Here is a 360360-nt window from a genome sequence, read left to right as displayed (position 1 = left end):
ATGCGGCCCTTGGCGCCGACATAGGTGTGGCTCGCCGGATCATCACCGACGATGACGACCGCAAGGCCGGTCTTCACACCCGTGTTCTTTTCCAGTGCTGCGGTTGCCGTCTTCACCGCATCAATTACCGAAGCAGCCACCTGCTTGCCATCGATCACAGTCGTCACGAATATCTCCCGACATTGTTTCGGCGGCAATCTACAAGCCATCGGCCCAGTGGATTTGCCTGCCAACGCCCTATGGTGTCTGAAAGCGGTAATTGCAAGGAAAAAGCAGTGACGGGGTCAGCCCCGCATCGTCTGCCGGCGCGACGCATAGGTCTGGACTTTCGTGCGCAACAACGCCAATTCGCGCTGGATCTGCGTCAGCTCCTCCGAGACCATGGGACGATCATTGGCAACCGGAATAGTGGCATCGAAGTGCGGTCGCGGCAGATCGAGCATTGGTCGCGGCGGCAGTGGGGCCGGCTCGACGACCGCACTGAAAACCGGCTCGGGCGTCATGATGTGCGGGGCTGCCTGATCCTCCGCAAACACCCCGCCGCCCATCCATTTCCGCAGGAAGACCAGGCAAAGTGCTGCGCCAAGGCCCATGATGAAGCCCGCTGCTTGACGACCCGCGAGATTGTCGTCGAGCGGCGTCTTGGCGGCGATGGCAGGGGTGATGACGGCGATCGGAATCTCGGCCTGGGGCGGAGCCGTATCAGCGTTTTGCAGATCGGCGTCATAGTGGCTCTGCGCCGCCGCAACATCGCTCTGAAGCTGACTCAAGCGGGCTATATCGACATCGATGCTTTTCTGGCTGAGAGCGGTCATCCGCGCGGAAAGCGCCGTCCGGTTCTCAAGGGCTGCCTGCAACGCTGCATCGCTGCTGGCGATGAGACGCTGCAGTTGATTGCGGATGTCGGCGACCAGACCATCGATCGTCGCCTGCTGCGCCAACAGACGGGGATGGCGCGGACCAAGCTGCGTGGAAAGCTGGGATAGGACGACCTTGGCGGCGCTATAGCGGCTGCGCAGATCATCGAGAGCGGCCGATGACAGACCGCCCGGCAACGCGCCACTCATGACGCTGGCAGGCGTCGCGGATTTGGCGGCCGAGACGCGCGCCCTTGCGCCCTGCACGGCAGCCTCGGCGGCCTTGATTTCGCCATCCAACTGCTGGCGCTGCTGCTGAAGATCGAGCGCGGCAACGATCCTATCGTCACCATACTGCGCCTTGAAATCGGCCAGCGCTCCCTTCGCTTGATCAAGATTCTTGAGGCTCTTGTCGGCAGGCGAGCTGCCGTTGCCAACAAGCCCTGCCCCTTGCGCAACGGTGGCGTCGTAGATGGTCGCATCGGCCAGACGATTGGCGATCTCTGCCGATCTTGCCGGATCGCTTGTGGTCACGGCGAGATGCAAGGTGCCACTCGACGCATCGATGGTAACGGCGATATCTTTGCGGAAGGCAGCCTGCGCACGCGAGGGCGCGTCGGAAGCGTTCCCATTGCCTGACAGCAATTCCACGGCAACACCGAAAGCGCCGGCCCGATCGCCGGTGAATTCCGGATCGCGGTCGAGCTTCAGCCTGGCGACAACATCGGAAAGCAGGGAGGGCGCCGTGGCGCGTTTGGCGGTGACATCCAGAAGCGCCTGTCGCGCCGCCCCCTGCCCTTTCATTTGCAACACGGTGTGAGAGACATAGCGCGGCGGCGCTGCCACCACCGTCGGGAGAAAAGCGCCCGCCAGCGCTGCGATAGTGACGAAGGCAATGGAGCCGAACCCGAACACCCAGCGACGATGCGGCGGAGGCGCGGTCGCCTGGACGGCAGGCGGTGCGACCAAGGGCAAAAGATCGATTTCAATCTCTTCGGCGCGGGACGAAGGCAATGATTGCTCTGCGATCAGCTCCGGTTGGCGATCCATGATGGTTTCGCGCGCGACAGAATGATCTCGCAGGATGCCGCGGATACGATCGGGGAGCGGCGGAGCCTCTGCGACCTCAGTCACCGCGGGCCTTTTCCGCCCAGAGACCGGATAGGGATCACCATCCAGCATCTTTTGAATGAGGGCCAGCAATTCCGCATCGCTCGCAGCCTGGCGGTCGGCGGGCTGGACATTCGCTGCTACGAGATAGCCGTCCACACCGCGATCGAAATAGGCATGACGTTCGGCGCCGCGGGAAGCCTCGAAGGCATCTGCGTCATTGGAAAGGAATCTGATCCTGGCCTTGCTTTCGAACATCGCGGGTTTTCTCGCGCGCATGGTCAATGACCGATGCCGATGGTTAACCCACTCTAAATTTTCAAGGCAAAGAAAAGGTTAACAACCGCAGCGATCGAGGGCGCGATCAGGATCAACTGGCGAGTTTGTCGGGCGAAGGAAGCCGCAGCAGCGGCGCGGCCTGTGGCTCCGCGGCACGCAGGATACGTTCCTTGCGGCCGAACTGGTGCCGAACGACCTGATAGAGGAAGTGCGGCACGCCGAGAATATAGCGCCGCCATAGCCTGCCCGGCTCCTGAAGCAGGCGATAGATCCATTCGGAGCGCATGGTGCGCATCAGCGCCGGCGCGCGCGGCACCGTGCCGGACACGAAATCGAACAGTGCGCCGACCGTCAGCACCAGCCTCGCATGCTGCGGCTCGATATGGTCGGCGACCCATTTTTCCTGGAGCGGCGTCCCCATGCCGACAATCAGCACGTCGATCTTCTGGCGGCCGACCTCCGCAGCGATCAGATCGCTTTCCGCCTTATCGAAATAGCCGTCTGCAATAACGATGAAGTCATGCCACGGTGCATGCTTGCGGAAATTTTCCGCGGCCTTTTCAACGACATCGCGGCGGCCACCGATCAGGCCGACACGCTTCCGCCGATCCATGAAAGTCAGCAGAGCCGGCACGAAATCGGTGCCGTTCAGATTGGCCGGAAAGGAAACACCATGGGCAACCCGCGAGGCGATATCCAGGCCGACGCCGTCGGGCAGGACAAGATTTTTCGCCAGCACATCGCGATATTTGGCGTCGCGCAGCATCATCAGCATGTTGTGGGCATTGACGAAGGAGATGACGGTCTGGCCGACCGGAAGCGACGCCAGCTCATTGATGAAGTTCAGCGCATCTTCCCAATCGAGGTCGCAGACCGGCAAGTCGAAAATCATTCGACGCGACGTCAGCACGGCAAAATTTGCGACCAGATTCACCCAAAACCTCCTGCCGCGAACGTTCCTACGCTCGACGCCGGCAAATTTCTCGACGCAAATCCTCCACCGCCTGTCCGTTCGGTGACATCGGACGCATCGCTAAGCATGCTTATAGCAAGGCGATCCCAAGCTTCCGTTAGGAAAATCGATCGGAATTGCGGGAGGAAAACAGGGATTTGTTAACGCTGTTTCGGGCGATAGACGCAGCAGGCCGCTCCATGAGGGGAGCGACCATCACTGTGGTCAATAGGTTTAATGCGCCTGTTTGGGCTCTGCGTCGGGCGCCGCATCGCCCTGGACGATCTTTACGGGCTTAACGGTTCTCTTGCCGGAGCCGTCGCCGCCGCTATTGATCTCGTCCTTGGAGAGGTAGTCGAGCTGTTCGACCAGAACGTCGGCAACATAATCGCCGCCGAGACGTTCGTTCATGTTCTTCTTGATATCGTTGCGGAAACTGACGACATCGAAGCTGGCGGTATGGCCAATGTCGATCGCCTTATTGCCCACCAGCAGGGAATAGAGCTGGTCCGTCGTCAATTCCGTCAACGGCGTTTGTATTTGAGCCACCTTGCCCTTCTCCATCATGAAGGAGATGCGCGTGATGAAATAGCCGCTCACCTGACCGTTGGCGATGACGGGCACGTTGATCGATTCGCCCTTGACGAATTCCTGCTGCGCCTTCTTGGCGTCGTCAGGATTGATCGCGGGCGCCGTCGCCATCTGCACCGAAAAATAGACAGAGGCCAGCGTTACGATGCAGACCCAGAGGCCGGTGAGGACGAGCTTGATCATCCGGCCTCACGGACGCGGAACTGCTCCTGCGAATAGGTGCCGTCCGCATCGGCGTTCTGCACCGCGTTCTTCAGGATATCGGCAACGGCACGCACGGCTTCGAGATGGGCTTCGACGCGGCGCGCGTTCAAGACCAGCTTCTTCTTCAGCCCGTGCAACTGCTCGATATGCGCGACCGCAAGCTCGGCCGGATTGGTATCGCGAAACAGCATCGACAATTCGTAGAGGCAGCGGCTCTTATGCGCGTTCGATACCTTGAGATCGAATTCCGGATCGGTGCCGATCCGGCTGTTCTCGTTATCGATGATCATCTCCAAGCGGCCAAGGACCGACTTGATGCGGTAGTCGTTCGAAATCACTTCCATGTCCATCCCCCAGGTCATACTTTCTTGGACGTCAGCGCATCTTGATTGGTGACGGTCGTATCGCTGTCACCATTGGTCTCAGCCGCCGCAAGCGTCTTGCGCTGGAAATCGGTAATTGCGCTCAGCGCCATCTTCTTGTCGTTCTCATTGGTTGCCGAGTTGACAGCGCCGGTGTTGCGCATCTTGTCGACCTGTTCCTTGTACATTTGCTCGGCAATGCCAACGCCGCCATTCTTGGCCAGCGTATTGCCGAGCTGTTCGGCCATCATGCCCTTCCAGATCTCGCCGGCGGAGCCCTTGCCGTAGAGTGTTTCGCTGTTTGGCAGCATGTTCTTCACGAAGTTCTGCAGCACCATCGCTTCGAACTTGTGATAGGCCTGCGGCACCTTTGTCTGTGCCGTATGCGTGTTGGCGTTGCTGAGGCCGGCCTTCGTCGCGGCGCTGTCCAGCGCACTCACGGTCGAGGCAAAACCATTGCCATTTTCCGCCAGGCTTGTGGCGGCAAAGGCAGCCCTGTTGGCCGCGAGCTTTTCCTGGGCTGCCTGAACGTCGGCCGGATTGGCGGCCTTGACGACATCCAGGACCAAATCACTCGGAGGCGAAATAGCCACGTCACGTTTCCTTTCACTAAAGCATGACCCTGCGACGCGTGAAGCAGCCATCGAGCAAGATTATGCCGAAATCGAGCGGTTAGAGCGTCATGGTTCATTTGAACGCATGAAGATCATCTAATCTTTTGAATCCGGAGCAAGGTGGCGATTCGGGGAGGAGCCATCTTGTTCTAAGATCGCGACGATTATGGTTTTTGAACCTTGCTGGAGGCTGGCGTTGCGCCTGCGAAGCGCTGATCGATGATGTCGTAGACGGCATTGTCGTCCGCCTCGCGCATTTCCAGCTCGCGAGCGTCCTTCATATGCTCTTCCAACCGGTCCGCCTTGGTGCGCTCTTGCAAGACTTTTGTCTCGATCAGCTTCTGGATGCCATCAAGCTGCTGATCCTTGAGCGTCAGGCGGCCATAGCGCCCGGCATAGTGCACCGAAAATGCCATATGGATCGGATCGGCCGAGCTGATCGCATCGATCAGCTTTTCCATCGACTGGCTGACCTCGTTGCGCTGGCGGGTAGTATCCGCAAGCTCGTTTTCCGCTATCCGCTCGAGATGGCGTTGCACGGCGACGAGGCGCTTCAGTTTTTCGGACCGGCTCTTTTCCGCCATGGCTTCGGCTTCGCCCTCGCTAATGCCCGTTGAAGACGCGGAGGAAAGCGCCGGAGAACTGGCTGACGATCGCCGCGATACTGAGATAGAGCATGAACAGCCCGCCCATCAGCAGATAGGGCGTGGAGATGAAATAGATCGGGATCTGCGGCGCGAGCTTATTGATGAAGCCGATCGAAATCTGGAACATCAGACCATAGAGCAGGAAGGGGCTCGTCAACCGCAGCATGATGAAAAAGGTGGCCTGCAGCGTATCCGCCACCGACACTAGCGAGGCGCGCGCATCGACATGGCCACCAAAAGGCAGGACCGAATAGGAATCGACCAGCGCCTGTAGGACGTGGTGGTGAAAGTCCAGGATGAACAGCATCATCAGGCCGCAGAAGCTGATCAAGCTCGTCAGCGTCGTCTCGTTCGTCTCTTCGATAACGTCCATACCGCCTGGCGCATTGAAACCGATCAACATCGATATGGCCGTGCCGGCAAATTGCAGCCCAAGCGTATAGAGCCGCGCAATCATGCCGTACATCAGGCCGATCACCGTTTCGGTGAAGATCAGACCGATATAGGTGCCGCTGCCTTTGGATACTTCCGGATAGATCGTGTTCCAGAGCAGCGGCAGGATCGCCATAGACAATGCCGCGGCCAGCAGCACCCGAACCTGCGGCGGCACACGGCCTGACGAAAACCCCGGTAGCACCATGATGCAGCCGCCAATGCGGCAGAAGGCGAGAAACAACGCCAAAATGGTGCCCTGGGGGTCTGTTATCATGAAATGGAACCTAGAATCTTGATCTCGATCCCCTTGGCCAATTCCACATGCGACAAGACCGGCAGAGTCGCGAACAGGCGTTCGATGATCATGCGCACATAGGAGCGTGTTTCCGGCGAGGTGACAAGCACGAAGGGCAAGCCGCGGTCCATGTATTCACGGATAACTTTGCCTGCCTGCTCGCTGAATTCTTCCAGATTGCGCGGATCGATGTCGAACTCGACGATTTCGCCCTTCTGGTCGCGCTTCAGTGCCTGATGGAAGATGAGATCCCACTTGCTGCCGAGACGGAGGACGCGCAGCACGCCATTGTCCGCGAGGTCGCCGCAGAGCTGCTGCGCCATGCGCACGCGCACATGCTCGACGATCTGCTCCGTCTTGCGCACATGCGGTGCGAGTTCCGCAACGGCTTCGAGAATGAGGTGCAGGTTGCGGATCGAGACACGCTCGGCAAGCAGCAGCTTCAGCACCGCCTGCAGCCCGGAATAGGACATGTGCGACGAGCAGATCTCATCGGCGAGCTTCTTGTATTCCGGATCGAGGCGCTCGATCAGGATCTTGACGTCCTTATAGGAGAGAAGTGCCGGCAGGTTGTTGCGGATGACTTCGCTCATATGCGTCAGCACGACGGAGACATTGTCGATCGGCTGGAAGCCTTCGCGCTTCAAATCCTCGGTGAAGGCTTCGAGGACGGAGACGGCGGGCATGCCGAAGGCGGGTTCGCGGATCTCATCGCCCGGCACGGTCGGCTTGCGGCCCGAACCGGTGACGACGAGCACCTCGCCGACACGCAGCATATTGGAAGCGACCGTCGTGCCGTGGATGCGGATCTGATAGGATTTGTCGGCAATGGCGATGTCGTCGGTGACCTTGATTTCCGGCACCACGAAACCGTATTGCGTCGCGAATTTCTTGCGCATTTTGCCAACGCGGAAGGCCAGCTCCTGATGCGCGCCGAGCAGCCGGGTGGAGACGATCTTGCCGAGCGCCAATTCGATTTCCGAGGTCGTCAGAACCGACTTGACCGAATCCTTCTCCATTTCCTTCGACTGCATCACCTTCTTTTCTTCCGCATCGCGGCGAAGCTTGTTTTCGGCTTCGACCTGCCGCGGAATGAACCAGGCGCCGCCCGCCATGAGGCCGCCGAGAATGAGGAAGGGAAGGAATGGCATGCCCGGCATGACGGCCAGGATGCCCATGAGGATCGCGGCGACAGCGAGCGCACGCGGATAGCCGCTCAACTGGTTGATAACGGCCTGGTCGGTGGAGCCGGCGGTGCCGCCGCGCGAAACGAGAAGGCCGGCGGCGAGCGAGACGATGAGCGCCGGCATCTGCGATACCAGACCGTCACCGACGGAAAGCTTGACGAAGACATCAGCCGCCTGGCCGATCTGCATGCCATGGCGGAAATAACCGATAATGATGCCGCCGAAGATGTTGATGCAGGTAATAAGCAGGCCGGCGACGGCATCACCGCGCACGAATTTCGAAGCACCGTCCATCGCGCCGAAGAAGGAGCTTTCCTCTTCCAGCTCGCGGCGGCGGCGCTGAGCCTCTTTTTCGTCGATCAGGCCGGCCGACAGATCGGCGTCGATCGCCATCTGCTTACCCGGGATGGCATCGAGGGTGAAGCGCGCGCCGACTTCGGCGATACGCGTCGCACCCTTGGTGATAACGATGAAATTGATGGTGATCAGGATCATGAAGACGATCAGACCGATCACGAAATCGCCGGACATTACCAGGCTGGAGAAACCCGCGATCACGCCGCCGGCCGCATCATGCCCTTCATAGCCGTGCGAAAGAATGACGCGTGTCGTCGCGATGTTCAGCGACAGACGCGTCATGGTCGCGATCAGCAGGATCGTCGGGAAGGACGAGAATTCCAGCGGCTTCTTGATCCACAGCGCCACCATCAGGATCAGCACCGAGAGCGCGATCGAGAAGGCCAGACCCATATCGATGAGGAATGGCGGGATCGGCAGGAACAGCACGCAGAGGATGACCATGATACCGAGGGCAAACCCGATATCACGCATGCTGGGATTGGCTTTGGGAAGTGCTATTGCGGGTGGTTGCGCCATCGACCGGTTCCGTCTCTTCATGAGAGGGGGCAAGCGGCTGACCCGTTTGCCCTATTCGGTCAAATCCTTAAAAGGCGAAGCTTGCGCGAGAATGGCCTCGCGCTGATCGCCCGCCGTCCTAAAACCCCGACTGAATTCGGGAAAAGACGAGGTTGGTGAAGATCGAAATCTGCGAGCCGACGAAGGGAGCCGTGATGCCGACGGTCACCATGACGGCAACGATCTTCGGAACGAAGGTCAATGTGGCTTCCTGCACCTGTGTCAGCGCCTGGATCAAGGCGATGACGAGGCCGACGAGCATGGCGGCGAGAACGGCCGGGCCCGAGGAAACGAGCACCGTCCAGATCGCCGCCTGGAAGATATCCAATGCATCGGCTTCATTCATAATATCTTCATCCTTTAGTTCAGCGGCTCCTCATGAGCCGCTGGTCGAGCTGCTACTGTCAGTCGAATCGCTGCTGCTAGTATCCGTCGTTGACGTCGGCGCATCAATGGTCGTGCCCGAAGGAGCAACAGTAACGCCGGCCTGCAGCAGCACTTTGTCGCCCGCGTCGGTTTCTGCGATGATACCGTCCGAATAGACGGTTACTTCCTTGATCGTACCGGTCACAGTGCCGTCGGCACTCATGATCTCCTTGCCGATATAGTCCGACGCATTCGAAATCCATTGGTTCTGCAACACCGTTTCCAGGTGCGAGTTCGTCTGGATCTGCTGTTCGACCTGAGAGAAGCTGGCGAGCTGCGAAATCTGCTGGCTGGCATCCATCGGGTCGGTCGGGTCCTGCGTCTTCATCTGGGCGATGAGGAGCTGGAGGAAGTCGTTATAATTCAGAGTGGCGCTTGTAGACGCCGCTGCAGCACTGCTCGAACTGCTACTGCTGGTACTACTGCTGCTGCTGAGCACACTGACCGGATCTACCGCCACGGAGCGATCTCCCGGCGGATGTGTTCGATCGTTGCCGCCGGCATCTCCTGGCTGTTAAGGATGTTGTCCTCGACCGGATAAAGCCCCCGGATTGCCTTCAGCGCATCGAAGGCGCGGCCCGTGGCAACGAGGCCGTCGATACGCTTCAGCTCGGCCAGCACTTCCTCGTTGCGGAAGCATGTGAGCAACATGACGATCGACTTGCGGAACATTGCCGTCGATTGTTCCTTGCCTTCCGGATTGATGAGGATCATCTGCGCGATGAAATAGAGCTGGCGCAGCGGCGTCGTCGCATCCTCCGGCTGGAGAACGTGGTTCTCGAGCAGGAAGGTCACATCATTCAGGAATTCCAGGGCGACCTTGCGGTCAACACGCAGCACGGCCCCGTTGATAAAAATTCTTTCCCCGGCTTTAAGCGATATGCGAAGCGTACTTTTCATTTAAGTCCATCCCTGATGATGGTGGTGACATCGATGATGCCTTGATAATTTTCCGACTGGCGCCTACGGATCCGATCGCATTCCTTCAAAATCCAGATTGCGATGGAGATCAGATTGGCACGCAGTTCGACGTTGAGCTGGTTCTCCGGGCTTTTCAGATCCTCAATAAAGCTGAGCCAGACGCGTCTTGTGTAGAACAACGCCTCGATCGCTTCGCGGCCGTACTTCCCCTTGTCACGGGCCGCTGAGAGAAGAGCTACCGACCGGTCCAGTACTTGCCGTTCTCTTTCTTTGGCGTCGGCCACCGCATCCTGCATGACTTCCGCATATGAGAACTGATACATTCATGCATCCTTCCTGGTCATTACATCCCTTTGATCATCAAAGGTAATTTACAAGGCTCAGCTGCTGTATCTTGGAGACGATAGTATAGGCCGTCTCAAGCTGAGTTTCGAGGCTATTGACTTTGGTCGAAGCCTCATAAGGATCGACTCCGGTAAGGTCCCCGATATTAGTGTTAATGATGTCTTTCTGAGCATTCAGCGATGTGTTCGCATCTGAGAGACGCGATTGCGACAGGCCGAGCTGGCTCGACTGGTCGTTGATCCCGTCGATCGCCTGACGCGTATAGCTGGTGGCCTGGTCGTTGACCGCGTTCAACGCGTCCTGGCTCAAGTTCAATGACGAGTCCATCAGCGAATTGACCACGGTGGTTGCGAGCGCCAGGTAGCGCATGCCGGGTTCATTGGCGTTGGTCGAGGAATCGATCACTTCCGAGTTGCTGATGCGGCTCGACATGTTCTGATCCGAAGCGGCCGACCAGCTTGCCCAGCTATCCGGCGCAGTAGCGCTGTCCGACGTGAACATCGGCTCGACCTGGGTGGTGATGAAATCCGTCATCTGGTCGCCGGTGAGCTGATCGACGGTCGTGCCGTTGTCGCTGGCGTATTGTGACAACGCCGCCTGGATAGACGTTGTTGCTTCGGAGGTGTAGTCGGTCATCGGCTGCACGTCGGTATTGGTGCCGGCAAAGAGATACTCACCGTTGACCATGGTATTGGCATCGGAAAGGAAGCTCGAAAGTGTCGCACTCGCCGTCTGCTGCGTCAGCGACACGCTGCTGCCATCGGTGTTGCCGCGCAACGCCACCAGTTGGTCCATCAGCTTCTGGGATTGGGACGACATATCGCTCAGGGCCGTCTGCGAGGACGACATGCGCTGGTCGGCGATCGAGTTGCTGCTCAGCAGGGAATCGATGCGCGTCACTTCCCGTGTGAGATTGACGCTGAGCGCGGTGTTGCTGCCCAGCGCGACACCGATATCGGCATAGACACCGGTCGTCGCTTCTGTCGAAGCATCCGTCATCTCATTCTGCGACTGACGGATCGTCTGGCGCATAGCGTTCTGAATGGCTGCGCTTGAAATGAAGGAAAGTTTCATGGCTTAGCTCGCAATATCCAGTACCGATTGAAGCATTTCGTTCACGGCGTTCAATATCTTCGTTCCCGCCTTGTAGGATTGCTCGATGTCCATCATCAGCGTCAGCTCTTCATCGAGGTTGACCCCGGTCTCGTTCGAATAGACTTCGGATGACCGAGACAGTGCCGCCGAGGTATTTTCCGCCGCCGTATTTGCCGAGCTGCGCTGATCTTCCAGCCAGCCGATAGAATCGGACGCGTAATTCATGATGCTGGCTGTCGTGTCGGAGCCGGCATCGGCGTCGAAGTCCATCTTCGTGTCAAAGCCGGTGACGTAGGAGTCGAGCAGCGTGGAATAGCCGCTGTCGCCACTGGAGTTGACGACATAGTCGGAACCGTTGATGCCGCCATCCCGCAAGAGGGTTGGATCGCCGCCTTCCGAGGTGATCAGTGCGGAATTGACCTCAATCGTACCGGCCATGCCGGAGACGGTGGTGGCATCGGTCGGCACCGTGCCGCCACTCCATGTGAAAAGGCCGGGCAACGGATCTTGAGTGGAGTCGGACTGGTTCTTTTCCGAAAACATCGACACAAGGCCGCGGGCGATTTCGTTGAGCTGCTTCTGGTAGGTCGGGGCAATGTCGTCGCGAACCTGAAGTGCTGCCTGAAGACTGCCCTGAGCCGTCGTGTCAGCGCCCTCGCCGGGATCGACTGCCACACCGTCGATATAAACATTGTTGCCGACGGTGCCATCCGTGTAGGAATTCGTCGGCGAGAAGGTCACCTGACGCGGTATCGTCTCGAACAGTGTCGTGCCGCCGCTGGTATAGAGCGCCATGTCGCCGTTCGATCGTGTTACCGTGGTGACACCGACGATCTGGGAAATCTGCTTCAGAACCGCATCGCGTTGGTCCGTTGCATCCGCCAGCGCGGAAGAGGTTGGACCGGCGGTCGCGGTCGCTGTCTTGACCGCATCATTCGCCTGCTCGAACTGCGAGAGCAGGCTGTTCAGCGAGTCTACATCCGAGCTGATTTCCTTGTCGGCATCGGTGCGAATTCCGTTGACGGCCGTGGTGGCGTTGTTCAGGGAATTTGCGAGATCCTGGGCAGCGTTGACGGCCGATTGCGCCGCGGTGGTGCTGGCCGGCGAACCAGCATAGGTCTGCATTGCCGTTTGCAGGGCGGCAAGGTAGGTGGCCGGCGCGATCTCGTTGTCGTTGCCGCCGATCGTTCCGGATTGAATATCCTCATAGCCCTTCAGCAGGCGTTGCTGAGCAGCATCGTCGGACGTGCTGCCCAGGAACGCTTTCTGCAAGGAAGGCTCGTCGGCGCGGGCGATCTTTACGACCTGTGCGCCAGTCATGTCCGTCGTCAACATCGCCTGGCGACGGGTATAATCCGTGTTGCCGGCATTGGCGATATTGTTCGATACGACACTGCTCTGCGTGCCGGTATTGTTGAATATCGCTTGAGCGTTATTGAGTGCTGTGGTGAGCGACATGGCTGGCTCGTTACCCTATCGTACTTATTAACGTTGCAGGTTGACCAGAACGTCCAGAAGGTCGGAACCGGCTTGGAACACCTTGGAGTTCGCGGTGTAGCTTTTCTGCGCCTCGATCATGGTCGTCAGTTCGGTCGCGAGGTCGACGTTGGACTCTTCCAGCGCGCCGGACTGAATATAGCCAAAGCCGCCAGTCTGCGGGAAACCGGTCACCGTAACGCCCGAGTCACCATTGGCCGAATAGACGTTGCCGCTCTCAAGCGTCAGATTGTCGGGGCTTGCCACCGTGGCGAGCGGGATACGATAGAGGGCCTTGGTGGAGCTGTCCTTATAGACTGCATTGACCGTGCCATCCTTACCGATGGTGACACTCGTCACCGGGTTCGGAGCCTGGCCGTTCATGCTGCCCGTCGCGTTGAAGTCGGTAGCGACCTGGGTGAAGCCCGTCATATCCATTGAGATGGTTTGCGTCGTCGATCCACTGGTGAAGCTGAGATCGAACGTTCCGCCGCTCGTCAAAGCGCCAGTGTCGTCAAAATCCAGCTCCGTGCTGCCGACGGGATCGCTGCTATAAAGAGCACTGCCCGATGTCGGATTGGAGACCAAGTCTGCTTGATTGTAGACCGTTACATCCCACGTATTGTCGGCTGTCTTGGTATAGTAGACGTCGAAGGTGGTGGCATTGCCCTGGCTGTCATAACCGGTGACCGAGACCTTGTTCGTGTCGTCGGTTACCGGCGCCAGATTTTCGGACGGCAGATGACCGGTGGAGCTGGTGGTCGCGATGGTGGCATTAGAATTGAGGTTGCCTTCCATCTCGCCGGTCGTCGTAGCGACCGCGGTCACGCCGTTCTGGCTGACATTGATCGGTTCCAGGCCGCTGAAGCCGTTGACGACCACAGAAGCCGTCCCGGACGAGCTAGCGGGATAGCCCATCAGCGTGAAGCCGGCGGAATTGACGAGGTTGCCCGAGGAGTCCGCAGAAAAGTCGCCGGAGCGGCTGAGGAACGTCTGTCCGGACGAGCTCTGGACGACGAAGAAGCCGTTGCCCTGGATTGCGAGGTCGGTGCTCGAGGTCGTGTAGGATATGGTGCCCTGCTGCGAGATCGCCTGATGCACCGACGTCTGGACGCCGCCGGAACTGTAGCTGCCGGCCGAGGAAGGCAGGACGAGGGAGGAAAAGCTCGCCGTTGATTCTTTGTAGGCGGTGGTATTGGCGTTGGCGATGTTGTCAGAAACAGTGCCCAAACGGTTCGCCTGGGCGTTCATCCCTGAAACCGCGGTTTTCATGCTGCCGAAAATGCTCATCTGGAATCCTCGTTTTCCTCGTAAGGCTGAGAGTATGGGGCGGGCCTTGCGTGAAGCTGTCTGAAAAGAGGAAAAGCCGGTCATCATGATGCAGCTTTTCGAAGATTGCTGCGACGCGTCAAAAAGAACGCTCAAGGGTCGCAGTGACGGTAAGAGTTGGCGCACCTTCTCATTCGAACACCGCCGTCGATGTTCGGGCCCGCGTATAATTCTGGGGAATTGGGAGAAATTCTGGGAGGGAATTACACGCGGGGTTCGAGCGTTGCTACGCCAAATCCCGATCGATGGATCAATTCCAATCGATGCAGTAGCCAAGGAAGCGCTTGGAATCGACGGGGTCGAAACCGAGCTTCTTGCGCAACTTCTTGCGCAGCTTGGAGATGTGGCTTTCAACGACGTTCTCTTCGACTTCCTCGTCGAAGATGCCGTAGATCGCGTTGAAGATCTGCGTCTTGGTCACCCGGCGGCCGCGGTTGGAAATCAAATATTCCAGGATGCGCCGTTCGCGCCGCGGAAGGGCGAAGACATCGCCGTTGATCTCCGGGTCACGGCCGTCCGCGAAAACGCGAATCGGGCCGATGTCGGTGTAGCTGGTGATCGCCTTCAGCCGCCGGCGGATCGCTGCCGCACGGGCAAGGATCTCGCGCGGATGCACCGGCTTACGGACGACATCGTCGACGCCGCAGTCGAAGAGCGCCAGCGTCGATTCCAGCGAGGGCTGATCGCTAACGGCAATAACCGGGGCGACAGAGCGGTCGCGAATTGCCCGCGGCAATTCGTGCACATGCTGTCCCTGTCCGATCAGAAATGCTTCGACGGCGGCAATATCGCCGTCTGCAGCGGTCGTGACCCATTCGCCGAATTCCCGGGGATCGAACCCCGTCGACGGGATGCCCTCGCGCCCAAAGAGAGAAGTGTAACCATCCTTAACGAGCTCTCGCTCATCAACCACTACGATCATTCGTCCGCCTCCGAATCAGTGTGGTGTTTCGATGGACTATGGGTACGAATCGGGCGAATCACGAACAACTGAAGGAAATGAGTGACGGGAATTAATAATTGATTAAGATTTAGGGTACGATTTGCACTATATGTAGTGGGTGCTCTTCGTTTTACACCGATAAAAATTTGGTTAGTTAGTATATTATGAATATATGTAATTCAGGCAATCTGCATGTTGTCAACCATGCCAAATAGGTTAGCGACGACGCACGAAAAGCCAAATGCAACTTTCGGTTATTTTAGTTTTGACAGAAGGTCGCCGCGTTGGGCGTCCATTTCCCATATCCGGTGGCGACCAGATTGGCGATGACACGACAGACATAGACCTTTTGGGCGGGGTCGTTGTTCGGTCCGGCATGGTATCTTGCTACCGCCATCGTCCAGGTCTCATGCCTGTCGTGGAGGTCGCGGAGGAACTTGGCGGCATATTCGACATTGCGATGCGGGTCGAACATATCGGCAACGGAGGCGAAGTTTTCGCCGTGAAAATACTGGTTAATCTGCATGCAGCCGATATCGATCAGCTTCGCTCCGCTCTGTCTCGCCGCCACAAAGGTCTGCAAGGCGGCGCCTTCCGAAGGCGGGAAAACCGGCTTGCCTTCGATATTGAGGGCGTAGGGATAGAGCGAGCCCTTGCGTCCGGTCTCCGTCAAACCGACCGAATAAAGAATCCCTTCCGGTATTCCGAATTTCGCTGCAGCCGACTGGATTTCGCGCTCGCACAGGCCGGCCGCGCCGTTGTCGGGCGGAGCACCATTCGCAGAAGCAAGGGCGTCAGAGGTAAACGTCGCCAGAGCGCAGACGCTGAGCAGTGCCAGCAGTGCTGTCTTCCATGCTGCGGTCGCCCGTGCTGCGATTGCCGTCATTGCCATTTGCCTGCTGCCCCGAATAGCTCTGCCCCTTTGGTCGCGCGTCCCCGCCCTGCCCCTGATTCAATAGGGATTGCTGTTGGGACTGTCCTTGCGAGCCGGATTGCCTGCCGCTATCCGATTGCTGATCCGCGTTCGAGGCCAGGGTCACAGTGATATTATCGACCTGATATCCCTGGGCGCGCAACGCGTCGATCATATGGCTCTGATCGGCATGGAGCTGCCGATAGGCCTCGCTGGTCTGCACTTTGAGATCGACACTCAACTGATCGCCAGAAAGCCGCATGGTAGCGGTGACCTGGCCGAGATCGTTGGGATGCAGTTGGATCTTGAGCGTATTGACGACCTTACCGGTGCTTGTCCAGCTCGCGGCGTTGGAGAGCGCCGAACTCGACTGCATCGCACCCGACCACTCCCCGTCTCCCGCCAGCGCGCTTGTGACGAGCGTCGCGCTGGAATTGGTGGCAAGGCCGAGGTAGCGGCGGGAATCGAGCACCGTAACGGTCTCCGCATTGCCGCCGCCCGATGCCTTGACGTCGACCTGTGCCGTATCGTCGCTGCCCTTGCTGATCGACATGTCGAGCGAGCCGCCGCGGCCATCGGCGCGCACCAGCCGGAAGGTCTGTGCGGTAGCGGTGGCATCGGTAGCAACAGAAGGTGTTGCGTCGGCGTCCGTGGCATTCGCCGATGCATCCTTGAGCGCCGTCACATCGCCAAGTTTTGGCAACGACTGATCCGAATCCGCCTGCGTCTTTGCGTCGGCGCCGGCAAACACATTCGCTACACTCTGCGGCGCAGCCGCAACCGCGTTGGCCGCCTGCGGCACATTCAGAAGCGACAGCGCGTCCGACACCGCGCCGCTGGCCTGAGCGCCTTGCGTTATCGTAGACTTACCATCGTCGTCGGTTGACGTCGTCTTGCCTGTCTTGCCAGGCGCCTGCGTCTTGCCGTCGCCATTACCTTGCATCGGCTGATTGCCGGCGATCGCGTCCGAGAATTGCTGCGCAATATCATCAAGCTGATCCGAGGTCTGCGCCTGAGCCAGAATATCGGTTGGGTCCGTATTGCCAGCCGGGTCGGCCGCCTGAGCCTGATCGGCGGATGTGGCATCTGCCGGGGCCTGCTTCTGCAGATCCATCAGCGATTTTGAAAGATTTGCTGCGTCCGCTCCCTGCGGGAACTTCGCACCGCCAGGCTGTTTGGAGCCTTTGGCCAGCTCAGCGAGGGCGGCAATATTGGCGGCGGACGGATCGATCATGCCGGCTCCGGTGCTGCTATCATCCGTGGGCGGAGTGGTCGCGGTCGGATCGCCTGCCGAAGTTTGCACCGTATCGGCATCGGTGTTGCTATCGGCGCCACCAGCGGTATCGGTTGTGTCCGCATCGCCCTGCGCGGACGCGTCGGATCTTCGCCCGTTGCCGCGCGAACTCGTCAGCGCATCCAGAAAACCTTTGCCGTCACCGTCATCCTGCTTGGCCGAACGCCCGCCCTTGGCAACAGCAACCAGATCGGCCCCAGATGGGGCACTGGCAATACCGATATCCATCATGATCAATGACTTTCCTGCTTCAACAGGCCGTCGATGGCGTCAAGCTTCGAGCGGCTCGTCGTGACGAATGCGTTGAATGAAGAGTCGGCCTCCTGCCTCCCTTCCTCCGGGGCGGGAGCCGCCTTTGCCGGGGCTCCCTCCTCAACACCCGCCGTGCCAGGGGGCTTGGCCCCAGGTGGTTTCGTCACAGCAGCATCGTGTTCAGTATTATCTTGATTAGGCAGATTAAGGGGTGAGACTTGCGTCAGGCTTGACGGGTCTGGCGCCCGCAGAATTTCGTCCGCCACCACCTTGGCGGCGTCGCGCAGGGCGCGATCCTGCACGTTCAATTCGCCGGCTGGCATCTGATCTATGTTGCGAACCGCGGTCCCCAGCTCAGGTGTCGATACACCGGCAACGCCGCCGTAGAAGCCCGCCAGAGCGCCGAATGCATCGCCGCCGTCGTTAGAGATCGCCTGGGCACGACCGGAAGCGAGGGCGGCAAGATCGGCCTTGCCGGCGATCGCGGCGCGACGCGCCATCCGCAGATAGATTTCCCGCTGCCTCGGCGGGTCCATGAAGGACAGGATGTCGACAATATCCTCTTGCTTGACCTCGGCGTTATGATCGACGACGAGCTGCACGAAAAGGTTGGCGAACTGGCTGGCATAGGGCGAATGCAGGAAGCGCCTCGTATAGCGCTGCGCATAGGCGAGCCCCTCCGGCACCATCCCACTATCGGTGCAAAGAGCAAGGGAACGACGCAGCGCCGATTCCTCGACAATGGTGCCGGGCGACGTCAAGCGCGCCCAGTCATAAAGCTTCAGCGCCGCCTTCGGGTTTTTGGAGGACATGACGTTGGCGGCAACGAGCGAAATATAGGGGCCGATTTTCTTGTCACGATATTCCCGGGCAATATCGCTGAGCGTATTGACCACCAGCAGCCCTTTGCCGTTCAGATATTTCCTCAATACATCGGCGACGCGATTGTCGAAATTGCCGTTGAGGTCGCGCGACATCAGAAATTCCAGCGTCGCAGGATTACCGCCGCTCATCGCGTAAATCAGCGCGGCGTCGACATTGCGGCTATCGTCGAAGGTGGATTTATCGGCGGTGCGCAGACGCTCGTCGATGGTCGCCAGCATGAAACGCTGCATCTCGCCGGCCGAACTGTCACCTGCCACCACGGAGTCCTGGATGAATTCGAGCGAGCGCAGCATCTTATAGGGCGGCAGGCTGTCCGCATCCTCAGCACCAGCGATCCCCGGCATTGACATGCCGAGGGTCAGAGCGAGCGCGAGGCGATGACGATGCTGAATGCGCGCCATGGACTATCCCTGTTTGCCTTGTGTCGGCTTGCCTTGGCCCTTACCCTGCTTGCCTTGGCTCGGCTTGGCCGGGACTGGCTTGACCGGCTCCTGATTTCCGCCATCGGTCTGGCTCTTGGCAGCCTGGTTCGAAGCGCCCTGAATCAGGATTTCGATGCGGCGGTTGGCGTCGTTGAAGGGATCGTCGGGCAGTTTCAGCCGGCGGTCGGCAAACCCCGAAACCTGCGCTATCCGTTTCTCGTCCAGCCCGCCGTTAGTGAGCATGTAGTAGGCGCTCTGAGCGCGGTCGAGCGACAGGCGCCAATTGTCATTGTGGCCATCGACCATATAGGGGCGCCCGTCGGTGTGGCCGCGGATCAGGATCGACCCTTTGCGGTCCGCGAGGACCTTGCCGATCTTCGCCATCGCCAGCACCATCTCCTGGCGTGGAACGGCCGAGCCGATGTTGAACATCGGATCGTTGGTCTGATCGGAAATCGTCACGAGAAGCCCGCCCTCAGCCGGCGTGACCTGCAGACCCTCGGCGAGCTGACCGGCGACGCCGCTGATCTGCTTCTCGATCGCCTGCTGCAGGTCTTTGGCATCCTGCTGCTGATCCTTCGTCGGGGCGGCGTCCTTGTTCTGCGCCGCTGCGGTGCTGTCTTCGGTCGTCGAAGCATCGCTTTGCTCGGCGGCGGTAGCGGCGGCTGCACTGGCGCTCTGTTGGTTCGCGGTTTGCTTCGTAGCCTGCTTGTTCTGCTGGTCCTTGGCCGGGGTCTGCTGATCCGTCGGCGCCTGTTGATCGCTCAGAGTCGGCTGGTCTTCAGGAGTCTGTGGCTGAGTAGCCGGCTGACCGGTATCGGCGGCAGTCGCCTTGGAAAGGGCAATCACTTCGCCCTTCGGCGACTGGTCGGATTTTGCGGATTGCTCTTCGTTGGCCTTCTTCGAGGCACTCGAGACCTGAACCTGCTTGGTCCAGAAATCCGGATCGAAGGGATCGCGATAGGCCTGGCCGCCATCCGCACCTGTGGCGGGACCGGATTGGGCAGCGCCCCCCTCGCCCTTGGCGCTGACATTGGCCTGCTGACCGACCTGCTGAGCGATTTCGGCCAGAACCGAATAGGGATTCTCGAAGAAATCGGCTTCGGAATAATTCGTCTGATCGCCCGACGTCGAGGTTTGGTCCTCGCCGGTCTTGGCGGACTTGCCGTCGTTCGGATTGTCTTCCTTGTTCTTCGACTTCGCCTGGTTCTGTTGCCCGTCCGCCTTATCGACAGGCTTCTTCAGCCCCTTTTCGGTCGGCTTTTCGTCGGCGAGCTTGATCGGATTGAAATAGGAGGCAACGGAGGCCTTCGTCTCTTCGTTTGCGGCATTCACCAGCCACATCACCAGAAAGAAGGCCATCATTGCCGTCATGAAGTCGGCATAGGCGATCTTCCATGCGCCGCCATGACCACCTTCATGATCACCGCCGCCATGCCGCTTGACGATGATGATTTCGTGTTTGCCCTGATTGTGATCGCCGTCGCTCATTTCAGAATCTCTTTCAGACTAGCGGCCCAGGCAGACATACGGGTCACGAGAACGCTTTCTCCGATCGTTACGGTGAGATCGACATCGCGCGCCTCGATGTGGCGCAGCAAAACGCCGTTTTGGCCGAGACTGTCATGCAGGCTCTCGAAGAGATGGCGGGGACCACTGACCGTAATCGGGCCGGCCGCGCCATCAAGAATCGCTGCCTCCACGCGTTCAGCGAGATCGGCGACAGCCCTGGTCGTCAGCTCCTCGGTCATGATCGGCGCAAGTGCTGCGGCAGCCTCCGCGCTGATCGCCTGCCCAAGTATCGTGGCGACCTTTGTCAATCCGTTGACGATCTTCTCCGCGGCGCGCTCTTCATATCGGGTGCGCAAGGCGTCCATCTCGCCTCGGTGCGTTTCGGCGATGGTCTCCAACTCGGTCTGGTGCTTTTGCGTCAATTCCTGCGTTGCGGCTTCGTGCCCCTGCGCATAGGCTTCGCGACGTTCCGCCTCGATATCGATCGGCTGTACAACCGGAGCTTCCGGGAAATCGAACGTCTCTTCGAACGACATGTCCGGCACGACTGGAGACGGGGGCGGCGATTCGGCGCTGAAATCCTTGAGATAGCGGGAGAGTGTCGGGCTCATGCTGACATCCTCCCCTTTTCATCCGCAGAAGACCGCGAGCTGATTTCTCGACAGGTCCCTTGAATTCCCATGCTCAAAACGTCGATCATCACGCTTCCGGTTTCCGTCCTGCGGCAGCGCTTTCCGGACGTGACGCCGAACGTCACCGGAAAATAGCGCAGCCATGCCATTGCGATGGACCGTAGGGGGTCAAACTTGTGCGAGGATGAATGCGGCGGGCGCGAGCCTCTCGGCCGCGCCAACCCGGAATTTACTTTGCCTGCAGCAGGATCAGCATCTTGCTCGACATGGTATTGGCGATCGACAATGCCTGAATGCCCATCTGCTGTGCCGTCTGTAGTGCGCTCTGACGCGCGGATGCCTCTTCCATGTTGGTATCGACGAGATTGCCGACGCTGGTCTTGAGGGCATCGCTGAGCTTGGAAATGTAGTCGGACTGGTCGTCGATACGGGATTTCATCACACCCAGCGTCGAATCCGCTGACGTCACCGATTTCAGGATCGAGTTCGTCACATTGATCATATCGGTGAGCTGATCGTCCGTCGTGCTTTCGGAAATGGAAATTTCCGTGCCGTCGGAGGGAGCCGTGCCGGAATCCGCAGCGAGGAGATAATAGTTGCGGGATGTCGACGTTGAACCTGATGTATCGAACGCGCTGGCGTCGATGTCCTTCGTCAGCAGTCCGCGGCTCGCATCGGCGGTATCGATCATCAGCGTTTGCGAACTATCGTAATTGATCGTCACGAGATTGACTTGGCCATCCGAACCACGCGTGAAATTGCTGATGACGGATTGCTTGGTATCTGGCTGCGAAGCGGTGTTGTAGAGCCAGTTCTCACCGGAGAAGGACGCGGATTGCGTGACCGACTGCAATTGGTTCTTGAGCTGTTGAATGTCCGCATTGACCGCGGTCTTATCGGTGCCCGGCTCCTTGGCCGAAACCAGTTTGGCCTGGATCTGGGTCACGAGATCGACGACCGAATCCATGGCGGTGGAGGCGGTATCGACTTTCGAGGCGCCGAGGCCGAGCGCGTCGCTGATGGTGGAAAGACTGCTCTGGTCCGACTGCATCGTCTTCGACATCGACCAATAGGTCGGATCGTCACTCGCGTTCTCGACGCGATACCCGGACGAAACCTGTTCCTGCACGACACCAAGATCTTTGTTGACGCCGCGCAAAACGGTCAGCGCGGCCAAAGAGGAGGGGTTCGTCGTCAGACTGCTCATCGGAAAATCCGTAATTCTATTGGAAACGGCAGACCGGACGATCCGGCAGCAACGAACGGCTTCATGCCAGCCAGCGGAAGAGATCCCAACGCGGCCCGTCGCTAGATAAAGCCCTGACGGTTCCGACGAAAAAGGCCGGACACCGGGGCTTTGCGCAAATACTGCAAATCAGTACCCCGGAAGGCTAACAAAAGCTTATGCGCGGCGGCAAGAGAGAAATGCCGCCGCGCTTTCCTAACGTAAGCTCCGGTCAAGGCTCACTTGAAGAGCGCCAGAACGTTCTGCGCGCTGTTGTTTGCGATCTGCAGCGACTGGATCGCCAATTGCTGCTGTGTCTGCAGCGCCGAGAGCTTGCTTGATTCTTCTTCCATATTCGCATCGACGAGCTTGCCGACGCCGGAGTCGATCGTGTCGCTCAGGGTTGAAACGAAGCTAGTCTGCAGGTCGATGCGGGTCGACAGCGAGCCGAGCTGCGAAGCGGTGCTCGTCATCGTGTTGAGGGCCGACTGCACCAGGTTCATCGCCAGGGAAATGTCGCCGCTCGTCATGTTGGTAATGTCGAGGCTGAAGACGGAATAGGCCGTGCCGTTGATATCCTGTGTGGTGCCGAGGATACCGGAGCTCGTGTCGATCGTGCCGTCGGAATTGGCGCCGAACATCACGTTGCCTGCCGATCCCGTATCAAACGTGTAGCTGGTGCTGTTGACCGCGACCGTACCGTCGTTGTTGCGGACAAAGGAGGACACGACCGATGCGGAGGCGCCGTTGGCTCCGATCATCCAATTCTGCCCGGAGAACGAAGCGGACTGCGCGATGCTCTCAAGCTGCTCCTGGAGCTGCGAAATCTCCTCCTGAACGTCAGCCTTGTCGACGCTGTTTTCCGTTGCCGCGACAAGCTTGTCCTTGATCTGCTCGACGACGCTGATGGAATTGTCCATTGCCGTATAGGCGGTGTCGACCTTGGCAGCACCGAGACCCAGAGCATCAGAGACAGCCGAAAGCGCGCTGTTGTCGGAACGCATGGTGGTCGCGATCGACCAATAGGCGGCGTTGTCGGAGGCCTTGGCAACACGATAGCCGGAGGAGACGCGGTTTTGGGTATTTTCCAAATTGTTGTTGATCGAGCGCAGAGTCTGGAGAGCAGACATTGCAGCATCGTTGGTCAAAATACTGGTCATGGAGAGGTGCCCCTTGTGGCTGAAATTAGAAGGGACATTCCGGTCTTCGGCCGGGAACGGCAGTCAGCGTCATGCCTGTTAACCGGCTCTTAGGAGAAGTTAACCAACCGTTGCGTTAGCCGCAGATGACAACATTAGGCTTAATAAAAAGTTAACAAGGAAACCGGAAAGTTAACAAAATCATATATCCCGGAAGAGGCGAGCCGCGCGTCAGGTCAGCCTCGCGCCACCTTGGGCGGCATAAGATTGTCACGATCGGACGACTGTCCCGCCGCAAACGGCGTGATCGCGACGTCGACAATTCAGCCAATGCGGGATCGGCATGTTAAGTTTACAAGACGGCGGATTGCCGGGGGATGGACCTCCTCAACGGACAAGCCTCGACCCCGACGACTGGCAAACCCTGCGCAAACAGGGTCACCAGATGCTGGACGATATGCTCGACCATCTGGAAACGCTCTCCGAGAAGCCCGTCTGGCAACCGGCGCCGTCACCCGCACGCGCCCTGTTTGACGCACCGCTGCCGGTCGAACCGACGGATTTGGCGGATGCCCACGCCATATTCCGCGACAACATCCTTCCCTATGGCAGCGGCAATATCCACCCGGGATTCATGGGCTGGGTGCAGGGCGGCGGAACGGCCGCTGGTATGTTGGCGGAGATGCTGGCTGGCGGTCTGAATGCCAATCTCGGCGGGCGCGATCATATGCCGATCGAGGTCGAGCGTCAGATCATCCGATGGACCCGGCAAATATTTTCATTTCCTGAGACCGCCGGCGGCCTGTTCCTGACTGGCGCCTCGCAAGCCAATTTCGTCGCCGTCCTGCTCGCGCTAAGCAGAAAGCTTGGTGCGGATGTCCGCGCAAAAGGCTTGCCGAATGGGTCACGGCTGGTCGCCTATACATCGAGCGAAGTGCATGGTTGCGTGCCGCGCGCCTTCGAGATGTCGGGGATCGGCAGCGAGCAGCTCAGGCGCATCCAGGTCAATGCGGCCGGGCAGATCGATATTGCGGCTCTCGAACGTGCCATCCTGCGCGATAAGAACGAAGGACACACACCGTTCCTGGTCATCGGAACCGCGGGGACGGTGAATACAGGAGCGATCGACGACCTCAGTGCCTTGCGCGGTATCGCTGACGCCAATGACCTGCATTTTCACGTCGATGGCGCGCTCGGGGCACTGGGCATCCTGTCCGATGATCTGGCGCATCTGTTCACCGGCATCCAGTCCTGCGATTCGCTTGCGTTCGATTTCCATAAATGGGGCCAGGTGCCCTACGACGCAGGCTTCCTCCTCGTGCGGGACAGCGCATGGCAGCGTCAGAGGTTTGCTTCGGATGCAGCCTATCTCAGCCGCGCGGCCTCCGGTCTGGCCGGCGGCGACTGGTGGCCTTGCGACTACGGCCCGGACCTGTCCCGCGGCTTCCGCGCGCTCAAAACCTGGTTCACCCTCAAGACCTATGGCGTCAAGGCATTGGGCGATTCGATGGCTGCCAACTGTGCCCTGGCGCGCGGCCTGGCAGGCCGGATCGAACAGGAACCCGCCTTGCGGCTCCTCGCGCCGGTTGCGCTCAACATCGTTTGCTTTGCCTATGTCGGCGCCGGCGACGACGTGCCGCCGCAGGTCAATGCAAGGATTATCGAACATCTCCACGCCGAGGGGCGCGTTGCCCCTTCCCTAACTCACTTCAACGGACAACCGGCAATCCGCGCCGCGATCGTGAACCATCGCACGCGGCAGGCGGATATCGATGCGCTGATTGACGGCGTTCTCAAACTCGGTTCTCGACAGGATTTGCTCCCATGCTGATGACATCCGGCCTCGTGGCCGACCGCGCCTCTGACGAAATCGGTGGCGCTGGCCGAATTCTGGGCATGCAGAGGATCGTGTCGCTCATCTATGCCGGCGCGGATGTGACGCCGCTCTGGAACGAGCTGATGCAACGCGTTGGAGCCGATGGCACGGATGCGGCGGCGATTTTCGACCTAGCGACGATCCTGCAAACGCTTAACCGCGCCGAGGAGGCGCAACAGGTCCTGCGGGGCGCCGTCGATCTCAGCCGCAACTTTTGCATCGTCCATGGAAATGGACAGGGACCACGGCTGCTGGCCTTCGTGACACCGGGCAACTTCATGGCGAACACGCCGCTGGATTTCCTACTGGCGGATAGCGACTGTGTTCTTTGGCTGCACTATGTGGATCCTGAAACGACCGCGCTCGCGGATTTGCCGGAGCATGACGTGGCGTTCATGGCGATCGGCGAATCCACGGAAAACGGCCCCGTGCTTGAACGGATGCAGAAGGTGCTGGCCGATTTTAACGGCCCGATCATGAACAACGATCCGGAACTGATCAGCAGGCTGACGCGCGATGGTGTCAGCGGCATGCTGGCCAATGAGCCCTCCATCCTGTCGCCGAGCACGTATCGCGTGCCACGAGCAGATCTTGTCGCCATCGGTGCGGGCACGAAGACCCTGGATGATTGCGCACCGGGGCTCTCCTTTCCGCTGGTCGTTCGCCCGATCAGCACCCATGCCGGCAACGGAATGGAACGCATCGCCGATATCATAGAACTTTCCGCATGGATTGCCACGCAGCCGGCTCCCGAGCTTTACGTCGCGCCCTTCATCGATTTCCGCGGGCCGGACGGCCTCTACAACAAGCAACGCATCGTATTCATCGACGGTAAGGCCTTTGCCAGCCATATGGCACTCTCCGAGCATTGGATCGTGCATTATCTGAGCGCCGGCATGGCGGAGAGCCCGGCGAAGCGCGCTGTCGAACAGGCTTGGATGGAGAATTTCGATACGGATTTCGCGATCCGCCACAAGGAGAGTTTCGCGGCTCTCTATCGGCACATAGGGCTTGATTATTTCGGTATCGATTGCGCCGAACTTCCAGACGGGCGTCTGCTGGTTTTCGAACTCGACGTGGCAATGGTCGTCCACAACATGGATAGCGCGACCGTCTACCCCTACAAGCAGGTTGCCATGCGCAAGTTGTTTGATGGCTTCATCGATGCCGTGCAGAACAGGAAGACCGGCGTAACGACGGACGCCTCCTGAGCAAGCCGAGCTGCTCGCGAAAGCAGCAAGAATACGATAGAGGCTACCCTGAAAAGCATAACCGCGCCTCTTGGGAGGCGCGGTTAAATTGTTGTTTCGGAATTTCAGTCGGCGCCAGGCGCCGGCTCTTCCTATTAACGGAACAGCGACAGGATGTTCTGCGAAGAGGAGTTGGCGATCGAGAGCGACTGAACAGCGAGCTGCTGCTGCGTCTGCAGAGCAGAGAGCTTGCTCGATTCCTGTTCCATGTCGGCATCGACGAGCTTGCCGACGCCCGATTCGATCGAGTCCTTCAGCGACGAAGCAAAGCTCGTCTGCAGGTCGATACGGGTCGAAATGGAGCCGAGGCGCGAACCCATGCTGGTCATGGAGTTCAGAGCGGTCTGAACCATGTTGAGGGCGCTGGAGATCTGGCCGCCGGTCATGCCGGTGATGTCGAGGCTGAAGACCGAGGCATTGACCGTGCTGTCCACGGTGCCGAGAATGCCGGACGTGGTGTCGATCGTGCCGGAATTCGAGCCGAACAGAACGTTGCCCGTTGCGCCGGTGTCGAATGCGTAGGACGTGGTGCTGACCGAAACGGTGCCGTTGGTGCCGCGGATGAACGAGGAAACGACCGAGGCGGAGTCGTTGGCGGCAGCCACGACCCAGTTTTCGCCGTTGAACGAAGCGGACTGAGCGACGCTCTCCAACTGCTGCTGGAGCTGACCGATTTCTTCCTGGACCTGACCCTTGTCAACCGAGCCTTCCATGGCGGTTACAAGCTTGGACTTGATCTGGCTGACGATGTCGAGGGCGCTCGTGACAGCGGTCGTTGCCGTGTCGACCTTAGCGGCACCGAGGCCGAGGGCGTCGGAGACGGCGCCGATAGCGCTGTCGTCAGACTTCATGGTGGTGCCGATCGACCAATAGGCGGCGTTGTCGGAAGCCTTGGAGATGCGCAGGCCGGAGGAAACAGCATTCTGAGTGGACTGCAAGTCGCTGTTGATGCCGCGCAGCGTCTGCAGGGCGGACATTGCAGCGTTGTTGGTAAGGATGCTCGTCATAATATTTTGCCCCTTTGGCAGCGGTTAATTAAGGGACATTCCGGACCTAAAAACCGGTAACGGCACTCAGCATCATGCCTGTTAACCCAATCTGTTAAGGTTAACTCGCCGTTTCAATGGTGTTAGAAAACAGCAATATGGTTAAGAAAACCTGAACCGAGGCCAATCCAAAAATATAAAAAAAACCGCGCCTTAGGAAGGCGCGGTTAACTTGGTGTTTAGAAATTTCGGCTGGCGTCTGGCGCCAGTCCTTCTTCTTAACGGAACAGCGACAGGATCGACTGCGAGGAGGAGTTCGCGATCGAGAGCGACTGGATAGCGAGCTGCTGCTGTGTCTGCAGAGCAGAGAGCTTGCTCGATTCCTGCTCCATGTTGGCATCGACGAGCTTGCCAACGCCCGATTCGATCGAGTCGGAGAGCGACGAAGCGAAGCTCGTCTGCAGGTCGATACGGCTGGAGATCGAGCCGAGCTTCGAACCCATGCTGGTCATGGAGTTCAGAGCGGTCTGAACCATGTTGAGGGCGCTGGAGATCTGGCCCGAGGTCATGTTGGAAATGTCCAGGCTGAAGACCGAAGCGCCAACCGTGGAGTCCGTGGTGCCAAGGATACCCGAAGAGGTATCGATCGAACCGCTGTTCGAGCCGAACAGAACGTTGCCCGTTGCACCGGTGTTGAATGCGTAGGACGTGGTGCTGACCGAAACGGTGCCGTTGGTGCCGCGGATGAAGGACGAAACGACCGAGGCCGAGTCGCCGCTTGCAGCCATGACCCAGTTTTCGCCGTTGAACGAAGCGGACTGAGCAACGCTCTGGAGCTGCTGCTGGAGCTGGCCGATTTCTTCCTGGACCTGGCCCTTGTCAACCGAGCCTTCCATGGCGGTGACGAGCTTGTCCTTGATCTGGCCGACGATGTCGATCGAGCTGGTGACGGCGGTAGATGCCGTGTCGACCTTGGCAGCACCGAGGCCGAGGGCGTCGGAGACGGCGCCCATAGCGCTGTCGTCGGACTTCATCGAGGTGGCGATCGACCAATAGGCGGCGTTATCGGAAGCCTTGGAGATGCGCAGGCCGGAAGAAACGGCTTCCTGCGTGTTCTGCAGGTTGCTGCTGATGCCGCGCAGAGTCTGCAGAGCGGCCATAGCGGAGTTGTTGGTTACAATGCTGGTCATAAGTGTGTCCCCTGGAAACTGAATACGAAAAGGAGGACATACCGGACTTCAAATACCGGCGATGACGGAGCGGCTTCATGCTCCTCGGTCCCATTTCCTAGAGGACCAAACCCGTCATGTCGCAGGTAAACTCGCATGCATTGCTTGCGAATTCCTTAAACGCGGAACTCCCAAAAGCGGCCAACCGTAACGTAGCTAACGATACGTAAAGGAGCGTTCAACATTGCTTCGGTTTCAGGCAAGCTACGCGCGCGATTATCCCACGAATCCATGATGACGGACTTCGGCCATTGCCGGAGACTGGTCAAAGTTCGCTCGGAGTTCTCGCTCGTGAATACGAAAAACGCCTATGTGACAGCGTCCAACCTCTATCAAAAGGGGCAATATACGCGCGCGCTCGAAACACTGAACGAGCTGCTCAATACCGACACATCGCCAAAGACCTACGCGCTGCTGGCAAAAACGCTCTTGAAACTCGGCTTCAGATCGGACGCGGCGAGATCGTTTGAGCTGGCAGGCAGACAAAAGCCGTATCGCGAAGACTATCTGCGGGAAGCCTTGCTGTTGCATTTTGCGACAGGCAACGAAGACGCGACGCTCTCGATCGGAAGCCTGATCCTGCCCCAGGCGTTCAAGGATCCGGAACTCGCCTTTGCCCTTACCAGCATCTTTCTAAGCCGACAGCAAAGGGACCTGCTGGCCGGCTTCAAGAGCGTCCTCGTTGAAGGACCGGAGCTCCGGCATCGGCTGCTGGCCTCGAAACTGTTGACCGATGATCTTTACGACGACGGCAACCGGCACATCGTTGCCACCCTGTTCAAGAAGCATCCCGACAATATCATCTTTCGCACGCTCCATTTGATCTTTGCTCGCGAATTGTCCGATCTTGCGACGGTGGACAAACATATGGGGCCGATCCTGACATCCGTAGCTGCGGGCAGCCTCGACTATGTCAGGCCGGACAATCCATTCTTCCATCTGCACTGGTGCGGCGACGAAGCAATCAACAAGTTCGCTGTGCACGACACGATGCCGCTGCCGGCCGGACACGCCGAAGCGCGCCGCAAGGCGCCGCATACTTGGGCCGGCAAGATTCGCATCGGCTATCTCTCATCGGACTTCTGGCCGGGCCATGCGACGATGAAGCTCCTGCAGCGGACATTGGAACTGCACGACAGGGACAAGTTCGAGATTACCCTCTTCGACCACTCGTCCCTGTCATCTCAGCGCGAGGAAGAATTCGACTATTCGAGATGGGGCACCATGGTCGATATCCGCAGCCACTCCGATCAGGCAGCGGCGGAGGCGATCCGCGCCCGTGGGATCGACATCCTGGTCGATCTCAAGGGACATACCAAGGATAGCCGCGTCCGTATCCTCAATCACAAGGCAGCGCCGATCCAGACGGCCTGGCTCGGCTTTCCGGGCTCGGCCGTCAACATCGACCTCGACTACATCATCGGCGACCCCTACGTGTTGCCGGATTATTCCAAGCCGCATTTCCATGAGAAGTTCTGCCGTCTGCCCGAATGCTATCAGCCGAACGATCCGATGTATCGTCCGAAGGCACGGCCGACCACTCGAGCGGAGCATGGATTGCCGGAAGATGCCTTCGTCTTTGCCTCGTTCAACGGCAACCGCAAGATCACCTCTCAAATGGTCGATGTCTGGTGCAACATACTGAAGCGCACCAAGAACAGCGTGCTCTGGCTGCTTTGCAACGGTCCGCGCGCCGAGGCCAACCTTTGGTCACGCCTGGAGGCGCGCGGCGTCAACCGCAAGCGCATCGTCTTCACCACCCGTATCCGCTATGAGGATCACATCGACCGCCAGCAATTGGCCGATCTCGGTCTCGATACCTTCCCGGTGAACGGCCATACGACGACCTCGGAACAGCTCTGGGGCGGTTTGCCGGTGTTGACGATGAAGGGCACGAACTTCGCCTCGCGCGTCAGCGAAAGCCTGCTCGCCGCCATCGGCGTACCGGAGCTGGTGGCCGCTGATGTCCAGGCCTACGAAGATATGGCCGTGGAACTTGCCAGGCAGCCGGAGCGCATTGCCGCGCTCAAGGAAACGCTGACCGTCAACCGCTATATCAAGCCGCTCTTCGATGCCGAACGCATCACCCGTCACCTCGAGACCGCCTACGAAATGATGGTCGAACGCGCCAGGAAGGGTCTCGGCCCGGATCACATGGACGTACCGGCCCTGCCGGTGCGCACCGAGCCGTTCCTGGTCGAAGATCAGAGTGCTGCGGCGATCGCCGCGGAATAAGCATCTCGCGTCATCGGAAGCTCCGCTCCCGATGACGGTCCGCCCAGTGGCAAGCGATTAAAGCATCCCGCTTTCAGGTGGAATCACCCGCAAGCGCAACGCACGGCGCTCTAGTGGAAAGATCGTACAAGGCTGCCGACCAGCAGATTCCAGCCGTCGATCAGCACGAAGAAAAGGATCTTGAAAGGCAGCGAGATCGATGTCGGCGGCAGCATCATCATGCCCATCGCCATGACGATGGTCGAGACGATCAGGTCGATGACCAGAAACGGCAGAACGACCAGGAAGCCGATTTCAAAACCACGGCGGATTTCCGAGATCATGAAGGCCGGGATCAGCACGCGGTAATCGATCTTGTTGTCGATCACCACCGTCTGCCCCCGCTCCTGCGCCAGATCGACGAAGAGCTTGATGTCCTTTTCGCGCGTGTTGTTCGACATGAAGGTACGGAAAGGCTCGGCGATGCGCTGGACGGCATCGGCCTCCGAAATCTGATTGGCAAGCAGCGGCTGCGCGCCATCCTTCCAGGCCTGATCGAAGGTCGGCGACATGACATAGAAGGTCATGAACAGCGCGAGGCTCAGCAGGATCATGTTCGACGGCGTGGTCGCGAGGCCCATGCCCGAACGCAGGATCGAGAAGGCGATGATGAAGCGCGGAAAGCTCGTCACCATGATGAGGATGCCGGGCGCGATCGACAGGATCGTCAACAGCCCGAAGGTGCGAATGATCCAAGCCGCGACCGACCCGTTCACCGGGACATTCAAGAGATCCGTCGGGAGCTGAGATGGCAATTGCTGCGCCATCGCCATTTCAGGCGAAAACGCAGCAGCAGCTAATATAAGTAAAGCAAGTAATAATCGACTCATTCGATCACGAAAGTTCTGAACATAACTTTCGATACCCGCCCTTCCGAGCGAAGGTCAACACGTTCCTGAATGTCATCCCGAAGATATTGGAAGCCACGCGGACCTTCGACCTGCTGCAGCGAAACGGTACGGACGTAGGCGAGGATATCCTCGTGGATGGCTTCCGCGAGCTGCTGGTCCGGCTTATCCTTGAACATCAGCGCGATTTCCAGCCGGATCCAGTTTTGGGAGGGATAGGCAAGATTGGTCGTGATCGGTTCGAGTTGGACGATGCCGTTCGCGCCCGCGGCAGCCGCAGCCTGCTTTTCACCTGTCGGCGCCTGCGGCGCGGCCTGTACCGCGGCCGTCGCCGTCTTGATCTGCGGCGCCACCATGTGGCCGAGGAACCAGCCGCCGCCGGCGCCGAGAGCCGTCAGGATCACCAGACCGATAATCATCATGATCAGCGGCGATCCCTTGCTTTTTTCCGATGCCTCTGCCGCTGCCATGTCTCTATCCGCCTGTTATCAAATAATACGTGCTGCCCGGCCGTCAGAGCGGCGACAGCAGATCGACCGCCTGCTGACCGCGCGGCGGCTGTTGCACTTCCGTCAGACGGCCACGGCCGCCGTAGGAGATGCGCGCTTCGGCGATCTTGTCATAGGAGATCGTGTTGTCCGCGGTGACGTCCTGCGGCCGGACGATACCAGCGACGTTCAGGATACGAATCTCCTGGTTCATCCGCACTTCCTGCGAACCGCTGATCATCAGGTTGCCGTTTTCAAGGACGCCGGTGACGACAGCGGCGACAAGCAGGGTAATCTGCTCGGACCGCTGCATCTTGCCCTTACCGTCGGTGCTGGTGTCGGAACCGGAGGTCGCGTCGGCATTGGTGCTCGGCTGCCAGCCAAAGATCTTGGCCGTGATGTTCCAGTTCATGTCGCTCTTGTTCGTGCGACTGCGATTGGTCTCGTTATCCCAGTTCGCCTTGTCGTTGATCGAGATATTGACCGTCAGGATGTCGCCGACATTGAGAGCACGCGCATCCTTGAAAAGGGCCGCCTGCGAATCGTTCCAGAGCGAGTAACCCTGCGCGACTTGATGCGGCCGCTTCGGATACTGCAGCATCTGCGGCGTCTGCGCATATTGCAGGCCGCTGCCGATCGGGCTCATGGCTGGCGCCCTACCGATTTCCTTCATTGCCTGCGACTGACAACCGGCAAGGAAAACGACGAGTGCGCAGGTGGCCGTAAGACGCATGTTCATGAGGGGTCCTTCGACTTCGATGTATTCGGATCGGACGCGCTGGAGATGATGTTGGTGACAACAGCCGCCTTCTGCGCATCCATCTCCGCCAGAATGAGACTCGACTGGCGGGCTGAGAGTTTCATGATGATGGCGGCCGCAACGGTCACCTTGACCTGATCAAGACTTGCCGCCGCCGCATCGGGCTTCATATTTTTGTAGATGTCGACTAGGCCGGAATCCGCGGTCTTCAGGAAATCGTCGCGCCGCTTCAGCCAGTCTTCGTATTCGGCCTTGCGCTTGTCCATCGTGGCAATGCGCTGGTCGACATCGGCCTGCAGCTTCTCAAGCTCCTGCTTCTGCAGCAGATAGCGCTGGTCGCGGGCCGGATCGGCGATGTTCGTGCAGAACTGCTTGATCTCGTCCTGGCTGGACGCCGGATCGGCGACCGGCTTCGGCGCTTCCTGCGCCGCCGCTGCCGAGACCGACAGCAGCAATGCCGTCGCGACGCATCCGGAGGTCAGCAATTTCCTGGCGATGGTGATCGTTGTCATTGCAGCACGAGCTCCGCTTGCAGGGCGCCGGCCGATTTGATGCCTTGCAGGATGGCGATGATGCCGTCCGGCTTGACGCCGATATTGTTCAGCCCGGAGACCAGCGTCTTCAGATCAGGTCCTTCAAGCACGGCGACACGGCCTCCGCTCTTGCTGGCGGTGATGTCCGTCTGATCCTGAACGGCCGTCTGACCGTTCGAGAAGGGTTCCGGCTGGACTATCTGCGGGTTTTCACTGACCTGGACCGTCAAGGTGCCGTAGCTGACCGCGACCGGCGAGACGCGGACATCGGCGCCGATGACGATCGTTCCGGTGCGTTCGTTGATGACGACCTTGGCGGGCGTGTCGGTCTGGACGTCGAGATTTTCGATATCCGCCATCAGCCGCGTCAGGTCGGCCATTTTCGGCTTCTCGATCGCGACCTCCTGGGAATCCTTGGCCTCGGCGATCGGAGCGCCGAAATGCGAGGTCGCCCAGGCATTCACCGTATCGGCGATGCGGATCGAGGTCGAGAAATCCGGATTGCGCAATTGCAGGACGAGATTGACGGAATCCTTGAAACGCGATGGCAGTTCGCGTTCGATGATGGCGCCGCCCGGCACTCGGCCGGCGGTGGTGGTGCCTTCGGTGACGCTGGCCGCAGCCCCTTGGGCCTGGAAGCCCGAGACGATGACCGAGCCCTGCGCCACGGCGTAGATCTGCCCGTCGGCGCCGCTGAGCGAGGTCATGATCAGCGTGCCGCCGCGAAGCGAGGTCGCATCGCCGAGCGAGCTGACCGTGACGTCGATGCGGCTGCCGGGGCTTGCGAATGGCGGCAGATTGGTCGTCACCATGACGGCAGCGGTATTCTTGGCGGCGGACTGGCCGCCCTGCGTCGAAATGCCGAGATTCTGCAGCATCGCGCGCATGGACTGTTCGGTAAACGGCGAGGAACGCAAGCCGTCGCCGGTCCCCTGGAGACCGACGATCAGGCCGTAGCCGATCAACTGGTTGTCACGGCCGGCCTGCAGCGAGGCTATGTCCTTGATGCGCGATTGCATCGCCAGGGCCGGATCGGCGATGATCAGGCTGGGCAATGCCAGCAAAACCCTGAGGAAATTACGAAGGCTTCTCATTTTGCGACCACTCGGATCGTACCGTTTTCGAGAACAGTGCCGCTGACAATAATGCCGGAGTCCAGATTGCGGGCTCGTACGCTATCGCCGACCGCGCCGTCATCCAGCGGTGTTCCAGCAGCGGTGATCGTCATGCTGCCCATGCTCATCACCAGACGGATATTGGAGCCACGCGTCACGGCGAAGGGCTGACGCAGGGCGGAAATGGAAATCGTGCGGCCCGGAAGAAGCGTCCGCTTCGACACCAACCCCGTGACATCGCGAAGCCGCTTGGCATAGTCGCCCGTGAGGTTGGGATTGGTGACCTCGACCTCTTCGAGCTGACCACTGCTGATGATATCGCCCGGATAAATCGTCTCGGTCGGCACGACGGCGGTCCCCAGGCTGGTGGCGTCGTTGCCGGTTGCGCCGGCGGGAGCGGCCGACACGAACACGACGGAGAGGCTCGCTGCGGCGAACCAGGCCATTGCTAAGCTTTTCATCCGGCGAAACCTCATGTTCGGCCCCCGTCCTCTCGTTACTTCAGATCTTTACTGACGATCTGCGCCATGTCGTCGGCGGTGGTGATGACCTTGGAATTCATCTCATAAGCGCGCTGCGCGGAGATCAGGTCGGTGATTTCCTTGACCGCATCGACGTTCGACGATTCCAGATAGCCCTGCTTCATGTAGGCAAAGCCGTTCTGGTTCGGATCGGAGACGACGGGATCGCCGGAGGCAGGCGTCTGCGTGAAGAGGTTGCTGCCCATCGGCTGCAAGCCCGCTTCGTTGACAAAGTTGGCGATCTGCAACTGGCCGAGAACGGTCGGCGTCGTCGCGGTGCCGATCGTTGCCGAGACCTGACCGGATTCGTTGATGGTGATGTTGGTGGCGTTGGTCGGGATCGTGATCCCCGGCTGCAGCACGTTGCCGTCAGCGGTCACGATCTGGCCGGTATCGCTCTTGTTGAACGAGCCGGCGCGGGTGTAGGCCGTCGTGCCGTCGGGCATCTGAATCTGGAACCAGCCGCGGCCGACCAGCGCGACGTCGAGATCGTTCTGGGTCTGCGACAGTTCGCCCTGGATCTGAATGTTGCGCACGGCTGTCGTCTGCACGCCGAGACCGATATTGGCGCCTTCCGGCACCACGGCCTGGTTCGGCCGGTTGGAAATGCCCTTGGCGCGTTCGGTCTGGTACAGAAGGTCCGAGAACTCGGCGCGGGAACGCTTGTAACCCGTCGTATTGATGTTCGCGATGTTGTTCGCGATCACTTCGAGGTTGGTCTGCTGGGCGTCCATGCCCGTCGCGGCAATAGCGAGCGCTCTCATGTCTTCGTCCTTCGAGCTAGAGCGTGATCCCGAAAGCCGCAAAGCGGCTTTGCACAAGATCGCGCCAAATCAAATAATGGGAGCGAGGCCACCCGCCCTAAATCTGCATTTTCGTAATATCGAGAAAGGCCGAAACGACCTTGTCGCGCAGCGCGATCGCCGTCTGCAGCGTCTGATCCGCCTGCATGACCTTGTCGACCACTTCGCGGGTGCTCATCGTGCCCTTGATACCGGCGAAGGAGGCGTTTTCAGCTTCCTTCAGCGTGTTGACCGTGTCTTTCGCCACGTTGGACATGACCGAGGCAAAGCTGGTTCCGGTCACGTTGCCGATTGTTGAGCCAAGCGTCGATGCCAGGCTGTTGGACGAAGAGGAGCTTTGGTCCGTAGTGATGCTGCCGAGACCGCGGACTGCCGAAAGGGAGGAAATATTCTTGATAGCGTCAATCATTGTGCATTCTTCAAGAGATCGATGGTGGAGTTGATGAGATCGCGCGACTGCTTGATCGTTTGCAGATTGGCCTCGTAGGAGCGATTGGCTTCGCGCATATCGGCCATTTCAACGAGAACGTTGACGTTGGGCATCTTGACATAACCCTTCGGGTCCGCCGCCGGATTGTCTGGGTCGTATTCCTGGATGAACTTGCTGGTGTCCTCGCCCAACTTCTTCACCCCAACCGTGGTCAGGTTGTTGGCGCGATCGAGCTCGGCGCCGAACGTCACGGTCTTGCGGCGATAGGGATCGGAACCGGGGGTGTCGCCCGTCGAACGGGCGTTGGCGATATTTTCGGAAACAACACGCAGGCGGGTCGATTGGGCCTCCAGGCCGGAGCCCGCAATCTTCAACGCAGCTGATAAAGGGTCCATAACATCTTCACTTCATCTATTGTTTTACGGTCATCAACATCATGCGATGAAAGGAGCTGACCAGCGCAGTGTTCAAACCGTACTGGCGCTGGATGTCGCCGGATTTGGCGAGTTCGTCTTCCAGACCGACGGTGTTACCCGACTCCTGGACGCCGATTTCCTGATTGAGCGACGCTTCCTCGACGTTGACGTCGCCGCTCTGGCTGAATTCATTGCCCGAAAAATGCGCCGGATTGGTCTTCGCCATGGCGACGTTCTGGTTGTCGAGAACGGCTTGAAACGGCGTGACATCCTTGGCGTGGTACTTCGGGGTATTGGCATTGGCGATATTGCCGGCAACGACCTCTTGGCGAACCTGGAGCCACTCGGATTGCCGCGAGGCCAAGTCAAAGAGCTGAATCGGTTGCATGGGCTTCTCTCCGTTCTTACAGCAGGACCCTAGAGGAATAATCTTGCGTGGGACTTGCGGGGAATGCGTTCTTGCTAAAGTCTTTACTAAGTCTGATACGCAGGCGATTGCGGGTTCTTAGTTGTGGCCGTAAACATCACCCGTGGAGGTGATGATGACCCACTTTCCGTCGCGCTGTTCGATCGTCGCCAGACGGCTGTTATCGGGCAGGATCGAGCCGACGCGCACGACATACATGCCGGTGTCATCCTCAATCAGCGCCCGGCCGTTTGCGACATGCAGCAAATGGAACGGTGACTTGCCGGGGAACGGCTGATCTTCGGCCGGCTGGCCCTTATCGTCCTCGCGCCCGACGTTGCTAATCGTCGCCGTCGTCAACGGATCGGGAGCGATAACCTTCGGCTCGTTCGGGTTCTTGTTGACCATGGCCAGCGGCGAGACGTTGACGATCTCGCGTCCCGGCCAGTTCGGCAGATCGCGGGTACGATCGCCCTCGGCGACGTGAATGCCGAACTTGTCGGGGTTCAGGAACACGTACCAGGGGAAGAAAGCCGAGATGCCAGCGAGCAACAGACCGGTGCCGGCCAAGGCCTTATCGGTGAAGGTCCGCTTTTTTACCGGCCTCAGCGGAGCGACCGGTTCGTCTGCGTCGGATTCTCTCACGTTCGGCCTCTCTCTCGGCATGGTCCGAAAGGCGCGAAGCGGTTTCGGACAGGATGATGCGAAATCAAATGGCAGGAGCGAACGACATTTCGCGGAAACATCATTTTGCTCTCGGCGGCTGGATGGACGCGGCCGAGCCGTTTTTCAACGCGGTCGCAAGATCGGTGAAGGCGTCAGCCGAGGGGCGTTCGCCGGGAGTCTGTTTCAGAATGTCGTAGATGATCGGCACCTGGCGGACGGCCATGTCGAGATCCGCGTCGCTGCCCTGGCGGTATCCGCCAATCAGGCGCAGGTCGCGGGTTTCCTCATAGCGGTGCACGAGTGCCTTCAGGCGCGAAACCAGCTTTTCCTGATCCGGCGTCCAGGCCTTGCGCGCCAGACGCGACACCGAGGCCAACGGATCGATCGGCGGATAACGTCCCTCTTCCGCCAGGCTGCGCTGCAGCACGATATGGCCGTCGAGAATGCCACGGGTGGAATCGGCGATCGGGTCGTTGTGATTGTCGCCGTCAACGAGGATGGAGATGATCGCGGTGATCGTGCCGGTTCCTTCCGGCCCCGGACCTGCACGCTCCAGGAGGCGTGGCAGCTCGGTGAAGACGGAGGCGGGATAACCGCGCGCGATCGGCGGTTCGCCGGACGCGGTCGCAACCTCGCGGATGGCATGGGCGAAGCGGGTGACGCTATCGACGATCAACAGCACGTTGTCGCCCTGATCGCGGAAATGCTCGGCGATGGTGATGGCCGACAACGGCGCCATCTTACGCAGCATCGGGCTCTCGTCGCTGGTCGCGACGATGGCGATCGACTTCTGCATGTGGGGACCGAGCGTGTCCTCGATGAATTCGCGGACTTCGCGGCCACGTTCGCCCACCAGCGCGATCACCACCTTGTCGAAAGCATTGGCGCGCGCCAGCATCGACAGCAGCGTCGACTTGCCGACGCCGGAACCGGCGAAAATGCCGAGACGCTGGCCAAGGCAGAGCGGAGAGAAGATGTCGATGGCGCGCACGCCAGTCTTGAAACCCGTCTCAACGCGTTTGCGCGTCATCGAGGGCGGCGCCGTATTGGAGATCGAGCGCGACTCCATGCCGGCCGTCAGCGGTCCCAGGCCATCGATCGGCTCGCCCAGCGAGTTGATCGTGCGCCCGCACCAGCTATCGGATGGAGCGATACGGAAGGCGCCTTTGCGGATGACCGTGTCGTGGATGCCGATCGGCTCGCCCGGCTCGATCGGGCAGACATAGGTCAGCTCCGGCTCGACGCGGACGACTTCACCGAGATGGATGCCGGTCGAGGAACGGTGGGCGACGAACTCACCAAGGCGCACATGCCTGGAAAGGCCTGCGACGGTGTAGTGGCCGGCCGCGATGGTGCGCACATGGCCACCATCGGCAACCGTGTTTTCCGCCATCAAATATTGATCCGCCAAGGCGGCCATACGCGAGAATCTCGGCGACATCGCGCCTTCAGGCATCCCATCCTCGAACATCATCCGACCCTCTTACTGGCTGCCGCCGAGGGTCTTGATCGCATCCGAGAGCGTGCCTTCGCTGCTGTTCGTCAACGTCGAGATATTGTCGAAGGCACGGCTGACTTCGATAAGCTGGGTCATTTCCCGCATGCCGTTGACGTTGGAGTTTTCGAGATACCCCTGGGCGATACCGACATTGGAGCGGTCGACAACAGACTGCGGCGTATCGGTCGGCAACACGCCGCTATTGTCATAGCGCAGGAAGCCCTTGCTGATATCAGAGCTGTAGAGCCCGATCTTGCCGACTGGCTTGCCGTTTTGCGCGATCGTGCCGTCCGCAGACACACTCGGTGCGCCGCCGCCGGGATCAAGCTGGATCGGTGCGCCGCCGGGGTCCAGTACTGGATAGCCGCGGGTGGAGACCAGGGCGCCGCTCTCGCTCATGGTAAATCGGCCGTCGCGCGTCAGAACCAGGCCTGCCGGCGTGTTGACGCCGAACCAGGCGTCACCCTTGACCGCAAAATCGAAGAGATTGCCGGTGTTTTGCAATTCGCCGTTGTCGGTGGAGAGATAGTCGTTGCCTTGCGAGACGAAGGCGACCTTGGCGTTGAGCTTGTTTTCGGTATTGCTAAGAACTTGATTGAACTTGACCTCGGTGCCACGAAAACCCGTGGTATTCACGTTGGCCATGTTATCGGCGATCGTCGTCAGACGCCGCTCGAGCGCCATCTGCGATGACAGCGCCACATAAATACCAGACTGCATTTTCAACGCCCTCCGGACATTGGAGAATAACGGGAAAGGAAACGCCAGATATTGCGGCGCTCCTACATTTCGTTAGCCGGGCGTGGATGCCCTTACCCGATACTCTGCCTGCATTGGCTTGTGCGAAGCTGACACGACGAAAAGCTTGTTGCGGTGCACGCCGAACAGCCTCACGCAAGGCAAGTCCCCTACTTGATCTGAGGAAGCAACGTTCAGGTGTGGACTGGCGATGAATATTATTATCGGATTTGTAGTGACCTGCGGCTGCATCATTGGCAGCTTCATGGCGATGGGTGGGCATGTGGACGCGCTGTTCCAGCCCTTCGAATTTGTCATCATCGCGGGCGCGGGCATCGGCGGCTTCATCATGGCCAATCCGATGAAGGTCGTGAAGGATTCCGGCAAGGCGCTGGGCGAAGCCTTCAAGCACTCGGTTCCGAAGGAGCGCAATTATCTGGACACGCTCGGCGTGCTCTATGCGCTGATGCGGGACCTGCGCACCAAGTCGCGCAACGAAATCGAAGCCCACATCGACAACCCGGACGAATCCGTGATCTTCCAGGCCGCCCCGACGGTGCTGAAGAACAAGGAACTGACGGCCTTCATCTGCGACTATGTGCGCCTCATCATCATTGGCAACGCCCGCTCGCATGAGATCGAGGCGCTGATGGACGAAGAGATCAACACCATCCTGCACGACAAGATGAAGCCCTATCACGCCATCACGATCATGGGCGATTCCTTCCCGGCCATCGGTATCGTCGCCGCCGTTCTCGGCGTCATCAAGGCCATGAGCCACATCAACGATTCGCCCGAAGTGCTCGGCCACCTCATCGGCTCGGCACTGGTCGGCACCTTCCTCGGTATTCTCCTTTCCTACTCCGTCTGCGCCCCCCTCGTGTCGCAGATCAAGGTCGTGCGCAGCAAGCAGCATCGCCTCTACGTGATCGTGAAGCAGACGTTGCTCGCCTACATGAACGGCTCCGTACCGCAGGTGGCGCTCGAATATGGCCGTAAGACCATCTCCTCCTACGAACGTCCGTCGATCGACGCCGTCGAGCAGGAAATGATGAACCCCGGCGGTGAGAGCAAGGCGGCCTGACGATCATGAGCCAGGAATCACAAGCCAAGGTACAGACGATGGATCGCGCCCTCTTCGCCAAGCTGACCGGCGGCCTCGGCGACCAGGCAACCATTGGAAAGCTCGCCGCTGCCTTCGGTCAGGTCTACAGCGAATTCCTCCCCGACTTCATCAAGACCGAAAGCGGTCTCGATGTGTCCGTCGCCTATGCCGGCTGCCAGTCGGGATTGATGAACGATCTCATCGCCGGCCTCGGCGGCAACTGCGCGCTTGTGAACGGTTCCCTGCGCAACTGGGCGCCGAAATTCGTTCTCGGCTGCGGCACAGGCTTCATCATGACCATGATGGAGCACTTGCTGGGCGCGCTGCCGGAGACGATCGAAGCGCCCGTCGCGCGGCCGCTTTCGATCATCGAGCTCGACCTTGCCGTCATGGTCTTCGACAAGATCGCCAATGTGCTGCGCTCGGCCGTCAACGCATCCGGTGGTTTCGAACCCAATCTGGACGCGCCGTTTAACGTCGAGAACCGCCCGAAGCCCGCTGCCGACCAGGCTGACGAATTCGCCGCTGCCATCACGATGACGATTGCGCTCGGCAAGACCGTCTCGGAAATCATCGTCATCATCCCGCAGCAGGTTCTGCTGCGCACCGTGGTCAGCGTGCCCAAGGCGAAGAACCCATCCGCGGCGTCGGAAGCATGGACGGAGCAGCTCAGCGAACAGGTGCGTCGCTCGCAGGTGACGCTGGAAGCGCGCATCCGGCTGCAATCGCTGACGCTGAACACGATTTCCAGGCTCGCCGTCGGCGACGTCATTCCCTTCATGGACACGGATGATGTCCGCGTCGAGGTCAGCGCCAACAGCAAGGACCTCTACATCTGCGAATTCGGCCGCTCGGGCGAAAATTATACGGTGCGCGTCAAGGACAATGTGAATTCCGACGACGAGCTTCTTCGACACCTGATGAATTGACCGGCTGGCGGGTGGCCTCTCCACCCACGGCAGCTTGAGGCAAGTTTCAACTGGAATAGTGATTTCATGGTTAGGAAGACGACACAGAAAAGCAGCGAGGAATCGCTGGAAGTTGAAAACAGCGACGCCGCACTGGATGAGGCCATCGACGGCCTGCGCGGCGTGCTGAAGAAAGACACCGACGGCGGCATGCCGGATTTCGATGCCGATGCATTCGGCGCCGAGCCGGGCACGGATCTTTCGGCCTTCGGTGGCGATTTCGGAGACGACAACGCAGGCTCCGCTTTCGGCGGCGGCGATTTCGGCGGTTCCTCCTTCGCCGAACCGGCCGCTCCGGGCAGCGCGCTGACCGCCAATCTCGACCTGATCATGGATATCCCGATCGATGTTCAGATCGTGCTTGGCAGCAGCCGCATGCAGGTCTCCGGCCTGATGAACCTGACCGAAGGCGCGATCATCGCCCTCGACAAGAAGATCGGCGAGCCCGTCGAAATCACCGTCAATGGCCGCAGAATCGGCCGGGGCGAAATTACCGTGCTGGAACATGATGACACCCGCTTCGGTATCAAGCTCATTGAAGTATCGAATACGAAAAAAGCCTGAACCCGGTTCAGAATAAGCCCACTCCCTGTTTGGGACGGAGACGAAGACCATGATGGACTTTGACGATTTCAGCGGTGCGCTCACCGAGAAACCGTTAACTCAGGCTGAAAAGGCCGCAGCCGTTCTTCTTGCCATGGGAAAGCAGGTGGCGGGACGGCTGCTGAAGTATTTCACGCAGCATGAATTGCAGCTTATCATTGCCTCGGCGCAGTCGCTGAGGCTTATTCCGCCGGACGAGCTGGCGCAGCTCGTCGCGGAATTCGAGGATCTCTTCACCGAAGGCGCGGGTCTGATGGACAACGCCAAAGCAATCGAGAGCATCCTCGAGGAGGGCCTGACACCCGACGAGGTCGACAGCCTTCTCGGCCGGCGCACGGCCTTCCAGGCTTACGAGACCTCGATTTGGGACCGCCTCGGCGAGGCGGATCCGACCTTCGTCGCGAAGTTCTTCCTACGTGAGCATCCGCAAACCATCGCCTATGTGCTGTCGATGATGCCGTCCTCTTTCGGCGCCAAGGTTCTGCTGCAACTGCCGGAGGCGCAACGCGCCGACATCATGAACCGCACCGTCAATCTCAAGGATGTCAGCCCGAAAGCGGCTCAGATCATCGAAAACCGCGTGCTGGGGCTGATGGCGGAAATCGATGCCGAACGCAATGCTGCCGGTTCGACGAAGGTGGCGGAGCTGATGAACGAGCTGGACAAGCCCCAGGTCGACACGCTGCTCACCTCGCTGGAAACACTCAACAAGGAATCGGTCGACAAGGTACGCCCGAAGATCTTCCTCTTCGACGACCTCACGCTCATGCCGCAGCCGAGCCGCGTCATGCTGCTCAACGACATCGCGGCCGACATCCTCACCATGGCGCTGCGCGGCTCCTCGGCGGAGATTCGCGAGATCGTGCTCAGCTCGATCAGCCCGCGCCAGCGCCGCATGATCGAATCCGATCTGCAGATGAGCAATACGGGCATCAACCCGCGCGAAATCGCTATCGCGCGGCGCGCGATCGCCCAGGAAGCCATCCGGCTTTCCAACTCCGGCCAGATCGAACTCAAGGCAAAAGACAAGACGCCTGTGGAAGAAGCCGCGTGACCTCAGCGCGACTCACCTAAATCGTCTTAGACTATTCAAAACAAGGCCGTGCATGACGCACGGCCTCTTTCCGTTTCATGAAGGACGGCTGCTTTGGCTGACGAAGACAAGGACAGTAAAACAGAGAAACCGACGGAGAAAAAACTCCGCGACACTATGGAGAAGGGCAATGTCCCTCACTCCAAAGAAGCAACGCTCTTCGCGTCGATGCTTGCAACCGTCATCTACGTCACCTTCTTCCTGCCAGGGCGCATGGGGCGCATGGGCGAGGTGCTGCGCGATCTCTTCGAAAAACCCGATCAGTGGCGGCTCGATACAGGGCCGGACGTCATTTCCCTGTTCATCCGTATCGGCTGGGAAGTCGGCAACCTCTTGCTGCCCGCCGTCGTGCTGTTCTTCGTCTTCGGCATCGGCTCCTCGCTGTTCCAGAACCTGCCGACACCCGTTCTCGACCGCATCCAGCCACAGTTTTCCCGCATATCGCCGGTCGCCGGCTGGAGCCGCATCTTCAGCACATCGGGTTTCGTGGAATTCGGCAAGTCGCTTGCCAAGATCTTCGTGGTCGGCGTCATCATGTTCTTCGTGCTGCGCGGCCAATTCTTCCATGCAATCGATTCGCTGGTTTCCGATCCGCAGACGATCTTTGTGCGGCTGTCGACCATCATCCAGAGAATTCTGACCATCGTGCTGCTGGCAACCGCCATCGTCGCCATCGGCGACGTGCTCTGGACCCGTTTCCATTGGGTCGATCAGTTGAAAATGACGAAGCAGGAGGTCAAGGAAGAATTCAAGCAATCCCAGGGCGACCCGATCGTCAAATCGCGCCAGCGCTCGATTGCCCGCGACCGTGCCCGCCGGCGCATGATGAAGCAGGTGCCGCGCGCCACTTTGGTGATTGCCAACCCGACTCACTTCGCCGTAGCGTTGCGTTATGTGCGCGAGGAAAACGACGCACCCATCGTCGTCGCCAAGGGACAGGACCTCATCGCCCTCAAAATCAGAGAGATTGCCGAGGCAAACGGCATTCCCGTCTTCGAAGATCCGCCACTCGCGCGCTCCATGTTTGCGCAAGTCTCGGTAGATAGTGTCATCCCGTCAGTGTTTTACAAGGCCGTCGCAGAACTGATTCATAGGATCTATGCCGCGCAGTCGAATAGAAAACGGGTACGATAAATCGAATGAAAAAATCCCCCTACTCTGCCCAACGTGAACAAATTCTGGCCGAAGCCATCAGCCCGGTCGCCAGCGAATTGCGGCTCCTCGACGCGGCCGATCTGATTTCGCTGCTGCGCTTCGAGCGCTATGGCAATCTCGCCGACCTCGTGGCTTCGGCGGCTGAGCTTTATTTCCATCCGGGCACTGTCAATTTCGGCCTCGGGGGCGACTACAAGCTCGAATGGGGTGGGCCGGCGGAAGTCACCATCGACCTCGAAATCAAACCGCGCGGCGTCACCGTCTATGCCAAGCTGGCGCTCGCGGAACATCATGCCGGCATCGAGATCAACCACATCGCCTTCGATAAAGCCTCGGCCGATCCGGACGAGAACACCGCGCTCCTCGCCCGCAGCCTGCGGGACGCCCGCTACGCGATCGGCGGAACGACGCGCGCAGCCTGAAGAAGGCTCAAACCATCCCAAATTTCATGATGAATGTCCGCTGAGGTAGCTCAGCATTGGTGCGGTTCGGCCTTTCAAGGAGGCGCAGAACCGCACCATCTTTTTGCTTTTCCAAAATTCCAGGGAAGATCCTGTCCGTTATGGGATCACCTGGCGGCGGATAAGATGCTTTGGATTCAAAAGACCGGAACCGGCCCTTATGCGTCCCCGTGAACGCCCGCCGGCTTAGCTGATATAGCCGAAGCGGATGGCTTTCGCGATTGCCTGAATGCGGTTGACGCTGTCGAGCTTGATCGTCGCCGAACCGAGATAGGCGTTGACGGTATGCACCGACAATCCCAGCTTTTCGGCTATTTCCTCACTGATCCGGCCATCGCCGGCAAGCTGCAGACAGGCGATCTCGCGCTCGCTCAGCGCTTCGGCGGCCGGCGATCGGCGTTCGTCCAGTGACAGGAGATCCATCATGATCTGGCAGCTACGGCCATGCAGCTCGACGATCATATCGCTCGTGAGATCCATGAATTTCGCGGCGAACACGACATAGCCGTTGCCAACCGATCCCAGACGCACCGGAAAAGCGACGCCGGCAAAGGGCAGGAGATGCGGCTTCAGACGCTGCGTGAAAGAGGCAAAGTCGGGCGTCTCGGCCGTGCTGTCGCTATCACGGCCGTTCCACATCAGCGGCAGCAACGACTTTTCGATATGCTCGATCATCGCCTCCCCATAGGCTTCGACGAAGGCCTTATTGACGACGGTGTTGGTCGAGCCCCAGTTTTCCAACTCACAGACCAGGCGCTGCTTGCTCGGCAGGCCGGAGCCGCTAAGGCGATAAACCGCAAAATTCTGCGCGTCGATCAACTTCTGCATCGACACCAGTTTCGGGAAGAGATCAGACCGGCTCGATATCCGATGCGAACGGCCGAGCCTTGCTTCGCTTGGCGTGTCCGTCGTCCTAACCGGCTGATATCGCATTCAATAGGCTTTCAAACGAGGTTGTTTCTGACAGCAAAGGCGATCGCTTCCGATCGCGTCTTGGTCGCGGTCTTGCGCATGACGCTGGTGATATAGTTGTTGATGGTGTTTCTGGAGATGCCGAGGATCATGGCGATCTCGTCGCTCGTCTTGCCCTCTGCAATCCAGAACAAGCATTCAAGCTCACGCTCGGTGAGATCGAAATCACGCTCGGACTTGCCCTCCGCGCAGCGCGTGAAGCTCGCGAAGTAACCCGACAGCAGTCCCACGTCACGCAGCCGCTCGGGCGACAGCAGCAGGCCATCACGGGCAAGCAGCATCAGCGAAAAGCGTGTGCGCCCCACATTGAAGGTCAGCGAGCAATATTGGCGGCTGACGCCTTCCGGCAACTCAACATCGTCAGGCAGGTAAGCAAAATTCGGCTGGAACAGCGACATGCATTTCTCAAGCTCGCCGGTGCGGCCGTAGCCGCTGGTGAGTTCGGAAGCAAGACGCCGGACAAGATCGAAAGGCCAATCGGAGGACACGACGAAATCGAGGCCGCTCTCCTGGATCAGGTCGCAGCGGGCCAGCAGATAATGGGAGGCGCCGACATAGTCGGTGAGCAGACGCAGGCCGGATTGGAGATAGGCCGGGCCGGCAATGGCGCTCAATTGCTGAATGAGCTGATCGCGCGACATCGCATTGGCGGACGCGGCCAATCGCATATCCTTCTCGCCCTTGCTCCCCTGCAATATCTGCATGTCCATTTTTTGCATTTCCTGCCGCTGTCAGGCGCTCAAACGCCAACGAGAGCATTGCTCGGTCTGGACCCGGCACATAAACCTCGAAGATAGCGTCGATCTTCAAAAAGGCGTCTGCGCCAACTCAATTTGCTACTGCATCCATACGAGTCCCTGCGGACGCACGGCGCAGTAAGCGCGCTAATATATAAATTCGGTTTCGGCAAATCGCATTGGCGCGAATCGCTGAAATCATGATCAACTGACTATAGACTGATTTCCCCGCGCACCGGCATCTCCAAAATAGTCTGAATTTACCAAAACACGGATTTTATGATCTGATTCGCGTCGCTTCGACGCAACTACGAATAGATATGATGATTGTAAGTCGATTCCTTCTACCCAGCAACGAAATTTCCGATCAGACCACAGCTTGCAACCACATCCCATCACTCGATTTCGTTATGCTGAATTGAAGCAGATATTTATCAAAACCCAGAGTTTATGCGATCAAGCTGTACTCTTCCGATAACGTGAAAAGACCGGGAGCGTCTCCCGGTCTTTCTATCAGGCGGCGGCGTTGTCGACTGCCCATTTTCTGAGGATCTTGGCGGCGCGTTCCTCGCTGATTTCCACCATGCGCGAGAGGCGGCGTTCCGGCCCTTCCTTGACGCGGCGATTGAAGGTGCCGCCGTCTTCGCCCATCGTCAGCAGATCGTCGGTGCTGTCGAAGCCGAAGTCCGAGCCGAAGCCGTCCATCAGCGCGGCACCCGGTCCGCCGACCGCAGGAGCGAAATCCGGCAGTTCCAGGCCCGCCGCTTCCGGCAGAGCCGCGCCAGCCACACCGCCGCCGAGCGAGCGGATCAGCGGACGGAAGCCCATCCAGACGATGAGGAAGGCAACCGCGACGAAGGCAGCCGAGTTGATGATGCCGGCCATATTGCGGCTCAGCATGCCCATGATGTCGAAGCTCGAGGATGTGTCATCGAGCAACTGGTTGTCGAGGAAGTCCATCGCATTGACGGTCACCACGTCGCCACGGCCAGTGTCCACGCCGGCGGCGGTCGTGACAATCTTCTGCATCTCGGCGATATAGGCGTCGACCTTCGCCTGATCGGCCGGCTGACCGACCATCTGGGCGATGCGACCCTTGTTGACCACAACGGCCACCGAGAGTTTCTCAACCCTGTAGCTGTTGCGGGTCGTCGCCGTCGTCTTGCTGTTGATTTCGTAGTTGGTCTGTTCTTCGCGCTTGTCGGACTGGTCGTTCGATGTCGGCCCGCTGCCGCCGGACTGCGGCGCAGCCTGCGGAATGTTCTGCTCGACGGTTGCCGCCGTATCCGACTGGCGCTGCTGCGACTTCTGCGCTTCCTTGGTGGTACGGACCGAGCGCTCGACCTTCGATTCCGGATCGTAGGTAGTTTCCTGCACCTGCTGGCTGTCGGTATTGAGCTGCGCCGTCACGCTGGAGCGGAAATTGTCCATGCCGAGGAAGGGAGCGAGCGCCTTGTTGATATTCGATTCGACCTCGTCCTGGACGTTCTGCACGATGCCGAGATTGCGGTTCAGCGCGCCATTGCTCGGATCGTCGCCAGAGGCGAGCAATTGGCCGGTGGAATCGAGAATCGTGACGTCGTCGACCTCAAGGCCGGGAACGGCAGAGGCAACGAGATGGCGGATGGCCTGGGCCGACTTGCGCGCCGATTCGGCGTTCGCTCGGATCATGACGGAAGCCGTCGGCTTCTGGTCCGCCTTACGGAAGTTGCCGACATCCTGCATGACGATGTGGACGCGTGCTGCGCTAATGCCCGTGATCGAGGTGATCGTGCGGGAGATTTCGCCTTCGAGCGCACGGACGCGGGTCACTTCCTGCATGAAGGAGGTCAGGCCGAGAGAGCCGACATTGTCGAAGAGTTCATAGCCGGCATTGGTGCTGTTCGGCAGGCCGCGCTCGGCGAGAAGCAAACGCGCCTTGCCGGTCATGCCAGCCGGCACGGTCAAGCTGGTGCCGTCCGTGCCCACCTGGAAACCGATATTGGCTTCGGCAAGCGCGATGCTGATCTGGTTCAGATCGGTCGCGTCCAGGCCCACATAGAGCGTTTCCTGGGCGGGTTTATTGACGTAGAGGGCTGCAAACAGAATCAGCGCCATGGAAACGACGCCGACGCCCGCCATGATCAGCAGGCGTGTCCTCCCCAGGTTCTGCAGATTCCTGAACAAGGGAACTAATTGATTTAACAGATTCATTCTGTTCTCGCACGATTCGTCAAAGACCTTGATGGCTTTGTGCCCTGCAGCGAAGATAGAAATCGAAACTTGTGCGAGCGTTTCGTCCGGGCCGGAAAAAATGAAAACGTCTAAAAATTTATCCGAGATAATATAGGAAAAACAATATCAGGCGCGGCGCTTCCGATCAGAAGAAATCGAAGTCGCCGGCGGCCTTGGCCAAGGGTTGCGAATGTCCGTGGCGACCGGCGCCGCCGAGAGCCTTCTGCATTTCGGCGAGCTTGACCAGGCTCAGCGCGGTAGCAACATCGACCATCCAGCCCTCCGGCATGCCGCCGGTGATGGTGTCGATGAACTCGGCAATGCCCCGCGTCTTCTGCACAGCGAGATCGATGCCCTGCATGACCTTCATCGAGTCTGGCGAATCCAGCACGTTGACGCCGCCGAGATCGAGCAGTTGCGGTTCGATGCGTTCGATCAGATAGGCGACATCGTGCAATTCCGAGACGATGCGCATGAGGATGGCGGGGAGCGCCTCCTGCATGTCGGATACTTCGGCACGCGGGATCGTGGTCATCAGGTAGTCCTCGTTGATCAGAAAAATTCGATCGTGTTGTCGACCGGCTTCGGGGCTGCAACGGGGCGCTGTTCCAGAGCCACGGTCTTCTGCGTTTCGGCGCCGGTCAACGGGTATTGCCGGGCACGGCCGGAGATCGGCCAATATTCGATCTTGCGTCCATGCTCGCCGCCTGTGCTGGAGCCAACCACCGGAATGCCTTCGTCCCTCAGGAACTGCATGGCGAAGGCGGCATTCTGTTCGCCGACATTAGAGAAAGTGGCAATCGTCTTCGCACCGCCAAAGACCTTGGCTTCCAGCCGGTCACGACGCGCGCCCTGCTTCAGGAGACCGTTGATCAGAAGCTCCATCAGATGCACGCCGTAACGCGTCGCGTCGCCACCACTCGTCGGCGAAGCGGCCGTTCCCGGCAGCAGGAAATGGTTCATGCCGCCGACGCCCGCGATCGGATCACGCAAGCACGCCGCCACACACGAGCCGAGAATGGTCGACAGCACCACGTCCGGATCGTTGATGACCTTGTACTCGCCCTGAATGATGTGCACGCGACGGGCAGCACCCTCAACGATCATTTCAATGCTCCGAACACGGCCTCGATAGCCGCTTTCATCTTTTCAATGGTGAAGGGCTTGGCGAGAACGTTGTTGGCGCCGAGCTGGGCGGCCTTCTGCACCAGCGCACGGTCGCCCTGCGCCGTGAGGATGATGAAGGCCGCTTTCTTCGTCGTTGGATTGGTGCGCACGGCCTGCAGCAGGCCGAGACCATCCATCTTCGGCATGTTGAAGTCGGAGATCACCAGATGATGCGGCTGCTGCTCCATGATCTTCATGCCCTGCTCGCCGTCACCGGCAGAGGTAATTTGCTTGAAGCCCAGTTGCGTCAGCGCATCGCTCAACAACAGACGGCTGGTGACCTGGTCGTCGACGATCAGAACTTTGATCTTCTCCGCTATAGACATTATTCGCTTCCTTCCTTACGGGCGGCTGTTACTTTCAATATTTCCTCGCCAATGGCGTTCAGCGGAACCTGCTGTTCGACTGCACCGAGTTCGAACGCGACCCTCGGCATTCCGTAGACCACGCAGGTCTTTTCGTTCTGGCCGATCGTGCGAGCGCCGGCATGGCGCATCTTGAGAAGACCGGCGGCGCCATCGCGTCCCATGCCAGTCAGGATCACGCCGACCGCGTTGCGGCCGGCGAGCTCGGCGACCGAATCGAAGAGCACATCGACAGAAGGACGATGGCCGTTGACAGGCCCGCGATCGACCAAGCGGCAATGGGGCGCCGATGCGTTGGCGACCTGCAAGTGTCGATCGCCGCCGGGCGCCAGGTAGATCTTGCCGATTTCCAGCCGCGCGCCATCGGTCGCCTCCTGCACCACGGGTGCGCAGAGGCGGTTGAGCCGTTCAGCAAAGCTTCGGGTAAAGGTTGGCGGCATGTGTTGGGTAATGACCGTCGGCGGGCAATTGGCCGGGAATTTCTGCAGGACCGCGATCAGTGCTTCGACGCCGCCGGTGGACGAACCAATCGCAACGATCTTGCGACCGACGCGGAAATCCGCGACCGCTGGGGGCGGAGCATGCTCGGCGGCGGGCTTGCTATATTGCCGCTGCGAACGAGCGGCCGCCTTCACCTTTTCCGCCAGATCGCCGAAAGGACGCGGCTCGCCCGGAGCAGGCTTGCCGACGCAATCGAACGCGCCGATTTCAAGGGCTGCTAGGGTCGCCTCGGCACCACGATGCGTCATGGTCGAGACCATGATGACCGGCATGGGCCGCAGCGTCATGATCTTTTCGAGAAAATCGAGGCCGTTCATGTTCGGCATCTCGATATCGAGCGTCACGACATCGGGATTGAGCGCCTTGATCGCCGCACGCGCTTCCATTGCATCGCCGGCCTGGCCGATGACATCGACCTCCGGATCGGAGCGCAGAACAGCGGTGATCAGGCCACGCATCGTGGCAGAGTCGTCAACGACAAGAACACGGGCGGGGGCGCTCATGCTTTCCTCCCGTTTGAATTGGCAAGACGGCGGTAGGTGGTGATGCCGATATTGTCGAAGATGTGCTTGGCTTCACCCGACACGCGCTCGGAATGGCCGATGTAGAGGTGGCCGTTCTCCGGCAGCAGGCCGGCGAAGCGCGACCAGATCTTCGTCTGCGTCGGTTCGTCGAAATAGATGACGACGTTGCGGCAGAAGATAACATCGAACATGCCCTTGAACGGCCATTGTGCCATCAGGTTCAGCTCGTTGAAGGTGATCAGCCGCTTGACGCGATCGTCGATCTGGAACTTGCGGCGGCCCTGGATGTTGACTTCCTGGAACCATTGCTTGCGCATGACGGGCGAAACCGTTTCGAGCGACGTCTCGTCATAGGCGCCCGCACGGGCAAGGCCGAGGATCTTCGGATCGATATCGGTCGCCAGAATCTTAAAATCGAAATCGGCGGCGTTCGGCAACAGCGACAGAACTGTGAGCGCTATGGAATAGGGCTCCTGCCCGTCGGAACAGGCTGCCGACCAGATGCGAACGCGACCACCGCTTTTGGCGCGGGCCAGAAGGCCGGGGAGAACCTCGTCGCGCAGATGATCGAAATGATGATTCTCGCGGAAGAAGCGGGTGAAATTCGTCGTCAGATGCGACAGCATCTCGCGCCGTGCCGCTGCCCCCGCCGGCGAGGCGACCAGCACGCAATAATCGCGAAAGCCCGGCAGGCCCAGTGCGCGGATATGCTTCGACAGCCGCGAATAGACCAGCGAGGCTTTGGTCTCGTTGAGAGAAATTCCGGCGTCCGAATAGATCATGGCGGCAATTTCGGAAAGATCGCGCCGCGTTAGCGGATATTCGCCGCTGGCCAGCACCTCGTCCGGGGAAGCCCTGAAATCTGTTGCTCCCATCATACTCATGCAGCTTCGCTTTCGCTGTCCGGGAACAGTGTTTCGAGTTCGATAAGGCAGATCATACGGCGGTCGATCGCCAGAATGCCGCGTGCAAACTGCCGCTCATAGTCGGAAGAAATTTCCGGCGTCGGCTGAATATTGTCGTCGGTCACCGTCAGAATATCGGACACGGCGTCGACCAGCAGGCCGACGACCTTGCGCTTGACCTGCGCCACGATAATCACATGGCGTGCGGTCGGCTCGGCGCGCTTCATGCCGAGGCGGGCCGAGAGATCGACGATCGGCAAGACGGCGCCGCGCAGGTTGATAATGCCAAGGACATGGGCCGGCGAATGCGGCATGGCCGTCGCCGGCGTCCAGCCGCGGATTTCACGAACCGACATGATATCGACGCAGAATTCCTGATCGCCGATGCGGAAGGCGATCAGCTCACGGGCACCCTGGGTCATGTTCTTGACGGCGTATGACATAGGCCTAACCCGCTGCTGCGTACGACATCTCGGCCTTCAGCGACTGCCCGCGGGAGGCGCCGACTACAGCATCAACGTCGAGGATGAGAGCGACGCGCCCATCGCCAAGGATGGTCGCAGCGGCGATGCCGGGCACATGCGTGTAGTTCGCTTCGAGGCTCTTGATGACGACCTGGCGCTGGCCCTGGATGGCATCGACCATCAGAGCGCGCTGGCCGCCGCCTTCCGATTCCACAAGCAGCGCGACACCGTCGACCGGATTGGCCTGCGTGGCGCGGAAGTTCAGGATGCGGCCGACATCGACCAGCGGGCAGAAGCTGTTGCGGATCGAGATCAGGCGGTGGTTGGCGCCGAAGGAATGGATCGCGGCGGCTTCCGGCTGCAGGGTCTCGACGATGGCGGTGAGTGGCACGACCAGCGTCTGGCCGGCCACCGTCACCACCATGCCGTCGAGGACGGCCAGCGTCAGCGGCAGGCTCATGGTGAAGACCGAGCCATGTCCCGGCTTGGAGCTGATATTGATGCGGCCACCGAGCGCCTGGATCGAGCGCTTGACGACGTCCATGCCGACGCCGCGGCCGGAAATGTCGGAGATCTTATCGGCCGTCGAGAAGCCCGGCAGGAAGATCAGGTTGTCGATCTCCTCGTCCGAGAGGTTGGCATCGGCAGGGATGAGATCGTTGTCGATCGCCTTCTGACGCACCTTCTCGCGGTTGATGCCGGCGCCGTCGTCGGCGAGTTCGATCAGGATGCGGCCGGACCGGTGCTTTGCCGTCAGGCGAACCGTGCCTTCCGGGTTCTTGCCGAGCGCCGTGCGCTTTTCCGGGGTTTCGACACCGTGGTCGACGGCGTTGCGGATCATGTGGGTGAGCGGCTCGGCCAGCTTATCGATGACCGTCTTGTCGACTTCGGTGTTTTCACCCTCGGTGATCAGGCGGATCGACTTGCCGGTCATGTCGGCGATTTCACGGACGATACGCGACATGCGCTGGAAGACCGGCTTCACCGGCTGCGCGCGGATCGCCATGACGCTGTCCTGGATCTCGCGGGTGAGCTGCTGCAGCTCTTCGAGGCCCATGTTGATCGAGGATGCGCCATTGTTGTCATTCTCGATGACGCTCTGCGACAGCATCGCCTGGTTGATGACAAGCTCGCCGACGAGGTTGATCAGACGGTCGACACGGTCGAGATCGACGCGGATGGTCTGACCGGCGGCGGCGGCATTGTTCTGCGCGGCAGCATTGGCAGCGGCAGCAGCGGCGGCTGCCGCTGCTTCCTTCTTTTCGACACGAGCTGCAGCAGAGGCAAGCTGCGTGACATTGCTTGCCGTTTCGGCGGCTGCAACGGCGGCGGCGGCATCGCTTTTCGGCTGCGGCGCTTCGGCGGTTTCCACAGCCGGCTCATCGCTGTCGAGAACGGAGAGATCGAAGGGCACGGGGACCATCGGCAATTCTTCATCGGTACCAGCAGCGGCGTCTTCGACCAGCCGGATATCGAGCTCGCAATCCCATTCGGCAAATTCGAAGACGGTGCGGATGGCGTCTTCACCCTTGTCCGTCTTGATCGAGATCGTCCACTTGAAGTAGGCGCCTTCGGGATCAAGCTGATCGAGGCCCGGCAGGGCGTCCGTGTTGCAATGGATGCTCATCTCGCCGACGCGCGAGAGATCGCGCAGCAGCAGCGTGGCGTCGTTGCCTTTGGCGTAGAGATCGGAGCGCGGCTTGAAGCTGACTTCGTATTCCGGCATGCCCGCAGACGCTTCGTCGCCACCGAAATCATCGTCGAAGCTGAAGGGGATCGGCTGAAAACCGCTGTCATCCGTGGGAGCGGGCGCGGCTTTGACGGGGGTCGGAGCTGGGGCGAGTGCAGCGGCCTTTGCCGGCTTCGGCGCGGCTTCGGCGGCTGCCGATGCCGAGGGCAATTCGCCGTGGGCCAAAGCTTCCAGTTCCTTGACCAGGCCCCTGCTGCGGGCCTGATCGACACTGCCGCCATCGCGGGCGGCGTTGGTCAGGTCCGCCAGAACGTCGGCGGCCTTGAGCATGACCTTCAGGACATCCTGGGTCGGCTCCAGCTTGTTGGATCGAACACAATCGAGCGTCGTCTCGAAGACGTGGGCAAAGGCGACAAGGTCATCCAGACCGAAGGCCCCTGCCCCACCCTTGATGGAATGAACGGCACGGAAGACGGCGTTGACGGTTTCCGGATCCCGGTCGCCATCATTCATTTTCAGGAGACCGGATTCCAGTTCGGCGAGCTGCTCCTCGCACTCCTGGAAGAAAATCTCTTTGATTTCGTTCATATCCATAGGAACAGATCCTGTTTAAGCGGTTACACGCTCGATGGCATCGATCAGTTTGGCGGGATCGAAGGGCTTGACGATCCAGCCCGTCGCACCGGCCTGACGGGCACGGTTCTTCTTTTCGGCGTCGCTTTCGGTCGTCAGCACCAGGATCGGGATGGCCCGGTACTTGTCGTTGCGGCGCACGCCCTCGATGAAGCCGAAGCCATCAAGGCGCGGCATGTTGATGTCCGTGACGATGACGTCGGGATTGGCTTCTTCCAAAACCTCGAGACCCTCGACTCCGTCTTCGGCCTGGATGGTCTCGAAGCCGGCGTTGTTGAGGGTGACGAGAAGCATGTTTCGAATGGTCCGTGAATCATCCACGGTCAGCACTTTTTTCTTCATTGCCGGATCTCCTTGGCAAGCAGGTGATCGATGTCGACGCCGATCAACTGCATCGTTTTTTGAAATGCGTCCGACACCTTCGAAAAGGTGAAGGACAGCTTGTCTTCATTCCAAGTCTTGGCGGCGGCCATGATGACCTGGACGCACAAGGCCCCGATCCTCTCGACGCCGGACGCATCGATCACGACATTGCTGCCGCGCAGTCCCACCAACTTGCCGCGAAGCGTCGAGGCTTCGTTGAGGTCCAGCACCGCGGCCAGACTGATTGTCTTTTCGCCCTTCCTGCTCGGCATCGCTTTATTCCTTGTTGCCTAAAATCGGGTCCCACAGCCCGCATGCGCATAAAATAGAGATGTCAGTATGCATTCCGTTCGCCCCCGAACCCGGCCCTGCGAAGCGGAAAATCGAATTCGGCGGCACTCCCCTCGTCACGCCCGGCAAGCCCTTCGTCGCGCTGAGCGATCGGCAAGCGTTGCGGGGCATTCACCGGGCGCGGCACCGCCGCATGGCGACGCTCGCGCTCCAGGCGGAATTCGCGGATCGTCTGGCCAAGTTCCAGGATGACGGTATGAAGATGATCGGCGCCCTCATTCGAGCGACGGGCAAGGCTTTCGGTGGCAGCGGCGCGTTCGCCGAAGCCGCCGATATCCGTCGTCACTGTGCGCAAGCCGGCTGCCTGTTCATCGGTGGCGGCGGCGATGCCGGAAATAGCATCGTTGATATCGGTCACCTGACGGACGATGCCGCCGATCGCTTCCTGCGTGCGGCCGACCATCTGCACGCCGGCATCGACCTGCGCCTTGGTGCCCGTCACCAGCACCTTGATCTCGCGAGCCGCATCGGCGGAGCGTTGGGCAAGCGCGCGGACTTCCTGCGCGACGACGGCAAAGCCGCGGCCGCTATCGCCGGCGCGCGCGGCTTCGATACCGGCGTTGAGCGCCAGCAAATTGGTCTGGAAAGCGATCTCGTCAATGACGCCGATGATCTGGCCGATCTTTTCCGCCGACGTCTCGATATCGGCCATGGCGGAAATCGCCTGGCCGACGACCCGGCCGCTGTCTTCGGCAGCAACACGGGTGGAGGCGGCGGCGCGCTCGGCCGACCGAGTGGTCGCGGCATTGCTGCGAACCTGATCGGCCAGTTCGGCGAGCTGCCTTGCCGACAAGGCAAGCCCTTGGGATTGCTCCATGGAATTTTGAGCGAGGGAACGGGAATCGCGTGCGAGCGCATCCGTCGCCGCATCGGCGGCCTGCACCCTGCCGGACAGTGCCGCAAATTGCTCCTGGATGTCGTCCAGAGCGGCATTCAGCGTCTGCGCCAGTTCTGCATAGGCTTCTGGACCATCAGCAGGCAGGCGGGCGGTCAGATCGCGTTCCGCAAGGCTGCGAATGACATCGGCAAAGAGTCCGGCAGCTTCGGCATGATCGGAGCTACGCTGTTCGGCAAGCGCCCGCTGATGGTTGAGCCGCAGCTCGTTGAAACGCAGCGACACGGCGATTTCGACATCAACCATGACGAGGCGGACGGCAGCCGTGATCAGTTCGCTCAGCTCACGGGCGCGGCGCTTGGTGCCGGGCAGGATGGCGCGGCCGCCCATCTCCTCGACGATCCCAGAGAGAAGATGCTCCAGCACCACGCCGTGACCGGCGACGTGCCAGCGCGGGTCGAGCCCCATCTTGCTTTCGGTATCGGAGAGAACCTTGACGCGCTCGGCATAGAGGCTGTCAAAACGGGCATCCGTCAACACGCCCCAGTGCGAGGATTGCAGGTCCTGCAGCCGTTCGAGCTGGCTTTCACTGTTAAAATTACGGGAGGCGTCCGGAAAAGTCTGGAGGCGGTGGAAGAGATCGCGCAGGCCGGCTTTCAGATGCGCGTCGAACATCGGCCGGTTGCGGCGCACGATTTCGCATTGCTCGGCATCGAGACCAGCAAAACGCAAACGGTCGCGAAGGCTGCCCGCCTGCGCCCGTCCTGCCTGATCTGATGGCGAATCCTGCGCCAAAATCGTCCCCACCGAACTGCCGGGCGTAGAAACGCCGGCGAAACCACTGAATGATCCGGTTCAGACGCGATGAAGAGACGAGGACAGGTGCACGCCGCCTCCGGTTTATTGACCGGGACGCTGAAGCTCGCTCGTTCATCAAGGCCTGTTCGGACCGTTTGATGACATTGATACCGGATCTGACCCGGTACGACGGGGCGGCTTCATGCCTGGTGAGAACGAGTGACAGTTTTCCCATTCCGACGTGCTAGTCCAATGTTTATGGTTAATTCCTTGCTTGAAGGTTAATAAGACCCGGTAGCTATCCCGTTTTGATTTAAACTATCTCGGTTCGATTTCCGTTGGCGGTCGTTTTGAGTAAAAACCGCAATATCCGCAAGTCACGGGCAAGCTTCATATTCTAAATTGCTAAGTAGAGACACTTTCGATGTCGATACGGAGAGAGCAATGATTGTTCTTGGTTTGACTGCTTCGCTGACGGCCGGCATGACGCTTGCTGCCTTCGTGTTCCTAAGCCTCATCGATGAGGCTCGCAGCAAAATCGCTCCGCGCGTCCTCTGAGAATCCTGCCTCAAACGCCTTTATACCAAAGCTCGATGATTAGAACTCATTGGCCCATTTCCTGCGTCCGATTGACATGATGCGCCAAGGCTGGCGTTGAAGCTTGCGCCATGCATCACAGCAGTGGTCGACGATGTCCTCGTAGGAATTGAAGACGCGGTTGGAGAGCCAATTTTCGCGCATGAACTGCCAGAGGTTTTCAACGGGATTGAGTTCGGGAGACTTCGCTGGCAACGGCAGGATGGATATGTTGTCCGGCACAATGAGATTGTTCGATAAATGCCAGCCCGCCTGATCCATGATCAGGACGGCGTGAGCGTCATTGGCAATATGGCGGGATATCTCGATCAAATGCTGGTTCATGGCATGCGTATCGCACCATGGCATAACGAGGGCTGCGGCCTTGCCAAGTTTCGGGCAGATCGCACCGAAGATATAAGCGGACCTGGTCCGCTGATCATGGGGAGCAGATGGCCGTGTCCCTCGCTTGGCCCACCGCCTGGTGATCTTGTTCTTTTGGCCGATGCGGGCCTCATCTTGGAACCAAATTTCTATTCGCTTGCCTGTGGCGGCCCCGGCGGCGATTTCCCCCACTGCGGCGGGAAAGTTTTTTTAAATTCTTCAATCGCGTTGGGGTCTTGCGCATGATGCTTGGGGCGGGCGCTCAGTTTGCGATAACCCAGGGCATTGAGTTCGCGCCCAAGCGTCTGGCGACTGATGGAGATGCGATGCTCCTGCCAAAGCCACTGGGCCAGATCGACCAGTCGCCAGCGCACAACGCCATCGAGATAAGGAACCGGACCTTTTTCAACCGCATCAATCAGTGCCTTGCGCTGCGGCTCATTCAAAAGCGGCTCACGTCCCTTCGCCTTGCCCGTTTTCAGCCCTTCCGGACCATGCAGATTGAAACGCTCGACCCAGTCACGGACGATCTGCAAACCGACCCCGCCCAGCGATGCTGCCTGGCTGCGGGAACCCCCGTCGTAAATGATCGACAAGGCTATCAATCGCCGCGACAAATCCGCATCTCGGCTTTGCCTTGCCAGCCGACGCAGGTCGTCAGCCGTATAATCTCCACGAATGGCCAATGCTGTTCCCATGGCGAAATCTCCTTTCGCCATGTTGAATCATGATTTGCCCAAAAATGGAATCGCGTGAGTCGACCTCATCAGGCTTCGGTATTAGGCGGCAGAAACCTCTTACAAAGAGGCTTTCTTCGCGGCATCCGGGCGCGCTTTTGCCATCGTTCTCTCTCGGCCAGAGCTAGCGTCGGGCTCGATAGTTCCGTATGAAGCCTGACGACCCGGCACAGAGATCGACCTGTTGATGTCCGACACCACCTATTCCGAAACGAGCCACAAGACACTGTCGCTGCCGCTTGCTCTTGCAATCATCTTCGGCGTCACGCTTTGGCGCGTGGTAATGCTGTTCTTCAACAGGACGGATCTCTTCGTCGACGAGGCACAATATTGGTTCTGGGGTCAGAACCTCGACTTCGGCTATTATTCCAAGCCGCCGATCATCGCCTGGGTCATTCGCTTCTTCAATGCGATATCGGGGTCGGACTCGACCTTCTGGATCCGCGTGTCCGCGCCTCTCTTCCATCTTGCCACCGCCCTGATGCTGATGCGGACGACGCGGCGACTGTTCGAGGGGGATGCCGGGCGGGAGATCGAGCCCTGGGTCGGCGTCATCTTCGTTACCCTGCCGGCGGCCTCGCTTTCGGCCGTGCTGATGTCGACGGATACGATTCAAATCCTGTTCGTCACCATTGCCATCTGGGCTTTTCTCGGCCTCACCAAGCGCTCCTCGATCATCGAAGCGCTAATCCTCGGCGTTAGCCTCGGGATCGCCTTCCTAACGAAATATTCGGTGCTTTTCCTGCTGCCCGGCGTCGGTATCGCGATGCTGACGCTGCGTTCGGCACGTATTGCCTGGCGCGACGTGCTCATCGCCGCCATCGCCGGCGCGATCGTCGTTTCCCCTAATCTCTGGTGGAATTTCGCCCATGATGCGGCGACGGTGCGTCACACCGAAAGCATTGCCCACTGGAACGGCGAAGGAAACGGTGGCGGTTTGGCGAAGCATCTGCTCGGCGCGCTCGGATTCCTCGGCGCGCAATTCGGTGTCGTCGGCCCCGTCATGTTCTATGGCATGCTCTGGGCCGCCTGGCGGATGATCAGCGGACAAAGCGACGACCGGGAAAAGCTGCTCGTCTGGCTGTCCATCCCCGTTATCGCATTGATCACGCTGCAGGCGCTGTTTGCAAAGGCCTATGCCAATTGGGCGGTTACCGCCTATGCCGCCGGCACCATCCTCGCCGTCTGGGTGCTCTACCGCCTGACGAAGAAGGGGCTTGCCGTCTCGCTGATCATCGGCTCGGTCGTCGCCTTCCTGCTGCCGATCCTGACCGTGTTTGCCTATGACATCAAGCTGCCGAACGGCGATCTCGTCATGAAGCGGTATGTCGGCCGCAGCGCCATCAGCCTGGAGATCGCCGATATCGCTGCCCAGGCGAATGCCTCGACCATCGTCGCCGATAACCGCGGTATACTCGCCGATCTCTTCTATACGCTGAAGGGCAAGCCCTATCATATCTACGCCCGTAACTCTGGCGGCTTCCCGAAAAGCTATTACGAGCAGAATTTTTCGCTGCCATCCAGCGCGACTGATGATGTGCTTTATGTCGATGACGAACCGTTCGATTGCACCACGGGCCGGTCGGAGCTCATCAAGAGCTGGTCGCCCGATTTCGGCAACATGAAAGGCAGGACGCTCTACGCCTACCATCTTTCGCCAAGCTGCCTGGCGCCGAAACCTTAGAGCAATTCCAGGAAAAGTGCAGGGCGGTTTTCCGTCCAGAATGCAAAAAACAAAGGGATAGAGCGGGAAACGATTCCGTGAAACACTAAACCGCTCTAGCCGCGGTCGGAAGTCGGGCGCAGGCAGACGCCCCAACCAAATTCCTGCATTTTCACGAAGACGACTCCACCCTCTTCGAAGGCCAGACGCAGTTGCGCCTCGGTTGCCCGATGAATGTCGTGGCGCCCGCCTTCGTAGTCGCGGATCGTGCTTCGTGATACGCCTGCTCTCTCGGCTATGTCCAACTGGGTCCAGTCGAGCAGCCCGCGTGCCGCGCGGCAGAGCGCAGGAGTGAGAATCGTTGGGTTGCCGCCTTGATTCACGATGAAAAACTGCCCATATTGGTCAACTTAAGCCAAATATGTCATAAACCACACGGGATTTCCAGTATCGAAGGAGACAGCGATGCCACACGATACGCCTTTGATTTCGACCATCGTCATGGGCCTTGTGCTGGCATTCATCTTCGGCGCCATCGCCAATCGCTTCAAACTGCCGCCGCTTGTCGGCTATCTCATTGCGGGCGTGCTCGCAGGCCCGCATACGCCGGGCTTCGTCGCCGACCAGAGCCTTGCGCCGGAACTCGCCGAAATCGGTGTCATCCTGCTGATGTTCGGGGTCGGCCTGCATTTTTCGCTGAAGGATCTGCTGTCAGTCCGTGGCATCGCCGTTCCCGGCGCGATCGTCCAGATCGGCTTCGCAACGCTGCTCGGCTGGGGCCTCGGCGCGCTGATGGGCTGGCCGCTCGGCGGTAGCCTCGTCTTCGGCCTAGCGCTCTCCGTCGCGTCGACGGTCGTTCTCCTGAAAGCCCTGCAGGAGCGGCGGCTGATCGAGAGCGAGCGCGGCAAGATCGCGGTCGGATGGCTGATCGTCGAGGATCTGGCCATGGTGCTGGCCCTCGTGCTCATTCCGGCCGCCGCCAGCATCTCCGCCGATGGTCATGGCGCTACGGAGCCGCTATCGGCCGGCCTCAACCGATTGCTTGGCCTCGATCTCGGCATCACCGGCATTATCGCCATGACGTTGCTGAAAGTCGCGGCCTTCGTCGGGCTCATGCTGGTGTTCGGCCGGCGGATCATTCCCTGGATCCTGCACCTCATCGCTCATACCGGCTCGCGTGAACTCTTCCGCCTCGGTGTCCTCGCCATTGCGCTTGGCGTCGCGTTCGGGGCTGCGAAACTCTTCGGCGTGTCCTTGGCGCTCGGCGCCTTCTTCGCCGGCATGATCCTGTCGGAAAGCGAGCTCAGCCACCGGGCCGCACAGGAAAGCCTGCCGCTGCGCGATGCCTTCGCCGTGCTGTTCTTCGTCTCGGTCGGCATGTTGTTCGACCCCAACATCCTGATCGACAATCCGCTGCCGCTGCTGGCGACTATTTTCATCATCATCATCGGCAAGTCCGTCGCCGCCTTTTTTATCGTGCTCGCCTTCCGCAAGCCGATGAGCACGGCGCTGACCATCTCCGCCAGTCTGGCGCAGATCGGCGAATTCTCCTTCATCCTCGCCGCGCTCGGCTCCGATCTCGGGCTGCTGCCGGCCGAAGGCCGCGACCTGATCCTTGGCGGCGCGATCATCTCGATCATTCTCAACCCGCTTGTCTTCATTGCCTGCGACTGGCTGCGGAAGATTCAAGAAACTAAGCCGCACGCCGAAATGCCGGAAGGCACGGAACCGGCCATCCAGGCAGAGCAACCGACGGCGGGCGAAGCCTCGCCTTCCCCTACCCATCCGTCAACGCCCGACGATGTCGGTGAGGAACTGCACGCCGTTACACTGACGGATCATGCGGTGCTGATCGGCTTTGGCCGCGTCGGCAGCATTGTCGGAGAGAAGCTCAAATCTTCCGCCACACCCTTTGTGGTCATCGAAGATTCCGACAAGCGGATCGGCGACCTCGCGCGGCAGGGAATCGAGGCGATTTACGGCAATGCCGCCTCCCCGGAAGTTCTGGCATATGCCAATATTTCCGCCGCGAGCAGCCTGGTCATTGCCATTCCGAATACCTTCGAGGCCTGCCGCGCCGCCGAGCAGGCACGCGCCATCAACCCGTCGATCCTGATCGTCGCCCGCGCCCATTCCGACGCCGAAGTCGATGTGCTCAAGCAATATGGCGCCGATACGGTGATCATGGGAGAGCGGGAAATTGCGCTGGGGATGGTTGACCGGCTGGCGCAAGTGCATCATGACAGGCCGCACTATGAAGACGCGCAGCGTCCTGATATCATGACCGAACCGTCGGAACCCGCTCCGGCAAAGGAATGAAGGCCCTTTTAACCGTTGAACCCGTTCGAATTCGGCGCTGCCGACAGCGAAGAGAACGATAGCAGGATGACGCGACGTGCCGGAGCGCGCGTGATCGCCTCGCTGTTCGTCGCCTTCTTCGCCTACCTCGGACTGGCGCTCGGCGGCGGCATCAATCTTGCCGCGCGGGCCGATGCGGAGGCCTTCTCTTCCGGCAGGGACAACCAACCGCTCTATCTCGCCCTGCGCGATCCGGTGCGTGGCACTGTCGTCGCTGACCGTACGGTCACGCCGAAAGCCACCTGGCACGATATCGGACCGGCGGCGCTTACAGCCGTTCCGTCGCTCGGGCTCCTGACCAATCCGGGGCAGCCGCGCACCCGCGGCGAACTCGCGCGGCATGAATCGCTTGCTTTCCGCGCCTATCTCGCCCGCGCTCCACCGACCGCTTTCATCTGACCGGTTCGCGCGCCTGACGGCGCATTTTCGACATGACCTTACGTCCGCCGGCGGCATGCTCTGCTGGTATCAGTGTATTCAAGGATAATACTCATGCGCACCTCACCATGGCTGGTGTTCACCTATACGGTGATCATCGTGCTTGGCCTTTTCATCGCCCTGCCGAACGTGCTGCCACAGTCGGTCTTAAGCAAAATGCCGTCCTGGCTGCCGCATAGCCAGGTTTCCCTCGGCCTCGACCTTCGTGGCGGCTCCTACCTCGTCCTCGAAGTCGACGAGAAGGACCTGACCAATGGCCGGCTGCAATCGCTGCTGCAAGACTCGCGCCGTGTCCTGCGCGACAAGAACATCCTGACCCGTTCGATCGTCCGCAATGGTGACCAGATCGTCGTCACGCTGACCGATCCGTCGCAGAGCAACGATGCGGTGACGCAGTTGCGGACCCTCGCCAATACGATCTCGTCCGGCCTTTCCGCCGGCCAGTCTGATCTGACGATTACGCCAAATGGCGGCGCGATTGCCATGTCCTTCTCGCCGGCCGGCATCGCCGCCAACGTCGATTCCGCCGTCCAGCAGAGCTTGGAAGTCATCCGCAAACGCGTCGACCAGGTGGGCGTCGCCGAACCGACCATCCAGCGCGTCGGTCCCAATCGCGTTCTCGTGCAGCTTCCGGGCGCACAAGACCCATCGCGCCTGCGCGAACTGCTCGGCTCGACCGCGAAGATGTCCTTCCATCTGCTCGCCGAGAACGTCGATCCGAAGAACCCCGGTCCTGGCGTTTCCATCCTCAAGGATGATCAGGGCAACAGCTTTCCGGTTCTCGATCGCATCGAGCTCGCCGGCGACCGCCTGACCGACGCCCGCGTCAGCTTCGATCCGAACACGCACGAGCCGCTCGTCACCTTCCGCTTCGACAGTGCCGGCGCAAACCGCTTCGCGGAAATCACCCGCGAAAACGTTGGCAAGCCTTTCGCCATCGTGCTCGACAACAAGGTGCTGAGCGCGCCGAATATTCGCGAGCCGATCACCGGCGGTTCGGGCCAGATCTCGGGCAACTTCACCGCCGACAGCGCGACGACGCTTGCAGCCCTGCTGCGCGCCGGCGCCCTGCCGGCCAAGCTCACCGTCATCGAAGAACGCACTGTTGGCGCCGACCTCGGCAGCGACGCGATCCAGAAGGGTATCTATAGCGGCCTGATCGGCTTCGCCTTGGTTGCCGCCTTCATCTTCGTGCTCTACGGCGCCTGGGGGATTCTCGCGAATGTTGCACTGCTCATCCACACGATCCTGACGTTCTCGGCCCTGACGCTTGTCGGCGCCACGCTTACGCTGCCCGGCATCGCGGGCGTCGTCCTTGGTATCGGCCTGGCGGTTGATGCCAACGTTCTGATCAACGAGCGCATCCGCGAAGAAACCCGCAAGGGCCGCGGCGCCTTCGCCGCCATCGATAACGGCTTCAAGAAGGCTTATTCGACGATTATCGACGGCAACATGACGGCCCTGATCGCCGCCGCCATCCTGTTCTACTTCGGCTCCGGCCCGGTTCGCGGCTTTGCCGTGACTATGGGTCTCGGCCTCATTATCTCGATGTTCACCTCCGTCGCCTTCGTGCGCGTCGTGATGATCGCCATCACCCGTCGCCGCAAGCTGAAGGTGCTCAACATCAGGCCGCTGATCCCCTTCAGCCCCTATGACAAGCACATCCAGTTCATGAAGGCCCGCTTCTTTGGCGTCACCGTCTCGGCGATCCTGTCGATCGCCTCGGTGGTCCTGTTCATCCATCCGGGCCTCAACTACGGCGTCGATTTCCGCGGCGGCATCCAGATGTCCGTCAAGACCAAGGACGCGGCCGATTTGGCTACGTTCCGCGAGGGCCTGAACACGCTCGGCCTCGGCGAAATCGCACTGCAGTCCTTCGGCGACAACAACAGCCTCCTTGTCCGCGCCCAGCGCCAGGACGGCGGCGAAGAGGCGCAGACGGCCGCGGTCACCAAGCTCAAGGCAGAAATCATCAAGATCGACCCAACCGCGACCATCGAAGGCACGGATGTCATCGGTCCGAAGGTTTCGGGCGAGCTTGCCTGGGCCGGCATCCTGTCGGTCGTGATCGCCAGCTTGGCGATGCTGTTCTACATCTGGTTTCGCTTCGAATGGCCGTTCGCGGTCGGCGCCATCGTCACTCTGGTACTCGACGTCACCAAGGCGATCGGCTTCTTCGCGATCACCGGCCTCGATTTCAACCTGACGGCCATCGCCGCTATCCTGACGCTGGTCGGTTACTCGGTGAACGATAAGGTCGTGGTCTATGACCGCATGCGTGAAAACATGCGGCTCTACAAGTCGATGCCGCTGCGCGACATCATCGACAAGTCGATCAACGAGACCCTGGCGCGAAGCCTCTATACCAACGCCACCGCCTTCCTGGCGCTGGTGCCGATGGCAATCTGGGGCGGCAGCGCCGTCTCCAGCTTCGCGATCCCGATGGTGTTCGGCATACTCGTCGCTGGTGCCTCGTCGGTCTTCATCGCCGCTCCGATCTTGCTGTTCCTCGGCGATTGGCGCCGCCGCCATGCCAAGGCGGTCGCCAACGACGCCGAGTCGGACGACAAGTCCGGCAAGGACAACAAGCAAATCCCCGCCGCCGAATAAGCGACAGACGGACACGAACAAGGGCATGCCCGGTTTCCGGGCATGCCCATTCTGCCTCCGGATCAGATGGACGGCATGTGCAGCGGCAGTCCTGGACGCGGTGCCGCTATTCTCTCCAAAACACCGTTTTCCTGCTCTGTGATGAGCGCATATTTGCCATCGAGGGTGAAGGCGATATTGCCCGGCCGGGTACCATTGGTGCGTATACGGCCGGCGATCTTCCCGGTGGGATCGATCAGGCAGATCTCGCCTTGCCCGTAGATCGCACAATAGAGCGTGCCATTGCGGTCGAAGGCCATGCCGGCCGGCCCGCGCAACGCCTTCACGGCAGGCGTCTGCATCACCTGTGCAAACAATTCCTGCCGCCCGCCGACGATCTGGCGATAGATTTTCCCGGTCAAGGTCTCGCTGTAGTAGAGCAAGCCATCCGGCCCGAAGGCAATGCCGTTGGCATAGAGCAAGCCGGCCGCCAGCACGCGCAGCACCCGTCCCTCCGCCGGATCGATCTGGTAGACACGACCGTTATAAGGCGCCCGGAAGAAATCAGGATTGATGTCAGCGCCGTCGAGCAGATCGGAGATGCGGACGCCGGAATCGGTCATGTAGAGCAGGCCGTCCGGGCCGAAGGCGAGGTCGTTCGGATAAAGAAACGGGCCATCGCTGCCGCCTTCGATCACCTGCAGGGTGCGGCCTTCTGGAGAGACCTTAACAAGGGAGTTTTCCGGACCGCCCGCCACCCAGAAACATTGATCGCCATCGACCGCGAGCCCAGTCGGTCGGCCGCCGGGCCGGCAGATTTCGCGGCGGACACCGGCCACAACCATTGTCAGGCAACGGCGGCTCTCACCGGTCTCCACAAGCGCGATACGCCCGTCCGTCAGGGCTACCGGCCCCTCAGGCTGGCGCAGTCCGGTGGCGATCGTCTCGTTCATGGTCGGGAACCCTCACCCAGCGCGCCGAAACCCCAAAATCATGTGTCAAAATGGTAAATAAGTACCCCAAAGGCTTTTTTCGAGCCGACGTTGGTTAAATCTGAACCAATTTCATGACGGGAGGGTCACATCTCTGTGCAGATCCGGCCGAGCTTGACAGTTTCAGTCAATTCGGAACATTCATCGAACATTCGGATATTATTGCGAACTTGATTCGTCACCGATTCTGTGGTCGCGCGCCTGCCGTCCGAAGCCTTCAGGAGAGCCCATGACTGCTGCCTATCTGGAAAAGCTGAACCCGGAGCAGCGGCTGGCGGTGGAGCACGGCACGACGGTCGAAGGCAGCCATATCGCCGGCCCGCTGCTGGTGATTGCCGGTGCAGGCTCCGGCAAGACCAATACGCTGGCCCATCGCGTCGCGCATCTCATCGTCAAGGGCGCCGATCCTCGCCGCATCCTGCTGATGACCTTTTCTCGCCGGGCGGCGGCCGAAATGGGCCGCCGCGTCGAGCGCATCTGTCGCGATGTGCTTGGCGCCAATGCCGGCATCATGGCCGACGCGCTTGCCTGGACCGGCACGTTCCATGGCATCGGCGCGCGGCTCCTGCGCGATTATGCCGAACAGATCGGCCTTGATCCGGCCTTCACGATCCATGACCGCGAAGACAGCGCCGACCTGATGAACCTCGTGCGCCACGAGCTTGGCTTCTCCAAGCTGGAAAACCGCTTTCCGACCAAGGCGACCTGCCTCTCGATCTATTCCCGCGCCGTCAATTCGGAAGCGCCGCTCGAAGAGATGCTGCGTGATTTCTTCCCCTGGTGCGCCGCCTGGGAAAAGCAGTTGCGCGACCTCTTCGCGGCCTATGTCGAGGCCAAGCAGGCGCAGAATGTGCTCGATTACGATGATCTGCTGCTCTATTGGGCGCATATGCTGCATGAACCGCTGATCGCCGAAGATATCGGCGGTCGCTTCGACCATGTATTGGTCGACGAATATCAGGACACCAACCGGCTGCAGTCGTCGATCCTGCTGGCGCTGAAGCCTGACGGTCAGGGACTGACCGTCGTCGGCGACGATGCGCAGTCGATCTATTCCTTCCGCGCGGCCACGGTGCGCAACATCCTCGACTTCCCGACCTCCTTTACCCCGGCTGCCAACATCGTCACGCTCGACCGCAACTACCGCTCGACACAACCGATCCTGGCCGCCGCCAACGCGGTGATCGATCTTGCTTCCGAGCGTTTCACCAAGAACCTGCGTACCGAACGCCAGAGCGCGGAGCGGCCGCGGCTGGTAACGGTGCGCGACGAAAGCGATCAGGCGCGTTACATCGCCGATCAGGTACTGGAAAATCGGGAGAGCGGTGCGAAGCTGAAGCAGCAGGCCGTGCTTTTCCGCGCTTCGCATCACAGTGGACCGTTGGAAGTGGAGCTTACCCGCCGCAATATCCCCTTCGTCAAATTCGGCGGGCTGAAGTTTCTCGACAGCGCCCATGTCAAGGACATGCTCGCCGCCCTGCGCTTTGCACAGAACCCGCGCGATCGCGTCGCCGGCTTCCGGCTGATGCAGCTTTTGCCGGGCGTCGGCCCTTCGACCGCCCAGCGCGTACTCGACCACATTGGCGAACAGGCCAGTCCAATGGCGGCCCTTGCCGATTTTCCGGCGCCGCCGCGCTCGGGCGAGGACTGGACGACTTTCGTAGCAACCATGCAGGAGCTCAAGACCGGAAAAGCGGGATGGCCTGCGGAAATCAGTCTCGTTCGGCAATGGTACGAGCCGCATCTGGAGCGGGCGCATGAGGATGCGGCGACACGCCAGGCGGACTTGATCCAGCTCGAACAGATCGCCGGCGGCTATGGCTCGCGAGAGCGCTTCCTCACCGAACTGACGCTCGATCCACCCGATGCTACTAGCGATCAAGCGGGCGTGCCGCTGCTCGATGAGGACTATCTCATCCTCTCGACCATCCATTCCGCCAAGGGTCAGGAATGGACGAAGGTGTTCGTCCTCAATGCCGTCGACGGCTGCATTCCGGCGGATCTCGCGGTCGGCTCTTCCTCCGAGATCGAGGAGGAACGACGGCTGCTCTATGTCGCCATGACACGGGCGAAAGACAATCTCGATCTTGTCATTCCGCAACGGTTCTTCGTGCACGGTCAGCATGCGCAAGGCGACAAGCACGTCTTTGCCTCACGCACGCGCTTCATTCCGGCGACATTGCTGCAGTTTTTCGAGGTTTGCGGCTGGCCGCAGGCAAGGGCCGAAAGCGCCGCCGCCATTAGGGCGCGGCAGGTGCGCGTCGATGTCGGCGCGCGGATGCGCGGCATGTGGCGGTAAGTGGGGCTTATTTGTAGAGGTCGCTGTTCCGGCAAGGCCCCTCACCCTAGCCCCCTCCCCGCTCGCGGGGAGAGGGGACGACCTCACAAAGAACTAAGCCTCCCCCGAGCCGAAACTACCTGGGGCACAACTCCCCCTCACCCCGGCCCTCTCCCCGCCTGCGGGGAGAGGGCCGGGGTGAGGGGCATCGGGCTTTCAACTCGCTCGATCGTCACGAGCAATCCTCAGCCCGCCTCCCGAAACATCTCGATAATGGCCGAAAAATCGCGGCCTCCATTGCCGAGCTTCTCGAAGAGCGCATAGAGCTGCGCCGCTTCCGCGCCCAGAGGTGTCGATGCGCCGCTCGACAAAGCGGCCTCCTGTGACAGGCGCAGATCCTTCAGCATCAGGGCTGCCGAGAAGCCGGGCTTGTAGTCGTTGTTAGCCGGCGAAGTCGGCACGGGGCCTGGCACCGGGCAATAGGTGTTGATCGACCAGCACTGGCCGGACGACGTGGAAGCCACATCAAAGAGAGCCTGATGCGAGAGGCCGAGCTTTTCACCGAGCACGAAGGCCTCGCAGACGCCGATCATGGAAATGCCGAGGATCATGTTGTTGCAGATCTTCGCTGCCTGCCCGGCGCCAGCGTCGCCGCAATGGACGATCTTCCGGCCCATGACTTCCAGCAGCGGCTTGGCGCCCGCGAAACTTTCCTTTGAGCCACCGGCCATGAAGGTGAGCGTTCCGGCCGCAGCTCCGCCGGTGCCGCCGGAGACCGGCGCGTCGAGCGATAGGCAGCCGGCATCGCCAGCCATGGCATGGGCCTTGCGGGCGCTGTCGACATCGATGGTCGAGCTGTCAATCAGCAGAGTACCCTTCGGCACGGAGCGCAGGATATCGGTCCAGACCGTCAGCACATGTTGCCCCTTGGGCAACATGGTGATGACCGCTTCCGCATTGGCCAAGGCCTCGGTCAGCACGTTTGCGGCCTTGACGCCCGTCGCCTCCGCGGCCTTCAGCATATCATGGGAGAGATCGAAGCCGATGACGTCATGGCCGGCCTTGACCAGATTGGCGGCCATGGGACCGCCCATATTGCCGAGCCCGATGAATGCGATCCGTGTCATGATGCTTTTCCTCCCATTCTCTTTACATCGCGAAAAGCGGCGGCTGCGGCGGTACGAAGAAGCGATCGATGGCGGCATCTTCGACCTCGGCAAGGCTCGCCGGCGACCATTTCGGATTGCGGTCCTTGTCGATGACGGCTGCGCGAACGCCTTCGTAAAAGTCGGGATTATACAATATCCGCATGCAGGCGCCGAGTTCACGATCCAGGCATTCGGCGAGGTTTGCGCTATTGCGCCCGGCGCGCAGCAGCCGCAACGTCAGTTTCAGGCTGGTCGGCGAGCGCGTGCCGATGATCTGCAGGGTCTCGGCAGCGAAATCGCCCGCCTCCCGCGCCAGCGCCTCCTGAATGTCCTCGACAAGATCATAGGCCAGCGCCCGATCGATCATGTCGCGGTTGGCGGCCAGGCGGCTTTCGCCGGCGGAAATCGCCATGCCGGCAATCACCCCGTGCACATCGTCCGGCGATGCAGAACCGGGTAGCGCCCCGATCGCCTCGATCAGTGCGGAGAGATCGGAGGACGCAACACAATGATCGGCCAGCCGCGCATGGATCGCATCGGCCGCATGGATGGCGAGGCCGGTCAGGCCCATCCATGTGCCAGCTTCTCCGGGCGCTCGCGGCAAAAGCCAGGTAGCGCCGACATCGGGAAAATAGCCGATGCCGGTTTCCGGCATAGCGAGCCGGGTGCGCTCGGTGACGACGCGATGGCTGCCGTGCGAGGACAGTCCGACGCCGCCGCCCATCGTGATGCCGTCCATCAACGCCACATAGGGTTTGGGATAGCGGGCAATGGCATGGTTGAGGCGGAATTCCTCGCGCCAGAAGGTCTCGGCGTCTGCAGAGCCTCGTTTGCCGCTCTCATGCAACAGGCGGATATCGCCGCCGGCGCAGAAGGCGCGATCGCCCTCGCCCCTAACGATGACGCAGGCGATGGAAGGATCGGCGGCGAAATCATCAAGAGCCGATGCGATCGCCCGGATCATCGGCAACGTCAGGCTGTTCAGCGCCTGCGGCCGGTTGAGCCGGATGAGACCCGCCGATCCCCGACGTTCGATGATGACCTCGTCTATGCTGTCCATTCGAAACTCCCCATCCTACCTCCACTCATCAATAGGCGCTCAGCGGTTATCGGCAAGGATCATCTCCGCGGCTTTTTCGGCAATCATGATGGTCGGCGAATTGGTATTACCCGAGGTGATCGACGGCATGACGGAAGCATCGGCGATCCGAAGCCTTGCCAGCGCCCGAAACCGCAGCCGCGGATCGACCACGCTTTGCGGATCGCCGCCCATGCGGCAGGTGCCGACCGGATGAAAGATCGTCGTGCCGATATCGCCGGCGGCGCGCTCTAGATCGGCGTCAGTCTGATAGGATGGGCCGGGCTTGAATTCTTCCGGCTTGAACTTGGCGAATGACGGCTGCTCCACGATGCGCCGCGTCAGCCGGATGGAGCGCACGGCAATTTCGCGATCGCGCAATGCCGAGAGATAGTTGGGGCTGATCTTTGGCTGGGCTGTGAATTGGGGGCTCTGGATGTGCACAGAGCCGCGGCTCTCCGGCCTCAGGTTGCAGACGCTGGCGGTAATCGCCGGAAACGGATGGACGGGATCGCCGAACTTGTCGAGCGAGACCGGCTGCACATGGTATTGCAGGTCCGGGGTTTCCTTGTCGGGGCCGGAGCGGGTGAAGATGCCGAGTTGGCTCGGCGCCATCGCCATCGGTCCGGAGCGGCGCACGAGATATTCCAGACCGATCGCCGCCTTGCCGAAGAACTTCGTCGCCTTCTCGTTCAGCGTCGGCACGCCGGTCACTTTGTAGGCCATGCGCAGTTGCAGGTGATCCTGCAGGTTCTCGCCGATCGCCTTGACCTCCCGCACCACCTCGATGCCGGCCTGGCTCAATACGTCGCCGCGACCGAGACCGGATAGTTCAAGGATCTGCGGCGAGCCGATCGCGCCGGCGGAAAGCACCGTCTCCTTGTCCGCAAAAGCGCGTTTGGTCACGCCGTCATGCTGGAACTCGACACCGATGACGGCATCGTCCTCGATCAGCAGGCGGCGGACCTGGGCCTTGGTGAGAACGGTGAGATTGCCCTGTTTCAGCGCCGGCCGCAGGAAGGCCTTCGCGGTGTTCCAGCGAATGCCCGCGCGCTGGTTGACGTCGAAATAGCCGGAACCTTCATTATTGCCGCGATTGAAATCCGCTGTCTCGGGAATACCGGCTTCACGCGCGGCCGCCTGGAAAGCGTCGAGCACGGCCCAGCGCACGCGAGCCTTCTCGACTCGCCATTCGCCGCCGGCGCCATGCATCTCGTCCTTGCCTCTGTAGTAGTCTTCGGACTTCACGAAATAGGGCAATACATCGTCCCAGCCCCAGCCAGCGCAGCCGAGCTGCCGCCAGAGATCATAATCGCGTGCCTGGCCGCGCATATAGATCATGCCATTGATCGACGAGCTGCCGCCGAGCACCTTGCCGCGCGGATAGTTCAACGAGCGGCCGTTCAGCCCGGCTTCCGGCGCTGTTGTGAAGCACCAGTCGGTGCGGGGATTGTTGATGCAATAGAGATAGCCGACCGGGATGTGGATCCAGTGGTAATTGTCGCTGCCCCCCGCCTCCAGCAGCAGCACCCTGTTGTTGCGATCCGCCGACAGCCGGTTGGCAAGCACGCAGCCGGCACTGCCGGCGCCGATGATGATGTAGTCGAAGCGATCCATCTGCATGCCCCTCACCCTAACCCTCTCCCCGAGGGGAGAGGGGACCATTTCGGCATTTGCGCCGGCCACCGATCCGGTGAATTTCAGGAACAATTCCCCCTCTCCCCTCGGGGAGAGGGCTGGGGTGAGGGGGTGCATACCAAAAACGCATGGGCCTAATCTTTACCGCCGATACTCAAATCCCAGCTTCCGCCCCAGCCGCGAAGCGTAGAACTCGCCGATAATACCGCGGCGGAAGAGCAGGACGCAGACCATGAAGACGATGCCGGTGATGACGGTGACCGGGAATTCCGAGGTGGCGAGATAGTTTTCCAGCGTTGCCACGAAGCCGGCGCCGAAAAGCGGGCCGACCAACGTGCCGATGCCGCCGAGCAAGGTCATCAGGATCACCTCGCCCGACATCTGCCAGGCGACATCCGTGAGGGTCGCGAACTGGAAAACCAACGCCTTGACCGCACCCGCAAGCCCGGCAAGTGCGGCCGACATGACGAAGGCGCCGAGCTTGTAATGCGCTACGGAATAGCCGAGCGAAATCGCCCGCTGCTCATTTTCCCGGATCGATTTCAGGATCATGCCGAAGGGCGAATTGATGAAGCGCCAGATGATCAGCACGCCGATGATGAATACCGCCAGCACGAAATAGTACATGTTGAACGAATTGTTCAGATCGATGACGCCGAAGAGATAGCCGCGCGGCACCGACTGAATGCCATCTTCGCCCTGGGTGAACTTCGCCTGCAGGCAGAAGAAATAGAACATGTAAGAGAGCGCCAGCGTGATCATGGCGAAATAGATGCCCTGCCGGCGGATGGCGACGAAGCCCATGATCAGGCCAAGCAGCGCAGCGCCCGCAACGCCGATCAGAATGCCGAGTTCCGGCGGCACGCCCCATTCCTTCACGGTATACGCCGTGAAATAGGCCGCTCCACCGAAGAAGGTGGCATGGCCGAAGGAGAGAAGGCCGGTATAGCCGAGCAGCAGGTTGAAGGCGCAGGCGAACAGCGCGAAACAGAGCACCTTCATGACGAAGATGGGGTAGATGAAAAACGGCGCCCATATCAGCAGGACCAGGCCGACGACCAGAAAGGCCTTCTGGACTGATGGCGACGGGCGGCGGCTTTCGGATTTCAGCGTATCGGTCATATCAGCCATATCACGCATCCCGGCCAAAGAGGCCCGCGGGCCTGAGGAGCAGCACGATCGCCATGATCACGAAGATGACGATGTTGGATGCTTCCGGATAGAAAACCTTCGTTAGGCCTTCCGCGACACCGAGCACATAGCCGGTGATGATGGCACCCATGATCGAGCCCATGCCGCCGACGACCACCACCGCAAAGACGATGATGATCATGTTCGATCCCATCAGCGGCGAGACCTGATAGATCGGCGCGGCCAGCACGCCGGCAAGAGCGGCGAGCGCGACGCCGAAGGCATAGGTCAACGTCAGAAGCACCGGCACGTTGACGCCGAAGACCTGCACCAGCACCGAATTTTCGGTTGCGGCGCGCAGATAGGCGCCGAGCTTGGTCTTCTCGATCAGTAGCCATGTGCCGATGCAGACGATAAGCGACACGACGATCACCCAGCCGCGATAGATCGGCAGGAACATGAAGCCGAGATTGACCCCGCCCGCCAGCGCCGTCGGCACGGAGTAAGGCTGACCCGAAGAACCATAGAGATAGCGGAACGTGCCTTCGATGGTCAGCGCCATGCCGAAGGTAAAGAGCAGACCGTAGAGCGGATCGACCTTGTAGAGCCGGCGCAGGCACAGGCGCTCGACGACCGCGCCGAACAGGCCAACAATCAGCGGCGCCAGCACCAATGACGGCCAATAGCCGATGCCGGCATAGGCAAGCAGCAGATAGGCGGTAAAGGCGCCGAGCATGTAGAGCGCACCGTGGGCAAAATTGATCACCCGCAGCATGCCGAAGATGATCGCGAGCCCGAGGCTCAAGAGCGCATAGAAGGAACCGTTGATCAGCCCGATCAGCAATTGTCCGAGAAGCGCCTGCAGCGGGATGCCAAATATCATGGTCATGGCGTCAAACCCCCAGAACCTTGTGCAGCATGCCCATCCGCTCCGGCAATTCGCCGACTGGAAATTCCGAGACCATCTGGCCATGATCCATCAGATAGAAGCGGTCGGCAATGCGGCTGGCGAAGCGGAAGTTCTGCTCGACCAGCAGAATGGTCATGCCGCGCTCCTTCAGCTTCTTCAACACCTCGCCGATACGCTGGACGATGACGGGTGCCAGTCCCTCGGTCGGTTCGTCGAGCAGCAGCATCCGCACGCCGGTGCGCAGAATGCGGGCCATGGCGAGCATTTGCTGCTCGCCGCCGGAGAGTTTCGTACCGGGGCTGTTGCGGCGCTCGTACAGATTGGGAAACAGTTCGAAAATCTCGTCGACCGTCATCCCGCCCTGCGCGACGACCGGCGGCAGCATCAGGTTTTCATGAACGTTGAGCGTCGAGAAGATGCCGCGCTCCTCGGGCACGAAACCGATGCCGCGGTGCGCCGTCTTGTGCAGCGGCACCTGCATCATGTCGGCGCCGGCAAAGGCGATCCTGCCCTTGCGCGCCCGAACGATGCCGATGATGGTGCGCAGCGTCGTCGTCTTGCCGACGCCATTGCGGCCGAGAATGGTGATAGTTTCGCCCTCGCCGACGTTCATGTCGACGCCATGCAATATGTGGCTTTCGCCATACCAGGCATTGAGACCCTGGACTTCAAGCAGTGCCGCCATGCTCAAGCCTCCTCCGTGCCCATATAGGCCTCGCGGACGCGCGGGTCCTGGCTGACCGTGGCGTAATCGCCTTCGGCAAGGATTTCGCCACGCTGGAGCACCGTGACGTGATGGCAGATATCGGCGACGACGGAGAGATTGTGTTCCACCATCAGCACCGCCCGGTCGCGCGCGACGTCGCGGATGATGGCGGAGACGGTGTTGACGTCCTCCAGCCCCATGCCGGCCATCGGCTCGTCGAGCAGCAGCACCTTGGGATCAAGCGCCAAGGTCGTCGCAATCTCCAGCACGCGCTTGCGGCCATAGGAGAGATCGGCCGCGATGGCGTCGCGCTCCTTCGTCAGACCGACCGCTGCCAGCAATTGCTCGGCGCGATCGTCAAGGCTCGCCAGCGCCGAGATCGGCCGCCAGAATTGATGTGCCAGATTGTTCGGCCGCTGCAGGGCGACACGGACATTGTCGAGCACGGAAAGATGCGGAAAGACGGCCGAAATCTGGAACGAGCGCACCAGCCCCATGCGCGCCACCTTGTCCGGCTTCGTCCTGGTAATGTCGGTGCCGAGCAACGTGATCGTGCCATGCGTCGGCTGCAGGAACTTGGTCAGGAGATTGAACACCGTCGTTTTGCCGGCGCCGTTCGGGCCGATCAGGGCATGCACGCGGGCATGGCGCACATCGAGATCGACATTCTTGACGGCCGTGAAGCCGCCAAAATCGCGTCGGAGGCCGCGGGCGGATAAAACCACCCGTGGCTCTTCCTGTTTCTCTGTCGCAGAGATCGCCATCGGCTGATCGCAAACTTACTGCTTGACGAGATCGCAGCCGCTCTTGGCTGGATCGATGTAGGCTTCCTTGCCGGGAATCGTTGCCAGCACGTTGTAGTAATCCCACGCCCCCTTGCTCTCCTCAGGCTTCTTGACCTGAAGAAGGTACATGTCGTGGATCATACGGCCGTTAGGCCCGACCGTGCCGCCGCGGCCGAAGACGTCGTCGACCGGCATTTCGTGCAGCTCCTTGGCGACCGCTTCGGTATCGTCGGTGCCGGCCTTCTGCACGGCCTTCAGATATTGCAGCACGGCGGAATAGGTGCCGGTGTGGATCATGTTCGGCATCTTGCCGGTGCGATCGAAGAAGCGCTTGCCGAACTTGCGGCTTTCATCGTCGCGGTTCCAATAATAGCCTTCGGTCAAGGTCAGACCTTGGGCCGCCTGCAGGCCGAGACCATGAACTTCGGCGAGCGTGAAGAGCAGCGCCGCCAGATGCTGGCCGCTCTGGGTGATGCCGAATTCCGACGCCTGCTTGATGGCGTTCGAGGTGTCGAGACCGGCATTGGCAAGGCCGATGACCTTGGCGCCTGACGATTGCGCCTGCAGCAGGAAGGACGAGAAGTCGTTGGTCGACAGCGGATGGCGGACGGAGCCTAGAACCTTACCGCCGCTCGCCTTGACGAAATCGCTGGTCTGCTGTTCCAGCGAATAGCCGAAAGCGTAGTCGGCGGTCAGGAAGAACCAGGTATCGCCACCCTGCTTGACGAGCGCGCCGCCGGTGCCGACGGCCAGTGCATGCGTGTCATAGGCCCAATGGAAACCATAGGGCGAGCATTGCTTGCCAGTGAGATCGGTCGTCGCCGCGCCGGTGACGATATCGATCTTCTTCTTTTCCTTGGCGATCGCCTGCACGGCCAGCGCGACGGACGAGGTCGTCAGCTCCATGATGGCATCAACCTTGTCGGTGTCATACCATTGGCGAGCGATGTTCGAGGCGATATCGGGCTTGTTCTGATGGTCGGCATCGACGATCTCGATCGGTACGCCCAGCACCTTGCCGCCGAAATCCTCGACGGCCATCTTTGCCGCCTCCACCGAGGACTTGCCGCCGAAGTCGGCATAGACACCCGACTGGTCATTCAGGATGCCGATCTTCACCACACCGTCGGACGCGCCAGCGGCGAACGCTGAAGTACCGGTTGCAAGCAGAAGTGCCAGGGATGCAATGAGACTCTTTCGCATATCCTCTCCTCCCAGAGATTTTGGCAAAAACGAATCTGTTCAAAATTGGCCAGCCGTTATCCTCAAAACGACTTTCCCGGCCGTCAAGATCATTGAAATCCTGCGTTGACGCAAGTGAAGTTTACAATTAATTCCAAACAGTATCTGTTCATTTTTGAACAGAAAGGAAGAGATGAAGACCGCGCCGCATTTCACCTGGGACGATCTGCAGTTTTTTCTGGCGGTGGCCCGGACCGGCCAGCTTTCGACCGCCGCCCGGCAATTGCGCACCAGCCACGCCACCGTCTCGCGCCGCATCGACCGGCTGGAATTTGCGCTACAGGTCAAGCTTTTCGAGCGCAATCCACGCGGCTATATGCTGACGGGCATGGGTCAACGCTTCGTGGATACGGCCGAGCGGATGGAGCAGGAAACGGAGCGGCTGCGGTCGGATCTAACGGCCGGCTCAGCCGCACAGCGCGGCGTGGTGCGGATCAGCGCGCCGGAAGGTTTTTCGAATTTCTTCTTCACCACCATGCTTTCGGAGTTCAGCGCGCGGTATCCGAACATTTCGCTGGAATTGGTGACGATCCAGCAGATCATGTCGCTATCGCGCAAGGAGGCCGATATCGTCATCGTGCTCGATCCGCCAAAGGCTGGCCCTTATTTCACCGAGAAACTGACCGACTACCATCTGCAGGTCTACGGATCACAGGATTACCTCGCCAGCCACCCGCCGGTGAAGAGCCGCGATGATCTGCCGGAGCATGCGTTCATCGGCTACATCGAAGACATGATCTTTGCGCCCGGCCTCGATTATCTCGGCGACATCCATCCGCGCATCAAACCGCAATTCCAGAGTTCCAGCATCTTTGCGCAGTTGACGGCGACCAAGAACGGGCTTGGGCTCTGCGTCCTGCCATTCTTCATCGCGAGCCGGCATCCGGACCTGCAGATGGTGCTGCCCGATGAAGTCGATCTGAAACGCCATTATTGGATCACCTGCCACCGCGACCTCAGGCAATCGCCGCGCGTGCGCACCGTCATCGATTTTCTGGTGGATGCCGTGCATCGCAACGCACCGGCCTTTCTTGGGCATGCGCCGGCTTAAAGCCGGTTCAGAGCCGCTCTATCTCACGCCATTCCGGATGGAAAATCTCTACGCTTTTCCTCTAGGCGTTTGCCACGCGTCGCGCTGCAATGCCGCTCTCGCTCGCTTCGGCAAAAGCGATCGCGTCGTGCAAGCGCAGCGGCCTGGAAAAATGATAGCCCTGCGCCAGCCGCACGCCGAAAGCATGCAACGCCTCGCCGATCGCAGCGCTCTCGACGCCTTCGGCGACAGAGACGATGCCGAGATTACGGCAGAGATTAGCGACCGAGCGGGTGATATTCATGCAGCGGACGTCGCGATCGAACTGCATGACGAAGCTCTTGTCGATCTTGATCTTGTCGAATTCCAGCCGGTGGACGTGGCTGAGGCTGGAAAAGCCGGTGCCGAAGTCGTCAAGCGCGATGGTAATGCCGGCGGTGCGAAGAAGGCTGATGACCTCGTAAGCCGTGTCGAAGTCCGAGAGCAATGCCGTCTCGGTGATCTCGAATTCGATACGGCGCGGATCGATCTTGGCGCCATGAATCATGCCAAGCAGGGCCATCGAAGTCTCATGGTCGCAGATATCGCGGGCCGAGAGATTGAAGGACATCCGCAGCGGCAGCGGCATGATAGACAGTGCCTGCAACGCCTCGGCAAAGAGGATGCGAGTCATCTTGCCGATCATTGCAGTGCGTTCGGCGGCGGGGATGAATGCATTGGGGTTGACGCGTCCGAGGCGGGCGCTGTTCCACCGCGCCAGGGCCTCGAAGCCGACGACATGGCCATCATCGAGATCGATGATCGGCTGGTATTCCAGCGACAATTCCCTCGCGAAATTATCGCCCTGCAATTCCAGCTCGATCAGGTGCCGTTGCTGCAGGATTTCTTCGAGATCGTGGGAGAAGAACTCGACACTGCCGCTGCGGCGGCTCTTGACCTGATAGAGGGCGAAGTCTGCCTTTTCGTATAGCTGCTCCGCCGTATGGCCGCCGCCCTCCGGAACGACGATGCCGCAGGAGCCGGAAATGCGGATGGAACCACCCGGGACATCGTAGGGCTCGCGCAGCGCTGCGCAGAAAGCCTGCCCCAACTCGGAGACGCAGTTGCGGTCGAGATCGCTTGGAAAAATCACGCCGAATTCGTCTCCGCCGAGGCGCGCAATGGTGCCCTTGCCGTCCATCAAAGCCACGAAACGTTCGGCCGTCTCCTTCAACACGAGATCGCCGGCGGCATGGCCAAAGACGTCGTTGACCGGCTTGAAGCCATCGAGATCGACAAGACCGACGATGGGCGGCTCTTCCGGCCGTTGCTGCAACAGATCCTGCAATTCGCGAAAGAAGCTGCGACGATTGGCGAGACCGGTCAGTTGATCCTGCATTGCGTTGCGGCTGTTGATGAGATTCAGCCGCTCGGCTTCCGCCTGCTTGTCGCCAAGTTCCTCCGTCAGCCGCACCAGCCCGGCAAAGTTCCGGAAATAGCTATTGATGACGCGGACAAAGGGGAAGGAGAGAAAGATGACGCTGGTCGCCGTCGCCACGAACACGGAATTGCCGGAGAACATGAAGGTGACGACCATGAAGGAAAAGGTGATCGCCGTTGTCAGCAGGGCAGCGGCCGGCAAATGCATCAGGCAGAAGACGCAGGAGATGCCCGTCACCACAAGGAAATAGGAAATCTGCCCCTGCTGATAGGCATTGCCATATTGATAGAGCGCGACGGCCCAACTGCCGAAAGCAAGGGTCAGTACGCCGGCGAGTACGACCGTTCGGCGCATCACGCTATAGGCTCGATCCGCGCTGACGGGATCCTGGCTATGCATATGCCACCACATAATGCGGAAAATGCAGAGGATGCTCAGGCTGACAGGCACGTAAAGTGCCAGCCACATCGGTGCGGTGTGGATATGGGTGGCCGCGACGGCCAGGGCGTTGATGATCAGAAGAATATAAAGGACCGGTATCTGTGACGACAGCGCCTTATATTGCGCCACCATAAACGCCGGGTTCTCTTTCTGTAGGCCCAGGCCTGAAAGCAAGTTCCTCATGGCTTCTTTCCCCCACACATACAAAACCACAAAAAACTTGATTTTCGGTTATTTTTATTGGGAAATATTACCAAGGATTGCTGAATACTTTGCATTTCTACCCAGGCATCAAAATATAGAACGCGCTTCCAACGTAAGAGACCTTAGATGCTTGGTGCTGCGAACACCTTCAGCAAGCCGCTGGCTTCGAAACCGGATCTGTGGGCGAGGTAGTTTTCCCACTCCAGCGACGAGCGCACGATGGTCTCCATACAATTGTATTTCGGTACCCAGCCGAGTTCGCGATGGGCGAGCGTGGTGTCGGCGACGACGCTGGCGGCATCGCCCGGTCGGCGCGGCGCCATATGTATCCTGAACGAGCGGCCATAGACCCGCATGACCATGTTCAGAACGTCGAGCACAGAATAGCCCATGCCATAACCGCAATTGGCGACCAGCGGCCCGCCGCCGCTTCTCAGGTGTTGCAGCGCCATCATATGCGCTTCGGCGAGATCGGAGACATGGATGTAGTCACGCACGCCGGTGCCGTCATGTGTCGGATAGTCGGTGCCGTAGATATCCACCTGGCGGCGGCGGCCGAGGGCCGCTTCGCAGGCTACCTTCACAAGATGTGTGGCACCGTCGGTCGATTGGCCGGCCCTGCCCTTCGGATCGGCACCGGCGACGTTGAAATAGCGGAGTGCCACATAGCTAAAATCGTAAGCGGCGGCGGCATCGCGCAGCATCCATTCCGACATCAGCTTGGATTGTCCGTAGGGTGTTTCCGGCCTGAGCGGCGCGTCTTCCCGCACCGGCTCTCCGGAGGGCTGCGGGCCGTAGACGGCAGCGGTGGAGGAGAAGACGAAATGGCGAATACCGGCCTTGATCGCCGCACTCATCAGGATGCGGGTTTTGCAGGTGTTGTTGTCGTAATAGGCCAGCGGATCTTCGATCGACGCCGGCACGACGGCGGAGCCGGCGAAATGAATGACGGCGTCGATATCATTTTCGGCGAAGATTTTCTCCAGCAGCACTTCATCGGCGACATCGCCGAAATAGAAGCGTGCCGCCGGCGCGACTGCCCAGCGAAAACCGGTGGAAAGACGGTCGATGACGACCACATCCTCGCCGGCGTCCAGCAATTTCCAGACCATATGGCTGCCGATATACCCGGCACCGCCTGTCACCAACACTGTCATTCTTCGCGTCCCTGCAAAGTCGTACAGGCACCATATGAGGCCGGGTTTCTTACGGATTTGATTAAAAGAAGAGACCGAGCGGGCTGCCGCGAAGGGAAGATTGTTCCTATGGTTAGGCAGGGTTTTCGGGGATTGGTCGAATTTTATCGAATGGCGGAAAATGCCTTCGCCCCAATGGGACGAAGGTAAATACTACAAGCTCAGGATATAGCGGCTCAGCCGTTCCGCAGCATCCGCCACCTGTGCAGGATCACGCAGGAAGCAGGCGCGCATGAAGAGTTCGCCGCCCTTGCCGAAGGCCGTTCCGGGCGCCAGGCCGACGCCGGTCTTGTCGACGATATCGAGAGCAGCCTTGCGGCTGTCGGTGACGCCGTCGATCTTCAGGAAGGAATAGAGCGCGCCATCCGGCTTCAGCGTGTGGACGCGGTTGGTGGCGATCAGCGCGTCGCAGAGGATATCACGCGAACGGGCGGCCTTGGCGATGTTGGAGCGGACAAAATCGTCGCCTTCGTTCAGTGCGGCAACGGCGCCCTTCTGCATGAACTGCGCCACGCCGGAGGTCGAGTATTGCACGAGGTTTTCGATCACCTGGCCGAGTTCGGGGGGCGCCACGATCCAGCCGACGCGCCAGCCGGTCATCGACCAGTTCTTCGAGAAGGAGTTGACGAACAGGATCTTGTCATCCGCCTCCTTGACATCGAGGAAGGAGGGCGCCCGGCCGCCGGCATAATAATAGAGCGCGTAGATCTCGTCGGCCATGATCCAGAGACTGTGCTCCCGGGCGAGCGCCAGAATATCCCTGAGGTCCTGATGCGTCGCCGTCCAGCCGGTCGGGTTCGATGGCGTATTGATGAAGAGACCTTTGGTTTTCGGCGTGATCGCCGCCTTCAGACGCTCAAGATCAAGCGTCCATTTGCCGTTTTCGAACTGCAGCGGCACCGCGACCGAGCGGGCGCCGGCGATCTCGAGCGCAGCCGCAATATTCGGCCAGGCCGGTGACAGATAGATCATTTCATCGCCGGGCGAGGTGATCGCCTGCACCGAGAGCTGGATCGCCTGCATGCCGGAACCGGTGACGTAGAAATGCTCCATCGGCAGAGACACGCCGAAATGCCGCGTATAGTAGTCGGAGAGCGCTTGGCGTAGCTCCGGGATGCCGCGCTGCCAGGTGTAGAAGGTTTCGCCGGCGTTGAGCGACGCCATGGTGGCGCGGTTGATGAAATCCGGCGTCGGCAGATCGCCCTCGCCAACCCAGAGCGGCAGCAGGCCATCGCGCCCACGGGCATAGTTCACGACTTCCACGATCCCGCTTTCGGGCGCAGTCAGAGCACGCGGGCTGAGGCTATCCAATATCGACATGCAAAGTCTCCGGTTTTCGCCTTCTTAGAGCAATTCGGCGGGCAAATCCCATGACTTTGACTGAGCGACCAATCGATTTTCGTGATGAATGAGCCCCGACCTTTGATAGGCCGAGGCTTGGAGACAGGAATCTGAAAAATGCCTTAGGCCGCGGGGCGCTTGGCCAAGAGATCACGGATTTCGGTGAGCAACTGCACATCGGCCGGCGGCGGTGCAGCTTCGGCTGCCTTCTCTTCCTTACGAGCGACCTGCTTTTGCAGCGCGTTCACACCCTTGACCATCAGGAAGATGATCCAGGCGAGGATGAGGAAATTGATAAGGACGGTGATGAAACTGCCGTAGGCGAAAACGGCGCCCTGCGCGCGGGCCGCAGCCAGCGATGGCGCATTGACGTTGGCTGAGAGCGGGAGGAAATAATTCGAAAAGTCGAAGCCGCCAAAAACCGCGCCGACGATCGGCATGATGATATCGTCCACCAGCGACTTGACGATACCGCCGAAGGCGCCACCAATGATCACGCCGACTGCGAGATCCATGACGTTGCCACGGGCGATGAATGCCTTGAATTCATTGAGCATCGAAGGTCCCCTTTGCGTTGCCATTGAATTTAATCGGCAACCATTAGCATCATCTTTGCCGGTGTTCTTCAATAGCGAAATAGCGCGACGGAGACATCGACGCTGCATATCCCAAGGGAATCACTGACCGCAGCTTTTTTCGCAGGCGATGCCGGCTTGCTTGTTGTCCAGTTGCGGACAGTGCAGGCTCAACCAGCGGGAGAAACGAATTCCATCAAGGAAGTCGTCAGACGCCGGACACATCAGCCGTTATTTCCGCAATTTCAGGACTTGCCGCAACCTTCGGCATGACCCGAGAGATCAGGCCATGAATATAGTCGTTGCTCGGCACCTGATCGAAGAGAATACGGTACATGATCGGCGAGATGACGAAGTCCATCAGTTCGGTGAGTGTCGGAAACGCCTCACCCTGTTCTTCCGCCCGGGCGACGATCACGCGCAATTGCTGCTGCGTATAGCCCGAGCACTTCTCTGCATTCGCAGTGTCGGATACCGCGAGGATATCGCGGATCATCTGCCGGCCGGCGCCGGAGGACATTTCGTCGGCATATTGCTCGGCCCAGGCCTGCAGGTCCATCCAGGCGCTGCCGGTTTTGAGCGGCTCCGTTTCCGGCTGCAACCGCGAGGCAGAAACATCTGCCAGCAGCTCCTGCAAATCGCCCCAGCGGCGATAGATTGTCGATGGCGTCACATTGGCGCGCTGCGCAATGAGCGGGATCGTCACGTCTGCGCGCTCCATCCTGGCCAACATCTCGCGCACCGCCTGATGCACCGCCGCCTGCACCCTGGCACTGCGCCCGCCGGGACGCGGATTTTCTTTTGAAGCCATAGATTTATGCCAATCTTTCCCTTTGTCGCTGTTATCGCATAGGAAGCGTCTACACGTTGCTAACGCAAATTATTTGCTTTTAGCCATGCGGCACCCTACATGTGCTTAACGCAACTTTTTTGCTTTAAGCCAGGATATAATCGATGACCACGATGGATTCCACCGCCAATTCGCCGCGGGCGGCTGGCCGGCGATTAGCACCGCTCTTTCACGCCGCCACCAGCGCCACCTTCTTTGCCGCCTCCTCTGCGCCGACACCGCTCTATCGAATTTACCAGCAGGTTTTCGCCTTCTCGCCGGTGCTGATCACGGTGATCTTCGCCGTCTATGCCTTCGCGCTCCTCATTTCGCTTCTGATCGTCGGCTCGATTTCCGATCATCTGGGACGACGGCCGGTTATCTTTGCCTCGCTCATCCTCAATATGGTGGCGATGGCGCTGTTTTTAATGGCCGACGGTCCAAATTGGCTGATTGCCGCACGCATCGTGCAAGGCTTCGCCACGGGTGCGGCAGCAAGCTCGATCGGCGCCGCCCTCGTCGATCTCGATCCGATCAAGGGATCGATCACCAACAGTCTTGCGCCGCTTACCGGCATGGCGATCGGAGCCCTCGGCACGAGCCTGCTGGTCCAATTCGCCCCGACGCCGACCCTGCTCGTCTATATCGTTATGCTTGCTCTGCTGGCCCTGCAGGCGGTGCTGCTCTGGCTGGTGCCGGAGACGACACGCCGGCGGAGCGGGCTGCTCGCATCGCTGAAACCGGAAGTCGCCGTTCCACAACAGGTGCGCCGGACGCTGCTGGCGCTGACGCCGATCAACGTCGCCGTCTGGGCGCTCGGCGGCTTCTATCTGTCGCTGGTGCCCTCACTGGTCAGCGCGACGACCGGCAGCACGGCGCCGCTAGTCGGCGGCTCCGTGGTCGCAGCCTTGACGATCAGCGGTGCGGCGGCCGTGTTCCTGCTGCGCAAGAGATCTGCCGCCACGGCCATGACGTTGGGTATACCCAGCATGACGCTCGGCATATTGACCGTCATCGCCGGCGTGCATGCGGCGCAGGTGTCGATCCTTGCCTTGGGAACGCTGATCGCTGGCGCCGGCTTCGGGGCGACCTTCCTCGGCACAGTTAGAAGCATCATGCCATTGGCCAAGCCGGACGAGCGCGCCGGCCTACTTTCGGCCTTCTACATCCAAAGCTACCTCGCCTTCAGCCTGCCTGCCATCCTGGCCGGGTTCCTGTCAAAGGCGGTCGGGTTCACGGCAACGACGGATATTTATGCGGCCGCCATTCTGGCCCTGATCATCTGCGGCGTGCTGGCGCTGAAGGCAGGACGGGAGAAGGTCACGGCGTCAGCCTAACCTGGGATTACGGCTTCAGCCCAAGTTCCGCCAATCCGCTGCCGTCCATGGCGAAGGGGACCGATGTGTGATCATGGGCGATCTTCCAGACACCGGCTTCCTTTCTGAGGCCAAGCGTCTCGCGGAACCAGAGGTCGACCTTGGTGCCATCAATCTTGGTGCCCAGCATGTGCGTCAGGCCGCTCCAGAAAGCGATATCCCCGCCGATCGTCAGCTTCTGGTCTTCGACATCGCCTTCGATCGGCCCCTGCCAAGTGTCGAACCAGCCCTGCAGGCTAGGTTGATCCTTGCCCTTATATTGCAGCGGCGGCGCCAGGGTGAATTCCACGATGTCGTCGGTCAGATGCGACAGGACGCCGGCGGCGTCCTTTTCGCCGATCGCCGTCGCCCAAGCGACAAGCACGGCAAAGATGGCGTCGGCCTCTTCGCGGTTTCCAATAATTTCGGCCATTACTTCTCTCCTCTGTGCAATGGAACTAAACAGAGGACGAATGGAAAAGGCCGCTCCCGACAGGAGCGGCCTATTATTTTCCGGAAATTGTCCAGCATGTTCTCTTTCGAGAGAACGCCCTCTTATGCCGCTGTTTTCACGCCATACGGGTCAAATCGCCCATAAAACGTCTCGCCCTTCGCCGCCATATCCTTCAGCAGCGCCGTGGGCTTGAACTGCCGTCCGTAAGCTTTAGCCAACGTTTCGCAGAGCTCCACGAAGGCTTTGACGCCCATTCCGTCGATGTAGGAGAGCGCGCCGCCGGTGTAGGGGGCGAAGCCGAAGCCGAGGATGGAGCCGACATCGGCCTCGCGCGGATCGGTGACGATGCCCTCTTCCATAGTCCGCGCGGCCTCCAGCGCGATGGTGGCAAGGAAGCGCTGCTTCAGGACGTTGACGTCGACCTCCTCGGCCTTCTTCTGCGGATAGAGGTCCTTCAGGCCCGGCCAGAGCGACTTCTTGCCGGGCTTCGGCGGATAATCGTAAAAGCCCTTGGAATTCTTGCGGCCGAAGCGGCCTTCGCCTTCCACCAGGCGCGTGACCAACTGCATGTGCCTGACATCAACAGCCTTGTCGCCGAGATCGGCGACGGCGGCCTTGAGGATCTTCAGCGACAGGTCGATGGCGACTTCGTCGTTGAGCGCCAACGGCCCGACCGGCATGCCCGCCATCTTGGCGGCATTTTCAATCATTGCCGGCGGCACGCCTTCGATCAGCATGTCATAGGCTTCCGACATGTAGCGCAGCACGCAGCGATTGACGAAGAAGCCGCGGGTGTCGTTGACGACGATCGGGGTCTTCTTGATAGCGGCGACGTAGTCGAGCGCGACGGCAAGGGCGCGGTCGCCCGTCTCCTTACCAAGAATGACTTCGGTCAGCAGCATCTTCTCGACCGGAGAGAAGAAATGGATGCCGATGAAATCAGCCGGGCGTTTGGAATTCTTCGCGAGACCGGTGATCGGCAGGGTCGAGGTGTTGGTGGCAAAGACGGCGCCCGCAGGCAGCACCGCTTCAACGGCCTCGATGACCGCCTTCTTCACATCACGATCCTCGAAGACCGCCTCGATGACGAGATCGGCATCGCTGAGATCGGCATAGTCGGCCGAAGGCGTGATGCAGGCAAGCAGTGCCGCGCCCTCGTCAGACGTAATCCGTCCCTTACCGATGGATTCCTTCACCAGACCTTCCGCGACCGTCTTGCCCTTACCGGCCGCTTCCATATCGCGATCGATGAGGGTGACGGCGATACCGGCGGCTGCGGTGACATAGGCGATCGAGGCGCCCATGAAGCCGGCACCGACGACGCCCACCTTCTTCAGCTCCGTCTTCGGCTGCCCGGCAGGGCGGCGAGCGCCCTTGCCGAGTTCCTGCATGGAGATGAACAGCGAGCGGATCATCGAAAAGGCTTCGGTCGTCTGCAGCACCTGCGTGAAATAGCGCTGCTCGATCTTCAGGCCGGTGTCGAAAGGCACCTGCAGGCCTTCGTAGACACATTTGAGGATGGCGAGCGCGGCCGGATAGTTGCCCGACGTCTCACGACGAAGGATGGCCGGGGCAGCCGGCCAAAGCTGCGCGGCAGCCGGCGTCCAGATACCGCCGCCGGGCACCTTGAAACCCTTTTCATCCCAGGGAGCGACAGGCTTCAGCCCATCCTTGATCATCTGCTTGGCGGCCGGAATAAGCTGATCCGGCTCGACCACCTGATGCACGAGGTTCATGGCCTTGGCGCGCGCCGCCGTCAGCGATTGACCCGTTGTCATCATCTGCAGCGCCGACTGCGCATCGGTCAGCCGCGCCACGCGCTGGGTGCCGCCCGCTCCGGGGAAAATACCGACCTTGACCTCGGGCAGCGCCATCTTGACGCCCTTGGCATTGGAAGCAACGCGGCCGTGACAGGCGAGCGACATCTCCAGCGCACCGCCCATGCAGGTGCCGTTGATCGCGGAAACCCAGGGCTTGCCGCAAGTCTCGAGCTTACGGAACAGGCCGGTCATGCGGCCGACGAGATCGAACAGCTTTTGCGCCGCCGTCGCCGGATCCTTCGCCTTCTCGTCCTGATAGACGGAGAAGAGCGATTTGATCATCGACAGATCGGCTCCGCCGGAAAAAGAGGATTTTCCGGAAGTAATGACCACGCCTTTGATCGCCTTGTCGGCAACGGTCGCATCGATGATGGCGTTCAGTTCCTCCAACACCTCGCCGGTAAAGACGTTCATCGATTTGCCGGGCATGTCCCAGGTGACGAGTGCGATGCCGTCTGCATCGGTCTCGATGGTGAAATTCGTATAAGCCATTGTTTCCGCTCCCCTCAGACGCGTTCGACGATCGTGGCGGTGCCCATGCCGGCGCCGATGCAGAGTGTCACCAGCGCTGTGTTGAGATCGCGCCGCTCCAGCTCGTCCAGCACCGTGCCGAGGATCATCGCGCCGGTGGCGCCAAGCGGATGACCCATGGCGATCGCACCGCCGTTGACGTTGATCTTGTCGTGGCCGATATCGAAAGCCTGCATGTAGCGCAGCACGACGGCAGCGAAGGCCTCGTTGAGCTCGAAGAGGTCGATGTCGGCGAGCTTCATGCCAGTGCGTTTCAAGAGCTTCTCGGTGACGTCGACCGGGCCGGTCAGCATCAGCGCCGGGTCGGAACCGATATTGGCAAAAGCCTTGATCCGGCCCCGCGGCTTCAGCCCCATGCTCTCGCCGCCCGCCTTGGAGCCGAGCAGCACAGCGGCCGCGCCATCGACGATGCCGGAGGAATTGCCGGCGTGATGCACATAGTTGATGCGCTCGACTTCAGGATGCGCCTGAATGCCGACCGCTTCGAAACCGCCCATCTCACCCGGCATCCGGAAGGATGGATTGAGCGAGGCCAGCGCCTGCATATCGGTGCCGGGACGCATATGCTCATCCCTGTCGAGGATGGTCAGGCCGTTCACATCCTTCACCGGGATCACGGAATTCTTGAAATAGCCCTTCTCCCAGGCATGGGCGGCCCGCTTCTGGCTTTCGACAGCATAGGCGTCGACATCATCGCGGGAGAAACCGTATTTGGTGGCGATGAGATCGGCGGATACGCCCTGCGGCATGAAATAGGCCGGAAAGTTCACCGAGGGATCCATGAACCAGGCGCCGCCGGACATGCCGAGGCCGACGCGCGACATGCTTTCGACGCCACCAGCGATGACGATATCGTCGGCTCCCTGCGCGATCTTAGCTGCGCCGAAATTCACGGCATCGAGGCCGGAGGCACAGAAGCGCGAGATCTGTATGCCGGGGGCCGTGGTCGAATAACCCGCCTCGAATGCGGCTGCCTTGGGAATGACGGCGCCGGCATCCATCACCGGATCGACGCAGCCCATGATGATGTCATCGACCGTCTTCGTATCGAGCCCGTTGCGGTCGCGGATTGCCTCCAATGTCTTGGCGGCAAGGCGAACGGAAGGCACTTCATGCAGCGCCCCATCCTTCTTGCCGCGCCCGCGCGGCGTGCGCACATGGTCGTAAATGAAAACCTTGGTCATGTCTCATCTCCCTGCGGCGGCAAGCCGCCTTCAAATTCTTTGTCCGGCGGTTGATCGCGTCGTCATTATCTCTCCCCAGCGGGGGAGAAGGTAGAAGTCAAAAAGCTTCCGCCGCCAGTTCCATCATCGTGTCGGCGCCGGTTTCGATGCGAGCCTTGCGCAGCGCCGTTTCCGGCATGATGCGCTCCATGTAGAACCGCGCCGTGACAAGCTTGTTCTTCAAATAATCCGCGCGGGCGCTGTCGCCGTCGGTAAGACCGGCTTGCGCCGCCTTCGCCATCTTCGCCCACATGTAGCCGAGAACGACGAGGCCGAAGAGGTGCATGTAATCCGTGGAGCCGGCGCCGGCATTGTCCGGCTTGGCCATGGCGTTCTGCATGAACCACATGGTCGCGGCCTGGACGTCGTTCAAGCCCTTCTTCAGATGCTTGGTGAAGAAGGCCATCTGCTCGTCATTGCGGTTTTCCTCACAGAAATCGCCGATCTCCTTGAACAGCGCCATGACGGCGCGGCCGCCGTTCAGTGCCAATTTACGCCCGACCAGATCCAGCGCCTGGATGCCGTTGGCGCCTTCGTAGATCATGGTGATGCGGGCATCGCGAACATACTGGCTCATACCATGCTCTTCGATATAGCCGTGGCCGCCGAAGACCTGCTGCGCCATGACTGCATGCTCAAAGCCCTTATCGGTCATGACGCCCTTCAGGATCGGCGTCGCCAGGCCAAGGATATCATCTGCCGCCTGGCGTTCCTTCTCGTCCGGCGAGCGGTGGGCAATATCGGACTTCAGCGCCGTCCACAGCAGGAAGGCGCGGCCGGCTTCGTTGAAGGCGCGGATGGTCATCAGCGAGCGGCGAATATCGGGATGGACGATGATCGGATCGGCTTTCTTGTCCGGCGCCTTCGGGCCGGAGAGCGAGCGCCCCTGGATGCGCTCGCGGGCATAGGCGACGGCATTCTGGTAGGCGATTTCGGCGATCGACAGCCCCTGCAGACCGACGCCGAGGCGCGCCTCGTTCATCATCACGAACATGGCGTTGAGGCCCTTGTTCTCGGCGCCGATCAGGAAGCCGGTGGCCTCGTCATAGTTCATGACGCAGGTGGCGTTGCCGTGAATGCCCATCTTGTGCTCGATCGCGCCGCAGGAGACCGCGTTGCGCGCGCCTGGCAAACCATCCGACCCGACCATGAATTTCGGCACGATGAACAGCGAAATGCCCTTCGTACCTTCCGGTGCGCCCTCGATGCGGGCGAGCACCAGATGCACGATATTGTCCGTCATGTCGTGTTCGCCGGCAGAGATGAAGATCTTCTGGCCAGAGATTTTGTAGCTGCCGTCGCCTTGCGGAACCGCCTTGGTGCGCAGCAGGCCGAGATCGGTGCCGCAATGCGGCTCGGTGAGGTTCATGGTGCCGGACCAGGTGCCCTCGACCATCTTCGGCAAATAGGTCCGCTTCTGCTCCTCCGAACCATGCACGAGAATGGCGGCGATCGCGCCCTGCGTCAGGCCCGGATACATCATCAGCGACATATTGGCCGCAGAGGTATATTCGCCGACAGCGCAATGCAGCGTATAGGGCAATCCCTGCCCTCCGAACTCCTCCGGCACCGCCAGGCCCAGCCAGCCGCCCTCGTAGTAGGCACGGTAGGCCTCCTTGAAGCCCTTCGGCGTCGAGACCGTGCCGTCGTCATGGCGCACGCAGCCTTCCTGATCGCCAGAGTAATTCAGCGGAAAAAGCACTTCTTCCGACAACTTGGCCGCCTCGCCGACGATCGCCTCGATCATATCGGGACTGGCTTCGGCAAAACCCGGCAGATTGTTGTAACGCTCCAGTCCGAGCACATCGTTCAGGACGAAAAGCGTGTCGTTCACCGGGGCCTTGTAGACTGGCATCTTTCGAATTCCTCCAATTGCCACCGGACTCGCATTCCGGCCTTTCACCTAGCCTTACAAAATATTGACGTTTGCGTAAACGTCAAATTCGTGAGGCAAAACGAATTTTTAGGCAGGATGGCGAAGCCGGCAATGGAAATGATGCCGCAGGCGACGGAGATGTGCTTACCCTATGGCTGCCCGCTTATCGAAAAATAGGATCATCGATCTCTCGACATCCGTCCGATCGGTCATGCGGAGCTTCTGTAAACCCGAAGTCAGGCGAGAGTTTGCTCGACGGGCCGGCGGCTGAACATGGCGTTAAGCGTGGCACGCAGAGGGCGTTCGATGAGGTCGTAGCTTGCCACACCACAGGCGATACCCAGTATGAGCGACAAAGCGGAGGGCAGAATCCCCGAACCGGCAAGCCTAAAAAAGGGTTCCTGCCATAGATAGATCGAGAAGGAGCACTGCCCGACAAAGCGGAGCATATTGCCTTCGAAATTCCTGCGGAACCATGGGGCGGAATATTCGATCCCGATCACAGCCATTGCCAGCAGGATCGTTTTGACGCCAAAAAAGACTATAGCATCTACGCCAAACATCCGCGCCAAGATCGCGCTCACCAGGGCGCATGGTGCAATCCATGTCCAATGATCCCGATGCAGGCTTGGTCGGAGAACAATGAAGAGGGCTGCGGAGATGAAGATCCCAGCCATGGCGACATCGGTGCGCCACATCACCACACCGGGGTCTCCCTCCGACATGTGGACTCGAATTACGCCATTGATCAGCGCCATCAATCCCGCCGCGAAAATGATGCCCCAGGTGATGGGTTTGCTTCGCGAGCGCGTGGCGAAGGCGATCAAGGCAAGCAGGATATAACTATGCTCTTCGACGCATAGGGACCAGATATGATCCAACAGGGAAAACGGGTGCCCATAGGCCATGGCGTAGTTCAGGGTGAATGTCAGCGCCGAAGCGGCGACTTTCAGGTCATATTCTCCGAACGTACCGTGAAATGCGAGACTGGTAATCAATATGAACACAAACAATGCGGGATAGACGCGCGCAAACCGTTTGGCGAAGAACATCGGTATCGGCATCTGCTTGACGAACAGAATGTCCGCCATCAATCGCCCCGACAACACAAAGAACAGATCGACGCCGAAGGAGCTGAAGTTTGGCAGATATCGGTCGGCCCCGAAATGGCCCATCAAAACCACGATAACCGCCAGCCCGCGCCATCCATCGAGGGCCGGGATGTGATGCGCCTGATCCGGTTCACGGGCGATGGATGGCGGCACGCACTCGGCTCCCAAGAATATTCAAATCAATCTATGATTCCACAACTCAGTTGAGAAAAGGATAATGGAGTTCAATTTTAAGGCTACGCATCTCGACCCTTCAACCAGCGCGGGACAGAAGGAATGATTGATGTTCAATGCGCCCATCTCACCAGCGGCAGCACCCGTCAAATCCATAAGAACATGAGCATATTCAACAACAAGGCCGAAATAAAAGGTTAAGATTTCGCCAAAACTTAACGGGTTGTTTACTACGTTTCGTGAATTGTGCGGGATGAGCAGCGATGCTTCGCGTTTCTTTCATCTTTAGCTTGATGGAGCGCCGTTTCGCGGTTCAGCCTGAGGAAAGCCTAATAAACTATTTCTTTCCGAACGGTGGGATGCGGTCTGCGCGTGAACCCGCGAAGCAGCGTTCCACAAGCGAAGATGGCCTTTGAGTGGTCCATATGTCGAAGCGAGCAAGAAGATGAGCGGATCGCGATCAAATCCTACCGGCACGGGCGACTGGACGTCGCTGGATGCGTTGAGCCGCACCATCGAGGGGCTGGAAGCGCGCATCGAAGGCCTGATGGGCACGGCTGGCGCCCGGGACACGCGCCAGCGTGTGGCAAACGGTTATGCCGCGGCGCCCGAGCGGACACCGATGCCGGAGCGCGCTCCTCTTTCCGACCGCACGCCACGCACCGAGCGCGACGCCTACGCGCGCCCTTATGAACGTCCCCTCCGCACTGAACGTGCGGAAGCCGATTTACGGCCCGATCCGCTTGCCGAAATCCGCCAGCGCCAGCGCGCGCTCGAGGCGAGCCGCGAGCGCCTGCACACCCGCCGTGAGGAAGCACCAATTGCGGAGCGGCAACCGCTTGGCGGGCGCTTTAGCGAAAATCCGGCGTCGCGGCCGCCTCTGCCTTCGGCGCTGCGCTCTGCCCCGGAAAGCTCCATCGATATCGCTCAGGCGCTGGTCAACCTGCGGCAAGACCTGAAACGGGATATCGCGGATAGCATTGCCCGCGAAGTCAGCGCATTGCGCGCCGAAATCCGCGACATCCGCGACAATGCCGAGGACAAGCATTTCGCCGCCGATGTGCGCGAGGACATGGCGCGGCTTGCCGACAGCATCAGCCAGCTCGCTGGCCATCCCGGCCAGCCGGAAACGGCCGGCCTGAAGGCGGAGTTCGAAGAACTGCGCTCGCTGATGGACGGGCTCGCCCGCGAGGATTCGTTGCACCACGTCGAACGTCAGGTGCAAGCGATCGACACGAATGGTCTACAGGACGAGCTGGTATCGCTCGCTTATCGCCTGGATGATATCAAGCAGCATCTTGGCAGCATGAGCGACAGCCCCGCCGTGCACGCGCTGGAAAACAAGCTGCTCTCGATCGCCACCGCTGTGGAAAGCTTCGGCGGCATGATACAGCCACAGGATCAGGCGATGCAGCGGCTTGAAGGCCGCATCAGTGACCTTGCCGACCAGCTCGACATGATGAGCCGTGAAGCGGCGCGGCGCCAGCCGGCGGACGATCTTTCCGGACGTCTCGAAGCGCTGGCGATGCGCATCGACGAACTCGGCAATGCCAAGGCGGCCGCCCGACTGGAAGAGCGCCTGGATCAGCTCTCCTATCTGATGGAGCGCTCACAGAAGGCAGCACCGCAGCCGGAACTGGTCAACCACCTCGCCGACATCTCCCGCAAGATCGATGCGCTGGAACACGGCTCGGTCGACCATGCGCTGGCCGAACGGCTGGATTATCTGGCCCGGCGCATCGATGAAATGGATTTCCATCCACCGCACCCGGCCGCAAACCTCGACGATGGTGCTGTCCGCCGGCTGGAAGGCCGTCTTTCCGATATCGCCATGCGGCTGGAAGCGAGCACCGCGGCACCGCCGACCGATACGCAGTCGCTGCGCAATCTCGAAGAGCAGATTGCCCATCTCTCGACGCTGCTGATGAACGAGCAGCGGACCGTCGCCGATGTTCCCGCCGATTTCGACCGCCGCATGAGTGCGATCGAAGATTATATGGCGACCAATGACGAGTATATCATCGAAGCCGCCCGCCACGCGGCGGAAGCGGTCGTCGAAGCCTATTCCCGCGAAGGCATGCTCGGCCATGGCGTGCCGGCCGTCGACATGTCGGCGATGACGGCGCTTGCAGAAGACCTTCGCCATCTCGAAGACCTCAGCCGCAGCAGCGACGAGCGCACCCATCGCACTTTCGAAGCGCTGCACGACACGCTGCTGCAGATCGCAGACCGGCTGGACCATATGGAACATCGCCAGCCGGCGCCTGCCATGCCTGCCGCAAAATTCGAGAGCGAGGTTTTTGCTCCGGCTGACACGGCAGCGGTGAAACCGCCTTTGGCAGCCCCACAAAAGGCCGGGCCGGTCATCCGCACCGTCGCGTCTGCCGAATCCGCGGCATCGCCGGAAGCCGCAGTCGCGCAAGCTGTGGAAGCCGTTACCAAGGCGGAGATCAAAGCGGCTGCGAAGAAGGATGGGGCGAAACCCAGCCTGCTCGCCAGCCTCGGCAGACGTTTCTTCATGCCTGAGAAGGCTGAGCCGATCTTCCTGCCCGACCGGCCTGTCATCGAACAGGCGCCGTCGATCGACCCCGTCGACATGATGCCGGCCGAGGACGCGAATGAGCTGCTCGAGCCGGGCTCGGGGGCGCCGGATATCAAGAAGATCCTGGAACGCGTGCGCGCCAGCCAGAATGCCGCGCGCAGCGGCACCATCAAACAGCCGACCGAAAACGAACGCGCCGATTATATCGCCGCTGCTCGCCGTGCCGCGCAGGCGGCCGCAATGGAAGTGGATCAGACACAGCGCTCGGCTCCTGCCTCTAAGAACGGCGAGAAGAAACGCGGTGCATTCTCGCGCTTCCGCCGTCCCATTCTGCTTGCTATCGGCGCAGCCCTGCTTGCCATCATGGCCTTCCCGCTCGTCAACACGCTGACGCGCGGCCAGAAGGCACCGCCGGCCGAAGTTTCGGTGCTGACCTCGGCTGCCGAAAATACCGCGACAAACGGAGCCTCCGCCAATGCCGCTCAAATGCCGGCCTCGAACGCTCAGGCGGCAGCGAATGCGCCTGCCACCCAGGTACCGACACAGGCTCCGGCCGCCGATGCTGGAGACGCTGCACAATCCTCCGCTGCGCCGGCAAATCCGGCCGCGGTGCCGACGAACGATCATCTGACAGCGGCAGCCCCCCTCGACGGCAAACCGACCAGCGAAACCCTGACGCCGGCCGGGAGCGCCACGCCTGCTCAGCAAACTGCTGCCTTCGTGCCCGCCAATGCCACGACGACCCCGGCGCCTGACGCGGCTCAGGCATCCGCGCCGGCCGCTGCGATCGCCGTGCCTGATGGCATCCAGCCGCCAACGCTCGTTGCCGCCGCCAAGTCCGGCGACCCCGTCGCTCTGTTCGAAATCGGCGTGCGCTACACGGATGGCCGCGGCGTTACGGCCGATCTCAAGCAGGCAGCGAGCTGGTATCAGCTTTCCGCCGACAAGGGTTTTGCGCCGGCGCAATACCGGCTCGCCAGCATGTACGAGAAGGGCAACGGTCTCGAGCGCGATCTCGTCAAGGCCAAAGGCTATTACGAGCAGGCCGCCAATCAGGGCAATGCCAGCGCCATGCACAACCTCGCCGTCCTCTACGCTTCCGGTGCAGCCGGTCCGCAGGACTATCCGACGGCGGCGAACTGGTTCATCAAGGCGGCCAATCTCGGCGTGTCCGACAGCCAGTTCAACCTTGCCATCCTCTATGCACGCGGCAACGGCGTGAAGCAGGACCTGCAGGAATCCTACAAATGGTTCGCGATCGCCGCAAAGGGTGGCGACAAGGACGCCTCGCAGAAGCGCGACGAAGTGGCGAACGCCATGAAGCAGGACGAACTCGAAAGCGCCCGCGCCAAGGTCGACCTCTGGAAGGCGCAGCCGCTGGACGCCAAGGCAAACGGCACGACCATCCCTGAGGAATGGACGACCGGCAAAGGCGTCAACACCGCCTCGATCGACATGAAGAAGGCGATCCGCAACATCCAGGCGATCCTTAACAACAACGGCTTCGACGCCGGTCCGCCGGACGGCAATATGGGCGGGAAGACCGTCGCCGCGCTGAAGAGCTTCCAGAAATCGGTCGGCCTGCCGCGGGACGGCAGGGTGAGCGATCAGGTCGTCAAGGAACTTCTGGCCCGCAACAAATAGATCGAAGGCTTCATTTCCGATCGATGAAGCCCTCGGGCATACCGCCGTCGCTGCGCGTAAGAGCAGCATCGGCGAAGGCCCGTTCCTTTGGCGGGCGCCGATCGGCTTGATCAGACCGTCGTCATATTTGAGCGAATGCCAGCGGTAACCCGCGGTTTCGCGCCGGCTTTGCCTTACGGCGAAATTCGTCACACAATCGCGGAAAATGCCACGTTAGAGTGGAATGACGAATTCGATCGCTGAAAGACGCCATGATTTTTCCTAAGGCTCTGGCAATCATTTCAGATTAGAATCGTCTGTTTAAAGGGGAAATTGTTCATAGGCATCCGGTCGCTTACGCTCGGATAGCTGCAACTGGGATCAGACCGTGACGATCTATCTGCCGATCGCAGAACTGTCGGTGAATATCTTCATTATTCTCGGCATGGGCGCAGCCGTTGGGTTTCTCTCCGGCATGTTCGGCGTTGGCGGCGGCTTTCTGATCACGCCACTCCTGATCTTCTATAACATCCCGCCCGTCGTCGCCGTCGCCACCGGTGCCAACCAGGTCGTCGCCTCGTCGATTTCGGGAGCCATCACGCATTTCCGCCGCGGCTCGCTGGACATGAAGCTCGGCACGGTGCTGCTGATCGGCGGTCTTACCGGCGCTACCGTCGGTATCTGGATATTCTCGCTGCTGAGACGCATCGGCCAGCTCGATCTCTTCATCTCCCTGCTCTACGTCATCTTTCTCGGCACGATCGGCGGATTGATGCTCTGGGAGAGCCTGAATGCAATGCGTCGTGCCGCCCGCAACGAACCCGCCATGCCCCGCAAGCCGGGTCACCACAGTTGGGTGCACCGCCTGCCGCTGAAGATGCGTTTCAAGAAATCGAAGATCTACCTGAGCGTCATTCCAGTGATCGGCCTTGGTTTCGGCATCGGTATCCTGACATCGGTTATGGGCGTTGGCGGCGGCTTCATCATGGTGCCGGCGATGATCTACCTGCTGCGCATCCCGACCAATGTCGTGGTCGGCACCTCGCTGTTCCAGATCATCTTCGTCACCGCCTATACGACCGTCGTGCAGGCCGCGACCAACTATTCCGTCGATATCGTGCTGGCCTTCCTGTTGATGGTGGCGGGCGTCGTCGGCGCGCAATACGGCGTGCGTGTCGGCCAGAAGCTGCGCGGCGAACAATTGCGCGCCCTCCTCGGCCTGCTCGTCCTTGCCGTTGGCCTGCGTCTGGCGATCGCACTGGTGGTCACACCGGCCGATATCTATTCCGTCGTGCTCGAAGGGGCGGGCCGATGAAACGTTTCGGGCCAATCCTCGCAGCCGGTCTCCTGCTTGCGCCATTGAGCGCACAGGCACAGGTGCTGCTCGACCAGCCGACGACCTCCACGACAGCGCGCGAGACAATGGAGATCGGCACCTCGACCAGCGAAATCGCCATCACCTCCGATTTCACCGGCGCCGACCTGACGATCTTTGGCGCGCTTTCCAACACCGACCAACTGCTGTTGGCGATCGGCCAATACGATATCGTCGTCGTGCTGGAGGGACCGCGCGAAAATGCCACCGTGCGCAAGAAGGAACGTGTCTTCGGCATCTGGGTCAATACCCGGTCGATGACGTTCGAGCATGTGCCGCAGGCCTATTCGCTGTCGAGCACGCGCGCCGTCGACTACATCACCGCGCCGCTGGAGCTGAACGACCGCGGCATCGGCATGGATCATATTCAGCTAACCCCCGTCGGTTTCGTCGGCAATGGCGCGGATGTGGCGGAATTTCGCCGGGCTTTCCGGCGGCTGCAGCAGAGCGGCGGCCTTTACGAAAGCGATCCGGCCGGCGTGCGCTTCGTCAGTTCCAGTCTGTTCAGGGCAACACTGAGGCTGCCCGCAGACGTGCCGAACGGCGTGCATACCGTGCGCGCCTTTCTCTTCAAGAGCGGCAAATTCCTGACCGAAAAATCCCTGCCACTGCGCGTCATCAAGACCGGCATCGAGCAGACGATCACCGATGCTGCCCATGAACGCCCCATTTTCTATGGCGCGTTTTCGGTGTTGCTGGCGGTCATTACGGGATGGACGGCGAGCTTCGTGTTCCGGAAGAGCTAGGTTCTATTTCGCAAGCTGAAACGAAACTTGGCATATGCCGCACCGCTGATACCCCCTCCACGAATTCGGAGTCGATGATCAAGCGCTCTTCTTGCGCTCGACTACCTCCAGATAGGCTTCCGTCAGCCGGCCGAGCACCGACGGCGTTCCCGGCGGTAATACCTTGCCCAGATGCTTCGCCCTCAGCTCATCCATAAAATCCTCCCAGAGCTTCGGCCCGCCATCTTCCAGCAGTTCCGCCCGGATCGACAGCTCCTCCGAAACCGGCAGATGCTTGCGGCCCCATGCACCCATATGGGCAAAGAGCGGCACGAGGTCGATCGCCATTTCGGTGAGGCTGTAGACGGCCTTCTGTTTATGGCTCGGGTCGCCGTCGCGGGTCAAAAGCCCGCGCTCGACCAGCCGCTTCAGCCGGTCAGCGAGGATGTTGGAGGCAATCCCCTCCTCCGAGTTCTGCAGAAGCTCGCGAAAATGCCGGCGATTGCCGAACATGATGTCCCTGATGATGATCAGACTCCAGCGGTCACCCAGGATTTCCAGGGTGAGATTGATCGGGCAGCCGGAGCGATTGAGCGCGTCCATAAATATCTCCAAAAACTGCTTGCACTTTGCCACCAGTCACGCTAATTTTCAACTGCTTGCTTTTAGCAACCAGTTTTGATTATGATACGGTTATCGCGAAGGAGGAAAACGATGAGAAAGCTTGTTGTCTGGAATCTTATGACGCTTGACGGTTATTTCGAGGGAACCAAACCCTGGGACCTCGATTTTCATATGCTCGCCTGGGGCGATGAGCTGGAGCAGTACGCGACCGAGCTCGGCAAGGAGGGCGATCTGCTAATCTTCGGCCGCAAGACCTATGAAGGCATGGCAGCCTACTGGCCGACGGCGCCGGAGACACCTGAAATCGCCGCCTATATGAATGGCATCGCCAAGATCGCCGCCTCGCGGACAATGGACAAGGCGGAGTGGAACAACACTCGCATCGTTCGCGATATCGTCGCCGAGGTCAAGAAACTGAAGGAAGAGCCGGGCAAGACCATGTTCGTCTTCGGCAGTGCCGAAGTGACGGATACGCTGCTGAAAGCGGGATTGGTGGACGAAATCCGCCTCTGCCTTGTTCCTGTCGTTCTCGGCGCCGGCAACCCGCATTTCAAGCCTGCGGCGGAACGGATTCCGATGAAGCTGCTCGGAACCACACCCCTGAAGACCGGTGCGGTGATCCTGCGCTACGAGCCCGCAAAAGCGGGTTAAGCCGAGAGATTGCCGAAGCGTACCGAATAGATGCGGTCGCGACCGAGCACATGGGCAATGAGACTTTCGCGATCGAACAGGCCGGCCATGGCCTTGTGGCGCAGGTCGAGCCCGCCGGTCATGATGCCGAACGCGGGCATCAGCAGGCGGGCGCCATCGGCGGCGAAGCACGGGCGGCGGACGGATTTGTCGCGGCGGCGGACGGTGGCGGACGGATGCAGATGGCCGGCGATCTCGCCGGCCTGCTGGCCGCCCCTCGGTTCGTGGCGGAAGGTCAATCCGCCATAATGCATCTCATCGACAGAGTGACCGGGCAGATCGACCGTGCCATCCGGATCGTGATTGCCGTTGATCCAGATCCATTCGCGGCCGCGTGCCATGTTGACGATCAGGCTGCGGAACTCCTCCGGCAGATGCATGGAGCCCACGCGGTCATGGAAATTGTCGCCGAGTGAAACGACGAGCTTCGGATCGTAGCGGGAGATGACCGCGGCAAGCACAGTCAGCGTCGCCAACGTATCGTAAGGCGGCAGCAGCATGCCGCGCCGTGCGAAGGCTGCTCCCTTTTCCAGATGCAGATCGGAAACGACAAGGATGCCGGCGTCCGGCAGATACAGCGCGCCAAGCGGATCACAGACTGCGGCGACGCCGTGAACGGCGGTCTCTACGCCGGATGCGGGAGTCAATCCGTTCCTGACTTGGCCGTTCATCTCTCGCGCAAGCGCCAGGCGGTTCATCAACTCGGTCTGCCTTCGTTGTTTGGCATGCTTTATTCCATGGCCTCGCGGATCAGATCGTCAGCCGCTTCCGCCAATACCACATCATGCGCCTCGCCCGGCACCGGCACCTTGCCGATTTCCAGCATGACCGGCACGGCAAGCGGCGAGATATGATCCAGCGCCCGGTGGGTGATGTGGCCTTTGATTCGCTTCAGCATATCCCCAAGGCGGCCAATCTCCAAAAGCCCCGTGGCCGCGTCCTGCCGGGTCGCCTGCATCAGGATGTGGTCGGGCTCGTGACTGCGCAGGACGTCATAGATCAGATCGGCGGAGACCGTCACCTGCCGGCCAGTCTTTTCCTTGCCGGGGTGACGGCGCTCGATCAAACCGGCAATGACGGCGCAATTGCGGAAGGTGCGCTTCAGCAGGAAGGATTCATCCAGCCAGGCTTCGAGATCGTCACCGAGCATGTCCTCATCGAAGAGATCGGCAAGGCTGAGACGGCCATTGGCGATCATCAGGCTCATGTCCTCCAGCCCCCAAATGCCGAGCGAATAATCCGTGGCGATGAAGCCCATCGGCTTTGCGCCGGCGCGCTCCAGCCGCCGGGTCAACAGCATGCCGAGTGTCTGGTGCGCCAGCCGCCCTTCGAAGGGATAGGCCACCATGTAGGCGCGGCTGCCGCGTGGAAAGGTCTCGATCAAAAACTCGTCGCGCTTCGGCAGCAGTGACCTGTCCTTCTGCAGCTCCAGCCAATCGCGTACCTGATCCGGCAACCGATGCCGGCGATCGGGATCGTCGATCATCATGCGCACCTGATCGGCAAGGTAGGTGGACAGCGGAAACTTGCCGCCGGCATAGGAAGGAATTTTCGGGTCCATGGAAAAGGTCTGCGAGGCCAGGCATTCATTCTCGCGAATGCCCTCGAAGCGCAGCACCTTGCCGGAGAAGAGGAAGGTGTCGCCGGGCGAAAGCTGTTCGAGAAAATACTCTTCGACCTTGCCGAGGGGGGCGCCGCCGCGACCGAGCGATCCCAGCGCATTGCGCTTCACCAGCCGAATGTTCAGCATCGCCTCCTCGACAATGGTGCCGAGGTTCAGACGATATTGCTGCGCGACCTGCGGATTGGAGACGCGCCAGCGGCCTTCGGGCGTCTTGCGGATGCGGGCATAGCGCTCGTAGGTGCGCAGGGCATAGCCGCCGGTGGCGACGAAATCGACGATGCGTTCGTATGTCTCCCATGACAGGTCGGCATAGGGCGAAGCGCTGCGGATCTCGTCATAGAGTTCCAGCATGTCGAAGGGTTCGGCGCAGGCCATGCCGAGGATATGTTGGGCAAGGACGTCGAGTGCACCGGCGCCGACCGGCGGCGTATCCTGCGCGCCGACATAATTGGCGTCGAGTGCCGCCTGGCATTCCATGACCTCGAAACGATTGGCCGGCACGAGGATCGCCTTGGATGGCTCGTCCATGCGGTGGTTGGCGCGACCGATACGTTGGGCAAGGCGCGATGCGCCTTTCGGGGCGCCGACATGGATGACCAGATCGACATCGCCCCAGTCTATGCCGAGATCGAGCGTCGAGGTGGCGACCACGGCGCGCAGCTTGTTGGCGGCCATGACGGCTTCGACCCTGCGGCGCTGTCCGACATCGAGCGAGCCGTGATGCAGCGCGATCGGCAGATTGTCATCATTGGCCGACCACAGCTCCTGAAACAGCATTTCCGCCTGCGAGCGGGTGTTGACGAAGAGAAGGGTCGTCCGATGCTCTCTGAGCTCGCGGTAGATATCGGGGATGGCGTATTTGGCGGAGTGGCCGGACCAGGGGATGTGTTCCTCGGTCCTGAGGATCGAGATATCAGGCTTGGCGCCGCCGTCGACCATCACGAGGCCGGCATGCCGGTCCATCCCCTCCTCCTGCGCCACCAGCCATTTCTGCAGGTCCATCGGCTCGGCAACCGTTGCCGACAGGCCGATGGTTTGCAGATGAGGCGCCAGCTTGCGCAGGCGCGCAAGGCCAAGCGAGAGCATATGACCGCGCTTCGACGTCACAAGCGAATGCAACTCGTCGAGGACGATGTATTTCAAATCCCTGAAGAAGCGTTCGGCTTCGTGATTGGCGAGCAACAAGGCCACCTGTTCCGGCGTGGTCAGAAGAATGTCCGGCGGATTGAGCTTCTGGCGTTGCCGCTTGCCGGCGGGCGTATCGCCGGTGCGGTTTTCGACAGAGACCGGCAGGCCCATCTCCGTGACCGGCTTCATCAGGTTGCGCTCGATATCGACGGCCAGCGCCTTCAGCGGCGAAATGTAGAGCGTGTGGATGCCGGTAAAGGCCGAACCCGGCGGGATCTTGCCGCGCCGGGTCAGATCGGTGAGCGAGGGAAGGAAACCGGCCAAGGTCTTGCCGGCGCCGGTCGGCGCGATCAGCAACGTGCTCTCGCCGGCCTCGGCACGGGCAAGCAACTCAAGCTGATGAGCACGCGGCTGCCAACCCTTTTCCTCAAACCAGCGGATGAAAGGGGCAGGCAAAGCAAGGCGGCGCTCGGAATCGATCTGGTCCACGGGGGCAAATGTAGTCGAAATGCGAGGGATAGGAAGCGGGGGGATTGTTCACTTCCCAACAGTGGCTTCAGTGTTCGCAGAGAGTGCACCGGGCGCACGGCATACGCTAACTCCGGGTTACATACAGCCTCGCTTAAAAAAGCAATTGACTCCTCCAATAATCACGGATAAAAAATATCCACGATATAAAAAGGACGAACCAATGAAACTCGGCGAAGGCGTTGAACAGGCCATACACAGCGTCGGGATGCTGGCCGGATTGTCCGAGGGCGGAGTGCTTTCGGCGGCGGCGATTGCCGAGTTTCATGGGGTGTCGGTGAGCTATCTCTTGAAGCATCTGCAGGCGCTTTCCGGCGCCGGCATTCTTGATACCGTACCCGGCCCCAAGGGTGGCTACCGGCTGGCGCGTCTACCGGCCAAAATCACCCTTCTCGATATCGTGCTTGCTGTCGAAGGACCGGCGCCCGCCTTTCGCTGCGCCGAGATTCGCCAGCGCGGGCCAAACCCGCTGCCTGGAAAATACTTTGCAAAGCCGTGCGGCATCAGCGCGGCGATGCTGGCAGCCGAGCGGGTGTACCGCGCCGAGCTCGCCAAGACCACCATTGCCGATATCCTCGCCGATCTTGCGGCGGGCGACGACGGCAGCATCGCGGCAAGGGGCTGCGCCTTCCTTGCCCTCAATGAACGCAGAACCACCCGATAGATCCAGAACCCAAGGAGAAAACCATGCAACCTCGTTTCAACTTTGCCAAGGCTTCCCCGGACTCCTACAAGGCCGTTACCGCGCTGGAGAACTTCGTCCAGACCTCCGGGCTGGAGCGTCGTTTCATCCACCTGATCAAGCTCAGGGCGTCGCAGATCAACGGCTGCGCCTATTGCGTCGACATGCATGTCAAGGAAGCCCGGCATGACGGCCTCAGCGAGCAGTGGATCAACCTGATGTGCGTCTGGTGGGAATCGCCCGTTTACGACGACCGCGAACGCGCCCTGCTACGCTGGGTTGATTCCGTCACCAAGATTGCCCAGACCGGCATACCGGATGCGGATTTCGAACCGCTCAAGCAGCATTTCAGCGAGGAAGAGATCGTCAAGATCACCGTCGCAATCGGCGTGATCAATGTCTGGAATCGGCTGGCCGTCGGTTTCCGCGCGCAGCATCCGATCGACAAGGATGCGAAGGCCGCATAGGCACTGAAATGGAAACAAAAAAGCGCGGGACCGAAATCCCGCGCTTTTTTTATTTTTCTCGGTCTCGGCAAGCCGAGACCGATAATGATTAAGCAGCAGCCGAAGCGAAGCCAGCCGTCGGAACTTCCGAGATGGTCTTCAGAACCTGGGAAGCGATCTGATAGGGGCAACCCTGAGAGTTCGGACGACGATCTTCGAGGTAGCCCTTGTAGTCGTTCTTGATGAACGAGTGCGGAACGCGGATGGAAGCACCGCGGTCGGCAACACCGTAGCTGAACTTGTTCCACGGAGCCGTTTCATGCTTGCCGGTCAGGCGCATGTGGTTGTCCGGGCCGTAGACCGCAATATGGTCGTGCAGGTTCTTGTCGAACTGAGCCATGAGCGCTTCGAAATAGGCCTTGCCGCCGACTTCGCGCATGAACTTGGTCGAGAAGTTGCAGTGCATGCCCGAGCCGTTCCAGTCGGTGTCGCCGAGCGGCTTGCAATGGAACTCGATGTCGATGCCGTACTTTTCGCACAGACGCAGCAGCAGGTAACGTGCCATCCAGATCTGGTCGGCGGCGCGCTTGGAGCCCTTGCCGAAAATCTGGAATTCCCACTGACCCTTGGCCACTTCGGCGTTGATGCCTTCGTGGTTGATGCCTGCTTCGAGGCAAAGGTCGAGATGCTCTTCAACGATCTCGCGAGCGACATCGCCGACGTTCTTATAGCCGACGCCGGTGTAGTACGGGCCCTGCGGAGCCGGGTAACCGGATTCCGGGAAGCCGAGCGGACGGCCGTCCTTGTAGAAGAAGTATTCCTGCTCGAAGCCGAACCAAGCGTCTTCGTCGTCGAGGATGGTGGCGCGGCTGTTGGACGGATGCGGCGTTACGCCGTCCGGCATCATGACTTCGCACATGACGAGGGCGCCGTTCGTACGCGCCGGATCCGGATAGATCGCTACAGGCTTCAGCACGCAATCGGAGCTACGGCCTTCGGCCTGCATCGTCGACGAACCGTCGAAGCCCCAAAGCGGAAGCTCTTCAAGCTTCGGAAAATCAGCAAATTCCTTGATCTGCGTTTTACCGCGCAGGTTCGGTACCGGGGTGTACCCGTCGAGCCAGATATACTCGAGCTTAAACTTCGTCATTACGCACCTCATAAGGGTTTAACTACCCGAAGCAGAGAAAATTCGAAGGCGCCCGCCCGGAAATCTTCGCCACCTACGGCCGCCATGTGACATGCATTTGACATGCCAATTTGAACGAGATGCGCTGCCGTTCGAAGAAAAATGCACAAATCGGAGTCAATTTTTGCCAATTTTCCATCGCCCTGGCTCGGATTCTCTCAAAATCGTGAGGAACTTGGCCGAAAGGTGCTGCCAACTTGTCGCAGTGCGGCAGATTCGAAGCAGCGCAACAATTAGGCGCCCGAAAACCACATTCTGGCGTCGCAAAATCTCAAAATGCCTATAAATTCAACCTTTTGCATTTTATTTGTGCAAATACCTCAAAAACGGGCTCCGACTCTGCTACATATAAGCTGTCTCTTGAAGCGCTCCCGCTTGAGCACAAAAAGGGGAGAGACATTGCAATGGCAGTCAGCCCTCAACACGAAACGGCAAAGATTTTTAAGTTTCCCATCAAGACCCGGCCCATTCCTGCCGGCCAACGCGATCAAGTGAACCTCAATCCCGATATCGGCCCGACCATCGCGACGGCTGCTTTCGATAGCTGGTATCATGAGGCCGCCATCTCGGAGTCCGACGAGACCCGCAAACAATAGTCGTCGCCGCTCCCTGCAGCGCGATATAGCGATCCGCCCGATGGTTGGTCGTGACGAAGTGATTGAGCGCGACTACCTCCGCCGAGGGCGCCCAGGTTCCCCACGATGTTTTCCCTTGTTGAGGGATGCGGGCCTATCGCGAATTCGCGAAAATGGGTCGATCAGGCCGATTTCCATGTAACAAACAAAATGCCGTGCACCGGTCTTCCGGCATCCATGCGAATGATGCTGCGCGCAAGAGCGAGGACAGCGAAGCCATGAGCGGCCAATATCGTCCTGATATAGGCCTCCGAGTGGGCGAAACGCAGGGAATCGCGCAGGAGATACCCCTCCTCTTCTTCCGCATCCTCGACGGAAAAGGCAAACACAGCCCCGGATGCGGCCAGTTCCCTGACGATCGCCATGACGCCCTGGAGATTGCCGAGATACATCAGCACGTCGGCCGCCGTGATCAGATCGGCCCGTGCCGGCGCGAGCCCGCCGTCGAAGACGCCGGACTGGAGCGGCGACAGCGACAGATCGGCTTGTCCCAGGTGATCATAGACACCCTTCTCCGCTGCCTTGGCGAGCATGCCTTTCGACAGGTCGAACCCTTCCAGCCGATCGACGCGTCCGCGGATTTCCGGACCGAACAGGCCCGTGCCGCAGCCGAGATCGACGACAAGACGGAAATGCCCGGGCATGCCGGCCGTATCGGCGACCAGAGCCGCGAGCTTCTGCGGCACGCTATAGCCGAGCTTTTCGACCAGCGACGTCTCGAAGCGGTCGGCATAGTCGTCGAAGAGACGCTCGACATAGCGGCTCGGCGGCTGATCGGGCAGATCGGCCGCTCCCAGAACTGAAAGCTTCAGCCGGGCGCCGAAGACATCGCCGGCATCAAGCGCCAGAACCTTGTTCAGCGCCTCGATGGCGCCTTCCGTATTCCCGGCTTTTTCACGATAGGTCGCGAGCGTAAACCAGCCGGCGGCCCAGCCCGGCGTCAACTCCAGCGCCTGCTCCATCAATTCGGCAGCACTGGCCGGCTCGCCGTTTTCGGCGAGCATCTTCGCATAGTCGGCGCGACGGTCGGCGATGACGTCGCCGGAGGAAAGCTGGCTCGGCAGCATGATTTCGGTCCTGTTTGGCACCCGCCTTTGGACGCGGTCACAAAAAAACTCAAGTCCTATTTCAGGCAGACACCTGTTTCGAGTAAGTACGGTTTCAGTACGTATCGGGCAAAAGCGCTTGCGAGTCGCAGGCCACAGCCTTATCTCAAAACCGCTCGACAGGCATTATGGAGACAGCCGCATGTCCGATCAGGTGAACAGGTTCCTCGGCGACTCGCCCGGCCGTACACTCGTGAAGCTTATTATCGTGTCGCTGATCGTCGGTTTCGTGATGAAATTCTTCGGCTGGCGGCCGCTCGACTTCCTCTATGGTGTCCGCCGCTTCCTCCTTGATCTCTGGCACAGCGGCTTTGCCGCGCTCGGCGAGTTCGGCGATTATGTGCTGCTCGGCGCCAGCATCGTCATTCCGCTCTTCATCATCCTCCGCCTTTTCAATTATCGCCGCTGATATGATCTCAAACATTCCGCTTTCTACACGGCGCCACGCGCTGCGTCTCACCGGCCTTGCGCTCGCTGCCATCGTCGCAAGCTGCGCCACGCCGCCCACCCATGTTTCCAACACGCCGGCCAACGACGAGACCGCTTCCGCGCTGCCGCTCGTCAACTCCTTGCGCGCCAAAAACGGTCTGCCGCCGCTCAAGATCGATCCGGCTGCCAGCACGGCCGCGATCTACCAGGCCAAGCGCATGGCTGATGCCGGCAAGATGGAACATCTGATCGGCATCGGCGACAATTTCGGCACGCGCGTCAAGGCGAGCGGCGTCAAGCTGCCGGCGGCCGAAAATATTGCCGAGGGCCAGCGCGACGTGAACGCCGCGGTGACGGCCTGGATCAATTCGCCGAAGCATTTGCACAACATGCTCGGCAAATATAACGGCCTCGGCGTCGCCCTTGCCTATGCTCCCTCTTCCAGTGACAAGCCCTATTGGTCCATGGTGCTGTCTTCGAATTGAAGACGGGCTGATTGGACATGGATCATCGAGAGCATAGCGGAAGGGTTCTGCCTTTCGATGTGACGCACCGGCTGGTGCTGTCGATCGCTATTCCGATGACGCTCGGCTTCATGACGACACCGTTGCTCGGCCTCGTTGATACGGCCGTCGTCGGGCATCTCGGCCTGCCGGACGCACTCGCCGGGCTGGCGATCGGTGCGGTGCTCTTCGATCTCCTCTTCGCGAGCTTCAACTTCCTGCGCTCGTCGACGACTGGCCTGACGGCGCAAGCCTATGGCCGCCGCGACGGGCATGAGCAGCAGGCGGTGTTTTGGCGGGCGCTGCTGTCGGCGCTCGGATGCGGTCTGCTGCTTCTGCTGTTGTCGCCCATATTGCTCTGGCTCGGCATCAGGCTGATGGGACCGGAAGGCGGCATTGCCGACGCGACACGCACCTATTTCTCGATCCGCATGCTATCCGGCCCAGCGGCGCTCGCCAACTACGCCATCCTCGGCTTCGTGCTCGGGCGCGGCCAGGGCCGCATCGGGCTTCTGCTGCAAACCTTGATCAACGGCGTCAACATCATCCTCGCCGTCCTGCTCGGCCTCTGGCTGGGCTGGGGTGTGGCAGGTGTCGCCTGGGGTACTTTGATCGGCGAAGCGACAGGCGCTCTCACCGGCCTTGCCATTGTGCTGCGCGGCTTTGCCGGCGAACCAAGACCTACCCGCGCGGACCTCCTCTCCCGCGCCAAACTCACGCAGCTTTTCGCGCTCAACCGCGATATCCTCATCCGCACGTTCGTGCTGATCGGCGCCTTCACGCTGATGACGCGCATCGGCAATACGTTCGGCGCGGTGACACTTGCCGCCAACGCCGTGCTGATGAACTTCTTTCTGCTTTCCGGCTATTACCTCGACGGACTGGCGAATGCCGCCGAGCAGATCACCGGCCGCTCGATCGGCGCCAACTATCGCCCGGCCTTCGAGCGCGGATTGAAGCTGACCGGGCTTTGGTCCTTTGGGCTGGCATTTGCCGCGACCGTGTTCTTCTTCACCCTCGGCCCGGCGCTGATCCGGCTGCTGACGACCTCGGAGGAGGTGCGCACTGCGGCCGAAACTTACTTGCCCTGGGCCGCTGTCACCGGGCTCACCGGCGCGCTCGCATTTCTGATGGATGGCGTCTTCATCGGCGCCACATGGTCGCGCGACATGCGCAATCGCATGCTGATGTCGTTCGCCGGCTATCTATTGGCACTTGCCGTCTTCGTGCCGACCCTTGGCAACCACGGCCTGTGGCTGGCCATGAACGCCTTCCTGCTGTTCCGCGGCATTTTCCTGGTCATGGGGCTGAAGAAGCGGGCCTATCAGACGTTTCTGTCGGCCCAATGATCGAGCCTGCTGTCGCGCAACTCGCGGATCGAGCCGACACGCTCGCGGTCGAGCAGCTTCGACAGGCCGCTCACGATACGGCCCGGCAGGCCCGGGCCTTCATAGACCATGCACGAATAAAGCTGCACGAGATCGGCGCCGGCCTTGATCTTCTCCAGCGCCGTCTCCGCCGATGAAACACCGCCAACGCCGATAATCGGCAGGGCCGCACCGACGCGGCGACGCATCTTTGCGAGGACGACTGTGGATTTTTCGAAGAGCGGCTGGCCGGAGAGGCCACCGGCTTCCTTCGCCTGGGCCTGATCTCTCAGCCCGTCGCGCGAAAGCGTGGTGTTGGAGACGATCAACCCGTCCAGCGCATGAGCCAAAACTTCGGCAGCGATGTCATCCATGCCCTCTTCCGTCAGATCGGGGGCTATCTTCAAAAAAACCGGGATCTTTTTGCCTGCCTTTGCCGCCTCTTCGTCGCGTGCGGCAAGCACTGCCGACAACAGCGCCGAAAGGCTTTCCCGCGCCTGCAGATCGCGCAGGCCCGGCGTGTTCGGCGAGGAGATGTTGGCGGTGAAATAGCGCGCCACGGAATAGAAACGGCGGATGCCGGCGACGTAATCGGCGATCCGGTCGGCGCTATCCTTGTTGGCGCCGATGTTGACGCCGATGATGCCCTTGCCGCGGATCGGCTGCAGACGCCGGAAGGCCGCATCGTGGCCTTCATTGTTGAAGCCGAGGCGGTTGATGACGCCCTCGTCCTCGACCAGGCGGAAGATGCGCGGGCGCGGATTGCCGGATTGCGGCTTCGGCGTCACCGTGCCGATTTCGGTAAAGCCGAAGCCGAGCTTCAACAGCGCCTCCGGCACCTCGGCGTTCTTGTCATAGCCGGCGGCCATGCCGAGCGGATTGGCAAAATCCAATCCGGCCACAGTCTGACGCAGTCGGGGATCATTGCTGATCCGGCAGGCCGGAACAAGACCGGATCTCAGCGCCGCGATCGACATTCCATGCGCCGTTTCCGGATCGAACATGAAGAGACCACGCCGGCCGAGATCGCGGAAGGCGCCGATCATTCCGGCATCTCCGGAAAGACATGCGCGCCATCGGGGCCAAGCGGCAACGGCTTTTCCCAGAGCACGGCCGAAAGCTGCAGCGGCGCGTAGAGATGCGGGAAAAGATCGCCGCCACGCGAGGGCTCGAACACCAGCTTGTCGCCGAGCGCGTCGCCGTCGATCGCCACCAGCAGCAGGTCCTCCTGGCCGACAAAATAGCGTGCGGCGGTTTCCTTCGCCTGCTTTGCCGTCGAAAGGTGGATGAAATTGTCGGTCAGATCGATCGACGCGCCATTAAAAACACCGGTTTGTCTGGCTTGCTGCCAGAGCGTATCCGGCACGATCTTGTAAACCACTGGCATCGCAGTCATCATCCTTACATGACTTGTGTCCTTGATAGGGCTTTGCACGAAAACCGTTGCCGATGTCCACGGGGATCACCGGGAAAAGTGCAGATGGATGCACATTAAGCAGAAAATTCGGAGGATGACATGACGAAGGAAATGGTATCAGGCCTTGCGGCCCTCATCCTGCCTGCCGCTCTTCTTCTCGCCACGCCCGGCTACGCCGCGGAGCCGGACCCCACGCGCTTCCAGCTCGAGCGCAGCGGCGATCATTTCGTCCGTTTGGATAAGCAAACCGGTGCCATGTCGATCTGCCAGGATCAGAACGGCAATCTGGTCTGCCGCATGGCCGCCGATGAGCGCGCGGCCTATGAAAACGAACTCGATCGCCTCTCCGAGCGCGTCTCGAAGCTGGAAAAGACGGTCGCCTCAAGCAGCGGATCGAACCTGCCGAGCGACGCCGACATCGATCGGACCCTTGGGATCATGGAGAAATTCATGCGTGGCTTCATGGGAATGGCGAAGGAATTCCAGAAGGAAGCGCCCGACACCCAGGCGCAGCCGCAGAAGACCTGAAGCTACTGGAATCAAAAAGCGAAAGCAAGGGGACAAAGGACCTTATTCCTACGCCGCCCTTTACTCGTGAAAAAGCCTCGGTTAACCTTTCTTTAGGGGTCAAACGCCGAACATTCCGGCTTCCGAGTGTGCTGAACCGCAATGTTGTCACATGAGCAGATATGGAGCGCGATCGACAGGCTTGCCGAACGGCATGCCCTGACGGCATCCGGTCTTGCCCGGCGCGCCGGCCTCGACCCCACATCGTTCAACAAGTCGAAGCGGCTGAGCCAGGACGGACGTTTGCGCTGGCCCTCGACGGAATCGATCGCCAAGGTGCTGGATGCGACCGGAGCCAGCATGGAGCAGTTTCTCGGCTGCATGCGCTCGGTGGAAAGCACAAGCAGCGCAGCCGACCGCGCTTTTCCTTTGCCGACAAGCTCCATCCCCTTGCTCGGCTTCGCCCAAGCCGGCGCTGGCGGCTTTTTCGATGACGGCGGCTTTCCGGTCGGCCAGGGGTGGGACATGGTGGAGTTTCCGGTGTCCCCCGGGCAAAAGGGCGGCGTCTATGCGCTTGAAGTGCAGGGCGAGAGCATGCTGCCGCTCTACCGGGATGGCGATGTGCTGATCGTCGAACCGGGGGCACAAATCAGGCGCAATGATCGGGTAGTCGTCAAGACCCGCGAGGGCGAGGTCATGGCCAAGGTGCTGCTGCGACAGACCGCGCGGTCGATAGAACTGCTGTCGCTCAACCCCGAGCATCCGAATCGGAGCTTCGATCTTGCGGATGTGGAGTGGATTGCGCGCATCATCTGGGCCAGCCAATAGGAAAGTTTTCTCGTTATGCGTCGTGATGTTTGGCTGGCAAGTTTGGCAGGTGTGGTCCTCGGTTCGTGGGTGACGCTGGTTGCCGTGCAGGTCGAGGAGCATGGTTTCAGTTTGTCGAACAGAGCCGGAACCGAAAGCGCACCTGTCGTGAGCGCACCAACGGAAACGGCAAAGGCAGTCACCCCGGCAACAGCCACCTCGGCCCAGCAGCCTGCCGATACGACGAAGCCGGACGGCAAGACCGCGGTGCAACCTGCTGCCGTCGCCGCGCAAGCGACGCCAGCCGCAACGACTACTGTAGCCGCCAACGGCGATCAGTCGGCTACAACAAGCTCAGACGCAACGGCATCGCCCCCCACTCCGGCGCCCACCGCAACGCCGACGTCAACGCTGGAAGGCACGGCGAAAGCTCTTGTCGCCACCAGCTCGGATCAAATTAACAAAGACCAATCCGCAGCGGTCCAGCAGCCGACCATATTGCCCGAAAGCAAGGCGTCCGCCGAGTTGGCGCAGCCGCAGGCGACACCAGTAAATCCGGGCGAGACGCAAGTGGCGCAGGCAACGCCGACAAACCCGGCGCCGTCGAACCAAACCGATGCGTACCAAACGCCGGCGAGCCGGATGCCGGCCGACCAGATGGACAGGGAGCAGGCGGCCGAGGCCCTCAGGACCGAGCCTGCTGAACCGCCATCGCAGCAGGCGTCGACCGGCAGCGACGAAAAGCCGATCGAGCAAGCAAAGCCGGTGGAACTGGTGCGGCCATTTTCGGACCGCGCCGGCATATTGACCATTGCCGGCAAGAGCGTGCAGCTCCCCGGCATCATTCCGACCGATGTCGAGCGGATGTGCACCGGGCCGAATGGCAAGAGCTGGCCCTGCGGGGCGGCGGCGCGTACCGCTTTCCGCATGTATCTGCGCGGCCGCACCATCGACTGCGACCTGCCGAACCCGACCTGGCAAGGTACGGTGACCGGCGCCTGCCGCTATGTTCGCGTCGATCTCAGCGAATGGCTGGTGCGTTTCGGCTGGGCCGAGCCTGAGGCTGGATCGCCCTTGGTCGCCCTTGCGGAACAGGCAAAGCAGCAGAAACGCGGTATCTACGGCGACGATCCGCGAGCGGGCGGAAAATCGACGCTCGCTCCTCCGCCGGCCAAGGAAAATCCGCTCAATCCGATCTGACGTCATGCTTCCAACACGCGCTCTTGTCATGAGAGGCGCGACTTTCTAGTCTGCTGCCAAATTGAAGGATTTTGCACTGCCATGAACAAGCCGCTTTCCGCCCATGAAGCCCTGATCTACGTCATGGTGATCGCATCCGCCGTCGATCGGACCATGAACGACAAGGAATTGGGCCGGATTGGCGAGCTGATCCACGCACTGCCGGTTTTCGACGGCTTCGATGACGAGCGACTGATCTCCGTTTCGCGCGATTGCGCCAAGCTTCTCGCTGGCAACGAAGGGCTCGATATTGTGCTGGAAACCGTGCGCGACACCCTGCCGGCGCGGCTCTACGACACTGCCTATGCACTTGCCGTCGAGGTGGCCTCTGCCGATTTCTCGGTCAAGGCAGAGGAACTGCGCCTGCTCAGCCTGCTGCGCGACCGTCTCGGTCTCGACAAGCTGACCTGTGCCGCCATCGAGCGCAGCGCTATTGCCCGCTACCGCAAGGGCTGAGACGCTTCATCAATAAAGTCCGTAGGGAAAATATCGCAGATAGATTTCCTGCAGCCGGCTGTCGCGGGACAATGTTGCCAGCGCGTGATTGATCGCGGCCGTCAGATCGGCGTCCTGCTGCCGCAACATGATGGTCATGCCCTCGCCCAGGAATTGCTGGGAGAGATAGGGGCCATCAAACAGCGCGCAGCATTTTTCAGCCGATGACGACGATACCCAGAAGGACAGTTGCAACCCATCGGCAAAGGCAGCGTCGACCTTGCCGTCCTTCACCGCCGTTAGCAGCGCGTTCTTGTCGTCAAAGGGAACCTGCTTGATGTCGGGGAAAAAGGCGGCGAGCATCGACTCATGCGCCGTGCGCTTGACCACGCCCACAGAATGACCGGCAAGGGCGGCGGCCGTCGTGCCGTCGATCGACGCCTTGAGATTGCGGACGAAGCGGGCAGGCAACATCAGGAAGGGACGCGAAAAGGCAAAGCTCTTGCGCAGCTCAGGCGTCACGGCGACGCCGGCAATCACCGCATCACCTTGCGAGGCGGATAGCGCGCCCTGCAATTCATCGAATGGCAGCGCCTGGATCTGACATTTGTCCGATATGCCGAGCTCGTCGCAAATCTCGCGCGCAAGATCGACATGAAAGCCGGCGAGCTTGCCGTTCTGATCGGCGAAATTGAAAGGCGGAAAGTCGACGGAGGTCAGGAAGCGAAGCCTGACCAGCGAAGAAAGGTCTGGCTTCGGCAGCCGCTCTCGCGAGTCGAACAGGATCGGTAGGCCGGAGGGTGGCGCCTCCTGGGCGGCCAGAGGCATGGCGCAGGACGCGGAAAGCAGCGCCACGCATGCCACGCGCCTGGCCAAGGATTCCAACGACGAAAGGCAAACACGCATGACGATGATCCCCTCCGGTCGGTTCGCGGTTTCCGATTTCGAAACCGGTGTAACAGAGTCGTGCCGAGGGGAGAATGCAATAGCCGGAAAAAGCGGGGATAGCCGGCAGAATCGGGCCTGAAAGATACTGATGTTAGCGGTCGATTAAGCTCTATCGATTCTATTTGGCATCGACGACGTCGGCTCCCGAAGCTGATCGCATGACGCAGGTCGTCCGAACCTTGCTGGCCAAGGTATCTCATAAAATTCGGCTTCACTTGCGTGCATCAGGCAGCAAGCGCGACGTCCATCTTTTCTCCAGGGAAAGCGGATCATGGCGCGCTGTCGTTGGTGCTGCGCGATATCCTTCGGGCGGATCGTCATGTTCAGGAACCTGAAAATCAAAACCAAGATGCTCGCCGTGATCCTCTTTCTCGGGATCATCTCTTTCGCCGGCTTGCTCTACATCGTCAGCGAATTCCGCAAAGCGGACGAGGTCTACAGCGCCTTCCTCGACAACGAGGCCGTTGCGGCGACGCAAGGCACGCGCTCCAGCACATCCGTTCTCGCCTCCGTGCTGCAGGCAAGCATGATGCTGAATTTCGATCCCGACAGCGACGTCTTCAAGACGGTCGCAGCGGGCAAGAGCCGTTTCGCGGAGGCCAAGGATCGGTTGAAACAAGCCGAAATCCAGGTTCCTGCGCAAAAGGCTCAAATCGATGTGATCCTCGCGGGCATAGACGAACTGGAAGCGCTGACGAACAAAATGATCGACCAGCGCAAGAGCGGCGACGTCAAAGGCGCGACCGCAACCATGATCGCCGTCAGCGACAAGTTGACCGCGCTCGTTGCCAAGATGCAGGCGGACAACAACGAGTTGACCGACCGGATGGACAAGGGCGCCGATGACGTGTCGGCCCACGTCAACACCACAATCAACTACACGCTCGCCATTTTCGGCACTCTGACGTTTCTGGCCATCGGCCTTGGCCTCTATGTCGCGCAGACCGAAATTGCGACACCGTTGGCGCGCCTGCATCGCCGCATGGTGACGCTTACCAGCGGCGACACGACGAGCGAGATCGAGGGTCTCGACCGCCGCGACGAAATCGGTCAAATGGCCTCGGCAGTTTCCGTTTTCCGCGACAACGCCATCGAACGCGCCCGGCTGGAAGCGCAGGCCGAAGCCGACCGTAACCTCAGCGACAGCGAACGCGCCGAACGTGAGGCGCAGCGGGTGGCAGAAGACGCGCATCTGCAGCAGGCAGTGCAGGCGCTCGGCGACGGCCTGAAGCGTCTGGCCGACGGCGATCTCGTCACCCACATCAACACGCAGTTCGTCGCCCATCTCGACCAGCTACGGCAGGATTTCAACAATTCGCTGATCAAGCTGAACGAGGCGATGCAGGCGGTCGGCGCCAATGCGCGCGCCATCAATGCCGGCGCCAACGAGATCCGCGGTTCCGCTGAAGAGCTTTCCAAGCGGACTGAACAACAGGCCGCCGCCGTCGAAGAAACGGCGGCCGCCCTGGAACAAATCACCACCACGGTCAAGGACGCGGCCAAGCGGGCGGAAGAAGCAAGCCAGCTTGTCGCCCACACCCGCGCCGGCGCCGAACGGTCCGGCGAGATCGTCCGCAACGCCGTCAGCGCCATGCAGCAGATCGAGAAATCCTCCTCCGAGATCGGCAACATCATCGGCGTGATCGACGACATCGCTTTTCAGACCAACCTTCTCGCTTTGAACGCCGGTGTCGAAGCAGCCCGCGCCGGTGAAGCCGGCAAGGGCTTTGCGGTCGTCGCCCAGGAAGTGCGCGAACTGGCGCAGCGCTCGGCCAATGCCGCCAAGGAGATCAAATCGCTGATCACCGCGTCCAGCACGCATGTGCAGACCGGCGTCGATCTCGTCGACGAGACCGGCAAGGCGCTCGACGCCATCGTCTCGGAAGTGCAGGAGATCAACCGGCATGTGCATGCCATTGCCGAAGCCTCCCGCGAACAATCGGCGGGCCTGCAGGAGATCAATACCGCCGTCAACGCCATGGACCACGGCACGCAGCAGAACGCCGCCATGGTCGAGGAGAGCACAGCCTCCAGCCAGAGCCTGGCAACGGAAGCCGCCTCGCTGACGGCCCTGCTCGGCCAGTTCCGCATGACCGGAACCGAAGGTAGTTACGTTGCTTCCGCGGCCCCGTCGAGCCACGCGCCGCGCATCTCCACCCGCCCCGCACCGCGACCGGCTGTTGCTCCGGTTCGTGCCGTCGAAGGGACGAAGGCACGCCCGGCCCCCTCACCCGCCCGCGCGCTCGGCCAGAAGCTGATGAGCGCCTTTGGCGGCAACAGCCAGACAGTTTCGGCTCCCCCAAAGGACGCGGACTGGACGGAATTCTGAGGCCGTCAGCGCTGCTCGGCGCTATAACTCCACATGAAAACAGGCGGGACGCTTCATCGCATCCCGCCTGTTTCTTTGAAGGGGCCTATTGATCCGTTTTTCTTTTGGAGAAAGAAAGCCGTTCGACATTCGCGTGGCTGACGCCGCCCGTTTCACCCCGCCACCTGACCAGCCGCGCGGGAGCGCCGACATAGATGCCATAGGGTTCGGTCTTTCCCTTGACGACGGCATTGGCGCCGATGACGCATCCTTTGGATATATGGGAGCCGCCAAGGATTTTCGCCCCGGCGCCGATCCAGACATCGTCTTCGATGACAACCGGCTTCTTGGTGACGCCCTGCATGCGAATGGGCTGTGTTGGATCATCGAAATTGTGGTCGAACGAAACCACCATGGCATGAGCGGCGATCCGCACATCATTGCCGATCGTGATGCCGCCGCGCCCGAGCAGAATGGCGTAGTCGTTGAGGGAGACGCTCCGGCCGATCTCGATGCTGCCGCGTTGGGCATCGATGACGATCCCCTTGCGGAGAAAGGCCTTTGGCCCGATGCTGACGCTGCCATCCTTCCAGATAATCGTCGCACTGGGCGGCACCTTGGTGCGGCGGGAAATCTTCAACACGCCGCGCGTGAAGACCGCCCTCAACCTGTAAAACAGCGCAACATTGAGCATCGGCATCCGCTCCAGTTAAGGGATGACCTTCTGGCACGAATGTCTGGCATTAACCTGAATAAGGACGGGTATTCACCTCAGCGGCCGTTCCATCGCAGCCTTCCGCGAGGGATTTGCTGAAACGCTACAGACGAAGATGCCGTTCTTGACATTGCAGCCTTTTTGTATATATGAAAACTGTTGGCAAACTTTTAGTTTTCGTATATACAAAATCTAATGAAATTACTTGGGACGAGCCGAAGCGAATAGCCAATTTGGAGAAGCACGGCCTTGACTTTGCCGCTCTATCTCTCGAATTCTTCCTGAATTCCATTGTGATCCCCGCGAAGAAGAATCGCCCCCAGGCTATCGGCAAGATGCAAGACGGCACGATTTCAGTGATCTTCGGCACCCTTGGTTCGGAAGGCATATCCGTCATTTCCATGCGCCGCGCCAATAGTAAAGAAAGGAGCCTGCTCTGATGGTTGTCAAATTTGAACGTCCGCGTTCCTTCAAAGAAGGCCGAGGTTATACGAAGCAGGATTGGGATGAGGTTTCCGACAACCCGCCAGTCACGGAAGAGACGTTACGAAAGGCCAAGCCGTTTACGGAGGCATTCCCTGAACTCACCGAGGAAATCCGCAGGAATCTAGGCGGGCGTCCCAAATCGGAAAATCCCAAGCTTGCCGTCAGCATTCGCCTGGACCGTGATGTTGTCGAAGCTTTCAAGGCGGACGGCGAAGGCTGGCAAAGCCGTATAAACGAGGCTCTGCGGAAGGCCGCTGGTCTATTGAGGTAAATTGAAATAGCTGGAGCGGGTGAAGGGAATCGAACCCTCGTATTCAGCTTGGGAAGCTGCTGCTCTACCATTGAGCTACACCCGCATGACATCCAGAGATGTCCAACAGTTGGCGGCCTGTGTCAAGGCCGCCAAATAGAGGATCACAGCCGGAAGTGCTTGGAAAGCTTCAGGCCCTGCGCCTGATAGTTTGAACCAACGCCGGAGCCATAGAGGCTTGAGGGTTGTTCCAGCATGTGCTCGTAGACCAGACGGCCGACGATCTGGCTGTCTTCGAGGATGAAGGGGACTTCGTGGCTGCGCACTTCCAGCACGGCGCGGCTGCCGCGGCCGCCGGCGGGTGCGTGGCCGAAGCCGGGGTCGAAAAAGCCCGCGTAATGAACGCGGAATTCGCCGACCAAGGGATCGAAGGGCGTCATTTCGGCGGCATAATGCGGCGGCACATGAACGGCTTCGCGCGAGACGAGAATGTAGAATTCGTCCGGATCGAGGATCAGTTCGGTCCGGCCACGGCTATAGAGCGGCTCCCAGAAATCGAAGATATCGTGCTGGGCCTTCTTGTCGACGTCGACGACAGCCGTGTGATGCTTGCCGCGATAGCCGATCAGGCCTTCCTTATCGCCCGCCAGATCGATCGAGAGCGCGATGCCGCCGCCGGTGACGTTCGGCTTCTTGCTGGCGACCAGCGTCTCGCTCTCGTGCAGCGCCAGCAGTTCCGGCTCGGAGAGCATGGCCTGGCCGACACGGAAGCGGATTTGCGACAGGCGCGAGCCGCGACGCACGACGATCGGGAAGGTGCGCGGACTGATTTCGAGATAGAGCGGGCCGGAATAGCCGGCCGGGATCTTGTCGAACTCCTGCGCGCGGTCGGTGATGACGCGGGTGAAGATATCCAGGCGGCCAGTCGAGCTTTTTGGATTGGCGGAAGCGGACATATCGGCCGGCAGGTCGAGCCGCTCCATTAGCGGGACGATGTAGACGCAGCCGGTTTCCAACACCGCGCCTTCCGAGAGATCGACGACGTGCAGCTTCAGCCGGTCGAGCTTGTCGGCGACAAGATGCGACGGGCCGGGCATGAAGCTGGCGCGGACACGGAAAGCATGCGCACTGAGCCTGAGATCCAGGCTCGCCGGCTGGATCTGATCGACATCCAGTTCTTTTTCGCTCGTCAGCCGTCCCGCTTCGAAGAGCGCTGCAATGGCGCGATCGGCCAAAATTCCAGTAGTGCGAGCCATCATGCCTCTTTCCCAGCGTATGACAGGGCAAGTCGAGAACAAACTTGCCGGTTATGCGCCGTACAAATGTTACTGCGGCCTCAGCACATCCTGGCGGACGCGCGGGCAGTAATTTGCCGCAGACAAAACCAAACTCGGGGAATTGACGCAAGCGGTCAACGGCAGTATTGCAACTTATCCCGTGGTGATTTGGCCGGTCGGCTTGCAGCCACGTTAAACAAGTGGCTAAAAGGACCGGGGTTAAACCGGTCTGCTTTCGCGACCGGTTTTTTTGTTTTGAAAGTGGTGATGGCATGAGCAAGACTTGGCGCCCCGCAACCCAGCTCGTTCACGGTGGAACGCTCCGTTCGCAATTCGGCGAGACATCCGAAGCAATCTATCTGACGCAAGGCTTCGTCTACGACACGTCGGAAGCTGCCGAGGCCCGTTTCAAGGGTGAGACCGACGGCTTCATCTACGCCCGCTACGGCAGCCCGACGAACGACATGTTCGAAAAGCGCATGTGCGCTCTGGAAGGCGCCGAAGATGCCCGCGCCACCGCTTCCGGCATGGCCGCCGTTTCCGCCGCCATCCTCTGCCAGTTGAAGGCCGGTGATCATATCGTCGCAGCCCGCGCCCTCTTCGGCTCCTGCCGCTGGGTCGTCGAGACGCTGGCGCCGAAATACGGTATCCAATGCACGCTGGTGGACGGCCGCTTCATCGAGAACTGGGAAAAGGCGATCCAGCCGAATACCAAGGTCTTCTTCCTGGAGAGCCCGACCAACCCGACGCTGGAAGTGGTCGACATCGCCGCCGTCGCCAAGCTCGCCAACCAGATCGGCGCCAAGGTCGTGGTCGACAACGTTTTCGCGACGCCGCTGTTCCAGAAGCCGCTGGAACTCGGCGCCCACATCGTCGTCTATTCCGCCACCAAGCATATCGACGGCCAGGGCCGCTCGCTCGGCGGCGTCATCCTCTCCGACAAGCAGTGGATCGACGAGAACCTGCACGACTACTTCCGCCACACCGGCCCGGCCATGTCGCCGTTCACGGCCTGGACGCTGCTGAAGGGCATTGAAACCCTGCCGCTGCGCGTCAAGCAGCAGACGCAGAACGCAGCCAAGGTCGCCGACTTCCTCGCAGAGCAGAGCAAGGTCGGCAAAGTGATCTATCCCGGCCGCAAGGACCATCCGCAGGCCGACATCATCGCCAAGCAGATGACCGGCGGCTCGACGCTGGTGGCCTTCGAGCTGAAGGGCGGCAAGGAAGCGGCTTTCAAGCTGCAGAACGCGCTGGAGATCGTCAAGATTTCCAACAATCTCGGCGACTCGAAGAGCCTGATCACTCATCCCGCCACCACCACGCACAAGAACCTCACGGACGAAGCCCGTGCCGAACTCGGCATCTCGCCGGGAACCGTGCGCTTTTCGGCAGGGATCGAGGACAGCGAGGATCTGGTCGAAGATTTCGCCCGCGCACTGGCGCAGGTCTCCGGCTGACGTTCTACCCAAACCCGCCTGAATATTGTTCGGGCGGGCTTACACATCTTGAAAACAGACCGCGCGCCTATACTTTCGATCGCGGACGATTAACCTTTAGAGTTAGTCATAACATCTGAAAATCCGAAGGATTTAATCCGCTAAAGGCGTTTTCACCAATCCATTCCTTGACGGAACAGGTCGCTTTATAGGATACCCCTAAGTATCCCGCTTTCCGTGGGATCATAGAAAGCGGATAAGGTGCCCTAGACTTAAAATGCTGGAGCGTCCTTTGTGCGTTCGTTTGAGCGCGCGACGTTTCGGAGTAGTGACCAAGGTGTCAGGCATGTATCGCGCTCTAACACACGACATCGAAGTTGTTGTCGAACCCTTTTATCTGGAGGAGCAATCCGATCCGGATGACGATCGTTACGTCTGGGGTTATCGCATCGTGATTTCCAACCACTCGACCGTCTCCGTGCGGCTGGTGACGCGCTACTGGCACATCACCGATCAGAACGGCATGGTGGACGAAGTGACCGGACCCGGCGTTGTGGGTGAGCAGCCGAGGCTGCGGCCCGGCGATACCTATGAATATTCTTCTGGCTGTCCGCTCGACACACCCTCAGGCATGATGTTCGGCCACTACCAGATGGAGACGGACGACGGGAAGCTGTTTCACGTCAAAATCCCAGCCTTTTCGTTGGATACGCCCAACTTGCTGCGGACGCTGAACTGAGCCGATTGAAGCGGCTCAGCTTTTCGCGGAACCGCAACACCGTTTCATCTCTTTGTTCTTCGCAATGCCGGACGGAGAACTATCCCGCCCTTTTCCTGAAATCGCTCAGACTTCCGTCACCTCGGACACCTCGAAGCGATAGGTCGTCGAACAGAATTCGCAGGTGACGGCGATCTCGCCATTGTCCTGGCTCGCTTCGATCTCCTCGGCGGAGAAGCCGCGCAACACGCCCTTCAGCTTGTCGCGTGAACAGGTGCAGCGGTCGAAGACCGCCTTGGGCTCGTAGACGCGCACGCCGCGCTCATGGAAGAGGCGGTACAACAGACGCTCGGTGCCGACCTGCGGATCGGTCAATTCGTCGGCGTCGATGGTCTCGACCAGCGTGCGGGCTTCCGCCCAGGCATCATCCTCGACGTGTTCGCGCAGGCTCGTGTCGCCGTCTCCGCCGTGGAAATCCGGCTGGCGCATGCGCTCCGGTGCTTCCGGTAGGAACTGCGCGACAAGGCCGCCCGCCCGCCAGCGATGGCGCGGCTTGCCGGCCTCGTCGCGATCGAACAATTCGGCAGCGCCGAGGCGGACGCGCGTCGGAATCTGTTCCGACTGGCGGAAATAGGTGCCGGCAATCTCTTCGAGCGACGCACCGTCGAGCGCCACGATCCCCTGATAGGGCTGACTGAAGCGACCCTGATCGATGGTGAAGGCGAGGACGCCCTTGCCGAGCAACTGTTCCGGCTCGGTCTTGCCGGCGGCCACTGCCTGCGCCAGCGCCTCGTCATCGAAGCGGGCATAGGCGCGCACGTTCTCCGGCGTCGAAAAATCGGCGACCAGAAGGTCGACCGGTCCGTCGCTCTTCGTCTGTACGGTGAACTTGCCCTCGAACTTCAGCGAAGTGCCGAGCAATACGGTCAGCACCACCGCCTCGGCTAGCAACCGCGCGACAGGAGCCGGATAGCTGTGCCTAGCGAGAATTGCGTCCAACAGCGGCCCGAGCTGCACAGCGCGGCCACGGACATCAAGACCCTCTACCTGGAAGGGAACGACATGATCGTCGCCGGCAAAATCAAACTGACCCAGCGAGGCTGCACTTTCCGCCATTGCTCTACTCCTACTGCGCCCGCGACATCAAACGCGGTTCTATATCCTCAGATCGCGCCCAGGCACCAAGCAAGAATCGATTTTTGCGCATGAAGGCGGTTTTCCGCCTCATCGAAAACAACGGATTGCGGACCGTCGATCACCTCGTCCGTCACTTCCTCCCCGCGATGGGCGGGCAGGCAATGCATGAACAACGCGTCCTTGCCGGCCTGTGCCATCAAAGCCGCGTTGACCTGATAGGGCTGGAAGACGTTGTGACCGCGGGCCCGGTGCTCCTGATTCATGGAAACCCAGGTATCGGTTACCACACAATCGGCGCCGGCGACCGCACGGTCGGCATCATGCGAGAGCATGATTTCGGCGCCCTCGTTGCGGGCCCAGTTCAGATAGTGATCCTTGGGCTCAGAACCAAGGGGTACGGCCATGTTCATGCGATAGCCGAAACGGGCAGCTCCTTCGACCAGCGAATGCAGCACGTTGTTGCCGTCGCCGGTCCAGGCAATGGTCTTACCCTTGATCGGGCCACGATGCTCCTCAAAGGTCATGATGTCGGCCATGATCTGACAGGGATGCGTGTCGTCGGTCAGCGCGTTGATGACCGGCACGGTCGCGTGCTGGGCGAGTTCCAACAGGCGCGAATGTTCGGTCGTGCGGATCATGATCGCGTCGACATAGCGCGACAGCACCTTCGCCGTATCGCCGATCGTCTCGGCGCGGCCGAGCTGCATTTCCGTACCCGACAGGAACAGCGTCTCGCCGCCGAGCTGGCGCATGCCGACGTCGAAGGAGACGCGGGTGCGGGTGGACGGCTTCTCGAAGATCATCGCCAGCATCTTGCCGGCCAGCGGCTTGTCGGCCGCACCTGCCTTCAGCGCCTGCTTTCGCACGATGGCATCGTCAATGATGCTGCGCAGATCGGCAGCCGCGACGGCCGAGAGATCGAGAAAGTGTTTCGGTGAAGCCATGTCCCTACCTGTACTCCAGAAATGATAACGCCCGCTGTGAGGGCAAAAACGCCCCGATCAGCAGGCGTTGAACTCAAGCCGACTTCTTGACGCGGGCGGCGCGCAGAGATTCTGCAGCGCGTTCGATACGGACAAGGCCTTCGCGCGCCTCCTCGGCCGTGACCACCAGCGGCGGCAGCAGACGGATGACGTTGTCGCCGGCCGGCACACCCAGCAGATGTTCGGCGCGGATCGCCTGCAGTAGATCCGACTGCGGAATGGCAGCCTTGATGCCGAGCAGCAGCCCCTCGCCGCGGACATCCTCGATAATATCCGGAAAACGATCCTTGAGCGAGGCCAGACCCTGGCGGAAGACCAAGGCCACATCGCGCACATGCTGCAGGAAGCCATCCGACAGCACGACATCGAGCACGGCGTTGCCGACCGCCATGGCGAGCGGATTGCCGCCATAGGTCGAGCCATGCGTGCCCGCCTTCATGCCCGAGGCCGCCTCCGCGGTCGCAAGGCAGGCGCCGAGCGGAAAGCCACCGCCGATGCCCTTGGCGACAGCCATGATATCCGGCGTGATGCCGGCCCATTCATGGGCGAAGAGCTTGCCGGTGCGACCGACGCCACTCTGAACCTCGTCGAGGACCAGAAGCAGGCCATGCTCGTCGCAGATCTGACGCAGGCCGCGCAGGAACTCGTTGGTCGCCGGGCGGATACCGCCCTCGCCCTGCACCGGCTCGATCAGGATCGCAGCCGTAGCACCGGTAATCTCGGCACGCACGGCGTCGAGATCGCCGAAAGGCACCTGGTCGAAGCCGGGGGCCTTCGGGCCGAAACCTTCCAGGTATTTCTCCTGGCCGCCGGCAGCGATCGTCGCGATCGTGCGGCCATGGAAGGCGCCTTCGAAGGTGATGATATGGTATCTGTCGGGATGCCCCTTGAAGAACTGGTAGCGACGCGCCGTCTTGATGGCGCATTCCAGAGCCTCGGCTCCGGAATTGGTGAAGAACACCTTGTCGGCGAAGGTGGCGTCCGTCAGCCGCTTCGACAATTTCTCCTGGCCCGGCACCTCATAGAGGTTGGACAGGTGCCAGACCTTGTCAGCCTGCGACTTCAACTCTGCAACCAGATGGGGATGAGCGTGGCCAAGCGAATTCACCGCAACGCCGGCGGCAAAATCGAGGTAGCGCTCGCCGGTCTCCGTGATCAGCCACACGCCCTCGCCTCGCTCGAACCGCAGCGGAGCACGCATGTAGGTGTCATAAAGCGGCGCGGTTTCAGCCATGGCGCATTCTCCTCGATCACAACCTTTAGGGCCTGTCGTTTCCTTCGTGTGAAACGGGCCCCGGAAAATCAAAAATGCCGCCTTTCGGCGGCCTGAGCACTATTGATGTTTTGCACTGCGATGTCAACAAAACTGGCGATTTAGCAGGTGCGGCAGAGCGCCTCCGGAGGGAGGCCATCTCTTCGACAAGTTATATTGCATAAATGCCACTCACGTATAGCAAGTTGGGGAAAACCTCGAAATCGATTCCTCAAGAATCCCGCGACTCTTGTCACGGAGTCAGCCTCACACTAGGTTAAAAACCAATTACTAGACTGCATGCGGCGGAACTAGTCACCACAATTTTAAAGCGTTTCACGCCTCGACCCAATGCGAGGCAATGGTGAGGGATTCTGCCATCAGAAACGCGACAGCGGAGACAGGGCATGAATTGGACAGACGAACGCGTCGAGAAGCTGAAAAAGCTGTGGTCCGAAGGTTTGAGCGCCAGCCAGATCGCGGCACAGCTCGGTGGTGTCAGCCGTAATGCCGTCATCGGCAAAGTGCATCGCTTGAGCCTGCCAGGCCGAGCGAAGGCCGGTGGCGCAGCAACCGCAGCTCGAGCGCCGAAGCGCAATACCTCGGCCCCACGGGCGCCGAATTACGCCTCGCGCGTTGCAACCCGCACGGTTACCCGCCAGCAGGGTGCGACGATGCTCAAGGAAGAGGTCGAGATCGATACGGTCCACGAGATCGAATATCGCCCGGCCACCAATGTGGTCGTTCCGATCTCGCGCCGCCTCGGCCTGACGGAACTCACCGAACGCACCTGCAAGTGGCCGGTCGGCGACCCGCTGAAGGATGATTTTCACTTCTGCGGCAACGACAGCCCGGACTCCTCGCCCTACTGCACCTACCACCAGCGGCTGGCTTACCAGCCCGTGCATGAGCGGCGCCGGGCGGCACACTGAGCCATATCAACCATATGAAAAACGGGCCGAAAGGCCCGTTTTCTGTTTCCGCCGCCATGTTGGAGGACGGCCCGCCGGGTTTCCCCGATCAGGCCTCCATAGAATAACCCGCGCCGCGAACGGTGCGGATGACATCCTGCATATTGGAGAAATTCAGCGCTTTGCGCAGACGGCCGACATGCACGTCGACGGTGCGTTCGTCGACATAGATATCGTGCCCCCACACGCCGTCGAGCAACTGAGAGCGCGAGAAGACACGGCCGGGCGATGACATCAGGAATTCCAGCAGGCGGAATTCCGTCGGCCCCAACCGCACTTCACGGCTCTTGCGGTGGACGCGATGGGTCTCGCGGTCCAGTTCGATATCGCCACAGCGCAGGACCGTGGACAGAACCTCCGGGCGGGCTCGGCGCAGCATTGCCTTGACGCGGGCCATCAGCTCCGGCGTCGAGAACGGCTTGACGACATAGTCGTCCGCGCCGGTGGAAAGGCCGCGCACGCGCTCGCTTTCCTCGCCGCGAGCGGTGAGCATGATGATCGGCAGGCGCTCCGTCTCCGGCCGCATACGCAGCCGACGGCAGAGCTCGATGCCGGACACGCCGGGGAGCATCCAATCGAGGATCAGAAGATCGGGGATGCGCTCCTGGAGGCGCAGCTCGGCTTCGTCGCCTCTCAGGATAGTGTCGACCTCGAAGCCTTCCGCCTCGAGATTATAGCGCAGCAGAACGCTTAGCGCTTCCTCGTCTTCTACAACAGCTACTCTCGGAACCATGCGCCTCTGGTCTCCTTCTCTTGGCGTCTACTTTATTCCGTCACTGCACCGACGGTGTTGGCGGTATCGTCCTTCGGGCGCTCGCCTTCGGGCTGGGCACCGGTCGCCATGTAATAGATCGTCTCGGCGATGTTGGTGGCATGGTCGCCGATGCGCTCGATGTTCTTGGCGCAGAAAAGAAGATGCGTGCAGGTGGTGATGTTGCGCGGATCTTCCATCATGTAGGTCAGCATCTCGCGGAAGAGCGAGGTGTACATGGCGTCGATTTCCTCATCGCGCTCGCGGATCGACACGGCCTTGTCGGGCGAACGGGTCGAGTAGACGTCGAGCACTTCCTTGAGCTGGACGAGCGCCAGTTCGGAGAGGTGTTCGATGCCGCGGGCGAGACGCCGCGGAACGCCGGTGCCCTGCACGGCGATGACGCGCTTTGCGGTGTTCTTGCCGAGATCGCCAACGCGTTCCAGATCGGAAGCGATGCGGATGGAGCCCATGATTTCACGAAGGTCGGCAGCCATCGGCTGGCGGCGGGCGATGGTGACGATCGCCTTGTCGCCGACTTCGCGCTCGGCGTGGTCGAGAATGGCGTCGTCGGAGATGACCTTCTGCGCCAGAGCGGCATCGCCGTTGACCAGCGCGCGGACGCTGTCGCTGACCATCTGCTCCGCCAGGCCGCCCATTTCGGAAATGCGGCGCGTCAGGAACTTCAGGTCCTCGTCATAAGCAGAGAGAATGTGTGTAGAGACCATTTTTCTATCCTCAAGGTGAAAGGTGCGAAGGGAACCGCGCGGGGGAGCATCATCAGCCAAAACGGCCCATGATGTAATCCTGCGTGCGGAAATCATCGGGATTGGTGAACATCTTATCGGTATCGTTCTCCTCGACCAGATGGCCGAGATGAAACATTGCGGTACGCTGCGAAACGCGGGCTGCTTGCTGCATGGAATGCGTCACGATGACGATCGTGAAGTTTTCCCGAAGCTCATGAATGAGTTCCTCGACTTTGGCGGTGGCAATCGGATCGAGCGCCGAACACGGCTCGTCCATGAGAATGACCTCCGGACTGACAGCGACGGCACGGGCGATGCAAAGGCGCTGCTGCTGGCCGCCGGAGAGGCTGGTCCCTGCCTCAAAAAGCCGGTCCTTCACCTCGCCCCACAGCCCGGCCTTCTGAAGGCTGGTTTCGACGATATGGTCGAGATCGGTCTTGGACCGATGCAGGCCATGGATACGCGGGCCATAGGCGACATTCTCGTATATCGACTTCGGGAACGGATTGGGCTTCTGGAACACCATTCCGACGCGGGCGCGCAGCTCAACAACGTCGATGCTGTTGTCGTATATATCCTGATCGTCGAGCGTGATCTTGCCGGTGACGCGGCAGGTGTCGATCGTATCGTTCATGCGATTGAGGCAACGCAGGAAAGTGGACTTGCCGCAGCCGGAAGGACCGATCAGCGCGGTGACCGTGTTGGCGCGGATGTTCAGGTCGACATCGAACAGCGCACGCTTGTCGCCGTAATAGACCGAGACAGCCTGGCCGATCATCTTATAGGGGATCGTCATCATCTTCCTGGCCAGTGCTTTTTCGCTCGCGGCTTCCGTCATCATGTTCATTCCATCGCCTCCTGTCACCAGCGCCGCTCAAAGCGACGGCGCAGCAGGATGGCGCCGATGTTCATCGCAACGAGGAAGAAGAGCAGGACGATGATGGCCCCGGAGGTTCTTTCTACAAAAGCGCGCTCGGCTTCGCTCGCCCACATGTAGATTTGCACCGGCAAGGCCGTCGAAGGATCGAGCGGCCCCGCCGGATAATTGGCGACGAAGGCGACCATGCCGATCAGCAGCAACGGCGCGGTTTCGCCGAGCGCATGCGCCAGACCGAGGATCGTGCCCGTCAAGATACCGGGCATGGCGAGCGGCAGGACATGGTGGAACACCACCTGCATGCGCGAAGCGCCTAGGCCGAGGGCAGCGCTGCGGATCGACGGCGGCACGGCACGCAGCGCCGACCGCGTGGCGATAATGATCATCGGCAGCGTCATCAGGCTCAGCACCAGCCCGCCGACCAGCGAGGCGGAACGCGGCAGGCCCATGAAGTTGATGAAGACCGAGAGCCCGAGCAGGCCGTAGACGATCGACGGGACCGCAGCGAGATTGTTGATATTGACCTCGATCAGATCCGTCAGCCGGTTCTTCGGCGCGAACTCCTCAAGATAGATCGAGGCAGCAACGCCGACCGGCAGCGCCAGGACCAGCACGGTCAGCATGAGATAGAACGAGCCGATCAGCGCGACGCCGAGGCCCGCAGCCTCCGGGCGACTGGAATTGCCCGACAGGAACAGGCCGGAATTGAACGCTTCGTGCAGGGCGCCCGTGGCGGCGAGCTGCTTCATCCAGGCAATTTGCCGATCGGAGACCTTGCGATCCTTTTCGTCGGCCGTCAGGTCGATCTGTCCCTTGTTGGCGGAGTCGATATTGGCGCCGGCGAGGAAAGTGACCTTTACCGTCCTCCCGATGACAGACGGATCGGCCAGGACCCTCTCGCGCAAGGCAATCCGCGCGCCGTCCGATACCATTTCCGTCGCCTCGCGCACGAGCGCCCGATTGGAAGGATCGATGTCCAGCGCCTTCACCAGGGCGTCACGGATGAGAACGGGATAGTTGGCCGCGATCAGCACCTTCGGATCGCTGCCGCGCCTGCCTGAGGGATCGATGACCTTCTCGGTGAACTCGATTGGCAGGGTGATCGAGGTCTGCACAAAGGCGGTATAGCCGTGGCGTACCACTGTGGAGACCAGGATGATGAGGAAGACCAGGCCAAAGGTAACGGCGGCAAGGCCATAGGCGCGGAAACGCCGTTCAGCGGCGTAGCGTCGCCTGATGCCGATATCGCGCCGCAGCGGCGTGCCGGGTGTTAGCCCGCGCGGAACAGGCGACGGGGCGGAAGATACGACATCGCTCATTCGTATTGCTCCCTATACCGGCGCACGATGTAGAGCGCATAGACGTTCAGGCACAAGGTCAGGCCGAAGAGCGTGATGCCAAGCGCGAAGGCAACCAATGTCTGCGGCGAGGTGAATTCGAGGTCACCGGTCAACTGGTTGACGATCTTCACGGTGACCGTCGTCATCGGCTCGAAGGGGTCGAGCTGCATGCGGGCGGCAACGCCGGCAGCCAATACGACGATCATGGTCTCGCCGATCGCCCGCGACGCCGTCATCAACAGCGCGCCGACAATGCCCGGCAATGCGGCCGGCAGGAGGACGCGCTTGACCGTCTCCGACCGCGTTGCGCCAAGGCCGAGCGAACCATCGCGCAGCGAGCGCGGCACGGCCATGATGATATCGTCGGACAGCGAGGAGACGTAGGGGATGAGCATGACGCCCATGACGAAGCCGGCAGTCAGGACACTCTGCGCCTCGATGAAGCTCGTGTAACTGCCCGTCAGCAGGCCGTTGATGTCTGCGGAAATGTCGCGCAGGAATGGCCCGACGGTCACCAGGGCAAAAAAGCCATAGACGATGGTTGGAATGCCCGCGAGCACCTCAAGCATCGGTTTGGCGATGGAGCGCACGCGGGCCGAGGCATATTCGGCCATGTAGATCGCGGCAAACAGCCCGACGGGCACCGCAACCAGCATGGCGACGAAGCCGATATAAAGCGTGCCGGCCAGCAACGGAATGAGGCCGAAGGTACCCGATGTCCGCGCGCCGGCGCCGGTAAAGCCCGGATCCCAGACAGTGCCGAAGAAGAACTCGGCGGCAGGAACCATGTTGAAGAAGCGGGCGGCCTCCGACAGCATCGAAGCAGCGATGCCGACCGTCGTCAGCACAGCGATGGACGAGGCCACGATCAGACCGCCGAGAATGACCTGCTCCACCCGGTTGCGGGCGCGAAAGCGCGGCGCGATGGCGCGCAAGCCGTGGATGGCGCAGAGCAACGAAAGAATGATGGCCGCGACGGACATGACGACACGGCTCACACCCCGCATACCGTTATATTGATTGGCGGCGTCGATCATATAGCCGGTCGGCCGGGCGGCGAGCGGGACGCCTTTTTGCGCCAGGGCCAATTGAAGATCGGCCGAGCCGTTGGCGACGGCGGCAAGTTCCTGGTCATCGAGCTGGCGCATGCCATGGGCCAGGCTGCGTACCATGCTGTAGCTGAGTTTGAGTTCGGCCGTCGGAAGGGATTTCACCTCCTCCGGAAAGGAACCGACCACGAAACGATCGATCACCTCCGGACTGATCACCAGCCAGGCGCAGATCAGCGCCAATGCCGGCAATACCGCCCAGATGGCGGCATAGGCGCCGTGATAGCCGAGCCGCGAATGCATGGCCGAGGACCTGTTGCCCGACAGTGCAGCCGCTCTCGTCCGCCCCAGCACGAAGGCAAGGGCGCCGATGATCGACAGGCACGACAGCAACAGTGACAAACTCATTCCTATTCCCCGACGGGCAGTCCTTACGCCATCACATGATCTTACCGTCCGCGAAATCCTTGCGGATCTGGTCGCGCTCGGAATCCGGCGCCGGCACCAGGCCGTATTCGGCCAGGGCGCTGTCCGGTCCGATCATTTGATCGCTCGTGAAGAACTCGACATATTCCTTCAGGCCCGGAATGACGCCGAGATGCGCCTTCTTGACGTAGAAGAACAGCGGCCGTGACACTGGATAGGTGCCGTTGGCGATGGTCTCGCCCGACGGCACGATGCCGCTCACGGTCGCGACCTTCAGCTTGTCGGCATTGTTCTGATAGAAGTAGAGGCCGAAGACGCCGACGCCGTGCTTGTTGGCGTCGATGCGGGCGAGCGTCTCGGGATAATCGCCATCGATATCGACCGCTACGCCGTCCTTGCGCACCGCAATGCATTTCTTGGTCTGCTGATCTGGATCGGAGACGGTTGCCTTGATGACATCAAGCGCACCGGACTCCTTGCAGCCGGCAGCGAGCACCTTCTCTTCGAAGACCTCGCGCGTGCCATGCTTCTCGCCCGGAATATAGGCTGCAATCTCAAAACCCGGCAGGGCCGGATTGATCTCCGACCATTTCTTATAGGGATTGGGAACCAGCTTGCCGCTCACCACAACTTCGGCGGCCAGCGCCTTGTAGAGATCGGCGGGCACGAATTTCATGTCGGGATTGCTTTTGTCGAAGGCGAAGACGATGCCGTCATAACCGATCTTGACCTGCTCGATATCGGCAACGCCGGCAGCCTTGCAGGCCTTGAGTTCGCTATCCTTGATGGCGCGCGAAGAATTGGCGATATCGATGGAATCGGTGCCGACGCCCTTGCAGAATTCCTTCAGGCCGGCACCGGAGCCACCGGATTCGACGACCGGCGTTTTGAACGCGGTGAAGGTTTCGCCGAAAGTCTCGGCAACAATCTTGGCATAAGGGAACACGGTGGAGGAACCGGAAATCTGAATCTGATCGCGGGCCGTGGCGCCCCCAGCGAAAGCGGCGGATACGACCAACGCTATGACAGACAGTTTCAACGTGTTCATGGTGAACCCTCCCTGACAGGCTTTGAAGAGCGCGACGGCGAACGGGACATCCGCCTGTTCAGCATCTCTTTTTTAGCTGTCAAAGCACCGCCCTTTTATGTCAGGCGAGTGAAACAATTATGACAGTTCAACCAATTGAAATTTATGGATTAAGTTGCGCCCAAAATAGGCGATTCACAGAGGCGTTCAGAAGCGTACCGTGAAGTCCGTTCCCTTTCCGACTTCCGATTTGACGATCAGTCGCGCGCGGTGACGGGTGAGAATGTGCTTGACGATGGCAAGCCCGAGGCCGGTGCCTTTTTTCGAGCGGCTGTCCTCGACATTGACGCGATAGAAACGCTCCGTCAGGCGCGGCACATGTTCCGCCGGAATGCCCGGCCCCCTGTCGGAGATGATGACCTCGACGGCCTGGCTCGAGTCGTTCAAGAGCGAAACCTCGACCACCTTGCCTTCCTGACCATATTTGCAGGCATTCTCGATGAGGTTTTCGAAGACCTGCACCAATTCGTCACGATCGCCCAGCACCTCCACCTTGCCGGGAGGCAGATGCAGATTGATGGTGACGTCGAGGTCGTCGGCAAGCGGCAGCAGCGCGTCGCGGACATGGCCGAGCAACGGCACGAGGTCGACTTTCTGATCCGGCGCGATATGCGACTTCAGCTCCAGCCGCGACAGCGACAGGAGATCGTCGACCAGCCGGCTCATGCGCGTCGTCTGGTCGAACATGATGCCCAGGAAACGCTGCTGCGCCTTTGGATCCGCCTTGGCCGGCCCCTGAATGGTTTCGATGAAACCACGGAGCGAGGCGAGCGGTGTGCGCAGCTCATGGCTGGCATTGGCAACGAAATCGGAGCGCATGCGGTCGATATGCCGGAGCTCGGAGATATCGCGGAAAGACAGCACGAAGAAGGTGCCGGGCTCGATGTCGGTCTCCGGCAGCTCGACCGGCGCGATGCGGACGATATAGACGCGCTCGGACGGCAGACGCTCGGAATGCTCGATCTGGTTCGGCGTGTTGGTGGTGATCGTCTCGCGCACCATGTCGAGCACGCCGGGGGAGCGCAGCTTGGCGGAGATGTGAGCATTGAGCGGAAAGGCGCCGAATGCCTTCTCCGCGGCGGCATTCTGCACCAGGACGGAGGCCTCGCGGTCGATGATCAGCACCGGCATGTCGAGCGCGGCGAGGCCGGAGAATACCGTGCGAAGCAAGGCTTCCGGATCGGTGGGCGCTGGCTCGACGAGCGTCGGCGGCGCAATCTGCGCGGTCAGCGGCCGGCGGATCAGCGCGACGATGACAACGACGACCCACATCCACAAGATGACGGCAGCATTGATACCTTCGACGAGCGCCATAACGGCGATCAGCGTCGCAAGAATGAGGATGGCGATCTCCTGCCGCAGCCTTGCAGCCAGCCTACCAAGGAATGACCATTCGTCTTCCAATTGCACCCGTCCCTTCGCCTCTCATAGCGGAATCCAAGACTCCGCGTCTTAGCGGGGATTCATGACAGAAGTTTTCGGCTCTATCCACAGAAGCCCGCGGCTTACCGCAATAAATGTAGCCGGCGAAGGATGAGGCCGGCAAAGGGCTTGAAAATACTGGATAAATGACCCAACTTGCCCATGAGGCTTTTTTGCCGCACCGGCAGATATGGTTAAGACGGCGTAAATTTCGGAGGAGCAGCGGACATGGCAGAGGACGTGAAAAGCCGGGCGGTGGAATTGGATATTCATGGCAAGACGCGCATTTTCGATGTCGATGACCCCGTGCTGCCGGACTGGATCGAAGACGAGGCGCTTGCTTCCGCAGGCTTTCCTTACAAGAAGAAGCTGAAGGAAGAAGAATATCTGGAAGAGCTGGAAAAGCTGCAGATCGAGCTCATCAAGGTACAGTTCTGGCTGCAGGCGACCGGCAAGCGGGTAATGGCGCTCTTCGAGGGACGCGACGCCGCCGGCAAGGGCGGTTCGATCGCCGCAACGTCGGCCCATATGAACCCCCGCCTCGCGCGCGCCGTAGCGTTGACAAAGCCGACCGATCGCGAGGCTGGGCAATGGTATTTCCAACGCTATGTCGCCCAGTTCCCGACAGCCGGCGAATTCGTGCTGTTCGATCGTTCCTGGTATAACCGCGCCGGCGTCGAGCCGGTCATGGGCTTCTGCACGCACGAGCAATACGAGCTATTCCTGAAGCAGACCCCGCATATGGAAAAGCTCATCGTCCAGGACGGCATTTACTTCTTCAAATTCTACCTCGATATCGGCCGGGAAATGCAGCTCAAGCGCTTTCACGATCGGCGCCACGATCCGCGCGCCGTCTGGAAGCTCTCCTCGATGGATATCGCTGCACTGAGCAAATGGAAGGACTATAGCGAGAAGCGCGACCGCATGCTGAAGGAGACGCATGTGGACTACGCGCCATGGACGGTGATCCACGCCAACGACAAGCGCCGCGCCCGCCTCAACCTCATCCGTCATATTCTGCTGACGCTCGACTATGACGGCAGGGACGAAAAGGCGATCGGCGAGATCGACGACAAGATCCTTGGCATGGGATTGCATGTCATCAAATAGGCAGAATGCAACCCAGCCTTATTGTCCCGGCAGGACGCGGATGGCGTAGATATTGATGCCGCGCGCCTTGCCGTCCACATCGCTGTTGATGATGAGATGGCCGGGCGCAGTCGGCGCCAACGAGCGATCATAACGGACCTGGAACAGCGCATCGGTCTTCTGACGGGTGACGTCGAAGCGATGACGCCCGCAACTGCCGAGGGAGCCGAAATCGCACTCGACAGTGATCTGCGTCGGCGTATCCGAGGTGGACTGCAGTGTGAGCGCGATGGTCGACGATTTGCCGGCCAATTGCTGCAGCACGTTTGCCGGCACTTCGACCGACGCGTTGCCATCGGGACCGCTGGCCTGAGAGGTCAGGCGCACGGCCGGACCTTCGTTCTCCGAGACGCTCTCGGCCTTGGCCTGCGCGCCGCTTACGACCTTTGCCAAGTCGGTCGGCTTGAAAATTTCGATCCACTCCGCCGAGAAGTTGTTCTGCGGGTCGATCGTCGCCAGCCCCGGATTAGCAGGCGGCCCGCTATTGTCCTCGTCATCAGATGTATCATCGGCATTGTTGCTGCCGTTGAAATCCTGGGAATCGACATGCGCCGGCGGATTGGGAACGCTGGTGTCGCGCTGCGCCGCCGTCATGAACACGCCCGAGGTCTTGATCCACCAGGCACCGACGCCAAGAAAGGCGAGCAGGATGCAGAAGACCAGCAGGCGCGAGAAGAACTTGCGCGGCTTGCGGCGAACGGCGGCGCGCTCGGGCTTGAAATTCATCGACCGCGTTGCGGTCGGCGCGGCAACTAGTTGATGTTCATCGCTATCGGCGCCGAGATGATCGGCCGGGCCAGCGCGCATGTCGCCCAAATCGCCTTCCGGTGCAGCGGGCTCGACAGGAACAGAGGCTTGAGGGGCAGCGGGACGATCGCGCGTCTCGCCGCGAACGCTCATCACAGGCTCCTGACGCTGCTGCGTCGGTTGGGGCGCCCGCTGTTGCGGCGCCGCTGGAGGCACATGAGGCGGTTCCACCTCAGGGGTCACGGGCATCTCCGGCGGGCGGGCACGCTCTTCACCCTCGATCGCCCGGATGGTCGCTTCAAGGCGTTGGCGCTGAGCCGAAATAATGCCGATGTCGGTAATGTCCTGCTTGCGAAGTCCGGCTTCAAGCGCCTGTCGCGCCGATTGATAGATGCGAGCCCGGATTTCCGGATTGGCGCGATCGGATCGCTCCAACGCGCTTCTGATAGCCGTTTCTAATCCGCTCACATCAGGTCCTTTACTCTCACTCGCGATGCGCTCGCATACTCTACTGGCAAGACGACCATTTCTTTACCATTCGCTAACCGAATTCGGTAACGCCCTGACCAGCAATGTGCAAGTCTCTCCAAAGAACCCGCGAACACTCCGGCGGGGATAAATGGCAAAGACGACACAAATGGGGTGGCAGGTGAGGCAGTAGGAAGCGTGAGCGCGGATAGGTTATCACTATTGCCTATTGCCGAATGCCTCCGCCGCCCATTGCCTGCTGCCTGCCTCTTCCCCATCTTCCCCTCCCGGCGGACATCTGCTATCCGTTTGACGTTTTCGTAAACGTCAAACGGATGATGTTCATGGCCCTTCCCTCTGTCCTGACCGAGCGCCTGCGGCTGCCGGTCGTGGCCTCGCCCCTTTTCATCATCTCGCATCCGGTATTGACGCTGGCCCAATGCAAGGCCGGCGTCGTCGGTTCGTTTCCAGCATTGAACGCCCGGCCGGAGAGCCAGTTGGACGAATGGCTGGCGATGATCACGGAGGATCTCGCCGCCCACGACGCCGCGCATCCCGACCGTCCATCGGCTCCCTTTGCCGTCAATCAAATCGTCCATGCGTCGAACAAGCGGCTGGAACACGATCTGATGCTCTGCGTCAAATACAAGGTGCCGATCGTCATCTCCTCGCTCGGCGCCGTGCCGGAGGTCAATGCAGCCGTGCATTCCTATGGCGGCATCGTGCTGCACGACATCATCAACAACCGTCATGCCAATTCGGCGATCCGCAAGGGAGCGGACGGGCTGATTGCCGTGGCGGCGGGCGCCGGCGGCCATGCCGGCCAGCTCTCGCCCTTCGCGCTGGTTCAGGAAATCCGCGAATGGTTCGACGGGCCGTTGCTGCTCGCCGGCGCAATTGCCAATGGTGGCGCGATCCTGGCCGCCCAGGCGATGGGCGCGGATATGGCCTATATCGGCTCACCCTTCATTGCCACCGAAGAGGCGCGCGCGGCGGAAGCCTACAAACAGGCGATCGTCGACGGCGCGGCGGCCGATATCGTCTACTCCAACTTTTTCACCGGCGTACATGGCAACTATCTGAAGCCCTCGATCCGTGCCGCCGGCATGGACCCGGACAAGCTGCCCGAAGCCGATCCTTCGAAGATGGATTTCGAAACGGCAACGACCGGCGCCAAGGCCTGGAAGGATATTTGGGGCTCCGGCCAGGGAATCGGCGCAGTCAAAGCCATCGAACCGGTGGCTACGCTTGTCGACCGGCTAGAGGCGGAATACCGGCAGGCACGGGCTCGACTGGCGCTCTAGGGACCCTTGAAGCGCGGCTACTTTTTCACAAGCCCCCCGCTTTTTTACCATTCAGCGATTTGAACGCTTGAAATCTCGTCGCATTGACTGTATCAGCCCCATGCAAATCGCGGGGCCATACCGAACCCCCGGAATGCCGCTTTAGCTCAGTCGGTAGAGCACATCATTCGTAATGATGGGGTCACGTGTTCGAGTCACGTAAGCGGCACCAAAAACCTTTGCAATTCCCTGAGTATTTTCAATTGCATCTCCGAACACTGACGACGCTCGACAAGCTCGCTCATCTACCGACTGAGCTAAAGCGGCATCTGTGTAATGAGAATAGAATGAGATGGCGCTGATTCGAGGGTGGACCCGAAAGTTTATGGCGTGATGACGGGCAGAACCTCCAACAGAGAATAGCAAAGCTCAAAAGCATTCCCTCCCACCACGAATGTCCTCGACGGGGTACTGGGGGGTTCAGGGGTTCAGGGGTCTAGTGCCTTAGTGTATAGCACCCCGAGATTTTCTCAGAGAAATTATGCTGTTTCCAGACGAGGGTTGCTCTCGACTCTTTTGGTTGAATCTGACTGAATCTCTACACAACTCGGGAATCAGGGTAGAGGTTCGCAATGGCCGTGTGGGGCTTATTTTCAAAACGACAAAGCCAATTGAGGGGAGAGGTCCCGGATGTTTACACCTACACTTCAATCCCCCCTAAGCTTCGAGTGCAGATCGTCCATATAATAAGTGAAGCACTAGGAAATCCGGGAGAAAGATATCAAGAACCTCAAGTCAACGAAACATACAAAACAATAGTTGAGGGGCTATGCAGAGAGTATGGCTTGTTTTATTTGCCACCAACAAATGACAGATACGGAGTTTCTTATGGAAAGGAGCTTTTTGATTTTTTGCTGCGAGTTGAGAACGTGGAGCAATGCCTCGACGTTGTTGAAATAAGCTTTCGCGCTGTTGATTTGGTCGCACGTCAGCGGGATTACATTCATGGATCAAGTGGTGGTCAAATCTGTGACGGAGCCATTGAAGAGCTGAACGAGCGTTTCAAAGAAAATGGGGTCGGTTACCAGTTCGTGGACGGTGAGATTATCCGGGTCGATTCCCAACTCCTTCATGCTGAGGCTGTGAAACCTGCTTTAAATCTCCTGAACACAAGGGAGTACCGTGGACCCCACGAAGAGTTCATCAACGCATACGAACACTACAAGGATGGGAACAACAAGGAAGCGCTGGTTGACTGCCTAAAAGCTTTCGAGAGCACCATGAAGGCTATTTGTGACAAACGAAGGTGGGCTTACGATCCCAAAGGCGGGGCAAAAGACCTTATCGCCGTAATGTTCGACAAAGGGCTCGTTCCTTCATTTTGGCAGACACAGCTTTCCTCTCTTAGAAGCCTCCTCGAAAGTAGTGTACCGACAGGCAGGAATAAGCTTGCTGGTCATGGGCAAGGGTCGACACCCACAGAAGTCCCTGACGAGATCACGGCTTACATGTTGCATATGACAGCTTCAACATTAGTCTTCCTGACGACGGCTGAAAGAGCTTTGCCATAGTGATGAGCCGCGACTACGACGAATTTGGGCGAGCAGGCATGTACGATAGGGAATAGCGGCGGGGGACTTAGGTGGCTAAAGCCATTGTGCGAGAGAGAAAAGATATACCAGAGACGGCGTGATGACATGCACCAACTAGTCATAGTGCCAAGCTGCGGCTTTTTTATTAAAGGTCGTGCTCACACCATTTTTCTTCGATAGAATCAAATTGTTATGTGGACGGAAGTTCTTTTGAACTATGGCGACAGTGTTGCGATTAAGCCTACAGTTTCAAAAGTAAGCTACCTGTGCCGCTTGACTTCGCACTACCCTCTGACACCGTGAACGCTATCGCGGAGGATATTCATGACCCCAGAACGCTTTTCTGAATGCCTTTTGCATATCCGTTGGACGCCGATCAATTTGGCAAGTGCCCTGCAATGCGATCTGTCGTGGGTGGAAGCCATGGAAGTGGGGAATGCCAAAGTGCCGGATGGACTGGCAGCCTGGCTGGAAACTCTCGCGCAATGCCATGAAGCGGCTGGCGTTCCAACGACATATCGAGGGCGTGGGCACGATTGAATAGGTGCGATCTTGATGTGAGGTGCGCACAGTTTTGACGGCGAGGCCTAGAGTACCCATACGGTGAAGACCGCGGTTAGCCTGATCCTGCATGCCGGTTTTATCGAAGTGCCAGGATTCTTCGTGCGGCTCTCTCACATCGCTTGGCCAACTCGGGATATGACAGGCCCATATGCTCTGTCGCAATCTCGAAGAGGTAGCTGGCGATGTCTTCTGCCGTTGCGTTGGCATTGACCAGCATGCCGCATACGACGTCGGCATAGGCGTCATATTCGTCCTGGGCTTCGGGAATGTCAGATATGCCGATCGGATCCCAAGCACGAAGCAATATATCGCGAACAACAGCGAGGATACTTTCAGACTCAGCCCCGCCGGTTTCGTGTCCCATCAGTTGATCCTATGCAGCAGCGGCATTTGGTGACGATGACATCCAATTCCAGGGCAACAACCCCTCGAGCCGAGTGATCGGTGTATCAGCGATACGGGCGAGCACGTCGGCAAGCCACGCTTGCGGATCAATGTCATTGAGCTTGGCGGACATAATTAGCGTCGCCATGAAGGCGGCGCGGTCGGCGCCGCGATCGGAGCCAGCAAACAACCAGGATTTTCTGCCGAGAGCGAAGCTGCGCAGCGCCCGTTCGGCGGCATTATTCGTCAGGCAGATCCGACCGTCATGGAGGAACGATATGAAGCCGTCCCAGCGCTTCAGCATGTAATCGATGGGCTCGGTGACCGGTGAACTGCGCGACAGCTTTGCCCGCTCGCAGCTAAGCCAGTCTTGAAGTTCGTCGATGAGTGGACGGCTGTCTTGCTGGCGTCGCGCTAATCGTTCATCGGCAGATAGTCCGTTGATGTCGCGCTCAATGTCGAACAGAACGTCTATGCGCTTCACGGCTTCGAGCGCCACCGGCGAGATCTCGGCAGCATTCTTTCCCCGTTTGGCGTTGGTGGCGATGTCGGCAAGCACGAAGAACTTGCGACGCGAATGTGCCCAACACAGCGCCTGAGTCAGCGGACCCGGATCGCGATCAGCCTTGAATAGCGGGTTGTAGCCGCCATAGGCGTCAGCCTGCAGAATGCCGGTGAAGCTCTTGAGATGACGCTCAGGATGCTCCTGCCGCCGGTCGCGCGAGGCATAATAAAGCGCCGCCGGTGGCGATGTTCCGCCGAATGGCCGGTCATCTCTGACGTAGGTCCAGATGCGGCCAGTATCGGTCTTGCCTTTCGCCTGGATCGGCACGGTGGTGTCATCACCATGCAGCCGATCGGCGGCAAGGACATGCGCCTCGATCAGCGCATGCAGCGGTTTTAGCGACGCGGCGCAGGCTCCGACCTGATCGGCGAGCGTCGAGAGGCTGAGGTCGATGCCCTCGCGGGCATAACGTTCGCTCTGTCGGTTCAGCGGCTGGTGTTGACCGAACTTCTCGAACAGGATCATTGCCAAGAGGTTCGGTCCGGCAAAGCCACGTGGCGTCACATGGAAGGGTGCAGGCGGCTGGGTGATCTTCTCGCATTCCCGGCACGAGAACTTCTCGCGCACAGTCTGGATCACCTTCCATTGACGCGGGATCACTTCCAGCGTCTCGGTGATGTCCTCTCCTAACTTCGCCAGCTTGGCCGAGCCGCAGCACGGGCAATTGGTGGGCGGGGTAATGACGACACGCTCGCGCGGCAGGTGTTCGGGGAATGGCTTCTTTGATGGACGCTTGCGCTCAAAGGCTCTGACCGAAGATGAACGTGCTGCTATCTCGGCTGCCAGTTCATCCTGACTAGCGTCGGCTTCCAGCTCCTCGAGCTGCAATTCCATCTGTTCGAGCAGTCGCGCCTTGCGCTCCGATCGGCTGCCGTGGATGTCGCGCTTCAGCTTCTCGATCTCTAGCCGGAGACGGGCGATCAGCGCATCAGAATGGGAGTTCACCGCCTGGGCGCGGGCGGCAACCGCTTCCGCGTCACGGCGTGCCGCACGCTCGGCGAGGATCATCGCGTGGGCGCTGGCAAGGTCGTCGGGAAGCTGATCAGCCGGCTCGGTCATGGCAAGATGGAATCATATTCGCTCCTGCCTTTCCAGCGATTTCCGCTATCCTGCCGAGCTCGGACGCCAGGTTTTTTGCGGCATGCGCCAGTCGATACCTTCGAGCAAATATCCGAGCTGTGCGGGCGTAATCACCACCGTGCCATCGGCGGCCGACGGCCATAAGAACCGTCCCCGCTCAAGCTTTTTGGTGAAGAGGCAGGCGCCCTGGCCATCATGCCAAATGACCTTGATCAGCCCACCTTGGCGACCTCGGAAGCAGAACAAATGGCCGCTGTGCGGATCCCGCTTCAGCGTCTCCTGCACCATCAATGCCAGACCTGGGAAGCCTTTCCGCATATCCGTATAGCCGGTCGCCAGCCACACTTTTACACCACTCGGAACCGGGATCATCGTCGCTCCACAACGTCAAGGATTCGGCCCAAGGCTTCCGGATCAATATCACTCTCCACGCGAAGACGTCGGCCCCGGCCAAGCTCGATCGTCACCATGCTCGCCTTCTTGCGCGGTCGTGGCGGCACTGCCGTCTCCACAGGATCAGGCGCGGGCAAGGCCGCGACGACGTCAACTGGAACAAATTGCGGCGTGGGTGGCTCTGAGATTTGGCAGAGCTGTTTGCGCCAACGGAACAATTGCCCGGTATGGATTCCGGCGGAACGCGCGATCTCCGATACGCTGGCGTCCGATTCAAATGTCGCTGCGACCAGCCGCTCTTTGTCCTCTCGAGACCAGCGCCGACGCCGCTCGACCGATGTGATCACCTCAACCTGATGCTTGGTCATATGACTATCCCTAGTGCTTGCACTAGGACTTGCAGTCTTCAGCCCATCTCAGCAAGGCGGCCCCCACCGTGGGGTTACGGCCTAGAGGCTTCGCTGACCGGTTTCGGCGTTAGCGCCTTTTTCTCCAAACAAAAAAGACCCAAACTGCTAGTTGACTCATAATAAGTTTAGCATACTGATTTGTTATCTGATTGGATTTGACCCCTGATCGGATCGTACAGCAGCTCGACCGCCGGTTCGGTCGGGCTGCTTGTTATGGAAACTTGAAACCGCGGTTCAGCCGGTGGACCGTTGGGATAGCTAGGCCCTTATGAACAGGGCGCCTACCAAGCCAAAAACCACAATCGACTGCAATATGAACATTGGCCATTCGGTTGACATTGGCTTCCTCCCATCATCAGGAATATAGGGAAGCACTAATGTTTGCCGATTGTCATGTCATTACTTTTGATTGTGCCACCGGCAGAACCACTTCCAACGTGATTACGCGTTTTGCCCATGCGCTGAAATCACGGTGCGTTTTGCCTGCTCCGCCTGCTGATTCGTCCGGAGCGCCTGATCGGTCAGACGTTGCCGAATCTCTTCCTTTTGTTCGGAAATCATCGCGGAAATGAGGAAGGCATCGACGATCCACCAGATGCCAAGCACCGTCAGGAGCGCAAAGCCGATAATCAGGAATGTCGTAAGCCAGCCCACTACACATAGAATCAACTGCGCCACCGCGCTGCCGGTTCTACCAAGATAAAACCGGTGAGCGCCCAGCGTGCCAAGAAAAAACCAAAGCAAATAGGCTGCGCCGACCGATTTTGCTTCATTGGTCACGCGTTGTTCGATCAATATTTGCTCTTGCGTAGAAAGTGCCATCTTTTCCCCATGATTTTCAGGCGCAAGCCCCCTCACGCCACAATAGATCGGCGCATTGAAATTCACGCCTAGATAGAGAAATGCAACTGCATCAAAGTAAAGTCAAGCATTTGGTCATCGTCTATTTGTGATATGCGTCAGAACCGGGCACGCAATGTGCGCAATCCGCCTTCCTGCATCTCAATCACCCTATCCATTCAAAGGAAACGTCATGATCCACGTTCTCGCCATCCTCACCGCCCTGCCCGGCAAGCGTGCCGCCGTGCTCGAAGTCTTCCAGGCGAATGTTCCGGCCGTGCATGCCGAGGACGGTTGCATCGAATATACCGCCGTTGTCGATGTCGAAGGCGCCAATCCGGCGTTCGGTCCCGATACATTCGTGGTGGTTGAAAAATGGGAAAGCATGGCGGCGCTCAAGGCACATGCGGCCGCGCCGCATATGGCGGCCTATGGGGAGAAAGTGAAGCACCTGATGGCCGCGCATGCCGTGCATGTGCTGAACCCGGTCTGATCTCACCTCGCGGCAGCCAAACAATCATCTCCACGGCGCCATTCGGCGCCGTTCATCTTATCCAGCCCGCGAGCGCGGGCCGCCCGCCTACTCAGTACCACGGGTCGTAATAGCGATCGCGCCAATAGGGACGATGCCAATAACGGTAGTTCCCATAATACGGACCACCCCAATAGCGGTCGCGATAATAATCGCGGTAGTAGTAGCGATGATAGCCATAGCTTGGGCCGACATAGAGGCCGAAGAAGCCTGGCGAGACCATCACGCTGGGGCCGCCGTAATGATGATGGTGATGATAGTAGCGGTGAGCATCAACGGTCACTGGCAAAGCGAGGATGCCCAGCGCTACTAACGCCGCTGCAATGATCCTCATTTCTCTTCTCCTTGAACGCATCCCGTAAGCCGGCGACACCTGTGCCGACTTGGATGCCATCATCCCCGCGCATGCGGGGGCATGAAGATAAACGCGCAGGGGGAAGGCATGGTTCCGAATGGCCGAAAGCTATGAGCTTTGTGAGAAATGCGGCCTGTTGCCATAAGCCGGGGCGGTTTCCGTTCCGCCCACCAGCTCCCGCACCGCCTCTTGGATCAGCCGGCAGGCATCGACCGAAGCGCGGCGGCCATTGTGGGCGAGGTGATAGGAGAGCGGTAAAGTCTGATCCGGATCGACGATCCGGACCTTGTCGGCGATGGGCGCGGCGCTGACGCGGCCGAGAAACGAAACATACCCATGATTGGCGACGAGGTCGACGATGACGGGAAGCGAGTCGGCCGAAGTGATGTCGCGACCGCGAAACCGACGGCGGTCGCCGCTGTCATAGCCGAAGGCCGTAGCCGCATTGCCGATGCCGGTGCGCGGGCTCGGCACGCAAAGCGGATGGTTTTCGACCAGTGCCGTCACCGTCTGTTCCGTGCTGCCAGGCGGCGCGATCGCCACCATGTCGGTTGCCACCAGCTCCATATGCTCGAAAGCATCGAGGCCGAAGACGGAATCGACGATGGCAACGTCGATGCGACCGGACCTCAGCGCCTCGCGCAAATCGTCGGCCGTCATCAGCATCAGGGACAGCGTGTTGCGGTTGCCGCTGATGTTCCAGCGTGCCACGAGGCTGGCGAGCGAGCGCGCAACCCAGCTTTCCGAGCCGGTCGGGATGATCGACCCGATGCGCACTGCACGCGCCGCCCGCTGAAATCGCTCGTCCGCCGTCGCCTTCATCTCGTCCCAGGCCTCGGCGATACCGGCGAAGATGGCATAGACCTCGCGGCCGATATCGGTCAGCACCGAACCCTGCGCCTGCCGTTCGAACAGGCGGCAACCGAATAATTCTTCCAGATTGGCGATCTGCAGCGAAAGCTGCGGCTGACCGAGACGCAGACGGCGGGCGGCGCGATTGATGCTGCCCTGATCGGCGACCTCCAGGAAACGTTCGATGGTGGCGATTTTCAGCGGCAGGCGGGCCGCCCATTCGGGATAGTCCTGTACTGCCGGGGGCTCCTTCGTCAGCGCTGAGAGCTGCCGCATGGCGGACAGGATCGGCTGCAGGCCCTTCTGCACCATCGAGCTGGCAAGCAGGGTGGCAAGCTCGCCCGACGCTCGCTCGACGAGCTTCATCGCCAGCTCCGTTTCCAGCCGCCGCAGCGCGCTCGACACGGTCGAGGCTGAAAAGGACAGCCTGCGGGCAGTCTCCCTGACGGAGCCGATCGAGAAAACCGTATCGGCGATGAACAATGCCCCGAGATACAAGCCGGCCATCCTTTTAGAGCCTGCCACATGCCCTCTCCGCATGCAGCCGAACCAAGATGTCGACACGATATGGTGTGTTCTCAAAAAAAGATATCCCAAACCCAAAAGGCCAGGACTATCGTTCGATGACCGCCTAACTGATCCTGATCGCTGAGAGATCGGAACGGCGGCGAAACGGGTAAGGGGAACAAAAACAAACGCACTTGCCCCCGAAAAAAGAAATCTATTTTCGCGCTTATGCCGGGCACCCTCGTCATAATCGCGCGGCGACTGCAGGTGGCGGACTGGCGTGTCATCGATTTTTCGGCGGCGAGCGCTATTTCCCAGACGCAGACAGGACTTCGCATGCGGGTTCTTCGGCCCGCATCCATATGTGGCGTGTCCGGGGACCGGATTTGAACCGAACGGATACGCCAGACAAACGGTTCAACGGGGTACAAAGGGAAACATCATGTTCAAGAAGTTCGCACTCGCCGCCGCGCTAACGGCTTTCGTCGCCAGTGGTGCCAGCGCTGCCGACGTCGTGGTCTCCTCGAAGATCGATACGGAAGGCACGCTGCTCGGCAATATCATCTTGGCCGCGCTCAACGCCAACGGCATCACGGCCAAGGACCGCATCGCACTCGGCACGACGCCTGTCTTGCGCAAGGCGATCACGGCCGGCGAAATCGACGTCTACGCCGAATATACCGGCAATGCCGGCTTCTTCTTCAACAAATCAGACGATCCTGCCTGGAAGAACCTGCAGCAGGGTTATGATCTGGCGAAGAAGCTGGATTACGACGCCAACAAGATCGTTTGGCTGACGCCGTCGCCGGCAAACAACACTTGGGCGATAGCCGTTCGCAACGACGTCGCCGGTCCGGCCAAGCTCAAGACCATGTCCGATTTCGGCAAGTGGGTTGCCGGCGGCGGACCGATCAAGCTTGCGGCGTCTTCCGAGTTCGTCAACTCGCCGGCGGCTCTGCCGGCCTTCCAGACGACCTACAGCTTCCAGATCAAGCCCGACCAGGAAGTCGTGCTCTCCGGCGGCGACACCGCAGCAACGATCAAGGCTGCTGCCGACAAGACCAACGGCGTCAACACCGCCATGGTCTACGGCACGGATGGCGCCATCGAAGCGGCCGAACTGACGGTTCTCGAAGACGACAAGAGCGTGCAGCCGGTCTATGCGCCGACGCCGATCATCCGCGAAGCCGTACTGAAGGCCAATCCGAAGATTGAGGAAGTTCTGGCCCCGATCTTCAAGGGCCTGACTGCCGACGTGCTCCGCAAGCTGAACGGCCGCATCCAGGTGGACGGCGAACCGGCCAAGTCGGTTGCCGAATCCTACCTCAAGGAAAACGGCTTCCTGAAGTAAGACTTTACCTATCACCCCTGCGGCTTCGCTTTGATAGAGTGGGGCCGCAGGGATATTTGATGAGGCATGATCTTATCCAAGAACCGCTTCGCAGGTTTTGGCATCATGCGCTGACGGAGCTTGCTTGATGGAAGATGGGCTTGCGGTGCGCAGGGTGGACCGTCTCGGGGTGGTGCTGGTGGCCGGTGGCTGCCTCGCGGCGGCGTCGATGCCGTTCATCATCGTCAAGGCAAACCGCATCGCAGCCGGCAAGCCGCAATTGTTGACGCAGCTCCTCGCCCAGCCCGTCGCCTTAGCGCTTCTAGCCCTTCTCATCGTCACCGCCCTCGCCGCTCTCTTTCTGCGCAACCAGCTCGTCCGCCTCGGCATCGCCACGCTCGCAATTGCCCTTCTGATCGTCACGCTCGGTTTTGTTTCCACCGCGGCCACGCCTGCCAGCAGCACCGTCGCCCGCATTACGCCGGGCGGCTCCTTCTGGATATTGCTCGCCGTCATCGGCCTGGTGATCTCGGATGCGCTGGTCAAGCTGCAGCTCACGCCATGGCTTCGCGTCGCCGCGCTCGCGCTCTATGCGGCGATCCTCGGCATCATTCTCAGATCCGGCCTGCTCGACAATCTGTCGATCATGAAGGAATACGCCAACAATGCGGACAAGTTCTGGAATGAGGCGCTTGGCCATGTGTTCCTGTCGCTCGGCTCGGTCGCCATCGCCATCCTGCTTGCCTTGCCGCTCGGTATCTTCTGCTACTGGCAGCCGAGGCTTCGCGCTGTCGTGCTGCGCGGCCTGAGCTTGGTGCAGACCATTCCGAGCCTGGCCCTGTTCGGCATTTTGATGCTGCCGCTCGGCTATATCGCGACACACGTTCCTTTCGCAGCCGCGCTCGGCATTCAAGGCATCGGCACTGCGCCGGCGCTGGTGGCGCTGGTGATCTATTCGTTGCTGCCGATCGTCGCCAACACTGTCGTCGGGCTTGCCGGCGTCGACCCGTCCGTGCGCGATGCCGCCGCCGGCATGGGGCTGACCCGTCGGCAGATCCTGACCGGCATCGACCTGCCGCTCGCCTTTCCGGTTATCCTGACCGGCATCCGCATCGTGCTGGTGCAGGCGATCGGCCTCGTTACAGTCGCCGCGCTCATCGGTGGCGGCGGTTTCGGTCTCTTCATCTTCCAGGGCATCGGCCAGACAGCCAATGACCTGGTGCTGCTCGGCGCCGTGCCGACGGTCCTTCTCGCATTCTCATCGGCCGTCATCCTCGATGCGGTCATCGACAGCATCCGGGGACAACACGCATGACCACCATGATCGAGCTGAAGGGCGTGACCAAGCGCTACGGCAACGCCACCGTGGTCGATAATGTCAGCATGAGCATGGAAAAGGGCACGATCACCGTCGTTGTCGGCACCTCTGGCTCCGGCAAGTCGACGCTGATGCGCATGATCAACCGGCTGGTACCGATCTCATCCGGCCAGATTTCGGTCGACGGTAAGGATGTCATGAGCGTGCCGGCGACCGAACTTCGCCGCCGCATCGGCTATGCCATTCAGGGCCACGGCCTGTTTCCGCACCGTACCGTGGCACAGAACATCGCTACCGTGCCGCAATTGCTCGGCTGGGACAGAGCCCGCATCGACCGGCGCGTCGAGGAATTGCTCAATCTCTTCCATCTCGATCCCGGCACCTTTGCGGCGAAATATCCGAGCCAGCTTTCCGGCGGCCAGCAACAGCGCGTCGGTGTCGCCCGTGCGCTTGCGGCGGAACCGGAACTGCTGCTGATGGACGAACCCTTCGGCGCGCTCGACCCGGTCATCCGCGGCAAGGCGCAGGACGATCTTCTGGCAATCCAGAAGCAGTTCGGCACCACCATCATGCTCGTCACCCACGACATGGACGAAGCTTTCCATCTCGGCGACCAGATCGCCGTGATGAGCGAAGGCAAGCTGCTGCAATGTTCGGAACCGGGGAAGATCCTGACCGAGCCGGCCGATCCCTTCGTGCAGCAACTGACCGGCACCTCCGACCGGGCGCTAAAGCTGATGTCGCTGCTGCCGCTGAAGGAAAGCATGCAGCCGCCGCGACCGGGCCTCGGCTACAGCCTGCCGCAGACGCTCAATCTGCGCGATGCCCTGGCCGAGATGATCTGGCAGGGTGCTGACGAGGCTGCCGTGGAAGACGACAGCAAGGTGCCGGTCGGCTCGATCTCCATGCAGCATTTGATCGAGCTGGGCCGCAAAGCATGAAGTTTCTGACCGCCAACATCTTCCGGTTCCTGGCACTGGCGTTGCTGCTGGTGCTGCTGTTCCGGCCGGAATGGCTGATGCCGATCCTGGCGCCGCTCACCAAATTCGGTGCATCGCCGATCTATACGCAAAACAGCCTGGTCGGTCTCGCGATCAGCCATATGGAGCTGATCCTCATCTCGATCGCCGCCAGCGGCATTCTTGCCGTGCTCGGCGGCATCTTCGTCACCCGCAAGAGCGGCGCCGATTTCCTGCCGCTGTCGCGGGCGATCGCCAATGCCGGCCAGACCTTTCCTCCGGTCGCGGTGCTGGCGCTCGCCATCTCCACCACCGGTTTCGGCGCGGTGCCGACGCTGATCGCGCTTTTTCTTTACGCCCTGCTACCGATCTTCGAGAATACCGTCGCCGGCCTGCAGCAGGTGCCCGCCTCCGTACTGGACGCCGCCGACGGCATGGGCATGAATGGTTGGCAGCGGCTGTTTCGGGCCGAGCTGCCGCTTGCACTGCCGCTGATCATCGAAGGGCTGAAGATCGCCACCGTCATCAATATTGGCACCGCAACCATCGGCTCGACCGTTGCGGCGAAGGGGCTCGGCGAAGTCATCATCGCCGGCCTGATCAACGACAATACCGCTTTCATTCTGCAGGGCGGCCTGATCGTCGGCCTGATGGCGGTGCTGATCTACGACGGCATGGAACTGATTGAAACCGCGGTCACTCGCAAAATCGGCTTGCAATCGCACTGACATAGCTGCCGGAGCGAGATCGCAATCAACCGTCGACGAAAGTGATGGTCTCGTTGATCGGTGCCCGGCCCGTACGGACGTAAGGAACCGTGACGTCCTCATACCCGATCGACATGCCACAGAAGAGGGTGAGCCCTTCGGGCGGTGACAGGACTTCCGCGACAGTCTTGCGATATACCGACCACGCCATTTGGGTGCAGCTATGCAACCCTTCGCCGCGCAGCAGCAGCATGACGGTCTGCAGATACATGCCGACATCGGCCCATTGGGGTGCGCCCAGCTTGCGGTCGATGTAACAGAACAAGGCCGCAGGCGCGCCAAAACAATCCCAATTTGCGGAGGCGGTCCTCTGCCTCGCCTCCCAATCGCCCTCGGCGATACCGAGTGCGCTATAGCGCTCATGGCCGAAGGCGGATCGGCGCTCGCGATAGGGTGATTTCAGTTCGGGCGGGTACATCTCGTATTCCCGCTCGTCCCAGGCATCATGTGCGGCCACACGTTCGCCGGCGCGCTTTTTAAGCTCTGCCAGCGGCGCACCGGTCACTAGGTAGGAGTTCCACGGCTGGAGGTTTGATCCGGATGGCGACCAGGCTGCGGCCGCCACCACGCGCTTCAGCACATCTTTCGGGATATGTCGGTCGGTAAATCCGCGCACCGCCCGTCGGCTCGTAACCGCCTCGTATACGTCCATGATCGCTCCCCTTCCGGTTGCCAAGGCTCAGCAGCGAGCCCCTGCCATGAGAGGTAGCAAATTCGAATTGAGAGGCCCATTCTGCGCGGTGTTTGCCCGCACACGACATTTGGCTAGTAGAAGTCATGCCGACGTCGAGCACAGCTTGCATAAAAGGTATGTTCTTGGGGAAAACAGCGGCAGGAGGCTACCTATGGCGAAAATGATCCATTCGATGATCCGGGTACTCGATGAAGCGCGCTCGGTCGATTTCTACGGCAAGGCTTTCGGGCTCACGGTTGCCGACCGCGTCGCATTCCCGACCTTTACGCTGATCTATCTCAGCAGTGCCGAGACCGGTTTCGAATTGGAATTGACCGTCAACCAGGGCCGCGTCCAGCCCTATGCGCTCGGAGAAGGCTATGGCCACCTCGCCGTTTCGGTCGACGAACTGCGGGACGAACATACGCGCTTCACGGAACTCGGCCTGAACCCCGGCAAGATCGTTGAACTCAATCGCGATGGAAAACTTTTCGCGCTCTTCTTCTTCGTCACCGATCCCGATGGTTACAAGATCGAGGTGATGCAAAGGAACGGGCGGTTTCAATAAAAGCTACGCAAACCAAAGCCCCGCGCAAACGGGGCCGGTCTGGCTTCGACTATTTGCATGCCTACATCCAGTAGGGAGGCACACCGAAATAGTCATGGCTCTTATGGCCACGGTCCTTATGGACGAGGGTATCGTCCTTGCTGGCGAAACGACACGCCTTTTCGACGTCGTTCTTGGTCATATTGATGCGGTAGCCGTCAATGCGGGCGTCATAGCGCAGCTTCTCCCACGGCAGCCGGTAGTGGTCCTGGCCGATGCCGAAAAAGCCGCCGAAGCTCAGGATGATGAAAGCGATACGTCCATCGCTTTTTTCCATCATCAGGCGCTCTATATGACCGATTTGTTTGCCGTCGGATCCAAAGACCTTCGACCCCTCGACCCGATCGCAGGCCACCAGCATCGACATGTCCTTGATGTAAAGATCGCGGCTCATCGTATCGGCACTCTCTTTATGCATGTGCGCACCTCCTCTTGGATACGCTTCACATAAACTTTTGGAGCGTCCGATCCGCCTTAAGCGTTTACGGGGGCAGCACGATGCTCCGGTGGGTTCTCGCCCACGGCCATATTAACGCGCTGTCTTGGCAAAAGTTCCAGTACTTTTTTCAAAGTTATTAAAAAATGGTTAACGCGCAGGGATTATTGACGTTTACGTCAAAGTTAGTATAGCTTTTCGTTGTTGCTCTACGTCTTTAGGTGAGGGCAAAAGCGGCAGCACTGTGAAAAGCGGGAGACTTTTCAGCGAAGCAGTGCCACGCTACAAAGCCGCGGCTCGCCAAGGGCGAGGCGTGATGATGCGTAAGGGAGGAAGTGCGCATGAATTCAGTCTCTGCTCCTTCGGATAGACCGCAGGTCAACAAAATATGGCTTGCTTCCTATCCGGATATCGTACCGGCCGAATTGCCGCCGTTGGAGCACGCATCGCTCATCGAACTGCTGGAAGAAAGCTGCGCGCGCTATGCCGACAAGCTCGCCTTCACCAGCATGGGCAAATCCATTACCTATCGCGACCTCGATACGCAGACGCGCAAAATCGCCGCCTGGCTGCAGAGCCTCGGCCTTCAGAAGGGCGATCGCGTCGCCGTCATGATGCCGAACGTGCTGCAAAACCCCGTGACCGTGTACGGCATACTTCGCGCCGGCCTCGTGGTCGTCAACGTCAACCCGCTCTACACGCCGCGCGAACTCGAGCACCAGCTTCGCGATTGCGGCGCCAAGGCGATCTTCGTTCTTGAAAACTTCGCTCATACGGTGGAGCAGGTTCTGGGGCATACGGATGTGCGCCATGTCGTGGTCACGGCACTTGGCGACATGCTTGGCATCAAGGGCCACATCGTCAACTTCATCGTCCGCAAGGTGAAGAAGCTCGTGCCGGCATGGTCCATCCCCGGCCATCGCGGCTTCAAGGGTGTGGTCTCCGAAGGCGCGCGCCTGCCGTTGAGACCAGCCGAACTCACGGGCAAAGATATTGCGTTCCTGCAATATACCGGCGGCACCACCGGCGTTGCCAAGGGCGCGATCCTCACCCATTCCAATCTGCTCGCCAACCAGCAGCAATTGCTGCTCTGGCTGCAATCCGCCTATATCAACAAGCCGCGCCCCGAACAGCTAACTTTCGTCTGCGCATTGCCGCTCTATCACATCTTCGCGCTGACGGTGAATTCGTTGATGGGCATGTCACTCGGCGGTCATAACGTCCTGATTGCCAACCCACGCGACATACCGGGCTTCATCAAGGAGCTGGGCAAATACAAGTTCGATATGTTCCCCGGCCTGAACACGCTGTTCAACGCGCTGATGAACAATCCCGAATTCGCCAAGCTCGATCTGTCCCATACCGCAGTCCTCGCCGGCGGCATGGCGGTGCAGCGGCCGGTTGCCGAGCGCTGGCAAAAAATGACGGGAGCCTGGATCACCGAAGGTTATGGCCTTTCCGAGACCTCGCCGGTTGCAAGCGCCAACCGCTTCGACAGTTCGCAATTCTCCGGAACGATCGGGCTGCCGATCACGGGCACCGATTTCGACATTCGCGACGAGAACGGCAGATCGCTGCCTCTCGGCGAGGTCGGCGAAATCTGCATCCGCGGGCCGCAGGTCATGGCGGGCTACTGGAAGCAACCGGCCGAAACCGCACGCGTGATGACAGCGGACGGCTTCTTCCGCAGCGGCGACATGGGTTTCATGGACGAGCGCGGCTACACCAAGATCGTCGACCGCAAGAAGGACATGATCCTGGTCTCCGGCTTCAACGTCTATCCGAACGAGATCGAGGAAGTCGCCGCCATGCATCCGGGCATTCTCGAAGCCGCGGCCATCGGCGTGCCGGACGAACATTCGGGCGAAGCTGTCAAGCTTTTCATCGTCAAAAAGGATCAGGCGTTGACCGAGGCCGATGTCAAGGCGCATTGCGTTGCAAACCTCACCAACTACAAGCGGCCACGCTTCATCGAATTCCGCAGCGAATTGCCGAAATCGAATGTCGGCAAAATCCTGCGCAAGGAATTGCGTAACTGACATAATTGGATGTCACTATTCCATGCCATTCGGAAAGCCGCCCGCCCTTCTCCGCGGGCGGCTTTTTTCGTTTTTACCGGTGCGCGAACTTGATTTACCCCTTACAAAGCGAATAGTTTCCGCGACCAACTCAGAGTGCCCCGCCCTCGCCAGATGGCCTGCGGCGTGAACCGCAAGGAGCCCCCATGAACGCCCTCGTCGAACAACTGAAGAGCACTGCAGCGGCCACCAAAGCCACGGATATCCGCGCGGCCTTTGCAGCCGACTCCCAACGTTTCTCCCGCTTCAGCACCGCGCTTGACGACCTGCTGATGGACTATTCCAAGACTGCGGTGAACGACGAGGTCTTCGCGCTTCTCGAAAAGCTCGCCAACGAAGGCGGTATTGCAGCCAAGCGCGACGAGATGTTTTCGGGCGTTGCCATCAATTTCACCGAAAATCGCGCCGTTCTGCACACCGCGCTGCGCAATCGCTCCAATACGCCGGTCTTCGTCGATGGCAAGGACGTAATGCTTGACGTCAACGGCGTGCTAGCGGCCATGGGCAAATTTGCCGACGGTATCCGCTCGGGCACGCTGAAAGGCGCGACCGGCAAGGCGATCACCGACGTCATCAATATCGGCATTGGCGGCTCCGATCTCGGCCCGGTCATGGCGACGCTGGCGCTTGCCCCCTTCCATGATGGCCCGCGCGCGCATTTCGTCTCCAACATCGACGGCGCCCATATCGCCGATATCCTGAAGCTCGTTGCGCCGGAAACGACGCTGTTCATCATCGCGTCCAAGACCTTCACCACCATCGAGACGATGACGAACGCCCAGACGGCGCGCAACTTCATCGCCAAGGCTCTTGGTGAAGCTGCTGTTCAGCATCACTTCGCCGCCGTTTCGACCGCGCTCGACAAGGTTGCCGCTTTCGGCATCGATAGCGAGCGCGTCTTCGGCTTCTGGGATTGGGTCGGCGGCCGCTACTCGATCTGGTCGGCCATCGGCCTGCCGCTGATGATTGCTGTCGGTCCGGAGAATTTCGGCAAATTCCTCGACGGCGCGCATGCGATGGACAACCATTTCCGCAAGGCGCCGCTCAAGGAAAACCTGCCGATGCTGCTGGGCCTCATCGGCTTCTATCATCGCAACGTGCTGGGTTACACGACCCGCGCCATCCTGCCCTATGACCAGCGCCTGTCGCGCTTCCCCGCCTATCTGCAGCAGCTCGATATGGAATCGAATGGCAAGGGCGTCACCATCGACGGCACGCCGGTCGAGGGCAATTCCGGCCCGGTCGTCTGGGGCGAGCCCGGCACCAACGGCCAGCACGCTTTTTACCAGTTGATCCACCAGGGCACGAGCATCATTCCGGCCGAATTCATGATCGCCGCCAATGCCTTCGAACCGGATCTGCGCCACCAGCACCAGTTGCTGGTGGCAAACTGTGTGGCACAGTCGGAAGCCCTGATGAAGGGCCGCACCTTCGCCGAAGCCAAGGCCCAGCTCACCGCCAAGGGCATGGACGATAAAAAGGCCGATTTCATCGCGCCGCACCGCGTATTCACCGGCAATCGCCCGTCGATCACCTTCGTCTACGACAAGCTGACCCCCTACGCACTCGGCCGCCTGATCGCGCTCTATGAACATCGCGTCTTCGTCGAAGGCGTGCTCTTCCGCATCAACTCCTTCGACCAGTGGGGCGTCGAGCTCGGCAAGGAACTGGCAACCGGCCTGCTGCCGGTCATCGAAGGCAAGGAAAGCGCTGCCGGCCACGATTCGTCGACGCAGGGCCTGGTGGCTGCGCTCGCAAGCCGGGCGAAGTAAGTCTCTTCGACCAAGAATAAAATGGCCCCGTCTGTTGCGTCAGGCGGGCCCTTTTACGTGAAGGTGCGGCAAACGCGAGGTTATCTCGCCCTTGGCGGGCGAGAAAGCAATTTCATTGGTTTAGGAATTGCGATACCGGAAGCTCTGCATCTTCAAAAGCTTCTCGCAATTTCTAAGCCATTGAAATTGCAAGGGTGGAGGTCCGCTTCTTGCACTGATCCGCTGGACATTGGTCACGTCCCTGCCTACCCCCGCCCTTGCAATTTCTAAGAATTAGACAAGGGGCAAGCCCTCGCCTAATCCTAAGAAATTGCTTTCCCGCCGCCAGGGGCGGGATAGGACCTCTTACAGCCCAATCTCATGCGCCCAGGGCGGGTTGGCACCTGCGCGGGACACCGTAACGGCCGCGGCCTTGGCGCCCAAGGCCAGCGCGTCGCGAAGCCCCTTCTCATCCAGAGATGCAACCTGCGCCTTGGTCAGCAGATTGTTCATCTTCAGCGATGCCAGGATGCCGGCGTCGAACGTGTCGCCCGCGCCGACGGTATCAACCACGGTCACGCGTTCGCTCGGCACCGTCACCTTCAATGACTTCGTATAGCCCGTCGCGCCCTCGGCGCCCTTGGTGACAACGACCAGCTTGGCGCCCTGGTTCAGCCAGTGAGCCGCAAGTTCGTCATGGTTGCCGGCGATGCCGAACCATTCAAGATCTTCATCGGAGAACTTCAGGATGTCGGACATGGCGGCCATGCGGCTGATGCGGCCCATATGCGCCGGCTTGTCCTTGATGAAGCCGGGGCGGATGTTCGGATCGAGCGAGATCACCCGGCTTTGATATTCGCGCTTCATCAGCGCTTCGTAGGTCGCACCGCAGGGATTCGGGATCAGGCTGATGGCACCGAAATGCAGGGCTTCGCAGTCATCTCCCAAAGCGGGGAGATCGGCCTCGGTGATCATGCGGCCGGCGGAACCTTCGTCGTAGAAGGCATAGGTCGCCTGGCCGTTGACGAGCTTGACGAAAGCGATCGTGCTCGGACGCGGAGCGATAGCGCAATAGCTGTAATCCACCTTGGCGGCCGCGAGCGTCTCGCGCAAGATATCGCCCATCATGTCGTCGGCAATGCCGGTGAAGAAACCGGTCGGAACGCCAAGACGGCCAAGCGCAATCGCGGTATTGAAGATCGCGCCGCCGGCATAGGGCGCAAAGGCCTTTTCACCCAGCGTCGTATCTCGCGGCAGCATGTCGATCAAAGCTTCGCCACAGCACAATATCATTCCGGCCTCCTCGATGGCATGTCTGTCAGTGTAGTCCGTAAATCGATTAGATAAATTTACGGCAAAAGCAAAGCATCACTTTGTTGCCAGTTCCGATACGCCGCCATTCCGGCCAGACCAGGCGAGCGGCGCGTTGAGAAAAGCTTCCACTTCCTCGAGCGTTTTGTCGTCGAACAGCTTTTGCGCCTTGGCGACGGCAAGCGCATCACGCCAGGTGGCGATATGGTGGAGCCGAACCTTCGCGTTGGCAAAGCGCTCCTCGGCTTCCGGGAAAATGCCGTAGTAAAACAGCGCCATACCGTGGTCGACGATGCCGCCGGCAGCACGGATGGCGTCGATGAACGTAAACATGCTGCCGCCCGCCGTTGTCAGATCCTCGATGACCAATACACGGGCCCCTTCCGGCATATGGCCCTCGATCTGTGCATTGCGGCCATGGCCCTTCGGCTGCTTGCGGACATAGATCATCGGCAGATCAAGACGCTCGGCGAGGAAGGCGGCGAAGGGAATGCCCGCCGTCTCGCCGCCGGCAACGCAATCGAACTGCTCGAAACCGGCGTCGCGCATGACGATGCTGGCGGCGAAATCCATCACTGTCGAACGAATGCGCGGGTAGGAAATCAGCTTACGGCAATCGATATAGACCGGGCTCGCCATGCCGGAAGCCAACTTATAAGGCTTCTCGGCGCTGAAATGCACCGCCTTGATCTCCCAAAGCATCTTCGCCACCAGTTCGGCCATGACGGCGCGATCGGAAAATGTCATCTGGGTGGTCATGCAGGCCTCCTTCGCTATTTAAGACATTCCTGCGGCAATAGCAGCAAGTGGCCGAGGTTTCCAGACGGATCGGTCCTCTGCGCGCCTCTTCCAGAGGCTATTGCATCGATTGCGGCGGCTTCTCCGAAACAGCACCGATATCAGCGGGCAGCATTGCCTTAAACAGGGCGATCGCCCTGTCGCCCTCCTCCTTCTCGAGCGAAATCGCATAGCGCACGGCGGCGGCGACCAATTGCATGGTCAGTCGCGCAATCCGAGCCAGCTCCTCGGAATCACGCGTCGGCCAGAGACGATGAAGGACGGCCAGAAAAGCCTGAGAATGCCATTCCATATCCTCGGCATCGATCTCCTGCAGAAGCTTGTCCGCCTGGGTCGCATGCCAGATATCCCGCATGACCGGCTCATCGCGGAACATCGCGTAGTAACCGTCGACGATGCTGCCAAGCGCGCCCTGAAGATCGTCAGTGCTTTGCACGCGCGCCAGTTCGATCTCCACACATTGCCGCCCCTGTTCGTTGAAGCGTTCGGCCAGGACACGGATAATGGCGGTCTTGTCGGGAAAATATTGATAGAGCGAACCGAAGGAGACTCCGGCCTTTTCGACGATCTCGCCCATACGCAATGCGTCGCTGCCGTTCTTTTCGATCAGCTCCATCGCAACCGATAAGATCCGCTCGACACGCTCGCGGCCGCGCTGCTGGCTGGGGATTCGGCGCGGTGTCCCCGCCTCTTCCTTGCTGCGCCTGCGTTTCACAATCGGTTCCTGCGTCATGCCACCACTCGCCCGTCGTTCTTGACAGACGATATAAGAGAGTTTATCACATTTCGCAAATGAGATAATTTATCACATTTTAAACGAGGGAGGCCCGATATGCAGATCTCGACGATCGCCGCCATCGGCGGATTGGGAAAAACCGGCGGCCGTGTCGTCCGACAGGTACTCGCCAGGCCGCCCAGGAATTTTTCCGACTATGCCCGTGGAACCGCCACAAGCGGCATCTGGAGTGTCCAATCATGACCTACCCGATCACGAACATCGCTCTCATCGCCGCCGCACTCGGCAGCGGCCTTCTCGCCGGCGTCTATTTTGCCTTCTCGACCTTCATTATGCAGGCCTTCGCCCGTCTTACCGTCGATCAGGGCGTCGCCGCCATGCAATCGATCAATACGACGATTGTGCGTTCACCCTTTATCGCACTGTTCCTGTTGACGGCTGCGCTCTCGGTGTTCATCGCCGTGATGGCAATGCTCTATTGGCGGGGCGGCACCAGCATCCTGATGATTGCCGGCGCGGCGCTCTACCTCGTCGCCAGCCTTCTTTCGACCATGGTCTTCAACGTCCCCTTGAATGACGCCCTGGATAAGGTCGATGGCCGCACGGCGGAAGCAGCTCAGCTATGGAGTACCTATCTCAGCGATTGGACGAAGTGGAACCATGTGCGTACGGTGGCGTCGCTGCTCGCCTCATGCGCCTTCGTCCGGGCTCTGTTTTAATTGATCGTCAGGACGCCGTACGAGAAACGTCCGGCGAGACGGCGTGCAGATAGACCGCAACCTCGACGCGGTTGCGGCCATTGCGCTTGGCAGCATAAAGCGCCTTGTCGGCGGTGCTGAGGACGCTGTCGAAACCGATACCCTCGGCGGTGCCGAGCGCGACACCGGCGCTGACCGTGCAAGCAAACGATTTGCCGTCGGCGATGATTTCACGGGCAGCAAAAGCGTCGCGGACCCGCTCAGCGATCTGCTCTGCCCGGCCCGACAAGGCATTGTCGAGGACCAGTGCAAATTCCTCACCACCAAGACGAGCGACCTTGTCGGAGGCCCGCAGTCCGGCCGACAATTCCTTGGCAAAAAGCTTAAGCACTATGTCGCCGGTGGCATGGCCATACTGATCGTTGACGGACTTGAAGCGATCGATGTCGAAGACGATTACGGCCATGGACGGGCCGAAAGAGCGGTGGCCATAGAGATCGAACAGAGCCCGCCGGTTGAGCAGACCGGTCAGCGGATCGGTGATGGCCTGCTGACGATGATGCGCCGCCTGACGCCATTGATGCAGCGCCAGCGACAGGGCGCCGATGCCAGTCATGCCGGCAATGCAGATGGCAAGGCTGACATCTTCGGCCCAATTGTCCGGCGCATGGCCGAGCACGAGCTTACCGTCCCAGATCAGGACGCCCGCACACAGCGCAAAGGAAATGGCGGTCAGCGTGTAAAGCGCTGCGATGCCATAGAGCGGCGTCAGCGCCTCATGACGGCTCAACCAATATTCGCGCGCCGTCAACAGCAGAAGCACCGCGACAACGATATTGTCGCCCATGAAAGCGAGGCCATCATAACCGGCGAGCATGGCCGGCACGGAAGCGGCAATGCCGGTCAAGCTTCCCAGCAAAGCGCGGGTCTTGGAAAACCGACGCGTGCGGAACTGATATCCCGCCGCCCAGATGATCGAAAAGCCAATAAAAAACAGCACGAAGGTGAGAATGGCGAGTATCGGTCGCGGCTTGTCGACATAGGCACCATAGGTGAAAATCCCGACAACGATCGGCACAAGGCCCGCAGAACAGCTCAGCAGGAATGTCTCAGGCCGGCGGGAAAACCAGCTTCCGCCCAGCGTCACCGCAAGACAGGACGCAGAAACGCCAAGGGCAAGCAGAAGAGAATTATAGTCGAGCTCCATGCTTTTCCTTCGACGGTTTCATTCCGCACCGTTGGGGATCGGCATAACGCTACCCCTCAAGGGGTATCATATTGGTTACGGGATCCGATAAAGATCATGTATTTCAATAAAATATGCCTTTGATATTACGAAAGCAGTCTCCAAACAAAAATATTTTTATCGGCACGCAGGATTATTTTTCTTAAGCCTCGACATCCCAGTGCAAGGGGAACATCGGATCAAACACGGTAATGGCGCCCGCTTCGGTTTTGATCTTGTCGGGAAAGGCCACCGATTCCGCGCGGCGGATCAGCGTAATGCGATCCTCGTTCGCCGCCAGCCCATACCAGGCGGGGCCGTTCAGTGAAGCGAAAGCCTCGAGTTTATCGAGCGCACCTTCCTGTTCGAACACATGGGCCAGGCAGCTCATGGTGTTGACCGATGTGTAGATGCCGGCGCAGCCGCAGGCGCATTCCTTCAGCGGATCGACATGCGGGGCGGAATCGGTGCCGAGGAAGAACCTGGCGTCGCCGCTCGTGGCGGCAGCGCGCAGCGCCAGGCGGTGGCTTTCGCGCTTGGCGACCGGCAGGCAGTAATAATGCGGCCTGATACCGCCGACGAGGATGGCGTTGCGGTTGATGATCAGGTGATGCGTGGTGATCGAGCCGGCGAGATTGGCCTTTGCCGACTTGATGTAGTCAATGCCGTCCGATGTCGTCACGTGCTCCATGGTGACTTTCAGTTCCGGCAGGCGCTGACGCAGCGGATCGAGTACGGTTTCGATGAAAACGGCCTCGCGGTCGAAAATGTCCACATCCGGCGACGTCACTTCGCCATGCACACAGAGCGGCAGGCCGATCTTGGCCATGCGCTCCAGCACCGGCATCGCCCTGTCCATATTCCGCACGCCGCCATGGGAATTGGTCGTCGCACCGGCGGGATAGAGTTTGACGGCGGTGATGAGGCCGCTTTTCTTGCCTTCCTCGACATCGTCGGGATCGGTGTGCTCGGTGAGATAAAGCGTCATCAGCGGCTGAAAGCGGTCGCCTGCCGGCAATGCCTTCAGGATGCGCTCACGATAGGCCGCCGCATCCGCGGTAGTGACGACCGGCGGCACCAGGTTCGGCATGATGATGGCGCGGGCGAAATGCCTGGAGGTATCCCCGATCACGCCTTCCAGCACGGCGCCGTCACGCAGATGCAGATGCCAATCGTCAGGGCGGCGGATGGTGAACTTTTGCATGAGCGCGAACCTCTGAATGGTTATCGCGCTTCGAATAGCACCATACGCCACCGCAAAACAATCGATGGCGACGTGTAAATGACAGTGTGGGCTCAGCCCTGTACGATATCGATGGTGAAATCAGCGGGACGGCGGTTCTCGAGGATCAGCCGGCCGTTCGGCAGGTCGTTGCCGTAGACCTTGGCACCCGCCGCCTCTTCGTCGAGGTTATAGCCCCGCCAACGCTCCCAGAGCCGCTCCTCCAAGACCTCCATCGGCGGCGCCAGCATGATCGAATAGTCGAACATGCCTTCCAGCTCCGCCCACTTGCCCTGATTGAAGAGCAGGTAGTTCCCCTCGATGACAATGAAGCGGTGATCGGGAGAGACGATGCGAGCCGACGCGATGGCGATCTCGCGCGAACGGTCGAAGACCGGCACCAGTACTTCCTGATCGGCTGCGCGCACAGCCTTGACGATATCGAGAAAGGCGCGGACGTCGAAGCTTTCGGGAACGCCCTTGCGCTTCAGCAGACCCTTTTCGATCAGCACGGCGTTATCCATGTGGAAGCCGTCCATCGGAAGGACCTCGGCGCTCTCGCCCTTGGCTATGAGCGCCTTGGCCACATTGTCCGCCAGCGTCGATTTGCCGGCGCCGGGCGGGCCGGCAATCGCGACGAGAAACCGTTTTACGCCGTTGGCGCGCCCGATAATCTCGTCGGCGATTCCCTCGAGCACGGAGCTCATGCGGCGACGGTTTCCGCCGGCGGCGCCTTGGCGCCGGTCATGAAGGCAACGGCATCCGACATCGAATATTCCTTCGGGTTGATCACGGTCAGACGACGCCCGAGGCGATGGATATGGATGCGATCTGCCACCTCGAAGACATGCGGCATATTGTGCGAGATCAACACGATCGGCAAGCCGCGGGCGCGGACGTCCAGAATAAGCTCCAGCACCTTGCGGCTTTCCTTGACACCAAGGGCGGCTGTCGGCTCATCCATGATGACGACCTTGGAACCGAAGGCGGCAGCACGCGCCACCGCCACGCCCTGGCGCTGGCCGCCCGAGAGCGTTTCCACCGCCTGGTTGATGTTCTGGATCGTCATCAGGCCAAGTTCGCTGAGCTTGTCGCGGGCGCGCTTTTCCATCGCCGGACGATCGAGCATGCGGAACAAGGAGCCGAGGATACCGGGCTTCCGGATTTCGCGACCAAGGAACATATTGTCGGCGATCGAGAGCGCCGGCGACAATGCCAGGTTCTGATAGACGGTCTCGATGCCGGCCTCGCGCGCTTCCATCGGCGATCGGAAGTGGACGGGTTTCCCCTCCAGCTTGATCTCGCCTTCGTCGGGCGTGGTCGCGCCGGAGATCGCCTTGATCAGCGAGGATTTGCCGGCGCCGTTATCGCCGATGACAGCAAGGATTTCGCCGGGATAGAGGTCGAAATCGGCATTGTCGAGGGCGGTCACGCGTCCGTAACGCTTGACGAGACCGCGGGCTGTGAGAAGAGGTTCGCCAGTCGTGGTCATGCCGACACCTTTCTGATCCATTGATCGATCGCGACGGCGCCGATGATCAGCACGCCAGTCAAAAGAACCTTCCACTGCGGGTCGGCTCCGAGCATGTTGAGGCCCATGGACACTACGCCGACGATCATTGCGCCGAACAGCGTGCCGAGGATCGAACCGCGGCCACCGAAGAGCGAGATGCCGCCGATCACGGTCGCGGTAATCGCCTGAAGATTGAAATCCGTCACGGCCGAGGATGGCGAGATCGAACCGTTGCGGCCGATCGAAACCCAGGCGGCGAATGCCGCGATCAGTCCCGAAACGCCGTAGACGGCGAGCAGCACCTTCTTGGTCTGGATACCCGACAATTTTGCCGCTTCCGGATCATCGCCGACAGCATAGACATGCCGGCCCCAAGCCGTGTGATTGAGAACGTACCAAAGGCCAACCACCAGCAGCACCATGGCGATGACGCCGAGCGTCAGCACCGCGCCGCCAAGCCGGAAGCTGATCGCGAAGAGATGCAAGAGCGGCGCCTGTTCGTCGACATCGGTGTCGCGAATGGTCTCGTTGGCGGAATAGATGAAATTCGTCGCCATGACGATATTCCAGGTGCCAAGCGTCACGATGAACGGCGGCAGCTTCATGGTGGCGACGAGGAAACCATTGAGCAATCCGCAGACGCCGCCCACAAGCATGCCGGCAAGAATGGCAATGGGCGTCGGCATGCCGTAGGTTATGGCGCAATTGCCCATGACGACAGCGGAAATGACCATGATCACGCCGATCGAAAGATCGATGCCGGCGGTCAGAATGACCAGCGTCTGCGCTGCGCCGAGAATGCCGACAATGGCGATCTGCTGCAGAACGAGGGTCAGCGTATAGGCGGAGAAGAACCGACCGCCGATGGCAATGCCGAAGATGATGATTGCCACCACCAAGACGATCAACGGCACCGCGGCCGGAGTCGAATGCAAGAAATGCTGTGTGCGTTTGAGAAGAGTGACATCCTGGTGCTCAAACGAGGCGACGTTCTTGTCGCTGCCATCGAGAACACGCTCGAATTCCTGTGCTCCGGTCATTGTTTTCCTCCGCAACCGCGCCGAACTACGCGGAAACCGCCGGGGTTGAAACCGGCCGGGGCTCAAACCCGGCCGGCATGGTATCGCGACGGCATAATCCTAAGCCGAAGAACCGCATCAACAAGACGTGTGAAACGGCTCTTCGAACAAGATCACGCCAAACCTAGGATTGGGCTTAGCCCCAGCACTTCGCAGTACCTTCCTTGGTATCGATCGACTTCAAGCCAGAAACCGGCTTGTCCGTCACCAGCGAAACGCCGGTGTCGAAGAAGGACTTGCCTTCGGTCGGCTTCGGCTTTTCACCGGTGTCGGCGAACTTCTTGATCGCTTCGACGCCGAGAGCAGCCATCATCAGCGGATACTGCTGCGAGGTCGCGCCGATGACGCCATCCTTGACCGACTTGACGCCCGGGCAACCGCCGTCAACCGATACGATCAGGACCTGCTTTTCCAGACCGACTGCCTTCAGGGCCTGATAGGCGCCGATAGCGGCCGGTTCGTTGATCGTGTGGATGACGTTGATGCTGGAGTCCTTCTGGAGAAGGTTTTCCATGGCCTTGCGGCCGCCTTCTTCGTTGCCGTTGGTGACGTCATGACCGACGATGCGCGGATCGGTCTCGTCGCCGATCTTGTTCGGATCCTTCGGGTCGATGCCGAAGCCGATCATGAAGCCCTGGTCACGCAGGACGTCGACGGTCGGCTGCGACGGCGTCAGGTCGAGGAAGCCGATCTTGGCGCTCTTGGCCTTGTCGCCGAGGGTCTTGTTGGCCCATTCACCGATCAGCTTGCCGGCGAGAAGATTGTCGGTGGCGAAAGTCGCGTCGGCAGCGTTAGCCGGATCCAGCGGGGTGTCGAGCGCAATGACCAGGAGGCCTGCATCACGCGCCTTCTTGATCGTCGGAACGATGCCCTTGGTGTCGGAAGCGGCGATCAGAATACCCTTGGCGCCTTCGGCGATGCAGCTTTCGACCGCAGCCACCTGGCTTTCGCTGTCGCCGTCGATCTTGCCGGCATAGGACTTCAGCGTCACGCCGAGTTCCTTGGCCTTAGCGGTAGCACCTTCCTTCATCTTGACGAAGAAGGGGTTCGTGTCCGTTTTGGTGATCAGGCAGGCGGAAACGTTGGCAGCATTGGCCGGCGCGGCAAAGACGACACCGATCGCCAGAGCGGCGAGTGCTGCGGAAACAACAGATTTCTTCATTCAATCCTCCCAAAATTTGAATAGACCGGAACCTTCCGGCGGTCTCGGCTCGCAGTGAGACCGGATCTAAGACGTGTCATGTCTGCTTGGATTTCTTCCAGATCGGCCGCCTCCAAGGCCATGCTCACGTCCTCCAACGCCCGTATCTGATCCTAAAGATTTCCTTCTGTCAATAAATAAATCGGATTGAATTATTAATCGGATGTGGCATGTTGCTGAATAATACGGCATGGCCATGATGGAAGGAGCGGGCCAATGTCTCCCTTACAAGACCCGGCAGATACGCCATCATCACCCATGATTCTCGACCCCAGCGGGGGTGCGAATCAGGTGCGCGTCCGCGCGCATAATGAACGGCTGGTGCTGTCGCTTGTGCGCCGTCACGGCGCGCTGTCGAAGGCGGAAATTGCGAGGCGCAGCGGACTGTCGGCACAGACGGTCTCCGTCATCATGCGTGCCCTGGAGAAAGAGGGGCTGCTGTCGCGCGGCGAGCCCGTGCGCGGACGCGTGGGGCAGCCTTCCATTCCGATGCGGCTCAATCCGGATGCGGTGCTCTCCTTCGGAGTCAAGATCGGCCGGCGAAGCGCCGATCTCGTGCTGATGGATTTCGTCGGGCACATTCGGATGCAACTCCACCAAATCTATCCCTACCCGCTGCCGCAGGACATCATGTCCTTCGTCACATCAGGCATTCAGGAACTCGAAGCACGCCTCAGCAGTGAAGAACGCCGCCGGCTTGCCGGGGTCGGCATCGCCGCCCCTTTCGAACTCTGGAACTGGGCGGAAGAAGTCGGTGCGCCCGATGGAGCGATGGAGGCCTGGCGCGGTTTCGACCTGCAGGCGGAGATCGCCGCTCGTGTGCCCTATCTCGTCTATCTGCAGAACGATGCCACCAGCGCCTGCGGGGCCGAACTCGTCTTCGGCGTCGGTCCGCGCTATCCGGATTTCGTCTATCTCTTCATCGGCTCCTTCCTCGGCGGCGGCATCGTTTTGAACTCCTCGATCTTCGTGGGGCGAACCGGAACGGCAGGCGCGCTTGGCCCGTTGCCCGTACGCGGACGCAACGGCGAAACCCGGCAGTTGCTCGACATCGCTTCGATCTATGTTCTGGAAAATTACTTGCGGCAGGCCGGCTTCGATCCTCGGCCGCTCTGGTATTCCGCCGATAACTGGATCGATTTCGGCGAGCCGTTGGAAACCTGGATCCAGGATACGGCAAAGGCACTGGCGCAGGCGATCGTCGCCGCCGCCTCCATCATCGATTTCAGCGCCGCCATCATCGATGGAGGCTTCCCCGACTGGGTGCGCGAACGCGTCGTGCGCGCCACCATCAAAGCGGCTTCGGATCTCGACCTGCAGGGCGTCGTCCTGCCCGAGATCATCGAAGGCGCGGTCGGTCCGCAGGCACGTGCCATCGGCGGCGCCAGCCTGCCGATCTTCGCGCGCTACCTCATAGACCAGAACATACTTTTCAAGGAGATAGACCATGCTGAAGGGCATTGACCCGCTGTTGAGCCCCGACCTCTTGGCGACGCTGCGCGCCATGGGACACGGCGATGAAATCGCCCTCGTCGACGGCAATTATCCGGGTCTCGAACATGCCCGCCGCCTCATCCGTCTCGATGGCCATGGCGTCGTCCGGGTGCTCGATGCGGTGCTGAGCGTATTGCCGATCGACGATTTCGTGCCGCAGGCGATTTTCCGCGCGACGGTCAAGCAGGACCGCGATGCCCTCGATCCCGTGCATGCGGAAATGGTTGACGTTTGCGCACGACATGTCCCCGACATCAAGGTCGTGCCGCTGCTGCCGGCGGAATTCTACGAGCGGGTGAAGCAGGCGCATGCGCTGGTGCAGACAAGCGAGCCGCGGCTTTATGGAAATATCATTCTGCGTAAGGGTGTGATTTATCCGAAGGGATAACGAGGGCGCATGCCAAGAAAGCCCCTCATCCGGCCTTCGGCCATCTTCTCCCCGCAGGCGGGGCCAAGGGGATGGGCGCACCCACGGCCTTCTTACCAGCCAATCACCTGGACGAGAGCGAGAGGTCGTCCCCTCTCCCCGTCAAAAACGGGGAGAGGGCTAGGGTGAGGGGCTAAACTCTCCATGCGACCTATCGAAACGGCCTCTCCACTTACCCCTCAAATATCCCCCGCCGAAGGTCCCCAGACGTCCGTCATGGCGAAACCTTCCGCCATGGGATCGAAGGGATCCAGCGCCACCTGGCTCAGGCCGAAGGTGAAGCCGCGGCCGGTGATGGTGGGGATGATGGCGGGCTTGCCGGCAACTTCTGTCACGGCCTGCAGGCCGACCTCGAATTCCGAGCCGATGATCGAGCGGGATTTGAAGACATCGCCGACCTTGGCCTTGCCTCTGGCATGCAGCGTGGCGAGGTTGGCGGAATTGCCGGTGCCGCAGGGCGAGCGGTCGGCCCTGCCCGGCCACATGGTCGTGCAGGTGCGGATGGCGCCATCGGGGTCGATATCCCGGAACATCACGTAGGCGACGCCGGAGATGGCCGGAATTTCCGGATGCACGACCGGGATCGTACGGTTGATCAAATCCTTCAGGATCATGCCGGCCTGGACGAGCGCTGCGGCATTGCCCTTCTCGATCGTCAGATTGATCTGGCTGACATCGACGAGCGCATAGAAGATGCCGCCATAACAGAGATCGAGCTTGATCCTGCCCCAATGCGGCGTGTCGATCTGCACATCCAACTCGTGCACGAAGGACGGAACCATGGTGAGCCGCACCTTCTCGCAGCGACCGTCGCGGCAGGTGGCGGTCGCCCGCACTAGGCCGGCGGCGGTGTCGAGCGTCACCACTGTTTCCGGCTCCTTCATCTCGACGATCCCGGATTCGAGCAGCGCCGTCGTCATGCAGATGGAATTGGAGCCGGAGCTCGCATGCGCCTGATCCGGCTGCAGGACGACGAAGCCGGCATCGGCATCGGGATGCTTGGCCGGCAGCAGCAGGTTGACGGAACCGATCGGCGCGCCGCGCGGCTCCAGCACTAGGAAGCGGCGCAGCTCCTGCCCCTTCGGATCTGTGTTCAGCCATTGCAGTTGCTCGGCGATGGTATTGCCAGGAATCTTCGGCACGCCGCCGATCGCGACCTTGCCGATTTCACCTTCGCAATGAACGTCCAGCAACTGAATCGTGCGCTTCCATCTCATGTCGACAACTCCAATCAGACGTGACGGGTGATACCGCCATCAACGCGAATATTCTGGCCGGTGATGTAGCCGGCGCCATCGGAGAGCAGGAAGGCCGCGGTCTTGGCGATCTCGCTCATCAGGCCGATACGCTTCATCGGCACCTTGTCGGCGGTTTCCGGCTTGTGATTCAAACTGTCGATATAGCCGGGCAGGATGCAGTTCATGCGGATATTGTTGGCCGCATACCGGTCCGAATAGAGCTTGGTGAAGGCGCCGGCAGCAGCGCGGTAGGTGCAGGAAACCGGGAAGACCAGCGACGGCTCGTAGGCGGCAAAAGTGGTGATATTGACGAAAGCGCCCTTGCCCTGCTTCAGCATGACCGGCGTCACCAGCCTTGCCATGCGCACCAGCGACAGGATCATCATGTCGGAGCCGAGCGTCCAGCTCTCGTCAGAAATATCCAGCAGATCGCCCTTCGGTGGGTGGCCGGTATGATTGACCACGGCGTCGATGCGGCCGTAACTCTTCATCGTCAGGTCGAAGATCGCCTGGATATCCTCGGCTTTTTCCGCGACACCGCGCGAGGCAACACCGCCGAGTTCAGCGGCCAGCTTTTCGCAGCTTTCCGAAGGCGACATCAATGCCAGGCGATAGCCGCTGGCCGAGAGTTCGCGAGCGATCGCCTCGCCCATGCCGCGGCCGCCGCCGGTGATCAGTGCAACGGGCTTTTCGGTTTCGGACATGTATTCCTCCTAGTAGCGATTGATGCGGAACGGGGTCATATCGACCTCGGGCGTGACGCCGGTCATCATATCGGCCATCAACCTTGCTGTCGTCGCCGAAAAGGTCAGTCCCAGATGGCCATGGCCAGTGGCGTACCAGACGCCCGGAATGCGTGAAGAGGGCGAGATGATCGGGAGCGTGTCGGGCAGCGCCGGGCGGTGGCCCATCCAGTCCTTGGCGTCCTCCACCTGCAGGCCTGGCAGTGCCCGCTGAGCGTGACGGACGAGGATGCGCGGACGACGAAAATCCGGAGGCGCATCGAGACCCGCCAATTCGACATTGCCGCCGACGCGAATGCCGCCGGCCGTCGGGGTGACCATGAAGGCACGATGCGGCCAGATGATCGAATAGCGCATGGCAATGCCGGGCTTCATGATCTGCGTGTGATAGCCGCGCTCAGTCTCGAGCGGGATCGGCTCGCCGAGTGCAGAGGCGATGAAGCGCGTCGGGACGCCGGCGGCGAGCACGACATCATTGACCTCCAGCCGCCTTTCGTCTTCGAGAAGCACCGCCATGGCGCCATTTGCCTGACGCTCCACGGTTCGGATCGCGCCGGAGGTGAAGGTGGCGCCGAGAGCCTTTGCCGCATCCACCAGCTTGAGCACGAGCTGATAGGGGTCGCGGATCGACTTGTTGTCCGGCATCAGCACGGCCTTGGCAATTTTCGGCGAGAGCGCCGGCTCGTAATCGCGGATTTCCGCGCCGGAAAGAACCTTGTGCTCGAAACCATAGCGCCGCATCAGCTCGATGTGGCCGCGATCGCCGGTAAACTCCGACTCGGTCTCGTAGATGGCCAGGCAGCCCTCTTCCGTCATCAGATCCGGAGCGCCGATGGTGTCGAGCATCGTTCTGAAGTCACCGAGTGCGCGACGGGACAGGCCCATGCCGGCATCTTCGATCTCTTTCAACCGGGAGGGTCGACCGGCGGCGACGAAGCGCAGGAACCAGGGCAGCATTTTCGGCGCATAGGAAGGCCTGAGCCAAACCGGACCTTCCGGGTCCAGCAGCCAGCCGGGAATCTTGCGCCAGGTGGACGGGCCGGAACTGGCGGCAAAATCGAGCGCAATGCTCGCCATATTGCCGAAGGAAGCGCCCTTGCCCGGCTCATCCTTGTCCACAAACGTCACCTGCCGTCCACGCCGCTGCAATTCGAAGGCAATCGCCGCACCGACAATACCGGCGCCGACAACGATGACCGTCCGCTTATTTTCGTCCATTCCTGAAATCCATCCGCAGAGCGCGCGCCCGATTTGATGCGATTCTGTGATATATCAGATCAGGAGATGTGGCTATGCGGTTTTTGCGAGAGAGCGGAATGCCAAGCGCAAATCCTTCGTCGCGGTGGAGCGAGAATAGCTATTGACCGATCGCCGTGCCGACGCTGCTGCCGGTCGTCTCGACGCTGTCACCGACGGAGCCGACGGTATTGCTAGCGGATGCGCCAAGGCGGCGGACCTGCTCGCCGTAATTCTGGCGGGTGCGCGGATCGAAGATGGCGATCGGCGCACTGACGGCGACACTGGCAGCGCTGCCGACCGTCTGCGCGGCGCCGATGGCGACGGCACCGACCGCTTCGCCGATGCCGACATCGGAATCGGTGATGGTCTGCCCCTCGATCAGCCGGTCGCCGATCAGCTTGACCACCTCAGGGCTCTCGGCGAATTTGCCGTGGTTCAGCCGATCGCCGGTCTTGAGCTTGGTGAGATCGAGCACGGTGATGCCCTGTTTTTCGAGCGCGCTGCGGTAGGGCTCGGCGCCCGGGTCGATCTGGCCGAGGCGGTCGACATTGCCGGAGATGCGGCGCGACAGCGATAGCGCCCGGTCGTCGCGTGAGACGAACAGGGTGAAATGCGGCTTGTCCTTGCCGAGCGCTGCAAATTGCTGGCCGAAGACATCGACGTCAAGATCGGGAGACGCAAGAATGACGTTCTTGATCTTCGGCGCGACACGGCCATCGCGGATCGCCATCTGCCTCAAGGCCTCGACGGCGAGCCAGGTGCCCATGGAGTGAGCCATGACGGTGATATCGCCGACGGAAGGATTGGAGGAAGCGCGGCGCAGCAGCTCTTCCAGCGCATCGCGGGAATAGTTGGCGCTTTCCTTGTCGTAGGCATAGTCGAAAATGCTGGCGCGCGACGGCCAGGTGAAAACGACCGGCGCGACATCGGCATGGGAATCATGGACGATCTGCGCAAAGCGATAGACCGAATCCTCATAGCGATTGTTGAAGCCGTGCACGAAAATCAGCACGCGCTTGTTCTTCGGCAGATGCGTACGCAGCCACGCCTGATTGTCGGCTACACCCGTCATCGACTGGACGGAGGTGGTGACGAAATTCTTCATGGGATCGCCGGGCAGCCGGCTCGGCCACTGCACCTGACCAGCCTTGCGATTGGCCTCCGGCGGGATCGAGACGCTGACAGCATCTACCTTCAAACCGGGGCCGCGCTCTCCGGAAAACAGGATCGCCGGGTCCTTGTCCGGCAGGCGAGTGGTGGCGACCAGCAGATCGACCTTGGAGGTGCCCGGGACACTGTCGACGACCGGCTGCATGACGCCGATCGGACGGCCGCCGCAGGCGGTGAGCGACAGAGCAGCAGTAACGGCGATAGCCCGGAAGAAGGCCTTCCCGCATCGGCCAGCATCTTCCATGCGCTGCATCGCGCCAACCCTCTTCATCGCAATTCCAATGTCGCCGCCAACATACCCATGGAGGGTCACCGTGCAAGCGACGTTCGCTGTCTTCGCAACGTGATGTGGTGCTAATTCATGGGAGCGAGGCAAAGGCGCAACGGTGGGTTGGAAGAAACGACCACAATCAAGACCGACAGGAATCTTAGAGAACAGGGGGAAATAAAAAGAGCCCGACGCGGGAGGAGGATGCATCGGGCTCTTGATCCGGATTGGCAACTGGGAGGAGGAGGAGTGTTGCCAATCTATGAAGGAGCGCTGGGAGGAGGAGTGCGCTGCCTTCGAGGGATTAGATATAACCGCCGGGCAGGCATTAACAGACTGGCTTTCGCAATGCAGCAATGCACTGAGCGCAAGGCTTTTATCGCATTTACTTGAAATACCGCATATCACTGGCAATTGGAGCATTTCCATCGCCTATTTTACAGTCGCAAATGACGAATGAATGAGATTTACATAGTCGTGATCCGTCATTTTTGCCCGTGCGCCTAACGAGCCCGAGAAGCATCATCGCCGATGAAATAGCGCAGGAGACCGCTGCCATCCGCTACCGATTCGCAAATAAGGACAGGCCGCAGACGTAAAAGAGCGGCCGCTTCGCCAGCGACCGCCCTCATATTCACTCAAGACGACCATTAAGCAGCCGCAAACGCCTTCTTGCCCTCGGCATCCAGCGCCGAGAACTCGTCATCGGACAGCGTGATGTTCACTGCCGCCGTGTTCTCTTCGAGATGCTTGACTTTGCCGGTGCCGGGGATCGGCAGCATGACGGGGCTGCGTTTCAGGACCCAGGCAAGCGCGATCTGGCTCGGAGCGGCGCCATGTTTCTTGGCGATGATGTCGAGCAGCGAGCCCTCCTTGGCGAGGTCGCCGGCAGCAAGCGGATACCAAGGGATGAAGCCGATATTGTGCTTGGCGCAATAATCGAGAACGTCCTCGCTGGTACGGTCGACAAGGTTATAGCGGTTCTGGACCGTCGCCACCTTGAAATGCTTCGAGGCGGCTTCGATGTCGGCGACCGATACTTCGCTGAGGCCTGCGTGGCGGATCATCTTGGCATCGAGCAGCGATTTGACGGCACCGAACTGTTCGGCGGCAGGCACTTTGGGATCAATGCGGTGAAGCTGCCAGAGATCTATCTGCTCGACACCGAGATTGCGCAGGCTCTTATGCGCCTGCTGGATCAGATACTCCGGGCGGCCCAGAGGAATCCACTGGTCGGGACCGGTGCGGGTCAGACCTCCCTTGGTGGCGACGACAAGTTTGTCGCCATAGGGGTGCAGCGCCTCCTTGATCAGACGTTCGGAAACATCGGGGCCATAGGAATCGGCCGTGTCGATGAAATTGATACCAAGCTCCGGCAGGCGCTTGAGGGTGCGGACGGATTCGGCGTGATCCACAGGCTCGCCCCAGATGCCGGAACCGGTGATGCGCATGGCACCGAAACCGAGGCGATTGACGGTGAGGTCGCCGCCGATCTTGAATTGACCGGACTTGGCTGCGTTTAGATCTGACATGGTTTTCGTCCCTATAGTCTGGTTGACGTTATTCGAAATCCGTGGAAGCCGAGACCTGTTCCCAGGCGTCGAACTCGGTCTTGAGCAAGCCGAGCTTTTCGCGAACGAGACTGATGGCGTCGCGACCTAAGAGTAGATGGGTCGGTGGGTTTTCCGAGGCAATGAGCTGCAACATAACTTGTGCCGCCTTCTTCGGATCGCCGGGCTGTTTGCCGCTGCGTTCGAGGCGGCGCTGGCGCAACGGTTCGAAGACCTCGTCATAATCGGGGATCGAGCGCTCGGCCCGCACCATCGAGCGGCCGGCCCAATCGGTGCGGAAGCCGCCCGGCTCGATAGCGGTCACATGGATGCCGAAGCTCTTGACCTCTTTCCCGAGGCTTTCGGAAATCCCCTCCAGCGCGAATTTGCTGCCGTGATAGAAGGAAATGCCCGGCAGAGTGATGATACCGCCCATCGAGGTGATGTTGAGAATGTGGCCGGCTCGGCGCTTGCGCATATAGGGCAGCACCGCCTGGATCACGGCGACGGGGCCGAAGACATTGACCTCGAACTGGCGGCGCAGCTCTTCGATCGTCGATTCCTCGACCAATCCTTCATGCCCATAGCCGGCATTGTTGACGAGAACGTCGATCGCGCCGATCTCGTTCTCGACCTCGGCGATAACAGGCGCGATGGCGGCTGTGTCGGTGACGTCGAGCAGCTTGGCGAAGGCGAAGCCTGGCTTCAGCGCTTCGAATGCGGCGCGGCCGGCTTCCTTGCGCAGCGTGCCGACGACCTTATGACCGGCAGCAAGGGCGGCCTCGGCGAGTGCCCGGCCGAAGCCCGTGGAAACGCCGGTGATGAAAAGTACCTTGGTATCGGATTTTATCGCAGACATAGCGATGTCTCCTTGTTGGATGAAGGCAAGATAGGCCGAGGCGACATTTTCGATAATCTCATCAATCGAAGATGACCTTTTTAGAAAAACTGATTAATCTCGGACAAAATCAAAGTCGTTCGGAGAGCGCTGATGCGTCAGGACGTGTTGGACGGACTGGTGACCTTCGTCATCGTCGCGGAGGAAAAGAGCTTTTCGGCCGCGGCCGTGCGGCTCGGCGTGTCGCCCTCGGCCGTCAGCCAGTCGATCAGCAAACTGGAAGGCCGGATGCGGCTCGCGCTCTTCAACCGCACCACGCGCAGCGTCAGCTTGACCGAGGCCGGGCTACGCTATCTCGAACGTGTCGTACCCGCCGTGCATGATCTAACGGCGGCCGCCCAGGAGCTTGGCGAGTCGGTCGACAGGCCCGCCGGACTGCTACGCATCAACGTGGCGCGCGCCGGCTATATGATCGCGCTTCAACCGATCCTGCGCGATTTCCTCGACGCCTATCCGGAAATCGAGCTGGAGGTGCGCATCGAGGGCTCCTTGGTCGATATTGTCGGCCAGGGCTTCGATGCCGGCATCCGCTTTGGCGATCTGGTGCAGCGCGACATGGTGGCGGTGAAGATCGGGCCGCCGATATCAGCTCATATCATTGCCGCGCCCAGCTATCTCGGCCGGTACGGCATGCCGAAACATCCGCACGATCTGCTCAACCACAATTGCATCGGCTTTCGTCATTCCTCCAGCGGGCAGGTCGAGCGCTGGGAATTCGAGAAGAACGGCGAGAAGACCGAACTTGCCGTCAACGGCCGGCTGATCCTCAACGATTCCGCGGCGCTGACGCAGGCAGCATTGGACGGCATCGGCATTGCCTACATGATCAACGGCTATATCGACCGGTTTCTCGACGACGGGCGGCTAGTGCGCATCCTGTCCGACTGGAGCCCGGCGCTGGCCGGCCTGACGCTGTACTATGCTGACCGCCGTCGCGTGCCGGCAAAGCTTCGGGCGTTGATCGATTTCCTGCGCCATCGACGGCAGGTCGAACCACCGCAAACGGCAGGCGCCTTGACCTGAAATCAGCTCTTCGGATTGCGTTGCCGCAACAGCGTTCCGAGATCGGCGAGCGCGGTCCAGAGCTCTTCGAAGACGCGGTGGGTGAAATCCTGCAGCGACATTTCCTGCGGGCCTTCGTTCCAGCGCTTGCCACCGATACGCAGCGTGCTGACGACGATCGCCGATAGCAGGCGCAATTGGAAATGCTCCTCTTCGTCTCCGCCGGAGCGGGCGAAGAGTGCGTCCGTCAGTTTCTCTTCGAGCTTGGCATATTTCAACTGGTCGCGGGCGCAAAGCGCCGGCGTGTCGCGGATCAGGACGGCGATGGCGAGACGCTGCGGGTCCGAGGAGGCGGCGAGCAGCGCCGACCTTAGAGCACCCTCAATGACCTCGACGACCGACGCATCCTTCGGCTGCGCGGCAACGGCATCGGCGAGTTCGTCGGAAAAGCTGTCCTGCCAGGCGAAGACCACCTCTTCCTTGCTTGGAAAATAATCAAAGAAGCTGCGTTTGGAGACATCGGCGGCCTCGGTAATGTCCTCGATCGTCGTGCCGTCGAAGCCGCGTGCGAGAAAGAGCGACAGCGCCGCCGCCTCGATGCGCTCGCGCGTCTGGCGGCGCTTGCGTTCGCGCCGGCCTTCCTTCACCTCGCCGTCGATCTCTTTCGCATCCGCCATGAACTGCCCCTGCTATGCACCCGCTTCCGGCCGCCCCATATCGGCTTCGGCAGTGTAGGCTGCGATCCCGGCACCCTCTTCCCTGCTGTGATATCTGGAGCGATCGATCGAGATCTCCAGCGGTTTTCTGCGCGAGATTCGGTAGACGCCGGCCGGCGGAATGTTGCGCACCGTGCCGCCGATGCGCTCCGCTTTCAGGCCGAGACGATCGAGGATCGAACGCGACACCGGGCAGCGCGGGCCGTAAGTGAACTGGTAGAAAGAGCCGCCGGACCTCATCGTCGCAAAGGCGCCGCCGACGATCGCGGCGATCTTATCGGGAGACATGGAGAGCAAAGGCAGGCCGCTGACGACGGCGCCGAAGGGCGCATCGGCAAACAGGCCGCATTGGGTAAGCTGCGCCGCATCCATCTGCACCACGCGCGCCTCGGGAAAGCGGCCACGCAATCGAGCGGCAAACTCTTCGCCGAATTCGATCAGCGTCAAGTCGCTCTCCGGAACGCCGCGCCCCATCAGCGCGCGGGTGAAAACGCCGGTGCCGGGGCCAAGTTCGAGGATCGGGCCGTCGAGCGCCTCGATCTCCTGCGTCATCAGACGGGCCAATCGCTCACCGGACGGCGCAATCGCTGAGACACGCATGGGATTGCTGACCCAGGAGCGGAAGAACTGCACGAATTCGGCGCATGTCGTCTTTGTCGTCATCCCAGGAATCCAATCTTTAGCAGAAATATCGAATACGACGCGATCAAGGTCCGAGCAGCGTGGCAATTCGAAGGCACCACAGGCAATTGCGCGGCCAATGTTGCCGATACGCAAATCATAATTGCGATCTCTAGGCAATGCATTTTTTAAACAGTTGTATTTTTGCGTTTAGCGCAATAATTAATCGAATACAAATTTGCAAATCTTCCCAGGAGATCGTCATGCCGAATTGGACCGTGAAAGACATTCCCCCGCAGACCGGCCGCATCGCCGTCGTCACCGGCGCCACCAGCGGCATCGGCTATGAAACCGCCCAAGCCCTGGCGGGTGCCGGCGCCAAGGTCATCATAGCCTCGCGCAACGAACGCAAGGGCGCTGAGGTACTCGCTAAGATTCGCGCCAAGACGCCCGGCGCCGACGTCGCCTTCGAGCCGCTCGATCTCGCCAGCCTCGATTCCGTTGCCCGCACCGCCAAGCGCATCACCGCTTCCGTGCCGCGGATCGACCTTCTCATCAACAATGCCGGCGTCATGGCCATTCCGGACAGACATGAAACCGAGGATGGCTTCGAGATGCAGATGGGGGCGAATTATATCGGCCATTTTGCCTTGAACATGCGGCTGCTGCCGAAAGTCTTGGCCGCCGCGAACCCACGCGTCGTTACCGTCAGCAGCCTGGCGCATCGCAGCGGCAAGATCAATTTCGACGATCTGCAATCGAAGAAAAGCTACAGCTCCTGGGGCGCCTATTGCCAATCGAAGCTGGCGACCTTGATGTTCGGCCTTGAACTCGACCGGATCGCCCGCGCTGAAGGCTGGAACTTGATGAGCATGGCCGCCCATCCCGGCTACGCCGTTACCGGCCTGCAAAGCGCTGGTCCGCGCATGGGCCGCAACAGGCCGGGCTTTCTTGAACGGTTCAGCACATTGATAGCACCAGTCATGGCGCAGTCGGCAACGGCGGGCGCCTTGCCGACGCTTCTCGCCGCTACGTCTTCGGAAGCAGAAGGAGGCGTCATGTACGGTCCGAATGGCTTCTATGAATTGAAGGGACCGCCCGTCCGCGCCAAGATCGTGCCGTATGCACAGAACAAAGCCGTCTGGCGCCGGCTTTGGGAGGTGTCGGAGCAACTGACCGGCCTGAGAATGCCGCTGCCCGTTATGGCGTGACCGCGCCCTCCCCGCCCAGGCAGAGAGAGGGTTTGCACGCTAAAATCACGGCCCGAGGCCTTGCCGCAGGGATTCGCCGCTTGTGCAAGTCGGAAGCGTGGGCTATGCAGATAGATAGGAAGCCTATCTATCTTTATGGATCGCCATGCACGACACCGGAGATCTTCAGGAACTTGAAGAGGCCATGGCGCTTGCCGAAGCATTGCGCCCCGCCCTGCATCGCCTTTATCGACAGTTGCGACGTGAAAACGATGAGCCCGGCATCTCGCCGCTGCAGGCGCTTCTTCTCGTCGCCATTCTCCAGCAGCCGGGCATTGGGGTTGCGGAGCTGGCGCGGCTGGAGAACCTGCGTGGCCCGACCATATCGGGGCACATCAAGGCAATGGAACGTGAAGGCCTCGTCACCCGCTCCGCTCCCGACCCAGAAGACCGGCGACGCAGTGGTCTGATCGCCACCGACAAGGGGCGGGCTCTGATTCAAGGCATAAAGCAGAGGCGAACCGACTGGCTCGCCTTCGAACTCGCCAAATTATCGCCTGAGGCGCGCGCCGCCATCCGCGCCGCCATCGGCCCGCTCGGAGACATCGGACAATGACCTCACAAGTTCGACAGGCCGCTCCGCAGCCGGCGGCGACCGAAGACGACGCGCCCGACCGCCGCGAAATTCGCGCCGTCATCCTTGGCCTGATGATCGTGCTTGGCCTCGGCGCCATCGACCAGAGCATCGTCGCGACCGCCCTGCCGCGCATCGTCAGCGATCTCGGCGGGGTTACTCATTTGTCCTGGGTGGTCAGCGCCTATGTTCTGGCCTCGACCAGCACCATGCCACTCTATGGCAAGCTCAGCGACCAGTATGGCCGTAAGCCGATGATCTACACGGCAATCCTGATTTTCCTTCTCGGCTCCGTCTTGAGCGGCATGGCGCAAACGCTGCTGCAGCTCATCATCTTCCGCGCCATTCAGGGCCTGGGCGCTGGCGGACTGCTGCCTTTGGCGCAGATCATCATCGGCGATCTCGTGCCACCGGCCAGGCGCGGTCGCAATCAAGGCTCGATAGCCGCCGTCTTCGCCGTCTGCAGCGTTATCGGCCCGATCCTCGGCGGCGTCATCACCGATCTGCTCTCCTGGCATTGGATCTTCTACGTCAACCTGCCGATCGGCGCGGTGGCACTCGTCATGATCGGCCGCGCCTTGAAGCGGCGGCATCAGGTACGCAGCCGCCGTATCGATTATCTCGGCGCCGTGCTGCTGACCGGTTGCACCACCAGCTTCCTGCTGGCGCTCGCGCTTGGCGGCAACGAATGGGCCTGGAACTCGCCGCAAATTCTCGGTCTTGCCGCCGCGGCCCTTGTCCTCGGAATTTTCTTCGTCTTCCACATCAGGCGTGAGCCGGAACCGGTGCTGCCGCCCGATCTCTTCCGCAACCGACTGTTCATCATCGCCTGCCTCGTGCTCGCTCTGACCTTCATGGGCATGCTCGGCGCGACCTTGTTCTTCCCCTTGTTCTTCCAGATGGTGATGGGCGTTACCCCTTCGCATTCCGGTTTCCTGACGGGGCCGCTGATGATCGGCTTCGTCATCTCCTCCATGCTCAACGGCCGCGTGCTGCTGCAGCGTTCCGGCCGTTACAAGCCAGCCCAGCTTTGCGGCCTCGGCCTTGCGACGGCGGCCTTCGCCACGCTCGCCTGGGCTATTGCGACCAGCAAGGGGTTCGCCATCATCGAGCCGCCGATCTTCGCGCTCGGACTGGGGCTCGGGCTGGTGATGCCGACCATGACGGTCGCGGTGCAGAATGCCCTGCCCCTTGCGCATCGCGGCGTCGGCACGGCAACGCTTGCCTTCTTCCGTTCGCTCGGCGGCCTGATCGGCGTCACCGGCTCCGGTGCCATCCTGGCCTATCGCGTGCGGCAGGCGACAGGCTCGTCCGGCAGTCTCGACCTATCGTCGCTGACGGAAGGCGGCCTCAAACAGCTCGCCGCCGCGTCGCCGGAAGACCATGCCGCGGCAATAGCGCTTTACCGCCATGCCATCGCCATGACCTTCGCCACCGGAACCGTCATCGTCGCGTTGGCTCTGATCGCGCTGCTGTTCCTGCCGGAATTGCCGCTGAAGATGCATCACGGCGAAGGTGCGCAGCCGCCGCGCTGAAACATCGCACAAGCCCCGGGTAAGTCCATTTCCCTACAGTAGACGGCATCTCCGATGCGCCGCCCGAGCGGGCGCGCGTTGATCGACCGTCAAAGGCGGCTTCCGGCATGATGGCTGCCATATTGGGAAGGAATGACCTATGGTCTCCGCATTGACCACGACCCGATTGCTCTCATCGCAAATGGCGCTGCAGTTGCTGCAAACACCGGACGCTTCGCAGGATTCGAGCAGCGATCCCCTGCTGGACGATAGCAGCAGCAGTAGCAGCAGCAACGACGTCTCCAGCCTGCCCTCGCAATCACAGGCATCGCTCACGAGCATGCTGAACGGCCTGTCGGCAAATCAAACCGACAGCTCCGCGACATCACAATCCGATCCGGACATGACCAGCAGCTCGTTCATGAGTCTTCTGAAACAGAACCTGCAGGATGCAGTCAAAAGCGAGGGGAAGGGCGGCCAGGCTCAAGCCATGCTCGACGCGCTCGACAACGGTACGCTGACGGTCTCCGACCCCACCAAGGGCGTTTCGATCACGGCATGGGATGCCAGTGCCGACAGCGAGCAGGGTACGACCAGCAAGACCGGCGACACGATCCCCACCAGCGATTGGAATGACTTCCTGAAGGCTCATCTCGAACGCGGTTCCGATGGAACCTTTGTCAAGAATTCCGACGGCAGCTTCATCGACAAGGTCACCGGCAATGAGGCCTATTTCGGCCAGGTCGGATCGCAGTATTACTACATCACCTGGCCGTCGGCCTCTTCCGACACCAATGCAGAGAGTTCGGCTGTGTCGGCTTCAGAGAAGACGAGCGCCTAAGCTTCTCCAGGACAAGCTCGGAGCGGGCTTGTCCTCTTCCCGTTAGCGTGATCCAGCACGCCATCAGATGGCAGCGGCATCGGTAGAGAGCAGCACGATCTCTCTCGCCACGCCGGCGGAACCGCACCCTTGCCCGGCCATCTTCCTGATCTTCTTTAGCAAAATCGAATTGATTGTGTGAGCGCATGGGTGCACCCCTTTTTGGGGTAGGTTGATCCGATCGTAGGATGTCCCTCCACCATTGGACTAGATGACAAAAATGTGAACGGCAATCACAGTTTCGTGACGTTTCCAACGTCTCTATCAACTGGGGGATTCCGATCATGCTTACAGCCACCGTGACCAAACCAGCTTCCCTGGATACGCAAAGTATCGCGGTGGGACCGAATGCTTTTAGAAATGACTTCAATAAAAGATCATTCCAATTCAGCCACAACTTGGTCGGACATCAGTTGTTCTCGCTTCCGCGCCTTGCCGAACTTGCGAAATCACTGCTTACGGACACGAGCACGAGAAGCGTGCGCTGGCAGGCGGGTGGGGCGCCAGTGGACGCCGGCTGGGCCGTGCCGCTGAACGACAAGGTGGAGAGCGTCAACGAAGCGATCTCGAACCTGGCTGTGTCAGGATCGTGGGTGCTGCTCTACAGCGTTCAGCGCGATCCCGAATATCGCGCATTGCTTGATCAGCTCATGACCGAAATCCTCGCCGACACCGGTTGCTCGCGGGACGAAGTCACCTGGGAGGATGCCTACATATTCCTGGCCTCGCCCGACGCCGTAACGCCCTATCACATCGACCATGAAGCAACATTTCTGTTCCAGATCCACGGCAACAGAACCGCCAACATATGGGACGCAAACGATCGTTCCGTCCTGCCCGATAAAGAAATCGAAAAATATTACATCGGCGATCTCAACGCCGCCAAATACACCGTCGAAAAACAAAGCAAGGCGACGGTCTATGCCTTGAACCAGGGAACCGGCGTCCACCACCCGTCGAAAGCGCCGCATGCTTTCAAGAACGGCGATATCTATTCGATCGCTCTCGGCATTCATTTCTGCGTGCGCGATTGCGATCAGCAGGCGTCCGTCTACCAGATGAACTATCTGCTGCGGCGCTGCGGCCTGAAGCCGACGGCCCCTGGAAAATCCGCATGGCGCGACAAACTGAAGACCTCGATCATCGGAATGTTTGCCGACAAGAACCCGAAGACCAAGCACGACATGCTGCGCTCCGGCTTCAAGAAGATGACCGCGCCGTTACGGACCGTTCTGAAATAAAGGTGGAGGGCCGGGCTACTGCCCGGCCCCTTCGACATCGCGAAATAGTCCTGTTCGCAGCGGGCCATGGGTCAAAGGGGCGCATTGCTTTTGCTAATATATCGGTTCAGCCTTTCGTTGCTGACCACGCGTCATGCGTGTCATAGGAGTCGGCCAGCGGAGGATTGACCATGAGACTTGTCGCAATATTCGCAGCTACAGCGGTTGTCGCTCTCATCGGCACCAGTGCCATGGGGCAAACAACGACGGCACCGGCAACGACAACTACGCCGATGACCACCACGAAAACGCCGAGCACCACCGCCAAGCAAAAGGCGGCAACGCCCGCGCAATCGGAAATTTCGAAGGCATGCTCAGCACAGGCCGACGCAAAGGGGCTTCATGGCAAGGAACGCTCCAAGTTCCGCAGCCAATGCAAGAAAAATGGCGGCAAGGGGTAAATAGGTCGAACCCGGCCCTGCGGCTGTCTTGGCGGCAACCGCCTGAAATAAGCGCAACAAAGTTGCCGCCACTGACTTCATGCGCGCGTGGCTGAGCAGGCGCGATAGTATCATGGACGATATCTCCGCTCTCCCGTGGCATTGAGAGGTGCTCTCACGGGCTGGGGGTGTCTGAGACCATTCTGAAAACTGGTATAGTTGGCGTTGCGGATCGCGCGCTGTTTCGGAAGCCTTTGCCGGAGCTATTCAATGTCGCTTGTTTACAGACCTGCTCGAGCAGACGATTTGGCCGCGTCCGATGCTCTGGTGGTTGCCGCCATCAACGATCTTACCGTTCGCCATGGCTTCGGCCCGATGGCCACAGCAAGCCCTCCCAGCTTTCAACTCTTTTCGCTCAATGACGACCCGGATGGCCTGTGGGTCGCCGAGGACGGCGGAGAGCTTCTCGGCTTTGCCTGGAGTTGGGTTTGCGGGAATGTTTGGTTTCTCGCGCAGTTGTTCGTCGATCCCGCCCGACAAGGCCAGGGCATCGGAAATGAACTATTGGGACGAACCGTAGAGCATGCCCGGAAATCGGGAGCAGTTCACAAGGCACTTATTACCTTCACCTTCAATCGCGTCTCGCAGGGCCTGTACATGCGGCACGGCCTCTTTCCCAAGATGCCGATTTACCTTTTCAATGCCGCGCGCGAGCGGGTGATGCAGGAACTGCCGGCGCCGCCACTGCGCGCCATCGCGATCGACGGCAGCGCCGCAACCATGAAAAAGCTCGCCGAGATCGACTCCCGCGCCATAGGCGCCTCGCGCGAGAAGCATCATCGCTACCTGCTCGATGACCCGACGACAACGGGAGTGCTGCTCTGCGCCGGCAGCGATTGCGTCGGCTACAGCTATCTCGCATCAAGTGGGCACATCGGCCCCCTCGCCGTCACGCGGCCTGACTTTCTCCACGATGCCTTTACGACTGCGCTGAAACTGGCGGCAGATCGCTCTGCTGAGAACGTATCGGCGTTTCTGCCGGGCACATGCGACAGCGTCCTGAGCCTTGCGGTCAAGCAAGGTATGCGAATCACCTTTCCCATGCTGTTGATGGCATCGCCGGAGTATGGTGACTGGACGCAGTATCTGCCGCGAAATCCGGGGTTTATGTGATCGGTCGTCTGCCTGCGGTAACGAAGAACCCTTGCGGATCAATCGCCACACCGCTATTTACCCGACGTCGGAAAAGGCAGACTTGGTTTGGTAAGCCCAAGTCCTTTTGGTAACGAAAGCTCTGGTCTTTGGCCTCGCGCATGAGACCCCCACGACGAACATCGGGCGCTGCGCCAGCGCCCAACTGTTCGTCCGTGTGGTTCTCAAACCTGAGGAACGCTCCGGTCGAACATCATCGACACAGGAGCCCGTTCATGCCCAACCGCCCCTTAGCTCTTTATGACGTTGTGATTGCTGGAGCCGGTCCCGTCGGCCTGTTCCTCGCCTGCGAGCTGCGCCTTGCCGATCTCTCGGTGCTGGTGCTGGAGCAAGCCGAAGACCCGCGCTCACCCTTGAAGCAACTTCCGTTCGGAATGCGCGGCCTTTCCGCGCCCACTCTCGAAGCCCTTTACCGTCGCGGATTGCTGGACGACATCGTCGCGGCGCAGCGTGCAAACGATGCCTCGGGCAGCACCGTGGCCGCCGCGCACTGGCTGCAGCAGCCGCGCCACCCGGCCGGCCATTTCGCCGGTATCCAATTCTTCCACGACAAAATCGATAGCTCCAAGTGGCCCTATCGCCTGCCAAGTCCGGCCGGCGTCAACATGGCGGTCGACATGGAGACCCTCGAAGCCGTCCTGAGCGCTAGCGCAACCGCCACGGGGGCCGAGATCAGGCGCGGCCTCGGCGTCGAGACGTTCGACCAGTCGGATGACGAGGTGACCATCCGTGCCGGCGGCGAGGCTTTTCGCTGTCGCTGGCTCGTTGGTTGCGATGGCGGGCGCAGCGCAGTGCGCAAGGCCGGCGGCTTCGATTTCGTCGGCACTGATCCCGAATTCACCGGCTATTCGATCGAAGTCGAGATGGCCGATCCGGACATCCTCCGCGTGGGCCGCAGCTACACCTCGACGGGCATGTACACCTATGCGCGGCCCGGGACGATCGCGATGGTCGACTTCGACGGCGGCGCGTTCCACCGGAACCAGCCGATCACCCTCGACCATACACAAGCGGTGTTACGCAGCGTCTCTGGCACAGACGTTGCGTTGACGGCTCTCCGGCTGGCCACGACTTGGACGGATCGCGCGTACCAAGCGGTGTCTTATCGCAACGGGCGAGTGCTGCTTGCCGGGGACGCCGCACACGTACACTCCCCGCTGGGCGGCCAGGGCCTCAATCTCGGGCTCGGTGATGCAATGAATCTCGGCTGGAAGCTGGCCGCCACCCTTCGCGGCGATGCGCCGGTCGATCTGCTAGATACCTATACGAGCGAGCGGCATCCGGTCGGAGCGCAGATACTCGACTGGTCGCGCGCGCAGGTCGCGATCATGCGGCCAAGCCGGAGCTCACGCGCGCTCGAAGCCATCCTCCGCGATCTGATTGAGACGCGCGATGGCGCGACCTATTTCGCCGAACGTGCGTGGGGCGTTTCCCTCCGCTATGATCTTGGCAACAGCCAACCGCTCGTGGGCCGCAGCGTTCCCGACTTCGAATTGGTCGACGGTACGAAGATCGGCGATCTTCTCAGGACCGGAAGGGGCTTACTTTTAGACTTTGACGCTCGCGCACCGCTTCATGGGCTTGCGCGCCGCTGGAGCGGGCGGATCGCTTATGTCGCAAGTGACGTCAAGGATCGGCTGGGCTTGAGCGCTGTATTGGTACGCCCCGATGGCTTCGTCGCTTGGGTTGCCGACACCACCCCTATTCTTGAGGAAGCTATTCAGGTTGCCGCGCGTTGGTTCGGCGAACCAGGGTAGGCTCGTTGTGACCATCATTGTTTTGGAGTTATGAAAAATGGCGCACCCGAAGAGATTCGAACTCCTGACCCCCAGATTCGTAGTCTGGTGCTCTATCCAGCTGAGCTACGGGTGCGTGGCCGAAACGGAAGAAACCGTTGGCGTGGGCGGTTCTCTAAAGGGTCCTTTCGGGGAATGCAAGTGGATTTGTGAAAAAGATCGCGATTTTCGCAAACGATCTGACGAAGCGGCTGAAAACACTCAGTTTTCGTGGAAGGAGCGACTGCGGTAGTCGTCGAGCGAGACCGGGCGGTCGGGGATTTCGATGCGAAATTGGGTGCCGGCGGCCGGTTTTTCCACAAGCGCGATGGTGCCGCCATGGGCAAGCACCAGTTCGCGGGCGATCGCCAGGCCCAAGCCGGTGCCGCCGGAGCGCGCGGAGCCGCGGAAGGCGGTAAAAAGATTTTCCCGCGCCTTTTGCGGCATGCCCGGGCCGGTATCGTCGACAGTGATGCTGACGACACTGCCGATGCGGCGCGCCGACACGGTGATGCGGCGAATGCTGTCGGGCGCGGTCTCGGCGAAGGCGACCAAGGCCTGGTGGGCATTGCGGCAGAGATTGTGGATGATGCGGAACAGTTGCTCGCTGTCGGCGTCGACCTCCAGATCCGGGCTCATCTGCACGACGAATTCGATGCCGCTATCGGGATCGATCGCCAGGATATCGCGCACCTCGTCGATGAGTTCGAGCAGGTGCACGCGGCGGCGCCGCGGGGCCGATTCGGAGGTCTGGCCGAAGGACAGAACCTCGGTCGTATAGCCAACGGCGCGGTCGATGGTGCGCAGCAACTTCGGTGCAAAGCGCTTGACCATCGGATCGTCGACGTCGACCAGGCGGTCGGACATCAGTTGCGCGGCCGACAGGATGTTGCGCATGTCGTGGTTGATCTTGGACACGGCGAGACCGAGGGCAGCGAGGTTTTTCTGCTGCTTCAGCGTCTTCTGCAACTGCGACTGCATGGAAGCAAGGTGGCGGCCGGCCACGGCCAGTTCGTCGCGTCCCCCATCCGACACCAGCACGCGGCTGGGGTCTTCCGGATCCTGCGAAAAGGTCTGCATGCTGTCGGTCAGCCGGCGGATCGGGCGGATCATCATGCGATTGATAGCGAAGAAGATCAGGGTCGCGGTGAACAGCGAAATCAGGATCGAAACGAAAAGGACGCTGCCGGAATAGGCAAGCATGGCGTTGCGCAGCCTTGTATCCTTCAACACCACTTCGATGCCGGTGCTATCGTCGCCGCCGACCGGGCCGAAGACGCGGATGACGCGATTGCCGCCGAACAGCAGCGTGTCCAGCGCATCGCGGATCGCTGTCGGCAGCGAGACGTCGCTCAAATCATATTGCTCGTCGACGGAAGACGGCATCTCGGCGGTCGCCAACAGCCGCGAGGTCCCGTCCTTGCGCAGCACGATGGCGCGCGTGCCCGTCGCCATCAGCGTTTCCTTCTGCAGCGCGCGGGGCAGTTCGACCGGCTGCAGGCCATCGATGACGATGGCGGCGGCGGCGGCCGTGTTCAGCCGGTCTTCCAGCCAGCGCAAACGCATATTGGCGACGGAAGGGACGAAGATCAGCACTTCGGCAAGCAGGATGAAAACGACTGTGAGCATCAGCAGCTTGCCGGAAAGACCGCCGAAAATGCCTGTTGGGCGATAGAAACGCGAGTGAGTCCGAGCCTCGGCCTTGCCGCCTTCGCCGACGTTCCTGTCTTGCTCACTATCCATTTCGGCTGTCCCGCTTTGTTTCAAAGCGATCTGATGACGACATATCGAAGCAGATAATAGGAGATTGTGACAGTTTTTCCAATCGCCTCTGTAACAGTGCGGCCGTTAGCGCATGTCAAAGGCGGGAAAGGCGCACCAGCGCGCCTTTCCGTCTGAGCCCAGGTAGGATCAGAATTCTTCCCAGCCCTGCGCTGCGGGAGCTGCCGCGCCGCCACCCGTGAAGGCACTGGCGACCTTGCCCATCATGCGGCGTGCCGGCGATGCGACGGGGCGATGCGTTTCGGCGCGGGCCGATACGGGCGCCGAGGCGGCGCTGATGTCGACCTTGAAGCGAGCGACGAGCCGAACGAGACCATCGGCCTCGCCCGAGAGGCGATGGGTGGCGGCAGAGGTTTCCTCGACCATGGCGGCGTTGCGCTGCGTCACCTCGTCCATCTGGTTGACCGCCTTGTTCACCTCGGTGAGGCCAGTCGACTGTTCGCGGGCGGCCGTTGCGATCGAATGGATATGATCGTTGATCTTCAGCACCCGCCCCTCGATCGCCGCCAGCGCTTCGCCGGTTGCCTGCACCAGCTTGACGCCGACCTGCACCTCATCACCGGACTTGCTGATCAGCGCCTTGATGTCCTTGGCGGCCGTGGCGGAGCGCTGGGCCAGTTCGCGAACTTCCTGGGCGACGACGGCGAAGCCCTTGCCGGCCTCCCCGGCACGGGCGGCCTCGACGCCGGCATTCAACGCCAGCAGATTGGTCTGGAAGGCGATCTCGTCGATGACGCCGATGATCTGGCTGATCTCGCCGGATGCCTGTTCGATGCGGCCCATGGCATCGACGGCATTGCGAACCACCTTGCCGGAATGAGCGGCGTTCTCCTTGGCTTCCGTCACCATGACGCTCGCCTCCTGCGCCCGCTCGGTCGAGCTTTGCACGACGGCGGTGATCTGGTCGAGCGCAGCCGAGGTCTCTTCCAGGGCGGCGGCCTGCTGTTCCGTACGCTTCGCCAGATCGTCGCTGGCAGCGCGCAGTTCGTTGGTGTTGGTATTGATGGAGCCGGTCGTCTCGCGCACTTCGCGCATGGTGCTCTGGAGGGTCGCAAAGGTGCTGTTGACGTTCTGCTGCAGTTCGGCGAAGGCGCCGTGGAACTCGCCCCGCATGGTCTGGGTCAGATCGCCTTCCGCAAGGCTTGCAAGGACGCGACGGACCTCGCCGACACCAGTGTCGACGCTCGTCAGAAGCTCGTTGATATTGCCGGCAAAGCGATTGAGGTTGACGTCGCCGTAATCCTTTTCGATGCGGCGGCTGAAATCGCCGGCGGCAGCGGCGGAAACGACAAGCGACATGCTGGATTGCAGGTCGTCGCTCTTGGCACGCATGGCCGTTTCCTCGGCATTCATGCGGCGCACAGCATTGCCGTTCTGCTTGAAGACATCGACGGCGGCAGCCATGTCGCCGATTTCGTCGGCGCGGCCGGCAAAGGGAACTTCGATATCGAAATTGCCGTCAGCCACTTGCTTGATGGTCTCCGTCACCTTGCGGATCGGTCGGCTCAGATGCATGGTGCCGATATACATGCCAAGGCCGGCACCGGCGCCAATCGCCGCCACCATCATGCCGAGCACGGCCCACATGACCGTTTGGCGGAAATCCGTGACCTCGTCATCGACAACGTCGAGTGCTGCTTTGTCAGCCTGAACGACCGCATCGATCTCGGCCTGGAATGCCTTACGGTTGGCGCGATTGGCGTCGTTGTTGCCCTGCTTGTTGGCGGCCTCCGGACTGTCGTTCACACCGAGCCGAGCGGTCTCTGTTCGAAACGTACGGAATTCCCGGGCACGATCCTGCAGTTTGGAGAATTCGGTTTTCTGCTCTTCGGGAACCAGTGGCGACCAGGCAGCAATCACCTTGTCGATCTCGTCCAGGTCCTTCATCAATCCATCGGCGAAGTTCTTGGCATCCTTGGCGGTATCGGAGGCATAGATGCCGCGCGATTCCATCACGACCGCGGTGACATAGCGGTTCAGACGCTCGCCCATATAGGCACGGCTCGACGCAAGCTCGTAGGCCTGAAGCTGCCCGTCATATTGATCGACCGCGTAAAGAGCGGTTGCGCCGATCAACAGTGCGGCACCGGCCATTACGGCTACGAGCAGATTGATTTTACCACGAATCTTCAACGATATGCCCCCTCGAAGCGGAAGACCCCAAAAAGCCAGGGTTTTCCCGACATATCGCTAGATATCGACTAAAATTATTAAAGTTATCTTGCGGGCATTTCGAATATAAATTTTCAAAACACTTTCAATTAACTGACGAATTCGCGGCAATCGCCGCATCTAATATTATAAAAAGTGAAGCTTAGTAGTTAAAATACCTGCCTGCGGTTGTATCACCGGGACACGTAAGGTGCGCAAGAAGCCAGGTTCCAGGAATCTGCGCCGGTATAATTGACTTCCGGGGCCTTGATCCGTATAAGCCCGCGCACGTCCGGTCATGGAGCCTGCATTTGCCGGCCAAGCCCGTTCGCCATAATCAACAACGCTCCTTGCTTTTAAAGCAAAGCTCAAGAAGGGCCGCACTCCGCGGTGTTTAAATAAATGAAGCGTACCTATCAACCATCCAAGCTTGTCCGCAAGCGTCGTCACGGTTTCCGTGCGCGCATGGCTACCAAGGGCGGCCGCGCGGTTCTCTCCGCTCGCCGTAACCGCGGTCGCAAGCGTCTTTCGGCCTAAGGGCCGGAATGCCCGATAAAGATGGCGGGCGAATTGACGAATGAACGACCAACAAAGACTGTCGGGCGGCTGAAAAGCCGGCCGCAGTTTCTTGCAGTCCGCGAAGGCGAAAAACGCCGGGGAAGCCTCTTCCTCATCGAAGTGCTGGACCGCAAGCTCTCCGACGCCGAACCCCGCGTTGGATTTACCGTCACCAAAAAACATGGCAACGCGGTCGAACGAAACCGCATGCGGCGCAGGCTGAAAGAAGCTGTGCGACTTCATGCGGGATTTGCAATGCAGCCCGGACACGACTATGTGGTTGTCGCGCGGCGCGATGTGCTGACCGCATCTTTCGAGAAATTGACGGGCGAGCTCGTCAGCCGCATCGAAACCAGGCCGAAACACCGGCGGCCGGAAACGGACCGCTCCAGGAAAGTATGATGGAAAATAACCGCAATTACTTCATTGCAATTGCCCTGTCTGTGCTGATCGTTCTCGGCTGGCAGTTTTTCTACATGAACCCGCGCCTCGAAGCGCAGCGCCAGGCCGAACAGGCCGCCAAGCTGCAGCAGCAGACGCAGCAGGCTCAGACGACGCAGACGCAGGCCCCGGCCGCAGGCACCACCGTGAACGGCTCGGCTCCGGCGAACGGCCAGACCGCACCGACGACCCTCGACCGCAATCAATCGGTTGCCAAGACGTCGTCCTCGCGCGTCATCATCGACACGCCCGCGCTTGCCGGTTCCATCAATCTGGAAGGTGCCCGTTTCGACGATCTGCAGCTCAAGGCCTATCATGAGACGGTAGACAAGAGCAGCCCGATCATCACGCTGTTCAGCCCGGCCGACACCAAGGACGGCTATTTCACCGAACTCGGCTTTATCGGCAGCGATGTAGCCGGCACCGTTCCCGGCCCCTCGACGGTCTGGACGCTGGCCAGCGGCGACAAGCTGACCGAGAAGACGCCGGTAACGCTCTCCTATACCAACGACAAGGGCGTCACCTTTACCCGCACCATTTCGGTCGACGAACGCTACATGTTCACGATCACCGACAAGATCGCCAACGCCGGTCAGGCGCCGGTGACACTCTCGACCTATGGCCGCGTGACCCGCTACAACAAGCCGACCACGCCCACGGCCTATGTGTTGCATGAAGGCTTTATCGGCGTCATCGGCGATGATGGCCTGATCGAGACCAAATATACCGCTGCCGAAAAGGAAGCCGTCAATCCGGCGAAGGCGACCGGCGGCTGGCTCGGCATCACGGACAAGTACTGGGCCGCGACGATTGTGCCGCCGCAGTCGACCGCCTACGATGCCCACTTCTCGCACTTTACCGATGGCCAGCCACGCTATCAGGCCGACTATAAGCAGGATCCGGTCACCATCGCCCCCGGCCAGACGCAGGAGCTGAAGAGCCTGGTCTTCGCCGGTGCCAAGGAAGTTCCGGTCATCGACCGCTACGAGACGAGCTATTCGATCCCGCGTTTCGACCGCCTGATCGACTGGGGCTGGTTCTATTTCATCACCAAGCCGATGTTCAAGTTGATGGATTTCTTCTTCCACTTCTTCGGCAATTTCGGCGTCGCCATCCTCTGCACGACCATCGTCGTCAAGGCGTTGTTCTTCCCGCTCGCCAGCAAGCAATATGCCTCCATGGCGAACATGAAGCGCATGCAGCCGAAGATGGAAGAGCTGAAGGCCAAGTTCGGCGACGATCGCATGGGCCTGCAGCAGGCGACGATGCAGCTCTACAAGGAAGAGAAGATCAACCCGATCGCGGGCTGCTGGCCGGTGCTGCTGCAGATCCCGATCTTCTTCTCGCTCTACAAGGTGATCTACATCACCATCGAGATGCGCCATGCACCGTTCTTCGGCTGGATTCAGGACCTTTCTGCTCCCGATCCGACGTCGATCGTCAACCTGTTCGGCCTGCTGCCGTTTGCCGCACCGACCATCCTGCATCTGGGTGTCTGGCCGCTGATCATGGGCGTGACCATGTTCCTGCAGATGCGCATGAACCCGACGCCGCCGGACCCGACACAGGCGATGATCTTCACCTGGATGCCGCTGGTGTTCATGTTCATGCTCTCCAGCTTCCCGGCGGGCCTCGTGATCTACTGGGCGTGGAACAACACGCTGTCGGTCATCCAGCAGTCGATCATCATGAAGCGCCACGGCGTGAAGGTGGAACTCTTCGACAATCTGAAGGGCCTCTTCAAACGAAAACCGGCGCCATCGAAATGATGATACAAGCCCCGCTTCGGCGGGGCTTTTCTTTTATATGCGGATATGGTGCTGACCTACAGGCCCGAGACCGAACCCAACGTCTTCAATGCCTCCGTAACGCGCTGCCGCGCGGACGCGGGGAGCCCAAGAACGGGCCGAGGCGGCTCGAACCTGCCGAGATCGAGGGCTTCTGCGATCGCGAACATGACACGGAAGCTGCCGAATTCCTTGAACAGCGACCACAGCGGCTCGAATGCCTTGTTGATGGTTCGTGCCTTCTCCACATCACCACTTTGTGCCGCTCTCGTCAGAGCGAGCGCCTCGGCCGGCAAAAGCCCGGCAACGACGCTGTACCACGCGTCCGCTCCTGCCAGCAGAGCGTCGGCGGCGCCCCAATCGCCGCTATAACCTATCGCGAAGCCGGATTGGGTCTCCGATCTCAGGCTCTCAAGCTCTGACCGGAAATCTGCGTCCGATGGTAGCGGCATCTTTACGGCCTGGATGTTCGCAACCTTTGCCAGCCTGGCGATCAGCTTGTTGCTGAACGTGAATTTCGTGGTGCCGGGATTGTTGTAGATGCACAAGGGAAGCTGACCGGCGTCGGCCACAGCCGCGAAGTGTTCGTAGACCTCATCATCTGTCAGCGGCGTGTATGAAACTGGCGCAAGGAGAAGGGCGTCCGCTCCTGCCTGCACGGCATCGCGTGCTAAGGCTTGAGCCTCATCCGTACGCAGCGCACCGACCCCAACGATGACCGGTATCGTTCCTCCGACGGCCGACATCGCGGCATCGACGGCGCGGCGTCGCTGATCGCGAGACAGAAACATATATCCGCCCGTGCTCCCGAGCAAGCCGATCGAGTCAGCCTTCGCTGCGGCGATACGCATCAAAAGCCGAGCCAGTGCAGCGGTATCGACGACGCCGGGCTCATCGGTTGGCGTGATCGGAAAAGCCGAAAGACCGTGAAAAAGCGTCATACCCTGTTCCCTTCTGAACTCGCGAAAGTAGGAGCTTCATGCCCGCCGCGCCTTCCAATGCAGGTCGTATGGCATGGCGTTCCTCGATCCCGGCGAACTTCACATTCCGCCGAGAAGTTTGAAAGCGATCAGCCACATGACGCAAGCGACGATTGCCTCGAGAATGCGCCAGGACGCCGGCCGCGAAAAGATAGGCTTAAGTCGGGTCGCGCCGTATCCCAGTGAAAAGAAAAACAGGAACGACCCCGTCATGGCCCCTGCGGCAAACTCCGCCTGATGTCCTGGAAAGCGTGTCGCGATCGTTCCGAGAAGCACGACGGTGTCGAGGTAGACGTGAGGATTGAGCCAGGTCAGGGCGAGGCACATGGCCATGGTCTTGCCGAAGCTCGCCGAACTGCTGTTCGCCACCGAGAGAGCGCCGGTGGATCGTATCGCGGATAACAGGCTTTTCGCCCCATACCAGACGAGAAATGCCGTCCCGCCATAACGCATGGCGGGATCGAGCCATGGCAGCACTGCGATGACCTGCTTTAAGCTCGTAACACCAATCACGATGAGAACAGCGTCCGACAGAGCGCAAGCAAGGCAGACCGCAAAGACGTATTCGTGGCGCAGACCTTGGCGAAGAATGAACGCGTTTTGCGCGCCAATGGCGACAATGAGACTGAGCCCCATCGTCATTCCGGTAAAATATGTCGAAAAGTCCATGCCCAAATCGCCCGCCTGAAAACCTCTCGGCTCCATAGACCGGGGCGCTGATTTAGGGTACTTAAACCTACTAACTCTGATTAAGTACAGCTTATCCATGATCGACTACCCGGCTCTTCGCGTTCTCTTCGCCGTTGTTCAATCTGGCAGCTTCGAAAAAGCGGCGGCGGTATTGAACGTCACGCCATCGGCTGTTTCTCAGCGGATCAAGCAACTCGAAGAACGGGTCGGCACCGCACTTGTCATCAGAGGGACGCCCTGCATCGCCACGGAACAGGGCGACTGGCTTTGCCGGCACATGGAAAACGTCGGCATTCTGGAAAGCGAATTGCTCGAACATCTCCCCTCTCTCAGCGAGCGTGGAAAACTTCAGCAGCGGGTCACGCTTCAGGTCGCGACGAACGCCGATAGCCTTGGAACCTGGTTTCTGGAAGCAGCGGCGCAGTTCGCCAAAACCTCCGACTATCTTCTCAATGTCTCGGTAGACGATCAGGATTACACGGCGGAATGGCTTCAGCGCGGAAGGGTCATTGCTGCCGTCACCAGCATGGAACAACCGATTTCCGGATGCCGCCGATATTCCCTGGGCGCTATGCGCTACCATGCCACGGCAAGCCCCGACTTTATTCGGCGGTATTTTCCGGGCGGCGTGACGCCGGAGGCCATAGCCATCGCGCCTTCATTGATCTTCAGCCAGAAGGATCGCCTTCAGATCGATTGGCTCCAGCGTGTGTTCGGAGGAGTTGACCGCAACGTGCCAACACACTGGCTGCCCTCCACACAAGGTTTCGTGGAAGCCAGCCTGCGAGGGATGGGCTGGGGTATGAACCCGGTTCACCTCATCCAGGACCATATTCGGGCCGGCCGGCTGGTCGAACTGGTGCCGGAAACGCCGCTTGATGTCACCCTCTACTGGCAGATTAGCCGTCTCGCCGCAGACCGGCTTGCGCTGCTGACCCAAACCGTCATCGACGTTGCAAAAAGATCGCTGATTCCGTCGTGACGACCACCATGGGCCGCCAACACCAACGATGAGCTGGCGATCAAAACTTGACTTTCGCGGGTAAAACCTCGAAGCCAGTCAGCCAAGTGAACCGGAAGACCGCGAGCGCATGGCAGAACAGACGACAAAAGACGACAAGCCGCTTTTCGGGCGCCCCTGGATCTTCATCCGCGGCGTGCCGTCCATGAAGTTCCTGCCGCCGGAGGGGCCATTGGAAGTGGCGTTTGCCGGACGCTCGAATGTCGGCAAGTCGTCGCTGATCAATGCGCTGGTCGGCCATAAAGGTTTGGCGCGCACCTCGAACACGCCGGGCCGCACACAGGAACTCAACTATTTCGTCCCCGACGGCTTTTCCGGCGAAGGCACCGACCTGCCGCCGATGGCCTTGGTGGATATGCCTGGCTACGGCTATGCCGAAGCGCCGAAGGATCAGGTGGATGCCTGGACGAAGCTGGTTTTCGACTATCTGCGGGGCCGGGCGACGCTAAAGCGCGTCTATGTGCTGATCGACAGCCGTCACGGCATCAAGAAAAACGACGAAGAAGTTCTGTCGCTGCTCGACAAGGCCGCCGTTTCCTACCAGATCGTGTTGACCAAAACCGACAAGATCAAGCCCGCGGGCCTGCCGAAGCTGATGGCCGATACGGCTGAAAAGATCCGCAAACGCCCCGCCGCCTATCCCGGCATCCTCGCCACCTCCTCGGAAAAGAGCGAGGGCCTGCAGGAACTACGTCAGGCAATCGGACTCACCGTCGGCATTGCCGTCTGACAAAAAAAGCCGCCGCCCTCGACGCTCGAAGGCGGCGGCAGCTTTGCCGATGGTCGTTACATTTTCGGCAATAACACCTTGTCGACCACATGGATCACGCCGTTCGACTGCTTGACGTCGGCGATGGTGATGTGGGCGGTGCCGCCGGCTTCGTCGGTCAGCGTCAGCTTGCCGCCCATCTCGGTGGCCTTGATCGTGCAGCCGCCGACCGTCTTCAGGTCGTACTCGCCGCCATTGCCCATCGACATCTTCTTGATGGCGGCCGCCATGTCATCGCCAGCAACGACATGACAGGTCAGCACCTTCGTCAACATCGCCTTGTTTTCCGGCTTCAGCAGCGTCTCGACCGTGCCGGGCGGCAGCTTCTTGAAGGCTTCGTTGGTGGGCGCGAAGACGGTGAAGGGGCCTTTGCCTTCCAGTGTGTCGACAAGGCCGGCAGCCTTGACGGCGGCGACCAGCGTCGTGTGGTCCTTCGAGTTGACGGCATTTTCAATGATATTCTTATTGGCGAACATCGGCGCGCCGCCGACGGTCGGGTTCTTCGCATAGACGAGGCCGGTCGCGGCTGAAAGCGTTACGGCCACAGCGGCGATGCGGATTGCGGTCTTGATCATGGCTTGTCCTCTTCCTCTCTTGCCCCGATCAGGCGGGGTCAGAGCAAGATACGGAGGCGCCGAAAGAAGAGTTTCAGCCGCAGTTCTTTTTTCGGAAAAAGATGTCTTCAGGGCAGATGGATGGTGCCGGAAGCGATTACGTCACCCGTGGGCTTGCCCGTCGGCGAACCGCCGAAAGGTTCGACGCTGACGGCGATGATGGCGCCTTCCGTCAGTTTGCCGTGAATCTCCTGCGGCAGAACGATCTCACCCTCGCCGGTCTGCGGCAAGACGCCGAGCGCCTCGGCCGGCTCGCTGCCACGGATCAGCCAGAGTTCCAGCGATTTTTCCTGGGGTTGACCGGCGGCGACCGGTGTCACCTTCAGCCGCCCGCTTGTGACGTCATAATCAGCCAGCAAGTTGATAGCGCTGCTCTGTCCGGCAAGGGAAGCGGTGAGCTGCCTACCCGGTGTCGGTTTCGAGACGCTGTTGGTGACGGTGAAAACCAGGACGCCGGCTGCGATAAACAACGAACCGAAGGCGACTGACCGCCAAAGAAGCAGCGAATTCCAGAGATGAGCACCGAAAGCGGCATCTCCGAAAATGCGCCTCTCGATCTTGGGGAACACTGAGGCCGCCGGCGCGACCATATCGTAATCGTCGTTGAAGCCCGAAAGATTCTGCTCCCAGCGACTGACGATAGCGGCAAACTGCCGATCGCTGCGCATGCGTCGCTCTACCTTTTGTCGGTCCTCCAATGACAGCACGCCAAGCACATATTCTCCGGCCAGGACTTCATCGCGGGAGCGGCCTCCCTTGCTTTGATCGGGCGTACTCATCGGTCCATGCACTCTCTCAGTCTAATCAGGCTTCGGCGCAGCCAGGTACGCATTGTATTCAAAGGCACCGCATATTGCTCAGCTAGTTCCTGGTAGCTCAGGCCGTCCACATAGGCGCTGCGAACAGCCTTGGCTCGATCAGCTTCCAACTCTTCCATGCACCTGTCAATGCGCCTTCCCTCTCCCTTCACCATTGCCTGCTCTTCGGGGCCAGGTTCGGTATCGGCAAGATCATAGGCGGTATCAATTTCATCTGCGACAGGTTTTCGGGCACGGATAGCATCGATCGATTGATTGCGCGCAATCGTGGTCAGCCACGGCATTGCCGGCCCTTCCGAGGCGATAAAACGCTCGGCCCGCTGCCAGATTTTCACGTAGATTTCCTGCAAAACTTCCTCGGCATCCGTCCTGTTGCCGAGGATACGCAGGCAGACGGCATAGAGTTTCGGACTGGTCCTTTTGTAGAGCACGGCAAAAGCTTTCTGGTCGCGCATCGCGACCCGGCCGATGAGCGCCTCTATCTCCTCGCTCGCCATCCGATCCCCCCGATCGCGGCTTCTTCATATTAACTTAAGCGAAAACTATCCGGCGACAAGCTCACTCAAAGGGCAACAAGCTCATTCAAAGGATGAGACTGCGCGGGACGCGCGATATGACGCAGGAAAAACTAATCCTGTCATCATTATTCCCTCTGTCAAAAACTTGAGATAAAAGGCCGCGAACAATTGTACGGGGTGCCCCATGTCCGAATCCCAAAGCGAACTCCAAGCCAGCCTGCTGGCGCAGGCCCTGCCCTACATGCAGCGCTATGAAAACAAGACCATCGTGGTGAAATACGGTGGCCATGCCATGGGCAATGCCGAGCTTGGCAAAGCTTTTGCGGCCGATATCGCACTTCTGAAACAGTCGGGCGTCAACCCGATCGTCGTCCACGGCGGCGGCCCGCAGATCGGCTCCATGCTGACGAAGATGGGCATCGAATCGAAATTCGAAGGCGGCCTGCGCGTGACTGACGCCAAGACCGTCGAGATCGTCGAAATGGTGCTGGCCGGCTCGATCAACAAGGAAATCGTCGCGCTGATCAACCAGACCGGCGAATGGGCGATCGGCCTCTGCGGCAAGGACGGCAACATGGTCTTCGCCGAGAAGGCGCATAAGACCATCAAGGACCCGGATTCCAACATCGAGCGCGTGCTCGATCTCGGCTTCGTCGGCGAGGTGGTCGAAGTCGATCGCACGCTGCTCGACCTGCTTGCCAAGTCCGAGATGATCCCGGTCATCGCTCCGGTCGCCCCTGGCCGTGATGGCGCAACCTATAACATCAACGCCGACACCTTCGCCGGCGCCATTGCCGGCGCGCTCAGCGCCACCCGCCTGCTCTTCCTGACCGACGTTCCGGGCGTGCTCGACAAGCAGGGACAGTTGATCAAGGAACTCTCCGTCGCCCAGGCACATGCGCTGATCGCCGACGGCACGATTTCCGGCGGCATGATCCCGAAGGTCGAGACCTGCATCGACGCCATCAAGGCGGGTGTCCAGGGCGTCGTCATCCTCAACGGCAAGACCGCCCATTCCGTGCTGCTCGAAATCTTTACCGAACACGGGGCCGGCACGCTGATCGTCCCTTAAGAAAAACGCGCCCTCTCCAAGTCTGGAAAGGGCGCTGTTCTCGCTTTGTCGGCAATTGCGCGTTCAACCGAAAACGGTCAACCGCGTCGGGGCATGACGATCAAGTCTGCTGATAGAGCGCCTCGGCCTCGCTCTTCAGCATTCCCATCACTGTCCGGTAGGGAGCGGGGCCGTAGCTGATGCGGCTGACGCCGAGCCTGCCCATCGCAATGTTGTCGGGTGTTGTCGGACGCACCATGATGTTGACCGGCAGAGGAGAGCGATCACAGACGGCTTCGATCAGATCGGCGTCCACAAGCCCCGGCGTGAAAAAGCCGCTGGCGCCGGCCTCCGCAAAAGCATCGGCGCGCCGGTAGGCTTCATCCAGCAGAATCTGATGATGGGCGGTATCGCTTTCCTGTAGGAAAAGATCGGTGCGGGCATTGATGAATAGCGGCATTTCCCGCCGATCGGCCATCTCCCGGATGGCGCGGATACGGGCCACCTGCATCTCTATCGGATGAACGCCGCGGCCGCCGACCACCTGATCCTCGAAATTGATGCCGACTGCGCCATGATCCATAATCTTTTCGACATTGGCGGCGACAGCGTCCGGCTCTATGGCATAGCCGCCTTCGAAATCGACGGAGAGCGGCAGGGGGCTCGTCACTGAAATCAGGCGGGCGATGACCGCCAGCAACGATAGCGGTATCGCCTCGCCATCGCCGAACCCATTGGCGGCAGCGACCGACCAGCTCCCGGTGGCCAGCGCCTTGGCTCCTGCTTCGGTGACCACCTTGGCCGAGCCGGCATCCCAGATATTGAAGAGGATCAGCGGATCGCCCTTCCGATGCAGCCGGGCAAACTCCGCTGCCTTTTCTACCTGACTCATCTTGTCCCCTCCTCAAAAGCCCCACCGGGCGCATCGTGTCCTTCGTAACCGAAGAGGCACAAACTCCTCTCCCCTCCGGCAAATAGTGCAAAACCTTAGAAATCAATCGGTAAAACCATAGCCTGCATTGGAATAGCCGGCAATGTCTGCAGCATTTCTCATATACGCCGCATATTTTCCTTTTCCTCAAGCAATAGTGCGTGCCATAAGGCCGCCATGACCCAAACGAGAACGCTGCCTGAACCCGCCGATTTCTCGGATATCCGCGACTGGGTATTCGATCTCGACAACACGCTCTATCCTCATCATGTCGATCTCTTCGCGCAGATCGACAAGAACATGACGTCATATGTTTCGGCGCTCCTGCAAATGGAACGGGACGAGGCGCGAAAGCTGCAGAAGCAATATTATCGCGACCACGGCACGACGTTGCAGGGGCTGATGATCCATCATCGCATCGACCCCAATGATTTCCTGGAGAAGGCGCATGCGATCGATTACTCGGCTCTGATGCCCCAGCCGGAACTCGCCGCCGCCATCAAGGCGCTGCCGGGGCGCAAATTCATCTTCACCAATGGCAGCGTCAAGCATGCGCAGGCGACCGCCGGCGCGCTCGGCATCCTCGACAACTTCGATGATATTTTCGACATCGTCGCCGCCGATTACGTGCCGAAACCGGCCGGCAGCACCTATGACAAGTTCATGAGCCTCAACCGGGTGGATACCACGCGGGCCGCGATGTTCGAGGACCTGCCGCGCAATCTTACCGTGCCGAAAGCGCTCGGCATGAAGACAGTGCTGCTCGTACCGCAGAATCTTGAGGGCACCGTGGTCGAATGGTGGGAGAAGACGAGCGGCGAGGACGATCATATCGACTATGTGACCGACGATCTCACCGCTTTTCTCAAAACACTCGTTTAACGGTTTTTTAGGATCGGGTTACGAAAGTTTCATCCGCCTTACCGATGTTTAATTGGCCGTTTTTTGCCCTCAGCCGTATCGTTTGACCATTCTTCAGCACGAAAGGAAAAACGATGAACGGGAAAAAAATTCTTCTGGCAGGACTTTCCGCAACGCTTCTGGTCGGCGCCGCCGTCCAGGCAAGTTTTGCCGCTCCGCAGGGCAATGACGACATGCGCGGCCACGGCGGTCGCTGGCATCACCCGGGCTTTTCACCGGAAGTCGCCTATGTGCGCATGCTGAAGCAATTCGACACCAATGGCGACATGAAGATTTCCAAGGACGAGCTCAAGGCCGGTGTCGACAAGATCTTCGATGAGATCGACACGAACAAGGACGGCGAGATCACCCCCGGTGAACTGCGCGCCTATCGCCAGGAACGCGTCAAGCAGTGGAAGGCCGAGCACGCCAAGGACGGCGACGATCAAGCTCAAGCTCAAGCTGATCAAGGCAAGGGTGACCAGGGCAAGGGCGATCAGACCCAAGGCGATCAAGCCCAAAACGGCGACAATCAGGATGGCGGCAAACATCACGGTCACCACCCGCGCGGCCACTTCATGCACGAAGCCGCTATGATGCGCACCACCCTGTTGTTCCAGCGTATCGATACGGATGAAAACGGTCAGATCAGCAAGCAGGAGGCCGAAGACGCCGGCAACAAGCTCTTCGACCGCATGGACCGCAACCATGACGGCGTGATCTCGCTGGACGACATGCCGAACCGTCCGCTGCTCTGACTATTCGATTGGGTATAATTTCTTAGGACAAAGAGGCCCGCCTCGCAGATGCGACGGCGGGCCTTTCAATTTTAATGTCCGTTGTCGTGCTCGTAGAAATCCGCGACGATCTTCCAGGCGTCATCGGCGGTGTCGACGAAGCTGATCAGCTTGACGTCGTCGGGCGCGATGGTGCCGAATTCGGCGAGCGCATCGAAGTTGATGATATCACGCCAGAATTTTTCGCCGAAAAGGATCAGCGGCAGGCGTTCCATGCGGCCGGTCTGTATGAGGGTCAAGCATTCGAACAGCTCGTCCAGCGTGCCAAAACCACCCGGAAACACCGCAATCGCCTTGGCGCGCACCATGAAATGCATCTTGCGGATCGCGAAATAATGGAAATTGAAGCTGAGTTCCGGCGTCACGTAGACGTTCGGCGCCTGTTCGTGCGGCAGCACGATGTTGAGGCCGATGGAGGGCGCCCCCTCTTCCGAAGCACCGCGATTGCCGGCCTCCATGACGCCGGGGCCGCCGCCGGTGACCACCACATATTCATGGAAATCGAAACCGGCGGAATAGCGCGCGCAAAGCCTCGCGAATTTACGGGCTTCCTCGTAATAAACCGATGCCGCTTCGAGATTGGCCCGCTGCACCTCGTTGCGGGCCGCCCAGGCGCTAGTGCCGGGCGCGGGAATACGCGCGCCGCCGAACATGACCACCGTCGATTTGATGCCGCGTTCGGTGAGAGACATCTCGGTCTTCAAAAGTTCGAGCTGCAGCCGGATCGGCCGCAGTTCCTCGCGGCAGAGGAAATCCTCGTCGGCATAGGCGAGCCGGTAGGACGGCGACATGGATTGCGGCGTCTTCGGTACGGATTCGGCGCGTTTCTTGTCGGTCGAGCTCGACTTCAAAGGGTCCCATACCCCATCCTTGCGCCTCAGCCTGCCGTTCTTCGCCTTGCTCATATACTCATGCCTTTCAAATCGATCATGACGGGCCACTCACCCGCGGAGAGGAATGGCCAAGCTCTTGCATATGCCCTACAACGCCTCGAATCCAAGCTCAATCGGCGCGGAAAAGACATTCCATTCTCAATGTCCATGCTATAGGACCAATCGACCGCTTCCGGACCATTTCCGGAAATTACGATAGGCACTGACGTTTTAAGGAATTCCCATGAGCGCTAACGATCTCGCCTCCCTCGAGAAGTCCATCGAGGCTGCCTTCGACAATCGCGACAATGTGAACACGTCGACGCGCGGCGAAGTTCGCGACGCCGTCGAGACGGCGCTGAATCTTCTCGACAGCGGCAAAGTCCGCGTGGCTGAGCGTGGTTCGGACGGCAATTGGACGGTCAACCAGTGGCTCAAGAAAGCCGTGCTGCTGTCCTTCCGCCTGAACGATATGCAGATCGTCGAAGGCGGTTCGGGCGGCTCGACCTGGTGGGACAAGGTGCCCTCGAAGTTCGAAGGCTGGGGCGAGAACCGCTTCCGTGAAGCTGGCTTCCGCGCCGTGCCGAACGCCGTCGTCCGCCGCTCGGCCTACATCGCCCCGAACGCCATCCTGATGCCCTCCTTCGTCAATCTCGGCGCCTATGTCGGCGAAGGCACCATGGTCGACACCTGGGCGACCGTCGGCTCCTGCGCACAGATCGGCAAGCATGTGCATCTTTCGGGCGGCGTCGGCATCGGCGGCGTGCTGGAGCCGATGCAGGCCGGCCCGACGATCATCGAAGACAATTGCTTCATCGGCGCGCGCTCGGAAGTCGTCGAAGGCTGCATCGTTCGCGAAGGCTCGGTGCTCGGCATGGGCGTCTTCATCGGCAAGTCCACGAAGATCGTCGATCGCGCTACCGGCGAGATCACCTATGGCGAAGTACCGCCCTACTCGGTCGTCGTTGCCGGTTCGCTGCCGAGCGGCAACACCATGGCGAACGGCCAGCCGGCTCCCAGCCTCTACTGCGCCGTGATCGTCAAGCGCGTCGATGAAAAGACCCGCTCGAAGACCGGCATCAACGAGTTGCTGCGCGACTGATTTACAATTTTTTTGGAAGCGCGGTTGTCATATCGCGCTTCCCTCATGCTTGTCGGGTGAGCATGCCTGTGCGATTGCTGGAATCGCGGCAAAGATTTTCGGCCTATCGCCGATCCTTTGCCATCGCTTTGCCATTTCTCGCCGGATAAGTTGCCTCCAATGACCGTTACCGATCCCGTCACAAACCTGCAAACTCTCATTCGCTGTGCCTCCGTCACGCCTGCCGAAGGTGGTGCGCTGACCGCTCTGACCGATATGCTGCTGCCACTCGGCTTCCAGGTCGAACGCATGACGGCGAGCGAGCCGGGAACGCCCGATATCGAAAACCTTTATGCCCGCCTCGGCACCGATGGTCCGCATCTGATGTTTGCCGGGCACACGGATGTCGTGCCGGTCGGCGATGCCGCTTCCTGGAGCCATCCGCCCTTTGCCGCCGAAATCGCCGATGGCGAGCTTTTCGGCCGCGGTGCTGTCGATATGAAGGGCGGCATTGCCTGCTTCGTGGCCGCTGTGGCGCGTCATATCGAGAAGCATGGCAAGCCTGCCGGCTCGGTCTCCTTCCTGATCACCGGCGACGAGGAAGGCCCGTCCATCAACGGCACGATCAAGCTGCTGCAATGGGCGGCCGAGCGCGGCGAGACATGGGATGCGTCGCTCGTCGGCGAGCCGACCAATCCCGACCAGCTCGGCGATATGATCAAGATTGGCCGTCGCGGCTCGATCTCCGGCTTCATCACCGTCCACGGCGTCCAGGGCCATGCCGCCTATCCGCACCTCGCCGACAACCCCGTGCGCAGCATCATCAAGCTGACGGAAGCACTGCTCCACCCGCCTTTCGACGCCGGCACGGATAATTTCCAGCCGTCGAACCTCGAAGTGACGACGATCGACGTCGGCAATGCCGCCACCAATGTCATCCCCGCCAAGGCGAAGGCCGCCTTCAACATCCGCTTCAACGACACCTGGACGGCCGACACGCTGAAGGCCGAAATCCTTGCCCGCCTGGACGCTGCGGCCGTAGATGAGACGCTTCGGCCCGGACGTTCGCCGACGAAATACGACATCACCTGGTCGGAGCGTCCGAGCCAAGTCTTCCTGACGCGCAACAATGCGCTGATCGCCTCGCTTTCTTCCGCCGTCGAAAACATCACCGGTCTAAGGCCGGCGCTTTCGACCACCGGCGGTACCTCGGATGCCCGCTACATCAAGGATTATTGCCCTGTCGTGGAGTTCGGTCTTGTCGGCCAGACCATGCACATGGTCGATGAGCGGGTGGCGCTATCGGATCTCGAAACCCTGACCGAGATCTACGAGACCTTCCTTCAACGCTGGTTTGCGAATGCCGACCTTTAGGGAAGTCCAATACTATCTGGCAGGCCTGTGGCTGCTGATCCGCATGGACGCGCGCGGCTTCCAATATCTCGATATATCAGATCGCGGCATGTTGCGGTCGTTCTGGGCGATCCTCTGGAGCCTGCCGGCCATCGGCATTTCGTGGCTCTGGTGGCAACAGGCCTATCTCACCGCCATGCCGCCGGAAACCTCGACCGGCATGGCCTTCTTCTTTCGCCTGACGCTGGTCGAGGCAGCAAGCTGGCTGGCGCCGTTGATACTCGCCGGCGTATTGCTGATGATCTTTCGTTTCGGCGACAAATTCGAGGCCATCGTCGTAGTGGTCAACTGGCTCGGCTTGCCGACATCCTATCTGAATTCCCTGCTGATTGCGCTGCTCGCCTTCGTGCCCGGCTCCAGCGGCCTGGCGGCCATCCTATGGCTGGCATTGATGATGGCGATCATCTTCTCACTGGCGCGTATTCTCCGGATGATCTGCGGCACGCATCCGCTTTTCGTCGGCGCGCTGACGCTGATACTGCTGATCCCGACCATGCTGCTGACGGATTTCCTGCAGCGCTTCCTTGGCGTCTATCCGCCGGGTTGAGCGATTAGGCACCTCTGACAAAGTGCTCCGTCATGTGCCTTGCGGTTCAGAAGAAGATTTCCTATCGGAATTTAGCTTCCGCAGATAGCAGAAGCGATTGTAGTATTTGGGCGAGAGTCTTTTCCAAAGGGAATTATGAAGCATGCCAAAGGCTACCATCGCAATTCTCGACAATCCGTCGGAGGAAGATCACCAGGCGATAGTCAATCCGTTGCTCGCCTTCAACAATGCCCAAACCGGCGATGACGGATATGAGCAGATCGCAATTATGCTCAAAAACGAAGCAGGCAGCGCCGTAGGTGGCCTGTGGGCTAAACTCTACTACGACTGGCTTTTCGTAGAGTTGCTTTTCGTTCCCGAGAACCTCCGTGGCGAAGATTTCGGAACGAAGCTTCTCGCGCAGGCAGAACAGATCGCGCGACAAAAGACCTGCGTCGGCATCTGGCTGGACACGTTCAGCTTCCAAGCTCCGGGCTTTTACGAAAAGAACGGTTATGAGCGGTTCGGGACTTTGGAAGACTATCCGAAAGGGCGGGCGCGCATCTTTTTTCGTAAGGTCTTCTGAACCGGCGAACCGAGACAGACGGCTGGATGCGCTGGGCGAAGGACGCCATTTACGTCTCGTCGCGGTAAAATATTGATGTGTTATATCGCGACATTTTCAATTATGATGAATGTGCGAAATATAAACCATATGTTAACCGCAATCCTAATGTATTTCTACAGTAGATGGTCATTAACGCATTCCAGTTTATTGTAGCTCGTCTGCATGATGCAGCGATAAATTAGAGAGCTATGATATGCTTGATCTGCCAAAAATGATGCAATTACTATTGTTTGCAGCTTTGATTATTTTATTTTTCCGCTGGGTGGTTGAGGACATGAACAGGTGACGCTCTGTTGCACCTGAGGATCTCAGTGCCGCGATAACCTGCTCCCCCCACAGTCTGCTACTCAAGTCGAGTCCCTCCCATATTGGCATGGCGTTTGACCAGACCGCGATGTGCGGCCACATTTGGTGTGGACGCAATTCGTGGCAATGGCGCGCTTGTGTTCAATTTCGGTGGCGCAGCTCAGACACTGAGTGTGTCGATTGACGGAGGCGGCCGCCGCCCGATGGGCAGGTTGCCGCTCTCGGGGCTGAGGAGAGGGTGGAATCGACGCAGAAATGTTGTCGAAGGATCGTGTCGTCGCTGACAGGCATCCCGAGCCGTCCAACGAGGCTAGGAATCGTCCTGTTCATCATCGGCGTCAACAGGTCCAACGCCGTCGCGATAATCCACCTGCATGAAATAGAGCCCATCCGGTGGAGCAACGGGGCCGCATGCCTTGCGGTCTCGCGCGTCCAGCGCAGCGCGCACGTCGTCCACAGTCCACTTTCCCTCACCTGCAAGCTTCAGCGTGCCGGCGAAGGAACGGATTTGATTGTGCAGGAAACTCTGCGCCGTCGCGCGGATTTCGATGAGCTCGCCATTGCGGGTCACATCCAGCCGGTCGAGCGTGCGCACCGGGCTATTGGCCTGGCAATGCACCGAACGGAAGGTGGTGAAATCGTGCCGGCCGACGAGCGTCTGCGCCGCCGCGTGCATGACCTCATGATCCATATCCTTCGGCACCCACCAGGCACGTCCGGCTTCCAATGCCAAGGGCGCGCGGCGGGTGATGATGCGATAAAGATAGTGGCGGCGGATGGCCGAAAAGCGTGCGTCGAAATGCGCATCGACCTCGGCGATATCGAGAATGGCGACTCGCTCTTTGGCAAGCCTCAGATGCGCATTGAGCGCATTGCGGAGCGTATAGGTCTTCCATTCCTTGGAGAGGTCGGCATGCATGACCTGACCCATGGCGTGGACGCCGGAATCGGTGCGTCCCGCGCCGCGGATCGAAACCTTCTCGCCCGTTAGAGACAGAATGGCGCCTTCAATCGCGCCCTGTACGGATGGGCCATTGTCCTGGCGCTGCCAACCGACATAGGGGATGCCGTCATATTCGACGGTCATGCGGTAGCGCGGCATCAGGCTAATCCCGCCGCCAACATCGTGCCCGGCGCAATCGGCGTGCCGCGCAGGAAATCGTCCGCCGTCAACGGCTTGCCGCCGGCCTTCTGCAGCTTCGTCAGCCTGATGGCACCGGTACCGCAGGCAATCACGAGATCACTGCTCAGCACCTCGCCGGCCACGCCTTTGCCATCAGCAAGTTCGGAGCCAAGAACCTTGATGCGCTCCGCCCGACCGGCAATTTCAGCCTCGAACCAGGCACCGGGAAAGGGCGAGAGGCCGCGAATGTGATTGTGAACATCCGTAGCCGGCTTACTGAAATCGATGCGGGTCTCGCCCTTGTCGATCTTGGCGGCGTAGACGACGCCCTCGGCGGACTGTCCGGTCAACGGCAACTCATCATGCTCAAGCTTGCTCATCGCCTCGACGATCGCCTTGGCGCCGACCAGCATCAGCTTGTCATGCAACTCGCCCGCCGTCATCGTATCGCCGATCTCGACTTCTCGCGTGAGTGCAACCGGGCCGGTATCGAGGCCCTTGTCCATCTTCATCACCATCATGCCTGTCTTCTTGTCACCGGCCATGATCGCCCGCTGAATGGGCGCGGCACCCCGCCAACGCGGCAACAGCGAGGCATGGCCATTATAGCAGCCGAACCGGGTGCCCGTGAGGATCTCCTCTGGCAGCAGCAAGCCATAGGCGACAACAACGGCGACCTGAGCATCGAACTCGCGAAAACGCTGACGCTCTTCCGGGTCCTTGAAATTGACTGGCGTGAACACCGGCAGGCCCAGCAACTCCGCCGCCTGATGCACCGGCGATTTCTGCAGGTCGAGCCCTCGCCGGCCACCCGGCCGTGGCGGCTGCGTATAAACAGCGCGAATCCTATGCCCCGCATCGACCAGCGACCGCAATGTCGGCACGGAAAATTCGGGCGTTCCCATAAAGATGATGCTGAGCGACATGCGATCCGTCCGGCTAAGAGATATCTAGTTTGGCCTGATCCTGTCCAAAAACCGCTTCGCACTTTTTGGGATCATGCATCAGCCGCCTTCAAATGGGTTTACGAGCTTCAGATCAAGCCCCTCGAAGTCTTTTGTGTTCCGCGTTGCCAATGTCGCGCCATTGGCCAGGCAGATGGCGGCGATCATGGCGTCCTTGGTTTCCATTCTTCGACCTATCTTGTGGCGTCGAGCAGAAATTATTCCATATTGATGGGCCGCATTGCTTGAAAAGCCCAGAACACGGCCGGAAAACTCTGCTTCTATCGCTTCCAGCTCCGCGATCAACGCCGCCTTGCGCTTTCCATCAGCAAGGAGCTCCAGCCCGAAGCGAATCTCTCCGATGGTGATGGCGGTTAAGAAAACCGATTCGACGGCAAAACCATCAAGCCAAGACAATATGCGATCGCTGTACAGTCGCCCTTGCAGCTCGGATACGACATTTGTGTCCAGAACAATCATCTGGGATTATCCCGGCACAAACTATTCGAAACGCGGCGGTTCGCGATCCGGCGCGTGCCGAAAGGCATTGATTACCTCGATTTCTTCCTCGCTCAGCTTCTCTGCACCAAGAACCGCTCGCAATCGCTGACCTACTGAACTGTTCAAATCCTGCTGACGGCCAAGCGACTGGCGCAGCAGAGCGATCGCCTCCTCGGAGAGGCTTCGGCCATGCAGGCTGGCATTCGCTTGCAACTGCTTCTTCAACGCGTCGTCCAGGCCACGCAGTAAAAGATCGCCCATCCGCGCCTCCATTTGATATCAATGATATCATAGGCGCTTCAAGCCTGTCTTTCAACAGCCGCTGCTCAAAGAGCCTTCGACTTCGCAGCCTTGGTGAACTTCTTGATCACCATGTCGCGCTTTAGGCGCGAGATGTAGTCGATGAACAGGACGCCGTTCAGATGGTCGATCTCGTGCTGCAGGCAGGTAGCGAGCAGGCCGTCGGCCTCCACGACTTGTTCCTTGCCGTCGCGGTCGAGATGCTTGACGGTGACGCGGGCCGGACGCTCGACTTCGGCGTAGTAATCCGGAATGGAGAGACAGCCTTCCTCATAAACCGAACGCTCGTCGGAAGAGCTGACGATTTCGGGATTGATGAAGACCAGCGGCTGCTTGTCCTCGCCTTCGCGCGACACGTCGATCACCAACATCCGGCGGGCAACGCCGATCTGGATGGCAGCGAGGCCGATGCCTGGAGCATCATACATGGTTGCCAGCATATCGTCGGCAAGGCGTTGAACTTCGGTATCGACGCGCTCGATGGGCTTAGAGGCCTGGCGGAGCAACGGATCGGGCAAAATGATGAGTGGCTTGATCGTCATGAAGTTTCCCATAACGCATCTTGCTGTGCGATGGAATTATTTAGATGGCTGTTGACGGGTGTTTTTTCAACGCTTGCGACTTCAGGTCGACTATAGCTCCCTAAAATTTTGTTCACGTTTTGATCTGGATATTCCCTGCGGTTTTGTTATGGTGCCGGCACGAGTTCCACGAGTATCCGATATCATGTCCTTTATCCTCTTCGGCCAAGAGATCCCCGCAGTGCCGGTTCTGACCGGCCTCGTCATCCTGCTGCTGATCGCCGTCATCGTTCTTGTCATCAACAACAGAGGGCGACAGTCGGAGGAGGATATGCTGCGGGCCGAGGATGCCGAGCACAACATGGCGGCGCTGCTCCGGGCACAGGCGGAAATGCAGGGACGGCTTGCCACCATGGCCGAGGTCTTCGGTTCGCGGCAGGCGGAGTTCAACCATGCCATCAATCAACGGCTCGACGGCATGTCGCAGCGGGTGACGGCGACGATCGGCGAACAGACGCGCTCGACACATGAGAACCTGCGCCGCCTGCAGGAGCGGCTTGCCGTTATCGACGCCGCCCAGAGCAATATTCAGTCCCTGGCAAAGGATGTCGTCGGCCTGCAGGCAATCCTCTCCAACAAGCAGACGCGGGGCGCCTTCGGCCAGGCCCGCATGGAGACGATCATCGCGGACGGATTGCCGATGGGCGCCTATGCCTTCCAGCCAACGCTTTCCAACGGATCGCGGCCGGACTGCACCGTGCGCATGCCGAACGGCTCGCCGCCGCTGGTCATCGACGCCAAATTTCCGCTGGAAGCCTGGAACGCCATCCGCAACGCCGCGGCGGCAAATCCCGACCAGGGCAGGCTTGCCGCGCAGCAATTCCGCCGGGACCTCGAAGTGCATATTCGCGATATCGCGGAGAAATATCTCATTCAGGGGGAGACGCAGGATACGGCCTTCCTCTTCGTTCCCTCCGAATCAATCTTTGCCGAAATCCACGAGAATTTCGAAGCGATCGTGCAGAAGGCGCAGCGCTCGCGCATCGTCATCGTCTCGCCGTCCCTGCTGATGCTGTCGATCCAGGTCATCCAGGCAGTATTGAAGGACCAGCGCATGCGCGAGCAGGCGCATGTGATCCAGGGCGAAGTGGCCCAGCTCATGAACGATCTCTCCCGCCTCGACGAGCGGGTGCGCAAGCTGCAGGGGCATTTCGCCATGGCGCAGAAAGACGTCGACATGATCGTCACCTCCGCCGACAAGCTGGCACGCCGCGGCGAGAGGATAGAAGCGCTGGAATTCGAGGCCGCTGGCGAGCCGGCGAAGGCGCCCACCGAGGACCGGCCGAAACCAATCGACAACCGCACCGGCCAACTCAAGCTCAGGGTGGTTGACGAGGACTGATCGCTTCGGGCAGTGTCGCGCCAAATCAATGCATGATCCCCAAACGTATGAAACGGTTTTGGATGGGATCACGCGAGATCAACAAGAGCGGTTCAGCTTTTCACGGAATCTGAGAGCCGCTCTATCTTTTTTGTTTTTTGCAATTCCGGACGGAAAACCGCTGCGCACTTTTCCTGGAATTGCTCTAGCAGGGCGGGACATCTCATGATTACCATTTTCGGTTCCATCAATATGGACCTCATCGCCACTACCGACCGTCTGCCTAAGCCGGGCGAGACGGTGGCCGGTAACGGTTTTTCCACCGCCGCCGGCGGTAAGGGCGCCAATCAGGCATTGGCAGCGCGGCGCGCCGGCTCGACGGTGCGTTTGACCGGCGCTGTCGGCAATGATGGTTTCGCCGCGCCGGCACTTGCCCTGCTCGACGCCGCCGGCGCCGATCTCTCTACCGTCAGCCACGTTTCCGAGCCGACCGGCACCGCGCTGATCCTAGTCGGCGGCGACGGCGAAAACATGATCGCGGTCGTGCCCGGCGCCAACGGCACGATGACGGCCGAGCATGCGACCAAAGCCGTCAATGCGCTAAGCCCGGGCGATACGCTCATGCTGCAGTTCGAAATCCCCGTCGCAGCCGTCGAGGCGGCACTCGCTGCGGCAAAGGCCAAGGGCGTCCGCACCGTTCTCAATCTCGCCCCCCTCATTCCCGATGCCGCGCGGCTCGGGCGCCTTGCCGACATCGTCATCGCCAACGAGACGGAATTCGAGCGACTGGCGGGCCAGGAAAATATGTCGGCCAGCGACCGCGAGGCGGCGCTTGCCCGCCTGCACGCCGAAACAGGGCAGACGCTGATCGTCACGCTGGGCCCCGACGGAGTCATCGCCATCCGCAATGGTGAATTGTCGCGCGCCAAGGGCCTCGTCATCGAACCGGTCGATACCGTCGGCGCCGGCGACACCTTCTGCGGTTACCTGGCCGCCAGCCTCGACCAAGGTCTCGATTTTCACGCGGCGCTGCGCCGTGCGGCCGTTGCCGGTTCGCTGGCTTGCCTGAAGCCAGGCGCGCAGCCGGCCATCCCAATTGCGAGCAATGTCGCTGCGCATCTTTAAGACCTGCCATTCCTAGCCGCAAAATTTAATTAAATTTTTGCGCTTCACGATCATTCTCCTCACGCCTGCCGCGCATGGCTGTCTCGCAGCGGCAGGCGCTTTCACGGCGGGCCCCATGATGGGGTCATCCTGTGCTGACCTTGCATCCGGATAATGTGCATCCGACGCATCGTTCTCTCGAGGAAATGATGTCCATCTTTCGTATGAAATCGCTTGCGGCCAAGCTCATCTTGGTCACTGGGGTAGCGATTGCGCTGGTTCTGTTCGTCTCAAACTTCCTGCTGATTTCGCAGAACCGCGATCGCGTGCAAATGCTGACCATGGATCAGGCCAATAGCGAGGCCAAATCCATCTCCAATGAAATTGCCGCCAATGTCGGCGAGCTTGCCAGCGCCGCCCGTTCCATGGCGGCCATTATCGGGCGCGGCCACGAGGGCCATACGTTCGATCGCAAGGGCATCATCAATATCCTCAAGGCCAATGTCGAGCAGAACGCCTTCGCCTTCGGTAGCTGGTTCTGCGAAAAACTTGGCACGTTCGACGGCAAGACGACTGAACTTGCCAACAACAAGGACGAAGGCGTCAACGACAAGGGCGTGTTCACACCCTATTGGTCGAAGACCAAGGATGGCGGCATCCAGTTCTCCACCTTCGACAACGACTACACCGCCGCCTGGTGGAAGCTCGCCGCCGATAGCGGCAAGGGCGCGATCACGCCGCCATACCTGGCCGAAGGCACCGAAGTTCCGACAACCATGAGCTCGATCGCCTATCCCGTCATGTCCGGCGGCAAGGTGATCGGCGTCTCCGGCGTCGACATCTCGCTCGCTTCGCTCTCCATCAAGCTGCAGAACCTGCATCCCTTCGGCTCCGGCCGCGTCCTCCTGGTGTCCCAAGACAATAAGTGGCTGGTGGCGCCGAACAAGGACCTGCTGATGAAGGACTATAGCGGCGAGGGCGCCGACGCCATCAAGGCGGCATTGACCTCATCGAAGGCGGGTCTCGTGAAGAACCTTGCCGATGGCGACACGGAAGGCTTCGACCGCGTGGTCTATCCCTTCGCAGTGCCCGGCCTCAATGCCACCTGGGTCGTGCTCATTGACGTGCCTCACAGTGCGATTGCCGGACCGGTGCGCGAGCAAACCTATATGATGATCATCGGCGGCATCCTCGTGCTCGCTGCCGTCATGCTGGCGCTTTACGCCGCCGTACGCACCTTCGTGCAGAAGCCACTTGGCGGATTGGTCGCCACCGTCAATAGCCTCAGTGCCGGCAACTATGCCGAACCCGTGGAGGGGCAGGACCGCGCCGACGAGATCGGCTCGGTCGCCAAGGCGCTCGAAGGCTTCCGCTTCGCCCTTGCCGATACCAAGCGGCTGGAGGCTGAAGCCAACGACCAGCGTCGTGCCGCCGAAGGCGAACGTTACCGTTCAGAAGCGGAGCGGGGCGAAACCGTGGCGCTGCAGAGGCGCGTCGTCACCATTCTCGGCCAGAGCCTGGCCGAACTCTCCAAGGGCAATCTCAGCCACCGCATCGCGGAGGAATTCCCCGGCGAGTACGCTCAGTTGAAACAGGACTTCAATGCCGCGCTCGCCAGCCTGGAAGAGACGGTGCATACCGTGAACCTCAGCGTCGGCAATATCGGCGGCGGCACGGGCGAGATCAGCAACAGCGCCTCGGACCTTGCCCGCCGTACCGAGCAGCAGGCGGCAAGCCTGGAAGAAACCGCCGCTGCGCTCAACGAGCTCACGGCTCAGGTCAATTCCAGCGCCGAAAATGCCCGCACGGCTGCCAGCAGCGTCAACGCGGCATCCGATGATGCCGGACGCTCCGGCGAGATCGTGCAGAAGGCGATCGCTTCCATGCATGGCATCGAGCAGTCCTCGCAGGAAGTTTCACGCATCATCGGCGTGATCGACGAGATCGCTTTCCAGACCAACCTTCTCGCTCTGAATGCCGGTGTCGAAGCGGCCCGCGCCGGAGAAGCCGGCAAGGGCTTTGCCGTCGTGGCGCAGGAAGTGCGTGAACTGGCGCAACGGTCGGCCAATGCCGCCAAAGAGATCAAGACCCTGATCAACACCTCGGCCGGCCAGGTCAAGGAAGGCGTCGATCTCGTCGGCCGCACGGGCAGTGCGCTGCACAAGATCGCCGAGCAGGTGATGGAGATCAACGGCCTCATCCGCCAGATCTCGGCTTCCGCCAGCGAACAGGCGATCGGGCTGAAGGAAATCAACTCGGCCATGAACCAGATGGATCAGGTGACGCAGCAGAATGCCGCAATGGTGGAAGAAACCACCGCCGCCAGCGTGACGCTGAACGACGAGGCTCAAACGTTGAAATCGCTGGTCGCCCGCTTCCGCACGTCACGCAGTGGTCAGGATAATGCTACCGCACTGCGGGCTACCGCCCAGCAGATGCGCGCGCCTAGCCCTGCCCGCCGCGCCGCCCCTTCTGCTGCTCCGGCTCGCAAAGTGCAGCCGCAGACCCAGGGCGCGAATGCGCTGGCGCAGAGTGAATGGGAAGAATTCTGAGCCGACTAATGATAAACAGGAAAGGCCGCCGGAGCGATCCGGCGGCCTTTTCATTTTCATGCTGCAGCCAAATCAGATGCGTGTAAAACGCTCAGTCAGCAGCGCGAAGAAACCGTCTGAATCAACATGGCGCATGACCTTGGCGTTGTGCTTGCGGTCGGTGACATGCCACCAGTCGACAACGGTCATGCCGACGGTCAGTTCCGACGTCACCTCGATCTCGACATTGCAATCGCGGCCTTTGAAAAGCTCCGGCTTCAGAAGATAGGCGATGACGGTCGGGTCGTGCAGCGGACCGCCATCAGAGCCGTATTTTTCGATATCGAAACGTTCGAAGAATTCCAGCATCTCGACCATGGCCTTGGCCGGGGCGGAGCCTACGGCGGCGATCCGCGCCACGCGATCCTTGCGGGTCAGAAGCTGGTGCGTCACGTCGAGCGGCATCATCACGATCGGTACACCCGAACGGAAGACAACATCGGCGGCCTCGGGATCGACATAGATGTTGAATTCGGCAGCCGGCGTGATGTTACCGCCCTCAAAGAAGCCGCCGCCCATCATTACCAGCTCACGGACGCGGGCGATGATGTCTGGCGCCTTCTGGAAGGCGAGCGCGATATTGGTGAGCGGACCGAGCGTGCAGAGCGTGACCGCGCCCGCCGGCCCGTTTCTCAGGGTCTCCACGATGAAATCGACGGCATGGCCGGGCTGAAGCTCCATGGTCGGTTCCGGCACGTTGGGGCCGTCGAGGCCGGTTTTGCCGTGAACATGTTCAGCGGTGACCAGCTTGCGCTTGAGCGGCGCATCGGCACCGGCAAAAACCTTCACATCGCGGCGGTCGCAGAGCTCACAGACGATACGGGCATTGCGGCTCGTCAGACGCAGCGGCACATTGCCGGCGACCGTGGTGATGCCGAGCACGTCGATCTCCTCGCGGCTTCCGAAGGCGAGGAAAATCGCGGCAGCATCGTCCTGGCCGGGATCGGTATCGATGATAATTTTTCTGGGCTCGGTCATATCTGTCGCTTTCCTCCGGTGCAGTTCGGCAAACCTTGATGCGAGGCCCTTTGTGCTTTGTCAAGCAGCCGCACGCCGGCGCTATCATCGGCATTCCTGCACCATAATCAATCTCGCAAATGCGAAGGCGACGCCTCCTTGCACTCCCCTGCCCCTGCTCCCATATTAGACATAACCGGGTGCTGAAAGATCAGGTCCGGAAAGGTCGCTTGCTACCAAGGACTTGAGACAATGAGCCGGACGACTCCCTTTGCCAGCCCTCTGCTTCTGGGCTTTGACACCATGGAAAAGACGCTGGAGCGGATTTCCAAGGCCAGCGATGGTTATCCTCCTTACAATATCGAACGCATGCGGGCTGACCGCCTCTCGGGCGAGCCTGAGCGCCTGCGCATCACGCTTGCGGTTGCCGGCTTCTCGGAAGATGAGCTCGATATCACCACGGAAGAAAACCAGCTTTTGATCCGCGGACGGCAGGTGGAGCAAGAGGAGCGTGATTATCTCTATCGCGGCATTGCGGCGCGTCAGTTCCAGCGCGTCTTCGTTTTGGCTGACGGCATGCAGGTGCTTGGCGCCGTCTTGAAGAATGGCCTCCTTTCCGTTGATCTCATTCGGCCGGAACCGGACCGGATGGTAAAGAAAATTAACATTTCGGTCTCACAGTAAGACAACGGCTGATTGCCGTTGGTCTCTCATGCTGGAGGTGCGAACATGCTTTTGAGAGAAGCCACTGCCTGCCTGACTCAATCCGAACTGGCCGATATCGGTGCCGGTGAAGTTGCTTATGTCAGAAAGATACATTCGGACGAAGTTTCCCGTTGCTTCCCCGAGGCGCCGGACATCGATCCAAGCGTCGATCTGTGGGCGCTCTTCGGTGCCGACGGCACCCCGATCCTGTTGACGGATAACCGCTCCAGCACCTTTTACAAGGCGGCTGAAGACGAGTTGAAGACTGTCAGCCTGCATTAAGGCCCTTAAACGCAGCGATTAAGCGGACGACAGCGGTTAGGCTGTCGTTTTCGGCATAAGCGCCTCACGGCGCTCCTAAGCTCCGTAGACATCGAAAGCCAGCGCGATCCCCAGCCTTGATGCTTGCCCCAGAAGCTCGGGTGGAAATGTATCCCCGCCATTGCGATCGATAAACCAGCCGATGAAAAGCTCCAATTCACCGCCGCTCTCCTTGAGGGCTGCCAAGCCGTCCGCGCGACTTTCCAGCTTGGTGAGGATACCGGAAAGCGCTTCCGCCAACGGGGTGCTCTGGCCGGCGGCGAGTTCGAAGGTACAGTAATTGGCTTCCGATACCATGTTCAGAAGCTGTCCGTCGCTGCCGCGCATAGGCTCGCCGGCTTGATAGGCTGCTACCGGCCTCAATCCGACGGCCGCGGCGATGGACGCCGGATCAAATTCCGGATGCCAGATACGCAGGGAGATTCGAAACTGATAGTCGCTCATTCCGGCAGCCTATGGCAGTGGAATTCAATTGCAACGCCGGATGATCCAGCGATATCGGGTCAAACGCGGCGGAACGTCAGATAGGCCGAAGATCGGCCCTCACGCCGAGCCTTGGCTTCATAGCGTGTGCTCGGCCAGCCCTCATAGGGCGTCAGCCAGTCGCTGGCATTTTCTGCCATCCATTCAAAGCCGCCATGGGCATGGCAGTGCTGCAGCGTCCAATTGACATAGGTGTCGATATCGGAGGCAAAGCAGAAGAAGGCGCCGGGTTTCAGGACACGATGGAAGCGATCGAGATTGACCTGAGAAACGAAGCGGCGCTTCCAATGTTTTTTCTTCGGCCAGGGATCGGGATAGAGCAGATCGATCTGGTCGAGGCAGGTATCTGGCAGCCAGTCCAGCAGTTGGGTTGCGTCGTCATTATAGACGCGGATATTGCGCGCGCCGGTCTCGTCGACGCGGGCAAGCAGCTTCTGCATGGAATTGACGAAGGGCTCGACGCCGATGAAGCCAGTTGACTGATATTCCAGCGCCCGGTGGATCAGGTGCTCGCCGCCGCCGAAGCCGATTTCCAGGCGCAGACGTTCGGTCGGCACCTGGAACAGATCATTCAGCGGCTGCGGTGCCGGTGCGGAGAGATCGACGAGATATTGCGGCAGCAGTGCTTCCAGCCTTTCGGCCTGCTGGCCGCGCAAGGCTTTTCCCTTGCGCCGGCCGAAGAATGCTTCCGTCGCCCGCGACCGGCGCTCGGTATCGGTCATGCAGCTTCCCGGGTCTTCACGGCTTCCTTCAGCGCCTTGACGAGGTCGGTGCGCTCCCAGGAGAACGAACCGTCGCGGCCTGCCTTGCGGCCGAAATGACCGTAAGCCGAGGTCTTGGCGTAGATCGGCTTGTTGAGGTCAAGGTGACGACGGATGCCGGTCGGCGACAGGTCCATGTTCTTGCGGATAGCCGCTTCAACCTGATCCTCGGTGACGCCCTTGCCCGTGCCGTGTAGGTCGACATAGATCGACAGCGGCTGGGCAACGCCGATGGCGTAAGAAAGCTGGATCGTGCAGCGATCGGACAGACCCGCCGCAACGACGTTCTTGGCGAGATAGCGAGCTGCGTAGGCTGCGGAACGGTCGACCTTGGTCGTGTCCTTGCCGGAGAATGCGCCGCCGCCGTGCGGGGCTGCGCCGCCGTAGGTGTCGACGATGATCTTGCGGCCGGTGAGGCCAGCGTCGCCGTCCGGGCCGCCGATGACGAACTTGCCGGTGGGGTTGATGTACCACTTGCAATCGGAGGCGATCTTCAGGTCGCCGAGCGCTTCGATGATGTAGGGCTCAACAACGGAGCGAACCTTCTTCGAGTCCCAGCTATCGTCGAGATGCTGGGTGGAAAGAACGATCGAGGTCACTTCGGACGGCTTGCCGTCAACATAGCGGACCGTGACCTGGCTCTTGGCGTCCGGGCCGAGCTTTGCGACTTCGCCTTCGCCCTTCTTGCGGGCAGAAGCGAGCAACTGCAGGATCTTGTGCGAATAGTAGATCGGCGCCGGCATGAGGTCGGGCGTTTCCTTGCAGGCGTAGCCGAACATGATGCCCTGGTCGCCGGCACCCTCGTCACCCTGCTGGTCGGCCGCGCTGTCAACGCCCTGGGCGATGTCGGCGGACTGCGAGTGCAGGAGAACGTCAATGCGCGCCTTCTTCCAATGGAAGCCGTCCTGCTCGTAGCCGATATCCTTGATGGCGCGGCGGGCAGCGGCCTTGAACTTCGAGGGATTGATGACGTCGTTGCCGTCCTTGTCCTTCTTCATCAGGCTCGGCGGCAGACGAACTTCGCCAGCGATGACGACGCGGTTGGTGGTGGCAAGGGTCTCGCAGGCAATGCGCACGCCCCAGGGGTTGACGCCAGTCTTTGCCGCTTCGCGGTAAACCAGATCGACGATTTCGTCGGAGATGCGGTCACAGACTTTATCCGGGTGACCTTCGGCAACAGACTCGCTGGTGAACAGATAATTCGCGCGCATATGGGATTCCCCTCAAAGAACAAATCTCCGCTTTTGATATTCGTGTCGGGCACGAAAAACAAGCCACAGAAGGACATAAATATATCTTTATATCCCGGCGAAAGTGATAAAATTTTGCCATAAACATGGAAAAGGCGGCCAAAATGACCGCCTTACGACTTTGCCGCTCTACAGTGGTGCTTCGAAAGCTTATTCGGCGTCTGCCTCGGCGGCGAGCGCCTTGACGAGTTCGACCACCTTGCGACGGACCTTGCCGTCGGAGATCTTCACGAAGGCGCGGTTGAGCTGCAGCCCTTCGGAGGAAGAGAGGAAATCGACCACGTAATTGGAGCTGGAGGCCTCGGCCATGCCGCCGGCGCTTGCCGCGTGCTCACCCGGCGCGTCCTCGAAGAAAAAGGAAACCGGAACGTTAAGAATGCTGGAAATATTCTGGAGACGGCTGGCGCCAACGCGGTTGGTGCCCTTCTCGTACTTCTGAATCTGCTGAAAGGTGATACCGAGACTCTCGCCCAGCTTTTCCTGGCTCATGCCCAGCATAGTGCGGCGAAGGCGGATGCGGCTCCCGACATGAATGTCGATGGGGTTCGGCTTTTTTTTGTTCTCAATCATCATATTGCCCTAACATAGGTTGAATCCAGGTCCTGCCAACCGGTGCCCTTAACCACCCCTATAACGCTACGTTGCAGCCGACGCCCCACCCGGCTTCTAGTTTACGTTCAAAAGGCAGACAACAACCACTATGCAATTTTAGGGTTTTTTGGTCAATTCGCCCTTGGAATAAAACCCATGCGTGAAATCACAGCGATCATACCGACTCCCCCGATCGCCAACCAGAAGTACATATTTCGCATTCTATCATCGATTGCTGAGACGGTTGCGCTACTCAAAGTGGCATCGACAAATCCTTGCTCATTAAAGTCGATTCCGGAAATCAAACGTCCGTGAGCGTCGACATAGGCCGAAACCCCTGTATTGGCGCTGCGAATCAGCGGCAAACCCTGTTCGACGGCCCTCACCCGCGCCTGCAGGAAATGCTGATAGGGGCCTGGCGTATCGCCGAACCAGGCATCGTTCGTAACGTTCAGAATCGCGTCGGCCTGCCGGATTTCCGGCGTCATTTCGTTTGGAAAAATGATCTCGTAGCAGATCAGCGGGTAGAGTTTGACGCCGCTTGGCAGCGTCAGCAAATGCCGGCTGGCGGCGGCCGAAAAGCCGCCCGGCAGCTCGATGACGTTCTGAATGCCGAGATAGCCGAGAATGTTTTCGAAGGGCACATACTCGCCGAAAGGCACGAGATGGGTCTTGTCGGAAGCGCCGATGATCTGACCGCGACCGTCGATCACGTAGATGGAGTTGTAGTAGCGCGGCTCGAGACCGGGACCCATGTCCTCGACGCGAACGGCGCCGGTGATCAGGATCTGGTCGTCATCGAGCTGATCGGCAATGCGGGTCAGCGCGTCCTGATTATCCGTCAGGATGAAGGGCACAGAGGTCTCCGGCCAGACGATGATGTCGGGCCGCTTGCCGCCATTAACGGGCGGCTGGACCGAGAGCGAGAGATGCTTGTCGAAGATGGCGGCGCGATCGGCATCCGTGTTCATCTTGGCTTCCTGATCGATCGCAGGCTGGACGATGCGCACCACCGGGGCCGCCTTGCCGCCGGCCGGCGGTGCCGGCAGACTGAGCGCATAATAGCCGTAACCGAAATGCGCGGCGGCGATGAGCACGGCAAGCCCGATCCCCGGCACCCGCCCCTGGCGCGTTCCGAGCAGTGCCGGAGCGGCAAAGACAAAAACAGCAAGCGTGGTGACGCCGAGCACGCCGAGCACATGCGCCGACTGCATCATCAGCGGTGTGGGCATGGCGCCATAGCCGATGGCATTCCAGGGAAAGCCGGTGAAAAGGAAGCTGCGCAGCCATTCGAGCAGCCCGAAAGCGAAGGCAAGCGCGGCAATGCGCCCCATGCCGTCGGACCAGAGCAGCCGGGCCAGAGCCGCCGCCACGCCGTAGAAAATCGCCAGAAACGCCGGCAGGCCGAGGATTGCCAGCGGTAGTGCCCAGGCGAATTCATCGGCGTCGATCAGCAGCGCGTGGCCGAGCCACCAGAGACCGGCGACGAAATAGCCGAAGCCGAACAGCCAGCCGATGGCAAAGGCCGGCCAGAGACGACCGAGGAAGCCGCTATCGGGGCCGGCGGCAGCGCCATCCAGCAGCCAGACAAGCAGCGTGAAAGAAACGAACATCGCCGCGAAGAAGCCGAAGGGCGGCAAAGCGAGAACGCCGATGGCCCCGGCAAGGATGGCAAGAAGTGCGCGCTTGAAACCCCAGACGAGGATTACCCTGCCCGAAAGTCGTTCCATGCGCGCGCTCCGTCCAAACTGCGAATCAATTGGCGGCAGTCTTTCAAAAAAGCAGCGATTTGTCCTGCTGAAGCACCATTTATTGGCTGGCAGTCTTTTGCTCGGCCTGAGATTCGTCCGGAAGCGTATCCGGCGACGGCAGATCGCGCTCAAGCACGCCGCCTTCGCCCTCCGCCTTAGCCGGACGGCGGCGCAGGGCATGACGCTTGCGGGTGATGCGCAGCCGCTTGATGCGACGCGGATCGGCATCGAGAATGTGGAATTCGAAGCCCGGTAGCGCCTGGACCACCTCGCCGCGAACCGGAATACGGCCGAGTGCGGAGAAGATCAGGCCTCCGAGCGTATCCACCTCGTCCACCTGCTCGCTGATGTCGAAATCCGGGCCGATCGCTTCGGCGATCTCCTCCAGTTCGACGCGGGCATCGGCGACGAAGACGTCCTCGGAGATGCGCTTGAACATGACTTCCTCGTCGTCGTGTTCGTCGTCGATGTCGCCCACGACCATTTCGACGATGTCTTCATGCGAGGCGAGGCCGTCGGTGCCGCCATATTCGTCGATGACGAGCGCCATCTGCGTGCGGTTGACCTGCATGCGGCGGAGAAGATCAGACGCCAGCATGGAGGGCGGCACGAACAGGATCTTGCGGATGATGCCGGCTTCAGCCAGCGTCTTCTGAAGATCGACGCGCGAAAGGTCGAAATTCGGCTTGGCGGAGCGCGTTGGCTTCTCGGCCGGGCCTGTAGCCGATGCAGACGCCGCAGCGGCTGCCGCTTTGCCGTTGCCGCCGCGGCGCTTGTTGCGCGCCTGCTTGGCGACATAGGACAGGAGATCGCGGATATGCACCATGCCGCGCGGATCATCGAGCGTTTCGGCATAGACCGGCATGCGCGAGCGGCCGCTCTCCTCGAACAGGATCATCAGCTCGCCGATGGTGATGTTCTGGTCGACCGCCTCGATATCGGCGCGCGGCACCATGACGTCCTCGACCCGCACCTCGCGGAAACGGAGGATGTTGTGCAGCATCGCCCGCTCGTCCGGCGAGAAAGCGTCGTCATCGGTGGCATTGGTCATCAGGGCATCGGCGAGATCCTCGCGCAGACGCGCCGATCCTTGAGCTGGGCGCAGAATGCGCGCAGCGCGGGCCCAGAAGGATGAGTGTGATCGTTTGCCGCTACTACTGCCTACCTCATCGGAGGAGGCGGTTTCAGCTCCGTCTTTGGCCTCGGAGGCCGGTCTTGTCGTAAAGTCGCTCATTGTTCCTGATCAGACAGGGTTCAAGTCAAATGGGGTCCTGCCCCGCATAGGGATCAGATAGGCCAAGACCCGCCAAAATGCGAGTCTCCAGCCCCTCCATTCTTTCGGCTTCGCTATTATTCATATGGTCGTAGCCGAAGAGATGCAAGAAACCATGCACCATCAAATGGGTCAGATGGTCGTTAAAACTCTTTTCCAGCTCGACAGCTTCCCGCTCCACCGTCTCTTTGGCGACGATGATATCGCCGAGCATCGGGCCGGGTTTACCGCCGGGCGCCAGCGGAAAAGCGGGGAAGGACAGGACGTTGGTCGCCTTGTCCTGCTCACGCCATTCCGCATTGATCTCGCGGATCGAGGCATCGTCGGTGAAAACCAGCGACAATTCCGTCGCCATTTTCGGGAAGGGCTGCTTCTCGTTTTTCTCGAGATAGGCCGCAGCCGCGCCCAACACGCGCTCGGCCAGAGCCTGCAACTCATCCTCGGAAGGCCAATCGCCCTCCTCGACGCTAATCTGTATATCGAGATCGGCCATCAGATCTGCGGATCGACCTCACCGCCCTCGACGGGCGAGGCGTAGGTCGAGTCGTAAGCCCTGACGATGCGCGCCACCAGCGGATGGCGGACGACGTCCGTATCCTTGAAGCGGATGATGGATATCCCTTCCACGCCGTGGAGGAGCTGCAAGGCTTCCACCAGGCCTGACTTGACACCGCGCGGCAGGTCGATCTGGCTGGGGTCGCCCGTGATGATCATGCGCGAATTCTCGCCGAGACGCGTCAGGAACATCTTCATCTGCATCGAGGTGGTGTTCTGCGCTTCGTCGAGGATGACGGCGGCGTTGGCAAGCGTGCGACCGCGCATAAAGGCGAGCGGCGCGATTTCGATGACGCCGGCGGTGATGGCGCGTTCAACCTTGTCGCCCGGCATCATATCGTAGAGCGCGTCATAGAGCGGGCGGAGATAGGGGTCGACCTTCTCCTTCATATCGCCGGGCAGGAAGCCCAGACGCTCGCCGGCTTCGACGGCCGGGCGCGACAGGATGATCTTTTCGACTGCGCCGCGCTCCAGAAGCTGAGCGGCATGGGCGACGGCGAGATAGGTCTTGCCCGTACCGGCCGGGCCGACGCCGAAAACCATTTCGGAACGGTCCATCGCCCTGATATAGGCGTCCTGAGTGGGCGTACGCGCGATGATCGTCTTCTTGCGCGTCGAAATCTGCGCCATCGTCAGCTTGGCTTTTTTCTCCATCGTCGGCAGCGTCAGTTGGTCGTCGGCGGCAACCGCCATGCGGATTGCTCCTTCCACGTCGGAGCGCTCCACATTCCCACCTTTCTGCAGCTTGTCATAAAGATAATCGAGTGTGCGGCGTGCCTGGTTGGTGGCCAGCACATCGCCCGTGATGATGACGGAGTTGCCGCGGGCGCGCGCGTCGATACCAAGGCGCTCCTCCAGCAGCTTCAAATTCTGATCGAACTGTCCGAAAAGCTCGCTGGCGAACCGATTGTTCTCGAACGTCAGGATGAAGTGATTGGCGTCGCTCGCGGTGCGTGGCTGGCGCGATGAAGAAGAAACCAATTCCTGTCCGTTCAAGCGGTCCGGCTCCTTTGCCTGTCCGGAACCTAAAGCAACTCAGCAAAAAGGCTGTTCGTGCTGGTTCCGGTGATTCGTACATTGATAATGTCACCGATTTGCGATGCTTTTGCATCAACATTCACAGATTGCAGCCAAGGAGATCGGCCGATCAACTGACCCGGCATGCGGCCCGGCTTTTCCAGCAGAATATCGACCACCTTGCCGACGCAGGCATCAGCAAAATCATGCTGCTGCTTCAAAAGCAGCGCCTGCAATCGTTCCAGCCGTTCCGCCTTGATCTCTTCCGGCACTTGGCCCTTCAATTCCGCACCCGGCGTTCCAGGGCGCGTCGAATATTTAAACGAGAAGGCTTGCGCATAGTTCACCTCCTCCACAAGACGAAGTGTATCCGCAAAATCCTGCTCTGTCTCCCCCGGGAAACCGACAATGAAATCACCCGAAAGGGCGATATCCGACCGCGCTGCACGGATTTTTTCGATCAAAGCGAGATATTCCGCCGCCGTATGCCGCCGATTCATCGCTTTGAGGATGCGGTCGGAACCGGACTGAACCGGCAGATGCAGATAGGGCATCAGCGTACGCAGATCGCGATGGGCCGCTATCAGCCGGTCGTCCATGTCGCGCGGGTGGCTGGTGGTATAGCGCAGCCGGGCAAGGCCCGGAATTTCCGCCAGCCGGTAAAGCAGGTCGCCGAGGCTCCAGGCTTCGCCCGAAGGTCCGGTTCCGTGCCAGGCATTGACGTTTTGGCCGAGCAGCGTGATTTCACGCACACCGCCATCCACAAGTTTTTCAGCCTCTTCGACGATCTGGGCGACCGGACGGGAGACTTCGGAGCCGCGCGTATAAGGCACGACGCAGAAAGTGCAGAACTTATCGCAGCCTTCCTGCACGGTCAGGAAGGCCGTGACACCGCGGGCACGGATCTTCGTCTTCTCGGCAATCGGCAGATGCTCGAACTTGTCCTCGATCGCATATTCCGTATCGACGACGCGCTGGCCTTCCTTGGCGCGCCGTAGCGCCTCCGGCAGGCGATGATAGGTCTGCGGGCCGATGACGACGTCGACGGCTGGCGCGCGGCGGAGAATTTCCTCACCCTCGGCCTGGGCAACGCAACCGGTGACGCCGATCATCATGTCGCGGCCGTCGGCTGCTTTGCGCTTCTTCATCTCACGCAGACGTCCGAGCGCGGAATAGACCTTCTCGGCAGCCTTCTCGCGGATATGACAGGTGTTCAGTAGGACGAGATCGGCTTCTTCCATGTCTTCGGTCGGCTCGTAGCCATCACGGGCGAGCGCATCGCTCATCCGCGTCGAGTCGTAGACATTCATCTGGCAGCCGTAGGTCTTGATGAAGACCTTACGGCTGTTGGAGCCATCGCGCAGGCCAAGCTCCAAAGCATTGGGCTGCGGGGCATCGAGAAGTGCACTGTCCTTGGTCATGGCCGCTATGTAGTGGCTTTTGCTTCTGGAGAAAATGAAAAAGTTAAAATCGCCGGAATATCAGGCGATCTCGCGGCCAAGCAGCCGGCCCGCCAGCATCGAGCGGATGCGCCGCGCCACCGTGGCGCTCACCTCCTTGCGGTTGGTGTCGGCGCGATAATCCACCGCCTCGCCAAAGCAGACGTCGACATCGATGGCCCCGCAGGCAAAGATGCCCTTCAGGTGCGGCATCAGCTCGATGTCACCCGGCCAAGCCGCAAGGGGACGATAATAGCGGCCCATGGCGACGCCGTGGACACGGGTGTAGGCAACCGCGACCGGCTGGACGTGAACGACGGCATCCGGCGTCTTTGGCAAAGCCGCAGCAGCCGCGCCGAACAACGAGGATTTGACGTCGAGTAGGCGATTGCCATCCGATGTCGTGCCTTCCGGAAACAACACCATGATCTCGCCATTAGCCATCCGCTCGGCGATCTCGCTCACCTGATCGCCGGTCTTGCGCTTCTGCTCACGCTCGATGAACACGCTCTTCTGCCATTGGGCGAAGAGGCCGAAGACCGGCCAGTCCCGCACTTCCGATTTTGCGATAAAGGCGACATCGGCAACGGCGGAAAGCACCAGAATATCGAGCCAGGAAGCGTGGTTCGAGGCCAGCATCAGCGGCCGGCGACGCTCAAGCTCCCCGACGACATGGATGCGGATACCGAGCCAGTAGCAAATAATGCGATGCCAGGAGCGCGGCAGATAGCGCCTGAGCTTCCAGTCGAAGCGCAGGCAGAGGATCTGCAGCGGTAGCAGAACAAGGCTGACAACGCATATGACGAAGACGGCACAGCCGATGCGCAGCCAAGTTATCAAATCATCCGCTCCCGTACGATCGCCGCCACTTCAGCGTTCGTCCTTATTCAGCGGAATACCGTAAAGCTCCAGCCGATGGTCGACGAGCTTGAAACCGTGTTCGCGAGCGATACGCTCCTGCAGCGCCTCGATCTCCGGCGAGTGGAATTCGATCACTTCACCGCTCTTCAGGTCGATCAGGTGATCGTGATGCTCTTCCGGCACGGTCTCGTAACGCGAACGCCCGTCACGGAAGTCATGACGCTCGATGATGCCGGCATCCTCGAACAGCTTTACGGTGCGGTAGACCGTCGAAATCGAGATCTTGGCATCCACCTTGACGGAGCGGCGGTGCAGCTCTTCGACATCGGGATGATCCTCCGAACTCTCGATGATGCGCGCAATGACCCGCCGTTGCTCCGTCATGCGCATGCCGCGCTCGGCGCAAAGCTCCTCAAGGGATTTTACGGGATCGTTCATTGAATACGGTCTTCGGTCTATTCGTCTATGACAACGGACTAGCGAAGAACACGGCGCATGACAAGCGCCGTCGATTTCGCGCCGCTTTCGTCGACATAATAGGCCTTGCGTTCGCCGACCGTTTCGAAACCGAGCTTGCGATAGAGACCGAGAGCCGGCTGATTGACGCCATCGACTTCCAGGAACATGGTTTCGCCGCCGCGGTTACGCGCCTCGCGCAATGCCGCCTGCATCAGCCGCCAGCCGAGGCCGGTGCGGCCCAGCTTGGCATTGACGGCAACCGTCAGGATTTCCGCCTCGCCCGCCGCATGGCGCGCCAGGACGAAGCCGGGAAGCGGCTTTTTCAGGATGGCGTTGGTCTGACGGGCAACAAAGCCAAAGGTCGTGTCCTGCGACAGGAGGCTTTGAAATTCGCTATCGTCCCAAACCCGCGAAAAACGTTCGCCATGCAGTGCCGCCACCTCGGCGCAATCCTGCAACTGCATCGGAACGATCTCGTATTCGGCTTTCAGGGTGAGATAGGATTCCAGCATGGTCATACCCTGGCGACTGCGTACCCTGCCTGCGGTCTGGCGTCGGGTCCGCGAAGATAAAGCGGCTTCGGCTTTTCGCTGACAGGTTTGACAGCGCCCAGCCGGGCGACGGTGGCAATCGGAAAGGCATCAGGCCGTGCCGCCGGCGGAGCGTCGCTTAGCCGGGCAACCGCCGAGCCGGTGACGACGCCATCGAAAGCATCAGCGATCGTACGCGCTTCATCAGTTGTCACGGCGCGCGCCTCATCCAGCGGATGGCCATCGGCATCGAAGGACTGGAGATAGATCTCCTCCCGCTTGGCGTCGATGGCAGCCAGAACCGATTTACCCGGATTCGTTTCCCGTGCGGCAGCGGCCATGACCTCGAGGGTCGTGACGCCGACAGCGGGAATGTTTAGGGAAAGCGCGAAACCGCGGGCCGCTGCAACGCCGATACGGATCCCGGTGAATGAGCCGGGACCGACGGTCACGACCACACGCTCCACGGCCGCGAGCGCTATATCGGCTTTAGCCAGCGCCCGGTCGACAACATCCATCAAATGTTCGGCATGCCCTCGCCCGATCGTTTCCGTGACCTCCCCCATCACAGAATCACTACCGCTATCATACACAGCGGCAGCGCAATCCACACCTGCCGTGTCAAGCGCCAGTACGATCATCACAATTTTTCCGAAAGAGCAGTACGCAAAGCACGGTGACCTATCTTCGAACCGTCACCGCACTTCAATCCGTGTCTTTGCATGCCGTTGTCCAAAAGCCGCCGCGCACTTTCTGGGATCATGCCTGGACGGCTTCGACTTCCTGCACTTCCGGCACGAAATGACGCAGCAGGTTCTGCACGCCATGCTTCAATGTCGCCGTAGACGACGGGCAGCCGGAGCAGGATCCCTTCATGTTGAGGTAGACCTTGCCGTCGCGGAAGCCACGGAAGGTGATGTCGCCGCCATCCTGGGCGACGGCCGGACGAACGCGGGTCTCCAGCAATTCCTTGATGGTGAGCACGATCGCTTCGTCGCCTTCATCGTAGAATTCGCCGCCGGCGTCCTGCGCTTCGGAGAGAACCGAGGATGCACCCATGACCGGCTTGCCGGACATGAAATGCTCCATGATCGAGCCGAGAATGGCGGGCTTCAGGTGCTGCCATTCCTGGTTTTCCTTGGAGACGGAGATGAAGTCGTAGCCGAAATAGACACCGCTGACGCCGGGGATATCGAAGAGGCGGGCAGCAAGCGGCGAAACTTCCGCTTCCTCGGCGCTGCGGAATTCGGCCGTGCCGCTTTCCATCACCACCTTGCCCGGCAGGAACTTAAGGGTTGCCGGGTTCGGCGTCGCTTCGGTCTGAATGAACATCTTGATCTCCATGCGGCGGACCAAAGGCCCATGCCACTTCAGTAGTGTCCGACTTTAGAATATTTCAAAAGAAAATAGGCTTTTTGGCCGCGCTATTCAAGAGACTGATTCTCAAGAATTAGCCCAATGGAACTCAGCTTAGCGCGTCGATTTCCTCGTTCGTCAGCGTATCCGGCAGCACCGTCACGGGGATCGGGAAGGCCGCGGCACGGCCGGCGATCGAAGACACCAGCGGTCCCGGCCCTTCCTTGGCCGAACCGGCAGCAAGAACAAGCAGCGCGATATCCCGGTCTTCCTCGATCACCGCATTGATCTGCTCGGCGGCCGATCCTTCACGAATTACGACCTCGGGATCGATGCCGATATTCTCGCGTACGATCTGCGCCGCCTTGGCCGTTGCCGCCTCGGCCTCCTCACGCGCTTCGGCCCGCATGATCTCCTCGACACCCAGCCATTGCTGGAAATCGCCTTCGGGGATCACAAACAGGAGCACAAGGCCGCCGTTGGAATTCTTGGCGCGCCGGCCGGCATAGTGGACGGCACGCTGGCATTCGGGAGTGCCGTCAATGACCGCCATGAACTTGCGGCGATGACCTTCGAGCCGTGAGAGACGTTTTGATACCATAGACCAAGTCTGACATCGAAATCCGTGCCATGGCAAGCCCCGTTTTGAACCCGGTGACTATTGCCGCTCAGCCGACCTACAGGTCCATCAGCCTCGCTTCGCCCGACACTCGGATGGAGCTGCCAACTGCGGCCGGGATATCGGCATGCAGGCGGGAACGCATACCCATATCCTCACCCTGGATGATGTCGATGGCGCCGCCATGCGGCCAGGCGATATCGCGGAGATATCCGGCGAAGGCTGCGGTCGAAGCGCCGGTCGCCGGGTCTTCATAGACCCCGCCCGAGGCGAAGGCATTGCGGGTCTGGAACAGTCGCGGCGTTTCAGCGTAGGCGAGCAGGATCGTGACCCAGCCTTCGCGGACCATCAAGGAGCGGCCCGCATCGAGATCGTATGCCATGGCGGCAAGCGTCTTGCGGGATTTCAGGGCCAGCATGAAATGATCGGCGCCACCGTGAATAAGCGCTGGCGGAATGGCCGGGTCCAGATCGTCGGTCGAATATCCGAACAATGCCAGCACCTCCGACAACACTTCCGGGGGCGGCGCTTTGCTTCTCGTCGGCGGCGACTGCAGGGCCGCCGAGAGGACGTCGCCATTCCGATGCCCTTCGACGGTGATATCAGCCTGATTGAGCGTCAGCGCAAAAATCCCGTCGCCTTCCCGCAACGCAAGCGCCGCTCCAAGCGCGATCGTCGCGTGACCGCAGAATGGAACTTCCGATTCCGGAGAGAAATAGCGCACTCTCCAGCCCTGCCCTTCCGGGCTGGCAAAGCGGTCTCGGAGAATCCAACCTCGGCTGCGATGCTCTGCATCTCGGCGGCATCGGGTATGACATCGGCAATCAAAACGCCGGCGGGATTGCCGCCAGCTCCGTTTTCCGAAAAGGAAGCAATCCGCAAAATCGTCAAGGTCGGCCATCCGTTCGCTGCTGTTGGCGCGCCGCATCGACAGCGCGCCAAGCGATAAGAGACCAAAAGCCTTAGTAGATAAAGCCGATAATGTCGCGGACTTGCTTCATCGTCACTTCGGCGCGGGCTCTCGCACGGTTGCTGCCATCGCGCAGGATAGCGTCGATATGGCCGGGGTCGGCCATCAGGCGACGCATTTCGCCGGTGATCGGCGAGAGCACATGCACGGCGAGATCGACCAGCGCCGGCTTGAAGACCGAGAATTGCTGGCCGCCGAATTCCGAGAGAATGTCGGCCTTCGACCTGTCGGCAAGGGCCGCATAGATGCCGACAAGATTGTCGGCTTCCGGCCGGCCTGCAAGACCTGCTATTTCGCTCGGCAAGCCGTCCGGATCGGTCTTGGCCTTGCGGATCTTCTTCGAGATGTTCTCTTCGTCGTCGAGCAGATTGATGCGCGACAGATCGGAAGCATCTGATTTCGACATCTTCTTGGTGCCGTCGCGCAGCGACATGACGCGCGGCGCCGGGCCATCGATCAACGGCTCGACCATCGGGAAATAGGCATGCACCGGCTCGTCACCGACGGTGATGTCGATGCCGTAGCCCGAGCGGCGGATATGTTCCATGTAGTCCAGATTGAACTTCATGGCGATGTCGCGCGTCAGTTCGAGGTGCTGCTTCTGGTCGTCGCCGACAGGCACATGCGTGGCGCGGTAGACGAGAATGTCGGCGGCCATCAGGCTCGGATAGGCGTAGAGGCCAAGAGAGGCCTGCTCGCGGTCCTTGCCGGCCTTGTCCTTGAACTGCGTCATACGGTTCATCCAGCCGATGCGGGCAACGCAGTTGAAGATCCAGGCAAGCTCGGCATGTTGCGGCACGGCAGACTGGTTGAAGACGATATGCTTTTGCGGGTCGATGCCGGCGGCGAGGAAGGCGGCCGTGATCGAACGGATCTGGCCCGGCATGTCCTCATGCACGAGCTGAGCCGTCAGCGCATGCATGTCGACGACGCAGTAGATGCAGTCGTTGTTGGCCTGCAGTGCCACGAACTTGCGGATCGCGCCGAGATAGTTGCCGAGATGGAGATTGCCGGTCGGCTGGACGCCGGAGAATACGAGCGGCTTGAATTCGGTCATGTCGTCCTCAAAAGGCTGGTGGAGGGCCTGGGCGAGCTCGCGCTCGACCCTTGGTTTCGAGCGGCTTATGCACGGCGGGCAGGCGGGGATCAAGAGGATATCTGGCGGAGTCTCAGGAAGAATGCTGGATCAGGTCCCAGGTGTTGCCATAGGGATCGGCGAAGACCGCCACCGTGCCATAGACCTCATGGCGGGGCTGCTCCAGAAACCGTACGCCCTTGGCAATCATCGCCGCATGGTCACGGGCGAAATCGTCGGTCTTGAGGAAGAAGCCGACACGGCCGCCGGTCTGGTTGCCGATCGCTGCACACTGCTTGTCGTCGGCTGCTTGCGCGAGCAACAACGCTGCCCCCTCGCCGCCCTTCGGCCTGATGACGACCCAGCGCTTGCCCTCCGGCTGCACCTCGTCCTGCAGGCAATCGAAGCCGAGGCAATCGCAATAGAAGGCCTTGGCGCGATCGTAATTGTCGACGACGAGGGTGATCAGGAAGAGGGATTGGGGCATGGGAGAACTCCGCATTTGCCAAAATCGTCCCCTCGCCCCGCTTGCGGGGAGAGGGTTAGGGTGAGGGGCCATGCACAAAAGTTCGGCGCTGGCAGACTATCTTGGCCAGCCGTTAAAATGGCGGCGCCTGCATACTTTTAACTTTGCGGGGGCATCGGTGAAGGCCCCTCATCCGACTTCTCGCAATCTCACTTCGTTCGATCGCTCCAAGCCACCTTCTCCCCGCATTGCGGGGCGAAGGAACTTGCTTACTCCCCATTCACCGCTTTTGCGTCCGGCGCAGGAGCTGGCGGCTTGCGGTTGATGTTGCGGCGGATCATGCCCAAATCCACGCCGCCGATCAGGAAGGCGACAACGAAATACACCACCATCGCAATCAATATGAGCAAGCCCAGGACGCCGGTCTTGATGAGCAGCGTCGAGCCGGACCCCAAAAGCGGCTCCCAGCGATGCGACAAATATATGATGACGCCGCCCATGACGGCGGAGGAGACGAGCAGCATGACGGTACGGCGTGCCAGCGACCATTCCCAGGCGAGATGTCCGCGGCGATAGAGCACGACGAAGAGCTGCACAGCGTTCAGCCATCCGGCAACCGCCTCGGCGAGCGCAATGCCGCGTTCAGCCAGCACCGGGAAAAGTAGGATGGACAGCGCCGAATTGACGAAGACGGCGACCGCCGTGTAGCGCATCGGCGATTTGGTATCTTCGCGGGCATAAAAGCCGGGTTGCAGCGCCTTGATCAGCACGAAAGCCGGCAGGCCCAGGCCGAAGATGGCGAGGATGGAGCCGACCAGCGTTGTATTGTTCGCGTTAAAGGCGCCACGCTCGTAAAGCACGCGGATGATATCGTCGGAGAGAAGCCAGAGGGCGACAGCGGCCGGCAGGGTCAGGAACAGCACGAATTCGATCGAGCGGTTCTGGATATTGGCGGCTTCCTTGATATGGCCTGACTTCAGCGAACGGGCCAGTTCCGGCAGAAGCACGATTCCGACCGCGACGCCGACGACGCCGAGCGGTAGCTGGTAGATGCGGTCTGCATATTGCAGGGCGGCGATCGCGCCTTCCTTGCCCGAGGCGATCGCCTGGCCGATTACCAGATTGATCTGGGTGACGCCGCCGGTGATGGCCGCAGGGATGGCGAGAAGCAGGAGCCGCTTGACATTGGGCGTGAAGCGCGGAAAGCGCAGGCCGATATTGATGCCGGCATGGCGCACGCCGATATAGACGACGGCCAGTTGCAGCACGCCTGCCACCAGCACCGACCAGGACAGGTACCAGGCGGTGGCCAGCGGATCGGCGCCGAAATAGATCGCGTAGAACAGCGCGCTGATCATCACCAGGTTGAGGAAGATCGGAGCCACGGCGGCGGCGAAGAAATGATGCAGCGAATTCAGCATGCCGCTCATCATCGCCGTCAGCGACATCGACATGAGATAGGGGAACATCACGGCGGCCAGCCGGACCGTCAGGTCGAATTTCTCGGCATCGTCGGCGAAACCAGGCGCGATGACCCAACGCACCAGGAGCGGCATGCCCAGTTCCATGACGATGGTGATCAGCAGCAGGACCGAGAAGAGAACGCCGAAGACTTCTTCGGAAAAGCGCTTGGCACCCTCGATGCCGTTCGCCTCGATCTCCTTGGCGAAGAGCGGCACGAAGGCGGCGTTGAAGGCGCCCTCGGCGAAGAGGCGGCGGAAGAGATTCGGAAAGCGGAAGGCAGCATAGAACACGTCGGCCATTGGCCCCGTGCCGAGGGCGGCGGCCATCAGCGTTTCGCGTGCGAACCCGAAGACGCGGCTGCCGAGCGTCGCGCCGCCGACGGTGATGAATTTCTTGACGAGGCTCATGCGGCTGAACCGGCTTTCTTTTCAGTTTCAGTATCGAGCTTTTCAACGGCGGAGGAACGCGTGGCGGCGGGCGCGATGATGCCGGACGGCATGCGCTCACGCACCTCATCCTCCTCGCCGGCCATCACGGCCTTCAGACGCGCGGTGATATTGGCTCGTTTGTTTTCGTTGGAGATTTTCTGTCCGACGAGATCGGTCACGTAGAAGCTATCGATGACTTTTTCGCCGAAGGTGGTGATGCGCGCCGACTGGATGTCGAGCGACAGGTCCGAAAGGACCGCAGTGATTTCCGACAGGAGGCCGGGGCGGTCGAGGCATTCCACTTCAATGACGGTGAACTTGTTCGACAGGCTGTTGGAGATCGTCACCGATGGCGGGATGACGAAAGCCTTGTTTTTGCGGCGATTCTTGGTGCGGGTGGCGATGACTTCCGGCAGGCGCTTGCGGCCGGCAAGCACGTCCTCGATCATCTTGCCGATGGTGCCGGCACGCCGCAGCTCGTCCGCATCGTCGGGGAATTCGCGGCTGACATGGATCGTGTCGAGCGCACGACCGTCGGACGTCGTGAAAATCTGCGCATCGGCAATATTGGCGCCCGCGGCAGCACAGGCGCCGGCGATAACCGTCAGGAGGCGCGGATGGTCCGGCGAGAGCACGGTGATTTCGGTGATGGCGTGGAAACTGTCGGTGCGCACCATGGTCGCGAGCACCTGGCCGGATTTGTCGGTCTGGCGAATGAATTGCGTATGGCGGATCTGATCTTCTAACGGCACCGAGAGGAGATAGGGCTGGTAGTGCAGCTTGACATAGGCCTTGCGGTCTTTCTGGCTCCAGTCTCCCAGCGCCTTTTCGAGCGCTTTGGCGGCCTCTTCAGCCCGCTCCTTGCGCGACACTTCCGAGAAACCGCCGGCGAGCAGTAGTTCGGTCTCGTAGTAAAGCGTGCGCAGAAGCTGGCCCTTCCAGCCGTTCCATACACCGGGGCCAACGGCGCGAATGTCGCATACCGTCAGGATCAGCAGCATCTTCAGCCGGTCGAGCGACTGCACCCGGTCGGCAAAATCGATGATGGTCTTGCGGTCGGTCAGGTCGCGAGTCTGGGCGACCATCGACATGGTCAGATGCTCCGCAATCAACCAGACGACCAGCTCCGTCTGCTTCGGCGTCAGGCCGAAACGCGGGCAAAGCTTGCGCGCCACCTTGGCGCCGGCCTCGGAGTGATCTTCCTCGCGGCCCTTGGCGATGTCGTGCAGCAGAACGGCGACATAAAGCGCGTCGCGGTCCTCGATATTCGGCATCAGCTTGTTGGTCAGCGGATGGGTATCTTCCGCCTTGCCCTTGTCGATCTCTGAAAGCACGTCGACGGCGCGGATCAGGTGCTCATCGACCGTGTAGTGATGATACATGTTGAACTGCATCATCGAGACGATCTTGCCGAATTCCGGAATGAACCGGCCGAGCACGCCGGCCTCGTTCATACGACGCAGGATCAGCGCCGGATCGCGCTTCGAGGTAAGGATCGCCAGGAAAAGACGGTTCGCCTCCTCGTTTTCGCGCAGGTCGTTGTCGATCAGCCCCAGCGAACGGGTGACGCGCTTCAACGCGTCGGGATGAAACTCCAGCCCATTGATATCGGCAACGAAGAACAGCCGGATCAGGCTTACCGGATCGCGCTTGAAAACATCGGGATTGGCAAGCGCGATGCGGCCGCGATCCTCGACGAATTCGAGCGTCCCAGGAATCTTGCGTGAACGGTGGGTGAAGCGGCTGAGGACGCCGGTCAGGCCCGGCGTCGCCTTGGCCTGCTGGTCCTCAAGCGCTGCGCAGAGGATACGGGTGAGATCGCCGACATCCTTGGCAACGAGGAAGTAGTGCTTCATGAAGCGCTCGACGGCGGAAAGACCGGGACGGGCGTGATAGCCAAGCGCCTCGGCAATCTCGCGCTGGATGTCGAAGGAGAGCCGCTCCTCCGCCTTGCCGGTCAGGAAGTGCATGTGGCAGCGCACCGCCCAGAGGAAATCCTCGGACTTCTGGAAAAGACGGTATTCCTGCTTCGAGAGCACGCCGAGCTTCACCAGATCGGCGGGATCACGGACGTGATAATAATATTTCGAGATCCAGAAGAGCGTATGCAGGTCACGCAGACCGCCCTTGCCTTCCTTGACGTTCGGCTCGACCAGATAGCGGGTATCGCCGGCTTTGCGATGACGTTCGTCGCGCTCGGCAAGCTTGGCGGCGATGAATTCCGGGCCCGTGTTGGTGACGATTTCCTTGTCGAAACGCGTTTCCAGTTCACCCGCCAAGGGTTCGCTGCCGCAGATATAGCGCGTTTCGAGGATGGCGGTGCGCACCGTCATGTCGGACTTTGCCTGGCGCATGCATTCTTCGACGGTGCGGGTGGCGTGGCCGACCTTGAAGCCCATGTCCCAGAGCATATAGAGAATGAATTCGACCGCCTTGTGCGTCTCGTCCTCCGGCTTCGGCTGGAAGAGGAACAGAAGGTCGATGTCCGAGCCGGGCGCCAATGTGTCTCGGCCATAGCCGCCGACAGCGGTGATCGCGAAGTTGCCCTTCTGCTTCGGATGGACGTGGTGGACCGTGAAGTCATAGAGAACGGTGATGATCTGGTCCTGCAGCCAGGAAATGCGGTACGCGCATTCGAGCCCGCTGCCGTCTTCCGAAAGCAGACGGCGCGCCTTTTCGCGGCCCTCCTGGCTCGCCTTCTTCAACAAGGCGAGAAGGGCGGAGCGCTCATCCTTCTTGTCCTCATGACGCTTGGCGAGGGTCTCGCATTCCGCCCTCAGCGCAGAAACGTCGAGAATGACGGAAAAATCGATCTCATGCTTTACCATGCTCGGCCGACCGGGATCCTGTTCATTGACCGCGGCCCATTGCCGGCGCGCCTGTCTTTTCGTCTGCATGCGCTATAGCCTCTTTGCCCGGCGATTGACACAGGCATTCTACGCCCGAATCCGCATAATTCAGCCTAGACCAAATTTCCCGGGTGAGCGGCTCCGGGAGTTCTATCGGTCAACGTTGACGAAGGGCGACGGCTGTCGATGCAGAAATCGGCAGTTTTAGGGCTGCGGCAGCTCAAGCGACCGTCTGAGTTCGTTGATGCTATATAATATATTTCGCGATTGGGCGCCGATCTGCATCAACATTTCCCGCTCGCACTCCCAATAGCCGGCCTTGGCGATCCTCGAGCTGATGTCGGAAATCCGGCTGCAGGACAGGGCTATATTCAGAAGTCCGCGATCGGATTCGCAGTCCGGCGCGTCACCCTCGCCACAGATCTTGCCGCGAGCGGCGATCGGAGAAAAACGTTCGGCGAGAATGCGGACCTCGGCGAGAAGATGTTCGATATGCATCGGATTATCCTTGGAAATCGCCTGTTATCAGCCGGCCTTGTTCAGGGTCTTCTTCAGTTCGTAAAGTGCGTCGAGAGCCGCACGCGGCGTCAAATCGTCAAGATCGAGCGCCTTCAGCGCCTCCTCTACCTTGGACGGCCCGCGCCGGCCAGCCACTTCCTCGCGGCGAACCGCGACCTGGAAGAGCGGCAGGTCGTCGATCAGTTGGCTCGCAGGGTTTTTGCGGTCGGCATCTTCCAGGCGCGTCAGAACGTCGCGGGCGCGCGCCACCACCGAAGCCGGCAGGCCGGCGAGCCGCGCCACCTGGATGCCGTAGGAGCGATCGGCCGCGCCCGGTCCGACCTCGTGCAGGAAGATCACGTCACCATCCCACTCCTTGACACGCATCGTCGCATTCGAGAGCCGGCCAAGCTTTTCCGACAACACCGTCAGCTCATGGAAATGGGTGGCGAAGAGACCCCGGCACCTGTTGGCCTCATGCAGGTGCTCGACCGCCGCCCAGGCGATGGAGAGACCGTCGAAAGTCGCAGTACCACGGCCGATTTCATCGAGGATGACCAACGACCGGTCCGTCGCCTGGTTGAGGATCGCCGCCGTCTCGACCATCTCGACCATGAAGGTGGAGCGGCCGCGCGCCAGATCGTCCGAAGCGCCGACGCGCGAGAACAGCCGGTCGACAATGCCGATATGGGCAGAGGCAGCGGGCACAAACGACCCCATCTGTGCAAGCACGGCAATCAGCGCGTTCTGGCGCAGGAAGGTCGATTTACCGCCCATGTTCGGGCCGGTCAGCAGCCAGATCGCGCCGTCCTTGCCGTCCGCCGTCGGCGACAGGTCGCAATTGTTGGCGACGAAGGGGCCACCCGCCTGCCGGCGCAATGCCTGCTCGACGACGGGATGGCGGCCGCCACCAATCGCAAACATCCTGGAGTCATCGACCAGCGGCCGGCAATAGGCCTGTTCCTCGGCAAGCAATGCCAGCCCGGCCGCGACGTCGATCACCGATAGCGCACGGGCGCCGGCCTTGATCGCCTCCGCCTCGGCGACGACGGCTGCGACCATGCGGTCGAAGGCCGCCAACTCGATCGCGAGCGCCTTGTCGGCGGCATTGGCGATGCGGCTTTCGAGATCGGCAAGCTCTGTCGTGGTGAAGCGCATGGCATTCGCCATGGTCTGGCGGTGGATGAAACGCGCCTTGGCTTCGGCAGTCTCCGTCATCGGCCCGGCATTGCCGGCCGTGACCTCGATGAAGTAGCCGAGCACGTTGTTGTGCTTGATCTTCAGCGATTTGATGCCGGTTTCCTCGGCATATTGCAGTTGCAACCCGGCAATGACCCGGCGCGACTGGTCGCGCAGCGCGCGGACTTCGTCCAGCTCGGCATTCGCCCTTTCCCGCAGGAACCCGCCGTCGCGCTTCAACAGCGGCAATTCGTCGGCGAGCATGCCGGCGAGCAGCGCTTCGAGATCGGCGGGCAATGCGCGGAGCCCGGCAAGGGCCGCTCCCAGTTCGGCGGGAAGCAAGGCGGCCCCAAGCAGATCGGCAACACCGGCGGCGGAACCGAGGCCTTGGCGGATCGCCCAGAGATCGCGCGGGCCACCGCGGTCGAGCGCTAGGCGAGACAGGGCGCGCGGCATATCCGGTACGTGTTTCAGCGCCGTCCTGAGATCGCTGCAAAGCGAGGGCTCTTCGGCAAGGAAGCCGATCGAATCCAGCCGTTCGTTGATACGCCCCGGAGCGGTCAACGGCGACATCAACCGCTCGGCCAGCAGACGCGCACCGCCGCCGGTCACTGTCCTGTCGATCGCTCGCAAGAGCGAGCCGTTGCGATCGCCGGAAAGCGTGCGCACCAGTTCGAGATTGGCGCGGGTGGCGGGATCGATGAACAATGTCGAGGCGCCGCTTTCGCGCTCCGGCAGGCCAAGCGGCGGCCGCTCGGCGATCTGCGTCTTCTCCACATAGGCAATGGCCGCGGCCGCGGCGGCAAGCTCGGCGCGCGTGAACGAACCGAAACCATCGAGTGTCGAGACTTCGAAGTACCGCGTGATACGCCCTTCGGCGCTGGCACTGTCGAAAAGCACGGCCGGCTGCGGCACCGCCGTACGGCCGAGCACGTCGAAGACCGGCTTCAGCTCGGGATCGTGGAATATCGTATCTGGGAGAATCAGCTCGCGCGGATCGATGCGCAGGATATCGGCGAGCAGCCGCGAAGGCTCCGTCTCGGCCAGACGGAAAACGCCGGTCGAAATATCGATCCAGGCAAGCGCCAGTTGCGGCTCAGAGCCGCCGCGAATGCGGGCGAGCGCCATCAGATAGTTGGATTCCGAGGGCGAGAGCAGCTTTTCTTCTGTGATGGTGCCCGGCGTCACCAGGCGGACGACATCGCGCCGAACAACCGACTTGCCGCCGCGCTTCTTCGCCTCCGCCGGGTCTTCCACCTGTTCGCAGACCGCGACGCGGAAACCCAGCGAAATCAGCTTCTGCAGATAGTCGTCGGCGGCATGCACCGGCACGCCGCACATCGGAATATCCTGGCCCATATGCTGGCCGCGCTTGGTGAGCGTAATGCCGAGAGCGCGCGACGCATCGACGGCATCCTCGAAGAACAGCTCGTAGAAATCGCCCATGCGATAGAACAGCAGCGAACCGGGATTGTTCGCCTTGATCTCGATATATTGCTCCATCATCGGCGTGGCCGAAGCGCGGCTTTCCTCCGAGGCAAGCTCGGTAGCCGAGAAAGCGTCGATGCTGGCAATTATTCGTTCGTTCACGGAGGTGCAGTTTTTCCCAAAAAATGAGGTGCCACCCTACCCGCGCGCCGCTATAGAAGACAACAGCTATCGGGCAAGAGGGACCGGTCGCCCACAGGAGGTTTGGAGGAACAATGCCTGACACCAACAGCACGTCGCGTTCGGGAACGGGGATTACCGATCAGGAAGCGCTCGACTTCCACAAGCATGGCCGCCCCGGCAAGCTCGAAATCAATCCGACCAAGCCGATGGCAACACAGCGCGATCTTTCGCTCGCCTATTCGCCCGGCGTCGCCGTTCCTGTGAAGGCGATCGCCGCCGATCCGCAGACGGCTTACGACTATACGTCGCGCGGCAACATGGTGGCGGTCATCTCCAACGGCACGGCCATTCTCGGCCTTGGCAATCTCGGTGCACTGGCCTCGAAGCCGGTCATGGAAGGCAAGTCCGTTCTCTTCAAGCGCTTTGCCGACGTCGATTCGATCGACCTCGAAATCGACACCGAAAATGTCGACGAATTCATCAACTGCGTCCGTTATCTCGGCCCCTCTTTCGGCGGCATCAATCTCGAGGACATCAAGGCGCCCGACTGTTTCATCATCGAGCAGCGCCTGCGCGAGCTGATGGACATCCCCGTCTTCCACGACGACCAGCACGGCACCGCGATCATCGCCGCCGCCGGGCTGATCAATGCGCTGGAATTGACCGGCCGCGACCTCAAGACCGCCAAGCTCGTCTGCAACGGCGCCGGTGCTGCCGCGATCGCCTGCGTCGAGCTGATCAAGGCAATGGGTTTCAATCCTGAGAACATCGTGCTCTGCGACACCAAGGGCGTGATCTACCAGGGCCGCAGCGAAGGCATGAACCAGTGGAAGTCGGCACATGCCGTCAAAACCGACAAGCGCACGCTAGCCGAAGCGATGAAGGGCGCCGACGTGGTTTTCGGCCTCTCGCAGAAGGGCGCCTTCTCCGAAGAGATGATCCGCTCCATGGCGGACAGGCCTATCATCTTCGCCATGGCCAATCCCGATCCGGAAATCACGCCGGAGGAAGTCGCCCGCATCCGCGACGACGCCATCATGGCGACCGGGCGCTCCGACTATCCGAACCAGGTGAACAACGTCCTCGGCTTCCCTTATATCTTCCGCGGCGCGCTCGATGTGCGGGCTTCGACGATCAACGATGAAATGAAGATCGCTGCCGTCAAGGCTCTTGCCAGCCTGGCACGCGAAGACGTGCCGGACGATGTTGTCGCCGCCTATCAGGGCGCGCGGCCGCGCTTCGGGGCGCAATACATCATTCCCGTGCCCTTCGATCCGCGCCTGATCTCGGCGATCCCGGTTGCCGTTGCGCAAGCGGCGATCGAAAGCGGCGTCGCCCGCCGCCCGATCCCGGACATGGCCGCCTATGCCCGCGAACTCTCAGCCCGGCGCGACCCGATCGCCTCTACGCTGGCGCAACTCTACGAACGTGTGCGTCGGCATCCGAAGCGCATCGTCTTTGCCGAAGCCGAGGAAGAGCAGGTCATGCGCGCCGCCTTGTCCTACGCCAACCAGGGACTCGGCACCGCCATCCTGCTTGGCCGCGAGGATCTGCTCCATGCCACGGCCGAACGCGCCGGGATCGACCTCAGCCGGCCGGGCCTCGAGATCGTCAACGCCCGCATTTCCAAGCGTGTCGAGGCCTATATCGACTATCTCTATGCCCGGCTGCAGCGCAAAGGCTATTTGCACCGCGATGTGACCCGCCTGATCCACAACGACCGCAACCATTTCGCCGCCTGCATGGTGGCGCTCGGCGATGCCGATGGTATGGTGACGGGGGTGACGCGCAACTATTCGACCGCGCTCGGCGACGTGCGCCGCTGCATCGACGCCAAGCCGGGGCACCGAGTTATCGGTGCGTCGCTGGTGCTTGCCCGCGGGCGCACCGTCATCGTCGCCGATACCGCCGTTCATGACATGCCGACGTCGGAGGAACTGGCCGATATCGCTGAGGAAGCGGCTGGTTTCGCGCGGCGCATGGGCTATGAACCACGCGTTGCCATGCTCGCCTACTCCACTTTCGGCCATCCCCCGGGCGAACGATCCGAGCGCGTGCGCGAGGCGGTGAACATTCTCGACAAGCGCTATGTCAATTTCGAATTCGACGGCGAAATGGCCGCCGATGTGGCGCTGAACCGCAAGATCATCGAGACCCAGTATCCCTTCTCGCGTCTCTCCGGTCCAGCCAACGTGCTGGTCATGCCCGCCTTCCACTCGGCCTCGATTTCGACGAAAATGCTGCAGGAACTCGGCGGCTCCACCGTTATCGGCCCGCTGCTCGTCGGCCTCGACAAGCCGGTGCAGATCACCTCGATGGGGGCCAAGGATTCTGATATCGTCAACATGGCGGCAATTGCCGCCTATGGAGCCGGTTAAGAGGGGACACTTTGCTGGAGCCCCTCACCCTGCCCTCTCCCCGGGGGGGAGAGAGTGGTTTCAGTGGGGACGGCAAGCTTTCGCTTCATCCAATGCAGTGTTTGAGCGAGAACTACCAGCAAACTCGATCTCACCCTCTCCCCTCAGGGAGAGGGTAGGGTGAGGGGGTGTCCCGTAACCTCGGTGACAAACCGAGGCGACAAGAAGACCAATGGCTGCGGTTTCGATTTGGTGTAAGATGCGCCAATGAGTGAAGCCCAGCTATTTGAAGTGCTGCGCCATTCAGCGCGGCCGGATATCGTCGACGCCATCGAGCGGCTCGTCCTTGACGCGTCCGATCGCAAGCTCAACCGGGTGAACGCGCTTGCCTTTGCAGCCGAGCACGGCTTCGACGAAGAGCAGACCATCAACGCCTTCCTGCATGCATCTCGCCTCGGCCTCTTCGAAATCTCGTGGAATGTTCTGTGCCCCGGTTGCGGTGGAGTGCTGGATGCCAATACCTCGCTGAAGACCGTTCAGAGCGACACCTATAGCTGCGCGCTTTGCGCTGCCGGCTATGAGCCGACCCTCGACGAGATGGTCGAAGTTACCTTCACCGTCAGTCCGCGCGTGCGCCATATCGAGGCTCACAATCCGCATGAATTGCCAGCCCTCGAATATTTTCGCCAGATTTATTGGGGCTCGGGCGTCGACCTTCCCGAAGAGGGGTACGAGGCGACGGTCGACCAATTCATTCTGGAGGCGCTGGAATTGCCTGCCGGGGAAAAGGCTGTCGTATCGCTTCAGTTGCCGGCGGAGTACGTCATCATCTTCGAGCCGGTGACGCATGCGGCACTCTTCCTGGACGTGAAAGGCGAACCATCGAAGGAGCGGCAGACCATCTCGCTCGTGTTCGATCGCATGCACCGGCATAGCGAACCCATGATCTTACGACCCGGCCCCCTGCGTATTCTCATGGAGAACCACACCGAAGTCCGCACATTGCCATCGATCTGCGTGGCCAACGACGTGCTGCACGGCCTGCTGGGGCAACGGCGTCCATTCCTGACCGCCAAGCGACTGCTTTCGAACCAAACCTTCCGCGACATCCACCGCACGGACACGATCGACGTGGACCAGCGGTTGAAGATCACCAGTCTCACCTTCCTGTTCACCGATTTGCGCGGTTCGACGGCCCTATATGAAAGGGTTGGCGACCTTGCCGCTTTCGATCTGGTGAGAACCCATTTCAGCATCCTGCATGAGATCGTCGGCGCAGAGGCGGGTGCGGTCGTCAAAACCATCGGCGATGCGGTAATGGCGACGTTTCCAACGCCGGACCGGGCATTGGTCGCCGCCATGCGGATGCGCGAAGCAATGGTCAGTCTCAACAAGGAGCGCGGCAACGACGATCTTCTTCTCAAGATTGGCATCCACGAGGGACCGTGCATCGCGGTCAGCCTGAACGAGCGCCAGGACTATTTCGGGCAGACCGTCAACATCGCTTCTCGCGTGCAACATCTCGCGAACTCACACGAGATATTCGCCACCGGTTCCGTACTCGACAATCCACGCGCCACGGAATTGCTGACGACACATGGTTTGAAACCGCAAACCCACCACGTCTCGCTTCGCGGCATTACGGATGAGATCGATATTTTTGCGATTCCCTAGAGCGGTTTAGCGTTTCACGGAATCGCTAAACCGCTCTATCCCTTTGTTTTTGCGCATTCCGGACGGAAAAACGCTCCGCACTTTTCCTGGAATTGCTTTGGGGATGGCCGAGGCCGAATCAGTCCGGCTTGCGACGATCAGCTCGCGAACCGACCGGCGTCAGCACCGTAATAATTGACGTAGCGGTCCGAAATGCTGGCGATCGGCAAGACGATCAGGACGTCCGTCGTATTGAAGGCATGATCGACGACGGCGGTGGAGCCGACCATGGCGCCGAGGCGCAGGTAACCCTTGATCAGCGGCGGCAGCGACATCAGCGCCTTCTTGGAATTGACCGCCTCGACGGGCATCAGGTCCATGGTGCGGGCAAGCGACGGCAGCGCGCTAACGGCCCATTCGTCCTTGGCAATGACGTTGTGGTAGAGGAAGGACAGAGCCAGCGCATGTTGCTCCGGACGAATGCCGGGGAAAGAAGCGCAGCCGAACATGGCGTTCATGCCGTGTTTCAGGGAATAGGCCCAATTGCCCTGCCACAGCAGTTCGACCGTGCGCTTGGTGCGGTATTCCGGCAGCACGCAGGAACGACCGAGTTCCATGAAGCGCTTTTCAGGATGACGGGCGAGCAGGGTGTCGATGTCGAATTCCGAAGAGGAATAGAAACCGCCATTCGCCATCGCCACGTCCTGGCGCAGCAGACGATAGGTGCCGACGATCTGGTCTTCCGAATCACCTTCCAGCGAGCGGTCGAGAACCAGCAGATGGTCGCAGATCGAATCCCAGCTATCGATATCGCGCTGGCGACGCATTGCATCGGCCGGCAGTTGCGCATTCATCTCCTCAACGAAGACGCGATAGCGCACCGCCTGGGCAGCATCAATTTCCCGCGCCGTGCGAGCAAGGCGCGTTTCTAGATTTCCGATGCGTCCGAGCACATCGCTGGCAACCGGCTCAACCGTTGCCTTTGAAGACTGAACCATTTCGCCCTGAGCTTCGCGATTCAAAATTTCGATGGACATGGCGACTCCCCCTCTACGGGTTGATATAGCCGCCATAAAGCAAATTCGTGCGACAGGAAAGTGACATGGTGCGTTGCGAAAAGCAAGAAGCGTGCCTGTTCCAATCACCGAATTTGGATGAAGCCCTTGTATCCCAGGGGGTACTCTTAAAAGCTGCGAAGCGGCTTTTCGACACGTTCGTCATCGCGCAGGCGGATGGGACCGAATCACGATTCGGAGGTATGTTTTCAATCTAGAGCGGTTCAGCTTAGAACCGCTCTATCTCTTTGTTTTTTGCAATTCCGGACGGAAAACCGCTGCGGACTTTTCCTGGAATTGCTCTAAGCGCGTCCCAAAGCCTGCTTCGACAGGCCTTGCACCTCTGCGATCAAACGATCGGGATCGACCGGCTTGACGATGACGGCATCGGCGCCGGAAAGCAGGGCCTGGCGTCGAATGGCATCGCGGCTGTCGGCGGTCAGCACGATCACGGGCAGCGGCGAAAGACCGTATCGACGCTCCAGCGCCCTCAGTTGCGCGAGCATCGCTGCCCCTTCGCCGCCGGGCATGGTGAGGTCAGTGACGACGACATCCGGGCGGTTCTCGCTGTTTTCGGCACGGGCGAGCAAGTTCTCGAAATCCTCGACGAGGCGAACCCTGTGGCCGGCTTTGGCGAGCATGGCGCGCACCAGCATGGCATTGACAGGATCGTCCTCGCCCAGGAGAACGTTGAGGGAGGCATCCGCCGCCTCCGGCGTCACGATACCGATTTCGGGCGGGCTACTCAGTACATCCCGCTTCTCCATGCCGCGCATGCGGCCGCTCAGCACGTCGATGAGCGATTGTTCGCGCAGCGGCCGGATGAGCCACGCATCGAAGAGATCGAGCGGATGCGTGTTGCGCTCCTCCGGATTGACCAGAAAGATCTTTCTGAGGCCGGACGCGGCAAGTTCGGTCCCTTCGCGGAAATACCATGGCGCCATACGGTGATCGACGATGAGATCCGTCAGCGACATGCCTCCGTCTTTGGGGACGGACCGCGCCAGGTTTTCCACATCAGTGGGACCGATCAGGCGGCAGCGGCCACCAAGGGTGCGGATAGTGTCGGCAATCGCCGTGCTTGCGGCACCTTCCGGCGCCAGCAGCAGGACGCGGGAGCCTTTGAGCAGCTCGTCGCGCCTAGCCTGTTCGTTCTCTCCAGCGACGACCGAAGCCGGAAAGCGGACCGTGAATTCGCTGCCCTCACCCCGCATGCTGGAAACGCTCAACTTGCCGCCGAACTCGCGCAGGATGCGGGCGGAGATGGCAAGCCCCAGACCCGTGCCGGCGCTTCTGTCCAACATGTTGCCCGCCTGTTCGAACTCGCCGAAGATGCGTGCCTGCTCCTCCTCGGTCATTCCCGGGCCGCTATCCCTGACCGATATCACGAGATCGTCGCCATCGTGGCCGGCGCGGATCAGGACGCCGCCTGTCTGCGTGAACTTCACGGCATTGCCGATGACATTGAACAACACCTGGCGGAGGCGAGCGGGATCGAACTCCATGGTTTCAGGAACATCCGCCGCGACGGTCGCGGCGATCTCGATGCCCTTTTCATGGGCGCGGTGGGCGAGCATCTCGACAACGCCTTCCAGCAGCGGCCTCAGATGTTCGGCGCGCGGCCGGAGCTGGAAGCGGCCGACTTCGATCGTCGAGAAATCCAGTAGGTCTTCGACGAGCTGCACCAGGGCATTGCCGGATTGGCGGATGCCGGTCAGGTAATTGGCCTGCTCCAGGGTCAGCGGCGTCTGGGCAAGCAGGTGGTTCATGCCGAGAATTCCCGACAGAGGCGTGCGGATCTCATGGCTGACGGTGGCGAGCAGCCGTGATTTGGCGGCGCTGTTATATTCCGCCTTCAGCCGTGCCTCCTCGCGGAGACGCGCGGCCTGGCGTTCTTCGGTGACGTCGCGGGCGACGCTCTGGATTCTCAACTGTCCGGTGGCGGGATCGCGGAACATGACATCGTGCCAGGCGAAGATGCGCGGGCCTTCCGGCGTGGAAATCTCGGCGTCTTGACGCTGCGAAGCTGCGACAGCGCGGAAGACGAGACCCGCTTCTTCCAGCGTCAAACCCTCCGGGTTCGACTTGCCGATCAGTTTGCGGAAGGTCGCATTGCCATGGACGATGCGGCGTTCGATGTCGCGTGTCACGGTGATATCGCCAAGCGCATCGTGGATGGTGGCGAGCAGGCTGGTGCTTTCGTTGCTCTCCCAGAGGCGGTCGTGGTCGTTTTCGCTGAGCGTCGGCGTATCCACGATGACCTTGCGGGTAGCATTTCGCCTGCGGAAGACGACGCCGGAAGCAACGATCGCCAGCGCTATCAGGCCCAGCAAAGCAGCAAGCGCCAGCGGGCCGCCGACATAGCCAACCGACAGGAACGCCACGCCGGCAATCAAGCCGCTGCCATTCAACCAATGACGCTGCAACCATTGGGGAAACGCGGGCTGCGGCACCTCCGGAATGTTAGCCGGCGAAATCTCGATGGGATCGGCAGCGATGAGAGACACGTCTTCGACCGGCCGTTCGCGCGGCACGGCATGGTCGTCGTCAATGGCGGCGACAAGCTTTTCCTGCAGGTTTGCCAGAGTGCTCATGTTGTCTTACTAACATGCGCACTCTTCCCGTTGCCTTCAGGGATTTGTTAGAATTTTACGCTTTCGCCTTTTTCGGCAGAAGCAGCTCGTCCAGAATGACGCAGCCCGCCCCGACGGTGATGAAACTGTCGGCGAGATTGAAGACGGCGAACGACCATGTTTCGGTATGGAAGAGAATGTAGTCGATCACATGGCCGTAAAGGAACCGGTCGATCAGGTTGCCGAGCGCGCCGGCGATAATCAACGCGAAGCCGAGATGGGCAAGCCAACGATGATTGGGTGTCCGCCGCCAGAGCCAGAGCACGAAAACGACGATGACGAGCCGCATGCCGACGATGAACCAGCCGTCCATGCCCGACAGCATCGAGAAGGCGACACCGAGATTATAGGTGCGGTAAAGCGCCAGCATCGGAATGACCGGCACCATCTCCTGCAAAGGCAGCCAGTTGTCGACCATGATCTTGACCACCTGGTCGAGGATGACAGCAGCCACAATGAAAATCAGGATCGGCAAAGGCCGTGAAAACAGCGCGGGTTTTACGGGCGCCTGTTCGTTTATCTCGCTGTCGGTCATCGCGTCTCGCTGAGGGTCAGAAGATGACGGCGGGCTTCGAACAGCATCACCGCCGTCGCCACCGCAAGGTTGAGGCTGTCGGCGCGGCCGGCCTGCGGGATGCGGGCAAGCGCATCGGCCTCCTTCGCCAAGGCGTCCGGCAAGCCGGACTGCTCGTTACCCATCAGCAGGACGACGGGCTTTTTCTTGTAATCGATCGTGCGGTAGTCGACGGCGCCGGCCAGATGGGTGGCGACAACAGAAACGCCGGCCGTCTTCTTCCAGGCCAGAAACTCCTCCGGCGTCGCCTTGACGACGGGAACGGCGAAGACCGAGCCCATGGTTGCCCTTACGGTTTCCAGCGAAAACGGGTCCGTCGTCTCGCCGACGAGAATGACGCCTGCGGCACCAGCCGCATCGGCGGTACGGATGATGGTGCCGAGATTGCCGGGGTCACGCACGCGGTCGAGCGCCACCCAGGTGTCGCCGGCCTTCGGCTTGACCTCGCGGAGCTGCCGCCAGCGCTGATCGAATATGCCAACCACCATCTGCGGATTGTCACGGCGGGTGATGGAGGCGATGACCTTTTCGCTGACTTCGAGCACCAGCCCGCCGGCGGCGACGGTCTTGGCGGCCACCTGCTCGACCAACGGCTTGCCCTTGGCGGCCTTGGCGTAGACCAGCGTGCGAATGGTCCAGCCGAGCTCCAGGGCATCGATGACCAGCTTCAAGCCTTCCGCCAGGAAAGCGCCGCTCTCCTCGCGCGACTTCTTGTTGGTCAGCGCCTTGATGTCCTTAATGATCGGATTGGCAAGGGAGGTGACCTCCTTGACATGTCCGACCTTGCGAGGGCCGTCATTGCGGAAATCGTGGTTCATTTCGGCACCCAGCGGCTGAAGAGAGATGTGGAGAGTGCCCGGCCCGGCGTCTTGCCGTCGAGGCCGGCCTCGCGGATCACCAGTTCGCCGGATTCGACGACGCCACCGGCGCCGCGCATGGTTTCACGCATCAGCTCATGGATCGAATAGAAGCTGGCGCGGATGGAATAGGCCGTCAGCACCAGACCAAGCGCCTTGGGCGACAGGATCTCGCGGCAGATATCGAGCATCGACGGCAAGTGTTCGAAGAGATGCCAGACCTCGCCGTTCGGGCCGCGGCCGAATTTCGGCGGGTCGGTCAGGATGATGTCGTATTTATTGCCGCGCCGTTCCTCGCGCAGGATGAATTTCATGGCGTCTTCGCAGATCCAGCGGATCGGTAGCTTTTCCATGCGGCCGAGCGCCTGGTTTTCCCGCGCCCAGCCGATCGCCTTCTTCGAGGCGTCGACATGGGTGACTTCGGCGCCGGCAGCAGCAGCGACCAGGGAGGCAACGCCGGTATAACCGAAGAGGTTCAACACCTTCAGCGGCCGCTTTGCGGCTTCGACCTGCTCCTTCATCCAGGCCCAGTGCACGATCTGCTCCGGGAAGACGCCGACATGGCGAAAAGCGGTAAAGCGGCCAAGAAAATCAACGCCGAGCAATTGTAAGGGCCAGGTCTCGCCGAGCGCTTCGCGCGGAAACCGCCAGCGACCCATGCCATCCTCATCGGTATCTCCGGTGAAGATCGCATCGGCATTGTCCCAGACATGTGCGGCGAGCGATGGCTGCCATAGCGCCTGCGCCTCCGGCCGGACGACGCGATAGGAACCGTATTGCTCGAGCTTCAGCCCGTTACCGCTGTCGATCAGGTGGAAATCGCCTGCGCCCAGCGATTCGAGGATGACGGGCACGCGCTCCATGGGACGTTCGCCGGTTCGCACGATCAACGGGCGTTCGGATGTGACCGCGACAGGCGCCTCGCCGCGCGGCTCCGAAATCCGCTCACCGCGGTCTCGCGCGGCCGGTGCAGACTTCGGGCCGGTATCGCGTGCGGGCTTTGCCGGCGGCTTGCCGGTCTTAAAGGGCGCGTCACGCCTGGCATCCCTTTGGGGCTTTGCGCCGGGGCCGCCCGCGGCTTTCGAACCGGGCCGGCGTTCCTTCTGTTTCACCATGCTTGTCTCAAAATTGATATGTGCGTGCAAATAGCATCTGGCCGCCACTTGGCAAAGCGCTTTCCGATCTGCGATTATCCCTGGATGAAATGCCAGATCGGGAGGGTTGCGCATGGATATGACCGGTGAAGAACGGATTGCCGCCCCTAGGGACGTCGTGTGGGCCGCATTGAACGATCCCGATATTCTCAAGCAGTGCATTCCCGGTTGTCAAAGCCTAGAGAAGATTTCGCCGACCGAACTGACGGCAACGGTGAAATTGAAGATCGGCCCGGTCTCGGCTTCCTTCAACGGTGAAGTGACGCTCTCCAACATCAATGCGCCGGAAAGCTATACAATCTCCGGCGAAGGCAAGGGCGGCATTGCCGGCTTTGCCAAGGGCGGGGCCGATGTCACACTGAAAGAGGAAGGCAGCGCGACGATCCTGCATTACGAGGCCAAGGCCCAGGTCGGCGGCAAGATCGCCCAGCTCGGCTCGCGATTGGTCGATTCTAGCGCCAGGAAACTGGCGCAGCAGTTTTTCGCCGATTTTTCCGCCGCCCTCAATGGCCAAGCCAGCGCTTGATCGCGATCGTCATCAGACCCACCATAGACTGCTCATGACGTCGACATCAGATCTTTGGACCATCCGGCCGGCACAAGCACGGGATACGGACATTCTCGCCGACATCTATCTGCGTGTGCGTCGCACGACGTTTCTCTGGGTGGATCCCGGCAAATTCCACAGTGAGGATTTCGTCGGTCAGACACCCGGCGAACGCGTCTTCGTCTGCGAGGATCGAAACGGAACCATCGCCGGCTTTATGACGCTATGGGAGCCGGATGATTTCATCCATATGCTCTACATCCTGCCCGAATTCCAGGGCCGTGGCGCCGGCAAGGCGCTGCTTGCCGCCCTGCCGGAATGGCCCAACCGACGCTACCGGCTGAAATGCCTGGTGAAGAATACGCGCGCCATCGCCTTTTACCGCAGCCTTGGTTTCGCGATCATCGGCGACGGTTCATCGCCGGAGGGCGATTATAAGGACATGCAGCTCAGCGGGAACTAGATCGTTATTTGGACGGAAGCTGGCCGGCGATCTGTTCGGCGCGATTGCGGTGCTTGTCGGCTTCCGCCTGCCAGCGCACGGCCTCGCGCGATTGGCTGCGGGCTAGCTTGCGGTGTTTGCCCTGATTGAACCAGGTCACCGCAGCGCCAACCAACATGCCGATGATCAGCGCGACAAACAGCAGCACGAACAGCGGCGCGCTCAGCGACAACACTTGGTCCTCGGGCCTGAACGGATTGAGCGCCAGCGTGACGGACTGGCGGTTCGCAACGCAGAAGATGATGAGGATAATGCCGAGCGGCAGCAATATCAGCAGATTGATGATCTTCTTGGTCATTGCGAATGCTCCTTTGTCCAGGCGCATCCGTGCAATGCACTCCTATCGCCTATAGCCGCAGAGAATAAGAAAGACCGGGCCGAGTTCAAGTGCCACCCGGTCGCGGCACATTCATGTCTACGGGGACATTCGCGAAGAGTATCAGCTAAAAACGACGATTAATTGTCGTCTTCTTCGTCGCCGGCGCCGGGATTCAGGCGCTCGCGCAGCTCTTTACCCGTCTTGAAGAAGGGAACCCATTTTTCCTCGACGAACACCGTATCACCCGTTCGCGGGTTGCGACCGGAGCGCGAGGGGCGGTTCTTGACGGAAAATGCGCCGAAACCGCGTAGCTCCACGCGATTTCCCGCAGCGAGCGCATCGGTGATCTCGTCGAGGACTGCGTTGACGATATTTTCGACATCGCGGTGGTAGAGATGCGGGTTACGTGCCGCCACAATCTGCACCAATTCCGACTTAATCACGGTTGCCCCCTTAAATCATTGATTTATCAATTGGCTGCACCCTGCCAAACAGAAAGCAGGCCGTCAAGAAACAACTTCTCTGTCATAATTTTCTGGAGATCCTCTCCCTTCATAAAATCATCATAACCGAGACGATTTAGCAACCAGGAAGCGGCACTCGGCCAAAAGAAGGATGAGGTTTTGTCTTCAGCTTTCCAATCGACGATCGGCAGGTCCTTTTTGACCTTGCGCGTGTCGAGATAGGCGCGGATTTCGTCCTCGCCGCCGAGGGTGTCGACCAGCTTGTTCTGCAATGCCTGCCGGCCGGTGAAGATGCTGCCGTCCGCGAGCTTCAGCACCTCGTCGCGCGGCAATTTGCGGCGGTCGGCAACGAGATCGACGAACCAGGCATAGCTGTCCATGACCATGTTGCGGATCATCGCCTTGGCCTCTTCGCTCGCCGGATGGAAAGGCGACGGCTCGGCCTTCAGCGGCGCCGACTTGATCTCGTCCAGCGACAGGCCGAGCTTGTCGAGCAGCTCTTTCGCCTGCGGATACTGAAAGATGACGCCGATCGAGCCGGTGATCGACGTGTCGCCGGCAACAATGTCGTCACCCGCCGTGGCGATCATATAGCCGGCAGACGCCGCAACGGTGCGGATATCGGAGACCACGGGCTTCTTTGCAGCAACGGCGCGAATGGCTTTGAAGATGCGCTCGCCGCCATAGGTCGTGCCGCCCGTCGATGAAATCGAGACGATCAGCGCCTTGACCTGATCATTGTCCTTGATCTTCTTCAGCCGGTCCAGAAGCTCGGTGTCATCCACGATGAGCCCGGAAATGGTGACGCGGGCGATCTGCGGTCCGCGTATGGAGGGCAAATCGCCTGCGGCAAAACGATAAAGTGCAAAGCCCAGCGCCACCAGGAGAAGAACGGCGATGATGCGCCAGAAGCCAAGCTTGCGGCGCAATTGTCGCCGATCTGCGATTGCAGAACTGTCCATGACGCCTTATCTCTCCCTTTGTCATAAATTGGATACAAAACGGACCGGATATACAACACCTTGAAACGGGCATAATCCTTCGCGAAAATCCACTTCAATTTTCGAGATTGTGTCCAGGCTTTCCATGCGACGTTTCGTCAGATAGGGCGATGACCGATCGGGCGAAACCGCCGCGCATTATATTTTTTTGCTAAAATTGCTTGTGGCAGAAAAAAATCCATATTGGCAAGCCAATGCAATAATGCGAAACGATCTGGCAGGCTTGTTGGCACAGTCTGTGCATGACTCGAACGTGTTTTTCCGGATCAGAGAAGACGGACCTGTTGCATGCTCAATACTATCGAGACCTCCGGCCAGGCGATCGGCTCCGCGCCAGAAAGAAACGCGTATAAAGACGCGATCTTTCATTCCTCGCGCGTGAGAAGACTGAAGATCCTGCTTCCCCTGGCCGCGTTGATCGTCTCGCTGATCTTCATCGCGGTTTCGGTCGTGCGCGCATATCTGCCCGAAAACATTCAGATCGAAGGCGCAAGGATCGAGGATGGCAAGGTTGTGATGGAGCGTCCCGCCATCGCCGGCCGCAACAAGGACGGCATCAATTATTCCATGCTCGCCGAAAAGGCGCTGCAGGACATCAAGAATCCCAATATGATCACGCTCAAGACCATCAAGGCATCTATGCCGGTCAACAACCAGGTGATCGCCCATGTGACGGCTCAGAGCGCGGATTTCGACCGCCAGGCCGACACACTGAAGCTCACCGCCCCCTTTACCATTCTGATGGACAACGGTTTGCGCGCAGAATTCAGAACGGCCTTCCTCGACGTGAAGAAGGGTGACCTCTCCAGCCAGGATCAGGTTGCAATCTACAGAGGAGGCATGTCGGTTGTTGCACAGTCGCTCAAGATGACGGATAAGGGGAGCGTAATCGAATTCGACGGGCAGGTTCAGATGCATATCGAACCAGCCGGACTCCATAATTCAGCTAGCGAGCAACAGCCGGGCGGTTCATGACAAACGATTGGCGACATTCTCTTTTCAACTCTGGCCTGCGTAAGGCAGCCATTCTCTGCGCCTTTAGCGCAGTTGCAATTTTTGCGGCGACGGAAGCGGGCGCCCAGGCAACGACGAGCAGCATGCCTGGCCTGAAGCTTTCCAAGGATCAGCCGATCCAGATCGAAAGCGACAAGCTGGAGATCCATGATGCGGAAAGCCAGGCGGTCTTCACCGGCAACGTCAAGGTCGTCCAGGGCACCACGACGATGCAGGCCGGCAAGATGACGGTCTTCTATAAGAAGAAGCAGCCTGCCGACGCCAATGCCAAGCCGGCAACCGAAAATCCGGTCGCAAACGCCGCCAAGCAGCAAAACCAGTCGCTGGTCTCGGGCGATGCCGATATCGACCACATTCTGGTCACCGACAAGGTCTACCTCGTTTCCGGCACGCAGACAGCGACGGCGGATGACGGTTCCTTCGACATGGCCAACCAGCTTGCCGTTCTCAAGGGCCAGAAGGTCGTGCTGACCGACGGGCCGAACGTATTCACCGGCTGTCAGCTCACCGTACATATGGCGACAGGTGAAGCGCAACTGGATGCCTGCGGGGGTCGCGTCCAGATTCAGCTCGACCCAAAATCGCAGCAAGTGCAGCAGCAACAGCAGAAAAAGAACTGATCCCGGTCTTCTCGTGACGATATCGACTACACCCACCTTGCCCGGCGCGTCCGGATCGAGCACTGCGGCATCCGGCACCGCGGACAAAGCGCGTTATCAGGGAACCCTGATCGCGCGCGGCCTCACCAAAACCTACCGCACGCGGCGCGTCGTCAATGGCGTCTCGCTCGTCGTGCGGCGCGGCGAGGCCGTCGGCCTGCTCGGACCGAACGGTGCCGGCAAGACGACATGCTTCTACATGATCACCGGGCTGGTGCCGGTCGATGAAGGCACGATCGAGATCGACGGCAACAATGTCACCTCGATGCCGATGTATCGCCGCGCTCGCCTGGGCGTCGGCTATCTGCCGCAGGAAGCCTCGATCTTTCGCGGCCTTACGGTGGAAGAGAACATCCGCGCCGTTCTTGAAGTCCATGAAAAGGACAAGAAGAAGCGCGAGCGGAAGCTCGACGAGTTGCTGGAAGAATTCCATATCCGCAATCTCCGCACGGTGCCGGCGATCGCCCTCTCCGGTGGTGAGCGGCGGCGTCTGGAAATTGCCCGCGCATTGGCGACCGACCCGACCTTCATGCTGCTCGACGAGCCCTTTGCGGGCGTCGATCCGATCTCGGTCGCCGACATCCAGAATCTCGTGCATCACCTGACGGCGCGCGGCATCGGCGTTTTGATCACCGACCACAATGTCCGCGAGACGCTCGGCCTGATCGACCGCGCCTACATCATCCATGCCGGCGAAGTGCTGACCCATGGCAGGGCCAACGACATCGTCAGCAATCCGGAAGTGCGTAAGCTCTATCTGGGTGACAATTTCAGCCTTTAAAAAGCTGCGGTTGAACCGGCGCGCGCCCTCCCTTACCAGAGGGCGTAGCGCTCCCGAAATTCACCATCCTGACACAGTTCCGCTTGACCAAACCCAATAAAAAAGCAATTTTTGGGCCAGTTGGAATTTTGCGGATTTTTCATAGCGAAGAACGCGAATTCCCAAAGAGAGGAAGGGGAGTTTCGCGTCCGCCATGGCATTATCGGCCAATCTTTTCCTGCGCCAAAGCCAAAGCCTGGTGATGACACCGCAACTGATGCAATCCATCCAGTTGCTGCAGATGACGCATTTTGAGCTCACCCAATTCATCGCGCAGGAAGTCGAAAAAAATCCGCTGCTCGAATTTACGTCAAATGACGAGGATATAGGCAGCAACGGCGACCGCGAGGCGAAGGACGAAAGGTTCGATGCCGCGGATGACAGCCATGGTGATGATGACCGCAACAGCGGCGATCTCGCCAGCGACTGGTACGAGAGCGAAAATACCGGCCATGCCGACCGGCTGAACGACGAACTCGACACCAATTTCAGCAATGTTTTTCCCGACGATGGCGGCCCGCAGCGCGCGGATGCGCCGGAACTGCTCAGCCAGTGGAAATCCATGCCTGGCGGCGAAGCCGGCGAAAGCTACGATCTCGATGATTTCGTTGCCGGCCAGATTTCGCTGCGCGACCACTTGAACGAACAGATTCCCTTTTCCCTGCCCAGCATGGCCGACCGGCTGATTGCCCAGCATCTCGTCGACCAGCTCGACGATGCCGGCTATCTGCAGGCCGATTTGAACGAAACTGCGGAGCGCCTCGGCGCCAGCGTTGCGGATATCGAGCGCGTGCTTGGCGCATTGCAATTGCTCGACCCTCCCGGCGTGTTTGCTCGTTCTCTCAGCGAATGTTTGGCAATCCAGCTTCGCCAAAAGGATCGTTTCGATCCGGCCATGGAACGGCTGATCCAGAACCTTGAACTTCTCGCCCGGCGCGATTTCGCGACGTTGAAGCGGCTCTGCGGCGTCGACGAGGAAGATCTGCTCGACATGATGGCCGAGATCCGTCAGTTGAACCCGAAACCGGGCAGCGGCTTCGAGACCGGCATATCCGAGGCGATCATGCCCGATATCGTGGTGCGGCCGTCCTCCGACGGAGGCTGGCTGGTGGAGCTCAATCCGGATACGCTGCCGCGCGTCCTGGTCAGCCAGTCCTATTTCGCTTCCGTCTCCAAGACGAGCCAGGATCACGCCTTCCTGTCGGAATGCCTGCAGAATGCCAATTGGCTGACGCGCAGCCTCGATCAGCGCGCCAAGACGATCATGAAGGTGGCGAGCGAGATCGTCCGACAGCAGGATGCCTTCCTCGTGCACGGCGTCGACCATCTGCGGCCGCTCAATCTGAAGACCGTGGCGGACGCGATCAAAATGCATGAGTCGACGGTCAGCCGCGTGACCTCGAACAAATACATGCTGACGCCGCGCGGTCTGTTCGAGCTCAAATATTTCTTCACCGTCTCGATCAGCGCCGTCGAAGGCGGCGACAGCCATTCGGCCGAGGCCGTGCGCCACAAGATTCGTCTTCTGATCTCCCAGGAGAGCCCGGAGGCCGTGCTGTCAGACGACGACATCGTCGATACCCTAAAGAAGGGCGGCATCGAGCTTGCTCGCCGCACGGTTGCAAAATACCGCGAAGCGATGAACATTCCCTCTTCCGTACAGCGCAGGCGGGAGAAGCGCGCGCTGGCAAAAGTGGCCGGCTTTTAGCAATTTTCTCGGCTTCAACCGCAGACTGCGAATCCCCTAACAGTTCCTTAAGATTTAGTTGACTTTCCGATGTGGCGGGGCTAGAAGCCCGCCGCAATCGGTGCAGGACATCACTGCCATGAACTTATCCCCACCATCCCCAGGGCGCCTGACAAACGCAATTTGTCTTTGACCGCGTGAAGTGCTTGGATGAGCTTGAGGCTTGGCGTAAACTGGCGCGCCCAATAACCGCTACAAGAAGGGAAACTCCATGAGTGTGCGTGTCTCCGGGAAACATATGGAAATTGGTGACTCCTTCCGCCAAAGGATTGAAGACCAGATCGGCATGGCTGTGACGAAATACTTCGACGGGGGGTATTCGGGCCAAGTGACGGTACAGAAATCCAGTTCCCGCTTCGCAGCCGATTGCAAACTTCATCTCGACAGTGGCGTTGTCCTGCATGCCGCCGGAGAGGCAATGGACCCGCAATTGGCGTTTGACGCGGCGTCTGAGCGCATCGAAAAGCGCCTGCGCCGCTACAAGCGTAAACTCAAGGATCACCAGGCCGGCAACCACACCAATGGCCTCGCCGAAGTCGCCTATACCGTCATGGACGGTGTTCCGGACGACGAAGACGAGGTCCCGGCCGATTTCGCGCCGGCGATCGTCGCCGAAAGCACGAAACAGCTAAAGACCATGTCGGTCGCGACCGCCGTGATGGCGCTCGACATGACCGACGAGCCGCTGCTGCTTTTCCGCAGCCCCGGCAAGGAACATCTGAATATCGTTTACCGTCGGCAGGACGGCAACATTGGCTGGATCGACGCAGCCAATATCAAGGGCTGAGAAAGGAAGATGAGCGACGGCCCCAGGCTGTAACAGCCGGCCGCCGCTCCTCCGTCATCGGATCTCGGCGACACGAAGGATAAAGAGAATGGCATTGGCAGATTTGCTGCACCAAGATGCGATCATCCCCGCCTTGAGGGCAAATTCCAAAAAACAACTGCTTCAGGAGCTGGCAGCCAAAGCCTCCAAATTGACCGGACTGCCCGAGCGCGAGATTTTCGACGTCGTGCTGCAGCGGGAGCGCCTGGGCTCCACCGGCGTCGGCAATGGCATCGCCATTCCGCACGGCAAGCTCAACAGCATCAAATCCATCATCGGTATTTTCGCGCGCCTGGAAGCGCCTGTCGACTTTGAGGCACTGGACGACCAGCCCGTCGACCTCGTCTTCCTGCTGCTCGCCCCCGAGGGCGCCGGCGCCGACCATCTGAAAGCGCTGTCGCGCATTGCCCGCGTGCTGCGCGATCAGGATCTCGTCGCCAAGCTGCGCGCCACCGAATCCGCCTCGGCGATCTACGCTTTCCTCAATGAAGAGCAGGCGTCTAACGCGGCCTAACGGACTGGATCGCATCGGACCACGGCAAAAGAAAAGAGCCGGATGATCTCACATCATCCGGCTCTTCTCTTTTGCTATTACCTGAAAATGATCAGGCGTCTTTTTCGTCGAACGGGCTGTTGGCGCCCGGTTCGGAAATCTCGGCAACCTTCGGGCCGCCCTTGGCAACGCCGACCATGGCCGGGCGAAGAACACGCTCGCCGATGACGAAGCCGGCTTGCACCACCTGCACGACCGTATTGTTCGGTACTTCGGTGTTCGGCACTTCGAACATCGCCTGATGGAAGTTGGGATCGAACTTCTGGCCGACCGGCTCGATCTGGCGGACGCCGTGGCGCTCCAAGGCCGAGAGCATGGAGCGCTCGGTCATTTCCACGCCTTCGATCAGCGTCTTCAGGCCGGCATCGGCTTCGGCGCGGGCGTCGGCCGGAATGGCTTCCAGCGTGCGGCGCAGATTATCCGCAACGGCAAGCATGTCGCGGGCGAAGCTGGCGACGGAATAGGACTTGGCATCCTTGACGTCACGCTCGGTGCGACGGCGCAAGTTGTCCATTTCGGCGGCAAGGCGCAGATAGCGGTCACGCAGATCGCTATTTTCGGCCTTAAGCAGCTCGACCGGATCCGGCTGCGAAGGCTGGCCCGCATCCGCGGTTTCCGCAGCCTCTTGCGCAAAGTCCGCGGGATTGTCAGTCGCCGTGGCGTCAGGTCCGGTTTTCGTTGTTTCGTCGGTCATGACGGTCTCCGAATTGCTTTGTCTTTTGAATGAGCCCGATATCGAGGTTTGGCCGGAAAAAATCAAGGCTTTGTCGCGAAGAACAGCCATTTCCCGGCAATCCAGCCCTATTTGCCCAAATACCAATCGGGTGAAAATGCCTCCCCCGTTGGGGCTTCTACTATCCAAGACCCTTTCCGGGTATAGTCGGGGCCGTTTCAACACGACATGAGGGATCGTCCATGTCCAGCAGCCAGTCCCATTCGGGCAAATGTTTCTGCGGCGCGGTGGAAATCGCGGTCAGTGGCGAACCGGTGGCGATGGGTTATTGCCATTGCGACTCCTGCCGGGAATGGTCGGCAGAACCAGTCAACGCCTTTTCGCTCTGGCCACCGGAAGCCGTGCATGTCACCAAGGGCGCTGACCACATCGGCAGCTACCAGAGAAGCGAAAAGAGCCTGCGCAAATGGTGCAAGATTTGCGGTGGCCATCTCTTGACCGAGCATCCCTTGTGGGGCGTGACCGATGTCTACGCCGCCATTATCCCAACCCTCGACTTCCAGCCGATGCTTCATGTCAACTACGAGAACACCGTGCTGCATCTGAGAGACGGCCTGCCGAAACAAAAGGACATGCCGGCGGAGATGGGCGGATCGGGAACCCTGCTACCCGACTAAAACGATCTCTGCGCGTTCAATGAAGGCCCGCCCTGCGGAGGCTTTCGTCACATCCCTGGCCGCGACAGCCTGGAAATCAGTTGGGCGGTATAGTCCACCATGGGCACGATGCGGGCATAATTCAGCCGTGTCGGACCGATGACGCCGACGGCGCCGACGATGCGGTCGTCGTCATCACGATAGGGCGCGACGATCAACGAGGAGCCGGAGAGCGAAAAGAGCTTGTTTTCCGAGCCGATGAAGATGCGCACGCCCGGCCCGCTTTCGGCCAGGTTCAGGATCTCGATCAGGCTGTCCTTCTTTTCGAGATCGTCGAACAACAGGCGCAGGCGATCCAGATCTTCAGCACCGCCCACTTCGGCCAACAGATTGGCGCGGCCGCGCACGATGAGCTGCGTCGGCTTGCCCTCATCCCCGTCGCCGGACCAGACGGCGATCCCGCGTTCGACGAGCTCGCGCGACAGAATATCGAGTTCCTGGCGCACACTCTCCTTCAACGTCTGTAACTGACGGCGCAGCTCCGGCAGTGTCTGGCCGGTCATGTGGGCATTGAGGAAATTCGCGGCTTCCGTGAGCTGCGAGGAGGTAACGCCGGCCGGTAATTCGATGATGCGGTTTTCCACCTGATCGTGATCGCCGACGAGCACGGCCAGCGCCTTGGTCGGCTCCAGGCGGATGAATTCGACGTGCTTCAGCACCGGATCGCTCTTCGAGGTGATCACCAATCCGGCGCCGCGCGAGATGCCCGACAGCATGCGGCTTGCCTCGGTCATCACAGATTCCATCGGCTGGTCTCGGTTGCTGCCACGCACCTGACGGTCGATGGTGGCGCGGTCTTCTGCGGAGAGATCGCCGACCTGCATGAAGGCGTCGACGAAAAAACGCAGGCCGATCTGCGTCGGCAGACGGCCAGCGCTGATATGCGGCGAATAGATGAGACCGAGCTCTTCCAGATCGCTCATGACGTTGCGCACGGAGGCCGGCGACAGAGACATGGGCAGCAAGCGCGAGAGATTGCGCGATCCCAGCGGTTCGCCATTTTCAAGATAGCCTTCAACGATACGGCGGAAGATTTCCTTCGAGCGTTCGTCCAGCGCTGCAATGGCATCCGAAACCGACGATGTCGTGAACCCCATTTCGCTGTCAAATCCGTTCTGTTGAGCCTTAGTCAAAATATAATCATTCAGTTAGCAATGGCAAAAGGGAAAAATATCAACGCTAGCACTACAAGGCCCTTCAGCCTGCTTTTCCTTTGCAAAAGCCGCCGGTGGATCGTAGAAGCGGTCAATAAACTTTCAGGAGAGCAGAATGCGGCCTTCAGGCAGAAAAACCGACCAGATGCGCAAAGTGTCATTTGAGCGCAATTTTTCCAAGCACGCGGAAGGCTCTTGCCTGGTCAAATTCGGCGATACGCATGTGCTCTGCACGGCAAGCCTGGAAGAAAAGACGCCGCCATGGCTGCGCAACAGCGGCAAGGGCTGGATCACGGCCGAATACGGCATGTTGCCGCGCGCCACCGGTGAACGCATGAAGCGCGAAGCCGCCGCCGGCAAGCAGGGCGGCCGCACGCAGGAGATCCAGCGCCTCATCGGCCGCTCGCTGCGCGCCGTCGTCGACCTGCAGGCACTGGGCGAACGCCAGATCACGCTCGACTGCGACGTCATCCAGGCCGATGGCGGCACCCGCACGGCCTCGATCACCGGCGCCTGGATCGCGCTCTACGACTGTCTGAAGTGGATGGAAAGCCGCAACATGATCAAGACGGACCGTGTCCTGAAGGATCACATCGCCGCCGTTTCCTGCGGCATCTTCGCCGGCCAGCCGGTGATCGACCTCGACTATCTCGAGGATTCATCCGCCGAGACCGATGCCAATTTCGTCATGACCGGCGCCGGCGGCATTGTCGAGATCCAGGGCACGGCCGAAGGCACGCCCTTCAGCGAAGAAGAATTCACAACCCTGATGCATCTCGCCAAAAACGGCATTGCCGAGCTGGTGGAGCTGCAGAAGCAGGCGATTGCCTGACCGAAGAGGCGGTCAACCGATGAGCCCGTTGATGGAAGGCATTCTGGAAACCGCTCTTTATGCGGACGATCTCGATGCAGCCGAGGCCTTCTATGGCGGCGTTCTCGGACTGCAGAAGATTTCGCGCGGCGGCAACCGTCATGTCTTTTATCGCTGCGGGCCGGGCGTGCTGTTGATCTTCAATAGCGCGGAAACCGTCAAGCCGCACGAACCGGGTGCCCTACCCGTGCCGCCCCATGGCACGAAAGGGCACGGTCACGTCTGCTTTCGTGTCAGCGGCAACGACATCGAAGCCATGGCGCAAAAGCTGAAGGCTGCCGGGGTCGATATCGAAGCCGATTTTCAATGGCCGAGTGGCGGCCGCTCGATCTATTTCCGCGACCCGGCCGGCAACAGCCTGGAATGCGCCGAACCCCGGATCTGGGGCCTATGACAGGACAGGATATGCGCAAGCTCGATACCAAGACCATCGTCGTCGCCAGCCACAATGCCGGCAAGATCCAGGAAATTCGAGACCTGATCGGCCCGCTCGGTTTTGCTGCCAAATCTGCCGCCGATCTCAATTTCATCGAACCGGATGAAACCGGCACCACCTTCGAGGAAAATGCCGCGATCAAGGCGCTGGCCTCCGCGCATGCCTCCGGCCTGCCGGCGCTATCGGACGATTCTGGCCTGGTCATCGATGCGCTGGGTGGCGATCCTGGCGTCTATACGGCCAATTGGGCGGAAAAGCCTGACGGCACCCGTGACTTCGCAATGGCAATGCAGAAGGTCGAGACTGCGTTGGAAAAGGCCGGTGCCGCTTCACCGGAGAGCCGCACGGCGCGCTTCGTCAGCGTGCTTTGCCTCGCCTGGCCGGACGGGCATACCGAGTTTTTCCGCGGCGAGGTCGAGGGCACCGTCGTCTGGCCGCCGCGCGGCACCCAGGGTTTCGGCTACGATCCGATTTTCCAGCCCAAGGGGTATGACACCACCTTCGGCGAGATGAGCGCCGGACAAAAGCATGGCTGGAAGCATGGCGACTCCCAAGCGCTTTCCCATCGCGCCCGCGCCTTCAAGATCTTTGTCGAAACCTGCCTGGAGGCGTAAGCTAACCCCGTGGAAATCGTAGATACGCAGGACCTGATGCGCGGGGCGCAATTGCTACCGGATACCGGCGAACCCGGTTTCGGCGTCTATGTGCATTGGCCCTTTTGCGCGGCCAAGTGTCCCTACTGCGATTTCAACAGCCATGTCCGCCATCAGCCGGTCGATCAGGAGCGTTTCGCTACCGCCTTTCTGAAAGAAATGGCGACGATGCGGATGATCAGCGGGCCGAAGACGGTGACCAGCATCTTCCTCGGCGGCGGCACGCCTTCGCTGATGAAGCCGGAAACTGTCGGTGCGATCCTCGACGGCATTGCCCAGACCTGGCATGTGCCTAACGGTATTGAGATCACCATGGAGGCCAATCCGTCCAGCGTCGAAGCCGAGCGTTTCCGCGGCTATCGTGCGGCGGGGGTCAATCGCGTGTCCATGGGCGTGCAGGCGCTGAACGACCGCGATCTGAAATTCCTGGGCCGGCTCCACGACGTCGCCGATGCGCTGAAGGCGATCAAGCTGGCGCGCGAGATCTTTCCGCGCATGTCCTTCGACCTCATCTATGCCCGCCCCAACCAGACCGTCGAGGAATGGGAGCGCGAGCTGAAGGAGGCGATTTCCTACGCCGTCGACCACCTCTCGCTCTATCAATTGACCATCGAGGAAGGCACGCCCTTCTATGGCCTGCACAAGGCGGGCAAGCTGATCGTACCGGATGGCGACCAGTCGGCGCTGCTCTACGAGGCGACGCAGGAGATTACCGAACGCGAGGGCATGCCGGCCTATGAGGTTTCCAACCATGCGCGCCCCGGCGCCGAGAGCCGCCACAATCTCACCTATTGGCGCTATGGAGACTATGCCGGCATCGGCCCCGGCGCCCACGGCCGGCTGACCCAAGGCCCGAAGAAGCTGGCGACGTCGACCGAGCGGAAGCCGGAAAGCTGGCTGGAGCTGGTCGAGCGCGACGGCCATGGCATCCTCGAGCAGGAGATGCTCGGCTTCGACGAGCAAGCCGATGAGTTGCTGCTGATGGGCCTGCGCCTGAAAGAAGGGATCGATCTCGTGCGCTGGCAGCAGCTTTCCGGCAGAGAGCCTGATCCGAAGCGCGAGCAGCTCCTGCTGGAACACGGCTTTATCGAGCGCCTCGGCAATTCCCGCCTGCGCTGCACACCGGCGGGCATGCTGATCCTTGATTCCGTGGTCGCGGATCTGGCGTGCTGAAAAGGCGGCAATCCACCCTACTCTGCCGCCACGCGTCTTCTCCCGAAAGCGAGTAATCGTCCATCGATCGCCGCAAGGCCGACCGCAATCATCGCCATGCCGATAAAGTGCTTCGGCTGCAATTGTTCGCCGAGGATCAGCGCGCCGAGCAGGATGGCGCTGACGGGGATAAGGAAGGTGACCAGCATCAGGTTGGTGGCGCCCGCCGTTGCCAGGATGCGGAAGAACAGGACATAGGCGATTGCGGTCGAGAGGATCGCCAATCCCGCCAGCGCCACCCAGGTCTCTGTCGAAGGCGTGCCGAGCGTCCAAGGATGATCGACAAAAAGGGCAACCGGCAGCAGCAGGATGGTCGAGGCCGTCACCTGTCCGGCCGCGGGAATGATGGGCGCGAGACCCATGCGACGGAAACGGCGGCCGAAAATGCCGGCGAGCGAATAGGAGAAGGCGGCGCCCAGCACGGCGAGCTGGGCCAGCACGTTCGAACCGAAGCTGCTCAGCACCGACGGGCCGATCATCAGCGCGACGCCGGCAAAACCGACGACAACGCCGATCAGGCGATTGCCGGTCATTTTCTCGTCCGTCGTCAGAAAATGCGCCACCACGACGGCGAAGAGCGGCGTCGTTGCGTTGAGGATGGAGGCCAGACCGCTGGCAATATGGGTCTGGCCCCAGACGATCAGCAGGAAGGGAATGACATTGTTGAGGATACCCATGCCGAAGAAGGCGGCCCAGGTCTGACGGTCGCGCGGCATCGCCTGGCCGGTCATCCGGACGATGACGTGCAAGGCTATCGCCGCCAAGGCGACGCGCGAGGCGACGATGGTGAAGGGCGGCAGTTGATGTACCAGGATGCCGTTGAACAGAAACGAGCCGCCCCAGAGGACCGATAATCCAAGCAGCATGCCCCATTCCGCAGCGCCCATAGATTTCTGCGCCATGGCGATATCTCCTGTTTTCCATTCTATGAGTTAAGCTCGATGCTGGTGAAGAAGCACTTTCTTGCCAACATCCGAAACTGATGGAATAATCCCGCTAATAGGAAGCTCTGGCAAACGAGTCTTTTTCGTTCGATCGTTTAGCTGAACTCAATCGTCATGGATCAATTGCCTTCCCTTTCGGCGCTGCGCGCCTTCGAAGCCTCGGCGCGGCATCTGAGCATGACGATTGCCGCCAGGGAGCTGCATGTGACCCCAGGTGCGGTCAGCCTTCAGGTGCGCGATCTCGAAACCGCGCTCGGTGTGCGGCTTTTCGACCGTCGGGCGCGGGGCCTGGCATTGACGGCTGACGGTGCGGATTATTTCGCGACGCTGCGCACCGCCTTTCGCCTGGTGCGAGAGGCGACGGCGGCACTGACGATGCGGGCACGCGATACGGTGCTGACCGTCACCTGCACCGCGGGCTTTGCCACACACTGGCTGGTGCCGCGGCTGATGCGTTTCGAACAGGCGCATCCCGAGATCGATCTCAGGATCAGTGCCTCGCACCGGATGATGGATTTCCAGCGCGACGGCATCGACATCGCCATCCGCCACGGGCTCGGCGGCTATGAAGGCCTGGCGAGCGAGCGGCTGCTCGATGACGAATACGTGCCGGTCTGCACGCCTGAGACCGCCGCTTCGCTTGGCCCCTCACCCACAGCCGACGCGCTGGCTGGCCTGACGCTGATCCATGATGTCTACCGGCGCGATTGGCAGCTCTGGCTGCAGGCAGCGGGCGCAACCGGGGTCGACGCCACGCGCGGGCCGATCTTCACCGACGGCACCGGCGCTTACCATGCCATGAAAGCGGGGCTCGGCATCGCGCTGATGCGGCGCTCCTTCATCGAAAAAGATTTGGCAGAGGGCACGATTGTTGCGCCCTTCCCGATGGGGCTTGCCAGCACGCTGGCCTACCATCTGGTCTATCCGCCCGCCGCGTTGGAACGGCCGGCCATCGCCGCCTTCCGTACCTGGCTGTTTTCCGAGGTCTCGCATACGCCGCCACCGGCATAGGCGGCGTCATCCGTGATGCGTGATGCCACCCTTGAACAGGCTGCCGGTCCGCGTCTCCAGGAAGGTGTCGAGCGGAATATGTTCCTGATGCAGGAAGCCAGTCGACGGCAAACGGCCGGCGCGTACCAGCTCGATAACGGCGACGACGGAGGCCGATGTGGTCCAGGAAATGGCGGTGCGGCTCTCGCCGACGACTTCGATCGGATAATAGGCCCGCACGAATTCCCGCCGGCGCAGATTGCCGTTGATCGTGCCTTCGGCGGAAACATGGACATAGACGACATCGTCATCGACCGGCGGCTTCGCCTCGGTCAGGATCTCACCGGCAAGCTGGCGGCGGTCGCGCATCAGCAACTCATGGAAGAAGAAATTCATCAGCTCCATGTGGCCGGGATATCGCATGGTTTTATAATCGAGGTTTTCCACCCGGCCGAGCATGGTGCTGCACATGGTCCCCAGGCCGCCCGAGGTGGTGAAGGCTTCGAGCTTGACGCCGTTGACATAGAGCGTCTCATGCCATTCCATCGGCGAGACCAGCTTGCGGACACCACCCTCGATGACTTCGCAGTCATTCAGATATTCGTTGACCACGCCCTCCGGCGACCAGTTGAAGGCATAACCCAACAGTCCGGTCGGATTCTGCGGCAGGGCACCGACGCGCATGCGGATCGAGCGGCAGCGATCAAAGACATCGGCAAGGCTCGCACCGACAATGCCGACGAAACCGGGCGCCAGGCCGCATTGCGGCGCCATCAGGCCGCGCGCGCTCTTTGCAAGCTCGATAATGCCGTTTGTGGTCGGCACATCCTCGGTCAGATCGAAGTAATGAATGCCGGCGCCATGGGCAAGGCGCGCCAGATCGGCGTTCAGGTGAAACGGAAGGCAGGAGAGCACGGCATCGACGCGGGAAAAGAGATCGCCGATCAGCGCCGGATCGGAGACATTTCCGACCTCACAGGCGAAAGGCACGGCCTCCGCGGGCAAATGCGCGTCGATGCCGGTGACGGCGAAACCGCTTTCATGCAACAACGTGGCGGCGAGCCGCCCGACCTTTCCAAGACCGAGAACGGCAATCCTGTCAAAACCCATAGACATCCTCCCGTTCGGCGCGCCGGCCTCCTCCGGCCGGGCATCCGATTCAGTATTTCAGACATCTATAGAATAAAAGCCGCATAAATGAAAACGGCCGGCGATGAAGCCGGCCGTGGATAAAATTGCCGATAACGGCGCGTCTTATTCGTTGATCAGACGCTTCAACAGCTCGATTTCATGCGACAGCTTGCTGTCACCGGAAATCAGCTCCTCGATCTTACGCACCGCATGCAGCACGGTCGTGTGGTCACGACCACCAAAACGGCGACCGATCTCTGGGAAGGAGCGCGGCGTCAGCGTCTTCGACAGATACATGGCGATCTGGCGCGGCTTGACGATGACGCGGGTGCGACGGTTGGAAACCAGCTCCTGGCGGGAGACATTGTAATGGCGCGCCACGATACGCTGGATGTCCTCGATGCGGACACGGCGCGGCTCGCCGGAGCCGACCAGATGGGCCAACAACTCGTCAACACGCTCGACCGTCAGGTTCGGCTCGAAAGAACGGCGGAAGATCAGTTGGTTGAAAGCGCCTTCTAGCTCACGGCCGCTCGCGGTCACATTGCGGGCAACATGCGAGAGAAGTTCGGCCGGGATTTCCAGCGACGGATCGTCCATGCGGGCAGCATCCAGGCGGCGCTTGAGGATTTCGAGACGCATCTCGTAGTCCGGCGCCTCGACCTCGATGGCGACACCGCCCTGAAGACGCGAACGTACGCGCGGATCGAGCGATTCAAGCTCCCAGGGCGCGCGGTCGGCGGCAACGACGACCTGCTTGGCGCTGTCGAGCAGCATATTGAGCAGATGGCAGAACTCATGCTGGATCATCTTGCCCTGCAGGAACTGCATGTCGTCGATGATCAGAAGATCGATGTTGCGCAGCGAGTCCTTCAACGTCAGCGCGTCATTGTCGCGAATGGCGGTGGCGAAGCGCCACATGAAATATTCCGCCGTCAGATAGACGACGCGCAGTCCGCGCGGATTCTGCACGGCAGCATTGGCGATCGCCTGCAAAAGGTGCGTCTTGCCGAGGCCGACCGTCGCATGGACGAAGAGCGGATTGAAGCGCACTGCGCCGGAGCCGGCTTCAGCAATCGTCTTGGCGGCAGCAAGGCCGACGCGGTTGGAGCTGCCTTCGACAAAGGTATCGAAGGTAAAGCGGGAGTCGAGCGGCGAGCCGAACAGCGGCGCACCTACGGTCGCCGGTCGGGCGGCGGCTGCCGCGGAGATCGTCTGAGCAACGACCTGGCCGGCAGGCTGGGCAACCGGGCGACGGATCGGCGCCACGGAAGCCGTGTCGGGCACCGCTACATGTTCGTCCACGCAAGGCTTCGCGCCGTGGCGGGTCGCCGTGCGTACGAGAATTTCAACCTTCAGGATTTCAGCATCTTCTGCCTGGAACAGGTTGGTGATCAGATCGAGATAACGATTGTTGATCCAGGACTTCAGAAACGTCGTCGGAACAGTCAGCCGTACGACGCTCTTCGATACCGAATGCAGCTTAAGCCGCGCAAACCAGCTAGCATAAACATCCGGACCGACCTGAGCCTTCAAGCGCGCACTGACACGCTCGAACAATACGTTATGCTGCATATCTCCTTTTTCCCCCGCCGCTTCAAGACAAACCGCACTGAACGCCTGCTGTGCATTGTCCCCGTTTTCCAACGCACCCGTCGTTCTCGTAATCATTTGCATAATGCCGCCTTCCACAGTCTCTTTTTATAGGGCGGTTTTGGATAATACCGCCGCCCTTAGGTCTACGCCATGGCATAGCGGTCGCGCTCGTGGTTCCGAGCTTCGCCGCATACCGGTTCATCAGCCGGGTCCAAGCCAATAGGACCTTACGCGAAACACCCTGGCGAAAACTGCTCCCCGAGCGGCCTTCGTCTTGGTGTTTGCATCTGAAGCAGTCGCCCGGTCCTCGTATTCCGACCGACTGCCCCAAACGGCTGTCAATTTTTCTCCCCTCCCCGCAGCCACGCTTGGGACTTAGGCTGCAAAGAGCAGACAAGTTTCCTCGTTCCGCAGGCGTTACCGCCAGTGGCCTTAACTCGTCAACTGTTTGAAAAAACGGAACTGAACCGCTCCGTCACAAGGAACAAAAACCACCCCCCGCTGCCGTGACTGGCAGTGTTCGCCGAAGCCGTTTGAGATGATGTCCGCGCCCCTTGTTGAAAGTCATTTAGGCAGGATCGTAGGCTGAGATCAACGATGAATTTTACACAAAATTAAGAGGCGGTCCTTGACTCCGGAGGCCGTTTTTGAGTGTCACAACCCCGTCAAAAAAGAATCGCTTTTGAATCAAGGAGATTCCCGTTCAGCGCGATTCCCACAGCTTTCAAAACAAAAAAATAAAAAAAATCCTTGACTCACCCGGGAGCCCGCGGGCCGTCATGCAGATCACCCAATATCGGGGCATCCTGCTATAACCGCTTGTTTTTAAACGGTTTTTTCTGTCACCTCAGTGACATGGTCAGCCGGCTACATTTTTACCATACAGCCCAATTTTGGCTGAATCCAAAAAGCCCGGCACAAGGGCCGGGCTCAAGTCTAACGATCAAATCGTTAAGGAAAAATTACGCGGTCGGGGCCGAAAGTGCCTTCACACGCTTGGCAAGACGCGAGACCTTGCGGGAAGCGGTGTTGGCATGCAGGACGCCCTTGGTGGCAGCGCGAGCCAGTTCCGGCTGCGCTACGAGGAAGGCTTCCTTCGCACGATCCGCATCACCCGATGCGATGGCTTCTTCGACCTGGCGGACGAAAGTGCGAACGCGCGAGCGACGAGCCTTGTTGACATCGGTGCGGCGGGCGATCTTGCGGGTCGCTTTTTTCGCCGAGCTGGTATTGGCCATGTATGCCTCTCTTAGAATTCGAACATAACTCCGTCAGTGCAGCGCGGGCCTTGCGGCCACTTCATCCAGCAATGCGGGAGCAATTGCGGAAAACCAGATCGGCTTTCCAAACTGTGGCGGGCATATAACCGGAATGAGCGTCGGCGTCAACGCGGATTCTCACGGAACCCGCGCAATTCCGGAATCTCGCTTCACCTGTTCTTGAAGACGGGTTTGCGCTTCTCGATGAAGGCCGCCATGCCTTCCTTCTGATCCTCGGTGGCAAACAGGCTGTGGAACAGCCGGCGCTCGAAGCGCAGGCCCTCTTCCAGCGTCGTCTCCAGCGCCCGGTTGACCGCCTCCTTGGCCATCAGCACCGAGGGGCGCGATAGTGAGGCGATCTTGGCGGCGGCGGTCAGCGCCTCGTCGATCAGCTTGTCGGCCGGCACGATGCGCGACACGAGGCCGGAACGCTCCGCTTCAGCGGCATCCATCATCCGGCCGGTCAGGATCAGATCCATCGCCTTCGCCTTGCCGACGGCGCGCGTCAGGCGCTGCGAACCGCCCATGCCCGGAATGATGCCGAGCGTGATCTCCGGCTGGCCGAACTTTGCCGTATCGGCAGCAATGATGAAGTCGCACATCATGGCAAGCTCGCAGCCGCCGCCGAGCGCAAAGCCGCTGACGGCCGCGATGACGGGCTTGCGCGCCTTGGCGACCTCGTCCCAGCCGCTAATGAAATCGCTCTTATAGACATCGGCGAATTCGAGCGGCTGCATCTCCTTGATGTCGGCGCCGGCGGCGAAGGCCTTTTCCGAGCCCGTCAGCACGATTGCGCCGATCGCCTCGTCCGCATGAAAAGCGCCATACGCCTGCTTCAATTCGGCAAGCACCGTCGAATTCAGCGCATTCAGTGCCTGCGGCCGGTTGATCCTGATGAGACCGACGGCCTCATGCGTTTCGACGATGAGGGTTTCATAGGCCATGTGTCTCTCCCTTCACATTAGCTTTGGCAGAAGGCGCAATAGAAAGAAGAGCGCCCCGCCTGGACGATGCGGGCGACCGTACCGCCGCAGCCGGGCGTCCTGCAAGGCTCCGCCTCGCGATCGTAGACGGAAAAGGAATGCTGGAAATAGCCGAGCGAGCCATCCGTCTGGATATGATCGCGCAATGACGAACCGCCGGCGGCTATGGCATCGGCGATGACCTCGCGGATTGCGACGACCAGCTGAAGCAATTGCTCTTTCGGCTGGCCGGCTTCGGTCACCAATGTCCCGGCGGCGCGCTGCGGCGACAGATGCGAACGCCATAACGCCTCGCACACATATATATTGCCGAGCCCGGCGATATTCTTCTGGTCGAGCAATGCGCTTTTCAGCGGCTGCGCCTTGCCCGAGAAACGTTCGGCCAGATAGTCGGCGCTCAATTCATTGCCGGTCGGCTCCGGGCCGAGATCGCGGAAGGAAGGATGACTCGCAAGATCCGCGCGCCGGACGATGTCCATGAAGCCGAAACGGCGGGGATCGTTGTAAATGACGCGCGCAGGGCCGTTGGCGCCCTTTAAATGGAAGATGACATGATCATGCTTCTCGTCTTTCGAGCGCGGATGATGGAAGTCACCCGGCGTATCGGCAATCGCTCCATTCTCGATGCGAAACGAGCCGGACATGCCGAGATGCGATACGATCGTCATGCCATCATCGAGATCGATCAGCAGATATTTCGCGCGGCGCGACAGCGACGTGATGCCGCGGCCGGACGCGAGGCGCGAAAACTCGGGCGGAAAGGGAAAGCGAAGATCGTTGCGCCGCAGCTCCAGTTCGGCGAGCAGCGCACCTTCCATCGAAGGCGCAAGCCCGCGCCTGACGGTTTCGACCTCTGGTAATTCCGGCATTGCTATCCATCTTTATGTTTCAACCGCTTATGATCTGAGCTATAGCCCAAAGCATTGCGGCTGGTGACCTGGCTCAGGAGATAGCGTGGCAAACGCGATTTCGCTATGGTCCGCCACGAATTTATGTAACGGAGTTGAGCTGATGGCAGAAAGCCGCACCTCCGCCGATGGCGGCATGGAAACATCCTATGGCTTCCGCGAAGTGGCCGATGGCGAGAAGCAAGGTCTCGTCAACGAGGTGTTCCACAAGGTCGCCAAACGCTACGACATCATGAACGACGTCATGTCCATGGGCCTGCACCGGGCCTGGAAGGATGCGATGATCGCCGCGCTCAATCCGCGCAAGGACCCTGCCTATAAGGTCCTCGACGTTGCCGGCGGTACGGGCGACATCGCCTTCCGCATCGTCGAGGCCTCGAACCGGCTGGCGCACGCCACCGTGCTCGATATCAACGGCTCGATGCTGGGTGTGGGCGCAGAGCGCGCTGCGAAGAAGAAGCTTACCGACAACCTCACCTTCGTCGAAGCCAACGCCGAGGAACTGCCCTTCGAGCCGAACTCCTTCGACGCCTATACGATCGCTTTCGGCATCCGCAACGTGCCGCGTATCGATGTGGCATTGAAGGAAGCCTACCGCGTGCTGAAGCGCGGCGGCCGGCTGCTGGTGCTGGAATTTTCCGAAGTCGACCTGCCGCTGCTCGACCGCGTCTACGATGCCTGGTCCTTCAACGCCATTCCACAGTTCGGCAAGGCAATCACCGGCGATGCCGAACCCTATCAGTACCTGGTGGAATCGATCCGCAAATTTCCGAACCAGCAGGATTTCGCGACGATGATCCGCGAGGCAGACTTTTCGCGCGTGAGCTTTACCAACTATACCGGCGGCATCGCCGCCCTGCACTCCGGCTGGAAGCTCTGACGCATGATACCGAAAAATGTGACGCGGTTTTCGGCTGGCATCCAGCGAGACATTGAGACCCGATGAGTGCTTTCACCGCATATTTCGGCCTCATCAGGGTCGGCTGGGTGATGGTGCGCGAAGGCGTGGTCATCGCGCTTCCGTCCGAGGGACTGCCGCCCTCCGTCAGCCTTGCGAAATCCTTCGTCAGCATTTTTGCCCGCAAGCGTGCCAAGACCCAGGCGCGCAGCGATCGTTTGGCCAAGGCGGTCGAGCGTCTCGGACCTTCCTATGTGAAGATCGGCCAGTTCCTGGCGACGCGACCCGATGTCGTCGGCGTCGACATGGCCAACGACCTTTCGCAATTGCAGGACCGCATGGCTTTCTTTCCGAATGCGGCGGCAAAGGCTGCAATCGAGGGTTCGCTCGGTCGCCCGCTCGACGATCTCTACGTAAGCTTTGACGAACCGATTGCCGCCGCGTCGATTGCGCAGGTGCATCCAGCGGAAGTGCAGACCGCGCAAGGCCGCAAGCGCGTTGCCGTCAAGGTCGTCCGGCCGGGCGTCCGCCAGCGCTTCGTCAACGATATCAAGGCGATGTATCTTGTTGCCGGTCTGCAGGAACGCTTCATGCCGTCGAGCCGCCGCTTGCGGCCTGTTGAAGTGACGCGGACACTGGAGCAGACGACCAAGGTCGAGATGGATCTGCGGCTCGAGGCGGCGGCTCTTTCCGAGATCGCCGAAAACACCGAGAAAGATCCAGGCTTCCGCGTCCCCAAGGTCGATTGGGAACGCACCGGCCGCGACGTCATCACCATGGAGTGGATCGACGGCGTCAAGATGTCCGATGTCGAGGGGCTGAAGGCCGCCGGCCACGATCTCAACCTGCTCGCCGACACGCTGATCCAGTCCTTCCTGCGACATACGCTACGCGACGGCTTCTTCCACGCCGACATGCATCCCGGCAATCTCTTCGTCGATGCCGAAGGGGAGATCGTCGCCGTCGACATGGGCATCGTCGGGCGCCTCGGCAAAAAGGAACGCCGCTTCCTGGCCGAAATTCTCTATGGCTTCATCACCCGCGACTATGTCCGTGTCGCCGAGGTGCATTTCGAGGCCGGCTACGTGCCGGCGCATCACAACACAGAGAGTTTCGCGCAGGCGATCCGCGCCATCGGCGAACCGATCCACGGCCAGCCGGCCGAAACGATCTCCATGGGCAAACTGCTGACACTGCTCTTCGAAGTGACCGAGCTTTTCGATATGGAGACGCGGCCGGAACTGGTGATGCTGCAGAAGACCATGGTCGTGGTCGAGGGCGTGTCGCGCATGCTCAATCCGCGCTTCAACATGTGGAAGGCGTCGGAACCCGTCGTCGGCGACTGGATTCGCACCAATCTCGGACCCAAGCGTATCGTAACCGACCTGAAGGACGGTTTGAAAGCGGCCGTGAAACTTGCCGAAGCCGTCCCCGAAATCGCGGCCAAGACCGAGAAATTCCACCACGAACTCCTCGCCATGAGCGAAAACGGTCTGCGCTTCGATCCGCAGACGGCGGAGGCGATCGGCAAGGCCGAGGCGAAGCACAGCCGTTCCGGACGCCTGGCGCTTTGGATCATCGCGCTCGTGCTGATTTATATTGCATGGCTTTTGAGCTGACCTGCTCCCGTGGCCGCGCCGTTGCGGCCAGGGCACTCGTATGCGCTATGTCGCGGTAGCCCCTTGGGCGATTTCAGTCGACGATGAACAACTTAACGCCTGTCTTCGTCGATGACCGGTGCGCGGCGTCGCCGAAATCGGACACTTGATAGCTCATCCCCTGCGTGAGGATCGATACCCGCCCATCCTTCAACTCGGAGATCAATTCGCCTTCGAGCACGTAGATAATGTGGCCTCGATCGCACCAATGATCGGCCACATAGCCGGGCGTATATTCAACAATTCGAACACGGATGTCGCCGATATTCAATGTCCGCCAGAGCGCATAGCCGCTTTCGCCTGTATGCTTGGTCGGCGAAATCTCATCCCAATTCGTTACTGTAAAAGGTAGTTCAGGAATCTTCATCGCCGCGCTTTTCCGAGATTGAGCGGATCGTTCGGCATAGAAACGGCGGCGACGTCCATTCGTCAATCCTGCCGCATTGCAGGGTGATGCAGCAGCCTGCTTTGCATGTACTTCTGCTCGCGCGGTATGGCAGGTGTTCGACATTTGGGATATCCCATTATCAATTATGCTCGCATAACCTCACGGGAAAGGAGAACCGCAAAGATGGAGCGTCAGAAGGCCGGCATCGAACTCACCGGGCAACCCCTGGGGTTCAGCGATCTGGTGCGGATCGGCGCTGGCGTCGTGATCCCCTCGGCATCGGAAAGCGGCCTGGTGCGCGTGCGCGCGGCGCGCGAAGTTCTCGAAAGCACGATCGAATCCGGCATGCCCGTCTATGGCTCGACCACCGGCGTTGGAGCGATGAAGGATGTGGAGTGGTCGCCGGAAGACCTCGACACCTTCAATCTTGGCCTGGTACGCGCCCATCATTTCGGCACCGGGGCACCCTTTTCCTTGTCCGTCGTGCGCAATGCCATGGCGATCCGGGTCAATACCGCGCTTACCGGCCGGGTCGGCTGCTCGCCGGAACTGATCGACGCCTATCTCCAGCTTCTGCATGCGGATGTCATTCCCGTCGTCCGCCGCACCGGCTCGATCGGCTGCGCCGATATTGGCCTGATGGGGCAGATCGGCGCGGTGCTGACCGGGGTCGGCGAAGCGGTCTATCACGGCCGGCGCATGCAGGCGGCGGATGCCTTTGCCGCGGCAGGCATCAAGCCGGTGAGGATGCTGCCGCGCGACAGCCTGGCGTCGCTCAGCGTCAACGCCGTCAGTTTCGCGGCGGCCGCCGAAACGACCCGCAATGCCGCCTCCTCGATCCGCGTATTGCTCGCGACCGGCATGATGGCGGCCGGCGCGCTCGGTGCCTCGCGTGATCCCTGGCACGCGGTACGACACGTCGGCACGGCGCGCGAAGCCCTGATCGGTGCATGGCTTTGCAAAGCCTCCGACGAATGGCCATGGCCCGTCGCGACACATGTGCAGGACCCCTTAAGCTTACGCATGATCGGCCAGGTCTTCGGCGCGGTGATCGAAAATCTTCTGGCCGCCGGTCATAAGATCCTGGCGGCGACGGGCCGCTCCGACGACAATCCCGTCATCGTCGACGGTCGCGTCATGACATCGGGTGGTTCCCTGCCACTCGACGTGACCATCTTGCTCGAGGCTGCGGTCATCTGCATGGCGCATGCGGCGCGCAATGCCTTCAATCGTTGCGTCCTGCTCGGCAATGGCCAACGGCGCGGCCTGCCGGTCAATCTGGTGCCCGAAGGCAAGATCGCCACCGGCTTCGGCCCGATCATCAAGCTTGCCGGCGAGATCTTTTCGCGGGTGCTGTCCATGTCCAATCCGGTCTCGGCGCAGTCACTGGTGGTTGCCGCCGGCATGGAGGATGAAGCCGCCTTCTTGCCGCTGGTGATCGAACGTTTCGAGCGGCAGATGCGGGCGCTGAAGCGTCTTGCGGCACTGGAAGCCCTGCTCTCGGCGCAGGCGATCGACATTCTCGGCGACACGCCGGAAGGTGTGGCGCGCATGCTCTACGACGTCGTGCGCAAACATGCGGACTTCTATGTCGTCGACCGACCGTTATCGGCCGAAGTTGAAGCGATCGAAGAGGAACTGGCCTCAGAAGCCTTCGTGTCCGAGATGATCGCCCATGCGCCGATCCTCGCCTATGATGACTTCTTCGCCCTCGGCTCGCTGGAGCGAGTGGAAGAGCGGCTCTATCACGACACTGTCGCGATCTGATCAACCGGTGAACGGGGAGACTGGATATGGCTGATTTCGATCTCGTTCTGCAGGGCACCGTGGTTCTTCCCGAACGCATCGTGGAAGAGGGTTATGTTGCCGTGCGCGATGGCAAGATCGCAGAGATCGGCATCGGCACCCCACCCGCAGCGCGCGAACGGCATCTGCTCGGCAAAGCAATGATCCTGCCCGGCGCGATCGATGCGCAGGTCCATTCGCTCTCCCAGAAAGACCAGGAGGATTTCATCTGGTCGACGCGCTCGGCAGCCGCCGGCGGCGTTACCACCATAGTCGACATGCCCTATGACGAGGGCAATCTGGTCTGCTCGGCAGCGGCGGTGAAAAAGAAGATCGATCGTGCCGCGCCGCAAGCCCGCGTAGACTTTGCGCTTTACGGCACGGTCGACCCGGAGGAAGGGCCTGCACGCATCCGCGAAATGGTCGAGGCCGGCGTCGCCGCCTTCAAATTCTCCACATTCGGCACGGACCCGAAGCGCTTCCCGCGCATTCCGCCGGCCCTGCTCGACGCCTGCTTCGCGGCGATCGCACCGACGGGGCTGACGGCCGGTGTGCACAATGAGGATGATGAAGCCGTCCGCACCTATATGGAGCAGGTGAAGGCGAGCGGTATCAGCGACTATCGCGCACACGGCCTGTCACGACCGCCGATCACCGAACTGCTTGCCATGCATACGATCTTCGAGACGGGCGCGGACACCGGCTGCCCGGCGCATGTGGTGCATTGCTCGCTCGGCCGCGGCTACGATATTGCCCGCGCCTACCGCCGCGACGGCTTCGAGGCGACGGTGGAGTGCTGCATTCACTACCTGACGCTGGACGAGGAAAACGACGTGAAGCGCCTTGGCGGCAAGGCAAAGATCAATCCGCCGATCCGCCCGCGTGCCGAAGTGGAGACGCTGTGGCGCAAGGTGGCGGAAGGCAATGTCTGGCTTGTCTCGACCGACCATGTCAGTTGGTCGGAAAACCGCAAGACCAATCCGGACATGCTGGCAAACGCATCGGGTGTTCCGGGCCTCGAAGTCATGGTGCCGCTCTTCGTCAAGGGCGCGCTGGAGCGCGGCGTGCCGCTCACCTGGGCGGCGAAGCTGATGGCGGAAAATCCCGCAAGGCACTTCCGCCTCGACCATATCAAGGGGGCGCTAACCCCTGGCAAGGATGCCGATATCGTGGTGCTGGAACCGCGCGAAACCGTCTACGATGCTGCTTCGAGCGGCAACAATGTCGTCGGCTGGAGCCCCTATAACGGCATCCGCCTGCCTTGGACGGTATCCGCCACCTATCTTAGGGGCAAGCAGATTACTGACGGAAACAAAGTATTGGCCGAGCCGGGCAGCGGCAGATTTGTCCACCCGCTTCCTCGCCAGATTATCGCCGGAGAGACTGCCTGATGAACCAACCAAAACGCCACAACCTGCCTGTCAACGCCGATCGCATCGCCGAGGATATCGAGGCGCTGGCTGGCATCACGGAACCCGATCACCCCTGGACACGCCGCGCCTTCTCGCCGCTGTTTCTGAAAGGTCGCACTTACATTGAGGCGCGCATGAAGGCGGCGGGGCTCACGACGCGCATCGATGCCGCCGGCAATCTGATCGGCCGGCGCGCGGGCGCAAAATCCGGTCTCGGCACGATCCTCGTCGGATCGCATTCCGACACCGTACCCGATGGCGGCCGCTTCGACGGCATTGCCGGCACCATTGCTGCGCTCGAAGTTGCGCGCTCCCTTAAAGATCGCGATATCGAGCTGGATCATGATCTGGAGATCGTCGATTTCCTGGCCGAAGAGGTCAGCATCTTCGGCGTATCCTGCATCGGCAGCCGCGGCATGACCGGGCAGATCCCCGAGGCGTGGCTTTCCCGCGTGAGCGGTGACCGCACGCTTTCGCAGGGCATTGCAGAGGTCGGCGGCGACCCGTCGGTGCTGCTCGCCCAGAAGCGCCCGGATCTCGCAGGCTTCCTGGAACTGCATATCGAGCAGGGACCGGTGCTGGAGGCAGAGAACAAGGATATCGGCATCGTCACCGCGATCGCCGGCATCACGCGCATCGAGATCACCGTGGAAGGCCGCGCCGACCATGCCGGCACAACGCCGATGGACCGCCGCGCGGATGCGCTGGTGGCCGCCTCGCAGCTCGTGCTCGATATCCGGAGCCGAGCGGCCGAGCAGGCGAAGACGCCGGGCCATTTCGCCGCCACCGTGGGCGAATTCCGCATCGAGCCGAATGCCGCCAATGTCGTGCCGTCCAAGGTGGTGCTGCTGATCGACGGCCGCGCCGAAATCCGCAGCGACATGGAAGAGTTCCTGGCCTGGATCGACGCTGCAGTGCAACGGATAGCGGAAGCTTACGGAGTGACCATCAAGTCGCCGGTCCGTGTCTCCGATAATTTCCCGACGCCGGGCGCTCCGGTTCTGCTGGAAACGCTGGAGCGCGCCTGCGACACGGTCGGTGCTAAGCATCGCCGCATGGCCTCCGGCGCCGGCCACGACACGGCGTGGATCGCCAAGGTCGCACCGGCAGCGATGATCTTCGTGCCCTGCAAGGAAGGCCGAAGCCATTGCGCCGAGGAATGGGCCGAGAATGATGACATCGCCATGGGCGCGGCCGTTCTGTTCGAAGCGGTGCGCGACATGGACAGGAACCTCAAGCAAAACCGGGAGTAGCCAATGGGACGCGTACTCGTTGCCAAGGATGTGGAAGCGGCCGTCAAGGGTGGCTCCGTTTACGCTGCCGGCGGCGGCGGCTGGGCCGATCACGGCCGCATGCTCGGCTATGCGGCCGTCAACGTCGGCAAGCCGGAGCTGGTGTCGATCGACGAGCTCGACGACAACGACTGGATCGCAACGGCCGCCGCCATTGGCGCGCCTGCCTCCACGACCGCCTGGGAAATGCAGGGCATCGATTACGTGAAAGCCGTGCAACTGCTGCAGGACGAGCTTGGCGAAAAGCTTTCCGGCCTGATCATCGGCCAGAATGGTAAGTCCTCGACGCTGAACGGCTGGCTGCCATCGGCCATCCTCGGAACGAAGGTCGTGGACGCGGTCGGCGACATCCGCGCCCATCCGACGGGCGACATGGGCTCGATCGGCATGGCGGGTTCGCCCGAGCAGATGATCCAGACCGCGGTCGGCGGCAACCGCGCCGAGAACCGCTATATCGAGCTGGTCGTGAAGGGCGCGACGGCGAAGATTTCGCCGATCCTGCGCGCGGCCTCCGACCAGTCCGGCGGTTTCATCGCCTCCTGCCGCAACCCGCTGCGCGCCTCCTATGTCCGCACGCATGCGGCGCTGGGCGGCATCTCCATGGCGCTTTCGCTCGGCGAAGCGATCATCGAGGCAGAGAAGAAGGGCGGCAGCGCCGTCATAGACGCGATCTGCAAGACCACCGGCGGCCATATCCTGGCCGAAGGCACGATCACCAGGAAGGATGTCGTCTACACGAAGGAAGCCTTCGATATCGGCACCGTCACGGTCGGCAGCGGCGAGAAGGCCGTGGTCATGCATGTGATGAACGAATACATGGCGGTCGAAGATGCCGGCGGCAAGCGCCTTGCGACCTTCCCCTCCGTCATCACCACGCTGTCGCCGGAAGGCGAGCCCTTAAGCGTCGGTCACTTGCGCGAAGGCATGCACGTCTTCATCCTGCATGTGCCGATGGATATCATTCCGCTGTCTGCCAGCGTGCTCGATCCGACCGTCTATCCCTCTGTCGAAAAAGCCATGGGGATAGAGATCGCGAAATACGCTCTGGCCGGCAAGAAAGGCTGACAGCACCGGGAGAAGACAATGGCACGCGACGCAGGTCTTGAGGAATTGCTGAAAGAAGAAATCGGGCAACGGCCGGGCCTCAGCGAAAAAACGATGTTCGGGGGTTGGGCCCTTCTGCTCAACGGCAACTTGCTTTGCGGCGCCCGCGACGACGGCATGCTGATCCGCCTCGGCAAGGGCAATGATGCCTGGGCGCTGGAGCAGCGTGATATCAAACCCATGTTGTCAGGCGGCCGCGAAATGCAGGGATGGGTGCGCGCCGGGCCGGAAGCCTATGGCAACGACATGCTACGCAAGCGACTGCTTTTGGCCGCGCTGAATTTCGTTGAAGGCCTGCCGCCGAAATGAATGCCGAGGGGTGCCACCCTCTTCTCCTCATCGGGGAGGAGAAGGAAGACCACCAAACAAGAGGTAAGAGGACCATGCCGAAAGCCAATCCACGTCACCCGAAATTCCCCATTCCGGGCGGCCCGGAGCTGCGTGCCAAAGGCTGGCGGCAGGAGGCCCTGCTGCGCCTGCTCGAAAACGTGCTCTCGGTCGGCGAAGATCCAGACAATCTTGTCGTCTACGCAGCCCTCGGCAAGGCGGCCCGCAATTGGGCAGCACATAAGGGCATCGTGAAGGCGCTGACGGAAATGGATGAGAACCAGACGCTGCTCATTCAATCCGGCAAGCCGATCGGCCTCATCCGCACGCATGACAAGGCGCCGCTCGTCATCATGGCGAACTGCAATATCGTCGGGCAGTGGGCGAAGGCAGAAGTGTTCTACGAACTGCAGCGCAAGGGGCTGATCTGCTGGGGTGGGCTGACGGCCGGCGCCTGGCAATATATCGGCAGCCAGGGCGTGATCCAGGGCACCTACGAAATCTTCATGCGCATCGCCGAGCGCCGCTTCGGCGGCGATCTCTTCGGCCGCTTCGTTTTGACCGCCGGTCTCGGCGGAATGGGCGGCGCGCAGCCTCTCGCCGGCCGCATGGCGGGTGCCGCGATCCTCTGCGTCGACATCGATGCGGAGCGCGCCAGGAAACGCCAGGACATCGGCTATCTGCAGGAGATCGCGCCCGATCTCGATTCCGCGCTGGCGATGATCGACGCCGCGGTCAAGGAAAAGCGGGCGCTTTCCGTCGGCCTCGTCGGCAATGCGGCCGAGATCTACCCTGAGATCGCACGGCGCGGCATCGTGCCCGATATCGTCACCGATCAGACCTCCGCCCACGATCTCGTCTATGGCTATGTGCCAAAGGGCATGAGCCTGCAACAGGTTCGGGATTTGCGCGACGATGGCCAGGGCCAGCTCATGGCAGCCAGCCGCGCCTCCATCGTCGAGCATGTGAAGGCCATGCTGGACTTCCAGAAGAAGGGCTCCGAAGTCTTCGACAACGGCAACCTGATCCGCACCCAGGCGAAGGAAGGCGGCGTTGCCAACGCCTTCGATATCCCGATCTTCACCGAAGCCTATCTGCGGCCGCTCTTCTGCCGCGCCATCGGTCCATTCCGCTGGATGGCGCTTTCGGGCGAGGAAAGCGATATAGCCCGCATCGACGATCTGCTGCTGGAGATGTTCCCGGACAATAAGATCATCACCAACTGGATCCGCCTTGCCCGCCAGCATGTGCCCTTCGAAGGGCTGCCGGCGCGCATCGCTTGGCTTGGCCATGGCGAGCGCACAGCACTTGCCCGCCGCGTCAACGAGCTTGTGGCAAGCGGCGAGCTGAGGGGGCCGATCGCCTTTTCGCGCGACCATCTCGATGCCGGCGCCATGGCGCATCCGAATATCATGACCGAGCGCATGAAGGATGGCTCCGACGCCATCGCCGACTGGCCGCTGATCGACGCCATGATGCTCTGCTCATCCATGGCCGATCTCGTCGTCGTCCATTCCGGCGGCGGCGGCTATGCCGGCTATATGACGAGCTGTGGCGTCACCGTGGTCGCCGATGGCACGCCGGCGGCCGATGAACGGCTCGATCACGCGCTGACCAATGACACGGCGCTTGGTGTCATGCGCTATGCCGACGCCGGCTATGAGGAAGCGCTGGACGAAGTTGCGAAAAAGGATGTGCCCTATATCCGTCTCGGATAAGCACGTCTGTTATTTGCAGCTTTGAAAGACTATGGTCCCGGGCAATTCGAAACGACCTATTTTACATGCAATTCCGGACGGAAAGCGGCTCACGCATTTTTCCTGGAATTGCTTTGGAGAGTGCCCGTGATCCCCTGGACCTTGCTCGACACTGCGAAAATCCCCGGTGGCGGCGAGCTGCGCTTGAAGCAGCGCGGCCAGGAATTCTCCATCATGCTCGGCACCAACGAGCTGATGAACAGCCGCTTGAGCGGCTCGGAGCGGGCACTAGCCACGCTTTCCTACGAAAAGATCAAGGACCGGAAGGCGCCGCACATCCTGATCGGCGGCCTCGGCATGGGCTTTACCTTGCGGGCAGCCCTCGGTGAACTCGGTGCGGACGCCAAGGTCACGGTTGCGGAGCTGGTTCCGGCCGTCGTCACATGGGCACGCGGGCCGATGGCAATAGTCTTCAACGGCTGCCTCGACGACCCGCGCGTCGCCATCCACGAAGGCGATGTGCGTCCGCTCATCCGAGCCCGCAAGGCGACATACGACGCCATCCTGCTCGATGTCGACAACGGCCCGGATGGCATCACATCAGAAGCCAATGACGGTCTTTACGATTATCAGGGATTGAAGGCAGCACGCGATGCGCTGCGGCCCGGTGGCGTGCTCGCGGTCTGGTCTTCGGGACCTGACGATCGCTTCACACGGCGGCTGCGCGACAGCGGTTTTGCCGCCGAGGTGGTCAATACGCGCGCCAATGGCAAAAGCGGCGCCCGTCATGTCATCTGGTTGGCTACCAAAGGCTAGAACCCTTTCGCTAAAGATAACGCGTTTCCTCCGGCGCGCGATCGAAGCGATCATCGCGGCCGTCAAAATATCCGACGGGAAGCGAGGCGAGTTCTTCATCCGTGGCATCGTCCAGGCAGCTAATGCTGATTGCGTAGAATTTGCCGCCGAGTGCGGGATTTTCACCCCAGTTGAAAGAACTGATGCCGCAACTCTTGCAGAAGAGATGATGCAGGATGCGCGGGCCGAATTGATATTCGCCGATGCTGTCCTCGCCCGAGGTCAGGCGGAAATCTGCTGGCGTGGCGACGGCCAGCCAATTGCGCTTTTTCCTGCAGATCGAGCAGTTGCATTTGAAGGTGCCGCCCTGCAGATCGAGATCAGCTTCATAAGCGACGGCGCCGCAATGGCAGCTTCCATGATAGGTCTTTTTCATCACTCTCATCCTTCCCTTGAGGTGGCTTCTGCGTAGGCGACGTATTTGTCGAGGGCCTGCTCCCAGCCGCCGGTCTGCAATCTTAGTTCGGTGTCGTCGGGCAGTTCGACCTTGCGGAAGATGAGGCGTGTCTTCTCGCCAAGCTCTTGAAATTCCACGGTCACCTGCATCGAGTGGCCGGATTTTCCATCCAGATTTTCCCAGGCGAAGGTGAAGACGAGGCGCTCGGGCGGGACGATCTCCAGATAGCGCCCGTGGCTCCAATATTCCCTGCCCTCTGGTGTCAAAATGCAATGCCGCCAGGCGCCGCCTTCGTGAAGGTCGACGGAGACGAATGGCGCCGTCATGTTCTGCGGCCCCCACCAGCGCATCAGATGTTCCGGCTCGGTCCAGATGCGAAACAGCAGGGCGCGCGGCGCGGCAATATCGCGGGTCAGCACGATCTCGCGCGGTGGCCGCATGCTGCCGCCCTCAGTTGCTGGGGTCATTCTTTCCTCCCTTTTGCAATAGTTCCGCGTAAGCTTCCAGGCGATCAAGGTTGTCGTTCCAGAACTGACGGTAGCTCTCCAGCCAGTCATCGACCTGCCGCAGCGGCTTCGGCTCCAGCCGGCAAGGCCGCCATTGCGCTTCCCTCCCCTTCGAGATCAGCCCGGCCTTTTCCAGCACCTTCAGATGCTTGGAGACAGCGACCAGCGACATGTCGAAGGGTTCGGCCAGTTCGGAAACGGATGCCTCGCCAGTCGCCAACCGCGCCAGGATTGCCCGGCGGGTTGGGTCAGCCAAGGCGGAAAGGGTGATGCTCAATGTGTCCATGCGACTTCATAAACCATATAGTTAATTAACTAATAGGTTTATTATAGGCCGCAACAATGCTCTGTCGAGAAGCGCCGGTCGGCGGGGCAATCTCAGGAAATGTTGTTGGATACTTCGATCAGATTCTGATCCGGATCGCGGAAATAGACCGAGAGAATGGGGCCGGTCGCGCCGGTTCGGCGGACGGGACCTTCTTCGATCGCAACGCCCTCGGCATGCAAGTGAGCTGTGATGTCATCGAGCGGAGTGGTGCTGATGAAACAAATGTCGGCCGAGCCCGGTGTCGGCCGATCGGCCTTGGGCTCGAACTCGTGGCCGGCGCGGTGCAGATTGATTTTCTGGTTGCCAAAGGTGAGAGCCTTGCGGCCCTCGCCGAAAGTTTCGACGCCCATGCCGAGAACGCGGACATAGAAATCGCAGCTTTCATCGATGCTCGCAACCGTGAGCACCAGATGATCGAGATGGTCGATGCGGATCATGGCGGCCTCCGGCCTCAACGACGCGCCAGTCTGGCAACGGCAAGGGCGCTAATGACACACATTGCCAGCATGACGAGGATGAAGGCAACCACGGCATTCCAGCCGTCGGCAAGCCAGAAATAGCCGCCGACCGAACCGGCAATGCTGGAGCCAAGATAGTAGGCGAGCAGGTAGAGCGAGGAGGCGTGTCCCTTGAAGTTGCGAGCAAGCCGTCCCACAAGCGCGCTGGCGACGGAATGGGTCATGAAGAAGCCGATCGTCACCAGAACGATGCCGAGGATGATGAGCGGCAGGGAGCTGAAAAGCGTCACCGCCGCACCAAGCGCCGCGATCAATACGCCCGCCGGCAGCACGACGAAATGGCCGATGCGATCGCCGAGTAGACCCGCGACCCATGAGGCGGCGATGCCGAAGAGATAGGCGGTAAAGATCAGGCCGAGCTCGGTCTGGCTGAGGTCATAGGGATCGGCGACGAGGCGGAAACCGGCATAGTTATAGACCGTGACGAAGGAGCCCATGACGAGAAAGCCGATGGCGAACAGCAGCGGCAACGCCGGGTTACGGAAGTGGCCGCTCCAGGCCTTCAGGTGGAAGGCGGCATCAAATCCCTTGCGCGGCGTGAAATTGCGCGACGGCGGCAGAAGATAGAGGAAGCCGATGGAGGCGATCAGGCCAAGAATGCCGACAGCGGCCAGTGCCGGCCGCCAGCTCAGGAATTCAGCAATCGTACCCGTGACCACGCGGCCAGCCATGCCGCCAAAGGCATTGCCGGCGATATAGAGACCCATGGCGCTACCGAGGCCGCGCGGTTCGATCTCTTCAGCCAGGTAGGTCATGGCAACGGCGGGCACACCACCCAGCAGGAAACCCTCGAGCGCGCGGGCGACGAGCAGCATATGCCAGCTCGGCGAGACCGCACAGACGAGCGTACAGATTGCTGCGCCCAACAGCGATATGAACATCAGGCTGCGTCGGCCGAGGCTTTCGGAAACGGCGGCCGCGCCGAAGATCGCGAAGGCCAGGAAGCCGGTCGAAAGCGACAGCGACAGCGAACTTGCAGCCGGCGTGACACCGAAATCCTCGGAGAAAATCGGCATTAGCGGCTGCACGCAATAGAGCAGCGAGAAGGTGGCAAAACCCGAGAGAAACAGGGCAATGGTGGCGCGGCGGAAGGCGGGCGTGCCGCGCGTGAGGAATTGGCGGGACTCGGCCGGCGGCTCATTTCTGACGAGCGTCAGTTCGGGACGGGATGGGACTTCGGAAGCAATGGTTTGCTGCTTGCTGGCGGCGCGGAACATGGGGCACACAACCTTTCTTGCCCCGGAATCTAGTCAGATCCGCTTCATTAGTCCAATATATGGAACAGGCGATCTCAATAGCTTTTGGAGATAGCGATGGAGCTGCGTCATATCCGTTATTTTCTGGCGCTGGCGGAAGCGGGAAATTTCACCCGAGCCGCCGCCAAGCTCGGCATCGGCCAGCCGCCGCTCAGCCAACAGATCCGCGATCTCGAAAACGAGGTGGGCGCGATGCTGTTTCACCGTGTTCCCCATGGGGCAGAGTTGACGGAGGCGGGAGAGGCTTTCCTCAGCGAAGCCAAAGCCGCCGTGGATGCGGCGGAAAAAGCCAAACTTGCCGCCCAGCGCGCCAATCGCGGCGAGATTGGCCGGCTGGCGCTCGGCTTTACCGCCTCTTCCGCCTTCAACACGATCGTCACGGAAACCATCCGCGAGTTTCGAGGCCATTGGCCCGAAGTGAGGCTGTCGCTCACGGAGATGAACACCAACGCGCTGATGGAGCGGCTGATGCGCGGCGAGATCGATGCCGCCTTTATTCGTCCTGGCCTGGAAGACCCACGGGATGTCCGGCTGAAGCGCTTTGCCGACGAGCCGATGCTGATCGCGCTGCCAGCGCATCATCCGCTGGCAGAAAAGGAACGCGTACCGATCGCGGCATTGGCCGGTGAGCCCTTCATTCTCTTTCCGCGCATGGTGGGGCTCAGCCTCTATGACGATATCGTTGGAGCTTGCCGCGAAGCGGGATTTGAGCTGGTGGTGATGCAGGAAGCGCCGCAGATTCCCTCCGTCGTCAATCTCGTCGCCGCCAATCTGGGCGTTTCCATCGTTCCGGCTTCGATCGCACAGATCAAGCTCGACGGCGTGGCCTATCGGCAGATCGATGGGCCGCCGGTCGTGGCACGGCTTGGCCTCGCGAGCCTCAAGGCGCAGCGATCGCCTGTCGTTGCCAATCTCATGAGCCTGATCGCGTAGTCAGCGGTTTCGCTCCCAATAGGGCGGATCGCCGAACGCCTGCTTCAGATGGTCGGCGATGGCTCGGAGCTTTGCCGAGGGATTGCGCCCCTCGGGATGGGCCATGAAGATGAACTCCGGTTCGGGCCGGTAGCCGACGTCGATCTCGACAAGCCGCCCCTCCCCGATCGCCGGGCCTGCGATGAAGACCGGCAACAATGCGATCCCCAAGCCGGCGACGGCGGCATCGTGGATGACATCGCCATTGTTGACGCCGAATGCCAGCTTCCCTCTGATGACGACAGCGCCATCGGGCCCTTGGAAACGCCAGTCGGCCACGCCGCGATTGCTGTAGAAAATACCGCGATGGTTCTCGAGATCGGATAGCGATGTTGGCCTGCCGTGACGGCTGAGATAGTCCGGCGACGCCACGAGAAGGCGGCGGCTGCGGGCAAGCTTCCAGGCAACGAGGCGCGAATCGGCAATCAGGCCATGGCGAATGATGGCGTCATAGCCGTCCGAGGAGGCATCGACACGCCGGTCGTCGAGATCGAGCGTCAATTCAATTTCAGGGTGATCGGCCAGAAAGGGATAGAGCGCCGGACCGAGATGCATGCGGCCGAAGGTGACGGGGGCAGTGATGCGCAAGGGGCCCGCCAATGTGCCACGTCGCCTGGCCAGATCGGCCGCCGCCTCCCGCACATCGTGCACGATCCGAGACGCGCGCTCCAGGAAAGCAGCACCATCCTCCGTCAATGTCAACTTACGGGTCGTGCGATGCAGCAGCGTCGCGCCGAGCGTCTTCTCCATTTCCGCCAACCGCTCGCTGACGACGGATTTCGACAGGCGCAGCCGGCGCGCGGCTTCACTGATCGATCCCGCTTCGGCAACGGCCACAAAAGCAGCGATTCCTTCAATCTTGAGCATCGTTCGGCAATCCCGAATTCGAATTCCATGATTAGAAGACTAATCCGAACGATCGAAAAATACCATTCTCTGCGCATCGGACGGAACAACAGACACGTCCACACACAGGAGATGGAACAATGAACCGCTTGAATGGAAAAGTCGCAATCGTCACCGGCGCCAGCTCCGGCATTGGCCGCGCCACCGCAAAACTCTTCGCTGCCGAAGGTGCCAAAGTTATCGTGGGCGCCCGGCGTGGGGCCGAGTTGGAAAGCCTTGTTGCAGAAATCAAGGCTGCGGGCGGCAAAGCGGCCGCGCTTGCCGGTGACGTGCGTTCGGAAGATTACCACAAGGCATTGGTCGCCCTTGCCGTCGAGCGCTATGGCAAGCTCGACATCGCCTTCAACAATGCCGGCACGCTGGGCGAAGCCGGCCCGAGCACTGAGGTTTCCGAGGCAGGTTTTAGCGATGCGCTCGCAATCAACTTGACCGCTTCCTTCCTCGCCGCAAAGCATCAGATCGGCGAAATGGTCAAGAATGGAGGCGGCTCGGTGATCTTCACGTCGACCTTTGTAGGCTACAGCTTTGCCTTCCCCGGCGTTGCCGCTTATGCCGCCAGCAAGTCCGGCCTGATCGGCCTGACGCAGGCACTCGCGGCCGAATTCGGCCAGCAGAATGTGCGGGTCAATGCCGTGCTGCCGGGCGCCGTCGATACCGACATGTATCGCGAGATGAACGACACTCCCGACAAGCAGGGCTTCATCACCAATCTGCATGCGCTGAAGCGTGTCGCCGGTCCTGACGAACTGGCCCGCTCGGTCCTCTACCTCGCCTCCGATGATGCAAGCTTCGTCACCGGTACTGCATCGCTGGTCGATGGCGGCGCCTCGATCACGCGTACCTAACCACGTACGGAATGACTGAAGAAAGGCCGCGGACCCTCTCCCTCCGCGGCCTCCTCGCATCCAAAAGACTTTGACGGAAATGCATCGTGACTTCATGATTGCTGACGGAAAATCATGGATGGGACAATGTTCGACGGACGATTGCTGAATGGCGTCAGCGTGCTGACGGCCGTGGTCGAGGGTGGCAGCTTCGTGCGGGCGGCGGAAGCGCTTGGCCTTACGCCATCAGGAGTCAGCCGAGCAGTTTCGCGGCTGGAGGCGCGCATCGGCGTGCGCCTGCTCGATCGTACCACGCGAGCATTGCGGCTTACGGATGATGGCGCGCGGTTTTATGAGCAGGTCGTGCCGCTGCTCGGCGGCATCGAGGAGGCCGCGACGACGGTGGCGGGTGTCGCTCAATCCGTACGCGGCCGTCTGCGCATCAATGTCGACCCCTATTTTTCCCGCCTCGTCCTGGCGCCGCGGCTCGGCGCCTTCCTCGACCTCTATCCCGACCTGCAGATCGAGATCCTGACCCGCAACGAGATCGGTGATCTTGTGGCCGACGGCATGGATGTAGCCCTGCGCTTCGGCGAGCCGCCGCAGACCTCGCTGATTGCCCGGTTGCTTCTGGAAACCCGCGTGATGACGGTTGCAGCACCCGCCTATATCGAGCGTTATGGCCGGCCGAAAACGCCGGCCGACGTCGCGAACCATCTCTGCATCCACTATCAGGACCCGAGCACCGGGCGCGCATTCGAATGGGAATTCCGACGCGGGTGCAAGGTCATCCCGGTCGAGACGCGCGGCCGCATCCTGGTCAACGATGCCGGGACGACGCTCGGAACCTGCCTTGCTGGCCTCGGTATCGCTCAGGTCTTCACGCTCGGCATCACGGATTTTCTGGACCGCGGAGAGCTTGTCGACCTTTTTCCGGACTGGAAGGACGAGCTTTACCCGCTTTACGCCTTTTACCCGTCCCGCCACCATGTGCCGGCAAAGGTGCGCGCCTTCATCGACTTCTGCGTCGACATTCTCGGCTGACGCTGCTGCCGATTGCCTATTATGCGCCAAAGGCTTAGGTTCATGGGCACAAAAACAGGCGACGGGTTCGAGCCATGGTTCTCGCGGGAAAACGCATCCTTCTTATCATTTCCGGTGGCATCGCGGCCTATAAGAGCCTCGACCTCATCCGGCGGCTGCGCGAGCGCGGCGCCTCAGTCCGCCCGATCATGACATCGGGGGCACAGCAATTCATCACGCCGCTTGCCGTCGGCGCATTGGCGGCGGATCATGTCTTCACCGACCTGTTTTCCCGACAGGATGAGCAGGATGTCGGCCATATCCGGCTGGCGCGGGACTGCGACCTGGTGCTGATTGCGCCGGCGACTGCCGATCTCCTCGCCAAGATGGCCAATGGCCTGGCCGATGACCTTGCGTCGACCGTGCTGCTCGCGACCGACCGGCCCGTACTCGCAGCACCCGCGATGAATCCGAAGATGTGGGCGCATCCGGCGACGAAGCGCAACATCGAGACATTGAGGGGCGACGGCATCCGCTTCGTCGGGCCTATGGCCGGCGAAATGGCCGAGAGCAAGGAGGCAGGCACCGGCCGCATGGCGGAGCCGCTAGAGATCGTCGCTGCCGCCGAGATGCGGCTGGATGATGGGGCAAGACCGCTCGCCGGCAGAAAGGCCGTCGTCACGTCGGGTCCGACGCATGAGCCGATCGACCCGGTGCGTTACATCGCCAATCGTTCTTCCGGCCGGCAAGGGCATGCTATCGCCTCGGCACTCGCGGCCCTTGGCGCCGATGTCACACTAGTCACCGGGCCTGTTTCGATCCCCGATCCGATGGGCATGCACGTCGTTCATGTCGAGCGGGCAGAAGAGATGCGCGATGCCGTGCTTTCGGCTCTTCCGGCCGATATCGCCGTGATGGTCGCGGCCGTCGCCGACTGGCGCGTCGCCTCTGCCGCCGATCAGAAGATCAAGAAACATCCGGGCGAATCCATTCCGACGCTGGCGCTCACCGAAAATCCCGACATCCTGAAAACCGTCGGCCATCACACGCAGCGGCCGAAGCTCGTCATCGGCTTTGCCGCCGAAACGCAGGATGTCGAGGCGAATGCCAGGGCGAAACTGGAGCGCAAGGGCGCCGACATGATCGTCGCCAACGATGTCTCGCCGGCAACGGGCATCATGGGCGGTATGCGGAACAGCGTAAAACTCATCCGCCATCACGGCGTGGAGCAGTGGCCCGATCTCGACAAGGAAGAAGTGGCAGCGCGTCTGGCGGCTTTGATTGCCGAACAGTTCAAGCCGGGATCGTGACGGGCGCCTGCGGCCCGGCGGACGCGCGCTTTTCCGGCTGGAAGGGCGTGATATGCACGCCCATATCGTCGATCAATACTGCGCTGCCATCCGGAACTTCCGTCCAGGCATCGATATCGTCGTTCAACGGCTCGGATACGAGGCAATAGCCAATGCCGACAGGCGAGGCATAAAGTGTCGGCGCCTTGCGGTCGGTGGCGTAGCGCACCGCATATAGCGACTTTCCATCGGAAAAAGCGGCCGTGAAGCGCACCAGCGCCGAACCGGTCAGATGAACCGACAGGCCCTCGGCAAAACCGATGGCTTCCGAAATCGCGGCAAACGGATTGGATGCAAGACCGAATTGCAAGGCCAGCAGGAACAGAAGCTCGGAATCGGTCGTGCCGCCGCGGGCATGAAAAAGCTGATCGTCGAGCATGGATTCCATCGGCCGACGCAAACGGTCGAAATTGGAAATCTGCCCGTTGTGCTGGAAAGACCAGTTCCCATGCACGAAAGGATGGCAATTGTCCCGACGCGTGCCGCCGCCGGTCGCGGCGCGGACATGGGCGAGAAAGAGTGGCGAACGGATCTGCCGCGCCAAGCTCTTGAGATTGCAATCGGACCAAGCCGGGAGGATATCGCGATAACGGCCGGGCTCTGGCCGGTCGCCATACCAGGCGATACCAAATCCGTCACCGTTGGTTGCCGTCTTGGCGCGTGTGGCGCAGTGGGATTGTTCGATCAGGGAGTGGGCAGGCGAAGACACCAGCTCCTCCAGATAGAGGGGGTCTCCACGATAGGCTGCCCAGCGACACATACGTCTTTCGCTCCAATTCCCGCTCGCTCCCTGTCCCGCGGGAGAATGTCAAAATCAAGGACGATTGTTCGTGCGGAATAGGTAATAAACTCTTAATTTACCAAGAATTGAGGGGTGAAAGTGACAGATTCTTGACACGCCGTCCGATCACGTTTCGGCGTCGCAACATTATTCTTATGTGAACGTGCCGACTTTTAAGCGGCTTTTCGCCCCACGCTGCATAGCTTGATGAAAATGTCGGCTTGGCCTATATTTCCGGAGTGAGGGGCGGGTTGCAGCCCACCCCTCGTTTATTTCGCGATTAGAAAGTCACCCGGACCTCAAGCTGCCAGCTAGTCCGGGTTTTTCTTATGCGAAACGTGACGCTAAATGGAAACCACATAGCTCACCTCCTTGTTGACGGCGAGGCCGATCGCCACGGTCGAGGTTGCACATCTTCCCCGATCCTGTCCGCTGGCACAGACAGGTGCCACTTCCGCTACCAACTGCCACGATTAATATCACGCAAAAGTTGAACGAACCCTTGCGTTTCAATGCGTCACGAAGAGTGAAACATTCCGCCTTTGAACACCCTTGAATTCAGTGAAATTTGAGTTACGTTAGGCATATCGTCAACGTAGCGAAAGGAAGGTGATCCAATGTCTAGTGAGATTTCGGTCCGCGTATCAGGCATGGAAATGGTTGTGAGCGTTGCGAGGCAGCCCTCGCTCTGATCAAGCCTTCCGGAAGCGTCTTGCGCTTCAGGCCAGTTACGGGCCAAAACTCATGGAAGGGTCGCTTCGTGCGGCCCTTTTTTGCATCTATCGGTTGCCTATATTGCGGTACTTAGGGCTGTCATTGCCGGAATAAACCTCCGTCGTGGTCGTTTTTCTCTTGCCGAACGAAAAGTGCGCCATAGCTAAACCTCCATGACTTACAAGGAACAGCCCGAACAGGGTGAAGCCGAGCCAGCGCCGCCGAATGAGCCGGCGCTTACCGCACTCTCATTGTATCCTGACGAATGGGCGCTGTTCCTCGATATAGACGGAACGCTGCTCGATCTCGCGGAGACCCCGGAAGCGATCGCCGTACCTCCGAGCCTGCCCTCTGTACTTGAGACGCTCTCACGCCGGCTCGGCGGCGCGCTGGCGCTGGTGACCGGGCGCGCGGTTGCCTTTGTGGACCCTCTGTTTGCTCCCTTCCACTTCTCTGTCGCCGGCCTGCATGGCGCCGAACGACGCGATGGGGCGGGACGCCTGCGGCGCGCGCTGATACCGCATGCCTTCCATGAGATGAAGCTCATGATCGCGCGGGAGGTCGAGGCCTGGCCCGGCGTTCTCGTCGAGGACAAAGGGGCTGCGGTCGCCGTTCACTACCGGCTGGCGCCCGAGCGCGAAGCTGACGTCGCCGAAGTGATGCAGCGCTATCTGCAGGAAGCCGGCCCGGACTGGATCCTGCAGCACGGCAAGCTTGTGGTCGAAATTTGTCCGGCGCATGCGAGCAAAGGGCATGCCGTCGAGGCCTTTCTCAATGAGCCCCCCTTCAACGGGCGGCGGCCTCTCGCGATCGGTGACGACGTCACCGACGAGACCATGTTCGCCGTCGCGAACCGCCTCGGCGGTCAATCCGTGCGCATCGGCCCGCCCAAGGGCAAGACGCTCGCCCGTGCATCCATTCCCTCGCCCGCGCGTTTAAGAGAGATACTCGCAGCGCTCGCCAAATAATCACTTTTTGGTCATTTCGGCCTACCGCCGCGGCCCTCTCGAAAGGAGCATTCCGTGAGTCGTCTCATCATTGTTTCCAACCGTGTTTCCGTCCCCGACAACCAAGGTGCGGCGGCGGCGGGTGGGCTTGCCGTGGCGTTGCAGGCTGCCCTTGCCGAACGCGGCGGCGTCTGGATGGGCTGGTCCGGCAAATCGAGCGGCGATATCGAACCCGAACCGCTGGTGCTGACCGAAGACGGCAACATCACCTACGCGCTGACCGATCTCACCCAGACCGATGTCGAGGAATATTACCAAGGCTTCGCAAACCGCGTGCTCTGGCCGATCTGCCATTACCGGCTGGACTTGGCCGAATATGGCCGCAAGGAAATGGCCAGCTATTTCCGCGTCAACCGCTTCTTCGCCCACCGGCTAGCGCCGCTCGTCGAGCCCGATGATATCATCTGGGTGCATGACTACCATCTTATTCCGCTGGCGGCAGAACTGAGGCAAATGGGGTTCAAGAACCGCATCGGTTTCTTCCTGCATATTCCCTGGCCGCCGGCCGATGTGCTCTTCACCATGCCCGTGCACGAGGAAATCATGCGGGGTCTCTCCTCCTATGACCTCCTCGGCTTCCAGACCAAATACGATCTCGAAAATTTCGCTGGCTGCCTGAAGCGCGAAGGCATGGGCGTCGAAAACAGCCCAGGCCATTTCAGCGCACACGGCCACAACTTCCGCGGCGGTGCTTACTCGATCGGCATCGAGACCGCGGCCTTCGCCGCTTTCGCCCGCAAGGCCGCAGCCCACAGCATGGTGCGCAAAGCGCGGCAAAGCGTCGAAGGCCGCGACCTGATCATCGGCGTCGACCGGCTCGATTATTCCAAAGGGATCACGCAGCGCATCGACGCGTTCGAACGCTTCATCACCAACAATCCGGCCCATCACCGCCGCGTCACCTATCTGCAGATCACGCCGAAATCGCGCTCCGAAGTGCCGGAATACGAGGCGATGCAGCATGCCGTCGCTGAGCAGGCAGGCCGGGTCAACGGCGCGATCGGCACCGTCGACTGGGTGCCGATCCGCTACATCAACCGCTCGATCAGCCGCCCGGTCCTGGCTGGCCTCTATCGGCTGGCGAAAGTCGGCCTGGTGACGCCCCTGCGCGACGGCATGAACCTCGTCGCCAAGGAATATGTGGCGGCGCAGGACCCGGATGATCCCGGCGTGCTGGTGCTCTCGCGTTTCGCCGGTGCGGCGCGCGAATTGAAAGGTGCGCTGCTGGTCAACCCCTATGACGTCGATGGCACCGCAAATGCCCTGGCGCGCGGCATCAATATGCCGCTGGAAGAACGGCGCGAGCGCTGGCGCGGCATGATGGACCATCTGCTGGAAAACGATGTTTCGCGCTGGTGCGATACCTTCCTGACCGACTTGAGGGCGGAGTAATGAGCAACGGCTACATTGCTGCCGCTTCCCTGACCAGCCATTCCGTCAGCCGCTCGGCATGCATGCTCTGCGACTTCGGCGGCAGAAGCCAATAGCCGCGGTTCGGCCCGTCCAGCACCGGACCGGCGGTCACCAGCATGCGCCCGGCCAACAGTGAATCCACCAGTCCCATCCAACCGAGTGCCAGCCCCTGTTCGCCGATCGCAGCCTGGACGACCAGCGAATAGGTGTTGAACCGCAGGTCGCCATGGCCAGCATAGGTATCCCGAGTGATGCCAAGTGCCGCAAAATAGCTCTTCCAATCGAACCAGGGCGATGGTGTTTCCGTGTCCAGATGCACCAGCGTCGCTTGCGCCAGACGGCTGGGATCGCTGAAAGGACCGTATTTATCGACGAAGCCCTGCGTACAAATCGGCGCTACCTTCTCAGGCAACAACAATGCCACTTCCGGCCCGAACTCTTCCCGCGCGCCAAAGACGACGGCGACATCGCCGCTTTCCGAATGGCTACGCTCCTGCCGTTGCGTGGCGACGATCTGAATATCCAGCTCCGGATGAAGCAGGCGAAACCGATGCATGCGCGGGATCAGCCAGAGCGCCGAGAAGGCATAGTCGGTCTTGAGCCGCACTGCCGGCCGCTGCGCCTCAGCGCGAAAGCTGCGCACCAGCGAATCGATACCACCGACCACCTTCTCCGCGATCTCGAACAGACGGCGGCCTTCCGAGGACAGCTCGACGCCGCGATGCTGGCGCTCGAAGAGCGTGACGCCCATCTGCTCCTCGATCCGCCGGATCTGATAGCTGACTGCAGGCTGGGTCAATCCAAGGTTTGCGGCTGCGGATGACAGGCTGCCCGAGCGCGCCACCTCGACAAAAATTCGCAGCCATCCGAGGTCTACGGGCCGCTCAGCCATAAAAATTCCTTTTGTCACCCATTGAAAAAAGCCTGCTTCACAGGCCGAATGCTACTGATGTTCAATAAAATGAGCAAATAATAAAAGGGAACTGTCGTCATGCGAATTTCTGCCATGGGCCGGCTTGCCGTCGGCGCTTTCTTGTCCGCCTTGTCCTTCGCCGGCGTCGCCAAGGCCGATGGCGATTCCTGCCGCACCATCCATCTGTCCGATCCGGGCTGGACCGACATCACCTCGACCAATGGGGTGACGGGCGTGCTGCTTGGCGCACTCGGCTATGTGCCAGATATCAAGACGCTCTCCGTGCCGATCGGCTATCAATCGATGAAAACAGGCGAGATCGACGTCTTCCTCGGCAATTGGATGCCGGCACAGAAAGCCTTCGTCGATGACCTCAACAAGGCGAAAGCTGTCGAAGTGCTGAACCGCAATCTTCAGGGCGCGAAATTCACCCTAGCCGTTCCGACCTATATCGCCGACAAGGGCATCAAGGATTTTGCCGACCTGCAGAAACATGCCGACGACTTCGACCACAAGATCTATGGCATCGAACCCGGCGCGCCGGCCAATGCTAATATCCAGAAGATGATCGACGCCAACGACTTCGGCCTGAAGGGCTGGGAACTGGTGGAATCGAGCGAGCAGGCAATGCTGTCGCAGGTCGAGCGCGCCGGCAAGGACAAGCACGCCATCGTCTTCCTCGCCTGGGCGCCGCATCCGATGAATGAACGCTTCAAGATTGCCTATCTCTCCGGCGGCGACGCCTATTTCGGCCCGGACTACGGCGGTGCACAAGTCTACACGCTGGCGCGCAGCGGTTGGTCCGCCACCTGCCCAAACGCCGCAAAATTGTTCCACAATCTGACCTTCGACATCGGCATGGAAAATTCGTTGATGGGTTCGATTCTCGGTGGCCAGGATGCTAAGACTGCGGCGACCGCTTGGCTGAAGGCACATCCCGAGGCTCTGACGCCCTGGCTTGCTGGCGTGACGACGATCGACGGCAAGCCCGGCGTCGATGCCGTCAAGGCCGCGGTCGGCCTTTAATCCGTCGAGGACATCCAACATGGCGCGCCCGAATATCCTCATCCTCATGGTCGATCAGTTGAACGGAACATTGTTTCCCGACGGCCCGACCGATTTTCTCCATGCACCCGTGCTGAAGGCACTGGCGAAACGCTCCGTGCGCTTCGCCAACAGCTATACGGCAAGCCCGCTCTGCGCGCCGGCGCGGGCTTCCTTCATGTCGGGACAACTGCCGAGCCGCACCCGCGTTTATGACAATGCCGCCGAATTTGCCTCCGATATCCCGACCTTCGCGCATCATCTGCGGGCAGCCGGCTACCAGACGGCGCTCTCCGGCAAGATGCACTTCGTCGGGCCGGACCAGATGCATGGCTTCGAGGAGCGGCTGACCACCGATATCTACCCCGCCGATTTCGGCTGGACGCCGGACTATACGAAACCGGGCGAACGCATCGACTGGTGGTATCACAATCTCGGTTCGGTGACCGGAGCCGGCGTCGCCGAGATCACCAACCAGATGGAATATGACGACGAAGTCGCCTATCACGCCACCCGCAAACTGCTCGACCTGTCGCGCGGACATGATGAGCGGCCCTGGTGCCTGACCGTCAGCTTCACCCATCCGCACGACCCTTATGTCGCCCGCCGCCGCTTCTGGGATCTCTACGAGGACTGCCCGGCGCTCGACCCCGATGTCGCGGAAATTCCCTTCGACGAACAGGACCCGCATTCGCAGCGGCTGATGAAGGCGAGCGACCATACCGCCTTCGACATCACGCCCGAACAGGTGCGCCAAGCCCGGCGCGGCTATTTCGCCAATATTTCCTATGTCGACGAAAAGATCGGCGAAATCCTCGACGCGCTGGAGCGCGGTCGCATGGCCGACAACACCATCGTGCTCTTCGTTTCCGACCATGGCGATATGCTCGGCGAACGCGGATTGTGGTTCAAGATGAACTTCTTCGAAGGCTCCGCCCGCGTGCCGCTGATGATTGCCGCGCCCGGCTGGAATGCCCGGCGCATCGATCAGCCGGTGTCGACGCTCGATGTAACGCCGACGCTTGCCGGCCTTGCCGGGCTCGATATCGCCTCGCTGCGGCAATGGACGGATGGAGAGGATCTTGCTCCGCTCGTCCATGGCAGGGGAAACCGTGGCCCGGTGCCGATGGAGTATGCAGCGGAAGGATCGGAAGCGCCGCTCGTCGGTCTGCGTGACGGTCGCTACAAGCTGACGCTCTGCGACAAGGACCCGCCCCTACTTTTCGATCTCGACGCCGATCCCAAAGAGCTCACCAATCTTGCGGACGATCCCGCATACGCAGAAATCCTGGCGCGGCTGACCGAGCAAGCCAGGCAGCGCTGGAATCTCGCCACCTTCGACGCCGCCGTGCGCGAAAGCCAGGCGCGGCGATGGGTGGTCTATGCGGCGCTCCGCAACGGTGCCTACTATCCATGGGACTACCAGCCGCTGCAGAAGGCGTCCGAGCGCTATATGCGCAACCATATGGACTTGAACGTGCTGGAGGAGAACCAGCGTTTTCCGCGTGGAGAGTAAGGTTTTTGTGGCCGAGATTTTCGGAAGTCGATATGGTCGCGCCGATATATCGGAGAAATATTCATGAAAATCAGTGCACGCAACCGTCTCAGGGGCAAAGTCGTCGAAGTCACCAAGGGTGCCACGACGGCCCATATCCGCATCGATATCGGCAACGGCTCGATCGTCACCTCCTCGATCACCAATGAGGCGGTCGATGAACTAGGCCTGACGGTCGGCTCCGACGCCTATGCCGTCATCAAGGCCTCCGACGTCATGGTCGCTGTCGACTAGAGCGGTTCAGCGTTTCACGGAATCGCTTTCCCGCTCTATCCCTTTGGTTTGACGCATTCCGGACGGAAAACCGCTACGCACTTTTCCTGGAAGTGCTCTAATACCCAAAATGAGCATGATCTTGTCCGAAAACCGCTTCGGGATCATGGTTCACGCCTTCTGACAAAAATGCGCCGTCTTGCCGTCGCCGGTCTGAAAATCGCCAGGCCGCGGCGGCGCGATCGGTTTGAACAGCGTGCGGTCCGGCTTCAGGTCGAGAAGCGGCGTGCCATCCAGGCAATCAAGACCGCGCACGAGTAAGACGGCGCCTTCGACTGCCTCCAACTTGACGATGGAGGTGCCGATCGGGTTTGGCCGCACCGGCGAGCGCAGCGAAAATGTGCCGTGCACCTTGCTATTGCTGGCCGGGCTTTGCAGCACGAGATCGCGACGCGAGCGGTCCAGCCAATAGAGGATTTCCAGCCGCTCGAAATTCTCCACGCCCTTCAGCGCCGGCACCCAGGGCTCGAAAATCTCGATCCGGCAGAGCGGACCGTCATGCCGTCCCTGGCGCGGCGTCTCCATGCGGGAAGTCCACGGCGTCGAAATGCGGCCGATGAAGACAAGACCGGCGTCTGTCGCCGCCGGCGGCGCAATGGCGACTTCGTTTTCGCGGATTTCGTTTTCACGGACCATGATTTCCCTCCGATGCGTCGGCACCATCATCCAACGGAACAATAGTTCGACGGCACTATGGCATAGCGTTATATCTCAAGGAATATCCCGAGCGCCAAAATGCACGCTGTTTGGTGCAACAGATGGCGCATTGACGATGTGGAAATTTCTGTCTAGCTGTATCGTCATGAAGATCGCAACGGTTCTTATCGTAGTGGTAGAGCGCATGGGCAGGATGGCGTAGCCATCCGGCGAAAGCACCCATGCGCGGAAAGTAGGCTCCTGACGGGGCCTTTTTTTATGCCCGGAAATTGGGCCGCGCCTCGTCAGACTTTCGCTATTTCCCACCATAAGACGGACGAGACCATGACGAGCGATAGTCCCCTACAGACTTCCAGCACGCAGATGACCGCGATCGCTGCCCCTCCCCGCCTGACAACCCTGATCTTGCTTTCGGCTCTTGCGGTGCTGCCGGTGAACATGATCTTGCCCTCACTGCCGCATATAGCCGCGACGTTCCAGGCCGATTTCGCACTCGTGAACCTTTCAGTCGCCGGCTATTCGATTATCACCGCGCTCTTAGAAGTCATCGGCGGCGCGATATCGGATCGGTTTGGACGAAGGCAGGTCGTATTGATCGCTCTCTCCATCTTCATCGTCGCATCCATTGGCTGCGTTTTGGCTCCGAATATCGGCGTTTTCCTGCTGTTTCGCGCGATGCAGGCCTGTATCGCACCCTGCTATTCCGTCGCCCTAGTCGTCATCAAGGAAACGTCGGGCGAACGCGAAGCCGCCAGCAAATTCGGATATCTGGCCATGGGATGGGCACTAGCACCCATGATCGGCCCTCTGTTTGGCGGAGCGCTGGACGAGCTGTTCGGATGGCGGGCATGCTTCGTTGTCCTGGCGATCCTGGGCGTCGGCGCCTTCGCTTTGTCCATGCGCGAACTGAGGCAAACGGCAGTGCCCTCATCGAGGACAAGCGGGGCCTATCTTGCCTCCTATAGGCTGCTGCTCGGCTCGGTACGGTTTTGGGCTTACACCCTCTGCATGGCCTGCTCGATGGGGGTGCTTTATGCGTTCCTGGGCGGTGCGCCATTGGTTGTCGGCGACACACTTGGCGGATCGAGCGCGAAGCTCGGCTTCTACATGGGGCTGGTTCCCGCCGGCTTCATTCTGGGCAGCTATTTGGCCGGCCGTTACGCCTCGAAGATCCCGCTCGCCACCATTCTCGTTCTTGCGCGTCTCCTGACCTGCGTCGGTCTGTCGGTCGGCCTGATCCTTTCGACGCTGGGCATCACCCATAGTCTGGCATTCTTTGGACCCTGCATGTTCATCGGCTTGGGCAATGGGTTGACCATGCCCGCCGCAAATAGCGGCGCACTGTCCGTGCGACCCGATCTTGTCGGCACCGCTGCGGGACTGGCCGCTGCCATGAGAATTGCCGGCGGAGCGCTGATAGGCTCCATCGCCGGTCTATTTCTTGAACGATCGGCGGCAATCCATACACTGTTTGCCTTGATGCTCGTATCGGCATCGCTCGCATTGCTGGCTGCACTTTACGTCGCGCGCGTCGAGCGACGTGTGGTCAAGCGGGTTTCATAGAGGGCGGCGGCATGATCATCGTTAGCCGGCTTTTCAGCCCCTGCGACGACAGTTGTATTACCGATGGATAACCTGTCATAAAAATTGTAGGATCATGTGTCTCTATTGCAAAATGCCATCGCGCCGATCGTGATCGCGATGAAATGCCGTTTGATGCAATCAGTTTCGCGCTCGGCGCATGCTTTCGAAATCCACATCCAAATCACTCTGAAACCTGGTGGGCGGACTCATGGATACTCTCTTCAAAAGCAGCAGCAATTTCGCTTCTCTTTCGCTCAAGGACTTGGTGGAGGCGCGCGATCTCTTCCACTACCATTTGATGAACAAGAAGAATGTGGTGGCGACGGCGCTCGGTCTCTACAGAATTCGCAAGAGCGACCCCTGGCCTTCGAAAGACGAGCAGGCGCTGCGCAAGCGTTCACCGGAGAGCGAACGGCGAACGCTTTTCAACTCGGAAGTACGCCCCTATTCCTGGCCTTGCGTCTATGTGTTCGTCTCCAGTTGGGAATATGAGAAGGATCTGGCGAAACAAGATCCCTCCGATGTCGTTCCTAAGACGCTCTATCTCCCGGACGGGCGGACCGTGCCGGTATGTGTCATCGAAGCGCGCAAACAGCCGCTATCCAAAGACCTGAAGGTCAAGCTCGACACCCGGACGCCGCGCAATCTGCTGGCGCCGGGCTCGGCCATCATCAACGAGGATGGCCAGGGCATGACGCGTCTCGCGACCGCGGGCTGCATCGTGCGCGATAGCGAACGCTATTTCGTGATGACCAATCGGCATGTCGTCGGCGGACCGGGAACGGAGATCAGCGCCTTGCAGACACATCGCCGCCCCAAGATCGGCGTCGCCGCAAAAAAGGGCCTTGGCAGACAGGACTTCCGAACGATCTATCCGAATTTCCCGTCCACGAACCAGCGGCTGCTGATGGATGTCGGATTGGTGGAACTTGACAACATCCTACAATGGAAAACCGAGTTTCCCGGCATCGCGCCCATCGGTTCGGTGCTGGATCTCTATGACAACAGCTTCAGCCTCAAGCTGATCACCATGAAAGTGGTCGGCCAGTCGGCTGTGACCGGCAAAATCAGGGGCGAAATCCACGGCCTGTTCTATCGCTATAAGGCGATGGGTGGATCGGACTATATCAGCGATTTCCTGATCGGGCCGGAAACCTATGGCATCGACAGGGATCGCCTGAAGATCGAGGAAGAAGCTGAAGCGCACGATCGGGCGGAGAATATCAGTCTCGGCGTTCATCATGGCGATTCCGGCACGGTCTTCTTCATCGAACATGCCGAGGAGAGCGACCGCGACCATCCGAAGGATGCCAGGAAGATCACCTATTACCCCTTCGCGCTGTTGTGGGGGAAAGAGGAATTCTTCGAAGGCGGCGAAAGCCTATCCCAGCCCTATGCCCTCGCCACATCCCTCAGCACGGCGCTCGATCACTTGGACCTCGATTTGGTGCGCGACATCAATCTGGATCAGGATTTCATCTGGGGATGGGTCGGGCACTACATCATCGGCCGCTCCCTGCCCTTGTCCGGAGATCTCGTGACGTCACAGACCCTGCAAAGGTTGCTCGACAATAATCTCGATCTGCTGGCGCTCACTCCGGACGACGCGCTCGGCAACGATCCCCGCGTTCTCGAAAAGGATGATACCGAGGTTCATTTCGTGCCGCTGGCCGACGTTCCGGACAATGTCTGGAAAAGCAATGTCAATTTCATCATGGTGGAGGGGCCTGACGGCAAGAAGCAGCGCAAGATCGGACCCGGCAGTCGCGGACAGAATGACAATCCGAACCATTTTGCCGATCTGGACCTTCCCTATCAGAATGGCGAGACGTTTCTCGCCCTCAATCAATCCGCACCGGACACCTACCTCAATCCGGAAGCCTGGATCGACTATTTTGCTTCGATCAAGCCTCAATATGACGCCTGGGCGCAATTGCTCGATCCCAATGCCGATCTGCGCAACAAGCACTGGGGAGCCCTGCCCTTCAGAGTTCATCAGCTATTCGACATCATGGTGAAGGCAGCCAGGGATGGCGACGCGGCGATGTTCCTTTGCGCCGGCGGCGTCCTCATCCACTATATGGGCGATGCCTGCCAACCGCTGCACACCTCCTATCTTTCGCAGGGCGATCCGGCCAAGGTTGTTCCCCGCCCACGGTCACCCAAGATGAAACTGGAAGCCGACGGCGTCCATGTGGGCTACGAAGACGACATGATCGCCTATGGCTATCAGAACAAAAAACTCGGCCAGGAACTCGCACAGCGCATTACAGCTCTCGCAGCCGAGCCGATGCCGGCAATCGCCAATGGCTATGATGCCAGCAAGGCGGTCATTGCTCTGATCGCCGACACGCAAAGGGATATCGCGCCAAGGGATATCGTCGATAAATGGGTTGAGCTTATCGGCCAACCCGCCAAGGAAAAGGCGGCGGCGATGTGGGACGACTTCGGCGACCGCACCATCACCTGCATGGCGCGCGGCACCCGCTATCTGGCGAAGATCTGGCAGGCGGCCTGGGACGCGGGCAATGGCGATGCCGATATCCCGGCAGCGACCGCTGTCACGGAAGCGGCCATCATGGCGCTCTACAACGATCCGGACAAAATGCCGTCGGTAGCGCTCGACCGCTACCCGGCCGATCGGAATGCCGATTGGTCAAAGATAACACGGAACGTGCAGGCATAAGGCGCTGCGACGTTCAGATGAGAACTGAAATCACGCCGCCTTGACGGCGTGATATTCCTTGATGGCGACCATCTTGATAGCCGGATAACGTTCGGATTCGTAGCGCAGCGAAAAGCCGTCCTGGGCGAGGAAGACCGGATCGCCGTCGAGGTCGCGGGCGATGTCGCCACGGCGGGCAGTGACGAATTTGTCGAGGTCGACAGCCTGATCGGCAGATATCCAGCGGCAGACGGAGAAGCGCGACATTTCGAAGGAGACCGGCAGGCCATATTCGGCCATCAGCCGCTCCTTCAGAACGTCGAGCTGCAGTGCGCCGACCACGCCGACGATGGCGGGAGAGCCATCCTCGGGTGAGAAGAGCTGCACCACGCCCTCTTCGGCCATCTGTTGCAGCGCTTCCTTCAGCTTTTTCGCCTTCATCGCGTCTTCAAGGCGGACGCGGCGCAGGATTTCCGGCGAGAAGTTCGGCACACCCTGGAAGACCAGGGATTCGCCTTCCGTCAGCGTGTCGCCGATGCGCAGCGTGCCGTGATTGGGAATGCCGACGACATCGCCAGCATAGGCGGTATCGGCGAGCTGGCGCTGCGAGGCAAAGAAGAATTGCGGTGCGGTCAGGCCAAGCTGCTTGCCGGTGCGCGACAGCCGGGCCTTCATGCCGCGTTCCAGCTTGCCGGAGCAAATGCGCGCGAAGGCGATGCGGTCGCGGTGGTTCGGGTCCATGTTGGCCTGGATCTTGAAGACGAAGGCCGTCATCTTGTCGTCGGTCGCTTGCACGGTCCGGATATCGGCAACCTGATCGCGCGGCGGCGGCGCAAAGTCACCCAATGCGTTGATGAGATCACGAACACCGAAATTGCGAAGAGCCGAGCCGAAGAAAACCGGCGTCATATGGCCTTCCAGGAAGGATTCACGGTCGAAGGGACGGCAGGCTTCGATAGCGAGCTCGGTCTCGTCGATGAAGGCTTGCCGCTCATTTTCCGGCAACCGGTTGGCGATGGCCTGCGGGCCGTTGACCAGGGTCGCCTCTACCTCGGTATCGGAGCCACGGGCGGTATTGTCCGCTAGGTGATAAGAACCGCAGAAGGTCTTCGATCGGCCGATCGGCCAGGTGACCGGAGCGGTGTCCAGCGCCAGCTTTTCTTCCACTTCATCGAGAATTTCAAAGGGATCGCGGCTTTCGCGGTCCATCTTGTTGATGAAGGTGATGATCGGGATGTCGCGCATGCGGCAGACTTCGAACAGCTTCAGCGTCCGCGGCTCGATACCCTTGGCGGCGTCGATGACCATGACGGCGGCATCGACTGCCGTCAGCGTGCGATAGGTATCGTCGGCGAAGTCCTCGTGACCGGGCGTATCGAGAATGTTGAAGACGTTGCCGTCATATTCAAAGGTCATGACCGAGGTCACGACCGAGATGCCGCGCTCGCGCTCGATCTTCATCCAGTCGGACCGCGTCTGCATGCGATCCTTCTTGGCCTTGACCTCGCCGGCAAGCTGAATGGCGCCGCCGAACAGCAGCAGCTTTTCGGTGAGCGTCGTCTTGCCCGCGTCCGGGTGGGCGATAATAGCGAATGTGCGGCGGCGGGAAACCGCCTCGGCGAGACTTTCGGCCATGCTTGTGAAATCCTGTGAATTGCGGCTGTATCTAGCGATTCAAAGGCGCAATTGCAATTGACCTCAGCGGTTCGAGCACAAACTAATGCCGTATGACCATTCACACCGATACGCGCCCGACGCTGAACCTCATCCGCCTGGCCCACGGCCAGAGCCTCGATCTGCCCGCCTACGAGACCAAGGGGGCCGCCGGCATGGACCTGCGCGCGGCCGTCGAGGAAGGTGCGACCCTGACGATCGCACCGGGCAAACGGGCACTGGTGCCGACGGGCTTCATCATGGAGATCCCCGAGGGTTTCGAAGCCCAGATCCGCCCCCGCTCCGGCCTCGCCTTCAAGCACGGTATCACCTGCCTCAACACGCCGGGTACCGTTGACAGCGATTATCGCGGCGAAGTGAAGGTACTGCTCATCAATCTTGGCGAAGAGCCGTTCGACATCACGCGCGGCATGCGCATTGCGCAGATGGTGATTGCGCCGGTCACGCAGGCGCGTGTTGCTGAGATCGCCGAAGTCAGCGAAACCACGCGCGGGGCCGGCGGCTTCGGCTCGACCGGCGTGTGACGGCGGAATTTAACGCGAAAGCGGCGGCAATCGCCGTTTGACCGGGGTCGCCTTGATCATCGATGTATTGGTTTCCGCGCGCTCGGTGATCTTGTCGAGAATGCCGTCAAGCTCACCCATCGAGCGCACCACCAACCGGCCGATGAAACAGTCGTCGCCGGTAACCTTGTCGCATTCGATGAATTCCGGCGTCTCCTGGATAATGCGCTCGACCACATGCAATTGGCCGGGCAGCGGCCGGATGCGCACGATCGCCTGCAGGGGATAACCAACCGCTTCCAGCGCTATATCCACGGTGAAGGCCGCGATGACACCCCGCTCCTCCAGCCGGCGCAGCCGCTCGGCAGCACTCGGCGACGACAGGCCGGCCACTTCGGCCAATTCCTTCAGCGAAATCCGGGCATTGCGCGCCAGGGCGTCCAGCATGCGCTGGTCTATTGTATCGAGCTCCAGAGCTGCATTAGGTATACCCATAACAATGCCTCATATAATTAGGCTGTTTACCCATTAATCTTCATTCAGACTACATCATGCGCTCGCTCGCCGCAATATTATCAGGCTCTGGAAAACGGGAGTCCTGACAATGAACGAGATAAGACGCGGCACAGCGGAAATGACGGCAGCAATGCTGATTTCGGGGACCATCGGCTGGTTCGTGCTGATGTCGGAGCAGCCTGTCACCGGCGTCGTCTTCTGGCGTTGCCTGTTTGGGGCGCTGACTCTTCTTGTCATCTGCGGAGCCATGGGTCTGTTGCGCCCCGGCATTCTCAGCCTGCGGACCTTCGTGATCGCCGTCGGGGGCGGTGTCGCTATCGTCCTCAACTGGCTGCTGCTCTTCGCCGCCTATTCGCATGCCTCGATCTCGATCGCGACGACGGTCTATAATACGCAACCTTTCATGCTGCTCGGCCTCGGCGCACTGTTTCTCGGCGAAAAGATCACGCTCACCAAGCTTTTCTGGCTGGGTCTCGCCTTTGCCGGCATGGCCGTCATCGTCGAAGGCAAGCCGGCGGAAGCAACGGGCGCCGGCAGCTATGCCATCGGCATCCTGTTCTCGCTCGGCGCCGCCTTCTTCTATGCGCTGGCAGCGCTGGCCGCCAAATGGCTGAAGGGCACGCCGCCGCATCTGATTGCACTGATCCAGGTTTCGACGGGCATCCTGATGCTCCTGCCTTTCGCCGACTTTTCCGCCCTGCCGCGCGACGCGGGCGGATGGTCGATCCTCGTCACCATGGGCGTTGTACATACCGGCGTGATGTATGTGCTGCTCTACGGCGCCATCCAGAAGCTGCCGACGCATCTGACCGGGGCGCTGTCTTTCATCTATCCAATCGCCGCCATTGTCGTCGATCGCTTCGCCTTCGGCCATGTGCTCGGCTTGGCACAGATCATCGGTGCCGTGATCATTTTGGCCGCGGCGGCAGGCATGAACCTCGGCTGGACGATCGCCTTGCCGCGTCTTAAAAGCGGTCCTCTTTCAAAGGAAGCCGCTGAATGATCACTTCAGGCAGCCCGTGTTCTGATCTAGCGCTGCGCCTCGAAGGCCATGCGCATGGCAAGCCCCGCAAGCACCGTGCCCATCAGCCAGCGCTGCACCAGCATGAAGGACGGGCGGCTTGAGAAGAACAGCGCGACGGAACCGGCCGTCAGCGCGAAGATGGAGTTGAGCGTCACGCTGACGGCAATGTGGGTGAAGCCGAAAATGACGGACTGGCTGAAGACGCTACCGTTCGCGGGATCGATGAACTGCGGCAGCAGTGAAAGATAGAGGACCGCGACCTTCGGGTTCAGCAGGCTGGTCACCAGGCCCATAGCGAAGAGTTTGCGCGGCCCATCCTTCGGGAGATCGCGGACCTGAAAGGCGGAACGGCCGCCCGGCTTCAACGCATTCCAGGCAAGCCAGGCGAGATAGGCCGCGCCGACGAGACGCAGCGCGTCATAGGCAAAGGGCACGGCGAACAGGAAGGCCGTGATGCCGAGCGCGGCCGAAAGCATGTAGAAGACGAAGCCGAGTGCCACGCCGCCGAGCGAGATCAGCCCGGCCGCCGGCCCCTGCGAGATCGATCGCGACACCAGATAAATCATGTTTGGCCCGGGCGTTACCACCATTCCGACGGCGATCAGGGCAAAGGTGATGATACTGGTCAGATGCGGCATGGAGGTCTCCGGCGGGGGAAATAAATTTAAAAGGCAATTTGGGCGGTCGGGATAAGCTTGATCTCATGCGGGCCGGCATCGAAGCCGTCCAGCAGCATATTGTGATGAGCGATGATCGCCTCGAATGTCAGCTTGCCCATATCGGCGGTCGTATGACCATCCGAGAGCAACGTCACGTCGAAGCCGAGCGAAACGGCACGTCGTGCGGTGGTATCGACACAGAATTGCGTCATGCAGCCGCCGATGACGAGATGGGTGATCCCCTTTGCGCGGAGGCGCGCCTCCAGATCGGTCTCGAAGAAGGAATCGCAGCTCGTCTTATGCACCACGACATCGCCGGCTTCCGGCGCGATTTCGCGGCGCAACTGCCAGCCTTCGCCACGCTTGGCCAGACGATGCGTTCCCTGGCCGTCATGCTGCACGATGAAGGAAGGAATGCCGGCGGCGCGGGCTTTGTGTTTCAGTTCCGCAAGCCGGGCCACGACACCTTCCAGAGCGGCGTCGATCACCGGCTGGCGCTCTGGCGTGCCGAGGCCGGTCAATATGGCATTCTGAAGGTCGATCAGGAGCAATGCGGACGACATGAGAGCCTTATGCAACACGGTTTCGACGGGCCGTTAACTCTTGGTAGTATGTTCGCGCCGTTTGCGCAATCGCTTGAAAAGGCAGGAGCGGTGCGATAGAGCAATGAGCTATCCTGGGAGGAACGGACCATGACGCTCGCAACTCTGCTCGCCTATAGCGGTGCGCTTTTCATTGCGGCAGCAATTCCCGGTCCAGGCATTACGGCGATCGTTGCCCGCGCGCTTGGTTCCGGCTTTCGCGAGACCTTCTTCATGGGCCTCGGCCTCGTGCTCGGCGACACAATCTACCTGACGGCGGTCATTCTCGGCCTCGCTTTCGTGGCGCAGACCTTCACGGAGATCTTCATCGTCATCAAGGTCGCCGGTGCGCTTTATCTCGGCTACATTGCCTGGAAGCTCTGGACGGCCGGGCTGCTCTCCACCGATGTCACGGCAAAAAAATCGACCAGCGTCGGCATGTCCTTCCTGTCCGGACTGCTGGTGACGCTCGGCAATCCAAAGACCATGCTGTTTTACGTGGCACTCGTGCCAACCCTGATCGATATCGGCAGCATTGGGCTTCGCGAATATGCCATTCTGCTCGCGGCGACCTTCGTCGTGCTTCTGGTGGTGCTGATCCCCTATATGCTGCTCGCTTCCCGCGCCCGCACTTTCCTTAAGCGGCCGAAAGCACTGCAGATTTTGAACCGGGTCGCCGCCAGCATTCTCGCCGGCACGGCAGCCTTCATCGCCACCCGGGCCGCCTGAAAAAACCTTTCCCGATAAAACCCTATGCGGAATTCTTTTCTCGCGGTGGGGGATCGGCAAAGTGATCTCATTCTGGTTTCCGGCAGCGTTTGATCTTATTGTGCCTCTACGATTCCAATAAAGGGGGAGCTACCCATGTCCGACACCCGCAAACCAGGCCGCGGCCGCGTCTATGCCTCGATCACCGACACCATCGGTGACACGCCGATCGTACGTCTCGACAAGCTGGCCAAGGAGAAGGGCGTCAAGGCCAACCTTTTGGCGAAGCTCGAGTTCTTCAACCCGATCGCCTCCGTCAAGGACCGTATCGGCGTCGCCATGATCGAGAGCCTGGAAGCGCAGGGCAAGATCACCCCCGGCCGGAGCGTGCTGGTCGAGCCGACCTCCGGCAATACCGGCATCGCACTCGCTTTCGCCGCCGCTGCCAAGGGTTACCGGCTGATCCTCACCATGCCGGAAACGATGTCGATCGAGCGCCGCAAGATGCTGCTCCTGCTCGGCGCCGAGCTGGTGCTGACCGAAGGTCCGAAGGGCATGAAGGGCGCGATCGCCAAGGCGGAGGAACTTGCCGCGACGTTGCCTGACGCCATCATCCCCCAGCAGTTCGAAAACCCGGCCAACCCGGAAATCCATCGCAAGACGACAGCAGAGGAAATCTGGAACGATACGGACGGCCAGGTCGACATCTTCGTATCCGGCATCGGTACCGGCGGCACGATCACCGGTGTCGGCCAGGTGCTGAAAGCCCGCAATCCGAACATCAAGGTCGTTGCCGTCGAGCCAGCCGACTCGCCGATCCTCTCCGGTGGCAATCCCGGTCCGCATAAGATCCAAGGCATCGGCGCCGGCTTCGCCCCGAAGATTCTCGACACGCACATCTATGACGAGATCGTCACCGTCACCAATGACGAGGCGTTCCAGCAGGCACGTCACATCGCCAGGCTCGAAGGCGTGCCGGTCGGCATCTCCTCCGGTGCGGCACTGGCGGCTGCGATCAAGATCGGCCAACGTCCGGAAAACGAAGGCAAAAATATCGTCGTCATCATCCCCTCCTTTGCCGAGCGCTATCTCTCGACGGCGCTGTTCGAGGGTCTGGGCGGCTGATACGGCCTGCTTCGATCGTCAGCTATCGAAAGGGCGCTGCGGCGCCCTTTGTCATTTCAGCCGCTTGATTTACGCCGCCGCGGTCAGCCGTTCGCCGGCAATGCGGTAGGAAATGGCTTCTGCGAGATGGATGCGCCCAACAGTTTGCTTGTCGTCGAGATCGGCGAGCGTGCGGGCCATCTTAAGGATGCGATAATTTCGTACTGGGCTGCTGGAAATGCTCTGGAAGCACTTTCCTCCGTGAGATGTTGGAAGTCTTTATAAAACCTACCAGTGATTAAATCGCCGTCAATTTCGATCTTAGATGGAAACTTGCGATGAAATTACTTAGACTATAGCTTGGCTTCTGAATGTGGGGGACAAATGATTAGCGCGAAAATTCGTATTAAAGTCGGCTCGATGGAACTCGAATATGAAGGCGATCCTGCGTTTCTGACAGGCGGCATCGAGGCTCTGCTGACGACCATGGGTGATTTGGCGGGACGTATACCGAACGAGCCCGCTCAAGCGGCGGGTATAGCAATCGCGAATAGCCCGCCAAGCGAACTAGCTGGGTTTCATTTCTCAACTAACACCATCGCCGCCCATCTCGATGCTAAGACCGGCCCTGAACTTGTCATATGCGCGATGGCACAACTCGAACTCGTTCAAGGAAAATCTTCATCCAGTCGGAGCGAAATACTTGCGGAGATGAAAAGCGCGACAACTTACTTCAACACGAACATTGCTAGTAATTTGAGTAAGAGCCTAAGCAATCTCACGAAAGCTAAGCGCATCAATCAAGTAGGAGCAGGGTCGTATTCTCTTAGCGCCTCTGAAAAGAAAAAGGTTGAGGTCAAGGTTGCTGAAATCGACTGAACTTAAAGACTGGCTCCATAAAAACCTTGACCGGCTAGACAAGCTCCTTTTGGTCCTTGCAACTCAGGACACTCCCATCAGCGTTTCAAAATTGATCGAAGTAGCGGAAAGCGCGGGTTTTCGAGAACCCAAAAAATGGAACGTGTCGGCAATACTTACTGGTTCCAAAGGCAAGGCCATTAGAACTAGTGGTTGGGAGCTCACGTCCGAAGGTAAGATGCATCTCCGTGCTCTGGGCGTGGCTTCGATCAGCCCCGCCGCCATGCAAGTTGCAACCGATCTTCGGCACCATCTATCCAAGGTCGCGGACGCTCAGACGCGAAACTTTGTTGAGGAAGCGATTAAGTGCCACGAGGCAGAACTCTATCGCTCGGCCATAGTCATGTCGTGGCTCGGTGCCATGGATGTACTTCAGAAACATGTTCTCCTCAATCACCTTGCAGGTTTCAACACCGAAGCGACACGCGTCAATAGCAAATGGAAGATGGCGCTAACCCAAGATGATATCGGAAGAATGGGCGAGAGCGATTTTCTCGATCGGATTGAGGCCCTTTCGATTATCGGCAAGAATGTTAAGGCACAATTGAAAGGCTGCCTTGATTTACGCAACGGATGCGGCCATCCGAACAGCTTGAAAGTTTCTGTAAACAAGTCTGCGGCCCATATCGAGACCCTGTTGCAAAACGTCTTCGAGAAATTTTCGTAGTTGCAGCAAAAAATTTGAAAGAATGTGAAGCCGTCGCCTCAAATCAATGAGCGGTCTGCACGTTGCCGGAGATTGTAGGAAGGGTACCACAGCGCCCTTTGTCATTTCAGCCGCTTGATTTACGCCGCCGCGGTCAGCCGTTCGCCGGCAATGCGGTAGGAAATGGCTTCTGCGAGATGGATGCGCCCAACAGTTTGCTTGTCGTCGAGATCGGCGAGCGTGCGGGCCACTTTCAGCACGCGATGATAGCCGCGGGCGGAAAACTTCATCTTCTCCGCCGCGTCGCGCAGCAATTGCAAGCCGGCGGCGTCGGGCTCGGCGATCGTCTCGATCATCGATGTCGAGCAGCGGGCATTCGTGGATATTCCCTTCATGCCGGCAGCCTCGAAACGTTCGCGCTGCCGTTCGCGGGCGCGAGCAACACGAAGCGCGACATCGGCGCTCTTTTCGGCCGTCGTCGGCCGAATGAGATCGGCCGCGGAAACGGCGGGCACGTCGAGACGAATATCGATACGATCCAGCAGTGGTCCGGATATGCGGCCCTGATAATCCGCGACGCAACGCGGGCCACGGGCGCAGGTGTGACCCGGCTCGCCGGCCATGCCGCAACGGCAGGGATTCATCGCCGCAACCAATTGGATGCTGGCGGGATAGGAAACGCGATGATTGGCCCTGGCGATGACGCATTCGCCAGATTCCAGCGGCTGGCGTAGCGCGTCCAGCGCCTGCGGCGAAAACTCGGGAAGCTCGTCGAGAAACAAGACGCCATGGTGCGCCAGCGAAACCTCGCCGGGGCGGGCACGCATACCGCCGCCGACCAGCGCCGCCATGGTGGCGGAATGATGCGGCGTGCGATAGGGCCGGCGGTCGGAGAGCTTTCCGCCCGAGAGTTGACCGGCAACGGAATGGATCATCGACACTTCCAGCAGCTCCGCCGTAGACAATGGCGGCAGAATGGACGGCAGGCGCGACGCCAGCATCGACTTGCCGGAACCGGGCGGACCAACAAAAAGCAAATTATGGCCGCCGGCCGCCGCCACCTCCAGCGCCCGTTTGGCGCTCTCCTGGCCCTTGATATCGGCAAGGTCGGGGAAGTTGGCGGCATTCGCTCTGATCGCCGGTTCGGGGCGCGACAGGACCTGGGTGCCGCGGAAATGATTGGCGAGCGCAATCAGGCTACGCGGCGCGAGGATATCGATGTCTGGGCCGGCCCATGCGGCCTCCGGGCCGCTTTCGGCCGGGCATATCAGCCCCTCCCCTTGCCGATTGCGTTGGCGGCGATCGCGGCCGGCAGCGCGCCCGCAACGGGCGCGATCGTGCCGTCGAGATTGAGCTCGCCGACAACGGTATAGGCGGAGAGCGCATCCGCCGGAATGGCGCCCAGCGCCGCCATCAGCCCAAGCGCGATCGCAAGATCGAAATGGCTGCCCTCCTTGGGCAGGTCCGCGGGCGCGAGATTGACCGTGACCTTCTTCGGCGGCAGCGACAGGCCGGAGGCATGAAGGGCTGCCTGCACACGTTCGCGGCTTTCGGCCACGGCCTTGTCCGGCAGGCCGACGATATGCATCAACACCTTACCCGGTGCGATCATCACCTGCACTTCGACGGGAACGCCCTCAATGCCCTGAAACGCAACCGTGCTGACGCGCGCTACCATCCCCGCCCTCTTTTAACTCGTTTACCGTTATCAATTTTTCATAACAGACTATGGGTTGCATAGTGGCAGAAGTTATGGAATGAAACAAGAACAATAAAAGAACGAAGGGACGATTTCTACAATCGGGAGCAAATATGAGACGTGTAGTATCGCTTTCCCTTCTGCTGGGTGCTGTTCTGGCCGGCTGTCAGTCTATCGATGGCGGGGGTAATCTGGAAAAAGGCGTTCCCTATCAATTGAGCGCCAAGGAAATTGCCGCTGTGGAAAAGGGTTTGCACGAGCAGCTTCCCTATGAGGGCGCGCTGATCTTCGGGCCGATGTTGGCTTCCAAGGATAGCAAGGGCTACGTCAGCGTCTGCGGCACCATCAGCTCCTTTGGTGGCCTGCACGGTGTCATGGACAAGCGGCCTTACGTCGGCATGATGGTCGACGTGAAACCGTTTTTCGGCTTCGTCCCGACCGTCATCGCGGACGATAGCTCCACCGGACCGTCGGCAGTGATCCTAACCTGCCACCGGATGGGCATCGCGATATAGCGCGCCTTGCGGCGAGCGAAGAGGCGGCGTCGTGATCCCTGGAGGACAGGCGCCCCTCAAGCGCGCTTCGCTTCGATTGCATCCCACAACAGGCTTGCGATATCGGCACCGCCGAAGCGTTTGACTTCGCGCAGGCCGGTCGGCGAGGTGACGTTGATCTCGGTCATGTAGTCGCCGATGACGTCGATACCGACGAGCAGGAAGCCGCGCGCCTTCAGCGCAGGGCCGATGCGCTCGCAGATTTCCTTTTCGCGTGCCGTCAGATCGGTCGCCTCGGCACGGCCGCCGACATGCATGTTGGAGCGGGCGTCATGCTCGGCCGGCACGCGGTTGATCGCGCCAACCGCCTCGCCGTCGACGAGGATGATGCGCTTGTCGCCCTTGCGCACGTCAGGCAGATATTGCTGCGCGATGAAGGGCTCGCGGAAGAGCTGGCCGAACATTTCGAGCAGCGAAGACAGGTTGCGGTCGTCACGGGTCGAATGGAAAACGCCGGCGCCGCCATTGCCATAAAGCGGCTTCAGGATGATATCGCCCATCTCCTCGCGGAAGAGACGGATTTCGGCGGGATCGCGGGTGATCAGCGTCTTCGGCATCAGGTCGGCAAATTCGGTGACAAAGATCTTTTCCGGCGAATTGCGGACCCACGCCGGATCGTTGACGACGAGCGTCTTCGGATGGATGCGCTCGAGCAGGTGCGTCGAGGTGATATAGGCCATGTCGAATGGCGGGTCCTGGCGCAGCAGTACGACGTCCATCGTCGAGAGATCGACGCGCTCCGACTCGCCAAGCTCGAAATGATCGCCCTTGACGTCGCGCAGGATCATCGGCTCGACGGACGCATAGATCTTGCCGTCGCGCATGCTGAGACGCTCGGGCGTGTAATGGAAGAGCTTATAGCCGCGGGTCTGGGCCTCAAGGCTCATGGCGAAGGTCGAGTCGCCTGCGATGTTGATGCTCTTGACGTGGTCCATCTGGACCGCAACATTCTTGATACCAGCCATAGTCAGCCCTCGCTCGAATTTGCGGACAGATGTAGGTCGGCCCGCATCCAAACGCAACGGCTATTCAAGGACTTCCATCAAGGCCGGCAGCACTCAGGCGGCAAGCCCCTGTGCGCCGCCCTGACGGACGAAGTTGCGCAGGCGATACGCCATGGTCAAAGGCTTCGGGAACGGCTTGCGGCAGAAGGCGACCTTGCGCAGATAGCGATCGATACGCCAGGTGGCCCAAGTGCCGCCGGCGAAATAGGCGACATCGCCGGCGCTGAGCGTGCGTTCGACGCCATCTTCCGTTGTGATATGCACCTCGCCTTCGAGGATCATCACCGTTTCGTCCCAGCCGAAATACCAGCGAAACTCGCCTGCGGTGCAATCCCACAGCGCGGTCATCGCGGCATCGTCCTGCCCGCGCGAATGCTCCGCAATGCGGGCGACCGGATCGCCCGCCAGAATCCAAGACGGCTCGATCGGCGAAGGCTTCATTTCCATCTCGCCGCTGGCGCCCGCCACGAAACTCTTCGACTGCGGCGGCGCGGCAATGACCGGAGCGGCACGCGCGGCAAAGGCCGCCATGCTCGCCAACATCAATTTCAAGACCATGCAATCCCCCAATTCCATGCGCGTCTCAATCTCCATCGCATGGAAGAGGTAACGGCGCGGTTCATGAAATCCGGCGCATTTTAATGATTGCAGAGATCAGGCAGAAAAACCTTCGATTGTACAAACGACCATATCGTGATCGGAAAGCGGCTTGCCCTCTTCATTGAGGGAGGAAACGAGGTGGCTTTCGCTGATCTTCAAACCGCGACTCAAGAACCAGTCGAGCTTCATGATGCGATCGGGAAAGCGCGTGATCAGGCTTGGGCGCGTGCTCGTTTGATCCAGCGGGCCGCCATGGCACTCGAAGCCGCGGCCTTCGGCCATGGCGAATAGGGTATCGGTCGAGAAATCGCCGCCCGTGTGATTGCCGGTATTGAGATCGCCGCCAATCAGGATCGGAAGGCCAGGCGCAAAACCTTCGACGGCATCGATCAACGCCGCCATCTGCCGCTCGCGATAGGCAACCGTCGCGACACTTTCGAGATGGACCGAAACGGCGACGAAGGGACCAGCCTCGGTTTCGACGATAGCGCCGACAGCGCAGCGATCGCCGATGCGCGGCTGTTCGTTGCTGTCGTTGAACCACTTGGCCTCGCCCGGCAAACGGAAGAGGAAAGCATCCCGCAAGGCAACGGACGCCATCAGGGAATTGCCGTGAAAGCCCTTTTCGTTGAAATCGTCCTTGCAGAGGGAGCGCTCGATTTCCGAGCCGAGGCTGAGTTCCAGGAATTCGACGCCATAAGCATAGTTCATGCCGAGTTCGCCTGCGACGATGGCGGTCGGGTCATTCTGTTCGGTGCGCGCCATGCCCTCGTCCATCTCGGAGAGCAGGATCAGCGGCGCCTTGGTCGCCTGCAACTTGGCGGCGGATTCGAGGGGAAAAAGGCAGCGCTCCATGTTCCACGCGGCCACGGTGAAGGGGAAGCCAAGCGGCCGAACCTCACCGGTCGCGCCACCGATGCGCACGGTGTTCATGCAGGCAAGGGATGCCAGTTTTGCGGCGTGAACATCGGGGGTCTTTTCCAACGAAATAAAGCCTTTGCGTTCCTCCTGCGAGGGAACGGCGAAGGCGGAAACGGTGCTGCGGATCATCATGAGACCTGTCGAAATGGGTGGGGCGCTATACCTGGAAGCAGTGCGAGCGCGGCGGTCTGGCAATAGTCGCGCTTTGTGACGCCGCCATGATGGCCAGTCTCAAAAAGCATCCGGAAAATGCCGTGGCCAGTGGCGCGGCAGGATGGCGACGATGTCGTAGCGCTGCGACAGGCGCGCATAGTCCGGCTGGCGTGCCAGCCAGAGGTCGCTGGCGGCACGAATGCGTTTTTGCGCGGAAAAGGAAACGGCATCGATCGCCTCCTGCTCGCCGCGCCTGGCTTTGACCTCGACGAAGACGGCGAGATCGCCCTTGCGGGCGATGATGTCGATTTCGCCGAGCTTGGTACGATGGCGGATGGCGAGAATGCGGTAGCCCTTGAAGAAGAGGAAAAGCGCTGCGGCATATTCCGAGACATGGCCGCGTCGCCATGCTTCCCGCCGCTTCAGCCGCTCGCCGGTCTCAACCATGGCGCTCCTTCATATCGAGCAGGCGCTGATAGAGATCCTTGCGCGGCAAGCCTGTGATCCGGGCAGCCTCTGCCGCCGCCTTGGCTGTCGGCATGCTCCGTGCGAGATCGCTGAGAATGGCCTCGACATCAGCTTCGGCAGCAACCGTCTCTTCCGGCCGGCCGACGAGCCAAACGATCTCACCCTTGACGTTATCGACCTTGTCGTAAAAGGCGGCAAGCTCGGTGAGCGTGCCGCGACGGAATTCTTCGAAGGTCTTGGTGAGTTCGCGGCAGACGGCCGCTTTGCGCTCGCCGCCCAGCACATCGGCGGCGGCGGCGAGCGTTGCGGCGATGCGATGGGGCGATTCAAAGAAGATCAGGGTCGCGGGGACGAGGGCAAGCTCGGCCAGCCGGTCGCGGCGGCCCTTGTCCTTGGCGGGCAGGAAACCGGCAAAGAAGAAGGCATCGTTGGGCAGGCCGGAGCCGACCAGCGCGGCAAGCGGCGCAGACGCCCCTGGGATCGGCACGACACGGTAACCCGCCTCGATCGCCTGCAGCGCCAGCCGGTAGCCGGGATCGGAGACCAACGGCGTGCCGGCATCGGAGACCAGCGCCACAGAGCGCCCGGCTTCCAGCGCCTGCAGCAGCCGTGGCCCTGCCTCATCGGCATTGTGCTCATGATAGGCGAATGGCCGGTTCTGGATGCCGTAGCGATCGAGCAGCACACGGGTCACCCGCGTATCCTCGCAGGCAAGCACATCGGCGCCCGCCAGCGTTTCCAATGCCCGCAGCGTGATATCGCCGAGATTGCCGATCGGCGTCGCGACAAGATAAAGCGCCGGCTCCAGCGGCCGGGCGGGAACCGTGGTATTATGCAGGCGGAAACTGCGCGCTCCGCCGCCTGTGTGTTCGTCGCTCATACCGACCCTGAATTCGTCTCGGAATCATCGCCTTTATGGGCGAGGTATGTCCTGACGGCAAGAGCGGCGCAAATCCTGTGAGCATTGTCGGCCAAATACCGAAATGACGTGCAGCATATCCCGATGCCTCTTGCATTCGCATGCTGAGTTCTGTCATTTTGCCCGTCCAATCTCGGGCCTTGTCCGAAAATGCATCCTTCGGGCGCCTGTGGCTGCCCGGGAGTAACGGTCGAAAGCGGTAGCATCATGCGTATTACAATTGAGCGGTCGAACCTCCTGAAATCGCTGAACCACGTGCATCGCGTGGTCGAGCGTCGCAACACGATCCCGATCCTGTCCAACGTATTGCTCAAGGCCGACGGCGCGAGCCTCGACATGAAGGCGACCGACCTCGATCTCGAAATCACCGAAGCGACGCCCGCCAATGTCGAGAAGGCCGGCGCCACCACCGTGCCGGCGCATCTGCTCTACGACATCGTGCGCAAGCTGCCGGACGGTTCGGAAGTGCTTCTCGCCACCAACCCCGATGGCAGCTCGATGACGGTTGCTTCGGGCCGCTCGAAATTCTCGCTGCAGTGCCTGCCGGAATCGGACTTCCCGGACCTGACCGCCGGCAGCTTCAGCCATTCCTTCAAGCTGAAGGCGTCGGATCTGAAGATGCTGATCGACCGGACGCAGTTCGCGATCTCCACCGAAGAGACCCGTTATTATCTGAACGGCATTTTCTTCCACACGATCGAAAGCAAGGGCGACCTGAAGCTGCGGGCCGTGGCCACGGATGGTCACCGTCTTGCCCGCGCCGATGTCGACGCCCCCTCGGGCTCGGAAGGCATGCCAGGCATCATAATTCCGCGCAAAACGGTCGGCGAGTTGCAGAAGCTGGTCGACAGCCCCGATGTCGTCGTCACCGTCGAAGTGTCTGACGCCAAAATCCGCCTGACGATCGGATCGATCGTTATGACCTCGAAGCTGATCGACGGCACTTTCCCCGATTATCAGCGCGTCATCCCGACCAGCAACGACAAGGAAATGCGGGTCGATTGCCAGACCTTCGCCCAGGCCGTCGATCGCGTCTCGACCATTTCGTCGGAGCGCGGCCGCGCCGTGAAGCTGGCGTTGTCGGACGGTCAGCTCCTGTTGACGGTCAACAATCCCGACTCCGGAAGTGCTACGGAAGAAGTTGCCGTGGGCTACGACATGGACGCGATGGAAATCGGCTTCAACGCCAAATATCTGCTCGACATCACCGCGCAATTGTCCGGCGATGCCGCGATCTTCCTGCTTGCCGATGCCGGCTCGCCGACGCTGATCCGCGACACGGCCGGCGATGACGCTCTCTATGTCCTGATGCCGATGCGCGTCTAGCGAAACCGAAGCATCCTCGTAAGTTCTTGGGAACGAAAGAGGGCGCTTTCATTTGAACCTGTAGAGGTTTGCGACATTTTCTCTTGTTATTGCGCCATAGCATTGCAAGATAAGACATAAGCGATATGTAACTCGCAACTGTAAAATCTGGTGGGGGGAGAGCATGGCGCTGCGTCTCAAGGAACGGCTGGGCAAAAAGTTCGACGAAGAAATCCGTTTCTTCAAAGGCATGATGCAGGGCCCGAAAACGGTCGGTTCCATCGTTCCGACATCCTCGATCACCGCCCGCAAGATGGCGAGCATCGTCAACACCCATTCAGGGCTACCGGTGCTGGAACTCGGCCCGGGAACGGGCGCGATCACCAAGGCGATCCTGGCGCGCGGCATCGAGCGGGAAAATCTCGTCGCCATCGAATATTCCACCGACTTCTACAATCATCTCGTCCGTCTTTATCCCGGCGTCCATTTCATCAATGGCGATGCCTTCGATCTCGACAAGACTCTGGGGGTATTGCGCGGCCAGACATTCGATTCCGTCGTCTCGGGCATTCCGCTGCTGAACTTCCCGATGAAGGCGCGCGTCGCGCTGCTCGAAAGCCTGCTGGACCGCATACCGCCCGGCCGTCCCGTGGTGCAGATCTCCTACGGGCCGGTCTCGCCGATCATCGCCCGGCCGGATCGCTATCATATCCAGCACTTCGACTTCATCGTCCGCAACATCCCGCCGGCACAGCTCTGGGTCTATCGGCGGGGCTGACGCTATTTTCGTAGAGCCGTCTTCCCTCGACCGGGCATATCTCGGCTTCGAAACTGCGCCTTTCAACATGGGATCATGCAATCGATGTTCGCTCTCTATATCACGCACCCGCAGGTGCGCATTGATCCCTCGGTGCCAGTTCCGGAATGGGGCCTTTCCGATATCGGCACGGCGCGCGCCAAACTTGCGGCAACGCGCCCATGGGCGAGCAAGCTCGGCCTCATCGTTTCCAGCGGCGAGCGAAAGGCAATCGAGACTGCCGAAATCCTGGCGACGGCGAGCGCTGCTGCGGTCGAGATCATCGAAGCCACGCACGAGAATGACCGCAGCGCCACGGGCTTTCTGACCCCACCGGAATTCGAGAAGGCGGCGGACTGGTTCTTTGCCCATCCACATGAGAGTTTTAAGGGCTGGGAGCGTGCGATCGATGCGCAGGCACGGATCGTCTCCGAGGTGGAAGCCGTTCTGTTGCGGCACGACCCGAGCGTGCCCATCGCTTTCGTCGGCCACGGCGGCGTCGGCACGCTGCTGAAATGCCACCTCGAGGGCAAGCCGATCGCGCGTCAAGGCGATCAGCCACCGGGCGGCGGCAATCTTTTCTGTTTCGACCTTGCGAAGCGCGCCGTCTCATGCGACTGGACGCCTATAGAAGATTGGCAGGGGTGAACCTGAGATGACCGCACGCGACCGCTTGATCGTTGGACTGGATGTTCCAAACCTTCAGGAGGCCGAAAAGGTCATCACGGCGCTCGGCGACGATATTCTCTATTATAAGATCGGCTATCAGCTCGCCTTCGCCGGCGGGCTGGAATTCGCCCGCGACCTTGCCGCCGATGGCAAGAAGATTTTCCTCGACATGAAGCTGCTCGATATCGACAACACGGTTGCTTCCGGCGTCGAGAATATCGTCAAGATGGGCATGTCGATGCTGACGCTGCATGCCTATCCGAAGGCGATGCGGGCGGCCGTCGCCGCAGCCAAAGGTTCCGATCTCTGCCTGCTCGGCGTCACCGTGCTGACCTCGATGGATGAAGAGGACCTGATCGCCGCCGGATACGAATACGACCCGCATACGCTGGTGCTGCGCCGCGCCGAACAGGCGCTGCTCGCCGGCATGGGCGGCATCGTATGCTCGGCTGAAGAATCCGCCGCCGTTCGCAAAATTATCGGCCCGGACATGGCGCTGGTGACCCCGGGCATTCGCCCGACCGGCAGCGACAAGGGCGACCAGAAGCGTGTGATGACGCCGACTGAGGCCATCAAGGCCGGATCGAGCCACCTCGTCGTCGCCCGGCCGATCGTCAAGGCCGCCGATCCGAAGGAAGCCGCCCGCGCCATCCTCGCGGAAATGGACGCCGCGATCTAAATTTTAGGAAACAGGGAGACCGGACATGGCAAAGGGATATTGGATCGCACGCGTGGATGTTCGCGATCCCGAGCGCTACAAGGATTATGTTGCCGCCGCCAAGCCGGCTTTCGAAAAATACGGGGCGGTTTTCCTCGCCCGCGGCGGTGCTTTCACGCCACTGGAAGGCCAGGCGCGCGGCCGCAATGTCGTTATCGAATTCCCATCGCTGCAGCATGCCGTAGAGTGCTATAATTCACCGGAATACCAGATCGCGGCCAAGATCCGTCATGAAGTGGCGGATGCCGAAATGGTGGTCGTCGAAGGCGTCTAAGGCTTCCAAAAAAGTGGCCCGAACATGCGGCGCGATAGTACTTCACCTCGGCCCTCGGATCGGTTAAGACGAAGCCACATCAGCCCTATTCTAAGCCTTTCGAGGAGCCTGCCATGACCCTGTCCAACCTTCCGCCGCTCGTGACCGTGTTCGGGGGATCGGGCTTCATTGGGCGGCATGTCGTCCGCGTACTCGCTAAGCGCGGCTATCGTATCCGCGTCGCCGTGCGCCGGCCTGATCTTGCCGGTTACCTGCAGCCGCAGGGCAATCTCGGCCAGATCTCGATCGTCCAGGCGAACCTGCGCTATCGCAACTCGATCGATCGCGCCGTCGAAGGTGCGCAGCATGTGGTCAATTGCGTCGGCATTCTCACCGAAAGCGGCCGCAATACATTCGATGCGGTGCAGGAATTCGGCGCCAAGGCCATCGCGGAAGCCGCACGCGGCGTCGGCGCTTCGCTGACGCATATTTCCGCCATCGGCGCCAACGCCAATTCGGCTTCCGCCTATGCCCGCACCAAGGCCCGCGCCGAAGCCGCCATCCTGTCGATCAAGCCGGATGCCGTCATCCTGCGGCCGTCGATTGTCTTCGGTCCGGAAGACGGCTTCTTCAACAAATTCGCCGATATGTCGCGCACCGCGCCCTTCCTGCCGCTGATTGGCGGCGGCCTGACGAAGTTCCAGCCGGTTTATGTCGAGGATGTCGCCGAGGCAGTCGCCCGCGGCGTCGACGGCAAGCTCAAGGCCGGCACGATCTATGAGCTTGGTGGCCCGGAGGTGCTTTCTTTCCGCGAATGTCTCGAGACGACGCTTGCCGTCATCAATCGCAAGAAGTCACTTGTCTCTCTGCCGTTCGGCCTTGCCTCCCTCATCGGCAACATCGCTTCATGGGTGCCGCTCATCACGCCGCCGATCACTGCCGATCAGGTTCGCCTGCTGAAGCACGACAACGTCGTCTCCAAGGAAGCCGAAGCGGAAGGCCGGACCCTGAAGGGTATCGGCCTCATGCCGACCCTGCTTGTCTCCGTGCTGCCGTCCTATTTGGTGCGCTATCGCCCGCAGGGTCAGTTCACCGGCTCCGGCAAGGCTGCGTGACGCTTTACCGATTCGAAAAATCGAAGCGCCGCCTGGTTCCTCCAGGCGGCGTTTTTGTTTCGTCTGATCGCGTTTCCGGCACCAATGAGCCGCTTTTACCGTCTTGATTCACAGCTTGGCGTTGCTCAAAAGACGCACACCGAAAATAGTAGCATTAACGTCAAATTTAACATGAACCTTTATTGCTATTCATCATTTCACTGACTAACACAACCGCGCGTCGCCGAGCCCGGCAAGGCACAATGCGTGGCGCGCTTCACTTCTGCGGAAAGGCATTCTTCGATGGGTAAGTCTATCGCGCTTTTGTTTGCGTGCGCGGCACTGGTGATTCTGGCAGGCTCATTCGTAGCCCGCGGAAGCATCGCTTCGGTCAAGGGTGAATGCGCCCCGACCTATGGCGTCGACCCCTGCACGACAGGGTCCATCGAGCCTTCATCCTCGAACTAATCGAGCATGAAAAAGGCCGGTTCTCACCGGCCTTCGTTTTCTCAAGATCTCAACTTAGGCGATCCGCCTCAGCCGACCGTATAAAGTCCGATCAGGCCGAGAACGCCGACGCCAATGCGCCACCAAGCGAAGGGCGCGTAGCCGCGGCGCGAGACGAAATCGAGCAGTGCCCGGACCACGAACAATGCCGATATGAAAGCGGTGAAGAAGCCGATGACGATCAGCAGGCCCTGATCCATGCTGAGGTCGTGGCGGCTTTTCCACAAATCCAGCGCGAAGGCGCCGGCCATGGTCGGCATGGCAAGGAAGAAAGAGAATTCCGCGGCCGAACGCTTGTCGGCACCGAGAAGCAGGGCACCAACAATGGTGGAACCCGAACGCGACGTTCCAGGGATCATTGCCAGACATTGGAAGAAGCCGATCTTGACTGCCATCGGCCAAGAGAAGTCATAGGCGCTGGTATATTTCGGCTTGAACGGGATCCTGTCGATAACCAGGAGGACGATGCCGCCGAGAATCAGCGAGATGCAGATAACCTTCGGCGAATCGAACAGCACCGTCTTGATGAAATCATGCGCGATCGCGCCGATGACGGCAGCCGGCAGGAAGCCGAAGAGGACCGCGAGCACGAAATGACGGGCCTTGACGCTGACCGGCAGCGCCTTTGCGATTTGAACGAGGCGATTGAAATAGACAAGCAAGATGGCGAGGATTGCACCGAGCTGGATCAGAACGTCGAAAGTGGCAGCTTCATCAAAACCGAGGAAATGTCCGATCAATATCAAATGTCCCGTGGAGGATACCGGAATGAACTCCGTCAGGCCTTCCACGAGGCCCAAAAACAACGCGATAACAATTTGTTCAGCCATATTGTGTCCTTTGTCAAAGGCCGGGGTGGCCCGATTCGCTTGTAATAGCTAGGCCAAACTCCTATAGCTTCAACCGATGACGTATGACTAGGGCCGCAAATCGTGGCCCGAGACTCTTATAAGCATCAACTGCAAAAGCCCGAGTATCAATGCCGACGCTGTATCATCACTCCATGTCATCTCCGTCACGGTTCGTCCGTCTGATCCTGACCGAATACGGTTATCAGACGGAGTTGATCGAGGAACAGACGTGGGAAAAACGGCGCGATTTTCTGGCGCTCAATCCGGCCGGCACGCTGCCCGTCTATGTTGATGACAGCATGCGTGCGCTCTGCGGCGCGACCGTGATCTCCGAATATCTCGACGAGACGCATGGCGTTTTGAAGCGAGATCGCCGGCTTCTTGCCGAAGACCCGTTCCAGCGCGCCGAAATACGCCGGCTGGCGGAATGGTTCATGCAGAAGATGGAACAGGACGTGACGCGGCCTTTGGTGCGCGAACGCGTATACAAGCTGCAGATGACCGCCGATCAGGGCGGCGGCGCTCCTGACTCCAAGGTGATGCGCATGGCTCGGGGCAATATCCGCCAGCACATGAAGTATCTCTCCTGGCTCGCGGGTTCCCGCCAATGGCTCGCCGGCGACCGGCTGAGCTATGCGGATCTCGCGGCCGCCGCTTCGATTTCCGTCCTCGATTATCTCGGCGAGATCGATTGGGTGGAATCGCCCGTTGCCAAGGAGTGGTATCAGCGGCTGAAATCGCGCCCGTCTTTCCGGCCGATCTTGGCGGAACGCGTGCGCGGCATCACACCCGTATCGCACTACGCCGATCTGGATTTCTGACGAGGGCTGGATATGCCCGAAGACCGTGCCACAGAAAAAGAAAGCAAGCGACGGCGTACGCTGACCGCCTTTCTTCGCGACGAAGCGCGGACGCAGGGTTTCGATCTCTGCCGCATCACTCGGCCAGACGCCATTCCCGAGGCAGGGATCAGGCTCAATCAATTCCTGGAACAAGGCTACCACGGCACCATGGCGTGGATGGAGGAGACGCGCGAACGCCGCGGCGATCCCAACGTGCTCTGGGGGGATGTCCGCTCCATCGCCGTCTTCGGCCTCAACTACGGCCCCGAGGAAGACCCGCGCGGCATTCTGGAGAAACCCGACAAGGCGGCCATCTCCGTCTATGCCCGCAATCGCGACTATCACGACATCATCAAGGGGCGGCTGAAGGAGATCGCCACCCGCTTCGCGGCGCGATCGCAGGAAGACGTCAAGGTCTTCGTCGACACGGCGCCGGTCATGGAAAAACCGCTGGCGGCCGCAGCCGGCCTTGGCTGGCAAGGCAAGCACACCAATCTCGTCAGCCGCACGCACGGTTCCTGGCTGTTTCTCGGCTCGATGTTCACCACGGCCGATCTCGAACCGGATCAGGCGGAGATCGATCATTGCGGCTCCTGCCGCGCCTGTCTCGACGTCTGCCCGACAGCGGCTTTCCCGGCCCCCTACCAGCTCGACGCGCGCCGCTGCATTTCCTATCTGACCATCGAACACAAGGGGCCGATCGATCCGCAGCTTCGGCCGCTGATCGGCAATCGCATCTATGGCTGCGACGACTGTCTCGCCGCCTGTCCCTGGAATAAATTCGCAAACGCTGCCGCGGAGATGAAGCTGATCGCCCGCGATGACCTCAAGGAACCATCGATCGCCTTTCTGCTCGATCTCGACGATGCCGCCTTTCGCACCTTCTTCAGCGGTTCGCCGGTCAAACGCATCGGCCGTGATCGCTTCATTCGCAATGTGCTGATCGCCGCCGGCAATTCCGGGGAGCGCGGCTTAATCCCGGCATGCCGCGGTCTGGCAGGCGATCCCTCGGCCGTGGTGCGCGGCATGGCCGTCTGGGCATTGTCGCGGTTGATGATGGCTGGCGAGTTCCGCACTTTTGCGGCAGAAAGAAGTGACGAACCGGACGCGGATGTGCGCGCGGAATGGACAATGGCGGGAGTTGCGTGATGCATGTGATGATTTTCGGCTGCGGCTATTCGGGAACGGCTATCGCAAAGGCCTTCGCCGGCCCGGGCGTTCGGATCACCGGCACGACCCGTTCGCCCGACAAGACCGGTCCTCTTGGTCAGGAGGGCATCGAAGCTTTCCTCTTCGACGGCGAGACGTTCGATCCCGCATTGAGCGAGACGATGAAATCCGCCTCGCATCTCGTCCAGTCGATCGCGCCCGGCAAGGCGGGTGATCCGCTGCTGCGGCTGGCGCATATGAATATCCGCGCGCTCATGCCGAAGCTCGAATGGGTTTGCTACCTTTCCACCGTCGGCGTATATGGCGACCACAAGGGCGCATGGGTCAGCGAGGAAACACCGCTGCATCCGGTTTCCGACCGCTCGGTCGAACGCGTCGAGGCAGAGGATGGCTGGCACCGCGTCGGCATCAGGCTCGGCATTCCGGTTGCCGTGCTCCGGCTTGCCGGCATCTATGGTCCGGGCCGTAACACTTTCTGCAATCTGGAAAAGGGAACGGCACGGCGGCTGATCAAGGCGAACCAAGTGTTCAACCGCATCCGCGTCGAGGACATCGGCGCCTGCGCCAAGTTCCTCTCCGAGCGTAAGCTGGGCGGCATCTATAATGTCACCGACAACGAACCCGGTCCGCCGCAGGACGTCATCGTCGAGGCGGCCCGTCTCATGGGGATCGAGCCACCGCCGGAACAGGCTTTCGAAACGGCGGAGCTAACGCCGATGGCGCGTTCGTTCTATGGTGAGAACAAGCGTGTTTCGAACGCAAAACTGCGCGCGCTGGGCTTCCCGTTCCGCTATCCTGACTACCGCATGTCGCTCGCCCAACTGTGGTCCTCTGGCCGTTGGCGCGGCTAAACGAACGCGAGATTATCTCCCCAAAAATCGCACGAAAATTCCTACTAACCCATATTGGTTAGTTCAATTTGCTCCACATTTATGGTTAATGGTCTCTGAAATTGCACAAATGCGGCAGCAAATAAGGCGAAGTCAGAAAATTATTTTTTCAAATTTCGTGATCTTCTGCATTGCAACATCGATTTGAGAAAATTCGTTCGGTTTTTAACTGAATTTATTGTGTTTTTTCCATCAAATCTTAGTTTTAGAGATACTCGATATTTATTGTCATAAATCACGAATGTTACAGGCTGTAACATTCCGTGATATTAGCAGGCACTTTTTTGCCATTTTTCGCCCGATTTAAGCCCCCGCCGCTCACCAGGCGTAAGTTCAATTGTTTGAGGGAAAATCGGTTTGAAGAAAATCAATCGCTCTGTTGCGATCGTCGCAACTATATCCGCTGCTTTTGCTATCCTCTCGACGGATGCATTTGCAGCATCGGGATGCGGGGGCGCATCATGGTACGGGGGAAGCTCCAAGACTGCTTCCGGGGAACGCATGAGTTCAGGCAATTTTACTGCCGCTCATCGCTCGCTTGCCTTTGGCACACGCCTGAAGGTGACCAACCGCCACAACGGCCGCAGCGTTGTCGTTCGCATCAACGATCGCGGACCTTTCATTCGCGGACGCGTGCTCGATCTCTCCCGTGCTGCAGCGCAGGGTATCGGCATGGTTGCCTCCGGCACGGCGAGTGTTTGTTACGACGTCGTCGCCTCGAAATAACCGGCGGATTTGCTGGGAACGACCCCGGCGTTTCGGCCTGACGCTTGCTCTCTCCGTCAATCGCGGCTACCACGCGGTTGAGACGTCTCAATAATCTGCCGCCACGTGCTTATTTCGTGCGGATTGATGAGGTGTCAGTGACACTTTAGTGGGCGCATGAGCCTTTCCGGCAACCCACGTGATTTCGGACCATGCGCAAGCAGGAGAATAGTAAATGCGTCTGGGCGGCCGGCTGCAGGGGGCCATCGAAGTTCTTGCCGATATCGAAGCGCGCAAGCGACCGGTGGCTGATGCCCTGAAGGATTGGGGACTGGCCCATCGCTTCGCCGGCTCCGGCGACCGCGCCGCAATCGGCAATATCGTCTACGACGCTCTGCGCATGCGGCTATCCCATGCTTGGCTGATGGGTGACGACAGCCCTTCCGCTCTTGCCCATGCCGTGCTCTTTCGCCAATGGGGCTTAACGCCCGAAAAGCTGGCCGCCGAATTTGAAGGCGACAAATTTGCGCCCGAGCCGCCAAGCGCCGAGGCGCTGGCAGCCTTTGCCACACGCAAGATCGAGGATGCGCCTCGCCATATCCAGGGCGACATTCCGGAATGGGTAGAGCATTCCTTTCAACAGGCATTCGGCGATAGCTGGCTTGCAGAAGCGCAGGCCTTGGCCGAGCGGCCGACGCTCGATCTGCGCGCCAACGCGCTGAAGGCCAGCCGCGACAAGGCCGTGAAGGCACTGGAACGCGCAGGAGCCCATGCTTCGAAGATCGCCCGTTACGGCATCCGCATTCCTGCCGGCGAAGGCGCATCACGCCTGCCGAATGTTACCGCCGAACTTTCTTTCCAAAAGGGCTGGTTCGAGGTGCAGGATGAAGGATCGCAGATCGTTGCCGATCTCGTTTTGCCTGAAGAAGGCGACCAGGTGCTCGACTATTGCGCCGGCGGCGGCGGCAAGACGCTCGCCATGTCGGCAGCAATGCACAATAAGGGCCAGGTCCATGCCTATGATTCCGATCGGCGGCGGCTGGCGCCGATCATCGAGCGCTTGAAGCGCGCCGGCACGCGCAATGTTCAGGTTCATGACGAAAGAAACGGCCTGCTTCCGCTGCGCGGCAGATTCGACAAGGTGCTGGTCGATGCGCCCTGCACCGGCACCGGCACGTGGCGCCGCCGCCCCGATACGAAATGGCGGCTGACGCAAAAGAACCTCGACGAGCGCACCAGCCAGCAGCAGGAAGCGCTGGCTCAGGCTGGCGAATTCGTGCGCCCCGGCGGCATGCTGCTCTATGTCACCTGCTCGGTCCTGCCGGAAGAAAATGAAACGCAGGTCAACCGCTTTGCAGCCAACAATCCGGACTTCGAAGTGGTCGAAGCGCTGAGTTCCTGGGAGAAGCTGTTCGGCGGCGATGCGCCGAAGCCGCGCTCATCGGACGGCAAGACCATCACCCTGACTCCGGCATCGACCGATACCGACGGCTTCTTCTTCTGCCGGCTGCACCGGAAGGGATAGGCTGAGCTCACTCTGCCCGCGGCGAGTGCTTTCGCGCGGGCGGAACGAGATTGTGCGACATCAGCCGCTTTTTCCAGCGAATCCACTCCTTTCCCGATACTGAAACCGATAATTTCCCGCTTTATAATCATTCCAAACTAGAGTGTTTGACACCAGTTTGTTTTTAATACATGAGACAATTTGCCAAGTTTCTGGCGGCGCCCCCGCCGTCACAGGAGAGGATCATGAAACTGAAAATCAATTTTGGCGCCGCCCTGGCGCTGGCCGTCGCCTCGACCGCCATGTCCATCCTTCCGGCGCTTGCGGCCGCGCCCGAGCCGGCCGCCATCATCAAGCATTACGCCGAAGTGGGCCATGCCAAGTATCAGGACGCGCTGACCACGGCGCAGGCGCTGGACAAGGCGATCGACGCATTGCTTGCCAATCCCAGCGACAAGACGCTGAAGGCTGCCCAGGCTGCCTGGATCAAGGCGCGCGTTCCCTACGAGCAGACGGAAGTCTACCGTTTCGGCAATCCCATCGTCGACGATTGGGAAGGTGCAGTGAATTCGTGGCCGCTCGACGAAGGCCTCATCGACTATGTCGACGCCTCCTACGGCACCGAGAGCGATGAGAACTCGCTTTATGTCGCCAATGTCATCGCCAACAAGACGATCAAGATCAACGGCAAGGATGTCGACGCTTCGCATCTGACGCCGGAATTCCTCTCCGGCACGCTGCAACAGGCCGGCGGCGTCGAAGCCAATGTCGCGACCGGCTACCATGCCATCGAATTCCTGCTCTGGGGCCAGGATCTGCACGGCACCGGTCCGGGTGCCGGCGAACGTCCCGCCACCGACTACGACCTGAAGAATTGCACGCACGGCAATTGCGACCGCCGCGCCGAATATCTGAAATCGGCCTCGACCCTGCTCGTCTCCGCCATGCAGGAAATGACCAATGACTGGGCGCCGGATGGTGAAGCCACCAAGCATATCGAAGCCGATCCGAAGGCTGGCCTCGCCGCCATCCTGACCGGCATGGGCTCGCTCTCCTATGGCGAACTCGCCGGCGAGCGCATGAAGCTCGGCCTGCTGCTGCACGATCCCGAGCAAGAGCATGATTGCTTCTCCGACAACACCTACAACTCCCACAACAATGCCGCCATCGGCATCGCTGCGGCCTATAACGGCAATTACACGCGCGTCGACGGCACCAAGATGAAGGGTCCGTCGCTGCACGATCTCGTCGCCGCCAAGGACAAGGCGCTGGACAAGGAGATGGAAGGCAAACTGAACGCGACGCTCGATGCCATGAAGGCCATGGTTCATCGCGGCGAGACGGTCGAGAAGTACGACCAGATGATCGCCGAAGGCAACACCGTCGGCAACGCCACCGTCCAGAAGGCGATCGACGGCCTACTCGATCAGACGAAGAGCATCCAGCGCGTCGTCGCCGACCTCGATCTCGGCACGATCAAGCTTGAAGGCTCGGACAGCCTGGATAATCCTAACGCCGTCTTCAAGAAGTAATAAAGGAGGGCGGCGGCATCCGATGATGCTGCCGCTCTGATCCAGATGATCCGCATTCCGGTTGTCAGCGCATTCTTGCCCGCTCTCGCAGCGGGCTTTCTGGCTTTTGCCGTCACGCTGGCGGCAGCCGATGTTCTGAATTTCCCGACCGTCCGCACCGATCTCTCGGCCGACACCCTGAAGAGGGTTCAGGACGTCACCCGTCCGACCGCGGATTTTTCCAAGGCCGAGCCCTATGAGGCGATGGAGAGCGGCGCGACGACCTCGATCGCGCCCGTCGGCCGCAACATCTTTTCGCAGCCTTCCGCCAATCTGGGCCTGGAGCGTCAAGAGAATTTCCATCTCGGCAATGCGCTGTTTCGCCAGCTCTGGGTCTCTTCGCCCTCTTCCACGCAGGCGACAGACGGGCTGGGGCCATTGTTCAACGCCCGCTCCTGTCAAAGCTGTCATGTCAGGGATGGCCGTGGCCATCCGCCGGAGGCGGCGGGAGCCCCTGCCACTTCGATGGTTCTGCGGCTGGCGCGACCGGCGATTACGCCGGAAGAGGAACAGGCCCTGAAGGATTTCAAGGCGCTGAACTTTCCGGATTCGACCTATGGCGCGCAGTTGCAGGACCTCGCCGTGCCCGGCCTCGCCGCAGAGGGGAAGGTGGCCGTCACCTATACCGAGGAAATGGTGACACTGGCGGGCGGCGAAACCGTTTCGCTGCGCAAGCCGCATTATGCCGTGACCAGCCTCGCCTACGGTCCGCTCGGCGAGACAACGACGATCTCACCGCGTGTTGCCCCCGCGATGATCGGTCTCGGCCTGATCGAAGCCATTCCCGATACGGATATCCTCGCGCATGCCGATCCCGAGGATAAAGATGGCAACGGCATTCGCGGCCGCGCCGCTGTGGTCCGCGACCACCGCACCGGCCAGCTCGTGCTCGGCCGCTTCGGCTGGAGGGCGCAAAATGCTAGCGTGCATGATCAGGTGGCGGACGCCTTCCTCAACGATATCGGCATTTCCACGCCCGACCAGCCGAACGCCCACGGCGACTGCACGGCTAAGGAAGCCCATTGCCTTGCCATGCCGACCGGTGTGCAAAAGCGTCTCGGCGATACGGAAGCACCGGGGCCGATCCTCGATCTCGTCACCTTCTATTCCGAGAACCTCGCCGTGCCCGCGCGCCGCAAGGCAAGCTTTCCCGACGTGCTGCACGGCAAGCAACTCTTTTATCAATCCGGCTGCGCCGCCTGTCATACGCCGAAATTCGTCACCCGTGACGATCTCAAGGGCAGCGACGGCAAGCCTACGGCGCAGGCCTTCCAGCTCATCTGGCCCTATACCGATTTCCTGCTACACGACATGGGCGACGGGCTTTCCGATGGCCAGCAGGTCGGTGTGGCATCCGGACGCGATTGGCGCACACCGCCACTCTGGGGTATAGGCCTGACGCAAACGGTCAGCGGCCAGCAAGCCTACCTGCATGACGGCCGCGCCCGCACACTCACCGAAGCCATCCTCTGGCATGGAGGAGAGGCAGAAAAGGCCCGCAATACGTTCGCAAACCTGCCGCAGAGCGACAGGCAAGCGCTTATCAATTTTCTGGAGTCCCTCTGATGCGCTATTGGAAGCCTTTCGCGGCCGGCCTTTTCCTCAGCCTTGCGGCACTGCCCGCCAGCGCCCAGGACGCGACGGCGAATGGCGCCGGGCTGAACGAGTCAGCCGTGCCGGCAGTACTGCAGAAGGCTATCGATGACGTCATCCGCCCCGGATACCGGGCCGTGCATGACAGCGCCTCGAAGCTGACCACGGCGATGAAAGCACTCTGCGCCGATCCTTCCGCCGCAAGCCTCGCCAGCGCGCAATCCGCCTTCGGCGACACGGTCAAAAGCTGGTCGCGCATCGAGATCGTGCAGACCGGGCCGGTCCTCGAAAAGAACCGTTTCGAACACATCCTCTTCTATCCCGATCGCAAGGGCGTCGGCCTTCGGCAAGTGCAGGCGCTGATCGCCAAGGCCGATGAGCAGGACACTACGGTCGAGGCGGTCGCCGGCAAGAGCGTGGCGCTGATGAGCCTGACGGCGCTGGAATATGTGCTCTATGGCAACGGCTCCATTGTTCTCAGCACCGAAAAGCAAGGTTTTCGCTGCCGCTATGGCGCGGCCGTCGCCGGCAATATCGAAAACACGGCCAAGGATATCGCCGACGAGTGGGACGACCCGAACGGCGTGCAGAAGTCCTGGAAGAATCCCGGCAAGACCAGCGACGACTTCATGGACAACAAGGAAGCTGTGACGGCACTGCTCGGCATCCTCGTGCACGGTGCGGGAAATGTCAGGGATCAGCGGCTCGAGACCTTCTACAAGGGCGATCCCGCTACGGCGCGGCCGAAAATGGCGATCTATTGGCGTTCCGGCGACACCTGGGCCTCGCTGTCCGGCAATCTCGAAGGGCTGAAAACGCTCTGGGAAAAAGCCAGCATGGCCAACCTTCTGCCCGCCGACAAGCGCGATATCGCCGACAAGATCGACGGTCTGCTGAAGGAACTGACCCTGACCGCGCCGACGGTCAATCCCGATATCGAAGCAGCGCTCGGAAACGATACCGAGCGCGCTAAGATCGACAAGCTGCTGAATGTCAGCCGCGACCTCACCACCGCTTTCAGCGACAATTACGGCGGCGCGATTGGCCTTTCCGCCGGTTTCTCCTTCGCTGACGGGGATTGATGGCATGCGCAGCGCGCTGATCGACCGCAGGGCCTTCGTGAAAGCGGCGGGGCTGACTTTCCTGGCTGCCTTGAAACCGGGTGCGCTGATGGCGCTGGAACAGGCTGACGCGGTCTATGCCTCCGGCATCCGTACGTCAGACGGTTCCTTCGCCGTGGCGACGGTCACCGAGCGCGGCCAGATCCTCGATCAGGTGGCGCTGCCGGCCCGTGCCCACGGCATGGCCTTTTCGAAGGCAACCGGCAAGACCGTCGCCTTCGCCCGCCGCCCCGGCACTTATGCGATGATCTTCGATCCCTGGAACAAGGGAGAGCCAATCGTCATCACTGCGCACGAGGGCCGGCATTTCTATGGTCATGGCACGTTTTCCCCTGACGGAAAGCTGCTTTACGCCAGCGAGAACGACTTCGACAACAACAGGGGCATGATCGGCATCTACGACGCCCGCAATCGCTTCGCGCGCATCGGCGAATACGAAACCTACGGCACCGGCCCGCATGACATGACCGTTTCCGACGACGGGAGGCTGTTGATCGTCGCCAATGGCGGCATCGAGACCCATCCTGATTTCGGCCGAACCAAGCTCAACCTCGATCACATGGAGCCGTCGCTGACGCTGATCGAGGCAGCAAGCGGCCGGCTGATCGAAAAGCACGCCCTGCCGCCGCAATATGCCCAGGTCTCCACCCGCCATGTCGACATCGACGCGCAAGGCCGGATCTGGTTCGCCTGCCAATATGAAGGCCATCGCAGCGACCTGCCGCCGCTCGTCGGCCATTTCTCCAAGGGAGAGGACCTGACCTTCATCTCCTTGCCCGACGACACCACCCGCGCCCTCGGCAACTACGTCGGCGCCATCGCCGTCAACCGCGCCGAAAACCTTGTCGGCGTCACCTCACCGGTCCAAGGCACGTCGGTGACGCTCGATGCGAAGACCGGGGCGGTGTTGAAGGTGGAAAGCATCGCCGATGCAGCCGGCATCGCGCCGGCGCAGCATGGCTTTGCCGTTTCCTCCTATGACGGCGCTTTCCTCGGCGAGCACAGCGATGTCGCCTGGGATCAGCACATCGTGCGCATCGCCCGCGCCTGATCTGGGCGCTGCCTAAGCCAGCTTGTTGGCTTCGATGAAGCGCCGCAATGTCGTCGCCGCATTCAGCATATGTGCCCGCATACGGCGCGACGCCAGTTCCCCGTCACCCTCTGCGATTGCCTGCATAATGGCTTCATGCTCCGCCCTGGATCGATCGAGGCGCTGTTCCTGTTGCAATTGCGCGCGGCGGAAGGCCATCAGACGATTGTGTATCGCGATCGCCTGTTCGGCGAGGAAGCTGTTGTGGGTCGCGTGATAGATCGCCTCGTGGAACGCACGGTTGAACGTGTCATAGGCGTCAAAATCGCCTTTTTTCACGATAGCTTCGGATGAATCGTGCAGTTCGATCAGGTGGCTGCGCTCCAAGGGCGTCATGCGATAGGTGGCGAGCCTCACGCACATTGCCTCGATTTCGGCTACCGTCTCGAACATGTCCATGATGCGTTCGGGTGTCATGCGGGCGACGACCACCCCGCGCCGCGCTCGCATTTCCACCAGACCGTTCGCTGCCAGTTGCCTCAATGCCTCGCGAACCGGGGTACGCGAGGCGCCGAAGCGATCGGCAAGCTGCTGTTCGTCCAGTGCGGCGCCTGCCTCAAGCTTACCGGCGGCGATCTCATCCGCTAGCGCGTTGCGGATGCGATCGGACAACAACTCGCGATCCTCTATCGTATCATCCGATTCATCAGTCATTCCTCATTCTCCCTTGTCGCTTGTATGCAAAGATGCTTCGACCGCCTCATCTTGCATGCAAATACTCGATCACGCAACCGTTACGCATCCAATTATTGACTGATATCGCATTTAAGAATACAAGAATGCTCAACGGGCTTGCTTTTGCATACACAAAGCAGCCTCGATACCCAGCCGGAATGCAAGACGGGGCGCATTCGATCGGTGTGTTTGGGCAGATGCCGCTCCCAGAAGTACGAAACCCGCAAGAAGCTCACCGCTCCGATATCCGGCGCGGACGGCTTTCTGTCGCCCATTTATCCTCTACGCCATAAGGATCACGATGATGATGATGACCAGACGGAATTTCTCGACCGCGCTCATTGCCGGCGCCGCCGCTTCCTTAGTCTCCTCACGCGGCACGGCCGCCAGCAGCCCAACCTCAAGCCCGGTGACGCCGGCGCCATCGAAGGCCCGCAACGTCGTCCTTGTACACGGGCTCTTCGCAGACGGCTCCTGCTGGACGGAAGTCATCGCGCGGCTGCAGGCCAAAGGGCTGAATTGCACGGCCGTACAAAATCCATTGACGACGCTTCCCGAAGCGGTCGCATCGGCACAGCGCGTTCTCGATCGCCAGGATGGCCCGACTGTCCTTGTTGGCCATTCCTTCTCCGGCATGATCGTGACGGAAGCCGGTGTGCATCCGAAGGTCTCTTCTCTGGTCTATGTCGCAGCCCGCGCACCGGATGCAGGCGAAGACTATACGGCACTCGCCAAGACATATCCGACGCCTCCGGCATCGGCAGGCATCGTCTTCGACGGCGATGAAGGGCGGTTGACTGAGGAAGCTTTCCTGCGGGATTTCGCCGGCGATCTGCCCAGGGCCAAGGCAGAGGTGCTTTATGCCGTGCAGCAGCCCTTCCATACGGCGTTGCTGACCGGCAAGACCAGCCAAGCCGCCTGGCGCACCAAGCCGAGCTGGTACGCGGTCTCCACCGAAGACAGGACGATCAATCCGGATCTGGAACGCTTCATGGCAAAACGCATGGGCGCCAAGACCATCGAGGTGAAGGCCAGCCATCTCGCGCTGATCTCGCATCCCGATACGATCGCCCATATGATCCTGGAAGCCGCCGGGTATTGACCGGTTTTTGCCGGTCTAACCCTTCGCCGCGAACTCCGCCTGCTCCATGCCGATCGCAACAGCCGCCGCCTTGGCGGAGTTCCTCAGCCAGTCCACCTCCCTCTTGTCGAGGTCAGCCAAAATCCCCGGAATGCGGGAGGCGTCATCGGCATGGCAATTGGCGATCTCGAAGCCCATCAGGTCGAGCATGGCCGGCGACAGCAGGATTTGTGCATCACCCTCGACCTCGATTTTACGGCTGTTCGGCGAGAGGCGACGGACCAGCAGCTTGTCGACCACCTGATAGCGCGGATCGGGAGAGCGGGCGCGGCCGGAGGCAATGACCGCCGTATGGATCGTCGTGTCCGATGGGTTGTGTCGAAGCGACCAGGCGGATTGGGCAAGTGCCTTGACCTCGCGGAGAACCGGCCCGCCGCGCCATTCGACATCAGCGATAAAGCGTGGGCGGCCGAGGCTGCCGGTGCCGGCCGTGCGCGGCTTAGCGACAAACGGAAGTTTCTCATCCGGCAGCGATTGCCGCAGCACGTCAAGATAAGGCGTGGGTACCGGTTTGGCCGGGGGCGGCAGATCGCGATATTTGTCCCAGAATTCCTTGCGCTCGGCATTCGAGAGGATGACGTCGTTGCGCAGCCACTTGTAATCCCGCTCCAGAATGACCGGTGACGGCGCGTTCAATCCGCGGCGATAACCACCGAGGATGGCTTCGGCGATGGCGCGCGGCGTTGGCGCTGTGGTGCCCCGTGCAAGGATCGCGCTCGTTGCCAGGCGCACGAGGTCCAGCGCATAGGGCATGACAGCCGCATCGTCGAAATCGTTGGCACCCCAGACCAACCGCCCCTCTTCATCGCGCCAAGTGCCGAAATTCTCCAGATGCGTATCGCCGATCGCCAGCACCTGCGGTGCGCTCGCGAGATCGGGACACATATCGAAGATGGTCTCGGCCCAGCGCCAATAGGTGGCGCGCAGGAAGACGAAACCGCCGCTCTTCATCTTCTTGTATTTCTTTTGGAGATCGGCCTCGACAAGATCGGCGCCCAATTGCGCCCGCATCCAGGTTTCAAAGGCCTTGGTCGATTGCAGGATCGTCGTCATCTCGGGTTCCATCTCGAATCTGTTGATGGCCATATCGAATACCCACCATCATGGGAAAAAAATGTCGATGGCGCGTCATTCTTCAAAAGGCGAATTCTACCGCAGTACCCTTGTCCAAACCGCCTCTCCATGCCAATTTCGCACCCGCGAAAGGGAATGGGATGACTGGAGAAAGCAGCGGCGACTTTCGGGCGCGCATTCGGACGAGTTTCGAGCGACAGGCGGCGATGGCGACCATCGGCGCAGAACTGACGCGCGTCGAGCATGGCACGGTCGAGATCGAGCTGCCGTTCGACGTCAAGCTGACGCAGCAACACGGCATCCTGCACGCAGGCATCATCGCCGCCGCGCTGGATTCGGCCTGCGGATTTGCGGCCTACAGCGTCATCGATCCCACGGCATCTATTCTCACGATCGAATTCAAGATCAATCTGATGTCACCGGGACGCGGCGAGCGCTTTCTGTTCCGCGGCGATGTTACCAAGCCCGGCACCACCATCATTGTCGCCGATGGGCGAGGCTATGCCATAGGCGACGGGCCTGCCAAGCTGATTGCCTCCATGACCGGGACGATGATGGTCATCCGAGGCCGAGAGGGAATTACCGGATGAAATTCGAACTGAAACGCGTGTCGGGAAAATCGATCCTGTTCGTCATGGCGGCAGAGGCAGAATACGGCCCGTTCCTCCGCTCCCGCATCGATCCGCTGATGACCGGCGTCGGCCCGGTCGAGGCGGCCATTGTCATGACGCGGGCGCTCGCTCAGCTCGAAGCACAGGACGATCTGCCGGACATGGTGGTTTCGCTGGGTTCGGCCGGCTCGGCGAAGCTGGAACAGACCGAGGTCTACCAGGTCACCTCCGTTTCCTATCGCGACATGGACGCTTCGCCGCTCGGCTTCGAGAAGGGCCGCACGCCATTCCTCGACCTGCCCGCAGCGATCGAGATGCCGCTGCGCATTCCCGCCATTCCGGAAGCGAGCCTCTCGACCGGCGGCAATGTCATCTCCGGCGCGGAAGCCTATGGCCGGATCGCCGCCGACATGGTGGATATGGAAACCTTCTCCGTGCTGCGTGTCTGCCAGATCTACGACCGGCCGCTGATCGGACTGCGCGGCATTTCCGATGGCGTGGTCGAGCTGCAGCACATTTCCGGCTGGACCGAATATCTGCATGTCATCGACCGCAAGCTCTCCTATGCCGTCGACGCGCTGTTCACGGCACTGGAAGACGGCGTTTTCTGGTTCTGAGCGGCGCAACGGCTGATACAATGGGGACAATAAAATCGGCACCGGCTTGATTTGCCGGATTGCCAGGGAAAGCGCTTTTCATTAAAGGCTCGCCATGACCCAGACAGCACATCCAGACACCGTTCTCATCGTCGATTTTGGCAGCCAGGTGACCCAGCTCATCGCACGGCGTGTGCGCGAAGCGGGCGTCTATTGCGAGATCGTCCCCTTCCAATCCGCCGAAGCCGGCTTCAAGCGGCTGCAGCCGAAAGCCGTGATCCTGTCCGGCAGCCCGGCCTCGACCGTGGATGAAGGCTCACCGCGGGCACCGCAGATCATCTTCGACAGCGGCATCCCGGTCTTCGGTATCTGCTACGGCCAGCAGACCATGTGCATGCAGCTCGGCGGCAAGGTGGAAAGCGGCCATCACCGCGAATTCGGCCGCGCCTTCCTGGAAGTCAACAAGGATTGCGCCCTCTTCGAAGGCCTGTGGTCGAATGGTTCGCGCCATCAGGTGTGGATGAGCCACGGCGATCGCGTCACCGCGCTGCCGGAAGGCTTCGAAGTCGTCGCCACCTCCTCGAACGCGCCCTATGCCTTCATCGCCAACGAGAAGCGCAAATATTACGGCGTGCAGTTCCATCCGGAAGTGGTGCATACACCTGACGGCGCCAAGCTGATCAGCAACTTCATCCACAATATTGCAGGGATCAAGGGCGACTGGTCGATGTCGGCCTATCGCGCCAAGGCGGTGCAAGCGATCCGTGAACAGGTCGGCGACAAGCGCGTCATCTGCGCGCTCTCCGGCGGCGTCGATTCCTCCGTCGCGGCACTGCTGATCCACGAGGCGGTCGGCGACCAGCTCACCTGCATCCTCGTTGACCACGGTTTGATGCGCAAGGATGAGGCCGCGAACGTCGTTGCGATGTTCCGCGAGCACTACAATCTGCATCTGTTGCATGTGGACGCTTCCGACCGTTTCATCGGCGAGCTCGAGGGCGTCAGCGACCCAGAAACCAAGCGCAAGATCATCGGCCGCCTCTTCATCGAAACCTTCGAGGAAGAAGCCAAGAAGCTCGGCGGCGCCGATTTCCTCGGCCAGGGCACGCTCTATCCCGATGTCATCGAGAGCGTTTCCTTCACCGGCGGCCCCTCGGTCACCATCAAGTCGCACCACAATGTCGGCGGCTTGCCGGAGCGCATGAAGATGCAGCTCGTCGAGCCGCTGCGCGAACTCTTCAAGGATGAAGTGCGCGTGCTCGGCAAGGAGCTCGGCCTGCCCGACAGCTTCATCGGCCGCCACCCCTTCCCCGGCCCCGGCCTCGCCATCCGCTGCCCCGGCGGCATCACCCGCGAGAAGCTGGAGATCCTGCGCGAAGCCGATGCCATCTATCTCGATGAAATCCGCAAGGCTGGCCTCTATGACGCCATCTGGCAGGCCTTCGCCGTGCTTCTGCCGGTTCAGACTGTCGGCGTCATGGGCGACGGCCGCACCTACGAATTCGTCTGCGCGCTCCGCGCAGTCACCTCCGTCGATGGCATGACCGCGGATTTCTATCACTACGACATGGAATTCCTCGGCCGCGCCGCAACCCGCATCATCAACGAAGTCCGCGGCATCAACCGCGTGGTCTACGACGTCACGTCGAAGCCGCCCGGCACGATCGAGTGGGAGTGAGGGGGAACGGCGGTGATCGCGCAGTCTAAGCGCCAATTTTCGCTGCCGTCCCTGTTTCATCCATTTGGGCGGCGCTTGAATGGTGCCTCCCAAAAAAGCGGGTATTATTGGTTGCTCACCGCCCTCCTTCGCGGCCTCGTCTAGGCTATCCGCCCGCGTGGTCGTTGCCACCGTGCGCGGCAATGAACATGGCGACGGCCGACCGGCAATAGGATTCGATCTCATTATCATCCTCCGCTCTCGCCTCATCGAAGCGTGCGATAATCAGGAGATCGGAGCCTTTGAAAAGCGCGGCAAACAAGCGGGCGGACCGGAGAGGATCGGGCACGTTCAGAGCCCCCTTCGCGTGCAATTGACGCAACAGGGCCTCGATTTGGGCGATGATATGGGCGGGGCCGGCTTCGTAATGGAGCTTGCTCAACGACTTTTGACTCGCGACGTCGGCCATGACCATGGCTTCGACACTGCGCACGTCCGGGCGCAACAGCGTGCGAAGCAGCGATGATCCCACCGCCATGAGCTGATCTTCGGCCGAACCGGCGACGCCTTCAAAAAGGGCCTGTGGTATTAACTGCTGGCAGCGGGCCGCAAACGCCGCGCCAAACAGCGCCTCCTTGTTCTCGAAGTGCCTGTAAATGCTGAGCTTGGATATCTTCGCTCGCTGGGCGACCTTGTCCAAGGTCGTCGCTTGAAAACCCAATTCCGCAAAGAGTTCGCCCGCGGCGTCGACGATCGTTTGGCCAAGCGCCTCGTTGGCGGGCCGGCCGCGCCGGCCCTGGCTATTTTCGGTCACGTACAATTCCAGTCCTTGACAGTATCCTAATTCCTGAATTATGATACCATATAGTATCCAAAATGTGCAAGCCATTGGGTAGGTTTCAATCATGTCCTCCAAATCCGGGCCGCCCGGCGATATTGAATGCGGCATCATCCGGTCGGTCAACACAGTGATGGGCGACTTTCTCGCCGATGCCGAAGCCCTGCTCGCTGCCCGTCTGGAGCGCGTATCGCTGGACGATATTGCGCGCCAGGTCCAACCCAACCACCTCCATCTACAACACGGAGCCCATGACCATGGATGACGTCATCATCATCGGCGGCAGCTTTGCCGGTCTCGCCGCCGCCCTGCAGCTCGGCCGTGCCCGCCGCAAGGTCACCGTTCTCGATACCGGCCTGCCGCGCAATCGTTTCGCCGGCCACTCGCATGGTCTGCTCGGCCACGATCACAAGCCGCCGCTGGACATCCTGGCCGAGGCGCGGCAGCAACTGGCGCGTTATCCCACGGTCAATTTGGTCAATGCCCGGGCCGACAGCGTGTCCGGCGGCATCGACGATTTCTCCGTCCTCATTGGCAATGGCGAAAGCCTTGGGGCGCGTCGCCTGATCCTGAGCTATGGCATCGTCGACCAGATGCCTGATGTGCCGGGCTTTGCCGAAGGCTGGGGCACGTCCATCGTGCCCTGTCCCTATTGCGACGGCTTTGAAGTCGCCGGCCAGCATTGGGGCCTCGTCTGGTCCGGCCGGCAGTCGCACAATCAGGCCAGACTGTTCCACGACTGGACCGACAGGTTGACGCTCTTTGCCGATGGTCACGACATCCCGCCCGATATCCGGGCCGATCTGGCGCGCCGCAACATACCTGTCGTCGATGGCCGGATCGCCGGGATCGCCCATCACGGGGGCCATAACGCCACCGTCAAGCTCGATACCGGCCCCGATGTCGCGGTCGACATCCTGTTTGCGCATCCGCGCAACAAGCCGTCCGCAAGCCTGCATGAATCACTGGGCCTCGCCACGGTCGATACGCCCCTCGGCATCGTCCTCAAGGTCGACGAGCGCCGCGAAACCAGCATGCCCGGCATCTACGCCGCCGGCGACCTCGCCAACCCCGGCATGCCCTCGGTCACCACGGCATCATGGCAAGGCGCGATGGCGGGCATCTCCGCCCAGCAGTCGATGCTGGTTTAAGAGCAGGGCTTCCCTTTTCCGGTTGCCGCAGGCGCGGTTGTCCTTCCAAGTCCGGCGCTAGGCGGCACCGGCGCCTTATCGCTGGCGGGCGCAGGATCGCTGGAGACGATGCCCGCTTTGGCATCGGATAGCTTAGAGCGCATCAGAACAAGGATATGTCATGGCACAGTACAATGCCGATCAGGTCGCCGATTGGAATGACCAAAACGGGGAGCGCTGGGTCGCGCACCAGGCCCGGCTCGACGCCATGCTGGCGGTGTTCGGCCAGGCCGCAATCGAAGCCGCCGCGCCCGCGGCGGGCGAGCGCGCGCTGGACGTCGGCTGCGGCGCGGGCGCGTCTAGTCTGGCACTGGCCGCCCGCGTCGGCCCGGGGGGCCAAGTGCTGGGTGTGGACATATCCGAACCGCTGATCGGCCGGGCACGCGCGCTTGCGCCACAGGATACGCCGGCCCTGTTCCAGGTGGCCGACACCGGCAGCGCCGAGCTGCCCGAAGGCACGTTCGACATCCTGTTCTCGCGTTTCGGGGTGATGTTCTTCGACGATCCGATAGGGGCGTTCGCGCATATGCGCCGCGCTCTCCAGCCGGGCGGGAGGGTCGCTTTCGTCTGCTGGCGCGGCGCGGCCGAGAACGATTGGATGCGCCTGCCGATGGGCGCGATCAAGGGCATCGTCCCGCCGACGGCGGCGCCCGATCCCGAAGCACCCGGCCCGTTCTCGTTCGGCGACCGGGGGCGGGTGGCGCGCATCCTGACGGCGGCCGGCTTCACCGATATCGCTATCGCGCCCTTCGATGCTTCCGTCCCGTTTGGCGAGGGCGCGACGCGGGACGCGGCGATCGACGACGCGGTGGAGATGACGCTCGAGGTCGGCCGCTGTCGCGCGCGCTCGCTAATCAGCCCGACGACATCCGCGCCCGCGTCTCGGCCGCGGTTCGTGCCGCCTTCGCGGACCTCCCCGGCGAGCGGTCGGTGATGATCGACGGCGCGGCATGGATCGTCACCGCGCGCAATCCCACAAGCTGACAGGGACTACCAGCGGAGACGCCCCGCTCGGTGGATGGGGCGTCTTTGGCTGGTCAGCCGTCTCGAAGGGGCAGTTGAGCAAAACGATTCCTAGGCTCAGGCCGGTTCGCAAAGGAGGTGACGGTACTTTCTTCGTTCGCTGTAAAACCCACGTGAGTTGCCCAAAATGGGTCCGGAAAGGCGATCGACTTCGATAGATACCGAAACCGCACAAAAAATTTCGGGCTATTTTTCCCTTTAAAATCAAGACCGTAATGTTTTGACGGCCTATGGGGCGGCTTCTTGCGCGGCAACGAATTAAAAACCTAGCTATATCAATGATCTAACTAGATTTAGAGCAATCGAGTGGGAGTGAGGGGTGTGGGCAGCGACGCGAAGAACTCGGCGGCGTAGCGAAGTGCGTCCTTGCGAACTTGATGGCGGTGCTCATCGTCGACCTCCGCCAGGGCATGGCCATGTTTCGTCAAGGACTTCGAGGCCATTATCGCTACCACCGAGACTTTCCTCCGCGCCGCCTCCGTCATCCTCCTCCCAAGGCGACCGACTCGGTCATGAGTTTTAAGTCGGACTCCGAGCTGTCTCCAATGACCCACGGGCAGGCATAATAGTCTTCGATGCGGTCGATAACACCGTCGGCGACATGGACACGAACCGGCCACGCGACCTGCCACTGGACGCCTCGCTGGAAGAGCACGAGTAGGATGGGCTCCCCGTCGATCTCCCCGAACTCCATGGTCCACGTTTCTGGATTTCGCTCGTATTCGAAGAAATAGGGAGAGCTTCTGAGCAGGCCGTCAAAGCAGTCGGCGACCCGCAACCGAGCATCGGCGCTGGTAAGGCCCCGCACGCCATCCCAGTCATGGCGGTTGAAGAGGTCAACATAGCGCTGCAAGAGTCGCGCGGTGTCGGGATCAAGCGGAGGACGGCTCGGTTCGCCGATAGGTCCAGCGGGCAAGTCGGCGAGCTTCGCCCGTCCACGGGAGAGCGCGGATTTAACGCCGCCAACCGTCGAGTCCACGAGTTCTGCGGTCTCTTCCAGCGAATAGTCGAATACATCCTTTAGGAGGACGCAGGCGCGCTCCTTGGGAGGCAGGCTGCCAACCAGCCGTTCGATGGCGCGACGTGCATCGGTCGTCGCCGGCTCCGCAGTGACGACCCCGATGTCGTCCGAATAGGCGCCCTCCGCGTGCTCGCGCGCTTCGCGGCGCCTTAGAAAATCTATGCAGCGATTGTGAGCGATGCGAAATAGCCAGGGTTTCAGCCTGTGGGCGTCATCGAGGGTCTCGATCTTCGTGTAGGCCTCGAATAGCACCTCCTGCATGAGATCCTCACCGTCGAGCCGTGAGCCGGTCATGCGGGCGCAGTAGCGATGCAGTTGGGCTCGGACGTCTGACACCGTCTGGAGGAAGGCTCGATACCGCGCGTCGAATAGGCCAGTCGGTCGCTCAGTCATGTTCTTCACCTGCCACATCTTGCATCATTAAGGACATGGGTGCCCGTCATGCGACTACCTGACTTTCACCGCGGGTTGACGCGGTTCCGGTCAGGCCGAGCTTCGGCCGGACCCACTGCGCAAACCGCTCGATCGCCTCATCGGCTTCAGGCGCACGACCAGCCATCATCTGGAACGAATGCAGCATCCCCGGAAACACGTCCAGGCGCACCTCGACGCCGGCGGCCTTCGCGCGGTCGGCGAGCACCCGGCTGTCGTCGAGCAGCGTTTCGTCTCCGCCCACTTGCAGATTGATCGGCGGCAGGCCCGTGAGATCGGCGAAGATCGGGCTCGCGAATGGATTTCGGGCATCGGCCTCTCCGAGAACCAGCGACGCCAGCATATCTACCGACGCCTTCTGGAAGAAGGCATCCTTCGCGCGGTTAGTTTCGTAGGAAGCCCCACTCGCCGATAGATCATGCCATCCGGAAATACTGAGGAGCGCAGCTGGCAGCGGACGTCCCGCATCGCGGAGTTTGATCGCCGCTGCAACGATCAGACCCGCGCCAGCAGAGTCGCCCGCGCCAATTGTATGATCCGTCGCGATGCCCTGCTCGGCCAGCCACTCGAACGCGTTCACGGCCTGCTCGATCTGGCGCGGGAACTTGCTCTGAAACGCGTAGTCGTAAGTGGCGAGCAGAGCGTAACAGCCAATCGCCTTGGTAAGGTGTCCGACCATCTTGCGATGGGTCCAGATCGATCCGCCAACATAGCCACCGCCGTGCAGGTAAAGCATGACCCGATCTTTGGCCGCCAGTTTTGGCTGAACCCACAGCGCGGTCTTATCGCCGAGGTTCGTCTCGACGTAATCGACGCCGCCCGGTTCTGTCGTCAAAACAGACCACTCGGAGGCGTCCTGCGGCGATTCTCGACCGCTACGCCAAGCCTCCGCGAGCGTTTCGTAGTGTATCTTGTTTGCCAAGCTCTGCTTGCTATTCATTGTCACGCTCCAATTCGTCAGGAGGGCGATGTTGCCCGTCAACAGCTAAGACGAACGATCGCGCCGAAAGGATACGTCGCCTATGCTTCCGCCGGAACTGCCGCAAATGAGTTTCATCTCGCCTGCCTAATGCAACGAGAGGATGACGAGTACGCAATTGTGCGGTATTGTGCGGCGCACAACCACGGCGGTGGCAAAGGCCGATGCCGGCAAAGGGGAGACAATGCAGCGAGACCCACTGCACATCGATCTTGCCCTTCAGGGTGGCGGTGCCCATGGGGCTTTTTCCTGGGGCGTTCTCGATCGGCTTCTGGAAGAGCCACGGCTGCGAATCGAGGGAATTTCCGGCACTTCGGCCGGAGCGATGAACGCGGCCGTCTTGGCGCACGGCTATACCGTCAATGGCGTGGCAGGCGCCCGCGAGGCCCTAACGGAATTCTGGCGCAAGGTATCGGGGGCGGCGCGCTTCAGTCCCTTCCAGCGCGGTCCCCTCGATGTCCTGCTGGGCCGCTGGTCGCTCGATCACTCGCCGATGTTCGTGGCGATGGACATGATGGCGCGTCTGTTCTCGCCCTACGACCTCAACCCTGCCAGTGCCAACCCGCTCTCCGCGATATTGGCGGAAAGCGTCGATTTCGACCGGCTCTCGGCCAGCCCGATCAAGTTGTTCGTCACGGCGACGAATGTCCGCACCGGCCGCGGTCGGGTCTTCCGTAACAGCGAATTGACACCGGACGTCCTGCTTGCCTCCGCATGCCTGCCGACGCTGTTTCAAGCGGTCGAGATCGATGGCGAAGCCTATTGGGACGGTGGCTACGCCGGCAATCCGACGATCACGCCGCTGGTTCGCGAATGCACGTCTCAAGATACGATCCTCGTGCAGATCAACCCGGTTGAAAGGCCGGGCACGCCCCGCTCCGCGCGCGAGATCCTCAATCGTATCAACGAAGTCTCCTTCAATGCGGTCCTCCTGAAGGAACTGAAAATGATCGCACTGCTTCGGAAGGTGGCTCAGGTGGGGGATGACGAGGGCGAGCGCTGGGCGTCGATGCGCATTCACCGGGTCGTCAGCGACATGATGTCCGGCCTCGGTTCTTCCTCGAAGCTCAATGCGGAATGGGAGTTCCTGACCATGCTGCATGACTGGGGACGCAAGTCCGCCGACGCCTTCCTCGATGCCCATGGCGACGATCTCGGCCGCCGCTCCTCGCTCGATCTCGATATCCTGCTGGAAGAGGGCTGACGGATGGGGCTGTTCGGCATTCTGATCGGCCTCGGGCTGCTGGTCTGGCTTGCCTTCCGGGGCTGGAGCGTGCTGCTGCTGGCGCCGCTCGGCGCCATCGTTGCAGCGCTCTTTGCCGGGGAACCGGTGCTGGCGCACTGGACGCAGACCTTCATGAGCAGCGCTGCGAGTTTCCTCGCCCAGTTCTTTCCGTTGTTCCTGCTTGGCGCACTTTTCGGCAAGTTGATGGAGGACAGCGGTTCGATAGCGGCAATCGCCGATTTTATGATGCGGCGACTGGGAAAGGGTCATGCCATCCTCGCCGTCGTCATTGCCGGAGCGCTGATCACCTATGGCGGGGTCAGCCTCTTCGTCGCCTTCTTCGTGCTGGCGCCGATGGCGCAGGAGTTGTTCCGGTCATCAGGCATTCCCAGGCGGCTGATGCCGGCTGCGATCGTGCTCGGAACGTCCACCTTCACTATGTCGGCTTTGCCGGGAACGCCATCGATTCAAAATGCCATCCCTATGCCGTTCTTCGGGACGACGCCGTTTGCAGCGCCCGGACTGGGCATCATTGCTTCTGCCATCATGCTTGCCTTTGGTCTATGGTGGCTGCGTCGCGCCGAGGCGGCCGCGCGAAGATCCGGCGAAGAGTTCGGCGAGGGCATGCCGGCGACATCAGACCATCTCACTTCCGACGACCGGCTGCGCGAACGCGCCACGGCCGGCAGGGAATTCGATCCGGCCGAGATCGCGCATGGCCGCCATGCCGAGACGACGCCGCCAATCTGGGTTGCGGCGCTGCCGCTTGTTATAGTTGTCCTTGTGAATCTCAGCATGACGCTGCTGATCCTGCCGGCGCTTGATCTCGGCTTCCTTTCGGAGGATCGATGGGGCGGGATCTCCCGCTCCTCGGTCAGCGGCGTATGGGCCGTTGTCACGGCGCTGGCCGCCGCGGTCGCAACTGTCGTCGCGCTGAATTTCCGGAGATTGCCGACCTTGCGCGAGACGATGGACGCGGGCGCCAACGCGTCCGTCCTTCCGGCGGTCGCCGTCGCCAGCCTGGTTGGCTTTGGAGCGGTCGTCGCGGCGATGCACGCCTTCGGGATCGTGCGCGACTGGGTGCTCGGCATCGGCGGGGGACCGCTCGTTTCGATCGCGGTGGCCACAAATATCCTGGCAGCGCTCACGGGTTCTGCTTCCGGCGGTCTCACGATCGCCCTCGATGCGCTTGGCAGCACCTACCTGATGCGAGCGCAGGAAACAGGCCTCGACCCGGCACTTTTGCACCGCGTCGCGGTCATCGGGGCTGGAACGCTGGATAGCCTGCCGCACAATGGCGCGGTCGTCACCCTGCTTGCCGTCTGCGGGTCAACCCACGGAGAAAGCTACCGCGACATCGTCATGGTCGGCATCATCGGCGCGATCCTGGCGCTCATTGCCGTCATCATGCTGGGGAGCATTCTCGGCTCGTTCTGACATATTCACGCGTTGGAGCGCGGCGCGTCTAACCTATGAACAATCGAATGGAATAGAGGGCGAACGGCAATCCCCGGGGTCGTTTTCCCGGAGAGGCCCGATCGCTGAACTAGCAAATCGGACCCTCCAAGGTAATGCCCTTACCTCATCGAGATGCTCATGCCGCTGATATCGGCGTTGACTTGCAAGCCGACCTGCCGGCCTGTGAGTTCGAGCTGGGCGCCCTTGTCATTGGTCATGACGATTATCTGGGCGCCTTTGCCGACCGCACCGCCACCGCCCGCTGCACCATACACTCCGGCCACATCATGGGCGCGGCGAATGTGGCGCACGGTACCACTGAAATAGGTCTTGGAAGCCCCGAAGGCGAGGCCGCCCGAGATGCCGCCGATCGAGATCGGATAGTGGCGACCGTGGAAGGTCAGCGTACCCTCGCCTCCGGAGCCACCGACGAAGAAGGCCGCCTTGTAAACGGCGAAGCGGATCGTCCCGCTGTCGGCATGGGCGGCGCTGGCAAAGCTAATTCCCGCGGCGGCGATGGCTGCAACCGCGACTGAACGAAAACCGGACGAAATCTTCATCATGATGAGATGTTCCTCAAGAGCGCCGCTTACCCAGCCGGCCGGGCACGACGTTAGCGTCGTATCAAAGTGACAAATAAACAGTCTTGCACGACATTTGTTCCAAAGCACGATAAAAACAATGCGTTAGAGCAGATCCAAATGATCGAGTGGGAATGAGGCACAACGGCCAAACCTTCCATCCGGGAAGGGATAATGGCCTGTCCAACCGCAACGCCGAGCCTAGCGCGGCGGCACCAAGCTTTCCCTCCGCCGCCTTTGCAAAAAGCGGCGAACGGCAGGGTCTATTTCCAGGGCAATCGCTTGGTCATAGGCTTCGCGAGCCGCCGCCATTTCTCCCATTCTCGTATGAAGTTCGGCGCGCGCCGCCCAATAGGGTTGATACTCGATAAGCCGGCTACCGGGCGCCAGCACCGGCAGCGCCGCGAGCCCTGCGGCAGGCCCGCGCGTCTGTGCCACGGCAATCGCGCGATTGATTGCCGCCACCGGCGAGCCGGTGATTGCGCAAAGGCCATCATAGAGACGCTCGATCGCCACCCAATCCGTCGCGCCTGTACGGCGTCGCACGACATGGGCCGATTGGATGGCCGCTTCCAATTGATAGCGGTCGAAAGCATCAAACGCGCTGGCGCGAATAAGCAGATCCTCGGCCTCGTCGATCAGGCCTTCGTCCCATAGGGCAGGATCTTGATCGGCCAACGGCACGAATTCGCCGGCCGCACTCCGCCGTGCGCCACGCCGCGCGTGGGAATAGAGCATCAACGCAAGCAGACCGAGCGCTTCGGCCTGCTCTGGCAAAAGTGCGACGATCAGCCGGCCCAGGCAAATGGCCTCCTCAGCCAGGTTGCGCAGGCTCGCATCGGCGCCGGCCGGATCGCTCCAGCCTTCCGCATAGGCTGCATAGACTGCCTCCAGAATCGCCCCCAGGCGGGCGCGCATGTCCGCCCTCTCGGGCACGCACAAGGGAATTTTGGCGCGTCGAATCTTGTTCTTCGCCCGCGCCAGCCGTTGGCCCATCGCCGCCGGCGAGACCAGGAAGGCGGAGCCGATTGTCTGGGCATCAAACCCCAAGATCGTCTGCAGGATCAGCGGCGCTCTGATGCCGGGCTCTACCGCCGGATGCGCGCAAGCGAACATCAAAGCCAGGCGCTCGTCTGGAATTTCCGGCGCAAGGCTCGCCGCTGCCTCCAACTCCTCCGCCATGAGCTTCAGATGCCCGGAGGCGACAGCGCTTACCCGTCTGCGCCTGATGGCGTCGATCATCTTGCGGCGGGCAACGGCAAGCAGCCAAGCTTCGGGGTTTAGCGGCGCGCCCTTGACCGGCCAATCGGCCAGAGCAGAAGCAAAGGCCTCCGACAGGGCGTCTTCGGCGCCGGCCACATCGCGTGTGCGCGCCGCGAGAATAGCGACCAGTTTGCCATAGCTTCGGCGCGCCACCGCTTCGGCGGCTTTGACGGCAGACTGGTCGTCTCCTTGCGACATGGCAGATCAATAGACCATCAGAGGGCGAACCTCCACGGTATCACGCCGAGCACCGGGACAACGCGCCGCCCAGGCGATGGCGCTATCGAGATCTGCCGCCTCGATGATGTAGTAGCCGCCCAACTGCTCCTTGCTTTCGATATAGGGGCCGTTGAGAACGGTGGGCTTGTCATCCGTTGCGCGCACCACGGTTGCCGCCGAGGAATCCTGCAATCCACTGCCCGCCACGAAGGCTCCGGCCTTTTTCAACACTTCTGTGTAAGCCGCATAGGCCGCGAATGTCTCGGCTTTCTGCTCCTTGCTTGCATTCTTATGTTCGGCTTCGTTCCAATACACCAACAGCATATATTGCATGACGCATTCCTTTCACTCGATACGCGCAGCCTTATGGCTCGCTGCGACAACGACGTTTGAACCGGGGAGATTTTGACAGGGTGCAGGAAGAAATTTTGGGCATCGGCGGCCTTACAACCTCGATATCGCTTTTGGCGGCAAAGGTGACATGTCTGCTTGTGGAGAGAAAGGCCTCTGTTCGCGCCGGAATTCCGATCATTTGAGCCGGATGTAAGCGCAGAGACATACGTTCGGTGTCAAAAAATTTGCAGGACAATGTCGGCTTCCGAAAACCCCATTCGTCGTTCCACTATCAGGCCGATGAGGCCGGCTCGAACAAGGAGACAGACAATGCGTGTGATGGTGCTCGTGAAGGCTACCGAGGAGAGTGAAAAGGGGTTTCTCCATACGGCATGGGAGACGGAGATGATGGAGGCGATGGGCAGATTCAATGACGAACTGCGCGATGCCGGCATCCTGCTAACGGCAGATGGCCTCAAACCCTCCTCTGACGGCAAGCGGGTTGCATTCGATGGTGCCGGCCGTACGGTCATCGACGGGCCTTTCGCCGAACCCCGCGAACTGGTCGCCGGCTTCTGGATCTGGGAGGTCAAGGACATGGACGAGGCCGTCGCCTGGGTAAAGCGCTGCCCCAATCCCATGTCGGGACCGAGCGAGATTGAAATCCGGCCGTTTTACGAGATGGCTGATTTGCAAAGATAATCCACCGCCAGAGGTGACTTGCGGAGCTTGACCTATTTTGATCGCATGCCCGATGCTTTTTGCTGAATAACCGCATAAGATGTGGCGGCTTACCTCACTGCAATTGTCACGGATGCCTGTCAACGGACTAGGAGGGCTGATACATGGCGAAGAAGCACACGGGTCAGTGCGCATGCGGCGCCGTCAAATTCCAGTTCAATACCGATCCTACCTTCGTCGCCGTCTGTCACTGCCTTGACTGCAAGAAGGCATCAGGCGGCGAGGCGGCCGCTTTCTTCGGCGTGCCTGAAGATGATTTTACGCTGATCAGCGGCGAGCCGAAGGCGTTTCACTACATCGCGCAGTCAGGAAAGGGCCTGGATCGCAACTTTTGCCCCGATTGCGGCGCCAGGGTATTCAGCAGCAAGCTGGAGAGCTTCCCGGGAATGATCTTCGCGACGATCGGCTGCCTGGATAGTTCCGAGGGCATTGAGCCGATGCTCGAGATGTTCACCAAGCGCCGCCTCGAATGGGTGAAGCCACTCGACCTTCCGCAGTTCGAGACTATGCCTGGCTGAGTCCAAGCGGCGATCAGGCTTAGATCGCCTTTCCGAACCGAGCGTCGGTACTCCGGTATCTGACATGCTCGATGAAGGCTCGGAGTTTGGGCAGGACCTGACGCCTACCCGGATGGTACAGAAAAACCCCCGGCGTCGTGACGGCGAAGGGGGTGAGCAGCGCTTGCAACCGGCCATCGGCAACAGCCGCTTCGGCGAGCGGACCGGGCACCTGCGCAAGTCCCGCACCCTGGATGGCAGCCCCCAGAACCGTGGGATAGTCATGCGCGATCAGCGGCCCCGAGACGATCGCCTCGACCGCCTTGCCACTATCGACAAAGGACCAGGGCGCGACCGATCCGTTCGAGCGGCGCATGCGCAGGCAGGCGTGGTCGCGCAGATCGTCGATGCGCTCCGGCCGCTTGCGCCGAGATAGGTAATCCGGGCTGCCAACGACTACAAACGGGAACGGCGGCGTCAGCCGCACCGCAACCATGTCGGCGGCGATGAACTCGCCCATCCGCACACCGGCATCAAACCCTTCGGCAGCCAGATCGACCAGCTTCTCGCTTACGGCGATTTCCACCTCGACTGCAGGATAGGCCTCGCAGAAGGAGGCGATCAGCGGCTCCAGCAGGATCGGCACGACCGAGCGCGGCACGGCAAGGCGCAATAATCCGGCCGGCCGCTCTCCAAGCTGACCGGCGACCTCGCTTGCGGCGACGAGCTCTTCGAAGGCAGGCTTTGCACGCGACAGGAACCGTTCGCCTGCCTCGGTGAGGCCGACACTGCGCGTGGTGCGCAGGAAGAGCGCTGCGCCGACGCGCGTCTCAAGTGCACGCACCACTTGGCTGATCGCTGAAGGAGTCACCCCCAGTTCTGCGGCGGCTCTGCGAAAACTGCGGTGCTCGGCGACGCTCAGGAACGCCTCCACACCATCGAGCGCACCTCGTCTCACTGTGAAATTCTGCTTCATGGCCCGTCAACATTATAGCGAATAGTCGCCAGGCGAAAGCGGTCGTACATCTGGCTTGCAAAGCGCCCGCGGCGTTCGAGGCCGCATGAATTAGAACCTCATAGGAGGCCCCATGTCGCCCGCATTCATCTTCCAGCTCCATCTTGTTCTGGGCTACGTTCCGTGGCTGCTGTGCTTCGGGGCGTATGTCTGGCCGAGGCTCAAAGCGATGAATCCGGTCGAAGCGCAGCGCGCCATCGCCACGCTGCACAGTTTCCGCTTCTTCGGGCTCGTCTTCATTGTTCCCGGCGTCGTCGGCCCCAATCTGCCCGCCGGCTTCGCCACACCGGCCGCTTATGGTGACTTCGCAACCGGCTTGCTCGCCATCCTGGCGCTCCTGACGGTAAGGACGCGCCCGCTCTTTTGGCTGTTCATCATCGCCTTCAACGTTGCGGGGGCAAGCGACATCATCATCGACTATTATCACGGCAGCCAGCTCGACCTTCCGGCATTGGCCGGGCAGCTTGGCGCCACCTACGCGATCCCGATCATCTACGTGCCGCTATTGATGATCACGCACGTCGCCGCGTTCTATTTGCTGCTGCGCCCTCAATCTCAGAGGATTCGGACTCTCGCCGTAGATGCAGCCGCATCTACGGACGCGTAATTCATCCGATCGACGATCAGAAGCCCAGGGATTGCTGCACAGGCTTCGGCGGCGCGAGCTGGACACCTTCCAGCTCCAGCATGCGAGCCTTGGCGGTCGAGCCGCCGGGCGCGGAGAAGCCGCCAATCTTGCCGCCGGCGGCCAGGACGCGGTGGCAGGGGATGATCAGCGCCACGGGGTTCTTGGCCATAGCCTGGCCGACGTCGCGCGCAGCTTCCGGACCGGCGCCGAGCTGTTTGGCGAGCGCGCCATAAGTGGTGGTGTGCCCCCAACCGACCTGCCGCGCGGCCGCGTAGATCTGCTTGAAGAAATCATCCTGCTCGGTGAGATCCAGTTTGACGGTAGAGAAATCGATCTCCTCCCCAGCGAAATAGCGCTTAACGGCGGCAACTACTTCGGCCACATCTGATGTCGGTGCGCCGGGCCTTGCATTTGGCAGACGGCGAAGCATAAGGCGCTCGGTCGCATCAGCGCTTTTCGTTGGGAGCTGGAAGCGCGTTATGCCGATATCGTTCCACGCAATCCCACAGAAACCGCCTGCGTTTTCGAAGATCAGATAGTGTTGCATCGTCTCGCTCATGGCAGAGTCTCCGTGTTTCCACTTGCCATGAAAATCGTGCTTCAGGCCCCCGAATTCAACCCGATTCTTGCGCAGGCTGAGCGTTGCCAACATTTCCCGGTTGAGGGAAGCGGTGCCGATGCTGCTATGGCAACATCAACCGCACCGCTTCCCATCCGGCTTGGGAGCTTATCAATATCCGCCGCCGGCCGGAGCGGAATTCTGTGTCATGCCGCCTCCCCCGGAATTGCCCGTGGTGGAGCAAGCGGAGAGGCCGAGGCCGATGAGGGTGATAAGTGCGGCTGAGACGATGGCTTTTATCAACATGTGAGGTCATTCCCTTGTTGAGAGCGGGCGCAAGGTGCCCTGACCTGCCGTGAACAATCGAGGGGCAGTTTTATTCGGTACACTTCGTAAATCGGGGATGCGCTGGATTATCTCGATCTTCCCAGCCAATTGCCGCCACTTAATTTTGTTCTCTATTTGTTCTTGATTTTGAGGCTATGCGGCCGTAGGATATCTGCGATCGGCAAGAACAGGACGAGGCAAAGCGACTTGGCTTTGAAGCGATCTCATGAAGAACAATGGACAGCTTTCGCTCAATCTTGGCGGGGGATCACGGGTCAGGAAATCCGAAGCCGACCCGATGCATTCCGATGCGCTATATTTCGCTATCCTGCCTGATCGGGAGGTTGCTTCTTCAAGCGCTGAACTGGCAGGCCATCTCCGTCGGCAATATGGCTTTTCGACAAAGCCGAGACGGTCGGATTTGTTTCATATCACGCTCTATCCGCTGGGATCCTACAACGGCAGGCCAGAGCCGCCGCACGAGGTTGCGTTTGCGGCGATGCAAGCGGCATCGACAGTCAGCAAAACATCATTCCAGGTCGTCTTCGATCGAGCCGTCAGCTTTGGCAACGGTGATAACCGGCCGCTTGTTTTGTGGCGCAAGGAGGGAAATGCGGAGCTGAAGGCGCTGTATCGGGAACTGGATGACGCAATGCGGCACATCGGATTTGCAAGTGATGGCAGAGAGAAATTTGAGCCGCATATGACATTGCTATATCGGGGCCATTTGATTCCCGAAGTCATATTGGACGAACCCGTCACCTGGACCGTTCGAGATTTTGTCCTGGTCCATAGCCTGCAGGGCGAAGGCGAGCACAAGCATCTCTGCTATTGGCCGCTGAACTAGCCCGGTTACCCAGGCATTCGGCTGACATCAGGCGCTTTGTGCCACCGGGCTGACAACAGTCGCCGCATCGTCGACACTGAAACTGCAGCGCTTGTCGAGATCGATCATTCCGGCCGCCGCCATGAGGTCACGAGCCTGATCATGGGCACGCGCGAATTGCACGCGGATGCCGGCGGTGCGCATGGCACTATCGAATTCCATCAAGGCGTCGAGTGCGGAACTGTCGAGATCGAAGCTTTCTTCCAGACTGAGCACCACGGCCTTCAACCCCGCTTCCGCGCGGCTGCGGGCTAGAATTTCGCCAAGGATCATATCGGCATTGCCGAAAAACAACGGCTCGCCGGGGCGCCAGATGGCAATGCCGGGTGTCTCAATCGCCTCCGGATGGCGGCTGAGATCGACAAAATTGTGGCTGCTCCCCAATCGCCCGAGGCGGGCGACATAGGGAGAGGCCAAGCGATGCATCATCGCGACGAGCGAGAGCACGATCGCCAGCAGCATGCCGTTGAGGACACCGAAGAGCAGCACGCCGCCTGCCGCACCCAGCGCGACATAGAAATCGCGATGCAGCCGTCGCAGGCGAAGGATCGGACCGGGATCGAGCGCATGCGTGAGGGCCGCAATCACCACGGCGGCAAGCACCGGCTCCGGCAGCCGCGCCACCAGCGACCCGGCACAGGCAATCAGAATGGCAAGGCCGATGGCGGCAAAGACAGCAGTGGCGCGCGTCTTCGCACCCGCTGCCTCGCTGGCGAAACCCGCGGAAAAACCGGCGCCGACGGGCATGCCCTGGACGATGGCGCTGGCGATATTGGCGAAACCCAGCGCACCCAGCTCGCGATTGACCTCCAGAGGATCGCCATAGCGCAGCGCCAAGGCACGCATCGTACCCCAGGATTCGGCGAAGAGAATGAGCACGAGAGGCACGGTGAACTGCACCAGCCGCGAATAAGCGGTCCAGCCGGCATCGGGCAGCGAAGGCCATTGCGGCAGGACCTCGATCGTCCCGACCAGTTCGACACCATGGCCGCTAAGATCAAAGACAGAGGAGGCGAGGATGCCGGCGGCAAGCACGAGGAAGGCGCCGGGAACGCCCGGGAGCCGCTTCAGCAATAGCAGCGCGGCCAATGCCACGATGCCGACGGCGACGCTTGCGAGGTTCCATCGCGGGATCGCCGCCAACAGCGCGCCGGCATAGTTGAAGATATTGGAGCCTTGTACGGGGACGCCGACGAGAATCGGTAGCTGATGCAGGATGATGGTAACCGCCAGTCCCAGGGCAAAGCCCCGCAACACCGGGCGCGAGATGAAGCCGGTGATGCCGCCGAGGCGGAAGGCGGCTGCGATGACAAAGAGAATGCCGGCCAGCGCGACGGCGATGGTGGCGAGGCCTGCCTTGACGGTGGCATCGCCGGGAACAACCGCCAGCGTCGCGGCAAGGATCGCGGCGGATGAGGATGTCGGCGAGACGATGGCAAAGCG

At 60.4% G+C, this 360360-nt stretch carries 354 protein-coding genes, 3 tRNA genes, 4 pseudogenes and 1 riboswitch (1 of these 362 running past the window's edge); of the genes and pseudogenes, 151 read left to right on the top strand and 210 right to left on the bottom strand.

The window, feature by feature from the left end; translation table 11 throughout:
• The 24 genes from C9E91_RS03825 to C9E91_RS03710 form a co-directional block, all read right to left on the bottom strand.
• Positions 1–167, bottom strand: a 167-nt coding sequence (locus C9E91_RS03825; protein WP_280951157.1) for a tetrahydrofolate dehydrogenase/cyclohydrolase catalytic domain-containing protein, incomplete at its 3' end; no start/stop codon positions are given.
• A gap of 117 nt (positions 168–284) precedes the next feature.
• On the bottom strand, positions 285–2225 hold the full coding sequence (locus tag C9E91_RS03820; RefSeq protein WP_107107018.1) for a GumC family protein: 1941 nt from the start codon (positions 2223–2225) through the stop codon (positions 285–287).
• Positions 2226–2337: 112 nt separating this feature from the next.
• Positions 2338–3180, bottom strand: coding sequence for a WecB/TagA/CpsF family glycosyltransferase (locus C9E91_RS03815; RefSeq protein WP_107107017.1), 843 nt, complete (start codon positions 3178–3180; stop codon positions 2338–2340).
• Positions 3181–3432: 252 nt separating this feature from the next.
• Positions 3433–3972, bottom strand: a complete 540-nt coding sequence (locus C9E91_RS03810) for a hypothetical protein (protein ID WP_107107016.1) — start codon at positions 3970–3972, stop codon at positions 3433–3435.
• Positions 3969–4337 (bottom strand): hypothetical protein, encoded by a 369-nt coding sequence (locus C9E91_RS03805; RefSeq protein ID WP_028751231.1) that lies wholly within the window; start codon positions 4335–4337, stop codon positions 3969–3971. The genes C9E91_RS03810 and C9E91_RS03805 overlap by 4 nt, the downstream gene beginning before the upstream one ends.
• 14 nt (positions 4338–4351) lie before the next feature.
• A complete protein-coding gene (locus C9E91_RS03800) occupies positions 4352–4948 on the bottom strand; it encodes a rod-binding protein (protein ID WP_107107015.1) in 597 nt (198 codons plus the stop codon).
• A gap of 185 nt (positions 4949–5133) precedes the next feature.
• Entirely contained in the window at positions 5134–5553 is a 420-nt protein-coding gene (locus tag C9E91_RS03795; protein WP_107107014.1) for a hypothetical protein, read from the bottom strand.
• A gap of 19 nt (positions 5554–5572) precedes the next feature.
• Complete coding sequence (fliR, locus tag C9E91_RS03790) at positions 5573–6325, bottom strand: flagellar biosynthetic protein FliR (protein WP_107107013.1); 753 nt, start codon at positions 6323–6325, stop codon at positions 5573–5575.
• Complete coding sequence (flhA, locus tag C9E91_RS03785) at positions 6322–8409, bottom strand: flagellar biosynthesis protein FlhA (protein ID WP_107107012.1); 2088 nt, start codon at positions 8407–8409, stop codon at positions 6322–6324. Before flhA ends, fliR begins: the two co-directional genes overlap by 4 nt.
• A gap of 118 nt (positions 8410–8527) precedes the next feature.
• Positions 8528–8794, bottom strand: coding sequence for a flagellar biosynthesis protein FliQ (gene fliQ / locus C9E91_RS03780; RefSeq protein ID WP_107107011.1), 267 nt, complete (start codon positions 8792–8794; stop codon positions 8528–8530).
• A gap of 30 nt (positions 8795–8824) precedes the next feature.
• Positions 8825–9334, bottom strand: a complete 510-nt coding sequence (gene flgD, locus C9E91_RS03775) for a flagellar hook assembly protein FlgD (RefSeq protein ID WP_107107010.1) — start codon at positions 9332–9334, stop codon at positions 8825–8827.
• Positions 9325–9774, bottom strand: a complete 450-nt coding sequence (flbT, locus tag C9E91_RS03770; RefSeq protein WP_107107009.1) for a flagellar biosynthesis repressor FlbT — start codon at positions 9772–9774, stop codon at positions 9325–9327. Before flbT ends, flgD begins: the two co-directional genes overlap by 10 nt.
• A complete protein-coding gene (gene flaF, locus C9E91_RS03765; protein WP_107107008.1) occupies positions 9771–10118 on the bottom strand; it encodes a flagellar biosynthesis regulator FlaF in 348 nt (115 codons plus the stop codon). Before flaF ends, flbT begins: the two co-directional genes overlap by 4 nt.
• A gap of 37 nt (positions 10119–10155) precedes the next feature.
• The gene (locus tag C9E91_RS03760; RefSeq protein WP_107107007.1) at positions 10156–11214 is read right to left on the bottom strand and encodes a flagellar hook-associated family protein; all 1059 of its coding nucleotides are present in this window, start codon (positions 11212–11214) and stop codon (positions 10156–10158) included.
• Positions 11215–11217: 3 nt separating this feature from the next.
• Complete coding sequence (gene flgK / locus C9E91_RS03755) at positions 11218–12693, bottom strand: flagellar hook-associated protein FlgK (RefSeq protein WP_107107006.1); 1476 nt, start codon at positions 12691–12693, stop codon at positions 11218–11220.
• 27 nt (positions 12694–12720) lie between these two features.
• Entirely contained in the window at positions 12721–14001 is a 1281-nt protein-coding gene (locus tag C9E91_RS03750) for a flagellar hook protein FlgE (RefSeq protein ID WP_107107005.1), read from the bottom strand.
• A gap of 289 nt (positions 14002–14290) precedes the next feature.
• On the bottom strand, positions 14291–14962 hold the full coding sequence (gene rem, locus C9E91_RS03745) for a transcriptional activator Rem (protein ID WP_104822015.1): 672 nt from the start codon (positions 14960–14962) through the stop codon (positions 14291–14293).
• A 280-nt stretch (positions 14963–15242) separates the two neighbouring features.
• Complete coding sequence (locus C9E91_RS03740) at positions 15243–15869, bottom strand: transglycosylase SLT domain-containing protein (protein ID WP_107107004.1); 627 nt, start codon at positions 15867–15869, stop codon at positions 15243–15245.
• Positions 15778–17421, bottom strand: a complete 1644-nt coding sequence (gene fliK / locus C9E91_RS03735) for a flagellar hook-length control protein FliK (RefSeq protein WP_107107003.1) — start codon at positions 17419–17421, stop codon at positions 15778–15780. Before fliK ends, C9E91_RS03740 begins: the two co-directional genes overlap by 92 nt.
• Positions 17422–17423: 2 nt before the next feature.
• Positions 17424–18728, bottom strand: coding sequence for a chemotaxis protein MotC (motC, locus tag C9E91_RS03730; protein WP_107107002.1), 1305 nt, complete (start codon positions 18726–18728; stop codon positions 17424–17426).
• 3 nt (positions 18729–18731) lie between these two features.
• A complete protein-coding gene (locus tag C9E91_RS03725) occupies positions 18732–20240 on the bottom strand; it encodes a MotB family protein (protein WP_107107001.1) in 1509 nt (502 codons plus the stop codon).
• The gene (locus tag C9E91_RS03720; RefSeq protein WP_107107000.1) at positions 20237–20872 is read right to left on the bottom strand and encodes a hypothetical protein; all 636 of its coding nucleotides are present in this window, start codon (positions 20870–20872) and stop codon (positions 20237–20239) included. The genes C9E91_RS03725 and C9E91_RS03720 overlap by 4 nt, the downstream gene beginning before the upstream one ends.
• 250 nt (positions 20873–21122) lie before the next feature.
• On the bottom strand, positions 21123–22100 hold the full coding sequence (locus C9E91_RS03715; protein WP_107106999.1) for a flagellin N-terminal helical domain-containing protein: 978 nt from the start codon (positions 22098–22100) through the stop codon (positions 21123–21125).
• A 257-nt stretch (positions 22101–22357) separates the two neighbouring features.
• Positions 22358–23278, bottom strand: coding sequence for a flagellin N-terminal helical domain-containing protein (locus C9E91_RS03710; RefSeq protein WP_107106998.1), 921 nt, complete (start codon positions 23276–23278; stop codon positions 22358–22360).
• Between the two features lie 322 nt (positions 23279–23600).
• Between C9E91_RS03710 and C9E91_RS03705 the strand changes: the two genes are divergently transcribed.
• Positions 23601–25088, top strand: a complete 1488-nt coding sequence (locus C9E91_RS03705; RefSeq protein WP_107106997.1) for a pyridoxal phosphate-dependent decarboxylase family protein — start codon at positions 23601–23603, stop codon at positions 25086–25088.
• Positions 25082–26344 (top strand): ATP-grasp domain-containing protein, encoded by a 1263-nt coding sequence (locus tag C9E91_RS03700; protein WP_107106996.1) that lies wholly within the window; start codon positions 25082–25084, stop codon positions 26342–26344. The genes C9E91_RS03705 and C9E91_RS03700 overlap by 7 nt, the downstream gene beginning before the upstream one ends.
• A 134-nt stretch (positions 26345–26478) precedes the next feature.
• Here C9E91_RS03700 and C9E91_RS03695 read toward each other — a convergent pair whose 3' ends face one another.
• Both C9E91_RS03695 and C9E91_RS03690 read right to left on the bottom strand, forming a co-directional pair.
• Complete coding sequence (locus C9E91_RS03695; RefSeq protein WP_107106995.1) at positions 26479–27390, bottom strand: flagellin N-terminal helical domain-containing protein; 912 nt, start codon at positions 27388–27390, stop codon at positions 26479–26481.
• A 257-nt stretch (positions 27391–27647) separates the two neighbouring features.
• Entirely contained in the window at positions 27648–28559 is a 912-nt protein-coding gene (locus tag C9E91_RS03690) for a flagellin N-terminal helical domain-containing protein (RefSeq protein ID WP_107106994.1), read from the bottom strand.
• A gap of 330 nt (positions 28560–28889) precedes the next feature.
• On the opposite strand from C9E91_RS03690, the gene C9E91_RS03685 reads away from it, so the two are divergent.
• The gene (locus C9E91_RS03685) at positions 28890–30833 is read left to right on the top strand and encodes an O-linked N-acetylglucosamine transferase, SPINDLY family protein (protein WP_107107056.1); all 1944 of its coding nucleotides are present in this window, start codon (positions 28890–28892) and stop codon (positions 30831–30833) included.
• A 110-nt stretch (positions 30834–30943) separates the two neighbouring features.
• Here the strand turns inward: C9E91_RS03685 and fliP are convergent, their stop codons facing one another.
• From fliP to flgF, 13 genes are all read right to left on the bottom strand, one after another.
• Positions 30944–31702 (bottom strand): flagellar type III secretion system pore protein FliP, encoded by a 759-nt coding sequence (gene fliP / locus C9E91_RS03680; RefSeq protein WP_107106993.1) that lies wholly within the window; start codon positions 31700–31702, stop codon positions 30944–30946.
• Positions 31699–32190: a flagellar basal body-associated FliL family protein gene (locus C9E91_RS03675; protein WP_107106992.1), complete on the bottom strand. Its 492-nt coding sequence runs from the start codon at positions 32188–32190 to the stop codon at positions 31699–31701. The genes fliP and C9E91_RS03675 overlap by 4 nt, the downstream gene beginning before the upstream one ends.
• Positions 32191–32233: 43 nt before the next feature.
• The gene (gene flgH / locus C9E91_RS03670) at positions 32234–32947 is read right to left on the bottom strand and encodes a flagellar basal body L-ring protein FlgH (protein ID WP_107106991.1); all 714 of its coding nucleotides are present in this window, start codon (positions 32945–32947) and stop codon (positions 32234–32236) included.
• The gene (locus C9E91_RS03665) at positions 32944–33480 is read right to left on the bottom strand and encodes a MotE family protein (protein ID WP_107106990.1); all 537 of its coding nucleotides are present in this window, start codon (positions 33478–33480) and stop codon (positions 32944–32946) included. Before C9E91_RS03665 ends, flgH begins: the two co-directional genes overlap by 4 nt.
• Positions 33477–34595, bottom strand: a complete 1119-nt coding sequence (locus C9E91_RS03660) for a flagellar basal body P-ring protein FlgI (RefSeq protein WP_107106989.1) — start codon at positions 34593–34595, stop codon at positions 33477–33479. The genes C9E91_RS03665 and C9E91_RS03660 overlap by 4 nt, the downstream gene beginning before the upstream one ends.
• The gene (gene flgA, locus C9E91_RS03655; protein ID WP_414124413.1) at positions 34592–35077 is read right to left on the bottom strand and encodes a flagellar basal body P-ring formation chaperone FlgA; all 486 of its coding nucleotides are present in this window, start codon (positions 35075–35077) and stop codon (positions 34592–34594) included. The genes C9E91_RS03660 and flgA overlap by 4 nt, the downstream gene beginning before the upstream one ends.
• Positions 35078–35112: 35 nt before the next feature.
• Positions 35113–35901 carry a flagellar basal-body rod protein FlgG gene (flgG, locus tag C9E91_RS03650; RefSeq protein WP_107106987.1) on the bottom strand — a complete coding sequence of 263 codons (789 nt, stop codon included), beginning with the start codon at positions 35899–35901 and terminating at the stop codon, positions 35113–35115.
• A gap of 97 nt (positions 35902–35998) precedes the next feature.
• Positions 35999–36349 carry a flagellar hook-basal body complex protein FliE gene (gene fliE / locus C9E91_RS03645; RefSeq protein ID WP_107106986.1) on the bottom strand — a complete coding sequence of 117 codons (351 nt, stop codon included), beginning with the start codon at positions 36347–36349 and terminating at the stop codon, positions 35999–36001.
• Entirely contained in the window at positions 36346–36765 is a 420-nt protein-coding gene (flgC, locus tag C9E91_RS03640; protein WP_107106985.1) for a flagellar basal body rod protein FlgC, read from the bottom strand. The genes fliE and flgC overlap by 4 nt, the downstream gene beginning before the upstream one ends.
• A gap of 16 nt (positions 36766–36781) precedes the next feature.
• A complete protein-coding gene (gene flgB / locus C9E91_RS03635) occupies positions 36782–37174 on the bottom strand; it encodes a flagellar basal body rod protein FlgB (RefSeq protein ID WP_107106984.1) in 393 nt (130 codons plus the stop codon).
• 117 nt (positions 37175–37291) lie between these two features.
• On the bottom strand, positions 37292–37858 hold the full coding sequence (locus C9E91_RS03630) for a flagellar protein (protein WP_210318705.1): 567 nt from the start codon (positions 37856–37858) through the stop codon (positions 37292–37294).
• Positions 37859–37937: 79 nt separating this feature from the next.
• A complete protein-coding gene (fliI, locus tag C9E91_RS03625; RefSeq protein ID WP_442967422.1) occupies positions 37938–39299 on the bottom strand; it encodes a flagellar protein export ATPase FliI in 1362 nt (453 codons plus the stop codon).
• Between the two features lie 42 nt (positions 39300–39341).
• A complete protein-coding gene (flgF, locus tag C9E91_RS03620) occupies positions 39342–40076 on the bottom strand; it encodes a flagellar basal-body rod protein FlgF (RefSeq protein WP_107106982.1) in 735 nt (244 codons plus the stop codon).
• Between the two features lie 229 nt (positions 40077–40305).
• Between flgF and motA the strand changes: the two genes are divergently transcribed.
• From motA to C9E91_RS03590, 6 genes are all read left to right on the top strand, one after another.
• Positions 40306–41178 (top strand): flagellar motor stator protein MotA, encoded by an 873-nt coding sequence (motA, locus tag C9E91_RS03615; RefSeq protein ID WP_107106981.1) that lies wholly within the window; start codon positions 40306–40308, stop codon positions 41176–41178.
• A 5-nt stretch (positions 41179–41183) separates the two neighbouring features.
• A complete protein-coding gene (locus C9E91_RS03610; protein WP_107106980.1) occupies positions 41184–42128 on the top strand; it encodes a FliM/FliN family flagellar motor switch protein in 945 nt (314 codons plus the stop codon).
• 66 nt (positions 42129–42194) lie between these two features.
• Positions 42195–42731 (top strand): flagellar motor switch protein FliN, encoded by a 537-nt coding sequence (gene fliN / locus C9E91_RS03605; RefSeq protein WP_107106979.1) that lies wholly within the window; start codon positions 42195–42197, stop codon positions 42729–42731.
• 49 nt (positions 42732–42780) lie between these two features.
• Entirely contained in the window at positions 42781–43824 is a 1044-nt protein-coding gene (gene fliG / locus C9E91_RS03600) for a flagellar motor switch protein FliG (RefSeq protein WP_107106978.1), read from the top strand.
• Positions 43825–43917: 93 nt separating this feature from the next.
• Complete coding sequence (gene flhB, locus C9E91_RS03595) at positions 43918–44997, top strand: flagellar biosynthesis protein FlhB (RefSeq protein ID WP_107106977.1); 1080 nt, start codon at positions 43918–43920, stop codon at positions 44995–44997.
• Positions 44998–45002: 5 nt separating this feature from the next.
• Positions 45003–45440: a BspJ family T4SS effector nucleomodulin gene (locus C9E91_RS03590; RefSeq protein WP_104821987.1), complete on the top strand. Its 438-nt coding sequence runs from the start codon at positions 45003–45005 to the stop codon at positions 45438–45440.
• 225 nt (positions 45441–45665) lie between these two features.
• On the opposite strand, the gene visR is transcribed toward C9E91_RS03590, so the two are convergent.
• The 14 genes from visR to C9E91_RS03520 form a co-directional block, all read right to left on the bottom strand.
• Entirely contained in the window at positions 45666–46412 is a 747-nt protein-coding gene (visR, locus tag C9E91_RS03585; protein ID WP_107106976.1) for a transcriptional regulator VisR, read from the bottom strand.
• A gap of 11 nt (positions 46413–46423) precedes the next feature.
• Positions 46424–47161: a transcriptional regulator VisN gene (gene visN, locus C9E91_RS03580; protein WP_107106975.1), complete on the bottom strand. Its 738-nt coding sequence runs from the start codon at positions 47159–47161 to the stop codon at positions 46424–46426.
• A 540-nt stretch (positions 47162–47701) separates the two neighbouring features.
• Complete coding sequence (gene fliF / locus C9E91_RS03575; protein WP_107106974.1) at positions 47702–49381, bottom strand: flagellar basal-body MS-ring/collar protein FliF; 1680 nt, start codon at positions 49379–49381, stop codon at positions 47702–47704.
• 166 nt (positions 49382–49547) lie between these two features.
• Positions 49548–49937, bottom strand: a complete 390-nt coding sequence (gene cheT / locus C9E91_RS03570; protein ID WP_107106973.1) for a chemotaxis protein CheT — start codon at positions 49935–49937, stop codon at positions 49548–49550.
• 17 nt (positions 49938–49954) lie between these two features.
• A complete protein-coding gene (cheD, locus tag C9E91_RS03565; protein WP_028751183.1) occupies positions 49955–50509 on the bottom strand; it encodes a chemoreceptor glutamine deamidase CheD in 555 nt (184 codons plus the stop codon).
• Positions 50506–50895 carry a response regulator gene (locus C9E91_RS03560; protein WP_107106972.1) on the bottom strand — a complete coding sequence of 130 codons (390 nt, stop codon included), beginning with the start codon at positions 50893–50895 and terminating at the stop codon, positions 50506–50508. The genes cheD and C9E91_RS03560 overlap by 4 nt, the downstream gene beginning before the upstream one ends.
• Positions 50895–51938: a protein-glutamate O-methylesterase CheB gene (gene cheB, locus C9E91_RS03555; protein ID WP_107106971.1), complete on the bottom strand. Its 1044-nt coding sequence runs from the start codon at positions 51936–51938 to the stop codon at positions 50895–50897. The genes C9E91_RS03560 and cheB overlap by 1 nt, the downstream gene beginning before the upstream one ends.
• Positions 51935–52843: a protein-glutamate O-methyltransferase CheR gene (gene cheR, locus C9E91_RS03550; RefSeq protein WP_107106970.1), complete on the bottom strand. Its 909-nt coding sequence runs from the start codon at positions 52841–52843 to the stop codon at positions 51935–51937. Before cheR ends, cheB begins: the two co-directional genes overlap by 4 nt.
• Positions 52840–53307 (bottom strand): chemotaxis protein CheW, encoded by a 468-nt coding sequence (locus C9E91_RS03545; RefSeq protein WP_107106969.1) that lies wholly within the window; start codon positions 53305–53307, stop codon positions 52840–52842. Before C9E91_RS03545 ends, cheR begins: the two co-directional genes overlap by 4 nt.
• A 4-nt stretch (positions 53308–53311) precedes the next feature.
• The gene (locus C9E91_RS03540) at positions 53312–55612 is read right to left on the bottom strand and encodes a chemotaxis protein CheA (protein ID WP_107106968.1); all 2301 of its coding nucleotides are present in this window, start codon (positions 55610–55612) and stop codon (positions 53312–53314) included.
• A gap of 15 nt (positions 55613–55627) precedes the next feature.
• Positions 55628–55993: a chemotaxis response regulator CheY1 gene (gene cheY1, locus C9E91_RS03535; RefSeq protein ID WP_028751177.1), complete on the bottom strand. Its 366-nt coding sequence runs from the start codon at positions 55991–55993 to the stop codon at positions 55628–55630.
• Positions 55990–56286 (bottom strand): STAS domain-containing protein, encoded by a 297-nt coding sequence (locus C9E91_RS03530; protein ID WP_107106967.1) that lies wholly within the window; start codon positions 56284–56286, stop codon positions 55990–55992. Before C9E91_RS03530 ends, cheY1 begins: the two co-directional genes overlap by 4 nt.
• A gap of 62 nt (positions 56287–56348) precedes the next feature.
• Positions 56349–57995 carry a methyl-accepting chemotaxis protein gene (locus C9E91_RS03525; RefSeq protein WP_107107054.1) on the bottom strand — a complete coding sequence of 549 codons (1647 nt, stop codon included), beginning with the start codon at positions 57993–57995 and terminating at the stop codon, positions 56349–56351.
• A 600-nt stretch (positions 57996–58595) separates the two neighbouring features.
• Positions 58596–59677, bottom strand: a protein-coding gene (locus C9E91_RS03520) for an IS630 family transposase (RefSeq protein ID WP_107106966.1) whose coding sequence is annotated in 2 segments (ribosomal slippage) — positions 58596–59138 and positions 59141–59677 — 1080 coding nt in all. Because the reading frame shifts where the segments join, the coding sequence is not laid out codon by codon here.
• A gap of 205 nt (positions 59678–59882) precedes the next feature.
• On the opposite strand from C9E91_RS03520, the gene C9E91_RS03515 reads away from it, so the two are divergent.
• Entirely contained in the window at positions 59883–61379 is a 1497-nt protein-coding gene (locus C9E91_RS03515; RefSeq protein WP_107106965.1) for an ArnT family glycosyltransferase, read from the top strand.
• A gap of 95 nt (positions 61380–61474) precedes the next feature.
• Here C9E91_RS03515 and C9E91_RS03510 read toward each other — a convergent pair whose 3' ends face one another.
• Positions 61475–61744 carry a helix-turn-helix domain-containing protein gene (locus tag C9E91_RS03510; protein ID WP_414124462.1) on the bottom strand — a complete coding sequence of 90 codons (270 nt, stop codon included), beginning with the start codon at positions 61742–61744 and terminating at the stop codon, positions 61475–61477.
• Positions 61745–61823: 79 nt separating this feature from the next.
• On the opposite strand from C9E91_RS03510, the gene C9E91_RS03505 reads away from it, so the two are divergent.
• The 3 genes from C9E91_RS03505 to secD all read left to right on the top strand — a co-directional run bounded on the left by C9E91_RS03505 (position 61824) and on the right by secD (position 66764).
• Positions 61824–63677 (top strand): cation:proton antiporter domain-containing protein, encoded by a 1854-nt coding sequence (locus C9E91_RS03505; protein ID WP_107106963.1) that lies wholly within the window; start codon positions 61824–61826, stop codon positions 63675–63677.
• A 66-nt stretch (positions 63678–63743) separates the two neighbouring features.
• Positions 63744–64115 carry a hypothetical protein gene (locus C9E91_RS03500; RefSeq protein WP_245407407.1) on the top strand — a complete coding sequence of 124 codons (372 nt, stop codon included), beginning with the start codon at positions 63744–63746 and terminating at the stop codon, positions 64113–64115.
• Positions 64116–64208: 93 nt separating this feature from the next.
• On the top strand, positions 64209–66764 hold the full coding sequence (gene secD / locus C9E91_RS03495) for a protein translocase subunit SecD (RefSeq protein WP_107106961.1): 2556 nt from the start codon (positions 64209–64211) through the stop codon (positions 66762–66764).
• Positions 66765–66826: 62 nt separating this feature from the next.
• Here the strand turns inward: secD and C9E91_RS03490 are convergent, their stop codons facing one another.
• Positions 66827–67696, bottom strand: coding sequence for an SMP-30/gluconolactonase/LRE family protein (locus tag C9E91_RS03490; protein WP_107106960.1), 870 nt, complete (start codon positions 67694–67696; stop codon positions 66827–66829).
• Between the two features lie 268 nt (positions 67697–67964).
• On the opposite strand from C9E91_RS03490, the gene C9E91_RS03485 reads away from it, so the two are divergent.
• Entirely contained in the window at positions 67965–70034 is a 2070-nt protein-coding gene (locus C9E91_RS03485) for an ATP-dependent helicase (RefSeq protein ID WP_107106959.1), read from the top strand.
• A 224-nt stretch (positions 70035–70258) separates the two neighbouring features.
• On the opposite strand, the gene mmsB is transcribed toward C9E91_RS03485, so the two are convergent.
• The 8 genes from mmsB to C9E91_RS03445 form a co-directional block, all read right to left on the bottom strand.
• A complete protein-coding gene (mmsB, locus tag C9E91_RS03480) occupies positions 70259–71140 on the bottom strand; it encodes a 3-hydroxyisobutyrate dehydrogenase (protein ID WP_107106958.1) in 882 nt (293 codons plus the stop codon).
• Positions 71141–71162: 22 nt separating this feature from the next.
• Positions 71163–72221 carry an enoyl-CoA hydratase/isomerase family protein gene (locus C9E91_RS03475; RefSeq protein WP_107106957.1) on the bottom strand — a complete coding sequence of 353 codons (1059 nt, stop codon included), beginning with the start codon at positions 72219–72221 and terminating at the stop codon, positions 71163–71165.
• Between the two features lie 39 nt (positions 72222–72260).
• The gene (locus C9E91_RS03470; RefSeq protein WP_107107053.1) at positions 72261–73856 is read right to left on the bottom strand and encodes a GMC family oxidoreductase; all 1596 of its coding nucleotides are present in this window, start codon (positions 73854–73856) and stop codon (positions 72261–72263) included.
• Positions 73857–74018: 162 nt separating this feature from the next.
• Positions 74019–75008 carry a branched-chain amino acid ABC transporter permease gene (locus tag C9E91_RS03465; RefSeq protein ID WP_107106956.1) on the bottom strand — a complete coding sequence of 330 codons (990 nt, stop codon included), beginning with the start codon at positions 75006–75008 and terminating at the stop codon, positions 74019–74021.
• Between the two features lies 1 nt (position 75009).
• Complete coding sequence (locus C9E91_RS03460) at positions 75010–75897, bottom strand: branched-chain amino acid ABC transporter permease (RefSeq protein WP_107106955.1); 888 nt, start codon at positions 75895–75897, stop codon at positions 75010–75012.
• 4 nt (positions 75898–75901) lie between these two features.
• Entirely contained in the window at positions 75902–76603 is a 702-nt protein-coding gene (locus C9E91_RS03455; protein ID WP_107106954.1) for an ABC transporter ATP-binding protein, read from the bottom strand.
• A gap of 2 nt (positions 76604–76605) precedes the next feature.
• On the bottom strand, positions 76606–77388 hold the full coding sequence (locus C9E91_RS03450; protein ID WP_107106953.1) for an ABC transporter ATP-binding protein: 783 nt from the start codon (positions 77386–77388) through the stop codon (positions 76606–76608).
• 15 nt (positions 77389–77403) lie between these two features.
• Positions 77404–78612: an ABC transporter substrate-binding protein gene (locus C9E91_RS03445; RefSeq protein ID WP_107106952.1), complete on the bottom strand. Its 1209-nt coding sequence runs from the start codon at positions 78610–78612 to the stop codon at positions 77404–77406.
• A gap of 172 nt (positions 78613–78784) precedes the next feature.
• Between C9E91_RS03445 and C9E91_RS03440 the strand changes: the two genes are divergently transcribed.
• Positions 78785–79702 (top strand): LysR family transcriptional regulator, encoded by a 918-nt coding sequence (locus C9E91_RS03440; RefSeq protein WP_107106951.1) that lies wholly within the window; start codon positions 78785–78787, stop codon positions 79700–79702.
• Positions 79703–79763: 61 nt separating this feature from the next.
• Here the strand turns inward: C9E91_RS03440 and C9E91_RS03435 are convergent, their stop codons facing one another.
• The 5 genes from C9E91_RS03435 to C9E91_RS03415 form a co-directional block, all read right to left on the bottom strand.
• Entirely contained in the window at positions 79764–81725 is a 1962-nt protein-coding gene (locus C9E91_RS03435; protein ID WP_107106950.1) for a putative bifunctional diguanylate cyclase/phosphodiesterase, read from the bottom strand.
• A gap of 143 nt (positions 81726–81868) precedes the next feature.
• The gene (gene galE / locus C9E91_RS03430) at positions 81869–82903 is read right to left on the bottom strand and encodes a UDP-glucose 4-epimerase GalE (RefSeq protein WP_107106949.1); all 1035 of its coding nucleotides are present in this window, start codon (positions 82901–82903) and stop codon (positions 81869–81871) included.
• 192 nt (positions 82904–83095) lie between these two features.
• Positions 83096–84262 carry a pyridoxal phosphate-dependent aminotransferase gene (locus C9E91_RS03425; protein ID WP_107106948.1) on the bottom strand — a complete coding sequence of 389 codons (1167 nt, stop codon included), beginning with the start codon at positions 84260–84262 and terminating at the stop codon, positions 83096–83098.
• A gap of 143 nt (positions 84263–84405) precedes the next feature.
• Positions 84406–84840 (bottom strand): large conductance mechanosensitive channel protein MscL, encoded by a 435-nt coding sequence (mscL, locus tag C9E91_RS03420; RefSeq protein WP_107106947.1) that lies wholly within the window; start codon positions 84838–84840, stop codon positions 84406–84408.
• Between the two features lie 226 nt (positions 84841–85066).
• Positions 85067–85669, bottom strand: coding sequence for a TetR/AcrR family transcriptional regulator (locus tag C9E91_RS03415; RefSeq protein ID WP_107106946.1), 603 nt, complete (start codon positions 85667–85669; stop codon positions 85067–85069).
• A gap of 143 nt (positions 85670–85812) precedes the next feature.
• Here C9E91_RS03415 and C9E91_RS03410 point away from each other — a divergent pair, with 143 nt between their 5' ends.
• The gene (locus tag C9E91_RS03410; RefSeq protein ID WP_107106945.1) at positions 85813–87024 is read left to right on the top strand and encodes an MFS transporter; all 1212 of its coding nucleotides are present in this window, start codon (positions 85813–85815) and stop codon (positions 87022–87024) included.
• 7 nt (positions 87025–87031) lie between these two features.
• Here the strand turns inward: C9E91_RS03410 and C9E91_RS03405 are convergent, their stop codons facing one another.
• The 5 genes from C9E91_RS03405 to C9E91_RS03385 all read right to left on the bottom strand — a co-directional run bounded on the left by C9E91_RS03405 (position 87032) and on the right by C9E91_RS03385 (position 94211).
• Positions 87032–87475, bottom strand: a complete 444-nt coding sequence (locus C9E91_RS03405) for a YybH family protein (RefSeq protein WP_107106944.1) — start codon at positions 87473–87475, stop codon at positions 87032–87034.
• 122 nt (positions 87476–87597) lie between these two features.
• Positions 87598–89808 (bottom strand): 3-hydroxyacyl-CoA dehydrogenase NAD-binding domain-containing protein, encoded by a 2211-nt coding sequence (locus tag C9E91_RS03400; protein ID WP_107106943.1) that lies wholly within the window; start codon positions 89806–89808, stop codon positions 87598–87600.
• A gap of 14 nt (positions 89809–89822) precedes the next feature.
• Positions 89823–91031: an acetyl-CoA C-acetyltransferase gene (locus C9E91_RS03395; RefSeq protein ID WP_107106942.1), complete on the bottom strand. Its 1209-nt coding sequence runs from the start codon at positions 91029–91031 to the stop codon at positions 89823–89825.
• Between the two features lie 97 nt (positions 91032–91128).
• Positions 91129–92925 carry an acyl-CoA dehydrogenase C-terminal domain-containing protein gene (locus tag C9E91_RS03390; RefSeq protein ID WP_107106941.1) on the bottom strand — a complete coding sequence of 599 codons (1797 nt, stop codon included), beginning with the start codon at positions 92923–92925 and terminating at the stop codon, positions 91129–91131.
• A gap of 257 nt (positions 92926–93182) precedes the next feature.
• The gene (locus C9E91_RS03385) at positions 93183–94211 is read right to left on the bottom strand and encodes an acyltransferase family protein (RefSeq protein WP_146143972.1); all 1029 of its coding nucleotides are present in this window, start codon (positions 94209–94211) and stop codon (positions 93183–93185) included.
• 466 nt (positions 94212–94677) lie between these two features.
• On the opposite strand from C9E91_RS03385, the gene C9E91_RS03380 reads away from it, so the two are divergent.
• The 3 genes from C9E91_RS03380 to C9E91_RS03370 all read left to right on the top strand — a co-directional run bounded on the left by C9E91_RS03380 (position 94678) and on the right by C9E91_RS03370 (position 100518).
• Positions 94678–98418 carry a peptidoglycan-binding protein gene (locus C9E91_RS03380; RefSeq protein ID WP_107106939.1) on the top strand — a complete coding sequence of 1247 codons (3741 nt, stop codon included), beginning with the start codon at positions 94678–94680 and terminating at the stop codon, positions 98416–98418.
• A 367-nt stretch (positions 98419–98785) separates the two neighbouring features.
• Positions 98786–99712: a sulfite exporter TauE/SafE family protein gene (locus tag C9E91_RS03375; RefSeq protein WP_107106938.1), complete on the top strand. Its 927-nt coding sequence runs from the start codon at positions 98786–98788 to the stop codon at positions 99710–99712.
• Positions 99709–100518, top strand: a complete 810-nt coding sequence (locus C9E91_RS03370) for a TIGR02186 family protein (RefSeq protein WP_107106937.1) — start codon at positions 99709–99711, stop codon at positions 100516–100518. Before C9E91_RS03375 ends, C9E91_RS03370 begins: the two co-directional genes overlap by 4 nt.
• Positions 100519–100596: 78 nt before the next feature.
• Here the strand turns inward: C9E91_RS03370 and C9E91_RS03365 are convergent, their stop codons facing one another.
• Positions 100597–101100: a winged helix-turn-helix transcriptional regulator gene (locus C9E91_RS03365; RefSeq protein ID WP_107106936.1), complete on the bottom strand. Its 504-nt coding sequence runs from the start codon at positions 101098–101100 to the stop codon at positions 100597–100599.
• Positions 101101–101211: 111 nt separating this feature from the next.
• On the opposite strand from C9E91_RS03365, the gene C9E91_RS03360 reads away from it, so the two are divergent.
• Complete coding sequence (locus C9E91_RS03360) at positions 101212–101772, top strand: dihydrofolate reductase family protein (protein ID WP_107106935.1); 561 nt, start codon at positions 101212–101214, stop codon at positions 101770–101772.
• Here C9E91_RS03360 and pdeM read toward each other — a convergent pair.
• Both pdeM and C9E91_RS03350 read right to left on the bottom strand, forming a co-directional pair.
• Complete coding sequence (pdeM, locus tag C9E91_RS03355; protein ID WP_107106934.1) at positions 101769–102509, bottom strand: ligase-associated DNA damage response endonuclease PdeM; 741 nt, start codon at positions 102507–102509, stop codon at positions 101769–101771. The genes C9E91_RS03360 and pdeM overlap by 4 nt on opposite strands.
• 32 nt (positions 102510–102541) lie before the next feature.
• Positions 102542–105052 (bottom strand): ligase-associated DNA damage response DEXH box helicase, encoded by a 2511-nt coding sequence (locus C9E91_RS03350; RefSeq protein WP_107106933.1) that lies wholly within the window; start codon positions 105050–105052, stop codon positions 102542–102544.
• 202 nt (positions 105053–105254) lie between these two features.
• Here C9E91_RS03350 and C9E91_RS03345 point away from each other — a divergent pair, with 202 nt between their 5' ends.
• Both C9E91_RS03345 and C9E91_RS03340 read left to right on the top strand, forming a co-directional pair.
• Entirely contained in the window at positions 105255–105755 is a 501-nt protein-coding gene (locus tag C9E91_RS03345) for an RrF2 family transcriptional regulator (RefSeq protein WP_107106932.1), read from the top strand.
• 23 nt (positions 105756–105778) lie between these two features.
• Positions 105779–106240, top strand: a complete 462-nt coding sequence (locus C9E91_RS03340) for a carboxymuconolactone decarboxylase family protein (RefSeq protein ID WP_107106931.1) — start codon at positions 105779–105781, stop codon at positions 106238–106240.
• Positions 106241–106328: 88 nt separating this feature from the next.
• Here C9E91_RS03340 and C9E91_RS03335 read toward each other — a convergent pair whose 3' ends face one another.
• A complete protein-coding gene (locus tag C9E91_RS03335; protein ID WP_107106930.1) occupies positions 106329–107369 on the bottom strand; it encodes a glutamine synthetase beta-grasp domain-containing protein in 1041 nt (346 codons plus the stop codon).
• A 443-nt stretch (positions 107370–107812) separates the two neighbouring features.
• On the opposite strand from C9E91_RS03335, the gene C9E91_RS03330 reads away from it, so the two are divergent.
• Positions 107813–108004: a DUF2735 domain-containing protein gene (locus tag C9E91_RS03330; protein WP_107106929.1), complete on the top strand. Its 192-nt coding sequence runs from the start codon at positions 107813–107815 to the stop codon at positions 108002–108004.
• A gap of 161 nt (positions 108005–108165) precedes the next feature.
• On the opposite strand, the gene C9E91_RS03325 is transcribed toward C9E91_RS03330, so the two are convergent.
• On the bottom strand, positions 108166–109110 hold the full coding sequence (locus C9E91_RS03325) for a class I SAM-dependent methyltransferase (RefSeq protein WP_107106928.1): 945 nt from the start codon (positions 109108–109110) through the stop codon (positions 108166–108168).
• 181 nt (positions 109111–109291) lie between these two features.
• Between C9E91_RS03325 and C9E91_RS03320 the strand changes: the two genes are divergently transcribed.
• Genes C9E91_RS03320 through C9E91_RS03310 form a run of 3 tightly spaced genes read left to right on the top strand, consistent with a single transcriptional unit; the run spans position 109292 to position 111430 of the window.
• Positions 109292–109558 (top strand): DUF6460 domain-containing protein, encoded by a 267-nt coding sequence (locus tag C9E91_RS03320; protein ID WP_107106927.1) that lies wholly within the window; start codon positions 109292–109294, stop codon positions 109556–109558.
• Positions 109559–109562: 4 nt separating this feature from the next.
• Positions 109563–110063 (top strand): CAP domain-containing protein, encoded by a 501-nt coding sequence (locus C9E91_RS03315; RefSeq protein WP_181316003.1) that lies wholly within the window; start codon positions 109563–109565, stop codon positions 110061–110063.
• A 17-nt stretch (positions 110064–110080) separates the two neighbouring features.
• Positions 110081–111430, top strand: a complete 1350-nt coding sequence (locus tag C9E91_RS03310) for an MATE family efflux transporter (RefSeq protein WP_107106925.1) — start codon at positions 110081–110083, stop codon at positions 111428–111430.
• Here C9E91_RS03310 and C9E91_RS03305 read toward each other — a convergent pair.
• Positions 111406–112494, bottom strand: coding sequence for a quinone-dependent dihydroorotate dehydrogenase (locus C9E91_RS03305; RefSeq protein ID WP_107106924.1), 1089 nt, complete (start codon positions 112492–112494; stop codon positions 111406–111408). The genes C9E91_RS03310 and C9E91_RS03305 overlap by 25 nt on opposite strands.
• Positions 112491–112847, bottom strand: a complete 357-nt coding sequence (locus tag C9E91_RS03300) for a DUF952 domain-containing protein (protein ID WP_107106923.1) — start codon at positions 112845–112847, stop codon at positions 112491–112493. The genes C9E91_RS03305 and C9E91_RS03300 overlap by 4 nt, the downstream gene beginning before the upstream one ends.
• Before the next feature lie 117 nt (positions 112848–112964).
• On the opposite strand from C9E91_RS03300, the gene C9E91_RS03295 reads away from it, so the two are divergent.
• From C9E91_RS03295 to C9E91_RS03280, 4 genes are all read left to right on the top strand, one after another.
• Complete coding sequence (locus C9E91_RS03295; RefSeq protein WP_107106922.1) at positions 112965–113393, top strand: hypothetical protein; 429 nt, start codon at positions 112965–112967, stop codon at positions 113391–113393.
• A gap of 141 nt (positions 113394–113534) precedes the next feature.
• Positions 113535–114200: a S24 family peptidase gene (locus C9E91_RS03290; protein WP_107106921.1), complete on the top strand. Its 666-nt coding sequence runs from the start codon at positions 113535–113537 to the stop codon at positions 114198–114200.
• Between the two features lie 15 nt (positions 114201–114215).
• Entirely contained in the window at positions 114216–115379 is a 1164-nt protein-coding gene (locus C9E91_RS03285) for a thermonuclease family protein (protein ID WP_107106920.1), read from the top strand.
• 81 nt (positions 115380–115460) lie between these two features.
• Positions 115461–115874, top strand: a complete 414-nt coding sequence (locus C9E91_RS03280; protein WP_107106919.1) for a tellurite resistance TerB family protein — start codon at positions 115461–115463, stop codon at positions 115872–115874.
• 9 nt (positions 115875–115883) lie between these two features.
• On the opposite strand, the gene C9E91_RS03275 is transcribed toward C9E91_RS03280, so the two are convergent.
• On the bottom strand, positions 115884–116681 hold the full coding sequence (locus tag C9E91_RS03275; RefSeq protein ID WP_245407410.1) for a transporter substrate-binding domain-containing protein: 798 nt from the start codon (positions 116679–116681) through the stop codon (positions 115884–115886).
• A 439-nt stretch (positions 116682–117120) separates the two neighbouring features.
• Between C9E91_RS03275 and C9E91_RS03270 the strand changes: the two genes are divergently transcribed.
• A complete protein-coding gene (locus tag C9E91_RS03270) occupies positions 117121–119130 on the top strand; it encodes a methyl-accepting chemotaxis protein (protein WP_107107052.1) in 2010 nt (669 codons plus the stop codon).
• Between the two features lie 85 nt (positions 119131–119215).
• On the opposite strand, the gene C9E91_RS03265 is transcribed toward C9E91_RS03270, so the two are convergent.
• Positions 119216–119803 (bottom strand): acyltransferase, encoded by a 588-nt coding sequence (locus C9E91_RS03265; RefSeq protein WP_107107051.1) that lies wholly within the window; start codon positions 119801–119803, stop codon positions 119216–119218.
• A 170-nt stretch (positions 119804–119973) separates the two neighbouring features.
• On the opposite strand from C9E91_RS03265, the gene C9E91_RS03260 reads away from it, so the two are divergent.
• Together C9E91_RS03260 and C9E91_RS03255 are read left to right on the top strand one after the other, a co-directional pair.
• Positions 119974–120264, top strand: a complete 291-nt coding sequence (locus tag C9E91_RS03260; protein WP_107106917.1) for a BrnT family toxin — start codon at positions 119974–119976, stop codon at positions 120262–120264.
• Positions 120264–120581, top strand: a complete 318-nt coding sequence (locus tag C9E91_RS03255) for a BrnA antitoxin family protein (protein WP_107106916.1) — start codon at positions 120264–120266, stop codon at positions 120579–120581. Before C9E91_RS03260 ends, C9E91_RS03255 begins: the two co-directional genes overlap by 1 nt.
• An 11-nt stretch (positions 120582–120592) precedes the next feature.
• Here C9E91_RS03255 and C9E91_RS03250 read toward each other — a convergent pair.
• Together C9E91_RS03250 and C9E91_RS03245 are read right to left on the bottom strand one after the other, a co-directional pair.
• Positions 120593–120666: transfer RNA gene (locus tag C9E91_RS03250), tRNA-Gly, on the bottom strand.
• A 58-nt stretch (positions 120667–120724) separates the two neighbouring features.
• Positions 120725–121819, bottom strand: coding sequence for a 2'-deoxycytidine 5'-triphosphate deaminase (locus C9E91_RS03245; protein WP_181315996.1), 1095 nt, complete (start codon positions 121817–121819; stop codon positions 120725–120727).
• A gap of 168 nt (positions 121820–121987) precedes the next feature.
• Positions 121988–122066, top strand: a riboswitch (SAM riboswitch).
• 43 nt (positions 122067–122109) lie between these two features.
• Between C9E91_RS03245 and C9E91_RS03240 the strand changes: the two genes are divergently transcribed.
• Together C9E91_RS03240 and apaG are read left to right on the top strand one after the other, a co-directional pair.
• Positions 122110–123294: an O-succinylhomoserine sulfhydrylase gene (locus C9E91_RS03240; protein WP_107106915.1), complete on the top strand. Its 1185-nt coding sequence runs from the start codon at positions 122110–122112 to the stop codon at positions 123292–123294.
• 325 nt (positions 123295–123619) lie between these two features.
• Positions 123620–124012, top strand: a complete 393-nt coding sequence (gene apaG / locus C9E91_RS03235; RefSeq protein ID WP_107106914.1) for a Co2+/Mg2+ efflux facilitator ApaG/CorD — start codon at positions 123620–123622, stop codon at positions 124010–124012.
• A gap of 105 nt (positions 124013–124117) precedes the next feature.
• Here the strand turns inward: apaG and C9E91_RS03230 are convergent, their stop codons facing one another.
• The 3 genes from C9E91_RS03230 to C9E91_RS03220 form a co-directional block, all read right to left on the bottom strand.
• Positions 124118–125107, bottom strand: a complete 990-nt coding sequence (locus C9E91_RS03230; protein ID WP_107106913.1) for an Hsp33 family molecular chaperone — start codon at positions 125105–125107, stop codon at positions 124118–124120.
• 47 nt (positions 125108–125154) lie between these two features.
• Complete coding sequence (argF, locus tag C9E91_RS03225; protein ID WP_104821927.1) at positions 125155–126072, bottom strand: ornithine carbamoyltransferase; 918 nt, start codon at positions 126070–126072, stop codon at positions 125155–125157.
• A 73-nt stretch (positions 126073–126145) separates the two neighbouring features.
• On the bottom strand, positions 126146–127345 hold the full coding sequence (locus C9E91_RS03220) for an aspartate aminotransferase family protein (RefSeq protein ID WP_107106912.1): 1200 nt from the start codon (positions 127343–127345) through the stop codon (positions 126146–126148).
• Between the two features lie 425 nt (positions 127346–127770).
• On the opposite strand from C9E91_RS03220, the gene C9E91_RS03215 reads away from it, so the two are divergent.
• On the top strand, positions 127771–128295 hold the full coding sequence (locus C9E91_RS03215; RefSeq protein WP_107106911.1) for a GcrA family cell cycle regulator: 525 nt from the start codon (positions 127771–127773) through the stop codon (positions 128293–128295).
• 88 nt (positions 128296–128383) lie between these two features.
• Here C9E91_RS03215 and phoB read toward each other — a convergent pair whose 3' ends face one another.
• From phoB to phoR, 7 genes are all read right to left on the bottom strand, one after another.
• Entirely contained in the window at positions 128384–129067 is a 684-nt protein-coding gene (gene phoB / locus C9E91_RS03210; protein ID WP_004128368.1) for a phosphate regulon transcriptional regulator PhoB, read from the bottom strand.
• A gap of 32 nt (positions 129068–129099) precedes the next feature.
• Positions 129100–129813, bottom strand: a complete 714-nt coding sequence (gene phoU, locus C9E91_RS03205; protein WP_107106910.1) for a phosphate signaling complex protein PhoU — start codon at positions 129811–129813, stop codon at positions 129100–129102.
• A 52-nt stretch (positions 129814–129865) separates the two neighbouring features.
• Positions 129866–130681, bottom strand: coding sequence for a phosphate ABC transporter ATP-binding protein PstB (gene pstB / locus C9E91_RS03200; RefSeq protein WP_107106909.1), 816 nt, complete (start codon positions 130679–130681; stop codon positions 129866–129868).
• Between the two features lie 14 nt (positions 130682–130695).
• Entirely contained in the window at positions 130696–132030 is a 1335-nt protein-coding gene (gene pstA, locus C9E91_RS03195) for a phosphate ABC transporter permease PstA (protein ID WP_107106908.1), read from the bottom strand.
• On the bottom strand, positions 132027–133508 hold the full coding sequence (gene pstC, locus C9E91_RS03190; protein WP_107106907.1) for a phosphate ABC transporter permease subunit PstC: 1482 nt from the start codon (positions 133506–133508) through the stop codon (positions 132027–132029). The genes pstA and pstC overlap by 4 nt, the downstream gene beginning before the upstream one ends.
• A gap of 31 nt (positions 133509–133539) precedes the next feature.
• Positions 133540–134574, bottom strand: a complete 1035-nt coding sequence (locus C9E91_RS03185; RefSeq protein WP_107106906.1) for a substrate-binding domain-containing protein — start codon at positions 134572–134574, stop codon at positions 133540–133542.
• 186 nt (positions 134575–134760) lie between these two features.
• Positions 134761–135927, bottom strand: coding sequence for a phosphate regulon sensor histidine kinase PhoR (phoR, locus tag C9E91_RS03180; protein WP_107107049.1), 1167 nt, complete (start codon positions 135925–135927; stop codon positions 134761–134763).
• Positions 135928–136263: 336 nt separating this feature from the next.
• On the opposite strand from phoR, the gene ppk2 reads away from it, so the two are divergent.
• Positions 136264–137145, top strand: a complete 882-nt coding sequence (ppk2, locus tag C9E91_RS03175; protein WP_107106905.1) for a polyphosphate kinase 2 — start codon at positions 136264–136266, stop codon at positions 137143–137145.
• 18 nt (positions 137146–137163) lie between these two features.
• On the opposite strand, the gene C9E91_RS03170 is transcribed toward ppk2, so the two are convergent.
• Positions 137164–138399: a hypothetical protein gene (locus C9E91_RS03170; RefSeq protein ID WP_107106904.1), complete on the bottom strand. Its 1236-nt coding sequence runs from the start codon at positions 138397–138399 to the stop codon at positions 137164–137166.
• Positions 138400–138743: 344 nt separating this feature from the next.
• Between C9E91_RS03170 and C9E91_RS03165 the strand changes: the two genes are divergently transcribed.
• From C9E91_RS03165 to C9E91_RS03150, 4 genes are all read left to right on the top strand, one after another.
• A complete protein-coding gene (locus C9E91_RS03165) occupies positions 138744–139703 on the top strand; it encodes an NAD(P)H-dependent flavin oxidoreductase (protein ID WP_107107048.1) in 960 nt (319 codons plus the stop codon).
• A 135-nt stretch (positions 139704–139838) separates the two neighbouring features.
• A tRNA-Thr gene (locus tag C9E91_RS03160) sits at positions 139839–139914 on the top strand.
• A 400-nt stretch (positions 139915–140314) separates the two neighbouring features.
• Positions 140315–141253 (top strand): abortive infection family protein, encoded by a 939-nt coding sequence (locus C9E91_RS03155; RefSeq protein WP_107106903.1) that lies wholly within the window; start codon positions 140315–140317, stop codon positions 141251–141253.
• 345 nt (positions 141254–141598) lie between these two features.
• On the top strand, positions 141599–141814 hold the full coding sequence (locus tag C9E91_RS03150) for a hypothetical protein (RefSeq protein ID WP_107106902.1): 216 nt from the start codon (positions 141599–141601) through the stop codon (positions 141812–141814).
• Between the two features lie 100 nt (positions 141815–141914).
• Here the strand turns inward: C9E91_RS03150 and C9E91_RS03145 are convergent, their stop codons facing one another.
• The 5 genes from C9E91_RS03145 to C9E91_RS03120 form a co-directional block, all read right to left on the bottom strand.
• Positions 141915–142202 carry a hypothetical protein gene (locus tag C9E91_RS03145; protein ID WP_245407406.1) on the bottom strand — a complete coding sequence of 96 codons (288 nt, stop codon included), beginning with the start codon at positions 142200–142202 and terminating at the stop codon, positions 141915–141917.
• A gap of 9 nt (positions 142203–142211) precedes the next feature.
• Complete coding sequence (gene tnpC, locus C9E91_RS03140; protein WP_107106901.1) at positions 142212–143846, bottom strand: IS66 family transposase; 1635 nt, start codon at positions 143844–143846, stop codon at positions 142212–142214.
• 45 nt (positions 143847–143891) lie between these two features.
• Positions 143892–144239, bottom strand: coding sequence for an IS66 family insertion sequence element accessory protein TnpB (tnpB, locus tag C9E91_RS03135; protein ID WP_107106900.1), 348 nt, complete (start codon positions 144237–144239; stop codon positions 143892–143894).
• Positions 144236–144628, bottom strand: a complete 393-nt coding sequence (tnpA, locus tag C9E91_RS03130) for an IS66-like element accessory protein TnpA (protein WP_107106899.1) — start codon at positions 144626–144628, stop codon at positions 144236–144238. The genes tnpB and tnpA overlap by 4 nt, the downstream gene beginning before the upstream one ends.
• Positions 144629–145111: 483 nt before the next feature.
• Positions 145112–145492, bottom strand: coding sequence for a TM2 domain-containing protein (locus tag C9E91_RS03120; RefSeq protein ID WP_107106897.1), 381 nt, complete (start codon positions 145490–145492; stop codon positions 145112–145114).
• A 211-nt stretch (positions 145493–145703) separates the two neighbouring features.
• Here C9E91_RS03120 and C9E91_RS03115 point away from each other — a divergent pair, with 211 nt between their 5' ends.
• Entirely contained in the window at positions 145704–146003 is a 300-nt protein-coding gene (locus C9E91_RS03115) for a putative quinol monooxygenase (protein WP_107106896.1), read from the top strand.
• A gap of 91 nt (positions 146004–146094) precedes the next feature.
• Here the strand turns inward: C9E91_RS03115 and C9E91_RS03110 are convergent, their stop codons facing one another.
• Positions 146095–146376: a hypothetical protein gene (locus C9E91_RS03110; RefSeq protein ID WP_107106895.1), complete on the bottom strand. Its 282-nt coding sequence runs from the start codon at positions 146374–146376 to the stop codon at positions 146095–146097.
• Between the two features lie 129 nt (positions 146377–146505).
• Positions 146506–147747, bottom strand: a complete 1242-nt coding sequence (locus C9E91_RS03105) for a LysR family transcriptional regulator (RefSeq protein WP_107107046.1) — start codon at positions 147745–147747, stop codon at positions 146506–146508.
• Positions 147748–148198: 451 nt separating this feature from the next.
• Here C9E91_RS03105 and osmF point away from each other — a divergent pair, with 451 nt between their 5' ends.
• From osmF to C9E91_RS03085, 4 genes are all read left to right on the top strand, one after another.
• Positions 148199–149107, top strand: a complete 909-nt coding sequence (osmF, locus tag C9E91_RS03100) for a glycine betaine ABC transporter substrate-binding protein OsmF (protein ID WP_107106894.1) — start codon at positions 148199–148201, stop codon at positions 149105–149107.
• Between the two features lie 127 nt (positions 149108–149234).
• Positions 149235–150401 (top strand): ABC transporter permease, encoded by a 1167-nt coding sequence (locus tag C9E91_RS03095; protein ID WP_107106893.1) that lies wholly within the window; start codon positions 149235–149237, stop codon positions 150399–150401.
• Positions 150398–151345 carry an ABC transporter ATP-binding protein gene (locus C9E91_RS03090; RefSeq protein WP_107106892.1) on the top strand — a complete coding sequence of 316 codons (948 nt, stop codon included), beginning with the start codon at positions 150398–150400 and terminating at the stop codon, positions 151343–151345. The genes C9E91_RS03095 and C9E91_RS03090 overlap by 4 nt, the downstream gene beginning before the upstream one ends.
• Positions 151342–152091, top strand: coding sequence for an ABC transporter permease (locus C9E91_RS03085; RefSeq protein ID WP_107106891.1), 750 nt, complete (start codon positions 151342–151344; stop codon positions 152089–152091). The genes C9E91_RS03090 and C9E91_RS03085 overlap by 4 nt, the downstream gene beginning before the upstream one ends.
• Positions 152092–152116: 25 nt before the next feature.
• Here C9E91_RS03085 and C9E91_RS03080 read toward each other — a convergent pair whose 3' ends face one another.
• Positions 152117–152782 carry a nitroreductase gene (locus C9E91_RS03080; RefSeq protein WP_107106890.1) on the bottom strand — a complete coding sequence of 222 codons (666 nt, stop codon included), beginning with the start codon at positions 152780–152782 and terminating at the stop codon, positions 152117–152119.
• Positions 152783–152975: 193 nt separating this feature from the next.
• Between C9E91_RS03080 and C9E91_RS03075 the strand changes: the two genes are divergently transcribed.
• The gene (locus C9E91_RS03075) at positions 152976–153371 is read left to right on the top strand and encodes a VOC family protein (RefSeq protein WP_107106889.1); all 396 of its coding nucleotides are present in this window, start codon (positions 152976–152978) and stop codon (positions 153369–153371) included.
• Between the two features lie 61 nt (positions 153372–153432).
• Here the strand turns inward: C9E91_RS03075 and C9E91_RS03070 are convergent, their stop codons facing one another.
• Positions 153433–153828: a PRC-barrel domain-containing protein gene (locus C9E91_RS03070; RefSeq protein ID WP_107106888.1), complete on the bottom strand. Its 396-nt coding sequence runs from the start codon at positions 153826–153828 to the stop codon at positions 153433–153435.
• Between the two features lie 359 nt (positions 153829–154187).
• On the opposite strand from C9E91_RS03070, the gene C9E91_RS03065 reads away from it, so the two are divergent.
• A complete protein-coding gene (locus tag C9E91_RS03065; protein ID WP_107106887.1) occupies positions 154188–155885 on the top strand; it encodes a long-chain fatty acid--CoA ligase in 1698 nt (565 codons plus the stop codon).
• 185 nt (positions 155886–156070) lie between these two features.
• Positions 156071–157696, top strand: a complete 1626-nt coding sequence (gene pgi / locus C9E91_RS03060; RefSeq protein WP_107106886.1) for a glucose-6-phosphate isomerase — start codon at positions 156071–156073, stop codon at positions 157694–157696.
• A 345-nt stretch (positions 157697–158041) separates the two neighbouring features.
• Here pgi and C9E91_RS03055 read toward each other — a convergent pair whose 3' ends face one another.
• The 3 genes from C9E91_RS03055 to C9E91_RS03045 all read right to left on the bottom strand — a co-directional run bounded on the left by C9E91_RS03055 (position 158042) and on the right by C9E91_RS03045 (position 160517).
• Positions 158042–158968 carry a carbohydrate kinase family protein gene (locus C9E91_RS03055; protein ID WP_107106885.1) on the bottom strand — a complete coding sequence of 309 codons (927 nt, stop codon included), beginning with the start codon at positions 158966–158968 and terminating at the stop codon, positions 158042–158044.
• Between the two features lie 75 nt (positions 158969–159043).
• A complete protein-coding gene (locus C9E91_RS03050; RefSeq protein ID WP_107106884.1) occupies positions 159044–159745 on the bottom strand; it encodes an orotate phosphoribosyltransferase in 702 nt (233 codons plus the stop codon).
• Between the two features lie 97 nt (positions 159746–159842).
• Positions 159843–160517 (bottom strand): TetR/AcrR family transcriptional regulator, encoded by a 675-nt coding sequence (locus C9E91_RS03045; RefSeq protein WP_107106883.1) that lies wholly within the window; start codon positions 160515–160517, stop codon positions 159843–159845.
• Positions 160518–160616: 99 nt separating this feature from the next.
• Between C9E91_RS03045 and C9E91_RS19700 the strand changes: the two genes are divergently transcribed.
• A complete protein-coding gene (locus tag C9E91_RS19700) occupies positions 160617–160763 on the top strand; it encodes a hypothetical protein (RefSeq protein WP_181315995.1) in 147 nt (48 codons plus the stop codon).
• Entirely contained in the window at positions 160760–161239 is a 480-nt protein-coding gene (locus tag C9E91_RS03040; protein ID WP_107106882.1) for an anthrone oxygenase family protein, read from the top strand. Before C9E91_RS19700 ends, C9E91_RS03040 begins: the two co-directional genes overlap by 4 nt.
• A gap of 7 nt (positions 161240–161246) precedes the next feature.
• Here C9E91_RS03040 and C9E91_RS03035 read toward each other — a convergent pair whose 3' ends face one another.
• The 6 genes from C9E91_RS03035 to C9E91_RS03010 form a co-directional block, all read right to left on the bottom strand.
• Positions 161247–162425, bottom strand: a complete 1179-nt coding sequence (locus C9E91_RS03035; RefSeq protein WP_107106881.1) for a GGDEF domain-containing protein — start codon at positions 162423–162425, stop codon at positions 161247–161249.
• A 181-nt stretch (positions 162426–162606) separates the two neighbouring features.
• Positions 162607–163647 (bottom strand): dihydroorotase, encoded by a 1041-nt coding sequence (gene pyrC, locus C9E91_RS03030; RefSeq protein ID WP_107106880.1) that lies wholly within the window; start codon positions 163645–163647, stop codon positions 162607–162609.
• Between the two features lie 92 nt (positions 163648–163739).
• Complete coding sequence (locus tag C9E91_RS03025) at positions 163740–164372, bottom strand: nucleoside triphosphate hydrolase (protein ID WP_107106879.1); 633 nt, start codon at positions 164370–164372, stop codon at positions 163740–163742.
• Positions 164369–165178, bottom strand: a complete 810-nt coding sequence (locus C9E91_RS03020; RefSeq protein WP_181315994.1) for an ATP-binding cassette domain-containing protein — start codon at positions 165176–165178, stop codon at positions 164369–164371. The genes C9E91_RS03025 and C9E91_RS03020 overlap by 4 nt, the downstream gene beginning before the upstream one ends.
• A complete protein-coding gene (locus C9E91_RS03015) occupies positions 165154–166218 on the bottom strand; it encodes an ABC transporter permease (RefSeq protein WP_107106878.1) in 1065 nt (354 codons plus the stop codon). The genes C9E91_RS03020 and C9E91_RS03015 overlap by 25 nt, the downstream gene beginning before the upstream one ends.
• A gap of 175 nt (positions 166219–166393) precedes the next feature.
• The gene (locus C9E91_RS03010; RefSeq protein ID WP_107106877.1) at positions 166394–167419 is read right to left on the bottom strand and encodes a sugar ABC transporter substrate-binding protein; all 1026 of its coding nucleotides are present in this window, start codon (positions 167417–167419) and stop codon (positions 166394–166396) included.
• Between the two features lie 255 nt (positions 167420–167674).
• Here C9E91_RS03010 and C9E91_RS03005 point away from each other — a divergent pair, with 255 nt between their 5' ends.
• Positions 167675–168922, top strand: a complete 1248-nt coding sequence (locus C9E91_RS03005; protein ID WP_107106876.1) for an ROK family transcriptional regulator — start codon at positions 167675–167677, stop codon at positions 168920–168922.
• Positions 168906–169340, top strand: coding sequence for an RbsD/FucU family protein (locus tag C9E91_RS03000; RefSeq protein WP_107106875.1), 435 nt, complete (start codon positions 168906–168908; stop codon positions 169338–169340). Before C9E91_RS03005 ends, C9E91_RS03000 begins: the two co-directional genes overlap by 17 nt.
• A 218-nt stretch (positions 169341–169558) precedes the next feature.
• On the opposite strand, the gene C9E91_RS02995 is transcribed toward C9E91_RS03000, so the two are convergent.
• The 4 genes from C9E91_RS02995 to C9E91_RS02980 all read right to left on the bottom strand — a co-directional run bounded on the left by C9E91_RS02995 (position 169559) and on the right by C9E91_RS02980 (position 174022).
• Positions 169559–170596 carry a 4-hydroxyproline epimerase gene (locus C9E91_RS02995; RefSeq protein WP_107106874.1) on the bottom strand — a complete coding sequence of 346 codons (1038 nt, stop codon included), beginning with the start codon at positions 170594–170596 and terminating at the stop codon, positions 169559–169561.
• 14 nt (positions 170597–170610) lie between these two features.
• Positions 170611–171321: an SDR family oxidoreductase gene (locus C9E91_RS02990; protein WP_107106873.1), complete on the bottom strand. Its 711-nt coding sequence runs from the start codon at positions 171319–171321 to the stop codon at positions 170611–170613.
• A gap of 9 nt (positions 171322–171330) precedes the next feature.
• The gene (locus tag C9E91_RS02985; protein ID WP_107106872.1) at positions 171331–172578 is read right to left on the bottom strand and encodes an NAD(P)/FAD-dependent oxidoreductase; all 1248 of its coding nucleotides are present in this window, start codon (positions 172576–172578) and stop codon (positions 171331–171333) included.
• A 139-nt stretch (positions 172579–172717) separates the two neighbouring features.
• A complete protein-coding gene (locus tag C9E91_RS02980; protein ID WP_181316002.1) occupies positions 172718–174022 on the bottom strand; it encodes an alpha/beta hydrolase in 1305 nt (434 codons plus the stop codon).
• A 277-nt stretch (positions 174023–174299) separates the two neighbouring features.
• Between C9E91_RS02980 and C9E91_RS02975 the strand changes: the two genes are divergently transcribed.
• Positions 174300–174497: a hypothetical protein gene (locus C9E91_RS02975; protein WP_181315993.1), complete on the top strand. Its 198-nt coding sequence runs from the start codon at positions 174300–174302 to the stop codon at positions 174495–174497.
• A 190-nt stretch (positions 174498–174687) separates the two neighbouring features.
• Here C9E91_RS02975 and C9E91_RS02970 read toward each other — a convergent pair whose 3' ends face one another.
• Together C9E91_RS02970 and C9E91_RS02965 are read right to left on the bottom strand one after the other, a co-directional pair.
• Entirely contained in the window at positions 174688–175569 is an 882-nt protein-coding gene (locus C9E91_RS02970; protein ID WP_107106870.1) for an aldo/keto reductase, read from the bottom strand.
• 28 nt (positions 175570–175597) lie between these two features.
• Positions 175598–176446 carry an oxidoreductase gene (locus C9E91_RS02965; RefSeq protein WP_107106869.1) on the bottom strand — a complete coding sequence of 283 codons (849 nt, stop codon included), beginning with the start codon at positions 176444–176446 and terminating at the stop codon, positions 175598–175600.
• A 132-nt stretch (positions 176447–176578) separates the two neighbouring features.
• On the opposite strand from C9E91_RS02965, the gene C9E91_RS02960 reads away from it, so the two are divergent.
• Entirely contained in the window at positions 176579–177508 is a 930-nt protein-coding gene (locus C9E91_RS02960; RefSeq protein ID WP_107106868.1) for a LysR family transcriptional regulator, read from the top strand.
• Between the two features lie 2 nt (positions 177509–177510).
• On the opposite strand, the gene C9E91_RS02955 is transcribed toward C9E91_RS02960, so the two are convergent.
• Together C9E91_RS02955 and C9E91_RS02950 are read right to left on the bottom strand one after the other, a co-directional pair.
• Positions 177511–178164, bottom strand: a complete 654-nt coding sequence (locus C9E91_RS02955; RefSeq protein WP_107106867.1) for a TetR family transcriptional regulator — start codon at positions 178162–178164, stop codon at positions 177511–177513.
• A 12-nt stretch (positions 178165–178176) separates the two neighbouring features.
• Entirely contained in the window at positions 178177–178866 is a 690-nt protein-coding gene (locus tag C9E91_RS02950; protein WP_107107043.1) for a class I SAM-dependent methyltransferase, read from the bottom strand.
• 221 nt (positions 178867–179087) lie between these two features.
• On the opposite strand from C9E91_RS02950, the gene C9E91_RS02945 reads away from it, so the two are divergent.
• The 8 genes from C9E91_RS02945 (at position 179088) to C9E91_RS02910 (ending at position 187671) form a co-directional block, all read left to right on the top strand.
• Positions 179088–180035: an SDR family oxidoreductase gene (locus C9E91_RS02945; protein WP_107106866.1), complete on the top strand. Its 948-nt coding sequence runs from the start codon at positions 179088–179090 to the stop codon at positions 180033–180035.
• Positions 180036–180180: 145 nt separating this feature from the next.
• Positions 180181–180630 (top strand): MarR family winged helix-turn-helix transcriptional regulator, encoded by a 450-nt coding sequence (locus C9E91_RS02940; RefSeq protein WP_107106865.1) that lies wholly within the window; start codon positions 180181–180183, stop codon positions 180628–180630.
• On the top strand, positions 180627–182183 hold the full coding sequence (locus C9E91_RS02935; RefSeq protein WP_107106864.1) for an MDR family MFS transporter: 1557 nt from the start codon (positions 180627–180629) through the stop codon (positions 182181–182183). The genes C9E91_RS02940 and C9E91_RS02935 overlap by 4 nt, the downstream gene beginning before the upstream one ends.
• A gap of 139 nt (positions 182184–182322) precedes the next feature.
• The gene (locus tag C9E91_RS02930) at positions 182323–183003 is read left to right on the top strand and encodes a hypothetical protein (protein ID WP_107106863.1); all 681 of its coding nucleotides are present in this window, start codon (positions 182323–182325) and stop codon (positions 183001–183003) included.
• 452 nt (positions 183004–183455) lie between these two features.
• Positions 183456–184283, top strand: coding sequence for a hypothetical protein (locus C9E91_RS02925; RefSeq protein ID WP_146143971.1), 828 nt, complete (start codon positions 183456–183458; stop codon positions 184281–184283).
• A gap of 170 nt (positions 184284–184453) precedes the next feature.
• Positions 184454–184723 carry a PsiF family protein gene (locus C9E91_RS02920; RefSeq protein WP_107106861.1) on the top strand — a complete coding sequence of 90 codons (270 nt, stop codon included), beginning with the start codon at positions 184454–184456 and terminating at the stop codon, positions 184721–184723.
• 249 nt (positions 184724–184972) lie between these two features.
• Entirely contained in the window at positions 184973–185875 is a 903-nt protein-coding gene (locus C9E91_RS02915) for a GNAT family N-acetyltransferase (RefSeq protein WP_107106860.1), read from the top strand.
• A gap of 254 nt (positions 185876–186129) precedes the next feature.
• On the top strand, positions 186130–187671 hold the full coding sequence (locus C9E91_RS02910; protein WP_107106859.1) for an FAD-dependent monooxygenase: 1542 nt from the start codon (positions 186130–186132) through the stop codon (positions 187669–187671).
• Between the two features lie 38 nt (positions 187672–187709).
• On the opposite strand, the gene C9E91_RS02905 is transcribed toward C9E91_RS02910, so the two are convergent.
• The 3 genes from C9E91_RS02905 to C9E91_RS02895 form a co-directional block, all read right to left on the bottom strand.
• Positions 187710–187786 (bottom strand) — tRNA-Arg (locus C9E91_RS02905).
• Positions 187787–187911: 125 nt separating this feature from the next.
• Entirely contained in the window at positions 187912–189432 is a 1521-nt protein-coding gene (locus tag C9E91_RS02900; protein WP_107106858.1) for a sensor histidine kinase, read from the bottom strand.
• Positions 189433–189600: 168 nt separating this feature from the next.
• Positions 189601–191604: a HAMP domain-containing methyl-accepting chemotaxis protein gene (locus tag C9E91_RS02895; RefSeq protein ID WP_107106857.1), complete on the bottom strand. Its 2004-nt coding sequence runs from the start codon at positions 191602–191604 to the stop codon at positions 189601–189603.
• A gap of 420 nt (positions 191605–192024) precedes the next feature.
• Here C9E91_RS02895 and rpmH point away from each other — a divergent pair, with 420 nt between their 5' ends.
• Genes rpmH through yidC form a run of 3 tightly spaced genes read left to right on the top strand, consistent with a single transcriptional unit; the run spans position 192025 to position 194390 of the window.
• Positions 192025–192159 carry a 50S ribosomal protein L34 gene (rpmH, locus tag C9E91_RS02890; RefSeq protein WP_041677194.1) on the top strand — a complete coding sequence of 45 codons (135 nt, stop codon included), beginning with the start codon at positions 192025–192027 and terminating at the stop codon, positions 192157–192159.
• Between the two features lie 21 nt (positions 192160–192180).
• Complete coding sequence (rnpA, locus tag C9E91_RS02885; protein WP_107106856.1) at positions 192181–192582, top strand: ribonuclease P protein component; 402 nt, start codon at positions 192181–192183, stop codon at positions 192580–192582.
• Positions 192582–194390: a membrane protein insertase YidC gene (gene yidC, locus C9E91_RS02880; protein WP_107106855.1), complete on the top strand. Its 1809-nt coding sequence runs from the start codon at positions 192582–192584 to the stop codon at positions 194388–194390. Before rnpA ends, yidC begins: the two co-directional genes overlap by 1 nt.
• A gap of 56 nt (positions 194391–194446) precedes the next feature.
• On the opposite strand, the gene C9E91_RS02875 is transcribed toward yidC, so the two are convergent.
• Both C9E91_RS02875 and C9E91_RS02870 read right to left on the bottom strand, forming a co-directional pair.
• Positions 194447–195349, bottom strand: a complete 903-nt coding sequence (locus C9E91_RS02875; RefSeq protein ID WP_107106854.1) for a dihydrodipicolinate synthase family protein — start codon at positions 195347–195349, stop codon at positions 194447–194449.
• A gap of 99 nt (positions 195350–195448) precedes the next feature.
• Positions 195449–196057: a LysE/ArgO family amino acid transporter gene (locus tag C9E91_RS02870; RefSeq protein ID WP_107107042.1), complete on the bottom strand. Its 609-nt coding sequence runs from the start codon at positions 196055–196057 to the stop codon at positions 195449–195451.
• A gap of 97 nt (positions 196058–196154) precedes the next feature.
• On the opposite strand from C9E91_RS02870, the gene C9E91_RS02865 reads away from it, so the two are divergent.
• A complete protein-coding gene (locus tag C9E91_RS02865) occupies positions 196155–197060 on the top strand; it encodes a LysR family transcriptional regulator ArgP (protein ID WP_107106853.1) in 906 nt (301 codons plus the stop codon).
• A gap of 109 nt (positions 197061–197169) precedes the next feature.
• Complete coding sequence (yihA, locus tag C9E91_RS02860) at positions 197170–197829, top strand: ribosome biogenesis GTP-binding protein YihA/YsxC (protein ID WP_107106852.1); 660 nt, start codon at positions 197170–197172, stop codon at positions 197827–197829.
• Between the two features lie 56 nt (positions 197830–197885).
• On the opposite strand, the gene C9E91_RS02855 is transcribed toward yihA, so the two are convergent.
• From C9E91_RS02855 to C9E91_RS02845, 3 genes are all read right to left on the bottom strand, one after another.
• Positions 197886–198443, bottom strand: a complete 558-nt coding sequence (locus tag C9E91_RS02855; protein WP_107106851.1) for a fasciclin domain-containing protein — start codon at positions 198441–198443, stop codon at positions 197886–197888.
• Positions 198444–198550: 107 nt separating this feature from the next.
• The gene (locus tag C9E91_RS02850) at positions 198551–199261 is read right to left on the bottom strand and encodes an anti-sigma factor (protein WP_107106850.1); all 711 of its coding nucleotides are present in this window, start codon (positions 199259–199261) and stop codon (positions 198551–198553) included.
• Entirely contained in the window at positions 199258–199797 is a 540-nt protein-coding gene (locus tag C9E91_RS02845; RefSeq protein ID WP_107106849.1) for a sigma-70 family RNA polymerase sigma factor, read from the bottom strand. The genes C9E91_RS02850 and C9E91_RS02845 overlap by 4 nt, the downstream gene beginning before the upstream one ends.
• 205 nt (positions 199798–200002) lie before the next feature.
• On the opposite strand from C9E91_RS02845, the gene argB reads away from it, so the two are divergent.
• Entirely contained in the window at positions 200003–200890 is an 888-nt protein-coding gene (argB, locus tag C9E91_RS02840) for an acetylglutamate kinase (protein WP_028751062.1), read from the top strand.
• Between the two features lie 100 nt (positions 200891–200990).
• Here the strand turns inward: argB and C9E91_RS02835 are convergent, their stop codons facing one another.
• Positions 200991–201761 carry an isocitrate lyase/PEP mutase family protein gene (locus C9E91_RS02835; RefSeq protein WP_107106848.1) on the bottom strand — a complete coding sequence of 257 codons (771 nt, stop codon included), beginning with the start codon at positions 201759–201761 and terminating at the stop codon, positions 200991–200993.
• Between the two features lie 216 nt (positions 201762–201977).
• Here C9E91_RS02835 and C9E91_RS02830 point away from each other — a divergent pair, with 216 nt between their 5' ends.
• Both C9E91_RS02830 and C9E91_RS02825 read left to right on the top strand, forming a co-directional pair.
• Positions 201978–202682: a pyrimidine 5'-nucleotidase gene (locus C9E91_RS02830; RefSeq protein ID WP_107106847.1), complete on the top strand. Its 705-nt coding sequence runs from the start codon at positions 201978–201980 to the stop codon at positions 202680–202682.
• Between the two features lie 113 nt (positions 202683–202795).
• The gene (locus C9E91_RS02825; protein WP_107106846.1) at positions 202796–203458 is read left to right on the top strand and encodes an EF-hand domain-containing protein; all 663 of its coding nucleotides are present in this window, start codon (positions 202796–202798) and stop codon (positions 203456–203458) included.
• 71 nt (positions 203459–203529) lie between these two features.
• Here C9E91_RS02825 and C9E91_RS02820 read toward each other — a convergent pair whose 3' ends face one another.
• Complete coding sequence (locus C9E91_RS02820) at positions 203530–204402, bottom strand: LOG family protein (protein WP_107106845.1); 873 nt, start codon at positions 204400–204402, stop codon at positions 203530–203532.
• A 211-nt stretch (positions 204403–204613) separates the two neighbouring features.
• On the opposite strand from C9E91_RS02820, the gene dapD reads away from it, so the two are divergent.
• The 4 genes from dapD to C9E91_RS02800 all read left to right on the top strand — a co-directional run bounded on the left by dapD (position 204614) and on the right by C9E91_RS02800 (position 207975).
• Positions 204614–205471 (top strand): 2,3,4,5-tetrahydropyridine-2,6-dicarboxylate N-succinyltransferase, encoded by an 858-nt coding sequence (dapD, locus tag C9E91_RS02815; RefSeq protein ID WP_107106844.1) that lies wholly within the window; start codon positions 204614–204616, stop codon positions 205469–205471.
• A gap of 159 nt (positions 205472–205630) precedes the next feature.
• Positions 205631–206824 (top strand): succinyl-diaminopimelate desuccinylase, encoded by a 1194-nt coding sequence (gene dapE / locus C9E91_RS02810; RefSeq protein ID WP_107106843.1) that lies wholly within the window; start codon positions 205631–205633, stop codon positions 206822–206824.
• On the top strand, positions 206811–207410 hold the full coding sequence (locus tag C9E91_RS02805) for a hypothetical protein (protein ID WP_107106842.1): 600 nt from the start codon (positions 206811–206813) through the stop codon (positions 207408–207410). The genes dapE and C9E91_RS02805 overlap by 14 nt, the downstream gene beginning before the upstream one ends.
• A gap of 142 nt (positions 207411–207552) precedes the next feature.
• A complete protein-coding gene (locus C9E91_RS02800) occupies positions 207553–207975 on the top strand; it encodes a GNAT family N-acetyltransferase (protein WP_107106841.1) in 423 nt (140 codons plus the stop codon).
• Between the two features lie 658 nt (positions 207976–208633).
• Here C9E91_RS02800 and truA read toward each other — a convergent pair.
• The 5 genes from truA to def form a co-directional block, all read right to left on the bottom strand.
• The gene (gene truA / locus C9E91_RS02795) at positions 208634–209425 is read right to left on the bottom strand and encodes a tRNA pseudouridine(38-40) synthase TruA (protein ID WP_107106840.1); all 792 of its coding nucleotides are present in this window, start codon (positions 209423–209425) and stop codon (positions 208634–208636) included.
• Entirely contained in the window at positions 209425–210372 is a 948-nt protein-coding gene (gene fmt / locus C9E91_RS02790; protein WP_107106839.1) for a methionyl-tRNA formyltransferase, read from the bottom strand. The genes truA and fmt overlap by 1 nt, the downstream gene beginning before the upstream one ends.
• Positions 210373–210450: 78 nt before the next feature.
• Positions 210451–210870 (bottom strand): type II toxin-antitoxin system VapC family toxin, encoded by a 420-nt coding sequence (locus C9E91_RS02785; protein ID WP_107106838.1) that lies wholly within the window; start codon positions 210868–210870, stop codon positions 210451–210453.
• 21 nt (positions 210871–210891) lie between these two features.
• On the bottom strand, positions 210892–211152 hold the full coding sequence (locus tag C9E91_RS02780; RefSeq protein ID WP_107106837.1) for a FitA-like ribbon-helix-helix domain-containing protein: 261 nt from the start codon (positions 211150–211152) through the stop codon (positions 210892–210894).
• Between the two features lie 65 nt (positions 211153–211217).
• Complete coding sequence (gene def / locus C9E91_RS02775; RefSeq protein ID WP_107106836.1) at positions 211218–211733, bottom strand: peptide deformylase; 516 nt, start codon at positions 211731–211733, stop codon at positions 211218–211220.
• A gap of 184 nt (positions 211734–211917) precedes the next feature.
• On the opposite strand from def, the gene C9E91_RS02770 reads away from it, so the two are divergent.
• The 3 genes from C9E91_RS02770 to C9E91_RS02760 all read left to right on the top strand — a co-directional run bounded on the left by C9E91_RS02770 (position 211918) and on the right by C9E91_RS02760 (position 216749).
• Positions 211918–213114, top strand: coding sequence for a DNA recombination protein RmuC (locus tag C9E91_RS02770; RefSeq protein ID WP_107106835.1), 1197 nt, complete (start codon positions 211918–211920; stop codon positions 213112–213114).
• Positions 213115–213318: 204 nt separating this feature from the next.
• The gene (locus C9E91_RS02765; protein ID WP_107106834.1) at positions 213319–214218 is read left to right on the top strand and encodes a ribokinase; all 900 of its coding nucleotides are present in this window, start codon (positions 213319–213321) and stop codon (positions 214216–214218) included.
• A gap of 188 nt (positions 214219–214406) precedes the next feature.
• Entirely contained in the window at positions 214407–216749 is a 2343-nt protein-coding gene (locus C9E91_RS02760) for a methyl-accepting chemotaxis protein (protein ID WP_107107041.1), read from the top strand.
• Between the two features lie 72 nt (positions 216750–216821).
• Here the strand turns inward: C9E91_RS02760 and C9E91_RS02755 are convergent, their stop codons facing one another.
• Positions 216822–217766, bottom strand: a complete 945-nt coding sequence (locus C9E91_RS02755; protein ID WP_107106833.1) for a nucleoside hydrolase — start codon at positions 217764–217766, stop codon at positions 216822–216824.
• 231 nt (positions 217767–217997) lie between these two features.
• Between C9E91_RS02755 and C9E91_RS02750 the strand changes: the two genes are divergently transcribed.
• Together C9E91_RS02750 and C9E91_RS02745 are read left to right on the top strand one after the other, a co-directional pair.
• Positions 217998–218429 carry an Hsp20 family protein gene (locus C9E91_RS02750; protein WP_107106832.1) on the top strand — a complete coding sequence of 144 codons (432 nt, stop codon included), beginning with the start codon at positions 217998–218000 and terminating at the stop codon, positions 218427–218429.
• Positions 218430–218474: 45 nt separating this feature from the next.
• A complete protein-coding gene (locus C9E91_RS02745; protein ID WP_107106831.1) occupies positions 218475–218732 on the top strand; it encodes a BQ00720 family protein in 258 nt (85 codons plus the stop codon).
• Between the two features lie 75 nt (positions 218733–218807).
• Here the strand turns inward: C9E91_RS02745 and C9E91_RS02740 are convergent, their stop codons facing one another.
• From C9E91_RS02740 to mutS, 22 genes and pseudogenes are all read right to left on the bottom strand, one after another.
• Complete coding sequence (locus C9E91_RS02740) at positions 218808–219215, bottom strand: DUF4279 domain-containing protein (RefSeq protein WP_107106830.1); 408 nt, start codon at positions 219213–219215, stop codon at positions 218808–218810.
• Positions 219216–219274: 59 nt separating this feature from the next.
• Positions 219275–219976, bottom strand: a complete 702-nt coding sequence (gene trmB / locus C9E91_RS02735; protein WP_107106829.1) for a tRNA (guanine(46)-N(7))-methyltransferase TrmB — start codon at positions 219974–219976, stop codon at positions 219275–219277.
• Positions 219973–221226 carry a methionine adenosyltransferase gene (gene metK / locus C9E91_RS02730; RefSeq protein ID WP_107106828.1) on the bottom strand — a complete coding sequence of 418 codons (1254 nt, stop codon included), beginning with the start codon at positions 221224–221226 and terminating at the stop codon, positions 219973–219975. The genes trmB and metK overlap by 4 nt, the downstream gene beginning before the upstream one ends.
• A gap of 189 nt (positions 221227–221415) precedes the next feature.
• Positions 221416–221835, bottom strand: coding sequence for a helix-turn-helix domain-containing protein (locus tag C9E91_RS02725; protein WP_107106827.1), 420 nt, complete (start codon positions 221833–221835; stop codon positions 221416–221418).
• 152 nt (positions 221836–221987) lie between these two features.
• Entirely contained in the window at positions 221988–223586 is a 1599-nt protein-coding gene (gene lnt / locus C9E91_RS02720) for an apolipoprotein N-acyltransferase (RefSeq protein WP_107106826.1), read from the bottom strand.
• 79 nt (positions 223587–223665) lie between these two features.
• On the bottom strand, positions 223666–224841 hold the full coding sequence (locus C9E91_RS02715) for a hemolysin family protein (protein WP_107106825.1): 1176 nt from the start codon (positions 224839–224841) through the stop codon (positions 223666–223668).
• 25 nt (positions 224842–224866) lie between these two features.
• A complete protein-coding gene (gene ybeY / locus C9E91_RS02710; protein ID WP_107106824.1) occupies positions 224867–225373 on the bottom strand; it encodes an rRNA maturation RNase YbeY in 507 nt (168 codons plus the stop codon).
• On the bottom strand, positions 225373–226431 hold the full coding sequence (locus C9E91_RS02705; RefSeq protein ID WP_107106823.1) for a PhoH family protein: 1059 nt from the start codon (positions 226429–226431) through the stop codon (positions 225373–225375). Before C9E91_RS02705 ends, ybeY begins: the two co-directional genes overlap by 1 nt.
• A 29-nt stretch (positions 226432–226460) precedes the next feature.
• Entirely contained in the window at positions 226461–227873 is a 1413-nt protein-coding gene (gene miaB / locus C9E91_RS02700; RefSeq protein ID WP_107106822.1) for a tRNA (N6-isopentenyl adenosine(37)-C2)-methylthiotransferase MiaB, read from the bottom strand.
• A gap of 60 nt (positions 227874–227933) precedes the next feature.
• On the bottom strand, positions 227934–228731 hold the full coding sequence (olsA, locus tag C9E91_RS02695) for a lyso-ornithine lipid O-acyltransferase (protein WP_107106821.1): 798 nt from the start codon (positions 228729–228731) through the stop codon (positions 227934–227936).
• Between the two features lie 30 nt (positions 228732–228761).
• Entirely contained in the window at positions 228762–229190 is a 429-nt protein-coding gene (locus tag C9E91_RS02690) for a Fur family transcriptional regulator (protein WP_107106820.1), read from the bottom strand.
• Positions 229191–229228: 38 nt separating this feature from the next.
• Positions 229229–229723 (bottom strand): GNAT family N-acetyltransferase, encoded by a 495-nt coding sequence (locus C9E91_RS02685; protein ID WP_107107040.1) that lies wholly within the window; start codon positions 229721–229723, stop codon positions 229229–229231.
• 2 nt (positions 229724–229725) lie between these two features.
• Positions 229726–230382: a tRNA (adenosine(37)-N6)-threonylcarbamoyltransferase complex dimerization subunit type 1 TsaB gene (gene tsaB / locus C9E91_RS02680; RefSeq protein ID WP_107106819.1), complete on the bottom strand. Its 657-nt coding sequence runs from the start codon at positions 230380–230382 to the stop codon at positions 229726–229728.
• Positions 230383–230500: 118 nt separating this feature from the next.
• Positions 230501–231073 (bottom strand): NifU family protein, encoded by a 573-nt coding sequence (locus C9E91_RS02675; RefSeq protein ID WP_107107039.1) that lies wholly within the window; start codon positions 231071–231073, stop codon positions 230501–230503.
• Between the two features lie 133 nt (positions 231074–231206).
• Complete coding sequence (locus C9E91_RS02670; protein ID WP_107106818.1) at positions 231207–231698, bottom strand: universal stress protein; 492 nt, start codon at positions 231696–231698, stop codon at positions 231207–231209.
• A 76-nt stretch (positions 231699–231774) separates the two neighbouring features.
• A pseudogene (locus C9E91_RS02665) lies at positions 231775–232607 on the bottom strand (PhzF family protein).
• Between the two features lie 71 nt (positions 232608–232678).
• A complete protein-coding gene (trpS, locus tag C9E91_RS02660) occupies positions 232679–233743 on the bottom strand; it encodes a tryptophan--tRNA ligase (RefSeq protein ID WP_107106817.1) in 1065 nt (354 codons plus the stop codon).
• A gap of 112 nt (positions 233744–233855) precedes the next feature.
• Positions 233856–234248, bottom strand: coding sequence for a VOC family protein (locus C9E91_RS02655; RefSeq protein ID WP_107106816.1), 393 nt, complete (start codon positions 234246–234248; stop codon positions 233856–233858).
• 248 nt (positions 234249–234496) lie between these two features.
• On the bottom strand, positions 234497–236098 hold the full coding sequence (gene murJ, locus C9E91_RS02650; protein ID WP_107106815.1) for a murein biosynthesis integral membrane protein MurJ: 1602 nt from the start codon (positions 236096–236098) through the stop codon (positions 234497–234499).
• A complete protein-coding gene (locus C9E91_RS02645; RefSeq protein ID WP_107106814.1) occupies positions 236095–239016 on the bottom strand; it encodes a [protein-PII] uridylyltransferase in 2922 nt (973 codons plus the stop codon). Before C9E91_RS02645 ends, murJ begins: the two co-directional genes overlap by 4 nt.
• A gap of 156 nt (positions 239017–239172) precedes the next feature.
• Positions 239173–239466: a hypothetical protein gene (locus tag C9E91_RS02640; protein WP_107106813.1), complete on the bottom strand. Its 294-nt coding sequence runs from the start codon at positions 239464–239466 to the stop codon at positions 239173–239175.
• 27 nt (positions 239467–239493) lie between these two features.
• Entirely contained in the window at positions 239494–242151 is a 2658-nt protein-coding gene (gene mutS, locus C9E91_RS02635; RefSeq protein WP_210318900.1) for a DNA mismatch repair protein MutS, read from the bottom strand.
• Positions 242152–242348: 197 nt separating this feature from the next.
• Between mutS and C9E91_RS02630 the strand changes: the two genes are divergently transcribed.
• Positions 242349–244634, top strand: a complete 2286-nt coding sequence (locus C9E91_RS02630) for an NADP-dependent malic enzyme (protein WP_107106811.1) — start codon at positions 242349–242351, stop codon at positions 244632–244634.
• A 246-nt stretch (positions 244635–244880) separates the two neighbouring features.
• A complete protein-coding gene (locus C9E91_RS02625; protein ID WP_107106810.1) occupies positions 244881–246287 on the top strand; it encodes an adenylate/guanylate cyclase domain-containing protein in 1407 nt (468 codons plus the stop codon).
• A gap of 137 nt (positions 246288–246424) precedes the next feature.
• Here the strand turns inward: C9E91_RS02625 and olsB are convergent, their stop codons facing one another.
• The 5 genes from olsB to C9E91_RS02600 all read right to left on the bottom strand — a co-directional run bounded on the left by olsB (position 246425) and on the right by C9E91_RS02600 (position 252497).
• A complete protein-coding gene (gene olsB / locus C9E91_RS02620; protein WP_107106809.1) occupies positions 246425–247303 on the bottom strand; it encodes a l-ornithine N(alpha)-acyltransferase in 879 nt (292 codons plus the stop codon).
• Positions 247304–247623: 320 nt separating this feature from the next.
• The gene (locus C9E91_RS02615) at positions 247624–249915 is read right to left on the bottom strand and encodes a hybrid sensor histidine kinase/response regulator (protein WP_107106808.1); all 2292 of its coding nucleotides are present in this window, start codon (positions 249913–249915) and stop codon (positions 247624–247626) included.
• A 55-nt stretch (positions 249916–249970) separates the two neighbouring features.
• On the bottom strand, positions 249971–250489 hold the full coding sequence (lspA, locus tag C9E91_RS02610) for a signal peptidase II (RefSeq protein ID WP_107106807.1): 519 nt from the start codon (positions 250487–250489) through the stop codon (positions 249971–249973).
• The gene (locus C9E91_RS02605; protein ID WP_107106806.1) at positions 250486–251346 is read right to left on the bottom strand and encodes a TrmH family RNA methyltransferase; all 861 of its coding nucleotides are present in this window, start codon (positions 251344–251346) and stop codon (positions 250486–250488) included. The genes lspA and C9E91_RS02605 overlap by 4 nt, the downstream gene beginning before the upstream one ends.
• The gene (locus C9E91_RS02600) at positions 251343–252497 is read right to left on the bottom strand and encodes a class I SAM-dependent methyltransferase (RefSeq protein ID WP_181316001.1); all 1155 of its coding nucleotides are present in this window, start codon (positions 252495–252497) and stop codon (positions 251343–251345) included. Before C9E91_RS02600 ends, C9E91_RS02605 begins: the two co-directional genes overlap by 4 nt.
• A gap of 115 nt (positions 252498–252612) precedes the next feature.
• On the opposite strand from C9E91_RS02600, the gene C9E91_RS02595 reads away from it, so the two are divergent.
• Together C9E91_RS02595 and C9E91_RS02590 are read left to right on the top strand one after the other, a co-directional pair.
• Positions 252613–253065 (top strand): SRPBCC family protein, encoded by a 453-nt coding sequence (locus C9E91_RS02595; protein WP_107106804.1) that lies wholly within the window; start codon positions 252613–252615, stop codon positions 253063–253065.
• A gap of 34 nt (positions 253066–253099) precedes the next feature.
• Entirely contained in the window at positions 253100–253549 is a 450-nt protein-coding gene (locus C9E91_RS02590) for a GNAT family N-acetyltransferase (protein WP_107107038.1), read from the top strand.
• A gap of 4 nt (positions 253550–253553) precedes the next feature.
• On the opposite strand, the gene C9E91_RS02585 is transcribed toward C9E91_RS02590, so the two are convergent.
• From C9E91_RS02585 to sppA, 3 genes are all read right to left on the bottom strand, one after another.
• Positions 253554–253886, bottom strand: a complete 333-nt coding sequence (locus C9E91_RS02585) for a LapA family protein (RefSeq protein WP_107107037.1) — start codon at positions 253884–253886, stop codon at positions 253554–253556.
• A gap of 158 nt (positions 253887–254044) precedes the next feature.
• Complete coding sequence (locus tag C9E91_RS02580; RefSeq protein WP_004120746.1) at positions 254045–254350, bottom strand: integration host factor subunit beta; 306 nt, start codon at positions 254348–254350, stop codon at positions 254045–254047.
• A 26-nt stretch (positions 254351–254376) separates the two neighbouring features.
• Positions 254377–255333, bottom strand: a complete 957-nt coding sequence (gene sppA, locus C9E91_RS02575) for a signal peptide peptidase SppA (RefSeq protein ID WP_107106803.1) — start codon at positions 255331–255333, stop codon at positions 254377–254379.
• Positions 255334–255660: 327 nt separating this feature from the next.
• On the opposite strand from sppA, the gene lptC reads away from it, so the two are divergent.
• From lptC to ptsN, 6 genes are all read left to right on the top strand, one after another.
• Positions 255661–256347 carry an LPS export ABC transporter periplasmic protein LptC gene (gene lptC, locus C9E91_RS02570; protein WP_107106802.1) on the top strand — a complete coding sequence of 229 codons (687 nt, stop codon included), beginning with the start codon at positions 255661–255663 and terminating at the stop codon, positions 256345–256347.
• The gene (locus tag C9E91_RS02565; protein WP_107106801.1) at positions 256344–257006 is read left to right on the top strand and encodes an LptA/OstA family protein; all 663 of its coding nucleotides are present in this window, start codon (positions 256344–256346) and stop codon (positions 257004–257006) included. Before lptC ends, C9E91_RS02565 begins: the two co-directional genes overlap by 4 nt.
• 37 nt (positions 257007–257043) lie before the next feature.
• Positions 257044–257826, top strand: a complete 783-nt coding sequence (lptB, locus tag C9E91_RS02560; protein WP_181316000.1) for an LPS export ABC transporter ATP-binding protein — start codon at positions 257044–257046, stop codon at positions 257824–257826.
• Positions 257827–258019: 193 nt separating this feature from the next.
• The gene (gene rpoN / locus C9E91_RS02555; protein WP_107106799.1) at positions 258020–259573 is read left to right on the top strand and encodes an RNA polymerase factor sigma-54; all 1554 of its coding nucleotides are present in this window, start codon (positions 258020–258022) and stop codon (positions 259571–259573) included.
• A gap of 250 nt (positions 259574–259823) precedes the next feature.
• Positions 259824–260399: a ribosome hibernation-promoting factor, HPF/YfiA family gene (hpf, locus tag C9E91_RS02550; protein ID WP_028751007.1), complete on the top strand. Its 576-nt coding sequence runs from the start codon at positions 259824–259826 to the stop codon at positions 260397–260399.
• 88 nt (positions 260400–260487) lie between these two features.
• Positions 260488–260952 (top strand): PTS IIA-like nitrogen regulatory protein PtsN, encoded by a 465-nt coding sequence (gene ptsN / locus C9E91_RS02545; RefSeq protein ID WP_107106798.1) that lies wholly within the window; start codon positions 260488–260490, stop codon positions 260950–260952.
• Positions 260953–261043: 91 nt separating this feature from the next.
• Here ptsN and grpE read toward each other — a convergent pair whose 3' ends face one another.
• Positions 261044–261685, bottom strand: coding sequence for a nucleotide exchange factor GrpE (gene grpE / locus C9E91_RS02540; protein ID WP_107107036.1), 642 nt, complete (start codon positions 261683–261685; stop codon positions 261044–261046).
• 221 nt (positions 261686–261906) lie between these two features.
• Between grpE and C9E91_RS02535 the strand changes: the two genes are divergently transcribed.
• Positions 261907–262341 carry a GFA family protein gene (locus C9E91_RS02535; protein WP_107106797.1) on the top strand — a complete coding sequence of 145 codons (435 nt, stop codon included), beginning with the start codon at positions 261907–261909 and terminating at the stop codon, positions 262339–262341.
• A gap of 47 nt (positions 262342–262388) precedes the next feature.
• On the opposite strand, the gene hrcA is transcribed toward C9E91_RS02535, so the two are convergent.
• The gene (hrcA, locus tag C9E91_RS02530) at positions 262389–263477 is read right to left on the bottom strand and encodes a heat-inducible transcriptional repressor HrcA (RefSeq protein WP_107106796.1); all 1089 of its coding nucleotides are present in this window, start codon (positions 263475–263477) and stop codon (positions 262389–262391) included.
• Between the two features lie 172 nt (positions 263478–263649).
• Between hrcA and rph the strand changes: the two genes are divergently transcribed.
• From rph to hemW, 4 genes are read left to right on the top strand one after another with little or no spacing between them, the layout of a single operon-like run.
• Positions 263650–264366, top strand: coding sequence for a ribonuclease PH (gene rph, locus C9E91_RS02525; RefSeq protein ID WP_107106795.1), 717 nt, complete (start codon positions 263650–263652; stop codon positions 264364–264366).
• A gap of 19 nt (positions 264367–264385) precedes the next feature.
• Entirely contained in the window at positions 264386–264799 is a 414-nt protein-coding gene (locus tag C9E91_RS02520) for a VOC family protein (protein ID WP_107106794.1), read from the top strand.
• 11 nt (positions 264800–264810) lie between these two features.
• Entirely contained in the window at positions 264811–265455 is a 645-nt protein-coding gene (gene rdgB / locus C9E91_RS02515) for an RdgB/HAM1 family non-canonical purine NTP pyrophosphatase (RefSeq protein WP_107107035.1), read from the top strand.
• A gap of 36 nt (positions 265456–265491) precedes the next feature.
• Entirely contained in the window at positions 265492–266667 is a 1176-nt protein-coding gene (gene hemW, locus C9E91_RS02510) for a radical SAM family heme chaperone HemW (RefSeq protein ID WP_107106793.1), read from the top strand.
• Positions 266668–266684: 17 nt separating this feature from the next.
• On the opposite strand, the gene C9E91_RS02505 is transcribed toward hemW, so the two are convergent.
• Complete coding sequence (locus C9E91_RS02505; protein WP_107106792.1) at positions 266685–267608, bottom strand: DMT family transporter; 924 nt, start codon at positions 267606–267608, stop codon at positions 266685–266687.
• A 156-nt stretch (positions 267609–267764) separates the two neighbouring features.
• Between C9E91_RS02505 and gcvA the strand changes: the two genes are divergently transcribed.
• Positions 267765–268661, top strand: coding sequence for a transcriptional regulator GcvA (gcvA, locus tag C9E91_RS02500; RefSeq protein WP_107106791.1), 897 nt, complete (start codon positions 267765–267767; stop codon positions 268659–268661).
• Between the two features lie 6 nt (positions 268662–268667).
• On the opposite strand, the gene C9E91_RS02495 is transcribed toward gcvA, so the two are convergent.
• The 5 genes from C9E91_RS02495 to mutM all read right to left on the bottom strand — a co-directional run bounded on the left by C9E91_RS02495 (position 268668) and on the right by mutM (position 274478).
• Positions 268668–269750, bottom strand: a complete 1083-nt coding sequence (locus C9E91_RS02495; protein WP_107106790.1) for a saccharopine dehydrogenase family protein — start codon at positions 269748–269750, stop codon at positions 268668–268670.
• Positions 269751–269894: 144 nt separating this feature from the next.
• Positions 269895–271448 (bottom strand): chromosomal replication initiator protein DnaA, encoded by a 1554-nt coding sequence (gene dnaA / locus C9E91_RS02490; protein ID WP_107106789.1) that lies wholly within the window; start codon positions 271446–271448, stop codon positions 269895–269897.
• Positions 271449–272329: 881 nt separating this feature from the next.
• Positions 272330–272605 (bottom strand): 30S ribosomal protein S20, encoded by a 276-nt coding sequence (rpsT, locus tag C9E91_RS02485; RefSeq protein WP_107106788.1) that lies wholly within the window; start codon positions 272603–272605, stop codon positions 272330–272332.
• A gap of 191 nt (positions 272606–272796) precedes the next feature.
• The gene (locus C9E91_RS02480) at positions 272797–273570 is read right to left on the bottom strand and encodes an enoyl-CoA hydratase (protein WP_107106787.1); all 774 of its coding nucleotides are present in this window, start codon (positions 273568–273570) and stop codon (positions 272797–272799) included.
• A 17-nt stretch (positions 273571–273587) separates the two neighbouring features.
• A complete protein-coding gene (gene mutM / locus C9E91_RS02475) occupies positions 273588–274478 on the bottom strand; it encodes a bifunctional DNA-formamidopyrimidine glycosylase/DNA-(apurinic or apyrimidinic site) lyase (RefSeq protein WP_107106786.1) in 891 nt (296 codons plus the stop codon).
• 142 nt (positions 274479–274620) lie between these two features.
• Here mutM and ubiE point away from each other — a divergent pair, with 142 nt between their 5' ends.
• Positions 274621–275397: a bifunctional demethylmenaquinone methyltransferase/2-methoxy-6-polyprenyl-1,4-benzoquinol methylase UbiE gene (gene ubiE, locus C9E91_RS02470; RefSeq protein WP_107106785.1), complete on the top strand. Its 777-nt coding sequence runs from the start codon at positions 274621–274623 to the stop codon at positions 275395–275397.
• A 62-nt stretch (positions 275398–275459) separates the two neighbouring features.
• Positions 275460–277034, top strand: coding sequence for a 2-polyprenylphenol 6-hydroxylase (gene ubiB / locus C9E91_RS02465; RefSeq protein WP_107106784.1), 1575 nt, complete (start codon positions 275460–275462; stop codon positions 277032–277034).
• Between the two features lie 73 nt (positions 277035–277107).
• Here the strand turns inward: ubiB and C9E91_RS02460 are convergent, their stop codons facing one another.
• A complete protein-coding gene (locus C9E91_RS02460) occupies positions 277108–277440 on the bottom strand; it encodes a DHCW motif cupin fold protein (protein ID WP_107106783.1) in 333 nt (110 codons plus the stop codon).
• Between the two features lie 204 nt (positions 277441–277644).
• On the opposite strand from C9E91_RS02460, the gene C9E91_RS02455 reads away from it, so the two are divergent.
• The 7 genes from C9E91_RS02455 to C9E91_RS02425 all read left to right on the top strand — a co-directional run bounded on the left by C9E91_RS02455 (position 277645) and on the right by C9E91_RS02425 (position 285894).
• Positions 277645–279228 carry an aromatic amino acid lyase gene (locus tag C9E91_RS02455; protein ID WP_107106782.1) on the top strand — a complete coding sequence of 528 codons (1584 nt, stop codon included), beginning with the start codon at positions 277645–277647 and terminating at the stop codon, positions 279226–279228.
• Between the two features lie 26 nt (positions 279229–279254).
• Positions 279255–280637, top strand: a complete 1383-nt coding sequence (ertD, locus tag C9E91_RS02450; RefSeq protein WP_107106781.1) for a hydantoin-5-propionate amidohydrolase — start codon at positions 279255–279257, stop codon at positions 280635–280637.
• Entirely contained in the window at positions 280637–281911 is a 1275-nt protein-coding gene (locus C9E91_RS02445; RefSeq protein ID WP_107106780.1) for a Zn-dependent hydrolase, read from the top strand. Before ertD ends, C9E91_RS02445 begins: the two co-directional genes overlap by 1 nt.
• A 3-nt stretch (positions 281912–281914) precedes the next feature.
• Positions 281915–283015: a thiohydantoin desulfurase gene (gene ertC / locus C9E91_RS02440; protein WP_107106779.1), complete on the top strand. Its 1101-nt coding sequence runs from the start codon at positions 281915–281917 to the stop codon at positions 283013–283015.
• An 18-nt stretch (positions 283016–283033) separates the two neighbouring features.
• Positions 283034–283363 (top strand): TfoX/Sxy family protein, encoded by a 330-nt coding sequence (locus tag C9E91_RS02435; RefSeq protein ID WP_107106778.1) that lies wholly within the window; start codon positions 283034–283036, stop codon positions 283361–283363.
• Positions 283364–283437: 74 nt separating this feature from the next.
• A complete protein-coding gene (gene ertB / locus C9E91_RS02430) occupies positions 283438–285099 on the top strand; it encodes a thiourocanate hydratase (RefSeq protein WP_107106777.1) in 1662 nt (553 codons plus the stop codon).
• A gap of 126 nt (positions 285100–285225) precedes the next feature.
• Entirely contained in the window at positions 285226–285894 is a 669-nt protein-coding gene (locus C9E91_RS02425; RefSeq protein ID WP_107106776.1) for a spermidine synthase, read from the top strand.
• A 10-nt stretch (positions 285895–285904) separates the two neighbouring features.
• Here the strand turns inward: C9E91_RS02425 and C9E91_RS02420 are convergent, their stop codons facing one another.
• From C9E91_RS02420 to C9E91_RS02400, 5 genes are all read right to left on the bottom strand, one after another.
• The gene (locus C9E91_RS02420; RefSeq protein WP_107106775.1) at positions 285905–286309 is read right to left on the bottom strand and encodes a GFA family protein; all 405 of its coding nucleotides are present in this window, start codon (positions 286307–286309) and stop codon (positions 285905–285907) included.
• 5 nt (positions 286310–286314) lie between these two features.
• Positions 286315–286797, bottom strand: coding sequence for an SRPBCC family protein (locus tag C9E91_RS02415; RefSeq protein WP_107106774.1), 483 nt, complete (start codon positions 286795–286797; stop codon positions 286315–286317).
• Entirely contained in the window at positions 286781–287122 is a 342-nt protein-coding gene (locus tag C9E91_RS02410; protein WP_107106773.1) for an ArsR/SmtB family transcription factor, read from the bottom strand. Before C9E91_RS02410 ends, C9E91_RS02415 begins: the two co-directional genes overlap by 17 nt.
• A gap of 92 nt (positions 287123–287214) precedes the next feature.
• The gene (locus tag C9E91_RS02405) at positions 287215–287601 is read right to left on the bottom strand and encodes a VOC family protein (RefSeq protein ID WP_107106772.1); all 387 of its coding nucleotides are present in this window, start codon (positions 287599–287601) and stop codon (positions 287215–287217) included.
• A gap of 14 nt (positions 287602–287615) precedes the next feature.
• Positions 287616–288899, bottom strand: a complete 1284-nt coding sequence (locus C9E91_RS02400) for an MFS transporter (protein ID WP_107106771.1) — start codon at positions 288897–288899, stop codon at positions 287616–287618.
• 96 nt (positions 288900–288995) lie between these two features.
• Between C9E91_RS02400 and C9E91_RS02395 the strand changes: the two genes are divergently transcribed.
• The gene (locus C9E91_RS02395) at positions 288996–289871 is read left to right on the top strand and encodes a LysR family transcriptional regulator (RefSeq protein WP_107106770.1); all 876 of its coding nucleotides are present in this window, start codon (positions 288996–288998) and stop codon (positions 289869–289871) included.
• Here C9E91_RS02395 and C9E91_RS02390 read toward each other — a convergent pair whose 3' ends face one another.
• On the bottom strand, positions 289872–290777 hold the full coding sequence (locus tag C9E91_RS02390; protein ID WP_107106769.1) for a LysR family transcriptional regulator: 906 nt from the start codon (positions 290775–290777) through the stop codon (positions 289872–289874).
• 119 nt (positions 290778–290896) lie between these two features.
• Between C9E91_RS02390 and C9E91_RS02385 the strand changes: the two genes are divergently transcribed.
• From C9E91_RS02385 to coaBC, 3 genes are all read left to right on the top strand, one after another.
• Positions 290897–291661: an SDR family oxidoreductase gene (locus C9E91_RS02385; RefSeq protein WP_107106768.1), complete on the top strand. Its 765-nt coding sequence runs from the start codon at positions 290897–290899 to the stop codon at positions 291659–291661.
• Between the two features lie 126 nt (positions 291662–291787).
• Positions 291788–292684 (top strand): LysR family transcriptional regulator, encoded by an 897-nt coding sequence (locus C9E91_RS02380; RefSeq protein WP_107106767.1) that lies wholly within the window; start codon positions 291788–291790, stop codon positions 292682–292684.
• Between the two features lie 74 nt (positions 292685–292758).
• Entirely contained in the window at positions 292759–293973 is a 1215-nt protein-coding gene (coaBC, locus tag C9E91_RS02375) for a bifunctional phosphopantothenoylcysteine decarboxylase/phosphopantothenate--cysteine ligase CoaBC (RefSeq protein ID WP_107106766.1), read from the top strand.
• On the opposite strand, the gene C9E91_RS02370 is transcribed toward coaBC, so the two are convergent.
• Entirely contained in the window at positions 293957–294772 is an 816-nt protein-coding gene (locus tag C9E91_RS02370; RefSeq protein WP_107106765.1) for a class II glutamine amidotransferase, read from the bottom strand. The genes coaBC and C9E91_RS02370 overlap by 17 nt on opposite strands.
• Before the next feature lie 908 nt (positions 294773–295680).
• Between C9E91_RS02370 and otsB the strand changes: the two genes are divergently transcribed.
• Together otsB and otsA are read left to right on the top strand one after the other, a co-directional pair.
• The gene (gene otsB / locus C9E91_RS02365; protein WP_107106764.1) at positions 295681–296475 is read left to right on the top strand and encodes a trehalose-phosphatase; all 795 of its coding nucleotides are present in this window, start codon (positions 295681–295683) and stop codon (positions 296473–296475) included.
• Between the two features lie 54 nt (positions 296476–296529).
• Complete coding sequence (gene otsA / locus C9E91_RS02360; protein ID WP_107106763.1) at positions 296530–297906, top strand: alpha,alpha-trehalose-phosphate synthase (UDP-forming); 1377 nt, start codon at positions 296530–296532, stop codon at positions 297904–297906.
• Between the two features lie 10 nt (positions 297907–297916).
• Here otsA and C9E91_RS02355 read toward each other — a convergent pair whose 3' ends face one another.
• Positions 297917–298819, bottom strand: coding sequence for a choline sulfate utilization transcriptional regulator (locus tag C9E91_RS02355; protein WP_107106762.1), 903 nt, complete (start codon positions 298817–298819; stop codon positions 297917–297919).
• Positions 298820–298918: 99 nt separating this feature from the next.
• On the opposite strand from C9E91_RS02355, the gene C9E91_RS02350 reads away from it, so the two are divergent.
• The 3 genes from C9E91_RS02350 to C9E91_RS02340 all read left to right on the top strand — a co-directional run bounded on the left by C9E91_RS02350 (position 298919) and on the right by C9E91_RS02340 (position 301673).
• Positions 298919–299866: a choline ABC transporter substrate-binding protein gene (locus C9E91_RS02350; protein ID WP_181315992.1), complete on the top strand. Its 948-nt coding sequence runs from the start codon at positions 298919–298921 to the stop codon at positions 299864–299866.
• Positions 299867–299885: 19 nt separating this feature from the next.
• Positions 299886–301400 (top strand): choline-sulfatase, encoded by a 1515-nt coding sequence (betC, locus tag C9E91_RS02345; RefSeq protein ID WP_107106760.1) that lies wholly within the window; start codon positions 299886–299888, stop codon positions 301398–301400.
• A gap of 63 nt (positions 301401–301463) precedes the next feature.
• Positions 301464–301673, top strand: coding sequence for a TOBE domain-containing protein (locus C9E91_RS02340; protein WP_107106759.1), 210 nt, complete (start codon positions 301464–301466; stop codon positions 301671–301673).
• A gap of 150 nt (positions 301674–301823) precedes the next feature.
• On the opposite strand, the gene tsaA is transcribed toward C9E91_RS02340, so the two are convergent.
• Positions 301824–302348: a tRNA (N6-threonylcarbamoyladenosine(37)-N6)-methyltransferase TrmO gene (tsaA, locus tag C9E91_RS02335; RefSeq protein ID WP_107106758.1), complete on the bottom strand. Its 525-nt coding sequence runs from the start codon at positions 302346–302348 to the stop codon at positions 301824–301826.
• A gap of 345 nt (positions 302349–302693) precedes the next feature.
• Between tsaA and C9E91_RS02325 the strand changes: the two genes are divergently transcribed.
• Both C9E91_RS02325 and C9E91_RS02320 read left to right on the top strand, forming a co-directional pair.
• The gene (locus C9E91_RS02325; RefSeq protein ID WP_107107034.1) at positions 302694–303932 is read left to right on the top strand and encodes an MFS transporter; all 1239 of its coding nucleotides are present in this window, start codon (positions 302694–302696) and stop codon (positions 303930–303932) included.
• Positions 303933–304161: 229 nt separating this feature from the next.
• On the top strand, positions 304162–306639 hold the full coding sequence (locus tag C9E91_RS02320; RefSeq protein WP_107106757.1) for a phospholipase C/P1 nuclease family protein: 2478 nt from the start codon (positions 304162–304164) through the stop codon (positions 306637–306639).
• A 30-nt stretch (positions 306640–306669) separates the two neighbouring features.
• Here the strand turns inward: C9E91_RS02320 and C9E91_RS02315 are convergent, their stop codons facing one another.
• A complete protein-coding gene (locus C9E91_RS02315) occupies positions 306670–308253 on the bottom strand; it encodes a peptide chain release factor 3 (RefSeq protein ID WP_107106756.1) in 1584 nt (527 codons plus the stop codon).
• A 92-nt stretch (positions 308254–308345) separates the two neighbouring features.
• On the opposite strand from C9E91_RS02315, the gene dut reads away from it, so the two are divergent.
• Positions 308346–308816, top strand: a complete 471-nt coding sequence (gene dut, locus C9E91_RS02310; RefSeq protein ID WP_107106755.1) for a dUTP diphosphatase — start codon at positions 308346–308348, stop codon at positions 308814–308816.
• A 9-nt stretch (positions 308817–308825) separates the two neighbouring features.
• On the opposite strand, the gene C9E91_RS02305 is transcribed toward dut, so the two are convergent.
• Positions 308826–309290, bottom strand: a complete 465-nt coding sequence (locus C9E91_RS02305) for an Lrp/AsnC family transcriptional regulator (RefSeq protein ID WP_107106754.1) — start codon at positions 309288–309290, stop codon at positions 308826–308828.
• 109 nt (positions 309291–309399) lie between these two features.
• On the opposite strand from C9E91_RS02305, the gene C9E91_RS02300 reads away from it, so the two are divergent.
• Positions 309400–310314, top strand: a complete 915-nt coding sequence (locus C9E91_RS02300) for a DMT family transporter (RefSeq protein ID WP_107106753.1) — start codon at positions 309400–309402, stop codon at positions 310312–310314.
• A gap of 26 nt (positions 310315–310340) precedes the next feature.
• Here C9E91_RS02300 and C9E91_RS02295 read toward each other — a convergent pair whose 3' ends face one another.
• Positions 310341–310973: a LysE family translocator gene (locus C9E91_RS02295; protein WP_107106752.1), complete on the bottom strand. Its 633-nt coding sequence runs from the start codon at positions 310971–310973 to the stop codon at positions 310341–310343.
• A 26-nt stretch (positions 310974–310999) separates the two neighbouring features.
• Positions 311000–311557, bottom strand: coding sequence for a cysteine hydrolase family protein (locus C9E91_RS02290; RefSeq protein WP_107106751.1), 558 nt, complete (start codon positions 311555–311557; stop codon positions 311000–311002).
• A 129-nt stretch (positions 311558–311686) separates the two neighbouring features.
• Between C9E91_RS02290 and C9E91_RS02285 the strand changes: the two genes are divergently transcribed.
• Both C9E91_RS02285 and cysK read left to right on the top strand, forming a co-directional pair.
• Positions 311687–312304 carry a LysE family translocator gene (locus C9E91_RS02285; protein ID WP_107106750.1) on the top strand — a complete coding sequence of 206 codons (618 nt, stop codon included), beginning with the start codon at positions 311687–311689 and terminating at the stop codon, positions 312302–312304.
• Between the two features lie 135 nt (positions 312305–312439).
• Positions 312440–313408, top strand: a complete 969-nt coding sequence (gene cysK, locus C9E91_RS02280; RefSeq protein WP_107106749.1) for a cysteine synthase A — start codon at positions 312440–312442, stop codon at positions 313406–313408.
• A 69-nt stretch (positions 313409–313477) separates the two neighbouring features.
• Here the strand turns inward: cysK and C9E91_RS02275 are convergent.
• Positions 313478–313603: pseudogene (locus C9E91_RS02275) on the bottom strand (magnesium chelatase subunit ChlI family protein); the annotation flags it as partial.
• Between the two features lie 168 nt (positions 313604–313771).
• Between C9E91_RS02275 and C9E91_RS02270 the strand changes: the two are divergent.
• Together C9E91_RS02270 and C9E91_RS02265 are read left to right on the top strand one after the other, a co-directional pair.
• Positions 313772–314266: a hypothetical protein gene (locus tag C9E91_RS02270; protein ID WP_107106748.1), complete on the top strand. Its 495-nt coding sequence runs from the start codon at positions 313772–313774 to the stop codon at positions 314264–314266.
• The gene (locus C9E91_RS02265; protein ID WP_210203678.1) at positions 314250–314972 is read left to right on the top strand and encodes a hypothetical protein; all 723 of its coding nucleotides are present in this window, start codon (positions 314250–314252) and stop codon (positions 314970–314972) included. The genes C9E91_RS02270 and C9E91_RS02265 overlap by 17 nt, the downstream gene beginning before the upstream one ends.
• 119 nt (positions 314973–315091) lie before the next feature.
• Here C9E91_RS02265 and C9E91_RS02260 read toward each other — a convergent pair.
• Positions 315092–316629, bottom strand: a pseudogene (locus tag C9E91_RS02260) (YifB family Mg chelatase-like AAA ATPase).
• Between the two features lie 134 nt (positions 316630–316763).
• On the opposite strand from C9E91_RS02260, the gene C9E91_RS02255 reads away from it, so the two are divergent.
• A complete protein-coding gene (locus tag C9E91_RS02255; protein WP_146143970.1) occupies positions 316764–317165 on the top strand; it encodes a hypothetical protein in 402 nt (133 codons plus the stop codon).
• Positions 317166–317221: 56 nt separating this feature from the next.
• On the opposite strand, the gene gshB is transcribed toward C9E91_RS02255, so the two are convergent.
• The 5 genes from gshB to rsmI form a co-directional block, all read right to left on the bottom strand.
• Complete coding sequence (gene gshB / locus C9E91_RS02250) at positions 317222–318169, bottom strand: glutathione synthase (protein WP_107106746.1); 948 nt, start codon at positions 318167–318169, stop codon at positions 317222–317224.
• A gap of 93 nt (positions 318170–318262) precedes the next feature.
• Entirely contained in the window at positions 318263–318766 is a 504-nt protein-coding gene (locus C9E91_RS02245; RefSeq protein WP_181315991.1) for a cupin domain-containing protein, read from the bottom strand.
• 96 nt (positions 318767–318862) lie between these two features.
• On the bottom strand, positions 318863–319858 hold the full coding sequence (locus C9E91_RS02240; protein ID WP_107107031.1) for an endonuclease/exonuclease/phosphatase family protein: 996 nt from the start codon (positions 319856–319858) through the stop codon (positions 318863–318865).
• A 102-nt stretch (positions 319859–319960) separates the two neighbouring features.
• On the bottom strand, positions 319961–320329 hold the full coding sequence (locus C9E91_RS02235; RefSeq protein WP_107106745.1) for a YraN family protein: 369 nt from the start codon (positions 320327–320329) through the stop codon (positions 319961–319963).
• Positions 320322–321230: a 16S rRNA (cytidine(1402)-2'-O)-methyltransferase gene (gene rsmI / locus C9E91_RS02230; protein WP_107106744.1), complete on the bottom strand. Its 909-nt coding sequence runs from the start codon at positions 321228–321230 to the stop codon at positions 320322–320324. The genes C9E91_RS02235 and rsmI overlap by 8 nt, the downstream gene beginning before the upstream one ends.
• Before the next feature lie 246 nt (positions 321231–321476).
• On the opposite strand from rsmI, the gene dnaN reads away from it, so the two are divergent.
• From dnaN to C9E91_RS02200, 6 genes are all read left to right on the top strand, one after another.
• A complete protein-coding gene (dnaN, locus tag C9E91_RS02225) occupies positions 321477–322595 on the top strand; it encodes a DNA polymerase III subunit beta (protein WP_107106743.1) in 1119 nt (372 codons plus the stop codon).
• A 163-nt stretch (positions 322596–322758) separates the two neighbouring features.
• Positions 322759–323352: a phospholipid N-methyltransferase PmtA gene (pmtA, locus tag C9E91_RS02220; protein WP_107106742.1), complete on the top strand. Its 594-nt coding sequence runs from the start codon at positions 322759–322761 to the stop codon at positions 323350–323352.
• A gap of 84 nt (positions 323353–323436) precedes the next feature.
• Positions 323437–324018 carry a histidine phosphatase family protein gene (locus C9E91_RS02215; protein ID WP_107107030.1) on the top strand — a complete coding sequence of 194 codons (582 nt, stop codon included), beginning with the start codon at positions 323437–323439 and terminating at the stop codon, positions 324016–324018.
• 7 nt (positions 324019–324025) lie between these two features.
• The gene (gene pyrF, locus C9E91_RS02210) at positions 324026–324718 is read left to right on the top strand and encodes an orotidine-5'-phosphate decarboxylase (RefSeq protein WP_107106741.1); all 693 of its coding nucleotides are present in this window, start codon (positions 324026–324028) and stop codon (positions 324716–324718) included.
• A 25-nt stretch (positions 324719–324743) separates the two neighbouring features.
• Entirely contained in the window at positions 324744–325031 is a 288-nt protein-coding gene (locus C9E91_RS02205) for a DUF1330 domain-containing protein (RefSeq protein ID WP_107106740.1), read from the top strand.
• A gap of 113 nt (positions 325032–325144) precedes the next feature.
• A complete protein-coding gene (locus C9E91_RS02200) occupies positions 325145–326125 on the top strand; it encodes a complex I NDUFA9 subunit family protein (protein WP_107106739.1) in 981 nt (326 codons plus the stop codon).
• A 515-nt stretch (positions 326126–326640) separates the two neighbouring features.
• Here C9E91_RS02200 and C9E91_RS02195 read toward each other — a convergent pair.
• Positions 326641–327441, bottom strand: coding sequence for an undecaprenyl-diphosphate phosphatase (locus C9E91_RS02195; protein ID WP_107106738.1), 801 nt, complete (start codon positions 327439–327441; stop codon positions 326641–326643).
• A gap of 149 nt (positions 327442–327590) precedes the next feature.
• On the opposite strand from C9E91_RS02195, the gene C9E91_RS02190 reads away from it, so the two are divergent.
• From C9E91_RS02190 to C9E91_RS02180, 3 genes are read left to right on the top strand one after another with little or no spacing between them, the layout of a single operon-like run.
• A complete protein-coding gene (locus tag C9E91_RS02190) occupies positions 327591–328283 on the top strand; it encodes a glutathione S-transferase family protein (RefSeq protein ID WP_107106737.1) in 693 nt (230 codons plus the stop codon).
• A 12-nt stretch (positions 328284–328295) separates the two neighbouring features.
• Positions 328296–329453 carry a tRNA epoxyqueuosine(34) reductase QueG gene (gene queG / locus C9E91_RS02185; RefSeq protein WP_107106736.1) on the top strand — a complete coding sequence of 386 codons (1158 nt, stop codon included), beginning with the start codon at positions 328296–328298 and terminating at the stop codon, positions 329451–329453.
• Positions 329453–330325 carry an SDR family oxidoreductase gene (locus C9E91_RS02180; RefSeq protein WP_107106735.1) on the top strand — a complete coding sequence of 291 codons (873 nt, stop codon included), beginning with the start codon at positions 329453–329455 and terminating at the stop codon, positions 330323–330325. Before queG ends, C9E91_RS02180 begins: the two co-directional genes overlap by 1 nt.
• A gap of 308 nt (positions 330326–330633) precedes the next feature.
• Here C9E91_RS02180 and C9E91_RS19915 read toward each other — a convergent pair whose 3' ends face one another.
• Complete coding sequence (locus C9E91_RS19915) at positions 330634–330846, bottom strand: hypothetical protein (protein WP_245407412.1); 213 nt, start codon at positions 330844–330846, stop codon at positions 330634–330636.
• Between C9E91_RS19915 and C9E91_RS02175 the strand changes: the two genes are divergently transcribed.
• The 6 genes from C9E91_RS02175 (at position 330749) to C9E91_RS02150 (ending at position 337909) form a co-directional block, all read left to right on the top strand.
• Positions 330749–331090, top strand: coding sequence for a septal ring lytic transglycosylase RlpA family protein (locus tag C9E91_RS02175; protein WP_245407408.1), 342 nt, complete (start codon positions 330749–330751; stop codon positions 331088–331090). The two genes, C9E91_RS19915 and C9E91_RS02175, sit on opposite strands and share 98 nt — an antisense overlap.
• Positions 331091–331304: 214 nt before the next feature.
• Complete coding sequence (locus C9E91_RS02170) at positions 331305–332594, top strand: RsmB/NOP family class I SAM-dependent RNA methyltransferase (RefSeq protein ID WP_107106733.1); 1290 nt, start codon at positions 331305–331307, stop codon at positions 332592–332594.
• A 224-nt stretch (positions 332595–332818) separates the two neighbouring features.
• The gene (locus C9E91_RS02165; protein WP_107106732.1) at positions 332819–334105 is read left to right on the top strand and encodes an imelysin family protein; all 1287 of its coding nucleotides are present in this window, start codon (positions 332819–332821) and stop codon (positions 334103–334105) included.
• 45 nt (positions 334106–334150) lie between these two features.
• Entirely contained in the window at positions 334151–335710 is a 1560-nt protein-coding gene (locus C9E91_RS02160; RefSeq protein ID WP_107106731.1) for a di-heme oxidoreductase family protein, read from the top strand.
• Positions 335710–336819, top strand: a complete 1110-nt coding sequence (locus C9E91_RS02155; RefSeq protein ID WP_107106730.1) for an imelysin family protein — start codon at positions 335710–335712, stop codon at positions 336817–336819. Before C9E91_RS02160 ends, C9E91_RS02155 begins: the two co-directional genes overlap by 1 nt.
• Before the next feature lie 4 nt (positions 336820–336823).
• Positions 336824–337909, top strand: coding sequence for a DUF1513 domain-containing protein (locus tag C9E91_RS02150; protein ID WP_107106729.1), 1086 nt, complete (start codon positions 336824–336826; stop codon positions 337907–337909).
• Between the two features lie 12 nt (positions 337910–337921).
• Here the strand turns inward: C9E91_RS02150 and C9E91_RS02145 are convergent, their stop codons facing one another.
• A complete protein-coding gene (locus C9E91_RS02145; protein WP_107106728.1) occupies positions 337922–338602 on the bottom strand; it encodes a GntR family transcriptional regulator in 681 nt (226 codons plus the stop codon).
• Positions 338603–338927: 325 nt separating this feature from the next.
• On the opposite strand from C9E91_RS02145, the gene C9E91_RS02140 reads away from it, so the two are divergent.
• A complete protein-coding gene (locus C9E91_RS02140; protein ID WP_107106727.1) occupies positions 338928–339725 on the top strand; it encodes an alpha/beta fold hydrolase in 798 nt (265 codons plus the stop codon).
• A 15-nt stretch (positions 339726–339740) separates the two neighbouring features.
• Here the strand turns inward: C9E91_RS02140 and C9E91_RS02135 are convergent, their stop codons facing one another.
• Positions 339741–340817: a DUF2252 family protein gene (locus tag C9E91_RS02135; RefSeq protein ID WP_107107029.1), complete on the bottom strand. Its 1077-nt coding sequence runs from the start codon at positions 340815–340817 to the stop codon at positions 339741–339743.
• Positions 340818–340978: 161 nt separating this feature from the next.
• Here C9E91_RS02135 and C9E91_RS02130 point away from each other — a divergent pair, with 161 nt between their 5' ends.
• The 3 genes from C9E91_RS02130 to guaA all read left to right on the top strand — a co-directional run bounded on the left by C9E91_RS02130 (position 340979) and on the right by guaA (position 343723).
• Positions 340979–341428 carry a PaaI family thioesterase gene (locus C9E91_RS02130; protein WP_107106726.1) on the top strand — a complete coding sequence of 150 codons (450 nt, stop codon included), beginning with the start codon at positions 340979–340981 and terminating at the stop codon, positions 341426–341428.
• Positions 341425–342066 (top strand): 5'-methylthioadenosine/S-adenosylhomocysteine nucleosidase, encoded by a 642-nt coding sequence (locus C9E91_RS02125; protein WP_107106725.1) that lies wholly within the window; start codon positions 341425–341427, stop codon positions 342064–342066. The genes C9E91_RS02130 and C9E91_RS02125 overlap by 4 nt, the downstream gene beginning before the upstream one ends.
• A gap of 94 nt (positions 342067–342160) precedes the next feature.
• On the top strand, positions 342161–343723 hold the full coding sequence (gene guaA / locus C9E91_RS02120; protein ID WP_107106724.1) for a glutamine-hydrolyzing GMP synthase: 1563 nt from the start codon (positions 342161–342163) through the stop codon (positions 343721–343723).
• Positions 343724–343868: 145 nt separating this feature from the next.
• On the opposite strand, the gene C9E91_RS02115 is transcribed toward guaA, so the two are convergent.
• Positions 343869–344516 (bottom strand): TetR/AcrR family transcriptional regulator, encoded by a 648-nt coding sequence (locus C9E91_RS02115; RefSeq protein WP_107107028.1) that lies wholly within the window; start codon positions 344514–344516, stop codon positions 343869–343871.
• A 91-nt stretch (positions 344517–344607) separates the two neighbouring features.
• Here C9E91_RS02115 and C9E91_RS19695 point away from each other — a divergent pair, with 91 nt between their 5' ends.
• The 3 genes and pseudogenes from C9E91_RS19695 (at position 344608) to C9E91_RS02105 (ending at position 346714) form a co-directional block, all read left to right on the top strand.
• Positions 344608–344805 (top strand): hypothetical protein, encoded by a 198-nt coding sequence (locus C9E91_RS19695; protein WP_181315990.1) that lies wholly within the window; start codon positions 344608–344610, stop codon positions 344803–344805.
• Positions 344798–345691 (top strand): NAD(P)/FAD-dependent oxidoreductase, encoded by an 894-nt coding sequence (locus tag C9E91_RS02110; RefSeq protein ID WP_107106723.1) that lies wholly within the window; start codon positions 344798–344800, stop codon positions 345689–345691. The genes C9E91_RS19695 and C9E91_RS02110 overlap by 8 nt, the downstream gene beginning before the upstream one ends.
• 160 nt (positions 345692–345851) lie before the next feature.
• A pseudogene (locus C9E91_RS02105) lies at positions 345852–346714 on the top strand (class I SAM-dependent methyltransferase).
• Positions 346715–347234: 520 nt separating this feature from the next.
• On the opposite strand, the gene C9E91_RS02095 reads toward C9E91_RS02105, so the two are convergent.
• Together C9E91_RS02095 and C9E91_RS02090 are read right to left on the bottom strand one after the other, a co-directional pair.
• Entirely contained in the window at positions 347235–348167 is a 933-nt protein-coding gene (locus tag C9E91_RS02095) for an RNA polymerase sigma factor (RefSeq protein WP_107107027.1), read from the bottom strand.
• 46 nt (positions 348168–348213) lie between these two features.
• The gene (locus C9E91_RS02090) at positions 348214–349146 is read right to left on the bottom strand and encodes an alpha/beta hydrolase (protein WP_107106721.1); all 933 of its coding nucleotides are present in this window, start codon (positions 349144–349146) and stop codon (positions 348214–348216) included.
• Between the two features lie 223 nt (positions 349147–349369).
• Here C9E91_RS02090 and C9E91_RS02085 point away from each other — a divergent pair, with 223 nt between their 5' ends.
• Positions 349370–350389 (top strand): patatin-like phospholipase family protein, encoded by a 1020-nt coding sequence (locus C9E91_RS02085; protein ID WP_107106720.1) that lies wholly within the window; start codon positions 349370–349372, stop codon positions 350387–350389.
• A 3-nt stretch (positions 350390–350392) separates the two neighbouring features.
• Positions 350393–351847: a GntP family permease gene (locus C9E91_RS02080; RefSeq protein WP_107106719.1), complete on the top strand. Its 1455-nt coding sequence runs from the start codon at positions 350393–350395 to the stop codon at positions 351845–351847.
• Positions 351848–351987: 140 nt separating this feature from the next.
• On the opposite strand, the gene C9E91_RS02075 is transcribed toward C9E91_RS02080, so the two are convergent.
• From C9E91_RS02075 to C9E91_RS02065, 3 genes are all read right to left on the bottom strand, one after another.
• Positions 351988–352428 carry a lipid-binding SYLF domain-containing protein gene (locus tag C9E91_RS02075; protein WP_107107026.1) on the bottom strand — a complete coding sequence of 147 codons (441 nt, stop codon included), beginning with the start codon at positions 352426–352428 and terminating at the stop codon, positions 351988–351990.
• A gap of 222 nt (positions 352429–352650) precedes the next feature.
• Entirely contained in the window at positions 352651–353910 is a 1260-nt protein-coding gene (locus C9E91_RS02070; RefSeq protein ID WP_107106718.1) for an RNA polymerase sigma factor, read from the bottom strand.
• 6 nt (positions 353911–353916) lie between these two features.
• The gene (locus C9E91_RS02065) at positions 353917–354264 is read right to left on the bottom strand and encodes a YciI family protein (protein WP_107106717.1); all 348 of its coding nucleotides are present in this window, start codon (positions 354262–354264) and stop codon (positions 353917–353919) included.
• Between the two features lie 330 nt (positions 354265–354594).
• On the opposite strand from C9E91_RS02065, the gene C9E91_RS02060 reads away from it, so the two are divergent.
• Together C9E91_RS02060 and C9E91_RS02055 are read left to right on the top strand one after the other, a co-directional pair.
• Positions 354595–354966 (top strand): YciI family protein, encoded by a 372-nt coding sequence (locus C9E91_RS02060; protein WP_107106716.1) that lies wholly within the window; start codon positions 354595–354597, stop codon positions 354964–354966.
• 143 nt (positions 354967–355109) lie between these two features.
• A complete protein-coding gene (locus C9E91_RS02055) occupies positions 355110–355523 on the top strand; it encodes a GFA family protein (protein WP_107106715.1) in 414 nt (137 codons plus the stop codon).
• A 19-nt stretch (positions 355524–355542) separates the two neighbouring features.
• Here the strand turns inward: C9E91_RS02055 and C9E91_RS02050 are convergent, their stop codons facing one another.
• Positions 355543–356478: a LysR family transcriptional regulator gene (locus C9E91_RS02050; RefSeq protein ID WP_107106714.1), complete on the bottom strand. Its 936-nt coding sequence runs from the start codon at positions 356476–356478 to the stop codon at positions 355543–355545.
• 112 nt (positions 356479–356590) lie between these two features.
• Here C9E91_RS02050 and C9E91_RS02045 point away from each other — a divergent pair, with 112 nt between their 5' ends.
• Positions 356591–357124: a DUF8737 domain-containing protein gene (locus C9E91_RS02045; RefSeq protein WP_107106713.1), complete on the top strand. Its 534-nt coding sequence runs from the start codon at positions 356591–356593 to the stop codon at positions 357122–357124.
• A gap of 16 nt (positions 357125–357140) precedes the next feature.
• Here the strand turns inward: C9E91_RS02045 and C9E91_RS02040 are convergent, their stop codons facing one another.
• Positions 357141–357704: a methylated-DNA--[protein]-cysteine S-methyltransferase gene (locus tag C9E91_RS02040; protein ID WP_107107025.1), complete on the bottom strand. Its 564-nt coding sequence runs from the start codon at positions 357702–357704 to the stop codon at positions 357141–357143.
• Positions 357705–357875: 171 nt separating this feature from the next.
• Positions 357876–358010 (bottom strand): hypothetical protein, encoded by a 135-nt coding sequence (locus tag C9E91_RS20050; RefSeq protein ID WP_280951155.1) that lies wholly within the window; start codon positions 358008–358010, stop codon positions 357876–357878.
• Between the two features lie 247 nt (positions 358011–358257).
• Here C9E91_RS20050 and C9E91_RS02035 point away from each other — a divergent pair, with 247 nt between their 5' ends.
• Positions 358258–358878 (top strand): 2'-5' RNA ligase family protein, encoded by a 621-nt coding sequence (locus C9E91_RS02035; RefSeq protein ID WP_107106712.1) that lies wholly within the window; start codon positions 358258–358260, stop codon positions 358876–358878.
• Between the two features lie 27 nt (positions 358879–358905).
• On the opposite strand, the gene C9E91_RS02030 is transcribed toward C9E91_RS02035, so the two are convergent.
• Positions 358906–360360: the 3' portion of a SulP family inorganic anion transporter gene (locus C9E91_RS02030; RefSeq protein WP_107106711.1), read on the bottom strand. 180 nt of this gene lie beyond the right edge of the window; 1455 of the gene's 1635 nt are visible here — the last part of the coding sequence; its start codon lies beyond the right edge, outside the window; the stop codon is at positions 358906–358908.

Source organism: Rhizobium sp. SEMIA4064, from assembly GCF_003025035.1.
Taxonomy (GTDB): Bacteria; Pseudomonadota; Alphaproteobacteria; order Rhizobiales; family Rhizobiaceae; genus Rhizobium; species Rhizobium paranaense.
The sequence above is the reverse complement of the archived record's forward strand: the minus strand, read 5'-3'. Positions and strand labels throughout refer to the sequence as shown.

Coding starts and splice junctions, on each gene's coding strand:
- C9E91_RS03820 (WP_107107018.1), bottom strand. CDS start 2,225: ATGTTCGAAAGCAAGGCCAGGATCAGATTCCTTTCCAATGACGCAGAT.
- C9E91_RS03810 (WP_107107016.1), bottom strand. CDS start 3,972: ATGATCAAGCTCGTCCTCACCGGCCTCTGGGTCTGCATCGTAACGCTG.
- C9E91_RS03805 (WP_028751231.1), bottom strand. CDS start 4,337: ATGGAAGTGATTTCGAACGACTACCGCATCAAGTCGGTCCTTGGCCGC.
- C9E91_RS03795 (WP_107107014.1), bottom strand. CDS start 5,553: ATGGCGGAAAAGAGCCGGTCCGAAAAACTGAAGCGCCTCGTCGCCGTG.
- fliR (WP_107107013.1), bottom strand. CDS start 6,325: ATGATAACAGACCCCCAGGGCACCATTTTGGCGTTGTTTCTCGCCTTC.
- flhA (WP_107107012.1), bottom strand. CDS start 8,409: ATGGCGCAACCACCCGCAATAGCACTTCCCAAAGCCAATCCCAGCATG.
- fliQ (WP_107107011.1), bottom strand. CDS start 8,794: ATGAATGAAGCCGATGCATTGGATATCTTCCAGGCGGCGATCTGGACG.
- flbT (WP_107107009.1), bottom strand. CDS start 9,774: ATGAAAAGTACGCTTCGCATATCGCTTAAAGCCGGGGAAAGAATTTTT.
- flaF (WP_107107008.1), bottom strand. CDS start 10,118: ATGTATCAGTTCTCATATGCGGAAGTCATGCAGGATGCGGTGGCCGAC.
- C9E91_RS03760 (WP_107107007.1), bottom strand. CDS start 11,214: ATGAAACTTTCCTTCATTTCAAGCGCAGCCATTCAGAACGCTATGCGC.
- flgK (WP_107107006.1), bottom strand. CDS start 12,693: ATGTCGCTCACCACAGCACTCAATAACGCTCAAGCGATATTCAACAAT.
- C9E91_RS03750 (WP_107107005.1), bottom strand. CDS start 14,001: ATGAGCATTTTCGGCAGCATGAAAACCGCGGTTTCAGGGATGAACGCC.
- rem (WP_104822015.1), bottom strand. CDS start 14,962: ATGATCGTAGTGGTTGATGAGCGAGAGCTCGTTAAGGATGGTTACACT.
- C9E91_RS03740 (WP_107107004.1), bottom strand. CDS start 15,869: ATGACGGCAATCGCAGCACGGGCGACCGCAGCATGGAAGACAGCACTG.
- fliK (WP_107107003.1), bottom strand. CDS start 17,421: ATGATGGATATCGGTATTGCCAGTGCCCCATCTGGGGCCGATCTGGTT.
- motC (WP_107107002.1), bottom strand. CDS start 18,728: ATGGCGCGCATTCAGCATCGTCATCGCCTCGCGCTCGCTCTGACCCTC.
- C9E91_RS03725 (WP_107107001.1), bottom strand. CDS start 20,240: ATGAGCGACGGCGATCACAATCAGGGCAAACACGAAATCATCATCGTC.
- C9E91_RS03720 (WP_107107000.1), bottom strand. CDS start 20,872: ATGAGCCCGACACTCTCCCGCTATCTCAAGGATTTCAGCGCCGAATCG.
- C9E91_RS03715 (WP_107106999.1), bottom strand. CDS start 22,100: ATGAGCAGTCTGACGACGAACCCCTCCTCTTTGGCCGCGCTGACCGTT.
- C9E91_RS03710 (WP_107106998.1), bottom strand. CDS start 23,278: ATGACCAGTATTTTGACCAACGATGCTGCAATGTCTGCTCTCCAGACT.
- C9E91_RS03705 (WP_107106997.1), top strand. CDS start 23,601: ATGTTAAGTTTACAAGACGGCGGATTGCCGGGGGATGGACCTCCTCAA.
- C9E91_RS03700 (WP_107106996.1), top strand. CDS start 25,082: ATGCTGATGACATCCGGCCTCGTGGCCGACCGCGCCTCTGACGAAATC.
- C9E91_RS03695 (WP_107106995.1), bottom strand. CDS start 27,390: ATGACGAGCATCCTTACCAACAACGCTGCAATGTCCGCCCTGCAGACG.
- C9E91_RS03690 (WP_107106994.1), bottom strand. CDS start 28,559: ATGACCAGCATTGTAACCAACAACTCCGCTATGGCCGCTCTGCAGACT.
- fliP (WP_107106993.1), bottom strand. CDS start 31,702: ATGAGTCGATTATTACTTGCTTTACTTATATTAGCTGCTGCTGCGTTT.
- C9E91_RS03675 (WP_107106992.1), bottom strand. CDS start 32,190: ATGGCAGCGGCAGAGGCATCGGAAAAAAGCAAGGGATCGCCGCTGATC.
- flgH (WP_107106991.1), bottom strand. CDS start 32,947: ATGAACATGCGTCTTACGGCCACCTGCGCACTCGTCGTTTTCCTTGCC.
- C9E91_RS03665 (WP_107106990.1), bottom strand. CDS start 33,480: ATGACAACGATCACCATCGCCAGGAAATTGCTGACCTCCGGATGCGTC.
- C9E91_RS03660 (WP_107106989.1), bottom strand. CDS start 34,595: ATGAGAAGCCTTCGTAATTTCCTCAGGGTTTTGCTGGCATTGCCCAGC.
- flgA (WP_414124413.1), bottom strand. CDS start 35,077: ATGAAAAGCTTAGCAATGGCCTGGTTCGCCGCAGCGAGCCTCTCCGTC.
- flgG (WP_107106987.1), bottom strand. CDS start 35,901: ATGAGAGCGCTCGCTATTGCCGCGACGGGCATGGACGCCCAGCAGACC.
- fliE (WP_107106986.1), bottom strand. CDS start 36,349: ATGATTGACGCTATCAAGAATATTTCCTCCCTTTCGGCAGTCCGCGGT.
- flgC (WP_107106985.1), bottom strand. CDS start 36,765: ATGGACCCTTTATCAGCTGCGTTGAAGATTGCGGGCTCCGGCCTGGAG.
- flgB (WP_107106984.1), bottom strand. CDS start 37,174: ATGCAACCGATTCAGCTCTTTGACTTGGCCTCGCGGCAATCCGAGTGG.
- C9E91_RS03630 (WP_210318705.1), bottom strand. CDS start 37,858: ATGCCGAGAGAGAGGCCGAACGTGAGAGAATCCGACGCAGACGAACCG.
- fliI (WP_442967422.1), bottom strand. CDS start 39,299: ATGTCGCCGAGATTCTCGCGTATGGCCGCCTTGGCGGATCAATATTTG.
- flgF (WP_107106982.1), bottom strand. CDS start 40,076: ATGCAGTCTGGTATTTATGTGGCGCTGTCATCGCAGATGGCGCTCGAG.
- motA (WP_107106981.1), top strand. CDS start 40,306: ATGAATATTATTATCGGATTTGTAGTGACCTGCGGCTGCATCATTGGC.
- C9E91_RS03610 (WP_107106980.1), top strand. CDS start 41,184: ATGAGCCAGGAATCACAAGCCAAGGTACAGACGATGGATCGCGCCCTC.
- fliN (WP_107106979.1), top strand. CDS start 42,195: ATGGTTAGGAAGACGACACAGAAAAGCAGCGAGGAATCGCTGGAAGTT.
- fliG (WP_107106978.1), top strand. CDS start 42,781: ATGATGGACTTTGACGATTTCAGCGGTGCGCTCACCGAGAAACCGTTA.
- C9E91_RS03590 (WP_104821987.1), top strand. CDS start 45,003: ATGAAAAAATCCCCCTACTCTGCCCAACGTGAACAAATTCTGGCCGAA.
- visR (WP_107106976.1), bottom strand. CDS start 46,412: ATGCGATATCAGCCGGTTAGGACGACGGACACGCCAAGCGAAGCAAGG.
- visN (WP_107106975.1), bottom strand. CDS start 47,161: ATGGACATGCAGATATTGCAGGGGAGCAAGGGCGAGAAGGATATGCGA.
- fliF (WP_107106974.1), bottom strand. CDS start 49,381: ATGAATCTGTTAAATCAATTAGTTCCCTTGTTCAGGAATCTGCAGAAC.
- cheT (WP_107106973.1), bottom strand. CDS start 49,937: ATGACCACGATCCCGCGTGCCGAAGTATCCGACATGCAGGAGGCGCTC.
- cheD (WP_028751183.1), bottom strand. CDS start 50,509: ATGATCGTTGAGGGTGCTGCCCGTCGCGTGCACATCATTCAGGGCGAG.
- C9E91_RS03560 (WP_107106972.1), bottom strand. CDS start 50,895: ATGTCTATAGCGGAGAAGATCAAAGTTCTGATCGTCGACGACCAGGTC.
- cheB (WP_107106971.1), bottom strand. CDS start 51,938: ATGAGCGCCCCCGCCCGTGTTCTTGTCGTTGACGACTCTGCCACGATG.
- cheR (WP_107106970.1), bottom strand. CDS start 52,843: ATGAGTATGATGGGAGCAACAGATTTCAGGGCTTCCCCGGACGAGGTG.
- C9E91_RS03545 (WP_107106969.1), bottom strand. CDS start 53,307: ATGTCATACGCCGTCAAGAACATGACCCAGGGTGCCCGTGAGCTGATC.
- C9E91_RS03540 (WP_107106968.1), bottom strand. CDS start 55,612: ATGGATATGAACGAAATCAAAGAGATTTTCTTCCAGGAGTGCGAGGAG.
- cheY1 (WP_028751177.1), bottom strand. CDS start 55,993: ATGAAGAAAAAAGTGCTGACCGTGGATGATTCACGGACCATTCGAAAC.
- C9E91_RS03530 (WP_107106967.1), bottom strand. CDS start 56,286: ATGCCGAGCAGGAAGGGCGAAAAGACAATCAGTCTGGCCGCGGTGCTG.
- C9E91_RS03515 (WP_107106965.1), top strand. CDS start 59,883: ATGTCCGACACCACCTATTCCGAAACGAGCCACAAGACACTGTCGCTG.
- C9E91_RS03505 (WP_107106963.1), top strand. CDS start 61,824: ATGCCACACGATACGCCTTTGATTTCGACCATCGTCATGGGCCTTGTG.
- C9E91_RS03500 (WP_245407407.1), top strand. CDS start 63,744: ATGACGCGACGTGCCGGAGCGCGCGTGATCGCCTCGCTGTTCGTCGCC.
- secD (WP_107106961.1), top strand. CDS start 64,209: ATGCGCACCTCACCATGGCTGGTGTTCACCTATACGGTGATCATCGTG.
- C9E91_RS03490 (WP_107106960.1), bottom strand. CDS start 67,696: ATGAACGAGACGATCGCCACCGGACTGCGCCAGCCTGAGGGGCCGGTA.
- C9E91_RS03485 (WP_107106959.1), top strand. CDS start 67,965: ATGACTGCTGCCTATCTGGAAAAGCTGAACCCGGAGCAGCGGCTGGCG.
- mmsB (WP_107106958.1), bottom strand. CDS start 71,140: ATGACACGGATCGCATTCATCGGGCTCGGCAATATGGGCGGTCCCATG.
- C9E91_RS03475 (WP_107106957.1), bottom strand. CDS start 72,221: ATGGACAGCATAGACGAGGTCATCATCGAACGTCGGGGATCGGCGGGT.
- C9E91_RS03470 (WP_107107053.1), bottom strand. CDS start 73,856: ATGGATCGCTTCGACTACATCATCATCGGCGCCGGCAGTGCCGGCTGC.
- C9E91_RS03465 (WP_107106956.1), bottom strand. CDS start 75,008: ATGGCTGATATGACCGATACGCTGAAATCCGAAAGCCGCCGCCCGTCG.
- C9E91_RS03460 (WP_107106955.1), bottom strand. CDS start 75,897: ATGACCATGATATTTGGCATCCCGCTGCAGGCGCTTCTCGGACAATTG.
- C9E91_RS03455 (WP_107106954.1), bottom strand. CDS start 76,603: ATGGCGGCACTGCTTGAAGTCCAGGGTCTCAATGCCTGGTATGGCGAA.
- C9E91_RS03450 (WP_107106953.1), bottom strand. CDS start 77,388: ATGGCGATCTCTGCGACAGAGAAACAGGAAGAGCCACGGGTGGTTTTA.
- C9E91_RS03445 (WP_107106952.1), bottom strand. CDS start 78,612: ATGCGAAAGAGTCTCATTGCATCCCTGGCACTTCTGCTTGCAACCGGT.
- C9E91_RS03440 (WP_107106951.1), top strand. CDS start 78,785: ATGAAGACCGCGCCGCATTTCACCTGGGACGATCTGCAGTTTTTTCTG.
- C9E91_RS03435 (WP_107106950.1), bottom strand. CDS start 81,725: ATGAGGAACTTGCTTTCAGGCCTGGGCCTACAGAAAGAGAACCCGGCG.
- galE (WP_107106949.1), bottom strand. CDS start 82,903: ATGACAGTGTTGGTGACAGGCGGTGCCGGGTATATCGGCAGCCATATG.
- C9E91_RS03425 (WP_107106948.1), bottom strand. CDS start 84,262: ATGTCGATATTGGATAGCCTCAGCCCGCGTGCTCTGACTGCGCCCGAA.
- mscL (WP_107106947.1), bottom strand. CDS start 84,840: ATGCTCAATGAATTCAAGGCATTCATCGCCCGTGGCAACGTCATGGAT.
- C9E91_RS03415 (WP_107106946.1), bottom strand. CDS start 85,669: ATGGCTTCAAAAGAAAATCCGCGTCCCGGCGGGCGCAGTGCCAGGGTG.
- C9E91_RS03410 (WP_107106945.1), top strand. CDS start 85,813: ATGACCACGATGGATTCCACCGCCAATTCGCCGCGGGCGGCTGGCCGG.
- C9E91_RS03405 (WP_107106944.1), bottom strand. CDS start 87,475: ATGGCCGAAATTATTGGAAACCGCGAAGAGGCCGACGCCATCTTTGCC.
- C9E91_RS03400 (WP_107106943.1), bottom strand. CDS start 89,808: ATGGCTTATACGAATTTCACCATCGAGACCGATGCAGACGGCATCGCA.
- C9E91_RS03395 (WP_107106942.1), bottom strand. CDS start 91,031: ATGACCAAGGTTTTCATTTACGACCATGTGCGCACGCCGCGCGGGCGC.
- C9E91_RS03390 (WP_107106941.1), bottom strand. CDS start 92,925: ATGCCAGTCTACAAGGCCCCGGTGAACGACACGCTTTTCGTCCTGAAC.
- C9E91_RS03380 (WP_107106939.1), top strand. CDS start 94,678: ATGAGCGGATCGCGATCAAATCCTACCGGCACGGGCGACTGGACGTCG.
- C9E91_RS03370 (WP_107106937.1), top strand. CDS start 99,709: ATGAAACGTTTCGGGCCAATCCTCGCAGCCGGTCTCCTGCTTGCGCCA.
- C9E91_RS03365 (WP_107106936.1), bottom strand. CDS start 101,100: ATGGACGCGCTCAATCGCTCCGGCTGCCCGATCAATCTCACCCTGGAA.
- C9E91_RS03360 (WP_107106935.1), top strand. CDS start 101,212: ATGAGAAAGCTTGTTGTCTGGAATCTTATGACGCTTGACGGTTATTTC.
- pdeM (WP_107106934.1), bottom strand. CDS start 102,509: ATGAACCGCCTGGCGCTTGCGCGAGAGATGAACGGCCAAGTCAGGAAC.
- C9E91_RS03345 (WP_107106932.1), top strand. CDS start 105,255: ATGAAACTCGGCGAAGGCGTTGAACAGGCCATACACAGCGTCGGGATG.
- C9E91_RS03340 (WP_107106931.1), top strand. CDS start 105,779: ATGCAACCTCGTTTCAACTTTGCCAAGGCTTCCCCGGACTCCTACAAG.
- C9E91_RS03335 (WP_107106930.1), bottom strand. CDS start 107,369: ATGACGAAGTTTAAGCTCGAGTATATCTGGCTCGACGGGTACACCCCG.
- C9E91_RS03330 (WP_107106929.1), top strand. CDS start 107,813: ATGGCAGTCAGCCCTCAACACGAAACGGCAAAGATTTTTAAGTTTCCC.
- C9E91_RS03325 (WP_107106928.1), bottom strand. CDS start 109,110: ATGCTGCCGAGCCAGCTTTCCTCCGGCGACGTCATCGCCGACCGTCGC.
- C9E91_RS03320 (WP_107106927.1), top strand. CDS start 109,292: ATGTCCGATCAGGTGAACAGGTTCCTCGGCGACTCGCCCGGCCGTACA.
- C9E91_RS03310 (WP_107106925.1), top strand. CDS start 110,081: ATGGATCATCGAGAGCATAGCGGAAGGGTTCTGCCTTTCGATGTGACG.
- C9E91_RS03305 (WP_107106924.1), bottom strand. CDS start 112,494: ATGATCGGCGCCTTCCGCGATCTCGGCCGGCGTGGTCTCTTCATGTTC.
- C9E91_RS03300 (WP_107106923.1), bottom strand. CDS start 112,847: ATGATGACTGCGATGCCAGTGGTTTACAAGATCGTGCCGGATACGCTC.
- C9E91_RS03295 (WP_107106922.1), top strand. CDS start 112,965: ATGACGAAGGAAATGGTATCAGGCCTTGCGGCCCTCATCCTGCCTGCC.
- C9E91_RS03290 (WP_107106921.1), top strand. CDS start 113,535: ATGTTGTCACATGAGCAGATATGGAGCGCGATCGACAGGCTTGCCGAA.
- C9E91_RS03285 (WP_107106920.1), top strand. CDS start 114,216: ATGCGTCGTGATGTTTGGCTGGCAAGTTTGGCAGGTGTGGTCCTCGGT.
- C9E91_RS03280 (WP_107106919.1), top strand. CDS start 115,461: ATGAACAAGCCGCTTTCCGCCCATGAAGCCCTGATCTACGTCATGGTG.
- C9E91_RS03275 (WP_245407410.1), bottom strand. CDS start 116,681: ATGCCTCTGGCCGCCCAGGAGGCGCCACCCTCCGGCCTACCGATCCTG.
- C9E91_RS03270 (WP_107107052.1), top strand. CDS start 117,121: ATGTTCAGGAACCTGAAAATCAAAACCAAGATGCTCGCCGTGATCCTC.
- C9E91_RS03265 (WP_107107051.1), bottom strand. CDS start 119,803: ATGCTCAATGTTGCGCTGTTTTACAGGTTGAGGGCGGTCTTCACGCGC.
- C9E91_RS03260 (WP_107106917.1), top strand. CDS start 119,974: ATGAAAACTGTTGGCAAACTTTTAGTTTTCGTATATACAAAATCTAAT.
- C9E91_RS03255 (WP_107106916.1), top strand. CDS start 120,264: ATGGTTGTCAAATTTGAACGTCCGCGTTCCTTCAAAGAAGGCCGAGGT.
- C9E91_RS03245 (WP_181315996.1), bottom strand. CDS start 121,819: ATGATGGCTCGCACTACTGGAATTTTGGCCGATCGCGCCATTGCAGCG.
- C9E91_RS03240 (WP_107106915.1), top strand. CDS start 122,110: ATGAGCAAGACTTGGCGCCCCGCAACCCAGCTCGTTCACGGTGGAACG.
- apaG (WP_107106914.1), top strand. CDS start 123,620: ATGTATCGCGCTCTAACACACGACATCGAAGTTGTTGTCGAACCCTTT.
- C9E91_RS03230 (WP_107106913.1), bottom strand. CDS start 125,107: ATGGCGGAAAGTGCAGCCTCGCTGGGTCAGTTTGATTTTGCCGGCGAC.
- argF (WP_104821927.1), bottom strand. CDS start 126,072: ATGGCTTCACCGAAACACTTTCTCGATCTCTCGGCCGTCGCGGCTGCC.
- C9E91_RS03220 (WP_107106912.1), bottom strand. CDS start 127,345: ATGGCTGAAACCGCGCCGCTTTATGACACCTACATGCGTGCTCCGCTG.
- C9E91_RS03215 (WP_107106911.1), top strand. CDS start 127,771: ATGAATTGGACAGACGAACGCGTCGAGAAGCTGAAAAAGCTGTGGTCC.
- phoB (WP_004128368.1), bottom strand. CDS start 129,067: ATGGTTCCGAGAGTAGCTGTTGTAGAAGACGAGGAAGCGCTAAGCGTT.
- phoU (WP_107106910.1), bottom strand. CDS start 129,813: ATGGTCTCTACACACATTCTCTCTGCTTATGACGAGGACCTGAAGTTC.
- pstB (WP_107106909.1), bottom strand. CDS start 130,681: ATGAACATGATGACGGAAGCCGCGAGCGAAAAAGCACTGGCCAGGAAG.
- pstA (WP_107106908.1), bottom strand. CDS start 132,030: ATGAGCGATGTCGTATCTTCCGCCCCGTCGCCTGTTCCGCGCGGGCTA.
- pstC (WP_107106907.1), bottom strand. CDS start 133,508: ATGAGTTTGTCACTGTTGCTGTCGTGCCTGTCGATCATCGGCGCCCTT.
- C9E91_RS03185 (WP_107106906.1), bottom strand. CDS start 134,574: ATGAACACGTTGAAACTGTCTGTCATAGCGTTGGTCGTATCCGCCGCT.
- phoR (WP_107107049.1), bottom strand. CDS start 135,927: ATGGCGCTCGTCGAAGGTATCAATGCTGCCGTCATCTTGTGGATGTGG.
- ppk2 (WP_107106905.1), top strand. CDS start 136,264: ATGGCAGAGGACGTGAAAAGCCGGGCGGTGGAATTGGATATTCATGGC.
- C9E91_RS03165 (WP_107107048.1), top strand. CDS start 138,744: ATGGCCCTTCCCTCTGTCCTGACCGAGCGCCTGCGGCTGCCGGTCGTG.
- C9E91_RS03155 (WP_107106903.1), top strand. CDS start 140,315: ATGGCCGTGTGGGGCTTATTTTCAAAACGACAAAGCCAATTGAGGGGA.
- C9E91_RS03150 (WP_107106902.1), top strand. CDS start 141,599: ATGACCCCAGAACGCTTTTCTGAATGCCTTTTGCATATCCGTTGGACG.
- C9E91_RS03145 (WP_245407406.1), bottom strand. CDS start 142,202: ATGGGACACGAAACCGGCGGGGCTGAGTCTGAAAGTATCCTCGCTGTT.
- tnpC (WP_107106901.1), bottom strand. CDS start 143,846: ATGACCGAGCCGGCTGATCAGCTTCCCGACGACCTTGCCAGCGCCCAC.
- tnpB (WP_107106900.1), bottom strand. CDS start 144,239: ATGATCCCGGTTCCGAGTGGTGTAAAAGTGTGGCTGGCGACCGGCTAT.
- tnpA (WP_107106899.1), bottom strand. CDS start 144,628: ATGACCAAGCATCAGGTTGAGGTGATCACATCGGTCGAGCGGCGTCGG.
- C9E91_RS03120 (WP_107106897.1), bottom strand. CDS start 145,492: ATGGCACTTTCTACGCAAGAGCAAATATTGATCGAACAACGCGTGACC.
- C9E91_RS03115 (WP_107106896.1), top strand. CDS start 145,704: ATGATCCACGTTCTCGCCATCCTCACCGCCCTGCCCGGCAAGCGTGCC.
- C9E91_RS03110 (WP_107106895.1), bottom strand. CDS start 146,376: ATGAGGATCATTGCAGCGGCGTTAGTAGCGCTGGGCATCCTCGCTTTG.
- osmF (WP_107106894.1), top strand. CDS start 148,199: ATGTTCAAGAAGTTCGCACTCGCCGCCGCGCTAACGGCTTTCGTCGCC.
- C9E91_RS03095 (WP_107106893.1), top strand. CDS start 149,235: ATGGAAGATGGGCTTGCGGTGCGCAGGGTGGACCGTCTCGGGGTGGTG.
- C9E91_RS03090 (WP_107106892.1), top strand. CDS start 150,398: ATGACCACCATGATCGAGCTGAAGGGCGTGACCAAGCGCTACGGCAAC.
- C9E91_RS03085 (WP_107106891.1), top strand. CDS start 151,342: ATGAAGTTTCTGACCGCCAACATCTTCCGGTTCCTGGCACTGGCGTTG.
- C9E91_RS03080 (WP_107106890.1), bottom strand. CDS start 152,782: ATGGACGTATACGAGGCGGTTACGAGCCGACGGGCGGTGCGCGGATTT.
- C9E91_RS03075 (WP_107106889.1), top strand. CDS start 152,976: ATGGCGAAAATGATCCATTCGATGATCCGGGTACTCGATGAAGCGCGC.
- C9E91_RS03070 (WP_107106888.1), bottom strand. CDS start 153,828: ATGCATAAAGAGAGTGCCGATACGATGAGCCGCGATCTTTACATCAAG.
- C9E91_RS03065 (WP_107106887.1), top strand. CDS start 154,188: ATGAATTCAGTCTCTGCTCCTTCGGATAGACCGCAGGTCAACAAAATA.
- pgi (WP_107106886.1), top strand. CDS start 156,071: ATGAACGCCCTCGTCGAACAACTGAAGAGCACTGCAGCGGCCACCAAA.
- C9E91_RS03055 (WP_107106885.1), bottom strand. CDS start 158,968: ATGATATTGTGCTGTGGCGAAGCTTTGATCGACATGCTGCCGCGAGAT.
- C9E91_RS03050 (WP_107106884.1), bottom strand. CDS start 159,745: ATGACCACCCAGATGACATTTTCCGATCGCGCCGTCATGGCCGAACTG.
- C9E91_RS03045 (WP_107106883.1), bottom strand. CDS start 160,517: ATGACGCAGGAACCGATTGTGAAACGCAGGCGCAGCAAGGAAGAGGCG.
- C9E91_RS19700 (WP_181315995.1), top strand. CDS start 160,617: ATGCAGATCTCGACGATCGCCGCCATCGGCGGATTGGGAAAAACCGGC.
- C9E91_RS03040 (WP_107106882.1), top strand. CDS start 160,760: ATGACCTACCCGATCACGAACATCGCTCTCATCGCCGCCGCACTCGGC.
- C9E91_RS03035 (WP_107106881.1), bottom strand. CDS start 162,425: ATGGAGCTCGACTATAATTCTCTTCTGCTTGCCCTTGGCGTTTCTGCG.
- pyrC (WP_107106880.1), bottom strand. CDS start 163,647: ATGCAAAAGTTCACCATCCGCCGCCCTGACGATTGGCATCTGCATCTG.
- C9E91_RS03025 (WP_107106879.1), bottom strand. CDS start 164,372: ATGAGCTCCGTGCTCGAGGGAATCGCCGACGAGATTATCGGGCGCGCC.
- C9E91_RS03020 (WP_181315994.1), bottom strand. CDS start 165,178: ATGGATCAGAAAGGTGTCGGCATGACCACGACTGGCGAACCTCTTCTC.
- C9E91_RS03015 (WP_107106878.1), bottom strand. CDS start 166,218: ATGACCGGAGCACAGGAATTCGAGCGTGTTCTCGATGGCAGCGACAAG.
- C9E91_RS03010 (WP_107106877.1), bottom strand. CDS start 167,419: ATGAAGAAATCTGTTGTTTCCGCAGCACTCGCCGCTCTGGCGATCGGT.
- C9E91_RS03005 (WP_107106876.1), top strand. CDS start 167,675: ATGTCTCCCTTACAAGACCCGGCAGATACGCCATCATCACCCATGATT.
- C9E91_RS03000 (WP_107106875.1), top strand. CDS start 168,906: ATGCTGAAGGGCATTGACCCGCTGTTGAGCCCCGACCTCTTGGCGACG.
- C9E91_RS02995 (WP_107106874.1), bottom strand. CDS start 170,596: ATGAGATGGAAGCGCACGATTCAGTTGCTGGACGTTCATTGCGAAGGT.
- C9E91_RS02990 (WP_107106873.1), bottom strand. CDS start 171,321: ATGTCCGAAACCGAAAAGCCCGTTGCACTGATCACCGGCGGCGGCCGC.
- C9E91_RS02985 (WP_107106872.1), bottom strand. CDS start 172,578: ATGGACGAAAATAAGCGGACGGTCATCGTTGTCGGCGCCGGTATTGTC.
- C9E91_RS02980 (WP_181316002.1), bottom strand. CDS start 174,022: ATGCAGCGCATGGAAGATGCTGGCCGATGCGGGAAGGCCTTCTTCCGG.
- C9E91_RS02975 (WP_181315993.1), top strand. CDS start 174,300: ATGAAGGAGCGCTGGGAGGAGGAGTGCGCTGCCTTCGAGGGATTAGAT.
- C9E91_RS02970 (WP_107106870.1), bottom strand. CDS start 175,569: ATGTCAGATCTAAACGCAGCCAAGTCCGGTCAATTCAAGATCGGCGGC.
- C9E91_RS02965 (WP_107106869.1), bottom strand. CDS start 176,446: ATGTCTGCGATAAAATCCGATACCAAGGTACTTTTCATCACCGGCGTT.
- C9E91_RS02960 (WP_107106868.1), top strand. CDS start 176,579: ATGCGTCAGGACGTGTTGGACGGACTGGTGACCTTCGTCATCGTCGCG.
- C9E91_RS02955 (WP_107106867.1), bottom strand. CDS start 178,164: ATGGCGGATGCGAAAGAGATCGACGGCGAGGTGAAGGAAGGCCGGCGC.
- C9E91_RS02950 (WP_107107043.1), bottom strand. CDS start 178,866: ATGACGACAAAGACGACATGCGCCGAATTCGTGCAGTTCTTCCGCTCC.
- C9E91_RS02945 (WP_107106866.1), top strand. CDS start 179,088: ATGCCGAATTGGACCGTGAAAGACATTCCCCCGCAGACCGGCCGCATC.
- C9E91_RS02940 (WP_107106865.1), top strand. CDS start 180,181: ATGCACGACACCGGAGATCTTCAGGAACTTGAAGAGGCCATGGCGCTT.
- C9E91_RS02935 (WP_107106864.1), top strand. CDS start 180,627: ATGACCTCACAAGTTCGACAGGCCGCTCCGCAGCCGGCGGCGACCGAA.
- C9E91_RS02930 (WP_107106863.1), top strand. CDS start 182,323: ATGGTCTCCGCATTGACCACGACCCGATTGCTCTCATCGCAAATGGCG.
- C9E91_RS02920 (WP_107106861.1), top strand. CDS start 184,454: ATGAGACTTGTCGCAATATTCGCAGCTACAGCGGTTGTCGCTCTCATC.
- C9E91_RS02915 (WP_107106860.1), top strand. CDS start 184,973: ATGTCGCTTGTTTACAGACCTGCTCGAGCAGACGATTTGGCCGCGTCC.
- C9E91_RS02910 (WP_107106859.1), top strand. CDS start 186,130: ATGCCCAACCGCCCCTTAGCTCTTTATGACGTTGTGATTGCTGGAGCC.
- C9E91_RS02900 (WP_107106858.1), bottom strand. CDS start 189,432: ATGGATAGTGAGCAAGACAGGAACGTCGGCGAAGGCGGCAAGGCCGAG.
- rpmH (WP_041677194.1), top strand. CDS start 192,025: ATGAAGCGTACCTATCAACCATCCAAGCTTGTCCGCAAGCGTCGTCAC.
- rnpA (WP_107106856.1), top strand. CDS start 192,181: ATGGCGGGCGAATTGACGAATGAACGACCAACAAAGACTGTCGGGCGG.
- yidC (WP_107106855.1), top strand. CDS start 192,582: ATGGAAAATAACCGCAATTACTTCATTGCAATTGCCCTGTCTGTGCTG.
- C9E91_RS02875 (WP_107106854.1), bottom strand. CDS start 195,349: ATGACGCTTTTTCACGGTCTTTCGGCTTTTCCGATCACGCCAACCGAT.
- C9E91_RS02870 (WP_107107042.1), bottom strand. CDS start 196,057: ATGGACTTTTCGACATATTTTACCGGAATGACGATGGGGCTCAGTCTC.
- C9E91_RS02865 (WP_107106853.1), top strand. CDS start 196,155: ATGATCGACTACCCGGCTCTTCGCGTTCTCTTCGCCGTTGTTCAATCT.
- yihA (WP_107106852.1), top strand. CDS start 197,170: ATGGCAGAACAGACGACAAAAGACGACAAGCCGCTTTTCGGGCGCCCC.
- C9E91_RS02855 (WP_107106851.1), bottom strand. CDS start 198,443: ATGATCAAGACCGCAATCCGCATCGCCGCTGTGGCCGTAACGCTTTCA.
- C9E91_RS02850 (WP_107106850.1), bottom strand. CDS start 199,261: ATGAGTACGCCCGATCAAAGCAAGGGAGGCCGCTCCCGCGATGAAGTC.
- C9E91_RS02845 (WP_107106849.1), bottom strand. CDS start 199,797: ATGGCGAGCGAGGAGATAGAGGCGCTCATCGGCCGGGTCGCGATGCGC.
- argB (WP_028751062.1), top strand. CDS start 200,003: ATGTCCGAATCCCAAAGCGAACTCCAAGCCAGCCTGCTGGCGCAGGCC.
- C9E91_RS02835 (WP_107106848.1), bottom strand. CDS start 201,761: ATGAGTCAGGTAGAAAAGGCAGCGGAGTTTGCCCGGCTGCATCGGAAG.
- C9E91_RS02830 (WP_107106847.1), top strand. CDS start 201,978: ATGACCCAAACGAGAACGCTGCCTGAACCCGCCGATTTCTCGGATATC.
- C9E91_RS02825 (WP_107106846.1), top strand. CDS start 202,796: ATGAACGGGAAAAAAATTCTTCTGGCAGGACTTTCCGCAACGCTTCTG.
- C9E91_RS02820 (WP_107106845.1), bottom strand. CDS start 204,402: ATGAGCAAGGCGAAGAACGGCAGGCTGAGGCGCAAGGATGGGGTATGG.
- dapD (WP_107106844.1), top strand. CDS start 204,614: ATGAGCGCTAACGATCTCGCCTCCCTCGAGAAGTCCATCGAGGCTGCC.
- dapE (WP_107106843.1), top strand. CDS start 205,631: ATGACCGTTACCGATCCCGTCACAAACCTGCAAACTCTCATTCGCTGT.
- C9E91_RS02805 (WP_107106842.1), top strand. CDS start 206,811: ATGCCGACCTTTAGGGAAGTCCAATACTATCTGGCAGGCCTGTGGCTG.
- C9E91_RS02800 (WP_107106841.1), top strand. CDS start 207,553: ATGCCAAAGGCTACCATCGCAATTCTCGACAATCCGTCGGAGGAAGAT.
- truA (WP_107106840.1), bottom strand. CDS start 209,425: ATGCCGCGCTACCGCATGACCGTCGAATATGACGGCATCCCCTATGTC.
- fmt (WP_107106839.1), bottom strand. CDS start 210,372: ATGTCGCTCAGCATCATCTTTATGGGAACGCCCGAATTTTCCGTGCCG.
- C9E91_RS02785 (WP_107106838.1), bottom strand. CDS start 210,870: ATGATTGTTCTGGACACAAATGTCGTATCCGAGCTGCAAGGGCGACTG.
- C9E91_RS02780 (WP_107106837.1), bottom strand. CDS start 211,152: ATGGGCGATCTTTTACTGCGTGGCCTGGACGACGCGTTGAAGAAGCAG.
- def (WP_107106836.1), bottom strand. CDS start 211,733: ATGACGATCAAGCCACTCATCATTTTGCCCGATCCGTTGCTCCGCCAG.
- C9E91_RS02770 (WP_107106835.1), top strand. CDS start 211,918: ATGTCCTTTATCCTCTTCGGCCAAGAGATCCCCGCAGTGCCGGTTCTG.
- C9E91_RS02765 (WP_107106834.1), top strand. CDS start 213,319: ATGATTACCATTTTCGGTTCCATCAATATGGACCTCATCGCCACTACC.
- C9E91_RS02760 (WP_107107041.1), top strand. CDS start 214,407: ATGTCCATCTTTCGTATGAAATCGCTTGCGGCCAAGCTCATCTTGGTC.
- C9E91_RS02755 (WP_107106833.1), bottom strand. CDS start 217,766: ATGACCGAGCCCAGAAAAATTATCATCGATACCGATCCCGGCCAGGAC.
- C9E91_RS02750 (WP_107106832.1), top strand. CDS start 217,998: ATGAGCCGGACGACTCCCTTTGCCAGCCCTCTGCTTCTGGGCTTTGAC.
- C9E91_RS02745 (WP_107106831.1), top strand. CDS start 218,475: ATGCTTTTGAGAGAAGCCACTGCCTGCCTGACTCAATCCGAACTGGCC.
- C9E91_RS02740 (WP_107106830.1), bottom strand. CDS start 219,215: ATGAGCGACTATCAGTTTCGAATCTCCCTGCGTATCTGGCATCCGGAA.
- trmB (WP_107106829.1), bottom strand. CDS start 219,976: ATGACCGATACCGAGCGCCGGTCGCGGGCGACGGAAGCATTCTTCGGC.
- metK (WP_107106828.1), bottom strand. CDS start 221,226: ATGCGCGCGAATTATCTGTTCACCAGCGAGTCTGTTGCCGAAGGTCAC.
- C9E91_RS02725 (WP_107106827.1), bottom strand. CDS start 221,835: ATGATTGAGAACAAAAAAAAGCCGAACCCCATCGACATTCATGTCGGG.
- lnt (WP_107106826.1), bottom strand. CDS start 223,586: ATGGAACGACTTTCGGGCAGGGTAATCCTCGTCTGGGGTTTCAAGCGC.
- C9E91_RS02715 (WP_107106825.1), bottom strand. CDS start 224,841: ATGAGCGACTTTACGACAAGACCGGCCTCCGAGGCCAAAGACGGAGCT.
- ybeY (WP_107106824.1), bottom strand. CDS start 225,373: ATGGCCGATCTCGATATACAGATTAGCGTCGAGGAGGGCGATTGGCCT.
- miaB (WP_107106822.1), bottom strand. CDS start 227,873: ATGACCAAGGACAGTGCACTTCTCGATGCCCCGCAGCCCAATGCTTTG.
- C9E91_RS02690 (WP_107106820.1), bottom strand. CDS start 229,190: ATGAACGATCCCGTAAAATCCCTTGAGGAGCTTTGCGCCGAGCGCGGC.
- C9E91_RS02685 (WP_107107040.1), bottom strand. CDS start 229,723: ATGCTGGAATCCTATCTCACCCTGAAAGCCGAATACGAGATCGTTCCG.
- tsaB (WP_107106819.1), bottom strand. CDS start 230,382: ATGATCGTACTGGCGCTTGACACGGCAGGTGTGGATTGCGCTGCCGCT.
- C9E91_RS02675 (WP_107107039.1), bottom strand. CDS start 231,073: ATGTTCATTCAGACCGAAGCGACGCCGAACCCGGCAACCCTTAAGTTC.
- C9E91_RS02670 (WP_107106818.1), bottom strand. CDS start 231,698: ATGGTATCAAAACGTCTCTCACGGCTCGAAGGTCATCGCCGCAAGTTC.
- trpS (WP_107106817.1), bottom strand. CDS start 233,743: ATGACCGAATTCAAGCCGCTCGTATTCTCCGGCGTCCAGCCGACCGGC.
- C9E91_RS02655 (WP_107106816.1), bottom strand. CDS start 234,248: ATGCCCCAATCCCTCTTCCTGATCACCCTCGTCGTCGACAATTACGAT.
- murJ (WP_107106815.1), bottom strand. CDS start 236,098: ATGAGCCTCGTCAAGAAATTCATCACCGTCGGCGGCGCGACGCTCGGC.
- C9E91_RS02645 (WP_107106814.1), bottom strand. CDS start 239,016: ATGCAGACGAAAAGACAGGCGCGCCGGCAATGGGCCGCGGTCAATGAA.
- C9E91_RS02640 (WP_107106813.1), bottom strand. CDS start 239,466: ATGCATATCGAACATCTTCTCGCCGAGGTCCGCATTCTCGCCGAACGT.
- mutS (WP_210318900.1), bottom strand. CDS start 242,151: ATGATGGAGCAATATATCGAGATCAAGGCGAACAATCCCGGTTCGCTG.
- C9E91_RS02630 (WP_107106811.1), top strand. CDS start 242,349: ATGCCTGACACCAACAGCACGTCGCGTTCGGGAACGGGGATTACCGAT.
- C9E91_RS02625 (WP_107106810.1), top strand. CDS start 244,881: ATGAGTGAAGCCCAGCTATTTGAAGTGCTGCGCCATTCAGCGCGGCCG.
- olsB (WP_107106809.1), bottom strand. CDS start 247,303: ATGTCCATCGAAATTTTGAATCGCGAAGCTCAGGGCGAAATGGTTCAG.
- C9E91_RS02615 (WP_107106808.1), bottom strand. CDS start 249,915: ATGAGCACTCTGGCAAACCTGCAGGAAAAGCTTGTCGCCGCCATTGAC.
- lspA (WP_107106807.1), bottom strand. CDS start 250,489: ATGACCGACAGCGAGATAAACGAACAGGCGCCCGTAAAACCCGCGCTG.
- C9E91_RS02605 (WP_107106806.1), bottom strand. CDS start 251,346: ATGAACCACGATTTCCGCAATGACGGCCCTCGCAAGGTCGGACATGTC.
- C9E91_RS02595 (WP_107106804.1), top strand. CDS start 252,613: ATGGATATGACCGGTGAAGAACGGATTGCCGCCCCTAGGGACGTCGTG.
- C9E91_RS02590 (WP_107107038.1), top strand. CDS start 253,100: ATGACGTCGACATCAGATCTTTGGACCATCCGGCCGGCACAAGCACGG.
- C9E91_RS02585 (WP_107107037.1), bottom strand. CDS start 253,886: ATGACCAAGAAGATCATCAATCTGCTGATATTGCTGCCGCTCGGCATT.
- sppA (WP_107106803.1), bottom strand. CDS start 255,333: ATGGACAGTTCTGCAATCGCAGATCGGCGACAATTGCGCCGCAAGCTT.
- lptC (WP_107106802.1), top strand. CDS start 255,661: ATGCTCAATACTATCGAGACCTCCGGCCAGGCGATCGGCTCCGCGCCA.
- C9E91_RS02565 (WP_107106801.1), top strand. CDS start 256,344: ATGACAAACGATTGGCGACATTCTCTTTTCAACTCTGGCCTGCGTAAG.
- rpoN (WP_107106799.1), top strand. CDS start 258,020: ATGGCATTATCGGCCAATCTTTTCCTGCGCCAAAGCCAAAGCCTGGTG.
- hpf (WP_028751007.1), top strand. CDS start 259,824: ATGAGTGTGCGTGTCTCCGGGAAACATATGGAAATTGGTGACTCCTTC.
- ptsN (WP_107106798.1), top strand. CDS start 260,488: ATGGCATTGGCAGATTTGCTGCACCAAGATGCGATCATCCCCGCCTTG.
- grpE (WP_107107036.1), bottom strand. CDS start 261,685: ATGACCGACGAAACAACGAAAACCGGACCTGACGCCACGGCGACTGAC.
- C9E91_RS02535 (WP_107106797.1), top strand. CDS start 261,907: ATGTCCAGCAGCCAGTCCCATTCGGGCAAATGTTTCTGCGGCGCGGTG.
- hrcA (WP_107106796.1), bottom strand. CDS start 263,477: ATGGGGTTCACGACATCGTCGGTTTCGGATGCCATTGCAGCGCTGGAC.
- rph (WP_107106795.1), top strand. CDS start 263,650: ATGCGGCCTTCAGGCAGAAAAACCGACCAGATGCGCAAAGTGTCATTT.
- C9E91_RS02520 (WP_107106794.1), top strand. CDS start 264,386: ATGAGCCCGTTGATGGAAGGCATTCTGGAAACCGCTCTTTATGCGGAC.
- rdgB (WP_107107035.1), top strand. CDS start 264,811: ATGCGCAAGCTCGATACCAAGACCATCGTCGTCGCCAGCCACAATGCC.
- hemW (WP_107106793.1), top strand. CDS start 265,492: ATGCGCGGGGCGCAATTGCTACCGGATACCGGCGAACCCGGTTTCGGC.
- C9E91_RS02505 (WP_107106792.1), bottom strand. CDS start 267,608: ATGGCGCAGAAATCTATGGGCGCTGCGGAATGGGGCATGCTGCTTGGA.
- gcvA (WP_107106791.1), top strand. CDS start 267,765: ATGGATCAATTGCCTTCCCTTTCGGCGCTGCGCGCCTTCGAAGCCTCG.
- C9E91_RS02495 (WP_107106790.1), bottom strand. CDS start 269,750: ATGGGTTTTGACAGGATTGCCGTTCTCGGTCTTGGAAAGGTCGGGCGG.
- dnaA (WP_107106789.1), bottom strand. CDS start 271,448: ATGCAAATGATTACGAGAACGACGGGTGCGTTGGAAAACGGGGACAAT.
- rpsT (WP_107106788.1), bottom strand. CDS start 272,605: ATGGCCAATACCAGCTCGGCGAAAAAAGCGACCCGCAAGATCGCCCGC.
- C9E91_RS02480 (WP_107106787.1), bottom strand. CDS start 273,570: ATGGCCTATGAAACCCTCATCGTCGAAACGCATGAGGCCGTCGGTCTC.
- mutM (WP_107106786.1), bottom strand. CDS start 274,478: ATGCCGGAATTACCAGAGGTCGAAACCGTCAGGCGCGGGCTTGCGCCT.
- ubiE (WP_107106785.1), top strand. CDS start 274,621: ATGGCAGAAAGCCGCACCTCCGCCGATGGCGGCATGGAAACATCCTAT.
- ubiB (WP_107106784.1), top strand. CDS start 275,460: ATGAGTGCTTTCACCGCATATTTCGGCCTCATCAGGGTCGGCTGGGTG.
- C9E91_RS02460 (WP_107106783.1), bottom strand. CDS start 277,440: ATGAAGATTCCTGAACTACCTTTTACAGTAACGAATTGGGATGAGATT.
- C9E91_RS02455 (WP_107106782.1), top strand. CDS start 277,645: ATGGAGCGTCAGAAGGCCGGCATCGAACTCACCGGGCAACCCCTGGGG.
- ertD (WP_107106781.1), top strand. CDS start 279,255: ATGGCTGATTTCGATCTCGTTCTGCAGGGCACCGTGGTTCTTCCCGAA.
- C9E91_RS02445 (WP_107106780.1), top strand. CDS start 280,637: ATGAACCAACCAAAACGCCACAACCTGCCTGTCAACGCCGATCGCATC.
- ertC (WP_107106779.1), top strand. CDS start 281,915: ATGGGACGCGTACTCGTTGCCAAGGATGTGGAAGCGGCCGTCAAGGGT.
- C9E91_RS02435 (WP_107106778.1), top strand. CDS start 283,034: ATGGCACGCGACGCAGGTCTTGAGGAATTGCTGAAAGAAGAAATCGGG.
- ertB (WP_107106777.1), top strand. CDS start 283,438: ATGCCGAAAGCCAATCCACGTCACCCGAAATTCCCCATTCCGGGCGGC.
- C9E91_RS02420 (WP_107106775.1), bottom strand. CDS start 286,309: ATGAAAAAGACCTATCATGGAAGCTGCCATTGCGGCGCCGTCGCTTAT.
- C9E91_RS02415 (WP_107106774.1), bottom strand. CDS start 286,797: ATGACCCCAGCAACTGAGGGCGGCAGCATGCGGCCACCGCGCGAGATC.
- C9E91_RS02410 (WP_107106773.1), bottom strand. CDS start 287,122: ATGGACACATTGAGCATCACCCTTTCCGCCTTGGCTGACCCAACCCGC.
- C9E91_RS02405 (WP_107106772.1), bottom strand. CDS start 287,601: ATGATCCGCATCGACCATCTCGATCATCTGGTGCTCACGGTTGCGAGC.
- C9E91_RS02400 (WP_107106771.1), bottom strand. CDS start 288,899: ATGTTCCGCGCCGCCAGCAAGCAGCAAACCATTGCTTCCGAAGTCCCA.
- C9E91_RS02395 (WP_107106770.1), top strand. CDS start 288,996: ATGGAGCTGCGTCATATCCGTTATTTTCTGGCGCTGGCGGAAGCGGGA.
- C9E91_RS02390 (WP_107106769.1), bottom strand. CDS start 290,777: ATGCTCAAGATTGAAGGAATCGCTGCTTTTGTGGCCGTTGCCGAAGCG.
- C9E91_RS02385 (WP_107106768.1), top strand. CDS start 290,897: ATGAACCGCTTGAATGGAAAAGTCGCAATCGTCACCGGCGCCAGCTCC.
- C9E91_RS02380 (WP_107106767.1), top strand. CDS start 291,788: ATGTTCGACGGACGATTGCTGAATGGCGTCAGCGTGCTGACGGCCGTG.
- coaBC (WP_107106766.1), top strand. CDS start 292,759: ATGGTTCTCGCGGGAAAACGCATCCTTCTTATCATTTCCGGTGGCATC.
- C9E91_RS02370 (WP_107106765.1), bottom strand. CDS start 294,772: ATGTGTCGCTGGGCAGCCTATCGTGGAGACCCCCTCTATCTGGAGGAG.
- otsB (WP_107106764.1), top strand. CDS start 295,681: ATGACTTACAAGGAACAGCCCGAACAGGGTGAAGCCGAGCCAGCGCCG.
- C9E91_RS02355 (WP_107106762.1), bottom strand. CDS start 298,819: ATGGCTGAGCGGCCCGTAGACCTCGGATGGCTGCGAATTTTTGTCGAG.
- C9E91_RS02350 (WP_181315992.1), top strand. CDS start 298,919: ATGCGAATTTCTGCCATGGGCCGGCTTGCCGTCGGCGCTTTCTTGTCC.
- betC (WP_107106760.1), top strand. CDS start 299,886: ATGGCGCGCCCGAATATCCTCATCCTCATGGTCGATCAGTTGAACGGA.
- C9E91_RS02340 (WP_107106759.1), top strand. CDS start 301,464: ATGAAAATCAGTGCACGCAACCGTCTCAGGGGCAAAGTCGTCGAAGTC.
- tsaA (WP_107106758.1), bottom strand. CDS start 302,348: ATGGTCCGTGAAAACGAAATCCGCGAAAACGAAGTCGCCATTGCGCCG.
- C9E91_RS02325 (WP_107107034.1), top strand. CDS start 302,694: ATGACGAGCGATAGTCCCCTACAGACTTCCAGCACGCAGATGACCGCG.
- C9E91_RS02320 (WP_107106757.1), top strand. CDS start 304,162: ATGGATACTCTCTTCAAAAGCAGCAGCAATTTCGCTTCTCTTTCGCTC.
- C9E91_RS02315 (WP_107106756.1), bottom strand. CDS start 308,253: ATGGCCGAAAGTCTCGCCGAGGCGGTTTCCCGCCGCCGCACATTCGCT.
- dut (WP_107106755.1), top strand. CDS start 308,346: ATGACCATTCACACCGATACGCGCCCGACGCTGAACCTCATCCGCCTG.
- C9E91_RS02305 (WP_107106754.1), bottom strand. CDS start 309,290: ATGGGTATACCTAATGCAGCTCTGGAGCTCGATACAATAGACCAGCGC.
- C9E91_RS02300 (WP_107106753.1), top strand. CDS start 309,400: ATGAACGAGATAAGACGCGGCACAGCGGAAATGACGGCAGCAATGCTG.
- C9E91_RS02295 (WP_107106752.1), bottom strand. CDS start 310,973: ATGCCGCATCTGACCAGTATCATCACCTTTGCCCTGATCGCCGTCGGA.
- C9E91_RS02290 (WP_107106751.1), bottom strand. CDS start 311,557: ATGTCGTCCGCATTGCTCCTGATCGACCTTCAGAATGCCATATTGACC.
- C9E91_RS02285 (WP_107106750.1), top strand. CDS start 311,687: ATGACGCTCGCAACTCTGCTCGCCTATAGCGGTGCGCTTTTCATTGCG.
- cysK (WP_107106749.1), top strand. CDS start 312,440: ATGTCCGACACCCGCAAACCAGGCCGCGGCCGCGTCTATGCCTCGATC.
- C9E91_RS02270 (WP_107106748.1), top strand. CDS start 313,772: ATGATTAGCGCGAAAATTCGTATTAAAGTCGGCTCGATGGAACTCGAA.
- C9E91_RS02255 (WP_146143970.1), top strand. CDS start 316,764: ATGAGACGTGTAGTATCGCTTTCCCTTCTGCTGGGTGCTGTTCTGGCC.
- gshB (WP_107106746.1), bottom strand. CDS start 318,169: ATGGCTGGTATCAAGAATGTTGCGGTCCAGATGGACCACGTCAAGAGC.
- C9E91_RS02245 (WP_181315991.1), bottom strand. CDS start 318,766: ATGGTCTTGAAATTGATGTTGGCGAGCATGGCGGCCTTTGCCGCGCGT.
- C9E91_RS02240 (WP_107107031.1), bottom strand. CDS start 319,858: ATGATCCGCAGCACCGTTTCCGCCTTCGCCGTTCCCTCGCAGGAGGAA.
- C9E91_RS02235 (WP_107106745.1), bottom strand. CDS start 320,329: ATGGTTGAGACCGGCGAGCGGCTGAAGCGGCGGGAAGCATGGCGACGC.
- rsmI (WP_107106744.1), bottom strand. CDS start 321,230: ATGAGCGACGAACACACAGGCGGCGGAGCGCGCAGTTTCCGCCTGCAT.
- dnaN (WP_107106743.1), top strand. CDS start 321,477: ATGCGTATTACAATTGAGCGGTCGAACCTCCTGAAATCGCTGAACCAC.
- pmtA (WP_107106742.1), top strand. CDS start 322,759: ATGGCGCTGCGTCTCAAGGAACGGCTGGGCAAAAAGTTCGACGAAGAA.
- C9E91_RS02215 (WP_107107030.1), top strand. CDS start 323,437: ATGTTCGCTCTCTATATCACGCACCCGCAGGTGCGCATTGATCCCTCG.
- pyrF (WP_107106741.1), top strand. CDS start 324,026: ATGACCGCACGCGACCGCTTGATCGTTGGACTGGATGTTCCAAACCTT.
- C9E91_RS02205 (WP_107106740.1), top strand. CDS start 324,744: ATGGCAAAGGGATATTGGATCGCACGCGTGGATGTTCGCGATCCCGAG.
- C9E91_RS02200 (WP_107106739.1), top strand. CDS start 325,145: ATGACCCTGTCCAACCTTCCGCCGCTCGTGACCGTGTTCGGGGGATCG.
- C9E91_RS02195 (WP_107106738.1), bottom strand. CDS start 327,441: ATGGCTGAACAAATTGTTATCGCGTTGTTTTTGGGCCTCGTGGAAGGC.
- C9E91_RS02190 (WP_107106737.1), top strand. CDS start 327,591: ATGCCGACGCTGTATCATCACTCCATGTCATCTCCGTCACGGTTCGTC.
- queG (WP_107106736.1), top strand. CDS start 328,296: ATGCCCGAAGACCGTGCCACAGAAAAAGAAAGCAAGCGACGGCGTACG.
- C9E91_RS02180 (WP_107106735.1), top strand. CDS start 329,453: ATGCATGTGATGATTTTCGGCTGCGGCTATTCGGGAACGGCTATCGCA.
- C9E91_RS02170 (WP_107106733.1), top strand. CDS start 331,305: ATGCGTCTGGGCGGCCGGCTGCAGGGGGCCATCGAAGTTCTTGCCGAT.
- C9E91_RS02165 (WP_107106732.1), top strand. CDS start 332,819: ATGAAACTGAAAATCAATTTTGGCGCCGCCCTGGCGCTGGCCGTCGCC.
- C9E91_RS02160 (WP_107106731.1), top strand. CDS start 334,151: ATGATCCGCATTCCGGTTGTCAGCGCATTCTTGCCCGCTCTCGCAGCG.
- C9E91_RS02155 (WP_107106730.1), top strand. CDS start 335,710: ATGCGCTATTGGAAGCCTTTCGCGGCCGGCCTTTTCCTCAGCCTTGCG.
- C9E91_RS02150 (WP_107106729.1), top strand. CDS start 336,824: ATGCGCAGCGCGCTGATCGACCGCAGGGCCTTCGTGAAAGCGGCGGGG.
- C9E91_RS02145 (WP_107106728.1), bottom strand. CDS start 338,602: ATGACTGATGAATCGGATGATACGATAGAGGATCGCGAGTTGTTGTCC.
- C9E91_RS02140 (WP_107106727.1), top strand. CDS start 338,928: ATGATGATGACCAGACGGAATTTCTCGACCGCGCTCATTGCCGGCGCC.
- C9E91_RS02135 (WP_107107029.1), bottom strand. CDS start 340,817: ATGACGACGATCCTGCAATCGACCAAGGCCTTTGAAACCTGGATGCGG.
- C9E91_RS02130 (WP_107106726.1), top strand. CDS start 340,979: ATGACTGGAGAAAGCAGCGGCGACTTTCGGGCGCGCATTCGGACGAGT.
- C9E91_RS02125 (WP_107106725.1), top strand. CDS start 341,425: ATGAAATTCGAACTGAAACGCGTGTCGGGAAAATCGATCCTGTTCGTC.
- guaA (WP_107106724.1), top strand. CDS start 342,161: ATGACCCAGACAGCACATCCAGACACCGTTCTCATCGTCGATTTTGGC.
- C9E91_RS19695 (WP_181315990.1), top strand. CDS start 344,608: ATGTCCTCCAAATCCGGGCCGCCCGGCGATATTGAATGCGGCATCATC.
- C9E91_RS02110 (WP_107106723.1), top strand. CDS start 344,798: ATGGATGACGTCATCATCATCGGCGGCAGCTTTGCCGGTCTCGCCGCC.
- C9E91_RS02095 (WP_107107027.1), bottom strand. CDS start 348,167: ATGACTGAGCGACCGACTGGCCTATTCGACGCGCGGTATCGAGCCTTC.
- C9E91_RS02090 (WP_107106721.1), bottom strand. CDS start 349,146: ATGAATAGCAAGCAGAGCTTGGCAAACAAGATACACTACGAAACGCTC.
- C9E91_RS02085 (WP_107106720.1), top strand. CDS start 349,370: ATGCAGCGAGACCCACTGCACATCGATCTTGCCCTTCAGGGTGGCGGT.
- C9E91_RS02080 (WP_107106719.1), top strand. CDS start 350,393: ATGGGGCTGTTCGGCATTCTGATCGGCCTCGGGCTGCTGGTCTGGCTT.
- C9E91_RS02075 (WP_107107026.1), bottom strand. CDS start 352,428: ATGAAGATTTCGTCCGGTTTTCGTTCAGTCGCGGTTGCAGCCATCGCC.
- C9E91_RS02070 (WP_107106718.1), bottom strand. CDS start 353,910: ATGTCGCAAGGAGACGACCAGTCTGCCGTCAAAGCCGCCGAAGCGGTG.
- C9E91_RS02065 (WP_107106717.1), bottom strand. CDS start 354,264: ATGCAATATATGCTGTTGGTGTATTGGAACGAAGCCGAACATAAGAAT.
- C9E91_RS02060 (WP_107106716.1), top strand. CDS start 354,595: ATGCGTGTGATGGTGCTCGTGAAGGCTACCGAGGAGAGTGAAAAGGGG.
- C9E91_RS02055 (WP_107106715.1), top strand. CDS start 355,110: ATGGCGAAGAAGCACACGGGTCAGTGCGCATGCGGCGCCGTCAAATTC.
- C9E91_RS02050 (WP_107106714.1), bottom strand. CDS start 356,478: ATGAAGCAGAATTTCACAGTGAGACGAGGTGCGCTCGATGGTGTGGAG.
- C9E91_RS02045 (WP_107106713.1), top strand. CDS start 356,591: ATGTCGCCCGCATTCATCTTCCAGCTCCATCTTGTTCTGGGCTACGTT.
- C9E91_RS02040 (WP_107107025.1), bottom strand. CDS start 357,704: ATGAGCGAGACGATGCAACACTATCTGATCTTCGAAAACGCAGGCGGT.
- C9E91_RS20050 (WP_280951155.1), bottom strand. CDS start 358,010: ATGTTGATAAAAGCCATCGTCTCAGCCGCACTTATCACCCTCATCGGC.
- C9E91_RS02035 (WP_107106712.1), top strand. CDS start 358,258: ATGAAGAACAATGGACAGCTTTCGCTCAATCTTGGCGGGGGATCACGG.